We start from the raw sequence: 458,439 nt of genomic DNA on the forward strand, positions 1-458,439 counted from the left end.
TCGCGGTGAGGGCCGCGAACGCCGCGCACATCGCCAGCCCCAACAGCAGTCCCGGCACGGCGAGGTAGGGCGCTTCGGGGGCCGGTATGTCGAGCACGACTGTCGCGCCGGCCACCAGTACCAGGCACTGCACCAGCCCCGTGAGGAGGACGGGCAGCGCCGACCCGGCGAGGATCTCCGCGTCCCGGAGCTCACCGGTGCGCAGCCGCTTCAGGACGAGCTCCTCGCGCCGCGCGGTGTAGATGACCGTCAGGGCCGAGTAGACCCCGAACAGCAGCGAGAAGCCGATCGCGGCGGGCAGCAGCACCAGGCCGGCGCTCAGCCCGGCGTCCTTCGCGTCCATGCCGTCGATCACCGGTGCCAGGCTGACCGGCAGCACCAGCGGCATGACCACGGCTGTGACGAGAGTGCTCCTGCTGCGTCCGAGCAGGGTCAGTTCGGCCCGTGCGAGGGCTGTCATCCGGCTCACGGGAGTCGTGGCCGAACGGCCGGCCGTGCGACCGGTCGAGTCCTTCACCGCCGTCCCGCTCATGCCGCTACCTCCTCGGTCTCGTCACGGTGCGACGACTCCCGGGCTATCCCGAGGAACGCCTCCTCCAGCGAGGCCGACCGCACATCCAGCCTCCGCAGTTCGATCCGGGACCGCTCGGCCCACACCAGCAGCCCGGTCGCCGCCCGTTGCAGCTCCCTGGTGCGCAGCCGTATGACCCGGCCGTCGACCTCGTGACCGCACACGCCCATCTCGCCCAGCGGAGGCAGGTCGCCCACGAAGTACCCCTCAGGCAGTTCGAAAGTGATCCGGGACGGCTGGGCCCCGGTCACCTCGGCCGGTGTCCCGGCAGCCGCGATGCGTCCCTCGTGCAGGATGGCGAGCCGGTCGGCGAGGTTCTCCGCCTCCTCCAGGTAGTGCGTGGTCAGCAGCACCGTCGTACCGGCGTCACGCAGGGCGCGCACCAGGGCCCAGGTGTCCCGCCGGCCCTCGGCGTCCAGGCCGGTCGTCGGCTCGTCCAGGAACAGGACTTCGGGCTCTCCGAGGACCGCGAGTGCGAGGTCGAGGCGCCGCCGCTCACCTCCGGACAGCTGCTTGACCCGGACGCCGGCCCGAGGGGCCAGACCGACCAGGGCCAGCGCCTCCTCGACCGGACGGGCTCCGCTCACGCAGCCGGCCCACATGCGCGCGGTCTCGGCGACGGTGAGATCCGAGGGGAAGCCACCCTCCTGGAGCATCACGCCGGTGCGCGGTCGTACGGCGGCCCGCTCGGTGTGCGGGTCGTGGCCCAGAACCCTGATCCGCCCGCCGTCGGGGCGCGCCAGACCCTCCAGCAACTCGACCGTCGAGGTCTTTCCGGCGCCGTTGGTGCCGAGCAGCGCGAAGATCTCACCGCGGCCGACGTGGAAGGAGATTCCACGGACCGCTTCGAACCCGCCCCCGTACACACGCCGGAGGTCGGTGACCTCAATCACGTGTTCATTCGTGTCCATGCCCCAAGCCTCCCCGTGGGCGGAGGCCGGCAGCAGTGCGAGGTGTCATCACTCCGCATGACAAATGTCAGACGATGGCGCGCGCCGCTTCCACGATCACGCCCGCACGAGGGCGCCCACACGAGGGCGCCCACACGAGGGCGCCCACACGAGGGCGCCCACACGCTCAAGGCGCACGGAAAGACCCCGGTCCATTGGACCGGGGTCTCATTCCCGAGCGGACGACGAGGCTCGAACTCGCGACCTCAACCTTGGCAAGGTTGCGCTCTACCAACTGAGCTACGTCCGCATTGCCTCCGACCAGCTTTCACTGATCGGCGCGGGCACCAGCCTACCTGATCCACAACAGTGGTCAGGCGGTGATGCAGAGCGGGTGACAGGGATCGCACACTGCGCCTTCCCCCTGGAAGGGGGATGTTCTACTACTGAACTACACCCGCATGTACTCCGTGAGCTGGGCTTTTCGGCCTTGCCCCTCGGCGTGCTCCAGACTCTAGCTGACCAGGAGGGGTGCAGCGCAAGTCGGTGCGTTCGAGGGGCGCGTGACCGGCCGTCGGCCCGAGGTTCACGGGGAACCCGTCAGGGGTTGCGCCTCACTGCGCGTCGGTGAACGCCTCGTAGACCCTCTTGGGGATGCGGCCGCGGGCCGGTACCTCCATCTTGTTGGCCTGGGCCCAGGCGCGGACGGCCGCGGGGTCGGGTGCGACCTCCGTCTGCTTGTACGCCTTGCCCGACCTCGACCGCTTCCGGCCGGCGTCCACGTAGGGCGCGAGAGCCTTACGCAGTTTCTTGGCATTGGCTTCATTCAGGTCGATCTCGTACGACTTGCCGTCGAGCCCGAAAGCGATCGTTTCCGCCGCTTCCGAGCCGTCGATGTCGTCAGAGAGAGTGACCACGACCTTCTGCGCCACGAATATCGGTCCCTTCGTGCGACAGCTCTGCGGTGACGTGCCAAGACGTCACGGAGATGTCGACTGTCCGCCTGTTATGGGGCAAAGTATCGGCTATTGGCAATTCATTTGTACAGTGCCCGGCATTGCAATGTGAAGCCCGACTAAATCTGCCCGCGTGTCCCGGGGCAATAGGGAACGCCGGTGCACCCCGGATCTTTCCCTGAAATTTTCGCGAAGGCACTGGTCCGATACCTGATCGTGATGGCGGTCACGTACTTTCCTACAACTCTACCCGCGTAGAAATTTTGTACGGGTAGTCTGAAGACACCTGTTGGAGACCCCCGCAGGAACCTGCTCAGCACCACACCACCGGGAGTGCCAGTGGCACGCGTCGTAGTCGACGTCATGCTCAAGCCGGAGATCCTCGACCCCCAGGGCCAGGCGGTGCAGCGCGCACTGCCGCGACTGGGTTTCGAAGGCATCTCCGACGTACGTCAGGGAAAGCGATTCGAACTGGAAGTTGACGGGCCGGTCGACGAGGCCGCCCTCGCCCGCATCCATGATCTTGCGGAATCCTTCCTCGCCAACACCGTGATCGAGGACTTCACCGTCAAGGTCGAGTCGGAAGAAGCGGTCGCGGGGGCCGCGAAGTGACCGCTCGTATTGGCGTCGTCACTTTCCCGGGCAGCCTCGACGACCGGGACACCCAGCGTGCGATCCGCCTCGCGGGTGCCGAACCCGTCGCTCTCTGGCACAAGGACAAAGACCTTCATCAGGTCGACGCCGTGGTGTTGTGCGGCGGTTTCTCCTACGGCGACTATCTGCGGGCCGGCGCCATCGCGCGCTTCTCGCCGGTGATGGAGACCCTCATCGAGCAGGCGAAGGCCGGCCTTCCGGTCCTCGGTATCTGCAACGGCTTCCAGATCCTCACGGAGGCCCATCTGCTTCCCGGCGGGATGCTCGGCAACGACCACCTCCACTTCATCTGCCGCGACCAGAAGCTGCGGGTGGAGAACGCGGAGACCGCCTGGACCGCCGACTACGAGGCGGGCCAGGAGATCCAGATCCCGCTGAAGAACATGGACGGCCGGTACGTCGCCGACGAGTACACCCTCGACCAGCTCGAGGCCGAGGGCCGTGTGGCCTTCCGCTACCTCGTGCAGGGCGACGGCGCCGACGGCTACGGCAACCCGAACGGCTCGCTGCGCGACATCGCGGGCATCACCAACGAGGCCGGCAACGTCGTGGGCCTCATGCCGCACCCGGAGCACGCCGTCGAGCCGCTCATCGGGTCCGGCCGCACCGACGGCCTCCCCTTCTTCACCTCGATCCTCAAGAAGCTGGTCAACGCATGAGCCGGACGCCTCTGGACACGGTCGAGCACGCGACCGAGACCCCCGACGTCGAGCTGCCCTGGGCCGAACTCGGCCTGAAGAAGGACGAGTACGAGCGCGTCGTGGAGATCCTCGGCCGCCGTCCGACCGGCGCCGAGCTCGCCATGTACTCCGTCATGTGGTCCGAGCACTGCTCGTACAAGTCCTCCAAGGTGCACCTGCGCCAGTTCGGCGAGAAGGCCCCGCAGTCGGACGCGCTGCTCGTCGGCATCGGTGAGAACGCCGGCGTCGTCGACGTCGGCCAGGGCTATGCCGTCACCTTCAAGGTCGAGTCGCACAACCACCCCTCGTACGTCGAGCCCTACCAGGGCGCGGCCACCGGCGTGGGCGGCATCGTCCGCGACATCATCGCGATGGGTGCGCGTCCGGTCGCGGTCGTGGACCCGCTGCGCTTCGGCGCGGCCGACCACCCCGACACCAAGCGCGTCCTCCCGGGCGTCGTCGCCGGCATCGGCGGCTACGGCAACTGCCTGGGCCTGCCGAACATCGGCGGCGAGGTCGTCTTCGACGCCTGCTACCAGGGCAACCCGCTGGTCAACGCGGGTGCCATCGGCGTGATGCGGCACGAGGACATCCACCTCGCGAAGGCGTCCGGCGCCGGCAACAAGGTCATCCTCTACGGGGCCAGGACCGGCGGCGACGGCATCGGCGGCGCCTCCATCCTCGCCTCCGAGACCTTCGACGACGCCAAGCCGTCGAAGCGCCCGGCCGTCCAGGTCGGCGACCCCTTCCAGGAGAAGCTCCTCATCGAGTGCACCCTGGAGGCCTTCCAGGAGAAGCTGGTCGTCGGCATCCAGGACCTCGGCGCGGCGGGCCTGTCCTGTGCCACGTCCGAGCTCGCCTCGAACGGCTCCGGCGGCATGCGCGTCACCCTGGACGACGTGCCGCTGCGCGACTCCACGCTCTCGCCCGAGGAGATCCTCATGAGCGAGTCGCAGGAACGCATGTGCGCGGTCGTCGAGCCGGAGAAGGTCGCCCGCTTCCTGGAGATCTGCGACAAGTGGGACGTCATCGCGACCGTCATCGGTGAGGTGACCGACGGCGACCGGCTGGAGATCTTCTGGCACGGCGGCAAGATCGTCGACGTCGACCCGCGCACCGTCGCCCACGACGGCCCGGTCTACGAGCGCCCCTACGCCCGCCCTGAGTGGCAGGACGCCCTCCAGGCGGACGACGCGAACAAACTGCCGAGGCCGACCACGGGCGAGGAGCTGAAGGACCAGGTCCTGAGGCTCGTGTCCTCCCCGAACCAGGCCTCGAAGAAGTGGATCACGTCCCAGTACGACCACTTCGTGCAGGGCAACACCGTCCTCGCCCAGCCCGAGGACTCGGGCATGATCCGGATCGACGAGGAGACCGGCCTCGGCGTCGCCATCGCGACCGACGGCAACGGCCGGTACGCCAAGCTCGACCCGTATGCGGGAGCGCAGCTGGCCCTCTCCGAGGCCTACCGGAACGTGGCGACGACCGGTGCCAAGCCGCTCGCCGTCTCCGACTGCCTGAACTTCGGCTCGCCCGAGGACCCGGCGGTGATGTGGCAGTTCGCGGAGGCCATCCGCGGCCTGGCCGACGCCTGCCAGCAGCTCGGCACCCCGGTGACCGGCGGCAACGTCTCCCTGTACAACCAGACCGGCGAGGCGGCCATCCACCCCACGCCGGTGGTCGCCGTCCTCGGCGTCATCGACGACGTCGCGCGCCGCACGCCGGTCGCCTTCCAGGAGGAGGGCCAGCTGCTCTACCTCCTCGGCGACACCCGTGAGGAGTTCGGCGGCTCGGCCTGGTCCCAGGTCGTCCACGACCACCTCGGCGGCCTGCCCCCGAAGGTCGACCTGGAACGGGAGCGGCTGCTCGCCGAGATCCTGATCTCCGCTTCCCGCGACGGCATGATCGACGCCGCGCACGACCTGTCGGACGGCGGTCTGATCCAGGCGGTCGTCGAGTCGGCGCTGCTCGGCCGCAAGGGCGCGCGGCTGGTCGTGCCGGACGGGCTCGACGCCTTCACCTTCCTCTTCTCCGAGTCGGCGGGCCGTGCCGTGGTGGCCGTCCCGCGCTCCGAGGAGCTCCGCTTCAACGACATGTGCGGGGCGCGCGGTCTGCCCGTCACCCGTATCGGTGTCGTCGACGGGGACACGGTCGAGGTCCAGGGCGAGTTCGAGCTGCCCCTGGAGGAGCTGCGGGAGGCCCACGAGGCGACCATCCCGGCGCTGCTCGCGTAAGCACCGGCGTCCGCGCGGCACCGGTGACGACGGCGAAGGCCCTGCCCGTTCCGACGGGCGGGGCCTTCGCCGTCGCCTCCACCGCTTCCAGCGCCTTCGCCGTACGGCAGGGCCCGCCCCTCGCGCCGCCGCGGAACCGCCTAGGGCGTGTCTGACAATTCCCGCCGGGCGCGCGGCGTCCGGCACGGCACTCCCCCAGCCTTCGGCCGGGGGTGCCCCCACGCCGCGTTGTCGCATCACCCGAGTACATCCAGTACGCGGGCGATGCTCCGCCTTGCGATGCACCGCACCGGACGCCGCGCGCTGATCCGACGCGAATTGTCAGACACGCCCTGGGGCGCTGCCCCGCAGGTATGACTCCCCGTCGTCCACGCGCGCGGGGTGTGCGCGGGGCGGGGCGGTCCGGCTGTCGGCGGCGGCCACTAGGCTCACGGCCATGCCCCCGGCCAGGAAACGCACCCGCGCGTACGACCCCGCGAAGATCCGTGCCGCGGTCGTCGCGCAGTTCGGCAACGTACGGCGGGCCGTGGGAACCCTCACCCCCGAGCAGCTCGCGCTGCCCACGCGGCTGGCCGGCTGGACCGTCCGGGACCTGGCCGCTCACGTGACCATGGCGGTGGCGACCGTCAGCCGCAACCTCGACCGGGACGAGCCCGCGAAGGCGGACCTCACGCTCCTGGAGTGGCCCTTCGCCACGGCCGCCCGGGCCGCCGGCATCTCCGACGGCACCCGGGACCTCGCCGCCGCGAACCCCGACCTCGAAGCCCTCTTCACCCGCACCGAGGACCAGTTCACCGAGGCCCTCGCCACCGCCGCGGGGGACCGCCTGATGGCCACCCGCACCGGCGCCATGACCCTCGCCGACCTCCTGGTCACCCGGACCGTCGAACTCGTCGTCCACACCGACGACCTGAACGTCGCCGTCCCCGGCCTGGAGATCCCCTACGACCGGCAGGCGCTCGCCGCGGCCACCCGGCTGCTGGCCGACGCCCTCGCCGCCAGGGCGCCCGGCGGCGCGACGGAGGTGCGGGTCCCGCCGTACGCCGTCGTGCAGTGCGTCGAGGGCCCCCGGCACACCCGGGGCACCCCGCCCAACGTCGTGGAGACCGACCCGCTGACCTGGATCAGGCTGGCGACGGGGCGTCTGAGCTGGCCGGACGCCGTCGCGCAGGCGAAGGTCGCCGCCAGCGGCGAGCGGGCCGATCTCACGGCACTGCTGCCCCTGATGTCCTGATTCCGGCCCCCGGTGGGAACCGATCGCCCCACCCGCCCCGTCGAACCAGCATGTACCGGCAGAGGCACAGCCCTACGCACACGTACAAGCGGCGCATGACGCTGACCGCGGCCGTCCTGCTCGTCCCGCTCGCCGCGGCCTGCGGCAGCGAGAAGGCGGACGGGGAGCGGCCCGGCAGCGGGGCGGTCAGCGCCGAGCAGCCCGTCACCGGCGTCCGCTGGAACGTCGACAGCGTCACCGCGGACGGCGCCGTCCACCGCGCCCCCGCCGGCGCGCACCTCGAGATCCGGGACGGCAAGGCGGCGGGCAGCTACGGCTGCAACAACTTCACCGCCAAGGCCGCCGTCGAGGACGGCAGCGTCCGGTTCAGCGACGCCCGGTCGACCAGGATGGCCTGCGTGGGCCGGCCCATGGACTTCGAGCGCATCCTGGCCGCAACCCTCACCGAGGGCGTCCTCAGCACCGAGGTCGAGGGCGCCACGCTGACGCTCGGCACGGCCGACGGCGACCGGATCCGGCTGACCACGAAGTGACGCTGCGGCCGCCGACCGGGAAGTGACCTGCGGCCGCGGACCGGGAGACGACGTCCCGCCGCGGACCGCGAATCGACGTCCGGGCGGCCACCCGGTCCGGTGGACCGCGTGCGCCCGCCCCGATGGTGTGCGACACCTCACTTGCGCACGACGGGGCGGGCTCCCAGGCGCACGTCCCCTGGTGCGCCGAACCGAGTGTTGGATCATCGAATCCACCGGCTGACCTGCGCAAATGAATCGATCACGGCAAGGTCGGCCGACGGGTGATCCAGTTACCGGCGAGTATCCCCAATTCGGACCAGTGGTCGACCTCGCCTACACTCGGAGGCGTGCCACGTGGTGACGGTCGACTCAGTCATGATCTGCTCCCCGGCGAGAAGGGCCCCCAGGACGCTTGCGGCGTCTTCGGGGTCTGGGCTCCCGGTGAAGAGGTCGCCAAGCTCACTTACTTCGGGCTCTACGCCCTCCAGCATCGAGGTCAGGAATCCGCGGGAATCGCGGTCAGCAACGGCTCCCAGATCCTCGTCTTCAAGGACATGGGCCTCGTTTCCCAGGTCTTCGACGAGACCTCGCTCGGTTCGCTCCAGGGTCATATCGCGGTCGGACACGCCCGCTACTCGACCACCGGAGCCTCCGTGTGGGAGAACGCCCAGCCGACGTTCCGTGCCACCGCGCACGGCTCGATCGCGCTCGGCCACAACGGCAACCTCGTCAACACCGCCCAGCTCGCCGAGATGGTCGCCGACCTGCCCAAGCAGGAAGGCCGCACCCCGCGCGTCGCGGCGACCAACGACACCGACCTGCTCACCGCGCTGCTCGCGGCCCAGGTCGACCAGGACGGCAAGCCGCTGACCATCGAGGAGGCGGCCCACCAGATCCTCCCGCAGGTCAAGGGCGCCTTCTCGCTCGTCTTCATGGACGAGCACACCCTCTACGCAGGCCGCGACCCGCAGGGCATCCGCCCGCTGGTCCTCGGCCGCCTGGAGCGCGGCTGGGTGGTCGCCTCCGAGTCCGCCGCCCTCGACATCTGCGGTGCGGCCTACGTCCGTGAGATCGAGCCGGGCGAGTTCATCGCCATCGACGAGAACGGGCTGCGCAGCTCCCGGTTCGCGGAAGCGAAGCCCAAGGGCTGTGTCTTCGAGTACGTGTACCTGGCCCGCCCGGACACCGACATCGCCGGCCGGAACGTGTACCTCTCCCGCGTGGAGATGGGCCGCAAACTCGCCAAGGAAGCGCCGGTCGACGCCGACCTGGTGATAGCGACCCCGGAGTCCGGCACCCCGGCCGCCATCGGTTACGCCGAGGCCTCCGGCATCCCCTTCGGCGCGGGTCTGGTGAAGAACGCGTACGTCGGCCGGACGTTCATCCAGCCCTCGCAGACCATCCGCCAGCTCGGTATCCGCCTGAAGCTGAACCCGCTGAAGGAAGTCATCAAGGGCAAGCGCCTGGTCGTCGTCGACGACTCGATCGTGCGCGGCAACACCCAGCGGGCCCTGGTCCGGATGCTCCGCGAGGCGGGCGCGGCCGAGGTCCACATCCGGATCTCCTCGCCGCCCGTGAAGTGGCCCTGCTTCTTCGGCATCGACTTCGCCACGCGCGCGGAGCTCATCGCCAACGGCATGACCATCGACGAGATCGGCACCTCGCTCGGCGCCGACTCCCTCTCCTACATCTCCATCGACGGCATGATCGAGGCGACCACCATCGCCAAGCCGAACCTCTGCCGCGCCTGCTTCGACGGCGAGTACCCGATGGAGCTCCCGGACCCCGAGCTGCTCGGCAAGCAGCTTCTGGAGACCGAGCTGGCGGCCGGTCCGGCAGCCACGGCCGCGGCCGACGCGATCCGTCGCCCGTAAGTCCCGCACGTTTCACCAACCCGAAAGATCCCAGGCAATGTCTGCTGCATCTGATCAGTCGACTGCGTCGACGGGCGCCTCCGGTGCATCCGGAACCGGTGCTTCCTACGCGGCTGCCGGCGTCGACATCGAAGCGGGCGACCGCGCCGTCGAGCTGATGAAGGAGTGGGTGAAGAAGACGCAGCGCCCCGAGGTCCTCGGCGGCCTCGGCGGTTTCGCCGGCCTCTTCGACGCCTCCGCCCTCAAGCGCTACGAGCGTCCCCTGCTCGCCTCCGCCACGGACGGCGTCGGCACGAAGGTCGACGTCGCGCGTCAGCTCGGTGTGTTCGACACCATCGGCCACGACCTGGTCGCGATGGTCATGGACGACATCGTGGTGTGCGGCGCAGAACCGCTGTTCATGACCGACTACATCTGCGTCGGCAAGGTCCACCCGGAGCGGGTCGCCGCCATCGTCAAGGGCATCGCCGAGGGCTGTGTGCTCGCCGGCTGTGCCCTGGTCGGCGGCGAGACGGCCGAGCACCCGGGCCTTCTGGGCGAGGACGACTTCGACGTCGCCGGCGCCGGTACGGGCGTCGTGGAGGCCGACCGGCTGCTCGGCCCGGATCGCATCCGCACGGGTGACACGGTGATCGCCATGGCGGCCTCCGGCCTCCACTCGAACGGGTACTCCCTGGTCCGGCACGTCCTGCTGAAGCAGGCCGGGCTGTCCCTGGAGGCGCGGATCGACGACCTCGGCCGCACGCTCGGCGAGGAGCTCCTGGAGCCCACCAAGATCTACTCGCTGGACTGCCTGGCGCTCACCCGCACGACGGACGTCCACGCCTTCTCGCACATCACCGGCGGCGGCCTCGCGGCCAACCTGGCCCGGGTGATCCCGGACGGGCTGCACGCCACCGTGGACCGCTCCACCTGGACCCCGGCCCCGATCTTCGACCTGGTCGGCAGGACCGGCTCCGTCGAGCGCCTGGAACTGGAGAAGACGCTGAACATGGGCGTCGGCATGATGGCGATCGTGCCCGAGGAGTCCACGGACGTGGCCCTGGCGACACTGGCCGACCGCGGCGTGCCGGCCTGGGTCGCCGGCGAGATCACCGAGCGCGGCGAACACCCGACCGGCGCGGAGCTGGTCGGGGACTACGCCCGCTGAGGAGCCGGCGGGCCCGTGCCCGGGCAGGGGCCCGGGCCGGCGGGTGACCAGGTGGGCAGCACAAGACCCGGTCGGTGACCGAAGTCACCGACCGGGTGGATGCTCAGTACAAGGTCAAGCGCCGCGACGGTGTTGCGAGGAGTCCTCGCCATCATCCTCGTCGTCGTCCCCGTACAGCTCGGCGTACCGTGCGTACGGGTCGTCGTCTTGCTCATCGTCATCGTCATCGTCCTCGAATGGCTCACCATTCGGCGGAATATTCGATGGCGATGCGCCCAGCTCTTCGGCCAGGCGTGAGAGATCTGTCCCGCCGCTGTTGTACTTCAGCTGGCGGGCGACCTTCGCTTGCTTGGCCTTGGCCCGGCCGCGCCCCATGGCTCGACCCCCTCAACGACGGGGCTCGACGGCCCCAGGTTGACACGCGTTCATGATCCAGGACGGTCCCTCCGTGGAGAGCCCGTCGTAGGGCTCCCACGGTACCTGAGCCCACGCCCGTACGGTACGTCGCCCGTCGTACGCGCGTGTGCGCAGCACTTTTGGGTCGCCCCGTCCTCGCTGGTCAGTGGCGATTTTAACCACTAATCGGCGGCCGACCCGCCCGGAGGAGTGAGAGTTCTCTCCAACTTTCCACCGGGCGGTACCGCCGAAACCCCCGGACGGGGCGCCCAGGCGCCCTGCCGGAGCGTCACCAGCCGCGTGCGCGGGCGGCCTCGTGCATCCGCTGTTCGGCGATCCGGTCGGCCGCCGCGGCCGGCGGAATCCCGTCTTCCTTCGCACGTGCGAAGATGGCCAGGGTGGTGTCGAAGATCTTCGCGGCCTTCGCCCTGCACCGCTCGAAGTCGAAACCGTGCAGTTCGTCGGCGACCTGGATGACCCCGCCGGCGTTCACCACGTAGTCCGGCGCGTAGAGGACCCCGCGGTCGGCGAGGTCCTTCTCCACGCCCGGGTGGGCGAGCTGGTTGTTGGCCGCGCCGCAGACGATCTTCGCCGTCAGCATCTGGACCGAGTCGTCGTTCAGCGCCCCGCCCAGCGCGCAGGGGGCGTAGATGTCGAGCCCGTCGATCCCGATCAGCCGCTCGGTGTCGGCGACCACACCGACAGACGGGTGCTTGTCGGCGATCCGGCGCACGGCTTCCTGGCGGACGTCCGTGATCACGACCCGGGCGCCCTCCTCCAGCAGGTGCTCCACCAGGTGGTGGCCGACCTTGCCCACACCCGCGATGCCGACCGTACGGTCCCGCAGCGAGGGGTCGCCCCACAGGTGCTGTGCGGAGGCCCGCATGCCCTGGTACACGCCGAAGGCCGTCAGCACGGACGAGTCGCCGGCCCCGCCGTTCTCGGGCGAGCGCCCGGTGGTCCAGCGGCACTCGCGCGCCACGACGTCCATGTCGGCGACATAGGTGCCGACGTCGCAGGCGGTCACGTACCGGCCGCCGAGCGAGGCCACGAAACGGCCGTACGCGAGCAGCAGCGCCTCGGTCTTGATCGTGTCGGGATCGCCGATGATCACAGCCTTGCCGCCGCCGTGGTCCAGACCGGCCATGGCGTTCTTGTACGACATCCCGCGCGCGAGGTTCAGCGCGTCGGCGACGGCCTCCGCCTCGGTCGCGTACGGGTAGAAGCGGGTACCGCCCAGGGCGGGGCCCAGAGCGGTGGAGTGGAGGGCGATGACGGCCTTGAGGCCGCTGGCGCGATCCTGGCAGAGCACGACTTGCTCATGACCGCCCTGGTCCGAGTGGAACAGGGTGTGCAGTACATCAGCAGGTGCGCCGGAAACGTCGGTCACTGTGGTGACTCCCGGGTGTCTAGCGGCGGGCGGGACGCAGGCACCGTAAGGGTGGCGGGCCTGTGGTCCGAGAGTAGAGCCTGTGTGGCCCGCCGCTCTCGCAGTGTCGGGGATCACCTTCTCCCGGAGTACCTGCATGGGACGATTCGCAGGGTTTCCCGTTCGGCCCAGGGGGGAGGGAGCAGGCGTGCCCAAGGTGTCCTCGGTGATCGTTCCGTACGCGGTCTATCTGCGCGTGTACGAGCCGCTGGCCGCCTTCTCCGAGCCCGAGCGCACCCACTGGGAGCGCTACGCACGCCGCTCCGACCGCCCCTCGTACCAGGACGAGCTGCGCCGCTCGCTGGCCGACCTGCTGCCCACCCCGCCGGTCGTGGTGCCCGTGCACGAGAGTGGCGACGCGTTCGTGGCCGAGGTGGGCGGGGTGCTCTGCGTCTGCCCCTGGCGCACCCGGCTGCGCGGCTGGCTGGCCCTGAGCGAGCTGGACGACGAGCTGCCCCGGACGGTCCTGGAGGCGGCGCTCCCCGAAGTGGTGCGGCTGGAGGCCGCCAAGGACCACGAGCGGTGGCTGCAACGCAACCCCGACGCCCGCCCGTGGATCCGCACCGCGGTCTGGCAGGTGCCGCTGAACTGGTTCGTGCTCGTCTCCGACGAGGAGCGGGAGTACGAGAAGGGGACGGCGGAGGTCGCCCCCGTGCTGCGGTACCGCACACCGATGGTGCAGGCGCGGCGCCGGGTGGCCCGGTCGCTGCGGACGCTGAAGGACGCCATGGACGGGGGACCGCTCATCGACGGCCTGGTGGACGTGGGCCGCTGGCTCGAGGAGTTCCACCCGCGTTCGCTGGTGGAACTGGACTACGGCGGTCTGGTGCATGTGCTGCCCGCGGGTGAGCTGGAGGACGATCACTCCGCGAAGGACGTCGCCGAGGGGATCGAGGCGCTGCGGACCGGGGACGGCGCGGCGGCCGGCGAGGCGTACGCACGGCTGGTGGAGCGGTGGCGGGCGGTACGCGACCGGCGCTCGGCCAACTGAGACCGCGGAGGCCGGCGCCGGCGCACCGGGCCGCCGTCGGCGCTGCGCCGGTGCTGTGACCTGACGATGTGACAGATGCGACAGCGCTTTCATTAGTGACGCAGGTCACGGCCGTGACGCGGCCGAACAGCGTACGGTCAACCGCACTTCACGGAACTGACGGGACGTAGATCCCCGATCCGGGCTTATGTCCCAAGGGTGACGGAACGCACGTACACGACCCTTGCGCCGCTTGCCCCTCCTCGTGCCAAAATAGGACAAGGAGTCCGGGGAGGGCTCCGTCCGCCTGCTTATGCTCCACTGTGGGGGGAAATCTCAGCATTACAGCGCTTTGGGGGGTCTGATGCCTCCTGATCGCCCTGTGACTGATCGTCACAGTGGCGTGACTGTCCGCTATGGCATGGTCCATCGGCTTCCGTCGCCGATGAACACCTGGGGGGCAATTCCATCGGTTTGGCCGACGCGGCTGGACGGATGGTGTAGTTGTAGTGCCGAGGACAAGCCGTTCGTCCTATAACCGACTCGACCCGCATCCGCCATTTCGGGCAACGCGGGTCAAGGTGCAGAATTTAGAGGAAAGAACCGAGAACGATCGGTTCTCCCGAGGAGGCCGCTCATGACCGCTCGCACCCCTGATGCTGAGCCGCTGCTGACCCCGGCTGAGGTCGCCACCATGTTCCGTGTCGACCCCAAGACGGTCACACGGTGGGCGAAGGCCGGCAAGCTCACGTCGATTCGTACGCTCGGCGGACACCGCCGTTATCGCGAGGCAGAGGTCCGCGCACTGCTTGCGGGTATCCCGCAGCAGCGCAGCGAGGCCTGAACAAGTGAATAACCGGGCAACACGTCAGGTTCCCCCACCTGTGCGGACGCCCGAAACCTAGCTACAAGCGACGTGGGTCCTGCCCCAACAGGCCCCTCGCCCACGGGAACGTCGTCGATCGCGCTGGACTCCGCCGGGTCCAGCGCGATCTTTTTTGTGCGCTTGGGGCCGCTTCGGCTCGCTGGACGGGTCGCATCCGGTGACTCTGTGAGCGGCCTTGTCGGAGTCTGGGGAGGCTCTGGGAGGGTTCCGGGAGGCATCCTCCTGAGTGGTGCAATTGCACATATAAAATTGACCAGTTGTAGGAGCCTGGTAAGAACCCGGGTTTTCAAAACTCATGCGGTGACTCCCGTCACATGCCGAGAGCCTTGTTGCCTCCGATTCATGTGCGCTAAAGGAGGCTCGTTCTCCAGCGCCCCCTGCGGGCAGGGCCGTTGAGGCGGACGTCGGTGCGGCGGGCGGCCCTGAGAGCGCCGATCACGCACGCGACGGGCTCTCGCCCTCCACGGCCGTCTCGGGGGTCTCCGCGCCCCGTGGGGCGCCGTCCATCGCCAGTCGCTGGAGGCGGTGGCAGATCGGGCAGTGGCGGGTCAGGTGCCGGTAGGGCGTCGCGGCCGACAGATGTGCGCGAAGCAGGGCCCGCGTCTCGTGCCTGACCGATTCCCCCATGCCTCACCTCCGTCGGGGCCGCGCGGAAACGGGCCCTGAGTTCTGGGGTACCGGCGGAAGGTGGCAGCGTCAAGAGTGCGGCGACAACGCAGAGAGCCCGGATCCGAAGATCCGGGCTCTCTGCTACTGCGGTCCTGACGGGATTTGAACCCGCGGCCTCCACCTTGACAGGGTGGCGAGCACTCCAAACTGCTCCACAGGACCTGGAGCTCCCACCCGGACCCGGAGGAACTGGGGGATTTTCGCGGCACTTGATGTTGTGCTGTGCTGCGAGAAGGACTGTACAGGAGGGTGAGCCCGTCGGTCGAACTCACCCTGTGTACGGCTGCCGTTACGGCGCCGCCGCGTCGATCGCCTTCACGATCCGCTTGTCGGAGACCGGGTACGCCGTGCCCAGGGCGTGCGCGAAATAGCTGACCCGGAGCTCCTCGATCATCCAGCGGATGTCCAGGACCTGCTGGGGAACCGGCCGCCCCTGGGGAAGCTGTTCCAGCAGCCACGCGTACTCGTCCTGCATCTCGTGGACCTTCTCCATGCGACTGGTGTCCCGCTGCACGGCGGTCGGCATCTGCTGGAGGCGCCGGTCCGCCGCCACCAGGTAGCGCATGAGGTCCGGCAGGCGGCGCAGCCCCGCCCAGGTGACGAAGCCGGGCTTCACGAGGGCGTCCAGCTGCCGCCTCACGTCCGCCAGGTTCGCGAGCAGCACGGGGCTGCGCACGCCCTTCAGACGGCGCTCACAGGCCTGCCAGGCGGCCAGCACCTGCTGGACCTGGGCGACGGTCCGCACCGTCGTGTCGACGATCTCCGCACGCACCTTCTCGTAGAGCTTGCGGTACGACTCCTCGTCCCAGGCCGGCCCGCCGAGGTCGGCGATCAGCCGGTCGGCCGCCGCCATCGCGCAGTCGTCGAACAGCGCCTGGATCGAACCGTGCGGATTCGCGGACAGCGCGAGCTTCTGGGGGTTTGTCAGCTTCTCGGACGCGAACTTCGCCGGGTTGACCGGGATGTTGCGCAGGATCAGCCGGCGCGTGCCCTTCCACATCGCCTCCGCCTGCTCCGCCTCCGTGTCGAAGAGACGTACGGACACGGTGTCCCCGTCGTCGACGAGCGCCGGATACGCCTTCACCGGCTGGCCCGCGCGGCGGGTCTCGAAGACGCGGGTGAGCGAGCCGATCGTCCAGTCCGTCAGGCCCGAGCGCTCCAGCGACTCGCCGCCCTGCCGTTCGGCGGTGGCCGCGGCCGCCTGCGAGATGGCCTGCCGGGCCTTCGGCCGCAGCCGCAGCTTCAACGCCTCGAGGTCCTTGTCCTCGGCCAGGTTGCGGCGCCGCTCGTCGACGATGCGGAAGGTGATCTTCAGGTGGTCGGGGAGCCTCGACCAGTCGAAGTCGTCGGCCTCGAACGGGACGCCGACCATCCGCTTCAGCTCACGGGCCATGGCCGTGGTGAGCGGTTCCGGCGAGGGCGCCGCCTGCTCCAGGAAACGCTTCGCGAAGTTCGGGGCCGGGACGTAGTGGCGGCGGACCGGCTTGGGGAGGGAACGGATCAGCTCCGTGACGACCTCCTCCCGCAGGCCCGGGATCTGCCAGTCGAAGCCCTCATCCGTGACCTGGTTGAGGACGTGGAGCGGGATGTGCACGGTCACGCCGTCCGCGTCCGCGCCCGGCTCGAACTGGTAGGTGACCCGGAACTTCAGCGGGCCCTGACGCCAGGAGTCGGGATAGTCGGCCTTGGTGACCGCCTCCGCCGACTCCCGGATGAGCATCTCCCGCTCGAAGTCGAGGTGGTCGGGCTGCTCGTGCCGCTTGTGCTTCCACCACGAGTCGAAATGCGCGCCGGACACGACGTGTTCGGGCACCCGCTGGTCGTAGAAGTCGAACAGCGTCTCGTCGTCCACCACGATGTCCCGGCGCCGGGCGCGGTGCTCCAGCTCCTCGACCTCGCTCAGGAGCCGGCGGTTGTCGGCGAAGAACTTGTGGTGCGTCCGCCAGTCGCCCTCGACCAGCGCGTTGCGGATGAACAGGTCGCGGGAGGTCTCCGGATCGATCCGGCCGTAGTTGACCTTCCGCTGGGCGATGATCGGGACGCCGTACAGCGTGACCTTCTCGTCCGCCATCACGGCCGCCTGGTCCTTCTCCCAGCGCGGCTCGCTGTACGTCCGCTTCAGCAGGTGTCCGGCGAGCGGCTCGACCCACTCCGGCTCGATCTTCGCGTTGACACGGGCCCAGAGCCGGGAGGTCTCCACCAGCTCCGCCGACATCACGAACCGAGGCTGCTTCTTGAACAGGGACGAGCCCGGGAAGATCGCGAACTTGGCACTGCGCGCGCCCAGGTACTCGTTCTTGTTGCCGTCCTTCACGTCCTTCATGCCGATGTGCGACAGCAGACCGGCGAGAAGGGAGACGTGGACGCTCTGCTCGGGCGCGTCCTCCTCGTTGAGGTGGATGCCCATCTGCTTGGCGACCGTGCGCAGCTGGGTGTAGATGTCCTGCCACTCGCGGATGCGCAGGAAGTTCAGGTACTCCTGCTTGCACATACGCCGGAAGGAGGAGGAGCCGCGCTCCTTCTGCTGCTCGCGGACGTACCGCCACAGGTTGAGATAGGCGAGGAAGTCGCTGGTCTCGTCCTTGAAGCGGGCGTGCTGCTGGTCGGCCTGGGTCTGCTTGTCGGCCGGGCGTTCGCGCGGGTCCTGGATGGACAGCGCGGCCGCTATCACCATGACCTCGCGCACACAGCCGTTCTTGTCGGCTTCCAGGACCATGCGGGCGAGCCGCGGGTCGACGGGCAGCTGGGCCAGCTTGCGGCCGGTCTGCGTGAGCCGCCTGCGGGGGTCCTTCTCGGACGGGTCCAGGGCGTTCAGCTCCTGGAGCAGCTGCACGCCGTCACGGATGTTGCGGTGGTCCGGCGGGTCGATGAAGGGGAACTTCTCGATGTCGCCGAGGCCGGCCGCGGTCATCTGGAGGATGACGCTCGCCAGGTTCGTACGGAGGATCTCCGCGTCCGTGAACTCCGGGCGGGCGACGAAGTCGTCCTCGTCGTACAGCCGGATGCAGATGCCGTCGCTGGTACGGCCGCAGCGGCCCTTGCGCTGGTTGGCGCTGGCCTGCGAGATCGGTTCGATGGGCAGGCGCTGCACCTTGGTGCGGTGGCTGTAGCGGCTGATGCGGGCGAAGCCGGGATCGATGACGTACTTGATGCCCGGGACGGTCAGGGACGTCTCGGCCACGTTCGTCGCCAGAACGATCCTGCGGCCCGTGTGCTGCTGAAAGACCCGGTGCTGCTCGGCGTGCGAGAGCCGGGCGTAGAGCGGGAGGACTTCCGTGAACCGGTACTTCTTCTTCTCCAGCGCGTCCGCCGTGTCGCGGATCTCCCGCTCGCCGGAGAGGAAGACGAGGATGTCGCCCTTGCCCTCGCCCATGAGCTCTTCCACGGCGTCGGTGATCGCGGTGATCTGATCGCGGTCGGAGTCCTCGGAGTCCTCTTCGAGGAGCGGCCGGTAACGCACCTCCACGGGGTACGTCCGCCCGCTGACCTCGACGATCGGGGCCTCGCCGAAGTGCCGTGAGAAGCGCTCGGGGTCGATGGTCGCGGAGGTGATGACGACCTTGAGGTCCGGACGGCGGGGCAGCAGCTGGGCCAGATAGCCCAGCAGGAAGTCGATGTTGAGGGACCGCTCGTGGGCCTCGTCGATGATGATCGTGTCGTACGCGCGCAGCTCACGGTCGGTCTGGATCTCCGCGAGGAGGATGCCGTCCGTCATCAGCTTCACGAAGGTGGCGTCCGGGTTCACCTGGTCGGTGAACCGCACCTTCCAGCCGACGGCCTCGCCGAGAGGTGTGCCCAGTTCCTCGGCGACCCGCTCGGCCACGGTGCGGGCGGCGATACGACGGGGCTGCGTGTGCCCGATCATGCCGCGGACACCGCGCCCCAGTTCGAGACAGATCTTGGGGATCTGGGTGGTCTTGCCGGAGCCGGTCTCACCGGCCACGATGACGACCTGGTGATCACGGATGGCGGCCGCGATCTCGTCCTTCTTCTGGCTGACGGGGAGCTGCTCGGGGTACGAGACGGCGGGCACACGGCCGCGCCGCAGGGCCATCCGCTCCTCGACCTGCGCGACCTCCCCCTCGATCTCGGCGAGGACGGCGGCGCGGGCCTCCGGCTTGCGGATCCTGCGCGCGCCTTCGAGCCTGCGCCCGAGCCGGTGCGCGTCGCGCAGGGACAGCTCGGCCAGGCGGGGGGCGAGGGTGCCGAGGGCGGGGGTGCCCGGAGCGGGGGCGTCGGGGGCGGGGTGCGTAGACATACGCGGTCCAGGATCTCATCCAGGCGGAAGAAGGGGCGAGCGCTTTTGGCCCCGCCCCGTCCGACGCACAGCGACGAAAACCCCCTCCGGTTGCCCGGAGGGGGTTTTCGCTGTTGTGGCTGGGGCCGGGGTCGAACCGGCGACCTATCGCTTTTCAGGCGATCGCTCGTACCAACTGAGCTACCCAGCCACGAGGTTCACGAGAAACCTCAGCGGTCCTGACGGGATTTGAACCCGCGGCCTCCACCTTGACAGGGTGGCGAGCACTCCAAACTGCTCCACAGGACCAAGCTTTGTGTACGACAGTGTCGCACACGGTGTTGCGTGCCCCCAACGGGATTCGAACCCGTGCTACCGCCTTGAAAGGGCGGCGTCCTAGGCCGCTAGACGATGAGGGCGGATTAACTGGTACCGCTGCTTCATCTGCGCGTCTGGAGACGTGCGAAGCATGTGACTCCGCTTCCCTCCGAAGAGTTCCGCTTCTCCTTCGTTCCTCTCGGAACTCTGGACGGTCAAGCCCTGACCGCTGCCCTCGGGCACGACGTGACTGTACTACGGCGTTCGCGCCAGGACCAAACCGAATAGGCGCGGGTGGCCTGGGCCCTACGGCGTGGCTCCGGGCGAGCTCGGGGCGCGGGTCGCGCCCGGCAGGTTCTCCTTCGGAAGGTGGCGGCTGACCTCGGCCGTCGTCAGGCCCAGGCCGCCGAGCTTGATCTCGTCCCAGGCCTGGAGGCGTCGGGTGTCGCGGTCGAAGTAGAGGATCGACGCCTCGATGGGGTCGGGGTATTTGCCCTCGACGGCCCGCAGGCCGCTGCCGCCCGTCGAGCCCTCGACACGCAGGCGCGTGCCCTTCTCCATGACCTCCATCTCCTCGTGGTGGAGGTGCCCGGCCAGGACCATCGGCACCTCGCCGTCCGTGCCCCGGGCGGCGGAGGGCTCGTGGACGACGGCCACGTCCGCCGGGGTGCCGGCGTCCCGTTGGGCCCGCAGCGCGCCGGCCAGACGGGCGCCCGCCGCCTCCTGGGACTCCTCGGCGCCCGGCGCGGCGGACCGGTCGGGGGTGAACTGCGGGTCTCCGGTCCCCGCGAAGCGCAGCCCGGCGACCGTGACCGCGCGGCCGTCGTCGAGGACGTGCACGTTCTTCAGGCCCTCCAGGTACCGCTGGGTGACGCGGGAGTCGTGGTTGCCCCTGACCCAGACGTACGGCGCGCCCAGGGTGGCGATGGGGTCCAGGAAGCCGTTCTCCGCCGCCGAGCCGTGGTCCATCGTGTCGCCGGAGTCGACGATCACATCGACCTTGTACTGCTCCACCAGCGAGGCGATGATCTTCCAGCTCGCGGGGTTGAGGTGGATGTCGGAGACGTGCAGGACACGCACGGTCGTCGGGTCCGGCTGGAAGGCGGGGAGCGTGGAGGTGACGTCGTAGAGCTTGGTGACGTTGGTGACCAGCCGGGCGAGTTCCTGCTGGTAGACGTCGAACTCGGTGACGATGCTCCGCGCGTTGCCGACCAGCGAGGGAGCGGAGGACAGCAGGCCCGAGAACCGCGGTTCCAGGACCGACTTGGGGTTCCAGGTGGCGTACGCGGTCGCGCCCGAGGCGGCCAGCAGGGCGAGGGCGAGGCCGCCGGCCGCGAGGGCGCGGCGCGGGCGGCGGTAGACGGCGAGGCCGAGCGCGGTGGCGCCGGAGACGACGGCGACACAGGAGCGGAGCGCGAGGTCGAGGGTGCCGTGCTCGACGTCACGGGCGACCTCGTCCTGGAGGCCGGAGAGGCGTTCGGGGTGGTCGACGAGGGCCTGTGAGCGCACGGGGTCGAGCTGGTCGACGTTCACGTCGAGGCGGACCGGGGCGATGTGGCTGTCCAGGGTCAGCGCGCCGAGCGGGGAGATATTGATCTTCGTACCGCCGGAGACGGACGGACGCAGCGTCATCGTGGTGTTCATGGGGCCGACGGGCGTGCGGACGTCCCCCACGACCAGGAGGCCGAGCCAGGCGCCGAAGAGGACGACGGCGGTCAGGCCGAGAGCGCGGAACCAGGGGTTGGGCCGGACGGCGAGTTCGGGGATCGTGCTCCTGCGCTTGTCGGGCTTGGCGGGCTTGGGACGCCGCAGGAGTGCGGCGGGGACGCGGGCGCGGACCATTGGTGCCGTATGCCCGGGTCCGGGGGCCGGTATGCGGACGGTCCAGGACCTCCCCCCGGCCGTGTCGTGCCGGACAATGGGCCTGTGCTGGAGATGACGCGCGAGGAGTTCGAGGAACTGGTCGCCGAGGCGCTGGACCGGATTCCGCCGGAGTTGACGCGGCTGATGGACAACGTCGCGGTGTTCGTGGAGGACGAGCCGCCCGCGGACGATCCCGAGCTGCTCGGGTTGTACGAGGGGACTCCGCTGACGGACCGCGGGGAGTGGTACGCCGGGGTGCTGCCCGACCGGATCACGATCTACCGGGGGCCGACCCTGCGGATGTGCGGGACGCGCGAGGAGGTCGTCGCGGAGACGGAGGTGACGGTGGTGCACGAGATCGCCCACCACTTCGGCATCGACGACGCGCGGCTGCACGCCCTGGGCTACGGCTGAGCCGTCCCGCACAGGCGTGGGCGTCGGCGCGTGTCCTCCTGCGGGCGCCGGGAGTTGGACACGTCGACTTCTTACGCCTGCCCCGGAGGTGGCCCCGTGCGCCCCTTGTACGTACCCGTTCGACTGGCCGCGACGGTCCTGGCCGTCGCCGCGGCCGCCGGCTGTATGAGCGTGGGGGACGAGGAGGGCGACCGGGTCAGGCCCTCGCACTCGGCCGGACAGCGGGGCGGCGGCGCCCCGGACGGGGATGCGGCGGGAACGGGCGGCCGCTTCGGAGGGGACGGAGCGGGCGGCGACGGCAAGCACGCGCACGGGAAGGGCGGCCGGGGGGAGGCGAGCGCGTCGGCGGCCGCCTCGGCCTCGCCGTCGGCTGGCCGGAGCGCGCCGGCCTCGGCGGGGCCGGTAAAGCCGGGGACGAGCGGGCAGCCCGGGATGCCGACGCCGCCCGGGCCGCAGCCGACCGCGCCCACGCGAGACCCGGCCCCGGAGCCGCCCGCGCCCACGCCGCCGGAGCCCCCTTCGCCGACGCCGGAGCCGACGGTCGCCGAGCCGTCGTCCTCGGCGCACGAGGGGGACGGCGGGGCCGCGGCGCAGCTCGCGGACCGGGAACCGGCGCCCGAGGCGGCGCCGGAGGTGGACTCACCTCTCTAGGTCGTGTCTGACCATTCCCGCCGGGCGCGCGACGCCTGGCACGGCGCCTCGCCGCGTTGTCGGATCACACCCGAGTACATCCAGTACGCGGGCGATCCTCCGCCTTGCGATGCACCGCACCAGACGCCGCGCGCTGATCCAGCGCGAATGGTCAGACACGCCCTAGGCGGGTGCTCCGTCCGGGGCCGGGAAGCGGCTGAGCTGCGGTGATGGGGCTCGGTTTGCCTTCGGTGGCCCAGGTGCTTATAGTGGTAGATCGTTTGATCCCATTTGCCCGGCGCCACCGCAGAGCGCGCCGTGTGGCGCGTTCTCTCCCTTGCCGTGGCTGACCGCATAGAGGCGGTCGTAGCGCAATGCGAACACGGAGTTGACGGGCGCGTGCCGACTTGAGACTCCGGAAGGTTTCGCATTCGCATGTCCATTTCCAGTACTGATCACTCCGTCGTGTCCGAGAACAACGAGGAGCCGATCAACCTCGAGGCGATCGAGGTCACCGACACCGCCGAGGCCGAGCAGGCCGCCGAGGTCGTCGACGAGACCCCCGAGACCCCCGAACTCACCTTCGCCGACCTCGGGCTCCCCGAGGGCGTGGTGCGCAAGCTCGCGCAGAACGGCGTGACCTCCCCCTTCCCGATCCAGGCCGCGACCATCCCGGACGCCCTGGCCGGAAAGGACATCCTCGGCCGTGGCCGCACCGGCTCCGGCAAGACCCTCTCGTTCGGTCTGCCGCTGCTGGCGTCGCTGTCCGGCGGCCACACCGACAAGAAGAAGCCCCGCGGCATCATCCTCACGCCGACGCGTGAGCTCGCGATGCAGGTCGCGGACGCGCTCCAGCCGTATGGCGACGTGCTCGGCCTGAAGATGAAGGTCGTCTGCGGCGGTACGTCGATGAGCAACCAGATGTACGCCCTGGAGCGCGGCGTCGACGTCCTCGTCGCCACCCCGGGCCGTCTGCGTGACCTCATCAACCGTGGCGCCTGCTCGCTCGAGAACGTCCAGGTCGCCGTCCTCGACGAGGCCGACCAGATGTCCGACCTGGGCTTCCTGCCCGAGGTCACCGAGCTGCTCGACCAGATCCCCGGCGGCGGCCAGCGCATGCTGTTCTCGGCCACGATGGAGAACGAGATCTCCACGCTGGTCAAGCGCTACCTGAGCAACCCGGTCACGCACGAGGTCGACAGCGCCCAGGGCAACGTCACGACCATGTCGCACCACATCCTGATCGTGAAGCCCAAGGACAAGGCGCCGGTCACCGCCGCGATCGCCTCCCGCAAGGGCCGCACGATCATCTTCGTCCGCACCCAGCTCGGCGCCGACCGTATCGCCGAGCAGCTGCGCGACTCCGGCGTGAAGGCCGACGCGCTGCACGGCGGCATGACCCAGGGCGCGCGTACCCGCACGCTGGCCGACTTCAAGGACGGTTACGTCAACGCGCTCGTCGCGACCGACGTCGCCGCCCGCGGCATCCACGTCGACGGCATCGACCTGGTGCTCAACGTGGACCCGGCCGGCGACCACAAGGACTACCTGCACCGCGCGGGCCGCACCGCGCGCGCCGGCCGCACCGGCACGGTCGTCTCCCTCTCGCTGCCGCACCAGCGCCGTCAGATCTTCCGTCTGATGGAGGACGCGGGCGTCGACGCCGGCCGTCACATCATCCAGGGCGGATCCGCCTTCGAGCCGGAGGTCGCCGAGATCACCGGCGCCCGCTCGATGACGGAGGTCCAGGCCGAGTCCGCGGGCAACGCTGCGCAGCAGGCCGAGCGCGAGGTCTCCGAGCTCACCAAGGAGCTGGAGCGTGCGCAGCGACGCGCGACCGAGCTGCGTGAGGAGGCCGACCGTCTGGTGGCCCGCGTGGCGCGCGAGCGTGGCGAGGACCCGGAGGCGGCTGTCGTCGCGGCCGCCGAGGCGGTCGTGGAGCAGAACGCCGCGGTGGAGGCGGCGGCCGTCTCCGAGCAGCCCGCCGAGCGTCCGGCGTACGAGCAGCCGCGTCAGCGCCGTGACGAGCGGGGCAACTACGAGCGCCGTGACGACCGTCGCGACGACCGCGGTGGCCGTTCCTTCGAGCGCCGTGACAACGACCGTGGCGGCTTCAACCGTGACGACCGCGGTGGCTTCAACCGGGACCGCCGTGACGGCGACCGCGGCGGGTTCCGCCGTGACGACCGCGGTGGCGCCGGCCGTGACGACCGTGGTGGCCGTTCCTTCGAGCGTCGTGACGACCGTCAGTCGGGCGGCTTCAACCGCGACCGCCGTGACGACCGTGGTGGCCGTTCCTTCGAGCGTCGTGACGAGCGTCCGTCGGGCGGCTTCAGCCGTGACCGTCGTGACGAGCGTGGCGGCGACCGTCGTGACGAGCGTCCCTCCGGTGGCTTCCGCCGTGACGAGCGTCCCGCGGGCGGCTTCAGCCGTGACCGTCGTGACGAGCGTCCCTCCGGTGGCTTCCGCCGCGACGACCGTCAGTCGGGCGGCTTCAGCCGTGACCGCCGTGACGAGCGTCCCTCCACCCACCGGGGCAGCGACCGTCCGTTCAACCGTGACCGTCGCGACGACCGTCCGGGCTTCCGCTCCGGCGGCCACGACCGTCCCTTCGGCCGCCGTGACGACCACCGTGGCACCGGCTCCGGCTCCGGCACGGCCGGCCGCCGTGACGACAAGCCGCGCTGGAAGCGCAACGGCTGACGCCGAGGCAGGAGCCGGCTCCTGTGAGTGAACGCCGTGGCCCCCACCGAACTCCGGTGGGGGCCACGGCGTTTCCGTATCCCGGCCCCGCGGCTGGGGGACGGCTGTGAGAACACCGGACTTCGTGGGGCGGACGCGTAGGGCCGGGGGCCCGAAGACGCCGGAGAGGCGTCCTGGCCGTTCCGTGTACGACGTGGTCGCCGGGGCCGGGGACCTCACGCCGGGACGGCAGGACACCGCGGGCGGCCTGTACCGGCTGGTCGGCACCGGGACGGGCGCGTTCGGGGTGCGGGTCAAGATCGGCACCGGTCGGCAGGACCACAAGGGCACTTTCTGGCCAAGTTGTGACGTGTGTCACGACCTCGGCAGGGGAATTGCTGGGGGCATGACAGATGACGGCACAGTGAGTGGGCGCTCTCCCGGGAATCTCTCGGACGAAGAGCGGCTGGCCCAGCTCGGCTACACCCAGGTTCTGGCCCGCCGCATGTCGGCGTTCTCCAACTACGCGGTCTCCTTCACGATCATCTCGGTCCTGTCGGGCTGCCTGACGCTGTACCTGTTCGGCATGAACACCGGCGGACCGGCCGTGATCACCTGGGGCTGGGTCGCCGTGGGGCTGATGACCCTGTTCGTCGGCCTGTCCATGGCCGAGATCTGTTCGGCGTACCCGACGTCGGCGGGCCTGTACTTCTGGGCGCACCGGCTGGCACCCCCGCGCTCGGCGGCGGCCTGGGCCTGGTTCACGGGCTGGTTCAACGTACTGGGCCAGGTGGCCGTGACGGCCGGCATCGACTTCGGGGCCGCGTCCTTCCTCGGCGCCTACCTGAACCTCCAGTTCGACTTCGAGGTGACGCCCGGCCGGACGGTCCTGCTCTTCGCCGGGATCCTGGTGCTGCACGGCCTGCTCAACACCTTCGGGGTCCGCATCGTCGCCCTCCTCAACAGCGTGAGCGTGTGGTGGCACGTGCTGGGCGTGGGCGTCATCGTCGGGGCGCTGGCCTTCGTCCCCGACAAGCACCAGTCGACGTCCTTCGTGTTCGGCGAGTTCGTCAACAACACCGGCTGGGGCAGCGGCGTCTACGTCGTCCTGCTCGGCCTGCTGATGGCCCAGTACACCTTCACCGGCTACGACGCCTCCGCCCATATGACGGAGGAGACGCACGACGCGTCGACGGCCGGCCCCAAGGGCATCGTGCAGTCCATCTGGACCTCGTGGATCGCCGGCTTCGTCCTGCTGCTCGGCTTCACGTACGCCATCCAGTCCTACGACGCCGCGCTCGCCTCCCCGACCGGCGCGCCGCCCGCCCAGATCCTGCTCGACGCGCTCGGCGCGACCGCCGGCAAGCTGCTGCTGCTCGTGGTGATCGGCGCGCAGCTGTTCTGCGGGATGGCTTCGGTCACGGCCAACAGCCGCATGATCTACGCGTTCTCGCGCGACGGGGCGCTGCCCTTCTCCCATGTCTGGCACACGGTCAGCCCGCGCACCCGTACACCCGTCGCGGCCGTCTGGCTGGCGGCCGGCGGCGCGCTGGCGCTGGGCCTGCCGTATCTGATCAACGTCACCGCGTACGCGGCCGTCACCTCCATCGCCGTCATCGGCCTCTACATCGCGTACGTCATCCCGACGCTGTTGCGCATCCGCAAGGGTGAGGCGTTCGAGCGGGGGCCGTGGCACCTGGGCCGCTGGTCGAAGGCGATCGGCGTGGTGTCGGTGGGGTGGGTGGTCGTCATCACCGTCCTGTTCATGCTGCCCCAGGTCTCCCCGGTCACCTGGGAGACCTTCAACTACGCCCCGGTCGCGGTCCTCGTCGTCCTGGGCTTCGCGGGGGTGTGGTGGCAGGTCTCCGCCCGCAACTGGTTCCTCGACCCCGGCCACGAACGGACCATCGCCCGGGAGGCCGCGCGGGCGAGGACACCTGCCGGACCATCGGACAAGTGAGCGGCACGGACCGGGTTCCGTGACCGGTCCCGACCGTTTCGCGTACCTCGGCGCGCCCGTGTCTGCGATACCCGATCGGAGACACGGTCACGTCCGGCTATGCTCGGGGAGGCAACATCGCCTGGGCCCTTAGCTCAATTGGCAGAGCAGTGGACTTTTAATCCATTGGTTGTGGGTTCGAGTCCCACAGGGCCTACCGGAACGCCCCCAGCTCAGCAGTGGTTGAGCTGGGGGCTTTTGCGTGCGCGCTCGGCGGTCAGTGGTCCGAGTAGCTGAAGTCGCCGATGGTCCAGGCGCTGACGTCCTCGATCGCCACGCGGTACATCCCGCCCGTCTCCGGGATCCCCACGGTGCCCTGGAGGATCCGGGCGACGTGGAAGTGCAGGTGGGTGGGCGGTCCCTCCCTCTTCGCGGGGGTGTCGAAGACGGCGGAGAAATCGCCCAGCTGGGCGGAGTTCGTCAGCACCTCCGACACCCTCTGCCTCCACATGGCTTCGGGGGCCAGCCGCCCGGTGATGACAGCACCTCCGGTGACCACGGTCAGGGGCATCTGATTGCTCGGCCCGGACTCCACAAGGGCGGCGAGGGCAACGATCAGCTCGTCAGGCTTGTGCATGGGACCGGATTCTATGTACCGGCCCGCCCGGGTGGGCCGGTAGGGGCGGGAGCGGCGGTCGGCGAAGTGCCTGGCGAACATATCGATGTTCACTCGAACATGTAAATGGTAGAACTGTGCTCATGGATGTCGCCGACCGTCTCGATCTGACCCTCCGTCTCGTCCAGGGGCACGGCCGGGATCAGCATGGGCAGGAGCAGGGACCGGCCCAAGGTCATGAGCAGGGACCGGCGCAGGGCCGGGAGCGGCGGCAGGCGCGGGTTTCCGTCGCCGAACTCGCCCAGCGGCTCGGGGTCTCGGAGATGACCGTGCGCAGGGACCTGGACGTGCTCGAGCGGCAGGGGCTGGTGCGCCGGGTGCACGGCGGCGCCGTCGCCGGGCGGCCGCGCGAGGAGGGCGGCGGCTTCGAGGCGCGGCAGGCGTGGCAGGCGGCGACGAAGGACCGGCTCGGCGCGGCCGTCGCCGGGATGGTCGAGCCGGGGTCACGGGTGCTGCTGGACGCCGGGACCACGACCGTGCACGTGGCGGAACACCTCGCCGCGCGGGGTCCGTTGACCGTCGCGGTGCTCAGTCTCCAGGCGGCGCTGCGGCTGGCCGACCGGCCCGGCATCGAACTGCTGGTGGTCGGGGGCCGCTCCCGTCCGGGTGAGCGGTCTCTCGTCGGGCCGCTGGCCCTGCGCACACTCGAGTCCCTGGCCTTCGACGTGTTCGTGATGTCGATCGGCGGGGTGCACGCCGTGCACGGCTGGTCGGAGTTCTCCCTCGAGGACGCGGCCGTCAAGCAGGCGGGACTCGGCCAGGCCGCCCGTACGGTCGCCGTGGCCGACGCGACCAAGCTGGGTGTGCGCGCGTTCAGCCAGGTCGGCCCGCTCGACGCCGTGCACTCCTTCGTCACCGACGCGGCAGCGGCGGATCCCGCCACCCACCCCGGCGGCCCACGGACCCTGGACGCCCTGCGTGAGGCAGGGGTCCGGACCCGGCTGGCCTGAACTCGCTCTGGAGAGCACGTGGAACCCCTGGTGATCCTTGTCGCCGGCCCGTACCGTTCGGGCACCGGCGACGACCCCGAGAAGCTCGCCGCCCATGTGCGGGCCATGAACGAGGTCGCCCTCGGTCTGTTCCGCGCCGGGCACCTGGCCGTCACCGGCGAGGCGCTCGCGCTGCCCCTGCTGGAGGCGGCGGGCGGCGCCGCCCCCGGCGACCCGCTGTTCGACGAGATCTTCCACCCCGTGGCCGAACGCCTGCTGGCCCGCTGCGACGCGGTCCTGCGCATCGGCGGCCCGTCGCAGGGCGCGGACCGGATGGTCCAGCGGGCCCGCGCCCTGGGCAAGAGGATCTACGCCGACCTCGCCGACGTACCCGCCGCCTCCGAGCCCCGCATCTCTGGCGTCCCCGCCTCCCGCGCTCCCGGCGCCCCCGACTCCGGCCCCGGTGTCCCCGGCGTCTGCCGAGCCGGTGTTCCCGCCGCCACCGTGGGCAGGCCGCCGATGACGGGGTACGTCGACAGTCCGGCCGGTCCCGGGTCCGGCACCCGTGGCACCGCGCGACACGCCGTCCCGGGCACCCCCGGCATCGACACCCCGGACCCGCGTGGCCGAACCGGGCTCGACCGCCAGGGACGCGACCTCGACGGCAACGACCGGGTCCGCGTCGTCGACGTCGAGGAGCTGGCCTGCGACTGGTCCGTCCTGCGCCGCACCACCTTCGACTACCGGCACGGCGACGGCCACGTGAGCCGTGAACGGCGCGAGACGTACGACAGGGGCGACGGCGCCACGATCCTCCTCTACGACCCCGACCGCCGCACCGTCCTGCTCACCCGGCAGTTCCGGCTGCCCGCGTACGTCAACGGGCACCCGGACGGCATGCTGCTGGAGGCCGCGGCCGGGCTCCTGGACGGCGACGACCCGCCGGCGGCGATCCGCCGCGAGGCGGCCGAGGAGACCGGACGGGTGGTCCACGAGGTCGAGCACCTCTTCGACGCGTTCATGAGCCCCGGTTCCGTCACCGAACGGCTCAGCTTCTTCGCCGCCCCCTACGACGCCTGCGCCCCCGGTGTCGACACGGCGGGCGTGGCGGCCGAGGGCGAGGACATCGCCGTGGTCGAACTCCCCTTCGCCGAGGCCCTCGACCTCGTCCGCACCGGCGCGATCGCGGACGCCAAGACCGTCATGCTGCTCCAGTGGGCCGCGCTGGACGGCCCGTTCGGGCCGCCGGCCGTCAGCCCACGCTCAAGCCGGTGAGGTCGGCCAGCGGCAGCGTGTGCTGGGTCTGGAGGACCTTGGCGCGCAGGTAGCGGACGTTGTGCGGGGTCGTGAAGACGCCCGTCGGGACCCGGTCCTGGACGTCGATGCCCAGGTCCCGCAACTGTTCGGCCTTGTCGGGGTTGTTGGACAGCAGGTCCAGGGCCGTGATGCCCAGGGCGCGCAGCATCTGGGCGGCGGCCGTGTAGTCCCGGTCGTCCTCGGGCAGACCGAGCGCGGCGTTCGCCTCGTAGGTGTCCAGGCCCTGGTCCTGGAGGGCGTACGCGTCGAGCTTGTTGTAGAGGCCGATGCCGCGGCCCTCCTGGCGCAGGTAGAGCAGGACACCGCCCGTGACGGCTATGCGCTCGACCGCCTCGCGCAGCTGCGGCCCGCAGTCGCAGCGGGCGGAGCCGAAGACGTCACCGGTCAGGCACTCGGAGTGCAGCCGGACCAGGGGGGTGACGCCGGGCGCCGGCTCGCCGAGGACGACGGCGACGTGCTCCTGGCCGTCGGCGAGACCGTGGAAGGTGACGAGTTCGGCGTCGACGGAGTAGCCGTCGGGGAAGCGCAGCGGTACCCGGACGCGGGCGCGGGGGGTGGCGGCGGGGGTGTCGGGCATGCGGTCTCCCGGGTCCGGAGGACGGTGACAAGGCGGCACTGGACCGCCTTGTGCTTCAGATTTGAAGCAGATCCAACGATTCGAGACCCTACCCCATGCTTTAAATTTGAAGCAACTGGATTGTGGCGCGGCTCACGAGGTTCCGGAGCACGGCGACGAACGCCGGCGCCACGGGAGATCCTCGGGCGCCGCCTCGCCGTCGTTCTCCTGGAGCCCGCGCGCGACCTGCGTGAAGATCTCCTCCAGCTGTCCCACCTGCTCCGGGGTGAGCCGGTCGAAGAGGGCGGCGCGGACCGTCCCGACATGGCCGGGCGCCACGCCCTCCAGCACCGTCATGCCCTCGTCGGTCAGGACCGCGACGCTGCCGCGTTTGTCCCAGCGGCACTCCTCGCGCCGCAGCAGCCCGTCCTTCTCCAGCCGGGACACCGCGTAGGTCAGCCGGCTCCGGGTGATCTTCAGCCGCTCCGCCAGGTCGGTCATCCGCAGCCGTCGCTCCGGTGTCTCGGAGAGATTGGCGAGGATGGAGTAGTACAGGTGGGGCATGCCGGCCTCCTGCTGGAGCTGCCGGTCGATCGCGTCCTCGAGGAGGGAGTAGCCGGCAACGTACGCGCGCCAGGCGCGCTGCTCCTCGGGGGTGAGCCAGCGGGTCGTCATGCCACCCAGTGTAGGTTTGTTACAAACTTGAACCAAGAGCACCGTCGTCGGCCCGGCGCCCCGATCGAGTCAGGGCACGTCACTGCACGTCAGAGCGCCGTCAGACCGCCGTCGGACCGAGCCGGGGAGCCGCGTCGATGCCGTACCCGTACGTCCTGCTGTCCGCCGCCGTGTCCCTCGACGGATACCTGGACGACACCACGCCCGAACGTCTGCTCCTCTCCAGCCGCGCCGACTTCGACCGCGTGGACGAGGTACGGGCCTCCGTCGACGCCATCCTCATCGGCGCCGGCACGATCCGCGCCGACAACCCCCGGCTCCTGGTGAACTCCCCGGAGCGGCGCGCCGCCCGGGTGGCCGCCGGACGGCCGCCCTACCCGCTCAAGGTCACCGTCAGCGGCTTCGGCGAACTCGACCCGGCGGCGAACTTCTGGCACACGGGCGGCGAGAAGGTCGTGTACACGACGGAGAAGGGCGCCGAGCGGGTCCGGGCGCTCGGCATCGCGGCGGACGCCGTCGCGCTCGGCCCCGAACTGGACTGGCGCCGTCTCCTCGAACACCTCCACGATGTCCGCGGTGTACGGCGCCTCATGGTCGAGGGCGGCGGAACCGTCCACACCCAGCTGCTCCAAGAGGGCCTCGCCGACGAACTCCAGCTCGTCCTCGCCCCGCTGTTCGTGGGCGACCCGCACGCGCCCCGGCTGTTCGGCCCGGGCGCCTACCAGGGCGGACGGCTCCGCCTGGTGGAGACCCGGCGTATCGAGGACGTCGTCCTGAACCGCTACGAGCCCACCGCACCCGGCGCCGGCCTGCTGCCCGTCGCGGCCGACCGTCACTGGCTGGCCCTCGCCTGCGCCCTCGCCGCCGACTGCCCGCCGTCGCGGACCGCTTTCAGCGTCGGCGCGGTGATCGTGGCCGCCGACGGCACGGAGCTGGCGCGCGGCCACTCCCGCGAGGCCGGCGACCCGGTCGTGCACGCCGAGGAGGCAGCCCTCGCGAAACTCGACCCCGCCGACCCCCGTCTGCCCACGGCCACCGTCTACAGCAGCCTCGAACCGTGTGCCCGCCGCTCCTCCCGCCCCGCCCCCTGCGCCCGGCTCATCCTCGACGCGGGGGTGCGCAGGGTGGTCACGGCCTGGCGCGAGCCGGACACCTTCGTCACGGAGGCGGACGGAACCGGCCTGCTGACGTCCCGGGGCGTCGACGTCCTCGTGCTCCCGGAGTACGAGGAGCGGGCGAAGGGCCCGAACGGCCATCTCCTCTGAGGCCGCCGGAGCCCCACGGGACAACCGATGTGCTTTCTGCCCCGCTGATGGCGTACAGTTGTGTTCATCGCCGCGGGGTGGAGCAGCTCGGTAGCTCGCTGGGCTCATAACCCAGAGGTCGCAGGTTCAAATCCTGTCCCCGCTACTGATAGGCCGAAGGCCGGAATCCGAAAGGGTTCCGGCCTTCGGTGCGTTCACCGACCGCTCCCTCACTCTTGGTGACCGGTCGACCGCCCAGCGCATAACGACTGAGTCACCATCAAAACTCCTGTGACTACCGAGGCGTTTCCAGGGCATGTCGAAGCGCCTTCGGCGCGTGGTCAACTCGCCCGTTTTTCACCACTGGTGGCCTGAAAGGTCCAGGCCAGAAATGTTGTTGATCAAGAAGAACGGCTTGGAATCCCGCCCCCGGGTCTATTAACGTTCGATAACGCAGCGCGGTCGTCCCAGCCGGCACAAGAGTCGGCTCCGTGCGGCACGTGCCGAATCCCGCAAGGGAACCGGGGAACCACCACCTTGGGGTGAATCACGCGGAAGCCGTCGTGAACTCGCAGAGTCCACGACCGGTATACGCGCGTAGGAGACCTTCCCGCTCCGAACCCGTCAGCTAACCCGGTAGGCGACGGAAGGAAAGGAGTGCGCCCGCGTGGCGTCCAACCCGCCTGCCCCCGAGGCCCCGTACGCGCCCAGCCGGTCCACCGAGACCTTCGGCTACGGCGACTACCGCACCGACGAGGGCCCGTGGGAGGAGTGGAACCCCACCGCGGACTCCATTCGCCCGGTACGCGGCAAGCACCGCGTGGCCAAGCAGCGCGGCGGCGGATTCGCCCGCAGCTCCACCGTCCTCGGCGTCGGCGTCATTGCCGCCGTCAGCGCGGGCGGCATGGCCAGCGCCAACACCGGCAAGGCCCCGGTCTCCATCTCGATGCCGGACCTGCCCAACGTGGGCTCGCTCATCTCCGACGACGAACCCGCCCAGGAAGCCGCGCCGGCCCTCGCCGGGTTCGGCTCCGAAGCGGCCGTGGACGCCGACGAGAGCGTCGCCGACGCCGGTGAGGCCCTGCGCAGCCGGATCATGGCGCAGGCCGAGTCTCAGCAGTCACAGGTCGAGGTCAAGGCCCTCGCCGCGGCGGCCAAGGCCGAGGCCGACGCCGTCACCAAGGCCCAGAAGGAGGCGGAGGCCAAGGCCGCCGCCGCGAAGAAGAAGGCCGCCGAGGAAGCCGCCGCGAAGGTCGAGGCCGCGCGCCTGGCCGAGCTGGCCAAGCAGTACACGCTGCCCACCTCCTCGTACACCATCACCTCGACCTTCGGTCAGGCCGGTTCCCTCTGGTCCTCCGGCTACCACACGGGCCTCGACTTCGCCGCGCCCACGGGCACGCTCATCAAGGCCGTCCACAGCGGCACCATCACCGAGGCCGGCTGGGCCGGTTCCTACGGCTACCGCACCATCCTGACCCTGGACGACGGCACCGAGCTGTGGTTCTGCCACCAGTCGTCGATCAGCGTCAGCGTCGGCCAGAAGGTCGCCACCGGTGACGTCATCGGCCGGGTGGGCGCGACCGGGAACGTCACCGGAGCCCATCTCCACCTCGAGGTCCACCCGGGTGGCAGCTCCGACGGCATCGACCCGGCGGCCTGGCTGCGCGGCAAGGGCCTCAACCCCTGAGCCGTCCCCCTCCGACACCCCGGGCGGTCCCTCCTCGGACACGCCGACCCGGCTCTCCCGACCCGCTGACGCAGCCCCGCAGCCCTGACGCCTTCCGCGTCGGACGGCTGCGGGGCTGCGCCATTCACCGGCGCACTTCACCGGCGCCGTTCACATGTTCTTCGCGTCACGCCCGGAATGGGCCGGCCACCGGCGTCCGTTGAAACGGAACATGACTTCTCTTCGCCGACTCGGCTCCTCCGACCTCGAGGTCTTCCCCCTGTCCCTCGGCGGCAACGTCTTCGGCTGGACCGCGGACGAGGCGGCCTCCTTCGCCGTACTCGACGCCTACACCGCCGCCGGCGGCAACTTCGTGGACACCGCCGACTCCTACTCGGCGTGGGTCGAGGGCAACAGCGGCGGCGAGTCCGAGACCCTCATCGGCAAGTGGGTGAAGGCCCGGGGCAACCGCGACGACGTCGTGATCGCCACGAAGGTCAGCCAGCACCCCGCGTTCCCCGGTCTGTCCGCCGACAACATCAAGGCCGCCGCCGACGCCTCGCTCCGCCGTCTGAACACCGACCGCATCGACCTCTACTACACGCACTTCGACAAGCCCGAGGTCCCCGTCGAGGAGATCGTCGGCGCGCTCGACGAACTGGTGACGGCGGGCAAGGTGCGCCACATCGCCGCCTCCAACATCTCGCCCGAGCGTCTCCAGGAGTCCCTGGAGTTCTCCGACCGCGAGGGCCTGGCCCGGTACGTCGCCCTCCAGCCCCACTACAACCTGGTCTCGCGCGACACCTACGAGGGCGGCCTCCAGGACCTCGCCGCCCGCTTCGGCCTCGCCGCCGTCCCGTACTCCGCGCTGGCCTCCGGCTTCCTCACCGGCAAGTACCGGCCCGGTACGACCGTGCAGAGCCCCCGGGCCGCCGGCGCCGCCAAGCACCTGGAGACGGAGCGGGGCCGGAACGTCCTCACCGCCCTGGACGAGATCGCCCAGGCCCACGACACACAGATCCCCACGGTCGCCCTGGCGTGGCTCGCGGCCCGGCCGACGGTGGCAGCCCCGATCGCGTCCGCGCGCACGATCGAGCAGCTGCCGGCACTGCTCGGGGTGGCACAGCTGGAACTGACCCAGGATGAACTCACCCGACTGACCCGAGCCTCGGCCTGACCCGGGCTCCGGTCTGACCCGGGCTTCGGCATCACCTGGGCGTGGGCCTGACCCGAGCTCCGGTGTCGGCTCTACCCGCGTTGGGTCGACCTGCGTCGGTCCGACTTGCCTCTGACCGGCCCGCGTCGGCCTGACCTGCTGCGGCTCGGCCTACTGATGCGGGTGGGGGTTGGGACGGGGCCCCGCCGGAAATCCTTGCCCCGGGCCAGGTCCGGGGCCGGGGCCGGGGCCGGATTCGTACCCGGGGCCGGTCTCGAATCCGGGTCCGGGTCCGGGTCCGTGCGCTGCGGGGTATCCGTATCCCGGTCCCGCCGGGTGCGCGTACCCCGGAGCTGCCGGCTGGGCGTATCCCGGTCCTGCCGGGTGCCCGAATCCGGCGCTGTGGCCCTGGCCGTATCCCGGTCCCTGGCCGTACGCCGGTCCCTGGCCGTACGCCGGTGCGTGGCCGTACGCCGGTGCCTGGCCGTGAACCGTCCCCCGGCCGTACCCGTACACCCCCTGCACCGGCCAGGGCGGCGCGACCACCCGTACCGGCGGGGCCGTCATCCGGGCCGCGTGGTCCAGCGCGGGGCGGGCGATGTCCTGGCGGCGCCACAGTTCGTTGAGCAATTCCCGTTCCCGAAGGACGAAGTCGGCGTCGGCCCGTCCCCGGCGGCCGCGGTGCCTCAGGAACGCGAGGGACGTGGCGTACGCCTCGTACCGCGCGACCTCCCGCGCCGCGGGCCGGCCCAGGTGGCGGCCGGCGTACTCGCGGGCCAGCCGCCGGGCACGCATCGAGCCGAGCGCGTACGGCTCGGCCGGCATGAGCCAGCCCGCGGCCGCGTAGGCGGGCAGCTCCTCGCGCACGGTGCGCAGCTCGCGTTGGCGTGTCCACACCGCCAGCCAGGTGAGCAGCCCGAACGCGGGCACCATGAAGGCCGCGTACACCGCGAAGAACCCGAACTCGCCGAACGACGAGGAGCCGTTCCACAGGGCGTGCATGCCCATCGCGAGGAGCAGCCCGCACAGCGGGAGCAGCACGCGCCGCAGGTGCTGACGGTTCCCGGAGAGCGCGGCGACGCCGAAGCCGATGCCGGTCAGGACGGTGAACAGGGGGTGGGCGAACGGCGACATGATGACGCGTACGAAGAAGGTCGCGGCGGTCACGGACGCGATGCCGGTGTCGCCGGTGAGCTGGTCGGTGCCGAACGCGGTGCCGAGGTAGAGGATGTTCTCGGTGAAGGCGAAGCCGGTGGCGGTGAGCCCGGCTATGACCACGCCGTCGACGATCCCGGTGAAGTCCCGTCTGCGGAAGAGGAACACCAGCAGGACGGCGGCGGCCTTGGCGGACTCCTCGACGACGGGCGCTATGACGGTCGCCCCGAGGGTGTCCGCGCCGGACGGGTCGGCGGTCGCGGTCGCTATCCAGCGGGTCGCGAAGCTGTTGGCGATGATGGCTATCAGGGCCGCCGCGCACGCGCCCCAGGCGAAGGCGAACACCAGGTTCCGCCAGGGGCCCGGCTCGACCCGGTCGAGCCAGCGGAAGGCGGCGACCAGCAACGGCACGGGCAGCACGGCGAGCCCGAGCCCGACCAGGAATCCTTCCGTGCCGGTCTGTTCGCGCACCAGCGCGAGGATGACCAGACCGGACAGCGCGAGCAGGGTGATCAGCGCCCCGTACCGGACCGACCTGCGCTGCCACCAGTGAGCGTGGCGCAGCACACCGTCCTCGGGCGCGCCGCCGGGATGCGGCGGATGGGGCGGGAACGGAGGACTGAAGGCCACGGCATCGACCCTAACGAGGGAGGGGACTGTGGTGGAGGGGGAGGTCGGTCGGTGATCCCTTGGTCGATCCCTTGATCGGGGCCTTGCCCCGGTCAGAGATCCCCGGGCCGGACGCGATGCTGTACGCGGCGGAACAGCAGATCGTTCACGACGTGACCCTTGTCCAGCCCCTGTCCCTCGAAACGGGTCAGCGGCCGGAACTCGGGCCGGGGCGCGAACCCGCCGTCGGCCCGGGTGTTCTCGAAGTCGGGGTGCGCGGTCAGCACCTCGAGCATCTGCTCGGCGTACGGCTCCCAGTCCGTGGCGCAGTGCACGACCGCGCCGGGCTTGAGTCGCGTCGCGGCCAGGTCGAGGAACTCCGGCTGGATGAGGCGCCGCTTGTGGTGGCGCTTCTTCGGCCAGGGGTCGGGGAAGTAGACGCGCAGCCCGTCGAGCGAGTCCGCGGGCAGCATCTCGCGCAGCAGGATGATCGCGTCGCCGTTGGCGACCCGGATGTTGGTCAGCCCGGTGCGGTCCGCGAGGTTGAGCAGGTTCCCCTGGCCGGGCGTGTGCACGTCCACCGCGAGGATGCCGGTGTCCGGGGCGGCGGCGGCCATCTGCGCGGTCGCCTCGCCCATGCCGAAGCCGATCTCCAGCACGACGGGACGGTCCGCGCCGAACAGCTCGGCGAGGTCCACGGGGTGCCCGTCGATGTCGAGCCCCCACTTGGCCCACAGCCGCTGCAACGCGTCGGCCTGCCCGGCCGTCACCCGGCTGCGCCGGGGCTGGAAGCTTCTGATCCGCCGCTCGAAGTGCGACCCTGCGGGATCGGCCCTGGGCCCGTCGGGGAACCGGGGCTCCCCCTTGGCGCGGGTGTGCCGGACGGACTCGCCCGGGTGGTGCTCGCCATCGGGAAAGGGCTGGGGGGCTTCGGGGGTGCTCACGGAATCAGACACAGTGCGGTCGATTTTACGGCGCGGCCGCACCTGCCCGCCGCCCCCCGCCGGAAGGTGAGACGTCCGGCCGCTCATGCGCCCGCCAGCGCTCCCAGGGCCCGTCGCGCCACCTCTCGCCCGATCGGCAGCGAGGCGGTGGCCGCGGGCGAGGGAGCGTTCAGGACGTGGACCGCCCGCGCTCCCTCGCGTATGAGGAAGTCGTCCACCAGTCCTCCGTCCCGGAGCACCGCCTGCGCCCGTACCCCGGCCGTCGCCCGGACCAGGTCGGCCTCCTCCACCGCCGGAAGCAGTCGGCGCACCGCGTCCACGAACGCCCCCTTGGACACCGACCGGCGCAGCTCCCCGGCCCCGTACCGCCAGTGCTGCCGGCCCATCCGCCACACTCCGGGCCAGGTCGCCGTCGCCATTGCCTCCCGGGGCCGTACGACGCCCCACCCGTACCCCTCCCGGGCCAGCGCCGGCACGGCGTTGGGTCCGATGTGCACGCCTCCGTCGATCCCCCTGGTCAGATGGACGCCGAGGAACGGGAACGCCGGATCGGGCACCGGGTACACCAGCCCGCGCACCAGCTCCGGCCGGACCAGCTCGTAGTACTCGCCCCGGAACGGCACGATCCGCACCTCGGGCTCGTCACCCGTGAGCCGGGCCACCTCGTCGCAGTGGAGCCCGGCGCAGTTCACCAGCACCCGCCCCCGTACGACGTCCCCGCGCGCGGTGAGCACGGCCACGCCCCGCTCGGGACGCCGGTCGATGCGCACGACCCGCGAGCCGTACCGGATCTCCGCCCCGGAGGCCTGGCCGAGCTGCCGTGCCACGGCCGTGAAGTCGCAGATCGCGGTCGACCGCACGCGGATGGCGGCCAGGCCACGGACCTCGGGCTCGTACTCCGCGATCTGGGCGGCGCCCAGCTCCCTGACCTGTATTCCGTTCTCCCGGCCGCGCTGCACGAGCGCGTGCAGCCGGGGCAGCTCCGCCCGGTCCGTGGCCACGATCAGTTTCCCGGTGACCTTGTGCGCGATGCCGTACTCCGCGCAGAACTTCGTCATCTCCGCCGCGCCGCGCACCGCGTACCGCGCCTTCAGCGACCCCGGCCGGTAGTAGATCCCGCTGTGGACGACCCCGCTGTTGCGCCCCGTCTGGTGCCGGGCCACCCCCGGCTCCTTCTCCAGCACGGTCACCCGTGTGCCGGGCGCGGCACGCGTGATCGCATACGCGGTGGACAGGCCGACGATGCCCCCGCCGACCACGAGCACATCACAGTCGTAAGCGATCTTCGGCACGTGCGCCACCTCCCGGCTCCGATAGTGCACTGCGCCACTGACAGTGCCTTCAAACCCGGGGCGGGCGTCCTGTGCCGCTCGGCAGCCGACGGCGTGGGACGCGGGGCCGTCGTGCCGTGGTGCGCAGGTGTCCGGCGGCTCCGCCGAGGCCGAGGCCGTCTACGCCGGGGTCATCAGCAGGGGCCGAGCCCGCTCTCGTAATTCCACCACCCTCGGTTCGTCGCCATACGGCTCCAGCCGGTGCAGCAGGTCCTTGACGTACTCCGTGGTGCGGGCGGAGGAGATGCGCCCGGCCACCTCCACGGCCCGCACCCCCTGGGCGCAGGCGGCGTCGAGGTTCCCCGACTCCAGTTCGGCGACCGCCGAGACGACGAGCCGCAGCCCGTGCGACCGCACGAACTCCTCCGTCGGCTGTGACAGCGCCTGCTCGGTGAACCGCCGCACCTGGCGGGGCGCCTTCAGGTCGCGGTAGCACTCGGCGGCGTCGGCGGCGAAGCGGTCGTAGGAGTAGAAGCCGAGCCAGGACGGGTCGTGGTCGCCGTCGCGGGAGCGCTCCAGCCAGCCCTCGGCGGCCTTGAGCGCCGTGCCGGCCGCGTGCGCGTCTCCCGCGCGGGCGTGCGCGCGTGCCTCGACGAGCCGGAAGAAGCTCATGGTGCGGGCCGTGGCCAGCCCTCGGTTGCGCTCCAGGGCCGCCTGCGCGAGATCGACGCCCTCGTCGCCGAAGCCGCGGTACGTGGCCTGGAGGGACATGGAGGCCAGGACGTAGCCTCCGAGGGGTACGTCGGCCGCCGCGCGGGCCAGCCGCAGTGCCTGGATGTAGTAGCGCTGCGCGGCCTCCTGCTGACCGGTGTCGAAGGCCATCCACCCGGCCAGCCGGGTCAGCTCGGCGCTCGCCCCGAACAGGGCCCGGCCGACCTCGTCGGAGTACGAGCCGAGCAGCAGCGGGGCCGCCTCCACCCGCAGGCACTCCGGCACCATGGACGAACGCCAGTCGCCGCCTCCGTACTTGGAGTCCCAGCGTCTGGCGTCCTCGGCGGCCTCCCGCAGTTTCTGCACATCGCTGTGGCCGACTTTGAGCGGTGCGCCGGACTCCTCCACGAGGTGTACGTCCCGCGCCACCGAACTGTCGGCCGGGGTTATCAGCCACCGTGAGGCGGGCGTCGCGTACGCGCTTACTGCGAACGATCCGGCCAGCGACTGCCAGATGCCCCCGGAACCGGCCCGGCGGCCGGCGAGGTCGAGGCGGTAGAGCTCGGTGGCCGAGCGCACCGCCTGGTTGACGTCCCTGGGGAAGGCGAGGCCCACCTCGGGCGCGGGATCCGCGTCGGCCAGTCCGATCTCGTGCAGCGGCACCGGGCGGCCGAGCTTCTGACCGATGGCGGCCGCGATGAGGTGGGGCGCGGCGCCCTGCGGCACCATGCCCTTCGACACCCAGCGCGCCACGGACGTCTTGTCGTAGCGAAGAGTCAACCCGCGTTGAGCGCCAAGATCGTTGACGCGGCGCGCGAGTCCTGCGTTGCTGATTCCCGCGAGGGCGAGAACGGCGCCGAGTTTTTCGTTCGGCCCGCGTTGCTCCCTGGACATTGCGCCACCCCTCGACACAGACGGCTGCCGCGCTGGCATAACCATGCGGCATTCGTAAACCCAGCGTAGTTCGCCGCATCCCAAGCGTTAAGGGGCATTCTTCCGGTTGGCGGGATTGTGGTCCGTACGAATCTCCGGGCGCCGGTACGGACGGTCGCGGCGTGCCCCCGCCGTGTGGCCGTGCGCCCGGCCGTGCGCTCTCCTGCGGCCATGACGGGAGCGGTTCCATGGGTCGTGCGTGGGTCGGCCCGCTGTACTGGATCCAGTGGGCTGGGGGACACCGCCGCCTTCATCCCCGCGGGCGGCGGAGCGGTCCGGGGGGCGTACTCCGCCTCCCGGGCCGGCGCGAGGGCCGAAGGGCACGCGTGTGTGCACGGAGCGTGTGCGAAGCCTGCGCCGGATGCCGTCGACGCGGGCCGTGCGGCGGGGATTTGGCCGAAAATCAACCCTGCACGCCGTGGGGGACAACGCCTCTCACCATGGAAATCGAGGGCGCGCAGGGCGTTTTGGGGGAGCGTACCGGGGGCGCATTCACGTCGCCGACACCGGGGTACGCAGGGACGCCCCAGGGGCGCCGACGTGTTGACGCGGGCACGGTCCCCGGATCACAAGCGGCGCCGCCTCCTTCTACGGCGCGTTCTTCGTGGCAGCATGGTGAACCGTTCGTACGGTGCACTCGGTTGTCCACAGCCTGTGGAGGCGTCCATGCGGTGGTTGGTGGGTTGGAGCAGTACCACCGCGGGTGCGCTGGGCGGACCGGTCGGCTACGACGGCCGTCCCGACGACGGCGGGTCGTACGGGGGCCGGGTCGGCCACGACGGCGAGACGCTGCACCCGGTCGGTTCCCAACTCCTGTGGGGCGACCCGGATCCGCTCTGGGCGGTCGGCGACTGGCGCCCCGACGAGGTGCGGATCGTGAAGGCGGACGCCCAGACCCGGGTCGCGGTCCTCGGCACCTGCGGCGCGACCGACGAACAGCTGCGCGTCGGCCTGTTCGCCGCGCGCGGAGGCGCACTTCGCCACCTGACGGCCTGGCCGGGCAGCTACACGGCGATCGTCCAGGTCGGCCGGCGCATCACCGTGTGCGGCGATCTGGCGGGCGCGCGCCCGGTGTTCCACACCCCCTGGGCCGGTGGCACGGCGTACGCGACGGCCGCGCTGCCCCTGGCCGACCTCATCGAGGCCAACCTCGACTTCGGCCACCTGGCGGCGCTCCTCGCCGCCCCCGACGTACCGGCAGCCCTGCACGACTCCACCCCTTACGACGGCGTGCGTCGCATTCCGCCGGGGCATGCGCTGATCCTCCGCGCCGGGGCGCGTGAGGTCGCCGGGTACGAGCCGGTCGCCTCGCTCGCCGTGGCGGCGCCCCCGGCCGACCCGGACAGCGCGGTCGGCGCCGTACGCGACGCGCTCGTCGAGGCGGTACGCGCGCGTCTGTCCGCGCCCCGGCACGTCCCGGATATCGACCCCGGCCCCGTGCCCGGCATGGGACCGGCGGAACGGCGGGCCGCGCGCGGGATGCCCGTTCCGGGCATCGGCGCCGACCTCTCCGGCGGACCGGCCTCCGGCACCCTCGCCCTCCTCGCGGCCGGCCTGCCCGGCATGCCGGGCACCCTGCTGGGCCACGGCACGGGCGCGGGGGAGCGGCTGCTGGCCGTCACCTTCAACGACCTGGCGGTCGGCGGCCGCGAGGCCGAGCTGGAACGGGCCGGCGCCCTCGCGGCCAACCCGCGCCTGCACCACGTCGTGGTGGCCGGCAGCGAGGAGACACTGCCCTACGCCGACCTGGACGGCCCGCTGACCGACGAACCCGGCCCCAGCCTGGTCACGGCCGCCCGCCACCGGGCGCGTCTCGCGGCGGGCAGCGCGGACCACTTCACGGGCTACGGCGCCCGCCAGGTGCTGGACGCCCACCCGGCCCGGCTCGCGGACCTGCTGATGGACCGCAAACGCCGTCATCTCGTCCGCCCGGTGGCGGCGCTGACCAAGGCCGACGGCTCGGTGCTCGTCCCCGCGCGCGTGTACGGCGCTGCCCGCCGCCTGGCCCGGACGCCGTACCGCGCGGGCGTGGAGGGCCTGGCCGAGCGCCTCCTGCACCGCAGTTTCAGCTTCGACGACCCCGCCGGCGCCGTGGGGGCCTCCCTGGCGGCCCTCACCTGGGGCGGAGCCGGCCCGGCCGCACAGTGGCTGACGGGCGAGGCACTGGCTGAAGTATCGGTTCGCCTCCAGGGAGCCGCACACCGCACCGGCGTGGGTCCCGGCCAGCGTCCGGGCGACTACCGCGCGCGTGCGGCCCTCACCCGGCACGCCATGGACCTGCGCGTCCTGGAACAGGCGGCCGAGATCCGCTCCCAGCGACTGCACGCGCCGTTCCTCGACAACCAGGTCGTCCGCGCGTGCCGCGCGCTGCCCGAGACCCTGCGCGTGCAGCCGGGGGCCCGCGCCGCGATCCTGCGCACCGTCCTCAAGAGCGCCGGTGTCACCGACCTTCCGGCCGGCTGGGGCGCCCCCTCCCAGGCGTCCGCCACCGCGGCGGCCCGCGCGGGTCTGCGGATGGCCATGGACCCCCTCCTCACCCTCTTCGAGGCGCCCCTCCTCGCTGAAGCCGGCCTGGTCGAGGCGAGAGTGGTCCGCAAGGCCCTCCGGGCCGCCGCGGCGGGCGAGCCCCTTCCCCTGGACGGCCTGGCCGACCTGATCTCCCTGGAACTCTGGCTCCGGCGCCTCCTGTCCCGCCGGGGCACCTGCTGGACCGGCACACCCGCACGCGCACGTGCGGTACCGGCGGGCATCGCGCCCCAGAGACGGGCCGTTTCCTCCGGGGGGTGAGAAACCCCACCGCCCGCAAATCCCGAGCCCCACGCCTCACCACCGGGGACAATGAACCGGTGCGGTACAGAATCCTGGGCGTCACCCAGACAGCGGACGACCGGGGCACCGCCGTACCCGTACCCGGTGCTCGTCTGCGGGCCCTCCTGACGGCCCTGGCCCTGCGCCCGGGCCGCCTCACCGCCCCGGAAACCCTCATCGACGAGGTCTGGCCCGAGGCACCGCCCCAGGACGCCCCCGCCGCGCTTCAGGCCCTGATCGGCCGTCTCCGCCGAGCCGTCGGCAAGGAGAGCGTCACCTCCGCCCCGGGCGGCTACCGCCTCGCCGCGACCGAGGACGACGTCGACCTCTTCGTCTTCGAACGCCTCGTACGCCAGGGCACCGAGGCGCTGGAGCGGAGCGACGCCCCCGCCGCCGCCCGCGCCCTCGACGACGCCCTCGTCCTCTGGCGCGGCCCGGCCCTCGCCGACCTCCCCGACCGCACCGCCGCCGCCCGCCCCGAGGCACTCCGGCTGGAGGCCACCCGGGCCCGCGCCGAGGCGGACCTCCTCCTCGGCCGTGCCCGCGACGCCGTACCGCGGCTGACGGAACTGACCGCGGCGCACCCCTACGACGAGCCGCTGCACGCCCTCCTCATCCGCGCCCTGCGCGACTCCGGCCGCGCCGCCGACGCCCTCGCCGCGTACGAGACCGCCCGCCGCACCCTCGCCGACGGCCTCGGTACCGACCCGGGCCCGCACCTGCGCGCCCTGCACACCGAACTCCTGAACGGCACGGAACCGACGCGGGACTTCACACCCACGCGGGACTTCACACCCCCGCGGAACTTCACTTCGGCCCAGAACTCGGCCCCGGCCCAGAACTCGGCCCCGGCGCACGGCCCCGCGTCGGTCTTCGGCTCCGCCTCGCCCCACGGCTCCGCATCGGCTCCAGGCCCCGAACCGGTTGGCCCCCCGGCGCCCCGCCTGCCGTTCCGGCTCCCCGAGCGGACCGGCAACCTCCGTCCGCGGCTTACCTCCTTCGTGGGCCGGGAACCGGAACTCGGCGCCATCCGTTCCGTATTGCACAAGGCTCGTCTGGTCACGCTCACCGGACCGGGCGGCTCCGGGAAGACCCGCCTCGCCGAGGAAGCCGCCGCCGGGCTCCCGCAGGCGTGGCTGGTCGAGCTGGCGCCGCTCGACCGGCCGGAGGCGGTGCCGGGCGCGGTGGTGAGTGCCCTCGGTCTGCGCGAGACCGTCCTGATGACCACCGAGCCGGCCCCCTCGCAGGACGACCCGGTCGCCCTGCTCGTCGAGTACTGCGCCCCGCGCAGCCAGCTCCTGATCCTTGACAACTGCGAACATGTCATCGACGCGGCCGCCGCCCTCGCCGAGACCCTCCTCACCCGCTGCCCCGGGCTCACGATCCTCGCCACCAGCCGCGAACCCCTGGGCGTCCCCGGCGAGTCGGTCCGCCCGGTCGAGCCCCTCCTGCCCGAGCAGGCGCACCGCCTCTTCACCGAGCGTGCGGCCGCCGCCCGCCCCGACGCGGCCGCCTTTCTGTGGGACGAGGAGGCGATCGCCGAGATCTGCCGACGCCTGGACGGGCTGCCGCTCGCCATCGAACTGGCCGCCGCCCGGCTCCGCTTGCTCACCCCGCGCCAGATCGCCGACCGTCTCGACGACCGGTTCCGCCTCCTCACCTCGGGCAGCCGTACGGTCCTGCCCCGCCAGCAGACCCTGCGGGCCGTCGTCGACTGGTCCTGGGACCTGCTCGACGAACCGGAGCGCACGCTGCTTCGGGAGCTCTCGGTGTTCGCGGGCGGCTGGGACCTGGAGGCGGCGGAAGCCGTGTGCACCGGCCCGGTCGCGGACCTCGTCGGCGCGCTCGTCGACAAGTCCCTGGTCGTGGCGGCGCCGTGCGAGCGCAGCGACGGGAGCGACATGCGCTACCGCATGCTGGAGACCATCCACGAGTACGCCGCCGAGCGCGCCGCCGAGTCTCCCCGCTGCCGCGCGGCGGCCCGTGAGCGGCACCGCGCGTGGGTGCGCGCGCTCGTCGAGCGGGCCGACCCACTGCTGCGCTCCGCCGATCAACTCCCCTGGATCTCCCGGCTCGAGACCGAGCTGGACAACATCCGCGTGGGGCTCCAGCGCGCGCTCATGGCGGGCGACGAGGAGGAGGCCGCCGCCCTCTGCCTCGCCGCGGGCTGGTTCTGGTGGCTGCGCAACTACCGCCACGAGGGCGCCGACTGGACCGACCGGACCCTGCGCCTGGGCTCCGTCCTGGACACCCTCCGGGGGCCTGCGCCGGATGCGGATCCGGCAGACCCGACCAGCCCCACCGACCCTGCCGGCCCCCTGGTCCCTGGCGACACCACGGCCACCACTGCCCCCACGGCCACCACCCCTTACCCCGACCCTGCCGGTCTCACCGTTCCGGCTGACCCCGTCGACCCCGGGGCCCGCACCGTCCCCGCCGACCTCGCCGAGCGTATGGCCGCCCTCGACCCCGTCGAAGCCTTCGTCAGGACGCCCGTCGCGAGGGAGGAGGCGCACCCCAGGCACACGCAGCGGATGAACCTGCGGATGCTGCACCTGTTCCTGTTGTCGGAGTCCGATCCGACGGACATCGCGGCGAACCCGCGCTACCAGGAGTACCTCGCCCGGCTGCGCGCCGACTACGAACCGGGCGGCCCGCGGGCGGCGCGGATGCCCGGTCTGCTCTGGCCGCTGACGGCCTTCCAGATGCGGGACATGGTGGACGTCCGGGGGGTCCTGGACTCGGCCGTGGCCAACTGCCGTGTCCACGGCGGCGACTGGGAGCTCGGCTGCGCCCTGATGTTCCGCACCCACATGGTCGTCGACTCACCGGGCGGACTGCACGGCGTGGACGACGACCTGGCGGAACTGCGGGTGCTCAGCCGGCGCGTCGGCGACCGCTGGATGCGGGCCCAGGTGTGCGGCGCGGTGGGCGAGGCCGAGATGGCGCGCAGCCGCTTCGCGCAGGCGGAGCGGGAGTACCGCGAGGCGCTGCGCCTCGCCTACGAGGTCGGGGCGTTCGCCGAGTCGCCGTTCCTCATCGCCCGGCTGGCGGAGATCGCCTACCGCTCGGGTGACGTCGACGGCGCCATGGCCGCGCTGGACGAGGCGGACAGCGCCGCCGACCGCTACGGCGTGCCGGACGTCCGGGCGTTCGTCCTCCTGCTGCGCGGCCACATCGCGCTTCAGGAGGAGGACGTGGCCCACGCGCGCGTGTTCTGCGATCTGACCCGCGCGGCGGCCGGCGCGGGGACCCCGCCGCCCCAGTTCACGGCGGCACTGAACACCCTCGACGCGGGCCTGACCGCCGTCGAGTCCGGCCCGGAGCTCGGCCTGCGGATGTTCGCCGACACGCTGCGCCAGGCGGTGGCCGACCAGTGCGCCGAGGCGGTCACCTCGTCGATCCTGGACGGCGCGGCGGAACTGCTGGTCAGGCTCGGCGACTTCGCACGCGCGGCGCGGCTGCTCGCGGCCTCCGACGGTCTGCGGGGCCCTCACCCGCGTCCCAGTCCGCAGCGTGCCGGGGCCGAGCGGGCCGAGGCCGCGGCCCGCGACGCCCTCGGTGCCGAGGGCTATGCGGCCGAGCGGCTCAGAGGCGCCCCTCTGGCGCTGACCGACGCTCTGCGTGAGCTCACGGAAGGCGTGCGCGACCACCCGGCGGGACCGCCGGTCGCGACCGACCGGACGGTCGCGACCGACCGGACGCCTACGAACAGGTGAACCCGGAATCCGCCCAGTCCGCGAGCACCACCGAGTCGAGGCCGTTGCGCGGCTCGACGACCAGACGCACGGTGGTGCGGCCGGTGAGATCCACGTGTACGGGGACGGCCGCTTCGCCGCCCTCGATCACCCCGGACCACCAGAGCCGGCTTCCGTCGGCGTAGACGGCGAAGGAGACCTTGCCCAGCTTCGTCATCAGGTCGTCGACGCCGACGAGCGCGTCGTAGGAGGTGCACGCCCGGTTGAGCTCCACGGTGACGGAGGAATTGCCGTGCACCGTGACCCCGCGTTCGTAGCGCCGGTCCGCGATGGACAGCCCGTACCGCTGCCACACCCAACTGCTCCCGCGCAGCCTGATCTCCGGTCCGCTCCCGTCGCCGTCGAGGTCGAAGGGCAGCCCGCTGAGCGGAAACACCGTGGGCGCGGGTGGAGGCGGGGGCGTGGGCGTGGGCGTCGGGGTGGGCGTGGGCGTCGCCTTCGGGGCGGGTGCCGGGCTGAGCGTGGAGGCCGGTGTCGGCGTCGGCGTGGGCGTCGGCCCCGGGGTCCGGGCCGGGGCCGGCGTGGGGGCGGCGGCCGCCGGGATGAGCATCGGCGATTCCGGTGATTCCGGCGCGCGCCCCTTCGGCGGGGTCGCGGTGGGCGTCGGCTCCTCGGGCCGCGCGACCGGCGCCGGCGCGGACGCCGGGGGTCCGGCCTCGGGACGCCCGGCGGGGGCGTCGTTGCCGACAAGGGCGAGGGCCACCGCCGCGGCCGCCACAGCGACCACACCGGCCGCGATCCCGGCCTTCACGGGGGCGGCCAGCCCCTCCGAGGCCAACGCGCCGCTCCCGGCGCCCGCCCCTCCCGAGGAACCGCCCGCGACGGCGGCCGCGCCCGCCGCACCGGCTCCTGCGCCACCGGCGATGAGCGCGACCGCCTTGGCGTACCCGGCGGCGCCGAACCAGCCGATGACGGCGACCGGTACGACGGCGGGGATGCTGCTGGCGACCTCCTCGATCTGCACGGCGGCCAGCCGGCATTTGGCGCACTCGTCCAGATGCTTGCGCAGCCCTCGCTCGGCGCGGGTGCGCAGCCTGCGGCGGGCGTAGCCGCCCAGCTGGTCGGCGTAGCGGGCGCACTCCTCGTCATGGGTGAGGGCGGCGCTGACATGGGCCTGGAGATACGCCTGCTTGAGACCCTCACGGGCGCGGCTGGCGAGCACGCGCGTGCCGTTGGCGTCGAGGCCGAAGAGCATGGCGACCTCGCTCGGGGACTCCTCCTCGACCTCGGTGTGCCACAGCACCGCCTGCCAGCGTTCGGGCAGTGAGCGGAAGGCCTGCATGGCCATGGACTGTTCGGCCTCGTGCATGGCGCGCACGTCGGCGCCGGGGCCCGACCCGAAGGAGCCCACGGGCGCGGTGTCGTCGGCGGCCTCGCTGGAGCGGGCGGACTGCGCGGCGAACACCGCGAAGTCGTCGACGAGCTGTTCGCGCTTCGCCGACCGCGTCCAGCCGGCGGCCACCCGCCGGACGCAGGTGAGGAGGTAGGCGCGGACGGCGTGCTCGGGCCCGGAGCCGCCGCGCACCGCCTGGAGCATGCGGGCGAAGACCTCGGCGGTCAGGTCGTCGGCGGTGTGCGCGTCCCGGCAGCAGGTGCGGGCGTAACGGCGCACGGCGTCGGCATGACGCCGGTACAGCTCCTCGTACGCCGTGTCGTCACCCGAACGCATCCGGCCGATCAGGTCGGTGTCCGCCGTCGGGACGTCCCGCGAAGGCGGCAGGGCGCCCTCCCCGCGCCGCTCACGCTGAGCGGGGACACTGCTGTCGGCCGGGTCCGTCCGGTCGACCGGCGGACGCACCGTCGGATCGCCCAGGGGGCTGCCGGGCAGACCACCCGTCAGACCGTGCCCGCGTCCACCCTGGCGCGGCACCTGCGGTGCGGCGGGGCCGTCGGCCTCCGCGTCACCGTCCGGACCGAGTGACCCGTCCCCGCCGTCGACACTCATCGCGGAAAGCTCCCGCCGCCTGCCCCACCAGTCCTGACCACCGGGTCAGAGTGCCATATCGGCCTCCGGCCGGGACCCCGCGCGACGAGCCATCCACTCGTCCAAGGGCGCAGGCCGCAATCCCGGACCAGGAGCCACCCGTACGCGGGAGGCTCAACCGCCGTGACATGGACAGTAGTTGGGCGCCGTCGCCGGGACCCCCGAAGGCCCGGCGACACGGATGGGGGTGGGGGTGCACACGGCGCCCCCACCCCACAGTCACCCGTTCGAGCCACCCGCACCACCGGCGGGGACGGCCCGGCCCTCAGGAAGAGGGCCGCGACCGCAAGCCCTCCAGCAGGATGTCCAGCAGCCGCGCCGAGGCCGCCGCCTGCTGCGCCGGATCCGGCAGCGAGGGCGCGGCCGTCGCGATGACCAGCAGCACGTCCGACACCGACACGTCGGTGCGCAGCTCACCCGCCTCGCGCGCCCGCTCCACGAGCCTGCCCACGACCTCGAGCAGCGCCGCCGCCCCGGCGTCGTCGACCGTGGCCGTCGTCCCGTCGCCCGCGACGAGCCGCAGCTCACCGCCACCGGGCTGGGTCCGCTGCTGCGGCACCCGGACCTCGTCCGCGGGCGCGCCCCCGGCTTCGTCCTCCGAGACCCCGACCCGCAGCACCTGCGGCGGCAGCAGCCGCCCGGCGCCTGACGACACGGACGTCCGCAGGAAGCGCGACAGCGCCGACCACGGCTCGTCCTCCTGGCCGAGCGCAGCCCGTGCCTGATCGGTCAGCCGGGACGTCTCCTCCTCGGCTATCCGCCGTACCAGGACGTCCTTGCTGGGGAAGCGCCGGTACACCGTGCCGACACCGACCCGCGCCCGCCGTGCCACGTCCTCCATCGGTGCGCCGTAACCCAGCTCACCGAACACTTCGCGCGCGGCCCGCAGTACGTGTTCCAGATTGCGCTGTGCGTCCACGCGGAGCGGCGCTGTCCGCGCGCCCTCTCCCCGTCCGTTGCCCACCGCCGCACCGACCGCGCCGCCGGGTGGCAGCGCGGACGTGGACGACCAATGCGAGTTCTGAGTGTGCATGAATGATCCCCCGGTAATGACGTCTCCCCCCGGAGACTCTCCCCGCCATCGAAAGTCGGGGGCGTGGAACACAGGGGACGGCATCCCGGGTCCGCCCGTCGCAGACCCGCAGAGCACTCCCCCTGACACCCCGTCGACACACGAACATAGTTGAGAGGGAGTCAATTCAGAAGGGGCAGGTTCCGCACGGAGCGCCCCCCGATCGGAGTACGGGCCGTATACGTCCCGATTGCGCCCCATCGCACACCCCGGCGCACCACCCCTGACCTGCACTTCTGCCGTATACGCCGGTGTTTCGGCCAACCCTGCGCCCGCCCGACTCGCGGTCACACAAATTGCCGGGGCTGTGGACAAACTCCGGCGCCCGGTGCGTCATGGGATGGTGAAGGAACGTGCGCGCATTCTCGTTGTCGGCGGCGGCTACGTCGGGATGTACACGGCCCTGCGGCTCCAGCGGAAGCTGAAACAGGAACTCGGCCGGGGCGCGGCCGAGATCACGGTCGTCACACCCGACCCGTACATGACCTATCAGCCCTTCCTCCCCGAGGCGGCCGCGGGCTCCATCTCCCCCCGGCACGTCGTCGTGCCGCTGCGCCGCGTCCTGCCGCACTGCCGGGTCGTGGTCGGCGAGGTCACCGCGATCGATCACGCCAAGCGCACCGCCACCCTCACCACCCTCGCCACCGACGAAGAGGGCACCGGCCCCCAGCAGCTGACGTACGACGAACTGGTCCTCGCGCCCGGCTCCGTCTCCCGCACGCTCCCCATCCCGGGCCTGGCCGACCACGCCATCGGCTTCAAAACCGTCGAGGAGGCCATCGGACTGCGCAACCACGTCATCGAACAGATGGACATCGCCTCCTCCACCCGCGACCCCGCGATCCGCGACGCGGCCCTCACCTTCGTCTTCGTCGGCGGCGGCTTCGCGGGCGTGGAAGCGCTCGGCGAGCTGGAGGACATGGCCCGCTACACCACGCGCTACTACCACAACGTGAAGCCCGAGGACATGAAGTGGATCCTGGTCGAGGCCTTCGACCGGATCCTGCCGGAGGTCGGCGCCGACATGGGCCGCTACACCGTCAGTGAGCTGCGCCGCCGCAACATCGACGTACGCCTCGACACCCGCCTGGAGTCCTGCGCCGACCGGATCGCCGTCCTCAGCGACGGCGCCCGCTTCCCCACCCGTACGGTCGTGTGGACCGCCGGTGTGAAACCGCACCCGTTGCTCGCCGCCACCGACCTCCCGCTGAACGGCCGAGGCCGGCTGAAGTGCACCCCCCAGCTGACCATCGACGGCGTCACGCACGCGTGGGCGGCCGGAGACGCCGCCGCCGTGCCCGACGTGACGGCCGGCGAACCCGGCAGGGAGACCGCCCCGAACGCCCAGCACGCCGTCCGCCAGGCCAAGGTCCTCGCCGACAACATCGCGCGCTCCCTGCGCGGCGAACCCCTCCAGACGTACGCGCACAAGTACGTCGGCTCGGTCGCGTCCCTCGGCCTCCACCAGGGCGTCGCCCACGTCTACGGGCGCAAGCTCAAGGGCTACCCCGCCTGGTTCATGCACCGCGCCTACCACCTCAGCCGCGTGCCCACCTTCAACCGCAAGGCGCGCGTGTTCGCCGAATGGACCCTCTCCGGGCTCTTCAAACGGGAGATCGTTTCTCTGGGATCCCTCGAACATCCCCGCGCGGAGTTCGAACTCGCTGCCGGTGGAAAGCCTTCTGACGAGTCTTCCGGCGATCCGAAGGGGTCGTCCTGACCCGATCGAGGAACTCCCCCGGCCGCCCCCACGTCTGACGAATGTCGGCCCGGACGGCGGCCACACTGCCAGACTGCTCCCTGCCCCAGCCCCTCCCGAGCCCTTCCCGGCGGGCCACCACCCGCCCCCGACCCAAGAGGCTGCTCCCCGTGCTCCACATCCCGGGTGCTGTAACAATGTGCGGTCACCGCCGCGCGGCCCCCGGAGCCCAGGCAGGGCCCGGAGCCGGCCGCCGACGACTACACGAGGCAAGGATTCGTGAACTTCACGCGCTGGAGCGCCCGGCTCCCCGGAACGCAGCGCCGCGCCGCCGCGCGAGCCGAGCACCCGGTCACCACCACGGACCGGCGGAGCGAAGGCTCCGTACCCGCGGCCCGCGCCGAACGACTCACCGACGAACCGTCCCCGGTCCCCGCCGTCGACGAACTCCCGGTCCGTGAGGTCCTCGACCGCGTCCCGGCCCTCGTCGCCCTCGTCCACGGCCCCGACCACCGCCTCGCCTACGTCAACGACGCCTACGCGGCGGCCTTCGGCGTACGCGCCTGCGGCGAACCGGCCGCCGAGGCCCTCCCCGAACTCCGCGACCTCGGCCTCATGCCCCTCCTCGACCAGGCGCTGCGCAGCGGCAAGCCCCGCACCCTGAAGTCCCGCAAGGCCCCCGACGGCCGCTCCTACACCTTCACCTGCACCCCGGCCGCCGAGGACAACGGCAAGGGCGCCGTCCTGATCTTCGCCACCGACGTCACCGACCACGCCGAGGCCGCCGAACGCCTCAGAACCAGTGAGCGCCGCCAGCGCGAGACCGCCGTCACCCTCCAGCGCTCCCTCCTCCCCCAGGAGCTGGAGGAGCCCGACGACCTGCGCATCGCCGCCACCTACCAGCCCGGCGGCACCGAGGCGGCCGTCGGCGGCGACTGGTACGACGTCATCACCCTCGGCGGCGGCCGCACCGCCCTCGTCATCGGCGACGTCATGGGGCGGGGCGTCCGCGCGGCGGCCGTCATGGGCCAGCTCCGCACCGCGGTCCGGGCGTACGCCCGCCTCGACCTGCCGCCGCACGAGATCCTCCAGCTCCTCGACGGCCTCGCCGCCGAGATCGACGCCAACCAGATCGCCACGTGCGTGTACGCCATCCACGACCCCAACGAGGGCCGACTGGTGTACGCCTCCGCGGGCCACCTGCCCATCCTGGTCCGCGACGACAGCGGCACGGTCCTGCGCGCCGACGAACCCACCGGCCCGCCCCTGGGCACCGGCGGCTGGATGCACGCCTCCGGCTCGATCCCCCTCGGCCCCGGCTCGACGGCCGTCCTCTACACGGACGGCCTGGTGGAGCGCAGGGACGAAGACCTCGACGAAGGCATCGCGTCCCTGGAGCGCGCCCTGTCCGGCGCCACCGGCACCCCCCAGGTCGTCTGCGACCGCCTGGTCCGTTCGGCCGGTGTCACCGCCGACCACGACGACGACGTCGCCGTCCTCGTCCTCCAGCACCCGGCCCGCACCGGCCCCGACGGCGAACTGTTCCGCAACGCCGCCCTGGAGCTGCTCGGGGGCGTGGAGGCGGCCCCCCGCGCGCGTGCCTTCGCCTCCGGGGTCCTCACCAGCTGGCGCTTCCCGCCCGACCTGCACGACCTGGGCGTCCTCGCCGCCAGCGAACTCGTCGCCAACTCGCTCCAGCACGGCATTCCGCCCATGCGGCTGCGTCTGCGCCGCACCGACCGCCGCCTGATCATCGAGGTCACCGACGGCGACGACCACCTTCCGCGCCGCCGCCGCGCCGAGCCGGGCGACGAGTCCGGGCGGGGCATCGCCATCGTCGCCACGATCGCCTCCCACTGGGGCAGCCGCCGCACCCCGGGGGGCGGCAAGGCCGTGTGGTGCGAGTTCGTCCTGCCGAAGCCCGCGGACTGACGACGAGACCGACGACCGGGCCGACCACCGGAGTGCAGGGAAGGGCACTCCGGCGGAGGCCCAGCCGTCAGCCGACACGAAAGGCGGCCGCCGTCCTCCCGGACGACGACCGCCTCCCGCACCCGCCTCACGCCTCGGCGGCCACCGGCTCCGCCACCGCGCCGCCTCGCGCGACCACCCGCTTGCGCACCAGGTACGGCTGATCCTGGACGGCGGTCAGCTGCCCCCCCCAGCCGCAGCGCCAGATAGGTGATCCCCAGCGAGAACAGCAGGAACGTCACGATGTACGGCGCGTGCAGCGAGGCCCCCATCGGCCCGCCCACCGCCGGCCCGACGGCCAGAGCGAGCTGCTTCACCAGGGCGAACGCCGAGTTGTACTGCCCGGCCAGACCGGTCGGCGCCAGGTCGGCCACCAGCGGCGCGACCGTCGGCGCCAGCATCGCCTCACCCAGCCCGAACAGCGCGTACGTCGACACGAACGCGGCCGTCGCCATCTCCCGACTGCCGTGGCCCAACCCGGCGTACCCGGCGACGACCCACGCGACGGCCCAGATCAGACCCACGCCCGCGATCACCCGGGACCGCTTCTGCCGCTCGACGAACTTCAGCACGGCGAACTGAGCGACCACGATCATCGCGGTGTTGGCGGCGAGCGCGGACCCCAGCGCGGACGTAGAGATGCCGGCAGCCTCCACCCCGTACGCGGCCAGCCCTGACTCGAACTGTCCGTAGCAGGCGAAGAACAGCACGAAGCCCAGCACGCACAGCTGCACCATGGCCCGGTTGCCGAGCAACTGCTTCCAGCTGCCCCTGGCGGACTGCGGGGCGTCCTCGACCTTCGGAGCGTGCGGCAGGCGCACGGTCGCCATCACCGCGGCCAGCAGCAGGAACATCGCCGCCTCGATGGCGAACAGCAGCGTGAACGAGGACACGCGCGTGGTGTCGACGAGATGCCCGCCGATCAGCCCGCCCACCCCGAGCCCGAGGTTCTGAAGGAAGAACTGCGTCGCGAACGCCCGCGACCGGGTCTCGGTGGTCGAACAGTCCACGATCATCGTCGCGAGCGCCGGCTGCATCACGGCCTGCCCGGCTCCGAGCGCGGCCGCAGCGGACAGGACGGCGGTGGAGCTCCCGGCGAGCCCCAGGCCCATCGCACCCACCGCGGCGGTGACCAGGGCGGCGAGCAGGACCGGCAGTGGACCGCGCCGCACGATCGCCCGGCCGGCGAACGGCAGCACGATCAGCGCGGCCACGGCGAAGACGGCGAGGACGAGCCCCGCCGTCATGGCACCCAGTCCTCGCACCTGCGCCACATAGACGTACAGGTAGGGGACGGTGAAGCCGAGCCCGAACGCGCTGAGTGCGTTGCCCACGTGGATCCGGCGCATCGCTGCGCCCCTCGCCCTGGTCACGTTCACCTCTCTCAGGTAGTCGTCGTCGGCGCGGCGTCCGGGACAGCGTCAGTACTTCCGCTGCCTCAGTACTTAGTGCCGAAGACTTCGAAGCTAAAGTTAGAAGCTAAACTGTACACCTCGAAGAACTTCAACGCGAACGAGCTACGTGCGATACTTGGCCCATGGGCGACACCCCCGGCACGGTCGGCACCGGCATCGGCGGCGAGCCGACCCTCGACGAGCAGATCGCGGCCTATCAGCGCGAGTTCCGGGACCTCGATCCCCAGGTCGAGAAGATCGTCTCGGCGCTGTCCCGCCTCAACCGCCGGATGAACGTCGCCTACGGCCGTCAGACCGCGGACCTCGGCATCAGTAACGCCGAGTGGGAGGTCCTCAAAGCCCTCGTCCTCTCCGGCGTCCCCTATCGTCTCGGGCCCAGTGATCTGGCCAAGCGCCTCGGCCTGACGCCGGCCGCGATGACCCACCGCATCGACCGCATGGTCGGCGAGGGACTGGTGACCCGTGAGAGGGACGAGTCCAACCGCGTGCGCGTGATCGTCGAGCTGACGCCCGAGGGTCGCGAGAAGTGGCTGGAGGCGATGCACATGGCGACCGTCTTCGAGGAGGATCTGCTCCAGGACCTCTCCGGGGACGAGCGGACGGTCCTGGGCGAGGTCCTGACCAGGCTCCTGCGCCGGGTGGAGCATGCGCAGCCGGACGCCGGCGGTCGGCTCACCGATCTCGACTGAGCTGACGCAGCCACCCGAACGAAAAGATCTTGACAGGGGTGGTTGACACTGCCCGTCCGGAAGCCGTAGAGTTCTTCGGGTTGCCGGGGAGCCGTAACGGTTCTTCGACAGCACCTCCGCCGCAGTAGCGGCACACAAACCACCAGCATGATCTCCCGACGGGGTCGAATTCGGCGTGCTCGAATTCAATTCGATTGGGGCCGGTAGCTCGATTAGGAACTGCCGGGCGGATCCGCTAAGGTTTGAGACGTCGGAACGGCCCAACAGCCGGGAAGACAAGCCCACTCCGACTGGGAATCAGCGCCGAAAGGATCTGATAGAGTCGGAACCGCCGGAAAGGGAAACGCGAAAGCGAGAACCTGGAAAGCACCGAGGAAATCGGGTCGAGAAAAGATCTGATAGAGTCGGAAACGCAAGACCGAAGGGAAGCGCCCGGAGGAAAGCCCGAGAGTATCGGGTGAGTACAAAGGAAGCGTCCGTTCCTTGAGAACTCAACAGCGTGCCAAAAATCAACGCCAGATATGTTGATACCCCGTCCCCGGCAGTGATAGCCGAGGATGAGGTTCCTTTGAAACAAAACACAGCGAGGACGCTGTGAACGGCCGGGCTTATTCCGCCTGGCTGTTCCGCTCTCGTGGTGTCGTCCCGATTACGGGAAAACATTCACGGAGAGTTTGATCCTGGCTCAGGACGAACGCTGGCGGCGTGCTTAACACATGCAAGTCGAACGATGAACCACTTCGGTGGGGATTAGTGGCGAACGGGTGAGTAACACGTGGGCAATCTGCCCTTCACTCTGGGACAAGCCCTGGAAACGGGGTCTAATACCGGATAATACTTCCACTCGCATGGGTGGAGGTTAAAAGCTCCGGCGGTGAAGGATGAGCCCGCGGCCTATCAGCTTGTTGGTGAGGTAATGGCTCACCAAGGCGACGACGGGTAGCCGGCCTGAGAGGGCGACCGGCCACACTGGGACTGAGACACGGCCCAGACTCCTACGGGAGGCAGCAGTGGGGAATATTGCACAATGGGCGAAAGCCTGATGCAGCGACGCCGCGTGAGGGATGACGGCCTTCGGGTTGTAAACCTCTTTCAGCAGGGAAGAAGCGAAAGTGACGGTACCTGCAGAAGAAGCGCCGGCTAACTACGTGCCAGCAGCCGCGGTAATACGTAGGGCGCAAGCGTTGTCCGGAATTATTGGGCGTAAAGAGCTCGTAGGCGGTCTGTCGCGTCGGATGTGAAAGCCCGGGGCTTAACCCCGGGTCTGCATTCGATACGGGCAGACTAGAGTGTGGTAGGGGAGATCGGAATTCCTGGTGTAGCGGTGAAATGCGCAGATATCAGGAGGAACACCGGTGGCGAAGGCGGATCTCTGGGCCATTACTGACGCTGAGGAGCGAAAGCGTGGGGAGCGAACAGGATTAGATACCCTGGTAGTCCACGCCGTAAACGGTGGGAACTAGGTGTTGGCGACATTCCACGTCGTCGGTGCCGCAGCTAACGCATTAAGTTCCCCGCCTGGGGAGTACGGCCGCAAGGCTAAAACTCAAAGGAATTGACGGGGGCCCGCACAAGCAGCGGAGCATGTGGCTTAATTCGACGCAACGCGAAGAACCTTACCAAGGCTTGACATACACCGGAAACGGCCAGAGATGGTCGCCCCCTTGTGGTCGGTGTACAGGTGGTGCATGGCTGTCGTCAGCTCGTGTCGTGAGATGTTGGGTTAAGTCCCGCAACGAGCGCAACCCTTGTTCTGTGTTGCCAGCATGCCCTTCGGGGTGATGGGGACTCACAGGAGACTGCCGGGGTCAACTCGGAGGAAGGTGGGGACGACGTCAAGTCATCATGCCCCTTATGTCTTGGGCTGCACACGTGCTACAATGGCCGGTACAAAGAGCTGCGAAACCGTGAGGTGGAGCGAATCTCAAAAAGCCGGTCTCAGTTCGGATTGGGGTCTGCAACTCGACCCCATGAAGTCGGAGTTGCTAGTAATCGCAGATCAGCATTGCTGCGGTGAATACGTTCCCGGGCCTTGTACACACCGCCCGTCACGTCACGAAAGTCGGTAACACCCGAAGCCGGTGGCCCAACCCCTTGTGGGAGGGAGCTGTCGAAGGTGGGACTGGCGATTGGGACGAAGTCGTAACAAGGTAGCCGTACCGGAAGGTGCGGCTGGATCACCTCCTTTCTAAGGAGCACTTCTTACCGATCCCCACGGGGTGAGGTCAGAGGCCAGTACATCGGCGTACGTCCGATGCTGGTTGCTCATGGGTGGAACGTTGATTATTCGGCATTCTCAGTCATCTCGGGCTGCAAGTACTGCTCTTCGGAGCGTGGAAAGCTGATCATGAGTGGCGAGGGTGCCGGGCACGCTGTTGGGTATCTGAGGGTGCGAGCGTTGCTCGTCCTTCATGATGCCGGCCCCAGTGCACTCCAGCTCAGGTTGGGGGTGATGGGTGGCTGGTCGTTGTTTGAGAACTGCACAGTGGACGCGAGCATCTGTGGCCAAGTTTTTAAGGGCGCACGGTGGATGCCTTGGCACCAGGAACCGATGAAGGACGTGGGAGGCCACGATAGTCCCCGGGGAGTCGTCAACCAGGCTTTGATCCGGGGGTTTCCGAATGGGGAAACCCGGCAGTCGTCATGGGCTGTCACCCATACCTGAACACATAGGGTATGTGGAGGGAACGCGGGGAAGTGAAACATCTCAGTACCCGCAGGAAGAGAAAACAACCGTGATTCCGGGAGTAGTGGCGAGCGAAACCGGATGAGGCCAAACCGTATACGTGTGAGACCCGGCAGGGGTTGCGTGTGCGGGGTTGTGGGATCTCTCTTTCACAGTCTGCCGGCTGTGAGACGAGTCAGAAACCGTTGATGTAGGCGAAGGACATGCGAAAGGTCCGGCGTAGAGGGTAAGACCCCCGTAGTCGAAACATCAGCGGCTCGTTTGAGAGACACCCAAGTAGCACGGGGCCCGAGAAATCCCGTGTGAATCTGGCGGGACCACCCGCTAAGCCTAAATATTCCCTGGTGACCGATAGCGGATAGTACCGTGAGGGAATGGTGAAAAGTACCGCGGGAGCGGAGTGAAATAGTACCTGAAACCGTGTGCCTACAAGCCGTGGGAGCGTCGCGCATCAAGCTTGCTTGGTGCGTCGTGACTGCGTGCCTTTTGAAGAATGAGCCTGCGAGTTTGCGGTGTGTTGCGAGGTTAACCCGAGTGGGGTAGCCGTAGCGAAAGCGAGTCCGAACAGGGCGTTTCAGTAGCACGCTCAAGACCCGAAGCGGAGTGATCTAGCCATGGGCAGGTTGAAGCGGAGGTAAGACTTCGTGGAGGACCGAACCCACCAGGGTTGAAAACCTGGGGGATGACCTGTGGTTAGGGGTGAAAGGCCAATCAAACTCCGTGATAGCTGGTTCTCCCCGAAATGCATTTAGGTGCAGCGTCGTGTGTTTCTTGCCGGAGGTAGAGCACTGGATAGGCGATGGGCCCTACCGGGTTACTGACCTTAGCCAAACTCCGAATGCCGGTAAGTGAGAGCGCGGCAGTGAGACTGTGGGGGATAAGCTCCATGGTCGAGAGGGAAACAGCCCAGAGCATCGACTAAGGCCCCTAAGCGTACGCTAAGTGGGAAAGGATGTGGAGTCGCACAGACAACCAGGAGGTTGGCTTAGAAGCAGCCACCCTTGAAAGAGTGCGTAATAGCTCACTGGTCTAGTGATTCCGCGCCGACAATGTAGCGGGGCTCAAGCGTACCGCCGAAGTCGTGTCATTGCAGCAATACGCCCAACGGCGGCTGTGATGGGTAGGGGAGCGTCGTGTGCCGGGTGAAGCAGCACCGGAAGGTAGTTGTGGACGGTTCACGAGTGAGAATGCAGGCATGAGTAGCGATACACACGTGAGAAACGTGTGCGCCGATTGACTAAGGGTTCCTGGGTCAAGCTGATCTGCCCAGGGTAAGTCGGGACCTAAGGCGAGGCCGACAGGCGTAGTCGATGGATAACCGGTTGATATTCCGGTACCCGCTGTGAAGCGTCAAACATCGAGCATCGTGATGCTAAGGCCGTGAAGCCGTTCCGGACCCTTCGGGGAAAGGAAAGTGGTGGAGCCGCCGGCCCAAGCGGTTAGTAGGTGAGTGATGGGGTGACGCAGGAAGGTAGTCCATCCCGGGCGGTGGTTGTCCCGGGGTAAGGGTGTAGGACGGTGTGTAGGCAAATCCGCACGCCATATAGTCTGAGACCTGATGCCGAGCCGATTGTGGCGAAGTGGATGATCCTATGCTGTCGAGAAAAGCCTCTAGCGAGTTTCATGGCGGCCCGTACCCTAAACCGACTCAGGTGGTCAGGTAGAGAATACCGAGGCGTTCGGGTGAACTATGGTTAAGGAACTCGGCAAAATGCCCCCGTAACTTCGGGAGAAGGGGGGCCATGTCTGGTGAGAGGACTTGCTCCTCGAGCTGGGTGTGGCCGCAGAGACCAGCGAGAAGCGACTGTTTACTAAAAACACAGGTCCGTGCGAAGCCGTAAGGCGATGTATACGGACTGACGCCTGCCCGGTGCTGGAACGTTAAGGGGACCGGTTAGTCACTCTTCGGGGTGGCGAAGCTGAGAACTTAAGCGCCAGTAAACGGCGGTGGTAACTATAACCATCCTAAGGTAGCGAAATTCCTTGTCGGGTAAGTTCCGACCTGCACGAATGGCGTAACGACTTCTCGACTGTCTCAACCATAGGCCCGGTGAAATTGCACTACGAGTAAAGATGCTCGTTTCGCGCAGCAGGACGGAAAGACCCCGGGACCTTTACTACAGTTTGATATTGGTGTTCGGTTCGGCTTGTGTAGGATAGGTGGGAGACTTTGAAGCGGCCACGCCAGTGGTTGTGGAGTCGTCGTTGAAATACCACTCTGGTCGTGCTGGATGTCTAACCTGGGTCCGTGATCCGGATCAGGGACAGTGTCTGATGGGTAGTTTAACTGGGGCGGTTGCCTCCTAAAGAGTAACGGAGGCGCCCAAAGGTTCCCTCAGCCTGGTTGGCAATCAGGTGTTGAGTGTAAGTGCACAAGGGAGCTTGACTGTGAGACCGACGGGTCGAGCAGGGACGAAAGTCGGGACTAGTGATCCGGCGGTGGCTTGTGGAAGCGCCGTCGCTCAACGGATAAAAGGTACCCCGGGGATAACAGGCTGATCTTCCCCAAGAGTCCATATCGACGGGATGGTTTGGCACCTCGATGTCGGCTCGTCGCATCCTGGGGCTGGAGTCGGTCCCAAGGGTTGGGCTGTTCGCCCATTAAAGCGGTACGCGAGCTGGGTTTAGAACGTCGTGAGACAGTTCGGTCCCTATCCGCTGCGCGCGCAGGAATATTGAGAAGGGCTGTCCCTAGTACGAGAGGACCGGGACGGACGAACCTCTGGTGTGCCAGTTGTTCTGCCAAGGGCATGGCTGGTTGGCTACGTTCGGGAGGGATAACCGCTGAAAGCATCTAAGCGGGAAGCCTGCTTCGAGATGAGTATTCCCACCCCCTTTGAGGGGTTAAGGCTCCCAGTAGACGACTGGGTTGATAGGCCGGATGTGGAAGCCCAGTAATGGGTGAAGCTGACCGGTACTAATAGGCCGAGGGCTTGTCCTCAGTTGCTCGCGTCCACTGTGTTGGTTCTGAAACCACGAACAGCCCCATGCCATGGTCACGGTGTGGTGCGGCTGGACAGTTTCATAGTGTTTCGGTGGTCATAGCGTGAGGGAAACGCCCGGTTACATTCCGAACCCGGAAGCTAAGCCTTACAGCGCCGATGGTACTGCAGGGGGGACCCTGTGGGAGAGTAGGACACCGCCGAACAAATATTACGGGAAACCCCCGCACCTCACGGTGCGGGGGTTTTCTGCGTTTATGACATTTCCGCGGCAGCGCTCAGGCACTACTGTGCTTTGCATGTACACGTATGTGGTTCGGGTTGTTCGGGCCGAGGAGTGGGCCTCGGTCAAGGCGCTGCGGTTGCTCGCGCTCGAGGATCCTGCGGCGCCGCTCGCCTTCCTGGAGACCTATGAGACGGCTGCGGAGCGGCCCGACTCCTTCTGGCAGAAGCGGGCGGCCGACGCGGCTGCCGAGGGGGCCGGCACGGTACGGCAGTTCATCGCCCAGGCGGAGGACGGCCAGTGGGCGGGGACAGCCACCGTGCTCGTGGAGGAGGCGGGGAGCGTGGACTGGGCCGGTTTCCCCGTCGAGCGGCGGCAAGGGCATGTCGTCGGCGTCTTCGTGCGCAAGGAGTGGCGGGGAAGCGGGATGACGCAGGCCCTTCTCGGCGCTGCGCTGGAGTGGGCGTGGGAGCTGGGACTCGAGCGGGTGCGGCTCATCGTCCACGAGAGGAACCTTCGGGCACAGGGGGCCTACCGCAAGGCGGGATTCACGCCGACCGGACGGACCGTCCCGATGGCGGAGGGGTCCGAGGAGAACGAGTACGAGTTCGTCGTCGAGGGCCCCGGACCGTCAGACCGGTAGTTCGTGGTGGGGCCAGCGGGCCTTGGCCTGTTCGCGGGAGCGGAGCAGGGCCAGGGTGGGCAGGCCCCGGTCCGTTCCGGTGGCCAGAAGGTCCGGGAGCTGGGGGATCGGGGCCACGGCCGCCACATCGTCGAGGACCAGGGACATTGGTGGGTCGAGGCGACCGGAGGATGACCGTTCGGCCATGCGCCGGCCGCGCTCGACCACGCTGGAGACGAGGGCCGTCAGGAGCGGCATGGCGCCGGGACTGGTCCTGGGGTCCTCGATGGATTCACCGAGCACATAAAGAGTTCCCCCTTCGTCCACGAAGGAATCCAAGGCGAGGGCGTCAGTTCGGTTGGGAGTGCAGGCCTCGCGGATGTTCACCGTGGAGAGGGCGGAGAGGGCACGGGCGGTCAGTTCCTGGGCGATGTCCCGGCGCTCGGGGTGAGCGGTGAGAGCGGCCTCCAGTTCGCCGGCCGCCCCTGGGGCCGCCTTGGGGCTGGTGCGGAGCGTGCGGACCGCTTCCTGGACACCGGTGCCCTGGGCCCATCGGTGGACGTGGCGGATGGTCCGGCCGTCGATCGCCGCCGCGTGCAGATAGCTGCGCAGGAGCGTCTCGGCGGTGTCGCTGACCGCCTGGTCGAGCCGGGAGGTGGGACGGACGGGGGTGAGGAGCGCCGTCGCGCGCGCGGTCGCGGTCTGTTTGTCCTCGCAGCCCGCGGTGGGGGACCAGTGGAGACGCGCCGGGGTGTCGCAGAGGTGGCCCGGGTCGTACAGGTGGACCGGGCCCAGCTTGGCTCTGGCGTCCTTGGTCTCCTGCCAGAGGGCCGGACTGGAGGTGACGATGAGGGCGGGGCCGTCGGCGTCCCGGACGGCCTGGATCGCGGTCGCGCGGCGCATGTGCGGCGGGGCGTAGTGCGCGGCGCCCTCGAAGCGGGTCGAAGCCTGCCAGCCGGCCGCCTTTCCGGCAGGGACGTCGGCAAACGGATCGGCGGCTGCGGTGGGCTGGGACAAGGAGGAGGGGGAGGCCGAGGGCGGGGGTGGGGGTGGAGGTGAGGAGCGCTGTGCGGTCCGGGCCGGCCGGGAGGGCTCGGTCGGCGTCGGTACGAGCGGCTCCGCCTGCGGGTGCGGCCCCGTCTCGCTCCGCTGGGTCGGCACCTCGTGGTGGGCCGGTGGCCCCGGGGCTTCCCGGAGGGGGCCGGGTGTCGGGCGCTTGCCCGCTCGTACGGCCCGCCAGCGGGCGAGCGTGCCCATCACGAAGACCGTGAGGACCAGCAGGATCATCAGCTGGCCGATCAGCAGGCCCCAGAACAGCCCGTAGCCCGAGAGAGCGGCCGCTGGTGCCTCGGGCCAGGCGCCGGGGACGTCGTGGGGCTGGGCGACCAGGTGGCGCATGGCCAGCGGCGTGCGGGTGAAGGTGACGCCGGTGGGCCAGGAGCCGTGGGCGAAGAGGCCGGCAAGGCCGGTCGCCGTCCAGACCAGGAGGGTCATCCCGAGCAGGAACGCGAGTATGCCGACCAGCAGCCCGTCGGGGATCCCTCCCTGGCTGTGGGCGGGGTTGTCGCGGCGCTGCTCGTCTCCCGGTCTCATGACGGCCCCTTGTCCCGCGCTACGCCACCGTCGACTCGGACGAGCCGTCCAAGTCGGCCAGGTGCTGTTCCATGAAGGCCGCCGCCCGTCGCTCCTGTTCCAGTTCGGCGGCGAGCAGTGCGTCGTCGTCGGACATGGTGCGGTCGGTGGAGGACTCCGTCATCGCCCGGTCGGTGAAGACGAGTGGTCGTTCCGTCTCGGTGACCAGGTGTTTCACCACCTGCACATTGCCGTTGACGTCCCAGACGGCGATGCCCGGGGTGAGGCTGGGGATGATCTCCACCGCCCACCTCGGCAGGCCGAGGACCCGGCCCGTGGCCCTCGCCTCGTCCGCCTTCTGGGCATAGATCGTCCGGGTGGACGCCATCTTCAGGATGGCCGCCGCCTCCTTCGCCGCCGCTCCGTCCACCACGTCGGACAGGTGGTGCACGACCGCCACGAACGACAGGCCGAGGCGCCGGCCGAACTTCAGCAGTCGCTGGAACAGCTGGGCCACGAACGGGCTGTTGATGATGTGCCACGCCTCCTCGACCAGGAAGATGCGCTTCTTCCGGTCGGGGCGGATCCAGGTGTGTTCCAGCCAGACGCCGACGATCGCCATCAGGATCGGCATGGCGATGGAGTTGCGGTCGATGTGGGACAGATCGAACACGATCAGGGGGGCGTCCAGGTCGATGCCCACCGTCGTGGGTCCGTCGAACATGCCCCTGAGGTCACCGTCGACCAGACGGTCCAGGACCAGCGCCACGTCCAGACCCCAGGCCCGTACATCGTCTGTGGCGACGTTCATCGCCTCCGCCGACTCCGGTTCCGGGTGGCGCAGCTGTTCGACGATGTCGGTCAGGACCGGCTGGCGTTCCACGATCGTCTCGTTGACGTAGGCGTGGGCGACCTTGAGCGCGAAGCCGGAGCGCTCGTCCAGGCCGCGGCCCATCGCCACCTCGATGATGGTGCGCAGGAGTGCGAGCTGGCCGGTCGTGGTGATCGACGGGTCCAGGGGGTTGAGGCGGATGCCGTGGTCCAGGGCGGCCGTCGGGTCCAGGCGGATAGGAGTTATTCCCAGCGCCTGCGCGATGAGGTTCCATTCGCCGACGCCGTCCTCGCCCTGGGCGTCCAGGACGACGACCTGGCGGTCGCGGAAGCGCAGCTGGCGCAGGACGTAGGTCTTCTCGAGCGCCGACTTGCCGTTGCCGGACTCACCGAGGACCAGCCAGTGCGGGGCCGGGAGCTGCTGGCCGTACAGCTGGAAGGGATCGTAGATGTAGCCCTTTCCGGAGTAGACCTCGCGGCCGATGATGACGCCCGAGTCGCCGAGGCCGGGAGCGGCCGTGGGCAGGTACACCGCCTGGGCCTGGCCCGTGGAGGTGCGTACCGGCAGCCGGGTCGTCTCGACCTTGCCGAAGAGGAACGAGGTGAAGGCGTCCGTGAGGACGGACAGCGGATCCCGCATCAGCTCATCAGCCCCTACCTTCGGATTCCGGTGGCGAACGGGAGGGTGTTCACGAACGCCCGGTGGTGCTCTCGGTCGCACCACTCGAGCTTGAGGTACGACTTGCCGGCCGAGGCCCTTATCGTGCGCTTGTCGCGGGCCAGGGCCTCCGGATTGCGGGAGGAGACGGTGATGTACCCGACCAGGTTCACGCCGGCCGCGCCGGACGCCAGGTCCTCGCCGCGCTGGTCCAGGCGGGAGTGGGCCGCCACGTCACGAGGGTCCACGGTGCGGTTCATCTTGGCGGCGCGGCTCGCCTCCGCGTCGTCGTTCGTCTTCTCCGTCAGCATGCGTTCGATGGCGACCTCGGTGGGTTCGAGGTCCATGGTCACGGCGACGGTGCGGATGACGTCGGGGGTGTGGACGAGGAGCGGAGCCAGGAAGTTGACGCCCACCGGGGTCATCGGCCACTCCTTCACCCAGGCCGTGGCGTGGCACCAGGGGGCCCGGGTGGACGACTCGCGGGTCTTGGCCTGGAGGTACGTGGGCTCCATGGCGTCCAGTTCGGCGGGCCAGGCGTTGCGCTTGGTCATCGCCTGGATGTGGTCGATGGGGTGGTCCGGGTCGTACATGGAGTGGACGAGGGAGGACAGCCGGCCCTGACCCAGGGGCTGGCGGACGCGGATGTCCGCCTCCTGGAGGCGGGAGCAGATGTCCGTGAGCTCGCGGGCCATGACGACCGCCAGACCCGCGTCGCGGTCCAGTTTGCGGCCGGACTGCGGGCGGGCGGCGCGGGCCATGGCGTGGGCCTCGCCGGCCAGTTCGCGGGTGAAGTGCATACAGGCGACGAGGTAGGCGCGGTGCTGTTCGCTGCTCGTGGACACCATGGACTGGAGCTGGTCGTAGGAGCGGGCCAGCCAGTCGGGGGACTTCTCGTCCCCGCGTACGGCGACGTCCTTGGCGTGGGCGTCGGGGTCGGCGGGGAGGGTGCGGGCGAGTATCTGCAGCCGGGTCACGAAGCCGTCGCCGTTGGCCACGTGCTTGAGGACGGTGCCGAAGCGGTCGACCAGGGCCTCCTGGTCCTCGCTGTCGCGCAGGCCGACGCCCGGTCCCTCGATCTCGATGGCGGCCGTCACCGTACGGCGGTCGGCGTGCAGGAGTACGGCGATCTCGTCGGGGCCGAAGGGGGCGGCCAGCCAGTTGATGCGGCCGATGCCCGGGGGCGGGCCGATCTCGATCTCCTGGCCGTCGATGCGGGTGCCCGCCTCCATGACGGTCGAGCGGTAGGTCGTCCCCCGGCGGAGGGTGCGCTTGTAGCTGCGGTTGATCTCGAACCACTTGTAGAACGTGCGGTGCTTGTAGGGCACGTAGACGGCGGCCAGCGCGATCATCGGGAAGCCGCTCAGCAGCACGATCCGCAGGGCGAGGACGGGGACGAGGAGACCGCACATCATGCCGAGGAACGCGCCGACGACGATGAGCGCGATCTCGCCGGTCTCGCGGTTGCGGCCGACGATCGCGTTCGGCCGGGCGCGGCCGATCAGATAGGTACGGCGGGGCGTGATCGCGTGGGACAGGTGGGACTCGGTCGTCAACGCCCTTCACCTCCCGTGCGGTTGTTGCTGCTGTTGCGGGTGCCGGCATGCGGGGTGTTGACCGGGCTGCTCGCGCGGGGGGCGGGTGCGGAGGAGGGGACAGATCCGCCTCCCCCGTTCGAGGTGCGCGAACTGTGCGCGGCGACTCCGCCCGAGGCGGGGTTGGAGGGGCGGGCGCCGGAGGACCCGGACTGTCCGCCGCCGTTGTTGTCCGCACGGGTGCTGTGAGTCTTGATGCCCTGGGCGACGAGGGTCGCCGGGGAGCTGATGACGGCCGCGGCCTTGCCCTCGGCGCCCTGCATGATGCGGTTGTTGCGGGAGCCCGCGATCTCGTCGCCGAAGCCGGGGACGAAGCGGTAGATCATCGCGCTGGCGAAGATGGCGAGCAGGATGATGGAGAGCCCGGAGACGACGGCGGAGAAGGCGTTCGGGCCGTCGGCGGTGGACAGCGCGCCGGCCAGACCGAGCACTATCACGATGACCGGTTTGACCAGGATGACGGCGATCATGATGCCGGCCCAGCGGCGGACGTGGCTCCACAGGTTCTTGTCGACCAGACCCGCGTAGACGACGGTGCCGAGCAGGGCGCCCACGTAGAGGAGGGCGGCCCGGATGACGAGCTCCAGCCACAGCACTCCGGCCGCGAGGATCGACACCAGGGACACGACGATCAGCATGATCGGGCCGCCGCCGATGTCCTCGCCCTTGGCGAGGGCTGCGGAGAAGGTGCCGAAGAACGTGTCGGTCTGGTTGCCGGTGGTCTTCGCGAGGACGTCGGTGATGCCGTCCGTGGCGGACACGACGGTGTAGAGGATCAGCGGGGTGAAGGCGGAGGCCAGCACGGTCAGCCAGAGGAAGCCGACGGCTTCGCCGATGGCGGTGGTGAGGGGGACTCCGCGTACCGCCCTCTTGGCGACGGCCAGCAGCCACAGCAGGAGCGTCAGGACGGTCGAGGCCGCGAAGACGACGGCGTACTGCTTGAGGAACCGCTCGTTGGTGAAGTCGACGTTGGCCGTGTCCTTCACGGCCTCGCTGAGCTTGTCGATGGTCCAGGCGGCGGCGTCGGCGCAGCCCTTGGCGAGGGAGGAGAGGGGGTCGAGGGTGTCGGAGATGCCGGGGTTGGTGGTGGTGCCCGAGCCTGCGTTGCCCCGCTCGCAGTACTTCTTGGCCTCGCCGGAGATGAGACTGCAGTCCAGGCTGCCGGACGGGGAGGGTGACGACGAGGGCGTCGGGTCGGGTGTCGGGGCCGCGAAGGCGCGGGTGGCCAGCAGGACGGCCGAGGTCTGGACGGCTGTCACGACTCCGGCGAGCGTGAGCAGGCGGCGCGGGTTACCGGGCATACGTGAACCCTCCGAACTCCTCGATGGCCTTGCTGATCTCGTCGGAGGTGGCGGCCTGGTCGTCGCCGGGAACCGGGGCGGGGCCGTCCTTCTGCTGGTCGCTGACGATCTTCCAGTCGCCGTCGGTCCACTGGAGGTCGAAGGTCCAGGTCTTCCACGACGAGGTGACCGGGTCGGTCGAGCTCGTGCCGGACATGCCGATGAGGCCCAGGTACCAGACGGCGACCTTGGCGGTGGCGGTGGAGTAGGCCTGGGGCGTCGTGCCCACGGGGACCACCCGGGAGACGAAGGTGTCGCCCTGGGGGGCGTTGCCGTCGGTGTCCAGGCCCATCTTCGCGAGGAAGTCGGTCGAGTAGGCCTGGTCCATGGCACCTTGCAGCTTGGCTGCGGCCGCCGGGGTGTAGACGGTGTCGACGAGAGCGTGCCGGCTGTCCGTCTGGAACATTCCGGTCGAACCGAGTGCCACGGCGTAGTTGGCGGCGGCCGACTGGGCGCCCTGCTGGGTGTGGGCGAACCCTGAGGGAACGCCACCCGTCGTCGACTGCACCGGCCTCGTTCCCGTCGCCGCCGTGCTCTTGGCTTTCGGTTCGCTGTTGGTGGAGCCGTTGGCCGAGGTGGAGGAGGAGTCTTCTCCTCCGCGGTTCGCGAAGGCGATCGCCGCGATGAGGACGACGACGACGCCGACCACCGTGACCAGGCTCCGTGAGGACGAGCGGCCGCCTCTGCGGGCGCCGCCGTAGGGGTCGTTGTCGGGCAGTCGGAGGCGGGTTCTGCCGTATCCCTGCCCCTCGTCGGAGCGCGCGGATTCGCCGTAGTCGTTTTCGTCGCCGGGAGTCATGCCGCGTAGGCCCCCTCGCTGCTGTACCGGGACGTGTACAAGTACGACGGTAGCCGTGCTGGTTCCCGCGCGGGCGCGGTGTGGTGACTCGACATCAGGGACATCAGGGAAACGCAACCTCAGCCGGTGGGCACGACAGGTGGGTGTGGGGTGTGGGCCGGGCGTGCCCGGACGGGACTGGGGGTGGCGCGGAGGCCGCGGCTACACGGCCATGCCGTACACGATCGTGAACAGGGTCCCGAGGGAGCCGATGATGAAGACTCCCGTCAGCCCGGCGATGATGAGGCCCTTGCCCTGTTCCGCACTGAAGGTGTCCCGCAGGGCGGTCGCGCCGATGCGTTGCTTGGCCGCGCCCCAGATGGCGATGCCGAGGCAGAGAAGGATGGCGACCGCCATCACGACCTCGATCATCACCTTGGCCTCGTTGCCCAGGCTGCCGAAGGGCCCCCAGTCCGGAGCGATCCCGCCGATGATGGTGTTGATATCGCCTTTGTCGGCCGCAAACAGCACGTAAGTCACCGCCCCTGGTGGGTAGTTCCACGGTCGCTCTGCGGGTGTGCAGAGGTCACGCCTCATTGTCGCCGACAAATCAGCCGTCGTATGTCGACTTGGCGTCATTGTCGGGCGGGAGTCGTACGAATAGCTCGTATGGTCACTCTGTGTATCACGGCAGGTCACGCCGGGCAATGAGGCCGCAGCGGAACCTGTGGTGTGGTCCCGTCGTTAGCCCACTTCACGGCCCCGCACCGTTTCTGACGGCTGGTCGGGTGAGCGTACGTTTCGATGTTCTCATGACGTGGCGCACACCGGGCATGGCGAACGGGCCCCGGCTGGATGCCGGGGCCCGTTCGCCCATTCACCACGTGTGGCCCCCACGGCCCACTGTGGCTGTTCTGTTGTGGCCGGCCGTGGCCGGCTCTGCGGGACGGCGGTGGTGTGTGACGGTGGATCAGCCGGTGAAGGCGTCCGTGCCCTGCGGGGTGCCGAGGCCGGTGGGGCCGTCGTAGCCTGACTTGGCGGTGCAGAGGTAGGCGGTGCTGGAGGAGCAGGTGCCGTTGCTGCCGCTGGTGACGTCGTTCAGGGCGGAGGTGTCCGCGTAGGGGTAGGAGGCCGGGTAGTCGCTGCTGCCCGGGGTGCCGGCGAGGGCGTACACGGCGGCGATGATGGGTGCGGAGGCGCTGGTTCCGCCGAAGGTGTACCAGCCGGCGGTGACCCCGTAGGAATCGTAGACCGAGACGCCGGTCGCCGGGTCGGCCACGGCCGAGACGTCGGAGATGGTGCGCTTGGCGCAGCCGGTGTCGGTCTGCCAGGTCGGCTTGGCGTCGTAGGCGGAGCAGCCGGAGCCGGTGCCCTCGGTGGAGCTGGTGTTCCAGACCTTCTCGGTCCAGCCGCGGGTCGTGGAGGAGGTGGACAGGGCGGTGCCGCCGACCGAGGTCACGTACTTGGAGGCGGCCGGGTATTCGGCGCCGTAGCCCTCGTCGCCCGCGCTGACGGTGATGGCGACGCCGGCGTGCTTGAAGTACGAGGTGTCGTACGAGGTGTCCGAGGAGGACTCGGAGCCGCCGTAGCTGTTGGAGACGAACTTCGCGCCCAGCGTCACGGCCTCGTTCACGGCCTTGCCGAGGTTGGCCATGGACGAGGAGGTGGCCTCGACCAGCAGGATCTTGCAGTTGGGGCAGACCGCGCTGGCCATGTCGAGGTCGAGGGACTCCTCCTCGGCCCAGCCGCTGTCGGCGCTGGGCAGGGAGGTGGTGGAGCCGCTCTGGCTCACCTTCTTGAAGCAGCCGTTGGCGACCGTGCAGGCGGGGAGGCCGTAGTAGGTGCGGTACTTGGCGAGGTCGGCGGCGGCGTTCGGGTCGTCGTAGGCGTCGACGATGGCGATGGTCTCGCCGGATCCGCTGCTCGAGGCCGCGTCGGTGAGGCCGTAGGCGTCCTGGAGGTCGGACGGGCCGTAACCGGTGGGGCTGGCGGCGGAGGCCTTCGGGGTGACCTTGGCGGCCTTGCCGGTCTCGGCGGCGCGTTCCTTCTGGAAGGCCGTGGTGCCGCCGGTCACGCGGAAGGAGTTACAGGTCAGGTCGCCCTTGTGCTTGGGGGTGGCACAGGGGGTGGCGGCCCAGGTGACCTTGGCGGAGGTGGTCGTGGTGGTGGTCGCGGGTGCCGCGCTCGCATGGGCCGCGGTGCCGAGTCCGGCGAGCACGAGGGCGGCGGTGCCGAGGGCCGAGGCGGCCGTGCGGCGCCATCTGCCGGATATGGCGGGGGAGGCGGGGGAAGTCGTCGTACGCAACGGACAGCTCCTGAAGACGGGTGACAGGGGCGGTGCGGGTGGGGGGTGATGCGTGCCACCGGTGTGTGGTCCCCGGTGGCGGGCGGCGGCCCGCGGACGACTGTTCCCTTGTTGAGTACGCGACAACAAGATGGGCGGTGGAATCCTGACTTCCGCCATACTCAAGGGGGTTGGGGGATTGCTGATCAATGGCGGGCGGATGGTACGGCGATGGCCGGAACTTGACCCCGCCCCTGCCCCGACCGGATCCCTGCCGCCCCGGCGCGTCGCACCCGACCGGTCCGGGGGGTCGCCGTGGGCGGCGGTGCAGCCCGTGCCGGAACCTGCTGCGGGGCCGGAGGTAAAGTCTGCTCGCCGCGTCCCGTGCCGGACCGGGCAGCGCGGCTCCGTGTCCCCTGTGAGCGCCGGCCGGGTGACGCCATGACCAGTACGCAGCACCGGACCGAGCCGACCGATGCCGGCTCCGGCACCGATACGCCGGCGAGGGTCGAGGAGCGGGCCGTGCGGATACGCCGTCGCCTCGAGCGGCTGATCGGCATCGCGGCGACCGAGGGCAACACGCTCACCGCCCTGCGCAACGGGGACGAGATCTTCCCGGCGATGCTGGCGCGCATCCGGTCCGCCGAGCACACCGTGGACATGATGACGTTCGTGTACTGGAGGGGTGACATCGCCCGGGAGTTCGCGCGGGCCCTGGCCGACCGGGCCCAGGCCGGGGTGCGGGTGCGGTTGCTGCTGGACGGGTTCGGCAGTCGGCTGATCGAGAAGGAACTGCTGGAGGAGATGGAGCGGGCCGGTGTCCAGGTGGCCTGGTTCCGCAGACCCCTGACCCTCTCCCCGTTCAAGCAGAACCACCGCTGCCACCGCAAGGTTCTCGTCGTGGACGAGCAGACGGCGTTCACCGGCGGGGTCGGGATCGCCGAGGAGTGGTGCGGCAACGCGCGCAACGAGCACGAGTGGCGCGACACCCATGTGGAGGTCCGCGGACCCGCCGTGGACGGCATCGCCGCCGCCTTCGCGCAGAACTGGGCCGAGTGTCACGAGGAACTCTTCGACGACCGCGACCGGTTCGTCCCGCACCACCCGCAGGGCGACGCGGTGGTGCAGGTGGTGCGCGGATCGGCCAGCTTCGGCTGGCAGGACATGCAGACGCTGATCCGGGTGATGCTGGAGTCGGCCGAGGAACGCTTCCGGCTGGCCACCGCCTACTTCTCGCCGGACGCCTTCTTCATCGAACTCCTGTGCGCCACCGCCCGGCGGGGCGTGCAGGTGGAGATCCTGCTGCCCGGGCCGCACACCGACAAGCGGGTCTGCCAGCTGGCCGGCCAGCACTACTACGAGGACCTCACCGCCTGCGGCGTGAAGATCTACCAGTACCAGCCGACGATGATGCACGCCAAGGTCATCACCGTGGACGGCATCGCCGCGCTGGTGGGCTCGACCAACTTCAACCGGCGGTCCCTCGACCACGACGAGGAGATCATGCTCGCCGTGCTGGACCAGGAGTTCACGGCCACGCTCGACGGCCACTTCGACGAGGACGTGAAGGCCGCCGCGCTGATCCGGGAGGGACGTTGGAAGCGGCGCTCGGCGGTCCAGCGGGCGCGAGAGGCCGCCGTCCTGCCCATCCGCCGCTTCCTGTGACGCCGGTGTCCCCGGTGTCCTCAGTACTCCCGTCCTCAGTACTCCCGGTGTCCGCGGCGGCTCCGGTGGTTCTGGTGGTTCCGTGTCTCCGGCGTGCCTGACGCGCCGGTGTCCCGAATATGCGGGGGACTCGTGTTCCCTGCTTCGTCGACGACATGCGTCGGAAATTTGAAGGCGTGAAGGGAATTTCGTGGGGCACCTGAGTCAGCGGAGGTTGATAATCATGGTTCCCCTGCTTCTTGTTCTGCTTCTCGCGCTCATCCTTTTCGGTGCCGGATTCGCACTCAAGGCCCTGTGGTGGCTCGCCGTCATCGTCCTGGTGGTATGGCTGGTGGGCTTTGTGGCGCGGCCTGCCGGGCACGGTGGCCGCAAGGGCCGCTGGTACCGCTGGTAGCGGATTCCGGGAATTCCGTGGATTCCGCGAAATCCGGCTGAGGGAAGGGCCCCGTCGACGATTGCCGACGGGGCCCTTCCCTGTGTCGCGACTCATTCGGGCCGGTCGAATTCCGGTAGGCCTTCGACGAAATGGTCGAATTCACCCGCCTGTACGCCCCGTACGAACGCGTCCCACTTTCTGCGGTTCGTCGTGACGACGGTCTCCGGGGCGCTGGTCTCCCGCAGATAGACGGGAGCCTCGCCGTCGTCCCCCTCGCCGAAGGCGATCTCGATCCAGGGGCCGGGGCCGGTCGCGTCCGGCGGGGCGGCACGGGTCCAGGTGAGGCCGGAGGGGATGTCAGCCACGGGGAAAGTCCTCCTCGAGGTCGGTGAACCTGCGGGAACGCGTCCGGGCCGCCGCCCGTGGGCGGCGCCGGGTCTGCGGTCGGTACGGGCATGCGGGGCGGGCCGTGGGGTATCCGGGCCTGGTGGGAAGACTGGAAAGGTGGCGTGGGTGGAGTGCGGGTAGCGTCGGAAGGGAAGGTACGCGTCTGACGTTTCTCTCACCCTCGTGGGACACAGTGAACCCGATGAAGCGAAACGCCCTGCTCGGAGCGGTCGTGATGCTGGCTGTCACCTCCGCCTCCGAAGCGGCGGCCGACGGCGGGCCCGGACCCCTCGGGGTGACGGCCGTCGCTGCGGCGACGGCGCAGACCGCCCGGGTCGGCGCGCTGTTCGCCGCCGCCGACGCCGACGCCGGCAGACTCGCCGGTACGCACGTCTGCACCGCCTCCGTGGTGCACAGCCCGCACCGCGACCTCATAGCCACCGCGGCGCACTGTCTCGGCGGGGCGGGCGAGCTCTCCTTCGTCCCCGGCTACCGGGACGGCGAAGCCCCCTACGGCAGCTGGCGGGTCGAGCGGGTCTTCCTGCCCGACGGATGGGCGCAGGGACAGGACGAGGACAGTGACGTGGCGTTCGCCGTCCTCGACGATCGGGACGGGGAGGGCGTCGAGGACGTGGTCGGCGGCAACCGGTTCGCGACGCGTACCACCACGGGGGCGACCGCCGTGACCGTCACCGGCTACCCCGACGAGCTCGAGGTCCCGATCCGCTGCACGAACCGGCCCGCCGCGCACAACGCCACCCAGCAGCGCATCGACTGCCCCGACTTCACCGGCGGGACCAGCGGAAGCCCCTGGGTGAACGGCGACGGCGACGTGGTCGGCGTCCTCGGCGGGCATGAGCAGGGCGGGGCGACGGCCGACACCTCGTACAGCGTGGTCCTCGGGTCGGAGGCCGCAGAGCTGTACCGCGAGGCGGCCTCCGACTCCTAGGCAGTCCTCCGACGCCCCGTCATGACCGGATGAGGTGCCCTCTTCGGCGTGGAACCCCCTTGCGCGGGCGGCGAGTCGGGGTGGTGCGGCTGCCGGGCGGGACACTGGGGCGCGACGTGCGGTTTCTCCTTGTTCGTGATCACCCCGGAGGGCTGGAGCCGCCTCTACACTGTCGGGGGCGGACTCCTGGGCGGTGAGGGGCGGTTGACGGTGCGTAAGGCATGGATCGTGGCCACCGCTGCCGTCGGTGCCGGCGCCGCCTTCATGATGGCGCTCGTCGTCGGGGTGTACCTCATCGGCGGCAACGTGGCGGGCGGGGTGGGCGGAGCCGGCAAGGCGCTCGCCAAGGGCGCCGTGCCCGCCGCCTACCAGACGCTCGTGCAGAAGTGGGGCAATCTGTGCCCCGCCATCAATCCCGCGCTGCTCGCCGCCCAGCTCTACCAGGAGAGCGGCTTCAACCCCAGGGCGCAGAGCGCCGCAGCCGCGCAGGGGATAGCGCAGTTCATCCCCGGAACCTGGGCCACGCACGGCATCGACGGCGACGGCGACGGCGATCGCGACGTCTGGGACCCGAATGACGCGATTCCGTCGGCCGCCACGTACGACTGCCAGCTCGCCTCGTACGTGAAGGACGTCCCCGGGGACATCACGCGGAACATGCTCGCCTCGTACAACGCGGGGGCCTACGCGGTCATCAAGTACGGGGGCGTACCGCCGTACAAGGAGACCCAGAACTACGTGAAGATCATCACGACTCTGGAGGAATCCTTCGCCGCGCCCGTCAGCCGGGTGGATCCCTCGCAGCAGGCCGCGGGAGCCATCTACTACGCGCAGAAGAAGCTCGGGACGCCCTATCTGTGGGGTGGCAACGGCACGGCTGACCAGGGCGGACGGTTCGACTGCTCCGGGTTGACCAAGGCCTCCTACGAGAGCGTCGGGATCACCCTGCCCCGGGTCGCCAACGACCAGTACAACGCCGGCCCGCATCCCAAGCGGAGCGAGCTGCTGCCGGGAGACCTGGTGTTCTTCTCCACCGATCCGGGCAACTCGCGGGCGATCCACCACGTGGGGATCTACGTGGGGGGCGGATACATGATCGACGCGCCCTACACGGGGGCCGTCATCCGGTTCGACCCCATCGACACCGCCGAGTACTTCGGGGCGACCCGCGTCACCGAAGATGGCGCGAAAGCGCTCCCCACGACCGTCTGACGCCTGCCCGCACCCGGCCCCTGAGCTGCGCGGATCTGTCTCTCTTCGATAACGTCTGAGTGATCATTCAGTGGAGAGTGGAACGTATCAACCGGGGCCGTGCGTTCCTGTTGGAGCGGGCGCATGTGAGGTGTGCCGAGCAGAACCAGACGAAGGGGCCGCAGCACCATGGCTGGACTCGCCGAATCCGGGTCGAACCCCGACGTCGACCTGCTCTATGACATCAACGGGCTGGCCAAGGACGCCCCGCACTGGCTCGACCGGATCGTCGAGTTCGTCGGCGAGTACGGGCTGCTGCTCGCCATGGTGCTGCTCATCGTGTGGTGCTGGTGGGGCGTCCGGCGGCGGCCCGGCGGGGCCGAGGAGGCCGCGTCCTCCGTCGCCGCGCTGATCTGGGCGCCGCTCGCCGCCGCGGTCGCCGTCCTGGTGAACGTGCCCATACGGGGGTTCGTGGAACGGCCCCGGCCCTTCCGTGACCACCAGGGGCTGGAGGTGCTGGTCTCCGGCAAGACCGACTACTCCTTCGTGAGCGACCACGCCACCCTCACCATGGCCATGGCCGTCGGGCTGTTCGTCGCCAACCGAAGGTTCGGGCTCGTCGGGATAGGGATCGCCCTGCTCGAGGGGTTCTGCCGGATCTACATGGGTGTGCACTATCCGACGGACGTCGTCGGCGGGTTCGCGCTCGGGACCGCCGTCGCGCTGCTGCTGTCGCCCATCGCCTCCATGCTGCTCACCCCCGTGCTGAAGGCCGTCGACCGGTCGCCGCGTGCGGGATGGCTCGTGCGCGGCCGGGCCGCCCGGGTCGGGGAACGGGACGCCTTCATGACCGGAGCGCGCGTCGAGGCCACCGCCGAGGAGCGGGACCTCGCGGCCTAGTGCCCTGTCAGGCCGCACGCCTGAGGGAGCGGGACCTCGCGGCCCGGCTCCCTGCCGGGACCGACGGGGCGTCAGAGGGCTTGGGGGTAGCTGAAGAAGCCGTTCGGGTCGTACTGCTTCTTCAGCTGGGTCAGACGGGGGAGCGCCGCTCCGTAGTACGCCTTGCGCCAGTTCGTGAGGGTCGGGTCGGCGTAGTTCTGGTAGGCGGCGCCCGAGGCGTACGGGGCCATCGCCTTGTGGGCCGTGTTCAGCCAGGACTGGGCCGCGGTCCCCGTCGTGCCCGCCCGCCAGGACGCGATGTACTGCGCCAGCATGCGTGAGCGGCGGTGCACGAACGCCGTGGCCGTGGGGGACACCCGGTTCACCGCGCCGCCCAGCGCCGTCAGCGCGATGCTGCCCGAGCCGCCCTGGACCGACTTCATCTGCTTCAGCAGGGTCTGGATGCCCGCGGCCGAGAGCGAGACGTCGAAGAAGTCCGAGCGGGCCGCGTACGTCTCGCGGCCGAGCGCGCCCTGCGGGGAGCGGCCGGGCGTGGTGCCCGGCAGGTGGCACTGGGCGTCGGAGGTGAAGGACGAGCAGCCTGCGTAGATCTCCATCGCCGCCTCGTACGTACGGCGGCGCAGCGAGACGTTCGTCGCGGGGGCGCCGACGCGGTCCGCGAGGCGGTCCACCGCGTTCTGGAGCTGGCCGTACGTGCCGATGCAGAACGCGGCGACCGAGACGGTGGGAGTGCCGCCCGTCGCGTTCGACACGTGCAGGGAGGACCAGATCTCGTCGGGCTGGGACGGGCCCCATTCCTGCCAGGCCTTCACCACCGCCGCCGCCCTCGACCAGGGCCAGGTGAGGTAGCCCGTCACCGCCTGGGGCGCGGGGTGCGTCCTGAACTCCAGCTCCGTGACGACGCCGAAGTTGCCGTTGCCCGCCCCGCGCAGGGCCCAGAACAGGTCCTTGTTCGTTGTCGCGTCGGCGGTGAGCTGCTTGCCGTCGGCGGTGATGAGCGTGGCCCGGGTGAGGCTGTCGCAGGTCAGGCCGTAGGCGCGGGAGACGACGCCGTGGCCGCCGCCCAGCACCAGGCCGGAGACACCGACCGTGGGGCAGGAGCCCGCCGGGATCGTCACGCCCTTCGCGGCGAGCGCCCGGTAGACGTCGATCAGCTTCGAGCCCGCGCCGACCACCGCCGAGGAGCCGCTCGCCCGGACCCGGTTCAGCTTGGAGACGTCGATGATCAGCCGGCCGTCGCCCGAGGACCAGCCGCCGTAGGAGTGGCCGCCGTTGCGGATCGCGGCCTTGATCCGGTGGGCGCGGGCGTACGCCAGTACCGTGCGGATGTCGTCGGCGTGGGCCACGTAGGCCACCGCCGCCGGCTTGAGGTTGTCGAAGCGGGTGTTGTAGAGCTGACGGGCCGCGGCCCAGGAGGCCTCGCCGGGGCGGACCAGGGCGCCGTCCAGGCCGCGGGCGAGCGCGGCCCAGTTGGCGGGGGCGGCGACGCTGGTCGTGGTCAGGGGGACCTTGCTGTCCCCGGTGGCCGAGGCGGAGGCGCCCGCGCTGCCGTTGGTCGCCTTGCATGCGGTCGCTGCCGCCGCGACCGCGGCCGCGCCACCCGCCATGAACGTACGCCGTTCCATGTTCTTGCGCCTTCCCTCGGCCGCCTGCCGGATTCGCACGGCTTCATGCAACGAGACGTGGCCATGGGACCCCGGGTTCCTGCGGTGGGGGGCGGTGACGCAACGGTGACGTCCGCCGGTCAGCCGCCGGTGTGGCGGTCCGCGTCCGTTCTCGCCATGCTTCTCGCCCTGCGGGCCGGGCCGCGCCAGCCGCAGGTGCAGCGGGCCAGGCAGAACCTGCCCTGTTCGACGGTCGTCGTGGTGTGTTCCCCCTCGGTGCGGGGGCGGGCCTCGCCGTCCTGCTGCGTCACACTGACAACGTTACCCAGGTTCGGCGAAAGGACCCGTACAGCGGTCGCAAGCCTTCGGCCCAGCGTGACGGGGGCACTTACCCGTCGTTAACCGGAACGAACAGGGGTCCCGTGACGGACGTACCGGTTGGGGGTGCACAGGCCATGGCGGAACGGCAGCACGGGCTGGTGGGTGCGGGGGTCCTGGCGGGGCTCGTGGCGGGGCTCTGCGCGGGAGCCGCCGGATGTACCGGAGGAGGGGCCGCCGCGGAGGACGGCCGTGCGGCCGACCCGGTCGCCACGCTGCACCGGGCCGCCGACGCCCTCGTGGACGCGGGCACGTCCAAGGCGCGTACGTCGATGGAGATGGCCACCGGCGGGACCCGGGTGACCATCCGCGGCCAGGGCGTGTACGACTACCGCAGACAGCTCGGCGAGCTGAAGGTGCTGCTGCCGCAGGATCCGGCCGGAACCAGCGAGCACCGCCCCATCACCGAACTCCTAGCGCCGGGAGCCCTGTTCATGAAGAACCGGGACGGGGTGCCCGACGACAAGTGGGTGCGGGTGGACACGGCGGCCCTGTCCGACGGGAACCTCGTGACCGGCGGCGCCACCGATCCCTTCGCCGCCGCCGAGGTGCTGCGCGGGACGCGTACGGCGAGGTACGTGGGGAGGACCGAGGTGGCCGGGACGGCGGTGCGGCACTACCGCGGGACCGCCGATCTGGCGGTGGCCGCCCGGAACGCGTCGGTGGGCGGGCGGGACGCGCTGCGGGCGGCGGCGAAGGGGTTCGCCACGGCGCGGGTGCCGTTCGACGTCTACCTCGACGACCAGGGGCGCGTCCGCAAGGTCAGGCACCGGTTCAGTTTCGTGAACGGGCAGCGCAAGGAGGCCGTCGCGGTGGCCTCGACGACCTTGTTGTACGACTTCGGGGCGCCCGTCGAGGTGCGGCTGCCAGCCGCCCGGGACATCTACGCGGGGCGGATCGCGGAGGAGTAGCGAGTGCGCGGCGGACGGGGCGAGTGTTTTCGGCCACAGGGTGGGCACAAGGACTAGCCCGTCCGTGCCATGCGCGCGGTGTATAGCGCTCCCTACTCTAGGAAGCCGGTGACGGCAGAGACGAGGTGATGCGCGTGGCTCCGGGCGGCGGTACGGCAGTTCAGGACCACGTGGCCCTCGCCGAGATCGAGCTGTGCGGGGAGCTGATCATCGCCGCGTCGGCCGCCGGGGAGGAACGGCTCAGCCTCGAGCGCATCGATCTGGTGCTGCGGGTGGGGGAGGATTCCGCGGAGACGTCGGGGCCTGGGGCCGGTTCCGGGGCAGGACCGGATGCGGATCGCGGGTCAGGTACGCAGTAGGCGGCCGATGGCCTTCGTCGCTTCTTCCACCTTCGCGTCGATCTCGTCGCCCCCCCGGAGAGCGGCGTCGGCGACGCAGTGGCGCAGGTGCTCCTCCAGCAGTTGCAGCGCGAACGACTGCAGGGCCTTGGTGGAGGCGGACACCTGGGTGAGTATGTCGATGCAGTAGGTGTCCTCGTCGACCATGCGCTGGAGGCCGCGGATCTGGCCCTCGATCCGGCGCAGGCGCTTGAGGTGCTCGTCCTTCTGCTTGTGGTAGCCGTGGACCGCTCCGGGCGCGTGCTCCGGATCGGCCGCGGTCTCGGCTGCGGGTCCGCCGGTCTCGGTGGTCGTCATCGTGTCCTCCAGCGCTCCGGCTCCGCACCTATACCCCTACTGGGTATATCGTACCGAACTTCGACGGGTATACGGCCCGAGCAGGGACTTCGCCGGTCACCCCGTGTCCGGCCGCCCCCCTCCCGGTCGTCCTGCCCCATGGGCGACACTGGGGGACGGCCCGTTAGCCGTGGCCGGATGATGCGCCTAGCATCAGCCTGACCGAAACCGATGCATCCTGAGGACCCCACGTGCGCTTTCGTCTGACCCCCAGGGAGACGAGCTTCTACGACATGTTCGCCGCATCCGCGGACAACATCGTCACGGGCTCGAAACTCCTGATGGAACTGCTCGGGGCGGACCCCGCCGGCCGGGCCGAGATCGCAGAGCGTATGCGGGCCGCGGAACACGCAGGTGACGACGCCACGCATGCGATCTTCCACCAGCTGAACTCCTCGTTCATCACGCCCTTCGACCGCGAGGACATCTACAACCTCGCGTCCTCCCTCGACGACATCATGGACTTCATGGAGGAGGCCGTCGACCTGGTCGTCCTCTACAACGTGGAGGAACTGCCCAAGGGCGTCGAGCAGCAGATCGAGGTGCTGGCGCGCGCGGCGGAGCTGACGGCCGAGGCCATGCCGAACCTGCGGACCATGGAGAACCTCACCGAGTACTGGATCGAGGTCAACCGGCTCGAGAACCAGGCCGACCAGATCCACCGCAAGCTGCTCGCGCATCTCTTCAACGGCAAGTACGAGGCCATCGAGGTGCTCAAGCTGAAGCAGATCGTGGATGTGCTGGAGGAGGCCGCCGACGCCTTCGAGCACGTGGCCAACACGGTGGAGACCATCGCGGTCAAGGAGTCCTGAACCTTTCATGGACACCTTCGCTCTGATTGTGACCATCGGTGTCGCACTCGGATTCACTTACACGAACGGTTTTCACGACTCCGCGAACGCTATTGCCACGTCCGTTTCGACCCGGGCGCTGACGCCTCGGGCGGCACTGGCCATGGCCGCGGTGATGAACCTCGCCGGCGCGTTCCTCGGGAGCGGGGTCGCGCACACCGTCAGCAAGGGTCTGATCGAGACGCCCGACGGGTCGAAGGGGATGGGCATCCTGTTCGCCGCGCTGGTCGGGGCGATCGTCTGGAACCTCGTCACCTGGTACTTCGGGCTGCCTTCGTCGTCCTCGCACGCGCTGTTCGGCGGCATGGTGGGCGCCGCGCTCGCCGGTGGTACGGAGGTCATCTGGTCCGGCGTGCTCGACAAGGTCGTCATCCCGATGTTCCTCTCGCCGGTGGTGGGACTCATCGTCGGATATCTGGTCATGACGGCCATTCTCTGGATGTTCCGCCGGGCCAATCCGCACAAGGCCAAGCGGGGTTTCCGGATCGCCCAGACCGTGTCGGCCGCGGGTATGGCGCTGGGGCACGGCCTCCAGGACGCCCAGAAGACGATGGGCATCGTGGTGATGGCGCTCGTCATCGGCGATGTGCAGGGAGCCGACGATCCGATCCCGGTGTGGGTGAAGATCGCTTGCGCGGTGATGCTGTCGCTGGGCACGTATGCCGGTGGGTGGCGCATCATGCGGACCCTCGGGCGGAAGATCATCGAGCTTGATCCGCCGCAGGGGTTCGCCGCGGAGACGACCGGGGCGTCGATCATGTTCACCACGGCGTTCCTGTTCAAGGCGCCGATCTCCACGACGCATGTGATCACCTCGGCGATCATGGGTGTCGGGGCGACCAAGCGGATCAATGCCGTGCGGTGGGGGGTGGCCAAGAACATCGTCCTCGGCTGGTTCATCACGATGCCTGCGGCGGGGCTTGTCGCTGCGTGCGCGTTCTGGATCGTGGATCTGGCGTTTCTGTAGGGGGCCTGCCCACCCACCGGCCCGGCGCGGTGGGATGGAAGGCCCCCGCCGCGGGGCTCCGCCCCGGACCCCTGCGGGGGCTCCGCCTCCTGCACCTCGAGTGGTTTTCTCCCTGCACCCCGAGTGGTTTCCCCTCGGCACCCCGAGTGGTTTCCCCTCGGCACCCCGAGTGGTTTCCCCTCGGCACCCCCGTCTTCGCCCTGGCCGACCGGCCGAGGCAACACCTGGGCCCGCCCTCCGAGCCGGAGGGCGGGCCCTTTGTGTCCTCGCGGTGGCACCGCCATGCAGCACCGCGAGGGGTTTGTGGGGAGGCGGCCGGAGCGGGCCCGCCCGGGGGTGGGTCGGTTCAGCCGAAGCGGCCTGAGATGTAGTCCTCCGTGGCCTGGACCGACGGGTTGGAGAAGATGCGTTCCGTGTCGTCGATCTCGATCAGCTTGCCGGGCTGGCCGACGGCGGACAGGTTGAAGAAGGCCGTGCGGTCGGAGACGCGCGCCGCCTGCTGCATGTTGTGCGTCACGATGACGATCGTGAAGCGTTCCTTGAGCTCGCCGATCAGGTCCTCGATCGCCAGGGTGGAGATGGGGTCGAGAGCCGAGCACGGCTCGTCCATCAGCAGGACCTTCGGTTCCACCGCGATGGCGCGGGCGATGCACAGACGCTGCTGCTGGCCGCCCGAGAGGCCCGAGCCGGGCTTGTTGAGTCGGTCCTTGACCTCGTTCCAGAGGTTCGCGCCCTGGAGGGACTTCTCGACGACGTCCGCCAGTTCGCTCTTCTTGTAGGAGCCGTTGAGGCGCAGGCCCGCCGCCACGTTGTCGAAGATCGACATGGTGGGGAACGGGTTCGGGCGCTGGAAGACCATGCCGACCTCGCGGCGGACCGAGACGGGGTCCACGCCGGCGGCGTACAGGTCCTCGTCGTCCAGGAGCACCTTGCCCTCGACCCGGCCGCCCGACGTCACCTCGTGCATACGGTTCAGCGTGCGCAGGAACGTGGACTTGCCGCAGCCCGAGGGGCCGATGAAGGCCGTCACCGAGCGCGGTTCGACCGTCATCGAGATGTCGTCGATCGCCTTGTGGGATCCGTAGTAGGCGGTCAGTCCGCTTACGTCGATTCGCTTCGCCATTTTTTTCTACTTCACTTCCAGTCGGTCGCTGAGGGGGTCCCGTGCGGCTCCAGCCGCGGATCGCTGATTCAGCGACCGGTCTTCGGGGCCTTCCAGCGGGCGATGCCGCGGGCCACCAGGTTCAGGATCATCACGAAGGCGATCAGCGTGAGCGACGCGGCCCAGGCACGGTCGTAGGCCGCCGTCGAGCCCGCGCTCTGCGAGTACTGCTGGTAGATGTACAGCGGGAGCGAGGCCTGCGCACCCTCGAAGGGGTTCGCGTTGATGAACGGGTTGCCGAAGACGAGCAGGAGGACCGGCGCCGTCTCGCCCGCGATACGGGCGATCGCCAGCATCACGCCCGTGATGATGCCTCCGATCGAGGTCGGGACTACCACCTTCAGGATCGTGCGCCACTTCGGGACGCCGAGAGCGAGCGACGCCTCGCGCAGCTCGTTCGGGACCAGCTTCAGCATTTCCTCTGTCGAGCGTACGACGACCGGCATCATCAGGATCGCCAGGGCGAGGGAGCCCGCGAACCCGAAGGGCTGCATGTCGAACATCAGCATCAGGCTGAGGATGAACAGACCCGCGACGATCGACGGGATGCCCGTCATGACGTCCACGAAGAACGTGACGGACTTCGCCAGGGCGCCCCGGCCGTATTCGACCAGGTAGATCGCCGTCAGGATGCCGATCGGGGCGCCGATCGCGGTCGCCAGGCCCACCTGCTCCAGGCTGCCGAGGATCGCGTGGTAGATGCCGCCGCCCGGCTCGCTGTCCGCGACCACGCCCATGGAGTGGGTGAGGAAGTAGACGTCCAGGACCTTCACACCGCGCTGGATCGTCGTCCAGAGGAGGGAGACCAGCGGGACCACGGCCAGGAGGAACGCCACCCAGACCAGGCCGGTCGCCACCCGGTCCTTCGCCTGGCGGCGGCCCTCCACCTTCGCGGCGATGCCGAAGGTGCCGAGGATGAAGAGGAGGCCGGCGATCAGGCCCCACTGGACCTTGCTGTCGAGGCCGCCGGCGAGACCGATGGCGACGGCGAGGACGAGCGAGCCGCCCGCGATGGCCCAGGGGGACCACCTCGGCAGGCTGGCCGCGCGGAGCGTGCTCGGGGCCTTGTCGGCTACTGCTGCTGCGTGGCTCATGCGTTGGCCCCCGAGTACTCACTGCGGCGGGCGATGATCATGCGTGCCGCGCCGTTGACCAGCAGGGTGATGACGAACAGGACCAGACCGGAGGCGATGAGCGCGTCACGGCCGAACTCCGTCGCCTCGTTGAACTTGCTGGCGATGTTCTGGGCGAAGGTGCCGCCGCCGGGGTTGAGGAGGCTGGCGTGGATGTCGAAGTCGGGGGAGAGGACCGTGGCCACGGCCATCGTCTCGCCGAGTGCGCGGCCGAGGCCCAGCATCGAGGCCGAGATCACTCCGGAGCGGCCGAAGGGGAGCACCGACATGCGGATGACCTCCCAGCGGGTGGCGCCGAGCGCCAGGGCCGCCTCCTCGTGCATCTGCGGGACCTGGCGGAAGACCTCGCGGCTGACGTTGGTGATGACCGGGAGGATCATCACGGCCAGCAGGATGCCCACCGTGAGCATCGAGCGCGGGGCGCCGTCGTCCCAGGAGAAGACGCCGGTCCAGCCGAGGTATTCGTCCAGCCAGCCGAACAGGCCGGTCATGTGCGGTACGAGGACCAGGGCGCCCCAGAGGCCGTACACGATGGACGGTACGGCGGCGAGGAGGTCGATCACGTACGCGACGGGCCCGCTCATGCGGCGCGGGGCGTAGTGGGTGATGAACAGGGCGATCGCGACGGCGATCGGGACCGCGATGACCATCGCGATGACCGACGAGACCACCGTGCCGAAGGCCAGGACCGCGATGCCGAACTTCGGCGGGACGAGGCTGGTGTTCCACTCGAACGCGGTCAGGAAGTTGGCGTCGTCCTTGCTGATGGCGAGGCTCGCCCGATAGGTGAGGAAGACCGCGATCGCAGCCATGATCACCAACAGGAAGATGCCCGAGCCGCGGGAGAGACCGAGGAAGATCCGGTCACCGGGTCGGGTGGCGCCGCGTGCCGCGCGCTTCTGCTCGGCCGTCTCCGGCGGCGGGGTCGCGGGGCTCGTGGGGGGAGGGGTGTCGTCCCTGGCTGTGTTCTGTGTCGATATGTCCATGGAGGTCTCCGGTCTGCGGAGCCGCCTGCGGTGTGGGGGCGGCTCGGGTGGGGCCGGGTTGCGGGCGGCCCCTGGCGGCGGTGCACCGGACGGGTGCGGTCCGGACCGGGTCTCCCCGGCGCCGGACCGCACCGCTCAGATCAGCTCAGGCCCTCGATGGTGGTGCGGACCTTGGAGATGATGGCGTCGGGGATCGGCGCGTAGTCGATGCCCGAGAGGATGCCCTGCCCGTCCTCGCTGGCGATGTAGCGCAGGAACGCCTTGGTGGCCGGCAGGGTGGCGGCCTTGTTGCCCTTGTCGCAGGCGATCTCGTAGGTGACCAGGGTGAGCGGGTAGGCGCCCTCGGCCTTGGTGTTGTAGTCGAGCTTCAGCGACAGGTCGCTGCCGGTGCCGACGACCTGCGCGGCGGCGACGGCCTTGGTGGCGCCGTCGGAGGAGGGCTTGACCGGGGCCGCGGCGCCCGTGTTGACGGCGACGGTGCCGAGGCCGTCCTTCGCGTACGACAGCTCCATGTAGCCGATGGCGCCGTTGGTCTGCTTGACGCCCTGGGCGACACCGGAGGAGCCGGCCGCGGCCTGGCCGCCCTTGGCCTGCCAGGCCTTGCCGCCGGAGTACTTCCAGTTGTCCGGGGTGGCGGCGATCAGGTACTTGGTGAAGTTGTCCGTGGTGCCGGACTCGTCCGAGCGGTGGTACGGCTGGATCTTCAGGTCGGGCAGCTTCGCGCCGGGGTTGAGCTTGGCGATCGCGGCGTCGTTCCAGTTGGTGATCTTGCCGTCGAAGATCTTGGCGATCGTCGCGGCGTCGAGGACGAGGCTGTCCACGCCGGAGACGTTGAAGGCGACGGCGATCGGGCCGGCCACCATCGGCAGGTCGATGCCCTGGCCGCCGGTGCAGACCGACTTGGAGGCGGCGACGGCGTCGGGCTTCAGCGCGGAGTCCGAGCCGGCGAAGGCGACCTGGCCCTGGGTGAACGCGGTGACACCGGCGCCGGAGCCGGAACCCTTGTAGTTGACCTGGACGCCCGAGCAGGCCTGCGTGAAGTTCTTGACCCACGCGTCGATCGCGTTCTTCTGCGCGGAGGAGCCGTCGGCGAGGAGCTGGCCCTTGGCGTCGTCACACTTGATGGAGCCGGCGGCCGCGGTGGCGGAGGAGCTGCTGCCGCTGCTGGTGCCGGTGTCGTCGGAGCCGCACGCCGTGAGGGCCAGGGCGCCGGAGACGGCGAGAGCACCGAGGGAGAGAGCCCGCCGGTTCATGCGCTGAAGCTTCACTTGGGGAAGGTCCTTCCAGGAGCCGCCGTCCTGAATTCCGGCGGCGTGCGGAGTATGCAGAAGTCTGCTCGGCACGGACACGACCCCCCGGGTCGCGCATCGCACCGCGTAAGGCCGAAATTAGGCAGAACAGGTGAAGGCGCCTACGGGCGCGGGTGAACGGGGGGTGAACCCCTGGGGACGGTGCGGTTAGGTCACGGAACGCTCACGTCGAGGACACGGTGCGATTCCGGCGACCACCGGTGTGTCCCCCGTTATGCCAGGTGCAGGACGTGCAGCAGGGCGTCCACGAGGGTGCGGTCCCTCGGCTGGGTGAGCCGGTCGCGGGCGGCCGGCGGGGGAAGCCACAGGAGCCGGTCGACCTCGTCGTTCGGGGTGAACGACCCGGACACGGCCTCGGCCGCCCAGTAGCGGACCTCCTTGGGCCGCCCGTTCGCCTCGTAGTCCATGGTCGGCAGCCGGTCGCCGGGCGTTGCCCGGTGACCGGTCTCCTCCTCGACCTCACGCAGGGCGCCCGCGAGCGGGTCCTCGCCACGTTTCAGCTTGCCCTTGGGGTGCGACCAGTCGTCGTACTTGGGACGGTGGACGAGACAGAGCTCCAGCCCGCCGTCCGCCGGGGAGCGGCGCCACAGCACACAGCCGGCCGCCTGGACCGGGGTCTCGTCGGGGGACCCGTGGGTTTCACGGGTTTCTGCGGGGGTGTTGTCGGAGGGGTCGTCGTAGCTGCCGTAGGGGGTTCCTCCGGCCGTGCCCTCGGCGTTGTGCGCGGTGCTCATCCTGGTCCTCACCACCTGTTCGGTCAGGGTGCGGCGACGGTCTGCTTCTGCCACGAGCGCTGGAAGGCGTACCGGGCGGCCTCCACCTCGTGCCGCTGGTCCGCGTGCAGCACGCCCAGCGCGTACGCCGTCGCGGGCGCGATCCTGGGGGTGCGGGCCGCCTGGGCCGCGGCGGAGGACGCCTCCGAGGCGTCACGGTGCCGGTCGAGGGCCTCGCCCGCCGAGAGCAGGCGGATCTCCAGGGGGGTGCCCCGCCCGTGCACGACCTCGCAGGCGTACCGGTGCAGCCGCAGCAGCAGGCGGACCTGGTGCCAGGGTGCGTCCTGCGGGTGCGGGGCCGGGTCCGGGGAGAGGCCGTGGATCAGGGCCTCCGCGTTGTAGGGGCTGCCCGCGGTGACGAGCGGCAGCGCGGCGACCGCGTCGGCGAGGCGGTCCGCGGCCGCCATGGCGAGGGGCCGCAGGTCGGTGGCGGGGGCGGCGGCGGTCAGGGGGACCTCGCTGGCGAGGACGGCGACCTTGTCCGCGACGGCGTGGAAGCGGGAGGAGCCCAGGGCATGCAGAGCGGTGGAGTGGGCCCGGGTGCGGGCGAGGGTGAGCTGCCGGTCCAGGAGGGCGCCCGCCTTCGCCGCGCCCACGGTGAGATTGCCGCGGTCGGGGACCGCCGGGTGGGCGGCGGCGCGGGCGCCCCCGCCCGGGCCTGCCGGGCCGGCAGGCTGGGGCGGCACGGGCGCCGGGCCCGACAGCCGGTTCAGCGCCAGCAGCAGCCGCTCCAGACGGGCCCCGTACGCGTGCTCCAGGGCCAGCGTGCCCGACAGCCACGCCAGTTCGGGGCGGATGTCCTCCGACCACTCGGGCTCGAGCAGCGGACGGAAGGTGTGCAGGCTGCCGCTGATGCGGCGGGCCGAGCGGCGCAGGGCGCGCGCCGCGTCGAGGCGCGCCTGCGCGCTGCTCGCCGCGGCGCCTGCCGCCGAGGACCCTGCCGGGGCGCCCGCCGAGCCGTTCGACGCGGCGCCTCCCGTCTCCCGGTGCAGACGCAGCGCCCGGAGGAACTCCGTGGCCTGGCCCCGGAGGTAGCCCGCGAGGGCGTCCCCCGTGGTCAGGGGCCCGGCCGCGGGGTCCGTCAGGTCATGGTGTCGCTGTGCCACGCCGGCGCCTCCGCGCGTCTATGAGCATCTCCTGGACGTTGCGCAGGGGCGCGCCGTCCGCGTCGTGCGAGTGCCGGATCCACTCGCCGTCCGGGCCGAGGTGCCAGGAGGCCGTGGAGTCGGACATGCCTGTTTCCAGGAACCGGTTCAGGGTCGCCCGGTGGGCCGGGTCGGTGACCCTGACCAGGGCCTCGATACGGCGGTCGAGGTTGCGGTGCATCATGTCGGCGCTGCCGATCCACACCTCGGGCTCTCCGCCGTTGCCGAACCCGAAGACCCGGGAGTGCTCCAGGAAACGGCCGAGGATGGAGCGGACCCGGATGTTGTCGGACAGGCCCGGCACACCCGGGCGCACCGCGCAGATGCCGCGCACCCACACGTCGACCTGCACGCCCGCCTGGGACGCTCGGTAGAGGGAGTCGATCAGGGCCTCGTCGACGATCGAGTTGACCTTGATGCGGACGTGCGCGGGCCGTCCGGCGCGGTGGTGCTGGATCTCCTTGTCGATGCGGGCGATCAGCCCGTCCCGCAGGGACTTGGGGGCGACGAGGAGACGGCGGTAGGTCTCGCGGCGGGAGTAGCCGGAGAGCCGGTTGAAGAGGTCGGAGAGGTCCGCGCCGACCTGCGGGTCGGCGGTGAGCAGGCCCAGGTCCTCGTAGAGCCGGGCCGTCTTCGGGTGGTAGTTGCCGGTGCCGACGTGGCAGTAGCGCCGTAGCGTGTCGCCTTCCTGACGGACCACCAGCGACAGCTTGCAGTGCGTCTTGAGGCCGACGAGGCCGTAGACGACGTGGCAGCCGGCCTCCTCCAGCTTGCGCGCCCACTTGATGTTGGCGTGCTCGTCGAAGCGGGCCTTGATCTCGACGAGGACGAGGACCTGCTTGCCGGACTCGGCGGCCTCGATGAGCGCGTCGACTATCGGGGAGTCGCCCGAGGTCCGGTACAGGGTCTGCTTGATGGCGAGGACGTCCGGGTCCAGCGCCGCCTGCTCCAGGAACGCCTGCACGGACGTCGAGAAGGAGTCGTACGGGTGGTGCAGCAGGACGTCCCGGCTGCGCAGGGCCGCGAAGATGTCCGGCGGGGACGCCGACTCGACCTCGGCGAGATCGCGGTGGGTGCCGGCGATGAACTTCTTGTACTTCAGCTCGGGCCGGTCGAGGCCGCTGATGCGGAAGAGGCCGGTGAGGTCGAGGGGGCCCGGCAGCGGGTAGACCTCGGCCTCGCTGATCTTCAGCTCGCGCACCAGCAGGTCGAGCACCTCGCGGTCGATGGACTCCTCGACCTCCAGCCGCACCGGCGGCCCGAAGCGACGCCGCATGAGCTCCTTCTCCAGGGCCTGGAGCAGGTTCTCGGCGTCGTCCTCCTCGACCTCGAGGTCCTCGTTGCGGGTGAGCCGGAAGGCGTGGTGCTCCAGCACCTCCATGCCCGGGAACAGCTCCTCCAGGTGCGCGCCGATGACGTCCTCGATGGGGACGTAGCGGCCGGGGGAGCTCTCCAGGAAGCGGGACAGCAGCGGGGGCACCTTGACGCGTGCGAAGTGCTTGTGACCGCTGACCGGGTTGCGCACGACGACCGCGAGGTTCAGCGACAGACCCGAGATGTACGGGAAGGGGTGCGCGGGGTCCACGGCGAGGGGGGTGAGCACCGGGAAGATCTGGTGCCGGAAGAGCGTGAAGAGGCGCGCCTGCTCCTTCTCCGTCAGCTCGCTCCAGCGGACCAGGTGGATGCCCTCCTCCGCGAGGGCGGGCGCGATGTCCTCGTGGTAGGTCGCGGCGTGCCGTGCCATGAGTTCCCGCGAGCGGGCCCAGATCATCTCCAGCACCTCGCGCGGCTGGAGACCGGAGGCCGAGCGGGTGGCCACGCCGGTGGCGATACGGCGCTTCAGACCGGCCACCCGGACCATGAAGAACTCGTCCAGGTTGCTGGCGAAGATGGCGAGGAAGTTGGCCCGTTCGAGGAGAGGCGTGTTCGGGTCCTCGGCGAGCTCCAGGACGCGCTCGTTGAAGGCGAGCCAGCTGCGTTCCCGGTCCAGGAAACGGCCGTGCGGCAGCTGCGGGCCGTCGTACGGCGCCTCCTCGTACGTGTCGAGGTCGGCGTCGATGTCGGGCTCGAGATCGGAGACCACTGCGGCGACGGTGTGCGGGCGGTGCGCGGCGATGGAGCCCACGGAGGGCTGCGCGTGCTGGACCTCGGCCTGGGCGTCTGACTGGCTCATGTAGCCATTCTTCCGCGCCAGGAGCGTGACCGGCGCGTCGGAACGTGCGGGCGGGATCGCTGTGGAGTCTCCTCGGGGCCGATTTTCCCCGGGAGGCGGCGAAGGCTCGGGCACGGCGGGCTTCATTCGCCGAGGGTCGCAAGGTCGTCTGAACCGACGGTTACGGCGACATGGCGTGCGGGATATCGGGGGGCGGCTCGCGGGGGTGGCCCTTGGGCGGCTAGCGAGGTGGCGGACGGCCGGGAAACGCAAGAGCGCGTACGTCCCCTCCCCCGGTGGAGGGACGTACGCGCCCTTGGTCTTGCGGGTGTCAGGCGGTGCGGCGGCGCAGCAGCCGGAAGGCGGCGGCGGTCACGGCGGCCGTGACGGCGAGCACGACGCCGGTCTCCACGAGGTGGAGCGGCCAGTAGTGGGACTCGGGGTGGTAGGTGGTGTAGAAACCGGTGACGCCCAGGTCGTCGAAGCAGCCCCGCGTGTGGGCGGTCGAGCCGCCGTAGCACTGGGTGACGGGGAAGGACGGGACCTGGTGGCCGTGGACCAGGGCGCCGTTCTCCACCTCCCACGCGGACGTGGGGAGGGCGAGCTCCCCGTTCTGGCCGGTGGTGACGGTCACCGCGGGCCAGAAGGACGCGCGCACCTGTGCCACGGCGTAGCCGAGCAGCCCGGTCGCGACCACGGAGACCGCGAGGGCGGGCAGTGCGCGGCGTATCAGGAGCGCGGTGACGGCGCCGACGGCGAGGGCGCACAGGGCGTACGCGACGGTGGCCGGGCCGCGGGAGAGGTACGCGTCGTCGGACATCCAGCCGTGGTACTGCGGGTCCTGTTCGGCGCTCCAGGCCCAGCGGTACACGAGGACCAGGGCGGTGGCGCCGACGGTCACGACGAGCGCGGGGACGGCCAGCTTGGCGGCCAGCCAGCGGGTGGGGGAGACGCCCTGGGTCCAGGCGAAGCGCGCGGTGCCGCTCTCCAGCTCACGCCCGATCAGCGCGCCGCCCGCGTATGCGGCCACGGCGAGGAAGAGGTACGAGGTCAGGAGGCCTATCCAGCCGACCGTCACGCTGTGGCCGACCCAGACGATGGACCTGCTGCACAGGTCGGGACCCATACGGTCACAAACCTCCGCGGCAGCGCGCGCGTCCCTGCCGGCGGACTCGGTGGCCCACACCAGCCAGCCGCACAGGACCACCACGAGGCCGGCCCAGACGACGAGGGCGGCGCGGTGCACGCGCAGCACCGTGCGGGCGGTGCCCGGCGCATGGGGGCGCGGGCCGGGGCGGCCGACGGTGGACCTGGGGCTCGCATCGGCGACGGTCATCATGCGGTGGTCTCCTTGCCCGTGTCGCCCGCGCGCGGGACGGTGGCGGTCGAGCGCCTGAGCAGGACGAACGCGGCGGCGGCGAGGGCGGCGGCGACGGCCAGCACAAGTGCGGTCGTGGTCAGCTGGAGGGGCCAGTAGTGGGACTCGGGGTGATAGGTGGTGTAGAAGCCGGTGGCGTGGAGGTCGGCGTACACCGTTTCGCAGGCGGGGAGGAAGGCGGTCGGCCCGCAGCCGGGGTCGGCGATGTGCGCGCCGGTGGAGGTGACCAGGCCGGAGTCGACGCTCAGGCCCGAGCCCCGGTAACCCTCGGCGAGGCCGGTGACGCGGGTGACGGCCGGCCACAGGTGCGGCATGGCCAGGTCGGCCAGGAACCGCACGGCGGCGACGAAGCCGAGGGCGAGCGTGAGGGCGGGCAGCGTTCGGCGCAGCAGCAGGCCCGCGAGGGCGCCTCCGGCCAGGCCGGTCAGGGCGAAGGCGACCGTGGTGGGGCCGTTGGTGTGCAGGGTGAGGTTCTCGGACCAGCTCTTGGCGGTGTCGATCCGGCCGTCGCCCGCCGACCACATCAGGCGGTGCAGCGTGACCAGCAGGCCGGTGCCCGCGCCGACCAGGACCGTGGGCAGGGCCAGCTTGGCGGCGAGCCAGCGGGTCGGGGACAGGCCCTGCGTCCAGGTGAGCTGCGCGGTGCCGTGCTCCAGCTCCCGCCCGAAGAGGGAGGCGCCCGCCCAGGCGGCGACGAGGAACGGGAGCCCGGTCAGCGCGCCGGTCGCGTACATGTACACGCTCTTGTAGCGGACGATCGCGTTCTGGTCGTATGTGCAGGGGTCGCCGTCGGCGCATTCGGACCGGTACTGCCGCCAGGCCGCGGCCGCCGAGTCGGTCAGCGGACCCCACAGCCATATGAGGACGAGGGCGAGCACGGCGACGAGGCCGATCCACGCGTACAGCGCGGGCCGGTGCAGGCGGAACAGCCAGCGGACGCCGGGGCCGGCCGCCGGGGCCTTCGAGGCGGGCGGCGAGGGGGCGAGCGCGGTCATACGGCGGCCTCCTCGGGCTCGGCCGGGACGAGCGGGGCGGCCTGCGGGTTGCGCAGGTAGGCGAGGACGAGTTCCTCCAGGGAGGGCGCCGAGGTGCGCCAGTCCCCGGGGAGCCGGGCCGCGGGGCGCACCAGGGCGGTGAGCTGGCGGCCGGTGACCCGGGACTCGACGACCGTGTGCGGGGCCAGTTCCGGGGACGTGTGCGCACCGCCGCCCGGGGAGCCGTCCGCGGGGGCGGGCCGGGCGGAGTCCGCGAGGGTGCTCACGCGCGTGTGGGCGGCGAGCAGGTCGTCGATCTCACCGGCGAGGCGTACCCGGCCATCGCCGACCAGCAGCAGGTGGTCACAGGAGTCCTCCAGCTCGGCGACCACGTGCGACGACATCACGATCGTGGTGCCGTACTGCGCCGCGCGAGCCATCAGGGTGCCCATCAGCTCGTGCCGGGCCAGCGGATCCAGATCGGCGACCGGCTCGTCGAGCAGCAGCAGGTCGGGCCGTTTGGCGAGGGCCAGTGCGAGGGCGACCCTGGTGCGCTGGCCGCCGGAGAGGGAACGGATCTTCTTCCTGGGGTCGAGATCGCCCGCGGAAACGATCTGCTCGGCGGTCCGGGCGTCCCAGCGCCCGGGGTTGAGATCGGCGCCCACGAGCAGGGTCTCGGCGACGGACAACTGCGGGTACAGCGGCTTGTCCTGGGCGACGTAGGCGACACGCGCGCGTGCGGACGCGGGATCCGTTCCGAGGACGGTGACCCTGCCCTCCGTGGGGGCCAGCAGGCCCGCGGCGAGGGCGAGGAGCGTGGACTTGCCCGCGCCGTTGGGGCCGACCACGGCACAGACTCGCCCGGCGGGCAGGCGGAACGTGCAGTCGCGCAGCGCCCAGCCCCCGCGCCGGCCGAAGCGCTTGCCGAGCGCGGTTGCCGCCATGGCGGTGTCGGTCATGAAGGGTCTCCAGGTTTCATGTCGTGCCGGTCGGGCTGATCGTGTCGGCCGGCCCGGTCGGGCTGGTCGGGTCCGCCGCTTCGGTCGGGCTGGTCGGGTCCGCCGTGCCTGCCGTTCCGGTCCTGCCGGTGGTTTCGGCCGGTGTGGTCCGGTGCGGCGGCGAAGTGCTCGTCGAGTACGGCGGTGAAGAGCGCGGCCACGTCGTCGCGGTCGAGCGCGGCCTCCCGGGCCCGGACCGCCCAGGCGTCCAGTTCGGCGCGCAGGGGCGAGTCGGCCGGCGTGGTGTTCAGCCCGCGCCGCACGAAGGTTCCGATGCCCCGCCGGGCCTCCACCAGCCCGTCGCGCTCCAGCTCGCGGTACGCCTTCAGCACGGTGTTCGGGTTGATGGCCGTCGCCTCGACCACCTCACGGGCGGTGGGCAGCTTGTCGCCGGCCCGCAGCATGCCCAGCCGCAGGGCCTGCTTCGTCTGCTGGACGATCTGGACGTAGGTGGCCACGCCGCTGTGCCGGTCGATGCGGTATTCGACCACTGGACAACCACCCTTTCACTAATTGAGTAGTGAAAGGGTGGTGCAACCGGGGTGCGCAAGTCAAGAAAAAATCGTGCGGCCGATCGTGAACCGATCGCCGGGGCTCGTCCGATGAGGGGGTGTGAGCGAAACGAGAAGCGACGGGGAGCTGCTGCGGGCCATCGCGGCGGAACGGGACCGTCACGCCTTCGAGGAGCTGTACCGGCGGTACGCACCCTGGCTGACCGCGCGCCTGCGCGGCCGTTGCGCGGACGCGGCGATAGTCGACGACGTCGTGCAGGAGACGTTCCTCGCGGTGTGGCGCGGCACGGCCCGCTATCGCGAGGAGGGCTCCTCGGCCGACGCGGCCGGCTGGCTGTGGCGCATCGGCTCGCGCCGCCTGGTCGACGCCCTGCGCGGCGACGGGGCGCGCGGCCGGCTGCGCCAGGCGCTGTCCCGGCTGCGTCACCGGGACGAGGTCTCGGCGGAGGAACGCGTGCTCGCGGGGGTGGAGCACGGGGACCTCGCCGGGGCCCTCACCCGCCTCTCGCCCGAGCTGCGGGCGGTCCTCCAGGCGACCGTCATCGACGGGCTCACCACCCGGGAGGCGGCCGTTCTGCTCGGCATCCCGCCCGGCACCGTGAAGACGCGGGCGCAGCGTGCCCGCAAGCAGCTGCGGGAGGCGCTGGCATGAGGCGGTACGTGTGCGGAACGGGCCCCCGCGAGTGCGTGGGCGACGGACAGTCGAGGGAGGTCGTGGCATGACGTGGCATGTGGCTGAAGAGGACCTGCGGGCGTACGCGCACGGCGAGTTGGCGCCGCCGCTGCTGTGGTCGGCCGACACCCACCTCGCCGGGTGCGCACAGTGCCGGGCCCGGCTCGCGGGAACCGGCGACCCGGTCGCGCTGGACGCCGGCTGGACACGGCTGGACGCCGAACTGGACGCGCCGCGGCCGGGTCCGACCGAGCGGCTGCTGGTGCGGTTCGGCATGACCGACCACACCGCGCGGCTGCTGGCGGCGACGCCGGTACTGCGCCGCTCCTGGCTGCTGTCGGTGCTGTTCCTGCTTTTCATGACCGTGCTGGCGGTGCGGATGGCGGACCGGCCGACGCTGTTCCTCGCCCTCGCCCCGCTGCTCCCGCTGGCCGGGGTCGCCCTCTCGTACGGCCCCACGCTGGATCCGACGTACGAGATGGCCGTCGTCGCCCCGCTGCACGGCTTCCGGCTGCTGATGATCCGCACGGTCGCGGTGCTCACCGCGGGCCTGGCGTTCAACGGTCTGGCGACGCTGGCGCTGCCGGGGTACGGGCTGGCGGCTCTGGCCTGGCTGCTGCCCGCGCTCGCCCTCACCGCGACAGGGCTCGCGCTGACCGCCCGGCTGGGCCCGGTCGTCGCCCCCGCGCTCGTGGGGGGCGGCTGGGTGACCCTGCTGGTCGTGGCGAAGATCCAGGTGCACGCAGATGACACGCTCGCCCCGTTCACGGCGGCCGGGCAGTCGGCCGCGGCGGCCGTGGCGGCTCTCGCCGCCCTCCTGCTCTACCGGGCCCGCGACCGCTTCGACACACGCCCCCTGGGCGGCTTCCCCCACGGCGGCACCCTGTGACGGCGTCCTCCGCCCCCGCGGCCCCGCCCCGGCGTCCCCCGCCCCCGCGCCTCCGTCCCAGGGCCGCCCGCCGACCTGCGTCACGCAGCGCGCCGCTAGGGCGGCCTCCCGGACGATGCCACCCCGCGACGCGGCCACCCGCCCCCGCGGCTCTGTCACCGGCCCGAGAATCGAGCGGCGCCGCGTCGCGCGCCCCTCGGTGGGCTCCCGCACGGCGGTCCGGTGTGACACGGCCACCCGCCCTGCGCAGCCCTCGCGGTCCGGTGTGACACGGCCACCTGCCTCCCAGACCTCGCGGCCCGTGTGACGCGGCACGCGCTTCCGCGGCCTCTCCCCGGTCCCGCCCGCAGACCTGACTTCCAGGAGTCCCACATGACCACCTCCACTCCCGGCCCCGCCACCCTGACGGCCACGGACCTCTCCCTGCGCTTCGGCGGGACCCGTGCCCTCGACGGGATCTCGCTGCGGCTGACGCGTGGCGTCACCGGGCTGCTCGGCCCCAACGGCGCCGGGAAGACCACACTGCTGCGGGTGCTGGCCACGGCCGTGCCGCCGGACAGCGGCGGGTTCACGGCCCTCGGGCACGACCCCGGCACCGCGTCCGGCCGCCTCGCGCTGCGCCGCACGCTCGGCTATCTGCCGCAGACCCCCGGCTTCCATCCGGATTTCACGGCCTTCGAGTTCGTCGACTACGTGGCCATCCTCAAGGAACTGACCGACCGCCGCGCTCGGCTGACCGAGGTACGGCGCGTGCTGGAGGCCGTCGACCTCTCGGAGGTGCGCGGCAAGCGCATCAAGCGCCTGTCCGGTGGCATGCGCCAGCGCGTCGCCCTGGCCGCCGCACTCGTCGGCGACCCCGGCTTCCTGGTGCTGGACGAGCCGACCGTCGGACTCGATCCCGAACAGCGCATGCGGTTCAGGGAGCTGGTCGCCCAGGCCGGCGAGGGCCGTACGGTCCTGCTGTCCACCCACCAGACGGAGGACGTGGCGATGCTCTGTCACCGCGTCGTGGTGCTGGCCCAGGGGCGCATCCGCTTCGAGGGCACCCCGGCCGACCTGACCGCCCGCGCGGCCGGCCGGGTCTGGAGCAGTACCCAACGCGACCCGAACGCCCTGGCCGGCTGGCGCACCGGCACCGGCAGCTTCCGCAACATCGGCGACCCGCCGACCGGCGCCGACCTCCTCGAACCCACCCTGGAGGACGGCTACCTGCTCACCCTCGACGGCGAGAGCGCGGAGGTGACGGCATGAGCGCCACCACCCCGACGATCACGGAACCCGCCGGTACGCTCACCGAGCCACCGCATGAGGGCCGTCGCACCGGAGCCGTTCTCGCCCTCGCCCGCTTCGAGGCCCGCGAGCTGCTCCAGCAGATCCCGGTGCTGTTCTTCTTCGCCCTCTACGTCGTCCTCATCGCCCTGCGACTGATGAGCAACGACGGCATGGACGACTACCCCGTCCTCAACACGGTCGACCGCCGGACCCAGGCGGCACCTCTGCTGTTCGCCCTCGCCCTGTTCATCTGTGCCAACGCGGCCGCCCTGCGCTCGCGCAAGCACGGTACGGCGCAGCAGTTCGCGGTCCTGGCCATGGAACCCTGGCGGCGCACCCTTGCCCATCTGCTGTCCCTGGTCCCGTACGCGGGGCTCACCGCGCTCGCCGTGGCGGCCGAGTTCACCCGGGAGGCGCTGAAGCCCGGCGCGATCGGTCACGGCTCCTTGGGGGAACTGGCCGTCGGCCCCCTGAGCGTCCTGCTGGCCGGCGTCATCGGAGTGCTGCTGGCCCGTCTGCTGCCCTCCTCCTTCGTGCCCATACTCTTCGTCATCGCCGTCTATGTGCTCGGCACCCTGATCTCGGGACTCATCGGCTTCGACCACGAGTGGGTCCGAGGGCTCGACCCGATCCAGTACTTCCTGTCCTCCGGCGGCGATCCCGTCCCCTCCGATCTGCTCGGCCGCCCGGCCGGCTGGCACGCCCTGTACGTGGTGGGGCTGTGCGCCCTGCTGGCCTGCGCGGCCCTGCTGATCGCCGGCGGCCGGACCCGAGCGGTCAAGGCGGCGACCGCTCTCGCACTCGCGGCCACCGCGGCAGGCGTCATCGGCCAGCTCCCGCGCGACACGGCGGCGCTGGAAGCGGCGCGCAGGACGGCGGCCGACTCCCCGGAGAAGCTCCAGTCCTGCTCGACGTACGACGGCTCCACGTACTGCTCGTTCCCCGAGTGGAGTGGTGTGCGGCCCGAGTGGGCCGAGGTCGTCGACCGGGTCCGGTCGGGAGCCGGCGGCACGGCGGCCAAAGCCCGGCTGACGATCCGCCAGCGGGTCTACACCAGCGGCGAGGAGGTGGAGGTCGACGGCGCCCTGGACCCCTCCACCACTCCCGGCGAGGTGACCGTGGGCACCCGCTGGGGCGGCAACCGCGTCCCCGAGTTCGCGGTCGGTGTCGCCTCGGTCCTGGTGGGGGGCTCGGAGGACGTGACCACCGAGCCGATGTGCGACGCCCGCCCGGTGACCGTCATGTGGCTGGTCCTGGGCAGCGACCCCACCCCGACGGCCACTTTCCGCACCGTGCGGCTCGACGACAGCACCAGCGGCGCGGGACAGGTGTTGGCCCCGACGAACGGACTGAGCCTCTCGGACGCGCAGACGACGGTGATCCGGGAACTGCTGGAGCGCCCGCGTGCCGAGATGACCGCCCGGGTCAAGGCGCACTGGACGGAGCTGACATCCGCGAGGACGACGACCGCCCAGGCCGCGAGGCTGCTGGGGGTCGCGGTGCCCAAGAAGGCGGAAGAGTGCGAGGAATGACCGAAGCGCAGACGAGCGGGGTTCCGGTTCCGGCGGAGCTGCTCCGCGTCCTGGTACCGCCGGTGTGGCGCAGCCTCCCCTGGCGGGCGCTGACCACGGCCGGCGGGCTGGGCCTGCTGCTCGCCGGAAGCACCCGGCTGCCCGACCACGCCCCGGACGCCGGGCTGGGGCTGCTGGTGGTGCGCCTCACCGCTCTCACCGGCGCACTGGGCCTGGCCTTCCTGCTCGACGACCCGGCCCGCAACACGACGGCGACGACACCGGTGGGCCGCGCGCGGCGAACCGTGCTGCGCCTGGCCCTCGCGGCCCCTCTGACGGCTCTCTGGTGGGCGGCCGCCCTGCTCCTGACACCCGCTCCGACCCGTCCCGCGCCGGGCCCGGCCACCCTGGAGGCGGCGGGCATGGCCTGCGCCTCCCTCGCCCTCGCCACGATCGCCGTCCGCTTCACCCGGACGGCGGCGGTGGGCAGGAGCGCGGCGATATGGCTGGGCTCGGCGGCGGCGGTGGCGGTACTGGTCCCGGACCGGTGGGGTCTGCTGGGCACGTCCCAGGGCCCCTACGGGGCGGCGACCCAGGCGAGATGGGCGGTGGTGCTGGGGGCGACGGTGGCGCTGAGCGCGCTGTGGACACCGGAGCCGTTGCGGGGACCGTGGAGGCACCGGTCGGGACGGCGCAGACCGTCAGGGCGCCTCCGCACAGGGGGCTTTCCCTCCGGGCGAGCCTGACGGGCGGGCTTCCGCGGGGCTCCCGAGGGGCTCCCGAGGGGACTCACGTCCGCGGGCTCACGTCTCCGTCCGGTACATCAGGTCCGTCTCGTGGGTGATGAACCCCAGCCTCTCGTACACGGACACCGCCGCCTTGTTGTCGGCGTCGACGTACAGCATCGCCGTGGGCAGACCCTGCGCCGCGAGATGCCGCAGGCCGATGGTGGTGAGGGCCTTGCCGAGGCCGCCCCCCTGCGCACCGGGGGCGACTCCGAGGACGTACACCTCACCGAGCTGTTCCTCGGCGTGGACCTTCGTCCAGTGGAAGCCGACGAGGCGCTCGCCGCGGAAGGCGAGGAAGAAGCCGGCGGGGTCGAACCAGGGCTGGGACTTGCGGTCGTCGAGGTCGCGCTGGGTGAGGGAGCCCTGCTCGGGATGGTGGGCGAAGGAGGCGGCGTTGACGGCGAGCCAGGCGGAGTCGTCCCGCCCGGGGACGAAGGCACGGACGGTCACTCCCTCCGGCAGCACCGGCTCGGGGAGGTCGACGTCGGTCAACGGCCTTCGCATCTGCCGAAGTTCGCGGAAGAGGGCGAGTCCGAGGACCTGGGCGAGGTGCCGGGCGGCGGAGTGACCGCCGTGGGCCCACACCCGCAGCCGTTTCCCGGAGGCGGCTAGCAGGGCCGAGCCGAGCGCGCGGCCGTGCCCGTGGCCGCGGTGCCCGGGGTGGACCACCAGCTCGGCGGCGGGCGCCTCGACGGGATCGGTGTCCTCCAGCTGGGCATAGCCGACGAGTTCGTCCCCGAGGGTGAGGACCAGGTGGGAGACGCCTTCACGGGCGCCTCCGCGCAGTTGCAGCCGGCCCTGTTCGGACACCGCCTGCTGGCCGTCCGACCGGGCGGCCTCCGCCAGCAGTTCGAGGACGGCCTCGGTCTGTTCGGGAGAAAGCTCGGAGTGGGTCTCGATCGATCGGGAGCCGGGGATCCGTGCGGTGTCGTCGCTGGTCATGCGTACGAGAGTAAAGGGCGGGCTGCGCAAAGTGGCGGTACGGGGAAAGGCGGAAGGATGAGGTCCGGAAAGGCAAAGCAGAGGGTAAGCACAGGACAAAGGGAAACCAGGATGTAACCAAGAACCCCCTGTCGCGCTACGCGCGTTGACCCTAGGCTGCGCCGGACGGGGCCACTCCTCATACGTCTCCCCGAGCCGGGCCGGCCCGGGGGACGCAGACACCACAGGCAGACACCTCAGGGGGGCGCATGCCAGCCACTTCCCAGCCGCATCCGAGCGGCAGACGCCGTACGTACCGTCTTCTCGCGGCCGCCGCGGGTCTCGCCACCGCGGGCGCCATGGCCGCCGCGCTCCCGGCGGACGCGCATGACGCCAAGCACTCCAAGCCGCTGCCGAGCCGATACCAGGACGTGCAGCTGCTGTCCTTCAACGACCTGCACGGCAACCTCGAGCCCCCGTCCGGTTCCTCGGGCCGGGTCACGGAACTCCAGGCGGACGGCACGTCGAAGACGATCGACGCGGGCGGTGTGGAGTACCTCGCCACGCACCTGCGCCAGGCGCGTGAGGGCAACAAGTACTCCATCACCGCGGCCGGCGGCGACATGGTCGGTGCCTCCCCGCTGATCTCGGGTCTGTTCCACGACGAGCCCACCATCGAGGCGCTGAACAAGCTCGACCTGGATGTCACGTCCGTCGGCAACCACGAGTTCGACGAGGGCGCCAAGGAGCTGGCCCGGCTCCAGAAGGGCGGCTGTCACCCGACGGCCGGCTGCTACACGGACAAGAAGTTCAAGGGGGCCGACTTCCCGTACCTGGCGGCCAACGTCCTGAGCGAGAAGACCGGCAAGCCGATCCTGAAGCCGTACTTCGTCTGGAAGAAGAAGGACGTCAAGATCGGCTTCATCGGCGTGACACTGGAGGACACCCCCGGTGTCGTGTCCGCCGAGGGCGTCAAGGGCCTCAAGTTCAAGGACGAGGTCGAGACGATCAACAAGTACGCCAAGGAGCTTCAGAAGCAGGGCGTGAAGTCGATCGTGGCGCTGATCCACGAGGGCGGCCTGCCGGCCTCGGGGGCGTACAACTACAACTGTGACTCCGCGGGCCCGGGCTCCGGCATCTCCGGCCCGATCGTCGACATCGCGAAGAACGTCACGCCCGCGGTGGACGCGCTGGTGACGGGCCACACGCACGCCGCGTACGCGTGCACGATCCCCGACCCGTCGGGCACGCCGCGCACGGTCACCTCGGCCGCGTCCTTCGGCCGCCTGTACACGGACACCACGCTGACGTACGACCGCTTCACCGGTGACATCGCGCGTACGGCGGTCAGGACGGCGAACCACGTGGTCACCCGGACCGTCGCCAAGGCGCCCGACATGACCGACCTGATCAGCAAGTGGAACACGCTGGCGGCCCCCGTCGGCAACCGGCCGATCGGCTACATCTCCGCGGACGTCCCCAACACGGGCACCGAGTCCCCGATGGGCGACCTGATCGCGGACGCCCAGCTCTGGTACGGCAAGAAGCTCGACGCGGAGACGGACCTCGCGCTGATGAACCCGGGCGGCGTCCGGGCCGGCCTCACCTACGCGGCCAAGGGCAGTGAGGGCGACGGCGTGGTGACCTACGCCGAGGGCTTCACCGTCCAGCCGTTCTCCAACACCGTGAACCTCCAGAACTTCACCGGCGCCCAGCTGATCCAGGTTCTCAAGGAGCAGGTGAGCGGGACCAACGCGAGCGCGCCGAAGATCCTTCAGCCGTCCGCCAACCTGACGTACACGCTGGACCTGACGAAGAGCGGCGCCGACCGCGTCGTCACGGACTCCATCAGGCTGAACGGCGCGGCGATCGACCCGGCCGCCACCTACCGCGTCTCGACCAACAGCTTCCTCGCGGGCGGCGGCGACGGCTTCACCACGCTGGGCCAGGGCACGGGCGACGTCGTCGGCGCCGACGACCTGACCGCCCTCGAGCAGTACCTGCTCGCCAACTCCTCGGCCACGGGCCCGATCGCCCCGCCGACGGCGAAGCGGATCGCGATCGTGCAGTAACCCTTCCGGCAGGACGGTCAGGAGGCGGCCGCGTCACCGACGCGGCCGCCTCTTCGCGTGCGGCCGCCCGGGGTGCCACGGACCACACCGCACCCGGACCACACCCCTGGGGGATGTCAGGAAGCCGTCGGTGTCCAGTCGCCCAGCCAGTCCGCGATCTCCTGGCCGGTGGCCTGGGAGTCGGTCAGCTGCGGGCGGTCGGAGCTCGCGGCGCCCGAGCCCGCCCCGGTGTTCTTGTACTCGGCGAACCGGTCGTCCTTCCAGGAGAAGCCGCTCATGTCGGTCCAGGGCGCGGTCCTGATCGCGGCGCCGAGGGCGGTGTTGCGGACGGTGGTCTGCGGGTCGAGGCTCGCGTCGCCGCCGGCGTGCCAGGGGCGGCCGAGGTAGAAGCTGCGGTCGGACACGTCACCGCTGACCGTGGAGTTGGCGATCAGGATGCCCTTGCGGTTCGCGGCGGTGCTGGGGGCCGTGACATAGCCGGCCGACGTGCCGTTCCAGCGCTTCTTCAGGGTGATGACGGACTTGTCGATCACCGCAGTGGCGCGCCCGAAGATGAAGTCGGTGTTGCCGACGACGTAGGAGTTGGCGATGTAGACGCGGCCCAGCTTGTCCTTGGACGCCGTGTCCACCAGCAGGGTGTCCTGATCGCCGCTGACGATGACACTGTCCAGGAACACCTTGTCGGAGGAGGTGCGCAGGGCGACCGCCTGGTTCGCGATGTCCTGGTGGGCGGCCTCGTCGAAGTCGTTGGAGATCGTCAGGTTGCGGGCCTGGAAGTCGTCCGCGTCGACCGCGACGGTGGCGCTGCCCCCGGTGCCGTAGGTGCCGGAGCCGTCGGGCTTCGGCGTACCGGACGCGTTGTTGTAGACGATCGTCGTGTCCTTGCGGCTGCCACCGGTGCCCTGGATGGTGACGTGCGGCTTGTTGGACGGGACCTTGACCAGCTCGCGGTACGTGCCCGGCTTGACGGCGATCACGACGCGCGAGGGGTTGTTCGCCGGTACGGCGTTCACGGCGGCCTGCACGGTCGTGTACTGCCCGCTGCCGTCCTTGGCGACGGTGAGCGTGGTCGCGGCAGCCGCCTTCGTCGTGGCCGTCGTCGCGGTGGACGCCGTCGTACCGATGGAAGTCCGCGGGCCCGCGCCCGCCTTGAGGAGCGCCGGGACGTCGGCCGCCTTGTCGAGGGTGTACGCGTAGTACGTCTTCGGGTCCCAGGCCGTGCCCGTGCCGCCGCTCTCGTTCTTGCCGGTCGTCCCGGAGAACTGGTTGCCGCGCTGGACGAGGGTGGCGGTGGCGTCCCGGACGACGGGATCGGTCAGGCCCAGGAAGCAGGAGTTCTCCAGCACCATGTTCGTCCGGCCGCGCGAGTAGTTGCCGTAGGAGGACTTGATGTCCGTCCCGGCCACGTCCTCCAGGAAGTTGTTGTACAGGTGCGCGTGGGCGACATTGTCCGTGGAGGGGTTGCGCTGCTCGGTCTCGCGGATCCAGTTGTGGTGGATCGTGATGTCGGCGGTGACGTTGTCGGTCCAGCCGATGCCGAACGCCTTGTTGTCCTGGCTCAGCTTGTTCCAGGAGACCGTCAGATAGGTCGTGTCCTTGCGGCTGTCGATGAGCCCGTCGGCCATGTGCCGGATGTCGTTGTGGTCGATCCAGACGTGGTGGGCGCCGTCCATCTGGATGCCGTCGAAGTCGTGTTCCTTGTCGTTCCAGACGCCCTGGTAGGCGTCCCGGATCGTCAGGTTCCGGATGATGACGTTGTGGACGCCCTGACCGAGGAAGAAGCCGCCGCCGACGATCTGCCCGGACGTCCCCGACCCGACGATCGTCTTGTTCGACTGGACCTTGATCTCTTTCCCGACCGGGTCCATGGTGATCGTCGCGGCGACGACGATCACGTACGGCTCTGCCGCGGTCGCGTACTTCTCCAGGTCGGCGAGGCTCTTGACGGTGACCGTCCTGCCGTTCCGGCCGCCGTAGGTGCCGTTCTGGCCGAGGGCGTCGACAGAGGCGAAACCGTCCGCGGAGGCGGTGGCCCAGGCGGGCGCGGCGGCGGTCGCGGCCGAGGCCCTCGCCTGCCCGGCCGCGCCGAAGAGGCCGAGGTCCGTGCCGTACGCCAGGGTGCCGGCGGCGGTGAGGACGAGGGGTACACCGATCGCGAGAGCGGTTCTGCGCCTGCGGTGCCGGGGCCCGGTCCTCGTCGGCCTGACCGGCCCGGTGGTCTCGGCCGGCGTGGTCGTGGTGGCCGGTGTGGTCGTGCCGGCCGACCGGGTCGACCGGCGGCGGCGGTGCTCGCTCATGCGGCTGCCTTCCGTGCGGGGCGGGGGAGTTGCTGCGCTGCTGGGTCGCCGCCCGGATCGGAAAGGTTGCCGACCTCACGGAGATCGGTGAGGAGGGAGCCGTTCGGGAGCCGCCCGCCGTCGCCCGGCCTATACGGCGGTGGCGGGATCCTCCGGCGGAGGCACCGGCGCCCCCGGCAGCCGGACCGTCGCCACGGTGCCGCCGCCCTGTGCGCGGGCCAGCGCGACCTGCCCGCCGGCCTGTTCCACGGTGCGGGCGACGATCGACAGACCGAGGCCCGAGCCCGGGAGGGCCCGCGCGCCGGGGGAGCGCCAGAAGCGGTCGAAGACGTACGGGAGTTCGTCGGCGGGGATGCCGGGGCCGTGGTCGCGGACGGTCAGCGTCCCCTCCACGAGCCGGACGTCGATCCTGCCGCCTGCGGGGCTGAACTTCACGGCGTTGTCCAGGATGTTGACCACCGCCCGCTCCAGCGCGGCGGGCTCCGCCCGGGTGTACCAGGGCTCCAGCGCTGCCGTGATGGTCAGCTCCGGGCCGCGCAGCCGGGCCCGGCGCAGCGCCGACTCCACGGTGTCCTCCAGTGAGACCACCTGCACACGCTCGCCGCGCTGGGCTTCGGAACGGGACAGTTCCTGGAGGTCGCCGATGAGTGACGCCAGTTCGGTCATCTGCGCCTTGACGGAGGCGAGGAGCGCCTTGCGGTCCGCCTCGGGGATCGGACGGCCCGTCTCCTCGCTGCGGGTGAGGAGCTCGATGTTGGTGCGCAGGGAGGTGAGCGGGGTCCGCAGCTCGTGCCCGGCGTCCGCGATCAGCTGCTGCTGGAGCTCACGGGAGTTGGCGAGGGAGGCGGTCATGGAGTTGAAGGAACGGGAGAGCCGGGCGATCTCGTCGTCCGTCTCGTCCTCGACGGGGATCCGGATGCTCAGGTCCTCCGTCCGGGCCACGTGCTCGACGGCCTCCGTGAGTTTGTCGACGGGCCGCAGCCCCGCACGGGCCACGGCGAGCCCGGCAGCCCCGGCGCCGACGACTCCGATGCCGGAGACGAGGAGGAGCAGGAGCGCGAGGTCATTGAGGGTGGACTGGGTGTTCTTCAGCGGGAGCGCGATCAGAAGGGCGGCGTTGGTGGTGCTCTGGGAGGACGGGTCGGAGACGGTGAACCCCGGCAGCGTGAGGACTCGTACGTCGGCGCCCTCGGTGTTGGTGCCGTTGCGGAAGACGCCGCGAGAGTCGTTTCCCCGCTTGATGAGGTCCTTGTCGGCCTGGGTGACGTCGACCGTGCCGACGGAGTACGGCATGACGCAGGACTTTCCGTCCTCCGTGACCACTTGGTAGTACGTGTTGCGGGGCCCGTTGCCGATGTCCTGCGAGGTCTTCGTGGTGCAGTTGTTGACCGCGGCCGTGGCCTGGTCCTGAAGCCGCGGCATGCTCAACGACTTCTGTAGATCTTCGTCGACCTGGTCGTACAACTTCCCCTGCACGATGAACCAGCACGTCACCGACACCGCCGCCACCGCGAAAGCCACAGCGGCGGCGACCAGCATCGACAGCCGGGCCCGGATGGGCAGGGTCCGCAGCCGCCGTACGACCTTGTTCACTCCGCCCCGCCCTGTCGCAACACGTACCCGACACCCCGCACGGTGTGCACGAGGCGCGGCTCGCCGGCCGCTTCCGTCTTGCGGCGCAGATACATGACGTACACGTCCAGGGAGTTGGACGACGGCTCGAAGTCGAAGCCCCAGACCGCCTTCAGGATCTGCTCACGGGTGAGGACCTGGCGCGGGTGGGCCATGAACATCTCCAGCAGGGTGAACTCCGTGCGGGTCAGTTCCACGGGACGGCCGGCGCGGGTCACCTCCCGGGTCGCGAGGTCCATGCGCAGATCGGCGAACGTGAGGGCCTCGTCCTCCTCGGCGGAGCCCGCCCCGGCCGCCGCCGCGTAGGAGCTGCGCCGCAGCAGGGCCCGGACGCGGGCGAACAGTTCGTCCAGCTCGAAGGGCTTGACCAGGTAGTCGTCCGCCCCGGCGTCCAGTCCCGTGACCCGGTCGCCGACCGTGTCGCGGGCCGTCAGCATCAGGATGGGCGTGGTGTCACCGGCCCCGCGGATGCGGCGCGCGGCGGTGAGGCCGTCCATGCGCGGCATCTGGATGTCCAGTACGACCAGGTCGGGCCGGTAGGCGGTCGCCTTCTCCAGCGCGTCCGCGCCGTCCACGGCGACCTCCGTGTCGTAGCCCTCGAAGGCGAGGCTGCGCTGGAGTGCCTCGCGCACCGCCGGCTCGTCGTCGACGATCAGGATGCGCTGGATGTCACGGTCGCCTTCGGCGGGGCTCATGGGCGTGGATTCCTCGGATGCGGTGGGACGACGGGAGGCCGGACCTGCTGAATGTGCTGAGTGTCCTCAGCCTCGCACGGTTCCCGGTGTGCGCGTGAAGGGCGGGTCGGGGCGGGTCTGGGCGGGATCGGCCGCGTGGAGATCTGCCCCGTGCGGATCAGCCGCGCATCGCCGCGAGCCTGTTCAGCGGGACCTTGCGCTGGTGCGGGCGGGCCGCCGTGGTGCGCAGGCCCATCAGCTGCGGGGCCGCCACCTCGGGCGCCCGGACCGGTGCGACCGGCGGGTGCAGCTCGTACGCCACGTCGAGGGCCAGGCCGAGGTCGGCCGCACCGAGACCGGTGACCGTGTGCGAAACCTGCTTGATCATGACGTACTCCCTGGCTCGGTGGTGGTGGTCAGCTGTCGGAGCCGCCGGCCCGCAGCGTGGCGAGGTCGGCCTTGACGGTGTTGATCGGGATGGCGAAGCCGAGGCCGACGCTGCCGGCGTCGGAGGAGGACGAGTCCGCCGCGGCGGAGTACATCGCGGAGTTGATGCCGATGATGTTGCCGCCGGCGTCGATCAGCGCGCCGCCGGAGTTGCCGGGGTTGAGGGAGGCATCGGTCTGGAGCGCCTTGTAGGTCGTCGTGGACGTACCCGTGTCGCCGTTGAACTGCTGGCCGCCGAACTGGAAGGGCCAGTTGCCGTCGCCGCCCCGGCCGCCCTGGCTCTGGCTCTGGCCCTCGTCGGTCGAGACGGTGACGTCGCGGCTCAGTGCGGAGACGATGCCACTGGTGACGGTGCCGGTCAGGCCCTCGGGGGAGCCGATCGCCACGACCGTGTCGCCGACCTTGACGCCGTCGGAGTTGCCGAGGGCCGCCGGCTTCAGGCCGGACGCGTTCTCCAGCTTGATGAGCGCGAGGTCCTTCTTGCTGTCCGTGCCGACGACCTTGGCGGTGTACGACTTGCCGTCGCTCGTCGTCACCTTGATCGAGTTCGCGCCGGAGATGACGTGGTTGTTGGTGACGATCTCGCCGTCGCTGGTGATGATCACGCCGGAGCCGGTGGACGTGCCGTTGCTGAGTGTGGCGCTGACCTCGACGACGCTCGGGCTGACGGCTGCCGCGATGGTGGCCACGTCGCCCGTCTTGCTGGAGGGCACCACGCTCGTGGTGGTGGACGTGGAGACCACCTCGTCCTTGCCGGTCAGCTCCTGGATGCCGTAGGCCGTACCGCCGCCTATCGCGGCAGCGACGATCGCCACGGCGGCGAGCAGGGCGAACGGGCCACGGGCGCGCTTCCTCCCGGCGGCCGGCGCGGGCTCGGAGGCCACGGAGCCGGGGAGAGCGGTTCCGCCGCCGTGTCCGCCGCCGTGTCCGTTGCCGGCGCCGCCGGCCGCCCCGGTCTGCCACACCGCGGTGGGCTGGACGACCGGCTGCCGGTACGCGGGCTGCTGCGGGACGGGCTGCGCGACCGGCTCGTACGTCGGCGGGGGCGGCCACTCCGGGTTCACCGGGGAGGAGCCCGCAGAGGAGGAGGAAGCGTGCTGCTGGGCGCCCTCGTACGGGGCCTGGTACGGGTTCTCGAAGTTCTCGTACTCGCCGCTGCGGCGGATGCTCTCGGTCATGGAAGAAGCTTCGCGCCCGACCATGAGAGCTCCCTGAGTGCTCCCTGAGAAGCCCGGCAGAACCTCGTATGCCCGATATAAAGAGCGACCCCGCCGTCGGGGGGCGCCTCTCAGACGCGTCTCATGAAGGCTCGTCCAGGATCCGCGGACCGCCCGTGAACGGCTCGCCCCCGCCTGTGATCAGCCGATACGGCTGATACCGCCGATACCGCTGATACGGCCGACGAAGCCCGACGCGGCTGCCGAACGGCTACTCGCAGCCGCAGGACCGCCGTACCACCATCCGCGACGGGAACACCTTCAGCCGCTCGCGCCGTGACCCCGCGACCCGCAGACCGTCGTCCAGGACGAGGTCGACCGCCGCCCGGGCCATCGCCGAGCGATCCGATGCGATCGTTGTCATCGGCGGGTCGGCGAGGGCCGCTTCCTTGATGTCGTCGAAGCCGATGACCGCCAGCTCGCCGGGCACGTCGATGCGCAGCTCGCGCGCCGCCCGCAGCAGACCGATCGCCTGGTCGTCGGTGGAGCAGAACACGGCCGGCGGGCGGTCCGGGCCCGCCAGCAGTTCCAGGGAGACCCGGTAGGCGTCGTAGCGGTTGTACGGCGCCTCGAAGAGGCGGCCCTCCGTGCTGACGCCGGCCTCGTCCATCGCGCGCCGCCAGCCCTCGACGTGGTCGGAGACCGGGTCGCCGACGGAGGGGGTGTCCGCGGTGCCGCCGACGCAGGCCACGTACGCGTGGCCGTGCTCGAGGAGGTGGCGTACGGCGAGCTGGGCGCCACCCAGGTCGTCGGTGACGACGGCGACGTCGTCGATGGCCTCGGGGCGTTCGTGCAGCAGGACCACCCGGGCGTCCCAGGCGTCGATCTCCGCGGCGGCCAGGTCGTTCAGCGCGTGGCTGACGAGGATGAGGCCCGAGACGCGCATCCCGAGGAACGCGCGCAGATAGTGGACCTCGCGCTCGGCGACGTAGTCGGTGTTGCCGACCAGCACCATCTTGCCGCGCTCGGAGGCGGCCTGCTCGACCGCGTGCGCCATCTCGCCGAAGAAGGGCTGGCGGGCGTCCGGGATGATCAGGCCTATGAGGTCGGTGCGTCGGGACGCCATCGCCTGGGCGACCCGGTCGGGCCGGTACCCCAGCTCCTTGATGGCGGCGAGAACACGCTCGCGCGTGGCCGGGGCGACCGGCCGGGGTCCGTTGTTGATGACATAACTGACGACGGCGGTCGAAGTTCCCGCCAGTCGCGCCACATCATCCCGAGTCACCTTGGCCACGCGCGGAGTCTACGCGGATGGACCCGCTCTGGGCAGGGCGTACTGGTGCTTCCCCGGGCGCGGAGCACGCCTCTCCCGAGCGGGTACCGGGCTTACCGGCGGGTACTACGCCTCCGTCGGGACCTCTTCGGCGTCCAGGGGGTGCGCGTTGTCCGTATCCTCCGCGTTTGCTCGCTCCGAACGGTCCGCCTTGGCCTTCGCGTCGTCACTCGCGCGCTCCCCCTTCTCAGGGGTAACGAATCGGTAACCGACGTTGCGGACGGTTCCGATCAGCGACTCGTGCTCGGGGCCGAGCTTGGCGCGCAGACGCCGTACGTGCACGTCGACGGTGCGGGTGCCGCCGAAGTAGTCGTAGCCCCAGACCTCCTGGAGCAGCTGTGCACGGGTGAAGACCCGGCCCGGGTGCTGGGCCAGGTACTTCAGCAGCTCGAACTCCTTGAAGGTGAGGTCCAGGACCCGTCCCTTCAGCTTCGCGCTGTAGGTCGCCTCGTCGACCGAGAGGTCGCCGTTGCGGATCTCCATCGGGGAGTCGTCGTTGACGATCTGCTGGCGGCCCATGGCCAGCCGCAGCCGGGCCTCGACCTCGGCCGGTCCCGCGGTGTCCAGGAGTACGTCGTCGATGCCCCAGTCGGCGGTGACGGCGGCGAGGCCGCCCTCGGTGACGACGAGGACGAGCGGACAGCCGGGGCCGGTGGAGCGCAGCAGCTGGCAGAGACTGCGCACCTGGGGCAGATCGCGGCGGCCGTCGATCAGGATGACGTCGGCGCCCGGGGTGTCGACGAGGGCGGGGCCTTCGGCCGGAGCCACGCGGACGTTGTGCAGCAGCAGGCCGAGGGCCGGAAGGACCTCCGTCGACGGCTGGAGAGCGTTGGTCAGGAGCAGCAGAGAACTCATACGTCTGGTTCCTCCTCGGTCCCTGCGAGGACATTGCGGCACTGCGGCTTTTGCGGCACTGCTCTGCGATCCCGGGGGGCCGTACACCTGAGGTCACCTGGTGTTTCCCACCCGGTTCCCATTTCGTATACAACGCTTCCGAAAGCACAAAAGGACCCGGGGGCTACGCTGCCCGAGTCCTCTGTCCAGCAGAATAGCCCACATGAGCAGCGGTCCGGCAGGTCATGTGGCACGTTCCACCGTTCGTCCGAATTCCGAGACGGGCACGCGCGCACCATTGCGGACGTTTCTGCCCACCGCCGACGGGATTTCCGTCGATTCCGTATACGAACCGGGTGCGGTTGTATACGACGCCTCCGGGTCATCCGCCCTTCACCCCGTGTTCGTCGTCGCACACGGGTTCACCGGCGACGTGGACCGGCCGCACGTGCGGCGGGTGGCGTCCGCCCTCGCCCGGTACGGCGCCGTCGTCACCTTCTCCTTCCGGGGGCACGGCCGCTCCGGCGGGCACTCCACGGTCGGCGACCGCGAGGTGCTCGACCTGGCCGCCGCGGTGGAGTGGGCGCGGTCGCTCGGGCACGCGCGCGTGGTGACCGTCGGCTTCTCCATGGGCGGCTCGGTGGTCCTGCGGCACGCGGCGCTCTACGAGGGGACGGTGGACGCCGTGGTCTCCGTGAGCGCCCCCGCCCGCTGGTACTACCGCGGCACGGCTCCGATGCGCCGGCTGCACTGGATGGTCACCCGTCCCGAGGGCCGCCTGGTCGGCCGCTACGGCTTCCGCACCCGTATCCACCGCCGGGACTGGGACCCGGTTCCGCTGTCCCCGGTCGAGGCTGTCCCGAGGATCGCGCCCGTCCCGTTGCTGATCGTGCACGGCGACCGGGACGGCTACTTCCCCCTGGACCATCCCCGGGCGCTCGCCGAGGCCGCCGCGGGACACGGCGAACTCTGGGTGGAGCACGGCATGGGCCACGCCGAGCACGCGGCCCACGACGGCCTGCTCGCCCGCATCGGGGACTGGGCGGTCGCGCGGGCGGGCTAGCCTGACCGTGTACACAGCCGACCGACGAAGGAACCTGATCCTGATGCCCAAGGTCACGGTGCGCTACTGGGCGGCCGCCAAGGCCGCGGCCGGGGTCGCCGAGGAGCCGCACGACGCGGGCACGCTCGCGGAGGCGCTCGACGCCGCGCGTGCGCGACACCCCGGCGAACTCGTGCGTGTCCTGCAGCGATGCTCGTTCCTCGTCGACGGTGACCCCGTGGGCACCCGCGAACATGAGACGGTACGGCTGGCCGACGGCGGCACGGTCGAGGTGCTCCCGCCGTTCGCAGGAGGGTGAGATGACCGACCAGCCGTACGACCACCAGGGCAACCAGGGCAACCAGGGCGACCAGGGTTTCGAGGGCGACCAGGGTTTCGAGGGCTACGACCCGTACGCCCCGCAGGGATGGCCCGGGCAGCAGCAGGGGCAGCAGGGGCAGCAGGGGTACGAGGACCCGCAGGCCCACCTCCAGCACACGCAGCAGTGGCAGGGTCAGACCTGGGAGACGAGCGTCCAGCCGCCGGTCACCCCGGCGGATCCGGCCCGGAACGGCTACCTGTCCCCGCAGACGGGCGAGACGCCGGCCTACGGCGACCCCCAGCCGGCCTACGGCGACCCGCAGTCGGCGTACGGCCACCAGCAACCGGGGTACGGCGACGCCTCTGCGTACGGCGACACCTCCGCGTACGGCGACGCCCCGGCGTACGACAGCCGGGCGACGGGCGCGGCCCTGCCGCCGGAGAACCACGGCCACGCGGGACGTCACGTCCAGCCCCAGAACCACGCCCACGCGGAGAACCACGCCCACGCGGGGAACTGGCAGCACCCGGCGCAGGGCCATGCCCAGGCCGGGGGCTGGCAGAACCCGGCGCCCCAGCAGGCGCCCCATACGTCCTCCGGGGCCGTGGCGTCCCCTCCGTCCGGCGACGACGCGTCCGCGGCGGCCCCCGTTGCGGCCCCCGACACCGGCACCGGGAGCACCGGCATGACCTACGGCCCCGTGACCCTCGCCGGCAACGCCCGTGTCACCGACGCCCAGCGGGCGCGGCTGGAGGGGCGTTCGCCGATCATCGAGCCGGGGATGCAGCCCGCCGCGCTCACCGCGCTGCTCGGTCTGCTCCTGTCCGGCGCGGCGGCCGTCGGCTCGTACGCCCTGCTCGTCCCGCTCGTCGCGCTCCAGGCCGTCACCGCGGCGGGGTGGTTCCGGCTGAACGGCATGTGGCCGGCCCGCCAGGGCATCGCGCTCGCCTTCCTGGGCGCGCTGGTGTCCGACGCGGCGCTCCTCGCGGCGGGCAGGGAGAACGCGCCCGCCGCGATCTTCGGCACCCTCGGCGTCTGGGTCCTGCTCTGCCTGGTGCTCCAGCTGCGCTCGCACGCCGACCCCGACGAGCGCATGTACGGCCTGATGGCGACCGTCGCGGCCTCGGCCCTGGCCGTGCTCGCCACCGGACACCTCGGTGCCGAGCCGGACGCGGTGACGGTCGGCGCGGCCGCGGTGGCGGTGGCCGTGCTGGCCCGGGCGCTGCCGCTGCCCACGCCGGCCTCCGTCGTGGTGTCCCTGCTCGCCGCGGCGGGCGCGGGCATCGCGGTCGGCGGGATGACCGGCCTGGGCGCCAAGGGCGCGCTGCTCGGCGCCGGCGCGGCGGTCTGCGCGCTCGTCGGCCACCGGGTGGCGAGCTACGACTACCCGTCCCGCTTCGTCCACTTGACGGCGGGCGTGGCCCTGCCGCTGGCCGCGGCGGCCCCGGCGGTCTACGTGCTCGGCCGGGTTCTGGCATAGGGCTGGGACGAGTGCAGGTATGAGGGGAGCAAGAGCGGTGAGGGTCTGTCACAGGTGATCGACAATCCGGCGGCGGCCCTTCCGTGCGGGGTTACCTTGAACCGTCGTCAACGAGAACCGTTCACCGTGAACCGTTCAGGCCATCCGGGTGGGGGAACTACCGCATGCGTGCGCTTCGAATACTGCTGGTCGTCGTCGTGGTCCTGGGCGGCCTGTTCGTGCTCGCGGACCGCCTCGCCGTGAACTTCGCGGAGGGTGAGGTCGCCGACAAGCTGAAGTCCCGCGAGGGTCTGGCCGCCACCCCGGACGTGTCCATCAAGGGCTTCCCGTTCCTCACCCAGGTCGTCGGCGGCTCCCTGGACGACGTCGAGATCGGCATCAAGGACTACGAGGCGGCCACCGGCACCAGCGGCCGGACGATCCGTATCGACGACCTCCAGGCGGACATGAAGGGCGTCGAGTTCTCCGGCGACTACAGCTCCGCCACCGCCTCCAGCGCCACCGGCACCGCGTCCATCACCTACGCCGAGCTGCTGAAGACGGCGAAGTCCGAGCCGACGCAGGTGATGCGGGGCGTCACCGCCAACGTGGTCGGTCTCTCCGACGGCGGCAACGGCAAGGTGAAGGTCGCCGTCGAGGCCACGGTGCTCGGCACCAAGCTGCCGCAGCCCGTGTACGTCCTCAGCACGGTCACCGTCGACGGTGACACCGTCCGGGTGCACGCCGACTCGCTGCCCAGCTTCGGCGGGGTCCGGGCCGCCGAGAGCGAGGTGCGCTCGATCACCGACTTCCAGCAGAAGATCGACGACCTGCCCGGCGGGATCCAGCTCGACAAGGTCCAGGCGGGCAGGAACGGTGTGGACATCACGGTGAAGGGTTCGAACGTCAAGCTGGCCGGGTAAGGCTGACCACTGGACCGGCCGGCCCCGATCGACCTGTATGGACCCTGATCCACCTCCGGTGGACGGTGAGCGTCCGCCAGGTGAGACAGGGTCGTGCGATCCGCAGAGGTGACGACGGACACAAGCGCCCGGAAGCCGTGCCACGGCGGCCCGGGCGCTTCTTGCGTTCCAGTATGCGGACGATCGCGTCTCACCATTCGGCATGCTGGTGACATGCCCGCCTGTCCGTCCCTACGATCGTGGACATGATGCAGCGACAGGCGGATCTCACGAAGCGGCGGGCAGTAGACCTGTGCCGCGTCGCCGCCATGCTCTGTCGCACTTTCTGAGCGGAAGCGCCGCCGGCCTTCCGCGCCTCCCGGCGCCCTCGTCCGAGGGCATCCGTGCGCCGGCCGCCGGCGAGACCCGGCCGCGCACCCCTCTTCTTTGCACACCCCCGCCGCACCTGCCCCGGAGGAGAACGAGCATGAGCCGCAGTGACGTCCTGGTCGACGCCGACTGGGTCGAGGCCAACCTCGACAACGCCGACATCGCCATCGTCGAGGTCGACGAGGACACGTCCGCGTACGAGAAGAACCACATCCGCAACGCGATCCGGATCGACTGGACGAAGGACCTCCAGGACCCGGTCCGCCGTGACTTCGTCGACCAGGAGGGCTTCGAGAAGCTCCTGTCGGCCAAGGGCATCGCCAACGACACGCTGGTGATCCTCTACGGCGGCAACAACAACTGGTTCGCGTCCTACGCCTACTGGTACTTCAAGCTGTACGGCCACGACAACGTCAAGCTTCTCGACGGTGGCCGCAAGAAGTGGGAGCTGGACGCCCGCGAGCTGGTCGAAGAGGTGCCCGAGCGCCCCGAGACCTCCTACCAGGCCAAGCCGCAGAACAAGTCGATCCGCGCCTTCCGCGACGACGTGGTGGCGGCCATCGGTTCGCAGAACCTGGTCGACGTCCGCTCGCCCGACGAGTTCAGCGGCAAGCTGCTCGCTCCCGCGCACCTGCCGCAGGAGCAGTCGCAGCGCCCGGGCCACGTCCCGTCGGCGCGCAACATCCCGTGGTCGAAGAACGCCAACGACGACGGCACCTTCAAGTCGGACGAGGCGCTCAAGGAGCTCTACGCCGACGAGCAGGTCGACCTGGCCAAGGACACCATCGCGTACTGCCGCATCGGTGAGCGCTCGGCCCTGACCTGGTTCGTGCTGCACGAGCTGCTGGGCGTGGAGAACGTCAAGAACTACGACGGCTCCTGGACCGAGTACGGCTCCCTGGTCGGCGTCCCGATCGAGCTCGGCGCCAACAAGTAACCCTTCCAAGACCGACCTGAACGACCTCTGGAGAAGCACATGTGTGGAGCGAAGGCCGGCGGCCCCGACGCCTCGACGATCAAGCCCGGTGAGACCACGATCCAGGGTCAGGTGACCCGGGACGGCGAGCCGGTGACGGGCTACGTCCGTCTGCTGGACTCGACCGGCGAGTTCACCGCGGAGGTCCCGACCTCCGCCACCGGACAGTTCCGCTTCTACGCGGCCGAGGGCACCTGGACCGTTCGCGCCCTCGTCCCCGGCGCCACCGCCGACCGCACGGTCGTCGCCCAGCAGGGCGGCCTCGCGGAGGTCGCGATCGCGGTCTGAGCCCCGGCTCGGGCTCCGACGACGCAAGGGCCGTGCCCGGGTCGAACACCCGCGGCACGGCCCTTCCACACGCTCCGGGCCGCTCCGGGCCGCCCCGATCCGCCGCGCCGGTTCTACTCTGGACCTATGTACGCCCGCCGTCGGCACGCCTACTTCGCGATGATGGGGACCTGCATCGCGCTGTTCGTCCTGGCCTGGGGAGTCGTGCGGATCTGGTCGGTCCCCGTGGCCGTCGGGATGTGTGTGGTGGCCATGGTCATCCCGCCGCTCGCCGCGATGGTCGCCAACCGGCGCGGCCCCGAGGACCGCTGGTGGGACGACCCCTCCGGCGACCCGAAGTCCGACGAGTGGTGGGACGAGCTGGACGGCAAGAAGCGCCGCCCCTAGCGCCCCGGACACACCCCGGACACACCCGGGGCGCTCCTAGTAGACGAGGGCCTGCGTGCCGTCGGCCAGCGCCTCCTGCACGAACACCTGCGCCCCCGCGATCCGCACGCCCTCGATGACGTCCTTCTCCGTGATGTCCCGGCGGGCCGCGCACTGGGTGCACAGGGTGAGGCGGCCGCCGGCCAGGATCGAGTCGAGCAGGCCGGGCAGCGGGGCCGCGTGCGGAAGCTCGAACTCGGCCGCCCGGCCCGGCAGCGCGAACCAGGCGGACTCGCCGGTCAGCCACAGGGAGACCTCGACCCCGCTGGCCACGGCGACAGCCGCGACCGTGAACGCCTGAGAGCACCGCTCGGGGGCATCGGCCCCCGCCGTCACCTTGATCACGAGCTTCTTCGCCATGACTGAAGCGTAGTCAACGCCTCCACGATCGATGGTGTCGATCATGGAGGGTCCCAGTGGAACGCGGGACGGATCGGCGCGCTCCCCGCCGCCGAGGAGCCGAGCCGCCGGGCCGGCCCCGTGAGGGCGTACCTCACAAGGAGGGCGGCTTCCCGGCCGCGTAAGCTGGATCCCGGCCCTGTGTTACGTACCTTGAAGCACGCTCATCCGAGGAGCACCCCGTGGAGATCTTCTTCGAAGCCCTGCTGGTCCTGGTCTGCGTCGGCGTCCTCGCCTTCGCCGGTCTGACCGTGAAGAAGCTGTACCAGGGCCAGCGCTGACCGACCACGTCCAGGAACTGTCACTCATGATCGAGATTCCGTCCGACCTCCACAAGGACCTCGTCCCCCTCGCCTTCCTGCTGGGCACCTGGGCGGGCGCGGGCGTGCACGACTTCCCCGGTTCGCAGAAGTGCAACTTCGGGCAGGAGGTCACCTTCGGCCACGACGGCCGCGACTTCCTGGAGTACCACTCCCACACCTGGGTCCTGGACGGTGAGGGCAACAAGGTCCGGCCCCTGGAGTCGGAGTCCGGCTTCTGGCGCATCGACGCCGACCGCAAGGTCGAGGTGACCATGGTCCGCGACGAGGGCGTGGTCGAGATCTGGTACGGCGAGCTCGCCGACAAGAAGCCGCAGATCGACCTCGTCACCGACGCGGTTGCCCGCACGGCCGCCTCCGGTGCCTACACCGGCGGCAAGCGTCTGTACGGCTACGTCAAGAGCGACCTCATGTGGGTCGGCGAGAAGCAGACCCCCGAGGTCGAGCTGCGCCCCTACATGTCGGCGCACCTGAAGAAGGTCGTCACCCCGGAGGAGGTCGAGCGCTGGGCCAAGGCCCTGCCCGACGACATGCCGGACGACGGGATCGCCTTCTTCAAGTAGTTCTAGACTCTTCGGTGTGGTGAGCACTGAGAGCACCGACTGGAAGAGCGACCTGCGGCAGCGCGGCTACCGGCTGACGCCGCAGCGCCAGCTTGTCCTCGAAGCCGTGGACACACTGGAGCACGCGACCCCCGACGACATCCTCGTGGAAGTGAGGAAAACGGCGTCGGGGGTCAACATCTCCACCGTGTACCGGACCCTGGAGCTCCTGGAGGAGCTCGAGCTGGTCAGCCACGCGCACCTGGGGCACGGGGCGCCGACGTACCACCTGGCGGACCGGCACCACCACATCCACCTCGTCTGCCGGGACTGCGGCAACGTCATCGAGGCGGACGTGAAGGTGGCCGCGGAGTTCAGGGACAAGCTGCGCGAGACCTTCGGCTTCGACACCGACATGAAGCACTTCGCGATCTTCGGCCGCTGTGAGGACTGCACGCTCAAGGGTTCACCTGCCAAGTCGTAGGCTTGGGCCCATGAAGAGTCCCTTGCTGTCCCTGCCCGGCGCCGTCCCCGCCGAGGGCGTGGACGAAGGCGTCGCCGGTCACTACGGCGACCTGTTCCGCGAGCAGCGCGCCCTCGCCGACGGCACCGGATTCGTCGACCTCTCGCACCGCGGAGTCATCGCCGTCTCCGGCGAGGACCGGCTGAGCTGGCTGCACCTTCTCCTCACCCAGCACGTCACCGACCTCCCCGTCGGCGAGGCCGCCGAGGCGCTGATCCTCTCCGCGAACGGCCACGTCGAGCACGCGCTCTACCTGGTCGACGACGGTCTGACGGTCTGGGCGCACGTCGAGCCCGGCACCCAGGAGGCTCTGATGGCCTACCTGGAGTCGATGAAGTTCTTCTACCGGGTCGAGGTCGCCGACCGCACCGCGGACCTCGCCGTCGTGCACCTCCCGGCCGGTTCCATCGCACCCGTGCCGCCGGGTGTGGTCGTCCGGGAGACGGCGTACGGACGCGATCTCTTCCTGCCCCGCGCCGACCTGGAGGCGTACGCGGAGAAGGCGGGCCCGCCGGCGGGGATCCTCGCCCACGAGGCCCTCCGCGTCGAGCACCACCGGCCGCGGCTCGGCTTCGAGACCGATCACCGGACCATTCCGCACGAGCTCGGCTGGATCGGCACCGCCGTGCACCTCCAGAAGGGCTGCTACCGCGGTCAGGAGACGGTGGCCCGCGTGCAGAACCTCGGCAAGCCGCCCCGCCGCCTCGTCTTCCTCCACCTCGACGGCAGCGAGGTCCACCTCCCGGCCGCGGGCACCGAGCTGCGCGTCGCCGACGACGCCCCCGACGGGCGGAAGATCGGATTCATCACCACCTCCGCCCGCCACCACGAACTCGGACCGGTGGCGCTGGCCCTGGTGAAGCGGAACGTCCCGGTGGACGCGCCGCTGCTGGCGGGGACGACGGCGGCCGCCCAGGAAGTGGTCGTGGAACCGTAGAACCCGGGGTTCTCAGATCTCGATCAGGACGGTGAACGGGCCGTCGTTCGTCAGCGACACGCGCATCTGCGCGCCGAACCGGCCCGTGGCCACCGTCGCGCCCAGGGCACGCAGCCGGGCGACGACCTCCTCGACGAGCGGCTCGGCGACATCGCCGGGGGCGGCCGCGTTCCAGGTGGGGCGGCGGCCCTTGCGGGCGTCCCCGTACAGCGTGAACTGACTGATCACCAGTAGCGGGGCGTCGACGTCGCTGCACGACCTCTCGTCGTGCAGCATGCGCACCGACCAGAGCTTGCGGGCCAGTTGGGCCGCCTTCTCCTTCGTGTCCTCGTGGGTGACGCCGACCAGGACGCACAGTCCTTCGCCGCTGATCTCCCCGACCGTCTCGCCGTCCACGACGACGCTCGCGCCGTCCACCCTCTGCACCACCGCTCGCATGCGGACCATGATGCCCGGTGTCCGGCGCGGACCCGCGAGGGACCCAATTCTGCTCCTTCACCCGTTATCTGGGGCCGTTCGGGGGGACTCGGTAACCGAGCGGCCACTCGGAGTGGCACGATGCTTCCCACACGCCGGTCGAGGGGACGGTAGAAGGACATGAGCACACCGAGTACCGGGCGGCCCGCGACACATCGGCCGCCACCACAGCGCAGCGACAGCCCCGTGCTGCCCACGGAACCACCCGAGCACGACCTGACCGGGCTGAGCCTGCCCGAACTGCGCACCCTGCGCCGGGACGCCCAGCGCGACGAGGCCGACCTCAGCTACGTACGACGGCTGCTCCAGGGCCGTATCGACATCCTGCGCGCGGAGCTGGCCCGACGCTCCCCGACGGGTGCGGCCTCCGTGGTGGAGCGGCTGTCGGAGATCCTCACCGACGCGCCGGCCCGGTACCGCTCCTCGGCCCGCCACGTCACCCTGGGCACCCCGCACGGCGAGGAGTCCCGGATCCTGGCCGCCGACATGCTCGCCGACGTCGAACTCTCCGACCTCGGCGCCCGCACCGATCCCGAGCTCCACGAGGCGATGGCCCGCCTGGTCGGCTACGAACAGCAGGTCTCGAGCCGCCGCCAGCACCTCCAGCGGACGGCCGACGAGTCGGGTGCGGAGATCACCAGGCGGTACCGCGAGGGCGAGGCGCAGGTGGAGGACCTCCTGGTGTGACGCCGATGATCCGTCCGATGCCGTGCGGGCGGAGCAGGGGCGGCCGAGGCGGGAAAAAATTCCCCGCACCATCCGCCCGCCCCTGCCTACGGTGAACCCATGACCCGTCTCGCCACCCAGCACCCCGTCGACGTCCGCGCGATCACCGATGCCGAGCTGCCCGACTGGACACGTGCCCTGAACACGGGCTTTCTGCGTCCGCCCACGGTCCCCGACCGGATGCTCGCCGACCGCCGCAAGGCGTTCGCGGGCTCCCGCCTCTCCGGCGCCTTCGACGCGGGCCGGTGCGTGGCGACCTTCCGTTCGTTCGACCAGGAGCTCACGGCGGTCGGTGGCGCCGCCGTCCCCGCCGACGCCATCTCCAACGTTACCGTCGCGCCCACGCACCGCCGCCGCGGACTCCTCACCCGCCTGATGGCCGACGACCTGACGGCGGCGAAGGAACGCGGGGACGTCGTGGCCACCCTCATAGCGGCCGAGTACCGGATCTACGGCCGGTACGGCTTCGGGCCGGCCACCACGATGACCGAGTGGTCGATCGATGTGCCGCGCGCCGGCCTCGACCCGCGCCGGCCGGTCCCACAGGACGGCGGCCGTATCGACTTCGCCGACGGCGAGGAGATCCGCCGGCTCGGTCCCGGGCTGCACGAGCGGCTGCGTCGTGCCCAGCCCGGTGCGATCAGCCGGGACGAGTACTGGTGGGCGGCGCGCACCGGGCTGCTGTGGCTGTACGGCGATGAGTGGACCGAACCCTTCTTCGTGGTCTACCGCTCGGCGGACGGCGTGGTCGAGGGCATGGCCTCCTACCGGGCGGACGAAGAGTGGAGCGACGCCAAGCAGCCGCTGAACACGGCGAAGGTGAACTGGCTGAGCGCGGTGACCCCGGCCGCGGAGCGTGCCCTGTGGCACTACCTGTGTTCCATCGACTGGATCGCCCGGGTGAAGACGGACTGGCGTTCGCCGGACGACCTGCTGCCCCTGTATCTGCCGGATCCGCGTGCGGCGAGCATCACCACGCAGGCGGACTGGCTGTGGGTGCGGATCCTGGACGTCGTACGGGCCCTGGAGGCACGGACGTACGACGTGTCGGGCGCGTTGGTCCTGGAGGTCGTCGACGGGGCGGGCCTGGCCGGAGGCCGCTTCCTGCTGGACGCGACCCCCGACGGCGCCTCCTGTACGCCGACCACCCGCAGCGCCGACCTCACCCTGGACGTGGCCGACCTGGCGACGCTGTGGCTGGGTGACCGGTCCGCGGGGCGGCTGGCGGCGCTGGGCCGGCTCCGGGAAGAACGAGAGGGCGCCGCCCGGGGGGCCGACGCCCTGCTGCGCACGTCCGGGCGGCCTTGGTGCCCGGACATGTTCTGACCTCTCCTCTCTGACGACCTGCGTAGCCGCCGTGTACCTGGTACCTGCCGCTACCTGCGTGGCTTCCTGTGCTCGTACTCGTCTGTCTGTGCGGGTATCCGTAGCTGTTCAGTTGTGGCTGTGCGACCGTTGTGAAGTTGTGGCTGTGCGGCGATGTTCAGTTGTGGCTGTACGTCGGTGCCGACTGCTCGGGCTCCCGGCTCCCCTCCGGAAGGGAGCCCGACCGGCCAACCGTCTGAAAGTTTGACCATGTTGTTGAAGTTGGCTGCCAACTTCACTGTAACTATGTCCGCTTGGAAGCGTCCTATAACCATCTATCTTTGAACTGCCCAAAGATGGCGAGAAGTTGTAGTGTGCGGACGTGGAGCCGGAACATGCCTCCGTCAATGGGCGGAGGAGGGCGGAGCGGCCGCAGCGGTCACACCGCGAGGTGGCCGACGAGCTGCGCACCCGGATCAGGACCGGAGTGCTGCGGCCGGGTCAGCGCATGCCCACGCAGGCCAAGCTGGCCGACGAGTTCGGCGTCGAACGGGGTGCCGTACGGCAGGCGCTGCGCATTCTTCAGTCGGAGCAGCTGCTCACCAACGTCTCCAAGGGAAGCCCGGCGACGGTCGCCGCCCAGCCCGGCGCGGCCGGCTTCGCGACAGGCCCCGCTGTGGCGCCACAGCCCTCGATGGTGGCACTTCCGCCCCGGATCACCGAGGCCTTCGCGGCCGAACACGTCGAGGTCGACGCCCTGTGCCTGACCGCGGTCTCGCTGACGGCCGCGATCGGCGAACCCCTCCAGAAGATCCACGCGGGGCAGCTGAAACCGGCCAAGATCGACGTCCGTGTCCTGTTGCCGTCCCGGAACATCGACCTCGCGTTCCCGACGCCGGTGGACGTGTCGGAGACCGGGCGGTTGCAGAGGCGTTGGCTGGCCCACCGCAACGCCCAGGGCCAGGTGCTGCGGCACAACCTGCTCACCCTGCGCTCCACGCACGGCATCGATGTGCGCGTCACCTTCCGCGCGCTGCCCTTCACCCCGCCCGTCAAGCTGTATCTCCTCAACGGGACGGAAGCGCTGTTCGCCTACTACACGGTCAAGAAGGGTGAGCAGACGATCGACCAGGAGCAACTGGAGATGTACGACGCCGAGGGCACGCGGTCGGTGCTGTTCGCCTTCGAACAGGGCGCCGGACCGCGTGACACGACGTTCGTGGAACAGTCCCGCCTGTGGTTCGACGCACTGTGGGGGACGATCAGTTCGGAGCTGGTGCTCACGAGCTGACGGCGGGCCCGGTGGCGAGGAGGGCGAGGATCACGGCGCCGGCGGAGCTGATGAGCGGGCTCTTCGCCTTGATGCCGACGCTGAGCAGGAGCAGGCCGAGGGCGCCGGCGGTGCCGTACTTCCACTGGATGGTCTGCTCGACGCCGACGACGAAGGCGGCGCAGAGGAGGACGAGGACCGGCATGGTGGTTCCCCCCTTCGGAGACTGGAGTGGGAGGCAAACCTTCCGCCAACTCACTCAAGTTGGTTGCCAACTATGACTATGTTGTCCCCACTTGGTAGCAACTGCTAAACAACTTTCAAACAACTCCCGCCAGATGGATGTAAGTTGTAGCGTTTGGTCGTGACCCAGGAGAACGTGGCAGTGAACGGCAGCAGCAGGTTCTCACCCCGTGACATCGCCGATGTCCTGCGCGAACGCATCCGCGTCGGGGATCTCAGGGCCGGCGACCGGCTTCCGACCCAGGCCGAGCTCGCGGACGAGTTCGGCGTGGAGCGCGGCGCCGTGCGCCAGGCCCTGCGGGCACTCCAGGACGATGGGCTGCTCACCAACGTGAGCAAGGGCAGCCCGCCGCGCATCGCGGAGCCGCCGGCGCCGGGCCGAGGAGAGCCCCAGCCCACCATGGTGGGCCTCGCTCCGCGGCTGACCGCGGCCTTCGCCGCCCCGCATGTACGCATAGACGCCGCCTGTCTCACGGCCGAGAGCCTCATCCCGGCCCTCGGGGAACCCCTGCGGCTGATCCACGCGGGCAGTGTCCGGCCCCGCAGGATCGACGTCCGCATCCTCCTGCCGTCCCGGGACATCAGCCTCGCCTTCCCGGTCCAGGTCGAGGGGCGCGGCGCGGGCGCCGACGACGGCGACCCGGTCCACCAGCGCTGGCTGGCGATGCGCAACGCGCAGGGCCACGTCCTGCGCCACAACCTCCAGACCCTGCGCTCGCACGGCATCGACGTCAGCATCACGTTCCGCGCGCTGCCGTTCACCCCGCCGGTGAAGCTGTACCTCCTCAACGGCCAGGAGGCGCTGATGGCGTACTACATGGTCACGCGCCGGGAGGAGGCCACCGACACCGGAACCCTCGACATGTACGACGTGCTCGGCACCGAGTCCCTCCTCTTCTCCTTCGAGAAGGCCGCCGGTCAGCGCGACGCCGCGTTCGTGGAGGAATCCCAGAAGTGGTTCGACGCCCTCTGGGAAACCATCACCACGGACCTGACACTCTCCTAGTGACCTCTGATGCGACGCAGACTGAACAGGTGACAGCCGACACCGGGAACGAGACGGACGACGGGACCGCGGAACTGAGGGAGTTGATCACCCGTGCGAGGGTCGTCCTGTGGGACTTCGACGGGCCGATCTGCCGGCTCTTCGCCGGTCACTCGGCGGAAGGGGTGGCCGACGGTCTCGTGGAGTGGCTCGAAGGGCGGGGCCTGCACGGCCTGTTGACGGAGTCCGAACAGAGGTCACTGGACCCGCACGTCGTGCTGCGCGCGGTGGACCGCCGCCACCCGGGCAGCGACCTGGTCACGGAGCTGGAGGAACGCCTCACCCAGGAGGAGCTGAAGGCCACGTCCACGGCGATGCCCACGGCATGGGCCGACCCCCTGATCCGCACGCTGGTGGCGCTGAGGATGCGGCTGGCCATCACGACGAACAACTCACCGCAGGTCGCGACGGTGTACCTGGAGGGCCGTGGGCTCTCCTCCTGCTTCGCGCCGCACATCTACGGCCGCACCCAGGAACTGCGCCATCTCAAGCCCGACCCGCACTGTCTGAACCGGGCACTGACCGCCATGGGCTCGGCGCCCGGCACCGCCCTGATGATCGGCGACACCCCCTCCGACTTCCTGGCCGCCCGTGAGGCCGGTGTGCCCTTCCTCGGTTACGCGCGCAACGAGCGCAAGGAGAAGCTGCTCCGGGGGGCGGGCGCCACGACGGTGGTGGACTCGCTGGAGCCGTTGCTGAACGTGGTCAGACAGCTCTGAGCAGCAGCAACACGAGCACGACGGCCGCCCCGACGGCGAGCACGTCGTGCCGGGCCCGCACGCCCACGGCCACCGTGAACAGCAGCATGACACCCACCGCACCCAGCTTGGCCTGCACCGTCAACCCCGCACAGAACGCGAGGAGTTCCCAGAGTGCCGATAACAGGAGCATGACCTTCCCTCCCCTCGCCATTCTCCGTGAAGCATGCAAGTCCCGGACCAATTGGCCTGGTTGACTTGAAATGGATTTCCCCTGGCTTGTTGATCCTTAACCGGCCTGCTCACGACGGGACTTGACCGGGATTGGTTTGGCATTGGATGGATGGCGGTACGGTCGCTGTGTGGAAACGCAGCAGAGCGGTGACAGCGGCGGCCGGGAGTTCCACCGGGTCGCCGACGATCTGCGCACCCGGATGACGAACGGGACGTATCCGCTGCGCTCCTTCCTGCCGTCCCAGCGGGATCTGGCGGAGGAGTTCGGGGTCTCCCGGGACACCGTTTCCCGCGTGATGCGGGAACTGGCCCACGAAGGCTGGATAGAGTCCCGTCAGGGCAGTGGGTCCCGGGTGGTCAAGACGCAGCGCATACAGTCCTCCACTCCGAAAGCCACCCGGCAGCTCCAGGGAGCCACCCTGGGGCCACTGCTCAGCGAGGCCTTCGAACAGCCGGAAGTCACCCTGGACGTCTACACGTTGACGTCCGAGTCGCTGGACGCGCACATCCGGTTGCAGGCCGAGCGGATCCGCGGGGGCTCGATCGCCCCCCAGCGCATCGGCCTGCGGATGATCCTTCCCTCGGAGGACGGCCATCTGCCCTATCCGCGGGTCAAGGACGACAAGGACGACGACCGCCTGCGCAACCGGCTGCACGACATCACCCGCCGGCACACCGACTCACTGCGGGGGGTGCTGAAGGACCTGAGGACCGAGGACTACGTGGACTCCGTCGACGTCCGGATCAGACGCGCCCCGCTGACGCCGGCCTTCAAGCTCTATCTCTTCAACGGCACCGAGGCGCTGCACGGCCCCTACAAGGTGATCCAGCGGCAGATCGAACTGGATTCCGGCGAGGAGATCACCGCTCTAGACGTGCTGGGTCTCGGCACCACCCTGACCCATCACGTGAAGGACGCGCGCCCGGACTCTCCGGGCACCGTCTTCGTCGACAGTTGGCAGGCGTGGTTCGACTCCGTATGGGACTTTCTCGCCGAATAGCCGGGGCCGCGTGCGCTAGCATGCCTCAATCGCGCGAGCAATCGCTCCCGTCCATACGTATGAGTAGGCGAACAAGCCGGTCTCGAACGGTCTGACGTGGGCGAGTGGCAAAACCACCAATGGCTCAGCTGATCCCCACTCCGGTCGTGCGGCGCGTTTACCGTTTGCCCTACCCTGCCCAGCGCGAATACCGGAGCGGCCAGTGGTCGACCACCTTGTTCCCCCTCGTCACCTCGGGGAACGAGCCGCCGAGGACGTGCCCGGAGTGCTGCGGGCCTTCCTCAGGGCCGCCGAATCGACCCAGGAGTCCAGCGGCCATCACAATCGCAACTATGTGCTGCCGCTGACGGAGGCGGTCGCACCGCTGGTGGGCCGCGCCCCGGGGACCTCGGTCATCGTGCGCATCAGACGGTCCGACGCCCTTCCCGTGGTGATCAGGACCTGGCAGGAGGAAGCGGCGATCCTCGACGCCGTGCGCGGGGCGCTGCCGCACGCGCCCGAGTGTCTGACCAAGACGCCTGACTACTCCATCCACAGCCATGTGGAGGGCGTACCGCTCTCCGCCATCTGCGGAAACGGTAAGCCTGTCGACACCCTGCTGATGAAGGCGCTGGCGGAACTGCTGGCCCAGATGACCCAGGTACGCCGGCAGGCACTGCCGCCGCTGCCCGCTTCCTGGCCCGCCAACCACAGCGACAGCCAGGCCTTCCTCAAGACCCTGGCCCGGTGCGCCGACGAACAGATCCGCAAGCCCAACTGGGACGAGTTCGGCGGTCTGTTCAAGGCGCTGGGCATCTCCGACGACGCTCTGCTGCGACTGGCCGAGCGGGTGCCCGTGATGACCCGGCGGCCCTACAGCATGCTCCACGCGGACCTGCACCGGGACAACCTGATCGTGTCCTACGACGGCGACCCGCCGCTCGTCTGCGTCGACTGGGAACTGGCGACCTACGGCGACCCGCTGCACGACCTCGCCACCCACCTGGTGCGCATGCGGTACCCGGACCACCAGTGGGGCGAGGTGATCGAGGCGTGGGAGAAGGCCATGTCGCGGTTCCGGCCCAGCGCGGTCAAGGGCCTGACCAGGGACCTGCGTCACTACCTCGACTTCGAGCGGGCGCAGTCGGTCTATCCGGACGTGATGCGGGCCGCGCGGTCGTTGCAGCAGTCGTCCATGCAGAAGAGCATGGACGAGGCCACCGCCGAGGTGCGCCGGGCCCTGCGGACCGCGGCGGAGCCCCTGCGGCTCAGTGACGTGCCGAAGAACGACGAGATCGCGCGCGCACTCTTCCGCTGGCTGGCCTCGCGCGGGGACGGAGGCGTCAGCGGTCTGCACTGGAAGGCGATCGCCTCGGCCTGGCAGCCGGACCGGCGCCTGCCCGAGAACCCCCGCTTCCCGGAGTCGGCCGTGCGGGAGGCGCTGCTCGCCGAGGGAGCCGCTCCGGCGGGCCGGGTGTTCAAGGGAACCGCCCACCTCAACTCCGTGGTCTGTGTGCAGGGCATGGCCACGCCCGTGGTGGTACGGCGCAGGCTGCCCGGTGTCTCGCGGCTCGAACCGAGTTACCTCAGCGAGCACACCGTCCTGCGGGCCATCCAGGAGTCGGGTGTCCGGGTGGCGGCGCCGAAGGTGCTGGCGCTGGGCGAGAGCTACCCGGAGGACGCCTTCAGCATTCACACGTATGTCGGCACCGGCATCGACCAGCCGCCCCGACACCCGGTGAACGGTCTGCTCCCGCATGAGGCGGACGCGCTGGTCGATCAGCTGTGCGAGCTGACGCGGGTGGACCCGTCGACGGTCGACGCGGTCGCCGGCGTCGGCGACTTCTGTAACTGGCTCAAGGAACAACTGATCGGACTCGTACGGGATCTGCCGAAGGAGTCCCTGCAACTGGCCCGCACGCTCGGGCTGCCCGACGAATGGCGGCTGCGGGAGATCCTGGCCGGGTACCGCGTGAGCCCGCGGGACCCGGCGCTGCTGCACGGCGACCTCAACCCGTGGAACCTGGTGCGCCGTGACGACGAACTGGCGCTGACCATCATCGACTGGGAGATGGCCCTGGTCGGCGACCCGCTCTACGACCTCGTCCGGCACATGCACCTGACGCCGACGCGGCCGGAGATCCGGACCCGTATGTTCCGGCGGTGGGAGGAGAAGCTGCCGAAGAGGTACACGAGGGACCGGCACAAGGACTGGAGCGTCTACCGCCGGATCGAGTCCATCCGCTCCGCGTACGTCGACCTCGTCCGCCTGACGACCAGGGCGGGCCTGGACGCCCCCAACGTCCGCCGTGCCGTGGACTCCTACGCCGAGACGCTGGCCGCGGCCACCGCCTCCCTCGGCCTGCCGGCCTCCCGGACCACCAACCCCTACCTCGAACTGGCCCTGACCCGGGGACGGACCATCAGGACGGGCCTGATCCCCGGGCGGGCCTGAGGAACAGGTGGGCCTGAGCAACGGGTGGGCCTGAGCAACGGGTGGGCCTGAGGAACGGGCGGGCCTGATCCCCGGACCCGGGGCGGGTCACATGCCGAGCACCACCTTCCCGACCAGCTCCCGCCCTTCGATCGCCGCATGCGCGGCGGCGGCCTCCGTGAGCGGGAACTGGGCGCCGATCACCGGCCGCAGCCGCCCCGCGGCCGCCTCCGCCAGGACGTGCGCGGTCAGACGGCGCACCTCCGCCTCGTCGAACTGCACGTCCTCGATCCCGAACAGGGTGACGCCCCGGCGTTCCGCCTCCGCCACGTCCACCGCGGCGAAGCCGCCCGAGGGCGCCCCGTGGGCGGAGAAACGTCCCCCTTCGGCGGTCAGAGGGAACGCCGCGAGACCGAGCTCACCGCCGACGCCGTCCAGTACGACGTCCGCGGCGGCTCCGGCGGCTCCGGCGGCTCCGGCGGCTCCGGCGACACCGGTGGCCGGGATGCTCCCGCCCGGCGCCCCCAGCGCCCTCAACGTATCCCGCGCCCGCTCCACCCAGTCCCGCTCCGACACGTCCACCACCGCGTCCGCCCCCAGCTCCCTCACCAGCGCCGATTTCCGCGCTCCCCGCGCGGCCGCCACCACCCGGGCGCCCCGGGCGCGGGCCAGCTGGACCAGCAGGGTGCCCATGCCGCCCGAGGCGCCGAGGATCAGGACGCGGTCGCCGGGGGCCACGGCGGTGCGCTCCAGCAGACCGGCGGCCGTCACCCCGTCGTGGACGAGGGCCGCGGCCGTCCGCAGGTCGAGGCCGTCCGGGACCGTGCTGGGCGCGGTGACCGGGGCCGTCACGCGCTCGGCATAACTGCCGGTCACGAAGGACGTCACCCTGCGGCCCACCCACCCGGCGTCCACGCCCGGGCCGACCGCGGTGACGGTGCCGGAGACACCGCCGCCGGGGACGTAGGGCGGCTCGACGGGGAAGTGCGCGCGGAACCGGCCCGAGCGGACCTGGGTCTCCACGTAGATCGTGTCGGCGTAGGCGACGTCGATCAGGACCTCGCCAGGGCCCGGGACCGGGTCCGCAAGCTCCACCGTGGCCAGGACCTCCGGTCCGCCGAACGCCTTCACCTGTGCTGCCCGCATGCCGTACCTCCGCTGCCGTGTCGTTCGATGCGCGTGCATGCAGTCTTCGACCTCGACCAGGGTTGAGGTCAAGCGGGAACGGTGACCGGCCCCCGTAGGCTCGGCCCATGAGTGAGACCGGGCTGCGTGAGCGCAAGAGGCAGCGGATGTACCAGGCCGTGTCGGACATCGCCGTGGGCCTGTTCATGGAGCGCGGTTTCGACGCGGTGTCCGTGGCCGAGATCGCCGCGGCGGCCGAGATCTCCAAGCCGACCCTCTTCCGGTACTTCCCGGCCAAGGAGGACCTGGTCCTGCACCGGATCGCGGACCACGAGCAGGAGGCGGCGCGGGTCGTCACGGCGGCGCGGGCCGAGGGGGTCGCGCCGCTCCCCGCCCTGCGCCGGCACTTCCTCGCCGGACTGGCCGCCGCCGACCCCGTCACCGGCCTCAGCGACCACCCTCAGGTGCGCGCCTTCTACGCCCTGCTCTACGGCACGCCCTCCCTGGTCGCACGCCTCTACGGGTACCTGGAGCGCTCCGAGGACACCCTCGCCGGCGCCCTCGCGGACGAGCTGCCCCACGCCCTCGACGCACGACTGGCCGCCGGTCAGATCATCGCCGTCCGCCGGATCCTCGCCGAGGAGAACTGGCGGCGGATCGCGGCGGGGGAGCGGTTGGAGGACGTACGGGGGGACGCGGAGGCGGCGGCGGAGCGGGCTTTCGCGGTGCTGGGGGCGGGGCTGCCGCAGCTCACCTAGCTGATACTCGGTAAAAGATGCAACTCGGTAACGTTATTCGTCTACCCTGGGCGCATGACAGCACCCGAGTCCGCCCCCGAGGGCCTCCCGCAGAGCCCGGCGGACCTCGGCTCCGCCCTGCGCCGCGAGCGCGCCCACCACGACGCCTGCCGTGCCGCCCTCGCCGCGATGGTCGAGGGCGCCGACCTCCAGGTCGTCACCGGCGAGGACGTCTCCGCCTCCGGCGCCGACGCCGAGGTCCTGGGATACCGGCTGCGCAGCCACGCCAAGGCCCTGCACGAACTGCCCGAGGGCCCCCTCTTCTTCGGCCGGCTGGACTTCGCGCACGGCACGGGCGGCGAGCACGAAGGTCTCGCCCACCACATCGGCCGCCTCCGCATCAGCGAGCACCCGGCCGCCCCGCCCCTCGTCGTCGACTGGCGCGCTCCCGTTTCCCGCGCGTTCTACCGGGCGAGCGCCCGCGACCCGCAGGGCGTGGCCGTACGGCGGCGGTTCGGCTGGGCCCCCGGCAGCCGCGGCGACTCCGCCGACCTCACCGGCCTGGAGGACGAGCACCTCGACCGGGGCGAACGCGCCGACGGGGTCGGACCCCCCGGGCACGGTGCGGCGGGGCGTCCGGGCGGCATCGTCGCCCGTGAGATCGAACGCCCCCGCGTCGGCCCGATGCGGGACATCGCCGCGACCATCCAGCCCGAGCAGGACGACCTCGTACGCGGGGAGCTCACCGGATCGGTGTGCGTGCAGGGCGCTCCCGGCACCGGCAAGACCGCCGTGGGCCTGCACCGGGCGGCCTACCTCCTCTACACCCACCCGAGGCGCATCCAGCGCGGCGGACTGCTGATCCTCGGCCCCAACCGCACCTTCCTCTCCTACATCGCCGAGGTGCTCCCGTCCCTCGGCGAGACCGGGGTACGGCAGTCGACCCTCCACGACGAGATCGCCCGCCACCCGGTGACCGGCACGGACCCCGACCGGACGGCAGCCGTCAAGCACGACGCCCGGATGGCCGAGGTGCTGCGGCGCGCCGTGTACGGGCGGGTGGCCGCCGACCGCGCCGAGGACCTCGCCGTCCCCGACGGTTCCCACTGCTGGCGGATCGCCGGCGCCGAGCTGACGAGGATCGTCGCCGGGGTGCTCGCCGAGGAGCCGCCGTACGAGGTCGGGCGCGAGCGGGTGCGCAGCCGGATCGTGCGCCGGATCCAGGCGCAGGCCGAACGCCGGAGCGGACCGCGTCCGGGCTCCTGGACACGCCGCGTCGAACGGTCCCGGCCGGTGAGTGCCTGTGTGGAGTCCCTGTGGCCCAAGCTGCGCCCCGAGGAGGTGCTGACACGGTTCCTGACGGACGCGGCGGAGTCGGAGCGGGCCGCCGACGGCCTCCTTGACCCCGCGGAACTGCGGGCCCTGCTCTGGCCGCGCCCGCCCCGCTCGCCCAGGTCGGCGCGCTGGTCGTCCGCCGACCTCGTCCTCCTCGACGAGATCGCCGGCCTCCTCGGCCATCCCCAGGGCTACGGCCATGTTGTCGTCGACGAGGCCCAGGACCTCTCCCCGATGGAGTGCCGGGCCGTCGCCCGCCGGGTCCCCTTCGGCTCGCTCACGGTCCTCGGCGACCTGGCGCAGGGCACCACGCCCTGGGCGGCGGCCTCCTGGCAGACGCAGATGGCGCATCTGGGCAAGCCGGACGCGACGATCGTCCCGCTGACCACGGGCTTCCGTGTCCCGGCCGCCGTTCTCGCCCTCGCGGGCCGCCTTCTCGACCGCCTCGACATCGACGTGCCCCGCGCCGACTCCCTGCGTGGGGACGGTGAACTGCGCGTCCGGCGTGCGGACGGCGACCTCCTCGGTGCGGTCGTCGCCGCCGTACGCGACGCGCTGCCCCGGGAGGGTTCGATCGGCGTCATCGCCGCGGACTCGCAGGCCGCGGAGGTCCGCGAGACCCTCACCGGCTCCGGTATCCCCGCCTCCGGCCCGGACGATCCGGCCGCCCGGGTGACGGTGGTCCCCGCGACCCTCGTCAAGGGCCTCGAGTACGACCACGTCGTCGCCGTCGAACCGGCGGCCATCGCGGAGTCGGAGCAACGGGGCCTGAACCGCCTGTACGTGGTGCTGACCCGCGCGGTCTCACGACTGGAGGTACTGCACCAGCGGGACCTGCCGTGGTGACCGGCGATCCGGCGGGCGCTACCCCCGAGCCACCTCCCGCGTCACCCGGATGAACCCGTCCGCACCGTGCCCGCGTCCGATGACCCGCAGGACCTGGCCCTCGGCCGCGCGCAGGACGCCCGTGTCGATGCCGTGGGCTTCGGAGGTGCGGACGATGTGGTCGATGGAGGCCGCCGCCGAGGTGATCGGGTTGCCCTCGCCCGGGAAGACGCCGGCGTCGGCGTCGGCCGCGGTCCCGTCGAAGATCGCCGGGAGGATCGCGGCGATGCCCTGCGCGTAGGGGGCGAGCTCGCGTGCGGTGATGCCCTCCGCCCGGGCCAGGGCGACGGCGTGGGCCCACCCGGCCATCGCCGTCCAGAAGACGTCGAGCAGTGCCAGGTCGTGGGCCGCCGCCCGGCCGATCTCCTCGCCGAGGTGGGTGTGAGTACCGCCCAGCGCGTCCAGCACCGGTCGGGACTCCCGGTACAGCTCGGCCGGTCCGCTGTAGAGGACCACCGCGGCCGGCGTGCCGACGGTGGGCGTCGGGGTCATGATCGCGCCGTCCAGGTACCGGACGCCGTGCCGGGCCGCCCATTGCGCGGTGTCCCGGGCGCGGGCCGGCGTGTCGGCGGACAGGTTCACGACGGTACGGCCCCGGAGCGCGGCGGCGACCGGCTGCCGGCGCAGGATCGCGTCGGCGGCGTCGTAGTCCCGCACGCACACCACGATCAGCCCACTCGCGCCGACGGCTTCCTCCGCCGTGCGCGCCGCCGTGGCTCCACGCCGGGCCGGCTCAACCGCCCGGCCCGGGGTCCGGTTCCACACAGTGGTCCGCATGCCCGCGTCCACGAACGCTCCGGCGAGGGCACGGCCCATGGGCCCCAGCCCGAGGACGGTCACGGCGGCGGGGGCGGAGGTCGGGACGGGGGCGGAATTCGATGCGGTCATGACGCAACTCCTTTACTGTGATGATTAGTTGGGCAATTGCCGATAAAAGGGGTGCGAGTGACCAGTAAGCGTGCCAAGGGTCTGTACGCCTGCGGACTGTCCGCCGCGCTCGCCGTCATCGACGGCAAGTGGAAGACGGGTCTGCTCTGCTACCTGGAGCTCGGCCCGCACCGGCCCGCCGAACTGCGCCGCCGGCTACCGGGACTCAGTGAGAAGGTGCTGACCCAGGCGCTGCGCGAGATGGAGACGGACGGGTTGGTGCACCGCGAGGTGCATGACGTCCTCCCGCCGAAGACCGTCTACTCCCTGACCCCCTTCGGCCTCGAACTCGCCGAGGCGCTCGCCCCCCTCACCGACTGGGGCGACCGTCGCCTCGGACGTCTGACCACCTCCTGGCGGTCCGCCGACCCGGCCTGATCACCCCCCGGTCGTCCGTGATCAGCCTCGCCGCAGGGCGGCACCCTGCCAAGTACGCACAAAAAAGTGGGGATCGGGGGGCCGGGGGGCCGGTGTGGGCGGGCACCGACGGCCGCCTCGCGGCGGAAGAGTGGCATGACACACTATTGCAAGCAGGTGCTTGCAATAGTTAGCAACGCTGGTGCACAGTGGAGGCATGGCATCGCTCAACGTCGGCAATCTCGGTGAGTACCTGCGCGAGCAGCGGCGCAACGCGCAGCTGTCGCTCCGGCAGCTCGCCGACGCCGCCGGCGTGTCCAATCCGTACCTGAGCCAGATCGAGCGCGGGCTGCGCAAGCCGAGCGCGGAGGTGCTCCAGCAGGTCGCCAAGGCGCTGCGGATCTCCGCCGAGACGCTGTACGTGCGAGCCGGCATCCTCGACGCGGAACGGGACGGGGAGGAACCCCGGAAGGACGGCGCGACCCGCGCGGTCGTCCTCGCCGACCCCTCGCTGACCGAGCAGCAGAAGCAGGTGCTGCTCCAGATCTACGAGTCCTTCCGCAAGGAGAACGGATTCGTGGACGGCGACGGTACGGCGGGCCGGAAGAACCACGAGAGCGACACCGATCCGCAGCAGACGGCCGGTTGACCGGACCAGGGGACCGGCCGCCCCGCTGCGGACCTGCACGACCCTCAGCCGAAAACGACGTATGTGAATCCGGGAGGATCTTCACCATGGCCATTACCGACGACCTGCGCAAGACCTTCAGCGACCCGACTCCGTTCTACTTCGCCGCGGGCACCGCCGATCTGGCCCTCCAGCAGGCGAAGAAGGTGCCGGGTCTGGTGGAGCAGCTGCGCACCGAGGCCCCGGCCCGTTTCGAGGCCGTCCGCAACACCGACCCCAAGGTCGTGCAGGAGAAGGCCGGCGCCCGCGCCAAGGAGGCGACCGCCAAGGCCAAGGAGGCGCAGGAGACCCTCCAGACCAAGGTCACCGACTTCATCAGCAGCCTCGACGGGGACATCAAGAAGATCGGCAGCACCCTCGACGCCGACCTGAAGAAGTTCGGCGAGTCCGCCCAGGACCTCGCGCTGCGCGGTGTCGGCGTCGCCGCCGAGTACGCGGTCAAGGCCCGTGAGGCGTACGAGAAGGTCGCCGAGCACGGCGAGCAGGCCGTGCGGACCTGGCGCGGCGAGGCCGCCGAGGAGATCGAGGAGCTCGCCATCGCGGTCGAGCCCAGCGCCGAGCCGAAGACCGAGCCCGTGGTCCAGCCGGCCGGGACCAGGGAGGAGCCGAAGCCCGCTCCCGCCGCGGCACAGGCCCAGCCCACCGCGGTGAAGAAGCCCGTCGCCAAGAAGGCTCCGGTCCGCAAGCCCGCCGTCGCCCCGAAGAAGACCACGCCGCCGGCCAAGTGAGACCGAGAGCCGGTACGCACACGGCGCACGAGGACATACGGTCACGGGCCGGGCACTCATGGGGTGCCCGGCCCGTTGTGCGGGTAGCGGGCGGGCGGTTGCGGGTACGGTGACCGCGTAAGGACGAGCGAGTCGAATCGCGTCGAGTCGGGTGGTGGACGTTGTGCTGATCCAAGGCTTCGCCGGGCTGCTGTGGCTGCTCTACCTCGCCATGCTGGTCCTCGCCGTGGTGGCGCTGGTGATGGCCGCTCTGTTCCGCGACGACGCCTACCGGGCCGCCGACAAGCAGAACAAGGGCTTCTGGCTGATCATCCTCGGCATCGCGGTGGCGGTGAACCTCCTGGTGCCGATGCTCTTCCTCCAGCTCGCGGGACTCGTCGCCACGATCGTCTTCTTCGTCGACGTCCGACCCGCGCTGCGCCAGGTCGGCGGTGGCGGCGGCTGGGGCCGCAGGCGCGGCGGCAGCAGCAGCGACGGCCCGTACGGGCCGTACAACGGCGGCCGGTAGAACGCACGGGCCAGCGGCGCCGCGTACCTGCGGCGCCGCGTGCGCTGACGGCGCAGACGCGGTGGCGGCCGTACGGGCCCTACAGCGGTGGCTGCTGGAGTGCATCCGGCCTGCGGGACAGGGCGCTTGAGGCGCAGATGCGGCTCGTGCGACGGAGGCCGGTGGAACGCACTGGCCTACGGTGCGGCGGGCTGGTGGGTGCCGAGGCCGCGGACGTGGCGGCAGCAGCGACGGTGGCCCGTGCGGGCCCTACAGGGGTGGCTGCTGGAGCGCATCTGGCCTGCGGGTTTACAGGGCGCTTGAGGCGCAGGTGCGGCCCGTGCAACGGGGCCGCTGGCACTGGCTGGCCTACGGTGCTGCGGGCTCGTGGGTGCCGAGGCCGCGGACGCGGCAGTAGCCGCAGGGGCGGCCCGTGCGGGTACTGCCGTCGGCGGCCGGTGGAACGCACCGGCCCGCGGCCCGTCGGCCGCAGCGCCGCAGGTGCTGTCGGTGCCCGGCCTCACAGGTCGGCCGGTGTGCCCGGCGCCGGGCTGCGGCTAGGGAACCGGGATCCGGTCCAGCAGCACCACGGCCACGTCGTCCGTCAGCTCGCCCCCGTTGAGCTCACGCACCTCGTTCACCGCCGCCCGCAGCAACGCCTCGCCGCGCAACCCCTCGGAGAGCTGGCGGCGGATCATCTCCACCATGCCGTCCTGGCCCAGCCGCTCCCGGCCTTCACCGATCCGCCCCTCGATCAGGCCGTCGGTGTACAGCATCAGGCTCCACTCGGCGCCCAGCTCGACCTGCATCCGCGGCCAGCGGGCGCCCGGCAGCAGGCCGAGCGCCGGGCCGTTGTTGTCGAACGGCAGCAGGCGCGCGGGCCGGTCCGGGCGGGCGATCAGCGGCGCCGGGTGGCCGGCCAGACACAGGCCTGCCCGGCGTCCGTCGGGCGCGATGTCCACCGTGCACAGCGTCGCGAAGATCTCGTCGTCGTCGCGCTCGTGCTCCAGTACCTGCTGAAGGGTGTTCAGCAGTTCGTCCCCGCACAGGCCCGCCAGGGTCAGTGCCCGCCAGGCGATGCGCAGCTCCACGCCGAGCGCCGCCTCGTCCGGGCCGTGTCCGCAGACGTCGCCGATCATGGCGTGCACGGTGCCGTCGGGCGTGCGGACGGTGTCGTAGAAGTCGCCGCCGAGCAGCGCGCGCGAGCGGCCGGGACGGTAGCGGGCGGCGAAACGCAGCGGGGAGCCCTCCAGGAGGGGCGTGGGCAGCAGGCCGCGCTCCAGGCGGGCGTTCTCCTGCGCGCGCAGCTTGCCCTCGGCGAGTCGTCGCTCGGCCGTGTCGGAACGTTTCCTCTCCACCGCGTAGCGGATCGCGCGGCTCAGCAGCCGCCCGTCCAGCTCGTCCTTGTAGAGGTAGTCCTGGGCGCCGACGCGTACCGCCTCGGCGCCGCGCTCGGCGTCTCCGGACGCGGTGAGCGCGAGCACCGCGTGCCGGGGCGCGAGCCGGAGCACGTGTCGCAGGACGGCGAGCTCGTCGTCGGCCTCGCCCGCCTTGCCGGGCGCCGGCAGCGCGAGGTCCAGCAGGATGCAGTGGACGTCGTGGGTCAGCAGCCGCTCGGCCTCGGTGAGGTTGCGGGCGGTGCGCACGCGGATCGGCCTGCCGTCCGCGTCGAGCAGATCGTGCACGATCGGCGCGGCCGTGGGGTCGTCCTCGATCAGCAGCAGAGTGAGGGTGGTGGGGGCGGTGCCCGCACCGGTGGTGCCCACCGCTGCGGCGCTCGCGCCCGCAGGGCTCACCCCGGTGGCGCTCAGCCCGCCGGAGCTCACGCCGGTGGTGCTCACGCCGGTGGTGCTCACGCCGGTGGTGCTCACGCCGTGATGGACGCCGCCGGCGGGCGTGGCGTTGAGCGCGGTGCGGTGCTCGTTGTCGTCAGGCACGGTGTTGTTCTCGGCCGTCGTCGCCTCGTTGCGAACGGCTTCCTTCTTGGAGGGGCCGCCGACTGCGGGCGCGGCCTGCGCCTGACCACTCTCCACGGCCGGGATCGCTCGCTGCCGCGGTACGGGTACGGGCATCGTCCTGGTTCCTTCCCTCCCCCCGAGGGCATGGCGGGGACGAGGGACCTCGACCCACCGACGGGGACCATAGCGGCAGAAGGCGCCGCAACGGAATGGTGTGCGGCAGGCCGCTTGATCTCTGGCCACTGTCATATGCCGCGTTCTGTACCGCAATTGGGCAGGGTGGGTGTGTCGCGAGGATGACGAACATCACGTCCGCACGGAGTTTGATGACGGGGGCGAGGTGCCGTGTGTCACGCGGTGGCCCTCACCGGCGAGGCCGCCCCGACGGCGGCCGCCGGACGGGCCGCCGACGGATGCCTTCGACCGGCCCGACGAATACGGCTGCGGATGCACCGGCAGGCCGCCCCGCCGATCCGCCGGGCCCGTCGCCGGAACGACGCCCGGCCCGTCGCCGGAACGACGCCCGGCCCGTCGCCGGAACGACGCCCGGCCCGTCGCCGGAACGACGCGTCCGGCCCGTCACCGGACCGGTCGCCGCCCCTCGGACCGCTGCTGGACTCCCGTCGGACCGCTCCCCGCGCATCCGTCGCGTCTCACGCGTCCGGGCGGACCACCCCGAGTATCGGCATCGTGCCCGCCCCCGCGACCGTGACCGTGCGGCCGGGGCGCGGGGCGTGGATGATCGAGCCGTCCCCCACGTACATGGCGACATGACTGGCGTCGGCGAAGTAGATGATCAGGTCGCCGGGGCGCATGTCTTCGACGGCGATGTGCGGCAGCTGCTTCCACTGCTCCTGCGAAGTGCGCGGTATCCCCCGGCCGGCGCTCCTCCACGCCTCGGAGGTGAGGCCGGAGCAGTCGAAGGAGTCCGGGCCCTCCGCGCCCCACACGTACGGCTTGCCGATCTGGGCGGTGGCGAACCGCACGGCCTGCTTGCCCTGGTCGGACGCGGCGCTGTTGATCTCGTCGAGGACGCCGGTGCTCAGCCAGGCGGTCTGCGCCTCCTGCGCGACCTGCGCCTCCAGCTGTTCGAGGCGCTTCTTGTCCTCCTTCTCGAGCTGGGACTCGAGCTTCTCCGCCTCCGCGATCTGCTTCTCGATCTTCTTCTGGGCCGCAGCCTTCGTCTTGCGGCCCGCCTCCAGCTTCTGCCACTGCGTGGAGGCGTCCTTGGAGTACTGCTCCAAGTCCTGCTGGGTCCTGGTGAGTTCGCTGATCATCCCCGTGGTCGCGCGCTCGCCCTGGCGCACCCGGCCGGCGCCGTCGAGGAACTCCGACGGATCGTCGCTCAGCATCAGCTGCGCCTCGTCCGGCAGGCCGCCGGTGCGGTACTGGGCGCGGGCGGCGGCGCCCGCGCGGTCCTTGAGGCCGTCCAGCTTCGCCTGGCCCGCGACGATCTTCCTGGCCAGCTCGACGATCTCCGCGGACTGCTTCTTCGCCGCTTCCTCGGCCGCGTTGTAGGCGTCGGTGGCGACCGCCGCGTCGTGGTAGAGCGCTTCGAGCTTGGCGCGGACGGCCTCGAGGTCCTTGTTGGACGCGGTCGAGGGCAGCGGCGGGGCCTTGGACCCCGCGGCCGGCGACGGCTTCGGGTCCGGGGCGGCGAACGCGGCGCCGGGTGCGCCCAGCACGGTGACCGTGCAGACCACCGCCACAGCCGCCGCGAGCAGGCCGCGCTTGCCCGTTCCCATACCCCGTCCCCCAACCCCTGATTAACCGTCAGTAACTTAGGTGCCCGGGGGATCGTGCCACGTCACGGCCGAAAACGACAGAGCGGCGACGGATCGACAGAGCGGTCGGACGACAGGAACAGTCCTTCCCCTCTTCCCCACCCCGGCATGACGATCTCCCCGTCTGTGTGACGAACGACTCACGGAGATCGTTCCCTGTTGTCCCGAAGGGATCTCGAGACCTTTCGGCGCGACTTCCCGGCGCGACCCCTGCTTCGGACGCGGCGGCACCCCGGGTCAGCTCCGGGGGGCCAACGCCCCCCACCGCACGGTCACTTCCCCCTGCCGCCACCGCACAGGTCCGTCCGTCACCGGCCAGTCGGCCGTCAGGTCCCGTACCGCGCGGATCCAGCGCTGGCGCGCGCCGTACGAGGCGTAAGGCGCGGCAGCCGCCCAGGCGCGGTCGAAGTCGCGGAGGAAGGAGTGCACCGGCTCACCCGGGACGTTGCGGTGGATCAGCGCCTTGGGCAGCCGCTCCGCCAGGTCCGAGGGCCGTTCCAGGGACCCCAGCCGGGTCGCGAAGGTGACCGTGCGCGGCCCTTCCGGTCCCAGCGCGACCCATACGTGCCGGCGCCCGATCTCGTCGCAGGTCCCCTCGACGAGCAGCCCGCCACCGGAGCCGGTCGCCGGATCGGCCGGCGTGAGGCGTGCGCACAGCCGCTCCCAGACCGGGGCGACCTCGTCCTCGTCGTACTGCCGCAGCACGTTGGCGGCGCGTACGAGGTGCGGCCGCCCGGACACGGGGATCTCGAACCCGCCGTGCCGGAAGACCAGTCCCTCGCGCTCGTAGGGCCGCGCGGCCGTCACCCGGGCCGGTTCGATCTCGACGCCCACGACACGCGCGCGTGGCGCGACGCGGCGCAGCCGCCGCAGCAGTTCCACGGCCGTCCAGGGCGCGGCGCCGTATCCGAGGTCGACGGCGAGCGGTTCGACGGCCCGCCGCAGTTCGGCGCCGTGCGTCGCGGCGATCCAGCGGTCCATGCGGCGCAGCCGGTTGGGATTCGTCGTCCCGCGCGTGACCGTGCCCACAGGGCGGGCGGGAGCGCGGGACGTCATGCCTACGAGGGTAATGCGGCTCCGCCTCCCGGCCGGCCGGGTCCGGCGTCTCGGCTCGTCCGGAGTCCCCGGCGTCCGGCGCCCCCGGCGCGTTCGGTGTCCGGGCGAGGTCTGTTCAGCCTCCCGCAACGCACATCGGCATCGAACGGTTGAGCGAGACGGGGTAATGGCTGAGCAAAAACGCTCCCTTTCGGCGACCCACCCGGAATGGGAACGCGTCCCTCCGGTGTTCCACCCCGTTGGAGGGCCCCACACCCTCCTTCCGGCATGCCCGCAGCAAGGAGGAACGCCCCGTGAGCCAGTACGCCAACAGGCTCGGGCGTCGCTCTACGGCGGCACCCTCGCGGCTCAGGCTCCACCGCCGCCCCCGCCGCGTCGCGATGCTCTCCGTGCACACCTCTCCGCTCCACCAGCCGGGCACCGGCGACGCGGGCGGCATGAACGTCTACATCGTCGAGCTGGCGCAGCGCCTCGCCGCGATCAACATCGAGGTCGAGATCTTCACGCGTGCCACCACCGGCGGCCTCCCGCCGACCGTCGAGCTGGCCCCCGGCGTCCTCGTCCGCCATGTCGACGCAGGCCCCTACGAGGGCCTCGCCAAGGAGGACCTCCCGGCCCAGCTCTGTGCCTTCACGCACGGGGTGATGCAGGCCTGGGCAGGCCACCGGCCCGGCTACTACGACCTCGTGCACTCGCACTACTGGCTCTCCGGCCACGTCGGCTGGCTGGCCGCCCAGCGCTGGGGCGCCCCCCTGGTGCACGCCATGCACACGATGGCCAAGGTCAAGAACGCCAACCTGGCCGACGGCGACACCCCCGAGCCCGCCGCCCGCGTCATCGGCGAGACCCAGATCGTCGCCGCCGCCGACCGCCTCATCGCCAACACGGCGGAGGAGGCCGACGAACTCGTACGGCACTACCACGCCGGCCCCGGCAAGGTCGCCGTGGTGCACCCGGGCGTCAACCTCGACCGCTTCACCCCGGCGGACGGCCGGGCCGCCGCCCGCGCCCGCCTCGACCTGCCCCAGGACGCCCTGATCCCGCTCTTCGCGGGCCGCATCCAGCCCTTGAAGGCTCCGGACGTGCTCCTTCGCGCGGTGGCCGTGCTGCTCGACGAGCGCCCCGAGCTCCGCTCCCGCATCGTTGTCCCGATCGTCGGCGGCCCCAGTGGCAGCGGCCTCGCCAAGCCGGAGGGACTACAGAAGCTGGCCGCGCGGCTCGGCATCGCGGATGTCGTACGGTTCCGTCCGCCGGTCGGCCAGGACCAGCTCGCGGACTGGTTCCGAGCGGCGTCGCTGCTGGTCGTGCCCTCCTACAGCGAGTCCTTCGGGCTCGTCGCCATAGAGGCGCAGGCAGCGGGCACCCCGGTACTCGCGGCCAGTGTCGGCGGGCTCCCGGTGGCCGTGCGGGACGGCGAGACGGGCTTCCTGGTGCAGGGCCACGACCCGGCCGCCTACGCGCGCGTGCTCGCGCGGTTCGCCGACGGGCCCGACCTAACCGCCCGGATGGGCGCGGCCGCCGGCGCGCACGCCCAGTCCTTCGGCTGGGACACGGCCGCGGCCGCCACCGCGGACGTCTACGCGGCCGCGGCCCAGTCCCACCGCCGTCGCGTACGCTCCGAGCATGGGTGACGTGGAGAAGACGGCCGCACAGGTCATCGAGGGCTTCCTGAAGGACGCCGAACTGGAGTGGGAGAGCCCGGACCCCGGAAGCTACGTGGTCCTGCTGCCCGGGACCCGCAAACTCAAGACCACCGTCTCCCTCATCGTCGGCCGCCACTCCCTCTCCCTGAACGCCTTCGTCATCCGTCACCCCGACGAGAACGAGTCCGGCGTCCACCGCTGGCTCCTGGAGCGCAACCTCAAGCTGTACGGCGTGAGTTACGCCGTCGACCGGCTCGGCGACGTCTACGTCACCGCCCGCCTCCCCCTTCCGACGGTCACCGCCGACGAGATCGACCGCCTCATGGGCCAGGTCCTGGAAGCCGCCGACGGCGCCTTCAACACCCTGCTGGAGCTGGGCTTCGCGAGCGCCATCCGCAGGGAGTACGAATGGCGGATCTCCCGGGGCGAACCGACGCGCAACCTGGACGCGTTCGCGCACCTCACCCAACGCCCGACCGGTTCGACGGACCCGGCCGCCCCGACGGAATCCAAGGACTCGGCCGACTCGACGGACACCACGCACTCGACCGGTTCGACGGACCCGGCCGGCTGACGCCCTCCGCAACCGCGGCGAGGACTGCTCCCGTGTCAGGCGGCCCGTCTCAGGTGGCCCATGTCAGGTGGCCCATGTCAGGTGATCAGCGGACGGGGGCCCTGCCCGGCCTCCCGTAGCGTCCCGGTGTGACCCCCACCAACTTCCGGAAGTGCCGGGTGAGATGGGCCTGGTCGTAGAAGCCGGCCGCCACCGCGACCTCCCCCGGCGGCCGCCCGTCGAGCAGCAGTCGACGCGCGAGATCGACGCGGCGGGCGGTGAGGTACTGGTGCGGCGCGATGCCGTACGCCGTGCTGAACGCCCGCACCAGGTGGGCCCGGTGGGCCCGTACGAGCACGGTGGCCTCGTCCAGCGTCAGGCCCTCGACGACACGCGCGTCGAGCAGTTCACGCAGGCGGCCCGCGAGGACGGGGTCGCGGCGCTGGGCGGTGACCTCCCGACCGGCGCGCAGATGGTCCCGCAGCCGCTCGCCGATCAGTGTCAGCCGGCTGTCGGCCTCCAGCTCGTCGCCCGGCCGGGCGAGCGCGGAGTGCAACTGCCCGACCCGCCGGCGCAGCACGGGATCCCGCAGGTCGGGCGCGTCCACGGCGGCCCCGATGAGGTTCTCGCCGAGCACGTCGGCGTCGAGGTACAGGACCCGTTTGCGAAAGCCCCCCGCGGTGACCGGTGAGCCGTTGTGCGGTACGTGCGGCGGCAGCAGGGACACGGTGTCGTGCGGGGTGCCGTGCTCGTGCCGGTCGAGGTCGTACCGTACGGCGCCGTCGTCGACGATGAGCAGCGTCCACGCCTCGTGGACGTGCATCGGGTACGCGTACCCGGTGAAGTGGGCGTGGAAGACCTCGACGACGCCGGGAACGGCAGGTCGCCAGGCGGAGACTTCCTGCCGGGGTGCCATGCAAAGAACGTACAAGACGGCGTCGTACGACGATCGGCAGTCTCCTTGCATGACCACGAGTACCAGCACGAGCACCAGCACCGGCACCACCGCCGACGTCCCCACGAGCACGGCCATGACCACGGCCACGAGCACGGCCATGACCACGGCCATGACCACGGCCACGAGCGCCGGACCGGTCCGCTTCGACACGAAGATCGCCGTCCTGCTGCGCGACGGCCTGGAGACCTGGCAGCGCCTGAACGTGACCGCGTTCCTGGTGAGCGGCCTCGGGACGGCGCTCCCCGAGGTGATCGGCGAGCCGTACGAGGACGCGGACGGCGTGCGCTGCCTGTCGATGTTCCGTCAGCCGGTACTGGTCTTCGAAGGCACGAAGGAGACGCTCGCGGCCGCCCACGCGCGTGTGCTCTCGCGGTCCCTCCCGCGCGCGGTGTTCACCAGCGACCTCTTCGCCACCGGCAACGACCGCGACAACCGCGCGGCGGTGCGAGCGGTCCGGACGGCCGATCTGGATCTCGTCGGCCTGGCGGTCTACGGCCCGAGGAACGCGGTGGACAAGGTGCTGAAGGGCGCACGGATGCACCCTTAGCAGGTAGCAGGCAGCAGGCAGCAGGCAGCAGGCAGCAGGCAGCAGGCAGCAGGCAGCAGGCAGCAGGCAGCAGGCAGCAGGCAGCAGGCGGCAGGCGGCGGGGTGGGCATCCGCCGGCGGACGTGAGGCGGCGGCATGGCCCGGGTCGCGGCACGGCCCGGGTCGCGGCACGGGTCAGGCGGTGCTGCTCTCCGGCTCCGGGGCCGTACGGCCGTGGGCGGAGGGCGCTTCGGAGGAGGGCCGGTGGGCGGAGGGCGCTTCGGAGGAGGGCCGGTGGTTGGGAGGCCCGTCGCAGGCGGAGGCCTTCGACGCGGACGACTCCTCGGTCGCCGGCAGCTGCCGCATCAGCACGGCGTACCCGATGCCCGCGGCCGTGCCCACGACCGCGCACATCCCCCACAGCCACTCGGCCCCGAAGCGGTCGATGACGAAGCCGGACATCACCGGGGCGACCAGGGAGGCCACGGCCCAGGAGAGCGTGTACATGCCCTGGTAACGCCCACGGCCGTGGGTGGGGGAGAGGCGGACGACGAGCCCGGTCTGGGTCGGCGCGTTGACGATCTCCGCCAGCGTCCAGACGCAGACGGTGAGCGCGAAGACGCCGACCGACCCGGCGAAGGCGGTGAGCCCGAATCCGTACCCGGCGAGCACCGAGGAGACCACCAGCAGCCGCCGCGGGTCCCGGTGTTCGATGAAGCGCGTGACGGGGATCTGCAAGGCCACGATCAGGACGCCGTTCACGGCGATCGCCATGCCGTAGTCGGCCGGTGTGAACCCGGCGGCGCCCATCGCCACCGGCAGCCCGACGGCCCCCTGCTGGAAGACGAGCGCAACGAGGAAGCACAGCCCGACGACGCTCATGAACCGCCCGTCGCGCAGCACGGTCCCCATCCCCACGGCGTCCTCCGCTACGGCCTTCTCCTCCCGCACGGGCCGGGACTCGGGAAGCCGCAGGAAGACGACGACCGCGCAGACGAGGGTCATTCCGGCCTCCAGGAGGAACCCGGCGCGGTAGCTGACCTCGGCGATGAATCCGGCAGCCATGGAGGAGACGGCGAACCCGAGGTTGATGGCCCAGTAGTTGAGCGAGAACGCGCGGACCCGGTCCTCGGGCCGCACGATGTCGGCCATCATCGCCTGCACGGCCGGCCGGGAGGCGTTGGAGGCCATGCCGACGAGGAAGGCGACGCCGGCGATGGCGACGGGGTGCTCGACGAACCCGAGCAGCGCCACCGAGGCGGCGGTCGAGGTCTGCGCGACGAGCAGGGTGGGCCGCCGGCCGAGCCGGTCCGCCATCACCCCGCCGCCGAGCGACGAGACGACGCCCCCCAGGCCCAGCAGGGAGGCGACGAGTCCGGCGTAGGAGGCGGAGTACCCGCGGTCGAGCGTCAGGTACAGCGCCATGAACGTGGCGACGAAACCGCCGAGCCGGTTGACGAGGGTGCTGGTCCACAGCCACCAGAACTCGCGGGGCAGCCCGGAGAGGGTCTCGCGGGCGGCACGTCTCAGGACGGCGACGGACATGGCGGATCCCCCGGGATGTAAGTGGCTCATGCGGCGCTCAGAACTTACGAGAGACGAAGCGCGGGGGGCCACTCAATTAACAGATCCCGTCAAGTGTCAGAGGGCCTGTCCGCTCTGCGAGCGGGCGCACAACGGACCGGAGCGGTGGATTACGCTCATACGCATGGCCGACGCACCGTACAAGCTGATCCTCCTCCGTCACGGCGAGAGCGAGTGGAACGCGAAGAACCTGTTCACCGGCTGGGTGGACGTCAACCTCAACGAGAAGGGCGAGAAGGAGGCGGTCCGCGGTGGCGAACTCCTGAAGGATGCCGATCTCCTCCCCGACGTGGTCCACACGTCCCTCCAGAAGCGCGCGATCCGCACGGCCCAGCTGGCGCTGGAGTCCGCCGACCGCCACTGGATCCCGGTCCACCGCTCCTGGCGCCTGAACGAGCGCCACTACGGCGCCCTCCAGGGCAAGGACAAGGCGCAGACGCTCGCGGAGTTCGGCGAGGAGCAGTTCATGCTCTGGCGCCGCTCCTACGACACCCCGCCCCCGCCGCTGCCGGACGACTCGGAGTTCTCCCAGGCCGCCGACCCCCGCTACGCCTCCATCCCCCCGGAGCTGCGCCCGCGCACGGAGTGCCTCAAGGATGTCGTCGTCCGCATGCTCCCGTACTGGTACGACGGCATCGTCCCGGACCTCCTGACCGGCCGCACGGTCCTGGTCGCCGCCCACGGCAACTCGCTCCGCGCCCTCGTCAAGCACCTCGACGGCATCTCCGACGCCGACATCGCGGGCCTGAACATCCCGACGGGCATCCCCCTCGCCTACGAACTCGACGCCGACTTCAAGCCGCTGACCCCGGGCGGAACCTACCTCGACCCGGACGCGGCCGCAGCAGCGATCGAAGCAGTGAAAAACCAGGGCAAGAAGAAGTAACGCGACACCGGTAAGCCCCCGACCTGCGAGTTTCTCGCGGGGCGGGGGCTTTTTGGTCGGGCTTGGGCGTCTTCGGGTCGTCGGCCGGTTGATCGGACCGGGCTCAGTGATTCGGTGCGTACGGCTCCGGGTGTTCTCTCGTCTCCGCCCGGGCTCCCGCATCGCGGAGGGCCGAGGCGGCTGCCGCCGCGTTCTCCTCGGAGACGCAGGTGAGGATGACGGCGGGAATCCGCGTCGCCAATACCCTGCTGTGCCACAGGCTCAGCCCCGTCAGCCGACGCACGACTCGGACGACGTCCATCACACGGACACCGGGGTCGGTGAGCACCACGTCATGGGGCACGTCGTCGCAGACCAGCAGGAAGTACCCGTCCGTCATGGCTCCGCCCGCCCTTCTCCGGTTCGGAGCGTACGAGCCCCAAGTCGCCGTGGCGCGTCATTTTGACGGCGTCCAAGACGGTGGCCACGGGCTTGCGGTCCGGCGTCCATGGGCATCCGGCGGCGGGCCGGGGGGAGGGCGAGCCGGGGGCGTGGGCGCAGGTGAACGTCGCCATCCGTCGATGGGCCCGGTTGACGAGGTTCGAGCGGTACGGCCGGTTATCGTCACCGATGGGTCACAGGTCGGTTGTCAGGAGAACCTGAGCGCCTGCCCGTTGTGTCTGGGTTGACGAACGTCGGTGCCGAGGGGTCATGCCCCTGGCGATGCGGATTCGGGGGCCACCATGCAGCACGCGAACCAGAGCGCGAAGCGGTACACGGACCAGAGCGAGAACAGGAACGGGGACATGGACAACAGGGACAGGGACCGCGGGAACCGGAACCGGAGTCAGGGTCGGGTCGGGGTCCGGGGTTCCGTGGTGGCGGTTCTCGTGGCCTCGGCCGCACTGATGGTGACGGGATGCCAGTCCGGGGATTCCTCCAGCGCCTCCGCGAGCCCCGCCTCCGACAGTTCCGCCGGTCTGGACTCGCCGTCCATGGCCACCCCGGCTTCTTCCTCCCCCGCTTCTTCCTCCGCGGCTTCTCCCTCCGACGCCGCTTCCGGCCTCGCCTCCCCCTCCGGGAGCTCCGCCGCCTCGACGCCTGCCACGGACGTCACCGCGGGCGCCGCCGCGCCGACCTGTGCCGCGGGCAGTCTGAAGGTCACCGCCCATCAGGCGGCCGACCGGCCGGCGGGCACCGGGACCGGGGCGGCCGTCGTCGAGTTCACCAACCGCTCGGCCAAGGCCTGCCGCCTCAAGGGCCATCCGTCCGTCGCGGGAGCAGGCAACGGCTCTCCCGATCACAACGCACCGCTCACCGTCACGCCCAAGGGATCCGCGTCGCCGGTGACGCTGGCCCCGCGGGGCAAGGCATGGGTGAAGCTGACCTTCGTGCAGGTGCAGGGGGAAGGCGACGGGTACTGCGCATCCGGCGCGGATCCCGTCGTGTACCCCACTGTCGTCGTCGGCCTGCCGGGGTCGGGGCGCCACCAGGTCGCTCTGGACGACGGTCAGTTCGCCGAGTGCGACAACAAGGTGACCGTCACGGCCGTGTCCGCGGTCAGGCCTTCCTGACCGGCGCGGCGTCGGCACCGCCCGGGGCGAGGTGATCCCGCGGACGGCACGTCATACCGTCAAAGGCACCGGGTGGATCTCGTCCGCCATGTGGCCGGTGCGCTCGTGGACGCGCAGGACGGCGTCCGCCGACGGTGCCTCGGAGAGGCAGTAGACGGTTCCGGACTCGGGGTCCGCCCAGGCTCGTTCGAAGTGCACGCCCTCTTCGCCCTCGATGGCGAGGTCCGCCTGGTGGGCCGCGGCGAGCTGGTCGGCGGTGATGCCCTGCATGTCGTGGTGGATGTCCATGAAGCGGGTCATGACTGCCCGCCCCCTTCCGGTGTCGTGCCGCCCCCTCCACTCCATGCTGCGCTCGCGCCCCCTGCGCGGCGACCGGAGGACGAGGACCTACACCCGGCCTCGGACAGGAACGACGGCCGGCCCGGACAGGGACGAGGTCCTGCCCGGACAGGGACGAGGGGCCCCGGTGCCGGTACCGGCACCGGGGCCCCTCGCCCCGTACGTGCGTCGCGCGGTCTCAGCCGCACTGGCAGGGGTTGCCCGACTGGCACCCGCAGCCGCAGCCGGAACCGCAGCCGCACGCGCCGATCAGCATCAGGTTCCTGATCTCGGCGGGCTGCTCGGTCGGGCGTTCCTGTGCGGGATCGGGCGTGGGAGTGATGGGGGACTCGGCCATGGGTTCCTCCCGGAGACGTAGGGCCTGTGCGTGGCCCTGTGCCCATTGCATGCCCGGTCCGCTGGGCGCATCAACGGCTCAACGGCGCACAGCGGCTTGCGCACGCCCGGGACGTCGTCCGGTACGCCCCTCGGCCTCAGATCCCCTCGGCGCCCGTTCCCGCCGGGGGCGCCGGCTGGATGTCGGGCTGGATCTCCGGCTGGAGCTCGTCCGCGTGCTCGCCCGTCACCAGGAACACCACGCGCTTGGCGACGGCCACCGCGTGGTCGGCGAACCGCTCGTAGTAGCGGCCCAGCAGCGTGACGTCGACGGCCGTCTCGATGCCGTGCTTCCAGCGGTCGTCCAGCAGGTGCTGGAAGAGGGTGCGGTGGAGCAGATCCATCGCGTCGTCGTCCGACTCCAGCTGGAGGGCGAGGTCGACGTCCTTGGTGACGACGACCTCGGCCGCCTTCGCCATCAGGCGCTGCGCGAGCTGGCCCATCTCCAGGATCGTGGCGTGCAGGTCCTGCGGGACCGCACGGTTGGGGAAGCGCAGCCGGGCCAGCTTCGCCACGTGCTGGGCGAGGTCGCCGGAGCGCTCGAGGTCGGCCGACATCCGCAGCGACGTGACCACGATCCGCAGGTCCGTCGCCACCGGCTGCTGCCGCGCCAGCAGCGCTATCGCCCGCGCCTCCAGGTCGTGCTGGAGCTCGTCGACCCTCTTGTCGGCCTCGATGACACTCTCGGCGAGCTTCAGGTCGGCGTCGAGAATGGCGGTCGTGGCGCGTCCGATCGCCGACCCGACCAGCCGGGCCATCTCCACCAGGCTGTCGCCGATCGAGTCCAGTTCCTCGTGGTACGCGTCCCGCATCAGGGTTCCCTCTCGTACGTCGTGCTTGGGGTTCGAGTTCGGTTCCGGGGGCCAGAACCGGCCGCGAACCGGGCCGGGACCGGCTGCTGCACCGGCGCCGACCGGCCGTGGAACCGGTGCTGCGAACCCCACGGTGCCACGGTCCGCCCCGTACGCGTCGATTTCCGTCACCCCAAATGAACCACCACTGGCTCCAAGGTGAACTCTGGGCGACGAGTGTTCGAGGTCGCACCTCGACAGCTGTGGCCAGGACCGATCGCGTGCCTAACCTGGTGGCATGGACGTGAACGCGGCGGTCGCCGCAGCAGCAGCGATCGCCGGGGTCCTCACCGGTGTCATCGCCACGCTGGCGTTCCGCTGGAGCGAGCGGGAGCAGAAGCGCCCCACGCGTACCTCGTTGCACACGGACCCGGTGCTTCCGCCGGGTGTGGACACCGTCCTCTCCGTGCTCCGCTCCTCCGCCGTCGTGCTCGACGAGGCCGACGCCGTCGTCAAGGCCAGCTCCGCCGCCTACGCCCTCGGGCTGGTACGCGGCGGCCGGCTCAGCGTCGAGCCCATGCTCAAGATGGCCCGGGACACCAGACGCGACGGGGAGATACGCCAGGTCGAACTGGATCTTCCCCGGCGCGGAACCGGACGCGGCGAGGCCCTCGCCGTGTCCGCCAGAGTGGCTCCGCTGGGCTCCCGGCTCGTCCTCCTGCTCGTCGAGGACCTCACCGAGGCCCGCCGGATCGAAGCGGTCCGGCGGGACTTCGTCGCGAACGTCAGCCATGAGCTGAAGACACCGGTCGGCGCGCTCTCCCTGCTCTCCGAGGCGGTCATGGACGCGTCGGAAGATCCGGAGGCGGTGGAGCGGTTCGCCGGCCGTATGCAGATCGAGGCCACCCGGCTGACCAGCCTGGTCCAGGAGCTCATCGACCTGTCGAGGGTCCAGAACGACGACCCCCTCGAGGACGCGGAGCCGGTCGGCATCGACGAACTGGTCGCCGAGGCCGTCGACCGCTGCCGTCACCAGGCCGGGACCAAACAGATCACCATGGCCACGAACGTGACGGCGTCCGAAGGACCCGGGCAGGGCGGTGCGCGGCCGGTGGACGGCGCCGCCGTCCTGAGTGTCTGGGGCAACCGCGGCCAGCTGGCCGCCGCCCTCGGCAACCTGGTCGAGAACGCCGTCAACTACTCGCCCGCCCATACCCGTGTCGGCATCGCCGCCCGCCGGGTGAGCGGTCCTGGCGGGGACCTGATCGAGATCGCCGTGACCGACCAGGGCATCGGCATCTCCGACAAGGACAAGGAGCGCATCTTCGAGCGCTTCTACCGCGTCGACCCGGCCCGCTCCCGCCAGACGGGCGGTACCGGTCTCGGGCTGGCGATCGTCAAGCACGTGGCCGCCTCGCACGGCGGGGAGGTCACGGTGTGGAGCGCCGAGAACCAGGGCTCCACGTTCACCCTGCGGCTGCCGGAGGCGGGCGTGGCCCGTGACCGCGCGCACCAGCACCCCGACCCGGACGACACCGACGAGACCGACGACCTCGATGACGTCGGCGAGGCCGACCGGTCCTCCGCGCACCACTCCTCCCCGTACCGCTCCCTCCAGACCCCACCCCGTGCCTCATCCCCCGATTCGTCCGCGACCCGGACGCTTTCCGCCCCGGAGGTCCTTCCGTGACCCGAGTGCTCGTCGTCGAGGACGAGGAGTCCTTCTCCGACGCCCTGTCGTACATGCTCCGCAAGGAGGGCTTCGAGGTCGCCGTCGCGGCCACCGGGCCCGACGGGCTCGACGAGTTCGAGCGCAACGGCGCCGACCTCGTGCTCCTCGATCTGATGCTGCCGGGCCTGCCCGGTACGGAGGTGTGCCGGCAGTTGCGCGGCCGCTCCAACGTGCCCGTGATCATGGTGACGGCCAAGGACAGCGAGATCGACAAGGTCGTCGGCCTGGAGATAGGAGCCGACGACTACGTCACCAAGCCCTTCTCCTCGCGTGAGCTTGTCGCCCGTATCCGGGCCGTGCTGCGTCGCAGGGGCGAGCCGGAGGAGGTGACCCCGGCGGCTCTGGAGGCCGGTCCGGTCCGCATGGACGTCGACCGCCACGTGGTGACGGTCTCCGGCTCCAAGGTCGACCTCCCGCTGAAGGAGTTCGACCTCCTGGAGATGCTGCTGCGCAACGCCGGGCGCGTCCTGACCCGTATGCAGCTGATCGACCGGGTCTGGGGCGCCGACTACGTGGGCGACACCAAGACCCTCGACGTCCACGTCAAGCGCCTGCGCGCCAAGATCGAGCCGGACCCGGGGGCCCCGAGGTATCTGGTGACGGTTCGCGGTCTCGGCTACAAGTTCGAGCCGTAGACCGTACGGCCACAGCCGTGGCGACAGCGGTGACACGGGAAGGGCGGCCCCCCCGCGCGGGGGGCCGCCCTTCCCGTGTACTGGGTCGGTCAGCCAGTGACCGTCGGGTCAGCCCGTGGTCGGGCGGCCCGTGGGCCGGCCCGTGTCCGTGGGCCGGTCCCGTGGGTGTCGGGTCAGTGGCCGGCGGCCGACGCGGACGCGGAGGCCGAGTTCGACGGGGAGGCCGAGCCGGACTCCGTGCCGCCCGGGGAAGCGGACCCGGAGGCCGACGGGGACGCGCTGCCGGACGGGGACTGCGCGGCCGTCGGGATGTCGCTCGGGCCCCACGAGGAGAAGTAGCTCTCGGCGGGGACCACGAAGGCGCGCAGGGACACCTCGCCGGTCTCGCTGAAGGTGAAGGTGACCTTCTGGGCGTCACCGTCCTTGACGGCCTCACGGCTGTTCGTCAGCACGGCGGAGGCGTTGTTCTTGCCACCGATGACGACCGAGCCGTGGGCCGGCACGACCAGCTCGCCCTTGCCCTTGGCGGGCTTGATCTCGGCGGACTTGCCGCCGTCCACAGTGATGGATTCCAGCGTCTGGGGCTCGCTGCCGCTGTTGAAGACGGTCGCCGAGATGACGGCGGGACCGGTCGACTCCAGGTCGGGCTGGGTGATGATGACGACGTTCTGAAGCTTGATGTCGCCGACGTGGACGGCGGCGTTGTCCGGCTTGATCTCCAGGGTCTGGGAGTCGTTGCCGGCCCCGCAGGCGGCGAGCGAGGCGATCGAGAACGCGATGGCGGAAGCGGCGAGGACGCCGCGTCGAAGGCTGCTGCTCACGGCGGCGGCAACTCCTTGTGCACGCGGACGGCTTTCCTTTGGATGAAGCCGTCCTAAGGGTCTGTCAGCAGGCCTCAGGTTACCGAGCCGTTCCTGCGGCACCGCACCCGACCCGCCTCCAGAGCGATCCCGTGCCTCGGCGGACGAGTCCGCCGGCCTCCCGCGGGTCCCGCGGGGACCGTCGTGACAGCCTCCGGTGGCTCACTTGCGACTCCTCAGGCACATTGACACCACCCGTCTTCTTCCTGCTCGCCCGCCATTCACATAACCGGCCGCGACGTCCGCTCGCGGATTTCCGGTGAAGGAATGCGAGGCGCTCCCCGGAATTGATCACGGCCCGCCCCGAAGAGTCGATGATCAATTCCGGAAACGACCTGTATCCGGCCACGTGAACCGAACGGAGTAGCGGAAGTCGCACTCCCGGAAGTGGACATTTGTGGACGTTCGGCCGTTCAGGTGGGGCTTCGGATGCGTGTAACGTGCGCGTTTCTCCCCCCTCGGAGAGCCGCTCCGACCTGCGAATACCTGCCTCCGCGGGCCCTCCGCAGCACGTTCCTGTTGCTGTTGTCAAGCCCCGAGATATGCCCTGACCTGCGAAAACGCCATTCAGAACCCGCAGTTTCCGTGTTACCCTGGATAGCCACGGAAGGGGTACCTGTCACATGACGTTCAAGGTTGGCGACACCGTGGTCTATCCCCATCACGGGGCCGCGCTGATCGAGGCCATCGAAACTCGCCAGATCAAAGGCGTGGACAAGACCTACTTGGTGCTGAAGGTCGCCCAGGGTGACCTGACGGTACGTGTGCCAGCGGACAATGCGGAGTTCGTCGGCGTACGTGATGTGGTCGGTCAGGACGGGCTGGACCGGGTCTTCGAGGTGCTGCGCGCGCCGTACGCCGAGGAGCCCACGAACTGGTCGCGTCGTTACAAGGCAAATCTGGAGAAGCTCGCCTCCGGCGATGTCATCAAGGTCGCGGAAGTAGTGCGTGACCTGTGGCGTCGTGAGCGCGAGCGCGGACTCTCCGCCGGTGAGAAGCGCATGCTCGCCAAGGCCCGCCAGATCCTGGTGAGTGAACTCGCTCTCGCGGAGAACACCAACGAGGACAAGGCCGAAGCTCTGCTCGACGAGGTCCTCGCCTCCTGAGCCTGCCGAGCTCGACAAGGTTCTCGAGTCCCGATACCGGCCCGGAACCGGCCTCGGCACACTGAAGAACACCGAAATGCCGCGGTGCCCGATGACGTATTCCCGTCGCCGGGCGCTGCGGCATGTTCACGCTCGGACGCCGCCGTACGCCCTACCCCACGGGGGCGGTCGGTCGATACTGCCCCCTGGTGCTTCGACCGGTGCTTCGATACTTGATGCGCCGGGCCCGGGCCGCCGCCTCGACCAGAACGTCACGGAAGGGTCCGGTCAGGGCGTCGTGCCCGGCACTTCCCAGGCCATACCCACGCCAGGCCAGCACACAAACCTGACAGGAACCGATGTCTGACGATTCGCGTCCCTCCCCCGCGCCCGCCCGCACGGCCGCGGTGATCCCGGCCGCCGGCCGGGGTGTCCGTCTCGGCCCGGGCGCCCCCAAGGCGCTCCGCACCCTGGGCGGCACACCCATGCTGATCCACGCCGTGCGCGCCCTCGCCGCCTCCCGCGCCGTCTCGCTGGTCGTCGTCGTGGCCCCGCCGGACGGCACCGCCGAGGTCAAGTCGCTGCTCGACGCGCACGCGCTGCCCGACCGCACCGACTTCCTGGTCGTCCCCGGCGGTGACTCCCGTCAGGAGTCCGTGAAGCTCGGCCTGGACGCGCTTCCCCCCGGCCATGACATCGTCCTCGTGCACGACGCCGCCCGGCCCCTCGTTCCCGTCGACACGGTGGACGCGGTGATCGAGGCCGTACGGGACGGCGCCCCGGCCGTGGTCCCGGCCCTTCCGCTCGCGGACACCGTCAAGGAGGTCGAACCGGCCCGCACCGCCGGTGACCCCGAACCGGTCGTCGCCACCCCGGAACGCGGCCGCCTGCGCGCCGTGCAGACCCCGCAGGGCTTCGACCGGGCCACCCTCGTCCGCGCCCACGAGTCGGTCACCGGCGACGTCACCGACGACGCGAGCATGGTCGAGCAGCTGGGCCTGACGGTCGTGGTCGTCCCCGGTCACGAGGAGGCCTTCAAGGTGACCCGCCCTCTGGACCTGGTCCTCGCGGAGGCGGTCCTGGCCCGCAGGAGGCTCAACGATGGCTTCTGAGACGCCCTTCGCGGGGGTGGTCCTGCCCCAGGTCGGCATCGGTACCGACATCCACGCCTTCGAAGAGGGCCGCGAGCTGTGGTGCGCGGGTCTGAAGTGGGAGGGAGCGGGCCCCGGCCTGGCCGGGCACTCCGACGCGGACGTCGTCGCCCACGCCGCCTGCAACGCGCTTTTCTCCGCCGCCGGCCTCGGTGACCTGGGGCAGCACTTCGGCACCGGGCGGCCCGAGTGGTCCGGCGCCTCCGGCGTCACCCTGCTGACCGAGGCGGCCCGGATCGTCCGCGAGGCGGGCTTCGTGATCGGCAACATCGCCGTACAGGTCGTCGGCCCCCGCCCCAAGATCGGCAAGCGCCGCGACGAGGCCCAGAAAATCCTGTCGGAGGCGGCGGGAGCCCCGGTGTCCGTGTCGGGTGCGACGACCGACGGGCTCGGTTTCCCCGGCCGGGACGAAGGCCTGATGGCGATCGCGACGGCGCTGGTGGCACACACCGGCACCCGCACCGGCACGGAGGGCGGAACGGGCGGAGAAACAGGCGGAGAAACGACCACCGGCTGAGGCCGCGGCGCCCGCCCCGGCCGACATATGCCATGGCATGTCACGAATGTGTGGCCCTTGGGCGGAAGGGGCTCGGGGCATCGCTTCGCGCCCACTACCCTGGAGTGGTGACCATTCGCCTGCACGACACCAATACCCGGCAGATCCGTGACTTCACCCCGCTCAAGCCGGGTTGTGTCTCGATCTACCTCTGTGGTGCCACCGTGCAGGCCGCCCCGCACATCGGGCACATCCGCTCGGGCCTGAACTTCGACATCATGCGCCGCTGGTTCACCCACCGCGGTTACGACGTCACGTTCATCCGCAACGTCACCGACATCGACGACAAGATCATCGCCAAGTCGCACGACCAGGGCCGCCCCTGGTGGTCGATCGGGTACGAGAACGAGCGGGCGTTCAACGACGGCTACCAGGCACTCGGTTGCCTGCCGCCGACCTACGAGCCCCGCGCCACCGGGCACGTCCCCGAGATGATCGAGATGATGCGCGGCCTGATCGAGCGCGGTCACGCCTACGAGGCCGACGGCAACGTCTACTTCGACGTGCGCTCGTTCCCGGGCTACCTGGAGCTGTCCAACCAGGACCTGGACGACCTGCGCCAGCCCTCCGGCGACGGCGAGACCGGCAAGCGCGACCAGCGTGACTTCGCCCTGTGGAAGTCCGTCAAGCCGGGGGAGCCGAGCTGGGAGACCCCCTGGGGCCGCGGGCGTCCCGGCTGGCATCTCGAGTGCTCGGCCATGGCGCACAAGTACCTGGGTCCCGTCTTCGACATCCACGGCGGCGGCCTCGACCTGATCTTCCCGCACCACGAGAACGAGATCGCCCAGGCCAAGGCCTACGGGGACGAGTTCGCGCGGTTCTGGGTGCACAACGCCTGGGTCACCATGAGCGGCGAGAAGATGTCGAAGTCGCTGGGCAACAGCGTCCTCGTCTCCGAGATGGTGAAGCAGTGGCGCCCGATCGTGCTGCGCTACTACCTCGGCACCCCGCACTACCGCTCGATGATCGAGTACAGCGAGGAGTCGCTGCGCGAGGCCGAGTCGGCGTTCGCGCGGATCGAGGGCTTCGTGCAGCGGGTCGTCGAGAAGGCCGGGGGAGTCGTCGAGCCGGCGGCCGAGGTGCCACCCGCCTTCGCCGACGCGATGGACGACGACCTGGGTGTTCCGCAGGCGCTGGCCATCGTGCACACGACGGTACGGCAGGGGAACTCGGCCCTCGCCGCCGACGACAAGGAAGCCGCCGTGGCCCGCCTCGCAGAGGTCCGCGCCATGCTCGGCGTCCTCGGTCTGGACCCGCTCGACGCACACTGGGCGGGTGAGGAGAGTCAGGGCGAGGACCTGCACGGCGTGGTCGACAGCCTCGTACGACTCGTCCTCGACCAGCGGGAGTCGGCCCGCGGGCGCAAGGACTGGGCGACCGCGGACGCCATTCGTGACCAGCTCAACCAGTCCGGCCTGGCCATCGAGGACGGCCCGCAGGGACCGCGCTGGAGCCTCGGCCCGCGCTAGACCGCTCCGGGACGGCCGCAGGGCGTGTCCTTGATCGACTGTGCCGCCCGGCCTTCCGGGCGGCACACTGCATAAGACGTACGTACGAAAGCTCACGGAGACGAGAGACTCATGGCAGCCAACAACCGCCGCATGTCCGGCAAGAAGGGCGCGCAGGTCGGCAGTGGCGGCCAGCGGCGCCGGGGCCTGGAAGGCAAGGGGCCGACCCCGCCCGCCGAGATGCGCAAGAAGCACAAGGCGAACCGCATCGCGACCGCCAAGGCGAAGCAGGCCGTGCGCCGGCCCACCGCGCGCGGCCGTGGCGGCAAGGGCACGTCCGAGATGGTCGTCGGCCGCAACTCGGTCGTAGAGGCGCTGCGCGAGGGCGTGCCCGCGACGATGCTCTACGTGCAGCAGTTCATCGACAACGACGAGCGGGTGCGCGAGGCGCTCCAGCTCGCCGGTGAGCGCGGCGGCATCCACCTCATGGAGGCCCCGCGTCCCGAGCTGGACCGCATGACCAACGGCCTCAACCACCAGGGCCTGGTCCTCCAGGTCCCGCCGTACGAGTACGCGCACCCCGAGGACCTGGCGGCCGCCGCCTACGACAACGGCGAGGACCCGCTGATCGTCGCCCTCGACGGCGTGACCGACCCGCGCAACCTGGGCGCCGTCGTCCGCTCCGTCTCCGCCTTCGGCGGGCACGGCGTCGTCGTCCCCGAGCGTCGCGCGGCCGGTATGACGGCCGGCGCCTGGAAGACGTCCGCCGGTGCGGCCGCCCGCACCCCGGTCGCCCGCGCCACCAACCTCACCCGCGCCCTGGAGGCCTACAAGAAGGCCGGCATCGCGGTCGTCGGCCTGGCCGCCGACGGCGAGCACGAGGTCGGCACGCTGAAGGCCCTGGACGGCCCGGTCGTCATCGTCGTCGGCAGCGAGGGCAAGGGGCTCTCCCGTCTGGTCGGCGAGACCTGCGACTTCCGGGTCCGGATCCCGATGCCGGGTGGCGCGGAATCCCTCAACGCGGGTGTCGCGGCCGGGATCGTGCTGTACGAAGCGGCTCGGCGCAGGAGCTGACACATCGTCGGCCGGCGCGTACGGCGCCGGCCGACGATGCTGTGGCGGCCGCAGTCAGGGCGGCCGCGGCCGTGGCGACGCGGGTCGGCGGGGTTCGTGGCCGGACGCCGGACGCCGGATGGCCGACGCCGGGCAGGCAGGTCCGGGATCGGGAATCGCTCGGTCCGCGGGCCTGGACGTGTGGCTGTGAGGCCGCTGTCGGCAGCTCGCGGAGTGGTCGCGAGGTGGTGGGTGAGTTCACTCGGACGGGTTAATCCCGGCGAGTAGCGCAACCTTGACGGAGTCCGGACAGATCCGGCGGGTCAAAGCAGTGTCCTAAACACACGTCACTCGGTTAGATGAGTGTGGACACCAGAACACCCCGCACACCCACGGAGGACCGCTCGTCGGGATTCGACGACGCTCCCGCGCTGAGCATGGTGAAGGTGCCGAGCGATCCGGCGCAGATCATCGTCAGCCACGCGAGCTTCCGCGTGCAGCTGGGCGCGTCGGCGCGGCGTAACCAATCCCCGCGGATCGCCCGGCACGTGAGCGCCATCGATGACACCGCGCGCATGGCCGCCGTCGGGGCGGTGGGCAGAGCGGGCGCCGCTTCCGGTGGCCGTCGGCGAGCCGTCGTCTGGAGCGGCAAGTCCGCCCCCGACGACACCGGCGCCCACCGACTGCTCCAGGCCGTGCGGGCAGGCAGCGTCGGCCACGGCGAGCCGCCCGCCGCCGACGCCGGAGCCACCCAGGTCATCCCCCGCGTCGACATGGGAGGCCGCGGCTACGACGGCGGCCTCGCCGCGCAGACCCTCGAGACCCCGATCGTCGGAGCCCAGCGGGCCCCCGTCGACGGCGAGCAGCGGATCCTGCCGCACATGCGCGGCGTCGGCAGCGCCTACGACGAACCCGCCTACAACGAACCGGCCTACGACGACGGCGGGTTCGAGGACTTCGGGGAAGCCGGTACCGAACCCGAACGGGCTCCGCGCAGCCGGCGCCACGGCAGCGACGACCCCGCCCGGCACGCCTACTTCCCGGGCCGCCGGATGAACCTCGGCGTGGTCCTGCTCCCGCTGCGCATCTTCCTCGGCTTCATCTCGATCTACGCCGGCATGGGCAAGCTGTGCGACCCCGTCTACTTCGACGGCGGCAAGCGCGGCTCCATGGTGAAGTGGCTCAACACCCTGCACCCGTGGGAAGTCGCCGAACCGCTGCGCCAGTTCGCCCTGCACCACCCCGTCGGCTCCGGTCTGGTCATCGCCTTCCTCCAGGTCGTCGTGGGCGTCCTCACGGTCCTCGGCTGCTGGCAGCGGGTCGCCGCGGTGGTCGGCGCCGGACTCTCCGCCGCGCTCATCGTCACCGTCAGCTGGAAGACCGTCCCGGTCTACGACACCCCCGACATCATCTACCTGGCCGCCTGGTCGCCGCTGATCATCGCCGGCGCCCCCGTCTACTCGGTCGACGGCCGCCTCGCCGCAGCCGCCTGGCGCCGGCTCGGTCCGCGCTCCGACCTGTGGGAGCTGCGCCGGTACGTGCTGCGTCGCGGCGCCCTGGTCACCGCGATCGCCGTCGGACTCACGCTGCTGGTCGGCTCGCTGCTCGGCGGCGCCGTCCGCGACGCCGACCGGGTGATCGTCCCCGGTCCGGGCGAGCCTCCGCGCAACGAGCTGCCCGGTTCGCCGCTGCCGCAGAAGTCCGGCTCGCACAAGGCGTCCAAGGAGCCGTCCGCGTCCACCTCGCCCACGCAGGGCGCCACCTCGGCCGCTCCGACGGCGGGCACGGACAGCGAGCCCTCCGAGGCCGAGGACTCGGGCACCACCGGCGGTGGTGACGCCGGCGCGCCCAGCCAGACCCAGGGCACCGGGGGCGAGGCGCCGCCCGAGCGGTCCACGCCGCAGGAGCACGCCCCCGCCACCAGCTCGGGCCCCAGCTCCGGCGGCGCGGCCACCTCCGGCGGCTCCGCGAGCGGCGGCGGCAGCGGCTCGGACGGCGGCTCGTCGTCCTCGGGCCAGCCGGGCCTGGTGGGCGGGCTGCTCGGGTAACGCGGCGGGAAACGAACGGCCGAGGGTGCCGTGCGCTGAGAAGCGCACGGCACCCTCGGCCGTTCAGGCGCGCGGGGGACTGCGCGACCAGCCCCCGCCGGCCCGTGGACGACGACAGGACGCCCCCGGCCCGGCCGTCAGCGGCTGAGCGCCGCCAGTTCCTTCGCCGCCTCGGTGAGATCCTTCGCGGTGTCGATGGCCCGCCAGTACGCTCCCTGCGGGATCGGGAACCCGGCCAGCCGCCGCTCACGGGCGAGGTGCGGGAACGTCGTCCGCTCGTGGTCCCCACGCTCGGGGAGCAGCCCGGCGAAGGCGGGGGAGAAGACGTAGACGCCCGCGTTGATCTCGTACGTCGTGGGCGGCGCCTCGATGAAGTCGGTGATGTGGCCGAAGCCGTCCGTCTGTACCGCGCCCCACGGAATGCGGGGACGCGCCAGCGCGAGGGTCGCCACGGCGTCACGCTCGGTGTGGAAGTCGGCCATCTCGCGCAGCGAGAAACGGGTCCAGATGTCGCCGTTGGTGGCGTACCAGGACCGGTCGGGGTGGGGCAGGTGGGCGGCCGCGTACTTCAGGCCGCCGCCACGGCCCAGAGGCTCCGTCTCCACGACGGTGGTCACCTTGACGGGCAGATCGGCGCTCTTGAGCCAGTCCTGGAGGACCTCGGCGAGATGACCGCAGGAGACGACGACGTCGGTGACGCCCTCCTCGGCGAGCCAGCCGAGCTGGTGGCCGATGATCGGCGTCCCCGTGCCGGGGATCTCGACCATCGGCTTGGGCCGGTCGTCGGTGTACGGACGCAGCCGGGACCCCTGGCCACCGGCCAGGATGACGGCTTGCGTGGGGCGGGACGCGGCGTGCGGATCGGTCATGCCCGCACTGTACGTGCCGCTTGTTCCGGGGCGTGCGGGTGCCCCGACGGGAGGTCTTCCCCCAGGCGCGGTTCCCGCCGGGCGCTCGCCCGGCGGGAACACCCCTGACGGCAGTGGGACCCCACGCCCCGGTCCGGTACGGGCCTCGGGCCCCGGTGGCTCAGCCGCGGGCCGCCAGGACGCCCGAGGCGAAGGCCGTGTCGCACACCGGGCGGGCGTACGACTGGGCGCGCGAGGGGCCGTAGACGCGGACGGCGGCGCGGCCCAGGGCGCGGGCGATGGAGGAGCAGTGCTTCGCCAGCGATGGCTTGCCGTTCACGGCAGCCTGGAGGTGGGTCAGGGCGGTGCCAGGGTCTTTCTCCTGGAGCTCGGTCAGCAACTGGTCGCGCAGCACGTCCTGCGGGGCCTTGGCGGCCTTGCGCGAGGACTGGTGCACGGTGGAGACGTCGGAGGCGGTGAGCACCGAATCCGAGGGGCTCCCCGACCAGTTGACCCGGGTGACCGCGAGGGTCCCTGAGAGCACCATGACGACGGGCAGGACGAGGGCGAGCGAGCGGCCGATACGGCGGGCTGGGCCGCCCTGGCCGCGGCGCGTGCGCTGGGTGGTGGAGTGGTTCACGGAGTGCTTCACGCGTGAGAGGGTAGCGTGCAGTGATGATGCGGCGACATTGAGTCACCCGGACGGGGGATGAAGACGTGCTCCCTTTTGGGTAGGGGGTTGACGAGCGCCCGGCGAAAGGTCCGCCGTGTCGTGATCCGGTGGTCGCCGTCCGGCCGTTCCGCGGGCATGGAAGAGGGCCCCGCAGCCTGCTGCGGGGCCCTCTTCGTCGGTCCTGATCCCGGTCAGTCGGAGAGGCGTGCGCCCGTCGACGTCGAGAACACGTGGGTCTCGCCCGCGCGCGGGACGACGTGCAGCGTGCTGCCCTTCTCCGGGACGTCACGGCCGCCGACGCGGACCACGAGGTCCTTCGACTCGGCGCCGACCTTCGCGGTGCCGTAGACGAAGGCGTCGGAGCCGAGCTCCTCGACGACGTTCACGACGACCGCGACACCCTGGTCGGAGTCGGCTCCGGCCACGTCGAAGTGCTCGGGGCGGACACCGACGGTGACCGTCTTGTCGGTGGCGGCGGAGAGCGCGTCGCGCTGCACCGGCACCACCGAGTTGCCGAACTTCACGCCGCCGTCGGCGATCGGCACCTCGACGAGGTTCATCGCCGGGGAGCCGATGAAGCCGGCCACGAAGAGGTTGGCGGGCCGGTCGTACATGTTGCGCGGGGTGTCGACCTGCTGGAGCAGACCGTCCTTGAGGACCGCAACCCGGTCGCCCATCGTCAGGGCCTCGACCTGGTCGTGGGTGACGTAGACGGTGGTGATGCCGAGACGGCGCTGGAGCGAGGCGATCTGCGTACGCGTCGAGACGCGGAGCTTGGCGTCCAGGTTGGACAGCGGCTCGTCCATGAGGAAGACCTGCGGCTCACGCACGATGGCGCGGCCCATCGCGACACGCTGGCGCTGACCACCCGAGAGGGCCTTCGGCTTGCGGTCCAGGTACTCGGTGAGGTCGAGGATCTTCGCGGCCTCCTCGACCTTCTGCCGGATCTCCGCCTTGTTGACGCCGGCGATCTTGAGCGCGAAGCCCATGTTGTCGGCGACCGACATGTGCGGGTACAGCGCGTAGTTCTGGAACACCATGGCGATGTCCCGGTCCTTCGGCGGCAGGTGGGTGACGTCGCGGTCGCCGATGCGGATCGCACCGCCGTTGACGTCCTCGAGCCCCGCGAGCATCCGGAGCGAGGTGGACTTGCCGCAGCCGGACGGGCCGACCAGGACGAGGAACTCGCCGTCCGCGATATCGATCTCGAGCGCGTCGACGGCGGGCTTCGTGGAGCCCGGGTAGATCCGGGTCGCCTTGTCGAACGTAACAGTGGCCATGGTTCTGAGGCCCCCTTCTACCGGCAGGAACGTGCCGGACGATCCGTTGTAGGAAGGTGGTTGGTGTAGTCCACATGAGCGAACTGGGTCAGGACGGTACCTGGCGTTTCCCGGCCTGTCAGTACCTGGGGGCATGTGAACTTCACGGAAATCCCCGAAGGGGGGCGGCGTCGCTCCCGGTGGGAGCCGCGCGGACGGGAGAAGTCCGTGGCCCGGGGAAACCGCGGCTGTGTACAGTGGAGCCGCCTCGCGCGCGGCATCGCCGCGCGCGGTGCCTCCTTAGCTCAGCTGGCCAGAGCAGCGCACTTGTAATGCGCAGGTCGTCGGTTCGAATCCGACAGGGGGCTCCATGGGAAGCCCGGGTCGGCGCTCTGTCCGACCTGGGCTTTCACATGCTTTGACCTGTTCTGTCGCCGGTGCGGCCGCAATGCCGGTCGCTTCGCGGACGATACTGGGCCGCGTGAAGCGGTTCAGGGGAGTTTCCGGGGCGCCGCGGGCGGTCTGGGCGTATGTCCGCGGCGCGCCCGGCACGTACGTGTGGCTGACGGTCCTGTTCTTCACCTCGGTCGCCCTGCACCACATGTCACCGGAGTTCGAGCAGGAGTTCCTGAGGCAGCGGTCCACCAACATCCATGAGCTGTCCCGGCATCCGGTGCGGGTGCTGGTGGCGAGCGCGATGTGGATCGACGGCGGGTACTGGCTGCCGTACGCGGTGCTGTACTCCGTCTTCCATGCCCAGGCGGAGCGCTGGCTGGGGACCGCGCGATGGCTGGCGGTGTGCGCGGCCGCGCACGTGCTGGCGACGCTGCTCAGCGAAGGGGCGCTGGCGAAGGCGATCCGGGACGGGCTCGCGCCGCAGTCGGCGGTCAACACCCTGGACGTCGGCGTGAGTTACGCGTTGTCGGGGGTGGTGGCGGTACTGGTCTACCGGATCCCCTCGCCCTGGCGGTACGGGTATCTCGCGGCCGTTCTCGTCTTCTACGCCGTCCCGCTGACCGCCGGGCCGACCTTCACCGACTTCGGTCACTTCGTCTCCGTCCTCGTCGGGCTGGGGTGCTATCCGCTGGTCAGAGGGCGCGCAGGAGTGCGGAATCCGAAGGAGACAGCGCCCGCGCCGCCGGGTTAACGTCCGGCCATGAGCAGCTCGGCGAGCGGTGGCGTGAACAGCGGCGGCCATGGCGTCGTCAACGGCGGTGTCTCCTTCTGGTACGCGCACGACGGTCTTCCGGCGGTGCGGGAGCCGCTCGCCGGTGACACCTCCGCCGACGTCGTGATCGTCGGCGGTGGGTACACCGGGCTCTGGACGGCGTACTACCTGAAGAAGACGGCGCCCTCCCTGCGGATCACCGTGCTGGAGCAGAGGTTCTGCGGTTACGGCGCGTCGGGGCGCAACGGCGGCTGGCTGTACAACGGCGTCGCGGGCCGTGACAGGTACGCCGAGCTGCACGGTCACGAGGCCGCCGTACGGCTCCAGCGGGCCATGAACGACACCGTCGACGAGGTCGTCCGGGTGGTGGCGCGGGAGGGGTTCGACGCCGGGGTCCACCGGGGCGGGGTGCTGGAGGTGGCCCGGACCCCGGCGCAGCTGGCGCGGCTGAGGACGTTCCACGCGCACGAGTTGTCGTACGGGGAACGGGACCGCGAGCTGTACGGAGCCCGGGAGACGGCCGAGCGGGTACGCGTGGCGGGCGCCGTGGGGTCGAGCTGGACCCCGCACGGTGCGCGCGTGCACCCGGTGAGACTGGTGAAGGGGCTCGCGGCGGCCGTGGAGGCGCTGGGGGTGGAGGTCCGTGAGTCGACGCCGGTGACGGAGATCCTGCCGGGGCGGGCGGTGACGCCGTACGGGACCGTGCGGGCGCCGTACGTGCTGCGCTGCACGGAGGGGTTCACGGCCGCTTTGAAGGGGGAGCGGCGGACCTGGCTGCCCATGAACTCCTCGATGATCGCCACCGAGCCGCTCACCGAGGAGCAGTGGGCGGCGGTCGGCTGGGCCGGTCGGGAGGCGCTGGGCGACATGGCGCACGCCTACATGTACGCGCAGCGCACGGTCGACGGCCGGATCGCGCTCGGCGGGCGCGGAGTGCCCTACCGCTTCGGTTCGCGGACCGACAACGACGGGCGGACGCAGGCCGAGACCGCGCGGGCGCTGCGGGAGGTCCTGGTCGCGTTCTTCCCGGCGCTGGCCGGGGTACGGGTCGAGCACGCCTGGTCCGGGGTGCTGGGCGTGCCGCGCGACTGGTGCGCGACGGTGACGCTGGACCGGGCCACGGGCGTCGGCTGGGCGGGCGGCTATGTCGGTTCGGGTGTCGCCACCGCGAACCTGGCGGGCCGGACGTTGCGGGATCTGGTGCTTCTCGATTCCGGGGAGGCGGGGACCACCGAACTGACCGGCCTTCCCTGGGTCGGTCACCGGGTGCGCCGGTGGGAGCCCGAGCCGCTGCGCTGGCTGGGGGTGCAGGGCATGTACGCGACGTACCGGGCGGCGGACCGGCGGGAGACGCGGACCCACGCGGCGGGGTCGTCGCGGCTGGCGCGGATCGCGGACCGGGTGGCGGGACGCCACTGACGCACCGCCGGGGACGGCCGCCTTCGGCAGTGCACCCGCCGGTCAGCCCACCGACTCCGGTACGGTCGCCGCGGCCGGCGCGCGCCTCGGGGGGCCGGTGGTGACCATCAGGCCCGCCACCAGGCCGGCCAGCAGCATGATTCCGGCGGCCCACCAGATGGCGACCGTGTAGCCGTGCACGGTGCCTTCCGCGGCGACCTGTGCCCTGCGGGCGGGGCCCGTCACGTGGGCCGCGAGGTAAGCGGCGCTGCTGGTGGTGGCGATCGTGTTGAGCAGCGCGGTGCCGATGGAGCCGCCCACCTGCTGCGAGGTGTTGACGGTGGCGGAGGTGACGCCCGCGTCCTTCGGGGCGACTCCGGCGGTGGCGGTTGAGAAGACCGGCATGAAGGTCAGGCCCATGCCGAGCCCCATCAGCAGCAGCGCGGGCAGGATGTCGCCGGCGTAGGAGGAGTGCACGGTCATCCGGGTGAGGATCACCATGCCGCCCGAGGCGAGGAGCATGCCGGGGACCATCAGCATGCGCGGCGGCACACGGTTCATCAGCCGGGCGGAGATCTGGGTGGAGCCGATGATGATCGCGAGGGTGAGGGGGAGGAAGGCGAGGCCCGTCCGCACGGGGGAGTAGCCGAGGATGACCTGGAGGTAGTAGGTCATGAACAGGAACAGCCCGAACATGCCGATGACGGCGAGGCCCATGGTCAGGAAGCAGCCCGCGCGGTTGCGGTCCTTGATGATGTGCAGGGGCAGCAACGGCACCCGCGCCTTGGTCTGCCACCACACGAAGACCGCGAGCAGGACGAGCCCGCCCCCGAGGAGGGCCAGCACCAGGGGGTCGGTCCAGCCGCGCGGTTCGGCCTCGCTGAAGCCGTAGACGATCGCCACCAGACCGCCGCAGCCCAGCAGCGCGCCGGGAACGTCGAGGCGGACGTCCGCGTGACCGGGGCGGTCGTGGAGCAGCGCGAGGGCGCCCGGCACGGCGATGACGGCGATGGGCACGTTGACGTAGAGGCACCAGCGCCAGTCGAGGTACTCGGTGAGCAGACCGCCGACGATGAAGCCGATCGCGGCGCCGCTGCCGGCGAGGGCGCCGTAGATGCCGAAGGCCTTGCCGCGTTCCCTGGGGTCGGTGAACGTCGTCGTCAGCAGGCTGAGCGCGGAAGGGGCGAGCACGGCCGCGAAGGCGCCCTGGAGGGCGCGGGCGCCGAACAGCATGGCCGAGTTGGTGGCCGCCCCGCCGAGCGCGGAGGCGGCGGCGAATCCGATCAGCCCGATGACGAAGGTGCGCTTGCGGCCCGCCAGGTCGGCGATGCGGCCGCCGAGCAGGAGCAGACCGCCGAAGGCGAGGGTGTAGGCGGTGATCACCCATTGCCGGTTGCCGTCGGAGATGCCGAGGTCCTCCTGGGCCGAAGGCAGCGCGATGTTCACGATCGTGGCGTCCAGCACGACCATGAGCTGGGCGAGAGCGATGATCACCAGGCCCCACCAGCGGCGGGGATCGGGCGCGGTGTCGGCGGAGGATTCACCTGTCCGGGTGACACTCATTCCGACAGAACACCACGAATCGCCCCTTGTCGCATCCCTGAACGGCTCGCGCGCCGCTCTCGAGCGGCTTGCGGGCGGTGCCCGGGGCGGTGCCTGGGGCGGCCCGCGGGGGAGCGGGGCTGCGGGCACGGGATTGTCAGTGGCGGGGTGCAGCATGGGGGCATGGCGAGGACAGGTACCGGCAGGGCCGGCGGGGGCAGTGGGAGCGGCAGGGCCGGTGCGGCGGTGAAGGGGGCCCGGCGTCCCGAGCTGCGGCTGCCGGCGCTGGAGCCGTACCGGGGCGGGGAGCTGGAGCCCGACGGGGACTACGACGGCGTGGAGCTGTGCGAGCTGGACCTCGCCGGGCAGGACGGCGGGGGCGCGCGTTTCATGGACTGCGCCCTGAGGGGCTGCGCACTGGACGGGACGCGGCTGCGCCACACCCGCTTCCTCGACTCGGTCCTCACCGGCGTCCGCGGTGTCGGTACGGAACTGGCGGAGTCGACCCTGCGCGATGTCGAGCTGCTCGACGCCCGCCTGGGCGGCACGCAGATGTACGGCGCCGTGCTGGAACGGGTCGTGATCCGCGGCGGCAAGATCGACTACCTCAACCTGCGTCAGGCGCGGCTGCGGGACGTGGTCTTCGAGGCGTGCGTCCTGGTCGAACCGGACTTCGGCGGCGCCCGCCTGGAACGCGTCGAGTTCGTCGACTGCGCCCTGAAGTCCGCCGACTTCACCTCCGCCACCCTGACGGACGTGGACCTGCGCGGAGCGGCGGAACTCGGCATCGCGGGCGGTGTGGACCGCCTGTCGGGCGCGGTGATCAGCACGGCCCAACTGCTGGACCTGGCCCCGGTCCTGGCCGGGCAACTCGGCATCAGGGTGGAGGACTGAGGAAGGCGCCGGGAGAGCCGGGAGAGCCGGCAGAGCGGGGACATGACACAGCGGGCATCCGAGGGGGACCCGGCGTCGAGAGCGGTGCTAGCCGAGCCGGGGGAAGCGGGACTGAAGGCTCCAGATCGCCGGGTTCTCGGCCAGGTCCTCGTGCAGGTCGGTCAGGTCGGCGAGGAGGTCGTGCAGGAAGTCACGGGCCTCGCGGCGGAGTTCGGCGTGGGAGAAGGTGAGGGGAGGCTCCTCCGCCGGCATCCAGTCCGCCTCGATGTCCACCCAGCCGAAGCGGCGCTCGAAGAGCATGCGGTCGGTGGACTCGGTGAAGTCCAGTTCCGCGTACTGCGGGCGGGAGGCGCGGGAGCCCGCCGGGTCCCGGTCGATCCGCTCCACGATGTCGCACAACGCCCAGGCGAAGTCCAGCACCGGCACCCATCCCCAGGCTGTGGACACCTCGCGGTCGGCCTTGGTGTCGGCGAGGTAGACGTCGCCGCAGAACAGGTCGTGGCGCAGGGTGCGGACGTCCGCGCGCCGGTAGTCCAGCTGCGGCGGGTCCGGGAAGCGGTGGGAGAGGGCGTAGCCGATGTCGAGCACGTAGGCGATGGTGTCACGCCCCCGGGCCCGGGCCGGTCGGCCCCATAGGATCACTGACATGCCCCGATCCGTACGCCTTGTTCCGGTGATGGCCGCCACGACCCTCCTGCTCGCCCTGACCGCGTGCGACGACGGAGGGGGGCCGGACACCTCGGGCGCCCCGGGGCTCGGCGACCCGTACTTCCCGAAGGCGGGCAACGGCGGCTACGACGTCTCCCACTACGGCCTCACCCTCGCCTACACCCCGCAAGGCAACCGGCTCGGCGGCACCGCCGTCGTCACAGCCCGCGCGACGGAGGACCTCGCCGCCTTCGACCTGGACCTGGTGGGCATGGACGTCGACGAGGTCACCGTCGGCGGCGACGCGGCCGAGTTCCGCCGCGACGGCCAGGAGCTGATCGTCCGCCCGTCCGGCACCCTGACCGAGGGCGAGACCTTCGAGGTCCGGGTCCGTTACTCCGGCAGCCCGCGGACGATCACCGACTCGGACGGCTCCAAGGAGGGGTGGCTGCGCACCGCGGACGGAGCGCTCGCCCTGGGCGAACCGAACGGCTCCATGGCCTGGTTCCCCGGCAATCACCACCCCTCCGACAAGGCGTCGTACGACATCGCCGTCACCGTGCCGAAAGGCCTGACGGCCGTCTCCAACGGCGAGTTGAGGAGCGAGAGGACAGCGGGCGACGGCCGCAGGACCTTCGACTGGCACAGCGCCGAGCCGATGGCGAGCTATGTCGCGACCCTCGCGATCGGCCACTACACCGTCACCCGGCCCACCGTCACCCGTACCGCGGACACCGGTGCCGGTGCCGCGAGGAACGGCGTCCTGCCGGTGTACGTCGCCGTCGACCCGTCCCAGGTGGCCGCAGGCCGCGACGTGCTCGCGCGGCTCCCCGACGTCATGGAGTGGGCGGAGACCAACTTCGGCCCCTACCCGTTCTCCTCCGCCGGTGCGATCGTCGACCGCCCCGAGGACGCCGCCTACGCCCTGGAGACCCAGAGCCGTCCCGTCTACCCCGGCGCCCCCGACCTGGAGACCTTCGTCCACGAGACCGCCCACCAGTGGTTCGGCGACTCCGTCACCCCGAAGGCCTGGCAGGACATGTGGCTCAACGAGGGCTTCGCGACCTACGCCGAGTGGCTGTGGAACGAGGACGAGGGTGGCGCCGGCGCGCAGGAGAGGTTCACCCAGCTGTACGACCACGGCGAGGACGAGTACGAGGACCTGTGGGCCTTCCCTCCCGCGAAGCCCCCGACCGCCGCGTACATCTCCGACAGCCCCGTCTACCAGCGTGGCGCCATGGTGATCCACCGCATCCGCACGACCGTCGGCGACGACGCCTTCTACGACATCGTCCAGGGCTGGGCCGCCGCCCACCGGCACGGCAACGCCGGCACCGCGGACTTCACCGCCTATGTGGAGCAGCAGGCGCCGGACGAGGACTTCGACGAGATCTGGGCGGACTGGCTGTACGGGGAGGGCAAGCCGCAACGCCCCTGAGCCGTCACGCGGTTCCAGGACGACGGCCGTCGGTGTCGGCCCGCGTCTCTGTCACATGCGCGGGCCCGCCGGTGTCTTCATGCCGTACACGTCGGCAGGACCGGCACTGCGGCCGGCCGGGCAGACCGAAGGGGTCGGCCGGGCCGGCGAGGCCGAGGCAGCGGGCGGCCCGGCTCCCGCTCGGGTCCGGAGCGAAGACGCGTACGGGACCCCCGGCCGAGTGCGGGGAGCCCCCGGCCGAGTGGCCGGGGGCTCCCCGCAGCGTGCGCGTGGGCGCGTGACGTCAGACGCTCACACCGAAGTCCTGGGCGATGCCCACGAGACCCGACGCGTAGCCCTGGCCCACCGCGCGGAACTTCCACTCGGCGCCGTTGCGGTAGAGCTCGCCGAAGACCATGGCCGTTTCGGTGGCCGCGTCCTCGGAGAGGTCGTAGCGGGCGATCTCGGCGCCACCGGCCTGGTTGACGATGCGGATGTAGGCGTTGCGGACCTGGCCGAAGTTCTGCGAGCGGTTCTCCGCGTCGTAGATCGAGACCGGGAAGACGATCTTTTCGATGTCGGCCGGCAGACCGGCCAGGTTGACGTTGATCGCCTCGTCGTCGCCCGCGCCCTCGCCGGTGCGGTTGTCGCCGGTGTGGACGATGGTCTGGTCCGGCGTCTGCTTGTTGTTGAAGAAGACGAAGTGACCGTCGGAGTAGACCTTGCCCTGGGGGTTGACCGCGATCGCGGAGGCGTCGAGGTCGAAGTCCGTGCCGGTGGTGGTGCGGACGTCCCAGCCGAGGCCCACGGTGACGGCGGTCAGGCCCGGAGCCTCCTTGGTGAGCGAGACGTTGCCACCCTTGGACAGGCTTACAGCCATGGTTGGGAGTCCTTCCCTCGTTGCGTACGGCTTCGTACGGGGCTTCGTACGGGCACGAAGCTACAGCTATCCCTATGAACGCAGCGAAGGGTGCTCAAGGTTCCCCGCCACTCCGCGTTTCTTTACTTTCTTTACCAAGGTGCCCCGATGCGGGTCCGCCGGGCGTCGCGACGGGTTCGCGGGGATATTCGCGTGACGTGGGAGCGCCGCGGGCGGGAACATGGTCGGCATGTCTGGTCCCTATGTCGTCCGCGGCTCCGTCTCGCTTCCCGAGGCCGAGCTCATGTGGCGTTTCTCGCGGTCTTCGGGGCCGGGCGGGCAGCACGTGAACACCAGCGACTCGCAGGTGGAGCTCCGCTTCGACCTCGCGCGCACCGAGGCGCTGCCCGAGGTGTGGAAGGCGCGGGCGCTCGAGCGGCTGGCCGGTCGGCTCGTCGACGGCGTCGTCACCGTGCGCGCCTCCGAGCACCGCTCCCAGTGGCGCAACCGCGAGACCGCGGCCGTACGCCTCGCCACCCTTCTCGCGGAGGCCACCGCCCCGCCGCCCAAGCCGCGCCGGCCGACCCGGATCCCGCGCGGGATCAACGAGCGCCGGTTGCGGGAGAAGAAGCAGCGGGCGCAGACGAAGCGGGGCCGCACCGGCCGGGACTGGTCCTGACCCGGAAGGCCCGGCCCTGACCCGTTCTCCCGGCGCCCGGGGTGGGTGTGCCGCGTCCCGCATGTCACATCTCGCCCGCGCCGTCCGTCAGTTACCCGACAGCCGATCGCGAAGAGGGACGTGACGCATGACGGCAACAGGGGACGACGACTTCCTCGCCGACCGCTTCGAGGCGCACCGCGGCCGCCTGCGTGCCGTCGCGCACCGCATGCTCGGGTCCGCCGCCGAGGCCGAGGACGCCGTTCAGGAGGCGTGGGTACGGCTGAGCCGCAGCGGCGGCGACAGCGCGGGCAGGGAGATCGACAACCTGGCGGGCTGGCTGACGACGGTCGTGGGCCGGGTCTGTCTGGACATGCTGCGCTCGCGCCGTTCGCGTGCCGAGGAGCCGCTGGAGAACTGGACGCCCGCCCCGTCGTCCGAGGCGGCCGATCCGGCGCAGGACGCGCTGCTCGCCGACTCCGTGGGCGTCGCGCTGCTCGTCGTCCTGGACACCCTCACCCCCGGGGAGCGGCTGGCGTTCGTGCTGCACGACCTGTTCGGCGTGGGCTACGAGGAGATCGCCGCCGTCGTCGACCGCACCCCGGAAGCCGCGCGCCAGCTCGCCAGCCGGGCCCGGCGCCGGGTGCGGGGCGCCCGGGAGCCGGAGGCCGATCCCGCCCGGCAGCGGAAGGTGGTCGACGCCTTCCTGGCCGCTGCCAGGGAGGGGAACTTCGAAGGGCTCCTCGCCGTGCTGGACCCGGATGTCGTGGCCCGCTCCGAGGCCGGACCGGTGGCGGGCGCGGCGGCGGTCGCGGCGGGCGCGTCGGGCTTCGCCTCCCTGGCCGCCGTGGCCCGGCCCGCCCTCGTCGACGGCGCGACGGGCCTGGCGGTGCTCGTCGGGGACCGGGTGGAGCGCACGCTCAGCTTCACGTTCGTGCACGGCGGCCGGATCGCCCTGATCGACATCGTGACCGACCCCGAGCGCGTCTCCCGGCAGGAGGTCGTCCTCGTCCGGGTCGACGGCGGGCAGCCGGCCCGGGAGTAGGCAGTCCCGGCGCCGGCCCCGACCTGATCCGGACGACAGGTCCTAGTGCCGCGACAGGCAACGTTCGCCCCGTCGCGACGCCCGGCACGCACTCTCGCCGCACCGGCCGAAAGCCCAGGTACGTCCAGTACGAGGACTTCCGGCCGGCACGCCGAGAGCACGCACCGGACGCCGCTCCTTGACGGGCAAACGTTGCCCGCCGCGGCACTAGCTCAGCGAGAGGACGCCGACCGTCTCGCCCTCGCTGGTCTCCCCCGTCCGGCTGAAGCCCAGTCCGAGATAGAACCCGGCGGGACCGTGCTCGCCCTCGTGCCAGGTCACGTACAGCTCCTCGGTGCCACGGCGGCGCAGCTCCGCGGCGACCTGCTCCACGGCGAACCGGCCGTAACCGCGCCCCTGTTCACCGGCGGCGATGTTCAGCCGCCACAGTCCGGAGCGGACCAGGGAGCGGTCGCCGCGCCCCCGCCAGTCGATGTCGAGGAAAGCCATCAGAAAACCGACGGGCCGGTCGCCGTCCATGATCAGACGCGGCCAGGCGACGCCTTCGGGATGGACGTACGCCTCCGCGAGCGACTGCATGACCGGGGAGACGGCGAACTCCTGTTCCGGGCGGACCCGAATGCCGGTCGCGGCCTCGAAATTGCGCGGGGTGATTTTCTCAAGCCGGGGGCCGGGGGTCGTCATGCGGGCACCTTAGGCGCAGTGATCGTCAGGCGGCCACGGCATTTCCGGCGTCAGCCCAACTGCCGGTAACGGCCCCGGAAATACACCAGCGGACCGCCGTCCGCACCCGGCGCCGACGCGGTCAGCACCCGGCCGATCACCAGCGTGTGGTCGCCCGCCACGACCCGCTGCTCGGTGCGGCACTCCAGGGTCGCCAGGGCGCCGCCGACCAGGGGTGCGCCGCTGGTCTCGCCGCGTACGTACGGGAGGTCCTCGAAGAGCAGCCGGTCGCTGATGCGGCCCTTCATGGCGAAGCGGCCGGCGATGTGGCGCTGGTTGTCGGAGAGCACCGACACCGCCCAGGAGGGCTGCTCGTCGAGGAGGTCGTCCATGCGGGAGCCGGTGCGCAGACCGACCAGGACGAGCGGCGGGTCCAGGGAGACGGACATGAAGGCCGTCGCCGTCATGCCGACGTCCTCGCCGTCCGGCGCCCCGGGATCGTCCGGGTCGAGGGACGGCTCCCGGGCGGTCACCAGCACCACGCCGTCGGCGAGCCGGGACATGGCGGCGCGGAACTCGTCGTTGCTCACTCCCTCAGGATGCCCGGAAGGGGTCTTCGGCACGGTCTGGGGTACGGGCTCGGGCGCGGTCTTGAGTACGTCTGGAGGCACGTCCGAAACGCTAGTGTCCGTCGAGGGCCCACGCATCGGACCTCCGCCCGAGTAGGGTCGTAGGACCGTGGACCGATTCCCCGCTCCGTTTCGGTGCCTGTGCGTGTTCAGGAAACACACAGGAGAAACGCGGAAACTCCACTCAAATGTTCATCTTCACCTGTGACTTGAGTCACAAGAAGCACTAATTGTTGACACTGTGTACCGAGTGGGCAGCGCGCTGTGATTCAGTGGCGGAGGCGTCACAAGGAGACACAGACCGACAACACAGCATCAGAAAAGACGTTACGCCGAAGACAACCCTTGATTCGCTGCGAAGTCTCGGGGGGAGGGCGAAACATATGGAGACCGAGTCGGAGCCTTACGTCCGCCTTGCGTCCCTGCGACAGCTGCACCAGGTCATGGCCGACATGAACACGGCCCGCAGTCTGGCCGACACATTGCAGACCGTCGCCGACGGCGTGGTCACGGCACTCGGGTACGAACTGGCGTGCGTCAATCTCGTACGCCCCGACGGCGATCTCGTCGTCGCCGCCTTCGCCGGCAATCCGGCTGCCGAGGCCCTCATCACCGGCCGGGTCGGCTCGCGCGACTCCTGGGACCGCCGCCTCGGCATGGGCGAGACCTGGGGCGACCTGGTCTTCATACCGCACACCGAGGGCTGGGTCCTCGACGACGACGACGTGCCCCAGTGGTACACCGACGGCCCCGCGCCCCGTTTCGAGGACGAGTGGCACCCCTCGGACCGTCTCTTCGCCCCGATGTACATGCCCGCCGCCCCCGGGAGCGGGGGCGCCTGCGGCGAGCTGATCGGCGTCCTGTCCGTGGACCGCCCGCGCAACGGCCGGCGGCCCGGCGCCTGGGGCCGCGAGGCCCTCCAGATGTACGCCTTCCAGGCCGCCATCGCGATCAGCAACGCACGTCTACGCGCGAATATGCAGCGGGCACTGGTCAGGCTCGAGCGCGAGCAGCAGGCCCTGCGCGCCAGTGAGGAATCCTTCCGGCAGGCCTTCGAGTACGCCCCCTCCGGCATGGCGATAGCCGAGATGGGCGGCGACCAGCACGGGCGCATACTCCGGACCAACGACGCCCTGTGCCGCCTGCTCGGCCGCCCCGCCTCCGCGATGCGCCGCTACTCGTTCTCCGACCTCGTCCACCCCGAGGACATAGGCACCCTGCTCCGCACCTCCGCGGAGGGCGGGCGCGCCGAACTCCGCCTCGGCCGCCGCGACGGGACCTACGTCTGGGTCAGCCTGCGCAACTCCGTCGTCGCCGACGCCGCCGACGGGCCCCGTTTCCTCCTCACCCACGTCGAGGACATAGAGGACCGCAAGCGCCGCGAGCTCCAGCTCGCCCACCGCGCCTCCCACGACTCCCTCACGGGCCTGCCGAACTCGGCCGAACTGCGCTCGCGCCTCGCCGCCCGGCTCTGTCAGCGCCCGCAGTCCACCCACCCCGCCGCAGTCGACGCCATGGACGCGGCCTACGGCCACGCCGCCTTCGACGCCAACGGCCACGGTTTCGACTACCGGCCGGGCGGCGCCGAGACCTTCGACGGCTACGACCACCATGTGCACACCGCGGCCCCCGAAGAGGGCCGCGACGACGGCACCAAGGGGCTCGCGGTCCTCTTCTGCGACCTCGACGGCTTCAAGTCGATCAACGACCGGTTCGGCCACAACGCCGGCGACGCGGTCCTCATCGAGGTCGCCCGCCGGCTCTCCCGCCAGGTCCGCGACGGCGACACCGTCGCCCGGCTCGGCGGCGACGAGTTCGTGATCCTCGCCGACGGCCTCGGCCGTGCCGACGCCGCCGACCTCGCCGTGCGCCTGCGCAACGAGATCATCCAGCCCATCCGCGCCGAGGGCCGTGCCGTGCGGGTCGGCGCCAGCTTCGGCATCGGCTGGGCACATTGCGGGATGACCGCGGACGAAGTGCTGAAGTCCGCCGACGAGCGCATGTACGTAGAGAAACGATCTCGTCCCAAACAGCACCGGCGTGCGGGATGATCACCAGGTCAGCGAGCCGATGCGAGCAGAGTCACCCGTTTGGGGCAGCGGAGGAGGGTAGGCTCGCCAGTCTGACCGCACCACCGCATCCGACCCGCACCTGCTGAGGAGTACCAAGGGATGACGTCCGGCAACAACGGGGCCAGTACGCCCGAGGACGACGACCCGTTCGGCTACCTCTACGCCGACGGCCAGGCCAACGGTGCCCAGCCGCCGTCCGGCGGTGGCTACGGCTACCCCAACTCGGTCAGCAGAGTGCGCGCGGTCGGCGAGCGCCAGTACGGACAGCAGTCGCAGCAGCAGACCGCCCAGTACGGGCAGCCGCCTACGGTTCCCCAGCAGGGCGCGTACGGCCAGCCCAACGCGAACTACGCGGCGCCCGAGAACTTCGGCGCCGGCGGCGGGCCGTCCACCGGCCGTCAGCAGGCGCAGGGCGGCGGCGGTCGCGGCCGTGGCCCCAACACCAAGGGCCTGCTGATCGGCGCGGTCGCGGTGGTCGCCGCGGTCGTGATCGGCATCGTGGTCGTCATCGCGAACGGCGACGACGGCTCCGACGACAACAAGGCGGGCGGCCAGGCCTCCACCCCGGCCTCCGCCTCCGCGAGCGCCTCACCGAGCGAGTCGGCCCCCGACGACGCCGACAAGGCCGAGCTGCCGACGACGGACGCGAAGGCGCTGAACCTGGGCGGAAGCGCCGCGCTGGCCTCGGACGTCGAGGGCGCGCAGGCGGCCGGCGGCACCTACGTCGGCAACCTCAACCAGGTGGGCAACTCCGTCACCTGGACGGTCAACGGCGTCCCGTCGGACGGCACGTACACCCTCTTCGCGCACTACAGCACGCCCGGCGAGGACCAGTCGATGACGCTCACCGTCAACGGCAAGACCTTCGGCTCCAAGTTCCCGCTGAAGAACTACGCGAAGGCCCCCGCCGGCGACTTCGTCAAGGGCTGGACGACGAGTTTCACGTACCCCAGCCTCACCAAGGGCACCAACACCCTGACGCTCTCCTGCCAGGACGGCGACAAGTGCAACGTCCTGCTCGACCAGTTCTGGCTGAAGAAGGGCCAGGTCAGGAACTGAGCCGCCGGTTCAGGCCGCGGTGGCCAGGGCAGTGACCGTGACCCTGCCCAGCAGTTCCTCGTAGGCGGTGCGGTCGAACTCGCCCGCCACCGGGGACGCGACGGTCGCCGCGGACAGGGCGACGGCGCGGGACAGGCGGTCCGGCCAGGGGAGTTGCTCCACCAGGGCGGACAGCAGGCCCGCGACCGCCGAGTCGCCCGCGCCGGTCGGGTTGCCGTGGACACGGCGGGGCGGCGCGGCGCGCCAGCGGCCCTCCGGGGTGACCGCGAGGAAGCCCTCGGCGCCCAGCGAGGCCACCACGGCGTGCGCGCCGCGCCTGCGGGCGTCCTGAGTCGCCCGTGCGGGATCGTGGGAGCCGGTGAGTTCGGCCAGTTCGTCGGCGTTGGGCTTGATGACGTCCGGGCGGGCCGCGACCCCCCGGCGCAACGGCTCACCGCTCGTGTCCAGCAGTACGGGAACTCCCGCGGCCCGCGCCGCCCGCACCAGGACCGCGTACGCGCCCACCGGCACCCCCGGGGGCAGGCTGCCGCACAGGGCCACCGCGTCGGCGTCGCCGAGGAGCCCCTCGTACGCCTCCTGGAAGGCGGACCACTCGGCCGGAGTGATGACCGGGCCCGGTTCGTTGAGCTGGGTCGTGTCGCCGGTGCGCGCGTCGACGACGGCGACCGTACGGCGGGTGGCCCCGGTGACCGGCACGAGCGCGTCCACCACTCCCGCCGTGCCAGTGAGCAGGTCCCGCACGGCCCGGCCGGTGGCGCCGCCCGTGAAACCGGTCACCGTCACCTCGTGGCCGAGGGCCGCCAGCACCCGGGCGACGTTCAGCCCCTTGCCGCCGGGCCGCTCCCGCACCTCGGTCACCCGGTGCGAGGCGTGCGTCCGCAGCGCGGGCACGTGATAGGTGAGATCGAGAGCGGTGTTCAGGGTGACGGTGAGGATCACCTGGGCCGACCTCCCCGACAGCGTGCGTACATGACCCGTGCCGGGGCTTCGCCCGTCCCGGGAAGCCTGATCATGCCAAAGAGACGGCGACCGGCCCAGTACGCGGGTCGGCCACTGTCCCCCGGGGAGGCGGACGTTTCACGCCAGTCGGGGATCCACCACCCAAACCCCCTTGCGCATCACGCCCTTGAGGTCGAAGTTCTCGTCCAGCAGCACCAGGTCGGCGTCCTTGCCGGGCTCCAGCGAGCCCACCCTGTCGTCGATGCCCAGCAGCCGGGCCGGGTTGGCGGACAGGGCGGCCACCACGTCCTCGACCGGCAGCCGGTCGATCGTCACCGCCCGCTGGAAGGCGCGGTCCTGGGTGAGGGTGGAGCCCGCGATCGAGCCGCCCTCCACCAGCCGGGCCACGCCCTCGCTGACCTCGACCTCCAGCGGGCCGAGCAGATAGCGGCCGTCGCCGATGCCGGCCGCGTCCATCGCGTCCGTGATGAAGGCGACCCGGCCCGGACCCGCGTGCCGGAACGCCAGCTCCAGGGCGGCCGGGTGCAGATGGGTGCCGTCGTTGATGAGCTCGACCGTCACCCGCTCGTCCTCCAGGAGCGCGGCGATCGGGCCGGGGGTGCGATGGCCGAGCGGCGGCATCGCGTTGAAGAGGTGCGTGGCGACGGTGGCTCCGGCCTCGATGGCCTGGACCGTCTGCTCGTAGGTCGCGTCCGTGTGCCCGACGGCTGCGATCACACCGTGCTCGGCGAGCAGCCGTACGGAGTCCAGGCCGCCGGGGAGTTCCGTCGCCAGGGTGACCATCCGCGCCTGTCCGCGCGCCCCGTCGATGAGCTTGCGCACCTCCGCCGGGTCCGGGTGACGCAGCAGTTCCTCGGAGTGCGCGCCCTTGCGGCACGGCGAGATGAACGGGCCCTCGAAGTGGATGCCGGCCAGGTCGCCCTGCTCGGCCAGCTCGCTCAGCAGACCGGCCTGGCGGACCAGGAAGTCCATGTCGTCGGTGACGGTCGAGGCGACGAGGGTGGTGGTGCCGTGCAGACGGTGGGTGTGGATGGCCTTCTGCACCTCCTCGGCCGTGCCGGAGAAGGAGGCTCCGCCGCCGCCGTGGTTGTGCAGGTCGACGAAGCCGGGGACCAGCCAGTGGCCCGTCACGTCGATCACCGTCGCGGTGCCCCGGGGGGTCCCGGGCGGGGATTCGGCGGTGATCTTCGTGCCGTCGATGGTGACGCGGCCGCCGGGGACGGTGCCGGTGGGGAGTACCACCCTGGCGCCGGTGAGTACCTGCCTCCGGCCGCCGGTTGCGGGGTGCGGGTGCGTCGTTGCTGGTCGCGCAGTTCCTCGCGCCCCTAGGGGGGTGGCCATCAGGGTGATACCTCCGTACGGTCGGTCGAGTTGAGGAGATCCCAGGCCAGCAGGCCCGCGCCCAGGCAGCCCGCGCTGTCGCCCAGGGCCGCCGGGACTATCTCCGGAAGTTTCTGAAAGGTCACCCGTCGGCGGACCGCGTCCCGCAGGGGTGCGAACAGGGTTTCCCCCGCCTCCGCGAGGCCGCCTCCGATGACGAGCGTGCGGGGGTCCAGCAGGGTGAGCGCGGTGACCAGGCCGTCGGCGAGCGCGTCCACGGCCGTCTGCCAGATCCGGACGGCGTTCGGGTCGCCGGACGCGACGGCCTTCGCGCAGTCGGCCGCGTCCGCCTCCGGGTCGCCGCATGCGGCCGCCCAGGCCTCGCTGACCGCCGCGGCCGACGCGAACCGCTCCAGACAGCCGCGCTGCCCGCACGGACACGGGGTTCCGCCGGGCCGTACGACGATGTGGCCGATCTCGCCCGCGAAGCCGTGGGCGCCCGCCTCCACCCGGCCGTCGACGCCGATCGCGCCCGCGATGCCGGTGCCCAGCGCCACGAACAGGAACCGGTCCGCGCCGCGGCCCGCGCCGATCCGGCCCTCGGCGAGGCCGCCGGTGCGCACGTCGTGCCCGAGGGCGACCGGGGTGCCGAGGCGGGCGGCGAGCAGTTCGCGCAGGGGCACGTCCCGCCAGCCCAGGTTGGCAGCGTAGGCGGCGACGCCGTTCGCCTCGTCGACGATGCCGGGTACGGCGACGCCGGCCGCGGCGGCGGGCCCGCCGAACCGGCGGAGGCCGTGCTCGCGCAGTTCGCCGGCGAAGTCGAGGATGCCGGCGACGACCGCGTCGGGTCCCCGCTCACGGCCGGTGGGCCGGCGGGCCCGGTGCAGCAGTGTGCCGTCCGCGCCGACCAGGGCGGCCTTCATCCCGGTGCCGCCCACGTCCAGGGCGATGACATGTCTCACGCTGACAGTGTGGACCGAGTACCCGCGAGAGGTCTAGTCCACTCGCGTCTCTTGGGGGTACCGTGCCGCCCCATAGGCCCGAAAGAGGTCTAGTCCACAGGGGTGGTGTAGACCTTGTTCCGAATAACGACCCATTGGTATGAGCAATCAGTTGGGAGCAGTGCGGTGCAGCGGCGGGCACGGAAGTCAGGAACGATCGCGGGAACCGTGGCGGGGGTGTCCGTCCTCGGCATGGCCGCAGTCCTCACCGGCTGCGGAGTGTCCGGAGGCTCCGACGACGTCACCCTGAGACTGGTCGCCGCCGACTACGGCGACAGCAGCGCCAACAGCTCCAAGAAGTACTGGGACAAGCTCGTCGAGGCGTACGAGAAGGAGCACCCCGGCGTCACCGTCGACGTGACCGTCTCCTCCTGGAACGACGTGGACGCCAACGTGAAGAAGATGGTCGACGCGGGCAAGGCACCCGACATGGCCCAGATCGGCGCGTACGCCGACTACGCGGCCGCCGACCAGCTGTACAAGGTGAGCGACGTGCTCTCCATCCCCGTCGAGGCCGACTTCGTGCCCCAGCTCGCCAACGCGGGCGAGGTCCGCGGGGTGAGGTACGGCATGCCGTTCGCCTCGTCCACGCGGCTGCTGTTCTACAACAAGACCCTCTTCGCGAAGGCCGGCATCACCCCGCCGACCACCTGGGCCGAGCTCGCCGCGGACGCGAAGGCGCTCAAGCGGGACGGCGTGAAGTACCCGTACGCGCTGCCCCTCGGGCCTGAGGAGGCGCAGGCCGAGACCCTTCAGTGGCTGCTCAGCGGCGGGGGCGGCTACACCCAGACCGTCAGCGCCTACAGCATCGACTCCACCCAGAACATCGACACCTTCGACTGGCTGAAGGACGAGCTGGTCGGCAAGGGCCTCACCGGGCCCGTCGCCCCCGGCAAACTGAACCGGGCCACCGCGTTCGCCGCGTTCACCGCCGGCGACGTGGGCATGCTCAACGGGCACCCCTCACTGATGAAGGCGGCCACCGCCAAGGGCGTGAAGTTCGGCATGGTGCCGCTGCCCGGGGTGGCGGGCCCGAGCAAGGTCTCCATGGGCGTCGCCGACTGGATGACCGCCTTCAAGCAGAACGGGCACGCCGAGGAGGTCGGCAGCTTCCTCGACTTCGTCTACAACGAGAAGAACGTCCTGGACTTCTCCCGCGAGTACGACCTGCTGCCGGTCACCAACTCAGCCTCCCTGGTCATGGGCGCGGCCGAGGAGGACGCCGACCTCAAGCCGTTCCTGGACGAACTCCCGCTCTCCGAGACGTACCCCGTCGGACGGACCTCCTGGGCGAAGGTCAGCGCGGAGATCAAGAAGCGCGTCGGCCAGGCCGTGACCGCGAACGGCGACCCGGCCGCGGTGCTGGGCGCGCTCCAGACCACGGCCACGACGCTGGACAACGGCTCCGGCGGCTGAGCCGGCGGCCACCGGGTCCGCCGGGCCGCCCGCCCGCTGTCGGCACCGGGCGTTACCGTGCGGACATGGAGCCTGCGGACAGGGAGCCCGCCGAGGCGGGACGTGCGGACGTCGAGTCCGCCGAGAGGGAGCGTACGGACGTGGAGCCTGCCGAGGTGGGGCGTGCGGACGTGGAGCCTGCCCTGGCGGGGCGTACGGACGTGGAGCCTGCCGAGGTGGGGCGTGCGGACGTCGAGTCCGCCGAGGGGGAGCGTGCGGACGTGGAGCGGCGGGCCGGGGCGGGGCCGTTGGGGGCGGTGGAGCGGGACGTCCTCGCCCTGGAGCGGCGCGGGTTTCCCGGCGGCCCCGGCGCCAAGGAACGGGCGATACGCGAGGAGCTGGAGCTGTCCCCGGTCCGCTACTACCAACTCCTCAACGCCCTCCTGGACGACCCCCGCGCCCTGGCCCATGACCCGGTCACGGTGAACAGACTGCGCAGGGTGCGCGAGGCCAGGCGGCGGGAACGGCAGTAGCGGGGAACGGCAGTAGCGGGGAGCCGAGGCGGGGGGAGCGCCGGCTACGGGCGGGCGTTGGTTATCGTCGGCGTATGGGCAGCCACGAGACGCACTCCACGCAACCCGCACCCCCCACCCTCCCCCTCCCGGTCACCCCGGCGGGCCGCGCCGCGCTCGACGCGATCGTCGGCCGGCCGTCCACCACCCTGGTCGCACTCGACTTCGACGGCACCCTCGCCCCGATCGTCGAGAACCCCGAGGACGCCCGGGCGCACCCCGACGCCGTCCCCGCGCTCGCCGCCCTCGCGCCGAAGGTCGCCGCCGTGGCCGTCATCACGGGGCGGCCCGCCGAGGTCGCCGTACGGCACGGCGGGTTCGCCGGAGCGGCGGGGCTGGAGCACCTGTCCGTCCTCGGCCACTACGGCGCCGAACGCTGGGACGCCCGCACCGGCACCCTGAGCGCCCCCGCCCCGCATCCGGGAGTGGCCGCCGTCCGCGCCGAACTCCCCCGGGTGCTGGCCGCCGCCGGGGACCGGCCGGGCGTCTCGGTCGAGGAGAAGGGCGGCCGGGCCGTAGCCGTGCACACCCGCCGCGCCGACGATCCCCAGGCCGCCTTCGAAGCCCTGCGGGCCCCGCTCACCGACCTCGCCGCCCGGCACGGCCTGATCGTCGAGCCCGGCCGGATGGTCCTCGAGCTGCGCCCGCCGGGCATGGACAAGGGCGTCGCCCTGCTGGAGCACTTCCGCGAGACCGGCGCGCGCTCGGTCCTGTACGCCGGTGACGACCTCGGTGACCTCCCCGCCTTCGCCGCCGTGGAGAAGCTCCGCTCGGACGGCGTCCCCGGGCTGCTGGTGTGCAGCGGCAGCACGGAGGTCGGCGAACTCGCGGAGCGCGCGGACCTCGTCGTCGACGGGCCCGCCGGAGTGGTCCGGCTGCTGCGGGAGCTGGCCGCTCAGCTCGGCTGAGTCTCCCGCAGGGCGTTCAGCTGCTCCAGGAACCACTGCGCCGGGGGAAGCGCGGTCGCCGCCGCGGCCAGCCGCTTGGTGCGCTCGGCCCGCTCCTCCGGCTTCATGCTCAGCCCCTCGTGCAGGGCGCGGGCGGTCTCCAGGACGTCGTACGGGTTCACCGTGATCGCGTCCTCGCGCAGCTCCCAGTAGGCGCCCGCCTCCCGGGACAGGACCAGCGCGCAGCCCTCCTCGGAGACCACCGGGACCTCCTTGGCGACCAGGTTCATGCCGTCGCGGATGGGGTTCACCAGCGCCACGTCGGCCAGCCGGTAGGCGGCCAGGGAGCGGGCGAAGTCGTCCTTGAGGTTCAGCAGGACCGGGGTCCAGCCCGGTGTGCCGTACCGGTCGTTGATCTCCTCGGACAGCCGCTGCACCTCGGCCATGTAGTCGCGGTACACGGCGAGGTCCTGGCGGGAGGGGTAGGCGAAGGCCACGTGGACGACCCGCTCGCGCCAGTCCGGGCGGTCCTCGAGCAGCTGCCGGTAGGCCAGCAGTCCGCGCACGATGTTCTTCGACAGCTCGGTGCGGTCGACGCGGACGATCGCCTTGCGTCCCTCGCCGATCTCCGCGCGCAGGGCCGCCAGGCGCTCGTCGACGTCGGGCCGGTGCGCGCGCTCGCGCAGGAAGTCGGCGTCCGCGCCGAGGCTGTGCACGCCGATCCGCGTGCTGCCCGGTCCGCCCGCGAACTCCGTACAGCACGCGGTGAACGCGTCCGCCCAGCGCCGGGTCAGGAAGCCCAGGCGGTCCGCGCCCAGCATCCCGCGCAGCAGCTGCTCTCGGATGTCTCCCGGCAGCAGCGCGAAGTAGTCCACCGGCGCCCACGGCGTGTGCGAGAAGTGGCCGATCCGCAGGTCGGGGCGGAGCTCGCGGAGCATCCCGGGGACCAGACAGAGGTGGTAGTCCTGGACGAGGACGGCCGCGCCGTCCGCCGCCTCCTCGGCCAGTGCCTGCGCGAACGCCCGGTTGTAGGTCTCGTAGGAGGCCCACTGGCGGCGGAACCCGGTGTCGAAGGCGGGCTCGACCGGGGTCTGGTAGAGCAGGTGGTGGACGAACCACAGCACGGAGTTGGCGATGCCGTTGTACGCGTCGGCGTGCACGTCGGCCGGGATGTCCAGCATGCGCACGCCTTCTTCGCCGACTCCGCGCCCGACCGCCTCCCGGTCGCCGTCGGAGAGCGCCGAGCACACCCAGAGGGCACCCGCGTCCGGCCCGATGGCCGACAGTCCTGAGACCAGTCCGCCGCCACCGCGTTTCGCGTGCAGCGAGCCGTCGTCGCCGACCTCGTAGGAGACCGGGCCGCGGTTGGAGGCGACCAGGACCTCGGCGGCCCTGGCGGCAGTGTCGTGCGTGGAAGCCATACGCCTCAACCTAGCCCGGTCTGTAAACGCTCAAACGTTCGCCGGAACGGGCGCGGGTCATCTGGGCCATCCCCGGCCACCTGCGCTTCCCCGTTCCCGTCGAGCGCATTGTGGAGATTGTGTGTTGAGAGGAGGATGCACCCTGCACGTGTACCGCGCACCTCGGGGGGTTCCATCGTCATGCCCGGACTTCGTCCGCACGGCGGCCGCGGCCGCACCGTCTCCTGGGCCGTCGCGCTGGCGGCCGCGGCCTCTCTGACCCTGGCCGGCTGCGAGGGCGGCGACGGCGCCGGCGCCGGCTCGAAGGCCGCCCCGGAGACGACCGCGGCCGCCGCCGCGACCCCGGTGTCGAGCAGCGCCGCTCCCGCACCGGAGCCGTCCCCGAGCGACAGTGGCCCGGCGGCGTCGCCCACGCCCACGGTCGTGACCCTCGGCGACCACTCCGGCACCGCCGTCGGGAAGGCCGTGGCCGACGCCCGGGCGGACGGACTCCGTTACGTCGTCTACCTCCAGGGCACGGGCGCCTCGCTCGACGGCGGCGGGCGGAAGGCCTCCTCGTGGAGCGCGGGCGAGAAGATCTGCGAGCAGATAGACGACCCCACCGACGTCAACAGCTCCTTCGACGTGGCCTTCGTCGTCCCACGGGACGGCCGGAACTGCGCGGGCAGCCTGACGGCCACCCCGAAGCCGACGAAGACCGCGACCGACACGACGGGCGGCGGGACGAGCGGCGGCTCCGGTTCAGGCGGCGGCAGCAAGGGGTGCGAGCTCACCAGCCCGGCGGGCAACTGCTACGCCGACGGCCAGTTCTGCGCCCAGCGCCACCACGGACTGAGCACCTACGGCAAGGGCGGCGAGTACCTCACCTGCGAGGAGGACGCCGCCGGCGTCTGGCGCTGGTCGGACGGCCACCCCGGCTGACTCGCCGCCCGAGGATCCGCAAGGCCTTCACTCGTTCAGGAGCACGCTTCAGTGATCGCTGTCACCGGCCTCCGTGGACAGCACAACTAGGCCACCTTCCGGGTCGCGTACTCCGCGATCTCCGCCATCGGCGGCCGTTCCTCGGTGTCCACGGAGTAGGTGCGCGGCTCGAAGCCGTCGGAGCTGCGTTCGAACTGGGTGAGGGACGGGCGGATCAGGTGTCCGCGGGCCAGCCGGAGCTGGGCGGTGCGGTAGATGGCCGCCGCCATCCGGCCCAGCGCCTGGCCGTCCTGGTGGCGGTGCTTGCGCACACCGACGTCGACCTGGGCGAGGGCGTCCAGGCCCACCAGGTGCAGGGCGTCGACCAGCATGCCCAGCTCCACTCCGTAGCCGACGGGGAACGGCAACTGCTCCAGCAGGCTGCGGCGGGCCGCGTACTCGCCGCCGAGCGGCTGCACGAACCCGGCCAGCTGCGGCCAGTGCATGTTGAGCAGCGGGCGGGCCATCAGCTCGGTGACCCTTCCGCCCTGGCCGGCCGCCCCGCCCAGCGGACGGTCGTACATGGCCTTGACCAGGTTCACCCCGGGGTCGGTGAGCAGCGGGCCGACGATCCCCGAGACGAAGTCGGAGGAGAACTCCCGCAGGTCGGCGTCGATGAAACAGACGATGTCCCCGGTGGTGGCCAGCAGCGAGCGCCACAGGACCTCGCCCTTGCCCGGCACGGCCGGTATGCGCGGCAGGATGTCGTCCCGGTGGACGACGCGCGCCCCGGCCGCCGCGGCCACCTGGGACGTACGGTCGGTCGACCCCGAGTCGACGACGACTATCTCGTCGACGAGCGGGACCTGGTGCATGAGGTCGTGCCGGATGATCGCGACGATGTCACCGACCGTCTCCTCCTCGTTCAGCGCGGGCAGGACGACGGACACCGACTGGTTGGTGGCGCGCTTCGCGGCCAGGATCCCGTGCAGCGGACGGTCGGTCAGGGACCAGGAGCGGGTGGCCAGCCAGCGCTCGGTTTCTTGAAGCACAGTCTGCGGCTCCTCACTGTCGTGATCACACCGGGTGCACGGAGGGTGACCGTGTGATCCATCTCGCGGTTCGGACGACTATCTCAACTGTCCTGGCCTTCGGTTACAGTCTTGAACAACGCGGATGACCATCGCATGTCCGAGGTCGCCCCCCGTTCACAACTTCATACCGCTCATCCAGAGGGGCAGAGGGATACGGCCCGATGAAGCCCCGGCAACCCTCCAGCCGGTCTCGTGACGATCACTGATTCACTTCGTGGTCGCTCCGCGGGGCTCCCGGCTCGGGAAGGTGCCAAATCCGTCTCACGGCGAGATGCGTCGTGAGGAAGATGAGGAGAAAGGGCCTCGCCTCACATGGCTGCGCAGACTGTTGCAAGCACGACTGATGCAAGCACCACCGACTCTACGACGACCTCGGCTGCCGACCTCGGTCCGGCCACCGCGTTGAGCTGCCGCGAGTGCGGCCACCGGGTGCCTCTCGGCCCGGTCTTCGCCTGCGAGGAGTGTTTCGGCCCGCTCGAGATCGCGTACGACTTCTCCTCCTACGACACGGAGGAGCTCCGCAAGCGCATCGAGGCGGGACCCGCGAACATCTGGCGCTACGCGCCGCTGCTGCCCGTCCCCGCGGATGTGGCCGACAAGCCCAACATCAACCCCGGCTGGACCAAGCTCGTGCAGGCCGACAACCTCGCCCGCGAGCTGGGCGTCGAGGCCGGCAAGCTGTTCGTCAAGGACGACTCCGGCAACCCGACGCACTCCTTCAAGGACCGCGTCGTCGCCCAGGCCATCGAGGCCGCCCGCGCGTTCGGCTTCACCACGCTGTCCTGCTCCTCCACGGGCAACCTGGCCGGCGCCGTCGGCGCGGCAGCCGCCCGGGCCGGCTTCCGGTCCTGCGTGTTCATCCCGCACGACCTGGAGCAGGGCAAGGTCGTCATGGCCGCGATCTACGGCGGCGAGCTCGTCGGCATCGAGGGCAACTACGACGACGTCAACCGCTTCTGCTCCGAGCTCATCGGCGACTCGGCGGGCGAGGGCTGGGGCTTCGTCAACGTCAACCTGCGGCCGTACTACGCCGAGGGCTCCAAGACGCTGGCGTACGAGATCTGCGAGCAGCTCGGCTGGCGGCTGCCGGACCAGCTGGTCGTGCCGATCGCCTCCGGGTCCCAGCTGACGAAGATCGACAAGGGCCTCCAGGAGCTGATCAAGCTCGGGCTGGTCGAGGACAGGCCGTACAAGATCTTCGGTGCGCAGGCCGAGGGCTGCTCCCCGGTCTCCGTCGCCTACAAGGCCGGGCACGACGTGGTGCGCCCGCAGAAGCCGAACACCATCGCCAAGTCGCTGGCCATCGGCAACCCGGCGGACGGTCCGTACGTCCTCGACATCGCCCGGCGCACCGGCGGCGCGGTGGAGGACGTGAACGACGAGCAGATCGTCGACGCGATCAAGCTGCTGGCGCGGACCGAGGGCATCTTCGCCGAGACCGCCGGCGGGGTGACGGTGGGTGTGACGCGCAAGCTGATCGAGAACGGTCTTCTCGACCCGACACTCATCACCGTCGTGCTGAACACCGGCGACGGTCTGAAGACGCTGGACGCGGTGGCCGACACCGGTCTGACCGCGACCATCCGCCCGACCCTGGAGTCGTTCCGGGACGCGGGTCTCGGCTGAGAGATTCGTTGTCCGTCTGCGGCGCGTGGGGCCGGCCGCCCCCGCGCGGCGGCAGCCGCACGATCCAGACAGCCCCGCGCCCCTCAGGGGGCGCTCCGCCCGACCGGAGGTCGAAAGCCATGAGCGTTACCGTCCGCATCCCCACCATCCTTCGCACCTACACGGGTGGCGCCGCCGAGGTGAAGGCCGAGGGGGCGACCCTGGGCGAGGTCATCTCCGACCTGGAGAAGAACCACACCGGCATCGCCGCCCGGGTCCTGGACGACCAGGGCAAGCTGCGCCGGTTCGTCAACGTGTACGTGAACGACGACGACGTGCGCTTCGAGCAGGGTCTTGAGACGGCCACTCCGGACGGCGCGGGGATCTCCATCATTCCCGCGGTCGCTGGCGGCTGAAGGACGGCCGTTCGGCGCCCGTCGGTACCCGCTGGTAGTACCCACCGGTAGTAACCGTCGGTAACAGTGATTACCGAGTGTTCATCGAATTGCCCTCTCCGCGATAGAAGCGGAGGGGGCAATTCAGTGTGGTTGAGCGCGGTACAGTTGGGGAACCCGGTCCCGATCACCGGTTCCGGCGCCTTTTCTTTCCGCCCTGCGCCCGACAAGAAGCAGCCAAAGTGTGCGCCTCTTTCGTGGCTTTTGCGGCCTTTGTGGGGCCCGACTTGCCCTCAATTCAGGCGAATTCTCGCCACATTCCGGATCCCGTACGTCCGGAATTCTCGTCCGACTGACCTGTTGCAGACGGCAGTTGGACAGATACATTCAGCCGCGGTCGACGCGTTCCGGCGCACGCCCCCAAGCCAACCGGGGGGTGAGGTCTGACCCGGATCCGCGAAGTGTGGGTCCGTGCAAGGGCCAGTAATAGGGGAGTTAGGCATGGCTCAGGGCACCGTCAAATGGTTCAACGCGGAGAAGGGGTACGGCTTCATCGCGGTCGACGGTGGTGCGGATGTTTTCGTCCACTACAGCGCGATTCAGATGGACGGCTACCGCACCCTGGAAGAGGGTCAGCGGGTCGATTTCGAGATCTCGCAGGGTCAGAAGGGGCCGCAGGCGGACATGGTCCGTCTCGCGACCGGCTGAAGCACGCGCCGACTGAAAGCGTCGTTCTTCTGTACATCTGACGAAGGGCTCGCACCCCCACGGGGGGCGAGCCCTTCGGTCTGTCCCGGGGTGGTCCTGGAGGCGACCGCGAGACGCCCCCGGCGAGTGTCCGGAAGGACCCCGTTCCGGCGGAGGCGCTTGCACTCTCATGGGTCGAGTGCTAATCATTGGCGTTAGCACTCTGAAGGTGAGAGTGACAACGAGGACCGGGTCGGTGAGGCCCGCAGGCCAGGTGGGGCAAGGAACCACGAGGCCGGCGAGCCGTCCGTCGCGGGCGCCAGCGCGGTCCGGAGCAATCCACCCCAGTCCGGGAGGACCACTTCACATGGCCAAGATCATCGCGTTCGACGAGGAGGCACGGCGCGGCCTCGAGCGCGGCATGAACCAGCTCGCGGACGCCGTGAAGGTGACGCTCGGCCCCAAGGGCCGCAACGTCGTCCTCGAGAAGAAGTGGGGCGCCCCCACGATCACCAACGATGGTGTCTCCATCGCCAAGGAGATCGAGCTCGAGGACCCGTACGAGAAGATCGGCGCCGAGCTGGTCAAGGAAGTCGCCAAGAAGACGGACGACGTCGCCGGTGACGGTACGACCACCGCGACCGTCCTCGCCCAGGCCCTGGTCAAGGAAGGCCTGCGCAACGTAGCCGCCGGCGCCAACCCGATGGCCCTCAAGCGCGGTATCGAGAAGGCCGTCGAGGCCGTCTCCGGCGCCCTGCTCGAGCAGGCCAAGGATGTCGAGACCAAGGAGCAGATCGCTTCCACGGCCTCCATCTCCGCCGCCGACACCCAGATCGGCGAGCTCATCGCCGAGGCCATGGACAAGGTCGGCAAGGAAGGCGTCATCACCGTCGAGGAGTCCCAGACCTTCGGTCTGGAGCTGGAGCTCACCGAGGGTATGCGCTTCGACAAGGGCTACATCTCGGCGTACTTCGCCACCGACATGGAGCGTATGGAGGCCGTCCTCGACGACCCGTACATCCTGATCGCGAACTCCAAGATCGCCAACGTCAAGGACCTGCTCCCGCTCCTGGAGAAGGTCATGCAGTCGGGCAAGCCGCTGCTGATCATCGCCGAGGACGTCGAGGGCGAGGCCCTGTCCACGCTGGTCGTCAACAAGATCCGCGGGACCTTCAAGTCCGTCGCGGTCAAGGCCCCGGGCTTCGGCGACCGCCGCAAGGCGATGCTGAACGACATCGCCATCCTCACCGGTGGCGAGGTCATCTCCGAGGAGGTCGGTCTCAAGCTCGAGAACACGACCCTCGACCTGCTCGGCAAGGCCCGCAAGGTCGTCATCACCAAGGACGAGACCACCATCGTCGACGGTGCCGGCTCCTCGGACCAGGTCGCCGGCCGGGTCAACCAGATCCGCGCCGAGATCGAGAACAGCGACTCGGACTACGACCGCGAGAAGCTCCAGGAGCGCCTGGCGAAGCTCGCCGGCGGTGTCGCGGTCATCAAGGCCGGCGCCGCCACCGAGGTGGAGCTCAAGGAGCGCAAGCACCGCATCGAGGACGCCGTCCGCAACGCGAAGGCCGCCGTCGAGGAGGGCATCGTCGCCGGTGGTGGCGTGGCGCTCATCCAGGCGTCCGCCGTCTTCGAGAAGCTGGAGCTCGAGGGTGACGAGGCGACCGGCGCCAACGCCGTGCGCATCGCGCTCGAGGCCCCGCTCAAGCAGATCGCCGTCAACGGTGGTCTCGAGGGTGGCGTCGTCGTCGAGAAGGTCCGCAACCTGCCCATCGGCCACGGCCTGAACGCCGCGACCGGCGAGTACGTCGACATGATCGCCGAAGGCATCATCGACCCGGCGAAGGTCACGCGCTCTGCCTTGCAGAACGCGGCCTCCATCGCCGCGCTGTTCCTCACCACCGAGGCCGTCATCGCCGACAAGCCGGAGAAGGCGTCCGCGCCGGCCGGCGGCGGCATGCCGGGCGGTGACATGGACTTCTGATCGACCTGACGGTTGATCGCCTGTCCTTCGACCGAGGGCGGCACTTCCCGGAAACGGGGGGTGCCGCCCTCGGGCGTTTCGGACCGTAGGAGCCGTCATACGGGTGTCCTCTCCTGTCGTTTCAGGGACATGGCGGCCCGGATCTCCTCCACACGGGCATGGATCGCGGGGGCGTGCAGGAGTGCAGGGGGGTGTGGGGGTGTGCGCTCGCCGCGACAGCGGCGGCACACGCCTCCCGGCAGGGCTTCCGGATGTCCCGGGACCCCGGGGCTCGGAGCTGGACGCTTGAGCTTCGGGGCGGGTGCGGATCAGCCGACCTTGAGGTTCTCCACGAACGCGGACCATGCCTCCGCCCGGAACGCGAGCGTCGGGCCGAGGGGGCCTTGGAGCCGCGGACGGGGACGGGGCTGGGCCGGCCCCGACCGGCGCACCGGAGAGAAGCCGTCGAAGCGGTGGGAGAAACAGAAACGAGAGACCGTACTCAAGCCGAGCCGTTGACGCCCCGGTGATGTGACGGACCTTCCGGGCCGAAACGCCCGGAAGGCTGAGCCCTGACCACGGTCTCGGCAACGGAGGTGTAGTAGGAGGCGATGGCGGGCTGGCCCGTGTAGTTGGGGCCGGCGGACGGGTCGGCGCCGAGGTAGTGGAAGGGGAGCCGTACGGGGCGGCCGCCGTGGAGCGTGAGGCGGTGGTGACGAGGGCTGTACTCGTAGCCCGCCGCGCGCAGGGCCGACACCGCGGCCTTCGCGGCCGTCGACCCGTCGGCATGGCGTATCGACTCGGGGTCGAAGTGCGCGGCCAGCAGGCCGTCCTCGGCCAGCCAGGAGGCGGCACGGGTGAGCAGGCCGAGCTGGTCGCCGACGTAGTGCAGGCCGTGTACGCAGGTGATCAGGTCGTAGGTGCGGGCCGGGGTCCAGGAGGAGACGGAGGCGATCACCTCCTCCATGGCGGCGGGGGTGGGTGTCGGGACGAGCGGGCCCACGAGGTCCACGGCCGTGAGGACCGCGTCGGCGGGCAGGGCCGGGGCGGCCTCCCGCAGGGCGCGGCCCTCGCCGCTGCACAGGTCCAGCCAGGAGGGTGCGGGGCGGTGCGCGAGGCGGGCCAGGAGGTCCAGGCCCAGTTCGCGGGCGTAGCTGTTCACCCCGGTGAGGCCGCGCTCGCGGTTCATCGTGTTGTTGGCGGCCACGGAGGACTGCTCGAGGTCGCCGGCCGGGACCAGTGCGCGATTTCTCATGCGGTCATTGTCCGAGCTCCTTCCTCATCAGGTCGGGGACATCGCTGGTGAAGCCGTCCACCTGCTGGTCTCGGAGGCGGCGGGCCTGGGCGGAGGTGTTCACCGTGTACGGCCAGACCTTCAAGGGCTTGCCGTGCGGGCCCTTGAGGGCGTGGGCGCGGTTCACGAGGCCCGCGGTGGCGGTGTGGTGCTCCGGGTTGATCACGTCGACGAACTTCGCGTACGACGCCAGCTCGTCGGATGTCGGTTTCTGCTCGGTGCAGATGCCGAGTCTGATGTCGGGCCGCCGGGCGCGGATCTCCTTGAGGGCGGCGGCCTGGAAACTGATGGCGTAGAGGCGGTTGTTGACGTGGTGGCCGTCGAGCCAGCCCTTGCGGTCGAGGACGCGCAGGATGTCCAGGGTGATGCCGGGGTGGTTGGCCGGCCATTTCACCTCCAGGACGAGGCCCTGATTGTTGCGGTCCAGGCGGTCCAGGAGCTGTCCGAGGGTGGGGACGCGGGCGGCCTCGTACCGGGAGCCCTTCCACTCGCGCGAGGCGCCCGCGCGGAGCCTGCCCAGTTCGGCCATGGTGAAGCCGTCGACCTTCCAGGGGGCGCGCCCGGGGAAGACAGTGCGGGCGTCGGTCGTACGGACCAGGTCCTGGTCGTGCATGAGGACCAGTACGCCGTCCTTGGTGCGCTGCACGTCCACCTCGACCCAGTCGATTCCCGCCCGGTCGGCGCGGTCGACGGCCTCCAGGGTGTTTTCGGGGGCCAGCCCGGCGGCCCCGCGATGACCGATGACGACGGGGGCGGCGGTGTCCGCGTGCGCGACGGGGGCGAGGAGGGAGAGGGAGAGGAGGCAGGGGGACAGGGCGAGGACGGTCGACGTCGTGGTGAACGCGCTTTTGGGCATGGGTGTGGGTGCCTTTCAGGGCTTTCGGGCCGGTGTCACCACGAGTTTTGGCAGGTCGGCGCGGGTGTGCCCAGCGCTGGTGCGCCATGCGAGGAGCTGCGGGAACCGTGCGGAACGGCGGGCGAAGTCTCCATGAAAAGTTAGGAAACGGATGGGGGTGGAGAGGGCGGTCAGGGCCGCGCGGCCGGGTGGCTGCGGGTGTGCGGGATCACAGGAGGTTCGCCGGGCGGCCGGAATGGCGGCGTCACCGAGGGGGTTGTCGTACAGAGCACTCAATGCATGTGCACATACCCAGCGGTCCATCATCCCGAGGAGTCCCCACGTGAGCATCACGCCGCCCGTCGCTTCGCGCGCCGCCGAGATCCTCTCCCGCCCGGTGTCGATCAACGGGCTGACGGTTCCGAACCGCATCGCCATGGCGCCCATGACGCGCATGTTCTCCCCGGGCGGCATTCCCGGCGAGGACGTCGTGTCGTACTACGGCCGTCGGGCCGCCGCCGGTGTCGGTCTCATCGTCACCGAGGGGACGTACGTCGGGCACGACTCCGCGGGGCAGAGCGACCGGGTGCCCCGGTTCCACGGTGCGGAGCAGCTCGCGGGCTGGGCGAAGGTCGCCGAGGCGGTGCACGCGGGCGGCGGGACGATCGTGCCGCAGCTGTGGCACATCGGGATGGTGCGCAGCCAGGGCGAGCCGCCGTACGCGGACGCTCCCGCCGTCGGCCCCTCCGGTGTCCGGCTGGACGGCACCGAGGGCGCCGGCAAGGCGATGACCCAGCGCGATTTGGACGACGTCATCGGCGCGTTCGCCGAGGCCGCGGCCGCCGCCGAGCGCATCGGCTTCGACGGTGTCGAGCTCCACGGCGCCCACGGCTACCTCCTCGACCAGTTCCTGTGGGCCGGCACCAACCGCCGTACCGACGCCTACGGCGGCGACGCCGTGGCCCGTGCGAAGTTCGCCGCCGAGGTCGTGGCCGCCGTACGCGAGACCGTCTCCGCCGAGTTCCCCGTCATCTTCCGCTACTCGCAGTGGAAGCAGGAGGCGTACGACGCCCGGCTCGCCGAGACCCCGGAGGAACTGGAGGCCATCCTCGCGCCGCTCGCCGCGGCCGGCGTCGACGCCTTCCACGCGTCCACCCGCCGCTACTGGCTCCCGGAGTTCGACGGCTCCGACCTCAACCTCGCGGGCTGGACGAAGAAGATCACCGGCAAGCCCGCCATCACGGTCGGCTCGGTCGGCCTCGACGGTGAGTTCCTGAGGGGCTTCGCGGGCGAGGGCGCCCCGGTCAAGGGCATCGACGACCTCCTCGACCGGCTGGAGCGCGACGAGTTCGACATGGTGGCCGTCGGCCGCGCGCTGCTCCAGGACCCGGAGTGGGCGGCCAAGGTGCTCGACGGCCGCCTCGACGAGCTGAAGCCCTTCGACGCCGCCGCGCTGCGCACCCTCAGCTGAGCCACACGCCGTACACCTCGAGCTGAGCGTCAACTCGCGGGTAGGGTCCGGGAGATGAGAATCCTGCATCTCTCGGACACCCACATCGGCCGCGTCGACGGTCCCGAGGGCGCTCGCGTCGACGCTGCCGACTCCCTGCGGTTCCTCCTCGGCGAACTCCGTCACCAGCGGGGCGTGGACGCGGTCGTCGTCACCGGCGACCTCGCCGACGACGGCTCGGTGGAGGCTTACACGACCGTACGGGAGCTCATCGGCGGTTTCGCGCGCTCCCTCGACGCGCCCGTTTTCTACACCACCGGCAACCACGACGAGCGGTCCGCCTTCACGAAGGTGCTGGGCAGCGGGCACCCGGACGCCGTCCTCGGCTTTCCCGGCCCCGAGCGGGCGGCCGTCAGCACGGTCGGTGGCTGGCGGTTCGTCACCCTGGACTCCCTGGTGCCGGGCCAGGTGTACGGCCGGATCGGCGCGGAGCAGCTGGACTGGCTGCGGGAGGTGCTGAGCACCCCGGCCGAGCGGGGCACCGTCGTCGCCTTCCACCATCCCCCGATCAGTCTGGACGTCTCGGTCACCCAGCGGGTGTTCGGGCTGCGCGACCCCGACGGGCTGGCGGAGGTGATCCGGGGGAGCGACGTACGCGTCCTGCTCACCGGGCACTTCCACCTCCAGCTGTTCGGGCTGCTGGCCGCCGTGCCGGTGTGGGTGACGCCCGGGGTCGTCAACCGCATCGACCTGACGACCGCACCCGGCACCGAGCGGGCGGTGCGGGGCGCGTCCGCGTCCGTCGTGGAGCTGGGCGGGGCCGCGGGGCCGATGTTCCACACCCTGCACGCGCGCGACCCGCGCGCCCACGAGACGGTCTACGAGCTGGACGAGGCACGGACCCGGGAGCTCATCGCCCGGCACGGCTGAGGCCGCCGACCGCGGTCACCGCTCGTCCCGGGGCCGACGACATGCCTGGTCAGTGCAGGGGCATGCGATTTAGCTTGCTTAACTCAATCAATCTACATAAGCTTGCTTGAGTCAAGCAGTTCAAATTCCCCCGCGTGTCCCGACGGAGGCCCCGCCATGTCCGACGCCCTTGCCCGCCCCGCCGCGGCGGGAACATCCGCCCCGCCGAGGCCGAACGCCGTGGTGGCGGTACTGGCCCTGGCCGGGATCGTCGTCTCGCTGATGCAGACCCTGGTCATCCCGATCGTCCCGGAACTGCCCAAGCTGCTGCACGCGCCCGCCTCCGACACGGCCTGGGCGGTCACCGCCACGCTGCTCGCCGCCGCCGTCGCCACCCCCGTCGCGGGGCGGCTCGGGGACATGGTCGGCAAACGGCGGATGCTGCTCACCAGCATCGTGCTGCTGGTGGCCGGGTCGGTGGTCTGCGCCCTCGCCGACTCCCTCGTCCCGATGATCATCGGCCGGGCGCTCCAGGGCCTGTCGGCCGCCGTGGTGCCGCTGGGCATCAGCATCCTGCGCGACACGGTTCCCGCCGACAAGCTCGCCGGGGCGACGGCGGTGATGAGCGCCTCCCTCGGTGTCGGTGGCGCGCTCGGTCTGCCCACCGCCGCGTTCATCGCGGACAACTGGGACTGGCACATCCTCTTCTGGACCTCCGCCACCCTCGGCGTCGTCTCCTTCCTGCTCGTGCTGAGCCTCGTCCCGGAATCGCGGAACCGTGTCGGCGGCCGCTTCGACCTCGTGGGCTCGCTCGGCCTGTCGGCCGGTCTGGTCTCGCTGCTGCTCGCCGTGTCCAAGGGCGCCGACTGGGGCTGGACCTCCGCCACGACGGTGGGCCTGGGCGCCGCAGCCGTCCTGATCCTGGCCGCCTGGGGCCGGTGGGAACTGGCGGCGAAGCAGCCACTGGTCGACCTCCGCACCACCGCCAGGCCCCAGGTGCTCTTCACCAACCTCGCCTCGATCGCCCTCGGCTTCTCGATGTTCGCGATGTCCCTGGTCCTGCCGCAGCTGCTCCAGCTGCCCGAGCAGACCGGCTACGGCCTGGGCAGGTCGATGCTGACCGTCGGCCTGGTGCTGGCTCCGCAAGGCCTGGTCATGATGGTCATGTCGGCCGCGTCCGCCAAGGTCACCAAGGCCAAGGGTCCCAAGGTCACCCTGATGATCGGCGCGCTGATCGTCGCCTCCGGCTACGGCCTGAACATCCTGCTCATGTCGGAGGTCTGGCACCTGATCCTGGTCTCCTGCATCATCGGCGCCGGCGTCGGCTTCACCTACGGCGCGCTCCCGGCCCTGATCATGGGCGCGGTGGACCCCTCCCAGACGGGCGCGGCCAACAGCCTCAACACCCTGATGCGGTCCCTCGGCACCAGCTTCGCCAGCGCCATCGCCGGGGTGATTCTCGCCCAGATGACCACCGACTTCGGCGGCTACGCGCTCCCCTCGGAGAACGGCTTCAAGGTCGTCATGGCCATCGGCGCCGGAGCGGCCCTGGCCGCCTTCCTCCTCGCCACCTTCATCCCCCGGCACCGGGCGGCCGTTCCGGCGGAGCTCGCGGAGGGGGCGGACGGGGCCGTGCCGGTCGAGGCATGAGCGGCCGCCGACGAGGACTCGACCGGCGGCCGTCCGGCCGCCGGCCGGACGGCCGTCAGAGGTTGCCGAGGGGCTCGATGTCGACCTTCACCGGGGTGCCCCAGATTCGCAGCACCTCGTAGTCGGTGAACTCGTGCACCAGCCGGTAGGCCATCGCGGGCCGGGAACCGCGTCGCAGGGCGGCGATGTAGAGCTCGGCCTCACGGCGGTCCCTGCGCGGGGTCCCGCAGAGCTGCCACTCCTGCCCGTTCCACAGCTCCGCCAGCCAGCGCTGCTGGGGCTGCGGGCGGTCGGCGCGGGTGCCGTAACGGGAGGGGGCGGGGGCGGTGTACGGCGCCTGCGGGGCGGGGCCGTTGAACTCGGCGCGCCGGGCCGTGCGGCGGCGCGTCTCGCACAGCAGACACAGGTCGGGGGCCGCCTTGTCGACCGGCCCGTGCGGGTGCTCGGCGCAGCGGGTCGTGGGGGTGGCGCCGACGACGCTCTCGTCCAACAGGTCCAGCGCACGCCGCAGATCGGCCTTGACCTCGTGCAGCTTGGCGTCCGGGGTGTCGGCGGAGAGCGCGTCCCCGTGCTCACCGAGGACACGGAGGGCACGGCCGAGCGCGGTGAGCTGGGCGTGGTTCATGCTCCAAGAGTAGGCGGACACGACGCGCCGGGGACGACTCCCGTCCGCCCCGCGGTGACCCTGGGGTGCCCGGGGCACGGGTGACGCCGGGCCGCGGGTCACGGGTGACGCCGGGCCGCGGGTCACGGGTGACGCCGGGCCGCGGGTCACGGGTGACGCCGGGCCGCCGGGCCGCCGGTCACGGGTGACACCCGGTCGCCGGGTCATGAGCGACGCCGGGTCGGCCGCGGGAGTGACATGGGGCCGCTGGGGCACGGCTGCGCCGGGCCGCTGGCCATGGGTGACACCCGGCGGGTGGGTTACGGGTGACGCCGAGCCCGCCCACGGAGGACACCGGGCCGCCGTCTCACGGGCGACACCGGGCCGGCCCCGACTGACATGGGGCCGCCGGGGCACGGGTGACGCCGGGACGCCGGGTCATGAGCGACACCGGGCCGTCGGCCCACAGATGACGCCGGGCCGCCGTCTCACGGGTGACGCCGGGCCGCTGGCCATGGTGACACCCGGTCGCCGGGTCGCGGGTGACACCGGCCAACCCCCGAGTGACATGGGGCCGCCAGCCCGCGGGTGACGCCGGGCCGTCGGCCCACGGGTGACGCCGGGGCCGTCCTCGCCCCTGCGGACCGCCGACGCCGACCGGCGTGGACGGCCGGCCCGGGGCCCCGCCTCACCCCGCCTTCGCGGTCGGTGCCCCGGCTTTCGCGGCTTCCGCCGTCTCCTTCTTCGGGGGGTCGGCCGGTCGTCGTACTCCGCCGAAGGCGTAGGTCGCGGCGAAGCCGACCGTGTAGCTCGTCAGGAGGCCGCCCGCGTAGATCGCCGCCGTCAGGCCCAGGCCCCGGTTGCCCGCCAGCAGGGGGAACAGGGCCCAGCCGGACGGGCCGATCGCGGTCGTTCCCACCTTGTCGCCGAGCATCGCGAAGAAGCCGACGAAGGCGCCGCCGGCCGCGCCGCCCGCGCAGGCGGTGAGGAAGGGACGGCCCAGGGGGAGCGACACCCCGTAGATCAGAGGCTCCCCGACGCCCAGCAGCCCGGCCGGGAGCGCCGCTCTGATCGTCGTCCGGATCGACACGTCGGGCAGCCGGACGTACACCGCCACCGCCGCGCCGACCTGGCCCGCGCCCGCCATCGCCAGGACGGGCAGCAGGACCGTGTACCCCTGCTGTTCGATCAGGGTGGTGTGGACGGGGATGAGGGTTTGGTGGAGGCCCAGCATCACCAGCGGCAGGAAGAGGCCGCCGAGGACCAGCCCCGCGAAGGCGCCCGTCGTCGCCAGCAGCCAGTTCGCGGCCGCGCCGATGGCCGAGGACACCGCGCCCGCCGCGTACATCAGGCCGTACAGCGTTCCGAGCCCGGCCACCAGGACCGTGAGGGCCGGGGTGAGGAGCACGTCCAGCGCCTCCGGGACCCGGCCGCGGCACCACTTCTCGACGCGGGTCGCCAGCAGGGCCGCAGCCAGCGCGCCGAGGACCCCGCCCTGGCCGGGGGTGAGGGTCACCCCGAACGCCGTCACCTTCGCGACCCCCGGGTGGACGACGATCGCCGCGACCGCCCCGCCCAGGACCGGTGTGCCGCCGAACTCCTTCGCCGTGTTGAGCCCGACGAAGACGGCGATCAGCGCCATGAACGCGGACGCCACGGCGGCGAGGGCGGGGGTGAGGCCGGGCAGCAGACCGGTGTTGAGAAGGAGGCCGTTGACGCCTGCGAGGATCCCGCAGCCGATCAGGGCGGGGATGAGCGGGACGAACACGGCGGCCAGCCGACGCAGCCAGGACCTGAAAGGGGTCGCGTTGTTCCTGCGCCGCTCCTCCCGCAACTCGGCGCCGCGCGCGCCCAGTTCGTCGGCGGCGGACGGCCGGGCGACGAGCAGCTCGAACGCGGCCGTCACTCTCGTCACCACGCCGGGGCCGAGGACCACCTGGTACGAGCCGTCGTCCACGACGAGGCCCAGCACCCCGGGCACCGCCCGCAGCGCCTCCTCGTCCGCGCCGGACGGATCGGCGAGACCCAGCCGCAGCCGGGTCATGCAGTGGGCGACGGACGTGACGTTCGCGGGGCCGCCCACCAGGGGCAGGATCGCGGCAGCTGTGGAGGAGGAGTCGATGTGCACCCCCCGAGCGTGCGGCTCAGCCGCTCACCGCGCCGAGCGCGGCGCGCAGGTGTCCGCCGGACTCCTCCAGAAGGCGGGTGGCGGCCGGCCCGTCCACCCCGGCCAGCAGCACGAGGATCGCGTTCTTCACCTCACCACCGGTGGCGGTGAGGGCCGCCTCGACGTCCGCCGCGTCCGCCCCCGTCGCCAGTGCCACGATCCGCCGTGAACGGGCGCGCAGCTTGTCGTTCGAGGCGCGGACGTCGACCATCAGGTTCCCGTACGTCTTGCCCAGCCGGATCATCGTGATCGTCGAGATCATGTTCAGCACCAGTTTCTGCGCGGTGCCCGCCTTCAGCCGGGTGGAACCGGTGAGCAGCTCCGGACCGACCACGACCTCGATCGGGTGCTCGGCGGCGGCGGCCAGCGCACTGCCCGCGTTGCAGGACAGCCCGACGGTCAGGGCGCCGCGCGCCCGCGCGTAGCGGACGGCGCCGACGGCGTACGGGGTGCGGCCGGAGGCGGAGACGCCGACCACGGTGTCGTCGGGGGTGAGCGTGAGGGCGGCCAGGTCCGCTTCGGCGAGTTCTGCCGAGTCCTCGGCGCCCTCGACGGAGGTCACCAGGGCCGTCGGACCGCCCGCGATGAGCCCGACGACCTGGCCGGGCGCGGTGTCGAAGGTCGGCGGGCACTCGGAGGCGTCGAGCACGCCGAGCCGTCCGGCGGTGCCCGCACCGGCGTAGACCAGTCGCCCGCCGCGCGCCATGCGGGCCGCGACGGCGTCGACGACGGCGGCGATCTGCGGCAGCCGCGCGCCGACGGAGGCGGGGACGGCGGCGTCCTCCCCGTTCATGAGACGGGCGATGTCGAGGGTGGGGAGACGGTCGATCTCGGCGAGTTCCGGGCGGAACGCCTCGGTGGTGAGGGATTCGAGCGTGGTGCGCAGCTCAAGGGGATCGGGGCGGGAGGTCATCGGGAACGGCTCCTTCCGGTGGGGTCCGGGCAGTGGTCGGCACCGCGGGGGCCCGCCGATGAGGCTACGTTCCATGGGGCGCGTGCTCGGCCTGCCGGTGCCGCCACGGCCGGCTGGTGTCCCTGTGATCCACCGGCCCGGTGGACCGACGTCTGGTCCGATGCGGCCGACGTCGCCGCGCCTGTCGCCCACGAACAGGGCCTTCGACCACCTCTTTTCGGACTCGGGGTCACGAGTGCGCACAATGGGGGGATGGATCCCATCAGCCCCCTGGAACAGGCGTTGCACGCGGCACGCGCCCTCGTGCTGGCCGATCTTGCCTCGGGCGACGTCGCCGCGGCGGACGTGGTGTCGTTGGTCGAGGACTCCGTCGTGCAGCGGCGCTGGTGGGTGGAGCAGTGGCCGGACGGCGTGACGTACGTGGCGGGACTGATCGCGCAGGACGTGCAGGACGCGCTGCTGGAGCGGTACGGACGCTGGCCCCTCTGCCCGGTCTGCGGATCCGGTGATCCGCACGCGCTGGAGGTGGAGCCCGAACTCGGGCCCGACCCGCACTGGGTGTGCCACCAGGCGGGCGTGAAGGTCGCGTCGGTGGGCTCGCTGGGCTCGGCCATGGGAGGCGCGTCGTCCTCGTGAGGCTCTCGTGACCGTCTACATCGACCCACCGGACTGGCCGGGGCACGGCCGTATGTGGTCCCACCTCGTCAGTGACGTCTCCTACGCCGAACTCCAGTCGTTCGCCGACGGGTTGGGCGTGCCGCGGCGCGCCTTCGAGCGCGATCACTACGACATCCCCTCGCACCGCTACGCCGAGGTGGTGGCGGCCGGCGCGGTCCAGGTGAGCAGCCGCGAGGTGGTCCGCCTGCTGACGGCGGCCGGTCTGCGCAGACGCAAGGGCGGCGGCACGTAGGGGAGGGAGGAACGGGGCGGCCCGACCGGCCGGGCAACGGCGAGGCGTGGCTCCCCCTGGGCCCGGGTCCCTCGGGCGGGCTAGGTCCGGGGGCGGATCGGGTGGGAATCGCCGCGGAGTTCGTACGCGTCCTCCTTGTCGCCCTCGCCGACCCTGACGAAACCGGACCGTTCCAGCACTCCCCGGGAGGGGGCGTTGACGTGCTCGACGACCGCGAAGAGGCGTCGTACGTCGGGCCTCGCCAGCGCCCATCCGGCCAGCGCGCGCAGCGCCTCCGTCGCGTAGCCGTGGCCGCGGGCCGCCTCGACGAGGTCGTAGCCGATCTCCGTACGCCCGTCCTCGTCCGGAGCCGCGTGGAAGCACATGCTGCCGACCGCCCGGCCGTCCTCCCGCCGTACGAGGACGTACATGCCGAACTCCGGCCGGTGCACACCGGACACGTACGCCCGCACCATCATCCCGGCGGCGTCCCGTGTCCCCTCGAACGGTGCGCCGCCGAGCCACTCGAAGCCTCCGCCGCCGCCCGCCCGCAGTCCGGCGGCGGCGCTGGGCGTGACGCCCTCCAGGGTGAGGCGTCCGGCGGGGATGCGCGGGGTGGGGGCGGTCACGACGTGAGCAGTTCCAGTTCGCCCCGCAGGTTGTAGCGGGCCGTGGCCTCCCACCGCTCGCTGCCGTAGGGCGTCCTGAACAGCCGCGGCAGCGCCAGGAGTCGGCGCAGGATGTCCGCGCGGCCGGTGCGGAAGGCGTCGCTCGGGACGAAGTGGTACTCCTCGCGGACGGCGGCGGTGTAGGCGGCGTACGCGGTCGGCGGCGCGGCGAGGACCGCCAGGTCGGCGTCGCACAGGACCTGCCCGTCGAGGTCGTCGTCGGCCGGATCGTGGGTGACGGTGAGCCGCACGAGCCTCGCGACCTCGGCGGTCCGTTCCGGCGTGACCCCGGCCTCGGGCAGGGCGCGCTCGGCGAGGCGGGCGGAGCGTTCCTCGTTCTCGGAGCGGTCGGGCAGGTAGACGGCGTCGTGGAACCAGGCGGCCAGCCGGACGACGTCGGGGTCGGCCGCGTGCCCCGCGAGGACGTCGATGCGGTCCAGGACCTCGGTGAGGTGCGTGAGCGTGTGGTAGCGGCGCTGCGGCTCCTGCCAGCGGGCGAGGAGGTCGTCGGAGTACGGCGCAGGGTCGGGGCCGTCGGCCGGGCCCCGGGTCCTGTCCAGGGTGTGGCTGAAACGGGTGCGCAGGGCGTCGAGATCGGCCATGGCCCCATTGTCGCGCGTACGGGCGGGGTTCTCCGGCGTATTCTTGAATTGGACTAGACCTGTAGCCGCCCGAAGAAGCCGTTCAAGCCGTTGAACGCCGACGAATGGGGTCCCATGAGCAAGCGTGCAGTTCTGGAGGTGATCGCCCTCGACGTCGAGGACGCGGTCGCCGCCCAGGCCGGAGGCGCGGACCGCCTCGAGCTCGTCACCGACATGGCCGCCGACGGACTCACCCCGCCGGTGGCCGTCCTCACCGGGATCCGGGCCGCCGTGGACCTCTCCCTGCGCGTGATGCTGAGACGCTCCGAAGGCTTCGCGGCGGGAACCGCGCGGGACGTCGACTCCCTCGTGCGGCTGGCGGCCGAGCTGCGGGCGGCCGGCGCGGACCAGTTCGTCCTGGGGTTCCTGGACGCCGGGGGCGGGGTGGACCTGGCCGCGGTGGAGCGGGTCGTCACCGAGCTGGACGGCTGCCGCTGGACCTTCCACCGCGCCCTCGACCACGCCGCCGACCGCGACGCCCTGCGCAAGCAGTTGGACGGCCTGCCCGGACTGGACACCTACCTCACGGCCGGTTCCGCCACCGGCGTCGACGACGGCCTGCCCACCCTCCTCGCGGAGGCGGCACGGCACGGGGAACAGGGCTACGAGCAGCGGCTCCTCGTGGGGGGCGGCCTGCGCCTCGACCATGTGCCGGTGCTGAGGGCCGGCGGCATCGACGCCTTCCACATCGGCGGCGCCGCCCGCCCCGACGGCTGGTCCGGCCCCGTGTCGGCGCGGGCCGTGGCGAGGTGGCGGCGGGCGGTGGACGGCGAGCCGGCCGGGTAGCCCGCGCCCGACAATCCGGCCGCCGGCCGTCAGCCGAGCTGGGACGGCAGCGCGGCCGTGTGGGTCACGATCAGGCCGGACACCGCCCGGGTCAGTGCCACGTAGAGCCGGCGCAGCCCCGTCCGCTCGTCCGGCTCGCCGTCGACCACCGCCCGCGGTTCGTCCAGGACGACGTAGTCGTACTCCAGGCCCTTGGCCAGGGAGGCCGGGACCAGGGTGAGGCGGGTCTCGGCCGTCGTCTCCTCGCCCGGCGACAGGTGGCCGATGCCCGCCGTGGTCAGCGCCTCGGCGAGGGCCGGGATCCGCGCATCGGCCGCGATCAGGCCCGTCGAGCCCTCGTTGCGCAGCAACTCCTCGCAGGCCGCGATGACTTCGGCGTCACCGGTGACCGGCCGGAGGTCGAAGAAGCCGGGGTTCTCACGGACCGAGGCGACGGGCGTGAGGCCCGGTGCGATCGACGGGAGCAGCCGGGAGGCGTAGGTGATGACGTCCGTCGGCACCCGGAAACCGGCCGTCAGCTCCTCGATCACCGCGTCGGCCTTGCCGAGATGGGTGAGGGCCTCCTCCCAGCTCCGGGTCGCCCAGGGGGTGGTGCCCTGCGCCAGGTCGCCCAGCACCGTCGCGGAACCCGTGGTGCAGCGGCGCCCGACCGCCCGGTACTGCATGGGGGACAGGTCCTGCGCCTCGTCCAGGACCACATGGCCCAGCGAGTGCGTGCGCTCCACAATGTCGGTCGCCTCGTCGATCAGCACCGCGTCCGCCGCCGACCACCTGGCCGACTTCACCGAGCGCACCGGCTTCGCCCACAGGATCGTCTTCTGCTCGCCCTCGCTCAGTACCCCCGCCGCGTGCTCGGCGAGGAACTCCCCGTCCGTGAGCAGCCGGAGCACCAGTTTCGCCGGATCGACGGCCGGCCAGACCGCCTTCACGACCGCCTTCACCGCGCTGTTGCGGGCGACGGCGTCCTGCACCCGGTCGTCGGGAGCCTCCCCCGAGCGCTCCATCTGCACCAGGATCGCGTGCGCGATGCGCTGCGGCAGCGCGGCACGGGCGGCGCCGTAACGGATGTCCCGGTCCAGCAGCTCCCGCACCATCTCCTCGATCTCGTACGCCGGAAGCCGCCACCGCCGGGAGCCCCGCACGACGACGAGCGGTTCGCCCGGCATGCCGACATGCGCGTAGACGGCCCGGCGCAGCACCTCGGCCATCCTCGCGTCACCCTTGACGACCGCCGCCGCCGCGTCGTCCGTGCCCCGCACCTCCACATGCGCCACCAGGTCGTCGACCGTGCCCTGGCGGACCGTCAGCTCACCCAGCGCGGGCAGCACCTGCTCGATGTAGCTGAGGAAGGACTTGTTCGGTCCGATCACCAGCGTGCCGGTGCGGGCGAGCCGCTCGCGGTGGGCGTAGAGCAGATACGCCACCCGGTGCAGGCCGACGGCCGTCTTCCCGGTCCCCGGCCCTCCCTGGACACAGACCGTCCCGCCCAGCCCGCTGCGGACGATCTCGTCCTGCTCGGGCTGGATCGTCGCGACGATGTCGCGCATCGGCCCGACACGAGGCCGCTCGATCTCCCGCTGGAGCAGCTTGCTGGTCCGCTCCGTCTCCGCCGGATCCGACAGGTGCTCGTCCTCGTACGCGGTGAGGTCGCCGCCGGTGTAACCGAAGCGGCGGCGCAGCCCGACGTCCATCGGGTCCTTCTTCGAGGCCCGGTAGAACGGCTGCGAGACCGGCGCACGCCAGTCGATGACCATCGGATCACCGTCACCGTCGTGCACATGCCGACGTCCGATGTAGAACTGCTCCCCCTCCGCGCCCTCCGCCCGGTCGGCGCCGGGGGCGTGCAGGTAGTCGAGCCGGCCGAAGAACAGAGGGGTGTGGCTGAGGTCGGCGAGCGCCTTGATGCGCTCCCCGATCTGGCGCTCCAGGATCTGCGCGTTGACCCAGTTCGCGGTGACGTCGCTGATGTCGAGGGCCTCGACGTCCTCGCGCATGGCCCGCAGGGCGCCCCGGGAGGAGGCGAGGTGGGCGCGTTCGCGGGCGAGCGGATCGTCGTCGACGCGTGGGGACGACGACGTGGACGGCGTGGACAAGGGGGTGCCTCCGGGCCGGCTGAGGGGCTGCTGCGGTGAGGCCGCCCGGTTTCCGTCCGGGCGGCGGCGCTCCGGCGAGGGAGGCGGGCAAGAGCGAGGATTCTAGGTGAAGGGGGGACGGGCGTGCCAACGCATTTGTCCGGGAGCCCCCGGCGCAAGCCGCCCGGGTGTCCACCTGGACCCCGCCCACCCCTAGCCCGCGACCCCCGTCCCGTAGGGGAGACCCCCTCCCACAGGGGTACCGGAGGAGTACGCCGAAAGGGGACCTGGGACCGATGCCCGCTTTATGCCCCGTCTCCCATCATGGAGACATGAGTGCAGCGACCTTCACCCCGGCCCCCGGTCGCCCGTCAGGAGCGACCCCCCTGTCCGACGGACACCGCCACCGCCTCGGCGACGCCCTGCGCGCCGTGAAGGTCTTCGCGGGCGCCGCCTTCGACGTGATCATCCTCGGCGAGTACGGCGAGGAAGCCGGAGTCCACCGCCGCAGGTGACCGACCGCGGCGGGCGACCCCGGCGGGGCTCAGGCCTCCTCCGCCAGCAGCTCGTCCGCGTCCATGATCCGGTACGCGTAGCCCTGCTCCGCCAGGAAGCGCTGGCGGTGCGCCGCGAAGTCCTGGTCGAGGGTGTCCCGCGCCACCACCGAGTAGAAGTGGGCCTGGTGGCCGTCCGCCTTGGGGCGCAGCACACGACCGAGGCGCTGGGCCTCCTCCTGACGGGAACCGAAGGTGCCCGAGACCTGGACGGCGACCGTCGCCTCCGGCAGGTCGATCGAGAAGTTCGCCACCTTGGACACCACCAGCACGCTGATCTCACCCTCCCGGAAGGCGTCGAACAGCTTCTCCCGCTGGGCGTTGGAGGTCTCGCCCTTGATCACCGGGGCGCCCAGGTGTTCGCCCAGCTCGTCCAGCTGGTCGATGTACTGGCCGATGACGAGGATCTGCTGCCCCGCGAAACGGCGGACGATCGCCTCCGTCACCTTCCGCTTCGTCGCCGTCGTCGCACAGAAGCGGTACTTCTCCTCCGCCTCGGCGGTCGCGTACGCCAGCCGCTCCGAGTCCGTCAGGTTCACCCGGACCTCGACGCAGTCCGCGGGCGCGATGTAGCCCTGCGCCTCGATCTCCTTCCACGGCGCGTCGAACCGCTTCGGCCCGATCAGCGAGAACACGTCCGACTCGCGGCCGTCCTCGCGGACCAGGGTCGCGGTCAGACCGAGGCGCCGACGCGCCTGGAGATCCGCCGTGAACTTGAAGACCGGCGCCGGCAGCAGGTGCACCTCGTCGTAGAGGATCAGCCCCCAGTCCCGGGAGTCGAACAGCTCCAGGTGCGGGTAGACGCCCTTCCGCCGGGTCGTCAGCACCTGGTACGTGGCGATGGTGACGGGCCGGATCTCCTTGCGCGTCCCGCTGTACTCGCCGATCTCCTCCTCGGTCAGCGACGTCCGCTTCACCAGCTCGTGCTTCCACTGCCGCGCCGAGACCGTGTTCGTGACGAGGATCAGCGTGGTCGACTTCGCCTGGGCCATCGCCCCGGCGCCGACAAGGGTCTTGCCCGCACCGCACGGCAGGACCACGACGCCGCTGCCGCCGTGCCAGAAGTTCTCCACCGCCTGCTTCTGGTACGGCCTGAGCGCCCAGCCGTCCTCGGCCAGCTCGATCGGGTGCGCCTCGCCGTCGACGTACCCCGCGAGGTCCTCGGCCGGCCAGCCCAGCTTCAGCAGCGTCTGCTTGATCTGCCCGCGCTCGGAGGGGTGCACGGCGACACTGTCCGGATCGATCCGGACGCCGACCAGCGGAGCGACCCGCTTGGAGCGCAGGATCTCCTCCAGCACCGGCCGGTCGGTGGTGGTGAGCACCAGCCCGTGCGCGGGGTGCTTGCTCAGGGTCAGCCGGCCGTAGCGATCCATCGTCTCGGCGATGTCGACGAGCAGCGCGTGCGGCACCGGGTAACGGCTGTACTGCACCAGCGCGTCCACGACCTGTTCGGCGTCGTGCCCGGCCGCCCGGGCGTTCCACAGGCCCAGCGGCGTCAACCGGTAGGTGTGGATGTGCTCCGGCGCCCGCTCCAGCTCCGCGAACGGTGCGATGGCACGACGGCACTCGTCCGCCTGCTCGTGGTCGACTTCCAGGAGCAGAGTCTTGTCCGACTGGACGATCAGCGGTCCATTCACGTACGCCATCCCTTTCGCACGGGCCAAACCTCCAGTGTGCCGTACGCCGTCCTCATACGGTGGTCCGCTGCCTCCCGGGGCCCCCGCGCAACCCTGTCCGCCCTTTGCGTGTCTGACCCGGGGAGCAGCGCGATGGGCGCGACGCGGTGGGGAGTCACGGTATGTCGGTCCTGTCGTTCCGCAGGGGCGCGGTCGGTGTGGGAGCCGCGGCGGTGCTGGCGGCCACCGGTACCTGGGTCATGTGGCCCGGGGGCATCGACGGTCGGCTGTGGGGCGAGGTACGGCCGGTGATCGAGGCCAGGATCGCGGCAGAGTCGCACGGCAGCGGCTACGGCGGGAGCGTGCCCGCGATCGAGGCGCGCTGGTTCTGCCAGGCGAAGGCGCTCGAACTGGAGCGGCACGGGGACGAGGTGCGGGCCGGCGTCAACGCGCTGTGCGTCCGCTACGGGGTGCGGGACGACATCCTGGTGGAGTGCGGTGCCGGGCAGTACCCGCAGGTGGTGCGCCTGGAGCGGGACGAGGCGGCCGCCGGGGGCTACCGGGTCGTGGCCCGGGAGGAACCGCCGGACGGCGACGGCTACGGGCGCTGGACGGATTCCCACTTCGGGGTCTTCACCAGGTCGTCCCTCCATCATCCGATGTCGTCCCGGGCCCTGGAGGCCACGGCCCGCGCCCACTTCGGCCTGCCGGCGGACGCGGGCGTCGGCGAATGCTGAACAGCCGGCCTCCGGCCGCCCGCCGTCCGTCCCCTGGACCGACGTGCAGGGCGGCCGGCGGTCAGCGTCAGGCGCCCCCCGGGCCCGACGCCCCACCGGCCAGACGATCGTGAGCCCGGCGGCCACGGCTCCGGTCCCCCCGGTCAGGTGGCTGCGGGGCACGGCTGTGAGTCCGGGGCCCGTCGGTCCGGTGGCCGTCAGAGTTCCGGCGGCTATGGGTCCCGTGCCTCCCGGTCAGGTGGCTGCGGGGCACGGCTGTGAGTCCGGCGCGCCCTCGGTCGGCGGCCTTCAGAGTTTCGGCGGCCACGGGCCCGGCGCCCGTCGGTCCGGCGGCCGTCAGAGTTCCGGCGGCTGCGGGTTCCGTGTCCCCCGGTCAGGCCGCTGTGATCCGGCGCCTGACGGTCGGGCGGTCGTCAGAGTTCCGGCGGTCATGGGTCCGGTGCCCACCGGTCAGGCGCCCACCGGTCAGCGGCTGCGGTCAGGCGGCCGTCGGTCCCGTGGGCGGGGCAGCCCGGGAAGGGGTCAGTCATCCACCAGTTCGGAGACGCCTGTGATCCGGTGCAGCGGGTACGTGCGGACCTCGTCGGCCGTGTGGTCGTAGGCCGTCACGAAGCCGCCCTCCACCCGGACCGGGGCGATGACGCGCTGGCTTGCGGTCCCCTCCGCGTTGACGTAGCCGATCCACAGGGCCTCGCCGGTGAGGACGGCGGCCTGCATGGTGGCCAGCGTCTCGGCCGAGCTGGTCCGGGGAAGTTCGCCGGGGGCGAGGCGGGCGGCGTCCTCCGTCGGTTTGCGGGGGGCCGTGGCGGCCAGGTCACCGGCCCGGATCGCGCGGATCGCCGCGCCGAGAAGCGTCGTGTCGGGCACCGGCGGGCCGTCCGGCACCGGCTCCGGAGCCGTGCGCGGCGGCGTGCGATGGGCGTGGGCACGGGTGATCAGGACATCCCCCTCGGCGGACTCGGCAGCCGGCGCGAAGCCCATCGCCCGCAGACCGTCGAGCAGAGCCCCCGGGTCGGCCTGGGCCGCGAGCACCGTCGGGGCCAGCCGGCGCAGGCGCAGGCCGGCGGCGCGCTTGTCGGCGAGGATCTCGTTCAGCAGAGCGTCGTCGTCGCAACGGACGTAGGCCGAGGCCGCGCCCACCCGGAGATGACCGTGCCGACGGGCCACGTCGTCGATCAGATACGCCAGCGGCTGCGGCACCGGCGTACGGGAGTGCTCGGCGAGGAAGGCTTGCAGGTCGGAGGCGCTGCGGCCGGCGTCCAGGGCGCGGCGCACCGAACCGGGCGTGAAGCGGTAGACGGTCGCCCCGCCCTTGGACTCGACGTCCGCGAGGACGCTGAGCACATCGGCCAGCGGGCGCCGCAACGGGCCGGGCGCGACCGCGGTCAGGTCGGCCTGGAGCAGGACGTGGTCCAGCGGCTCGGGGAGGAGCGGGGTGAGCAGACGGGCGGCGGCCGCGGTGGCCACAGCCTGCTCGGGAGCCGAGAGCGGCGCGGCAGGGCCGGCGGAGACGGGACGGTGGTGCGCGGGCAGCTTGTCGCCGGGCCCGGTCGGGCCGTCCCCAGCGCCGGTGGCGGCGGCGGCCGGTTTAGCCGCTGACCGCGCCCCAAGCAGAGCCCGCCCGTGCGACGACAGCGCGCCCCGGCCGGTCACACCCAGCAGTTCGGCCTCCGTCAGGGTCCAGCGGGCCAGCCGGGAGCGCAGGTCGTCGTCGCCCTGGGCGCCCTGGGCTGCGGAACCCTGAGGAAGCTGCTGACCCTGCGGCCCGCGCAGCGGGCGCTCCCAGCGCAGCCGGGCCAGCACCGCTTCCGCGTCCGGTGCGGCGCCCTCGGGCAGGCCGGCCAGCAGGGTCAGCACCCGGTGTCGCACCTCGGGCGCCGCCGACCGGTCCAGGCCCGGCCCCAGCGCCGACAGCGCCCGCTCCTTGAGATCCCGGCCGCCGACCACCCCGGACGTCCGGGTCGCCGTCAGCCACGCCTGCGCGAGCTGCGCCCACCGGTCGGCGGGCGGACGCTCCAGCCACTCGTCGTACTCGGGGGTCGCCGCGTACCGCTCGTCGGCCTCGCCGTCGGAGGCCAGCAGCCCGGCCGCGTACGCCAACTCGACCCAGAACGCGGCCATCGGCTCGGACACGTCGAGGGCGACGGCCGTCCGCTTGAGGTCCCGCACGCTCAGCCCACCGGCCCGCAGGACGGCGGGCCCGCCCTCGTGCCAGTCCTTCAGCAGCTCCTCCACGGTCGTCAGCGCCGTGTACGCCTGACCGGCCGCCGTCGCGTCCACCACCTGGGGACGATGGGCGACCAGCGCCTCGACGGTGGGCGGCACGGGTTCCGGCGTGCGGTGGGCCCGGCCCTCGCGCAGATGCAGGGCGACCTCGCGGGGGAGTACGACGGTGCCGGGCGCCGTCGGCAGCAGCAGCCCGCGATCGAGCAGCCAGCGCAGGCGCGCCGCCGGGTCCGCCGTGACCTGCCCGTACGGCGGCCCCCACATCAGCCGCCTCAGCACGTCGACGGAGTCGGCGGGCGCCTTCGCGAGCAGCGCGGCCATCTTCCTGCGATGGGTGAACAGGGAGGTGAGCGCGCCGACGGCGGACACCGAGTCGTGCGTGGAGGGCAGCCCGGCCGTCGTCACGAGCTCCTGGATCCGGCCCGGTGACATGCCCGCGGTCGCCTCTCGGACGCTCGGCCCGAGCCCTGTCGGGGACGGGTGCTGGGCGGACGGCGCGAGCAGTTCACGGGCGGTCCGCACGAGACGGAGGCTGCCTTCGTCTCCCCAGACCAGGGCCTGTTCCCGCAGGGCCGCGAGGGCGCCGGGCAGCGCGTCGGCGACGGCCGGGTCGCGCGCGTCGCCCGCCATCAGCCCGAGCAGCTCGTCGTACGTCGCCGGGTCGCCGGCCACGGCCAGCGCCTCCGCGGTCTGGAGGGCGAACCGGTCGAGCCGCTCCAGCGCGCGGACGACGGAGGCGCGGGTGCCCGCCCGGGTGGCGAGCTGGGTGAGGTCGGTGGGGACCGGGGTGATGAGGTCGGGGCGGGCGCGCAGCAGCGCGGCCAGGGAAGCGTCGTCCCGGGCGCGGAGCGCTGCCGCCAGGGAGCGGGGGGCGCGCTGGTCCTCGGTGCTCATCTTGCCCACGGTAGCGGTTGGCGCCCTCCGGGGGCTGCGCCCCCGGACCCCCGCGTCGGCCCTGAAAGGGCCTCGTCCTCAATCGCCGGACGGGCTGACAGGTACGGGCCGACGCCGCATCGCGGGCCGGGCAGGGCTGACGGGTGCGGGCCGACGCCGCATGGCGGGCCGGGCAGGGCTGACGGGTACGGGCCGACGCCGCATCGCGGGCCGGGCAGGGCTGACGGGTACGGGCCGACGCCGCATCGCGGGCGCGGCAGGGCTGACGGGTGCGGGCCGGTGCCTGCCACCCGCCCCGGCAGGGCCGGTCGGCCCGGGCGGTTGCCGGACCGCCCGCCCCGGCGCGGCTGATGGGTGCGGGCGCCGCCGAGCCACCGGCGCTCGCGGCGCTTTCGGCACGGGCGGTGCGGGGCGGGTGTTGGGGTGTTGGGGTTTTGGTGGGCCGGTTTGTGGAGGGCTGCGCGGTAGCGTCTTCCCGTGGGGATCGAGAGCGACCAAGTCGTCTACGAGTATCTGAGCCGGGTCGGGGATGTGGCGCAGCAGCGGCAGTTGCCGTCGGCCACGCGGATGCGGCTCGTCTCCGAGCTGCGCAACGAGATCGACCGGCGCCGGGCGAAGGCCGCCGTCGACTCTCCCGCGGCCGTCCGCCGCATCATCGACCGCCTGGGCAGCCCCGACGACATCGTCGCGGCGGCGGCCGACCGGGGCGGTGACGCGCCGCAGCCGCCGGCGCCCTCCGTGCCCGTGCAACGCGACCGGGAGGACGAGCCGGAGCGGCCGAAGGGGATCCGGCGGGCCGTGCCACGGCCGCGGGCCGGCGCGCCGAACCCCGCCGCCCCTTCCGACGCGGCCTCCCCGCCGCACCGCGCGCCCCTGCACGAGCTGGGCGACACCCGCGGGACGCCCGACTGGTGGCTGAACGAGCCGACGCCCCTGGGCATCGGCGAGGACGTGCCGGGCTTCGTCGGCGGCGTGGAGATCGCGGACCTGCTCAAGCCTCCGCAGGCGAGGAAGCCCGCGCCGGAGGGGGACGAGCGGGTCGCGGTGGACGCGGCAGCCGGAAGCGGGGACGGGGGAGAGGACGCGGACGGAGCCGACGGCCGCCCGCGCCGCCGTCGGCTCCGGCTGCGCCGGCCCTCCGGCGAGCGGGCCCGGTGGAGCAACCCCCTGCTGCTGATCGCCGCCTGCTGTCTCGTCGCCGGCGCGGTGCTCGGGAACTGGTTCGCCCTGATCCTCGGGTGGCTCATCGCCTACGCCTCGCGCCGGCTGACCGAGCGGGAGACGAAGTTCGCCGTCATATGGCTGCCGGGGCTCGCGCTCACGGCCGGGCTCGTCTGGCTGTGGGGACGGTCCGAGGGGCGCTGGGGCGACCCCATCGCCGAAGGGCACATGAACGACGCCGTCGCCCAGACCTGGCCCTGGGTGATCCGGGGCGCGGCCGTGGCGTCGGCACTGTTCCTGGTGTGGCGGTCACAGAAGCCGAGGTAGGAGGATCGCACCGGCCCGGCAGAATGGGCCGCATGACGTCACCCGTGCTCACCGTCGGCTTCGACCTCGACATGACCCTCATCGACTCCAGGCCCGGCATCCGCGCCACCTACGTGGCGCTCGCCGAGCGGACGGGGACGTACATCGACGCCGATGCGGTGGTCACCCGGCTCGGGCCGCCGCCCGAGACGGAGCTGGCCCGCTGGTACCCGGCGGAGCGGGTGGCGGCCGTGGCCGACCTCTACCGCTCGCTGTACCCCGAGCACGGCGTCACGGGCGCGACCGCGCTGCCCGGCGCCCGGGAGTCGATCGCGGCGGTGCGGGCGGCCGGCGGGCAGGCGATCATCGTCACCGCCAAGCACCAGCCGAACGCCGAACTCCACGTGGAGCATCTGCGTCTGGCCCCCGACGCGGTCATAGGCGACCTGTGGGCCGAGGAGAAGGCGCGGGCGCTGCGTGAGCACGGCGCGAGCGTCTATGTCGGCGACCACGTGGGCGACATACGCGGCGCGCGTGCCGCCGGGGCGCTGTCGGTCACCGTGCCGACGGGGCCGATCGGTGCGGAGGAACTGCGGACCGCCGGTGCGGATGTCGTGCTCACCGACCTGACCGAATTCCCCGCGTGGCTCTCCGGCCACCTCGAGGCCTACCGGAGCGCACCCCGCGCCTGACGCCGGCCCGCGGCGACCGATCGCAGGACACCGGCGCCCGCGACGAGGAACCCGACGCCCATGAGCATGCTCAATCCGAACATGTATGTGGGAAAAGGCTTCGTGTGGAGGAGAAGGGGGGCGACCGTGACCAGTGTGGCCACGGCGCCGACGAAGAACACGACGGCACCGGCCCGGATCAGTCGGTCTCCGGGAGCGGCGGAATTCGTTTGGGTTTTGTCACGCACCGGACCAGGGTAGTTCCCCGCCCGAAGGAACAACCGGGGGACGTCTTGTCACCGGCCCGAAGACCATTAGCCTTGGTACCGGCGGGTCGTGGTCGACCCGCCCGACTGCTATCAAGAGCCGTTCAGAGTTGTTTCCCGAACTCGGGAAGCAGCTTTCCGACGAGTACGAGGACGAGGACAGACGTGCCTACCGGCCAGGTCAAGTGATTCCGCTGAGCACGGACTGTTCCGCCAGTTTCCCAAGAGCCATCCTGCTCCGACACACCGAGGACGAGGTCACACCCATGCCGACGGGCAAGGTCAAGTGGTTTAACACAGAGAAGGGCTTCGGCTTTCTCTCCCGTGACGACGGCGGTGACGTCTTCGTCCATTCCTCCGTCCTGCCTGCCGGAGTCGAGGCGCTGAAGCCGGGTCAGCGAGTGGAGTTCGGCGTCGTCGCCGGACAGCGCGGCGACCAGGCACTCTCCGTCGTCATTCTCGACCCGACCCCGTCGGTCGCCGCCGCACAGCGCAAGAAGCCCGACGAACTGGCTTCCATCGTCCAGGACCTGACCACGCTTCTCGAGAACATCACCCCGATGCTGGAGAAGGGCCGTTACCCGGAGAGGACCTCCGGCAAGCAGATCGCCGGTCTACTGCGCGCGGTGGCCGACCAGTTGGACGTCTGACCGGAATCCGCCGACGGCGCCGACGGTAAAGCGTCGTCCGTCACGGGAAATCGAGTGCACCGGGGCCGAGGGGCGGCAACAGTCCCTCGGCCGCCGCACGCGTCAGCAATCCCCGCACCGCCGCATAGCCGTCCTCGCCCAGGTCCGCCGTGAACTCGTTGACGTACAGACCGATGTGCTGGTCCGCGACGGCCGGATCCATTTCCTGCGCGTGTTCCATGACGTACGGGCGGGAGACCTCGGGCGCGTCCCAGGCGGCGCGTACGGAGGCGCGGATCGAGTCGGCGAGCCGGGTGAGGACCGGTGCGCCCAGGGAGCGCTTGGCGATGATGGCGCCGAGCGGGATCGGCAGGCCGGTCGTGGACTCCCAGTGCTCGCCCATGTCCGCGAGCTTGCGCAGACCATACTCGCGGTAGGTGAAGCGGGCCTCGTGGATCACCAGCCCCGCGTCGACCTTGCCGTCCCGTACGGCCGGCATGATCTCGTGGAACGGCATGACCACGATCTCGCCGACGCCGCCCGGGACCTGCTCCGCCGCCCAGAGCCGGAACAGCAGGTACGCCGTCGACCGCTCACTCGGCACGGCGACCGTGCGGCCGGTCAGGCCCGCACCGCCGGGAGCGAGGGCGGCGTCCCCGGTCCCTGTCTCCCTCGTGAGCACCAGCGGGCCGCAGCCCCGGCCGAGCGCGCCCCCGCAGGGCAGCAGCGCGTACTCGTCGAGGACGTACGGCAGCACGGCGTACGACACCTTCAGCACGTCGGACTCGCCGCGCTCGGCCATGCCGTTGGTGATGTCGATGTCCGCGAACGTCACGTCGAGCCCGGGCGCGCCGTCGACGCGGCCGTGGGCGAGGGCGTCGAAGACGAAGGTGTCGTTGGGGCAGGGCGAGTACGCGATCTTCAGCAGGTCACCGGTCATAGGGGTTCCAACTCTCCAGGAGGGGCGCGATCTTCCCGAAGGCCGTGGTCAGGGCGGCGAGCGCCGCGCCGATGCGCCAGGCGTCGCGGTCGCGCGGACCGACGGGGTTGGAGACCGCGCGGATCTCCAGCACGGGCACGTGGTGCGCGGCGGCGGCCTCGGCGACCCCGAAGCCCTCCATCGCCTCGGCGAGGGCGCGAGGGTGGAGCTCGCGCAGGGCGGTGGCCCGGGCGGCGGTGCCGGTGACCGTCGAGACGGTCAGGACGACGCCGGTACGGGCCCCGGTCGCGGCCGCGGTCTCCCGTACGAGGGACTCGGGCGGACGGTGGGTGACGGCGCCGAAGCCCAGCTCGGTGACGGGCAGGAAGCCGTCGGCGGTCTCGGCGCCCAGGTCGGCGGCGGTGATCTCGTCGGCGACGACCAGGGAGCCGACGGGGGCGGCGGGCGCGAAGCCGCCGGCGATGCCCGCCGAGACGACGAGGCCGTAGGGCGCGTCGCGCAGCGCGGCCGCCGTCAGGGCGGCGGAGACGGACGCGGCGGCCAGGGCCGGCCCGACCCCGGCGGCGAGCAGGTCGAAGACCCCGTGGCGGCGCAGGGTGGCACCGGGCAGCCGGACCGTGCCGTCCCGCTCGACGTCCTGCGGCCGGGCGTCGCCGCCGGGCCGCGGCAGCGCCTGCGCCACCGCGTCCCGTTCGGCGGGGACCGCGGTGGCCACGAGGACGCGGGTGCGGGACGTGGTCAGTCGTCCTTCTTCAGCTTGAACGACCACAGGCCGGTGACCGCCTGGCTGTCCTTCTTCCCGTCGCCGGCCTTGATGGAGACGAGGGTGGAGTTGCCCTGGGCGCCGTACTGGGCGTTGAAGAAGACGCTGCCCGGGATCGTGCGGTAGGTCTTGTCGCTGTCCTCGGTGAGCGGCTGACCGTTCATCAGGATCGTCCAGCGCTTGTCGGCCACGTCGGGGTCGACGCCGAAGCGGACGGTCTCGTCGGGGTCGACGGTGATCGACTTGATGTCCTTGTCCGCGAGGCACTTGGTCAGCGCGGCGGCCTGGAGGGTCTTGCCCTCCCCGCCGCAGGCGGCCTCGGCGCTGACCGAGTCGCGGCCGACGGTGATCGTGGACAGCGGAGTCGGCTTGTCGCAGGCCGACAGGACGAGCAGGCCGGCACAAACGGCGCCGGCGGCGGCGACGACGCGGCGGCGCCGCACAACGCCAGGTACATCAGCGGCTCCGCCGCGGGGCATCGTGGTCATGGCGGAAGGCTATCGGGCAGGCCCGGCGGTCCCTTTACGTGGGGTGCGGCGTGGCTGTGTCTCACCCTCCGCCGTTACGCCACGCGGGGTTTCGCGCCGCTTCCGTGCCGCACCGAGGACAGCAGACCGCGGACCGTGGTCAGCCAGCCCAGCGCGACCACCGCGGCGGCCACCGACAGGCCCAGCGCGCCGTTCAGCGGCATGACGATGCCGACCGCGCCGCCGAACACCCAGCACACCTGGAGCAGCGTCTCCGAGCGGGCGAACGCGGAGGTGCGCACCAGTTCCGGCACGTCCCGCTGGATCAGCGCGTCCAGCGACAGCTTGGCCAGGGCCTGCGAGAACCCGGCGACCGCCGCCATGCACGCCACCAGGAACGCCCCGAAGAACACCGCGGCGGTGACGGCCGCACCCAGCACGACGGCGACGACCGTGACGATGATCAGCTCCGGGGCCTTGGAGCGCAGCCACGCCCCCACGGCCGTGCCGAGGGCGTTGCCCACGCCGGCGGACACGGCCACCATGCCCAGCGACACGGCCGCGCTCTGCCCGGTCAGCGGGTGCTCGCGCAGCAGGAACGCCAGGAAGAAGGTCAGGAACCCGGACAGCCAGCGCAGGGCGGCGTTGGCGCCGAGGGCGTGGGTGACGGCGATGCCGACGGTCCTGAGGCCCGGGCGTTTCACGGGCTGCCGGTGCGGGCCGTGCAGGTGCTGCTCGTCGGCGGCGAGCAGCGCCACGGCCTCGCCCTTGCCGGAGTCGACCTTGCGGGGCAGCGAGAAGGACAGGAACGTACCGGCCACGAAGATCAGGAAGGCGCCGTAGAGCGGGTAGCGCGGCCCGAGGGCCTGGAGCCCCGCCCCGACGGGCGCGGCGATCCCGGTGGCGAGGAGACCACCGAGAGTAACCCGCGAGTTGGCTTTGACCAGGGAGAACCGTGGTGGCAGCAGCCGGGGCACGACGGCGCTTCTGACCACCCCGTACGCCTTGGAGGAGACGAGCACGCCGAGCGCGGCCGGGTACAGCTCGATGCTGCCGGTGGCGACGGCGCCGGACAGCACCAGCGCGAGGAGTGCCCGGGCCAGCATGGCGCCGGCCATGGCGGCGCGCCGGCCGTGCGGGAGCCGGTCGAGCAGGGGGCCGATGACCGGGGCGAGGACCGTGAAGGGCGCCATGGTGATGGCGAGGTAGAGCGCGACGCGTCCGCGGGCCTCGTCCGTGGGCACGGAGAAGAACACGGTGGAGGCGAGCGCGACGGTGATCATGACGTCGCCGGCCCCGTTCACGGCGTGCAGTTCGATCAGCTTGCCGAGGCCGGACTCGCCGGCGCCGTGCGCGTGGGTGGCCTTTCTGATCCCGCGGGCGGTGCCGGTGAACGGGAAGTGCAGGGCGCGGCCGACCGCGCGGACGGACCCGCTCATCCGGCCCGAACCGCTCACCCTGCTCCTCCCCTTGTTCCCCTTCGTCGCACCGATCCCGGTGGCGCCCTGGGGTGCTCTCGCGGCTGCCACCCCGTCATAGTGCCCCGGAAAAGCCGTACGTAGTGCGGTTACCGCGCGTATGGGCGTGTGATCGTCGGCGCGCCGGGCCGGTCCGGAGAGGGCTTCGGCGGCGGTTCGGGGGCGTTCGGCACGGGTTCGGGGGCTTCTGTGGGCGGGAAACGTCCCGTCGGTGTAGGCCGAGCGTCCGCGAGCAGGTAGCGTGCGTAGCGCGCCGTGGCGATTGTTCTCGGCCGCGCGCCTCCCGGCCATCCCGCAGAATGGATGACAGCAGGTGCGCCCGAGCGCGATCGGGCGCGGACGTCGACGCGGTCCACCGGTCCGCTCCGTCCGCACCCGCCGCCTTCAGGCCGGCGCACCGAGAGACGGCGTAGGAGAGAAGCGATACCTGTGAGCGCAGCGACCACGCGAAGCCGGACCCCCGACCGCCTGTGCGCCGAGGCCGTCGACCTCGCACGCGCCGCAGCCGAGGAGGCAGCCGCCCCCGGCGTGGTCGGCGAGCATGCGGGGATGGTCTCGGAGGGCGACCGGGTGGTCACCCACTTCTTCGAGTGCAAGGAACTGGGCTACCGGGGCTGGCGCTGGGCGGCGACGGTGGCGCGGGCCTCGCGCGCCAAGAACGTCACGCTCGACGAGGTGGTCCTGCTGCCCGGCCCGGACGCCGTCCTGGCCCCGGAGTGGCTTCCGTGGAGCGAGCGTCTGCGCCCCGGCGACATGGGTCCCGGCGATCTCCTCCCCACCGACGCGGAGGACCTGCGGCTGGAGCCCGGCTACACCGGCGAGGACGATCCGCGCCTTCAGCCGGGTTACTTCGACATGGACGAGCCGACGCCCAACTCGCCTCTCTCCGAGGAGATGGCCGAGCTGGCGGAGGCGGAGGACGCGGAGGTCACGGCGACCGCGCCCGCGGCCCTGCCGGCGGCTCCGCGCCGGGGCACCATCGCCGCGGTCGCCGAGGAGCTGGGTCTGCGCCGCGCCCGGGTCCTCTCCCGCTACGGGCTGCACACCGCGGCCGACCGCTGGGAGGACGGCTTCGGTCCGAAGACGCCCATGGCCCAGGCGGCCCCCGCTTCGTGTGTGAGCTGCGGTTTCCTCACCCGCATCGGCGGCTCCCTCGGCCAGGCCTTCGGGGTCTGCGCCAACGAGTTCTCCCCGGCCGACGGCCGGGTGGTCTCCCTGGCGTACGGCTGCGGCGGCCACTCGGAGGCGGCCGTGATGCCGACCCCGCCGCGGCCGGCTCCGCCGGTCGTCGACGAGACCCGGGTCGACCCGTTCCCGCTCCGCCCGGCGGCCGACTCGGGTTCCGTGCCGGAGACGACGGACGAGGACACGGCGGAGCTGGGTCACTCCTAGGTCTGCCGACCCGGGAGGCCTCGGCACCCGCCGGGGTCTCGGGTCCTGGGGTCCGGTTCGGGTCCTGCCCCGGGCCCGTACTCGGCCGGCGGGCACGCGCGTGACCGACGGGTTCGCCGCCACCTGGTCCGGGGCGACCGGTGACAGCCAGGGTCGGCCGGGTATCCCCGGGTGCCGTCCCGGGCCGTTCACCGGCCGTGCCGGTGTCGTTCCGGACTGCCGTCGCCGTCGCCTCCTGGGTGCATCAGGGGCTCGTTCGGCCTCTCGCGCCCCGTGCGCCCGTAGTCGTTGCGCGATTGTGATGCGGGTCCGCTCGGGGCCCGGTCCGGTCCCGAGTCCCGTTCTGCCGTTACTGCGCCGCGCGGTACCTTCGAGCCCACGCCGACGAGGAGAGTGACAGTGAGCAAGTTCGTGCTGCCGGCACCCGAGGGCGCGGACCCCTTCGGCACGGCCCGCCTGCGTCGCGGAGTGCTGGACGCCTGGGCCACCAGTCCCGCCCGCTTCCGGGAGGACGCCAACGCCGAGGAGGACCTCGTCCTCGGCGGGTACCGGGACCGGCTCGTCGTCGAGCTCGCGCAGAACGCCGCGGACGCCGCGGCCAGGGCCGGGGTGCCGGGCCGGCTGCGGCTGACCCTCCGGGACGGTGTCCTGGTCGCCGCCAACACGGGCGCGGCCCTGGACGCCGCCGGTGTGGAGTCCCTCGCCACCCTCCGTGCCTCGGCCAAGCGCGAGGAGCGGCAGTCGGCCACGGCCGTCGGACGGTTCGGGGTCGGCTTCGCCGCCGTCCTGGCCGTCACCGACGAGCCCGCCGTCGTCGGACGGCACGGAGGGGTCCGCTGGGACCTCGCCGAGGCCCGCACGCTCGCCTCCGAGACCGCCCGGCACAGCCCGGGGCTCGGTGACGAGGTCCGGCGGCGGGACGGACATGTGCCGCTGCTCCGGCTGCCCTTCGCCGCCCAGGGCACCGCGCCCGACCCGTACGACACGGCCGTGATCCTGCCGCTGCGCGACGCCGCCGCCGCCGACCTCGCCGAACGCCTCCTCACCGTCGTCGACGACGCCCTCCTCCTCGCCCTGCCGGGTCTGGAGGAGGTCGTGATCGAGATCGACGGCGACGCGCCCCGCGTCCTGAGCCGGGCCGCCGATCCCACCGACGACGCCCTCACCGTCGTGGCCGACACCCGGGACGGGACGACCCGCTGGCGCGTCGCCGCCGTGCACGGCCCCCTCACGCCCGACCTTCTCGCCGACCGCCCCGTGGAGGAGCGGCTGCGCCCTCACTGGTCGGTCACCTGGGCCGTACCGGTCGACGACGACGGTTCGCCCGCCCGGCCCCGCACCACTCCCGTCGTGCACGCCCCCACCCCCAGCGACGAGGCGCTCGGCGTCCCCGCCCTGCTCATCGCCTCCTTCCCGCTCGACACCACCCGCCGGCACGCCGCCCCCGGCCCGCTGACCGACCATCTGGTGCGGTGCGCGGCGGACGTGTACGCGGGTCTGCTGGCCGGCTGGCGGCCGGTGGGCGCCGGGATCATCGACCTCGTGCCCGGCCCGCTGGGCAAGGGAGAGCTCGACGGGGCGTTGCGTCAGGCGATCCTCGAGCGGCTGCCGCGTACCGCCTTCCTGCCGCCCGCCGTCCGGCCCCAGCCCGAGGAGGAGGACCGGGGCGAGGACGCGGTCGGGTTCCCGGAGGCGCTGCGGCCCCGGGACGCCGAGGTAGTCGAGGGCGCCGGCGCCGACACCGTGCGGGTGCTGGCGGAGGTGCTCCCCACCCTGCTGCCCGCCGGACTGGAACGGCGCGTCGAGCTGCGTACCCTGGGCGTGGCCCGGGTCCCGCTGGCCGATGCCGTCGACCGGCTGGCCGGCCTGGAGAAGGACCCGCAGTGGTGGTACCGGCTCTACGACAGCCTCGCCGGCGTCGACCCGGAGCGGCTCTCCGGGCTTCCCGTGCCCCTGGCCGACGGCCGGACCACCATCGGCCCCCGTCAGGTGCTGCTGCCCACTCCGGACGCGACCGGCCCCGACCCGGAGATCCTCGCCCGTCTCGGCCTCAAGGTCGCCCACCGGGACGCGGCGCACCCCCTCCTGGAGAAGCTCGGCGCGCTGCCCGCGACACCCCGCGCCGTCCTGACCACCCCGCAGGTCCGGGCCGCCGTCGCCGCGTCCCTGGACGACGACGCAGGCGCCTGGGACGACCGGGACACCCCGGACGCCGAGGAACTCGCCGACACGGTGCTCGCCCTGGTCCGCGACGCGGGACTGGAACCCGGTGACGAGCCCTGGCTCGGCGCGCTCGCGTTGCCCGACGAGGAGGGGGAACTCGTCCCCGCCGGTGAAATGGTGCTGCCGGGCAGCCCGTTCGCCTCCGTCGTCCGGGAGGGCGAACTCGCCCAGGTGGACGCCGAACTGGCGGAGCGGTGGGGCGAACAGCCCTTGGCCGCCTGTGGTGTCCTGGCCGGTTTCGCGCTGGTGCGCGCCACGGACGTGGTCCTCGACCCGGACGAACTGGAGCCCCGCGACGGGGACTTCGCGGAGCCCGACGACGCGGGTCTGCTGGACGCCGTCGACGTGTGGTGCGAGGACATCCTCGACCGCTTCCCCGACAGCCCGGTGCCTCCCGTCGCCACCGAACTGGTCGCGGTGCGCGACCTCGACCTCGTGGACGAGGACCGCTGGCCCCAGGCCCTCGCGCTGCTGGCCCGGCCGCCGCTGCGGGACGCCCTCATCCAGCCGGTCCGGATCCTCCTGCCCGACGGCACCCACGAGGTCGTACGGCCGTACACCGCATGGTGGTTGCGCGGGAACCCGGTGCTCGACGGCCGCCGCCCGGCCGGTCTGCTGGCCGCCGGCGGGGACCCGCTGCTGCACGGCCTGTACGAGGAGGCAGACGCCACCGGCTTCGACGACGAGCAGGTGCTGCGCGCCCTCGGTGTGCGGACGTCCGTGGCCGCGCTCCTCGACGAGCCCGGCGGCGCCGCCGAACTCCTCGAGCGTCTCGCCGACCCGGAGCGTACGGTCACCGGCGCCCAACTGCACGGGCTGTACGGTGCGCTGGCCGAGCTGGATCCCGAGCAGGTGACCCTTCCGGACGAGCTGCGGGCCGTCGTCGACGGGCGGGTCGAGGTCGTGGACGCGGCCGACGCCGTCGTCGTCGACTCACCCGATCTGCTGCCGTTCACCGAAGGGGTGCCGCTGCTTCCGGTACGGCCCGCCCGGGCCGCCGAACTGGCCGAACTGTTCCAGGTACGGCGACTGAGCGAGTCGGTGACCGGGCAGGTCGACTCCGAGGGCGTCGAGCACGACGTGCCGGAGCCGGTACGGGCGCTGCTGGGGCCGCGCACGCCCGCCACGTACGTCGAGCACGAGGAACTCGTCGTGGACGGCACGGAGATCGACTGGCGGCTGACGGACGACGGCGTCCTGCACGCCGCCACCCTGGAAGGCGTCGCCGCCGGACTCGCCTGGGCGGCGAGGCAGTGGCCGCGCCGCTTCGAGGTCGCGGCCCTCCTGGAGGACCCGTCACGCACCCGCGAACTGGCCCGGGACCGCTGGTTCGACTGACACGGGCGGGCCACGGCGGCGGACACGGGGCGGGCTGAAGGCCTCGCGCGGGGCGGGGCGACGGCCTCGCGCCGGGCGAGGTACCGCCTCCCCCGCTCCGGGCCGCGCCTCCCGCGGTCCGGGCCGGCGGACGGCTGCGGAGCGGGTGACTGCCTTTCCCCGGACGGGTGGTGACGGTGTGAAGATTTCTTCCACGAATTCCTCACGAGACGTACAACCATCCGCCCCCGTCAGTCATCTGATCACGTGAGTCAGAAGACTCCCCGATCACTTTGGCCCCCGGATGCCACGACGAGCCGTGCGAACGGCCACCGTCCGGGAGGGCCCCTCTCCTCAGGGGGAACGCAATGCGCATACGAGCCACCGTGGCCGCCGTCACCGGCGCCCTGGCCCTGTCCGCTCTCGCCGTGCCGGCCGCGCAGGCCGCCGGCGGCGGCTCGCACGACCCCGTCGACACCCTGAAGGCCCTCCGCGCGGCCACCTCCGGCAGGACCACCTTCACCGGCGCCGCCCCCACCGAGACCGGCACCCCGTACGCGCTGGACGCCAAGTTCGGCAACGTCAGGATCAACAAGGGCAAGCCGATCGTCGCCGGCGTCAGCAACAAGGTCACGGTGCCGGTCACCTTCACGGTCACGCACGGCACGGGCGTCGACCTCACCGCGGACGACACCGAGCTGGACCTTCTCGTCTACCGCGGCCGGTACAGCGCCCCGGCCAACATCCTCGTCGGCGACGACTACCCGGCCTGCGTCAACACCTCCGCCACGGTCGCCACCTGCAAGAGCACCCTGGACATCTACCCGGGCGAGGAGCTGGAGAACGCCGACGCCACCTCGTGGAAGGCGCTCGGCTTCATCGTCGACTGGAACGGCCAGGACCCGTTCGACGACGACGCCGACCTCAGCAAGGTCGGCTACACCGAGCAGGACGCCCTGGCCGCCACCAAGCTCCAGCGCTTCTCCAGGCTGACGGTCAACGCGGCACCGGAGCCGGTGAAGAAGGGCAGGACCATCACGGTCACGGGCAAGCTGTCCCGTGCCAACTGGGACACCGGCAAGTACGCCGGCTACTCCACCCAGGCGGTGAAGCTACAGTTCCGCAAGAAGGGCAGCACCACCTACAGCACGGTGAAGACCGTCACCACCAGCACCACCGGCGCCCTGAAGACCACGGTCAAGGCCTCAGTGGACGGCTACTACCGCTACAGCTTCGCGGGCACGTCGACCACCCCGGCGGTCAGCGCCGCGGGCGACTTCGTCGACGTGAAGTAGGCACCGGCCAGGACGCCGCGGCAGGAGCGGCCGGCCCCGCGGGCCGGCCGCTCGCCGCTCTTTCCCACCTCTTACCTCCCGGGGCACAACTGGCCCCTTCCACCGTGGATCTCACCTGATGGGTCAACAGACCCAGAGATCTCTCCTCCATCTGGGGAAACGCAATGCGCATACGCGCCCTCGTGGTCGCCGCCTCCGGCGCCCTCGCTCTCTCCGCCCTCGCCGTCCCGGCCGCCCAGGCCGCTCCGACGGCGGCGCCGAACGTCACCTTCTCCAACGTGAAGGTCAACGCGGGCAAGGCCGTCGTGGTCGGCCCCACGGCCAAGGTCACCGTCACCGCCACGTACACCGTCACGAAGCCCGCCGGCCTCAACGCGAGCTCCTTCGACAGCGGTCCGATGCTCTACCGGGGCACCGCCCTCAACGAGTCGTCCGAGATCATCGCCGGTGACGAGCCGGGCACGTGCAGGGCTGCCTCCACGACGGTCCTCAACTGCACGGCCAAGATCCAGTTCCGGCCGACCCCCTCCAGCGACTACGACGACCTGGCCAACAGCCAGGCCGGCACCTGGCGGGTGGGAGCGCTCGCCGTCCCGCACAACGCCACGGGCGAGAGCGACCTCAAGTGGCAGAGCAACCTGGGCACCGTGAAGGTGCTGCGCCAGGCGAAGCTCACGGCCGACGCCACGCCCGAGCCGGTGAAGAAGGGCAAGACCCTCACCATCACGGGCAAGCTGACCCGCGCCAACTGGGACACCGGCAAGTTCGCCGGTTACGCGGCCCAGCCGGTGAAGCTCGAGTTCAAGAAGAAGGGCGCCACCGCCTACACCACGGTCAAGACCGTCAAGACCAGCTCGACCGGAGTCGTGAAGACCACGGTCAAGGCGTCCGCGGACGGCTACTACCGCTACAGCTTCGCCGGCGCCACGACGACTTCCGCGGCCAGCTCGTCGGGTGACTTCGTCGACGTGAAGTAGTCCGGCCCGTCCGGCTAGTCCGGAAAGCGGCGGTCGACCCACCTCCAGGAGAACTCCAGGGCGACCGCCGCCACCGCCGCCACCGCCACCGCGATCCACGGCATCGACATCCCGACCAGCTTCAGCGCGAAGAAGTCCTGGAGCCACGGGACCACGAGGACGAGCAGGAACGCCCCGCCCATCGAGGCCACCAGCAGTATCCGCCACCAGGTGTACGGCCGGGCGATGATCGCCAGCACCCACATCGAGATCAGGAACAGCGTGAGGGTCGCCGCACTGGTCTCGGCCTCCAACGAGCCCGCACCCGTGTACTCGTGACGGGCGATCAGATAGGTGACGAAGGTCGCGGCCCCGGCCACCACTCCGCCCGGGACCGAGTACCGCATCACCCGCCGTACGAAGTGCGGCCGGGCCCGTTCCCTGTTGGGGGCGAGGGCGAGGAAGAAGGCCGGGATGCCGATGGTGAGAGTGGACAGCAGCGTCAGGTGCCTGGGCAGGAAGGGGTATTCGACCTGCCAGCACACCACCAGCAGGGCCAGCAGCACCGAGTAGACCGTCTTCACCAGGAAGAGGGTCGCCACCCGGGTGATGTTGCCGATGACGCGCCGGCCCTCCGCCACCACCGACGGCAGGGTGGCGAAGCTGTTGTTCAGAAGCACGATCTGCGCGACCGCCCGGGTGGCCTCGGACCCCGACCCCATCGCGACGCCGATGTCGGCGTCCTTCAGCGCGAGGACGTCGTTGACGCCGTCCCCCGTCATCGCGACCGTGTGCCCGCGTGACTGGAGCGCGCCGACCATGTCCCGCTTCTGCTGCGGGGTGACCCGGCCGAACACCGTGCCCTGGTCCAGCGCCCGGCCCAGGCCCTCCGGCTCGGCGGGCAGCCGGCGCGCGTCGACCGTACGGCCGTCCAGTCCGAGTTTCGCGGCCACCGCCCCGACCGACACCGCGTTGTCGCCGGAGACGACCTTGGCGCGGACGTCCTGCTCGGCGAAGTAGCGCAGGGTGTCCGCCGCGTCCGGCCGCAGCCGCTGGTCGAGTACGACGAGGGCGGCGGGCTTCGCGCCGCGGGCGGGTTCGGGGTCGTCGAGTTCGCGGGCGGCGCGGGCCAGCAGCAGCACGCGCAGGCCCCGCTCGTTGAGCCGCTCGGTCTCGGCGAGGGCGGGATCACCGTCCTCCAGCAGCACGTCCGGCGCCCCCAGCAGCCAGGTGCCGATCTCCCCGTCGCCCTCGCTGAAGCTGGCGCCGCTGTACTTGCGGGCGGAGGAAAAGGGCAGCGACTCCGTGCAGCGCCAGTCCTCGGCGTCCGGGTAGGCGTCGATGATCGCCCGGAGCGAGGCGTTCGGCCTGGGGTCGGACTCCCCGAGGGCCCCGAGCACCTGGCGTACGTACGACTCGTCGTAGCCGTCGAGTGTGCTGAGCCCGGTGACGTCCATGCCGCCCTCGGTCAGCGTGCCGGTCTTGTCCAGGCAGACGGTGTCGACGCGGGCGAGGCCCTCGATGGCCGGCAGTTCCTGCACCAGGCACTGTTTGCGGCCGAGCCGGATGACGCCGATCGCGAAGGCGACCGAGGTGAGCAGGACGAGTCCCTCCGGGACCATCGGGACGATGCCCCCGACGGTGCGGGCGATGGACTCCTTGAGGTCGTTGTTCTTGACGAACAGCTGGGTGATCACCAGGCCGATCGCGGCCGGGACCATCATCCACGTCACGTACTTGAGGATCGTGGAGATGCCCGAGCGCAGCTCGGAGTGGACCAGCGTGAAGCGGGAGGCCTCCTCGGCGAGCTGGGCGGCATAGGCCTCCCGGCCGACCTTCCGGGCCTGGAAGGCGCCGCCGCCGGCCACCACGAAGCTGCCCGACATGACCTGGTCGCCGGGCCGTTTGACGACGGCGTCGGCCTCGCCGGTGAGCAGCGACTCGTCGATCTCCAGTCCGTCCGCCTCGACGCACACCCCGTCCACGGCGACCTTGTCGCCGGGGCCGATCTCGATGAGGTCGTCGAGGACGAGTGCGGAGGTGGCGACCCGGACGGCCGTGCCGTCGCGGCGGACGGTGGGCCGGGCCTCGCCGACGACCGCGAGGGAGTCCAGGGTCTGCTTGGCCCGCCACTCCTGGATGATGCCGATGCCGGTGTTGGCGAGGATCACGAAGCCGAACAGGCCGTCCTGGATGGGGGCGACGACGAGCATGATCAGCCACAGGACGCCGATGATCGCGTTGAAGCGGGTGAAGACGTTGGCCCGGACGATTTCGCCGACGGACCGGCTGCTGCGGACGGGAACGTCGTTCACCTGGCCGCGCGCCACCCGGTCCGCGACCTCGGCGGCGGTGAGGCCGGTCGCCGTCGGCGCGGAGGCGGGTGCGTCGGTGTGGGCCATGGGATCGACGGTACGTGCGGATCTGAGGGTTCACCCCCTGAGGACGCCGAAGATCCGACCTCGGGAGGACGGGGGCGACGCCGGGGGTAGTGCCTGGGTAGTACCGTCCCGGCGGGGTCTAACCGGCGACCGGGCCCACGGGTGCGTTCGGCTCGCCCGGCTCCTTCGCCGCGTCCCGTCGGATCGCCGCGTCCCGCTTGCGGACGTACCAGATGCCGATGAGGCCGAGCCCGGCGCCCGCGAGGCACGTCCAGACCCACCACAGATGGCCGTGGTCGTCGAACCAGCCGTAGAAGGGGAGCTGGACGAGGAAGAGGAGGAACCAGAGGATCGTGCCGCCGGTGACGGTGGCGACCACGGGGCCTTCCAGGGGCTCGGGCGCCTCGTGTTCAGGGATCCACTTCTTCATGGTGCTCAGCTTACGAGGCGGACGGGTCTACGCGCGGAGATGGCCGATCCGAACGTTATATGTTCATACTGAAACGGTTTGATCCTGACCACTTCTCTTCGTAGGAAACGCCAAAAGATGCCCACGTCGGCCCCCGCCAAGGTCCCCGCCCCTGAACAGCCGGGAGCCACGCCTCTCTACGGCGCCCTCGATCGCTACTTCAAGATCTCCGAACGGGGCAGCACGCTGCCCCGCGAGATCCGGGGCGGTTTCGCCACCTTCTTCGCGATGGCGTACATCATCGTGCTCAACCCGATCATCCTCGGCAGCGCGAAGGACATGTACGGGCATCAGCTCGACAATGGCCAGCTGGTCACCGCCACCTGTGTGACGGCCGCCTTCACCACTCTCCTCATGGGCGTGATCGGGAACGTGCCCATCGCGCTCGCCGCCGGCCTCGGGGTCAACTCGGTCGTCGCGCTCCAGCTCGCGCCCCGGATGTCCTGGCCGGACGCCATGGGCATGGTCGTACTCGCCGGCTTCGTGGTCATGATCCTGGTCGCCACCGGTCTGCGCGAGCGCGTCATGAACGCGGTGCCCTTCGGCCTGCGCAAGGCGATCAGCATCGGTATCGGCCTGTTCATCATGCTGATCGGGCTCGTGGACTCCGGCTTCGTCAGCCGCATCCCGGACGCCGCCCACACCACCGTCCCGCTCCAGCTCGGCGCCGACGGTCACCTGAACGGCTGGCCGGTCCTCGTCTTCATCCTGGGCGCCCTGCTCACGCTGGCCCTGATCACCCGAAAGGTGCCCGGCGCGATCCTCATCTCGATCGTCGCGATGACCGTCCTCGCGCTGATCATCAACGCCGTCGCGACGATCCCGTCCTGGGGTCTCACCACCCCCGAGTGGCCCGGCAACCCCGTCGCCACCCCCGACTTCGGGCTCATCGGCGAGTTCAGCCTGTTCGGCGGCTTCGGCAAGGTCGGCGTCCTGACCGGAATCCTCTTCGTCTTCACGGTCCTGCTGTCGTGCTTCTTCGACGCGATGGGCACGATCATGGGCGTCAGCGACGAGGCCAAGCTGACCGACGCCAAGGGTGAGATGCCCGGCATCAACAAGGTCCTCTTCGTCGACGGCCTCGCGGTCGCCGCGGGCGGTGCCAGCTCCTCCTCCGCCACCACTGCCTTCGTGGAGTCCACGGCCGGGGTCGGCGAGGGCGCCCGCACCGGCTTCGCGAACCTCGTCACCGGCGGTCTGTTCACCCTCGCGCTGTTCCTCACGCCCGTCGCCACGATGGTCCCGGCCCAGGCCGCCACCCCCGCCCTGCTCGCGGTGGGCTTCCTGATCCTGGCGGGCTCGGTCAAGGAGATCGACTGGGCCGATCACACGATCGCGATCCCGGCCTTCATCACGATGGTGATGATGCCGTTCACCTACTCGATCACCAACGGCATCGGCATGGGCTTCATCACCTTCGTGCTGCTGCGCCTGGCGGCCGGGCGCGGCCGGGAGATCCCGGTACCGATGTACGTGGTCTCCGCCGTCTTCACCTTCTACTACCTGATGCCGGCCCTCGGCCTCACCTGATGCCGGCCCCCCGGCCTCACCTGAGCCCCGCCCGCCCCGCGGCGGCTCAGGTGAGCCCGTAGAACTTCTCCGTCTCCTCGACGGCGGTCTGGAACCGCTCGTCGAAGTCATCGCGAATGAGCGTCTGGACCACATAGTCCTGGACGCTCATTCCCCTTTTCGCCGCATGCTGCCGGAGCCGTTCGAGCAGCTCCCCGTCTATCCGCAGGCTGAGCACAGTGGTCCCCATGAGACGAGGGTCGCGGGCACGTACCGCAATCCGGTCACTTTCCGCTGCCTCATCACTCGTTCGAGTGACGGTGAGGTTTCCGTGGCCGGCGTTACGGGGAATCGCGGGACGTGCCAGCTTGTTTAGCGAGAGTAATGAGTTACGCTAAAGAGATGCCTGACCTCACCCATGGCGACGACGCTGCCGCCGTGAACTCCCTGCGCTCGGCCGTGATGCGGCTGTCCCGTCGCCTCAAGCACCAGCGGGTCGACGAATCGCTCAGCCCGACCGAGATGTCGGTGCTCGGCACCCTCTCCCTGTGCGGCAGTGCCACCCCGGGCGAACTCGCCCGCAAGGAGCATGTGCAGCCGCCGTCGATGACCCGCATCGTGGCACTGCTGGAGGCCAAGGGCCTGGTCCGGCTGGAGCCGCACCCCGAGGACCGGCGCCAGAAGGTCGTCACCAAGACCGAGCAGGCCGAGGCCATGCTCGAGGAGAGCCGCGCCAAGCGCAACGCCTTCCTGGCCACGCTGGTCGACGGCCTCGACGAGGACGAGTGGGCGAAACTGCGCGCCGCCGCCCCCGTACTGGAGAAACTCGCACACCTGTAGACAGCCGCCACCTGTCGACAGCCGTCACCCGCAGGCAGCCAAGAGGAGGCGACCTTTTTGAGTTCGGGACCCGGAGCACACTCCGCCCCCGCACCGACCACCCACGAGACCCTTGCCGGGAAGCCCGCACCGGGCACCGGCAAGTCATCCAAGTCATCCATGTTCAGCTCCCTGAAGGTCAGGAACTACCGCCTGTTCTTCATGGGCCAGGTCGTCTCCAACATCGGCACCTGGATGCAGCGCATCGCCCAGGACTGGCTGGTGCTCAGCCTCACCGGCTCCGCCACCGCCGTCGGCGTCACGACGGCCCTCCAGTTCCTGCCGATGCTCCTCTTCGGCCTCTACGGCGGCGTCCTCGTCGACCGGCTGCCCAAGCGCCGAACACTCCTGTTCACCCAGTCCGCGATGGCCCTCACCGGCATCGCGCTCGCCGTCCTCAGCCTCTCCGGCCACGTCCAGGTCTGGCACGTCTACGTCGCCGCCTTCGCCGTCGGCCTCGCGACCGTCCTGGACAACCCGGCCCGCCAGACCTTCGTCTCCGAGATGGTCGGCCCCGACCAGCTCCAGAACGCGGTCAGCCTCAACTCCGCGAACTTCCAGTCGGCCCGGCTGATCGGCCCCGCCGTGGCCGGCGTGATGATCACCGGCGTCGGCACCGGCTGGGCGTTCCTCTTCAACGGCCTGTCCTTCGTCGCCCCCCTCGCCGGCCTGCTGCTGATGCGCTCGCGCGAACTGCACGTCGTCGAGCGCACCCCGCGCGGCAAGGGCCAGCTGCGGGAGGGCCTCCAGTACGTCGCCGGGCGCCCCGACCTGATCTGGACGATCGTCCTGGTCGGGTTCGTCAGCACCTTCGGCTTCAACTTCCCCGTCTACCTCTCCGCCTTCGCCGACGACGTCTTCCACGCGGGCGCGGGCTCCTACAGCCTCTTCAACACCCTGATGGCGGTGGGCTCGCTGGCGGGCGCCCTGCTCGCGGCCCGGCGCGGCACGGCCCGGATGCGGGTGCTGGTCGCCGGCGCGGTGGCCTTCGGCACGATGGAGATCGTGGCCTCCGCGGCACCCTCCCTGTGGCTGTTCGCCCTGCTCATGGCCCCGATCGGCATGTTCGGCATGACGGTCAACGTCACCGCCAACAGCAGCGTCCAGATGAGCACCGACCCGGCCATGCGGGGCCGGGTGATGGCCCTCTACATGATGGTGTTCATGGGCGGCGCCCCGATCGGCGCGCCGATCGCCGGCTGGATCACCGACGCCTACGGCGTCCGGGCGGGCCTGGCGTCGGGCGGCGCCGTCTCGGCGGCAGCGGCCCTCACCGTCGGCCTGGTCCTGGCCCGCATGGGCAACCTCCGCCTCTCGGTCGGCTGGCACCACGGTCACCCGAGCGTGCGCCTCGTCCCACGGGCGGACCGGGAACTGGCCACGGTGGCCTGACGGCGTGAGTCACCCGGAGGAGGCGGCAGGGGGCCGCACCCTCCGGGCCAGCACCTGGCCCGGCCACGCGTGTTCGCCGACGGTGTAGGCATCGGTCGAGGTGAAGCCGTTGGCCTCGTAGTACGCGACGAGCTTGCGGTCGTCGCCCGCGTAGCAGTCCACCCGCAGCAGCCCGACGCCCGCCCGCCGGGTCTCCTCGGCGGCGTGCGCGAGCAGGGCGCTGCCCACCCCGTGGCCCTTGAAGCGGCGGTCGGAGGCGAGCCAGTGGATGTACCGCTCGGGTTCCCCGGGCGGCGGGAGATGGGCCAGATACGCGCCGGGCGAGTCGGTGAGGGTGAGCGCGGCGGCCGGTACGCCGTCGGCCTCGGCGATGAACGCCCGGCCCTCGTCGATGTACCGGGCGACCGACTCCACCGTCTTCGTGCTCCGGGACAGGGGGTTCGTTCCCCACTGGCCGGGGCGCCCCTGCGCGACCAGCCACTCCACGCTGCTGTCGAGCATGGCGAGTATCACGGGGACGTCGTCGGGTCCGCCTTCTCTGATGGTGATCCGCATGACGCCCATCATGCCGGGCGGGCGGCCCCGCCGACCGGGAAACTCGGGGGCATGAGACTCTTCGCCGCCGTGCTGCCCCCGGACGACATCGCCGACGAACTCGCCGCCGTGACCGCCCGGTTGCGCACACTGTCCGGTACGGACGGGCTGCGCTGGACGGCCCGCCCCGGCTGGCACTTCACCCTCGCCTTCTACGGCGACGTCGACGACGGCCTCGTACCGGAACTCTCGGCACGGCTGGAGCGGGCCGCGCACCGGCACGCACCCTTCCCGCTGGCCGTGCGTGGCGGGGGCCAGTTCGGGCACGGGCGGGTGCTGTGGGCCGGTGCGGCCGGGGACGTGCCCGCGCTGCGGCTGCTGGCCGACCGGGCCGAGGCGGCGGGTCGCAGGGCGGGCGTGGAGATGGGGGAGCACCGCCGCTACCGGGCCCACCTGACGCTGGCCCGCAGCCGTGACGCCGTGGACACCGGGCCGTGCGTCGAGGCGCTGGACGCCTTCGAGGGCCGTACCTGGGCGGTGGAGGAACTGGTGCTGGTACGCAGCACCCTGCCGAGGTCCGGCACTCCCGGGGAGCAGCCCCGTTACGAGCCGGTCGGTCGCTGGGCGCTCGGCGGAGCCGGTTAGGCTCGACACGTGGACCCGAAGACCCGGAACCGGATCATGGCCGGTGCGCTTGTGCTGATGTTCGTCGTGGTGGCCCTGACGGCGGCACTCGGCAGATAGCCCGCTCCGCCGACGAGGCCGCGGCCGCGGCGCAGACCCAGGGGTGAGCGGGGAGCGCCGGGGAACCGCGCGTCCTTCGCCGTGCGCGAGCCGTGCGTCGCCGGTCGCGCGGTTCCCCGCCGCCTCTCGGACGCCCCGTTCCGGCAGGCGCCCCGATCCCATCCGTGCCCGGTCTACCGAGCGCCCGGTCTACCGAGCGCCCGGTCTACCGAGTGGGCGAGCTACCCGGCGTCCGAGCCGCCGAGTACTCGAGCTGTGGTGTGCCGGATCGACCAGGCGCCCGGGCCACCAGGCGCCCGGGCTACCAGGCGAAGGCCTCCGGGGACGGGCCCGGGCCGGGGAAGACCTCGTCCAGGCCCGCCAGCAGTTCCTCGCCCAGCTCCATTTCGACCGCCCGCAGAGCCGAGTCGAGCTGCTCGGCGGTGCGCGGACCGACGATCGGGCCGGTCACCCCGGGCCGGGTGAGCAGCCAGGCCAGGGCGGCCTCGCCGGGTTCGGCCCCGTGCTTCTCGAGAAGGTCCTCGTAAGCCTGGATCTGCGCGCGGGTCTTGGTGTCGGCGAGGGCGTCGGCGGCCCGCCCGGAGGCGCGGCGACCGCCCTCGGCCTGCTTCTTGATGACCCCGCCCAGCAGCCCGCCGTGCAGCGGCGACCAGGGGATGACCCCGAGGCCGTACTCCTGCGAGGCCGGGATCACCTCCATCTCGGCGCGCCGCTCGGCCAGGTTGTACAGGCACTGCTCGCTGACGAGCCCGATGGTGCCGCCACGGCGGGCGGCTGTCTCGTTGGCCTGGGCGATCTTGTAGCCGGGGAAGTTGGACGATCCGGCGTAGAGGATCTTGCCCTGTTGCACGAGCACGTCGACGGCCTGCCAGATCTCCTCGAAGGGAGTGCTGCGGTCGACGTGGTGGAACTGGTAGAGGTCGATGTGGTCGGTGCCGAGCCGCTTGAGGCTGGCGTCGACGGCCCGCCGGATGTTCAGCGCGGAGAGCTTGTCGTGGTTGGGCCAGGCGTCGCCGTCGGCGGCCATGTTGCCGTACACCTTGGTGGCGAGGACGACCTTGTCCCGGCGCCCGCCGCCCTTGGCGAACCAGCTGCCGATGATCTCCTCGGTACGGCCCTTGTTCTCACCCCAGCCGTACACATTCGCGGTGTCCCAAGTTCAATTTTGACGCCATGATCCGAACCACATACCGTCCCCCCTTGTGCACGATGCGTGCTGCGGGGGAGAGGGAGAACGGGCATGGCGAGAGTTCTGGGTGTGGTCCGTCTGTCGAGGGTGTCGGACGAGACCACATCGCCGGAGCGTCAGCGTCGGTCCATCCAGCGATGGGCCGACCAGGAGGGGCACGTTGTCGTGGGATGGGTCGAGGACATCGACGTGTCTGGCGGGGTAGAGCCGTGGAAGCGCCCGGAGTTCGGCAAGTGGCTGCCTTCGACCATCGGAAAGGAGGTCAGCGCGATCGAGCACAGGATCGCGATGGAGGAGTCGCGCGCCGATGAGTACGACATCCTCTGCGCGCTGAAGATCGACCGCCTCTCGCGGCGCGTGCTGCACGTGCACACCCTCCTGGAGTGGTGCGAGAAGAACGGCAAGGAGGTAGCCACCGTCGAGGACGGGATCAACCTGAACACGCAGATGGGGAAGCTCCTCCTGAGCCTGATCGCGTCCTTCGCGGAGGGGGAGCTAGAAGCCCTCAAGGCGCGGGCCAAGTCGTCCTACAACCACCTGGTGAAGGAGGGACGCTGGCGCGGTGGCCGCACTCCGTATGGGTACCGCGAGGAGAAGCAGGAGACCGGCGAGGGGTGGAAGCTGGTGCCGGACGACTACGGAACGGACACGGCCGGGACGCTTCGCGAGATCGTTCGCCGTCTCATCGAAGGTGAGTCGGCGAACAGCATCGCGCAGTGGCTCAACGAGGACACGTCCAAGACCCCGACGTCCCTGGACGCCCAGATGATCCGGAGCGGCAAGACCCCGAAGGGGAGCCGCTGGACCGCCGCGAACACGTCCAAGGTCGTGCGCTCCCGCTGTGTCCTGGGGCAGATGGAAGTGACTGAGGAAGTGATGGTTGACGGGAAGAAGGTGAAGCGGACCCGAGTCGTCCGGGACGCCGATGGCCAGCCTCTTCAGCGCGCGGAGCCCTTGATCACGCAGGAGGAGTGGGAGTTGGCCAACAAGAAGCTGGACGAGAACACCAGTCAGCGCAACGGAAACCGCAAGGGCGGCTCACCCCTGCTCCGGGTTGCGTTCTGCACCTGTGGGGAACCCGCGTATCTCGGCCCCGGCCGTAACTGGCCCTACTACCGCTGCGCCTCGCGGACCACCCACAAGCCGTGCCCGACCGGAAGCAAGGGCATTGCGGCTCACACGCTGGAGGACGCCGTGGAGAAGGCGTTCCTCCTCGCCGCAGGGGACGTCGAGATCGTCCGGAAGGTCTTCCGTCCGGGGGTGGACTACACGCGCGACATCGAGGAAGTGAACCGTGGCTTGGCGGACCTGCGGGAAGACCGCGAGGCGGGCCTCTACTCCAGCGAGCTGGGCAAGCAGGAGTACCGCGAGACGTACAAGCGGCTGGACGCGCGACGCGAGCAACTCATCGCCCAGCCCACACGACCGGACACCTGGGAGGAGATCCCCACGGGAGAGACCTACCGGGAGCGGTGGAGCAAGCTGTCGACCCAGCACGAGAAGGGCAAGGAGCTCCGTGCCGCAGGGGCCAAGGCTGTCATCCACGCAGAGCCGATCCGGGGGATGACGGCCGCGCAGGCCATGTCCGTGGACGGCCATGACGGCATGTGGCAGCACTCCGTCGGACGGGTTGAGGTTCTGATCCCGATGGACTTCAAGCAGCGCGTACGCAACATGGCAGCGATTCGCAGCGAAGAGTGACGAAGCCGAAGGGCGAGAGGAGCCGAGGCGGCCCCGAACGCGGGGTCCTCTCGGCCTTTGTAGGATGCCCGGCAGGTCGTTGCCGTCGCTCCCGACCGCACGAGACCGAGTCCGGGCATCACGCCCTGGGCGCCACCTGTGATGAGAGACCGCGCCGTCCGGCGCCGGTCCCCCCCCGCGAAGAAAGGGAGGCACATGTCCCGCCGTCCGGCGGGGGTTACCGGCGCATTCGTGCGCCTCACAGGAAGGGGCCCGACAAACCGTGGGAGCCATCACCACCAAGGGGCGCAAGCTCCACGAGATCGGGCACGTCCCGTACGAGCAGGCGTTCCTCATTGGCGACCTGTCCACCAGCAACATCACCATGCCCGCCGGCGAGCCCAAGGCCGGGAAGACGAACTTCGCCGCTGGGATGTCCGCCGCCCTCCTGAACGGTATTCGGCGACAAGTACTCGATCACTGTCGAGCACCAGACGGACTCTCCGCGTCGACGCGCCGCCAGCGAGATGTATGTGAACATGGTGCGCCTCTCCGAGACTGTCAAAAAAGCCGGCGCATCGGCGAGGGCGCCTGAGGCAGGCGTACCCGCCGCCCGCCGGACGTCTTGCGTGGAGTGGACTCGAAGGGGTTCGCTTGGCGACCATGGAATACACGCAGCTGGGACGTACCGGACTCAAGGTCAGTCGCATCGTGCTCGGCACGATGAACTTCGGGCCTCAGACGGATGAAGCCACCAGCCACACCATCATGGATGCGGCGCTCGATGCGGGGCTGAATTTCGTTGACACTGCAAATGTGTACGGGTGGGGTGAGAACAAGGGGCGCACCGAGGAGATCGTCGGTACCTGGTTCGCCAAGGACGGCGGGCGTCGTGACAAGACGGTCCTGGCCACCAAGGTCTACGGGAACATGGGCGCCGACGGACCGGCCTGGCCTAACCATGACCGGCTCAGCGCCGTGAACATCCGCCGTGCCGTGGACGCTTCCCTCAAGCGGCTCCAGACCGACTACATCGACGTCTACCAGTTCCATCACATCGACCGTTCGACGCCGTTCGAGGAGATCTGGCAGGCGATCGACGTCCTGGTCCAACAAGGGAAGATCCTTTACGCCGGTTCCTCGAACTTCCCCGGCTACAAGATTGCCCAGGCCAACGAGAACGCGAAGACACACGGCCGGGTCGGGCTCGTCAGCGAGCAGTGCCTCTACAACCTCGCCGAGCGCCGCGCCGAGATGGAGGTCATCCCTGCCGCGCAGGACTACGGCCTCGGGGTCATCCCGTGGTCGCCGCTGCACGGCGGGCTGCTCGGCGGAGTCCTCAAGAAGGAGGCCACGGAAGGGCGCCGGGCGAGCGGACGGGCCGCCGACGCCCTCAAGGACGCCCGCACGCGCGAGCAGATCCAGGCGTACGAGAACCTGCTCGACAAGCACGGCATCGAACCAGGCGAGGCCGCCCTGGCCTGGCTGCTCACCCGTCCCGGCGTGACAGGACCGATCGTCGGCCCACGCACGCAGGAGCAGCTTGACTCAGCGCTGCGCGCCCTCGACCTGGACCTGGGCGCGGAGCTCCTTGCGGCTCTCGACGAGATCTTCCCGGGGCCGGGACCGTCCCCCGAAGCTTTCGCATGGTGAAGTAACAAATCTGCATGTGGACCGCTGCGTCCTGCTCTGCGTGCAGGGCGAGTTGGGGGTGGCGGTCGGCGCTCTCCGTGGTGCCACATGCGCGCTGGTGACACGCAACGATGCAGTTCTGCGTCAAAATTGCTGATTGGCTGTGTCGAAGAAGTTGATGCCCGCACCGAGTGCCGCGTCCATGATCGCGTGGCTGTCGGTCTCGTCGGTCTGCGGGCCGAAGTTCATGGTGCCGAGGACGAGGCGGCTGACCTTGAGTCCGGTACGTCCGAGCTGCGTGTACTTCATGGAGTACAAGCCAACGACTTGGAGTGCGCTCCACGCAAGGGGGATCCACCGGGCAACGGGTCAGTCGCGGGGGAACTCGTCGGTCTTGAGGAGGAGGCCGACCACGGTGCCGGTCAGGTCGATGTCGTCGCCGAAGCCGACCTTCGTCCGAGTGACGTAGTCGCCCTCCTTGGGGTGGGTGTAGAGGTAGCACCGGCCTTTGTAGGGGTCGGCGATGAGATACACCGGAACCTCCGCCATGGCGTAGGCGAGCTTCTTCGGCCCATAGTCGTTCGTTGCTGTGTCTTTGGAGATGACCTCGGCCACGAACTCGACGTCCTGGTAGCGCCAGCGACCCTTGCTGTCCTTCACGGAGCGGTCGGACATGGCAGCCATGTCGCATGCGAAGCCGTTCAGGTGATCGGGGAAGTCGATGCGTACATCGGAGGCGAGCCGCTTGCGCGGGTACTTGTCCCGCAGCTGTTCGAAAATGGCCGAGATGATCTCCCAGTGGTGCTGCCGCGGCGGTGACATGAAGATGTTTCCCCCGACGATCTCGACCTTTGTTCCCTCGGGGACGGGCATCTTCTCGAGCCACTCGAACATGACGTCCAGAGACAGCTCGTCGCTCTCCTCGGCCATGGTGATCCTGTCCTCAGTGACGGTCATCGTGGCGCTCCTCCCCGGCCGCACTCGCCCGAGTGCCGCCGCGCGGTACAACGATACGCACGGTGACGGGGCCACGACGCGGAGCGCATATGCCAGAAGGGGGGAGGGCGCGTCCCTCAGCGCGTGTACTCCCCGCCCAGCTCCCACCCCTGGTACATCGCCTCCGCGAAGGCCGACGCCAGCTGGTGCTCACCGTTGGCGTTGGGGTGGGTGCCGTCGTAGGTGTCGGTGTCGATGTCCCAGGTCGGAGGAACGGAAGCCAGGAGGATCGGCGAGGCCGGCTCGTCGAGGTCGGCGGCCGTCTTCGCCAGGAGTTCGTTGAAGCGGGCGACCTGGGCGGCGAAGGGCTCGTCGTTCGCCGCGCGGATGTTGTGGATGACCGGCAGCCACACCATGGCGACGCGGGGGTTCGCCGCGCGGGCCTCGGCGGCGAAGAAGCGCGCGTTCTCCGCGGTCTGCTCGGCGTTCGTGTAGAAGCCCAGGTCGATCAGGCCGAGCGAGACCAGCAGGACGTCCGCCCGCGACCTGCGGACCGCCTCGCGGATCAGCGGGGCCATGTGCAGCCAGCCCTCGCCCCAGCCGGCCAGATGGCCGCGGGGGAAGTCGGGGTCGGCGTAGGCGTACGAGGAGGGGCTGTCCGCCGCCTTGTCGTAGAGCGTCTCGCGTGGGCCGACCAGGGTGAACGGACCGCCGTACGTGGCGCACAGGTGCTGCCACATGCGGTGGCGCCAGGTGTGGTCGCCCGTGCTGCCGATCGTCATCGAGTCGCCTACGGGCATGAACCTGAGCATCCGCTCATGATGGGGGATCGAGAATGGATCACTCCCGTCGGGGGCCTGTGAGACCGGCCACGAATCCGAACGGGCGGGCGGGATGGCAGGCTTGTGGGCATGCGCCGATCTTTCGCCGTCCGGGCCGGAGCCCTGTTCACCACGGTCCTCCTCTCGGGTGCCTTCACCGTGCTCGCCGCGTCCGCCGCACCCGACGCCTCGGCCGCACCCGCCGCGTCCGCGGCCTCCGCGGCCGACGGCGACAAGGGCTTCACCATCGAGGATCCGCGCATCACCGAGTCCAGCGGTCTCGCCGCCTCGCGGCAGCACCCGGGCGTCTACTGGACCCACAACGACAGCGACGACGGCCCCTACCTCTACGCCGTCGACAGCGCGACCGGGAAGACGGTCGCCCGGCTCACCCTGACCGGCGTCGGCACGCCCCGTGACGTCGAGGCCATCTCCATCGGCCCGGACAACCAGATCTGGGTCGGCGACATCGGCGACAACCTCGGCGGCACCTGGCAGTACGTGTGGATCTACCGACTGCCCGAGCCGAAGAAGCTGGTCGACCAGACCGTCAAGGCCACGCAGTACGTCGTGAAGTACTCCGACGGAGCCCGCGACGCGGAGTCGCTCCTCGTGCACCCCAAGACCGGTCGCGTCTACATCATCGACAAGAAGGAGGACGGCGGACACCTCTACGAGGGACCGGCGAAGCTCTCGGCCTCCGGGGCGAACATCTTCAGGCCCGTCGCCGCCGTCGACCTCTGGGCCACCGACGCGGCCTTCTCACCGGACGGCACCCAGCTCGCCGTCCGGGGCTACTTCGGCGGCATCTCCTACGCGTGGAACGGCGGCAGGATCGAACGCGAGGGGCGGCTCGACGTACCCCTGCAACGGCAGGGCGAGTCCGTCAGCTACTCCGCCGACGGCACCAAGCTCATGTACGGCAGCGAGGGTTCGGGGAGTTCCGTGGTGGCGGAGGACGCCCCCGGGGATGCCGGATCGGGCTCCAAGTCCCCGTCGGGAAGCGGGAGTGCGAGCGCTTCGGGGAAGGGTGAGGGATCCTCGGCGAACGGCAGCGTCAAGATCGGCGCGCTGGCCGTCGCCGCGTTGTGCGCCGCCGTGTTCGGCCTCCGCCGGCTCCGGCGCCGCGGCTGAGGCGCCTCCGCCGACCCGTTCCCCTCCGCGGACAGGTCCTCTCCGCCGCCTCGTCCCCCCGTCGACCCGTCGTACCAGGCGCGGCTCGTGCCGGGAGGCGCGGGTGCGGGCGGCGGCTTTCTCGGCGCCGCCGTGCCGCACTTCTTGACGTGGTCATGGTGTGTCAGTTTCCTGGAGGGTGCGCGGCGTATGGGAGCGCTCCCATGTGTTTCGGGCCCCGCGCCTCCCGAGAGGAAGCAGCGAGATGTTCCGCAGCTTGCGAAGAATGCTGTGCGGTGGTGCCGCCGCGCTTCTCCTACCGCTGGGAGCCGGTGCGCAGACGGCCCTCGCGGCGGACGCGGTCCACGCGACGGACGCCGTCGCGGCCGACGCCGGGGCCGGTTACTGGCACACCAGCGGCCGCCAGATCCTCGACGCCGCCGGACAGCCGGTCCGGATCGCCGGGATCAACTGGTTCGGCTTCGAGACCGGCAACCACGTCGTCCACGGACTCTGGTCCCGTGACTACAAGAGCATGATCGACCAGATGAGGTCGCTGGGCTACAACACGATCCGCATCCCCTACAGCGACGACCTCTTCAAGGCCGCGACCGTCCCCGACAGCATCGACTTCAGCAGCGGCAAGAACGCCGACCTGCAAGGCCTGAACTCGCTCCAGATCCTGGACAGGATCGTCTCGTACGCCGGTCAGGACGGTCTCAAGGTCATCCTGGACCGGCACCGGCCGGACTCGGGCGGGCAGTCGGCGCTCTGGTACACGGCTGCCGTCCCCGAGTCGACGTGGATCACCAACCTCAAGGCCATGGCGACCCGTTACAAGGGCCAGGACACGGTCGTCGGCATCGACCTGCACAACGAGCCCCACGATCCCGCCTGCTGGGGCTGCGGGGACACCGCGACCGACTGGCGGCTGGCCGCGCAACGGGCCGGGAACGCCGTCCTGTCCGTCAACCCCGACCTTCTGGTCCTTGTCGAGGGCGTGCAGAGCTTCAACGGCGTCTCCGGCTGGTGGGGCGGCAACCTGATGGGCGTCGGCCAGTACCCGGTGCAGCTGAACGTGGCGAACCGGGTCGTGTACTCCGCCCACGACTACGCGACGAGCGTCGCCCAGCAGAGCTGGTTCAGCGATCCGGCGTTCCCGGCGAACATGCCGGGGATCTGGGACAAGTACTGGGGCTACATCTTCAAGCAGAACATCGCGCCCGTGTGGGTGGGCGAGTTCGGCACCACCCTCCAGTCGACGGTGGACCAGAAGTGGCTGGCGGCGCTGGTGGGTTACCTCCGGCCGACGGCGACGTACGGCGCCGACTCCTTCCACTGGACCTTCTGGTCGTGGAACCCCAACTCCGGTGACACCGGCGGGATCCTGAAGGACGACTGGCAGACCGTCGACGCCGTGAAGGACGGGTACCTGGCGAGCGTCAAGGCGCCCGGCTTCCCGGGAACCGGCGGTGGAGGGGGCGGTGGCGGTGGAGGGGGCGGTACGGCCGCCTGCACCGCCGTCTACACCGTCAGCAGCGACTGGGGCGGTGGCTTCAACGCCGAGGTGAAGGTCACCAACACGGGTACCACGGCGATCGGTTCGTGGAAGGTGGCCTGGACCTGGAGCGGCGCGCAGCGGGTCACCAGCATGTGGAACGCCTCGTACACCCAGAGCGGTGCCACCGTGACCGCGGTGAACGCCTCGCACAACGGGGCAGTCGCGGCGGGCGCTTCGGCGAGCTTCGGCTTCGGGGGCGCGCCCGGGGGCGGGGGAGCGTCGAGCGTGAGCTGTACGGCGGCGTGATCCGCACGGCCGTACGAGCCGCAGGGGTGGGCCCGCGTGTGTCCTTCCCGACCGGATGAGCGCCGCGGCCGCATGAGGAAGGGCGCCCGGTGTCCGCCGGGCGCCCTTCGTCGTCGTGAGGAGAGCGACTACAGCTTGTCGATCACGTAGTCGATGCTCTTCGTGAGCGCCTCGACGTCGGCCGGGTCGACCGCCGGGAACATCGCGACGCGGAGCTGGTTGCGGCCCAGCTTGCGGTAGGGCTCGGTGTCGACGATGCCGTTGGCGCGCAGCACCTTGGCGATCGCGGCGGCGTCGATCTCGTCCGCGAAGTCGATCGTGCCGATGACCTGCGAGCGCTTGGCCGGGTCGGCGACGAACGGGTTCGCGTACTTGACGTCCTCGGCCCAGCCGTACAGCGTGCGCGCGGAGGTGGCGGTGCGGCGCACCGACCAGTCCAGGCCCCCCTGGCCGTTGATCCACTCCAGCTGCTGGTTCAGCAGGAAGAGGGTGGAGAGGGCCGGGGTGTTGTACGTCTGGTTCTTGCGGGAGTTGTCGATCGCGGTCGGCAGGCTGAAGAACTCCGGGATGTGCCGGCCGGACGCGTGGATCCGCTCGGCGCGCTCGATTGCGGCCGGGGAGAACACGCCGATCCACAGTCCGCCGTCGGAGGCGAAGGACTTCTGCGGGGCGAAGTAGTAGACGTCCGTCTCGGCGATGTCGACCGGGAGGCCGCCCGCGCCCGAGGTGGCGTCCACCAGCACGAGGGATCCCTCGTCGGCGCCCTGGACGCGCTTGACCGGGGCGGCGACACCGGTGGACGTCTCGTTGTGCGTGAACGCGTAGACGTCGACTCCGGCCTCGGCCGCGGGCTCGGGGTGCGTGCCCGGGTCGGAGGAGATCACGGTGGGCTCGGCCAGCCAGGGGGCGAGCTTCGCGGCCTTGGCGAACTTCGAGCTGAACTCACCGAAGGTGAGGTGCTGCGACCTGTTCTCGATCAGGCCGTGGGTCGCGATGTCCCAGAACGCGGTGGAACCGCCGTTGCCGAGGATCACCTCGTAGCCGTCGGGGAGTCCGAACAGCTCGGTGATGCCCTCGCGCACCTGGCCGACCAGGTTCTTGACCGGGGCCTGGCGGTGGGAGGTGCCGAGGAGGGACGTACCGGTGGCGGCCAGGGCGTCCAGCGCCTCCACCCGCACCTTGGAGGGGCCCGCGCCGAATCGACCGTCGGCGGGCTTGATGTCAGCAGGAATCCGGATCTCAGCCACGGAAGGGAGGTTAGCCGCTGGGGGAAACCTGGGTGAAACGCGGTCCGTCCGGTGAGACGGCGTTTCGATGGGCGGAACCGGGGCCGCGCACCCGCCGTGCTGCGTGGGCACGGGCCGCCTGTCCTCGGTCCCCCACCGCCGGCTTCGGGCGAGCGGGTACGCCCGATGGGCTGATTTGCTGGACGCATGCCGGATCTCGAAGGTGAGCTGCGCAAGGCCGTCCGAGGTGACGTCGGCTTCGACGTCACCTCCCGGGCGCTGGTGACCATGGACGCGTCGAACTACCGGCGGGTCCCGCTCGGGGTCGTCGCGCCCCGGGACGCCGACGACGTGGCGGCGGTGCTGGAGGTGTGCCGGTCACACGGGGTCCCGGTCGTCGCACGCGGCGGCGGGACGTCGGTCGCGGGGCAGGCCACGGGCATGGGGGTGGTGCTGGACTTCACCCGGTACATGAACCGGTTGGTCGCCCTGGATCCAGGGGCGCGGACGGCCGTCGTGCAGCCGGGGCTGGTCCTCGACCGGCTCCAGGAGGCCGCCGCCCCGCACGGGCTGCGCTTCGGCCCCGACCCCTCCACCCACAGCCGCTGCACGCTCGGCGGGATGATCGGCAACAACGCGTGCGGCTCGCACTCCGTGGCGTGGGGCACGACGGCGGACGCCGTGCGCGAGCTGGAGGTCCGCACCGCGCGCGGGCGGCCGCTGCGGCTCGGGAAGGGCTGGGCGGGAGCCCCGGACGGGCTGCGCGCACTGGTCGACGGGGAGCTCGCCCGGCTGCGGACCGGCTTCCCCGAGCTGCCCCGCCGTATCTCGGGGTACGCGCTGGACGCGTTGCTGCCCGAGAACGGAGCCGACGTCGCGCGTTCCTTCTGCGGCAGCGAAGGCACCCTGGGTGTGCTCACGGAGGCCGTCGTCCGGCTCGTCGAGGCGCCACGCGCGCGTGCGCTCGCGGTGCTCGGCTACGCCGACGAGAGCGCGGCCGCCGAGACCGCGTCGGGGCTGCTGCCGTTCGGGCCGCTGACGGTGGAGGGCATGGCGGCGGACCTGGTGCCGTCGGGCGCGGCGGCCGGGCTGCCGCGGGGCGGGGCATGGCTGTTCGTGGAGACGGGCGGCGACTCGCAGAGCGAGGCACGCGCGCGTGCGGAGGCGATCGTGCGCGCGGCGGACGTGCTGGACGCGCGGATCGTGCGGGACCCGGCCGGGCAGCGGGCGCTGTGGCGGATCCGCGAGGACGCCGCCGGGACGGCGACCCGTATGCCTGGGGACACCTCGCAGCCCTCCGGGACCGGGCGAGGGACGGAGGCCTGGCCCGGCTGGGAGGACTGCGCGGTGCCGCCGGCCCGGCTCGGCGCGTATCTGCGCGACTTCCGGCGGCTGCTCACGGATCACGGCCTGCGCGGCACGCCGTACGGGCACTTCGGGGACGGCTGCATCCACGTCCGCATCGACTTCGACCTGCTGACGGGCGCCGGGATCGCCCGCTTCCGTCGTTTCTCCGAGGAACTGGCCGCGCTGGTCGTGTCGCACGGCGGCTCCCTCTCCGGAGAGCACGGCGACGGACAGGCCCGGGCCGAGCTGCTGCCCACGATGTACGGGCAGGACATGGTCGCGCTCTTCGAACGGGCCAAGGCGGTCTGGGACCCGGACGACCTTCTCAACCCCGGGATGCTGGTGCGCCCCGCTCCTCTCGACGCCGACCTGCGCTTCACCGTCCTCCCGCGCGAGCCGGTCGACGTGGCCTTCGGCTACCCGTCCGACGGCGGTGACTTCTCGGCGGCGGTGCGGCGCTGCGTGGGCGTCGCGAAGTGCCGTACGGCGACCGCGTCGGGAGCGGGGCCGGGGGCGGCGCCCGGGGCGGGGGTGATGTGCCCGTCCTTCCGCGCCACGGGCCGGGAGGAGCACTCCACGCGTGGGCGCGCCCGTCTGCTGCACGAGATGCTGGCCGGTGAGCTGGTGACCGACGGCTGGCGCTCCACCGAGGTCCGGGACGCGCTGGACCTGTGCCTGTCCTGCAAGGGCTGCCGCTCCGACTGCCCCGTGGAGGTCGACATGGCCACCTACAAGGCGGAGTTCCTGCACCACCACTACGCCGGGCGCCGCCGTCCGGCCGCGCACTACAGCATGGGCCGGCTGCCGGTGTGGCTGCGCTGGGCGAGCCGGTTGCGGGCGGCCGCCCTGCTCAACACGCTCGCCTCGGCGGGCCCCCTGGCGACCGTTGCCAAGCGGCTCGCCGGAATCGCGGCGGAGCGCGACATCCCACCGCTGGCACGGCAGACGTTCAGCGGCTGGTGGCGGGAGAGGGCGGCCACCCCCGGGGCGGCCCCCGGGTCCGGCCGGGGTTCGGCCCCGGATCCCGCCAAGGGGCCCGCTTCCGGGCCCGGCCCGGGCAGGCGGTCAGGGGCCGTCCGGGAGCCGGTCCCCGGGGCTGAGCCCGGCCCCCTCCCCGAGCCCGCCCCCGGGTCCGGCGCCGACGCCGCTCCTGGCCCCGAGCCCGAACCCGTTCCCGGTCCGGTCACCGACTCCGGGTCCGACTCCGGGTCCGGGTCCGGGTCCGACTCCGGGTCCGACTCCGGGTCCGACTCCGGGTCTGGTTCCGGGTCCGGGTCCGACTCCGGGTCTGGTTCCGGGTCCGGTCTGCCCGGCTTCGGGGCCGGGCAAGCCGGTGAGCTGGTGGTGCTGTGGCCCGACACCTTCACGGAGCACCTGTCGCCGTCCGTGGGCCGGGCCGCCGTGCGGGTCCTGGAGGCGGCGGGGCTGCGGGTGGCGCTCCCGCCGACCCTGCGGATGCGGGGCCGCCCGGTGGCCGACGGCCGATCGAGGAGCGCGGCGGCGCTGCTGACCGCCCGTCGTGGCCGGGTCTGCTGCGGGCTGACGTACGTCTCCACCGGCCAGCTCGACCACGCGCGCGTGGTGCTGCGCCGCACGCTCGACCTGATGGAACCGGTGCTGGAGACGGCCGCGCCGGTCGTCGTCCTGGAGCCGAGCTGCGCGGCCGCCCTGCGCACCGACCTGCCCGAGCTGCTGCACGACGACCCGCGCGCGGCCCGCCTCGCCGCCCGCGTCCTGACCTTCGCGGAGGCCCTGGAGCGCCACGCGCCCGACTGGACTCCACCCCGCCTGGACCGTCCGGCGGTCGGCCAGACCCACTGTCACCAGCACGCGGTCCTGGGCGACGCGGCCGAGCGCCGGCTGCGCGAGGCCGCGGGTCTCACCGGCGGCCTCAGCGGCGGGTGCTGCGGCCTCGCCGGCAACTTCGGCTTCGAGAAGGGCCACTTCGATGTGTCGGAGGCCTGCGCCGGAGAACAGCTCCTGCCGGCCGTGCGGGACGCCCCGGAGGGGGCCGTGGTCCTGGCCGACGGCTTCTCCTGCCGGACCCAGCTGGAACAGCTGGCCGGCACCCGGGCGAGGCACCTGGCAGAGGTACTGGCGGAGGGCCTGGCCGAGCGCCGCCCGACGGACGGGCGGCAGGAGGGACCGGCGGACGGGCAGGCATGAGGACCGGCGGACGCGCCGGTGGGCGGGCTTGTCGGCGGGCGTTCCGGCGGATGGGCGTGGTGGGCGGGCGGATGGGCGTGTTCGGCGGGCGAGCCGGCGGATGGGCGTGGTGGGCAGGCGGACGGGCGTACTCGGCAGGCGTTCTGGCGGATGGGCGTGCTCGGTGGGTGAGCCGGTGAGCCGGTGAGCCGGTGAGCCGGTGGGCCTGCGAGCTGGTGGGAGGTGTGGGTGTGGGGGTGGGGTGAGTGCGGGGGCCGGGCGTGGCTGAACCCGGCAGCGGTGCCGTGCACCTCCTACGCTGGCCGCAACAGTCGTCCGGCGGTCGGTCGGTGGCCCGTACCGTCACTCGAAGGAGCCCCGCGTATGAGCCTGCGTGTCCAGTCGATCACCCGTGACGAGCATCTGGCGTTCGTCGCGGCCCGCCCCTCCGCCAGCCATATGCAGATCCCGTCCTGGGGCGACGTGAAGCCGGACTGGCGGGCGGAGAGCCTGGGCTGGATCGACGGGACGGGTGCGCTCGTGGGGGTGGGGCTGGTGCTGTTCCGGCCGCTGCCGAAGCTGAAGAGGTACCTGGCGTATCTGCCCGAGGGACCGGTCGTCGACTGGCACGCGCCGGATCTGGTCGAGCGCTGGCTGGAACCGATGCTCGCGCACCTGAAGGCGCAAGGGGCGTTCACGGTCAAGATGGGCCCGCCCGTCGTCGTACGACGGTGGAGCGCCGACGCGGTCAAGGCGGCCATCGCCGACCCGGGCGCCCACCGGCTGCGGGACGCCGAGGCGACCTCGTACGAGCCGGGCGCCTTCGACGTCGCCGACCGGCTGCGCCGGGCCGGCTGGCAGCAGACCGAACCCGGCGGAGAGGACGGCTTCGCCGCCGGCCAGCCCCGCTACGTCTTCCAGGTCCCGTTCGCCGGACGCACGCTGGAGGAGGTGCACCGGGGCCTCAACCAGCAGTGGCGGCGCAACATCAAGAAGGCGGAGAAGGCGGGCGTGAAGGTCGTCCGGGGCGGTGCGGAGGACCTCCCGGCGTTCTACGGGCTGTACACCGAGACCGCCGAACGGGACCGTTTCATCCCGCGCCCCCTGTCCTACTTCCAGCGCATGTGGGGCGCGCTGAACACCGAACACCCCGACCGGATGCGGCTCTACCTCGCCCATCACGACGGCGAGGTCCTCGCCGCGGCGACCATGCTGACCGTCGGCGAGCACGTCTGGTACTCCTACGGCGCCTCCACCGGCCGCAAGCGCGAGGTCCAGCCCAACAACGCCATGCAGTGGCGCATGATGGCCGACGCCCACGAACTGGGCGCCGCCGTCTACGACCTGCGGGGTATCACCGACACCCTGGAGGAGTCCAACCATCTGCTCGGTCTGCTCCGCTTCAAGGTGGGCACCGGCGGACAGGCCGTGGAGTACCTGGGCGAGTGGGACTTCCCGCTCAACAAGCTGCTGCACAGGGCGCTGGACCTCTACATGGCGCGCAGATAGCGCATACGGAACTCCCGCTATTTCGGCCCGCACCGCATTTCGTCGTTTCTTTCCGCTCTTTCCGCTGATCGGAAACCTGCGCAGATGCCTGCCGCAGGGCGTTGTCGGTGAGTTCGCCGAAGATCAGGATCGCCTCGGTCCCGGCGACGAGCCGGGGCCCGCGGAGGCGCATACCTCCGAGGTCCACGCCCCGCACGCGTATGCCCCGCAGGCGTACGCCGAGGCACGGGCCGTCGAGCGGCCCGCCGCCGTGGGCGGGCCCGCCGCCGTGGGCGGGTACGGAACCGTCCCCGCGACCCTGGCCGACGGTCGCCCGCTGTTTCGCGACGAGGGGTCCCACGCGCCGCACGGCAGCTGACGTCTCACAGCCCGAGACAGAGGCATAACGGGTTCACACACCTGACGAAGTCCACTACTCTGAACTTGACAGTGCAGCGTGATGTACGCACCTCGAGCCGAGCCCCAGGACCGCCCGTGACTGCCCCCGACACCGCCGCCACACCGAAGCTCGCCCCCGCCGCCACGGCGGCCGGGCCCTCCTCCGCCACCGGCCGCCTGGGCGCCCTCGGCCCGGTCGGCCTCGTGCTCGCCGGAGGGATCTCGGTGCAGTTCGGTGGCGCGCTGGCGGTGACGCTGATGCCCAGGGCGGGCGCGCTGGGCGTGGTGGCGCTGCGGCTGCTGGTGGCGGCGGTGGTGCTGCTGGTGGTCTGCCGGCCGCGGCTGCGCGGGCACTCCCGCACGGACTGGGGCACGGTCGTCGTCTTCGGCGTCACGCTGGCCGCGATGAACGGTCTCTTCTACCAGGCGCTGGACCGCATCCCGCTGGGCGCGGCGGTGACGCTGGAGGTCCTCGGACCCCTCGCGCTGTCGGTCGTGGCCTCACGCCGGGCGCTGAACCTGGTCTGGGCGGGCCTGGCGCTCGTGGGCGTCTTCCTGCTGAGCGGGGGCGGGGGCGGTGCGGGGTTCGGCGGGGACCTGGATCCGGCGGGCGTCGCGTTCGCGCTGGGGGCCGGAGTGATGTGGGCGGCGTACATCGTCTTCAGCGCCCGGACGGGCCGCCGTTTCCCGAAGGCGGACGGCCTGGCCCTGGCGATGGCGGTGGGCGCGCTCCTCTTCCTGCCCCTCGGCCTCGCCGAGTCGGGCGCCAAGCTGGCCGACCCGGTGACTCTGGGCCTGGGCGCGGCGGTGGCGATGCTCTCCTCGGTCCTCCCCTACACCCTCGAACTCCTCGCCCTGCGCCGCCTGCCGGCCTCCACCTTCGCGATCCTGATGAGCCTGGAACCGGCCGTCGCGGCGACAGCGGGCTTCCTCATCCTCGACCAGGCCCTGACCAGCGTCCAGGCGGCCGCGATCGCCCTGGTCGTCGCGGCGAGCATGGGCGCGGTCCGGACGCAGGTGAAGCCGACGAAGAGGGTTGCGCCGGAGGCGTGACCGGCCCCGCACGGCCGCCGCGCGAGCGGGATCCGGTGCCGCCGGGTGAGCGGGGGCGAGGCTGCCCGCGAGGGGGCGCAGGCGCCTCGGGTGGACGAGCACGCGAGCGGGACACGCGAGCGCCGGGCGGGCGGGTGACGGGCGCGCGGCCGCGGCTTGTCGGAGGCTCGGCGGCGGTGCCGGTCGGCCTGGCGGCGGCCTCGTGGCGGCTCCGCCAAGCCCGGTGGGGCCGTCGGTCCGGCGTGACGGCACGCGCCCACCCCGCCTGGTCGCGGCGGGTGATCCACCCGCCGCGACCCCGCACGGGCATCGTAGAAATTAATGCAAGCACGCTTGATTGTTTCTTGGCCCGCTGCCATGCTCCACCCCATGGCCGACCCGACCCCCGTGCTCGACGACCTCCGTGCCGAAAGCGACGAACTCGACCGGCTGGTGGCCGGGTTGAGCCCGCAGCGGTGGACGCTCCCGACGCCCGCCCCCGGCTGGACCGTCGCCCACCAGATCGCGCACCTCGCCTGGACCGACCACTCCTCCGCACTGGCCGTGACCGATCAGAACGCCTTCGCCCGCGAGGTCGAGAAGGCGCTGGCCGCGCCCGGGGACTTCGTGGACAACGGTGCGCGGGAAGGGGCGAAGAAGCCCCCCGAGCGGTTGCTCGCGGACTGGCGGGCCGGACGTGAGGCCCTGTCGGAGGCGCTGCGGAAGGCCCCCGCGGGAGCGCGTTTCCCCTGGTACGGCCCGCCCATGTCGGCCGCCTCCATGGCCACCGCCCGGCTCATGGAGACCTGGGCGCACGGCCAGGACGTGGCGGACGCGCTGGGCGAGGTGCTCGCGCCCACCGACCGGCTCCGGCACATCGCCCGCCTGGGCGTCCGCACCCGGGACTTCGCCTTCGGCGTGCACGGACTGCCCACGCCGTTCGAGGAGTTCCGCGTCGAACTCCGCGGCCCGTCCGGCGAGCTGTGGGCCTACGGCCCCGAGGACGCCACGGACCGCGTCACCGGCCCCGCCCTCGACTTCTGTCTCCTCGTCACCCAGCGGGCCCACCGCGCCGACCTCGCCCTGCGCGCCGAGGGCCCCGACGCGGACCGCTGGCTGGACATCGCCCAGGCCTTCGCGGGCCCGCCAGGAAGCGGCCGTCCGCCGAAGGAAGGCGCCCGGTGACGGTCCTGCGGATCGGCAACGCCTCCGGGTTCTACGGCGACCGCTTCGACGCCCTGCGCGAGATGCTCACCGGCGGCGAACTCGACGTCCTCACCGGCGACTACCTCGCCGAGCTGACCATGCTGATCCTCGGCCGCGACCGGCTCAAGGACCCCGCCGCCGGATACGCCCGCACCTTCCTGCGGCAACTCGAGGAGTGCCTCGGTCTCGCCCACGACCGTGGCGTGCGCGTCGTCACCAACGCCGGCGGTCTCAACCCGGCCGGACTCGCCGACGCCGTGCGCCAGTTGGCGGACCGGCTCGGCATCCCGGCCCGGGTCGCCCACGTCGAGGGCGACGACCTCGGCGCCGTCCCGCACTCCCGGCTCCGCGCGAGCGCAGGGGCCCCCGTACCGGGCAGCCTCACCGCCCACGCCTACCTCGGGGGCCATGGCATCGCCGCGTGTCTGCGGGAGGGCGCGGACATCGTCGTCACCGGCCGGGTGACCGACGCGGCGCTCGTCACCGGCCCCGCTGCCGCCCACTTCGGCTGGGGACCGAAGGAGTACGACCGGCTCGCGGGCGCGGTCGTCGTCGGACACGTCCTGGAGTGCGGCACCCAGGCCACCGGCGGCAACTACGCCTTCTTCGCCGAGGGCGGCCACGACCTGCGGCGGCCCGGCTTCCCGCTCGCCGAGATCCACGAGGACGGCAGCTGCGTCATCACCAAGCACCCCGGCACCGGCGGCTTCGTCGACGTCGGCACGGTGACCGCCCAGCTGCTCTACGAGACGACGGGCGCCCGGTACGCGGGACCCGACGTCACCACCCGCCTGGACACCGTACGGCTCACTCAGGACGGCCCCGACCGGGTACGGATCCACGGCGTACGCGGGGAGGCCCCGCCCCCGGCCCTCAAGGTCGGCCGCACCCGCCTCGGAGGCTTCCGCAACGAGGTCGTCTTCGTGCTCACCGGCCTGGACATCGAGGCCAAGGCCGCGCTCGTGCGCGAACAGATGGCGCAGGCGTTCCTCAAGTCGCGTCCTGCCGAGGTCCGTTGGGAACTGGTCCGCACGGACCGGACCGACGCCGGCACCGAGGAGACCGCGAGCGCGCTGCTCCGGCTCGTCGTGCGCGACCCGCAACAGGAGGCCGTGGGACGCACGTTGAGCGGGGCCGCCGTGGAACTGGCGCTGGCGAGCTACCCCGGCTTCCACGTCCTCGCCCCGCCCGGGAAGGGCGCCCCCTACGGGGTGTTCGAGGTCGCGTACGTGCCGCAGGACGAGGTCGAGCACGTCGCCGTCCTGGACGACGGCCGTCGCCTGTCCGTGCCCGCGCCCCCGGTCGCCGACACCCTCGTACTGGAGGAGGTGGCGGAACCGGCCCTGCCGGAGCCCCCACCCTCCGGCCCCGTGCGGCGCGTACCCCTCGGGCTGGTCGCCGGCGCCCGCAGCGGCGACAAGGGCGGCAACGCCAACGTGGGCGTGTGGGCCCGCACCGACGAGGCCTGGCGCTGGCTCGCCCACGAGCTGACGACCGACAGGTTCCGGCAGCTCGTACCCGAGAGCCGGGAACTGGCCGTCACCCGCCACACCCTGCCCCGGCTGCGTGCCCTGAACTTCGTCGTCGAGGGCATCCTCGGCGACGGCGTCGCAGCCCAGCACCGGTTCGACCCGCAGGCCAAGGCACTCGGCGAATGGCTGCGCTCCCGACACCTGGACATCCCGGAGGCCCTCCTGTGACGGCGCTCACCTCCGCCCTGGACACCCAGGGCGCCGACTACCGCGCGCACCGCGAGGCCATGCTCGCCAAGCTCGCCGACCTCGACACCGAGCACGCGAAGGCGCTGGCCGGGGGAGGGGAGAAGTACGTCGCCAGGCACCGTGCGCGCGGCAAGCTCCTCGCCCGCGAGCGCATCGAGCTGCTCATCGACCCCGACACGCCGTTCCTGGAGCTGTCGCCGCTGGCCGCCTGGGGCAGCGACCACGCCGTGGGCGCCTCCCTCGTCACCGGCATCGGGGTCGTCGAGGGCGTGGAGTGTCTGATCACCGCCAACGACCCGACCGTGCGCGGCGGCGCCAGCAACCCGTGGTCCCTGAAGAAGGCCCTGCGCGCCAACGACATCGCCCTCGTCAACCGGCTGCCCTGCATCAGCCTGGTGGAGTCGGGCGGGGCCGACCTGCCGTCGCAGAAGGAGATCTTCATCCCGGGCGGGGCCGTCTTCCGCGACCTGACCCGGCTCTCCGCCGCCGGCATCCCGACCGTCGCCGTCGTCTTCGGGAACTCGACGGCCGGCGGCGCGTACGTCCCGGGCATGTCCGACCACGTGATCATGGTCAAGGAGCGGGCGAAGGTGTTCCTCGGCGGGCCACCGCTGGTGAAGATGGCCACCGGCGAGGAGAGCGACGACGAGTCCCTGGGCGGCGCGGAGATGCACGCGCGTGTGTCCGGTCTCGCCGACCACTTCGCCGTCGACGAGCGGGACGCGCTGCGGCAGGCCCGGCGCGTGGTGGCCCGCCTCAACCACCGCAAGGCGCACCGTGACCCGGGACCGGCCGTCCCTCCCAAGTACGACGAGGACGAACTCCTGGGCATCGTCCCCGGGGACCTGCGCACCCCCTTCGACCCGCGCGAGGTGATCGCCCGGCTCGTCGACGCCTCCGACTTCGACGAGTTCAAGCCCCTCTACGGGACGAGCCTGGTCACCGGCTGGGCGTCCCTGCACGGCTACCCCGTCGGAATCCTGGCCAACGCCCAGGGCGTTCTCTTCAGCCCGGAGTCCCAGAAGGCCGCCCAGTTCATCCAGCTCGCCAACCAGCGCGACATCCCGCTCCTCTTCCTGCACAACACCACCGGCTACATGGTCGGCAAGGAGTACGAGCAGGGCGGCATCATCAAGCACGGCGCGATGATGATCAACGCGGTCTCCAACTCGCGGGTCCCGCACCTGTCCGTCCTCATGGGCGCCTCGTACGGAGCCGGCCACTACGGTATGTGCGGGCGCGCCTACGACCCCCGTTTCCTCTTCGCCTGGCCGAGCGCCAAGTCGGCGGTGATGGGCCCGCAGCAGCTCGCCGGGGTCCTGTCCATCGTCGCCCGGCAGTCGGCGACCGCGAAGGGACAGCCCTACGACGAGGACGCCGACGCCGCCCTGCGCGCCATGGTGGAGCAGCAGATCGAGTCCGAGTCGCTGCCGATGTTCCTGTCCGGGCGGCTGTACGACGACGGCGTCATCGACCCGCGCGACACCCGCACCGTCCTCGGCCTGTGCCTGTCGGCCGTCCACACCGCGCCCTACGAGGGTGCGCGGGGCGGCTTCGGCGTCTTCCGGATGTGAGACTCATGATTACTTCCGTACTGGTGGCCAACCGCGGCGAGATCGCCTGCCGCGTCTTCCGCACCTGCCGCGAGGCGGGCATCCGCACTGTCGCCGTGCACTCGGACGCCGACGCCGACGCGCTCCACGCGCGTGTGGCCGACACGGCGGTACGACTGCCGGGAGCGGCGCCCGCCGAGACGTATCTGCGCGGCGACCTGATCGTGAAGGCCGCCGTCGCGGCCGGCGCGGACGCCGTGCACCCCGGCTACGGCTTCCTCTCCGAGAGCGCCGACTTCGCACGCGCCGTCCTGGACGCGGGCCTCGTCTGGATCGGCCCGCCGCCCGGGGCGATCGAGGCGATGGCGTCCAAGACCCGCGCCAAGCGCCTCATGGGACTCGAGCCGCTCGCCTCGGACGAGGTCCGGGAGTCCGACCTGCCGGTGCTGGTGAAGGCGGCCGCGGGCGGCGGCGGGCGGGGGATGCGCGTCGTGCGCCGTCGGGAGGACCTGCCCGCCGCGCTGGAAGGCGCCCGGGCCGAGGCCGCGAGCGCCTTCGGCGACGGCGAGGTGTTCGTCGAGCCCTACGTCGAGAACGGCCGCCATGTCGAGGTGCAGATCCTCGCGGACACCCACGGCACCGTGTGGGCGCTGGGCACCCGGGACTGCTCGCTCCAGCGCCGGCACCAGAAGGTCGTCGAGGAGGCGCCCGCCCCCGGACTGCCGGAGGACCTGACCGAGGAACTGCGCGCCCTGGCCGTACGCGCCGCCCGGGCCGTGGACTACGTCGGCGCGGGCACCGTCGAGTTCCTGGTCGCCGACGGCCGGGCGCACTTCCTGGAGATGAACACCCGCCTCCAGGTCGAACACCCCGTCACGGAGGCGGTCTTCGGCCTGGACCTGGTGGCGGAGCAGATCCGTGTCGCGGAAGGCGCCGCACTGGCCCCCGAGCCCCCACGCGCGCGTGGCCACGCCGTCGAGGCCCGCCTCTACGCCGAGGACCCGGCGAACGACTGGACCCCGCAGACCGGCACCCTGCACCGCCTGGCCGTCCCGGCGGGCGTCCGCCTGGACACCGGGTTCGAGGACGGCGATCCGGTCGGCGTCCACTACGACCCGATGCTCGCCAAGGTCGTCGCGTACGCCCCCACGCGCGCGGAGGCGATCCGCAGGCTGGCGGGCGCCCTGGAGCGGTCGGCGATCCACGGCCCCACCACCAACCGCGACCTCCTCGTCCGCTCCCTGCGCCACGAGGAGTTCACCTCGGCCCGCATGGACACCGGCTTCTACGACCGCCACCTGAGCCTGCTCACCGAACCCGCCCACGACCCGTACGCCCCGCTCGCGGCGGCCCTCGCAGAGGCGTCCGGACCCGGCCGCTCCCGCTTCGGCGGCTGGCGCAACCTGCCCTCGCAACCACAGGTCAGGCGCTACGCGCTGGGCGGTGAGGAACACGAGGTCCACTACCACCACACGCGGACCGGTCTCACCGCCGAGGGCGTCCAGGTCGTACACGCGGACCCGGCGCTGGTCGTCCTGGAGGCCGACGGCGTACGGCGCCGCTTCGAGGTCGCCCGCTACGGCGACCGGGTCCACGTCAACGGCGACGTCCTCACCGCGCTGCCGCGCTTCCCCGACCCGGAGGCCCAGCACGCCCCCGGCTCCCTGCTCGCGCCGATGCCCGGCACGGTCGTCAAGCTCGCGGACGGGCTGATCACCGGATCGAGTGTCCGGACCGGTGAACCGCTGCTGTGGCTCGAAGCGATGAAGATGCAACACGTCATCTCGGCCCCGGCGGACGGGACCGTGACGTCGTTGCCGGTGACGCCAGGACAGCAGGTAGAGGTCGGCACGCTGCTCGCGGTGGTGGAGAGCAGCCGGCCTTGACCGGCGCGGGACCGCATCGACATGCGGCTCCGCGGCGTGAGCGCGACCGGCAAGGACCAACCCGCAGACGGAGGAGTCACATTGAGCACGCTGATCGAATCCGATGAGCACAAGGCGCTCCGCGCGGCGGTGTCGTCCTTCGCCAGGACGCAGACCGACGCACAGGGCCTGTGGCAGGCCGCCGCCAAGCTCGGCTACATCGGCGTCAACCTGCCGGAGGAGTACGGCGGCGGTGGCGGCGGCATCACAGAGCTCTCCCTCGTCCTCGAAGAGCTGGGCGCCGCGGGCAACCCCCTCCTCATGATGATCGTGTCCCCCGCGATCTGCGGCACGGTGATCGCCCGCTTCGGCACCGAGGAACAGAAGCGCGACTGGCTCCCCGCCCTCGCCGACGGCTCCCGCCTCATGGCCTTCGGCATCACCGAGCCCGACGCCGGATCCAACAGCCACCGCATCACCACCACGGCCCGCCGCGACCCCGCCTCCGGCGACTGGCTCCTGACCGGCCGCAAGGTCTTCGTCTCCGGCGTGGACATCGCCGACGCCACCCTGATCGTCGGCCGCACCGAGGACGCCCGGACGGGCAGCCTCAAGCCCTGCCTGTTCATCGTCCCCCGTGACGCACCCGGCTTCACCCGCCGCGCCATCGACATGGAACTGCACAGCGTGGAGAAGCAGTTCGAACTCGTCCTGGACGACGTGCGGCTCCCGCCGCAGGCCCTCGTGGGCGACGAGGACGCGGGCCTGCTGCAACTCTTCGCCGGTCTCAACCCCGAACGCATCATGACGGCCGCCTTCGCGATCGGCATGGGCCGCCACGCGCTCTCCCGCGCGATCGAGTACGCCCGTGAGCGCACCGTGTGGAAGGCCCCGATCGGCGCCCACCAGGCCATCGCGCATCCCCTCGCACAGGCCCACATCGACCTCGAACTGGCCCGCCTGATGATGCAGAAGGCGGCCCACCTGTACGACGCGGGGGACGACGCCGGAGCGGGCGAGGCCGCCAACATGGCCAAGTACGCGGCCGGGGAGGCCTGTGTGAAGGCGGTCGACCAGTCCGTGCACACCCTCGGCGGCAACGGCCTCACACGCGAGTTCGGTCTCGCCAGGCTGATCACCGCCTCCCGGGTGGCTCGCATCGCCCCGGTGAGCCGGGAGATGATTCTCAACTACGTCTCCCACCAGACCCTGGGCCTGCCCAAGTCGTACTGAACCGCCTGAACGGCCGAACGGCCCGAAACGCCCGACCGGTACGCGGTCGTGCCCGGCGCGCGAGGAGGAACCATGTTCCGCAGCGGGTTCCCGGACGTCCCGCCCGTAGAACTCCCCATCCACGAAGCCGTGCTGGGCCGTGCCGCCGAGTTCGGCGAACTACCGGCCCTCGTCGACGGCACGGACGGCACCACCCTCACGTACGACCAGGTGGACCGGTTCCACCGCCGGGTCGCCGCCGCGCTCGCCGAGGCCGGGGTCCGCAAGGGCGACGTGCTGGCCCTGCACAGCCCCAACACCGTCGCGTTCCCCCTCGCCTTCTACGCGGCGACACGCGCGGGCGCCACCGTCACCACCGTGCACCCGCTGGCCACCGCCGAGGAGTTCGCCAAGCAGCTCGGCGACTGCGCCGCCCGGTGGATCGTCACCGTCTCACCGCTGCTCCAGACGGCCCGGCGGGCCGCCGAACTCGCGGGCGGCGTGAAGGAGATCTTCGTCTGCGACACCGCGACCGGGCACCGCTCACTCATCGACATGCTCGCCTCGGCCGCACCCGAGCCACAGGTGGACATCGACCCCGTGGAGGACGTGGCGGCCCTGCCGTACTCGTCCGGCACCACCGGCGTCCCCAAGGGCGTGATGCTCACGCACCGGCAGATCGCCACCAACCTCGCCCAGCTCCGGTCCGTGATGTCCGCGGGCCCCGGCGACCGCATCCTCGCCGTGCTGCCGTTCTTCCACATCTACGGCCTGACCGCCCTGATGAACGCGCCCCTGCGACAGGGCGCCACCGTCGTCGTGCTGCCCCGCTTCGACCTGGAGACGTTCCTCGCGGCCATCCAGAACCACCGCATCACCGGCCTGTACGTCGCCCCGCCCATCGTCCTCGCCCTCGCCAAGCACCCGGCGGTCGCCCAGTACGACCTGTCCTCCCTGCGGTACGTCGTCAGCGCGGCCGCGCCCCTGGACGCCGGCCTCGCCACTGCCTGCGCCGACCGCCTGAACCTGCCCCCGGTCGGTCAGGCGTACGGCATGACGGAACTCTCCCCGGGCACGCATGTCGTCCCGCTCGACTCCATGCGCGAGGCCCCCGCCGGCACCGTCGGCAAACTCATCGCCGGCACCGAGATGCGGATCGTCTCCCTGGACGACCCCGACAAGGACCTCGGCGTCGGCGAGGCCGGCGAGATCCTCATCCGGGGGCCACAGATCATGAAGGGCTATCTGGGCCGCCCCGACGCCACCGCCGACATGATCGACGCCGACGGCTGGCTGCACACCGGTGACGTCGGACGGGTCGACGCCGACGGCTGGCTGTTCGTCGTCGACCGGGTCAAGGAACTGATCAAGTACAAGGGCTTCCAGGTGGCCCCCGCCGAACTGGAGGCCCTCCTGCTCACCCACCCCGGTATAGCGGACGCGGCCGTCATCGGCTTCTACGACGACGACGGCAACGAGGTGCCGCACGCGCACGTGGTCCGTCAGCCCACGACACCCGACCTCTCCGAGGGCGAGGTCGCCATGTACGTCGCCGAACGGGTCGCCCCCTACAAGCGCGTCCGCCGGGTCACCTTCGTCGACGCCGTACCGCGCGCCGCGTCCGGAAAGATCCTGCGCCGCGAGCTGAGGGAGCGCGCATGACGGCCACCCTGGTCGGACGGACCCGCGTCCGGGGGATCGAGACCCTCAGCCTCGACTCGCCCGCCACCCGGAACGCCCTCTCGCGTGCCCTGGTGAGCGAGCTGACCGACGCCCTCGGGGAGTGCGACAAGGACGACGACGTACGCGCCGTCGTCCTCACCCACACCGGCAACACCTTCAGCGCCGGCGCGGACCTCAAGGACCCCCCGCCGCCCCGGGCGGTGCCGGGACTGCTCCAGCGGATCCTCGAACTGCGCAAGCCCGTGGTGGCCCGTGTCGCCGGGCACGTGCGGGCGGGCGGTCTGGGCGTGCTGGGCGCCTGTGACATCGCGTTCGCGTCCGGGACGGCGACCTTCGCCTTCACGGAGGTGCGCATCGGGGTCGCGCCCGCCGTCATCTCGCTGCCGCTGCTGCCCCGCGTCGACCCACGCGCCCTCGCCCGCTACTGCCTCACCGGCGAGACCTTCGGCGCGGCCGAGGCGGCCCGTATCGGCCTCGTCACCCAGTCCGCGGGCGACGCCGACCTGGACGAGGCCCTCGCGCCCGTGCTCGACGGCCTGCGCCGGGCCGCGCCCACGGCCCTGACCAGGACGAAGGAGTTGCTCACGGCTAAGGTGCTGGAGACCCTCGTCGAGGGCGCGGGCGAGCTGACCAGGCTCTCGGCCTCGTTGTTCGCCGCCCCCGACGCCCGCGAGGGACTGACGGCCTTCCTCGAGCGACGGGATCCTCCATGGGTGCTGTGACCACGGACGACCGCGTCCCCGGCGGGCGCGGTCCGGGTGGCCGCGGATCGGGTGACGGTGGCCCGGGGGAGCGCGGACCTGGTGACCGTGCTCCCAAGCAGGACCGCAGCCGGGCCACCCGGCAGCGGCTGCTGGCGGCCGCAGTGGCCTGTCTCGCCGAGCGCGGCTGGGCGGGTTCCACGGTCTCCGTCGTCGCCGAGCGCGCGGGCGTCTCCAGGGGCGCGGCCCAGCACCACTTCCCCACCCGGGAGGACCTGTTCACCGCGGCCGTCGAGTACGTCGCCGAAGAACGCTCGGACGCGCTGCGCGCACTGTTCCCGCAAGGCGCGGCGGGCGACCGGCGAGCGGTCGTCTCCGCCCTCGTGGGCCTCTACACCGGCCCTCTCTTCCGTGCCGCCCTGCACCTGTGGGTGGCCGCCTCCGACGAGGAGCAACTGCGCCCCCGGGTGACCGAGCTGGAAGCCCGCGTGGGCCGCGAGAGCCACCGCATAGCCGTGGAGCTCCTGGGCGCCGACGAGTCCGCGCCCGGCGTCCGGGAAACCGTCCAGGGCCTGCTGGACATGGCCCGCGGCCTCGGCCTCGCCAACCTCCTCACCGACGACGGAGCGCGCCGCGAACGCGTGGTGGCCCAGTGGGCGGGCCTCCTGGACGACGCGCTGGGCTGAACCCGGGGCCGTGGCCGAAGGCACCCGGAATCGACGTCCGGCGAGGACGCCGCCTCAGGGGCTGAGCCGCTCCACCCGCCAGCTTCCGTCCGCCTGCGCCACGTACCGCAGCCGGTCGTGCAAGCGGTTCAGACGGCCCTGCCAGAACTCCACCGACTGCGGTGCCACCCGGAAACCACCCCAGTGCGGCGGCACCGGCACCTGCTCGCCCTCCGGGTAGCGGGCCGCCAGCTCGGCGTAGGAGGCGTCGAGACCGGCGCGCGAGTCGATCACCGAGGACTGGACGCTGGCCCAGGCGCCGAGCTGGGAGCCGTGCGGCCGGGTCCTGAAGTACGCGGCGGTCTCGTCGCGCCCGGTACGCCGGGCCACGCCCCGCACGATGACCTGCCGGGCCATCGGATGCCAGGGGAACAGCAGCGAGACGTGCGGGTTCTCGGCGAGGTCGCGGGCCTTGCGGGAGTCGTAGTTGGTGTAGAAGACGAAGCCCTGTTCGTCGAAGTGCTTCAGCAGCACCGTGCGGGAGCCGGGCCGGCCCTCCGCGTCCGCGGTGGAGACGACCATGGCGTTCGGCTCGAAGAGATGGGCCTCGACGGCCGCGTCCTTGAACCAGAGCGCGAACTGCTCCACCGGCGTCGCGGCCAGTTGGCTCTCGGAGAGCCCCTCGGCCCGGTACTGCTTGCGCATGGCGGCGGGATCGGGGGCGGGGCCGGGGGAGACGGCGTCTTCGTCGGTCACGTCGTCATCTTGCCGTATGGCCACCCGACGAAGACTGGCCCACCATGGGTGGCACTGAGTGCCGCAACCACTCCCCAAAGGTGGCACTCGGGGATATGGTGCAGAGGCACCCGTCGCCGTCCCGTCCGGCGGGGTGCCGGCCGGGTGACCGACGGCCGCACGGGGCATCACCGGGGTGACCGCCCAGGACCGCGAATCCCCGCACGCGAGGTGCACAGGCCGCGGATCCGCCGGCGCCATCCGCCGCACACACGCCGTCGCACACGACCCACAGCCAACCGCCCACAGCGAACCGCCAAGAGCCACAGCCACAGTCACCGCCGCAGTCCACAACCAGCCACTCTCACCCGACCGCCACGGTCACCGCCCAGGGCGCACAGCCCACGGTTCCGGTCCACCGTTCACGTCGCACCGCCCGATCCCACCGCCCGATCCCGTCGACACATCCCGTCGCACACATCACGAGGAGCCGCCTGATGTCCGACTTCGTACCCGGACTCGAAGGAGTCGTCGCGTTCGAGACGGAGATCGCCGAACCCGACAAGGAAGGCGGCGCCCTGCGGTACCGGGGCGTCGACATCGAGGACCTCGTCGGCCACGTCTCCTTCGGCAACGTCTGGGGCCTGCTCGTCGACGGCGCCTTCAACCCCGGTCTGCCGCCCGCCGAACCGTTCCCGATCCCCGTCCACTCCGGCGACATCCGTGTCGACGTGCAGTCCGCGCTCGCCATGCTGGCGCCCGTCTGGGGCCTCAAGCCGCTCCTCGACATCGATGCCGAGCAGGCCCGCGCGGACCTCGCGCGCGCCGCGGTCATGGCCCTCTCGTACGTCGCCCAGTCCGCGCGCGGCCAGGGTCGTCCGATGGTCCCGCAGCGGGAGATCGACAAGGCGCAGTCCGTCGTGGAGCGGTTCATGATCCGCTGGCGCGGCGAGCCGGACCCCAAGCACGTGGCCGCGGTCGACGCCTACTGGACGTCGGCGGCCGAACACGGCATGAACGCGTCCACGTTCACCGCCCGCGTGATCGCGTCCACGGGCGCCGACGTCGCCGCCGCCCTGTCCGGAGCGGTGGGAGCCATGTCGGGCCCGCTGCACGGCGGCGCCCCCTCCCGCGTCCTCGGCATGATCGAGGAGATCGAACGGACCGGGGACGCGGAGGCGTACGTCAAACAGGCCCTCGACAAGGGTGAGCGGCTGATGGGCTTCGGTCACCGCGTCTACCGCGCCGAGGACCCACGCGCGCGTGTGCTGCGCCGTACGGCCCGCGAGCTGGGCGCGCCCCGCTTCGAGATCGCCGAAGCCCTGGAGAAGGCGGCCCTCGCGGAACTGCACGCCCGCCGCCCCGACCGGGTCCTGGCGACGAACGTCGAGTTCTGGGCGGCGATCGTCCTGGACTTCGCCGAGGTCCCGGCGCACATGTTCACCTCGATGTTCACCTGTGCCCGCACGGCGGGCTGGTCGGCGCACATCCTGGAGCAGAAGCGCACCGGCCGCCTGGTCCGCCCCTCGGCCCGCTACATCGGCCCGGGCTCCCGCAACCCCCAGGAGATCGAGGGCTACGGGACCATCAGCGGTTAGGCGGCACGCGGCGGCACGGTGTCGGCGTCACGCGGGGCTGAGCAGCTCCGCGTGATGCCGCTCGGCCACCAGCGGGTGGGCCCGCAGCTTGCCCTTCAGTTCGTTGAAGCCGTACTCGGCGAAGAGCGGGTTGGCCGGGTCGTCGGTCACGCCGGGTGCGGCGGAGGCGTGCGGGAAGGGCAGCGGCTCGACGCGGGCGTCCAGCCGCGGGTTGTAGAAGAACGGCACGGAGAACCGTTCGACGGCACTCGGCGGCGACACGACCCGGTGGTTGGTGGCCACGAGGTAGCCGTCGGTCGCCACCTCGAGGAGCTCGCCCAGGTTGACGACGAAGGCGCCCGGCAGCGGCGGGACGTCATGGAACAGGCCGTCCGCGCGCTGCACCTGGAGCCCGCCGACCTGGTCCTGGAGCAGCAGCGTCAGAAAGCCGTAGTCCTTGTGTGCCCCGACCCCCTGGCCGGCTCCGTCGCCCGCGCTCCCGGGGTACCGCACGAGCTTCAGATGCGGATGCGCGCGTTCTCCGAAGACCGGGTCGTAGAAGCCGACGGGCGCCCCGATGGAGGCGAGCAGCTCGTGCAGCAGCTTCTCGGCGACGGCGCTCAGCCGCTCGATCCAGGCGAGCGCGGCGGCCCGCAGCGCGGGAAGCCCGGCCGGCCACTGGTTGGGCCCTTCCAGCCACCAGTAGGCGGGCTCACCCGGACCCGGTGTCCGCGCGGGGCGCTCGGCCCCGATGTCGAGCTGGTCCCGCCAGTCCTGCCGGCCGCCGGTCCGCTCGTCACCGGTGCGGGTGTACCCGCGGAAGTGCGGCGAGTTCACGTTGTCGATCGCGAGCCGTTCGGCCTCCGGCAGGGCGAAGAAGGCCCGCATGGCGGACAGCAGATCCTCGGTCTCCCGGTCGCCGACCCCATGCCCGACCAGCTGGAAGAACCCCACGTCGTGCGCGGCGCTGTGCAGCTGTGCGTGCAGCAGCGCCCGCGCCTGGGGACCGCGGTCGGCCGCGGAGAGATCGATGATCGGCAGTTGCTGGTACGACGGGTTCGTCATGGTACGTCCGCAGGTGTACGGGGGCCCGGCCGCCGCGGTGGGTGGGGCGGCGCACGGGTGCCAAGTGGGCGGGAAGGGAGCAACGCAGGCGGTGGGAAACCGCGAAGGGGCCGGAGGCTCAGCGGGAGCGTCGACAGCCCATGCTCGTGACGCGGACGTAGTCCACGTGGCGGCGTCGAACGAGCGAAAGCATGCGCCCAGGGTACTGCCTGGCGAAAGATTCGTGCGTGGTGCGGGTCACGCCCCGTGAATCCTGCGGGTGGGCCCGGAAAAGCAGGCGACCCGCGAGTCTGGTCCTCGTCAGGAGGGCCGGCCGGACGTACCGGCGACTCGCGGGTCGGGTGACTGCGTTGAATTGGCCGGTTGCGTGCAACTCACACACGCCGGTCCGGCACCGCACTCAGTGGGCGACGGGCCTAGCCCGCAGCCACCTCCGACGTCCGGTGTGCATACATGCTGCGGACCACCTCCTTTCCTTCGGTACGCAACACCCTAGGAAACCGTCCCCGGTCGCTCAAGTGTTTTTCTCGGATGTTGACCCGGCGGATCGGGAAGCGGTTTTCTGCTCGTGTGACTGATCTTCGTCTGCGTACCGGGCCCGTCGTCGGTGAGGGCATGCTCGAGCAGTGGCGGCAGGTGCACAACACGATCGTGCCGCCGGCCGCCCTGTCCCTCGACGAGGTGCGTGAGCGGGCGGGCCGCTACCGGCTGGAGAACGCCTACGTCGGTGACGTCCTCGTCGGCTGCTCGACCGTGCGGCCGCCCGAGGGCGAGGAGGCGGTGGCGACCGTCATCGCGCGCGTGCTGCCCGAGTACCGGAGGCGCGGGCACGGCGCCGCCCTGTACGCCACGGCGCTCGCCCACGCGCGCGTGCTCGGCGCCCGGGTGGTGGAGACGTGCGTGCTGGCCGTCAACGAGGACGGCCTGCGGTTCGCGCGGGCGCACGGCTTCGTCGAGGTCGAGCGGTACGTGCTCGACGGCGGGACGGCGCAGTGGGTCGACCTGCGGCTCGCGGCTCCGCGGTGACCGGGCCCATGACTGATGCGGCGGCGCCACAACGATTCCTCTGCAATCTTGCGGGAATCATATGTGGGCTGCGTCACGTTCGAGTTGAATGAGGGCAAGTGAGCGAACCTGCAGGGGGTCCAGGTGAGTGCTTCCCGGCGTAGTGGGACCACCGACGAGTTGGGCCCCGACGAGCCCGAGCGGCCCGGGCGGTCGGGCGACGACGGCCCCACGCCCCCGGACGACGCGCGGACACCGGTCGGCCCGGACGGCGCCGACCTGCTCGCCGCGCTGCTCGACGGCATGGACGCGGCCCTGTGCGCGTTCGACGTCGACGGCGTCGTCACGCACTGGAACCGCGAGGCCGAGCGCATCCTCGGCTGGAGCGCCGCCGAGGCCGTCGGGCGGCACGGATTCGCCGGCTGGGCCGTGCGCGAGGCCGACGCCGAGGACATCCAGGTGCGGCTGATGTCCGCCATGCACGCACCGGGCCGCCAGGTCCACGAGTTCGCGCTGCTCACCAAGGACGGCGGCCGGGTCCTGGTGCGCACCCAGTCCGCCGCCGTGCGCGGGCCGGACGGCAAACCCGCGGGGCTGTACTGCGCTTTCAGCGAGGTGCACGCCCAGATCGACCTGGAGCGCTCCATCGCGCTCAGCGAGGCCCTCTTCGACGACGCCTCCTGGGGTGTCGTCCTGGTCGACGCCGACCTGCGCCCCGCCGTCGTCAACGCGCATGCCGCCCGCGCGCTCGGGACGGGCCGTACGGCCGCCCTGGGACGCCCCCTGGGCGATCTGCTCACCCGGGGCGTCGAGGAGCTGGAGAACGCGCTGACCCATGTCCTCGCCGAGGGCGCCCCGCCGGCCCCGGCCGAGCTGTGGGTCGGGGTGCGCACCCCGGAGGGCGAGAAGCGGCGCTGCTGGCGCAGCGGCTTCCTGCGGCTCGCCTCGCCGCTCGCCGAGGAGCCGGTGCCCCTCGGGGTCGGCTGGATCTTCCAGGACGTCACCGAGGCCAAGCAGGGCGAGCAGGAGGCCTCGCTGCTGCGCTTCCGCGCCAACCAGCTGCACCGGGCCGCCCGCGCCGCCGCCGAGTGCGAGGACCCCGCCGAGGCCGCCACCGTCCACCTCGACTTCGCGCTCGCCGGGTTCGCCGACCACGCCCTGGTGGACCGCGTGATGGGCGGCGCACGGGCCGATGCGGAGGGGGCCGGGCCGCTGCGGCTGATGCGGGTCGCGGCCACCCCGTCCGGCGGGCCGGGTCCCAGCTCGCTCACCGGACACACGGGCCTGCCCGTCCGCTACGGCGAGGCGCATCCGGCGCTCCAGTGCGTGGCGCGGGCCGGGTCGGTGCGGGCCGGCGCGGGCGCCGTGTCGGCCGACGAGGCGCGGGAGTGGGCCCGGGCGCGCCAGTGGCCCGACGACACGGTGTACGGCCTGTGCGCGGTTCTGCGCAGCCGGGGTCGCACCATGGGGGTCGTGACGTTCCTGCGCGGCGGTGGCCGCACACCCTTCGAACGTTCCGACGCGGTCTACGCCGAGGACGTGGCCGTCCGCATAGCGACGGCCCTGGACCTCGCCGACCTGACCGGCGCCGCCGACGCGGCGGGCCGGGGCGACGGCGCCTGACCCCGCGGGACCGGGCCGCCCGGCCACGACCGTGCCGGCCCGTCTCAGTGGAGGTAGAAGATGCGGTCCCGGTACTCCTCCATGATCCGCCCGTTCCAGTCGTGGCCGCCGTCGACGTTGCCGGAGCGCAGCAGCGGGGGCTCGACGCCGCGCTCGGCGAGGACACCGGCCGCGGTGGCCATGACGGCCTGGAGGAGGGCGGAGGTGACGACCGTGGAGGCGGGGGCGAAGGGCGCGGGGACGGTGTCGAGGGTGAGCTCGGCGTCCCCGACGGCGATCTTCGAGTCGAGGACGACGTCGCAGTGGTCCTTCAGGAACGTTCCGGAGACGTGCCGGGACGTCGTCTCGGAGGCGTAGGCCACGGACGTCACGCCGATGACCCGGACTCCCAGGGCGCGGGCCTTCTGGGCCATCTCCACGGGCAGGGCGTTGCGGCCGGACAGCGAGATGATGACGAGGGCGTCGCCCGCGCGCAGGGGCGAGGTGTCCAGGACGGCGCTCGCGAGGCCGTCGACGCGCTCCAGGGCCGAGCCGAGGGTGGCGGGCCTCACGTCGACGCCCACGACGCCCGGGACCGCGAGCAGGTTCATCAGGGCGAGGCCGCCCGCCCGGTAGACGACGTCCTGCGCGGCGAGGGAGGAGTGGCCGGCGCCGAAGGCGAAGAGGCGGCCGCCCGCGGTCACCGTGTCGGCGAGGAGCGTGCCGGCGGCCTCGAAGGCGTCGGCCTCCTCGTCGCGGGCCCGCTGGAGCAGGGCGATCGCGGCGTCGAAGAACTGGGCGGCGAGCTTGCGGTCGGTCATCCGAAGGGCCCCTTTGCCGTAGCGGGTGTCCGTGTCGCGGATCACCGTGCGGTCTGGACCAGTGCGCTGTCAATACGCCCGGTGACGATGGGGACACCGAGGCGTCGGCCGGGCTCCCGCCGTGGGCACGCGCCCGGATGTAACCGCCTCGTTCCCACGGCGCGGCACGCTTGTCAGTGGTATCCGGCAGAATTGACTCCAGGGCCGGCGCACGCGCCGGAGAGCCGTCGAGCCTTCCGCAGAGCTAATCGAGGGGCACACATGTCCGGACTGATCGACACCACGGAGATGTATCTCCGCACCATCCTCGAGCTGGAAGAGGAAGGTGTGGTGCCCATGCGTGCCCGGATCGCCGAGCGCCTCGACCAGAGCGGGCCCACGGTCAGCCAGACGGTGGCGCGCATGGAGCGCGACGGCCTGGTGTCCGTGGCCACCGACCGCCACCTGGAGCTCACCGACGAGGGCCGCCGGCTGGCCACGCGCGTGATGCGCAAGCACCGCCTCGCCGAGTGTCTCCTCGTCGACGTGATCGGCCTGGAGTGGGAGCAGGTGCACGCCGAGGCCTGTCGCTGGGAGCACGTGATGAGCGAAGCCGTCGAGCGGCGTGTGCTGGAGCTGCTGCGGCACCCGACCGAGTCGCCCTACGGCAACCCGATCCCGGGCCTGGAGGAGCTGGGCGAGAAGGACGGCGCCGACCCGTTCCTGGACGAGGGCATGGTCTCGCTGGCCGATCTCGCCCCGGGCCAGGAGGGCAAGACGGTCGTCGTCCGCCGTATCGGCGAGCCGATCCAGACGGACGCCCAGCTGATGTACACGCTGCGCCGCGCGGGCGTGCAGCCGGGCTCGGTGGTCAGTGTGACGGAGTCCGCGGGCGGTGTGCTGGTGGGCAGCGGCGGCGAGGCGGCCGAGCTCCAGTCGGAGGTCGCGTCCCACGTGTTCGTCGCGAAGCGCTGACCTCGCGGAGGGCGGCCGCGGGTGGTGACGGGGGGGGGCGCGCCCGCCGCTCGTCACCGAAACGCTGAGCTTTGTTCAACTCCTGGGACGTGTGGGGCACTTGAGGTGTTCCGGGGATCTCGTCGAATCGCAGATTCCCTGTGTCGAATCGCAGCGCTCCCGGGCTTCACGTGCCAGGCTGTCGCGTGGGGCATATGACCGGAGGGGGCGGGATGGTGTGCCGCGGAGCAGCGGAGGGCCCCGGTGCCGTACGGCACCGGGGCCTGTCCTCCCCTGTACTGACCCGGAGCCCCGAGCTCCCAGGGTCATTCCCTTCGGACCGGTTTCCCCGAGCGGTCCGCCCTCCCGCTGCAAATCTCCCCTCGACAGCGTGGATCATTCCTTGAGTGTGGTCACTCGAACGAGGGGTGTTGTGCGCGGAGAGTGCATTTCTCGAAAGGCCATTCGATAGCCTGCGGGTGATCGAAGGCGGTACGAAGGAATCGGCAGCGCAGCGGCAGAACGGCTAGGGGGTGCCAGGACCTATGGCGCGACGCATCGAAGTGACCGGGGCGGGGGGCGTACGCCTGGCGGCCTGGGAGTTCGGTGACCCGCCCAAGGGCGACCCGGCGAAAGCGGTGACGGAGCCCGTGATTCCGTCCCAGAGCGTGGCGGAGCGGGGCAGGGGCCGGCCGGCCGAGAACGACGACGGAAGCAGGCCGGGTGTCCTGTTACTCCATGGTCTGATGGGCCGGGCCTCGCACTGGGCGTCCACCGCCCGGTGGCTCTCCGAGCGGCACCGCGCGGTCGCCCTCGACCAGCGCGGCCACGGCCAGAGCGAGAAGCCGCCCGAGGCCGCGTTCACCCGCGAGGCCTATGTGGAGGACGCGGAGGCCGCGCTCGAGCAGCTCGGCCTCGCCCCGGCCCTTCTCATCGGCCACGCCATGGGCGCGCTCACCGCGTGGCAGCTCGCCGCCAAGCGCCCCGACCTGGTGCGCGGCCTGATCGTCTGCGACATGCGCGCCTCCGCGCTGGGAGCGGCCTCGCAGCGCGAGTGGGGCGACTGGTTCAAGTCCTGGCCGGTCCCCTTCGCCACGCTCGCCGACGTCCGCAAGTGGTTCGGCGAGGACGACCCCTGGGTGGAGCGCCCGAACCCGTCCCGGGGCGAGTTCTACGCCGAGGTGATGCAGGAGTCGCCGGACGGCTGGCGTCCGGTCTTCGAGCCCGAGCAGATGCTCAAGTCCCGCGAGACCTGGGTCTACGACGCGCACTGGGAGGAGCTCACCCAGGTGCAGTGTCCGGCGCTGGTGGTGCGCGGCCTGGACGGCGAGCTCGGTCGCGCCGAGGCGCAGGAGATGGTGCGCGTCCTGCCCCGCGGCGAGTACGCGGAGGTCTCCGACGCCGGGCACCTCGTGCACTACGACCAGCCGGAGGGGTGGCGCACGGCGATCGAACCGTTCCTCGACGCCGTACTCGCTCCCGAAGCCCCCTGAGTCCCCGACCCCCGCGAGCCTCCCGGCCCCGCGATGCTCCCGGCCCCGCGAGCCTCCCGGCCCCGCGATGCTCCCGGCCCCGCGATGCTCCCGGCCCCGCGAGCCTCTTGGGGCCCGCGGCCCAGCTCTCGGCCCCGCCCCTGACGCCCGCCCTCAGCTCTCGGCCCCGAGCCCCGGCCCTCTGAAGCCGTCCGAAGGCCCCGGGGCCGGCCGGGCCGGGCGGGTCAGCCCTTGCTCACCGCGGTCAGGATTTCCGGGAGGCGTGCAGCGGTCCGGGGGGCGGCCAGGCGCAGCCCCAGCAAGGTGAGCGCCGTCCCGTACGCCGCGCCCCCCGGCAGCAGCAGCCAGGTCCAGGCCTCCCCGCCCTCGGAGACGTTCAGCCAGATCGTCACCGCGATGACGGGCGCGCACAGCAGGGCCGCCGACACCATCCCGCCGAAGATCGCGATCCAGGCGAGGCCGGCCTGACCGGGGGCCACGTTCTTGTAGCCCTCCTGGGGAATCGAGTAGGGGAAGCGGGCCGAGGTCCAGGCACCGGTCGTCAGCATCGCCCCGAGCAGCGCGAGGGACAGCCCCAGCGCCTCGGGCAGCTTCCGCCAGTCACCGAGCATCGCCGTCGTCAGCACGGTCACCAGCGTCGCGTAGGGCAGGGTGATCAGCAGCAGTGCCAGCGCCCGCGCGCGCAGCTCGACATAGGCGTCACGGCGCGAGGAGATCGTCATCGCGACCATCCAGAACGCGGACGTGTCCTGCCCGAACTGGTTGTACATCTGGATGCCGAGCATCCCGGCGGCGAAACAGGCGAAGTAGATCGAACCGGTGCCTTGCAGCGCGTTGAAGACGGGCACGATCAGCCCGATGGCCAGCGACGTCACCCAGGCCGCCTTCGTCTTCGGGTCGCGCCAGACGTAGCGCAGGCTGCGTTCCATCACGGTGCCGGTGCGCCCGCCCGGCAGCAGCCGGCCCAGCCCCGCCGAGCTCCGCCGTTCCCGCGCGGCCGGCTCGGCGGCCTGGAGGGTGGAGCCGTCCGGAGACGTCATCAACAGGGTCAGACTCCGCGTCCACACCCGTACCAGCAGCACCAGCGCACCCGCGCTGACGGCGATCTGCGCCGCGGCGACCCCGTAGGCCCCCTCGCTCACCGAGTCGACCGCGCCGACCGCCGAGGCCGGCGGCAGCCACCGCAGCACCTCCGCCACCGGATCGAGCTGCCCGAGGCCGGACGTCCCGAGCCGCTGCGCCCCGAAGTTGACGAGCTGCGCGCCGATCGCGACGACCAGCCCGCTCAGCACCGCCAGATCGCGTCCCCTGCGGCTGGTCAGCAGCCGGATGTTGGCGGCGGCCACGGCCCGGGCGAGCGCCACGCACACCAGCAGTCCGAGGACGACGGCGAGCACGCCCACCGCCCACGCTGCGGCCCCGTGCGCCACCGACACCACCGACCCGACCAGCATCAGCAGGGTGAACAGCGGACCGATGCCCACCAGTGAGGCCGCCAGCAGCGCCCGTACCAGCGGCCGGGGCCGCAGCGGGAGCATCACCAGCCGGGTCGGGTCCAGGGTCTCGTCGCCACTGGGGAAGAACAGGGGCATCACCGCCCAGCCCAGCCCCAGCACCGCCACGAGGAGCACCACGAGGGACACCGCGTGGTCGTGGCCGCGCAACGCGATCAGCCCGAGCAGCTGAAGCGCGGCGAACAGCAGGGTGACGACCGCGGAGACGACGTACGCGGCCCGTCGGCCGCCGGACTGCCGCAGCCCGTTGCGCAGCAGCGACAGCTTCAGCCGGACGACCGTGGCGACGAGGTCCGGCGAAGAGGCGACCGGGGAGGAAGCCGGCGCGGTGGCCGGCGCGGACGTCGGCAAGGGGGCCGGTGCGGGAGTCGGCTCGCTCACCGGGCCGCCCCGCCGCCCAGCCAGTCGAGGTCGGAGCCGGTGTCCCGCCCCTGTGCCCCGACGAGTTCGAGGAACGCCCGCTGAAGGGAGGGGGCCGAGCCCCGCACCTCCTCCAGCGTCCCGTGCGCCCGGATCCGTCCCGCCGCGAGCACCGCCACCCAGTCGCACAGCGACTCGACGAGCTCCATGACATGGGAGGAGAACACGACCGTCGCCCCGGATGCCGTGTACCGCTCCAGCACTCCCCGGATGATCTGTGCGGACACCGGGTCGACGCCTTCGAACGGCTCGTCGAGGAACAGCACTTCGGGGTTGTGCAGCAGCGCGGACGCGAGCCCGATCTTCTTCCGCATGCCGGTCGAGTAGTCCACGACCAGCTTGTGCTGGGCCCCGGCCAGATCGAGGACATCGAGCAGCTGTGTGGCCCGCTTGTCGACCTCGGCGCCCGGCAGCCCCCGCAACCGCCCGTTGTAGACGAGCAGTTCACGCCCCGACAGCCGCTCGAACAGCCGCAGCCCCTCCGGCAGCACCCCGATCCGCGCCTTCACCTCGACGGGGTCCCGCCACACGTCATGGCCGACGACCTCCACGGACCCCTGATCGGGCCGCAGCAGACCGGTCACCATCGACAGGGTCGTGGTCTTCCCGGCGCCGTTCGGCCCGACCAGCCCGATGAACTTCCCCGACGGCAGATCGAGATCGATCCCGGCGACGGCGACCTGCTGACCGAACCGCTTCCAGAGGTTGCGCACGCGTACGGACGTCATACGCGAACCCTACGGTGGAACAGACCGCGCAGGGGCGCGAGGCCGTGCCCGGGACGCGCCTCCGCCACGAGGGCACGAGCAGCCACGACGAGGCCGCACCCGCCGCACGACCCGGACCCCGTGGGGCGGAGGGCGCCGCTAGCGGTCCCGCCCGCAGGCGTAGGCGAGCGGGGAGATCAACTCCTCCGCGTCCGGCAGCCATCGGTTCGCGGCGGTCGGCCGGCAGGCCCACTGCACAGCGCCCCGTGAGCCGAACCGGGTGGGCGGCGCGGCCACGTACGTGCCCTCGCCGAGGGTCACCAGGTCGAGCGCCCCCAGCGACCAGCCCAGCCTGCGCACCAGGTCCGGCACCTTCGCCGATGCCCCCGGCAGGACGAAGAACTGCATCCGCCGGTCCGGCGTCAACGTGACAGGACCGAGCGTCAACTCCATCCGCTCCATCCGCGCCAGGGCCAGGAACCCGGCCGTCTCCGGCACGGAGATCGCGTCGAACGTGCGCCCGGTCGGCAGCAGGATCGACGCGGTCGGCTGCTTCTGCCACATCCGGCGCGCCACCGTGGCGCTGCCGGTGGCCTGCGCGGCCCAGTCGGGGCGCGCGGGGTGCGCGCCAGGCGCCGCACACGCGCCGTCGCCGCAGGAGCAGCGCTGCATTCCGTCGACGGGTTCCAGCCAGGTGCCGGGGAACACGTCCCAATGACGTTCCTCGGCGTAACGAACGGCTGTCTCGAGCAGCGATTCCCCGCGCTGCTTCGGGATTTGAGTGGCTTCGGCGCCCGCGATGGTCTCTTCCACGATGAACACAACTCTAGCCGTCACCAGGGGTTACGCCCGCCACTTTGCGCGGGGGAGGAGCATCGATTCCGCGTCCGGGGCGCATGGGTGCATGTTCGGGGGCGCGCGGGAGGAACGGGCGCGGGAGCGGGTATCCAGGAAGAGGGGCGGACTTCCGTCGGTAACCCGGCAATTATCTGTATTTATCGGCAATCCTCGGCAATCCTCACATGCCTCGCATTTTCGGTAGGGACGTGGGGCATTGATCTTCTCGGCCGGAACTTTTCGGTGGAAGACACGTCAACTCGGTGTGTGGGCGGGCAGCCGCCGCCCCGGTCACCGCAGCCACAGGGGGTAGTGCCCATGGCCGCAAGGCCGCTAGTCGCGCGGCAGCCGAACGAACGGCTGCAAGCGCTCATCCAGGAGGCGGGGTGCTCGAACGCCGGGCTCGCCCGTCGCGTCAACATGTGTGGCGCCGAGCACGGTCTCGACCTGCGCTACGACAAGACGTCCGTGGCCCGTTGGCTCCGGGGACAGCAGCCGCGCGGACGCGCCCCGGCGATCATCGCGGAGGCGCTGGGCCGCAAGCTCGGCCGTACGGTCACGATCGACGAGATCGGCATGGCCAACGGCAAGAACCTCGCCTCGGGCGTGGGTCTCCAGTTCTCGCCGACGGTACTGGGGGCCATCGAGCAGGTCTGTGAGCTGTGGCGCAGCGACGTGGGCCGACGTGACTTCCTCTCCGGTTCGTCCGTGGCCGCCTCGGCGCTGGTCGAGCCCAGCCGCGACTGGCTGATCTCCTCACCCGACGCACAGGTGGCGCGGTCGGCCGGTCCCCGGGTGGGCCTGTCCGACGTCGCGGCCGTCCAGGCGATGACCCAGGCGCTGGTCGACCTGGACCACCAGTACGGCAGCGGGCATGTGCGCCCGGTCGTGGTGCACTACCTCAACAGCGTCGTCTCCGGGCTGCTGGCCGGGTCCTACCGGGAGGCGGTGGGCCGCGAACTGTTCGCGTCCGTGGCGCGGTTGACGGAACTCGCCGGGTACATGGCCGTCGACACCGGCCAACCGGGCCTCGCCCAGCGCTACTACATCCAGGCCCTGCGACTCGCCCAGGCGGCGGGCGACCGGGGGTACGGCGGATACGTCCTCGCCGCCTCCATGAGCCATCTCGCCGCGCAGCTCGGAAACCCGCGGGAGATCGCCCAGTTGGCGCGCGCGGCGCAGGAGGGGGCGCGGGGGCGGGTGACACCGCGCGCGCAGGCGATGTTCCTCGCGGCGGAGGCGCGCGGCCACGCGTTGATGGGTGACGCGCGCGGGGCGCACATGGCCTCAGGGCGGGCGGTGTCGGCGCTGGAGGCGGCCGATCCGTCCGCCGGGGACGATCCGGCGTGGATCGCGCACTTCGACGAGGCCTATCTCGCCGACGAGTTGGCGCACTGTCACCGCGACCTGGGCCAGGCCGAGGCGGCGGCGCGCTGCGCCGAAGAGTCCCTGGCCGGGCATCCGGAGAGCCGTGCGCGCCGGCGCGCGATCGGCTACGTCCTGCTGGCGACCGCGCAGGTGCAGCAGCGCGACATCGAACAGGCCTGCAACACCGGCCTGAAGGCGGTCGAGTTGCTGGAGACGCTGCGCTCCAACCGTGGCGCGGAGTACCTGGAGGACCTTCAGTTGCGGCTGGACCCCTTCCGGGACGAGTCGGTGGTGAGGGAGTTCGGGGCGCGGCTGGAGCTTCAGACCGCCGCGTGAACGGGCGGGGGCCGCCGTGTGAATGGCCGGAGAACGACGGGGTACCCGCACGCCGAGCGGTGGACACAGCGCACGGCGCTCCGGATCTGTTACCGATGTCACCGTCGGCTCCGCCGGGAGGGAGATCACGACTGAGCTGCGTGGCACGGGGTTCCGGGGACCCGGTAGCGTGAACCGACGATTCCGAAGGTCCCCCATTCGTAGGAGTCCCGGTGACGCAGAGTGGACAGGGCGAGGAGCCCTCGGCGCAGCCCGCGCGCGAAGGCATCGTGCTGCCCTCCGACGGTGGGGAACCCCTGCTGCCGGGAATGACGACGAGCGCGCCACGGCCGGCGACCCGCCAGGGACCGCCGACCGCACCACCGTCGGAGCCGCCGGGCCAGTACTCCGGCCAGTACGGCGCTCAGCCGCAGTACGGCGCTCAGCAGTACGGCCAGGACCAGTACGGGCAACCGGGATACGGGCGGCAGGGGCAGCAGGCGCCCGGCGAGCCCCAGGGGCAGCCCGAGTACGGGCAGCAGGCGCCGGCCGGCGGGCAGACCTGGGGTGAGCCCTGGGGCCCCGACGGGCAGGCGCCGGCCCCGCAGCAGCCCGCGCAGGGCTGGCCGCTTCCCGCGGACCAGACGGACCGGTCCGGACAGGCACACCAGCAGCACCAGTCGCCGCCGCAACCGCAGGCGCAGTGGAACGGCGGACAGCCGGACGCGTGGAACGGCGGCACCCGGGCGGGCGCCGGCCCGCTCCCGCCGGAGGGCGCACCGGCGCAGGGCGCGCACCTGCCGCCGCCCGCCGCTCCCGCTTCCTTCGACGACGGCGCGACGCAGTACATATCGCCGGTCCCGGCCGACGCCGGCCGAGATCGGTACCAGCCGCCGTTCGCCGCACCCGCCCCGGCCGACGAGGGGGCGACGCAGTACATACCGCCCGTCGCCGCCCACCCCGCCGACGAGGGCGCCACCCAGTACCTGCCGCCCGTCCCCGCGGCCCCCGCCGACGAGGGCGCGACGCAGTACCTGCCGCCCGTCGCACCGGGCGCGCTGCCGCCCGAGGTTCCGGCCGAGTCGACCCAGTACCTGGGCCGTACTCCGCAGAACCCGGGCACGGGATCCTTCCCCGGCGGCGGACCCGTACCCGGACCGCAGCACGGCGCGTACTCCGACTCCGAGCCCACGCAGTACATCCCGCCCGTCCCCGCGCAGGCCGGCGGGGACCGGCAGCCGCCCGCCGAGTTCGAGAACCTCTTCCGCAGCGGGCCGGGCGGCGACAGCCCGGCCGGCTCCACGCAGCAGCTCCCGCTCTACTCCGAGCCGGACGCCCCCGTACACGGCGGCCCTGGCGGACACGGGGGCAGGCAGGGGTATGGCGTCGGGCCCGCCGCCGCCCGTTCCCCGCAGCCCGTCCACACCCAGGCCGGGGACCCGGCGGGCGGACGGCGCGCGGCGCGTGACGGCGGCCAGGAGGGCCGTACCCGCTCGAAGGTGCCGTTGTTCGCGGCGATCGGCGTGGCGCTCGCGGTCGTCGGCATCGGCGCGGGCGCGATGCTCGGGGGCGGGGGCGGGGACAAGGACGACAACAAGACCGTCGCCGCGTCGGCCGCCGCGACCGGGGGCTCCGCGTCGGCGTCCACCGGCGCGGCCGAGCAGCAGGCCGTCGCACTCGACAAACTGCTGGCGGACAGCGGCAGCAGCCGGGCCAGCGTGATCAGCGCCGTGGCCGACGTGAAGGCCTGCGACAACCTGGACCAGGCCGCCACGGATCTGCGGGACGCGGCGCAGCAGCGCACCGAACTGGTCACCAGACTGTCCGCGCTGAAGGTCGACCAGCTGCCTGACCACGCCGCGCTGACCACCGCCCTCACCAAGGCGTGGCAGGCGTCCGCCTCCGCCGACAACCACTACGCGGCCTGGGCCGACCAGGTCGCCGGCAGCAAGAACAAGAGCTGCAAGAAGGGCTCGGCCCGCGCCACGCCCGAGGCCCAGGCCGGCAACCGCGCGAGCGGCACGGCCAGTACCCAGAAGGCCCGGGCCGCGAAGCTGTGGAACGGGATCGCGAAGACGTACGGCCTGACGCAGCGCCAGCCGACACAGCTGTAGGGGGAGCGGTGGAGGAGGCCGGCCCGGCGCAGTCGGGGCCGGCCGGTCGCCCCCGGCCCGGGCTGCGCCCCCGGCCCGGGCTGCGCCCCCGGCCCGGGCTGCGCCCCCGGCCCGGGCTGCGCCCCCGGCCCGGGTTCCGGCCCCCGGGTTCCGGCCCTCGCCCGGGTTCCGGCCCTCGCCCGGGTTCCGGGGGCCGCTGCCGGTCGATGAGCTCCGGAGGTCGGCGGTCGGCGGTGGGTCAGTCCACGTCGGCCTTCTCCAGGGTCTTGGTCACATCCACGAAGCCTTTCTTGGCGGCCACCAGCCGCCCCTTCCGCACGGTCTGCAAGGTGACGTCGGCGTTGACCAGGCGGGGGAAGCCGATGGAGGCGAGCCGGTCGGTGAAGTGCCAGCGCAGCGTGGGCGTGAGTCCGCCCGTGGTGACGTTCAGGCCGTCGTCCAGGGCGCCCCGCACGGTGTTCGCCGTGACCTCGCCCCCCTCCAGTGACTCCACGGCCTGCCGGAACACGGTGTAGGCGATCCAGGTGGTCTGCACGCCGGTGTCGGTGGGGTCGATCCGGGTGTCGGAGAACGCCTGCTCGCTGATCACCTTTTTCATGGGCGCCCAGGCGGGGTCGCTCGTCACCGGGTACCAGCCTGTGACGTAGGCCCCCTCGAAGGGTCCGGAGGCGGCGCCCGCGGCGTTGATGACCGTCTGGTCGACGCTGCCGAGGACGGTGCCGGTGCGGACGCCGGGGTAGTCCTCACGGCTGCGTCGGAAGGAGTCCATGAAGGTGCTGGTGCGGTCCCCGAGGGCGGTCACCACGCACCCCTTGCTGTCCTCGGTCCTGTCGCCGCCCGCCTTCTTCAGGGCGGCGTCGGCCTGCGTCGCGTACTCGGTGGCGTCCTCGGGCGCGCGCTGGTCCTCGGCCCGGTCGTGACCGCCCGCGGTCAGTCCGGCGTCGAGCATCGGGGGCAGCGCGTCGCCGGCGATGGTGTCGGGGCGCACGAGCGAGACGGGACCGCAGGTCGCGCCGAGCTCCTTGCCGAGACCGGCCAGCAGCGAGGGCTGGCCGCCGTTGACGGGGTAGGACAGCGGGCTGGTGAACTCGGAGTTCGTGACGCCGTAGCCGCCGATGTAGGGGATGCCGGCGCCCTCCAGGTGCGGGAAGAAGGCGTCGGAGTGCTGGCTGTAGGAGCCGACGACCGCGACCGCGTTCTCCTTGACCGCACGCCGGGCGCACGCCGCGGCGGACACGTTGTTGTTGTGGTCGTTGCAGGTCAGGACCTTGAGCTTGCGGCCGTTGAGGCCGCCGTTGGCGTTGATCCAGCGGGCGTAGGCGTGGGCGAAGGCGGGCATGCCCGGCTTGTTGGTGGCGGACGTCCCCTCGGGCGCCCAGGTCATCACGACGATCGGGTCGTCCCCGGCGCCCCCCGAGACACCGGGGACGACCCCACAGCCGACGGCCAGCGACGTACAGGCGGCCAGGGCGCCCGCCGCGAGGACGGTCGCTCTGACGGGCCTGGTGAAGCGGAAGGGCCTGGGGAGGAAGGTGCTTCGCGTTTGAGTGCGCCGCTTGCCGGTCATGGGCGCACACGATTCCGTCACATCACCAACCCGGGAGTGACCCACGGTCAACGAGTGGTGACGGCAAGGTGAATTGCAGGGGCGGCTGTGCCGCGTGGGACGGGGAAACGTACGATCGACGACCGTGCAAGGTTCGGAGAACTCTTCCCGTCGCGGCCGTCGCTCCTCCACCATGGGCGGCATGCCACTCAACGACATGCCGTGGTGGCGCTGGCGCAGCAATGTGCGCTCCGCGCTGCACATGCTCTCCGACCCGGTGTTCCAGCAGAACGTCTGGCTGGCCGGCGTCGAGGGGTACGGGGACGTCACCGACGCCGTGTACCGCCTCGTCGAGGACACCTGGCTCGACAACTGGTCCGCCGAGAAGTACGTCGGCACGATCTTCCGCGACTCGCAGGAGGCTGCCCTCGTCGACACCGCCGTGCTCCGCGTGCTGCGGATCATGCACCAGGTCGGGCCGGACGCCCCGGTCTCCGCGTACGTCGACCACGAGGCCTGGCCGGAGGCGGTGCGGGCGGCACGGGACGCGCATGTGCGGATGGCGGCGAGCGACGGCGACGACGCCGACGAGCCGCCGCGCACCCTCGAGGTGCTGCGCATCATGACGCGGGCCGCTTAGGCCTGTCGTTCGGATCAGGTCGCGGGTCGCGGGGTGTGGCACGCACATCTGCCATCTGCGGCGTTGTCGTCGGTCGCCGGCTCCCCCACTCTCGGCTTCGCTCGACCGGGGGGACCCTCATCGCGTCGACTCCCTCCGCCGCCTTGCAGCTGCACGCACCGCCCCCCGCTCGGGCCGGCCTGCACGGCACACCGTGAGTCAGGCCGACCTGATCGAAACGACAGGCCCCAGCCGTGAGCCGGGGCGCGGAACGGGAGCGGGGCGCGGGCCCTGTTCCGTCCTGCGGGACGATTGCCCACGGCCGTGGCCGGTGTGCGACCCTGTCGGGCATGAACGCGCAGCCCACCCGAGCCGCGGCGACCGCCGCCGACCAGTACGTCCTCACCCTTTCCTGCCCCGACAAGCAGGGCATCGTGCACGCCGTGTCGAGCTACCTCTTCATGACCGGCTGCAACATCGAGGACAGTCAGCAGTTCGGCGACCACGACACGGGTCTGTTCTTCCTGCGCGTGCACTTCTCGGCGGAGCCCCCGGTGACCGTGGAGAAGCTGCGGGCGAGCTTCGCGGCGATCGGCGACTCCTTCCACATGGACTGGCAGATCAACCGGGCCGACGACAAGATGCGCATCGTCCTCATGGTCAGCAGGTTCGGGCACTGTCTGAACGACCTGCTGTTCCGTGCCAGCATCGGCGCGCTGCCGGTGGAGATCGCGGCCGTGGTGTCCAACCACACCGACTTCGCCGAGCTGGTGGGCTCGTACAACATCCCCTTCCACCACATCCCGGTGACGAAGGAGAACAAGGCGCAGGCCGAGGCGCAGCTGCTGGAGCTGGTGCGGGAGCGGGACGTCGAGCTGGTCGTCCTCGCCCGCTACATGCAGGTCCTCTCCGACGACCTGTGCAAGCAGCTCAGCGGTCGGATCATCAACATCCACCACTCCTTCCTGCCGAGCTTCAAGGGCGCCAAGCCGTACCACCAGGCGCACGCGCGGGGCGTGAAGCTGATCGGGGCGACGGCGCACTATGTGACGGCCGATCTCGACGAGGGGCCGATCATCGAGCAGGAGGTCGAGCGCGTGGGCCACGGCGTCACGCCGGACCAGCTCGTCGCCGTCGGGCGGGACGTGGAGTGCCAGGCGCTGGCGCGGGCCGTGAAGTGGCACGCGGAGCGGCGGATCCTGCTCAACGGACGCCGCACGGTCGTCTTCGCGTAGCCCGGCCGACACGCCCGCCTGCCGGGCCCCGCGCTCCCGGGGCCTGTGCCTGCGGGGGCCTGTGCCTGCGGGCCCTACATCCGGCTCAGCGCCGCCGCCGCGAACAGTACGTCCCTGATCGCCTCGCGGTCGCCCAGCTGGCCCGCCGCCGCCTCCTCCGGGGAGACGTGGCCGGCGGCCAGCCGGCAGAACTCCACGTCGTCCAGAGCGACGTGGGCCACCTCGTGGTCGGCGGAGCCCACCGCGCCCGGTGAGTCGAGCGGGATCAGCCACTCGCCGCCGCCCGATCCCTCGATCTCCAGGCGCAGACTCCGGCCGGGGCGGCCGGCGGACACCAGGTGGCGGGTGTGCGAGGGGGCGGCGAGCCCCGCGCGGCGGCGGGCCGCGAGTGTCTCGGGCAGCATGCGCGCGGCGAGGTCGATCATGCCGTGCAGGTGGCGGGGTGCGGGCGGCGCGTAAGGGTAGTCGACCGCTTCCGCGATGTCCTCGGCGTGCACCCAGCACTCGAAGGCCCGGTCCAGCATCGCGTCCCGCAACGGCAGGGCGAAGCCGCCGTACGACACCGGCATGGTGGCGGGACCCCCGCCGGTGAAGGACACCGTCCGCACGAGGGCGTGGGTCTGTTCGCGCCAGGGGCCGCGCACGGAGCGGGTGGGCGGGAAGTGCGAGCCCGCCCAGAACGCCTCGGTACGCCGCGCCGGCGTGTCCACGGGACCGGCAGGCCCGGCAGTCCCGGCGACCCCGGTCGGTCCGCCGGACCCGTACGACCCGTCCGGCCCGTGCTGTCCGTCCGCCTTGTCCGCCTTGTTCGCCGCATCCGCCTCATCGGGTTTTCCCGGGGCTTCGCCTGCGGTCAGCGGGTCGTCCAGTCCCAGCGCGAGGGCCACCAGGCCGTCCACGGCGAGCAGGTGGGCGATGACTCCGGCGACGGTGGTCCGGCGGCTCGTGGCACCCTCGCCGCGGAACCAGCGAAGCCGCACGGGCGCGTGCCACTCGGCGTCACCGAAGTCCTGGAGCAGGGCGTCGAGCCGCGCGGTCTCGGCGTCGTAGGACGCCGCCCAGACGGGTACCGGGATGCGGGGCGGCCGGCGGCCCAGGCAGCCCTCGATGACGCGGGTGCGCAGGCCCGGGTCGAGGTCGAGGCTCTCCGGGCGCTGGAGCAGGCCGACCGCCTCGCGCAGCCGGCGGGCCTCGTCCGCGCAGGCTCCGCAGTCGCCGAGGTGCTCCTCGACCGCGGCCGTCTCCTCGGCCGAGCAGGCCGCCAGCGCCCATGCCCCCAGCAGTGACTTGAGCACCGGGTGCTCGAGCCCGAGCGGTTGCGGGGCGACCGGCTCCACCGGCGGGAGCGGCAGCCCGCCGTCCTCCACGGAGGCGCGGGGGAGCGGGATGCGCGGCGGCCGGCCGGGTTCGCGGGGCGGGGGCGTGCCGGAGCCGGCTTCGTCGTCGCCGGGGCTCATGCCGCACCTCCGTAGCCGGGCGGTGCTCCGGGGGCCGTGGCGTCGTGGGCCGTGGACAGGAGCTGGAGGCCGAGGCGGAGCCTGCGGCGCGCCTCGTCCTCGGTGACGCCGAGGTCGGCCGCGGTCTGGCGGTAGTCGCGCCGCTGGAAGTAGGCCAGTTCCAGGGCGGCGCGCAGCGGGGCGGGCATGGCCTGCACGATGTAGTCGGCGCGGGCGGCGACGGAGGCCTGCCGCACTCTGCTCTCCAGTTCCTCGGTCGCCTCGGCGGAGCCGTGGCCGGCCTCGGCCAGCGCGGCGGTCTCGGTGGCGCGCAGTCGCTGCACGGCGAGACGGTGGGTCAGCCCCGCCACCCAGGTGCGCAGCGGGCCCTGCTTCGGGTCGTAGGCGTCGGGATGCTCCCAGACGTGGGCGAAGACCTCGCGGGTGACGCCGTCGGCCGCCCGTTCGTCTCCGAGCACGCGGTGGGCGAGTCCGTGCACGAGCGAAGCGAACCGGTCGTAGAACTCACCGAGGGCGGCCGCCTCACCGCGCGCGAGTCGTTGCTGCATCCTGCGGTCCCAGCGGGGCGGTGCGTCCCTCTTCGTCATGCGGCCCCCTCACCCGTGTCCGTGCCCGTGGTCGTGCGTGTCTCCAGCGTGCGTCCGCCGTCACGTCGAATGTAGTCGGCACGTCCGACAACGCACGCCCCTTTGTTTCAATGTGCGCCCCCTGTCCGGGAGAGGGTGGTATGGGCCGCGCCTACCCGACAGATAACGATCGAACCGGACCGGATGTGACTGGAACAAGCCTCTTCATCGCTGTTTCTGTTTCCCCTTTGGCGTTTCGGGGCACGGCCGCTGGGCAGCGGCGCTGCAAGGAAGCGAAGGAGCAGCTTCCGCTTACCGGCGAGCAACAGTGAGCGAAGGGCGTGGTGGTGGCCTTCAAAGTGACCGGCGGGGAGCAGGGCGGCTGGGCCGTGCTCCATGTGTCGGGCGAGCTGGACCTGGTGACGTCGCCGTTGCTGCGGCAGAAGGTGCACGACGAGGTGGCCGAGGGCCGCCACAGTCTCGTCCTGGACCTCTCCGAGGTGTACTTCTGCGACTCCAGCGGCGTCGGCGTCCTGATCGCCTCCCGCCGTCTCATCCGCTCCTGCCGGGGGCGGCTGCGCCTGATACTCCCCGCGCGGGGCGCGGCGGAGGGTTCCCACGTCAACCGGGTGCTGGGCGCGCTGGGCGTCCGCCGCCTCTTCGACGTCTACGGGGATCTGGCGGCCGCCGTGGACGACGGGACGGAACCGCTCTCCGCCTAGGCCGGGAGGTCGCCCCGGTCCCGGCCGGGAGGCGGCGCTGTCCCGCTCCGCCACATCCTCGTCCCGAAATTCACCCGGTCCTGGTACAGACGTCGCCTTCCCGCCGCCCGGGCGTCGCCGACGTCGTACGCTCCCTGCCGGAAGCACTCCCAGCACCATCTCCACGTGATGACGTAAGGCGGTCCGACAAGACATGGTCAACAGCGAGTACGAACGCAGGATCGCCGCCCGGTTCGCCACCTTCGACCAGGACGGCAACGGCTACATCGACCGGACGGACTTCGGCGCGGCGGCCAAGGCGCTCCTCGCCGAGTTCGGCACTGCGGCCCGGTCCGACAAGGGGCAGGCGCTCTACGCGGGCGCCGAGGCATTCTGGCAGGGCATGGCCGGAATCGCCGACCGGGACGGCGACCAGCGCATCACCCGGGAGGAATTCGTGAACGGCGCGGTCAAGCGCCTGCGTGACAACCCGGAGCGGTTCGCCGAGATCGCCCGCCCCTTCCTGCACGCGGCCCTGGACATCGCCGACGGCGACGGTGACGGGCGGGCCACGGTCGAGGACACCGTACGGGTGCTCACGGCCCTCGGAGCGCCCGACGAGGTCGCCAGGGGAGCCGCCGCCGTCCTGGACGCCGACGCGGACGGCAAGGTCGGCGAGGCGGAGATCGTCCCTGCCTTCGCCCGCTACTTCACGGTCGCCGAGTAGTACCCGTCCGAGTAACACCCGGCCGGGGGGCGCGGCCGGGCGGCACTCACCGGGAGAACCGCTCGCGCAGCCTGTACTTCAGCACCTTGCGCAGCGTCTCGTTGCGCGGCAGCGCGTCCACCACCTCCAGCCGCTCGGGCAGCTTGTGGACCGAGAGACCGCCCGCGCGCAGGTAGGAGGTCATCGCATCCAGCGTCAGCGGCTGCCCGCTCCCCGGCGGCCGTTCCACCACCGCGCACACCAGTTCCCCGCGCTCCGGATCCGGCAGGCCGATGACCGCCACGTCCCCGACGTCGGGGTGGGCGGCGAGCAGGTCCTCGATCTCCTTCGCCGACACGTTCTCCCCCTTGCGGATGATGACGTCCTTCAGCCGCCCGGTGAGCACCAGATGCCCGCTGCCGGTCAGATGCCCCAGGTCGCCGGTGCGCAGGAAGCCCTCCGCGTCGAAGGCCTCGGCCGTCTGGGCGGGGTCCAGATAGCCCTGGCACACGGCCTCCCCGCGCAGCCGCACCTCCCCCTCCACCACGCGTATCCGCATGCCGTCCGGCGGCCGCCCTTCCGTCGTCGCGAGGTTCTCCGCGGTGTCGTCCGGCGCCCCCATGGTGATCATCGGTACCTCGGTCATCCCGTACCCGTGCGTGAGCTGCACCCCCATCTCGCGCACGACGGCGTGGTAGACCTCGGGCGGCTTGGGCGCCCCGCCGCCCGCGAGCAGCCGTAGTGAGGGGATCAGCGGCGAGCCCGGCCGCTTGCGCTGCTCGGCCAGGAACATCGAGTAGAACGCCGTCGACCCGCCGGCGACCGTGACCCCGTGCCGCCGGTAGTCCTCCAGCGCGTCCGGCAGCGCGAAGTGCTCGAACATCACCGCGGGGAAGCCGTAGAGCAGGAGCATGACGGTGTAGTCGGGACCGGCGATGTGGGCGTACGGGAACGCCATCGAGCCGACGTCGGCCGCCGTGAGGCGCAGGGCGTGGGCGAGGCAGGAGCCGCCCGCGATCAGCGATCGGTCGGTGTGCAGTACGCCTTTGGGGTCGGAGGTGGTTCCCGAGGTCCAGTAGATCCAGCGCACCGAGGTGCCCTCGGCGGGCGGCGGCGGAAGCACGGCCGGGTCCCCCTCCGGCAGGTCGTCGTACGCCTCGAAGACGCCCTTCGCGCCGAGCCGCCGCGCCATCGCGGTGTGGTCGAAGCCCCGCCACACACCCGGCACCGCGAAGAACTCCGCCTTCGACTCGCGCAGCGCGAAGCCGACCTCGCGGTCCCGGTAGAAGGGGATGACGGGAGACTGCACGGCCCCCAGCCGGGCCAGCGCGAAGGACAGGACGGCCGTCTCGAGGCGGGTGGGCAGCTGCCAGGCGACGACCGTGCCGGGGCGTACGCCCATGTCGTACAGCCCGGCCGCGACGCGCTCGGCGTTCTCGCGCAGCTCGCCGAAGGTCAGGGCCCGGTCGTCCTGGAGGAGGACCCGGCGGCCGGGCGTGAGATCGGCCCGGCGGGCGAGCAGGTCCCACAGAGTGCGGGACAGGCTCAGCTCGTGGGCGGTGGCGGTGTCGTTCACGTCGGCCCCCTGGCGTAACGGACGGCATAACTGACGGGCTGTCAGATTTTGGGCAGAGCGTAGGGCTGGTCGGCTTGTCGGTCCAGGGGTCGGGGGCTAGCCTGCTGGGAAGAGCGAACCTGACGGTCCATCAGATATTGCCGGGGAGGACCGGCTCCCGGACCGGGAAGCCGGCCACCCGGACGGCCCGTCGGACAAGCGCACCGGACACGTCCATCGGACAACTGGCGTTCCGCCAGGCGGAGGGGAAGCCATGAGCACCGAACTGCCGCGCATCGTCAGCGTCGACGACCACGTGATCGAACCCGCGCACCTCTTCGCGACCTGGCTGCCGCGGAAGTACCGGGACCGGGGGCCGCAGCCCCTCACCGCGGGGATCGGCGAGCTCGCCTACGTCGCCGGGAAGTACCGGATCACCATGGACCCGGACGGCCAGCGCACCGACTGGTGGATCTACGAGGACCTGAAGTTCCCGTACAAGCGCAACATCGCGGCGGTCGGCTTCGACCGCGACGAGATGACGCTGGAGGGCATCACCCGGGAGGAGATGCGGCGCGGCTGCTGGGATCCGAAGGCGCGGCTGGCGGACATGGACCTCAACCATGTCGAGGCCTCCCTCTGCTTCCCCTCGTTCCCCCGCTTCTGCGGCCAGACCTTCGCCGAGGCGCACGACAAGGAGGTCGCGCTGGCCTGTGTGCGCGCCTACAACGACTGGATGGTCGAGGAGTGGTGCGGGGACAGCGGCGGGCGGCTGATCCCGCTCTGCCTGATCCCCCTGTGGGACGTCGGGCTCGCGGTCGCCGAGATCCGGCGCAACGCGGCCCGCGGGGTGCGCGCGGTGACCTTCTCCGAGATCCCCAGCCACCTCGGGCTGCCGTCGATCCACTCGGGCTACTGGGACCCGTTCTTCGCGGTGTGCGAGGAGACGGGGACGGTCGTCAACATGCACATCGGTTCGTCCTCGCAGATGCCCGCGGCCTCCCCCGACGCCCCGCCGGCCGTCCAGGCGTCCCTTTCGTTCAACAATGCGATGGCCTCGATGATGGACTTCCTCTTCAGCGGGGTGCTGGTGAAGTACCCGCGTCTGAAACTCGCCTACTCCGAGGGTCAGATGGGCTGGATCCCGTACGCCCTGGAGCGCGCCGACGACGTCTGGGAGGAGCACCGGGCCTGGGGCGGGGTCAGGGACATCGTCCCCGAGCCGCCGTCCACGTACTACTACCGGCAGATCTTCTGCTGCTTCTTCCGCGACAAGCACGGGGTCGCGTCCCTGGACGTGGTGGGGCGGGACAACGCGACCTTCGAGACCGACTACCCGCACGTCGACTCGACCTTCCCGCACACCAAGGAGGTCGCCCTCGACCACGTGAAGGGCCTCGACGACGAGACGGTCTACAAGCTGATGCGGGGCAACGCCATCCGCATGCTGGACCTGGACCTCGACAAGTAGCGGACGGGGACCGCGACCATGGACCTCTCGGACAGCCCCGAGGACGCGGAGTTCCGGGGCCGGCTGCGCGAGTGGCTCGGCAAGACGCTGCCGACGCTCCCGCCGAAGCCGTCCCCGGGCGACTGGCCCGGCCGCCGCGCCTACGACCTCGGCTGGCAGCGGACGCTGTACGACGCCGGCTACGCCGACGTGCACTGGCAGGCCTCGCCGAGCGTCCGCCTGATCTTCCTGGAGGAGACGGAGAGGGCGGGCGCCCCCTATGTGGGCGCGGGTTTCGTCGGGCTGCTGCACGCCGGGCCGACGATCGCCGCCGAGGGCACGGCCGAGCAGCGGGCGCGCTGGCTGCCGCCCGTCCTGCGCGGCGAGGAGGTGTGGTGCCAGGGCTTCAGCGAGCCAGGGGCGGGCTCCGACCTCGCGGCGCTGCGCACGCGCGCGTGGCGGGACGGCGACGACTACGTGGTGAGCGGATCCAAGATCTGGACCTCCCACGCGGAGGTCGCCGACTGGTGCGAGCTGCTGGTCCGCACGGATCCCGGGGCGCCCAGGCACAAGGGCATCACCTGGCTGGCCATGCCCATGGACGCCCCCGGCGTCACCGTGCGGCCGCTGCGCACCCTCGCCGGATCCGCCGAGTTCGCCGAGGTGTTCCTCGACGAGGTGCGGGTGCCGGTCGCCAACCGGGTGGGGGAGGAGAACGACGGCTGGCGGGTGACGATGGTGACGCTGTCGTTCGAGCGCGGCACCGCCTTCGTCGGTGAGGTCGTCGCCTGCCGGCGGGTGCTGGGCGAACTCGCCGTGGAGGCACGCAGGAACGGACGCTGGGAGGACCCCGCCCTCCGGCGGCGCCTGGGCGCCCTCAACGCCGGGTTCCGGGCGCTCTGGCGGCTGACGCAGTGGAACGTCAGCGAGGCGGAGACCGGGGGAGGGGTGCCGGGCGTCGGGGGTTCGGTCTTCAAACTGAGGTATTCGCAGGCGCGCCAGGAGCTCTACGAGGCGGCCGCCGACGTTCTGGGCGACGAGTCCCTCGACGTCGACCACCCGTGGGTCGCCGACCGGCTCTCCTCCCTCTCGTACACCATCGCGGCCGGTACCTCGCAGATCCAGCGCGACATCGTGGCCGAACGGATCCTGGGGCTGCCGAAAGGACGGTGAGGTGTCCGCCATGCGTTTTCGACTGACGGACGATCAACGGGCGCTGCGCGAGGGGGTGCGGGCGCTCCTGGCGCGCCGCTTCGACCGCGCGGCGCTGCGGGCCGCCGTGGACCGGCCGGGACGGCTGGACCGGGCGCTGTGGCGTGACCTCGGCGCGGCCGGGTTCTTCGCGCTACGGCTGCCCGAGGCGGACGGCGGGGTCGGACTCGGCCTGCCCGAGACCGTGTTGGTGTTCGAGGAGGCGGGCCGGGTCCTGCTGCCGGGCCCGCTGGTGGCCACCCACCTCGCGGCGGGACACGTGCCCGGCGCGGCCGACGGGGAGACGGTCGTGGCGGCCGTGGACGGCGGCGGTCTCGTCGAGTGGCTGGCGGAGGCCGACGTCGTGCGCGGCGCGGCCGACGGGGCCGTGCCTCTGCGGTCGGTGGATCCGCTGACCCCGCTGCACCGCGTTCCGGGGCCCCGTGTGCCGGCCGATCCCGTCGCCGTACTCCTCACCGCCGCCGAGCAGCTCGGGACCGCCACGCGCGCGTGCGAGCTGGCCGTGCAACACGCCCGGGCGCGCGAGCAGTTCGGGCGGCCGATCGGCGCCTTCCAGGCGGTCAAGCATCTGTGCGCGGACCTGCTGGTGCGGGTCGAGGTGGCCCGCGCGGCGGTCTACGCGGCCGCCGTCACCGCCGATCCGGCCGACATCGCGGCCGCCCGGCTCCTAGCCGACGAGGCCGCGGTACGCGGGGCGCGCGACTGCCTCCAGGTGCACGGCGGCATGGGCTTCACCTGGGAGGCGGACGTGCATCTGCTGCTGAAACGGGCCTGGGTGCGCACCCGTCGTGCGGGCGGCGGCACGCAGGGTGAGGAGTCGCTCGCCGCCGATCTGCTCTCCGGAGCCGGCCGCTGACGGCGGCTGCCTGCGCCGACGGCGGGGCCTGCGAGCGGGCCGCCGTACGCATGTCGCGGATCGTGGCATACCGGAATCACGGAGCGTTGATATCGGGTTGTGTCCGATGCGTGACCCGTCACGGCCCGGAGTCGGCGGGCCTCTCCGGTACCTTCTGTGGGATGCGAGTGGTTCCGAGCATGAGCCATGCCGGCGGTGCCCCTGGGGTGGTGCCGGATCCGGCGGTGCGCGCCGCCGCTCGCAGGGCGGACGGCCTTCTGGTACCCGCCTGTTCGACTCCCCGCAACGAGCGTCGCACAGTATGCCGCACGGGTACTCCTTCGCGCTGGAATATGCCCGAAGCGCTTGTTGGGGTGACTGTATGTCAACCAAGCTGTCTCCTAAGGGATTCACGTTCCGTCACCCTGCCTCTGGCTGTTGTTCTGGCCATGCAGAAAATGGCTACGATCGTGGCCCCCGTCGTCATGGTGCACACGCGGCTCGCGTGGCTCGCGTGGCGCACGGCCATGTGTCCGCCGGTTCGGATGGTGTGAGCGGTGCAGGTGCTTCAAGTGCAGCTGGAGATCCGGCCCGACCCCGCTGAGGTGGGGCGCGCCCGCAGGTGGGCCCGTTCGCGCCTCGCCGGGTCCGGGATAGGGGACGAGGAGCCGCTCGCCGAGACGCTGATCCTGCTCGTCTCCGAACTGGTCACCAACGCCGTGGTGCACACCGGCTGTCCGGCCGTGCTGCGGCTCTCCCTGCCGGGCGGGACGGCCGAGCCGTCCACCGTCCGTCTGGAGGTGGCCGACACCAGCGACCGGGCCCCCGTGCCCCGGTGCGCCGGCGACGAGGCGACGGGCGGCCGCGGACTGGCCCTCGTCGACGGCCTCGCGGACCGCTGGGGCTGGAGCGTCGAGGGTGCGGGCAAGCGCATCTGGTGCGAACTGGACCGCTGCGCCGCGCCGGTCGAGGCCGAGGCGGACCACGGCGTTGCGCAGGAGCTCCGGGTCGCCGTCACGGTGGAGCCCCAGCCGGCCGAGCCGGCTTATGGAGGGCTCGCGTACGAGGTCGTGTGAGGGCGGCCGGACGCGCGAGGGGCCGTAGAGCTGACGCGGACGCCCGGTGAGGGCGCACAGATGCGGGTGGCCCGGCGGATCACGGTGCACGGGCGCAGGAATCGCTGCCGGCCTCGCCCGGAAGCGGCGTCGGTGCGCCCGCCTGTGCTTCCGTGCGCGCCCACCACAAAGGGGACATAGGTAACAAATCTGCGGCGAGGTGTTGACGGGTCGTGTCCGTTTGATCACGCTTGTGGTCAGCGATTCGCCGCGAGGGGACGACGATGGCTTCGGTGACGGAGGCCCTCGTCGAGCGTGGGTCGTGATTCGGCGCCCGTTCCCTCAGGGCCGAGGGGAGTCGGCGGGGGCCCTCCCGCTCGGGCGGGACGGGAGCGGGGGAGGGTGCGCCGGAGTCGGATGGCGGTGCGCGGTGCCGTGCTCGGGGCGGGCAGCCGCGCGCCGTCAGCCGACGTGAGGCGGGGGTGTCGGCCGCAGGCCCTCACGCGTCGAGGCGAGGGTGCGCCCGCTCCTACAGCACCGCCACCGGGGCCACCGGGGTTCCCGTTCCGCCGACGAACGGCTCCGGCATCGCCGACAGCAGGAACGCGTAGCGGACTTCTTGTCCACAGGCTGTGGACAACTCTTCGAGATTCCAGTTCTGGCCCTGGAGCATCCCCATCTCCACGAGGTGGAGCGCGTGCACGGGGAGCCACAGGTCATCGATCTCGGGCGGGAAGATCTCGAACGTCAGGGTGTCGTTGGCGACCGCCGCCACATCGCGCGCGTGGAACCACTCCGGGGTGCGGACCGAGAGCCCCGGCGAGGGATAGCCGTACCCCTGCTTGTCGCCGGCCAGATAGACCTGCACCTGCCCGGTCCGCACGAGGACGATGTCGCCGGCGCGCACCCGGGTGCCGGCCAGTTCCTCGGCGGCCTCCAGGTCCTCCGGGGTGACCGCGTGTCCGCCGTCCAGGCGGTCGACGCCACGCGCGCGTGCCACGTCCAGGAGCACCCCGCGCGAGACGATGTGCCGCGCCTTGTCGATGCCGCTGAACTCGGCGCCCCCGTGCGGGGTGACGGTGGTGGCAGGCCGGCCGTTGTAGAGCTTCCCCGAGTGCGAGACATGCGTCAGCGCGTCCCAGTGGGTGCCGGCCTGGAGGCCCATCGTCACGGCGTCGTCGCTGCACGCCACCGTTCCGGGGCCGAAGATCTCCTGGTTGATCTGCACCATGGCGTGCAGCGGGTTGACCCGCCCCGGGATCAGCCCGGTCTGCACGCCGTCCTCCCGCAGGGGCAGGGCGAGCGGGACCCGGCGGCCGGTGCGGACCTCGGCCGCGGCCGCGCGGACGACGTCGTCGGTGACGAGGTTCAGCGTGCCGATCTCGTCGTCGGCCCCCCAGCGCCCCCAGTTGTTGACGCGCTTCGCTATGTCGTGGAACTCGACCGGCAGTGTCATTCCGTGCCTCCCCGGGGCTTGTCCCCGACCGGCGGACGGGTCAATGTAGACCTCGAATCTCAAATCTAACGGTCCGTCAGAAACTGCGGGAGGGGTCCGGGCGTGGGGAACTTCCTGACCGGCAAGGTCGTCGCCGTCACGGGTGCGGGACGAGGCATCGGACGGGCCGTGGCGCTCGCGGCGGCGGCCGAGGGCGCACGGATCGTCGTCAACGACTACGGGGTCTCGGTGGACGGCGCCTCACCGACCAGCGAGGTCGCCGAGGCCGTGGTGAAGGAGATCGAGGCGGCGGGCGGCGAGGCGGTCGCCGTCGCCGACGACATCTCGACGATGGCCGGCGGGCAGCGGGTCGTCGACACCGCGCTGGCCTCGTACGGGCGGCTCGACGGGGTCGTGTGCGTGGCCGGGATCCTGCGTGAGCGGATGCTGTTCAACATGTCCGAGGCGGAGTGGGACCCGGTTCTCGCCACCCACCTCAAGGGCACGTTCACGGTCTTCCGGGCGGCGTCCGCGGTGATGCGCGGGCAGCGCTCCGGCACACTGATCGGCTTCACCAGCGGCAACCACCAGGGCTCCGTCTCCCAGGCCAACTACAGCGCGGCCAAGGGCGGGATCATCTCGCTCGTACGGAGCGCCGCGCTGGGACTGCACAAGTACGGGGTGACGGCCAACGCGGTCGCTCCGGTCGCGCGGACGCGGATGTCCGCGGGCGTGCCGATGGAACTCACCGAGATCGGGGAGCCGGAGGACGTGGCCGCGTTCGTGGTCTACCTGCTGTCGGAGCGGGCGCGGGAGGCGGGAATCACCGGGCAGGTGTACACCGTGGCGGGACCGAAGATCGCGGTCTGGGCGCAGCCCGCTGAACTGCGCTCGGCCTACGCGGAGGGGGGGTCCTGGACGCCCGAGCGGATCGCCGAGGTGCTGCCGGGGACCGTGGGGGTGGATCCGATGCCGATGCTGGCCCGGTTGGAGGAGATGGCGCGGGCCGCGCGGGACGGGGCGCGACCCAACGGGTGAGCCGGTGTGCCGTCGGCGGGCGCGGGCTGCTCGCGGCGGGTCGCGCGGCTCCCCGCGCCCACGAGGCGCAGCAGCCGCCCCTTCTCGAGGAGTTGGACGTGGAATTCGGGTTCACAGCGCAGGATGACGCGTTCCGCGCCGAGGCGCGCGCCTGGCTCGAAGCGCACGCACCGTCGGCCGGCGACCGGCGCTCGTGGGAGCGCACCCTCGGTGCGGCCGGGTGGATCGGGCTCGGGTGGGGGGAGGACGGGTACGGGAACCGGAGCGGGAGTCTCACCCAGCAGGTCGCCTGGGCCGAGGAGTACGCGCGCTCGCGGGCTCCGGCCCGCTCCGGGCACATCGGGGAGAAGCTGCTCGCGCCCACCCTGCTCGCACACGGCACGGCGGAGCAGAAGGCGCGCTTCCTGCCGCCGGTCGCCGCCGGGACCGAGTTGTGGTGCCAGGGATACAGCGAGCCCGGCGCGGGCTCCGACCTCGCCGGGGTCCGCACCAGGGCCGAACCCGCCCCCGGCGGACGGTCGTACCTGATCACCGGGCAGAAGATCTGGACCTCGCTCGCCCATGAGGCCGACTGGTGCTTCGTGCTCGCCCGCACCGACCCGGAGTCGAGGCGTCACCACGGGCTGACCTTCTTCCTCGTCCCCATGGACCAGCCGGGACGGATCGAGATCCGGCCCATCCGGCAGCTGACCGGCACCAGCGACTTCAACGAGGTCTTCTTCGACGGGGCGCACGCACGCGTGGAGCACGTCGTCGGCGCCGAGGGCGACGGCTGGCGGGTCGCGATGAGCCTCCTCGGCTTCGAACGCGGGGTGTCGACCCTCGCCCAGCAGATCGGCTTCGCCCAGGAGTTGGGGCAGGTCGTGCGTACGGCCGTACGGACGGGGGCGGCAGACGATCCCGTCGTCCGCGAGCGGCTGGTACGGCTGTGGGCCGAGCTGCGCACCATGCGGTGGAACGCGTTGCGGACGCTGGGAGGCTCGGGCGGGCCGGGCGCGCCCAGTGTGGCCAAGCTGCTGTGGGCGGGCTGGCACCAGCGGCTCGGGGAGGTGGCGGTGCAGGTGCGGGGGGCCGGGGGGAGCGTCGGACCCGCCGACTGGTCGCCCTCCTCGCCCTACGAACTCGACGAGGCGCAGCACCTGTTCCTGTTCTCCCGGGCCGACACGATCTACGGCGGCTCGGACCAGATCCAGCGCACGATCATCGCCGAGCGGGTGCTCGGCCTGCCCAGACAGCCCAAGGGATAGCGGACGGTTCGGAGGGGACGCGATGCGAGGCGTGGTGTTCGACGGGAAGCGGGCCGAGGTCGTCGACGATCTGGCCGTCCGTGATCCGGGGCCGGGCGAGGTGCTCGTCGCGATCTCGGCGGCCGGGCTGTGCCACAGCGACCTCTCGGTCGTCGACGGGACGATTCCCTTTCCGGCACCCGTTGTCCTCGGCCATGAGGGCGCGGGGGTCGTCGCGGCGGTCGGCGCGGGGGTCACCCATGTGGTGCCGGGGGACCACGTGGCGCTGTCCACGCTCGCCAACTGCGGCGCCTGCGCGGAGTGCGACCGCGGCCGGCCGACGATGTGCCGGCAGGCCATCGGGCGCCCGCGCAAACCCTTCACGCGCGCGGGGAGCCCGGTGTACCAGTTCGCGGCCAACTCCGCCTTCGCCGAGCGCACGGTGGTGAAGGCCGTACAGGCCGTCCGCATCCCGAAGGACATCCCGCTGACGTCCGCCGCGCTGATCGGGTGCGGGGTCCTGACCGGCGTCGGGGCCGTGCTCAACCGCGCGCGCGTGGGGCACGGGGAGAGCGTCGTCGTCATCGGGACGGGCGGGATAGGGCTGAACGTGCTCCAGGGCGCGCGGATCGCGGGCGCGCTGCGGATCGTCGCGGTGGACGCGAACCCGGCGAAGGAGGAGGTGGCCCGGCGCTTCGGCGCGACGGACTTCCTCACCTCCACGGACGGGGTACGGGAGATCCTGCCGACGGGCGCGGACCACGTCTTCGAGTGCGTGGGCCGGGTCGAGCTGATCCGGACGGCCGTCGACCTGCTCGACCGGCACGGGCAGGCGGTGCTTCTCGGGGTGCCGCCCGCCACCGCCGAGGCGTCCTTCCTCGTCTCCTCCCTGTTCCTGGACAAGTCGATCCTGGGCTGCCGGTACGGCGCCTCGCGCCCCCAGCGGGACATCGCCCTGTACGCCGACCTGTACCGCGAGGGCCGGCTGCTGCTCGACGAACTCGTCACGCAGACCTACCCGGTGGAGGACTTCGAGAAGGCGTCCGGTGACGCGGAGGCGGGGCGGGTCGCACGGGCGGTGCTCACGTTCTGACGGGAAAACCTGTGGGGCGGTGCCGGTGCCGCCCCCTACGGTCCTGTCATGCCCTACCGCGACGTCGCCTCCCGACAGGTCCTGATCTGGGCCTGCACCGCCGTCGGCGCGCGCATGCCGGTCGCCATGGCGCCACTGGCGCTGGTGTTCCTGGTGCGCGAACGACCGGGCGGCTACACGCTGGGCGCGATCCTCGCGGCGGTCTATGTCCTCGGTGAGATCGTCGGCGCCCCCGTCCTCGGGATGCGGCTGCGGCCCGCGCACGCCCGCCTTCACCTGAGTGTCGGGCTGGCGGCCGGAGCCGCCGGATTCGCGGGGCCGGGCGCCTTTCCGGGTGCCCACCCGGCCGTCCTCGGCGGGTTCGCGTTCGTGGCCGGCGCCGCCCCTGCCGCCGCCACCGGTGGCCTGCGCACTCTGCTCACCGCACTGGTCCCGGAGCGCGCCGCGGCGCAGGCGCTGTCCGTCGAGTCGATGCTGACGGCGGGCGTGTGGGCCGTCTCCCCCGCGGCGGTCGCCGGGCTCGCCCTCGGCGTCGCGCCGCGCGTCCCGCTGCTTCTCGCGGCCGCCCTGATGGCGTCGTCGGTCGCGGGGCTGCGCCTGCTTCCGGCCGCCTGGGGCCCGGACGGCACGGACCGCGCGGACGGCACGGACGACGCGGGAGCCCCGGCCGACCGGCGGGGTGCCGGCGGCAGGGGTGACCCGGGAGGCGCGGGAGGCGCGGACAGCGCGGGTGACCCGGGAGCCGCGGGAGGCGCGGGTGACCCCGGTGACCGGGCCGGAGCGCGGGGTGCCGGCCGTACGGGCGGGGTGCCGCTGCGGCTGCTGACCGGCGCCTGGCCGGTGTACGTCACGGGCGCGGCCAGCCTCACCCTGCTCGGGCTGAGCGAACTCGTCCTGCCCGCCCTGCTCGAACAGCGGGGCATCGGCGTCGGCTGGTCCGGCCCGCTGCTGACCGGGATGGCGGTGGGCGGCGGACTCGGCGCGTTCGCCTACGGTCTTTGGGCCTGGCCGGGACGGCTGCGCACCCGCAGCGTCGTGCTGATGGCGGGCACGTCGGTCTGTGTGACGCTCGCCGCGCTCACCCCGGACGCGGCGGGCATCGCGGTGGCGCTGGTCGTGGGAGGCACCCTTCAGTCCGCCGCGATGCTCACCCGCAACCTTTCCCTGCGCGAGGCGCTTCCCCCGCATGTCCTCGCCGCCGGGTACTCCGTGATGTACGCGGCCGCGGGCGCCGGTTACGCGGCGACGGGATCCCTCGCCGGCGCCCTGCTGAAGGTGGCCGCGCCGTCGACGGCGATCCTGGCGGGGGTGGGGCTGACCGTCGTCCTCACGGCGGTCGGCTGGTGGGGAGAGGCGCGCGCCGCCCGGAGGTCACCGCAGGGCGGCGACCACGTCGTGTCCCCCGCTCCCGCCGGCTCCCGACCCCGTGCCGGGTCCCCTGCTCCCGCCGTTCCCGGTGCGGAAGGTACGGCGGTACGCGGTCGGAGTGACCCCGAGGGCCGCCTGTAGGTGCTGGCGCATCGACTGGGCGGTGCCGAAGCCGGCGTCCCCGGCGATCTGGTCGACGGACCGGTCGCTGGACTCCAGCAGGTGCCGGGCCCGCTCGATCCGCTGCTGGGTGAGCCACTGGCCCGGGCTGACACCGGTCTCCTCGCGGAAGCGGCGCGTGAACGTCCGCACCGACATGGCCTCCTGGTCGGCCATGTCCCGCAGCTGGATCGGCTCGTGCAGGCGGCCCAGCGCCCATGCGCGGGCGGCGGTCGTGGTCGCCTGCTGCGGGTCGGGCACGGGGCGCTCGATGTACTGCGCCTGGCCGCCGTCGCGGTGCGGCGGCACGACCGTACGGCGGGCGACGTCGTTGGCGACGACCGTGCCGTGGTCGCGGCGCACCATGTGCAGGCACAGGTCGATCCCGGCGGCGACCCCCGCCGAGGTGAGCACGTCGCCGTCGTCGATGAAGAGGACCTCGGGGTCGACGTCGATCTGCGGGAAGAGTCGCTGGAGGCGGTCGGAGTCGGCCCAGTGCGTGGTCGCGGGACGGCCGTCGAGGAAGCCCGCGGCGGCCAGGACGTACACGCCGGTGCAGATCGAGGCGAGCCGGGTGCCGGGCCGGATGTGGGCGAGCGCGGCGGCGAGGTCGTCGGTCAGGACACCCTCCTCGAAGACCGGGCCGAGTTCGTAGGAGGCCGGGACGATCACCGTGTCGGCGGTGGCCAGGGTCTCGGGGCCGTGGGCGACGGCGATGGCGAAGTCGGCGTCCGTCTCGACCGGGCCGGGCGGCCGGATCGAGCAGGTGACGACCTCGTACAGGTGGCGGCCCTCCGTGTCCTTGGGGCGGCCGAAGATGCGGTGCGGGATGCCCAGCTCGAAGGGGAGCAGACCGTCGAGGGCGAGCACGACGACACGGTGGGGACGGAAACCGCGCTCACCGCTCACGGCCTGCCCGGCTTCCGCAGCTCGCCCGGTGCTCACGGCCTGTCCGGCGCTCACGGCCTGTCCGCCGTCCGCGGCCCGCTCGGTCCCGAAGGTCTGCCCGGGGTTCATGGCCCGTCCGGTGTGCAGGCCCTGCTCGGCGTTCGTGGTTCGTCCGGTGCTCGTGGCCCGTTCGATGGTCATGGCCCGATCCTAGCGAATGCTGTCCCTCGGGCCACTCGTCCGGAGGGTTCCCGTGCCGGAAGCTCGATGACGTGACCCAGACAACCGAAACTCCGGCAGCCGCCGGGGAACAGCAGCCTGCTTCCGGCCGGGGCTCCGTGCGCCGCCGCCGCGGTCGTGTCCATCGCGCGTGGTTCGTCGCCGCCGTCACCTTCGTCACGATCATCGGCGCGGCGGCCTTCCGGTCGCTCCCCGGTCTGCTCATCGACCCGCTGCACGAGGAGTTCGGCTGGTCACGCGGCACGATCGGGGCGGCGGTCTCGGTCAACCTGGCGCTGTACGGTCTCACCGCCCCGTTCGCGGCGGCGCTGATGGACCGTTTCGGCATCCGCCGGGTGGTCGCCGTGGCCCTCACGGTGATCTCGGTCGGCTCGCTGCTCACGGTGTGGATGACGGCGGCCTGGCAGCTGCTGCTGTACTGGGGCCTGCTGGTGGGCCTGGGCTCCGGCTCGATGGCACTCGCCTTCGCCGCGACGGTCACCAACCGCTGGTTCACCGAGCGCCGGGGGCTGGTGAGCGGCATCCTGACCGCGGCTTCCGCCTCCGGCCAGCTGATCTTCCTGCCGCTGCTGTCGTGGATGGTCACGCGGTACGACTGGCGCCCGGCGGCGGTGACGGTCGCGCTGGCCGCGCTCGCCGTCGTCCCCTTCGTCTGGCTGCTGCTGCGGGACCACCCGGCCGACGTGGGCCAGAAGCCGTACGGCGCGACGGAGTACGTCGCGAAGCCGCCGCCGGTGCAGGGCGCCGCCCGCCGCACCCTGCGGGTCCTCTTCTCGGCGGTCCGCACGGGCCCGTTCTGGCTGCTGGCCGGAACCTTCGCGATCTGCGGCGCCTCGACGAACGGCCTGGTCCAGACCCACTTCGTGCCGGCCGCCCACGACCACGGCATGCCCGTCACGGCGGCGGCCTCGCTGCTCGCGGTCATCGGCGTCTTCGATGTCGTCGGCACGATCGCCTCCGGCTGGTTCACCGACCGGTTCGAACCGCGGCGGCTGCTCGCGGTGTACTACGCGCTGAGGGGGATGTCGCTGCTGTTCCTCCCGATGCTGCTGGCGCCGTCCGTCCACCCTCCGATGATCTTCTTCATCGTCTTCTACGGCCTCGACTGGGTCGCGACCGTCCCGCCCACCCTGGCCCTGTGCCGCGAGCAGTACGGCGAGGACAGTGCCATCGTCTTCGGCTGGGTGCTGGCGTCCCACCAGGTCGGCGCCGCGGTGGTGGCCTTCGCGGGCGGCCTGGCGCGGGACGCGTTCGGCTCGTACGACATGGTCTGGTACGCGTCCGGGGCGCTGTGCGCCGCCGCTGCCCTGATGGCGCTGGTGATCCGGCGCAGCCCGGCGGTTCCCGTGCCGGCGACGGTGTGAGACCCGGCCCTGCGGTCCGCGCACCGGCGACGGTGTGAAGGCGGTGCGCGGTCGCGCAACCCGCCGGTGACTACTCCACGTATCAAGTGACTACCTTCCGTAATGTGAGGTCCTCTGGTCATCGCCCTGCCCGTCTGCTGCCTGTGGAGGCGCTTCATGACAGCTCTGTCCCGCCGTGGCGTACTGAAAAGCCTGCCGATCGCTGCCGGGGCAGTCGTGGCAGCAGGGGCGACGAGCTCGCACGCGGTGGCGGGGCGGACCGACGACGACTCGTTTCCGCAGCCGGAGACACGCGGTACGCCGCCCGGCACGGGGCGGCTGGCCACCGAACTGACCGTCCGCTTCAGCGAGCTGGAGATCCCCGGGGCCGGCAGTGTGCTCACGCGCACCTACGAAGGAACGGTCCCGGGGCCGACCCTGCGGGTGCGCCCGGGGGACTCCCTGGAGATCACGCAGATCAACGCGCTGCCGGCGAACGGCGGGACGACGCATGCGGACACACGTCAGGACATGCGTCAGGACATGCGTCGCCACATGGATCCGGACACGGGTCCGCACATGAACGTCCCGCATCACTTCAACACCTTCAATCTGCACACCCACGGCCTGCACGTCGACCCCTCGGGCGAGTCGGACAACGTCTTCCGCGCCTTCGAGCCCTCCGACACGCCCGGAACCGTCACGACCTACCGCAGTACCGTCGACGTCCCCGCGGATCACCAGGCCGGGACGTTCTGGTACCACCCCCACCATCACGGATCCACCGCGACCCAGTTGCTGGGCGGTATGGGGGGCGTGCTCGTCGTCGAGGGGGACGTCGACGAGGTGCCCGAGATCGCCGCCGCCAAGGACGTGGTCGTCTGCATCAGCGAACTCAAGCTGTCCGGCGGACGGGTGCCGGATCTGACCTCGCACGGCGTCTACGACGAGATCGCCTCGACGTTCCTGGTCAACGGTGTGAAAGACCCCGTTCTGACCATCGCGCCGGGGGAGGTCCAGCGCTGGCGGATCGTCAACGCCGGAGCGCTCAGCGCCCACTTCCTCAGCCTGGGCGGGCAGGAGATGCACCAGATCGCCTGTGACGGCATCACCTTCACGAAGCCCGTCGCCACCACGGGACTCACGCTGCCCATGGGCGGACGGGTGGACCTGCTGGTCCGCGGCGGAATGCCCGGCACCTACCGGCTGACCGGTGGGGGCCCCTCCCGGCAGCTGCTCACGGTCGTCGTCACCGGCGCCGCCCGTTCCATGGCGCTGCCGGCCGAGCTGCCCGGCAGGCCCGTCGTCCTGCCCGAGCCCACCCGCTCGAGGACGCTGATCTTCCGAAGCTACGAGAACGTCTTCTCAGGCGCCTTCCCGAACGCCTACCGCATCCTGGGCGACGGCGAGACGCCGCCCGCCGACCTCCGGGCGGGCCGTGGCGATCTCGCCTGGGGCCGTCTCTCGTCCGACTACACCAACCAGCGGATCCGGCTGGGCGAGGTCGAGGAGTGGACGGTCGTGAACGACTCCCGCTCCCACAGTCACCACCCCTTCCACCTGCACACCAACCACTTCCTCCTCACCGCGGTCGACAACCGTCCGCTGGCCACGCCGGTCTGGCACGACACGGTCGCCGTCCCGCCGAACGGCTCGATCACCTTCCGGCTGCGCGCCGAGGACTTCACCGGCCGCTCGATGCTGCACTGCCACCAGCTCCAGCACGGGGACGAGGGCATGATGCAGATCGTCGACTACGTGAACTGAGCGGGCGGCAGGCGCCCGCCCGGCGATCAGAGGAACCGGCCCCTGTGGAAGAGCAGGGGCGGTACGTCCGCACCCGCGCCCGGTCCCAGGGCATTCACCCGGCCGACCACGATGAGGTGGTCGCCGCCCGTGTGGACCGCGTGGATCACGCAGTCGATCCAGGCGAGGGCGCCGGCGAGGCGGGGCGCGCCCGAGACCGGGCACGCGTCGTGGTCGACGCCCGCGAACTTGTCCGTGCCGCTCGCCGCGAACGCGCGGCACAACGGGCCCTGGTCCGCGCTCAGGACGTTCACGCAGAAGGCGCCCGCGCGGGCGATGCGCGGCCAGCTCGTGGAGGTGCGGCCGACCATGAAGGCGACCAGGGGCGGATCGAGGGAGAGGGAGGAGAAGGACTGGCAGGCGAAGCCGGCGGGACCGTCCTCGCCTTCGGCGGCGGCGGCCGTCACGACCGTCACGCCCGAGGCGAAGTTCCCCAGCACGCGCCGGAACTCGCCCTGGTCGACCGGCGCCCGTTCGTCCTCCCGGACGCAGCGCAGCTCGGGGCGCGGCAGTGCCTCGACCGGGCGGTCCGCCCGGAGGTAGCGGACGGCCGCGGCCGCCATTCCCGCATGTCCCATCATGCGGTCCATTGAAACTGACGTGCCATCAGATAGGAAGGGCCGGGACTCCGTCACCGGCCCCTGAACCTCGGCTCGCGGCGCTCCACGAAACTCGCCACGCCCTCCCTCGCGTCCGCCGTCGTCATGTTGATCTCCTGGGCGGCGGCCTCGGCGGCGAAGGCGGTGGCGCGGTCGGTGTCGAGGGAGGCGTTGACCAGCTGCTTGGTGAGGGACAGGGCGCGGGTGGGGCCGGCGGCCAGACGCGCCGCCCACTCGCGGGCCGTCTTGTCCAGCTCCCCGTCCGCGACCACCCGGTTGACCAGGCCGAGGCGTTCGGCGTCCGCCGCGGTGAGCGCGTCGCCGAAGAACATCAGCTCCTTGGCCCGCTGCGGGCCGATCAGCCGGGGCAGGAGGTGGGCGCCACCGCCGTCCGGGACCAGGCCGCGGCGGACGAACACCTCGATGAACCGGGCCGACTCGGCGGCCAGCACCAGGTCGCAGGCGAGGGCCAGGTGCGCGCCCAGGCCGGCCGCCGTGCCGTTGACCGCGGCGATCACCGGTTTCTCGCAGTCCAGGACGGCCGAGACGAGCCGCTGGGCGCCCAGCCGCAGGGTGCGGGCCACGTCCCCGGCGACCCGCTCGCCGGCCGCGGAGCCGCCGCGCAGATCCGCTCCCGCGCAGAAGCCGCGGCCGGTTCCGGTGAGGACCACCGCCCGTACGTCCGGGTCGGCGGAGGCGTCGGCGAGAAGGGCGATCAGCTGGTCGCGCTGGTCCGGGGTGAGGGCGTTGAGCGCCTCGGGGCGGTCGAGGGTGAGGTGGGTGACCTGGTGTTCGGTCCGGTGACGTATCGAGGCCTCGGGCACGTCAAGCTCCGTTCCGCGAAGGGGTGTTCACCGGCACACCGCCAGCGCGTCCAGCGCCACCGCGCCCTGCCCCTGCTCCAGGACGACCAGTGGGTTGATGTCCAGCTCGGCGAGGTCGTCCCCCAGCTCCAGGGCCATCCGCTGCACGCGCAGGATCACCTCGACGAGCGCCTCCACATCGGCGGGCGGGCGGCCACGGACGCCGCCCAGCAGCGCGTGGCCGCGCAGTTCGGCCAGCATGTCCCGGGCCTGGTCCTCACCGAAGGGCGGCACGCGCACGGCGGCGTCGTGCAGGACCTCCACCAGGACCCCGCCCAGGCCCACCGTCACCGTCGGGCCGAACAGGTCGTCGTGGGTCACGCCGACCACCATCTCCACGCCCCGCTCGACCATCTGGCAGACCAGGACACCGTCCAGCGAGACGCCCTCGTAGCGGGCGATGTCGGTCAGCTCGCGGTAGGCGTCGCGCACCTGACTGGCCGAGGTCAGGCCGATCTTCACCAGGCCCAGTTCGGTCTTGTGGGCGATCTGCGCACCGGACGCCTTCATCACCACCGGGTAGCCGACCAGTCCCGCCGCCCGCACCGCCGCCGCGGCGCTGGTCACCAGCTGTTCGCGCGGCACCCGGATGCCGTAGGCCCGCAGCAGCTGTTTCCCCGCGTGCTCGCTCAGCTGCTGTCCCGGCCGCATCAGCAGCTGCGCCTTGCGGTAGGAGGGCGACCGGGTGCGTGGGGCCTCGTCGAAGGGGGAGCGGTAGTCGCGTACGAAACGGTGGTGCGCGAGATGGGCGCGGACGGCCGAGACACAGTTGGCGAGGGTGCGGAAGGTCGCCACCCGGGAGGAGCCGAGGAGGACCTCGCGGTACGCCGGTTCGGTGCCGACGGGCGAACCCCAGATGACGCACACCAGCTTGTCCGTGCGTTCCGCCGCGTCCACGAGATCCTGGACGAGACGGTCGCTCAGCGGGGGGAACGGGCCCGTGATCGGGCAGATCAGCACGCCGACCGCCGGGTCGTCGAGGATCGCGTCGATGATCTTCCGGCCACGCCAGTCGCCCACCGGGTGGCCGCCGTTGTCGACCGGGTTGGCCACGTTCAGGTACTCGGGGATCCACTGGTGCAGCTCGGCCTGCTTGGCGGCCGACAGGGCCGGCAGACAAAGGCCCGCCGCCGTCGCCAGGTCGGCCGCGTGGGCGCCGGTGCCGCCCGAGATCGAGTAGACGACGACCCCGTCGGCCTGCGGCGGACGGGCGCGGGCCAGCAGGGCGGCGGTGTCCTGGAGTTCGTCGAGTCCGTCCACGCGGATCACGCCGTACTGGCGCATCGCCGCGTCGACGACCTCGTCCGCGCCGGTCAGCTTGCCGGTGTGGGAGGCGGCGGTCCTGGCGCCGGTCTCGGTGCGGCCCACCTTGACCACGACGACCGGCACCCCGCGCCGGGCGGCCCGGTCGGCGGCGAGGAGGAAGGACCGGCCGTCCTTCAGCCCCTCCACGTAGGCGGCGATCGCGCCGACCTCGGGACGCTCGGCGAAGTAGGAGAGGAAGTCGGAGGTCTCCAGGTCCGCCTCGTTACCGGTCGGCGCCCAGTGGGAGAGCCGGATGCCGAGCTCCTGGGAGGCGAAGACCGGGCGGCCCTGATGGCCGGACTGGGTGATCAGCGCGATCGAGGGGCCGGTGAGATCGTCGCGGAACCGCTCGAAGGCGTTGAGGTTGGTGTTGGGGCCGAGGAGGCGGATGCCCGAGCGGGCCACCGCCGTCGCCAGCCGGGCCTGTGCCGCCGCGCCCTCCTCGCCCGTCTCCGCGAAACCGGACGCGAAGACGACGGCGAACTTCACCTTCGTCCCGGCCAGTTGCTCGATGACGGGCAGGGGGTTGGCGACCAGCAGGACGGCCAGGTCGACCTGTTCGGGCAGGTCGGCCACGGACGGCGAGCAGGGCAGGCCGAAAACGGTCTCGCGGGTGGGGTGCACGGGGTGCAGCCGTGCCCCCACCCGGTCGGCCCAGTCCACCAGTTGCCGGGTGACACCGGTGTTCGGGCGTCCTTCGGTGTCCGAGGCGCCGACGACCGCGACCGACCCGGGCCGGAAGAACCGGTCCAGGTCGGGGACGTCCGCGTACAGCGGACGGCCGCTGACGTCGAGATCGTCCGCGTCGGCGGGCCGGCCGTGGACGGCGGGCCCCGGGTGCTCGCCGCACGCGATGACCCGGGCCCGGCGGGAGTCGGTGGTGAGGGTGCCGTGGGTTGATCCAAGCATCGGTCCGCCCGCTCCTGTGTGACTGCCGTGGGTGACTGTCGAGTAACTGACGCTCTGTCAGGTTACATACCTGACGGAGCGTCAGGAATGGTCGTGCACACAGAAAGGACGGACGCGGACCGGGCGGGGACCCGACGGGACCGGAGCCATGGCCGGACGCGGCCCGTGGGAGGACCTGGCGGGGGCCCGGCCGCGCGGGCCGTCGTGGACGGTGACTACAGCACCGCCAGCACCTCCTTCGCCACCCGCTCGCCCGACCGTACGGCACCGTCCATGAAGCCCATCCAGTACACGGAGGTCTCCGTCCCGGCCCAGTGGATCCCGCCGACCGGCTCGCGCAGGGCCGGGCCGTACTGGGTCAGGACGCCCGGCGCGGCGATCGAGACGGGGCCACCGCGGGTGTAGGCCTCGTTGTTCCAGCGTTGCAGGACGAACGAGGTGGGGGAGGCGGCTTTCTCGCCGAAGTACGTCACGTAGTTCTTCAGGACCGCCGCCTTGACCTCGGCCTCGCTCGCCGCGTCCAGCTTGCGTGCCTCGTCGGCCTCGATGAAGCCCATCAGCGCGCCGTAGGAGGCGTCCGGCGGGGAGTTGTCGAAGGTGGAGCTGATCACCCCGGTGTCGCTGACGACCTGGCCGTTGAGGCCGTCGGCCCGCCAGAAGGGCGTGTCGTAGACCGCGATCGCCTTGCCGACCGAGGCCATCGGCAGACGCTGGGTGAGCTGGTCGCGGGCGGCGGGCAGCAGGGGGTCGTAGGTGATGCGGGCGGCGAGCGGCGGGGGCACGGCGACGACGACCCGTTTCGCGGTCACGGTGATGCCGTCGGCCGTCACGGTGTACTTGCCGCCGGACCGGGCGATCGAGCGGACCGGGGCGTTGAGGACCACCCGGTCGCCGAGGGTCGCGGCGAGTTTGAGCGGCACCAGTTGGGAGCCGCCGACGAAGCGCAGTTCCTGGGCGCCGTTCGCGGTCTCGGTGAGGCGTTCCAGCGTGCCGGGGGTCGAGGCGTTGCCGGCGGCGGCGATGTAGAAGAGGACGAAGAGGAGCGAGAGTTCGCGGGGCTCCGCCGAGAAGATCGAGGTGCAGGCCACGTCGAGGAGGAACTTCGCGGACGGGACCACCGCGTTGGCGTTCAGCCAGCTCTCGAAGGTCTGCTTGTCCCACTCGGCGGCCTTGGCCGCGGTCCACGGCGCGTCGACCGGCACCTGTTTGGCCATGTCGTCCAGCGAGGCCTGGACGATCGCGGCGTTGGCGAGTCCCGCCACGTCGACGGGCGGGACCGAGCCGAGGAGGCCGTCGGTGGCGTAAGGGGTCTTCTTGCCGTCCTTGTAGAGCAGGTTCTTGCCGGTGTTGTAGGTGGCGAAGGTGGCCACGCCGAGGGAGTCGGCGAGCGCCTTGATGCGGTCCTGGGTGGGGCCGATGAACTCGCCGCCGCCCTCGGTGACCCCGCCGCCCGCCAGGGGCAGGTTGACGACCCGGCCGCCGACGCGGCCGCGGGCCTCCAGGACGGCGACGGTCCGGCCGGCGGCCACCAGGTCGCGGGCCGCGGTGAGGCCGGCCAGTCCACCGCCGACGATCGCGACGTCCACGTCCCGGGTGGTGGCCGCGGTGGCCGTACCGGTGGCGGTCGCGGTCAGCGCGGTGGCGCCGGCTGCCGCGGCGGCGGTGCGGCCGAGCAGGGCACGGCGGGACATGCCGCCTTCACCGGAACGGCGGGAGTGCTGTCTTTCACTTGCCACGTGCGTCCTCCGTCGAGCTTCGGGAGCGAGTGGAGCCAAAAGATGAACAGGGCTCACATTCTGGCTCCGCGAGAGGGCGGGGGACAACGCTCTCGTTACATCTGACACAGGTGTAACGAGCAGCTTGGTCAGGGGAGTTGAGGGTCGAGCTCGACGTCGGCCGCCGGTGTCGGCCGTCCGCGGCCACCCCCGAGCCGTCCGCGGCGGCAGCCGGGGGCCTGCTCGCGGGGATCACCGAAGCCTTCTCGCGCCGGCCATCGCGTGCCCGGCACCTGGGGGCATGGTCCGTCACAGCCCACCCGCGCGGGCGCGGGCCGGGCGGTGCAGGTGCTGCCTGCCCGGCTGTGGGGCCGGGCCTCGCGGGCACCGGGGTCTGCCCGTGAGCGGGGCCGTGCGGTCCTTGTGGCGTCTCCGTCGGTTGTCCAGGGTGTGCATGAAGACTGCCTCGGTTCAGGGCGTCCGGCATGAGATCAAGGAGATCCTTTGACGCGCGACCACTTGGCGAGGGACACGTCCGCAGAGCGGGAGCCGAAGGCCAAGCCGGTGTCCCGGCCGGCCGGCGCGAAGGGCTGGACGCCCGGCGCGCCGCTGACCCGGGCCGGTGTGACGGCGCTTCAGCTCGCCGCGGGCAATGCCGTGGTCGCCCGGCTGGTCGACGAGCAGCGGCACGCTCACGGGCCCGGCTGTGGGCATACGGACAGGACCGTGCAGCGGTCGGCCGTCCATGACGTGCTGCGCGGAGCGGGCCGGCCGATGGGCGGTGAGCTTCAGCAGGAGATGGAGTCCCGGTTCGGCGGCGCGGACTTCTCCGACGTACGTCTGCACACGGGGGCCCAGGCGCGCCGCTCGGCCGAGGAGGTCGGAGCGCGTGCCTACACGTCCGGCAGCAGCATCGTCATCGGTGACGGCGGCGCCGACAAACACACTCTCGCTCACGAACTCGGGCATGTCCTTCAGCAGCGGCAGGGGCCGGTGGGCGGTGAGGCCGACCCGCGGGGCCTTCTCATCTCCAAGCCCACCGATCCCCTGGAGGTTGCTGCCGAGCGCCAGGCCCACGAGGTGATGCGGGGCCAGGTGCCGGTGCTGCGGAAGGCAGGCGGCGACATGCCGGTTCCGCCGGAAGCCGCGGCCTCCTCGGGGAGCGAGCCGGCCGTCCAACGTGCCCCGCTGCATGTCACGCACGAAGGGGACGAGACCACGGGCCCGCAGGCCGTGGACTCCGACAACGAGCAGGACGTCCGCCGGTTCGTCTTCGATTCGATCCTCAAGGGCAGGCACGAGGCGGTCTCGCTCGTCATGAACCGTCTCGAAGCCCTCGATCCGCAGCCGGCCTATCTCGCGAACCTCCGCGAGGTGGTGTCCCAGGCCCCTGCCGAGGAACGTCCTCGCATCCCGCCCCTGGTCCATTTCATCTGGATCGGCGGCGGCATCAGCAAGGACGCGCTCGACAACGTCCTGGCGTGGGCGGACAGGGCCCAGAACTCCGACTGGCGCATCAACCTCTGGACGGACAGGCGCAGTACCTGGTCGTGGGCCGACTCGCTCCGGGTGAGGGTGGCCAAGGCGATCGAGTTCAAGTACATCGAGGACGCCCTCGACGAGCGGGTCGCGGCCACGTACGAGAAGGCGACCAAGGGTCCGGTGAAGGCGTACCCCCTGGCCTCCGACATCGCCCGGTACAGCATCCTCAAGAAGCTCGGCGGCGTGTACGCCGACGTGGACCTGGGGTCCGGGACGATCGACCTCAGGCAGACCCGGCCGACGCTCCGCGAGAACGACGTCCCGGTCCTCGGGCCCCTCATCCGGGACACGGGCAGCCTCAACGCCTCCCTCTCGGCTGCGGGGTCCCCGCCCGTCACGGGGGTCGCGACCGCGGAGCAGGTCAGGACCGCGGCACGCTACCTCCTCGGCACGGGCGGCTACGGCAACCACTTCATCGGCGCACAGCGGAACTCCGCCGTCATGGAGAAGATGATCGACAAGATCGCCCGTTCCATCGGGGGCATGGACGCCGAGGAACTCCACATGGCCGGCCCCGTGGCGACCGGACCGTTCGCCCTCATCCAGGTGGTCGACCAGCACCTCAGCTCGGAGTTCGGCGTCCAGAGCCTCCAGGCCGGAGAGCACCAGCTGTTCCAGCAGGCGGGGCAGCAGTTCCACGACCACATGCAGTGGCTGACCACGGAGAGCGAGAACCAGAACTACTGACACCGTGCCGCTGGACGGCTCGCTGATCCGCACGCCGATCCGGCGGTGATCACCGGCTGCCTGCGGTGGGGCCGGCTACCGGGCCGGTTGCTGCCGGAGGAGGCGGCGGACGGCCTTCGCGATCTTCTCCGCGTCGATCGCCAGCTCGCGGAGCGTGCCGCTGATGGGGGTGGTGAAGCCGGTGAAGTACAGGCCGGGGGCGTCCTTCGGGGCGCGGGCGCCGTGCGCCACGGGTCTGCCGCGGTCGTCGAGCACTCCGAGGTGACCGACGAGGTCCTCCAGGGCGCGCACATACCCGGTGGCGGCGACGACGGCGTCCGGGGAGATCCGTGCGCCGTCGGCGAGGACCACCTTCCCGTCGTCCTCGAAGCCCTCCACGGCGGCCACGATCTCCACCCTGCCCTTGCGCACGGCGTCGATCAGGCCCACGTCCTGCACCGGGATCGCGCCGTCCTTGACGCGGGAGTAGAGGCCGCTGTCGGGGCGGGGCAGGCCGTGTGCCGACAGGTCCGGCACGCTGAGTTTCGCCATCGGGCGCGCGAGCCGGTCCACGAGGCGGACCGGCAGCCGCCGTACGAGCACGGCCGTGTACTGCGCCGCCCAGCCGGCCGTGGAGCGGCGCACGATGTGCGGGGCGGTGCGCACGGACAGCCGCACCCGGGCCGCGCCGCTCTCCACCAGGTCGACGGCGATCTCGGCGCCGGTGTTGCCGACGCCGACGACGAGCACGTCCCGGCCGGCGTACTCCTTGCCGCTGCGGTAGCCGGAGGCGTGCGCCAGGTCGCCGGCGAACGTCTCCCGGCCGGGCCACCGGGGCAGGTGCGGGGTGTGGTTGTAGCCGGTGGCGACGACCACCGCGGCGCCGACGAGCTCACGTCCGCCGGTGGCGTGCAGCAGCCAGCCGGTGCCGTCCGGGGTGCGCTCGACGCGCGACACCTCGACGCCGGTGACGATCTCCAGCTCATGCACCTCGGCGTACTTCTCGAGGTAACGCACCATGTCGTCGCGTGCCACCCACCGTCCGAAACGGCGCGGTACGGCCAGCCCGGGCAGGGCCGAGAGGCGGCGGGTGGTGTGCAGATGCAGCCGGTCGTAGTGGCGCCGCCAGGACGCGCCGACCCCGTCGGCCTTCTCCACCACGACGGCCCGTACGCCCTGGGCACGCAGCGCGTACGCGGTGGCGAGTCCGCCGGGGCCGCCGCCGATGACGTAGACGGGGCGGTCGGCCGGGTTCGCGGTGGTGATCGCCTGGGGGGCCGGGCGCGGTGCGGAGTCTTCCATGAGCGCGAGCGTAATCACGCCGACCGTTGATGGGTCTCGGTCAAGACCGGAATTGGTTGCGGATCGATCACGCGTGGGGGAAGCGCGGGTGCGACCGGTGACGTAGGCCACTTGGTCGGGCGCGGAGGGCCGAAGCGTGGCGCTCAGGATGGAGGGTGCGGCGCGAAGCGCGGAGGGCGGAGGGCGCCAGGAGCCGGCGAGGGGTCGCGGGGAGCGGAAGGGGTGCGACGCCCGGCCCGGATGGGCCGGGCCGGGCGTCGTGTGCCGACGGCGTCGGTGGGACGGGAAACAGACGTCACGGGTGACCCGCGGGTTCACGGCGGGAGCGCAGGTTCTTCTCTTGGAGACGCGTGGGGTTTCCCGGGGGCGACTGTCTGACGTACCGTCAGATCCATGGAGATGGGCAACCGTTTCGACATCCCCGAGGCCGACGCCTTCACGCGCGCGTACTGGGACGCGGCCGCCGCGGGCCGACTGCTGATCCGGCGCTGCGGGGCCTGCGCGCGGGCCCACCACTACCCCCGTGAGTTCTGCCCGTACTGCTGGAGCGAGGACGTGACCTGGGAGGACGCGAGCGGTCTGGCCACCCTCTACACATGGTCCGTCGTCCACCGCAACGACCTGCCGCCCTTCGGTGAGCGGACGCCGTACGTCGCGGCGGTGGTCGACCTGGCGGAGGGGCCGCGGATGTCGACGGAGGTGGTGGGGGGCGTCCCCGCCGAGCCGTGGCCGCAGCCGTGGCAGGGGCTGCGAGCGGGGCTGGACCTGGTGGTCGCGTTCCGGGAAGGGGTGCCGGTGTTCCGCCCCGCGCCGTGAAAGACCCGGGATGCCGTGAAAGAACCGGGGTGTTCAATGGCCGGATGACCGACATACGCGAGCCGCACGCGGCCCCCCACGCCACCGGTCCGCACGGCCACGGGCTGGCCCTGCGGCCCTGGCACCCGGAGTCCGACACCGACGTGGACGCCTGGCTGCGCGGGCACACCGACCCCGGCTTCCGGCGCTGGAACACCCCAGTGCGCACGATCACCGACACTGCCGGCGCCCGGCAGTCGATCGAGGCCAGGAACGCGGACGGGGCGGCCGGGAGCGCCATGACGTTCTGCGTGACCGACGCCGCCGACGGCACGGTCCTCGGGCAGATCTCGGTGAACATGATCGACCGCGTGCTGAGCTTCGCCAGGGTCGGCTACTGGGTCCTTCCGGAGGCACGCGGCCGGCACGTCGCGACCCGCTCCCTGCTGCTCGCCTCGACCTGGGCGTTCACCGAGGTCGGCCTGCACCGGCTGGAACTGGGCCACGCGCTCGGTCACGACGCCTCCTGCCGGGTCGCCGAGCGCTGCGGGTTCCGGTACGAGGGGACCCTGCGCGGAGCGATGTGGGAGGCGGACCGCCGGGACGCCTTCCGGGACGTCCACCTGCACGGACGGCTGGCGACGGACCCGGAGCCGGAGTGGCGTCGAGGGTCCGGGCGGAACGAGGAGCCGGCGGACGGGGACCACGCGCCGCGCTGACTCCTTCGAGTGGCTGGGAGAACCTGGCACGACAACAGCCACGCGAGAGAACACCTGCCGCGCCCGGACGGTCATACGCACGGCGTCGCGGGGACAGGGTGCCCCCACGGACGGGGGGCCCTGTCCGCCGTTCTCAGGGCCAGAGTTGCTCTCTCGTCCAGGACCCGCCCGCCCGGCGGTACCTCAGCCGGGCGTGACGGCGGGCGCCGTCCCCCTGGAAGAACTCCACCTCGTCCGGACGCAGTCGGTACAGCGTCCAGGTCGGGGACGTGGCCGTCGGGTTTTGGTGGGCGTGCTCCCAGGCGGCCTCCGACGCTCTCGTCAATTCCTCCGCCGAGGTGAGGACCTCGCTCTGCCTTCCGGTCAGCGCGGCGGCCAGGGCGCCTGTCGAGCGGGCGTGCAGATCGGCCTGGGCCTCCTCGGAGGGGGCGGACGTGACCGGGCCGCGTACCCGGACCTGGCGGCCCAGTACCGGCCAGTAGAAGGTGAGGGCCGCGTACGGCCGGGCGGCGAGCTGACGTCCCTTGCGGCTGGTGGCGTGCGTCGCGAAGACCCAGCCGCCCGCGTCGGCACCGTGCAGCATCACGATGCGGGCGTCGGGCAGACCCTCCTCGTCCGAGGTCGACAGCGTCATCGTGTGCGGTTCCCGCTCACCCGCCGCCACCACCTCGGCGAACCACTCCGTGAAGAGGGACAGCGGCTCGGCGGGCGCCGCCCCCGGCGCGAAGGGCGGTAGTCCGGTCACCGCCGGATCCCACACCCGCAGTGACCTGAGCAGCTCATGAAGATCCTTGGCCATGCAGCGAGTATGCGGTCAGTGCCGGGCGAACTGGACCTTCGTCGACTGCACCGCGTTCGCCCGGACCGTGATTCCCTCGACCGTCAGCTGTTCGCCGTAGAGTCGGTGAGCCGGAGCGGGCCGCCGCAGCCGGCGCCCTGCGCCGGCACCCGTCCGTGGCCGCCCCTCGCCATCCCGGACGACGACGCCGGATCGCCCTGACGGCGATCCGGCCACCCCTGCCCCACTCCGCGGGAGCGAGCACTCACCCCGGCGGGACCGGGCACCCTGCCCGAAAGGCAGGTGGACTGGCGGCTGGACATGCCGTTCGCCCCCCGGCCCGGCGGCTGCGAACACGGTGGCGCCTCGTTCACCGCCATCGGCGCGGACTTCCGCAGCCTGCACCGGCGCCATCGGATCGTCGCGGCCGACGTGCTGGACGCCTGGTTCCCGCCCGCCCCGGGGGCGCGGGCCGCGCTCACGGAGGATCCGGCCTGGGCCGCCCGGACCTCGCCGCCGACCGGTGCCGAGGCACTGCTGGCGGAGATCGCCACGGCCCGCACGCTGCCGGTGGAGACCCTCGCGGTCGGCGCCGGTTCGTCCGACCTGATCTTCAGGGCGTTCGGCCGCCTGCTGACCCCGGACAGCAGGATGCTGCTACCGGATCGACTCCCCGTTCGTCGCACTGGCGGTGCTGCTGGTCCTGGGCTGACCCTCGGCGGCCGGCCGGGCGTGATCCGCCGGGAGGGGCGGCGCGGCGGGTCTCAGTCCCGTCCCAGGACCACCGTCCCCGACGAGCAGAACCACCCGCCGGTCCCGGAGGCGACGCCCAGCCGGGGCAGACCCCCGTCCGTCGCCCGCACCTGGCGGTCCCCTCCCTCGCCCCGTAGCTGCCGTACCGCCTCCACCAGCAGGAACAGTCCGCGCATCCCCGGATGCTGGGCCGAGAGCCCGCCCCCGTCGGTGTTCACCGGCAGGGCGCCGGACAGGGTCAGCCGGCCCTTCTCCACGAACGCGCCGCCCTCGCCCTTCGCGCAGAAGCCGAGGTCCTCCAGGGTCACGAGCGTCATGTACGTGAACGCGTCGTAGATCTCGGCGAAGTCCATCTCCTCGGCGCCCACGCCCGCCCGGTCGAACGCCAGCCGGCCGCTCACCGCCGCCGGCGTGACCGTGAAGTCGTCCCACTCGGACATCGAGGCGTGCGAGACGTGCTCCCCCGTCCCGAGGATCCACACCGGGGCGGTGCGGCAGTCGCGTACGTACTCCTCGGCCGCCAGGAGGACCGCCGCGCCGCCGTCGGAGCGCAGACAGCAGTGCAGTTTCGTGAACGGGTCGGCGATCATCGGCCCGGACAGGACGTCGTCCACCGTCACCGGGTCGCGGAACATCGCGTCGGGGTTCAGGGCCGCGTTCGCACGCGCCTGGACCGCCACCTCCGCCAACTGCTCGATCGTCGTGCCGTACTGGAGCATGTGACGGCGGGCGGCCATCGCGTACTTGGCGATCAGGGTGTGGCCGTAGGGAACCTCGAACTGGAGCGGGCCGCGGCCGCCGAAGGCGAAGGTGCCGGTGCGGCGGCCGGCACGGATGTCCGCGCGGGGCGTCGAGGCGTACGCGAGGAGGACCGCGTTCGCGTGTCCTGCGGCTATCGCGTCGGCGGCGTGCGCCGCCATGACCTCCCAGGTCGAACCGCCCACCGAGGTGGAGTCGACCCAGGTCGGGCGCAGGCCCAGGTAGTCCGCGACCTCGACGGGGGCCAGCGTGCCGAGTCCGGCGGACGCGAATCCGTCCACCCGCGACCGGTCGAGACCCGCGTCCGCCAGTGCCCGCCGGGCGGCCTGGGCGTGCAGGGCGTACGGGGTCGCGTCGTCCACCCGGCCGCAGTCGGAGAGGGCGACGCCGACCACGGCCACCTTCCGGTTACCGCCTGCCGATTCGGATGCGGGTGCCATAGATCTGACGGTACATCAGATCAGGTCCGCGCCGACAGGTGCCGCCTCTCTGTGCATTCCCCTCGCACCGCCCTAATATGACGGACCGTCAGATACGGATGAGAGGGGTGGCCATGGACCCCGGCTTCACCGCCGAGCAGGACGGGATCCGCCGCACGTTGCGCGAACTGCTCCACAAACGCTGCGGCCCCGAGGAACTCCGCGCCGCACTCGACACCCCCGCCGGCCACGACCGCGCCCTGTGGACGGCCCTGGCCGAGCAGCTCGGACTGCCCGGCCTCGCGCTCCCCGAGGCGTACGGCGGAGTCGGCTGCCCTCTCGCCGACCTCGTCCTGGCCGCCGAGGAGACCGGCCGGGCACTCGCGCCCTCCCCGCTCCTCGCGACCTCCGTCCTCGCCGCGCCGCTGATCCTCGCCCTGGGCACCCCCGCCCAGCGCGCCGGCCTGCTGCCCCGGATCTGCGACGGCACCCTGACCGCCGCCCTGGCCGTCCCCGCGCCCGCCCTCGCCACCGCCCTCGCCCTCACCGGCCCCCCGGACGGCGACTGGTCCGGCGGAGGGCGCGCGGGCGGGGTCCAGGCCCGGCTCGTCCAGGGCGCCTGGCGGCTGTACGGGGAGGCCCCGCAGGTGCTCGACGGGCACAGCGCCGGGACACTGGTGGTCGCCGCGCACACCGGCGGGTACGCACGGTCGCGCAGCCTGCTGTTCCTCGTGGCGGGGGACGCCGCCGGGCTCGTCCGCACCCGGCAGACCGCCCTGGACGCGACGCGTCCGCAGGCACGGGTGCAACTGCGGGACGTTCGAGCCGACCTGCTCGGCGGTGAGGGTGCGGGGAGCGAGGAGAGCGGCGTCCTGGCAGCGCTCGCCCGCGTCGGTGACGTCGCCGCCGCCTTCCTCGCCTGCGAGGCCGTCGGGGCGGCCGGTCGTGCGCTGGAGCGGACGGTCGGGTACCTCGGACAGCGGGAGCAGTTCGGGCGGGTGATCGGATCCTTCCAGGCGGTCCAGCACCGGCTGGCCGATGTGTATGTGCAGGTCCAGGCGGCCCGGTCCGCCGCGTACTACGCCGCCTGGGCCACGGGTGGCCCGGGCGGTCCCGACGGCCGCGCGGACTCCGGGGACTCCGGGGACTCCGGGGACCCCGGAAACGGTGAGCGGGTCGGCGGGCTCGCTCTCGCCCAGGCGCTGGAGGCGCTGCGGTGCGCCGCCGCCGAGGGCGTCCAGTTGCACGGCGGCATCGGTTTCACCTGGGAGCACGAGGCGCACCTGTCCTTCAAGCGGGCCGCGGGCGACGACCTGCTGTTCGGGCCCGTGCACCGGCTGCGGGCCCGTGCGGCCGAGATGTCCCGCCTCTTCGAGCGGACGGAGGTGCCGGTGTGATCGGCGTCCGGATGGTGCAGAAGGTGTCCTCGACCCGGGCTTTCGCGAAGGTCGCTCCGCATGTCATCCCCGCCCTCGACCGGGCGGTCCACCGGCTCACCCGGGGAAAGGTACTGCTCAGCGCCCAGATGCTGCCCGGGGTGATCCTGACGTCCACCGGGGCGAGGAGTGGACTGCCGCGTCGTGCGCCGCTGGCCTGTATGCCCGAGGAGGGCGGCGCGAGCTGGGTCCTGATCGGCTCGAACTTCGGCCGCACCGGGCACCCCGCCTGGACCGGCAACCTCCTCGCCCGCCCGGAGGCCGAGATCAGCTGGAAGGGCCGGGACATTCCGGTGACGGCGGAGCTGCTGACGGGGGAGGAGCGGGCGGCCGTCTGGAAGTCGCTGCTGGCCTTCTGGCCGCCGTACGCGACGTACCAGGCGAGGGTCGAGCGCGAGATCCGGCTGTTCCGGCTCACGCCCCGGAGATAGGGCAGGCCGGGCGGGCCCGGTCGGCGCGCGGTGTTTACAGCGCGTGCTGGAGCAGCAGGAACGTGCCGATCCCCAGCATCGCCGCTCCCGAGGTGCGGGTCACCGCCCGGGCCGCCGCAGGGCGGGCGCCCAGCAGCCTGCGGGCCAGGACGCCCACCGTCAGGTACACCGCGGCGCAGCACGCCATGTGCAGCAGCCCCAGGGCGGTCGTCTGCACGGCGACCGGCAGGCGCCCGTCCCCCGGGGTGAGGAACTGCGGCAGGACCGAGAGGTAGAGCAGCAGGCCCTTGGGGTTCAGCCCGCTGATCGTGGCCCCGCGCAGGAACACCCGCGGGCCACCCTCGGCGATCTCCTCGCCCGCGCCCGGTGTCCCCGGCCGGCGCAGAACGGCCCACCCCAGCCACACCAGGTACGCGGCGCCCGCCACCGTCAGCCCGGTCAGCAGTGCCGGTGAGCCCGCGACCAGCACCGCGAGCCCCGCCGCGGCCAGCGCCGTGTGCAGGGCGTACCCGCTCACCAGGCCGCTCACCGCCGCGCCCACGGAACGGCCGCGCAGCCCGGCGGAGATCACGTACGCCCAGTCGGCGCCCGGCACGCACACCAGCAGCAGGTCCACGGCGAGGAAAGAAATCAGCGTTCCCGAGTCCATGCCGGTGACATTAGGCGCGATGCGGCCGAAAGTGTTCCCGAAGTTTTCCCAGACAGCGGCCTGGCGGGGCAATATCTCCCCCATGGACGACGTGGACCGGAAGATTCTTGCCGAACTCCAGCAGGACGGGCGGCTGACCGTGACCGAGCTGGCCGCGCGGGTGCGGCTGAGCGTCTCGCCGTGCCACCGGCGGCTGCGGGAACTGGAGCGGTCCGGGGCGATCAGCGGCTACCGGGCGGTGGTCGAGCCGGCCGCCGTCGGGCTCAGCTTCGAGGCGCTGGTCTTCGTCTCGATGCGGCAGGAGGACCGGGACACGGTCGCCGAGTTCGAGCGGGCGGTGGGGGAGGTGGAGCACGTCCTGGACGCGCAGCGGCTGTTCGGGGAGCCCGACTACCTGCTGCGGGTGGCCACCGCGGACCTCGCGGCCTTCCAGCGGCTGTACGACGAGCGCCTCGCCACCCTGCCGGGGGTGCAGCGGCTGACCTCGACGCTGGTGATGAAGCACGTGGTGAAGGACCGGGCGCTGCCCGCGTGAGCCAGGGCGGTGGTACGGGTCGGAGCGCTCGCACGGGTCGGGGCAGCCGCGTGAGCCGAAGCGCCCGCTCGAGCCGGAACGCCCGCACGGCGCCGACAGCGCGGCAGGCGGCAGCTCACCGGGTGAGCTGCCGCCTGGCAGACAGGACTTGACCGTAAAAGGAGCGGGGGCCGGGCTACTTCGTCGGCTTCCTGCCGGTGACGCCCAGGTGCACCAACAGTGCCAGATTCGGCTTGAGTTCAGCCTGCTTGACGCCCCAGGTCTGGAAGCCCTTCTGGTGCGAGGCGACCGCCGCGAGCATCGCGACGAGCGCACCGGCGACCGCGGCCGGGTTCACGTCCTTGTCGACCCTGCCCTTGGACTGCAACTCGGCGACCGCGTCCGACAGGGAGTTGTTCACCGAGTTGAGGATCTTCATGCGGAGTTTGTAGAAGCGCTTGTCCCCCTCCGCCGCCCCGAGGTCGACCACCCGGAGGATCGCGTCGTTCTTCCGCCAGAACTCCAGGAAGCCGTCAACGAGTTCCTGAGCCGTCTGCCAGCCCGCCTTGCCGACCCATGACCGCCCCGCGACCAGTTCGGTCAACTCGGCGCCCTCGGCGGCCATTTGCTCGGCGATCTCCAGGACGGCGCCCTCGACGTCCGGGAAGTACTGGTAGAACGTCGCGGGTGAAGTGCCCGCCTTCCGCGCGACATCGATGACCTTGACGTCCCGGTAGGGAGAGGAGCTGAGCATCTCGCTGAGGCAGTCGAGCAGCTTCTGCCGCGTCGCCTGCCCGCGCCGACCGGCCACGCGGCCGTCGACGGTACGCACTTGTCCTGTCATGCCGTCAGCTTACCGAGGGGTGATCGGAGCGCTATTCGGCCGACTGCAAATGGGGTGCGCGGGGGCACGGAGGCGGGTGTGCCTGGTCTGCGGCTTGCGTGAACCGCCGTTAGTTTGGCTGCATGGCCGAAAACAGGGCATCGGTGTACGCAGAGGGCGTCCCCTGCTGGGTGGACGCACAGCTCCCCGACGTGGACGCGGGCAAGCGGTTCTACGGCGATCTCTTCGGGTGGGACTTCGAGGAGGCGTACGGCTCCTCCGTGTGGGCCCGGCTGGAGGGGGCGCCGGTGGCGGCGCTCGCCCACAAGACGGACGGCCGGATGCCCACCGTGTGGACGGTGTACTTCGCGACGCCGGACGCGCAGAAGACCGTCCGCCGCATCCGTAGCGCCGGCGGGCAGGTCGTCATGGGGCCGCTGCCGGTCGGCGGGGCGGGCACCGGCGTGCTCGCCGCCGACCCCGAGGGCGCGGTCTTCGGCCTGTGGCAGCCGGCCGGCCACCCCGGCTTCGGCGTACGGCACAAGCCCGGCTCCTTCGCCTGGGCGCAGCTCTACGCCCGTGACACCGAGGCCGCCAACACCTTCTACGGCCATCTCTTCCACGAGGCGCTGTTCGGCGAGGGCGCCGAGCCCGACTTCGGGCGGGCGCCGGTCGGTGACGTCTTCCCGGAGGTCATGCCGCCGCACTTCCTCGTCCACTTCGGGGTGGCGGACTGCGAGAGCGCCCTCGGTGCGGTGAGCCGGCTCGGCGGGCGGGTGCAGGCGGGTCCGTTCACCGCCTCCTACGGAATTGTGGCCGTCGTCACGGACAATCAAGGGGCGTCGTTCGCACTTCTCCAGCGCTGACCATGCTGTATACGCATATATGAAATGAGACACCCCGATTGCCCCCGGGTTCGCAACCGGCCGCCCGGCCAGGAAGAATCAGGGTGCGTGCCGCCAGGGCGGTGCGGTGGGTGAGACGCTGCACGGGGCCGTGTGCACAAGTGGGTGACGCGGTTCGTACGGGGAGGTGGCAGGCAAGTGGTGGATCAGCTGACGCAGCACGATCCGCGGCGGATCGGGCCGTTCGAGGTGCTGGGACGGCTGGGCGCCGGCGGCATGGGGCTGGTCTATCTGGCCCGCTCGGCCTCGGGCCGGCGCGTGGCGATCAAGACGGTCCGGACCGAGCTCGCCGAGGACCAGCTCTTCCGGGTGCGGTTCACGCGCGAGGTGGAGGCGGCCCGGGCGGTCTCCGGCTTCTACACGGCCGCCGTCGTCGACGCCGATCCCCGCGCCGCCGTGCCCTGGCTGGCCACCGCGTACGTTCCCGCGCCCTCCCTCGAGGAAATAGTGAACGACTGCGGGCCGATGCCGGCCCAGGCGGTGCGCTGGCTGGCGGCGGGCGTCGCCGAGGCGCTCCAGTCGATCCACGGGGCGGGGCTGGTCCACCGTGACCTCAAGCCGTCCAACGTGCTCGTCGTCGAGGACGGGCCCCGGGTGATCGACTTCGGTATCGCGTCCGGCGTCTCGAACACGCGTTTGACGATGACGAACGTCGCGGTCGGCACCCCCGCCTACATGTCCCCCGAGCAGGCGAAGGACTCGCGCAGCGTGACCGGCGCGAGCGATGTCTTCTCGCTCGGCTCGATGCTCGTCTTCGCCGCCACCGGACATCCGCCCTTCCACGGCGCCAACCCGGTCGAGACGGTCTTCATGCTGCTGCGCGAGGGACCGGACCTGGAGGGTCTGCCCGACGAGCTGCGCCCGCTCATCGAGTCCTGCATGCAGATGGAGGCGACGGCCCGCCCCAACCCGGCCGACCTCCAGGCCCAGCTCGCCCCCCATCTCTTCGGCTCCGGCTCCGACGACAGCGGTACGGCGTCGGCCTGGCTGCCCGAGAAGGCCGTCACCCTCATCGAGACGCGCCGTGGCGGGCGCCCGGTGAAGCCGGCGCCCCCGAGCCCCCGCAGCGCGGGCGGCGGCGTCGGCATGGGCCGCCCCGCCGGGCCGGTCGTACCGCCCCCGCCGTCGCACGCCCCCGTGGTCCTCACCCGCCCGGCGCCGGTGGCCGTCGGCGCCCCCGACGCCGGTCCGGTCCGGCTGGCGGGCGCGGCCGTGCCGATCGGGCCCGGTCCGCGGGTCGCCGACGTACGCGCCACGGCCGCCGTGAAGGCGCCGGTGGCCGAGCCGGGCCTGGTCGCCGACTGGGCCCGCCCGCGCCCCGGCGTGAACGGCGCGGACACCGCGATGCCGGCCACCCAGGGTGCGCCCCCGGAGACCCCGGCGGGCTGGCGGCCCTGGCGTTTTCGCATGTCGAACGATGTGTGGGGCACGCCCTCCGTCGCCGGGGACCTCGTCTACGTCACCTCCTTCGAGGTGCACGCCCTGGACGTGGCCACGGGGCGCCGTCGCTTCAAGACACGGGACGTGGCCTGGTCGATGGCGGTCGCGGACGGCCGGGTGCACGCCTCCGACGGCCCCACCCTGTTCGCCCTGGACGCCCGCGAGGGCGGTGACCTGTGGCGGCTGTCGACGGATGCCTGGGTGTACTCCCTCAAGGCCGACCGGGGCACGGTCGTCACCGGCACGCGCGGCGGCGGGGTCCAGGCGTGGGAGGCCTCGGCCGGACAGAAACTCTGGGAGATCAGCGGCTGCCAGACCGACTTCGAGTCCCCGGAGGCCGGGCCCGCCCTGCACGAGGGCACGGTATTCGTCTGGCAGGACGCCCGGCTCAGAGCCCTGGACGCCCGCACGGGTGAGGAACGCTGGGCGTACCCGATCGGCGACACGGCCTCCTGCGGGGGCGTCCCGGTGCGGGTCACCCCCGCCTCGGACGGCTATGTCTACCTCGCCGCCGGCACCCGAGTCCTCGCCGTCGACATCGCGAGCGGCATGGTGCGCTGGCATTTCGAGGCGCCGGCGGTGTTCCTGTCGCCGCCGACCTTCGTCCCCGGCCCGGCGGTGACCGGCGGCGGCGTCTACCTCGCCGACTACCTCGGCACCGTGTACGCCCTCGACGCCACCGACGGCCGCGACCGCTGGCGCATCGCCACCGAGGCCCGGTCGTCCGTCGACCCGGTGCTGGTGGCCGCCGGCCATGTCCACGTCGGCAGCGGCAAGGGGCTCTACACCCTGGACGCGGTCACCGGCACTCCCAAGTGGCGCTTCCAGGCGGGCGGCGACATCGTGGGCGCCCCGGCGGTCGCGGAAGGCCGTATCCACTTCGGCTCGACGGACCACCTGCTCTACACCCTGAAGGCCGACGACGGCCGGCTGCGCTGGAAGCTGGCGACCGGCGGCGAGATCACCGGCTCACCCGTGGTCCGCGACGGCGTCGTGTACGCGTCCAGCAAGGACCGCTGCGTGTACGCCCTGGACGCGGAGAAGGGCACGGGCACGGCGAGAACGGCCTGAGCGGGTGCCCCCGGCGACTGCGGTGACCCCCGCGCCCCACGCGACCCGTCACCTCCTGCGGCTCGCGGCTGCTGAGGCTTCCGCGGCCCCGGCGGCCGGTTGCGGGGACGGCCGTCGTGCCGGGTACGCGCGGAAGGGGATCCGGACGGCGGCCGTCGCTGCGGGGGAGCGGCCCGTTCGCCGCCCTCACCGCAGACGCTACGCCGGGGACGGGCCGGTCGCCCCTCGGTGACATGGTCGTGACAGGGTTTGCTTACGCTGCCCTTATGGATCGACGGGGACAGAAACTCAGGTTCACAGCGGTGGCGGTGCTGGTCGTACTGGCGCTGACCGGGTTCTCGACGGGCCGGGGCCACGGTCACGGCAGCCATCACAGCGGTGGCGGGGGCGGGTGCAGCAGCTCCGGGCAGGATCACGACAGCTCGTCGTCGACATCGGGTTCGACGTCGAGCGGCTCGTCCGGCGGTACCTACCGCGACTACGACGACGATGACGACTACGACTCCGACGACTACACGGACGGCACTTCCGGCGGCGGCTCCTCGAGCACGTCCGCGACGCTCCAGGACGCCTCGGTCGAGCTGATCGGCTGCGCCACGCCGAGCGAGGCGTACGCGACGGTCGAGGTCACCAACCCGAACGCGTCCGGCGGCTACTTCACCGTCACGGTCGACTTCCTCGACGCCGGCTCCGGCACGGTGGAGGAGCGGAGCACGGACGCATACGTCGGCGGGAACGACACGGCGACCGTACAGGTGGACCTGTCCGGCCCGGCCGCCGCGGCGAAGGTCGACCACTGCGACCCGGAGCCGTCCGCGCCGGCGCGCTGACCGGACCCTCTCAACGGGCGGACGGTTCCGCACGGTCCGGCGCTGTGCTGCGCATCGGTCTCCGGGGCCGCCTTCCTGGGCGAGCAGAAGACCGTGCGTCACCGTCTCCGGGGCGGCCGGGCCCTGGTCACCGTCCGTCTTCCGGGCTCACCGGACCTGGTCCGCGAGGGTCCGGCGGGCCGCTGCCCTCCCCGGCCCGCCTCCGGGGTCCCGCCCACGACCGCCGCCGGGCAGGTTTGGTGCGCCCCGCTCATACAGATGGAGCGGGCCCGCTGCGTACGCGCGGTGAGGGGTGACCGCATCGAGCTCGTCCGGCCGTGGCGCAGTGGCTGCGCACCGGCGGCCGTTCAGGCCGGCCCCGGCCCGTGCGGACCGGTGGATGCTCTGCCCCGGCCGGTGCGGACCGTGGGTGCTCCGCTCGGCGGCGTTGGGGTGTTCGAAGAGGGCGGGTCAGCGGATGCGGGGGGTGGCGGAGGAGCGGCCGGTGAACAGTTCCGCCTGGCGTTCGGTGGGGAGGTTGCCCAGCGAGATGAGGTGCGGTGCTTGGGCGAAGCCCATCGTGCGGGCCGCCTCCTTCGCCGCCCACAGCGCCCGCACGGTGCCCTGGACGCCGGCGGCGGGATACCCGGCGACGACGGTGGCGCAGGCGACGGCGGCGGCCGACGCCTGCCCGCTGTCGGTGAGTTCGGACACCAGCCCGACTTCGTGGGCGCGCCGGGCGGAGATCCGTTCGGCCGTCCCCATCAGCATCATCCGCGCGACCTCCCCGTACGGCATCCGCTGCGCCAGGAGCACCGACTCGTACGCGCTGACCATCCCGTACGTGGTGTGCGGGTCGAAGAACACGGCGTCGGCGCCGGCCACGATGAACTCGCACTCCCCGAGCAGGTAGAAGGCGCCCCCGCAGGCCATGCCCTCCACGGCGGCGACGACCGGCTTCCACAGGTCGTTCGCCTTGGGTCCGACGGTGAGCAGCGGGTCGTCCTGCATGTAGGGGGAGCCGGGCTGCGGCACGACGGCGTCCCGGTCGAGGCCGGTGCAGAACGCCCGCCGTCCGGCCCCGGTGAGCACGACCGCCCGTACCGAGTCGTCGAACCGCAACTCCCGCCACACGTCCTTCAGTTCGCGGACGGTCTCGAGGTCGAGGGCGTTGAGCCGGGCCGGCCGGTCGAGGGTGACGACGGCGACGCCGGTGTCCTTGTCGGTGCCGAGGCGTACCGTCACGGCCGCTCCAGAACCCACTGCGGGAGCCCGTCGCCGTCGAAGACGACCTGCACGCGGGCGCCGATCCGGACGCGGTCGGGGGAGAGGGAGTTCAGTGGGGCGCCGGGGCCGCTCACCAGGTTTCCCACCACCCGGATGCGGGGCGCCTCGGCCAGCTCGACCAGGATCACGTTGTAGGGGGCGTGTGCGGCGTAGTCGGGCAGCAGGGGCGGATGCGGGACGACGTAGGACCAGATCCGCCCGCGTCCCGACATCAGCCGCCACTCGCTCGCGAAGGACCGGCAGTGCGGGCAGCAGGGGCGGGGCGGGAAGCGGGGTTCGCCGCAGTCGCCGCAGGTCTGGACACGGAGTTCGCCCTGGGCGGCGTACCGCCAGAAGGGGGCGCCGTCGGCGTCGGTGACGGGGCTGAGCATCGCTGGATCAACTCCTCGGTGCGTTCAGTTCCGGAGCAGCAGGGCGGAGGTCGGGACGCCCTCACCGGCGGTGACGAGGCAGGTCGCGGCGTTCGGCACCTGGGCGGTGCTGGTCCCGCGCAGCTGCTTCACGCCCTCGTTGATGAGGTTGAAGCCGTGTACGTAGGCCTCGCTGAGCCCGCCGCCGCCGGTGTTGAGGGGCAGCCGTCCGCCGGTCTCCAGGGCGCCTCCCTCGGTGAACGCCCCACCCTCTCCCCGGCCGCAGAACCCGTACCCCTCCAGGGAGAGCGGCACGAGGGGGGTGAAGGCGTCGTAGATCTGCGCGACGTCGACGTCGGACGGGGTGAAGTCGGCGTGCTTCCACAGGTGCCGGGCGGCGGCCCAGGCGGGGCCGGTGAGCGGGTCGTCGTTCCAGTAGTTGACCATGCCGTGGTGCTGGGCGGGCAGGCCCTGGGCGGCGGAGTGGACGTAGACGGGCGTCCGGCGGCAGTCGCGGGCCCGTTCGCCGCTCACCACCACGCAGGCCAACGCCCCGTCCGTCTCGAGGCAGTTGTCGTACAGGCACAGGGGTTCGCTGATCCACCGGGACGACATGTACATCTCGCGGGTGAGGGGCCGTTCGTACATCACGGCGGCCGGGTTCTGGTTGGCGCGGTTGCGGCAGGCGAGGGCCACGTTGAAGAGGTGGTCGCGGGTGGCGCCGTACTCGTGCAGATAGCGGCGGGCGAGCATGGCTATCTCGTCGGCGGGCCGCAGCAGACCGAAGGGCCGGGTCCACTGGGCCGGGGTGGGGAGCTGGACGGCCGTGTTGGTCCAGGGCCGGGGTCCTGAGCCCCTCTTGCGCGACCGCCAGGCCACTCCCACCGTCGCCTGTCCGGAGGCGATGGCCGAGGCGAGGTGGGCGACGGTGGCGCAGGAACCGCCGCCGCCGAAACCGATCTTGCTGAAGAAGGTCAGGTCCCCGAACCCGACGGCCTTCGCGAGCTCGACCTCGTCCGTCTCCTCCATGGTGTAGGAGGCGAGGGCGTCGACCTCCCCCGGATCGATCCCGGCGTCGTCGAGGGCGGCGAGCACGGCCCGGCAGGCGAGGGTCCGCTCGTCCTCGGGGAGGTGTTTCGCGAAGGGCGTCTGCCCGATGCCGACGATGGCGGTGGCGTCCTTGAGTCCGGTCCCTGCGGGCATGCTGCACGCACCTCCACACGGCGACTGCGCTGCTGACAGTGCGTCAGGTTACCGCTAATCTGACGGGTAGTCAGCTAGTGGGGAGGCTGGTCATGCGCGGTGACATGGAGTGGGGAACGATCCCCGGCCTGGTCCGCTGGGCGGCCGAGCGGTACGCGGAGACCGAGGCGGTGGTGGAGGGCCGCACCCGGATCACGTACGCCGAGCTCGGCGCCCGGGTCGAACGCGCGACGGCGGCCTGCCTGGCGCTCGGCGTGCGGACGGGCGACCGGGTGGGAATCTGGGCCCCCAACTCCCTGGACTGGATGGTGGCCGCGCTGGGCGCGGTGGGGGCCGGAGCCGTGCTCGTCCCCCTGAACACGCGCTTCAAGGGCGCCGAGGCGGCCGATGTGCTGCGCCGCAGCGGAGCCCGTCTGCTGTTCGTCACCGGCACGTTCCTCGGGACGTCGTACGTGGCGTCGCTGCGCCGGGCCGCGGCGGAGGGCGACGGGGACGGCCCGCTGCCGGGGCTCCCCGCGCTGGAGCGGGTGGTGGTGCTCTCCGACGACGCCCCGGCGGACTTCGGCACCTGGAAGGACTTCCTGGCGGGCGGCGAGGGCACCGGTACGGCGGAGGTCCGCGCGCGGGCGGACGAGGTGACCGGGGAACGGCCCTCGGACATCGTCTTCACCTCGGGCACCACGGGCCGCCCCAAGGGGGCGGTGATCACGCACGCGCAGACGCTGCGGGCGTACGAGGTGTGGTCCGACCTCGCGGGGCTGCGGCACGGCGACCGCTACCTGATCGTGAACCCCTTCTTCCACACCTTCGGCTACAAGGCGGGCGTGATCGCCTGTCTGATGCGGGGTGCGACGATGATCCCCCAGCCGGTGTTCGACGTGGACACGGTCCTGGCGAACGTGGCGTCGGAACGGGTGTCGGTCCTTCCCGGGCCGCCGACGCTCCATCAGTCGCTCCTGGACCACGCGGCACGGGACACGTACGACCTGTCGGCGCTGCGGCTGGTGGTGACGGGCGCGGCGGTCGTGCCGCTGCGGCTCGTCGAACGCCTGCGGGGCGAACTCGGCGTGGAGACCGTCCTGACGGCGTACGGCCTCTCGGAGGCGAGCGGCATCGTCACCATGTGCCGGCGCGGGGACGACCCCGCGGTCATCGCCTCGACGTCGGGCCGTGCGATCCCCGGCACCGAGGTGCGGGTGGACGCGGCGCCGGGCGAACCGGGGGAGGTCCTGGTCCGGGGCTTCAACGTCATGCGGGGCTACTACGAGGACGAGGCGGCGACGGCGCAGGCGCTGACCCCGGACGGCTGGCTGCGCACCGGCGACGTGGGCGTCCTGGACGCCGCCGGCAACCTCCGGATCACCGACCGCCTCAAGGACATGTTCATCGTCGGCGGCTTCAACGCCTACCCGGCGGAGATAGAGCAACGCCTCGGCCTGCACCCGGATGTGGCCGACGTGGCGGTGATCGGCGTCCCGGACCCCCGGCTGGGCGAGGTGGGCAGGGCGTACGTGGTCCGGCGGCCGGGCGCGGTGTCCACGGCCGACGACCTGATCGCCTGGGCCCGCCGCGAGATGGCCAACTACAAGGTCCCGAGGACGGTCGAGTTCGTGACGACGCTGCCGCGCAACGCGAGCGGCAAGGTGATGAAGGGGGCGTTGCGGGCCCGGTGACAGGCTGACCCGCAACGCCCGGACACGCCTCGGCCGCGGTGGCTCCCCCTCCGAGCCACCGCGGCCGATTCCCGTGAGACGGTGCTTACTTGCCGCCGCCCAGGCCCAGGGCGGGCGGCACCGGCGCGTGGTTCTCCAGAGTGACGATCTTGTCGTCGGCCGCCGGCGCGGCCGCCTCGGTCTCCGGCGACGTGGGCTGGGGCCGCTCCGGCAGGATCGGAGCGTGGTTCTCCATCGTGGTGATGTCCGCGGTGACGTCCGTCGGCTGCTTCTCGGTGCTGCTCATGTTCGGCTCCCCCTGGGAGTTCTCAAGTGAGTGAGGCGCCTCTGTCCGGCGATTCCCCCGAGTATCGCCGGACAGAGACATGTGCCGGAGCCCACCCCCCAGCGGGCTCGTACGGCCCGTCTGCCCCCCGATGCGACGGTCCGTGAAGCAGAGCCTGGCAGGCGGTCATAAACGTTCGATGAACGCCGTCACCGGGCCGTCTCCGAGGAGGTCTCCAGGGGCGTCAGCAGACGGCGCACCTCGGCGGTGTCGGGTGCCCCCGACCGCTCCAGCAGCGACAGAGCCTCGTGCCAGCAGGCCCGTGCCCGGTCCGACTGGCCGAGGGCGTGCAGGCTCCTGCCCAGCGTGGTCAGCACGCTGCCCCGGATGAGGTCACCACCGATGAACCCGATCGCCAACGCCTGCTCGGCGTGCTGGGCCGCCTGCGCCGGACGCCGGTCGGCCAGGTGCAGCTGGGCGATGCGGAAGTGCGTCGTCCCCTCCCACAGCCGCTGCCGGTTGCTGCCGAACATCTCCAGCGCGTCGGACAGCTGTGCCAGTCCCTCGGCGAGCCGCCCGGCGCTGATCAGCGCGACACCGAGGGCGTAGCGGCCGTTGGCGAGGCGCAGGGTGAGACCGAGCTGCTGGTAGATGTCGACGCCCTGGCGGGCCAGGGTGACGGCGTCGGACGGGCGGTTCATCCGCTCGTAGAGCCGCGAGAGATTGCACAGCGCGTTGGCCTCCCCCGGCTGGTTCCCGTCCGCCCGGTAGCCGTCCCGGGCGGTGGTGAGGAACTCCTCGGCCTGCTCGTAGCGTCCCTGGCCGAGTGCGATGATCCCCCGGTCCGTGGCCGCCCAGCTGACCGGCGTCGCGTCGTCCGCGGCCGTGGCCAGCTCGATCGCGCGCCGGGCCTCCTCGTCGGCCTCGGAGTACCGTCCGGCGGCGAGGTGGACGTTGGAGAGCGCCGTGCGGGCGCGGCTCTCGGCGCGGACGTCGGCGGCTTCCTGCGCGGCGTCCCGCAGGGCCGTGGCCGCCCACTCGTACTGCTTGGCGTTGGCCCCCGACTCCGCGAGGTCCTTGGCGGCCCACAGGAGATCGACGGCACGGCGCAGCCCGCTGCCGGTCTGCTGCTGGCGTGCGCACGCGAGGAGGCACTGCGCCTCCGCGAAGAGCCAGTCCAGGGCCTGGCTCCGCTCACCGAAGGAGAGGCCCCGGTACGCGGTGCGCTCCAGGTGGACGACGGTGCGGTCCCCCGGCCGTTCGATCGCGTAGACCCCGGCCGCCGTCGCCAGATAGAAGTCCAGCAGGCGCGACAGCGCGGCCCCGCGCCCGCTGGGTGGCCATTCGTCGCGTTCCGCGCATGCACGCGCGTAGAGCCGGACCAGGTCGTGGAAGCGGTAGCGGCCGGGCGCCGCGGATTCCAGCAGGGAGGTGTCCACCAGGGACTCCAGCAGGTCCTCGGTGTCCTCCACCGGCAGGTCCAGCACCGCCGCGGCCGCCGCAAGGGAGATGTCCGGGCCGTCCGCCAGACCAAGCAGCCGGAACGCGCGGGCCTGGGCGGGTTCCAGGGCGCCGTAACCGAGCTCGAACGTGGCCTTCACCGCGAGGTCGCCCGCCTGGAGCTCGTCCAGCCGGCGCCGTTCGTCCGCCAGCTTCGCGGCGAGGACGGAGACCGTCCAGGTCCGCCGCGCCGCCAGCCGGGAGGCGGCGATGCGGATGGCCAGCGGCAGGAATCCGCAGGCGGCCACCACGTCCAGCGCGGCCTTGCGCTCCGACGCCACCCGCTCCTCGCCGACGATCCGGGTGAACAGGGAGAGCGCCTCGTCGGGGGACATCACGTCCAGATCGACGAGATGCGCTCCCGCCAGGTCCACCATCCGCACCCGTGAGGTGACCAGCGCCGCGCAGCCCTCCGTGCCCGGCAGCAGCGGGCGTATCTGGGCCGCGTCCTTCGCGTTGTCCAGCAGCACCAGCACCCGGCGGCCGTCCAGCACCGAGCGGTACAGCGCCGCCCGTTCCTCCAGCGAGTCGGGGATCGCCGAGTCCGCCGTGCCCAGGGCGCGCAGGAACGACCCGAGGACCGTCTCGGTCTCCGCCGACCGTGGCCCCGCGCCCTGGAGGTCGACGTACAACTGGCCGTCGGGGAAGGCCGGCCGGGCCTGGTGGGCCACGTGCACCGCGAGGGTCGTCTTGCCCACGCCGCCGATGCCCGCGAGCGCGGACACCGCCATCACCCGGCCGCCCGCGCCGGTGCCGTCGCCGGCGCCCGCCAGCACCTCGCCCAGTTCCCGCACGAAGGCGGAGCGGCCGGTGAAGTCGGGGACAGTAGCCGGGAGTTGCGCCGGCCGTACCCGCACCATCGCTGGTTCCGCCACCGGCGCGGAAGGCTCGGCCAGCTCCGGATCGGCCTGCAAGATGCGGCTCTGCAACTGCCGCAGCCCGGCCCGCGGATCCACCCCCAGCTCCTCCGCCAGCAGCCGCCGGGTGTCCGCGTACACGGCGAGCGCCTCCGCCTGCCGGCCGCTGCGGTAGAGCGCCAGCATCAGCAGCTCGCGCAGCCTCTCGCGCAGCGGGTACGCGGCGGTGAGCGCGGTGAGTTCGGAGACCGCCTCGGCGTGGCAGCCCTGCTCCAGGTCCATGTCCAGGCGGGATTCCAGCAGCCCGAGCCGCCATTCCTCCAGCCGGACGCGCTGTGCCTCCGCGTACGGCCCGGGGACGCCGGCCAGGGCCTCCCCGTCCCACAGTCCCAGCGTCCGGTTCAGCACCTCGCGGGCGTGGGAGAGGTCACCGGCGGTGCGCGCCTTCTCCGCCTCCGCCGCCCACTCCTGCGCCACCACCAGGTCCAGCGCGCCCTCCGCCGGCACGCGCACCGCGTAGCCGCCCGACTCGCTCACCAGGACGCCCGGGTCCAGGACCTTGCGCAGTCGGGAGGCATACGTCCGTACCGCCGCCAGGGCCTGGGAGGGAGGTTCCTCGCCCCACAGCGCGTCGATCAGTTCGGCGGCCGTCGCGGTGCGGCCCTCGCGCAGCAACAGGGCGGCCAGCAGGGCGCGTTGCTGAGGCGAACCGGTGGCGAGCCGCTCGTCGCCGCGGCATGCGCGCACCGGCCCGAGCACGTCGAAGCGCAGCGCCGCCGGCTCCTCGGGCGAGCCGGGACGTCTCTGCTCCGGCACCCGCGGGTCGCGGTGTCCTACCCGGTCGTCCATCAGGGCTCCCCTTAGGCATCCGAATTACCTGTTCAGTTTGCCCTGTCCATGTCGGAACCGTCAGCCTGCCCGGGAGGTGCGCGGGAGTCCACACGTCCCACACGTCCGATGCGCACACATCCCCACAGAGTCGATCGGTCCGGGCGCGGCCCACTAGCTGACGATCCGTCAGATCGGCGCTACCGTGCCCCCATGGAGAACGCACTGGAGAACGCATCGCAGACCGCGAAGACCGCACAGGACCTCCCGCTGATCATCTCCGTCGACGACCACACCGTGGAGCCGAGCACGGTCTGGCAGGACCGCCTCCCGAAGAAGTACCTCGACACCGGCCCCCGGGTCGTCCGCGCCCCGCTGAAGGAGATGACCTTCCTCGGCGGCCGCTTCAAGCCCGTGATGGGCGAGCCCGGCGACGACGGCCCCATCGGCGACTGGTGGGTCTACGAGGACCTGCGCCGCCCCCTCACCCGCCTGGACACCGCCGTCGGCTTCAGCCGGGACGAGATCAAGCTGGAGGTCATCACCTACGAGCAGATGCGCCCCGGCTCCTACGACGTCCCGTCCCGCCTCGCCGACATGGACGTCAACCACGTCCAGTCCGCCGTCTGCTTCCCCACCTTCCCGCGCTTCTGCGGCCAGACCTTCACCGAGGCGGCCGACCACGAACTGGGCCTGCTGTGCGTGCGCGCCTACAACGACTGGACGGTGGAGGAGTGGTGCGGCCCGCAGGCGCGGGGCCGGCTGATCCCGCTCACCCTCATCCCGCTCTGGGACGCCGAGCTGGCGGCGGCCGAGGTCCGGCGCAACGCGGCGCGCGGGGTCCGGGCGGTCGCCTTCTCCGAGATACCCCCGCACCTCGGTCTGCCCTCCGTGCACACCGACTACTGGGACCCCTTCCTCGCGGCCTGCGACGAGACCGGCACGGTCGTGGCCATGCACATCGGCTCCTCGAGCCGCATGCCCTCCACCTCCGCCGACGCCCCGCCCGCCGTCGGCTCCACCATCACCTTCGCCAACTGCTGCTTCTCGATGGTCGACTGGCTGATGAGCGGCAAGTTCGAGCGCTTCCCGAACCTGAAGGTGATGTACGCGGAGGGCCAGATCGGCTGGATCCCGTACATCCTGGAGCGCGCCGACGTGGTGTGGGAGGAGAACCGGGGCTGGGGCGGGGTCGCGGACAAGGTCCACCGCCCGCCGTCCGAGCTGTTCGCCGACCACGTCTACGGCTGCTTCTTCGACGACGCGTTCGGCCTGCGCAACCTCGACTCCGTCGGCGTCGGGAACGTCCTCTACGAGACCGACTACCCGCACTCCGACTCCACCTGGCCGAAGTCGCGCGAGGTCGGCGAGGCGCAGATGGGCCACCTCGCGCCGGACGTGGTGGAGCGGATCGTCCGGGGCAACGCGATCGAGCTGCTGGGGCTCACCCCGGACGGCCTGTGGAGCCCGCGGTGAGCCTCGACTACGGCATCCAGCTCCCGGTCCAGTCCCAGTCCACGATCTACGCCGAACCCTGGGAGGCGGACGCGGGGCCCGCCGACCTCGTCGCCGTCGCCCGGGCCGCGGACCGCGCCGGATTCGCCTACGTGGCCGCCTGTGACCACGTGGCGATCCCGCACCGGCTCGCGGACGCCATGAGCACGGTCTGGTACGACCCGGTGGCCACCCTCGCCCATCTCGCCGCCGTGACCGGACGCGTCCGACTCCTCGCGCACGTCGCCGTCGTGGGCCTGCGCCACCCCCTCCTGACGGCCAAGCAGTACGCCACCCTCGACCACCTCAGCGGCGGCCGGCTGATCCTCGGGGTCGGCGCCGGGCACGTACGGGAGGAGTTCGAGGCGCTGGGGGTGGACTTCGAGCGGCGCGGGGCGGTCCTCGACGAGACGCTCGACGCGCTGCGGGCGGCGCTCGGGCCGGACGAGTTCCCCTCCCACCACGGCAAGGCGTTCGACTTCGAGGGGCTCGGGCAGCGGCCCAGGCCGGCGCAGGAGCGGGTGCCGCTCTGGGTCGGCGGATCCTCCCCGGCGGCCGTCCGCCGGGCCGCCCTCAAGGGGGACGGCTGGCTGCCCCAGGGCGACCCGAGGGACCGGCTGCCCGCGCAGATCGGGACGCTGCGGCGGCTGCGGGGGGACGGGGCGCCGCCGCTCACCGTCGGCGCCATCACCGAGCCGCTGTACGTCGGCGCTCCCGGCTGGGACGTGGGCCGCCGCACCCTGACCGGGCCGCCGGAGGTCCTCGCCGAGTCGCTGCGCGCCTACGGGGCGATGGGAGTCGACCAGATCCAGGTGCGCTTCCGCTGCCGGAGCCGTAGCGAACTCACCGACCAGATCGCCCTGTTCGGAGCCGAGGTGGGGCCCCTGCTCGACATTTCTTGAACGTTTGAACATGTCCACGCCGAGTCGCGTATGTACGGACGTACGGACGTGACGGCTCCGGCGGAAGGACCCCGTAAGTGCGATCCTCCCAGCGACTCTCCGTCGCTCTCGCCTGCGCCGAGGGCGACTGGCCGCACGACGGCTGGCCCGCCCCCGGAGATCCGTACGTGGGGCGGACGGTGCGTGTCGCCCCGCCCTACGACGGCCTGCGCGAGGACGCGCCGGACGTCGTCGTCCTGCGCTGCGCGGAGCCGGCGAGCGCCCTCCCGGGGCTGCTGAGGGCGCTGGGCGGACACCGTGTCCCGGTGATCGTCGTCAGCGCCCGCGCGGACACCGAGACGGTCGTCGAGGTCTTCCGCGGCGGGGCCGGCTATCTCGTCGAGGGCGACTACTGCACCCACATGCTGTCCTCGGCGGTGGTGGCGGCCACCGTCGGCCACACGTATCTCTCCCCGGCGGCGTGCGCCGCCCTGCGCGAAGGGGCCCGGCGCATACCGGCCGGACCCCGGGAACACGACGCGATCGAGCGGCTGCGCGCACTGCTCTCGCCGCGTGAGCGGCAGGTCATGGAACTGCTGTCGACCGGCCTGGGCGCGCAGGAGATCGGGCTGCGATTACGGCTGAGCGAGAAGACCGTCCGCAACAACCTCAGCAACATCTACTCCAAGCTCGACGCCCGGGGCGGCACGGACGCGGTCCTGCGCTGGCTCGGAGCCACGCCGGCGTCCGCGCCCGTGCTTCGCACATGAGAAGGTGTGCGTTCCCGACAGTTTCCGGCTACGGCGCGGGAATTTCCGAAACCGGGATTTCCAGGTCGGTGACGTTGTCGCCGCCCTCACCGAATCCGGGCTCCGCGCGAAGGTCCTCGGCGCCGTCTCCCACGCCCTGTGGACTCGCACCGCCGGAGGAGTTCAGCAGTGCGCTGGCCTCGGGAGTGCCGCACTTCACATTGCGCAGCCAGAGCCGTCCGTCCGGGGTTCCGTTCTTCAGGATCTGCGGATAGAACACGTGAATGGCGGTGGAGCCCTCGCTCGGCGAGAAGAACACTGTCCTGCCGTCCTGCGCCTCCTTGTACGTGGCTTTGAGGAATCCGCTCACGTCGGTGCGCTTGTGAGACCACATGAAGAAGCCGATGTGGTCCGGCTGCACGGTGTCGCTCCGCTCGAAGGCCAGCGTGGTCTTCTTGTCGTCGCGCGTGATGTTCACTTCCTTCGTCTGGAACTTCGCGCCGATCTCGAAGAGTGAATTGCCCAGTTTGATGCCGCTGTCGCTGATGAACCCTTCTTCCAGCTGAGTGGTCCGGGTGACCGAGGCGCTCACGTTGAAGGACTTGGTGGTGCCCGTCGTGTTGCCGCAGTTGTTGGAGATGCCGGAGACCCGTTCATTGGGCCCCAGGCTGTTCTGTTTGAACTGGACGTCGACGAACTCGCAGTTCTCCAGTTTGTCGGAGTCGGACTTGCAGTCGGCCGAGACCTCCGAGGGCGTGGCGGCGCCGGCCGAGTTCATCAGCGCGACACCGGCCGCGACGGCGGCCACCGGGGCGAGGACCATCAGGGCGAGGCGCTTCTTGCGGCTGCGGTGGCCATGACTTCTGGTACGGCTGGTGCGGGACATGAGGGTTTCTCCTGGTGGGGGGTGGTAAAGATTCCGGATTCGGGTCAGCAGTCTTCGAGGACGGTCTTGGCGACGCCGTCCACCACTCCGGGGGCGCCAGCCGCGCCCGGCAGCATGCTGGGGCCTTCGACGACGTCCTCGAGGACGAAGTTCTGCTCGGGGGTGGCGTTCAGGACGGTGGTCGCCTCACGGGCGTCGATCCGCACCCTCCATTCACCGGTCATGCGCTGCATCTTCGGCGTGAACTCGATGTGGGCGACCTTTCCCACCGGTACCTCGACGGAGTCCTTGCTGCCGGCCTTGGCGGTGTTGGTCGTCATGTTGAGGGAGCTCTTGTGCACCTGCCAGGAACCGCTCAGCACACCGAACAGACCGCCCGATCCGCCCTGCACGATGGAGATCTGCTTGCCCTTTCCCTGGGCCACCTCGGACTCCCAGGAAATGGACACCTTGCTCGGTTCGGTGGCGTTCGGCTCGCAGTTCGGGAAGTCGATCGAGGCCTTTTCGGCGGGCCCGTTGAAGGTCTCGAACCTCGTCTCGACGAAATCACAGTTGTCGGCCGCGAAACCATCAGCGAACCCGCCGTCGAAATCGCGCACCGACTGTTGCTTGCCGTTGAGCACCGCAGACCTCTTGCACATCGACATGATCTGCTCAGGCGTCTTCGCGTCGGCCGCGTTCGCCGACGGCAGCAGTGCGACGACGGCGCCGCCGGTCGCCAGTGCCGCGCCGATCGCGACGAACCGGATCTTCCTGTTCTTGAACTTCCTGCCTCTTTTGGCCATACCATTTTCCGCTCTTGGGGGTGTCTTTGCAGTGCCGCTGTGGATTATTGGGGTTCTGCACAGCCTGTGGACAGAGTCAAATGTCCCTACCGGCAGGTCACTTGGTGTGTGCTTGTGCAATGGTCCGATCCCTGCGCCGTCGCACATCTGACGAAGCGTCAGTTACGGCGATACGATGCCGGTCCCATGGATCGCAAGGGAGGCCGGTATGGGCAAGCTCGACGGACGGGTCGTCCTCGTCACCGGGGCCGCACGGGGCCAGGGCGAGCAGGAGGCGCGGCTGTTCCGGGAGGAGGGTGCGGAGGTCGTCGTGGCCGATGTGCTCGACGAACAGGGGCGGGCCGTCGCGGAGGAGATCGGAGCACTGTACGTCCACCTCGACGTGGGGGTGGAGGCGGAGTGGGCCGCGGCCGTAGGCGCCGCCAAGGAGGCGTACGGCCATCTCGACGGCCTCGTCAACAACGCCGGCATCCTGCGCTTCAACGCCCTCGTCGACACCCCGCTCGACGAGTTCATGCAGGTCGTGCAGGTCAACCAGGTCGGCTGCTTCCTGGGGATCCGGACCGCCGCGCCGCAGCTGTCCGACGGCGGCACCATCGTGAACACCGCCTCCTACACCGGGCTCACCGGGATGGCGGCCGTCGGCGCCTACGCGGCCACCAAGCACGCCGTACTCGGCCTCACCCGGGTCGCCGCCCTGGAGCTGGCGCCCCGCCGTATCCGGGTCAACGCGGTGTGTCCCGGGGCGATCGACACCGCGATGTCCAACCCCTCCCGGCTGGACCCGGACAGCGACCCCGAGGAGACGACCCGCGCCCTGGACTCCCTCTACCGCAAGCTCGTCCCGCTGGGCCGGGTCGGCCGTGCGGACGAGGTGGCCCGGCTGGCCCTCTTCCTCACCTCGCAGGACTCGTCGTACATCACCGGGCAGCCGTTCGTGATCGACGGCGGATGGTTGGCGGGCGTCTCGGTCATCTGACTGACCATCAGCTATTGACCATCCAGGGACCCGGTGCCACAGTCGGCGGCATCCGCTGAATCTGACGAACCGTCAGTTAACCGCGATCCAGGAACCGGGACGGTGAACCTCCGTGGAATTCGGGCTCTTTGTACAGGGATACGTGGGCAAGCGCGCCGAGACCGACCCGCTCGCCGAGCACAAGGCGCTGATGGAGGAGACCGAGTACGTCATCCAGGCGGACAAGTCCGGCTTCAAGTACGCCTGGGCGTCCGAGCACCACTTCCTGGAGGAGTACTCCCACCTCTCCGCCAACGACGTCTTTCTCGGCTACCTCGCCCACGCGACCGACCGCATCCACCTCGGCTCGGGCATCTTCAACCCGCTCGCCCAGGTCAACCACCCGGTGAAGGTCGCCGAGAAGGTCGCCATGCTCGACCACCTCACCCGCAACCGCTTCGAGTTCGGCAGCGGACGCGGCGCGGGCTCGCACGAGATCCTGGGCTTCCTCCCCGGCATCACCGACATGAACTTCACGAAGGAGATCTGGGAGGAGACCATCGCCGAGTTCCCGAAGATGTGGCTCCAGGACGAGTATGTCGGCTTCCAGGGCAAGCACTGGCAGCTGCCGCCGCGCAAGATCCTGCCGAAGCCGTACGGGAAGTCGCACCCGGCGATGTGGTACGCGGCCGGGTCGCCGCCCTCGTACGCGATGGCCGCCCGCAAGGGCCTCGGGGTGCTGGGCTTCAGCATCCAGAAGGTGTCCGACATGGAATGGGTGCTGGAGCAGTACAAGACGGCGGTGGTGAACGCCGAGCCGATCGGGGACTTCGTCAACGACAACGTGATGGTGACGACGACGGCGATCTGCGCGCCGACGCACGACGAGGCGATCAGGATCGCCGTCGAAGGCGAACTGCACTATCTGCCGTCCCTGGTGTTCCGCTACCACGACACGTTCCCGCGGCCCGAGGGCTTCCCGGTCTGGCCGGAGACCCTGCCCGAGTACAACGCCGAGTTCGTCGAACTCCTCATCGAGGAGGAGCTGCTGATCTGCGGGGATCCGGACGAGGTGACGCGGCAGTGCAAGCGGTGGGAGCAGGCGGGGGCGGACCAGCTGTCCTTCGGACTGCCGGTGGGGGTGCCGAAGGAGGAGACGCTCCAGACGATCCGGCTGATCGGTGAGCACGTCATCCCGAAGATAGACACGGACCCCGTCCATCGGACGACGCGGTTCCGTCAGGGCGCGTAGCGCTGTCGCCGACCTGCGGGCGCGTCATCGCCCTGGGGCTGCGGGTCGTTCGGCGGCCGCCACTGCGCCGTGGCCGCTCGCACCCACGCGGCGGAGCCGTACAGCGATACAGCCCCGCGTCCCTTCACGGCGCCCACCGCATCGGAGTCGATAAGGAGCCCTCATGCTTGATCACGTCATCAAGGGCGCGACCGTCGTCGACGGGACCGGTGCGCCCGCCCACGTCGCCGACGTCGGGATCCGGGACGGGCGGATCGCCGTCGTCGGGTCGGTCACCGAGGAGTCCCGTACCGCCGAGGACGCTTCCGGGCTCGTGCTCGCGCCCGGGTTCGTCGATCCGCACACGCACTACGACGCCCAGTTGTTCTGGGACCCGTACGCCACCCCGTCCCTGAACCACGGGGTGACGACGGTCGCGGCCGGGAACTGCGGGTTCACGCTCGCACCGCTGCATCCCGACCGCCCCGGGGACGCCGACTACACCCGCAGGATGATGTCCAAGGTGGAGGGCATGTCCCTGGTCGCGCTGGAGGAGGGGGCGCCCTGGAACTGGCACGGCTTCGGGGAGTACCTGGACGCGCTGGAGGGGCGGATCGCCGTCAACGCCGGATTCATGGTGGGGCACTGCGCGCTGCGCCGGTACGTGATGGGACCGGACGCGGTGGGCGGGCAGCCGAGCGGGGAGCAGCTGGCGGAGATCGTCCGGCTGCTGCACGACGCCATGGACGCCGGCGCCTGGGGATTCTCCACCACACAGTCCTCCACCCACTCCGACGGGGACGGCCGGCCCGTCGCCTCCCGGCACGCCCGGCCGGAGGAACTGCTCGCGCTGTCCCGGGCGGTCGGCGAGCACGAGGGCACCCAGATCGAGGCGATCGTGGCGGGCTGCCTCGACCAGTTCAGCGACGCCGAGATCGACCTGTTCGCGGAGATGAGCGCGGCCGCCGGACGCCCCCTGAACTGGAACGTCCTCACCATCGACGCGGCCGTCCCGGAGCGCGTGCCCCGCCAGCTCATGGCGAGCGAACGGGCACGCAAGGCCGGCGGCAGGGTCGTCGCGCTGACCATGCCGATCCTCACACCGATGAACATGTCCCTGGGCACGTTCTGCGCGCTGAACCTCATCCCGGGCTGGGGACCGGTCCTCGCCCTGCCGGTCCCGGAGCGGATCGAGCGGCTGCGGGACGCGCAGGTGCGGGCGGAACTGCTGACACGGGCCAACTCGAAGGAGGCGGGCGTCTTCCGGAGGCTGACCGACTTCGGGCGGTACGTCATCGGCGACACCTACAGCGCGGCGAACGAGGGCCTCACCGGGCGCGTCGTCCGGGACATCGCCGCCGAACGCGGCCTGGACCCCTTCGCCTGTCTGGTCGAGATCTGCGCGGCGGACGACCTGCGTACGGTCCTGTGGCCGATGCCGACGGACAACGACCCGCAGTCCTGGGCCCTGCGGGCGGAGACCTGGACGCACGAGGACGTTCTGCTCGGCGGCTCCGACGCCGGCGCGCACCTGGATCGGATGTGCGGGGCGCCGTACACCACGCGCTTCCTCGGCGACTGTCTGCGCGGCCGGAGACTCGCCGGCCTGGAACAGGCGGTGAAGATGCTGACGGACGACCCGGCGCGGCTGTTCGGTCTCAGGGAGCGGGGCCGGATCAGTGAGGGCTGGCATGCGGACCTGGTCCTGTTCGACCCGGAGCGGATCGACGCGGGCAAGGCCACCCTGGTGCACGACCTGCCGGGTGACAGTCCGCGGCTGGACTCGAAGGCGATCGGGGTGCGCGCGGTCTGGGTCAACGGCGTGGCCGCCATCAGGGACGACACGGTGACGGGCGCCGTCCCGGGCCGGGTACTGCGCTCGGGCCGCGACACCAGGACGGTGAGCACCAGGTGACGGACGGGGCGGGCAGGGACGGGGCGGGCAGGGACGACGGGCAGATGCTGTTCGTCGGGGGCGCCTGGGTGGAGCCGGACGAGGGGCACTACGAGGTCGTCGACCCGGCGACCGAGGGGACCGTCGGCCGGGCGCCCGAGGCCTCCCGGGATCAGGTGCGAGCGGCCTGCGCGGCGGCCCGGGAAGCCTTCGGTCCCTGGTCGCGCACCCCACCGGAGGAACGGGCGGCGATTCTCGGCCGGGCGGCCGACATCATGCGCGCCCGGTTGCTGCCGTACGCCGAACTCGCCCAGGCGGAGACCGGCGCCACGACCGGGACCGCGCGCGGGATGCAGGTCGGGGTGGGCGTGGCACGCTTCCGGCGCTACGCGCGCGTGGAGCCCGCCGAGTGGCCGATCGCACCGCAGGTCAACGAGGCCGCTGGAGGCGCCTCCCACGCCCTCCGGGCCATGGGGGCGGGCGGGGCGGGGGTGATGGGCGCGGTCGCCGTACGGCAGCCGGTCGGGGTCGTCACCTGCGTCACCTCCTACAACAACCCGTGGGCGAACCCGGCCGGAAAGGTCGCCCCCGCCCTCGCCATGGGCAACACCGTGGTCGTCAAACCCGCCCCGCAGGACCCCCTGTCCGTCTACCGGATGGCCGAGGCGCTGGAGGCGGCCGGCGTGCCGCGCGGGGTGGTGAACGTCGTCTCCGGCCGCGCGGTCGGGATCGGCGAGACGGCGGTGTCGTCGCCGGACGTCGACATGGTGAGCTTCACCGGCTCGACGGCCGTCGGACAGCGCATCGCCGAGGTGTGCGGCCGGGACATGCGGCGCCAGCTGATGGAGCTGGGCGGCAAGGGAGCGGCTGTCGTCCTCGACGACGCGGATCTCGCCTCGGCGGTGGCCGGGATCGGCACCACCTTCTCCTTCTACAGCGGTCAGATCTGCACGGCCCCCACGCGGGTGCTGGCGCAGCGCGGGGTGTACGACCGGCTGGTCGAGCAACTGGCCGCCTATGCCCGCCGGTTGAAGGTGGGCGACCCACGGGAGCCGGACACGGTGGTGGGCCCGGTGATCTCGTCCGCCCACCGGGACCGGGTGGAGTCGTACGTCGAACTCGGCCGCAAGGAAGGCGCGGTGATCGTCACCGGCGGTGAACGCCCGCCTCTGGAGCGCGGTTTCTACGTCGCTCCCACGCTCCTCGCCGACTGCACGAACGACATGCGGGTGGCACGGGAGGAGATCTTCGGCCCGGTGGTGACGGTCGTCCCCTTCGACGAGGAGGAAGAGGGGATCGCCCTCGCCAACGACAGCGACTACGGCCTGATCGACTACGTGTGGTCCCGGGACGTGGCGAAGGCGTTCCGGGTGGCGCGGCGGCTGCGGGCGGGCGGTGTCGGGATCAACACCGTCGGCCGCAACATGGAGGCGCCGTTCGGCGGGTTCAAGAAGAGCGGCGTGGGCCGGGACGTGGGCTCGTACGCGCTGCACGCCTACAGCGAGGTGCAGGCGATCGTCTGGCCGGGGTGAAGTGCCCTCGGGCACCACGGGCACTGTCCCCGGCGTGCAGACAGTGCGGTGCCCGCGGCCCAAAACCGGCCGCGCGACCTTCGATCGGCCCGGACTGCCCGTAGCGTCCCGGCGCGGGGAGACAGGGACACCGGTTCCGTCGACCCGCGAAAGACATCCGGAAACGTATCGGAGACCCACTTGAAGCTCGCCAAGCGTCTCGTCCTCACCACTACGGCCCTCGCCACCGCGACCGTCGGCACCCTCCTGAGCACGACTGCCGGCCATGCCGCGCCCGCCCCGTCGGCCACCACCCGCGTCGACGCGCCCCCCGCCCTCAAGGTGCCCGAGGGCAACCGCCTCACCGGCGTCTTCGACGCCCGGGGCGTCCAGACCTACGCCTGCACCGACGGCGCCTGGAAGCTCCTGGAGCCCGCCGCCACCCTGTCGTACGGCAGAGACCGGGCCCACCGCCCCGTCGCCCTGCACTCCCGCGGCCCGGTCTGGGTCTCCACGGTGGACGGCAGCGCGGTCAACGCCGCCGCGCTCGTCACCTCTCCCCGGACCGGCACCATCCCCGAGCTGCTCCTGAAGACCACCGCCACGCGCGGCGCCGGAGTCTTCGCGGACGTCTCCTACATCCAGCGCCTGAACACCTCGGGCGGCGTCGCGCCCACCACCGCCTGCACCGGCACCGACCAGGTGAGCGTCCCGTACTCGGCGACCTACGTGTTCTACAAGCCCGCCAAGTGAGCGGAGCCGGGCGGTAGGCGCCACGGCGGCCCCCGGGCGATCCCCGAGGGGCCGCCGCGGTCGGGTGTGGCGGGCGGGGCGTCAGCCGGTCAGATCCACCCGCACCGTGAGCAGTCCCGTCCCCAGTGCCCGTACGGCCGCGCTGTTGCCCCGGGGCAGGGTACGCAGCCGGGCGACCGGGTCGTCGTCGGGCATCAGATGGGCCGTACCGGTGTGCCACCGCCCGCCGAGCCGCACCCGCACCCTCGGATCGGCCTGGATGTTGCGGACGTACTGGGACCGCAGCCCGAACTCCGAGACCAGCCAGAACGTGTCGCCGACCCGGCGGCCGCCCAGCGGGGTGCGCCGGGGCAGGCCGGAGACACGGCCGGTGGTCTCCAGGAGCGTGTGGAAGGGCAGACGGCGCATGAGCGGGTTGGCGACATACCGCTGCAAGGCGGTCGTCGCGCGGAATCGGACGTCGGCGGGGCGGGACTCGGCGGGGCGGGACATCGTCCGCAACACTCCTTCACACCAGGCGCTGTTGCTTCAATGGTCCCCGACGTCCCGGGCGGGACGAGAGCGGGTGGCTGCACGTGCGAGTGGTGACCTGGAACCTGTGGTGGCGGTTCGGCCCCTGGCGGCAACGCCAGAAGGCCGTCCTGGCCGTGCTGCGCGAGCTGGAGCCCGACGTGGTCGGTCTCCAGGAGGTGTGGGCGGCCGACGGCGAGAACCTCGCCGAGTGGCTCGCCGGCGAACTGGGGCTGCACTGCGCATGGGCCCCCTCCGCGGCCCCCGAACGCTGGCGCAAACGCATCGCGGACCCCGACGCCGGCTCGGTCGACATAGGCAACGCGGTACTGAGCCGCTGGCCGGTGGTGGAGCGGGAGGCGCTGACGCTGCCCGCGCCGCCCGAGCTGGCCGACGGCCGCGCGGCCCTCTACGCCCGAGTGGCCGCGCCCGCCTTCGACATCCCCTTCTTCACCGCGCACCTCACCTCGGCCCCGCATGCCTCGGCCGTGCGTCGCGCCCAGGTCACCGCCCTCGCGGAACTGGTCGCCCGGCACAGCGGGGGCACGCCCTTCCCGCCCGTCGTCACCGGTGACTTCAACGCCCGCCCGGACTCCGACGAGATCCGCCTCCTCGGCGGGACGAGGACCGCGCCGGCCGTTCCCGGCCTGGTCCTCCACGACGCCTGGGACTACGCCGACCCGACCGCCCCCGCGGCCACCTGGACGCCGGAGAACCCGTACGCGGCCCGCGTGCTGGAGCCCGCCGCCCGTATCGACCACATCCACGTGGGCCCACCCGGCCCGATCGGCGAGGGCCACGTCCGGCAGATCCGCCGGGCGGGCCACGGCCCGGTGGACGGAGTGTGGCCCTCGGACCACGCGGCGGTGGTCGCGGACCTGGCGGAGGAGGAGACGGCGATCATCTAACCCGTCCGGTCCGCACCGCTGCCTGTCTCCGCGTCCGCATCCGCATCGAACGCCCGGGCGACGGCGAGGCTGTCCTCGTACACGTGGTGCCGGGTGACGAGGCCGCCCTCGATCGTGAGGTGCAGCGCGAACCGGGCACGATAGGCCCGCCCGGTGGAGCGGGCGGTCTGGCGGATCTCGCCGAGCACGACCGCGTCGTCGCCGTCGACGAGGATCCGCTCGATCTCGGTGGCCGCCTGCCCGGGCACGTGGTGCTCGGCGAGCTCGCGGTAGTGGGCGGCGGCGTCGGCACGGGTGACCCGGTGACGGATCCACGGCGTGGCACTCCCCGCCCGCCCGTGCTCGGCGTCCGGCCAGTCCAGCTTCCAGTCGCTCCGCTCGGCGTACAGCTCCGCGATGCGCACGGGGTCCCCTTTGCCGATCCGGCGCAGCAGTTCCCGGACCACGGCGCGGGGAGTCGCGGGCGTGGCTGAGGACATGGCGGATCCCTCCGTTCGGGAGGCCGCGTCCCGCTGACGCGACGAGGCCGCCATTGTCAGCGGCGGCGGCACCACCGCGCGATTACCTCCCGGGTAACCACCTTTCACACAAGGGGAGTTGGATGTTCCGCCCGCTGACGGCCGACGGTGCCGGATCATGGCAATGGCAGGCGGCGAGGACTGCCGGGTTAAAGCAGTGGCATCGGTGGTGCGGAGCGGTGAGGATCTTCGTACCGACCGCCGGACCACGAAGGAGCCCACCCATGAGATCCATGAGACAGCACCGCGCCGCCCTGCTCGTCGCGGTCACCGCCCTTACCCCGGCGCTTCTCTTCACCACCCCGGCTTTCGCCGCCGGCGCGACGGCGGCAACGGTCGCGGGGACGACCGCGACGGCGTCGGCGGCGACCGATACGCCGGTGGACGACATGTCCGAGGAGGACCTCCGTGTCGCGATCGCCCGCATCCTGGCGGACGTGGACTCCGGCAAGCGTGTCGTCCGTGAGGCCAACGCGGCCCTCGACGGCACGGTGGACGACATGCGCACCTTCCTGAAGACCGGCTACCGCCTGGCCCAGGCCGAGGACGACCGGGTCGCCATCGTCCGCATCCTGGCGGACAAGAACTCCGGCAAGGGTGTGGTCCGCGAGGCCAACAAGGCCCTGGACATCGGCACTCCGGAGGCCCTGCGCGCCTTCCTGGAGACCGGGTTCCGCCTCGCCCGCGCCGAGGACGACCGGGTCGCCATCTTCCGCATCCTGGCGGACAAGAACTCCGGCAAGGGTGTGGTCCGCGAGGCCAACAAGGCCCTCGACATCGGCACTCCGGAGGCCCTGCGCGCCTTCCTGGAGACCGGGTTCCGCCTCGCCCGCGCCGAGGACGACCGGGTCGCCATCGCCCGCATCCTGGCCAACCCGAAGATCAGCGCCGCCCTCCGCGCGGCCGCCGAGAAGGCCATCGACGGGACACCGGAGGAACTGCGGTACTTCCTGGAGGTCGGCCAGTACGAGGTCGGCCGCTAGACCGCCGACGGAAGCCGGTCACCCCGGGCGGGCACCGAGCGTCACCGGGTGAACGGGGCCCGGTCGCGCGCGGACCCGCCACCGTCACCCTCGACGGCGGTTCGCCCCAGGGCGTTCACCCAGGCGGCCCGTACCCTCTGCCACTCGCGTGCGCAGCCACGCGCGCGGCGGGCGGTGAGGGTCTGTGGGTGGATCAGGTGCTCGTGGGTCGCCGGGGCTGATCCGTAGACGTAGCAGTAGTGGTTGACGGCGCGTCGGCGGTCCGTGGAGTGCTCGTCCTCGCGGCCGTCGTCGACGGGGTCGAACATGATCGAGGCCAGCCGCCACGTCCGTGCGGCGGCGAGCAGTCTGCTTTCCCCCTGCGCTCCCTGCCGGAGCAGCATGAGGGCGGCGAACTGGTCGGCGAAGTCCTCTTCCCTGCCGCCCACCCGGAGATCGAGGGCGTCGATCACGGCGTGCGCGCTCTCGTGGAACAGCGTCTCCAGCATGACGGCGGACAGGGTGTCGTCGAGGAGACGCTCCCCGGAGTCCCGGTACAGCTCGCGCGTCTCGGTGATTTCGTCGTAACAGATCTCCACCCGGCGGGTGTCGGGGTCGTAGGCGGACCCTTCCCCGGCGCAGGACCGGACGGACATCACGACCGGCGGGTCCAGCTTCACCAGAGCGGTGACACTCCGCACGGCTTCCTCCGGCAGCTTGTGCGCGCGGACGAACGCGGCGTCGTCCTTGTCCCGGGCGGACGGACGCTCGTAGTGGACGGTGAAGCTCGCCTCGGACGTTCGCGGCCCGCCGGGCGCGGCTGTCTGACACGCGGCGGTGAGGGCGGCTGCGACCAGCGTCAGCGCCGCGGCCCGCAGGGCGGTGCGGCCCCGGGCCCTTCTGCCGATGTTCCCGGCCCCAGCGGTGCGCGTCGGTATCGGCAGCGTCCTCCCCCTCCACGAAGCGGCGCCGACTCGGCTGCGCCGCAACCTGATTGCCGTCCGGCCGAGTATGCCGCGCCGGATCGGCGGCCCGCCGGAATGTCACGGGTCGGCACGAACGGACCTGCCCCGCACATGGATGCGTCGGGGCACGGGAAGTTCCGACAGGTGACCTGCGCCGCCGAGGTCCCGCCGTCGTGCTCCCGGCCGAGAGGAAGCCCGTCGTGAGTCAGATCGTCCTGCTCGTGGCCGTGTCGGCGGTCGTCCTCGGGGCGTACGCCGTGCTCGGCGTGCTGTGGTGGGCCCGTGACCGGGCGGACCGGGAGGCCGTCGCGCTGGTGGACGGGGAGAGCGTCGACCTGTACCACGCGGTCGCCACGGCCGACGGCGACCGGGGCGCGGACCGGGCCGCCGCCGCCGAACTGCTGCTGGCCGGCCTGATCCGGATCGAGGAGGACGGTCAGGTGTCGGTCACCGCCGTGGGCGCGGACCCCGCCCGGACGCCGGAGCATCCGGTACCGGCCGCCGTGCTGGTCACGCTGCGAGGGCACGCCCGTCCGCATCCGCTGAACTGGCTCGACGTGGACGCCGAGCACTGCCGGCGGCGCGACCCCTTCCTGCGGGCCGAGGACGCCGGACGGCCGCGTTGGCCCGAGCGCGACGGGGACGGCGTCCAGATCGCCGCGATCCTGGTCGCCGCGTCGTACGCGGGGTGGCTCGCCGCCCAACTGATGTACGTGAGCGGGGCGTTCTCCGGGAACGCGGTCGAGATCGTGGTGGGCGCATGCGCGGGCCTGCTGACCTGGATGGTGTTCGCCCTGGTCCTGCACATCGTGGTGATGGCCGTGTGGCCGGAACGCCGGTACCGGTTCGCGGAGTACTGCCGGGGACTGGCACCGCACCCGGCCGAGGCCGCCCTCGACGCGGCGCAGCGCGAGCGGCTCGACCAGGCCATGGCCTACAGCCCGCCGCGAGAGCCGGACAGGTGGCCGCTGGACACGCCGGGCGCGTTCTGAGGACGATGCCGACCGGTCGGTATGGACACTTCTCCCTTCTCCCGGTACAGATGAGGCAGCCACAGTTGAGAACGTCACCCAGGACGCCGTCGTCAGAGCCGCACGTACGCAGCGAAAGGCCCGCCCATGCGCATCGCCGTCACGATCTTCCTCACCGACGAGACGATCACTCCCACGCGCCTCGCCCGTGAGCTGGAGGAGCGTGGGTTCGCCGGCCTCTATCTGCCCGAGCACACGCACATCCCGGTCGAGCGGACCAGCCCCTACCCCGCCGGCGGCGACCTGCCCCGTGAGTACGGCCGCACCCTCGACCCCTTCGTCGCCCTCGGTCAGGCGGCCGCGGTGACGCGGACGCTGGGCCTCGGCACCGGCATCACGCTCGTCGCCCAGCACGACCCGGTCGACCTCGCCAAGCAGATCGCCACCGTCGATCACCTGTCGGGCGGGCGCCTCACCCTCGGCCTCGGCTACGGCTGGAACGTGGAGGAGGCCGCCGACCACGGTGTCGAGTGGCGTACCCGCCGCGAGCTGGTCCGGGACCGGATGCGGCTGATGCAGGCCCTCTGGGCGGAGGAGCCGACCGCGTACGAGGGCGAGTACGGCAGCGTCCGCGCCAGCACGGCGTACCCCAAGCCCGTACAGAAGGCGCGTGGGCCGGTCGTCGGCCCCCGCACGCTCATCGGCGGCGCCGCCGGGCCGAAACTGTTCTCGCACATCTGCGAGTACGCCGACGGCTGGCTGCCGATCGGCGGCCGCGGCCTCTCCGAGGCGCTCCCCGTGCTGCGCTCCGCGTGGGCGGACGCGGGCCGCGAGCCGGACGCCCTCCAGATCGTGCCGTACGCCGTCCAGCCGTCCCCCGGCAAGCTCGCGTACTACGCCGAGCTGGGCATCGAGGAGGCCGTGGTGCAGCTGCCGCCGGTGGGGGAGGCGGAGGCGCTGCGCGCCCTGGACGAGTTCACGCCGTATCTCTAGGTCCCGTCTTTCGCCGACGGGTCCGAAGCCGGGCGGCCGCAGCTGGTCCTCGGTGGGCTCGTCGTCGCCCTGCGCTGCGGACGGGGACGGGTGACGCGTACGCGGAGTCCCAAGCTTGAAAAACGTGATCGTATGCTCGAAGGATGACGACTTCCGCGACCTCCGGAACCGGCCCCGGCCCGATCCCCGGCCCCACCGAGAACTCCATGCGTCGCGCTCTCAAACGGGCCCGTGACGGCGTGGCGCTGGACGCCGGCGAGGCGGCCGTGCTGCTCCAGGCGCGCGGCGAGGCGCTCGAGGACCTCACCGCCTCCGCCGCCCGGGTAAGGGACGCCGGCCTGGAGGCGGCCGGCCGGCCCGGCGTCATCACGTACTCCAAGAGCGTCTTCATCCCCCTCACCCGGCTCTGCCGTGACAAGTGCCACTACTGCACCTTCGTCACGGTCCCCGGCAAACTGCGCCGGGCGGGCCACGGGATGTTCATGTCGCCCGACGAGGTGCTCGACATCGCCCGGCGCGGCGCCGCCCTAGGCTGCAAGGAAGCCCTCATCACCCTCGGCGACAAGCCGGAGGAGCGGTGGCCCGAGGCCAGGGAATGGCTCGACGCGCACGGCTACGACGACACCATCGCCTACGTCCGCGCCATCTCCGTCCGCATCCTCGAGGAGACCGGGCTGCTGCCGCACCTCAACCCCGGGGTGATGAGCTGGACCGACTTCCAGCGGCTGAAGCCCGTCGCGCCCAGCATGGGCATGATGCTGGAGACCACCGCCACCCGGCTGTGGTCCGAGCCCGGCGGCCCGCACCACGGCTCCCCGGACAAGGAACCCGCCGTCCGGCTGCGCGTCCTGGAGGACGCCGGCCGTTCCTCCGTCCCCTTCACCTCCGGGCTCCTGATCGGCATCGGCGAGACGTACGAGGAGCGGGCCGAGTCCCTCTTCGCGCTCCGCAAGGTCTCCCGCGCCTACCACGGCATCCAGGAACTGATCATCCAGAACTTCCGCGCCAAGCCGGACACCGCGATGCGTGGCATGCCGGACGCGGAACTCGACGAACTGGTCGCCACCGTGGCCGTCGCGCGCCACATCATGGGCCCGTCCGCCTGCCTCCAGGCGCCGCCCAACCTCGTCGACAGCGAGTACGAGCGGCTGATCGGGGCCGGCATCGACGACTGGGGCGGGGTGTCCCCGCTCACCATCGACCACGTCAATCCCGAGCGCCCCTGGCCGCAGATCGACGAACTCGCCGAGAAGTCCGCCGCGGCCGGGTTCGAGCTGCGGGAACGTCTCTGCGTGTATCCGGAGTTCGTGCGGCGCGGCGAGCCCTGGCTCGATCCCCGGCTGCTCCCGCACGTCCGCGCGCTGGCCGATCCGGAGACGGGACTGGCCGTGCCGGACGCCGTCGTCGAGGGACACCCTTGGCAGGAGCCGGAGGAGGTGTTCGTGCCGTCCGGCCGCACCGATCTGCACCGCACCATCGACACCGCCGGCCGCACCTCCGACCGCCGCGACGACTTCGACGAGGTGTACGGCGACTGGGGAGCCCTGCGTGAGGCGGCCGCCCCCGGCATGGCGCCGGAGCGCATCGACACGGACGTACGGCAGGCCCTCGCGACGGCCGCCGACGACCCGACGAAGCTCACCGACGACGAGGCACTCGCCCTGCTCCACGCCGACGGCCCGGCCCTGGACGCACTGACCCGCATCGCGGACGACGTCCGCCGCTCGGCCGTCGGCGACGACGTCACCTACATCGTCACGCGGAACATCAACTTCACCAACGTCTGCTACACCGGCTGCCGCTTCTGCGCCTTCGCGCAGCGCCGCACCGACGCGGACGCCTACACGCTCTCCCTCGACCAGGTCGCCGACCGCGCCCAGCAGGCCTGGGAGCTGGGCGCGGTGGAGGTCTGCATGCAGGGCGGCATCCACCCGGACCTGCCCGGCACGGCGTACTTCGACATCGCGAAGGCGGTGAAGGAGCGGGTCCCGGGCATGCACGTGCACGCCTTCTCGCCGATGGAGGTCGTGAACGGCGCGACCCGCACCGGCCTGTCGATCCGCGAGTGGCTGACGGCGGCGAAGGAGGCCGGGCTCGACTCCATCCCCGGCACGGCGGCCGAGATCCTCGACGACGAGGTCCGCTGGGTCCTGACCAAGGGCAAACTGCCGACGGCGACCTGGATCGAGGTCGTCACGACGGCGCACGAGGTCGGGATCCGGTCGTCCTCGACGATGATGTACGGCCATGTCGACCAGCCGAGGCACTGGCTGGGTCACCTGCGGACGCTGGCCGGGATCCAGCAGCGGACCGGCGGCTTCACGGAGTTCGTCACCCTCCCCTTCATCCACACCAACGCGCCGGTGTACCTGGCGGGGATCTCCCGCCCCGGCCCGACCATGCGGGACAACCGGGCGGTGACGGCGATGGCCCGGCTGCTCCTGCACCCGCACATCCCCAACATCCAGACCAGCTGGGTCAAGCTGGGCTCGGAGGGGGCCGCGGAGATGCTCCGCTCGGGGGCGAACGACCTGGGCGGCACGCTGATGGAGGAGACGATCTCGCGGATGGCGGGCTCGTCGTACGGCTCCTACAAGTCCGTGAAGGACCTGATCGCGGTCGCGGACGCGGCGGGCCGGCCGGCGAGGCCTCGGACGACGCTGTACGGCGAGGTGCCCGAGGAGCGGCGGCGGGCGGCCTCAGCGTCGGACGGGCACCTGCCGGAACTGCTTCCGGTGCTGGACTGAGGGACCACGGTGGGACCGGGCAGCGGGCCCCTCGCAGTACGATGATCGGGCCCCGATCTCAGGGGTCCCACAACCGAGGAGATGCGTGCCCGTGCCTGCCCGACGGCTTCCCTCCTGGGTCTGGGTCACAAGCCTGACAGCCGGCGCGATCGCCGCGGTCGTCGTCCTGACGGCACAGGCCGAGAAGGGCCCGCACCCGACGGCGTCGGCGGCGAACCGCCCGAGCGCCTCGGCGTCGGCGGGCACGCGCCCCTCGGCGTCGCCGAAACCGTCGGCGACGCCCAAGGCGGCCGAGGTGCCCGACGGTTCGGGCACCGGCCGCCGGATCGTCTACTCGCTGGGTCAGCACCGGGTCTGGCTGGTCGACGCCGACGACACCGCCCGCCGGACCTTCACGGTCTGGCCGGGCACGGTGAACCCGGCCGTCGGCAGCTTCACCGTGTCGCTCCGCAAGGACGCCACCACGGGCTCCGACGGCGTGGCGATCGAGCACATCGTCTACTTCTCCGCCACGTCGGGCGTCAACATCGCCTTCTCCAACGCCGTCGACGGCGCCTCCCCGCCCCCGGCCGCCGCCGGCACGCAGACCGGCGGCATCCGGATGGCCAAGGCGGACGGAACGGCCCTGTGGGCGTTCGGCGAGACGGGGACGAAGGTCCGGGTCGTCGAGTAGCTTCCCGGTGGCCCGGTGGCCCGGTGGCCCGGTGGCCCGGTGGCCCGGTGGCCCGGTGGCCCGGTGGCCCGGTGGCCCGGTGGCCCGGTGGCCCGGTGGCCCGGGCGGCCGGCCCCACGTGCGTCACGGAAGCGTGGGACTCATGTCCGGGAGTCGTCCTGTGGGCGGCCGGGCGGCAGGTGGTTCACGATCAGCACGACCCCGCCGAAGAGGAACGCCCGGGTCGCCGCGTCCAGCCCGTTCCAGTTCTCCGACTGCCACATGGCGAACCACTCTCCGCCGATCGCGACGAACCCGGCGCCGAAGAGCAGCATGAGCATGAGCAGCCCGTACGTGGACAGCGCGCGGCCGCGTATGTGGTCCCGTCGCGCCCAGAACCACGTCCCGGCGGCCAGCACCAGCCCCGTGACCGTCTCCCACGCGATGATCGCGACATAGGCGGCGTCCTGGAGCCCCTTGCCGGTCACCGCCCGCCACATCAGGTCGTCGTCCTTGAAGGTCGTGTCCATCGCCAGCACATGCCGCACGAACTGCTGGTTCGTGCCGAAGTCGGTGATGTTCCCGAAGGCGACGAGGAGCATGTAGAGCGCGACCGTCCCGGTGAGGAGGGCGGCGGTGAGCGGAAGCACGCGTGAGGCGTGGGGGAAGTGTGAGTCGGGGGTGGTCATGCCGGTGTCCTTACCCCGCCAAGTGCGGTGCCTCTCCTAAGGATTGAGCCAGAAACGGAGGCCGGTCGCCGCGGCCTCCGGCCGGGGTCTCCACCGCCTCTCCACCACCCCTCCACCCTGCGACCGGGGCACAGAGCGGGCGCAGCCCGGGCATATGCCCCGATCGTTCCGGCACTCCCGGGGTGCGTCCCCTGTTCCCTTGCGCCTGTTCGATTACAGTGACGAACGTCGTGCGTACGGACGGTACGGGAGGACTTGGTGGGTGCGACTGCCGGGCCCGTCTGGGGCCGTGCCGAACAGCAGGACTTCCGCAGCCGGGTGCGTGGCACGCTGCTGGGCGCGGCCGTCGGGGACGCGCTCGGAGCCCCCGTCGACGGCCTCGGCATCGAGGACATCCGGCAGGGCCACGGGCCCGAGGGGGTAGTGGACCTGGCTCCCGCCCACGGGCGGCGCGGCGCGGTCACGCATCTCACCCAGCTGACCCTGTTCACCGTGGACGGGCTGATCCGCGCCCAGGTGCGGCGGGACACCGGCGCCTGGCATCCGCCGACCGATCTGCACCGGGCGTATCTGCGGTGGGCCGCCACCCAGCGCGACTGGGGCCCCGACCTGCGCCGCAAGGACGACGGCTGGCTGGCCCGCGAGGAGTGGCTGTACGCCCGGCGCGATCCCACCCGCACGCTGCTCCTCGGGCTCGGCGACGAGGTGATGGGCACCCTGGACTCGCCCAAGAGCCCCGGCGCGGCCGGGCCCGAGGCGGTGCCCCGTTCGGTGCCGGTCGGACTGCTGGTCGGCTGGGAGCCGCAGCTCGTCGTGCAGCTCGCCGTCGAGGGCGCCGTCCAGACCCACGGTCATCCGACCGCGTATCTCTCGGCGGGCGCGTACGCGGTCATCGTGCACGCGCTGGCCTGCGGCGAGAGCCTGGACGGCGCGGTGCAGCGGGCGCTCGCCCTGCTGGCCGCGCGACCGGGGCACGAGGCGGTGTCGGAGGCGTTGCAGCGCGCGCTGGGCGCCGTCCGGCAGGGCCTGCCGGGTCCGGCCAGGGTGGAGGAGCTGGCGGGGGCGGGGACCGCGGAGGCAGTGCTGTCCGGCGCGCTCTACTGTGCCCTCGTCGCGGAGGAAGTCCGGCACGGGCTGCGGCTCGCGGTCAACCACGGAGCACCTTCGGCGTCGACCGCCGCCCTCACCGGCGGTCTGCTCGGTGCCCTGCACGGCGAGACGGCCCTCCCGCCGGCCTGGCTGGCCGAGCTGGAGGGGCGCCCCACGATCCTGGAACTGGCCGACGACTTCGCCATGGAGATGACCCAGGGGCCGGCCCTGCACAACCCCGCGGGGGCGTCGCCCGGATGGCTGGCCCGGTATCCCAGGGGGTTGCCGAGCTGACGCGGGGGTGAGCCGAGCGGGGTGAGCCGAGGCGGGGGTGCGGGGGGCTCAGCCCCCGCACCCCCGCGTCCCTCGGCGGGCCTCGTCCTCACACGCCGGACGGGCTGATGGGCGTCCCCTCGGCCGTGTCCCGCGGCTCCGGGACCGCCGCTCCCACCGAGTCGCCGTCCCCGTCCGTGTTGATCCGCTCGATGATCGCGAGCCGTTCCGGGGTGTCCTCGGGCTTGATGAAGCCGACGAGGATGTAGAGGACCAGCGACACGGCCAGCGGGATCGACACCTGGTACTGGAGCGGCACTCCGCCGTCGACGTTCCAGTTGATCGGGTAGTTGACCAGCCAGAAGGCCAGCAGACCCATCGACCAGCTGGTCAGCGCGGCCGTCGGACCGGAGCGGCGGAACGGGCGCAGCAGGCCCAGCATCATCGGGATCGCCATCGGGCCCATCAGTCCGGCCACCCACTTGATGACGACCGTGATGATGTCCTTGAAGGCGGGGGAGTTGACCTGCGTGGCCGCCGCCATCGACAGGCCGAGGAAGACGACGGTCGCCACGCGCGCCGCGATCAGCCCCGACCGCTGGTTCCACTCCCGGGCCCTGGCCCAGATGACGGGCGCGCAGTCCCGGGTGAAGACGGCGGCGATGGCGTTGGCGTCGGACGAGCACATGGCCATCGTGTGGGAGAAGAAGCCGACGATGACGAGTCCCAGCAGGCCGTGCGGCAGCAGCTGTTCGGTCATCAGGGCGTAGGAGTCGGAGCCGTCCGGCTTGTTCGACGTCACCAGCAGCGGCGACATCCACATCGGGAAGAACAGCACCAGCGGCCAGACCAGCCACAGCACCGCCGAAAGCCGCGCCGACCGCTCGGCCTCCTTCGGGCTGCCCGTGGCCATGTACCGCTGGGCCTGGTTGAGCATGCCGCCGTTGTACTCGAACAGCTTGATGAAGAGGAACGCGAGCAGGAACACCGTGCCGTACTGCGCGACCAGGGGCTTGTCGTGGCCCTGGAGCGCCGGCTGGTCCCAGGCGTCCAGGAACCCGATGCCCTTGTCGTTCAGCTTCAGCACGACGGCGATGAACATGGCGACGCCGGCCAGCAACTGGATGACGAACTGGCCGAGTTCGGTCAGTGCGTCCGCCCAGAGGCCGCCGATGGTGCAGTAGACGGCGGTGATCGCGCCGGTGATGAGGATGCCCTGGTTGAGGGAGATCCCGGTGAAGACGGACAACAGGGTCGCGATGGCGGCCCACTTGGCGCCGACGTCCACGATCTTCAGCAGCATCCCGGACCAGGCGAGCGCCTGCTGGGTCTTCAGGTCGTAGCGGTTCTTCAGGTACTCCAGCGGCGAGGCCACGTGGAGCCGCGACCGCAACCGGTTGATGCGCGGCGCGAACAGCTTCGAGCCGATGGCGATACCGAGCGCGATGGGGAAGGACCAGGTGACGAAGGAGGTCACGCCGTAGGTGTAGGCGATGCCCGCGTACCCGGTGAACATCACCGCGCTGTAGCCCGACATGTGGTGCGAGATGCCGGACAGCCACCAGGGCATCTTGCCGCCGGCGGTGAAGAAGTCGCTCACGTTGTCGACGCGTTTGTGCGACCAGAAGCCGATGGCGACCATCACGCCGAAATAGCTGATGAGCACGGTCCAGTCGAGACCGTTCATGTGAGCCCTCCCATGGTTCGGCCGGCGTTCAGCCCGGCGCTCATCGTGGGCGCTGCCGCGTGAACACGACAAGTAACCGTAGGGTCAAGGGAAGGCAAAGGAATTCGGTATGGTGGCCTGTGTTCATGCATATGAACTCAGCGCATCAGCTCCCCCGCGTTGACCAGCAACGACTGTCCCGTGATCGCCCGCGCCCGGTCCGACGCCAGGAACACCGCGGCGTCGGCCACATCCCCGTCCGTCGCCAGCTCGGGCAACGCCATCCGTTCGGTGAGCCGCCCCAGCACCTCCTCCTCGGCCACCCCCTCCGTGTGCGCGGTGAACTGCACGTACGCCTGCACCGGCGGCCCCCACATCCACCCCGGCAGTACGGTGTTGACCCGGATCCGGTGCGGCCCGAGCTCCCGCGCGAGGGAGTACATGGCGCTGGTCAGCGCCCCCTTGGAAGCCGCGTACGCCGCCTGCCGCACCTGCGAGGGCGCCGCCACGGCCGACTGCGTCCCGATGAACACCACCGACCCGCCCCGTGCCTTCATCCCGGCCAGACACGCCCGCGTCATCCGCAGCGTCCCCAGCAGGTTCACGTCGATCACCGACTGCCAGGTCGCGAAGTCGGCGTCCTCGACCCCGCCGAAACTGGAGTCCCAGGCGGCCACGTTCACCACCGCGTCGATCCCGCCGAACCGTTCCCGCGCCAGCCCCGCCAGCGCCTCGCAGCTGCGCTCGTCGGTGATGTCGGTGACCCCGTACGCCGTACGCGTCCCCCCGGGATCGATCTCCGCGGCGCTCTTCGCGAGATTCGCCTCAGTCCGCGCCCCCAGCACGGCGTTCCCGCCGTCCCGTACGACCGCGGCGGCGACCTGGTGACCGAGCCCGGCGCCGACTCCCGAGACGACGACGGTCCTGCCTTCGAGCAGTGACATCGGGGCCTCCCTGCCTCTGGCGATTTATCTGACGGAGCGTCAGAGTATGGGCCAGTCGCCGAGGATGGGGAAGAGCATGAGCGAGGAGAAGCACAGCGGCACACACAGCGAGACATACGCCGAACTGGCAGCCGTCGGCCCCTACGAGGTGCGCCCCGGCCATGCCCTGATCACCATGGTGGAACCGCACCCGGGCCACGAGTACGCCTACAACCGCTGGTACGAGGACGACCACTACTACGCCGGGGCGATGGCGATGCCCTGGATGTACGCGGGCCGCAGATGGGTGGCGACCCGCGACCTCCAGCTCCTGCGCCGGCCGGAGAAGTCGGCGATCGCCCAGCCGGTCACCGCCGGCTGCTACCTCTCCACCTACTGGATCACCGCCGGCCGCCACGACGACCACATGAAGTGGACGGTCGCCATCAACAGACGCCTCAACCGGGACGCCCGCGTCTACCAGGACCGCACCCACGTCTTCACGGCGTTCCAGGACCACGAGGCCACCGTCTACCGGGACGGCGCCGCGGGACCCCGTGACTTCCACGCCCTGGACCACCCGTACGCGGGCCTGGTGACCGAGGTCATCGACACCGACTCGGCGCAGCAGCGCGCCGAACTCCTGGAGTGGCTGCGCGCCCGCCACCTTCCCCGGCGGGTGGCCGGCTCCCCGACGGCCATGGTCACCGTCTTCCGCCCCACGCCCCTGCCCGGCGACCGCATGACCTATGTCAAGCAGGTCGAGGGCGTCGACACCCGCCTGACCCTGCTCTGGTTCCTGGAGAGCGACCCCAGGGACTGCTGGGACCAGCACTTCACGGGCCTGGAGGAAGCGGTGGCGGAGTCGGGACTGGGGCGGGTGGAACTGGTCGCGCCGTTCATCCCGACGGTGCCGGGCACGGACCGCTACGTGGACCGCCTGCGCTGATCACAGCCGCCCGGCGACGGCTCTACGGCTGCCCTGCGACGGCTCTACGGCTGCTTCTTCAGCTCGTCGGGGCACGGCGTGCCCCGGGGCAGCTGGTAGGGAGCGGCCAGCCGGTAGGTCCCCGCCTTCGGTGCGAGCAGCACCGTCCACTTGTCGCCCTCGGCGTCCTCCTCCGTCTCGAACAGGCACCCGTTGACGTTCTCGTACGTCTTCGGCTCCCCCTCGGAGCGGTCCTTGGACTCCTCCGTCTCCTGCGGCGGCTTCAGGCTCTTGCCCTGCGCGTCGACGACGCTCAGCCACGGCGAGTACGGGATCCGGATCAGGATCCGGCCCGCCTTGCGCACGTCGATCGTCATCTCACCCTGCTCGGCCCGCTGCACCACCGCGTTCGGCTCGGCCAGCGAGGCCGGGTCGGTGACCTTGAACAGCTGCCAGTTGGCATCGCCCCAGATCTGCTCCAGATACGGCAGCCCGCGCTGCACCAGCTGGCGTTCCCGCTCGCCCCCGTCCCCGTCCAGGGCCTCCTTGGGGACGACGACGAAGTGCACGGCCCACCGCTGGAGCCACTCGTGGTAGTTCGCCGAGTTGAGGGTGTCGTCGTAGAAGAGCGGGTTGCGCTCCATGTCGGCCTGGCGGTTCCAGCCCCGGGCGAGGTTGACGTACGGCGCGAGCGCGGACGCCTCGCGGTGCGAGCGGGCCGGTACGACCTCCACCCGCCCCTTCTCCGCGCCGACCCCCTGGAGCTCGTTGACGAGCGGGGCCAGCTCGCGCGCCCAGGAGGCCGCCGGGGTCGTCCGGACGACGTCGTCGACCGACTTGAAGCCGATCCAGCCCACGAACACGAGAAACGACAGGACGATCACGTACCACTTGCGGCTGCGCGGCACGGCGAACGGCAGGGCGGCCATCAGCACCACGCCCGTGAACAGCATCGCGAGCCGCGTGATGTTGGACCCGATCTGCGAGCTGATCAGCCACACCAGCAGCACGCCGAGCCCGTACACCGCCGAGGTGATCCGTACGGTCTTCCAGTCGCGCGGGACGACCGCGAAGACGGCCACCGAGCACAGCAGCGGCAGGGACGCCGAGCCGAAGGACATCGGCTGGGTGCCGGAGAAGGGGAACAGCCAGGCGGACAGGGCCACCACGGCCGTCGGGGCGAGTCCCAGCGCCCACGCGCCCGGCCGCCGCTTCTGGAGGAACAGCGCGGCGGCCACGAGCCCCACGAAGAGCCCCGCCACCGGTGAACCCATCGTGGCGAGCGCGGCGAGCGGGGCGGCGCACAGCGCCTTCGCCCAGCGTTTGTAGCGCCAGCGGTGCGGCCAGCAGAACACGACGGCGACCGCGCCCAGGGCGAACATGTTGCCGAGCCCGAACGTCACGCGCCCGGACGCCGCGTTGCACAGCAGCGCGAAGACCCCGGCCAGCGCCGGCCACAAGGGGTCCTTCACGGGCCGGCAGCGCAGCAGGATCAGGGCGAGCAGCCCCGCCGAGAGTGTCCCGGCGATCATCATCGTCGTCCGGACGCCGAGCAGGGACATCAGATACGGCGACACCATGCTGTACGACACCGGGTGCATGCCGCCGTACCAGGCGAGGTTGTACGCGGAGTCGGGGTGCCGGCCCACGAACTCGGCCCAGGCGTCCTGCGCCGCGAGATCGCCGCCACTGTTCGCGAACGTGAAGAACCATACGAGGTGCAGAACACCGGACAGCACCGTCATCGACAGCACCAGGTGCCGGTTCAGCCGGGCGTGCAGCCGGTCGAGGGCGGATCGCGTGCGGGACGCCTCGCGCGGGGGATCCGTCCGGTCGCCGTTCTCGCGGTCCGGGGCGGGGCCCTGTTCGACGTCTACCACGGGGTCCGCCGCGGGTCCGCCGGCCGGTGCGTCCGCGGCGGCTGTCGCCCGGTCACGGTCGTGATCGCCCGACTGGGGCGCGGGCACCTTCGTCCGCGGGCCGGCGCCCGGGCCCGGACCGGTGTCGTCGGCGCGTGTCGGCTCCGCAGTGGCCACCTGAAGGCACTCCCCGTGTCCCGTCTTCTGCTCTCGGCCGCGTGCCGTTCGCGTCCGCTTCACGGCTGCGTCCCTGCGCCCGGCGACCTGTCCCGTTTCGTGACGCTAGCACGCACCCCGCCGGGCGGCTGCCCGACGGGGTGACGGAGGCGTACGAGCGGGGGTGCGGGTCAGCCGATGCGTGTCAGCTTGTCCGAGAAGCCCGGCTCGGCCAGATCGGACTGGAGGGCGACCGGCACCTTCACGGCACTGATGGAGCCGTCCCCGACGGTGAGCGTGCCCACCTGGGTGCCGGCCTTCGCCGTGTGCGGTACCTCGCCGGCGGTGAACGACAGCTTCACCGTCATGCCCGCCCAGCCGACCGCCGAGACGTCCTCGGTGATGACGACAGGCGTGTGGCCGCCGAGCTTGTCGTCCACGTACCCGACGACGTCGCCCTTCTTCATGATCTTCGCCGAGGCCAGCGCTTCCTGGGCGGCGAGCAGCGCGGTCTGGCTGACCGCGTTGACCGTCTCGAGGATCCTCGGCTTGTGCTGGCCGAGGATCGCGCCGACGAGGGTCACCGTCTGCCCGCCGACCTTCTTGCGCGAGGCGAACAGCAGGTTGCCGCCGGCCGCGGTGGTGCTGCCGGTCTTGATGCCGATCGCGCCCATGTTGAACGGCAGCGTGTTGTAGTTGGGCCAGTTCTTGCCGGACGGGTCGTCCCAGCTGGCCGCGCTGGAGATGGCGACCAGGGCGGGGACCTTCACGAACGCCCGGCCGAGCTTCACCTGGTCCTCGGCCGTGGAGACGGTGGTCTCCTTCAGGCCGGAGGGGTCGGTGTACGTCGTGTTCGTCATCCCCAGTTCCTTGGCGGTGGCGTTCATCTTCTTCACGAACGCCGCCTCCGAGCCCGCGTCCCAGCGCGCGAGCAGGCGCGCGATGTTGTTGGCGGAGGGGATCAGGACGGCCGACAGGGCCTGGTGCTCGGTGAGCTGGTCGCCGGCCTTGACGGTGTTGAGCGTCGACTCGTCGCCGGTGACGTCATAGCCGCCCTCCTTCTCGGCCGTCGCGTCGACAGCGATCTTCGGACCTTCCTCCCCGGCCTTCATCGGGTGGTCCTTGAGGATGATGTACGCCGTCATGGTCTTGGCGACCGAGCCGATGGCCACGGGCGTCTGCTTGCCGAAGTCGCCCATGGTGCCGACACCGTCGGCGTCGATCCAGCCCTGCCCCTCACCCGGCCAGGGCAGCTGCGTCCGGCCGCCCTCGAAGGTGTAGCTGTCCTTGGCGGTGAGGGTCAGCGCGGTCGCCGGCAGCGGACGTACGGACTGCGCGATCGCAAACACGGTCAGCAGCAGGAGGACCAGCGGCGTCCAGATCTTGAGCCGCCGTCCCAGCGTGCGCAGTGGGGTCGGCGGGGGCGGCGGGGTGTTGGTCAGCTCCGCCAGCAGGTCCAGCGGCGGCTTCGGCGGCAGCGGCTGCTGGGTGGTGCGCTCGGGACCGACCTGCGGGACGAGCGCGGTGACGTCGGCGGCCGGCTTGTGCGGGCGCGGCTCGTCGAGCGGCTTCAGCGCGACGAACTTGCTGGTCCGCTCGGCGGAGTCCGCCTCGGCCGCAGTCCCGGCCCCGGCCTTCTCGTCGGTCTTCGCCTCGGCCTTCTCGGGCTTGGTGGCGCCGCCCAGCTTCAGCATGGTGGTCGGCTGGTCGACGGCGGGCTTGGGCCGGGGCGTCTTGAAGACTGCGGTGGGCTGGTCGACGGGCGAGCGGTCCGGCTTGTCGCCGTCGGCGGCCTCGGCGGCCTTGCCGGTCCCGCCGTCCGGTGCCTCGTCGTCGGCCTCGGGCTCGTCCGTGTTCGACGCCCACTTCGGCGCGGGCTTGGCGGCGGGCCCGGCAGCGGGCGCGGAGGCGGGCGCGTCCTCGGGCCCGTCGTCCTCGGTTCCGTCGTCCTCGGTTCCGGCGGCCTCGCACGCGGAACGTTCCTCCGCCTCGCCCTCGGTGTCCTCGTCCGAGGGTTCGGCGTCCTCGGGTGCCCTGTCCGAAGGCTCGGCATCCGCGGGGGCGCCGCCCGAGGGCTTGGCGTCCTCGGGTGCCCTGTCCGAAGGCCCGGCATCCGTGGGCGCGCCGCCCGAGGGCTTGGCGTCCTCGGGTTCAACGTCCGCGGACTTCGCGTCGGCGAGTGCCTCGGCGGCGGGTCCCCCGTCCGAGGGTTCGGCGTCCGCAGGCTCCTCGTCCGAGGGGCTCCCGTCCGCCGTCGAGTCCGCCGCGGGCGCCTTGGCGGAGCTCTTGTCGTCCGCCGAGGCCACCCACTGGGCCACAGCCTCCCGCAGACGCTCGTCACCGCCCCCGGAGGCGCCCTCGGCGGTTCCGGAGGCGCTCTCGGCGGTTCCGGAGGCGCTCTCGGCCGTCTCGGTGCCCTCGGGGCCGTCCTGGGCGGTCTCGGCGGCGCTCTCGTCGTCCGCCACGCTCCCGGCGTCCTCGGCCGTGTCCTCGGCGGTCCCGGACCCTGCTCCGGCGGTTCCTGATCCAGCGGCCCCGGACCCGGCGGCTTCGCCTCCGGCGGCTCCGGCTCCGGTCTCGTCCTCGGCGGGCTCCGCGGCCTCGCCGGTCGCGGTGCCCTCCTCGGCGGCGCCGGTCTCCGTCGGCGCACCGGCCGCTGCGGTCCCCGTGGACTCCGCGGCGCTTCCCGCCTCCGCGGGCTCCGCCTGCTTGCCGGCGCCCACCGGCTTACCGCCCTCCGCGGGCTCGTCGGACTCCGTGGGGTTCCCGGACCCCGTGGTCTTCAGGTCCCGTACCGAGAACACCCGTGTCGCCGTGTCCACGCCGCCCCGTGCGGCGGACGGTTCGGCGTCGCGGGCCACCGCGACCCGCGGATCGCGGACATCACGGGACTCACGTGCTTCGGGAACCGTGCCCGCGCTCCCCGACGTCGGTTCTGCCGACGACTCGCGCTGCTTCGACCTGTCGGGGGACTCGCCCGCCACCGATGCCTCCTCCTGTGCCGCACGCCCACCGCGCGCTTGTGCCGAACCGTGAACCGCCCGCCCGGGACCCGCTTCACAGCGTGTCCGAACCATGTACCAGTGTCCTGTGTAGAGCGCTTGGCTCCTGCGGTAGACGAGAACGACATACCTACTGGTTCCACTACAAACAGGTCACGCACCCTCGACAGATGAATGTGAGAGGGGTCACCCTGTCATTCATCCACGCGGGGAGGCATGGATGGGCAGGAGCCGCAGAACAATTCCGGAAGAGCTTTTGTTGCTGGCGCTGGACCCGACCACGGGTACCACCGCACAGCCGCAGTCGCTCGACCTCGGTCTGGCCGGAGCACAGCTAGTGGAGCTGGCGCTGGCCGGACGGATAGCCCCTGACGGGGATCGTATCGCCGTGGTGTCCCCACGGCCGACTGGAGACCCAACGCTGGACTGCGCGTTGGAGTTGCTGCGAAGGCGTGGCGCTCCTGTACGGGCCGTCCACTGGATCGGCGGGCCGCGTCTCGGGCTGCGCCAGACCTACCTCTCGCATCTGGAGCGGTGCGGCATGGTTCATGCCGTGGCGGGCCAGATGTGCGGAGTGCTGCCGACGACTCGCTACCAGGCGACGGACACCGACATCAGCCGGGAGATCAAGGCCCGGCTGGACTCCGCGATCCGCACCGGCGTACCGCCGGACCCGCGGACCGCGGCGCTCGCCGCACTGGCGCACGCGGTCGGCCTCGGCAAGCACCTGTATCCGGGCAACGAGGGACGCTCGTCCCGCTCCCGGCTGCGGGATCTGATCAGGCACGACCCCATGGGCGGCCTCGTGGCGCACGCCGTGATGGACGTCCAGAACGGCGCGGTGGCACAGCCGCGCCGCAACCAGGCACCACCCGGCCGCCAGGCCGGACCCGGTGCCAGGCCCGCTCCGGAGCCCGCCCGTGGCGTTCCGGCGCAGCCGCACCGCGGCCCCATGGCACGTGTCGTGGCCCACTGAGCCGCAGGCCCACGACACCGCGCCGGCAAGGCCGGTGAAGCGCAAGGCGCAGGACCCGTTGGACCCGTTGGACCCGTAGGACCCCGTAAGACGCAGGACCGTTGGACCCGTTGGACGCAGGACCCGTTCGGGAGCCGCCGCGGACGCGCGGGGTGGTGGGACGCAGTGACCCGCCGCCCCGCGCGCACGCATGCCGGGGGCCGACCCGAACTGGCGCGCAGCCGCCGCATATCCACCGTTTTCCAGCGGTAGAAAGCGCCTTGGTGGCAGTCTGCTCAACAGCAGATACGCAAAGTGTCAGTTACAGGCACGCAGCCGGAGGTGCACGTCCAGTGGCGTCCAATGTCAATCCCACCGTCAGGCGACGCCGGCTGGGTCAGGAGCTGCGTCGGCTCCGAGAGCTCAAGGGCATGACGGCCGAAGAGGTCGCCGAGCGCCTGCTGGTGTCCCAGTCGAAGATCAGCCGACTGGAGAACGGCCGGCGCAGCATCAGCCAGCGCGACGTCCGCGACCTGTGCGGCGTGTACGAGGTCGAGGACCAGCGGATGGTCGACTCGCTGATGGAAATGGCCAAGGACTCCCGCCAGCAGGGCTGGTGGCACGCCTTCGGCGACGTCCCGTACAGCGTCTACATCGGCCTGGAGACGGACGCGGCGAGCCTGCGCGTGTACGACCCGCAGGTCGTGCCCGGGCTGCTCCAGACCCGTCAGTACGCGGAGGCGCTGATCTCGGGAGCGCTGCCGGAGGCGCCGCCGGCGGACATCGAGAAGCGGATCCAGGTGCGTCTGCGCCGACAGGAACGTATTTCCACCGCCGACAACCCGTTGCGCCTGTGGGCAGTCCTTGACGAGGCGGCGCTGCGCCGCCAGGTCGGCAACCGGCAGGTGATGATCGAGCAGCTGGAATACCTGCTGGAGATGTCCCAGCTGCCGCATGTCACCGTGCAGTTGATCCCGTTCACGATGGGCGCGCATCCGGGGGTGAGCGGGCAGTACGCGATCCTCGAGTTCCCGGACGCCGCCGACTCCAGCGTGGTCTACATCGAGGGCGTCACCAGCGACCTGTACCTGGAGAAGCCGCAGGACGTGCAGAAGTACAGCGTGATGTACGAGCACCTGCGGGCTCAGGCCCTGAACGCCGACCAGACAAGGGAGTTCATCGCGAAGGTGGCCAAGGACTATGCCAGGGAGAGCGCTTCATGAAGTGAAGCGCCGAAAGGTACACCTTGAACCGGGTCGGGGGAAGTCCCCACGGAATATGCCACCCGGTCGGGTGAACGGTCGCTCCGCTTCGCGATGTTGGCGAGTAGCGTCGATCACGCCATCAAGCAACAACGATGGCGCAAACCGTGCCGTGCAGACGGAGACCTGCGCACGGCCGGTGACAGCAACTCGGCAACTGACTACCGGAGCGAACATGGCAATGCAGCAGGGCGCCGCGAACGAGTGGGTCAAGTCCTCCTACTCCCAGGGCAACGGCGCGTGCGTCGAGATCAAGTCCCCCGTCCGTGCGGCCATGGCCGTCCGTGACTCCAAGGTCATCGAAGGCCCGACCCTGGCCTTCCCCGCCGACGCGTGGAACACCTTCGTGGCATCGGTCAAGGCGTAAGGGGGGCGACCCCCTGGGACAGCACGACCGGTACCACGAGTACGACCAGCACCACGAGCACGACCAGCACCACGAGTACGACCAGCGTCATGAGTTCGACCAGCACCACCGCTCGACCCGGAAGCCCCCTCGACCAGATCGCCGTCCTAGCCGAGGGGGCTCGGCACATCCTCAGCACTTCCCCGGCGCGGGCCGTCCGCCCCGCCGGCCGTCGGCCCCGCCGGGCGCCCGTGCCGCTAGCCCCGCTTCACCGGGAACGCCACGTCGCACACCGGGTCCTCGGCCCCCGCCGCGTCCCAGTCGGCGAAGTAGACCTCCCGGCAGGGACCGTCGTAGTCCCAGCCCTCCCGCTTCATCCACGCCTCCACCGCCTCGTACGGGGCGAGGATCTGAGGGTGCGCCACCTGGGCCTTGGTGATCCTCGTGTACGCGAGCCGCCGGGCGGGCTCGACCCGGGCCCGGAACTGCCGTCCCCGGCTCGGTGCGGCGGCCGCCCAGGCCCTGGCCGCGGCCTCGTCCGCGACCGGCACGCACGACTCGACCGGCCCGTCGCTCTCCATGGACACCGCGGAGTAGTACACGACGTACGGCGCCCCGGCCACGCCCCCGCACCCCCCGGCCGCCTCCTCCAGCGTCCCCAGCGAGGCGGGGATCCACGTCGGCAGCTCGTCCGCGAGCGTGTGCCGCGTCTCGGTGATGATCACCTGCTCGGGCACGTCCACCAATTGGACCTCGAACTTCTCGTACATCTCGGAGCTCCTCCCCGACAGCCGTGCACGGAGGTAGGCGGCGAGGGTGCGCTGAGCGGCGAACCGGGTCTCGGTCTCGTCCCAGTAGGCCGCGAGCAGCTCCCCGGGCCCTGGCCCGTCGGTGCTCTCCAGCACCTCGGCGATCCGCGCCAGCGGCATGTCGAGCTGGCGCAGCATCGCCACCAGCCGGGCGCGTTCCACCTGGCCGGCCCGGTAGTAGCGGTACCCGCTGGCCTCGTCGACGTGCGCCGGCGCGAGCAGCCCGAGCCGGTCGTACAGCCGCAGCGCCTTGGCCGAGAGCCGGGCCCGTGCGGCGAACGCGCCGATGGTGAGCAGCTCGCCGTCATCCCTCACGTCCCTCACGCGACCCCGTCGTCCTCCGTCGTCGGGCAGCCTCTCCGCCCGACGACGAGGAGGCTCGGCCCTGCCCCAGGGACAAGGTCAAGCCGGAGGATCCGTCCGCCGTCCAGGACCTAGCCCAGCTGGCTCTCGATGGCCGCGACGACCTCGGCGGACTCGGGCTCGGTCTGCGGGGAGAAGCGGGCGACGACCGTCCCGTCCCGTCCGATCAGGAACTTCTCGAAGTTCCAGCGGATGTCGCCGTCGTGGCCCTCGGCGTCCGCGACCCCGACGAGCCGCTCGTACAGCGGGTGCCGCCCCGCACCGTTGACCTCGACCTTCTCGGTCAGCGGGAAGGAGACGCCGTACGTGGCCGAGCAGAACTCGGCGATCTCCTCGGCGGTGCCGGGCTCCTGCCCGAGGAACTGGTTGCAGGGCACGCCGAGCACGGTGAAGCCCTGGGCGGCGTACCGCTCCTGGAGCTTCTCCAGGCCCGTGTACTGCGGGGTCAGGCCGCACTTGGAGGCCACGTTCACCACCAGCACCGCGTTGCCCGCGTACTGCGAGAGCTCCGCGGAACCGCCCTTGAGGGCATCGATCTGGACGTCGAGGGGAGAGGCACCGGCATCAGTAGTCATGCTGCGGATGCTAGCCCCGGGAGGTGAACCCACCCTTTCCGGGGCCACCCCCCGCTTCCGTTCCGGCCCGCCTGGCCTCCGGCCCGCACCGCCTGCGGCCCGCCTCCCCTCCCGCCGCCTCGCCTCCGGGCCGTCCGCTCCGCCCGTCTGCTTCCGTCCCGCTCGCGGCCCGCCGTTGTCCGGTCCGGTCCTGCCCGGTGGCTACCCGTCGGCGGCCCTGGTCAGGACCTCTCCCGCCGCGGACCGTGAGTACAGCACCGAGCGGCCCGAGCGGCCCCGCTCCACCAGCCCCGCGTCCAGCAGCACCCGCAGATGGCGGCCGACCGAGCCGAGACCCTGGCCGGTCAGGGCGACCAGCTGGGTGGTGCTGAGCGGGCTCGAGAGAAGGATCAGCACCGTGGCCCGTGCGGGTCCCAGCAGCGCGCCCAGCGCGGCCGGTACGTCACGGGCACGGTCCCGGTGGTCTCCGGCGAGCACCCCGGAGCAGGAGTAGACGACGGCGTACCGTTCCCGGCCCTCCCACGACACCCACCCGGACTTCGGAGTGACCGGCACGAACACCAGCTCGGCTCCGGAGATCTCGCGGGGCGGATACTCGTGCAGGTTGACCTGGAACCGGCTCTCGCCGAGCCATCGCGTCCCCGGCCGCAGCGAGTCCAGCGCGGCCGCCCAGCCGCCCCGGCTGACCTGCGCGGTCCGCGCGACGACATCCGCCTCCAGGACGCGCCGCCGCCGCTCCCAGTGCGGTCGTACGCCCGTCTCCCACACGTACTCGAGGAGCCCTGCCGCCCGCTCCGGCAGGTCGTCCCGGTCCAGGGCGGCGGGGAGCGGGCCGGCCAGGGACAACCTCAGATGGGCGCGGGCCTGTGCCGGGCAGGCGGCCCGTACCCGCTCCACGCCCTCCTCGAAGCTCTCGGCGTCCCTCGGCGTGGGCGTGAGGAAGTCGGCGATCCAGCTCTGTCCGAGCCCGGCCCGCACCAGCAGGGCGGTCACGGGCTCGGCCGCCAGGAGAGCGCGGTAGCCGGGGAGACGCTCGCGCAGCCAGTCGTGCTCGCCGGGATGTGCGCCCACGCCCGCGTGCAGCAGTTTCAGGCTTGCGAAGGTCTCGGCGAGCGGCGAGATCACGAACCGGCTGCGCGCGAGAGTGTCCGCGTTCACCTGCCACCAGCCCATACTCCTGCGCCCCCTCCCGTACGCCGTACCGCGCTCATGCATCGCCCATGACACACCACGCGCACGTGCCGCCCGTGACGGACCACGCGCACGTGCGGCCCATGGCACACCACGCGCACGTGCCGCCCGTGACGGACCACACCGAGCGCGGCGCCCACGCACCAGACCCACGTCCCGCATCACCCACGCGCGCGTGAGCGCGTGGGTAACGCACGCTTGAGTACGTCACGCATCACCCACGCGCGCGTGGCGCACGCACGCGTGATGGACGCAGGCGTGACGCGTGACGTATGCACGCGCGCATGCCGGGTGGCGCGGCACTCACCGATGTTTCGCGGCTGCGCGAAACAATATCGACGCCGCTGCGGGCCGTCACAGACTCCGCTCATGACCGGCCACACATACCGCCAGCTTTTCCGTGTCCCCGAGTTCACGCCCCTCTTCCTCGCCGCCGCCGCTCAAACCGCCGCCGGGACGGTGAGCGGGCTCGCCCTCGGCACGCTCGTCTACCGGGCCACCGACTCCCCCCTCCTGTCGGCGGTGAGCATGTTCGGCCCGTCTCTCGCGCAGGTGCTGGGCGCCACCTTCTTCCTCTCGGGCGCAGACCGGCTGCCCCCGAGGTCGGCGCTGACCGGCCTCTCCCTCGCCTTCGCCGTCGCGACGGCCGTCCTGGCGCTGCCGGGGCTGCCCGTGTGGGGGGTCTTCGCGGTCGTGCTCCTCCAAGGGCTGGTCGCCTCGCTCGGCGGGGGAGTGCGATGGGGGCTGCTGAACGAGATCCTCAGCAAGGACGGCTACCTGCCGGGGCGTTCGCTCTTCAACATGCTGAACGGGCTCATGCAGATCATCGGATTCGCCACCGGCGGCGTGCTCGTGAGCACGCTCTCCCCGCGCCCCGTGCTGCTGCTCGCCACCCTGCTGTACGCGGTCGCCGCGCTCGTCACCCGGCTCGGCCTGACCGCCCGCCCGCCACGGGCCTCCGGGCGGCCCTCGGTCGCGGAGACCCGGCGTACCAACGCCCTCCTGTGGTCCTCCCGTCCCCGCCGCCTCACCTATCTGGGCCTGTGGCTCCCCAACGGCCTGGTCGTCGGCTGCGAAGCCCTCTACGTGTCCTACGACGCCGACGCGGCGGGCACGTTGTTCGCGTGCGGCGCGCTCGGCATGCTGGCGGGGGACGCGACCGTGGGCCGCCTGGTCCCGGCCGCCCTGCGCCGCCGCCTTGTGACCCCCCTCCTGCTGCTCCTCGCCACTCCCTACCTCCTCTTCGTCCTGCACCCCGCGCTGCCGATCGCCGCGGCCTGCGCCGCCCTCGCCTCCGTCGGCTTCGGCGCGAGCCTGGTCCAGCAGGAGCGGCTGATGGCTCTCACCCCGCCCGAACTCAGCGGCCACGCCCTGGGGTTGCACTCGGCCGGAATGCTGACGATGCAGGGGGTGAGCGCCGCCCTGGCCGGAGGGGTGGCCCAACTCACCTCGCCCGCGGCCGCGATGGCGGTGATGGCGCTGACGTCGATCGCGGTGACGTCGGCCCTGAAGTTCGCCGCCCGAACCGAAGCGGTACCCGAAGCGCAGGCGGCTTCGGCCGGCTGAAGCCGGCGGAAGCCGGCGGAAGCCGGCGGACCGGCCGGCAGGCCCCGGACGGAGCCGGGGGACGGGCCACGGGCGAGGCGCGTCAGGCGTGCGCGGAGTGGGCGGAGTGGGCGACGGCGTGGCCCTTGCCGCGGCCGATCATCCACTTGTTCACGGGCGTGGTGATCAGGAAGGCGATCACGAAGCCGCCCAGCAGGGCCGTCCAGAAGAGGCCGTCCGACAACTGGGCGTCCATCGCGCCCGGGACGAGGGCGACGATGGAGTTGTCGACCAGTTCCATCACGGCGATCGACACGGTGTCGGCGGCCAGCGCCACTTTGACGGCCGCGCGGAGGTCGAGTCCGGCACGGCGTACCGCGAACAGGGTGAAGGAGTAGCCGAACAGGAACGCGAGAACGATCGCGGCGACCATGGTCGGCACGTTGCCCCAGCCGAGGGCGGTGCCGATGACCATGCCGAGGATCTCTCCGATGGCGCAGCCGGTCAGGCAGTGCAGCGTCGCCTGCGCCGCCATGGCCCAGGAGGCGCCGGCACGGCCCTCCGGGGCCCCGTGCCCGTGCGGCCCGCCGTGCTGCTCACCGCCGTGCCGGCGGTGCTGCTCGTCGTGGTGCTGGCTGTGCTGCTCGTCGTGGTCCATGCCTCCTGTATACCCCCCAGGGGTATCGGGAAGCAACGGGGAGCCGGGATTTCGGCCAGGCCGCGGCCGAAGCCGTGAGCGAGGCCGAAGCCGAAACCCCGGACCCGGAAGGCTGACGTCGGGTGACATCCCCGCTCGGCCCGCACCCGGTCCGTACGGACCCGGCCCGGCCGTCCGGTCGTCCCGCCCCGGTGCCGGACGGCGGCCGCCATGGCCCGGATGCCGTAACCGGGGCTCGCACACGGCGGGGTCGGAGTGGCGTTCAGGAGGGGTGGCGGGAGCGGGCGTGAGGCGGCCCCCGGCCCGGTCCCGCGGTCACTCGGTGCGCAGGGCGGTCGCGGTGGTCGTCCTGGCGGCCCAGCCGGCCGGGAGCAGGGCGCCCGCGACCGCGATGACCAACCCGCCCAGAGCGAGGAGCGCCAGGTCGGGAACGTCGTAGACGGCGATGTCCGAGGCGGGCAGGGTCATGCCGACGGCGTCGCCCATGAGTGGCGTGACGAACCGGTGCAGGGCCACGCCGGCCGGGACCGCCACCGCGCCGGCCACCAGGCCGATACCGGCGACCGAGGTGACGACCATGGTCACGGTCTGGCGGGGAGCCATGCCGAGCGCCTTGAGGACGCCGAGGTCGTGGACGCGGTCACGGGTGTCGAGGACGACCGTGTTGAGCACGCCCAGGCCGGCGACCACGACGAGCATCAGGGTGAGCGTCCCGATGAGGGCGTTCATGGCGGCGATCACACTGGAGGTGCCGGCGGTGTTCGCCAGGGCGCCGGCGCCGAGCGGGTCGAGCGCGTCGTCGAGCGAGGCCAGGTAGGCCGTCAGGTCCGTGCCCGGATCCGTCTCCACGTGGTAGCGGCCCGGTGTCGCGTCGAGGCCCAGCGCACCGAGCGTCGAGGTCCCGGTCAGGAGCTCCATGCCCTCGCCCTCGGTGAAGAACGCCTCACCGACGATCCGTACCGGGACGCGCCGTCCCCGCTCCGTCAGGGTCACCGTGTCCCCGAGGCGGATCCCGGCGGCCTCCAGGAACCGGGTGGTGACCACGGCCTGGCCCGGCCCGTCGAGCCAGCCGCCGGAGACCAGCCGCGGGGCGCCCCACGACGCGTCGCCGTCGTACGCCACGACGGTGGTGGCGCCGGTGATGCCGGATGCGCTCACCTCCGCCTGCGTCGTGCCGTAGAAGCGGCTCGTCCCCGGCAGGGCGCGGAGCGCGGCGGCGATCTCGGCCGGGTCCGCCTTCGGCTCCTCGGGTCCGCCGCCCGCGTGGACCGCCTGCGCGCCGGGCGGCGCCTGCCCGCCGCCCGCCTGCACGACGACCGATCCGGCCGAGTCGAGCATGCGGCCCGACTGGACGGCTCCGAGCGTGAGGGCGAGCCCGACCCCGAACGTGACGGCGGCGGCGCCGAAGACGACCGCGGCGGCCATCGACGCCGAACGCGCCGGGCGGGCGAACGGGTGGGCCAGCCCCAGACCGACCGCGCGCGGCACCGGCAGCCGCCCCGCCAGCCGTCGCGCCAGGCGCCCCCGGCCGGTGCCGGGGGTACGCCCGGCCGTGAGCGCCGCCACCGTGCGCAGCCGTCCGGCCCGCAGCGCCGGCACCAGAGCGGCGCACACGACCAGGGTGAGGGTGGCGGCGGGCACGGCGAGGTCGATCCACAGGGGAATCGACGCCGACGGACCGCCGAAGGCCTCACCGACCTCGGCCAGCACGGGGAGGGCCAGCAGATTGCCCACCACCAGGCCCAGCGCGCAGCCCACCGCCGCCGGGATCAGCGCCTGCCCCGCGTAGGCCCGTACGACCTGCGCCGGGGTGAAGCCGAGGGACTTGAGGATGCCGATGCGCCGGGTCGCGGCGCCCACCGCGCCGCTGACGACGATGCCGATGACCAGGACCGACAGCAGCAGTCCGAGGACCCCGAACGCGGCGAGGAACGGCACGAACGCCAGCGCGTTGGCGGTCGCCTGCTGCTTGACGGTCAGATAGGACCGCGCTCCGCTCAGCGCGCCCTTCGGCGCCGCCGCGGTGACCGCGGTGCGGCCGGCGGCCACCTGGGCGTCCGTACCCGCGTCCCGGAAGCGGTAGAGCATCTCGTACGTGGGTGTGCTGTCCGTCGTGGCCAGCGTCGCGGCCCGCGCGGGAGTCACCCAGGCGTCGGCGGTGCCGGTCACCGACCGGGCGACGCCGACCACGGTCAGCGTGGGACTGCCCGGTGCGGCGGGGAACGTCAGCCGTACGCCCGGTTCGACGGGTACCTCGTCCGCGGCCACCACGACCTGACCGGGGCCGGTGAGCCAGGTGCCGGCGACGAGGTCGATCCGGTCGACGCCGCCCGCGTCGGCCCGGCCGGCGACGGTCATCGGGGGCAGATCGATGCCGGCCGGGAGGATCTTCGAGTCCGAGGCGGTACGCGCGCGTGCCGAAACGGTACGGAAGGGCCCGGCGGCGGCGGTCACGCCCGACGCGCGGGCGGTCGCCGCGAGCTCCGCGACCGTCGCCCTCGTGCCGTCGAACGACGCGGTCAGATGGGCGCCGTGCTGCTGGGCGAAGGCGTGGTCGAAGGGGGCCCGGGACGCCACGAGCAGGCCGGCGGCCAGCACCGACGCGGTGACGGCCATCAGGGTCGTCAGGGTCATCACCGCGGTCTGCACCCGCCGTCGGCCCACCCCGGCGCGCACCACCCGGCCGAGAGCGCTCACCGGGTCACCGTCGCAGCGCCCGCGGGGCCCGTCGCGCCGGAGGCGTTCCCGGTGTCCCGGACGACGCGGCCGTCGACCAGTTCGACGGTCCGGGTCGCGCAGGAGGTGGCGAGGCCCAGGTCGTGGGTGACCAGGACGATCGTCTGGCCCGACGCGTTGAGCTCGGTGAGCAGTTCCCGGACGTCCGCACCCGAGGCGGTGTCCAGCGCCCCGGTGGGCTCGTCCGCCAGCAGCAGGGCCGGACGGTTCATCAGGGCCCGGGCGACGGCGACCCGTTGCCGTTCCCCGCCGGACAGTCTGCCGGGGTAGGCGTCCGCGTGCCGGTCGATGCGGAGGCCGGCGAGGAGGCCGGCGGCCCGGGCGCGGGCCTCGGCCCGGGGCAGGCCGGCCAGCTGGGCGGGCAGCAGCACGTTGTCGGTGACGGTCAGGTCGTCCAGAAGGTTGAAGAACTGGAAGACCATGCCGACCTTCGTCCGCCGGTACCGCGCGGACCCGGCCTCGCTCAGCTCGTCCACCCGCAGGCCGTCCACCGTGACGGTGCCCGTGCTCGGCCGGTCGAGTCCGGCGATCAGGTTGAGCAGCGTGGACTTGCCGCTGCCCGACGGCCCGAGAACGGCGAGTGCCTCTCCCGCGCGCACGCTCAGCGTCACGTCGGCGAGGGCCGGCGGGCCTTCCCCGTACGTCCTGCTCACAGCGTGGATGTCGATGACGGGCGCGGTCTCTGCCACGGTGCCTCCAGGGTCGGCGGTCGGCGGTTCGCTCCGAAGCTAGGGGCAGGCCCTGGGCCCGGGCGTCGCCCCTGACGGCGAGACCGGCCGCCGTCCCGGGATGACCCGGTGCACGTCTCATCCCTGCGATGTATGCGGGCGATGTAGCCCATCGCTCCGCCGTCCCCGGCGGGACGGATGTGGGCGGGCACACGGCTTGCCACACTGTGCCCATGGGCGGCGGGGCGGACGGAACAGGCGGTACGGGTGGTACGGGCGGAAGAAGCGAAACGGGCGGCACGGGTGGTCCGGTCGGAACTGCTCCTGCGGAACGGGCTGTTCGGGCGCGGATCGCACAGTGGTCGCGGGCCGTGAAGCGGATGCGGATCGTGGGGCGGTGGCGAACGGATGCTGCCGCGCTGCCGCGCCGGAGCCCGCTGCCGCGCCCGTCCCGGTGGATGTGGACGGCCGACGCGATCCTCGCCTTCGTCCTCGCCGTCTGCACGGTGGGCGCCACCTACCGCCAGGGCGACAGCGCCGTACCGGTGCCGCCGGTCCTGATGCCGCAACCCCCGACGGTGCCGACGCCGGACATCCCGCCGACCGGCCCGTTCCCGCATTGGGGCCCGGGCGGGGATCTCGCGCCGTACGCCGAGGCCGTCCACCCCTGGCAGCTGGTCCTCGCGGCGCTGACCGCGTTGCCCCTGGTGGTGCGCCGCCGGTTCCCGTTGTCCGCGTTCTGGGCGGTGACCCTCGCGAGCCTGGCGTTCAACCAGCACGTGTCCGGCGGCAACCCGACCCTGTACACGTTCCTGTCCTGCGTGGTCGCCGCCTACAGCGCGGCCGTGTACAGCCCGTACCGGGCGGGGGCGCTCACCAGTCTGGTGGCCGGCGCCGCCCTGCTCGGCGTACTGCACGACGAGAACTTCCCGTCGTTCGCTCCCGGTCTGGTGCCCTTCCTCGCCCTGCTCGGGGTCGGACTGGGGGCCAACGCGATGCACACCTGGAAGCAGCGGCTGCGCGCCCTACAGGCGGAGCACGAGGCCGCCACGCGGCTGGCGGTCGACCGGGAACGCGCCCGGATCGCGCGCGAACTGCACGATGTCGTCACCCACAATGTGAGCGTGATGGTGATCCAGGCGGGCGCGGCCCGCAAGGTCATGGACACCGCGCCCGACCGGGCCCGTCAGGCGCTGCTGGCCGTGGAGGCGGGCGGACGCACGGCCATGGCCGAACTCCGCCACGTCATGGGCCTGCTCACCATGACCGGCGACGAGTACGCGCGCGTGGACGGGTACGGGCCCGTGGACGGGTACGGGCGGAGCGGCGGTCCGGACCCGGACACCGGGGCCGATCTGGCGCCGCAGCCGGGCCTCGCCCAGGTGCCCGCCCTCGCCGACCGCATCCGGGAGACGGGCGTTCCCGTCGAACTGACCGTCACGGGTACCCCGGCCCCCCTGGCCGTCGGCGCAGACCTGGCCGCGTACCGCGTGGTGCAGGAGGCGCTGACGAACACGGTCAGGCACGCCGTCGGCAGCCACGTGCGGGTCGCCGTCGACCACGTCCCCGGCGCGGTGCACATCGAGGTCTCCGACACCGGCGGCACGCCCGCGGCACCGGACGGTCCCGGCGGCGGCCGCGGGCTGGCCGGCCTCCGGGAACGGCTCGCCGTCTACGGAGCCACCCTGCACGCGGGCGAACGCCCCACCGGAGGCTTCGAGGTCCGCGCCGTCATACCGGTCGGGGAGCACGGATGACCGAGCCCGCGCCGCGCGTGGTGATCGCCGACGACCAGGCGCTGGTCCGCACCGGCTTCGGCATGATCCTGGCGGCCGACGGCATCGACGTCGTCGCCGAGGCCGCCGACGGCGACCAGGCCGTCGAAGCGGTCTGCCGCACCCGCCCCGACCTGGTCCTCATGGACATCCGGATGCCCGGGACCGACGGCCTGGAAGCCACCCGGCTCATCCTCTCCGGCGCGCTGCTGCCCGACCCGCCCCGCGTCATCATGCTGACCACGTTCGACCTGGACCGTTACGTCTACGCGGCGCTCACCGCAGGCGCGAGCGGCTTCCTCCTCAAGGACGTCACCCCCGAGCACCTGGTCGCCGCCGTCCGCCTCGCCCGCACCGGGGACGCGCTGCTCGCCCCGGCCATCACCCGGCGCCTCGTCGAACGCTTCGTGGCCCGCGAGGCGCCGGCCTCCGCAGCCCTGCACCGGGACCTGGCGGTGCTCACCCCCCGCGAGCTCGAAGTGCTCCGCTCCCTCGGCTGCGGCCTGAGCAACGCCGAACTCGCCGCGCGCTTCCGGCTGAGCGAGGCCACCGTGAAGACCCATGTGGCGCACATCCTCGCCAAGCTCCGCCTGCGGGACCGCGCCCAGGCCGTCGTCGTCGCCTACGAGACCGGTCTGATCACCCCGGGCGGGCAGCCCGGCGGCCGGCCCGGACCAGCCTGAGTGACCTGCCTCACAGGGAGGCCGTCGCTGTCACACGGATCGGAGACGCGGTGTCGTAAGGCCGTACCCCTGGACAAGGAGGAGACGGCATGGCCGAGAACACCGAGGTTGTCGTCATCGGCGGCGGATACGCCGGCGTCATGGCGGCCAATCGTCTGACCCGGCGCGACGACGTGAACGTGACGCTGATCAACCCGCGCCGGACCTTCGTCGAGCGGATCCGCCTGCACCAACTGGTGGGCGGATCGGACGACGCCGTCGTCGACTACGCGACGATCCTGGCCGGCGGCGTCCGGCTGGTGGTGGACACCGTCACCCGCATCGACGCCGCCGGGCGCCGGCTGGCGCTGGCGTCGGACACCACGGTCCGCTACGACTACCTGATCTACGCCGTGGGCAGCGGCAGCGCCGACCAGCAGGTACCGGGGGCGGCGGAGCACGCCTACCCGGTCGCTTCTCTGGAGGAGGCGGAGCGGCTGCGCCAGGCCGTCGCCACCGCGCCCGCGACGGCCGCGGTGACCGTGGTCGGAGCCGGTCCGGCCGGCATCGAGACCGCCGCCGAACTGGCGGAGGCGGGCCGTACGGTGACCCTGGTCTGCGGCGGCGTGCTCGGCCCCTACCTGCACCCCCGGGGCCGGCGCACGGTCGCCCGGCGGCTGGCCAAGCTCGGCGTGACCGTGCTCGACGGCCCCGACACGAAGGTGACCGAGGTGACCCGCGACGCCGTGCGGCTCGCCGACGGCCGCGCACTGCCCGGCGAACTGACCGTCTGGACCGCCGGGTTCGGTGTGCCCGACCTGGCCGCGCGCAGCGGGCTGAGCACCGACGCCCTGGGCCGTCTGCTCACGGACGAGACGCTGACCAGCGTGGACGACGTACACATCGTCGCGGCCGGGGATTCGGCGGCGCCGTCGGACCTGCCGTACCGGTTGGGCTGCCAGTCCGCCGTCCAGCTGGGCCCGCAGGCCACCGAGACGGTGCTCAGCCGGATCGCGGGCGAGCGGCCCGCGCCCGTGGAGGTCGGGTTCGCCGGGCAGTGCCTGAGCCTGGGGCGCCGCGCCGGCGTCTTCCAGTTCTCGCGGCGCAACGACGTGGCGATCCCGCTGTACCTCGGCGGCCGCCCGGGCGCGAAGCTGAAGGAGCTGGTGTGCAGGAGCACCGTCCGGCAGCTGGCGTACGAAGCCCGCAAGCCCGGGGCACGCTCCGTGTGGGTGAAGGACGACAAGCGCGGACAACTGCTCCGGGCGAAGCAGGAGGAGACGCGGCAGGAGGAGGCGCGGCGGGACGAGGCACAGGACACCGCCGCCCCGGCCGCCCGCCGAGGCATGAGTGAGCGGTCGCCGAGGTAGTGACGGAGGAGCACACGTCACTGTGGATGCCGGCGACCGGCGCCGACCGCCGGTCGCCGTCGGCCGGGCCGGCCGACGGGGAGGAAGTCGCAGCTGTGAACGACCACGCCACTGATCCGGCGACGGACACGTTCGTCGCCCACCGCAACCTGCTCTTCACGGTCGCGTACGAGATGCTCGGATCGGCGGCGGACGCCGAGGACGTCCTCCAGGAGACCTGGCTGCGCTGGGCCGAGGTCGACCTGGGGCAGGTGCGCGACCGGCGGGCCTACCTGATCAGGATCACGACCCGTCAGGCGCTCAACCGGCTGCGCACCATGACGCGCCGCAAGGAGGCGTACGTCGGCCCGTGGCTGCCCGAGCCTTTGCTCACCACCTCGGACGTGGCCCAGGACGCCGAGCTCGCCGAGAGCGTGTCGATGGCGCTGATGCTGGTCCTGGAGACGCTGTCGCCGACGGAACGCGCCGTCTTCGTCCTGCGCGAGGTCTTCGACGTCGGCTACGACGAGATCGCGGCCGCCGTCGACAAGAGTCCCGCGGCCGTCCGCCAGATCGCGCACCGCGCCCGCAAGCACGTCGATGCCCGCCGTCCTCGCGAGGTGGTCTCCGCGGGCGAGACGCGGGCGGTCCTGGAGTCGTTCCGGCGCGCGCTCGACACCGGTGACCTCCAGGGCCTCCTCCGGGTGCTGGCTCCCGACGTCGTCCTGCTGAGCGACGGCGGCGGCGTCGTACAGGCCGCGCGGCGGCCGATCGTCGGCGCCGACAAGGTGGCCCGTTTCATCGTCGGCACCGCCGGCAGGCACGAAGCGGCCGTCACGGTGCACCCCGCCCTCGTCAACGGCAACCCGGCGCTTCTCCTGCGTCTGTCCGGCGACAACGACGGCATCCTGGCGGTCCGCGTCGAGGGCGCCCGCATCACCGACCTCTACTACGTCCGCAACCCCGAGAAACTGACCCGCGTCGCCGCCGAGACCCCCCTCACCCTGCGCTGAACACCGGGCCGGCGAGCCCCGGCAGGGCGCCGTGGACCGACCGCGGTACCTCGCCGTACGGAAGTGACGCGACCGGCGCCTTCGGCCACGGCGGGCACCTTCCGCCCGCCCCACCCCGCGCCGGTTCCGTCCCACGCCGGTCCGCGCTTCTCACCCGGCCGGGGCTTCTCCTAGGTCTGGCTGATCAGGACGCCCGCGGCGCAGAGCGCGAAGCCCAGAGCGAGGAGGATCCTCTTCCCGCCCCGGCCGGAGGCCCGTTGCGCGAGTTCGCGGACGCCCAGCCACGCACCGCAGAGCAGGAGCGCGCCCGCGCACACATGTCTGGCCACTTCCATGAACCCCCGCCCGCTGATGCGTCGACTTCCGATGCGGCTCACCTGCGAGCCGTTGCCCGTCGACGGTGAGCCGGGCTCAGATCCAGGTGTCGAGCCACATTCTGGCGTGCCAGTCGGCATAGGGGATCGTCTGCCCGGTATAGATCGGGAAAAAGTAGACGAAGTTCCAGACGATGAGCAGCACCAGCCCGCCCGCGGCCACCGCGCCCAGGGTGCGCCGTCTGTCGTCCGCCCCGGGCGGGCCCAGCACGGCCCCCAGCATCATCGCCACGGCCAGGCACAGGTACGGCACGAAGGCGACCGCGTAGAACGAGAAGATCGTGCGGTCCTGGTACAGGAACCAGGGCAGATAACCGGCCGCCACCGCGCACAGGACGGCGCCGGCGCGCCAGTCGCGGCGCAGCGCCCACCGGTAGAGCAGATAGACGAGCGCGCAGCACGCCGTCCACCACAGGAGCGGTGTGCCCAGCGCGAGGACCGCCTGTGAGCAGGCGCCCGCGGTGTGACACCCGTCCCGTCCGGGTTGCGGCGACTCGTAGTGGAACAGCACGGGACGGCCGAGAACCAGCCAACTCCACGGGTTCGACTCGTACTTGTGGGGGATGTGCAGCCCGATGTTGAACCGGTACACCCCGTACTCGTAGTGCCACAGGCTGCGGAGTGCGGCCGGAACCCACGACCAGGTGCCGCCGCGGCCGTCCGCCCAGTGCCGTCCGTATCCGTCGTCGGACAGGAACCACCCCGTCCAGGTCGCCAGATAGGTCGCCACCGCGACCGGCACGACGGACAGCGCCGACCACCCGAAGTCCTTGCGCAGCACCGCCCGGTACGGGCGGCGGGCGCCCGCCACGCGACGTGAGCCGACGTCCCACAGCAGGGTGAGGACCATGAAACAGGCCAGGAAGTACAGGCCGTTCCACTTGGTCGCGGCCGCGAGCCCCAGGAACAGACCGGCCGCCGACCGCCATGGACGCCATCCCGTCCCGGCACGACCGCCGGTGTCCTGGTCCGGGCGCGCACGGCCGTCCGCATCCACCGGAAGGGCTGCCGCGAGCCGTGCCCGGGCGTGATCCCGGTCGAGCAGCAGGCAGGAGAACGCCGCCAGTACGAAAAAGCTGACGACGAGGTCCAGCAGGGCCGTACGGCTCATCACCACGTGCAGACCGTCCACCGCCAGCAGCAGACCGGCCAGGCAGCCCAGCGCCGTCGACCGGAACAGACGGCGACCCGTACGGCACAGCATCAGCACCGACAGCGTGCCGAGGAGCGCCGTCATGAAGCGCCAGCCGAACGGCGTGAGGCCGAACATCCACTCACCGGCGGCGATCACCCACTTGCCCGTCGGCGGGTGCGCGACGAAGGCCCCGGTGTCGGAGAGCGGGATCACCTGAGGATGCGCCAGGATCTGCGGGTCGGCGACCTTGCGGTCCGGCCAGGTGCCCTCGTAGCCCAGCCGCAGCAGCGCCCAGGCGTCCTTGGCGTAATAGGTCTCGTCGAAGACGACCGCCCGGGGCTGTCCGAGACGCCAGAAGCGGATCGCTCCGGCCAGGACGGCGACGAGCACCGGTCCCAGCCAGTCCATCGCCTTCGCCACGCGGTACGCCCGCGCACGGTCGAGGCCGACGATCTCCCAGAGGCGGGTCGACGGCTCGGGGAACGGCGGTACCAGGCGCTCGCGGACGTCTGTCCGGGGGCGCCCGGCATATCCGAACAGGCGCAGACGCTCCTGCCGTTCGAACAGGCGCGGTCGGCTCTGCCGTTCACCGGCCTCCGCGTCGGGACGGGCGCTGTCGAGGACATGGGAGCGCGGCGCGCTGCTACTCGTCACCGGACGACCCTAGACGGCATGCCCCCCGTGTCGCCGCCGCCTCGGCTGTTTCACGCCGTTGACCAGCAGAAATGAAGAAACGCCGACGGATTTCCCGACGCCGTGGTTATGGTTCCGCCAAGGACAGAAAGCGATCTCCGTCACCTTCTGGAGCCGTTTCTGTTCGCACCGTTGACACCCCGCACCCCCCCTTTTATTGTCACGCCACCATTCCGACCGCGTGTCGATATTTCGAACGGTTGAAAGGCAAGTGCCCTGCGCGCCACCGAAAGCAGTACATACGTGGGAGGAGCGCCCAGGCGCGGCCTGACGTGTGTACAGGCGCGCGCCGGCGACGCGGCCCCGGGAGCCGAAGAGGACCGGACGGGGGGCCGGACGGCGGTGCCGGGCGCCGCACAGGCCGTGACGCCGGCCACCGCGCAAGCCCTGACAGCGGCCGACGCACGGGTCATGACACCGGCCGGCGCACGGGTCGTTGCACCGACCGCCGGACCGGCTGTCACATCGGCCGCCGTACCGCGCGGTGTCGAGGAGCGCGGGCATCGGTCCGAGCGACCCGCCCCCCGTACTGACTACCGGTCAGTTCCGCGTGAGCCACCAGCTGTTCACCGTCCCGGAACGTGAGCGCCGGCCCCGCGACGGTCTTACCGACCCGCGCGAACACAAGTCGCCATGTGCGGGCCCACGGGACCGTGCGGGCCTACGGGACCGTCCGGGTCCGGCTACAGGGGCACGTACGGATTCACGGTGCCTGCGTGCGGGTCGACGGAGCCGGCTGCGGATCCACCAGGGCTCGCCTCGCGCGCGAACCCACTGGGCCGTCCGTGAATCCTCCGGGTCGCCGCGCGGATGAGCTGCGGCGCCCGCCGCACCGCCGTAAGCCCGCCCAACCCGTCCAGGGCGTCCGCGAACCACCCCCTCCGGACGCCCCGGAAGCCTGCCCCCCACCCCCAGGAACCCGGGAACCAGTCCTCACCCCCGGGACCCGGGAACCACCCCCCCCCGGACCCCTGGCCCCGGACACAACCCCTCGGCGACCACGGCGCGTCCGGCACCCCACACCCCCCACGCACCACACCCCCCACGCACCACACCCCCGATGCACCACACCCTTCGCGGACCCAGACCACCAGCCCAGGACGCCGCGCGGGAGCGGACACGAACGGCCCGTCGACTCGACCCACCGGCCGGCCGCTCGCTCGCCGGACAGCTTCGCCCGTCACACCGCTTCACCACCGGCATCCGATACGCCGCCATCCTCTCAACGACGAGAAGAACGAGGAACGATCCCCATGCGCAACCGAAGAGCTGCCCTCGCCGCCATCGCCGGAGCCGCTTCTCTCGCCCTCACCCTGTCCGCCTGCGGCGAGAACATCGGAGGCAGCTCCGAAAGCAGCGCCAAGGGCGACACCATCGGCATCGCCATGCCGACCCAGGCCTCCGAGCGCTGGCTCACGGACGGGAAGAGCGTCGTCACCGACCTGAAGGCCGACGGCTACCAGACCAAGCTGGTCTACGGACAGGACAGCCCGAAGACCCAGGTCGCGCAGATCGAGGAACTGATCAAGCAGGGCGTGGACGCGCTGATCATCGCGGCCATCGACAACAAGTCGCTGAACGGCGTGCTCCAGAAGGCCGCCGACGCGGACATCCCCGTGATCTCCTACGACCGGCTCATCCTCGGCACCGAGAACGTCGACTACTACGTCTCCTTCGACAACGAGCAGGTCGGCCGGTTCCAGGCCCGCTACATCATCGACAAGCTCGGTCTGGAGGACGGCGCGGGCCCGTTCAACATCGAGCTGTTCGCGGGCTCCCCCGACGACAACAACACCAAGTACTTCTTCGACGGCGCGATGCACCTCCTACAGCCGTACATCGACAACAAGCAGTTGGTGGTCCGCTCCGGCCAGACCGACCTCAAGGAGGTCACCACCCTGCGCTGGGACGGGCCCACCGCGAAGAAGCGCATGGACGGCATCCTCGGCCAGTCGTACGGCAGCAAGAAGGTCGACGCGGTCCTGTCGCCGTACGACGGCATCTCCATCGGCGTCCTGAACTCGCTGAAGGGGTACGGCTACGGCTCCGGCGGCAAGCGCCTGCCGATCATCACCGGCCAGGACGCCGAACTGGCCTCGGTGAAGTCGATCATCGCGGGCGAGCAGTCCCAGACCGTCTACAAGGACCTCCGCCAACTCGCCAGCGTCGCAGCGGAGATGGCCGACGACCTGCTCAACGGCAAGACACCGAAGGTGAACAACAGAAGGGCCTACAGCAACGGCGTCAAGGCAGTCCCCGCCTACCTGTTGCAGCCGACGACCGTCGACAAGACCAACTACGAGTACGTCCTGGTCGCAGGCGGCTACTACACCGACGCGGAACTCAAGTAACGCCCGCCCGCTCCGGATCCGCTCGCCGCGACCCCGGCGGCGAGCCGGCCGACGCGACCGGGCGGCAGCACCGCCCGTCAGTGTGTGCCGGGGGCCGGCTCACGCCCGAATCACCCCGGCGCACAGCAGATGGCATCCGCCCCCAGTCGCACACTCTCGAAGCCGCCCGGACGTGCCACCGCGGACCACTGCGTACCCAACCGGTGGAGGTCGTTGCGGCCGGCGAACCCGCCGTGCTCGCATGCCGTCCTGAACCGGGCGGTACCAGGACTTCCCGAGTTGTGTCGGTGCATCTCGGGGGAGACCGGCACCTTGCGGATGGCGAGGAACGCGAGAGACGATCAGAAGCGGTACACGGCGAAGGACGGTCGTTCGGGACACAAGGGGTGAGGGTGATCGAGCGCAATCTCACGCGGGAAGAGGTGGACGCTCTCCCCTTCGCACACAATCTGTCGGACGGTCACGCGTTCCGCTCCTGGACCACCGCCGAATCTGCGATCATCGCCGACTCGGCGCGCTTCTTCGCCGAGTCGGACCGCAGGGGCGGGCGGCGGGCCGAGGCCGAGTACATACGTCGCTACCTCGCGCTCGGAGCGCAGTCGTACATCCCGGAACACTTCACCGGGCTGATGTCCTACTCCGCCTCGATGGCCGTCGAGATCGTGGCCAACCTGCTGCGCCTCAGGGGGCTTTCCGTAGCCCTGATCGAACCCTGCTTCGACAACATCGCCGACATCCTGCTGCGCCACGGCATACCCCTCGAGCCGTTCCCGGAGACCGCGCTGACGGACGGAACGGCCGCGCTGGAAGGGCTCCTCGAGACGCTCACCGCAGACGTGATCTTCCTGGTGAGCCCGAACAACCCCACCGGCACGGTGGCCGGCGAGGAGGCGTTCACCCGCATCGTCGAATACTGCCGGGCCGAGGGGAAGCTCCTCGTTCTCGACGGCTGCTTCCGGGTCTATCTGTCCGACGACCAGGTCTACGACCACTACGGGATCCTCGCCGGTTCGGAAATCGACTGCGTGGTGATCGAGGACACGGGAAAGGTCTGGCCCGCGGCCGAGTTGAAGGCGCCCTTCCTCAGCGTCTCCCCGAGACTCGTCGACGCCGTCCTGGGAATACACTCGGACTTCCTCCTCCACCTCTCTCCTTTCACCGTCCGGCTGATCACGGAGTTCGTGCGTCTCGCGGAGGCCGATGGCGGCCGCTATCTGCGCGAACTGGTCGCGAAGAACCGGACGCTCTTCCAGACAACGATCCCTGGCGCGTTCCTGAGAACGGACGACACCCGGAAGCTGGGCCTCGCCTGGCTGGAAGTGGCTCCCGGTGGACCGGACGGAGAGCACGTCCGCAGACTGCTCGCCGAGCGGGGCGTCCACGTTCTCTCCGGCGAGAGGTTCTACTGGTCGTCACCGCACCTGGGGCGAAGGCATCTCCGCATGGCCCTCCTGCGCGACCCCGAGATCATCGTCCAGGCCTCCACGGTGATCGCCGGTCTCGCAGCCGAGCTCGATGACGGTTGATCAGGCGGACATGGGCACGTCCGCGAGCGCCCGGGCCGAGCGCCGGGCGTCCGGATGGTTCTCGCCCAGCACGTGGCATCGCCGCTCCCAGGTGTCACGGTGCAGTTCGCGGGCGCGCGTGTAGTCCTCGAGGGCGCACAGGTCGTCGGCGAGACTGTAGGCCGAGCGCAGAGTGTCGGGATGGTCGTCACCGTGCAGCCGCCGACGCCGGTCCCAGACGTCCTCGTTCAGCGTCCGCGCCTGGGCGTATTCGGCCATCCGGTGAAGAGTGATGGCCAGGTAGTGCGCCGAGCGCAGCGTGTCCGGGTGGTTCTCGCCCAGGAGCCGCCGGCGCTGCCCCAGCACCGACCACTGCAGCTCCCGGGCTCGCTCCACCTCGCCCAGGTCGCACAGATCGGAGGCGAGATGATGCGCGGAGTGCAGGGTGTCGGGATGATCCTCGCCGAGGACCCGCCGACGCCGCTTCCAGACGTCCTCGTTGATGTCGCGGGCCCGCTCGCGCTCGCCCAGCTCATACAGGTCGGAGCCCAGGTAGTGGGCTGACTGAAGCGTGTCGGGGTGGTTCTCGCCGAGCAGGCGGCGGCGATGCCGCCACCCCTCTTCGTCCAGCGCGCGCGCCCCGGCGAAGTCCCCGAGGTCGCAGAGGTCGGCCGCCAGCTGGTGCGCCGAGCGGATGGTGTCCTGATGGTCCATGCCGAGGACCCGGCACCTCCGGTCCCAGACGTCCTGGTCGACCTCCCGTGCTTGCGCGTACTCGCCGAGCTCGAAGAGGTTGGACGCCAGGTTGTATCCGGTGTGGAGCGTGTCGGGGTGGTCGGGGCCGAGCCGCGCCGTCCACGAATCCCGGGTCATCCGGCAGATGTCGACCGCGGACCGGGACTGGCCGGAAAAGTACAGATACCGTTGCACGTTCAGGACCAGCGTACGGAACGCCTCCGCGTTCAGCCGGATCCCGGGCAAGGCCGCGTCGGACGACAGGAGCTCCCGGACATGCGGGACGATCATCCCGTACTCGGGCCAGGAATCGGGGGTGTCCGGGTCTCCCGGGGTGATCGTGGCGAGCAGTTCCTCGGCGGCGTGGTGAATCACCCCGTGCTCGCCGACCGGCAGCCTCGCCCGGAGCAGCGTATGCACGAGTCGGTGCATCTGAAGGGCGTTGTCGGCGTGCCGGGCCAGCCCAAGGGCGACGATCTTGCGGACGGCCAGAGCGGCCGTCGCTGTGTCACCCAGCCGGACGCCGAACCGGGGCGGCCCGACGGCGGGGTCCGAGCCCAGCGGGATCGGCTCCGGAGCGAGAAAGGCGAGCCGGTCCAGGAGAGCGGCGGCGGCCGGACCGGCCGTGGTCACCAGCCGGTCACGGCTGGTGCCGACCACCGACACCAGGCCGGGATGCGCCGAGACAGTGCGGTCGTCCAGGCCGCTCGCCGCCGGCTGAGACCTGAGGAGCGTGAGGTAGTCGGCGGTCTCCAGGCCGGTCTCGTCCAGGAAGCAACCGACCTGCTCCACCGACAGGGGCAGATCGCCCATCGCGGCAGCTACCCGGTCGGCGTCGTCGGGTGACAGGGAGGGACAGCGGCGCGACAGCAGCGTGATCGACTCGTCCCGCTCGAACTCGGTGACGTCGATGCGTGCACCGATCCGTCCGATGCGGGGATCGCGGCCGGTGATCAGCAGCCTTCCTCCGTCAGGAGGGAGAAGGTCGTTCATGGCACCGAGATCGTCAAGGTTGTCGTACACCAGCAACCAGTCCCGCCTGGCCGCCAGTTCCACCCAGAGGGCCCGAATCAACAGGGACGGCTGGACGGCGGCGAGTCCCAGCTGGGAGGCCAGGGCGGTGAGGCTCGCCATGACCGCGGCGGGCTGGTCGGCGCCCACCCACCACACCAGCTGGTAGTCGCCGGCGTGGCGATGGGCGTATTCGACCGCCAGCTGCGTCTTGCCGATGCCGCCCATCCCGATGAGCGACACCACGCCGCGTCCCGCGGAACCGCCTTCGCCTGTGTGCCGCATGCCGGCGTCGACACGTTCCAGGAGGGCGGTCCGCCCGGTGAAGGCTTGGTTGCGCGACGGAATCGCGTGAATCGGCCTCGGGCGGGGGGCCGGCCCGCTCGACGCCAGGGATGTCAGGTGCACATGGTCGATGCGCGCGGCAACGACTCCGCCGGCGATCGCCGCCGTGCCCGCCGCGATCGTCGGCTGGGCGGACGTCTCTCCGGAACCGCTCAGCCCTCGTGCGGTCCCGGCGTCGAAGGGTGGTGCCCGGTCGTCACTCCTCCCGAGACATTCCCTCCGACAACGACGCCACCGGTTTCGACCCGTAGGTCACGCTGCGCGCCGACGCCGCTCTGCTGAACCAGCCCCGCCTCGTGGCGTTGCAGGCGGTCGACGGACGCGGCCAGCCCGGTGGCGAATGCGGGATCCTCCTCCGCCGCGTCGGCGATCGCGTCCGTCGCCCGTCGCGTCGCCCGCTCACTCACCTCGCCCTCGCCGGCCTGCTCCAGCAGACGTGTGACGGCAGGATCGTCGCCGACGACCCCGCTCACCAGCTCGTGCAGGGCGTCCATGCCCTCGTCGAGGACCCTGTCGACCTCGGCATCGGCGCGGGAGCCCACTTTCCGAACCTTCCTCACGAGGTAGCCGACCGTCGCTCCGGCCACTAGTTCCAGTCCGGGTATGGGCACTGTACGGTTCCCTCCCACGTTGTCGTTTGAGTCAAGTAAACACCTGAACAGTGCAGTTGATACCGAATAGTTCTCGACAACGTTCCGGCCGAAGCGCACGCCGGAGATCAGGCCGGTGATCCACAGGAGCCGGTCCCGTACGTGCCGAAGGTCGGTGGCCCCTGGTCCCGCAGCGGTCCAGCCATGAGCGCGACGACCTCCACCAGGAAACGCGGCGCGTCGTCTGTGGGACGGCAGCCTCTTCGACAAGGCGCCGAAATCCGCCGCTGGGGTACAGCGCCCGCGACCGGGCCATCGCCGATCGGCTCGGAGCCATGATTCGCGAGGGCGGGGGAGAGACAGCCTCCGACTCGGGCCGCCCAGGTCTGTGAGGCGACGGCTTGGACGGGTTGGCGGGCCGGGTCTGTGACCTGCGGGCATGTAGCCGACCAACGCTGCGACCTGCGACCGGGCTGTCGACCGTTGTCAGCGTTAGGCGTTGTCGAGCGCCCTCGTACGGCCCTCGTGCAACCCAGGGAGGGCTCAGCGACGGCCCGAGCGGGGGTGCCGCCGTGTGCGCCCCTCAACACGAACGACGGGCAAGACAGCCGTCGAGATCGCCGGGGTCGCCGACGCTGGTCACGGGGCCGCCGACCCCGGCCGGACGCTTGCCGTCAACAAGGCTGCTGTACCGCGGGGGATTGGGAGCGGGACTGCTGTCAGGACAGCCAACGAGCGCTCTCTGAGGCAAGAGTGACGCGCTGTCACATGCCTGTGACATGGGGCCGACGATTCCGGAACGCGTGACCCAATAGCGTTGTTCTCGCTGGTCAGAGAGGCCGGCGCGGCAGAAACCGAATCGCCAGGAGCCGTCATGCGCACCGCACTCCGTACCGCCCTCGCCATCGTCGCCCTCGCGGGTACGGCCACCGCTTCTGTCGTGACAGCCACTTCCGCCAGCGCCGCCACCGCGGCCGCGTCCTCCACGAGCAGCGCCTGCCTTGCCACCAAGACCATCCCCTCCGTCTTCGGCGGCTGGAAGGTCAAGCTGGTCAACAGCGCCGACAGCGGCGCGTCCGCCAAGCTCCTTGACGAGAAGGGCCACGTCGTCTCGACCGTGGACCAGAGCAGGACCGTCGACGCGGCCAATGGCCTGCGGATCACGGGAGTGCTCAGCGCCAAGCCCGTCTTCGGGCAGCGCAGCGAGGGCGGGTCCACCCCCTGGAAGTCCACCGCCTTCCCGGTGCTGTCCGCCGACTGCACGCAGAGCGGCAAGCTCGTGCGCACCCTGCGTCTCGACTCCCGTACGGCCGCTCAGATCTTCAAGGTCTCGGCCAGCCACTACCAGGCCCGCGTCTACCAGAGCGGCAAGCTGGTGCGGTTCATCGACGCGCACGGTCGCGCGGGCGCCGCCGTGTTCGGCAGCCGAACCCTCGTGCTGAACCCCGACGGCACGACCGTCACCTGGACCGGGGCCAAGACCGCCGCCAACCCGCGTCTCGGCCGCTACAAGCTTGCCAACGGCGCCATGGTGAAGCTCGTCAAGCGCGCGGGTGTCTACGGGGCGCAGCTGACCACCGGCCACGGCACGTTCCCCGTCGAATACGCCAAGGGCCGCCCGGCCGTCCAGCAGGACGACGTCACCCTGGTCGTCCTGGGCGCCGACGGCACCCTCAGCGCCTACGTCTACGGCAAGGCCCAGAAGCCCCCGGTCTACCAGGGCGCCTGAGGCACGAGCGGCGGCCCCTGACTTGTCTTTCTGGGCAGGCCAGGGGCCGCTTCCGTAGGCGAGTGCTTTTGGATGTCAGAATTGGATGTCAGAAGCGGATGGCAAAGGCCACCTGGGAAAGTTCCCAGGTGGCCTTTCCCTTGCGCCCCCGCCAGGATTCGAACCTGCGACACCCGGATCAGATGGCGTCGATCTGCCAGGCGATCACGCCGGTCGATGCCTTGGCACTGTCGACATCAATGCGTACCGGCTTGTGTCCGGTGATCCGCTGCTGGACCACTGACTGATCGCACGGCACCTCGGTTTCTGTGCCGGCGCTCGTCGGGGTGAATGTCAGCTGCGCACTGCCCTTGCCCACGCATACCAGGTTGAGCTTGTAGGCCTTGCCCTCACTCAGGCTCGGCTCAGTGTGGATGCCATCGGTCACCCGCTCCGCGCCGGCCTCGACCAACTTGAAAGCGGGTGTCGCAGGTTCGAATCCTGCCGGGGCACCAGTTCAAAGGCGCGCCACCTACGGAAATCCGTAGGTGGCGGGCCTTTGACGGTAGTGGTTGACGGCAGTCGCCTCTCAGGCGGCCAGCGGCCGGCGGACGGCGCTTGAGCAACCGCGCCATGTGGCTGATCGCCTCCCGCTGGATGTCGTGCACGACGTGCGTGTACACGTCCATCGTGATGCTGATCTGGCTGCGCCCGAGGATCTCCATGATGACCCGTGGCGCGATGCCGGCCGCCGTCAGCGGCGTGGCGCAGCCATGCAGCGCGTCGTGCAGCCGAACCACTCGTAACCCTGCGTCAGCCGCCACCCGCGTGAAGGTCGCGGCGGAGGTCTCAACACGGATGGTGCTCACAGGTACGTGCCCATCCACTCGTCAGTACAAGATGCGCCAGGAGGGGTAGCGGCGGACAGTCAGCCGCTGAACGGGGCGTGAGACACCTGGGCGGGGCCGAGCCCCGGCCATCCCGTGGCGCGGTGGCCGGGGGCGGGGCGGACATCGGGCAGGGACACGCCGTACCGCGCCGAACCGGAACCTGACGCACTGGTCACCCGCGCCGACTGACTTGTGCAGAACGTCAAAGTGCGACCCACGGGTTTGTACACATACGGCTCGTGACGAGGCTCCGGGAGAATTGCCTACTCTGACCTCATACGTCAGACACTCCTGAACTCACAGGCAAATGAGAACAGTTGGGGATCCCCCGGACCGTGAAAACGGCGTGCCAGGCTGCCTGCACGGCGGCTGTCCGGCCCCTTACGTCCCACGATCCGACGCCACGACGCAGCACATCGGTCGCGCCTGCTTGCCCGGAATCCTCACCGGACGCCGGCGGGCAGACCCTGATCCTCGAAAGGCCCGGCAATGACACTGCACATGGACGGCACAGCAGTCCTGATCCTGCTGGTCGCGACGGCGGCGGCGGTGGCCGTGTACCGCCTCAGGGACCAGGCCGCGACGGGCGGCGGCCCGCATGCACGCGATCTCGTGGGCGCGATCTGCGTCTGGGGGACGGTGGTCGCCGCGTTGGTGGCCCTGTTCGCGTTCTCACCCCCGGCGCCGACGGACGGCGGCTCACGCGCGCCGACGCGGAGCACGTCCTCCGCCCCGTGAGTTCCGCGGGCCCGCTCGCCGGGGAACCACTGGCTCGTACGCGGCGGTGGCACCTGGAGCGGCCGCTCGTCAGCATGTCCACCCTTCCCCAGGGCGTGTGCGCGTGCGGGCGACCTCGCGGGCATCAGGCGTCGGCGGACCGAGCCGGTCGCCAGTCACGGAGGAGCGGATATGGCTGCATACGGCCGGTAACGATCACTAGATCCCCAAGTCGGCCCGTCACCCATCTAGTGATCACCAATGGGTTTGTCATACGAGGTGCCGTGACGGCTGCCGGCGGCGGGCGCGCCTCAGGGGTCAGGACTCCGTGCCGGACTCCTGGGAGAAGAAGGTGATCAGCGTGGCGGTGCCGTCCTTGTCGACTGTCCGGGCCGCCGGCTCGGGAATGTCCTGCGTGGCGACGTCGATCTCCCTGGGGTGCCACACCAGGTGCCGCAGGACGACGGGGTAGCGCGGCGACCGTCCGCCGACGGAGACGGCCACTACGTCGTCCTTCGGGTCGTACACGATGGTGGCGAAGGGCAGCCGGTTGGCTTCGTACTGGTGCCCGACCTCGGGGTCCAGTACCTCGATGGTGACGAACTCCCCCTGGTGTTCCTCGGTCACCTGATTGAGGGCGGTCTCCCAGGTGCTGCGGTCGAGCGTTTCGGTGCCGGCCATCGTCGTTCCTCCTCCGGTGGCAATCTGCTCTCCGCACGACGGTAGCCGCAGCCCTGAGCGACTGCCTCGGCCTGACGGGTCAAGCCGTCCGGCCCTGGTGGACCTGCCTGGACGAGTCCGGGCCGAAGCCCCACGGGGCGGGCTCCGGTACGGGCGGGAGGACAACATCCTCACAGTCAGAAGTGGATGTCAAAGGCCCCGGACCATGATCGGTCCGGGGCCTTTTGCCTGGTGCCCCCGGCAGGATTCGAACCTGCGACACCCGCTTTAGGAGAGAGGAGGGGGAGCCGTGCCGCTGACCTGCGGCTTCGGTACCTGATGAGACGGTCGATAACTCGATCGCAGGACACCCTCGTTGACCGTGGCTGACCTCCACATCTGGCACGGCAGTGGCACGAACCTCAGCCGACGACGGCCGCCCACCACGGTGGGTGCGCCGCCCGATCAGGCGCGCGTATGCCTCGCTGCACCCCCACCGGCCTCAGCCACGCTATCGGCTTGTGACGTCGACCAGCGCCAGAGGCGACGGCTGGCCGCGATGAGCCACCTGGCGCGCTGCACCTCCGAAGCCCTCAGCTTGGGAAGCTGCGGTTCTTTGCAGCGCGTTCGAGTACTGACCTGTGCGAACGGTGGGGCGTGGCCTTGTTTTTACTCGGCTGCTTTCACCGTGATTCCCCGCTCGTTCTGGAATGCGCTTGGTGGTGCGGGCCTTCGAGGTGCGGGCTTCGGGAGACGCTATCGGCTTCGAACGGCTGCTGGATCTGAAGCCGGAAAAGATCGAACGGAGCTGCTGACCGATGGCGATGAGGCGTCGTTGACTGCCTTTACATCGGCTGCCGCTTTACGCTCTCTGAGCGGTAACTTCTCGGTAAGGAACTTCGGTCTCGGCAGCCATCTGCTCTAGGCGTCGCCGATCCTCATCTGAGTGCTCCCGAATGTCAGCAAGAACATTCTGCCGCAGTCCAGATGCCTTATAGACAAACCCCTGCACAGCTATTTCGTGCTCCGAGTCCTTGCGCTCCTCAAAGAACTCGATACCGACATCTATCGCATAATCAATCCCCACCATTGCAAAGTTTGCCAATATGTGACCAGCGACCCCAGGGGTAATTATCTGACCGGCCCATGTGATCAAAGGGCGCACCAGCAATTTAAGAGCGGTAGCTCCGACTCTCAAGTGTTTAAGTGAACCGGCTTCTTGAGATATCTCTCTACTGAGTCGATTTTGGAAGCCCTCGAGAGCTCCAAACAATGCAGCAAGGCTCGCATCGAACCTATCGGGGCTCGACACATTAGAGACAGCCCGCTGCGCTTCCCTAAAGTTTATCCATTCCGGCCAAGACTGCATTTCGCAGACATCTGCAATAGTGAGATCTGCCCATTCGGGGAGAAGGAACGCTTCCTGTGATCTGTAGTACCAGGCAGGATCAACCAATGTGCGGTCACAAACGTCGATAGCCGCGTCCCCATCTACGTGAGCTTCTTCCGGCGTGTGAGAGAACAGGTCAGGTGGAAGACAGAGAGGGCTAGGCATTTGCATAGCCATAAAAGACTGCCGATGCAGAGTGGTTGGAAGATTGTGGTTGTATGCCAAATCCCCCAGCAGCTTCATCTGATAGCTGAATCGCTTACATCGATCGATATCGGGTTTCTCTACGTCAGCGCCATCTGGTAGCACGAACTTCGCGTAGTATGCACCCCTCTTGATGGTATTTCCCTGAGTCCTCAGCCATGGCTCGCCCTCCGATTCCAGAAAAGCCTCAAAGTCAGAGAGCATACTATCGTGGGTGCCTTCAGGGCTGACAGCCGAAAAAAGCTCATCCATTTGGCCGTCGAGAAATTCTCGGCGAATTAGCCGTCGAATGAAGGTATCAAAGCGTCCAGGCAGCGCCATGCTGTCCCGATCGGACAACCTCAATACCCTAATCTGATCTTCCCCGAAGACGCTCAAGTATTTCTGCCACGCCTTCTCGCCACCCCTGCTGATCTTGAATGGGGGGTGTTTGATTACCTCTGAGAGGCTTGGCTCATCCCTGAACATCAAGATGGAAATATTCCGCTCGGCCAGTTTGGCCATGCTCTCCGGGTCTTTCGATACATCCTGGAATACCGCTGGCTCGTTGAGCGCGAAAGCCCTGTTGATTACAACTTCCGGCGAGTACAGAAGCGACCTTACGTATTCGCGCCGAACAGCCTTTTCTCGCGACTTGGCGACTTGAGCGCCGCCGATTTTTCTCCGATGGAGGGCGCTTAGGACGTTGAATGGAAGGAAGTGGTTATCGAGACAGTGCGGTACTGTAGCGAAACCGTCCAACTGGTTGGCTCTTACGGTGGGCATGAGAATTCCCGAAATCGTGTTGCACTCTTGGGATTTGCCGCAATTTTGATGCTTGAAATAACGCACCGCTAGGAATAAGACAGGTTGACGGCCGTGTCCGCCGCCGCACCAACGAGCCTCACTTCCTAGGGTAGTGTCTTCTACTGCGAGTGCAACCGCAGGCCCAAATCGGCTGATGCGCCTCCGCGACTGCGCAGTAGGCATAGCGCCGCGAGAGTAAAGGAGTCTGTGATCTCTTCGCTTTCGATCATTACCTCCGCTTCACTCAACGTGACCACTCGGACATCGTCGATACCCTCCGACCCCTCGGGGATTGGGGGGCGATCGACGATGGCTGCATATAGTGGGACGCTATAAGTCAGTAGCCCTGTGTCGGGGTGGATTAGGCCTAGCCTTTCCATCCTCGTAATCCCTACGTCAAGTTCTTCCTTCATTTCGCGAGCTGCTGTTTCTTCGGGTTTCTCGCCCGGTTCTGCAAACCCGCGAGGGATTTCCCAATGCCAGTTGCGAGTAGAGTGACGAAAATGCGAAATGAGGACGATACGCCCCTCGTGTAGAGGAAGTACGGCCACCCCGACACTCAAGGCTGCGGGGAGGATTCGAATGTAGGACCCACACTCTCCGGAGCGAAACCTTACGGCGTCACGCACAAGTTTCACATATTGATCCTCGTAGATAACTCCGACGTCTGCATAAGCTGTCGGAATCTTCAACTTGCGCATCTCTCTGCGAACCTCGCGGGCTACCCGTCTTTGTTTCGCCTTTCGAAATAGGATCTCTGTCGCCGCAAGCCGTGAATTTTTGAAGAGTTCGGGCCTGGCCCTGCGCAAGACGCTATATTCTTTTCGTCGATGCCTGCGCAAATTTAGCACCATTCATCTCCTCTCGGTTGTGCTCGATGCTCCACAGACTCAATGACATCACACGGGCGGTGTCCAGGAACGTAAACGTACGGTGCGCGACCACCGGTCACCCCTATTGGGGCAACGTTAGGGTCTCTTCGTCCCTACCTGGAACTTGACTGAAAGCTCCCTTGGAGGACTTCGACGTGCGCCGCGACGTCTGTTGCCTACTACTTCCCGTGGAAGCTCTACGACAACTGGCTGTTTCCCGCGAATCCCCGCAGGATCTGACACGCCCCGACGCGCCTTGGGTGGAGACTGGCCTCTTTGGACCTACCCGCCCCAGTCACTGCGACCCCCTGCGGCAAGCGGCTGATCGATGAGAGAGCGGCGCGGGCGCCGGTCGGGCTGGAGCGGGACGAAGGCAGGAGCGCAGGCCCGGCCGGGGGCCGGGCCGCGCGCGGGGAGCGGAGCGAGCCGCCTTGAACCAGTAGAGAAAGTTGTAACTCAGTCGGCTCTGTGGGGCTTGAAGGCGTTCGTGCAGGCTGGGAGTTCGACGCCCTGACGGTGTGCCAGGGGCAGGAAGAGCGCTGGTCGGACTGTCCATGTGATGCGCGTGCTGGTGTGCGTGATGGACACCGTCCAGGGCTCCCGGCGCAACAGGGCTCGCCTTGTGTCGATGCGGTCGTCGTGGAGTCGCGTCCACGCCTCCTGGGAAGCGGCTGTGTCGAGTGCTGGTGAGATGGTGCGCAGGATCGTCGCCACCCAATTGTTTGCCTCGACCGCCGAGTACGCGTCGAAGGATCCGAAGAGGGCCGGCGGGCGTCGTCCGTCGAGCCGTTGGGTCCAGCACTCGCACCAGAAGCCCGGCCTGGTCGTCGTCCTCAGCACGGGTGCCCTCCGCGGTGTACGTCGGTGAAGAGCTCCGCCGTGATGGTGTGGCCGGCCTCGCTGCCGTGGACGACGACCCGGTGAGCGATCGCGCTGACCATGCCGAGTCCGCGGCCGTGCTCGGCGTCCTGGTCCTGGTGCTCGATCTTCGGGGCCGTGCCCATGCCTCCGGCGTCCGTCACCGATACGGCGACCACCTGCGCCGAGACGGCGACGGCCAGGTGGAAGCTGCCGGACTCATGGCCGCTCGCCGTGTGGAGGATTGCGTTCGCGCTGAGCTCGCTCACGATCAGCTCGACGTCCTCGGCAAAAGGGGAGCCGCGCAGGACGTCGCGCGTCCATCGGCGGGCCCGGCTGACCTCTTCCGGGAAACCTGGGCAAGACAGTCCCCAGACCCGGGCAGTACTCGTATACTCGTGCATACAAGTTCCTTCATGCTGGTAGGCCGCCATGTGCAGCGGGTTCGGACTAGACGAGTTTCACGCCGTCGTGGGCGCGGATGGCCGGCGGGGACGCCGCGTCCAGTGCATCTATGACGCGGATCGCGTACGCCTCGTCGGCAAGTTCGGAGACTTCTTCGCGGGTCACCCAGCGCAGTGCGCGGGTCTCGTCGCCGGTGGTCGGAGTGCCGTCGGCCGCCTCACAGCGGAAGACCAGCGAGACGATCAGGCCCGTCATGTTCTTGTAGACGCCGGTGAGGGTCGCGGGAAGCGCGATCTTGATGCCGGTCTCTTCGAGGACTTCGCGCTGAAGGGCTTCGGGGATGGTCTCCTCGCGTTCGAGGATGCCGCCCGGCGGTTCCCAGTGGCCGTTGTCCCGGCGCTGGATCAGGAGGGCCCGACCCTGGGCGTCAACGACGACCCCGGCCACGCTCACGGAGTGCGGGCGTTCTGTGCTCACGTTCCTTGGCCCTCTCGGATGGCTAGGCTCTCCACCGTAGCAACAAGCACTCGCCCACTCGTCTAGATACCTAAAGGAGTACACACGTGAGCCCTCTTTCTTCGGGCCTGCTCGGTGATCTCGACCCCACGAGTGATCGTGCGGTCTTCCGGCAGATCGCCGACCAGCTGCGTGAAGCCATCGACCGTGGGCGATTCCGGGAGGGCGAGAAGCTGCCCTCGGAAGCTGAGCTCGTCGACCACTACGGGGTCTCCCGGATGACGGTCCGCAACTCCTTCTCCATCCTCCAGGGGGAAGGCCTCGTCCACGCCGAGCACGGCAAGGGCGTCTTTGTCCGGCCCCGTCCTCCCGTGCGGCGTCTCGCCTCGGACCGGTTCGCCCGTCGTCATCGCGAGCAGGGGAAGTCCGCGTTCATCGTCGAAGCCGACGCGGCCGGTAGTCACCCCCAGGTCGACAGCCTTGAGGTGAAGGAAGAGAAGGCTAGCCAGGACATCTCCACGCGGCTCGGGTCCGTGCGGCGGGTCCTCGCACGTCGGCGCCGCTACCTCCTCGACGGGCGTCCGGTCGAGTTCGCCACGTCTTACCTGCCGCTCGACATCGCCCGCGGCACGCAGATCGCCGAACCCAACCCCGGCCCCGGCGGCATCTATGCCCGCCTCGAAGAGCTGGGCCACCGCCTCGACCACTTCGAGGAAGAGATCCGCGCTCGGATGCCCTCGCCGGACGAGGTGCGCACGCTACGACTGGCGGCCGGCGTGCCCGTGATCCACCTGATCCGGACCGCCTTCGACACCGAAAAGCGACCCGTCGAGGTCTGCGACACGGTCATGGCGGCGGACGCCTACGTCCTGGCGTACCAGCTCCCGGCGACGTGATCGCATGACCGGTGTCGGTGGGGTGCTAGGCCAGTGCTAGGCCTCCGGCGTGAACATGTCGCCGATGTTGTTCCACATGAAGCCCTCGCGCCAATCCGGCTTGCCGGTCGCCCAGCCGATGAGTGCCGTATGCACCTTCTCCTGCGAGACGGTCTGCGTCTGGTAGTGCTCGGCAGGGACGCCGTCCCGGTACTCCAGCTGGTAGGTGTTGTTGTCGCGGAACAGGACCTGGATGTACCAGTCCCCTTCGCGGTCCTCCTCCTGGCGCTCAAGCACCATGTGCTCGTTGCCGCGTCGCAGGTTGGCGAGCATCGTCCCGATGGCCGGCTTCGAGGGACGCTTCACCACATGGCCGTTGGCGCTTGTCGCTATCAGCATGGCCGGATTCTGACGGATGGGTCTGACAGTGGTCGGCACGCTCCTCGAACTCGTACACCCCAACACGCTTACTCGTATAGACGAGTGGGCAAGTTATGTGGCAAGGTGATCGTCGTGAGCCCGTGAATCGGGGTCGCAGATCGCATCTTGTATAGACGAGTAGATAGGAACGTGCCTGTGCGCACCATCCGTGTGGAGACCTCCGCCGCGACGATCCTCCTCACCGAGGCTCCCGAGCCGAAGGTCCGTGACCGGCAGACCGGTGAGATCGCCAAGGACGCCGTCAGCGGTGAGGCGCTGATGACCATCGGCGTCGTCTACATCGAGGACGGGGAGTCCTCGCTGATCAAGGTCACCGTCCCCGAGGGCGGTGTCTCAGAGGGGTTGAACCTCGGTGCGCCGGTCTCGCTGCCGGGGCTCGTTGCCCGGCCGTGGGAGTCCGTGTTCAACGGCCAGCAGCGTCACGGCATCGCCTTCCGGGCCGCTGCCGTCACCCCGGCCGCCTTCCCGGCCGTCATGGGGACCTCGGCCTGATGTCCGAACTCGCGACACTGCTGGAGGTGGGTGGTCCCGTCGCCGCGCTCGGCGGTGGGGCCGCCTACGCCCGGGCCAACCACCCGGCCTTGTACTGGTCGGCGGTCGGCGGGCCGATATCCACAGTCCGGCTGCTCAGCTCGTACGCCTCGGTCATGGAAGCCTGCGGCCTGACCGTCGCGCCGTCCCGGCTGCGCGTCCTCGCCGTCAAGGCCACCACTCGGCGGGAGGTGCGGCCCGTCCCGCCTCGTCGGGGCATCATCCGCCCTACGTCGACGGGCTTACGGCTGCGGCTGCGGCTCGCTCCCGGACAGGAACCCGCCGACGTCGCCGCCTCGGCCGAACGGCTGCGGCACGCCTGGGGCGTCCACGCCGTGTACGTCTCCACCGTCAAGCCTGGTGTCGTCGAACTGCGGCTGGTCGGCTTCGACGTCCTGCGCAAGGTGCGGATGCCCCGCAAGGTCGAGGGCGGCTTCCTCAAGGTGCCGGTAGCGCTGCGGGAGGACGCCATGCCCTTCGTGCGCGACTACCGGGCCGTTCCCCATCAACTCACGCTCGGCGCGACGCTGTCGGGTAAGTCCATGTACCTGCGCCATCTCGTCTCGGGCCTCGCACCGCAGGACGTCGCCCTCGTCGGCGTCGACTGCAAGCGCGGGGTCGAGCTGGCCCCGTTCGCCTCGCGCCTCTCCGCGCTCGCCACCGACCCAGACGAAGCCGCCGAACTGCTGCCCGTCCTGATCAAGGAAATGGAGGACCGATACGACCTGATCAAGGCCCGTCAAGGCATCGCCCCCGATCTCCCCGACGAAGAGATCACCTCCGACATCTGGGGCCTGCCTGAGAGTGAACGGCCCGTGCCGGTCGTCCTGTTCGTCGACGAGGTGGCCGAACTCTTTCTGACCGCCACCCGCAAGGACGAGGAACGGCGCGACGAGATGGTCACCCAGCTCATCCGCCTCGCCCAGCTCGGCCGCGCGGCCGGCATCTACCTCGAAGTGTGCGGACAGCGCTTCGGCGCCGAACTCGGCAAGGGCGCGACCATGCTCCGGGCCCAGCTCACCGGCCGGGTCTGCCACCGCGTGAACGATGAGGCCTCCGCGAAGATGGCCCTCGGTGACATCGCGCCGGAAGCGGTCCTCGCCGCCTGCGCCATCCCCGCCGAACGTCCCGGCCTCGCCGTCGCGGGCGACACCTCCGGCGGCTGGTCCCGCATCCGCACCCCGTATCTCTCCCTCGGTGACGCCGCCGACATCTGCCGGGACACGGCCCACCTCGTCCCGGGCCTCCCCGCGCTGGATCCGTTTCGGCCCTACGTGCCCGTTCCTCTGCCCTCCGTCGAGCGGCCAGGGCCCGCGGTCCAACCGCGCCCCCTCACGGACTGAGCCTCACCGCACCCCGGTCGGCGTGACCGTCTCGCGCCAGGTCCCTACCCCTCCCATGCCTGATCCAGAATGGAGACGCCCTCATGCGCGCCCAACTGGCCCGTATCGACGCGGTGCTCGTCCAGGCGCTCATCGCCGCCGCGCTGTCTTTCGCGCACATTCACGACGTCGCCGTGGCGGCCGGACAGGACGGCTGGAAGGCCTGGGCCTATCCCGTCTCCGTCGACCTGCTGCTCGTCGCCGCCTGGCGTCGACTGCGCTCCGGCTCGGCCAAGGGTGCGGCCTGGTGCTGGTTCGTCATCGCGCTCGCCGCATCCCTCGGCGCGAACGTCGCCACGGCCGGCCTGCTCGACCTCGGCGACGTCCCGGCCTGGCTGCGCATCCTCGTCGCGGGCTGGCCCGCCGTCGCCTTCCTCGGCGGAACCCTCCTCGCCCACTCCGCGCCCACGGCGGTTGACGACGCCGAGGTCATCGAGGACCAGGAGGACGAGCCCGAAACCGAACCCGAGCCGCCCACCCCGGCACCACCCGCCATCGAGGCCCCGCCGGAGCGCCCCGCCGTCCCGGTCCCAGCAGCCCTCATCGACCACGCCCGCAAGGTCGCCGCCGAACACCACACCCGAACCGGCACCCCCATGGACGTCACGACCCTGCGCGCCCGCCTCGGCGTCCCGGCGCCCATGGCCGAAGCCATCGCCGCCCACCTCTAAAGGGAGCTCTGATGACCGCCAACCGCCGCTTCCGCAACGTCACCCGCATCGGCCCCGTGCAGGTCGGAACCGCCTACGACCACCGCGGCCGCGAGAAGCACACCGCCGCCTGCACCGCCCCGCGCTGCAACTTCTCCGCCGACTACGACAGCCGCGCCGCCGCCGAGCTCGCCGCCCGCACCCACCGCTGCCCCGTCCGCTGAAAGGACTGCGTACCCCGTGACCGTCAGCCTTCCGCTCGTCGTCATCCTCGGCTTCTTCGCCTGGGGGGCGGTCAAGTTCCTCGGCGTCCGAATCTGGATCGTCGTCCTGATCACCCTCTTCGGCTTCTGGCTCTCGCGCACCTTCCTCGCCCCAGCCATCGAGTCCGGCACGCGCTCCGGCGTGGACGTCGTAAACGGCTCACATGACTAGACGAGTAGATAAGGACTTCGCCGTGTTCCTGCCCAAGTACCCGGACAACCCCACCCCGCCGCCCGCGCACACCCACACCCCAACCGACCCGGCCCCCGTCCCGGTCCGGCGCTCTCTCCCGTCGGTCTCCATCGATCAGAAGACCGTCGCGGCCGTCCTCGTCGGCGGAGTCGTCCTCACCGCGCTTCTGGCCGCGGTCGCCGTCACGGCCATCTCGGTCGCTGTCGCCGCCGTGGTCCTGCGCTCCCTGCTCCGCGACCACCACCGCCGCTGACTTGCGGCCAGACCTCCGGGGCGGCGTGACACAGCCACGTACCCGCCGCCCCGGCGGCCCACTCCTCCCGAAGTGCCCGTCAGAAGGAGAACCGTCATCTTCGCCCGCGCCATCCCGCCCCCTCTCCCGGAACTCAGCAACCTCGCCGCAGGCGGCACCCTGCCCGGTATCCTCCGCCAGCTCTCCGGCCTCGGCGGCTGCACCCACCCCATTCGCCTCGACGGCCACCGCACCGAATACGACGTGGACACCGCCACCGGCGAGATCGGCCGTATCCTCCACCACCTCGACTCGGGCGACCTCCCGGCCGGCCAACTCCTCGTCCGCTGCAACAACCGCCGCACGACCCGCTGCCCGGCCTGCTCCGAGGTCTACCGCCGCGACACCTTCCAACTGATCACCGCAGGCCTGCGCGGCGGCAAGGGCACCCCGGAACACGTCGCCACGCACCCCCGCGTCTTCGCCACCTTCACCGCCCCCGGCTTCGGCCCGGTCCACAACCGCCGCACCGACGGACGCCCCTGCCGCTGCGGCACCCAGCACGACCAGGAGGACGAGCAACTCGGCACCCCGCTCAACCCGGACACCTACGACTACGAAGCCGCCGTCCTCTGGAACGCGCACGCCGGTCCCCTCTGGCGCCGCTTCTCGATCTACCTGCGCCGAGAGGTCGCCAAGCGTGCGGGCCTGTCACAGCGGGAGCTACGCGACTACGCCCGCGTTTCCTTCGCCAAGGTCGCCGAATACCAGAAGCGCGGCGCGGTCCACTTCCACGCGGTCATACGCATCGACGGCCCGACCGGCGGGGACACCCCACCCCCGGCCTGGGCAACCGCCGAGTTGCTGACCGACGCCATCGGCGCTGCCGCGTCCAAGGTCCGTGTCGACGGCCCGACCATCGACGGCCGCACCCACGAGTTCGTCTTCGGCCGCCAACTCGACGTCCGCACCATCCGATCCGCCGACTTCAACGACGGCCAGGAGCTCACCGAACGCGCTGTCGCCGCCTACATCGCCAAGTACGCAACCAAGGGCGCGGAGACGGCAACGGGAGCTCTCGACCGGCCGCTGAAGTTCGTCGCCGAACTCGCCCAGCTCGACATCAGCGAGCACGCGCGCCGCCTCATCCGAACAGCCTGGGCTCTGGGGGCCCGTAAGGACCTTGAACACCTTCGCCTGCGGGCCTGGGCTCACATGCTCGGCTTCCGCGGCCACTTCTCCACCAAGTCCCGCCGCTACTCCACCACCCTCGGCGCACTCCGCGACGCTCGCGCCGAATGGCGACGAGCCCAAGCCGCCACCCCCGACACCGGGCCCGAGACGACGTACGTCCTCGCGCACTGGGTCTTCGCTGGCACCGGCCTCTCCGACGCCGAAGCCTGGCTCGCCGCATCTCTCGAACCCGCCCCCGGAACGGAAGGAGAACCCACTCGTGGCTGACCGCTACCTCACCGTGGCGCAGGTGGCCGAACTTCTCGGCACCTCGGAGCGCTTCCCGCGCCGTCTGATCGCCGAACGACGCATCGCATTCGTCAAGGTTGGCCGCCACGTACGTATCCCCGAACGGGAGCTGAGCGCATTCATCGACGCCAACACAGTGCAGCCGATCGGCCACCGGCGAGGCTCGCTGCGGAGGGTTGCCTGATGGCCAACAAGAAGGGTCAGCGCAGAAGCTTCGGCTCGGTCCGACAGCTCAAGTCCGGTCGCTGGCAGGTTCGCTACCGCGACCCCGAGACGGGGCAACTTCGTCCGGCCGAGACGACGTATGCGACCAAGAGCGACGCCCAAGTCGCGCTCACCCACATCGAGGCCGACATCACGCGCGGCCAGTGGTCGGACCCGGACGCCGGGGCGGTGAACTTCGCGGAGTTCGCCACGGCATGGCTGCGGGACCGGAAGCTTGCCGACCGCACCCGTGAGCGGTCTGAGTCCGTCATGCGGCTGCACATCCTGCCCACCTTCGGAGCCGGGACCGTGGCTGACGTGACGACGGCTCGTGTGCGTAGCTGGAGGGGGAAGCTCCTCGCGGCCGGCGTTGGTGAGCCGACGGTGGTCAAGGCGTACCAACTGCTGCGGGCCCTGATGAACACGGCCGTGGACGACGAACTGATCCGGCGCAACCCGTGCCGTATCAAGGGCGCCGATCGCTACGACGTGCCCGAGCGGCCGATCCTGTCGGCTGCCGAGGTCTTCGCCGTCGCCGACTCCATCGCGCCGCGCTACCGGCTGCTCGTCCTCCTGGCCGCGTTCACCACTCTGCGGTTCGGCGAACTGGCCGCCCTCCGCCGTCGGGACGTCGACTTGGAGAGGCTGACCGTCAGCGTCCGTCGGTCTCAAGCCGAGTTGCAGGACGGCCGGCTCTTCGACAAAGCGCCGAAGTCCGCCGCCGGCGTTCGTGCCGTCTCGTTCCCCGCCGAGCTGCTCGACGACGTGACACGCCACCTGGATCACTTCGCCGCGTCTGGCCGCGACGGGCATGTCTTCGTCGGTCCGCAGGGCGGCCAGCTCCGGCGGAGCAACTTCCGCGACGACTGGGTGTCGGCCAGGAAGGCCGCGGGGGTCACGTCGGAACTCCACTTTCACGATCTCCGCCACACCGGCAACACGCTGGCCTCGACTGCCGGTGCCAGCACCCGTGAGTTGATGACCCGCATGGGCCACAGCAGCTCACGCGCCGCGCTGATCTACCAGCACATGACCAGCGACCGTGACCGGGCCATCGCTGATCGGCTCGGAGCGATGATCCGTGAGGGTGGGGGAGAGGCCGTCTCGGACTAGAGGATCCGGCCTCCACACAGCCGTAGTGGCACGCGTGTGGCACGACCCCGAACACGACGAAGGGCCAGCCTGGGAGGAAACCCTCCTGAGCTGGCCCTTTCTCTGTGCCCCCGGCAGGATTCGAACCTGCGACACCCGCTTTAGGAGAGCGGTGCTCTATCCCCTGAGCTACGAAGGCGGGGTCGTGGCCCTGTGGGTCACAGGCGTCAGCGTACCGGATTCGGGTTGGGGGGTGTGGGGGTCAGGTCAGGGGGACATGGGTGAAGCGGGCTGCTGTGTGGAGGTCTGTCTCGATGTGGGTGGCGGTGGAGAGCAGGGCGGGGAGGATGTCGTGGACGCATTCCTCGGCCGTGCGGCGGGCGACATGGGTCGCCGCGTTCAGGGCGGCGATCACCCGGCCCTCCCGGTCGCGGATCGGGACGGCGATCGCGCGCACGCCCTGTTCCAGTTCCTCGTCGACGAGCATGTGGGCCGGTGTCGGCGCGGCCAGTAGGAGCTTGCCCATGGAGGTGGAGTGGGCCGGGAGCCGCGTGCCCACGCCGATGTCCACGCTCATGACGTGGTTCGCGGTCGCTCGGGCCGTGTACTGGACCTCGTCGCGCCGTTCGGTCAGGACCGCCAGGGACGTCGTTTCGCGGATCTCGCTCGCCAGGGTCGTCATGTGGGGGGCCGCGATCCGGGGGAGGGACGTGCGGGAGAGGGGTGGGAAGCCGAGGGAGAGGACCTGGGGGGTGAGGGCGAAGCCGCGGTCGGAGGCGGGCGCCACCAGGCCCAGGTGCTCGTAGGTGATCAGGGCGCGGCGGGCCGTCGCCCTGGCCAGGCCGGTCGCCTTCGCGACCTCCGTGAGGGTCAGTTCCGCCCTGCCCTCGTCGAACGCCGCCAGGACGGTCAGCCCCCGGGCCAGGGATTCGATGAACTCGCGGCCCAGTTCCTGCTTGGACGCGCCCGTCCAGGTCGCGAGGCCCGCGGGAGGCGGCCCCGGCGCGGGGCGCGGCGCGCGGCGCAGGTCCTCCTCCATCGCCGTCACGGCCGTGCGAAGGCGGGGGAGGAGCGTGTCGCGCAGGTCCGCCGACGTGTGCCGGCTCGTATGGCTGACGACGTTCGCCACGCACGCGATCCGGCCCGTACGGGGATCCCTCACGGGGACGGAGATCGCCACCAGCCCTGGTTCGATCAGCTGGTCGTCCAGGGCGCAGTTGTCCGCCGCGGCCCGTGCCGCCCTGTCGGCGAAGTCCTCGTCATCGCTGCGCGTGTTCCGCGTGCTCCGCGTGCTCCGCGTGTTCTGGCGGGACGGCAGCGGCGGGACGGTCGGGAAGTCGCTGTTCCTCGGGTCGCGCGCTCTGCGTGCGCGCCAGGACTGCCACACGTCGTCCGTCCATTCCGTCGCGAACAACGGGCCGGGCGCGGTGCGTTCGGCCGGGAGCAGGTCACCGATGCGGAAGCTCAGGGACATCGCGCGGCGCCGGGTCGCCTGGTGGATGAAGCGGATGCCGTCGCCGTCGGCCACCGCCAGGGAGACGGACTCGTCCAGTTCGTCGGCCAGCCTGTCCGCTCGGGCCGACAGCAGCGCGGGCAGGCGCAACGCCCCCAGGTAGGCGTTGCCCAGTGCCATGACGCGGGGGGTGAGGACCGCGTCGCGGCCGTCGAGACGGACGTATCCCATGCGGGCGAGGGTCGCGGTGATGCGGTCGACCGTGGAGCGGGCGAGGCCGGTGGCCCGCTCCAGTCCGCTCAGGCTCATCGTGCCGCCCGCCCCGGTCAGTTGCCGCAACACGGCGACCCCGCGGATCAACGGCGTGACCGCCTCCGCCGGAACCGGCCCCGGCCCTGTTTCCGGAACCGGCCCGTTCGCCGGGACCGGGTTCGGCGCCGAATCAGGTGCCGAGTCCGGAATCCCTGCGGAACCCGGGTTCGAACCCCGGACCGGGGCGGATGCGGTCGTCTTCGCGGACATGGGGTGCTCGTGTCTCCGATGCAGGTGTTCTGCGTACGCCTCGGCTGTAGGGGCGGCGGTTGTACGGGTGTGGCTGAACGGGTGTGGTGGCTGTACGGGTGTGGCCGTGGGGTGTGATGGCACGCCCTGGCGGCAGGGCTACGTTAGTCCCGTCGTGCTGCGGGCCGTCCGGTCCCGTCCTGCGCTTGCCCCGTATACGCCTCGCCCCGCACCGGTGCATGGCCCTTTCCCGGTGGCACGGCCCGTCCCCTTGTTCCGTTCCTTGTTCCGTTCCCACCGCCCGTCCGGGCGGTCCGGTCGAGACCCACGGTGCGCCCCTACCCAGCCCCTACCCGTACCCGCACCCGCATCCTCTGGTCCGTCCCCGCACTACCCGTGGCTCACCCTGACCCGGTACTTCCCGTGCAGGTCCGCTGCCACCACCGAGATACGGATGCCCCTCTTGGGATCCTTGAACGTCTCGCCCGGGGCGAAGGGGGCGTCGGAGAGTTCCGCGTGGACGTTGGGGCTGCGGGTGCAGCCGCCGCTGTCGGTGTGGGAGTCGTAGACCGTGATGGGGCCCATGCCGGTGTCGACGTCGGCGTCGACCTTGTAGATGAGGACGCCCGGGCGGCACACCGACTCGTCGTTGCCGCCTCGGGCGCGCAGTTCGACGGCGTAACCGGTGCGGTCGCTGAGCGGGACGAAGACCAGCTTCGGGCCACCCGGGCGGGAGAGGGGGGTCAGGGGGTACTCCGTGGTGCCGGACGCAGCCGCACAGGCGATCTGGGAGGCGTCCAGCCAGCCCAGTTTCCACTTGTGCCAGCCCAGCAGATCGTTGTTGGCGCCCCAGTCCTCGCTCATGATGTCCCAGTGGCCGACCGCGCCGCCGCCCTCCTGCGTGTAGAGGTCGGGCAGGCCGAAGACATGGCCGTTCTCGTGGGGGAGCACACGGTATCCGGTGCGGTCGTAGGAGCCCGAGCCGTCGTCCTGGCGGGAGTAGACGAAGGACGCGTTGGCCACGGTCACCCCGTCGGCGACCGGCGCCTCCGTGTTGCCGGCGAACGTCACCGACAGCACCGTGTCCAGGGCCGAGGGGCCCGCGTTGGGGGTGACCAGCACGTTCAGCAGGTCGTACGCGCGGAAGTCCACGGTCGGGTCGGCGGCGGCCACGATGTCCTGGACCAGTTCGCGGTAACCGGGATCGAAGGGCGCGCCGCGCTGTATGCCGTATTCGCGGAACGGTTTGGGCATGCGCAGCCAGTGCCGGACGGGGGTCTCGGCGCGGTAGTCGAGACGGCCGTACGACGCCGTACGGAACCATGCCTCGGTCTGCGGGAGGAACTCGCGGTAGCGGTTCAGCGCGCTGCCCCGGCCGGGTGCGTCCGAGAAGTCGACCATCAGGGTGAGCGCGCGGACGCGGCCGGTGGAGCGGGAGTAGCCGCCCGGTGTGGGCAGACCCTCGGACATCTGGATCGTGGCGCGGCCGCTGATCATGCAGGGTGCCAGAGTCGAGGAACGGGCCAGGGAGACGGGGCCCGCTCCGGCCGTCGTCGCGCCGGGGACCGGAGTGAGGTGTCCGGTGCCTGCCGACGTGCTGACGGCCAGCGTCACGGCGGTGACGGAGACGAAGGCGGCGACACGGCGTGGGCGTATCCGGCGGCGGAGTGGCTCGCCTGCGCGGGCCGGGGCGGTGCGCAGGGGCAGCGGCTGCATGCAGGGGCCTTTCGCTCCAGGCAGCCACGGGTCACCGGCTGCACCCTCCCGATCACCCTCCGACGGGGTGCACGCAGGCGCGCGCTGGAGGAGACCGATCGTGGATTACCGGCGGGTACGGCTTCGTCGGTGCTTGCGCCGGCGCTTGCGGCCGGTGCTGCGGCGGTGCCTGGGGCCCTCCTTCGGTGGCACCCGGGGCTGTCCCGCGGCGGCGCTCGGGCCCTGGTCCCCCACGCGGCCCGGGTCGTACTCCGCGTCGGTGCCTGGGCCGTTCCCTGGCGCTGCCCGGGCCGTACTCCGTCGGTGCTCGGGTCGTTCCGCGGCGCTGCCCGGGTCGCAGGCCGACGGCGCCAGGGCTGTGGGTCGGAGGCGCATTGAGGGCGCCCGGAGCAGCACTCTCACGTCGCTGACCTGGGCGCGGACGGTCTGCGCTCACCCTCCCGGGTAGATGTGACCCAGGTCACATCAGAAAACTTCGGGTGCGGGAAATAACCGGGGACGCCTTCCCCGTTTAGCCATGTGTCCGAGCGAAACGGGGAGTGGATCCCCGGATCGTAAAAGTCCCGAAACCTAACGAAGCGTCTCGGAACGTCAGAAGGAGTGCGCCGTGCAGACCGCGACCGCAGACCCCGCCGTGCGCAAGGTGTCCCGGCCTCGCGCCGACGCCCTGCGCAACCGGGAGCGGATCGTCGTCGCCGCCCGCGAGATGTTCGTCGAATTCGGCGCCGATGTGCCGCTCGACGAGATCGCCCGCCGGGCCGGCGTCGGCAACGCCACGCTGTACCGCAACTTCCCCGACCGTGACGCGCTGGTTCACGAGGTCGTCTTCTCCGTGCTGGATCGTTCGGTCCAGCACGGGCAGGTCGCCCTCGCGGAGACCGGCGACGCGTTCGGGGCGCTGGAGAGGTTCGTGCACGCTGCCGCCGACGAGCGGATCAGCGCGCTCTGCCCGATGATCTCCAGCTCCTTCGACGAGCACCACCCCGACCTCGAAGCCGCGCGTGAGCGGGTCGAGGGGATCATCGCGGAGATCATGGACCGCGCGAAGGCGTCCGGGCAGCTCAGGCCCGACGTCGGCGTGGGCGACGTGATGATCGCGGTGGCCCAGCTCAGCCGGCCCCCGGCCGGTACGGCCTGCCCGAACGCGGACCGCTTCGTCCACCGCCACCTTCAGCTGTTCCTGGACGGAATGCGGGCCCCGGCCCGCTCTGTCCTGCCGGGCTCGGCTGTGACCATGGAGGATCTGCGCCAGGCCTGAGCGAGCAGTCGATCCGCAGAAGTCCCACCAGCCGTACGACGACTCAGCAGCACACCGCAGTGCGGCGCTGAACGCGGCAGTGCGAGGCAGTGACACGCCCCGACGCGTATGCGCAGCCGCACCTCACGACCACATCGCAACGCACGACGAGTGAACGGCCCGTCAGGGGGGACGAGCCGCCCTTTACCTCATCTTTTTCCGTCACGAAGTACCGAAGCGGGTATCTCCATGTCTGAAACAGCCCAGAAGGCTCCCGGCAGTACGGGCGCCCCGGACGCCAACCGCTGGAAAGCGCTGGCCTTCATCGCCCTCGCCCAGCTGATGGTCGTCCTCGACGCCACCATCGTGAACATCGCCATGCCCTCCGCCCAGCAGGACCTGGGTATCTCCGACGGCAACCGGCAGTGGATCGTCACCGCCTATGCACTCGCCTTCGGCGGTCTGCTTCTGTTCGGCGGCCGTATAGCCGACCTGTGGGGCCGCAAGCGCGCCTTCGTCGTCGGCCTCGGCGGCTTCGCCGCGGCCTCGGCGCTCGGCGGCGCGGCCGCCAACGAGGCCATGATGTTCGGCGCCCGTGCCCTCCAGGGCGCGTTCGGCGCCCTGCTCGCGCCCGCCGCGCTCTCCCTGCTCGCCGTGATGTTCACGGACGCCAAGGAGCGCGCCAAGGCCTTCGGCATCTACGGTGCGATCGCCGGCGGCGGTGGCGCCGTCGGCCTCATCCTCGGCGGTTTCCTCACCGAGTACCTGGACTGGCGCTGGACGTTCTTCGTGAACATCCCGTTCGCGATCATCGCCGCGGCCGGCGCCTACTTTGTCATCCGTGAGCCCGAGGGCGGCCGTAACCGCTCGCCCCTCGACATCCCGGGCGTCATCCTCTCCACCCTGGGTCTGGTCGCCCTGGTCTACGGCTTCACCCGCGCCGAGTCCGAGGGCTGGAGCGACTCCATGACCGTCGGCATGTTCGTCGCGGCCGCCGTCCTGCTGGCCGCCTTCGTGATCGTCGAGTCGAAGGTCAAGGCGCCGCTGCTGCCGCTGCGCGTGATCACCGAGCGCAACCGCGGCGGTGTCTACCTCTCCCTCGGCCTCGCGATCATCGCGATGTTCGGTCTGTTCCTCTTCCTGACCTACTACCTTCAGATCGTGAAGGGTTACACGCCGGTCAAGACCGGTTTCGCCTTCCTCCCGATGATCGCGGGCATGATCACCGGCTCGACCCAGATCGGTACGCGCCTGATGACCCGGGTGCCCCCGCGCCTGCTCATGGGCCCCGGCTTCCTGGTCGCCGCGCTCGGCATGCTGTTGCTGACCCAGCTGGAGATCGACACCTCGTACGCGGCCGTGTTGCTGCCGGGGATGCTGCTGCTCGGCCTCGGTATGGGTACGGCGTTCATGCCGGCCATGTCCATGGCCACGATGGGCGTCGAGCCGCGTGACGCCGGTGTCGCCTCCGCGATGGTCAACACCTCGCAGCAGGTGGGCGGCGCGATCGGCACCGCCCTGCTGAACACCATCGCCGCCTCCGCGACGACGTCGTACATCAAGGACCACGTCGCCGGCGCCGCCTCCAAGCCGCAGCAGCAGCTGGTGCAGCTCGAGGGCATGGTGCACGGCTACACCAGCGCCATCTGGTTCGCCGTGGGCATCCTGGTCGCCGCCGCCGCGATCGCCATGACCCTCATCAACGCCGGCAAGCCGGACATGGGCGCGGTCGCGGGCTCGGGGTCGAAGGACGCCGAGGACGCGGTGCCGGTGATGGTCCACTGACCCGGCCGGCCCACTGACCCGCCCCGGACCGCGACCGATCCGGCCACGGGCCCACCCGGCCCGGATACGGGTCTAGCGGAGCCAGGGCAGGTCCGCACCCGCTTCGTTGGGCTGAAGTCCCTCGGCGACGATCTGCATGATCTCGCCGAGGGACTTCTGCTGTTCGGGGCTGAGCCGGTCGAACACCGCGTGGCGTACGACGGCGACATGGCCCGGCGCGGCGCGCTTCAGCACCTCCAGGCCCTGGTCCGTCAGTACGGCGAACTGGCCGCGCTTGTCGGAGTCGCACTCCTCGCGGCGCACCCAGCCGTTCTTCTCCAGCCGGGCGATGGCATGGGACAGACGTGAACGGGTGATCTTGGCGTACTTGGCGAGTTCGGTCATGCGCAGGCGCCGGTTGCTGGAGTCGGCGAGTTTGACGAGGAGACCGTAGTAGACGTGCGGCATGCCCGCTTCACGCTGGAGCTGGCGGTCCATGTGATCCTCGAGAAGGGTCGTTGCGTGCACGTAGGAGCGCCAGATGCACTGCTCCTCGGCGGTGAGCCACTGGGGCTCGTCAGCGGATGCGGTTGCCTTCGTCATGTACTCCACTGTAAACGCTCTATTCTTGAAATTTAAACCACTTGGGAATATGCTGTGGGACGTTGACGTTTTAGATTTCAAGCAACCACTCGTGGTAACCGTGCCACCGTCGAACCGTGCCACCGTCACGACGCCACCCGTCACGACGCCCAGCCGTCGCGGCCTTGCGGAGCCGAAATCTCCCGGAGTCGAAGCTCCCGGAGCCGAAGTCTCCGGAGATGGAGCGTCAGGGGCTGGGTGTCGGACGTCAGGGGCCGAGGTCCCGGAAGGAGAAACCGTCATGTCAGCCGTATCCCAGGAGCGTGTCCTGTCCCGGGAGCGCATGCCCGCGCTCTATCTCAGCCACGGCGCCCCGCCCCTCGCGGACGACCCGATCTGGCCCGGCGAACTCGCCGCCTGGTCCGCCGACCTGCCCCGCCCCAAGGCGATCCTGATCGTCTCCGCCCACTGGGAGGAGGCCCCGCTCGCGCTCGGAGCCGTCGACCCGGTGCCCCTCGTCTACGACTTCTGGGGCTTCCCCGAGCACTACTACCGGGTGAAGTACGACGCCCCCGGCGCACCGGAGCTCGCCGAGAGCGTGCGCAAGCTGCTGCGCGCCCCCGGCATCCCCGTGCAGGACATCCCGGACCGCGGCCTCGACCACGGCGCCTACGTGCCGCTCGTCGAGATGTTCCCCACGGCCGACATCCCGGTCCTCCAGATCTCCATGCCGACCCTCGACCCGGTGAAGCTGATGGAGATCGGCCGCAAGCTCGCGCCGCTGCGCGACGAAGGTGTCCTGATCGTCGGCTCCGGCTTCTTCACCCACAACCTGGCCGCGCTGCGCCACACCGGCGGGGGAGTGCCGACCTGGTCCTCCGAGTTCGACGACTGGGGCAGGCGCGCGCTGGAGGCCCGCGACTGGGACGGCCTGCTGGACTTCCTCCACAAGGCCCCGGCCGGACGGTACGCCCACCCCCGCACCGAGCACTTCGCCCCGCTGTTCGTGACCATGGGCGCGGCGGAGATGTCGGGCGAGCTGGACGCACAGAAGTCCGTGATCGACGGGTTCTGGATGGGCATGGCCAAGCGGTCCGTGCAGTTCGGCTGAGGGAGAAGGCGGGCCGGAGCTCCCCCGGGCGGTCAGAGCTCTTTCTCGTACCAGGCCACGTCCCAGTAGCGGCCGAACTTGCGGCCCACCTCGCGGTAGGTGCCCACGTGCCGGAAACCGAAGCGTTCGTGCAGTCGCGCGGACGCTTCGTTCGGTTGCGCGATACCCGCGTACGCGCGGTGCAGGTCCTCGGCGGCCAGCGCCTCGAAGAGTGCCTCGTAGAGCAGCGTGCCGATGCCCCGCCGGCCCGCGTGCGGGGCGACGTACACCGTCACCTCCACCGAGGTGGAGTAGGCCGCCTTCGGCCGGTAAGGGCTGGATGTGGCGTAACCCAGGATTTCCTGTGAGGTCCCTGGGATGTCCTGTGAGTCCGCTTCCGTGGCAACCATCAGGCGGTACGGCCCGTCTTCAGGGTGGGAGAGCAACCACGGACGTCGCTCTTCCGGAGTGAAGACCACCGTGTCGAATGTGATGGCCGTCTCACGTATGTAGTGGTTGTAGAGGCTCGTGAGGGCTTCGAGGTCACCCTCGACCCCCGGTCTGACCTGCACCTCTGTACGTCCGGACAACCTCATGCCCCCTCACGTGGTCGGACAGGGTACTGCAACATCATAAAAATCGGGGTGCGGGTTGGGAATTCTGTCCTGATTCCAGTCGTTGTTTCCATCGGATGCAGGGCACCCGAGGAGAGTGCCGAAAGTGCCGAGCGTCCGTAGGGCAACCCGCTGAACCTCCATCGCAAGGGAGCACGCATGGCAACCCGTGCCGTCGCCCGTCGCAAGTCCGCCTCTGGCGAGACGACCGACGCGGCCCGCAGTGTTCGCGCCCATGGCGGCGAGATCGCCGACCGCGACCTGGTCGGCATGTACCTCGACGAGATCGCGCGCACGCCTCTGCTCGACGCCGCCAAGGAAGTCGAGTTGTCACAGATCATCGAGGCGGGTGTGTTCGCGCAGCAGGTCCTCGACGGCGACGAGGAGTCCAGGGCGGACGCCTCTCGTGACGAACTCGAGGCCCTGGTCGCCGAGAGTGAGCGGGCCAAGGACGTCTTCATCCGTTCCAACCTCCGCCTGGTCGTGGCGGTGGCCCGCCGCTACCCCCGCAGCGGTCTGCCCCTTCTCGACCTGATCCAGGAGGGCAACGCCGGCCTGGTGCGCGCGGTCGAGAAGTTCGACTACCGCAAGGGCTTCAAGTTCTCCACGTACGCGACCTGGTGGATCCGTCAGGCCATCACCCGCTCCATCGCGGACCAGTCGCGCACGATCCGCCTGCCCGTCCACCTGGTGGAGGAGCTCGGCCGGATCCGCCGCGTGCAGCGTGAGTTCAACCGGGAGAACGGCCGCGACCCCGAGCCCGCCGAGATCGCGACCGAGCTCGGGTCGACGCCGGCGCGTGTCACGGACGTCCTGGACTGGGCCCGCGACCCGGTCTCGCTGAACATGGCCGTCGACGACCAGGGCGAGACCCAGTTCGGCGACCTGCTGGAGGACACCTCCGCGGTCTCGCCGGAGCAGTCCGTCCTGACCCTGCTGCGCAGCGAGGAACTGGACGGCCTCATCGACCGCCTCGACCCGCGCACCGCCTCCATCATCAAGATGCGGTACGGCATCGACGACGGCCGCGAGCGCACTCTGACCGAGGTCGGCAAGGAGCACGGCCTGACGCGGGAGCGCATCCGCCAGATCGAGAAGCACGCCCTGCTGGAACTGAAGAAGCTGGCCCGCGACACGGGCTTCGAAGCGGCGGCGTAGGACGGTAGGGGCCGGCGAAACGGCCAGGACGGCGCGACGGCGCATGGCTCGGTCCATGCGCCGGCCGGGCGGGGCGCTTCCGTCGGGCGGCGCCTGTCGCGGCCGCCGGCAGTGACGTGACGCTCGGCGGTGTCGCCTCGGCCGCCCGTCGTCGGGGCGCCTTCAGCGGTGTCGGGCCGGCTTTTCGGGGCACATCGAGTGGGGCCCGGGCTGCGGCGAGTGGGCCTCAGGCGCCCTGTGGTGCCGGGCTTGCGCCCGCGCGCGCGGGTGGTGAAGCGCCGCGCGAACATGGCGCAGGAACGTCGCTTCAATGGGGAGGAGCGCGGGAACAAGTCCTCTGGGCACGGGAGTCCGGGCCGACCGGACCTCGCAGCCTCCATGAACGTTCTTCGCCCCACATGAGCCAAGTCCCGACGCACCCATCCCCCCGGCGCCGGGACTCTCCACGAGTCGGGCTTCGGTGCCTCTCCCCCCAGGCGCCGGGGCCCGGCTCCCTTTGTGCGCAACCGAGCCCGCGACCGACACCCGGGGTGGCTGAAACGGCGGACCGGGCGGGACGACAGCCCGGGCGAGCGGCGGTCCGGGCGAGCGGTGGCCGGCCCGGGGCGCATCCGGGTGGAGGCGGCGGGCCGGGTGAGTACCCCCTCGGCGGTCCGCGTGCTTGGCCCGAGCTGGTCATTGCGGACGCACATGACCGCCCGGCATATGACACGGCGGACGGGCGCGCGGAGCGGGCGGGGCACCCCGTACCTGAACCACGGGGTGGCCCGCCCGAATGGCAGATTGTGCCACATGGGCATAGCCTGCCGAGGTGATCGGTTCCACCTCCAACCCCGGCTCCCCTTCGCTGACCGAGCGGCGCAAAGCAGCGACCCGCATGGAGATCGCCCGTGCGGCGGCCGGCCTCTTCGTCAGCCGGGGCCTGAAGGCCACCCGGGCCGAGGACATCGCCCAGGCCGCAGGCATCGCCCCGCGCACCTTCTACCGGTACTTCGCGACCAAGGAAGAGGCCGTCGCCCCGCTCTACGCGGCGGGCGCCGAGCGGTGGGCGCAGGCGGTCCGCGAGGCCCCGGCCGAACTGACCGTGCCGGAGGCCCTGGAACACGCGGTACAACACACCCTCGTCCCCGGCCGTGGAGTGTCGGCGGCCTCCTGGGAATGGGCCCGCACCCTGATCAGGCTGGCCGGGGCCAGCCCCGCCCTCGGCAAGGTCTGGGCGGAGGTCTGTCACGCCTCGGAGACCGCACTCGTGGACGTCCTGTCGGAGCGGACGGCACCGACCGGGACGAGGGACGCCCCGAAGCCACCCCTTGCGTCACCCCCTGCCCTCGCCCCCCGCGCCACTTCCACTTCCACGGACGCGCCCTCCGCCGTGCCCGCCTCCGCCGTGCCCGCCTCCGCCTCCGCCGCGTCCGCCTCCACCTCTGCCGCTCCGTCCGGGCGCGACAACGTTGCCTCTCCGTATCAGCGCTTCACCGCGACGGTGGCCAGTGCCGCGGTCCGGGTGGCGGTCGAGAGCTGGGCCGCGACCAACGCCCCTCCCACCGGCCGGCAGGGCCCGGCAGAGCTGGCGTTGCACAACCTGCGGGCTCTGCGAGGGTTCGCGTGGGAGGAAAGGCCGGCGGAGGAGATCTGACGCGCCTTCGCGCGTGCTCCCCGCCGAGCTCGCTCCCTCATCGCGCGCCCACTCCACCCTCTCCGCCCCCCGGGTGTCCTGCCGCACGCTCTAGTCGTCCGCCCAACTCCCTTACACAGGCGACCAGTTCCACTGGGCCGGCGACCGAGAACTCGCACCCCAGCATCGCCAGCCTCATGGCCACCCACTCCACCGGATCACTTGTCGTCCCCCGGATCCGGCACCTGCCTTCGCTGTGCGCCGACGCCGACGCCGACGCCGACGCCGACGTTCGTGTCTGCGCCCGCGGCTCTGCGACCGGTGTGCCGAGCCACGCAGGCAGTCGCGCGGCCACGAACTCCGTCGGCGCCTCGAAGGTGACGTCGAGTTCGTACTCGTAGGCATCCGGCCGCCGTTGGATGGACCGCCGGAGGTATTCCGCCGCGCTCCCCGTCGGCAGCTCGCGCGGAGTGAAACGGGCTCCGGTCGCGAAGGGGTCGCCGACCCGGTCCACCCGGAAGGTCCGCCAGTCCTCGCGGTCGAGGTCGTACGCGACGAGGTACCACCGTCGGCCCGTGGACACGAGCCGGTAGGGCTCGGTGAGACGGCGGGACTCCGTGCCGTCCTTCGCGCGGTAGGCGAACCGCAGCCGTTCGCGTCCGGCCACCGTGGAGGCCATGACGGTCAGCGTCTCGGGCGCGATGCTCGCCCCGTCCCCACTGGTCAGCGGTGTGGTCGCGGCCTGGAGGGTGGACACGCGGTGGCGCAGTCGGGCGGGCAGGACCTGCTCCAGCTTGGCCAGGGCCCGGACGGAGGCTTCGTCGACGCCTTCCAGCGCGTGTCCTGCCCCCGCCCGCAGCCCGACCGCGATCGCCACCGCCTCCTCGTCGTCGAGCACGAGCGGCGGCATCGCCTTGCCCGCGACCAGCCGGTATCCGCCGTCCGAGCCCAGGGTCGCCTGCACGGGATAGCCGAGGTCACGCAGCCGGTCGATGTCCCGTCGGACCGTGCGTCGGGAGACCCCGAGCCGGTCGGCGAGCTCGCCGCCGGGCCATTCGCGGGGCGTCTGGAGGAGGGAGAGGAGTTGCAGCAGCCGAGCCGGAGTGTCCGTCGTCATGCTTCCGAGGATGCCGCAGAACTAGGACACGATCTGACCTAGTGCGGTCCTACTGTCACACCATGACCTCCACGGAGACCTTCCCCGAGACCCCGCCAGAGCCCTCGCCCGAGTCGTCGTCCGTCCCTCGGACGGGCCAGGCGGCCGCGGGTGACCGTCGTCGCTGGTTCGCGCTCGCCATCGTGATGACCGCGGCCTTCATGGACCTCGTCGACGTCACGATCGTCAACATCGCCATCCCCTCCATCCAGCAGGACGCGGGCGCCTCCTGGAGCCAGATCCAGTGGATCACCGCCGGTTACGCGCTCGCCTTTGCCGCCGGGCTCGTCACCGGAGGCCGGCTCGGTGACATCCACGGGCGCAAGCGGCTGTTCCTCCTCGGCATCGGCGGCTTCACCCTCGCCTCCGCGCTGTGCGGCTTCGCCGCGAACCCGGAGATGCTGGTCGCCTCCCGCATCCTCCAGGGCGCGATGGCCGCGATGATGGTGCCGCAGGTGCTGTCGATCGTGCACGCCACCTTCCCGGCGCACGAGCGGGGCAAGGTCTTCGGGCTGTTCGGCGCGATCGTGGGGCTGGGAGCCGTCTCCGGGCCGCTGCTCGGCGCGCTGCTGACGGAGTGGAACCTGTTCGGCCTCGAGTGGCGGCCGATCTTCCTCATCAACCTGCCGGTCGGCATCGCGGGACTGATCCTCGGCAGCCGCTTCATCACGGAGTCCAAGGCGCCGAAGGCGCTGAAGCTGGACCTCGTCGGCGTCGTGCTGGTCACCCTCGGCCTGCTCATGCTGCTCTACCCGCTCACCCGTGGCCGTGAGCTGGGCTGGCCGGTGTGGGGGTATGTGTCGATGGCGGGCTCGCTCGTCGTCTTCGGGGCGCTGGTCGCGTACGAGCGGCGCAAGGGCGCGCGGGACGGCTCGCCCCTGATCGAGCTCTCCCTCTTCCGGGTGCGCAGCTTCGCGGCGGGCATCGCCGTACAGACCGTCTTCGGCATCGCACTCGGCGTGTTCTTCCTGGTCTGGACGCTGTACATGCAGACAGGGCTGGGCTGGAGCCCGCTGCGGGCCGGCCTGACCGGGGTTCCGTTCTCGCTCGCCGTCTCGACGGCCGCCGGGCTGTCCGTCCAGAAACTGGTCCCGCGCTTCGGGCGCAAGGTGCTCCAGACCGGTGCCCTGGCCATGGCCGTGGGGGTGCTCCTCTACATCTGGGAGTCCCAGCGGTACGGCCTCGGCATCACCTCGTGGCAGATGGCGCTCCCACTGGTCGTGATGGGCGCCGGTATGGGGCTGATCTTCGCCCCGCTGACGGACGCCGTGCTCTCGGACGTGCCGCGCGAGCACGCCGGTTCGGCCTCCGGGCTGATCAACACCGTCCAGCAGATGGGCAACGCGCTCGGGCTCGGTCTCGTCGCGGTCGTGTTCTTCGGCCGGATCGGCGACCGGCTGACCCGAGCCGAGGTGGGGCCCGCCTTCGCGAACGCCTTCGAATACGCCCTGGGCTGGGTGGCTCTGGTCATGTTCGCCATCTTCCTGCTGATGTTCGCCCTGCCGAAGCGTCCGGCCCAGCACGTGGAGGGCGACGCCGACCCCTCGCAGGCAGCCCCCTCCGAGGAGCGGGAGCGCGAACTCGTCGCCTGAGCCTCCCGCGCGAGGGCCCGTCACCGCTGCGGTGACGGGCCCTCGCGCGCGTGCCTCTGTCCGGACACCGATGGGGGTGGCCCGGACGCGGCCGGCGAACCGGCCGGGTCGGCGGTGCCGGAGGTCCCGCGGGCGAGGTCCTGACCGGGGGAAGCCGTGTCGACGTCGGGTCGGCCGGGAGTCCGCGGCGAGGTCCTGATACGGAGGAGTGCGCGCCGAGGGCCGGATCAGCATCCGCGTCCAGGTGCGTGGCCTACGAGGGTCGTTGTCGGCTCGATACGGGGCGAGGGACGTGGGGTTGGATTGTTCCGGGCGGGTTGGGGGAGACCGCGGAACCGCTTTCCCCACCCTTGAGGGTGCGGCCACAGGGCGGCGGGGCCCAGGACACTCCTGATGAGCCGCTGTGCGCGGCCATCATCCACGAACGCCATCCCCGCAACTACCGGCCTTCCAGGCCTCGCTGCAACTTTCCGCTGCTACGAACGGCTCGTCAGCCTCGCCACGCGGACACGTCTCAGGAACCCTTGCTGCCACCTCCACCTGCTGGAAGAAGCCCCCTCAGATCATCGTTCGAGACGCGGTCCTGTTGGCTCATCGTGGTGACGAGGGTGGAGGAGATGTGCGCCAGGGCGGGGTCGGAAGCGATGAAGAACGTTTCGACTCCGGCCAGTTCGTGGTTCATGCGGGCCATCGGCATTTCGTGGTCCAGGTCGCGAACGCCGCGGACTCCGCGGACGACGACGTCGATTCCGGCTCGGCGGCAGTAGTCGACCAGCAGGCCGCCGGTGTGGGAGTCGACCGTGACGTTGCCCAAGTCGGTCGCTGCCGCGCGGAGCCGGTCCAGCCGTTCCGCGATGGGGAGGCGGCCGACCTTGTTCGAATTGAACATCACGCACACGACGACCTCGTCGAACAGGAGGGCAGCGCGCCGGAGTACGTCCTGGTGCCCCTGAGTGACCGGGTCGAAGGATCCTGGGAAGAGGGCTCGCATGATCGGAAAGGCTAACAGGCGTGCATCGAGGCGGGATGGAAGTCCGTTCATGCCCGGATCACGCCCGAATCTGTTTACTTTCCGGAAATCCGGGCGTAGTCTCCGGGGCGAAACCATAAATTCGGGCATGGAGCGGGCAGCAGTCGGAGGGAAACGGACATGTACGCACCGGAGCGGCAGCAGGAAATCCTGCGGCTCGCCCGTGACGGAGGCCGGGTGGACGTCCTTTCGCTGGCTGAGGAGTTCCAGGTCACGGCGGAGACGATCCGCCGCGATCTGAAGGCCCTCGACCGCGCCGGCCTGGTGCGCCGCGTGCACGGCGGTGCCATCCCGGCCGGACGCCTCGACTTCGAACCGGACTTCGCCGAACGCGAGGGCACCTCCACCGACGAGAAGGACCGCATCGCCAAAGCGGCCCTCGCCGAACTCCCGGCCGAGGGCACCGTGATCCTCGACGCCGGCACGACCGTAGCCCGCCTGGCCGCGGCCCTCCCACTGGAGGCCGAGCTCACCGTCGTCACGCACAGCCTGCCCATCGCGGCCCGCCTCGCGGACCACCCGGGTATGCAGCTCCACCTCGTCGGGGGCCGTGTACGGCCCCGTACGCGCGCCGCCGTGGACGCGTGGGCGCTGCGCGCGTACGGCGAGATCCGCGCCGACGTCCTGTTCATCGCCGCCAACGGCTTCTCCGCCGAGCACGGGCTTACCACCCCCGACCTCGCCGAGGCCGCGGTGAAGCGGGCGGCCGTCGGCGCCGCCCGCCGCGTGGTGCTGCTCGCCGACTCCGCCAAGCACGGCCAGGAGCACTTCGCCCGCTTCGGCGACCTGAGCGACGTGGACCTGCTCATCACCGACAGCGGGCTCAGCCCCGAAGACGCGGCCGCCATCGAGCGCGGCGGCACGGAAGTGGTACGCGCATGAACGCCCCCAGCGAAGCAAGCACGAGCGACGCAAGTGTGAGCGGTACGGGTTCGACGAACGGTACGGGTTCGAGCGGTGCGCATTCGAACGGTACGCGTTCGAGCGGTACGAGCATGATCCTCACCGTCACCCCCAATCCGTCCCTGGACCGTACCTACGAGGTCCCGTCCCTCGATCGCGGTGAGGTCATCCGCGCCACCGGCGAGCGGATGGATCCGGGCGGCAAGGGCGTCAACGTCGCGCGCGCCGTCGCGGCCGCCGGAGGGCGCACGGTAGCGGTGCTGCCCCTGGGTGGTGCGCCGGGCGCACTCGTCGCCGACCTGCTCGACGCGCAGGGCATCGAGGTCGCCCCGGTGCCGGTCGCCGGAGCCACCCGCTCGAACATCGCGCTCGCGGAGTCGGACGGCGTCCTCACCAAGATCAACGCTCCGGGCCCCGAGCTGTCGCCAGAAGAACAGGAACTGCTCCTGGAGACGGTGCGCGAGCAGTCGCGCGACGCCGACTGGATCGCCTGCTGCGGAAGTCTGCCCCGGGGACTCGCGCCCTCCTGGTACGCCGAAGTGGTCGCACGGGCGCACGCCGGGGGCGCGCGTATCGCTCTGGACACCTCGGGGCGTGCGCTTCTGGAGGCGCTGCGCGAGCGGCCCGACGTGGTGAAGCCGAACGCCGAGGAGCTCGCCGAGGCCGTCGGGCGGCCGCTGGCGACCGTGGGTGACGCGGTGAAGGCGGCCGAGGAACTGCGCGAGATGGGCGCCCGTGCCGTGCTCGCGAGCCTGGGCGCCGACGGGCAACTGCTCGTGGAGGACTCGGGCACCTGGTTCGGGAGCGCGCGTGTCGACGTCGTACGCAGCAACGTCGGAGCGGGCGACTCCTCCCTCGCCGGCTTCCTCGTCGCCGGCGGCAGCGGCCCCGCGGCGCTGGTCTCCGCCGTCGCGCACGGCGCGGCTGCCGTCCAGCTGCCCGGCAGTGTGATGCCGACCCCGGACGACCTGGACCCGGCGGCGGTGACCGTCACGACGCAGGTCCCGGTGGACCGCGAACTGAAGGAGCCGGTGTCATGACGACGACTCCCGCGTCCCCGTCGACTCCTGGGGACCCCTTGATGCGCGAGATCCAGTCGTTCCCCACGACGCGCCCCTCCGTCTCCCCCCCGCTGCACGGCCGTGGCAACCCCCGTCACCGTCCCCGTCCCCACCCTCGCCCAGCACCCCGTGCTTCGGGCGATACGCGTGCGAAGGAGCCCGCGATGAGCGACATGATCACCGCGGACCTGGTCGATCTCGACCTGTCCGTCGAAACCAAGGAAGCGGTGGCCCGCTCCCTCGCCGAGCGCATGGTGGCCCTGGGCCGGGTGACCGACCTGGAGGGCTTCCTCGCCGACGTGGCCGCGCGAGAGGCCCAGATGCCCACCGGTCTCGACGGTGGCATCGGCATCCCGCACTGCCGCAGCGCCCACGTCACCGAGCCGACGCTCGCCTTCGGACGCAGCGCCGCCGGCATCGACTTCGGCGCCGCCGACGGCCCAGCCGACCTGATCTTCCTGATCGCCGCCCCCGCCGGCGCGGACGACGCCCATCTGACGATCCTTTCGTCGCTGGCCCGGCAGCTGATGAACGCCGACTTCACCGACGCGCTGCGCTCGGCCGCCGACGCGGCGGCCGCGGCGGCGCTGATCCGCGGGGACGAAACCCCGGCCCCCGAGGTCCCCGTCGCCGAGGCTCCGGCCGACGCCTCGGGGGCCCACGCCGAGGGCACCTCCCGAGACGCCGTGTCGGCGTCGGCGGCGGCCTCCGCCGACGCCGACACGGCCACCACAACAGACGCGCATGCCATGGACGCGCCTGCCACAGACGCGCACGTCGCAGACCCGTCTGCCGAGGACGCGGCCTCCGAGGACGTGTCCTCCGAGGACACGGCCGCCGCAGACCCGGACGCCGAGGCGGCGCGCCCCTTCCGGATCGTCGCCGTCACCTCCTGCCCGACCGGCATCGCCCACACCTACATGGCCGCCGAGTCCCTGGAGAACGCGGGCCGAGAAGCAGGTGTCGAACTGGTCGTCGAGACGCAGGGCTCGGCCGGATTCACCCGGCTCGACCCGGCCGTCATCGCCGCGGCGGACGGCGTGATCTTCGCCCACGACGTCCCCGTACGCGAAAAGGACCGCTTCGCCGGCAAGGCCACCGTGGACGTCGGCGTGAAGGCGGGCATCAACCGGCCCGCCGCTCTCATCACCGAGGTGCGCGGAAAAGCGGCGCGCGGCGAGGTGAGCGCCGCGGCGGCCGGCGGCGGGACACCGGTCGAGCGCACCGGCGAGTCCGGCGACAGCTACGGCACCAAGCTGCGCAAGTGGCTGATGACGGGCGTCAGTTACATGGTCCCGTTCGTCGCGGCGGGCGGTCTGCTGATCGCTCTCGGGTTCGCGATCGGCGGTTGGGAGATCAACAAGGCGCCCTCGGTCATGGAGCACTTCTCCTGGACCCAGGTCGACAGCTGGGGCGCCCTGCTGTTCCAGATCGGCGGGGTCGCCTTCGGCTTCCTCATCCCGGTCCTGGCCGGCTACATCGCGTACGGGATGGCGGACCGGCCCGGCCTCGTGCCCGGCTTCGTCGGCGGCATGATCGCCTCCAACATCGCGGCCGGCTTCCTCGGGGGCCTGGTCGCCGGCCTGCTCGCGGGCGGCATCGTCCTCGCCATCCAGCGGATCACGATCCCACCGGTGCTGCGCGGCATCATGCCGGTGGTGGTGATCCCCCTGATCTCCTCGCTGATCGTCGGCTTCCTGATGTTCGTCGTCATCGGCAAGCCCATCGCCGAGGCGCAGAAGGGCATGACGGACTGGCTGGCCGGCCTCTCCGGCACCAACGCCGTCCTGCTGGGCGTGCTGCTCGGCCTGATGATGTGCTTCGACCTCGGCGGCCCCGTCAACAAGGTCGCGTACGCCTTCGCCACCGCAGGTATCGCCGTCCAGGACCCCAGCGACTCCGCGATGAAGGTCATGGCCGCAGTGATGGCCGCGGGCATGGTGCCGCCCCTGGGCATGGCGCTCGCGACCACCGTCCGCAAGAAACTCTTCACCCCGACCGAGCGCGAGAACGGCAAGGCCGCCTGGGTCCTGGGCGCCTCCTTCATCTCCGAGGGCGCGATCCCGTTCGCCGCGGCCGACCCGCTGCGGGTGATCCCGGCGTCGATGGCGGGCGGCGCGGTCACAGGCGCTCTGTCGATGGCCTTCGGCGCCACGCTCCGCGCCCCGCACGGAGGCATCTTCGTGGTCCCCCTGATCGGTAGCCCGTTCCTGTACCTGATCGCCATCGCGGCGGGCGTCTGCGTGACGACGGCCCTGGTCGTCATCCTCAAGGGCCTGCGCAAGCCGGTCCCCGGCGCCACGGAGCCCGGGACCACGGGCGACGCCGCGGCCGCCACCACGGCGGAGACGAAGCAGCCGGTGGCCGTGTAACCCGTGCCGACGTCTGCGGCGGCCCGCGACCGTCATCGCCTTCCCCACAGCTGTACGCGGTGGTCGGTGACGTCAGTCGCAGCCGCAGGCTCGGTCCCGCGTGACCGGCTGTCGCTGTGGCTGCGGCTACGGTCGGAGGTACGGGGGGTCATCTGCGGCGATTCGCCAATCTCGGCACCGAAACGGGCCTATCGCGTGATCTGCGTGATAGGCCCGACCTGCGAGATGCGTCACGGTTCGGGACCCGGTGCCCGGACTCTGGTGTCTACTGGGTGTCATGCCCGTGCATCTAACGCCCCCTCAGCTGACGGCCCTGACCGTCCTCGCCGTGGCGTCCGTCGCCTGGCTGATGTTCATGACCCGCATGCTGCGGCGCAGCCGCTCGGGCGACGGGGTCCACCCGGCACCCCTCGCCCCGCCTGTTCTGCCCGGCCTTCCGTGCCAGCAGCAGTCAGGTCCCCGCCTGGAGGCCGTCGAACTGACTCCAGCGGAGAAGGACGCCTTCGCCGGCCTCGTACGGCAGCTCGGCGGCGGTCGCTGAACGGCCTCGGCGGCGGTCGCCGGAGTGCAACTCGGTGGTGGTCACTGAACGGCTCGGGAGACCTGCTCCGCCCTGCGTTCCATCGCGTCCCGGGCCGCGTTCTCGCAGATGTACACCTCGCACATGTGCCGCCCGTCGGGCGTCGCCGTGTGCTCGACCTCCCACAGGGAGATCTCCCGGCCGTCACGCAGCAGGAACGCGTGCTCGTAGAGCGAGTAGGCGAGGCCGATCCGGCCCGCCCGGCAGGGCCGCCCGAAAGCCTGGGTGATCTGGTGCGCGAAAGCCGACTTCAGCAGCGCTGACGTGTCCGCGTCGGGCCGGTCGGAATTCTCCGCGCGGCGCAGCAGTCTGCGCGCGTGGTCCGCCGAGTCGTCCGGCACGTACACATGCCGGGGGCCGGGGGCCGGCGACAAGTGCACCAGCACCGGCAGTTCGAAGTCCGGTGTGTCGGACGGCAGCGGCAGCCGGGCCGTGGCGGCGCGCAGCTCCTCCTCGTCGACGTACACCTCGTGCTGCGGCTCACTGCCCGGCGCGGTGTTGTGCACGAGCTCCCACAGGGTGAGCGCGCAGCCGTCGGCCAGCAGCCAGGTGTGCCGGTACGTCTCCCGGTGCATACCCGCGCTGTGGTGCGCGGAGTGCAGGGAGCTGTCATGGGCGAGTGCACAGTCGAGTCGCCGCAGGGCTTCGTCAGGCAGTTCGAACGAGTTCAGGGCGCGACCGAGCAGTCGCGCGAGGTGCTCCTCCGGAGACTCGGGCGACTCGGCTGGTTCGTACGCTGTCGTCTCGTACGGAACGCTCAAGGTTTCTCCCGGCGTTGCTGCATGTCACCTTGTGGGTGCATACCGTAGCCCCTCGGTCGGACATCATGTCCGGGAACCGAGAAAACGTACGCCGTGAAAACGAGGGGGCCGCGCGAAAAATTCCCGCGCGGCCCGACAGCCTGTCAGAAATCCCCGGTCAGAGGGCCTCCGTGGCGATCAAGCCGTGGCCCCTGCGGTCCATTCCGCCCAGGACATGTTCCACCCGTTGAGTCCGTTGTCCGGAGCAACCGTCTTGTCGGGGGAGTTCTTGACGATCACCACGTCGCCGATCAGCGAGTTGTCGTAGAACCACTTGGCAGGCGTGTCTCCCTGGGCGCCCTGGGCGTCCGCGAGCCCCACGCAGCCGTGACTGGTGCCGGTGCGGCCGAAGGGAGGGTTGCCCCTGTTGTACCAGTAGTTGCCGTGGATGAAGGTTCCGGACGTCGTCAGACGCATGGCGTGCGGAACATCCGGAATGTCGTACTCGGCACCCAGGTTGACCGTCCGGCTGTTCATCCGCGTCTGCGTGAACCTCTCGGAGATCACCATCTGGCCGTTGTACGTGGTGTGCTCAGGGTCGCCCGTCGAGATCGGGACGTTCTTCAGGGTCTGCCCGTCCCGCACCACCGTCATGGTCTGCGTGTTCGCGTCGACGGTGGAGACCTGCGAGCGGCCGATCGTGAAGGTGACTGTCTTCTTCTGCACCCCGTAGACGCCGTTCGCTCCCTCGACCCCGTCCAGGTCGATCTTCATCGTGACCTTCGAGCCGGCCTTCCAGTACTCCTCGGGCCGGAAGTCGAGCCGCTGCGCCCCGAACCAGTGCCCGACCACCTGCTGGCCGCTGCTCGATGTGACCGCGATGTGCGACTGCACGGCCTTCGTGTCGCCGATGGCCTTGTCGAAGGTGAACGACACCGGCATCCCGACGCCCACCGTGGTGCCGTTGTCCGGGGTGTAGGTCCCGATGAAACTGTTGGCCGAAGTGACCGTGGTGAAGATGGAGTTCGCGGCGGCGGTCTTACCGTTCGAGTCCTTCGCGGTCGCCGATATCTGGTACTTCGTCCCGCGCTCCAACTGCTCCTTCGGCTTCCAGGTGCTGCCGTCGGCCGACAGCGAGCCTTCGACGGCCTGGCCCGACCCGGCCACCGTCATCCTCACCTCGGTGAGCCGGCCGGCGCTCACCTTCACGCCGGTCGCGTTGATCGACGCGCCCGTCGAACCGTCCTTCGCCGAGATGACGATCTTCGCGGTGGACGTCTTGACGCTGCTCCCGCCGCCCTTGGGGTCGTCGTTCTCGTCCTTGGCGGTCGCGCTGCCCCCGCAGGCGGTCAGGGTCAGGGCACCGACCACCAGGACGGCACAGGCTCCCACTGCGCGCCGCACTGCTTTGTCCGCCGTTGTCACGGGCTGCTCCAGCTTCATGTGAGGTGAGTGATCCGCTCCGAATACGTGAAGAAGGAGGGACCCGGCGGCCGGTGAGGTTCCCACCGGCCGCCGTTGGCACGAGCACGTGACACAACCAGGACAATCGTCTTCGCGGAGTGCAGCCGGGCGCCCGACACGGTGCCGTTCCCGAGCCGGCCCCGACGCCCTTTCAAGGCCCGTCCCGAGCCGGTCCAGGGCCCGTCCCACGCACCGTCGGGCCGGCGGTGCCGGCCGCTGTGGCGGTCACCTGCCCCCGTACAGCTCCTCGTACGACGGCCACGCGCCTCCCGGCCCCTCCACCGACTCGGCAGCGCGTACGGCCCGTACGATCGCGCGCGTCACCATGTCGGCGCCCGCCGCGAGGAGGTCGTTCAGGGCGAGCGGGCTCTCTGCGTCGAGCGGACGGGCGCCCGTCGCCAGCGCGAAGACCGTGTCCCCGTCGTTGAGCAGGTGTACCGGACGCACGGCACGCGCGATGCCGTCGTGTGCCGTGCCCGCCAGCTTCTGCGCCTGCGCCTTCGACAGGTCCGCGTCGGTGGCGACCACCGCGAGCGTGGTGTTCAGCGGGGGAGGCGCGTTGAGCGCCGCGATCTCGGCGAGACGCCGACGGGCGGCCTCATGCATCTGCGCCTCGGGAAACTCCACCCGTCCCTGGAACAACTCCCCGTACAGCACACCCGTCTGCGGATCCGTCACCGATCCTGCCGCGTTGGCCACCACCAGCGCGGCCACCGTGATCCCCGAGTCGAGCAGCACACTCGCGCTGCCCACCCCGCCTTTCATGGGCCCGACAGCCGAGCCCGTGCCCGCGCCCACACATCCGTCCCGAACGGGGGCCCCGGGAGGGCTCGCCGCGGCCGCCTCCACGGCCGCCCGCCCGGTGGCAGCGTCCGGGCGGGCCCGGAAGTCGCCGCCCCTTCCCAGGTCGAATACGCAGGCGGCGGGTACCACCGGTACGACGTGCGCCGGGTCCGGGCCGACACGGACCCCGCGCCCCCGCTCCTCCAGCCAGGCCATCACGCCGGAGGCGGCGTCGAGTCCGTAGGCGCTGCCGCCGGTCAGCACGATCGCCTCGACCCGCTGCACCAGATTGCGGGGATCGAGGGCGTCGGTCTCCTTGGTGCCGGGACCGCCACCGCGCACGTCCACGGCCGCCACGGCGCCGCCCTCCGGGGCGAGGACGACCGTCGTACCGGTGAGCCAACCGTCGCCGGTCCGTGTGGCGTGTCCCACGCGCACGCCTGCGACGTCCGTCAGAGCGTCAACTGTCATGGGAGCCAGTTTCGCCCGGCTCGTGCTCCGTGTGCTGGTGTCACGCCACGTCATACCACCGCGCTCGAAGCCCGTGCGGGGCTCTCCCGTGCCTCCCGGGCGACCATGCGCGCGGTCAGGGTCGTCCCGGTCGCGACCGCCAGCGCCGACACCAGGCCGGCCGCGAGGACGGCCCACTCGCCGGCGAAGGTGCAGCAGATCACCACCAGAGCGGTGACGGGAAGCACCAGCTGCTGGGCCAGACCCACCTTGAAGTGACGTGAGTGCAGCGCCCAGACCGTCAGCAGGTACAGCGCCGTCGGCAGGGTGACCGCGGCCGACGCGGCGAGCGTGGAGAGATGGGCTTCGCCGACCGCCTGCTCGACCGCGACCTCCAGACCCGCACCTATCGCCGCCGCCGAGGCGAAGACCAGGTAGTGCCCGTAACCCCATAGGAACGACTGCCTGTTGGAGCGCAGATGCCCATGGATGGGCACCACGAAGTAGATCCACCAGGCGGCGAAGACGATCAGCAGCCCGCCCACCGCGATCGGCAGCGGTTCGCCCAGTGCGTCGTTCTTCTCGATGCCCGACTTCACGGCGACCGTGGCCGCCGCGATCGTCTCGCCCAGCACGATGATCGTGAACAGGCCGTAGCGCTCCGCGATGTGGTGAGGATGCCAGGACGTCGGATGGTCCTTCTCCGCGTAGATCGGCACGCACATCTCCAGCGGCGCCATCACCAGGAACAGCCACGCTCTGCCGCCCTCCGGCAGGATCAGCAGTCCCAGCCAGCCGATCTGGCAGAGCAGTATGCCCCCGGCGTACCGCAGTGCCATCGTCCGCTCCGGCCCCTCGGCGGACCACGCGACGCGCAGCCACTGCGAGCTCAGCGCGCACCTCATGATCACGTAGCCCAGCCAGACGGCCATGAACTCGTGGTCCTCGAACGCCCGCGAGACGCCCGCCGCGAGCACCAGGACTCCGGCGATCTGCACCAGCGTGACGATCCGGTACAGGACGTCGTCGTTGTCGTACGCCGACGCGAACCACGTGAAGTTCATCCAGGCCCACCAGATGGCGAAGAAGACCATCGCGTAGTTGAGGATTCCCTCCCCCGCATGGGACTCGGCCACCGCGTGTACCAGTTGGATGCCCGCTTGGGCGATGGCCACGACGAAGCACAGGTCGAAGAACAACTCGAGTGGTGTGGCGACCCTGTGCGTCTCGTCCCGTCCGCGCGCGGTCAGTCTGCGCAGGGGTTTCATGCGGCGGACGGGAGCCGGTGAGTCGGGGGTCCCGGAAGGGGAGGGACGAGTCGGCGGGGGCGTACTGGGCGTCATGGGTACCAGCACAGCAGACAACCGGCGGAAAATCTCGTGCGGGATCCGCAGGCCCGCACGGTGCAGAGGAGGCGGGCCGGCCCGGACCCGAGCGGGTGCCGGGGCCGTACCCTGGACGGATGAGCACTTCTTCCGCCTCCGAGTCGCGCGACCCGAAGGCCGCGCTGATCTTCGACGACCCGCTGGACCGGCAGTCCTCCGACGACACCGACCGTGGCTGGGGCGAACACCCGGCCCCCGCGTCCGACGGCGCCGCCGACCTGAAGCGCTTCCTCGACGAGAAGCCGCCCCACCACGTCTGAAGCAGACGTACGGGGCCAGTGCTCCGACAGGCCCGGCGGCACCGGCGGAGCACCGACCGCACGGCGCCCAGGAGCGCCCCTACCGCTGGTTGTGGCCTGTGCCCCGCTGGGCGATCAGAGCGTCGCGGATCTCCTTGAGCACCTCCAGTTCGGTCACCTCGATGACCTCCTTCGTGCCCTCCTTGGCCTTCCTGCGGGCTTCCACCGTCGCCAGGTACTTCGCCATGGGCAGGACCATCAGGAAGTAGACGACCGCCGCGGTGATCACGAAGGTCAGGGTCGCGCCGAGGACGGATCCCCACAGGATCTGGACGCCCGTCGCGCTGTCCCCCGTGCCCGTGCAGGGGCCCTTGAGGCAGGAACTGTAGCTGTCCAGGTTCTTGGTGCCGACCGTCCCGATGACCGGGTTGATGATCCCCTTCACCACCGAGTTCACGATGTTCGTGAAGGCCGCGCCGATCACCACCGCGACCGCCAGATCGACGACGTTGCCACGCATCAGGAAGGCCTTGAAGCCCTGCCAGACGCTTGCCTTCTTTGCGCTCACCTCGGGGACACTCCTCGCATCTACGGGTTGTGGAACAAACAGCTCCGCAACCTACGTCAACGCCAGGAGGGCCTGTCCAGTGAGGGTCTTCGAACGAGGGGCCTGACGTCACCACAGGGTCACCGCCAGCCGCGCGGTCGCGCTCGCTCCCGCCAGACGAGCGGCGGTCGGGCGGGGCACCGAGAGGACGATCAGCGCCCCGTCTTCAGCTGTGCCGCCGGTGGTGTCCAGGGGCTCCGGCACCTTCGTCACCAGGGCTTTGTGCGCGACCACATGGGCGTCGCCGCCGGCGCCGCCCAGGGCGCCCATCGCCGTCTGCTCGGCGGCGATGACGTCGACCCGGTCACCGGGGCGCAGCAGCCGGACCGTGGCCGCGTCGGCGATGCGTACCGGTACCGTCACCTTCTCCCCGGCGCGAAGACCATGCCCTGAGGCGCGTGCCGGCCGCTGCACGCGGGCGTGCGAGCGCCCGCGTGCGTCCACATCGGACACGCCCCCACCGGGGTGGCCGCGTCCCGGGTCGCCGCCCCGTGGGCCGGCCGCCACGAGTGCGGCGGCGGTGACGGCGAGGCCGAGAGCGAGGGCTCGTCGCCGGCTCCGCACGAGCCGCCCCCACGCGTACCGTCCACCGCGAACCCGCACGGGAGCGAAGGACGGCACCTCACAGGTGGCCGGAGCGTCCGCGCCGGGTGGGCGCGCCACGAACGGGAGAGGGGAGGGAAGAGGAGGGAACGGCGGGGGAGACGAGGAGGGAACGCGGAAGTCGGACATGAGGTCACCACCTGCGAGGAAGGACGGACTGTCGAAGCCACGTTGAGGCTTCGCGCCGCCGCTCGCCGGAGCCCGTGGACGACAGCCGGGTTGTGGACAACTCCCTCACCCGAAGGGGAACTTCCCCTTGAGGATCGGCCTTTCCCGTCCCGCCCGGGGTCCCGTCACGGCAGCTCGAAGCCCGGATCCAGTCCGCCCAGCGCCTTCATGCACAGGCAGTCCCGCTGCCCGTCGGAGGGCAGCGCGGCCACCGCGTCGAACAGCACGTCCCGCAGCCGGTCCACGTTCGCCGCGAACACCCGCAGCACCTCCTCGTGCGACACACCCTCGCCGCTCTCCGCGCCCGCGTCCAGATCGGTGACCAGGGTCAGCGATGTGTAACAGAGTTCGAGTTCCCGGGCGAGCGCGGCCTCCGGGTGGCCCGTCATACCGACCACCGACCATCCCTGCGCCCGGTGCCACAACGATTCGGCACGGGTCGAGAACCGGGGCCCCTCGATCACGACCAGCGTCCCGCCGTCCACCGGTTCCCACCCCCGGCCGCGTGCCGCCTTCAGGGCCGCCGAGCGTCCCACCGGGCAGTAGGGGTCGGCCAGGGACACGTGCACCACGTTGGGCACCGTGCCGTCGGGCAGAGGCAGCCCGTCGAAGTACGTTCCGGTCCGCGACTTCGTACGGTCGACCAGCTGATCGGGCACGAGCAGCGTGCCAGGCCCGTACTCGGGGCGCAGACCGCCCACCGCGCACGGACCGAGTATCTGGCGCGCACCGACCGAGCGCAGCGCCCAGAGGTTGGCCCGGTAGTTGATCCGGTGGGGCGGCAGATGGTGTCCGCGGCCGTGCCGGGGCAGAAAGGCGACCCGCCGGCCCGCGATCTCGCCGAGGAAGAGGGAATCGCTGGGCCGCCCGTGGGGCGTGTCGATCTCGAGCTCCGTCACGTCCTCGAGGAACGAGTAGAAGCCGGAGCCGCCGATCACGCCTATCTCTGCGTTCGCCTGGTTCGCCATGCGTCGCACCCTAACGGCCCCGGGAACGCCGAAGACCCTGTCGTCGTACGACGACAGGGTCCAGTGAGCGAGCCTTACGCGGCTGAACTGCTGCCGGTCGAGGTGCCGGTGCTCGACGACTTCGAGTCCGAGGACGATGACGACGAGGTCGACGGCTTCGCGTCGGAACCGGACGTCGCCGACTTCGAGGACGACGCCGGCGAGCTGCTCGACGAGGAGCCGCGGCTGTCGTTGCGGTAGAAGCCGGAGCCCTTGAAGACGATGCCGACGGCGGAGAACACCTTCTTGAGGCGGCCACCGCAGTTGGGGCACTCGGTCAGGGCATCGTCGGTAAACTTCTGCACCGCCTCGAGGCCCTCGCCGCACTCGGTGCACTGGTACTGGTAGGTCGGCACTGTCTTCCTCCTGGCACTCTCACTCAGTGAGTGCTAACGACGGTCTATCTTGACGTATTCCCCGGGATCAGTCCACTGTCACCGGCGCGCGGTGACCGACGCCACGTGCGACGGTCCGCGCGCGGGGGCGCGTCGCGAGCCGTGAACGCAGCGCGAGCAGGGTCACCAGGGCCAGCACCGTGCCGCCCATCGGCACCAGGAAACCGGCGCCGCCCCAGAAGTGGTCCTCCAGCTGTCCGGCGACCGTGACGGCGGCCGCCTGCCCGAGCGCGACCGCGCCGGTCAGCCAGGTGAACGCCTCGGTGCGGGCGCCGGCCGGGACCAGGTCCTCGACCAGCGTGTAGCCGGTGATCAGCGCGGGCGCGATGCACATGCCGACCAGGAGCCCCAGACCTGCCAGCACGAGCACCGAGTGCGCGGCCCACAGTCCGGAGGCAACGAGTGCCAGCGCTGCGTAGGCGACGACCAGGCGCTGGCGAGGGGCGACCTTCCAGGCGATGGCGCCGCAGACCAGGCCGGAGAGCATGTTGCCCGCGGCGAAGGTGCCGTAGAGGACACCGTTCAGGCCGGGCTCGCCGATGGACTCGGTGAACGCCGCCAGCGAGACCTGCATGCCGCCGAAGACGGTGCCGATGCCCAGGAAGGCCACGATCAGCACGCGCACGCCGGGGACGCGCAGAGCCGAGGCGTGCTCCACGCGTGTGTGCCCGGTGACGGCGACCTGGGGCTGGGTGCTCTTGCGCGCGGCGAACAGCAGACCGCCGAACAGGGTCAGCGAGGCCTCGGTGATCAGGCCGGCGGCCGGGTTGACACCGGTGCACAGGGCGGTCGCCAGCAGCGGGCCGAAGACGAAGGTGAGCTCGTCGGTGACGGACTCGAAGGCCGCCGCAGTGGTCATCAGGGGCGAGCCCTTCAGCCGCACGGCCCAGCGGGCCCGCACCATGGGGCCGATCTGCGGCACCGAGGCGCCGGTGGGCACGGCCGCCGCGAACACCGTCCACAGGGGCGCATGGCTCAGGGCGAGCACCGTGAGGGTGAGGCCCGACACCGTGTGCAGCAGCACGCCGGGGATCAGCACCGCGCGCTGCCCGTACCGGTCGGCGAGACGCCCGCTGTACGGCGCGCACAGCGCCATGGAGACACCGGTGACGGCGGCGGCGGCACCGGCCGCGCCGTACGAGCCGGTGGTGTGCTGTACGAGCAGCACGATGGAGATGGTGAGCATCGCGAACGGCTGCCGGGCGGCGAAGCCCGGCAGCAGGAACGTCCAGGCGCCACGGGTGCGCAGCAGCTGCCCGTATCCCGGGCGGGAGGCGGCCGACGAGTCCTTCGACGGCTCGGTGGTGACCGTGGATGCCACGGCCCGTGCCTTTCTGCCGCCTGGTAGCGCGACCCCGTTCTGTGCGCGGGGGCGCCGAGAGCTGTCCTCTTGCGCGTGCTGCGGTAGATGCCGGTGCTCGCTGCACGAGGTGTGCCGGCCGCCATACGGTCGCGCCAGCTCTGCGTCAGGCAGAGTTGGTTCGATCAAGGTGTGCCTTCATCTTACAGGGACCAAGAACGAGATTCCTGTGAAAATGAGCACCATGAAACGAGCCGCCTCCGAATGAAGGGGGTGTGAACAGTGCGAAACGTGCGCTTAACGCGCGCTGCCGCCCGTGCCCAGCCATCCGGCGAGTTTGCCGCCGTGCCCGACGGCGCGCAGCCGCTGTTCGGCTGCGTCGCGGACCGGGTCGGTGGCGACGACCAGGAGTTCGTCGCCGTGCCGCAGCACGGTCGTCGGCAGCGGCACGAACGAGGTCCCCTCACGCACGACGAGGGTGACGGCCGCCCCGGCCGGCAGTCGCAGCTCGTTGACCTCGACACCGTGCATCTTCGACCCCTCGGGGATCGCGACCGACAGCAGATGCCCGCGCAGCCGCTCCAGGGGCGCCGACTCGACCCCGAGGTCGGCGGCCTCGGGGTCCCCGCCCAGGCGGAGTTTGCGCGCCAGCCAGGGCAGCGTCGGCCCCTGGATCAGGGTGTAGACGACGACCAGCACGAAGACGATGTTGAAGATGCGGCGGCTGGCGTCGACGCCGTTCACCATGGGGATCGTCGCCAGGATGATGGGGACGGCACCGCGCAGTCCGGCCCATGACATCAGCGTCTGCTCCTGCCAGGGCACCCGGAACGGCGTCAGGCACAGCACGACGCTGAGCGGTCGGGCCACCATGGTCAGCACCAGGCCGATGACGAGCGCGGGCAGCACGTCGTCGCCCAGCTCGTGCGGGGTCACCAGGAGACCGAGCAGCACGAACATGCCGATCTGCGCAATCCAGCCGAGGCCGTCGGCGAATCCGCGGGTGGCGGGCCAGTGCGGCAGTTTCGCGTTGCCCATGACCATGGAGGCGAGATAGACGCCCAGGAAACCGCTGCCGTGCGCCAGTGAGCCCGCGGCGTAGGCGGTGACGGCGATCGCCATGACGGCAATCGGGTAGAGGCCGGAGGCGGGCAGCGCGACGTGCCGGAGGCCCCAGGAGCCCAGCCAGCCGACCGCCAGGCCGATGGCGGCGCCGATGGCCAGTTCCAGCGCTATCTCGCCCAGCAGCACGTACCAGTGCTCGACGGGGCCCGCGGTGGAGAAGGCGACCACCAGGATGACCACCGGGGCGTCGTTGAACCCGGACTCGGCCTCCAGCGTGCCCGTCACACGCGTGGGGAGGGGGATCTTGCGCAGGACGGAGAAGACCGCCGCCGCGTCGGTCGAGGACACCACCGCGCCGATGATCAGCGCCTGTCGCCACTCCAGCCCGGTCACGAAGTGCGCGGCGGTGGCGGTGACGCCGACGCTGACCGCGACCCCGGCCAGTGCCAGCGCCGTGGCGGACGGCAGGGCGGGTTCGATCTCCTTCCACTTCGTGCCGAGGCCGCCCTCGGCGAGGATCACGACCAGGGCGGCGTAGCCGATGACCTGGGTCATCTCGGCATTGTCGAAGTGGATGTTGCCGATGCCGTCCTGGCCCATGAGGACGCCGATGCCCAGGTACACGAGCAGGCTGGGGAGCCCGCTGCGCGAGGAGATACGGACCGCCGCGACGGCGACGAGCAGAACGAGCGAGCAGACGAGCAGGAGCTGGTTGAGGTGGTGGACAGTCAGCGGCAGTTCCCTTCACCGGCGCGCGCGGCTTGCGCGCGGGCGCACATGTGCATCGGATACATCGGACACGAAGCTGCGCGCCCCGGGTCCAACTACTTCGTTACCTTACCTAACTCTTGACGATTTCTTGACACTCGCTGAGGGAAGATCGAACATCCCTCCGGGCCGGTACCCGACTCCGCGTCAAGTGCCTCGAGGCCCTGCGCCTATGGTTGCTCCAGCGCTCAGTAGAAAGCACAGCCCGCCCTGCCGCTCGCGTTAGGACAGCAAGGACAGCGATGCCCTCCAACACCACCGCCACATCGGGTGACAAGCCCGGCAAGTCCGGCAGGAAGAAGGGGCGCAAAGCCCGTTTGATCGTGCTTGTGCTGGTGCTGGCCATCATCGGAGGCATCGCCTACGGCGCCTACTGGTCCATCAGTACCGTCCGCGCGTCCTTCCCGCAGACCAAGGGTTCGATCACACTCGAGGGCCTGACCGGGCCCGTCGACGTGAAACGGGACGGCTACGGCATCCCGCAGATCTACGCGGACTCCGACGAGGACCTGTTCATGGCCCAGGGTTACGTCCAGGCCCAGGACCGGTTCTACGAGATGGACGTGCGCCGTCACATGACGTCCGGACGTCTGTCGGAGATGTTCGGCAAGAGCCAGGTCGACAACGACGAGTTCCTGCGCACCCTGGGCTGGGACCGCGTCGCCAAGGAGGAGTACGACAAGACGCTGTCGGCCTCCACCAAGAAGTATCTCCAGGCCTACGCCAAGGGGGTCAACGCCTACCTCAAGGGCAAGGACGGCGCCGACATCTCCCTGGAGTACGCGGCGCTGGGCTTCACCAACGACTACAAGCCGGCCGAGTGGACCCCGGTCGACTCGGTCTCGTGGCTGAAGGCGATGGCCTGGGACCTGCGCGGCAACATGCAGGACGAGATCGACCGGGCCCTGATGACCAGCCGGCTCGGCCCCGCGCAGATCGCCGACCTGTATCCGCAGTACCCGTACAACAGCAACCAGACGATCGTTCAGGAGGGTCAGTACGACGAACTGACCAAGACGTTCGAGCAGAGCGACGGCCGGGGCGGCTCCGCAGGCAGCTCCACGAACGGCGGCTCCGGTGACGGTACGGGCTCGTCGGGCTCGTCCTCGAGTACGGACGGCTCGGCCCTGCAGAGCCAGCTCTCCGGCCTCTACAACGTGCTGGACGACCTGCCCACGGCCGTCGGGGTGAACGGCAACGGCATCGGCTCCAACTCCTGGGTCGTCGCCGGCGAGCACACGATCACCCACAAGCCGCTGCTGGCCAACGACCCGCACCTGTCGGCCTCGCTGCCATCCGTCTGGTACCAGATGGGGTTGCACTGCCGGGCCGTCTCCAGCAAGTGCCAGTACGACGTCTCCGGATACACCTTCGCGGGCATGCCCGGTGTGATCATCGGACACAACTCGACCATCTCCTGGGGCATGACGAACTCCGGCGTCGACGTCACCGATCTCTATCTGGAGAAGCTCTCCGGCGACGGCTATCAGTACGACAAGAAGATCAAGCCCTTCACCACGCGCGAGGAGACCATCAAGGTCGCCGGCGGTGCGTCGAAGACGATCGTCGTGCGGCAGACCGAGGACGGCATGCCCCTGCTGTCCGACCGCGACGACGAACTCGTCAAGGTCGGCAAGAAGGCCGCCGTGGACACCTTGGACACCGCGGCGCCCGACCGCGGCGACGGCTACGGCGTCGCTCTGAAATGGACCGCCCTGCAACCGGGCACCTCCATGGACGCCGTCTTCGCCATGGACAAGGCGAAGGACTGGGACGAGTTCCGCGGCGCGGCCAAGCTCTTCGACGTGCCCTCGCAGAACCTCGTCTACGCCGACACCTCGAACAACATCGGCTACCAGCTGCCCGGAAAGATCCCCACGCGCGCCAAGGGCGTCGACGGCTCGATCCCCGCACCCGGCTGGAACTCGAAGTACAAGTGGACGGGCACGATCGACTTCGACGAGCTGCCTTACGAGTACAACCCCACCCGCGGCTACATCGTCACCGCCAACCAGGCCGTGATCGACAAGGACAAGTACCCCTACACGCTCACCACGGACTGGGGCTACGGCGCACGCAGTCAGCGGATCACCGACCTGATCAAGAGCAAGATCAAGGGCGGCGGCAAGATCTCCACCGACGACATGCGCCAGATGCAGCTGGACGACGACAGCGAGATCGCGAAGCGGCTCGTGCCGGTGCTGAAGAAGATCAACCTCGACGACCCGGACGTCCGCGAGGCGCAGAAACTGCTGGAGAACTGGGGCTTCACCCAGGACGCCGATTCGGCTGCGGCCGCCTACTTCAACGCGGTCTGGCGCAACATCCTCAAGCTGGCCTTCGGCAACAAGCTGCCCAAGGAACTGCGCGTCGAGGGGCAGTGCCTGTGGGTCGACCCCGTCAACACCACCGGCCCGGTCGACGACACCAAGAAGGTCCGCGAGTGCGGCCAGCGCGACGCCGACCAGGCACAGCCGGACGGCGGCGACCGCTGGTTCCAGGTCGTGGAGAACCTGATGGCGAAGCCGGACAGCGACTGGTGGACGACGCCCGAGTCGGGCACCCGTCCCGGAGCCGTCCACGACCGCGACAAGCTGTTCGCGCGCGCCATGATCGACGCCCGCTGGGAGCTGACCGCCAAGCTCGGCAAGGACATCGACACCTGGAGCTGGGGCCGGCTGCACCGCCTGTTCCTGAAGAACCAGACCCTGGGCACCAGCGGCCCCGGCGTCCTCCAGTACATCCTCAACCGCGGGCCGTGGAAGCTCGGCGGCGGCGAGGCGACGGTCAACGCGACCGGCTGGAACGCGGCCGGCGGTTACGGCGTCGTATGGGTGCCCTCGATGCGGATGGTGGTCAACCTCGCCGACCTCGACAAGTCGAAGTGGATCAACCTCACCGGCGCCTCGGGACACGCCTTCAGCGCGCACTACACCGATCAGACGAGCAAATGGGCCAACGGTGAACTGCTCGAGTGGTCCTTCTCGAAGAAGGCCGTCGACGACAGCACCAGCGACACCCTGGTGCTCGAACCCTGAGCGTTTGACCCGCCGACCCGAAGGGGCCCTCCACGCGTGCGTGGAGGGCCCCTTCCGCATGAGGGCACGAGGAGTCAGGTGAAGCGGCGCGTCCCCGAAGGCGTCACCACGGCGTGCACCGGCCGGTCGTGCGCCTCCTCGGGGACGCGCTCGACGACCTCGGCGTCGTACAGGAGCACCACCAGCGAGGGACGTGCGCCGGACTCCGCCAATCGGGCCAGCACGCGGTCGTACGACCCTCCGCCGCGCCCCAGACGCATACCGCGCTCGTCGACCGCCAGTCCCGGCAGCAGCACCACGTCGGCGGCCGTCACGGCATCCGGGCCGAGGCGCTCGCCGGCCGGCTCCAGGAGCGTCATCCGGCCGCCGTGCCGGACCGGCGCGAGCGAGCCCTCGCCGGTGTAGGCGCCCCAGTCCAGGTCGTTGTCGGGCAACAGCGCGGGGAGCAGCACGCGCACGCCACGCGCGTGCAGCGCGTCCAGCAGCGCCGGGGTGCCGGGCTCGGTACCCACGGAGACGTAGGCAGCCACCGTGCGCGCGTGGGTCAACTCGGGCAGCTCCAGCGCGCGCTCGGCCAGCGCGAGGGCCGCGGCGCGTACGTCATCGGTCGTCAACCTGTTCCTCACGGCCAGGAACCCTCGCCGCAACATGCGTTTGTCAGACTCTGGTCCGCCTTCGAGGTGGCTCATATGGCGCTTCCCCCACTTCTCCCTCACACCGCTCCAATGCGTTCATATGATCATTAATTGACCGGAGCCACAGATCCCTCTCAAAGTCACCGGATAAGGTTGCCGCCATGACTCAGTCGCACCCCAGGATCAGCAAGGCTGTCATCCCCGCAGCCGGCCTCGGCACCCGGTTCCTGCCGGCGACCAAGGCCACTCCCAAGGAGATGCTGCCGGTCGTGGACAAGCCTGCTATCCAGTACGTGGTCGAGGAGGCCGTCTCCGCGGGCCTCGACGACGTCCTCATGGTCACAGGCCGGAACAAGCGTCCCCTCGAGGACCACTTCGACCGCAACTACGAACTCGAGTCGGCCCTCCAGAAGAAGGGCGACGCCGCTCGGCTCGCCAAGGTCCAGCAGTCGAGCGACCTCGCGACCATGCACTACGTCCGCCAGGGCGACCCCAAGGGCCTCGGACACGCCGTCCTGTGCGCGGCCCCCCACGTCGGACAGGAGCCCTTCGCCGTCCTGCTGGGCGACGACCTGATCGACCCCCGCGACCCGCTGCTCCAGCGGATGATCGAGGTGCAGGAGCAGCACGGCGGCAGCGTCGTCGCGCTCATGGAGGTCGCCCCCGAGCAGATCCACCTCTACGGCTGCGCGGCCGTGGAGGCCACCGTGGACAGTGACGTGGTCCAGGTGACCGGGCTGGTCGAGAAGCCGGAGCCCACGGACGCCCCGTCGAACTACGCGATCATCGGACGCTACGTCCTCGATCCGAGCGTGTTCGGCATTCTGCGCCGGACCGAGCCCGGCCGCGGCGGCGAGATCCAGCTCACCGACGCGCTCCAGCAGCTCGCGCAGGACGAGAAGATCGGCGGCCCCGTCCACGGCGTCGTCTTCAAGGGCCGCCGCTATGACACCGGCGACCGCGGCGACTACCTGCGTGCCATTGTCAGACTCGCGTGCGAACGTGAAGATCTGGGTCCGGACTTCCGTACCTGGCTTCGCAGTTACGTCACCGAGGAGATGTAGCCACTTTGAGCACCGCCGCGCCCCGCCCCGCCGGTCAGGACCGCCTCTGGTCGGTGGACGAACACCTGGGGGACATCCTCGCCACCGTCCGCCCCCTGGAGCCCATCGAGCTGCAACTGCCCGACGCCCAGGGCTGCGTCCTGGTCGACGACGTCACGGTGCCGGTCTCGCTGCCGCCCTTCGACAACAGCTCCATGGACGGGTACGCGGTGCGGGTCGCGGATGTCGCGGGCGCGAGCGAGGAGTTCCCGGCGGCTCTGGACGTCGTCGGGGACGTCGCGGCGGGACAGTCGGGCGATCAGCTGTACGTGGGGCCCGGTCAGGCCGCCCGGATCATGACCGGCGCCCCGCTCCCGGCCGGCGCGGAGGCCGTCGTCCCCGTCGAGTGGACCGACGGCGGGCTCGGCGGGGGCCCGGTCGGCGGGATGCGCGCCCGCAGCATCGCCCCCGAACAGGCTTCCGGGCAGGTGCGCGTGTACCGGCCGGCCGAGGCACGCGCGCACGTGCGCGCGAAGGGCAGCGATGTGAAGGCGGGGGACCGCGCCCTCGAAGCCGGGACCGTCCTCGGACCGCCCCAGATCGCCCTGCTCGCCGCGATCGGCCGAGGCGCCGTACGCGTGCGCCCGCGCCCGCGCGTGGTCGTGATGTCGACCGGAAGCGAACTCGTCCAGCCAGGAGAGGAACTGGGCAGCGGTCAGATCTACGACTCCAACAGCTTCGCTCTCACCGCCGCCGCCCGGGACGCCGGAGCCATCGCCTACCGGGTCGGCGCGGTCGCCGACGACGCCGACACCCTTCGCTCCACCATCGAGGACCAGCTCGTCCGCGCCGACCTCGTCGTCACCACCGGCGGAGTGAGCGTGGGGGCGTACGACGTGGTCAAGGAGGCGCTGGAGCACGTCGGCGACGAGGACGAGGCGGGGGGCGGCGTCGAGTTCCGCAGGCTCGCCATGCAGCCCGGCAAGCCCCAGGGATTCGGCTCCGTCGGCCCCGACCACATCCCCCTGCTGGCCCTGCCCGGCAATCCCGTCTCGTCGTACGTCTCCTTCGAGCTGTTCGTCCGCCCCGCCATCCGCACCCTCATGGGTCTCGAGGACGTCCACCGGCCCACCACGCGCGCGAAGCTCACCGCCGACAAGCCGCTGACCTCGCCGAAAGGCCGCAGACAGTTCCTGCGCGCCGCCTATGCCGACGGCAGCGTCCGCCCGGTCGGCGGCGCCGGTTCCCACCTGGTCGCGGCCCTCGCGCACGCGGACTCGCTGATCGTCGTCCCCGAGGACGTGGAGTCGGTCGAGCCCGGTGCCGATGTCGAGGTGGTCCTCCTCGGCTGAGTGGTCCTGGTTGGGGGTACCGTGTCGCGCACAACAGGCCCGACCGGGAGTGCCACACCACCATGAGCACGCAGGACCGACTCACGCACATCGACGACGCGGGCGCCGCCCGCATGGTCGACGTATCCGGCAAGGACGTCACCGCGCGCACCGCGCGTGCCAGCGGGCGTGTCCTCGTCTCGCCCCGCGTGGTCGAGCTGCTGCGCGGTGAAGGGGTACCCAAGGGGGACGCGCTGGCCACCGCGCGGATCGCGGGCATCATGGGCGCCAAGCGCACCCCGGATCTCATCCCGCTGTGCCACCCCTTGGCCGTGTCCGGTGTGAAACTGGATCTGACGGTCGCGGACGACGCCGTGGAGATCACCGCCACGGTGCGGACGACGGACCGTACGGGCGTCGAGATGGAGGCCCTCACCGCGGTCTCCGTCGCCGCGCTCACCGTGATCGACATGATCAAGGCGGTCGACAAGAAGGCGGTGATCACGGACGTGCGTGTGGAGGAGAAGACGGGCGGCAAGTCGGGCGACTGGAGCCGGGCATGACACATGACGCGGCGATCGGCGGCGCCCTGCTCGCTCCGTACAGCGCACTGGTCGTGACCGCCTCGAACCGGGCCGCCGCCGGCGTCTACGCGGACAGGGGCGGCCCGCTGATCGCCGAGGGCCTGCGCGGCTTCGGCTTCGCCGTCGACGGGCCGCAGGTCGTCCCCGACGGTGACCCGGTGGAAGCCGCGCTGCGGGCCGCCGTCGAGGCGGGGTACGACGCCGTCGTCACCACCGGCGGCACCGGCATCTCGCCCACCGACCGCACCCCCGAGGCGACCCGCGCGGTGCTCGACCACGAGGTACCGGGCATCGCCGAGGCCATCCGGGCGCACGGCCGGGAGAAGGTGCCCACCGCGGCGCTCTCCCGGGGCGTGGCGGGGGTGGCGGGCGGCACGCTGATCGTCAACCTGCCCGGCTCCACCGGGGGTGTGAAGGACGGCCTGGCCGTCCTGGAGCCCCTGCTGATCCACGCCGTCGACCAGATCCGCGGTGGCGACCACCCCGGAGTCAGCCACGGGGGTGCCAGCTGAACGGCTCGTCCTGGCCCGTGGAACTGGTGGAGGGCGACATCGTCCTGCGGCCCATAAAGCTGCGCGACCAGCGGGCCTGGCGCGAGGTCAACCGGCGCAACCGCGACTGGCTGCGCCCCTGGGAGGCGACCATCCCGCCGCCCGCTCCCACCGGGCCGATCGCGCACCGGCCGACCTACCGCCAGATGGTCCGGCACCTGCGGTCCGAGGCGAACGCGGGGCGGATGCTGCCGTTCGTCATCGAGTACCAGGGGCGGCTCGTCGGGCAGTTGACGGTCGCCGGGATCACCTGGGGATCGATGTGCTCCGGGCATGTCGGCTACTGGGTGGACGAGTCGGTGGCCGGCCGCGGTGTGATGCCGACGGCCGTGGCGCTCATCGTGGACCACTGTTTCCGCAGCGTCGGACTGCACCGCATCGAGGTCTGCATTCGCCCCGAGAACGGCCCGAGCCGCCGGGTCGTGGAGAAACTCGGATTCCGTGAGGAAGGGCTGCGGCCGCGCTATCTCCACATCGACGGTGCCTGGCGCGACCACCTGGTCTTCGCGCTCACGGCGGAGGAGGTCCCCGAGGGCCTGCTGAACCGGTGGCGGCGCACACGCTCGCAGAAGGCGTCCAATTGAATTACCCGACCAGCCGAATAGATGTTCGAAAATGATCGGTTGATCGCACCGGTCGCAAAAAAAGTTCGAAATATCAGCCAGATCGTGCGACACACCGGCCCAATTGGCGGATGGCCTCACGCAAACCCCTCTACCGTGTGAGACGTGAGCAGCAGCGGCCTCATCTACGCAGTCATTGTCGGGGCCTGGGCCGCCTACTTGGTGCCTATGTGGCTCCGTAGGCAGGACGAGCTGAACGAAGCCCGTCCGACGGAACGCTTCAGCACCGCCATCCGGCTGCTTTCCGGACGGGCGGGCATGGAGCGCCGGTACGCCAAGGACCTGCAGGCGCGCTCCACCGAGGAGGGGGAGTCGGGCGCCGACGCTCCGGACGTCGCCACCGCGTCGGTGGACGTCCGGTCCTTCGCCATGCCACCGACCCGCCCCCAGGTGAAGGCGCCGGTCCAGGAGCGTGGCCAGGAACGGGGTCAGGAGCGCGGGCACGAACGCGTGCACGAGCGTGGACCGGGACGCCCGGAGCCGGCGCGTGAACCCGTGCGCGAGCCGGTGGCCAAGCACGCTCAGGAACAGCGCGAACGCGAACCGGGCGCCAAGCACGCGCGCGAGGGAGGCGCCGCGCCGGCGGGCCGACGGGTGCCCGTCGCCCGGCGCACGCCCTCCGAGCAGGCATCCGCCGCGCGCGCCCAGCGTTCGAAGGCGCTCGCGCGCCGCCGACGCACCACCATGATGCTCTTTCTCGCCTTCACGTTCGGCGCGATCGTCGCTGCGGTCGGCGGGCTCGCGTTCCTCTGGGCGCCCGGCGTCCCCGCCGTCCTGCTCAGCGGATACATCGGGTACCTGCGTTCCCAGGAGCGCCGCCGTTTCGCCTACCAGATGGACCGCAGGCGCGCCGAGGTCGCCGCGCAGCGGCTGCGGGAACGGCAGCCGCGCCGGCGTGCGCCCGCCTCGGCGACCGCCTCGTCCCTCGACCCCGGCACCGACGCCGGGGCAGAGGAGCCGCATGCGGCCCCCGAACCGGAGACCGACCCGGGCCTGCTCGCCCTCGCCGCGGACCGCAGGGCGCTCGTCGAGCAGACCGACCACGCGGAGTGGGTCGACCAGCAGCGTGAGCGGCAGCACAGGCCCGGACACGGTGACAGCTGGGACCCGGTACCGGTACCGCTGCCGACCTACGTGACCGCGCCGGTCGCACCCCGGGCGACCTCCGACGTGGACCTCGGGGCGCCGGACGCATGGAGTTCGGCCCGCTCGAGTTCGGTGACGCCGGAGCACGAGGCGGCGGACGCGGGCGACGCACCGGCCGGGGAGGCCGACGGGGCGGACGCCGCGGACGCCGCGGACGACAGGGAGGCGGACGGCGACGAGCGCAGCGACGCCCGGCGCGCGGCCTCGGCCCGGCGCTCACGCGAGCGCGGCCGCACCCCGCTGTTCGACCAGTACGAGGACGGCGAGCGCCCCCGGGCCGCCAACGAATGAGGGGCTCCCACCCCACGCCCGGCCTCGGGGAACGGATTTCCAAGCAGGCCGACCGGGATGCTAGAGTTTCACTCGTTGCAAGGGCCTGTGGCGCAGTCTGGTAGCGCACCTCGTTCGCATCGAGGGGGTCTGGGGTTCAAATCCCCACAGGTCCACGCAGCTCAAAGCCCCGGTCGGGTTTTCCTGACCGGGGCTTTGGCATGCCGTACAGCAGCTACGTAGAGCAACTACTGCGGATCTCGCGACCCCGGGCACTCGGCCAACTCTCTTTCCTGCTGCCCGCCCTGGAGAGCCGCGACACGGATTTCCGGAAGCACGACAGCGACGACCCCTGGTACCGCAACGAGGGTGACGGCCACGCGTACGCCGTGCCCGACGACGGCGTGGTGATTCATCCGATCGCCGCCGTCAACAAGGTCGGCCGCGCGGTTCTGCGTCAGGCGGCCGAAGCGGCCCGCCGCCCGGACGACGGCGAACCGGGCGCGCTTGCGCCGGCCGCCGACGGCGCGGACACCTGAGGGGACGACACGAAGTCGACGGCCGGCCCCTTTCACTTCGACGGCCGGCCTCTTCTCGCTTCGACGGCCGGCGGAGCCGAAGGCCATGGTTCAGGCCCGGTTGGTCGTGGTCCCGGGTTCGTGCGGCCTGGCGGGTCGTGTGCCAGGGGTGCGTAGTGCCGGTGCGGTCGAGGTCAGTGCGGTGGCGGTCGCGACGAGTGCACAGGCCGCTGCCGTCCAGCCGATCGCCGGCCAGGGCAGGACGATCGTCGGCGGGGCCGAGAGCAGTCGTAGGGCGCCGGTCAGGCCGGCCAGGTTGACGGCCGTCACCAGCAGGCCCAGCAGTGAACCCAACCCCACCGCGGTCAGCGCCTCCGCGGCCGCCAGCCGCAGTATCTGTCCTCCCGTGGCTCCGGCCAGCCGCAGGGCCGTCAGGTCGGACCTGCGTTCGGCGGCCGCCATGACCAGGGTGTTGGCGAGCGAGATGCCGGTGTACAGGAGCGCGATGCCCAGGACGAGCAGCATGCCGAGCCGGGTCGTGCGGTTGGTCTCCGGGCGAGCGGCTCGTATCCACTGCGCCCTGTCCATGACCCGCGTTCCGTCGACGGCGCGCAGACCCGCCGCCACCGCCGCCGCGTCGGCCCCGGCCCGTACCCGCACGTCCACGCGGTCCACTGCGTCCTCACCCCCACCGCTCCCGCCGCCCGCGTTGGCCGGGGTGACGTAGGCGCCGTTGCCGCCCGTGCCGACGGTCAGCACGGCGGCGATACGGAGGGTCTTCGGTGTGCCGTCCCCGAGCCACACCCGTACCCGCTGCCCCACCCGGTGCCGCGCCCACTCCTCGTTCACGACGATCGACCCGTCGTCGAGGTCGGCGAGCCGCCCGGCGGTCACCGGCAACCGTACGGTGGCGGCGAGGAGCGCCGGGTCGGCCGCCCGGGCCTCGGACTTCACCAGCGCCACGCCGTCCTCCAGCGTGTAGACGGCGGTGGCGGAACTCGCGGACACGACCGTGCCGGGGACCTGGCGAAGCCGCTCGAGCGCCCCCGGCCGCAGAACTGTTCCGTCCCGCGGGGTGACCACGAAGTCGGCGGCCGTCCGTTGTCGTGCCTCCGCCGCCTCCGCCTCGCCGATCGTGGCCGTCGCGCCCAGCAGGGAACCCGCGAGTGCCACGGTGACCAGGACGGGCGCGGCGACGGCGGCGGTACGACGGACCGCGGCGACGGCGCCGGCCCGCGTCAACAGGCCGACCACTCCCGGCAGTCGGGGGAGCAGCGGGCGCACCGTGAGGGGCGAGAGCAGCGCCACCGCCGTGATGAGCAGCATGGGGCGGCTGATGTACGACTTGCGGTGCAGCAGCTCGCCGGGGTCGGTCACCAGCGAGTACGCGAGGGTCGCGACGGCGGTGAGCAGCAGCGCCGCACCGCACACGAGGCGTCCCCGGGTCAGTGCGCGTCCGTCCACCGAGGCCTCGCGCAGCGCCTGGGCCGGGGCGGTCCGGCCGGCCCGCCAGGACGCCGCGAGCGCGCCGCACAGGGCGACCGACAGGCCCGTCCAGAAGGCCAGATGGTACGGCCACACCCCGGCCGAGGGGCCGCCGATCGCGTACCACCGGGGCGCCAGGGCGCCGTCGACCACCCACTCGCCCAGCAGCGGCGCGCCGTACGCGCCCAGTGCGCAGCCCGTCGCCGAGGCGAGCGTGCCGACCAGGAGTGCCTCCGCCAGGACCGTGCGCCGGACCTGGCCCGGTGTCGCCCCGGCGGTGCGCAGCAGTCCGAACTCGCGGCGCCGCCGGTCGACCGCGAAGGCGAAGGTGGAGGCGACGACGAAGACCGACACGAAGGCGGTCACGCCGCCCGCCGTGCCGAACAGGGCGTTCAGCGCCGTGAGCGCCTCGGCGTCCCGGCCCGGGTCGGCGTCGGCCAGCCGCCTGGCGTCCCCGGTGAGGATCCGTACCTGCCCGTCCGGGTCCTCGTCCGCGAGGACTGCCCTTACGTCCGCCGCGGTCGCCTCGACGACCAACTGGGACGACTCCGGGGAGAGTCGGGCGGCCCGGGCGTCCGGGTAGAACACGGCGTGCTCGAATCCGAGTCCGCGCACGGTCCCGACCACGCGCGCCGGGCCGTCCGCGGTGCGCAGCCGGATGCCCACGGCCGCCCAGCCGTCGCTGGTCACCACCTCGTCGGCCGCCTCGGGCGCCCGGCCCGCCGTCAGCGCGTAGGGGGCGAAACGTGCCGTCGACCAGGGGTGCCCGACCAGGTTGTCCGGTGCGCCGGGGATGCCGGCCACCCGGACCGGGAAGGAGCGGTCCTCGGTGACCCGGCCCTTCGCGCGGAGCGCGGCGACGGTCGCGGCGGGCACCGGTCGCGGCCGGGCCAGCGCCTTCGTCCGCTCGCCTGCCGGGGTCGCCACCCTCAGCGTGTCCTGACCCTTGACCACCACCGGTGCGACGGCGAACCGTTCCGGGGCACGTGCGGGCGCCGCCAGCGACGCGGCCAGCGCCTGGCCCATCACGGTGAGCAGCGCGACGCCGAGCGCGAGGGCGACGAAACTGCCGGCGAAGGCGGCCCACCGGGCGCGCAGGGTGCGCAGCGCGACGCTCAGCACGAGGCACCTGCCGAGGAGCCTGTAGGAGTGTCTGCGGGCGCCCATGCCGGGCTCTCTGCGGGGGAGAGCCCCGGCCCGCCGGCCTCTGTCCCTCCTTGAGCCGAGGTCTCCGTCCCGGTCTCCAGTGCCGCCATCCGTGCCGCGATCACCTTCACGCAGGCGTCGGCGTCGCGGAGTTCACCGTGCACCCGGCCGTCGACCAGGAAGATCACCCGGTCCGCGTAGGAGGCGGCGAGCGGGTCGTGGGTGACCATGACGACGGTCTGGCCGGATGCGTCGGCCATGGAGCGCAGCAGGGTCAGCACCTCGCGGCCGGTACGGGAGTCCAGCGCGCCGGTCGGTTCGTCGGCGAACAGGACGTCCGGGCGGGTGATCACGGCGCGGGCCAGGGCGATGCGCTGCTGCTGGCCGCCGGAGAGTTCGGCCGGGCGGTGACCGGCGCGGTCGGCGAGCCCGACCTGCCGCAGGGCATCACGGACCCGTGCCCTGGGAGGGCGGCGGCCGGCGAGCCGCAGCGGGAGGGCGACATTCTGCTCGGCGGTGAGGGCGGGCAGCAGGTTGAACGCCTGGAAGACGAAGCCGATCCGCTCCCGGCGCAGCAGCGTCAGCCGCCTCTCGCTCATCCCGGTCAGTTCGGTCCCGCCGATCCGCACCGACCCCGAGGTCGGCCGGTCCAGCCCCGCGGCGCACTGGAGCAGGGTCGACTTGCCTGAGCCGGACGGTCCCATGACGGCAGTGAAGGAGCCCCGGGGGAGGCCGATGGTGACGTCGCGGAGGGCGGTCACGCCGGTGCCCGCGGCACCGTATCGCCTGTTCACGGCGGTCAGTTGGACAGCGAGTGTGGTCATGGCTCCACGAAACCGTGTGCGCCCCTGTCCGGTCTGTCGGGCAGGACCGAGACCTGGGGTAGGGCCAGGCATACCCCAGGGCCTGTGCCCGCACCGATGGCGCCGGCGCGGTCCCCTTCCAGGGCGCTCCGGACCGCGAGGTTCCCGGAAGCCGGGTTCTTCAGGAACCGAGCGGCTTGGCGTAGCAGCGGCTGTTCTCGTACTCGCGGTAGTAGCCGAACTTGGTGCACGGCTCGTACCCGCTGGAGGTGTACAGCGCGATGGCCTCCGGCTGTTCGGTGCCGGTCTCCAGGACCATCCGGGTGCGGCCGGCCGTCCGGGCGTCCTCTTCGAGCGCGGTGAGCATCCGCCGGGCCAGCCCTCTGCCGCGCATCTCGCGGATCACGAACATCCGCTTCAGCTCGGCGTCGCCGTCCTGGTGTCCTTTGCCGTCGTCGTCCTGGCTGCGCCAGCCGCCGGTGGCCACGGGCCGGTCCAGCTCGTCGTACGCGATGAGGTAGACGCCGCGCGGGCGCTGGAAGTCGGACGGCTCCAGGACCGTTGCGTCGCCTCCGTCGCCGTAGCGCTCGTGGTACTCGGCCTGGACCTCGTCGTTGAGCTTGACGGCGTCGGGGTGGTCGAAGGGAACCGGACGTATATTCATGCTGTTCACAGTAGTTGTATGCACATTCCTGGAAAAGTGAGTTCTGGACCCGGTCCAGTGTGCCGGTGTCCCGGCGGAACCGGGCCTGTATCGTGCCCGGGTGCTGACCGTGACCTCCGTGAACGTGAATGGACTGCGTGCCGCCGCGAAGAAGGGCTTCGTGGAGTGGCTCGCGGACACCTCCGCCGACGTGCTGTGCCTCCAGGAGGTGCGGGCCGAGCCGGAGCAGCTGCCGGAGACGGTCCGGGCGCCCGAGGGCTGGTTCGTCACCCACGCCCCGGCCGCCGCCAAGGGGCGCGCCGGCGTCTCCCTCTACAGCCGCCGCGAACCGGACGCCGTCCGTGTCGGCTTCGGCTCGGCCGAGTTCGACGGCAGCGGCCGTTACGTCGAGGCGGACCTGCCCGGTGTGACGATCGCCTCCCTGTACCTGCCCTCGGGCGAGGTCGGCACCGACCGGCAGGACGAGAAGGTCCGCTTCATGGACGAGTTCCTGACCCATCTCAAGGCGTTGCGCGCCCGCGCCGCCGCCGATGGCCGTGAGGTCCTCGTCTGCGGCGACTGGAACATCGCCCATCAGCAGGCCGACCTGAAGAACTGGCGTTCCAACACCAGGAACTCCGGCTTCCTCCCGGAGGAGCGCGACTGGCTGACCCAGGTGTTCACCGCCGGCGACGGCGGCTACGTGGACGTCGTACGGGCGCTGCACCCGGAGGTCGCGGGGCCGTACACGTGGTGGTCGTACCGGGGGCGGGCGTTCGACAACGACTCGGGATGGCGCATCGACCTCCAGGTCGCGACGCCCTCCCTCGCGGACAAGGCCGTCAAGGGCTTCGTGGAGCGGGCGGCCACACACGGCGAGCGCTGGTCGGACCATGCTCCCGTCACCGTGGTCTACGACCTCTAGCCGCGCGGTGGCGCCGGGATCCTAGGTCGCCTTGTGCAGCCGTCGGTCCAGTGCCAGGGAGAGTTCCGCCTCCACGACGCTGCGGGCCAGGGGGCGCAGGCGGGGCAGGTCGGCCTCGGTCGCGTGGCGCAGGATCAGGTCGGTGAAGAGGGTGGCGAGGGCGTCGGCGTGTTCGCGGACGCGGACGCCCGCCGCGAGTACCTCGGCGAGCGGGATGCCCTCGCGGACCAGGGCGGAGGAGACGTCCAGCAGACGGCGGCTGATGTGGACGATCTCGTCGCCGTCGGTGCCCAGATAGCCGAGGTCCAGGGCGGCGGCGAGGTTCTCGGTGGTGACCTGCCCCTCGAAGCGCGCGGCGAGTTCCTCGGGGGTGAGGCGGACCGGTTCCTCCTCGGTGGGGCCGCCTACTCCGATGAGGTCGGCGACGTCGCGGCCGTGGTCCAGGGCGTCCGCCAGTTCCGCGATGCCGGTGAGGGTGTGGCCGCGTTCCAGCAGTGCGGCGATGGTGCGCAGGCGGGCCAGGTGATGGTCGTCGTACCAGGCGATACGGCCCTCGCGGCGGGGTGGCGCGAGCAGTTTGCGCTCGCGGTAGAAGCGCAGGGTGCGCACCGTGATGCCGGCCTCCCCGGCCAGCTCCTCCGTTCGGTACTCCCGCTTCTCCGCCACGGGCGAAGCCTATGTTGTACCACCGGTAACTTTCCTTCTCCTGGCCCTACCCATCAGTACGGAGCTGCTCTACGCTCCCATTGCGCCAGTGTTCACTGGCAGAGTCTGCGGGGTTCGCCATATCCGCAGTGTCCGCAGTGTCGGCAGTGTCCGTAGAGTCGCACGCACGGCTAGGAGGTGTCGGGATGACCGAACACGTACGGGTGGCGGTGATCGGGTCCGGCTTCGGTGGGCTGGGGGCCGCCGTGCGGCTGCGCCGCGAGGGGATCACCGACTTCGTCGTCCTGGAGCGGGCGGGCAGCGTCGGCGGCACCTGGCGGGACAACAGCTATCCGGGGTGCGCCTGTGACGTGCCCTCCCACCTGTACTCCTTCTCCTTCGCGCCTCATCCCCAATGGCCACGCACCTTCTCCGGGCAGGAGCACATCCGCACCTACCTGGAGCACGTGGCGGACGTCTTCGGGCTGCGTCCGCATCTGCGGTTCGACTCCGAGGTGCTGCGGATGACGTGGGACGCGCAGGAGCTGCGCTGGGACATCGAGACCGGCGCCGGACGGTACTTCGCCGACGTGGTCGTGTCGGCCACCGGACCGCTGTCCGATCCGAAGATCCCGGACATCCCCGGCCTCGACTCCTTCCCCGGCAAGGTCTTCCACTCGGCCCGCTGGGACCACGACCACGACCTCACCGGGCAGCGCGTGGCCATGGTCGGCACCGGCGCCTCCGCCATCCAGATCGTGCCCGCCGTCCAGCCCGACGTCTCCAGGCTGACGCTCTTCCAGCGCACCCCGCCCTGGGTGATGCCGCGCGTGGACCGGGCGATCAGCGGCGCGGAACGCGCCCTGCACCAGGCCCTGCCGGTCACCGCCAAGCTGCGCCGCGGGCTGCTGTGGGGCATCAGGGAACTCCAGGTCCAGGCGTTCACGAAACGCCCCAACCAGCTCGGTTTCGTCGAGCAGCTCGCGAAGCAGAACATGGCCCGCGCCATCAAGGACCCGGCCCTGCGCGCCAAGCTCACCCCCGACTACCGCATCGGCTGCAAGCGGATCCTGCTGTCCAGCACCTACTACCCGGCGCTCGCGCAGCCCAACGTGGACGTCGTCGCGAGTGGGCTGAGCGAGATCCGCGGGTCCACGCTGGTCGCCGCCGACGGCAGTGAGACCGAGGCCGACGTGATCGTCTTCGGCACCGGCTTCCACGTCACCGACATGCCGATCGCCGACCGGGTGGTGGGCGCCGACGGCCGGACGCTCGCGGAGAGCTGGAAGGACGGCATGGAGGCCCTGCGCGGCGCCTCCGCCGCCGGATTCCCCAACTGGATGACGATCATCGGCCCCAACACGGGCCTCGGGAACTCCTCCATGATCCTGATGATCGAGTCCCAGCTGAACTACATGGCCGACTACCTGCGCCAGCTCGACGTCCTGGGGGGCCGCCCGGGTCCGCAGGGCACCGGGGGAGGGCGCGCGGCTCTGGACGCCCGTCCGAGCGCGGTGCACGCCTGGAACCGCCGGGTGCAGGACCGGATGACGCGCACGGTGTGGAACACGGGCGGCTGCACCAGCTGGTACCTGGACGCGAACGGCCGTAATACGACCGTCTGGCCGGGGACGACGGCCGAGTTCCGGCGGGCCACCCGACGCGTGGACCTCGCGGAGTACGAGGTGTTGCGCGGGCCCGCCGTGAGGGCGACGACCGGGGAACCTGTCGAGAAGGCCCTGTCGGAGCCGGTCGGGCAGCCCGTCGGGCAGCCGGTCCGCAATCCCGATGGAAAGCCCGAGGGAATGCCCGAGGGAATGCCCGAGGGAATGCCCGTGGGGGAGCCTGTCGACGAGAAGGAGGTGACGGCGTGACCTCCCTGACAGACCCCTCCGGCACGTCCGCCCCGGAGCCCGTCGGCAAGGCCGGCCCCGGGCCCGTCCCCGCGACAACCGCCGCGTCCACCACGGGAGCCGCCACCGCGCCCACCACCGGAGCCGCCACCGGATCCGACGCGACCGTCCCCGCGCCCACCCGCGAGCTCACCGCCGTCTCCGCCGACGGAACCCGGCTGCACGTCGAGGTGCACGGCCCCGAGACCGCGCCCGCCGTCGTCCTCGCCCACGGCTGGACCTGCTCGACCGCGTTCTGGGCCGGCCAGATCCGCGACCTCGCCGTCGACCACCGGGTCATCGCCTACGACCAGCGCGGCCACGGACGCACCCGGCCGAGCCCGGTGTGCAGCACCGACGCCCTCGCCGACGACCTGGTGGCCGTCCTCGACGCGACGCTCGCGCCCGGCGAGAAGGCCGTGATCGCCGGGCACTCCATGGGTGGCATGACGGTGCTGGCCGCGGCCGGCCGGGACGCCTTCCAGGAGCACGCCGCGGCCGTTCTGCTGTGCAGCACCGGCGCCTCGCAACTGGTCGCCGAGTCCACCGTCCTGCCCCTGCCGCCCGGGCGGCTGCGGACCTGGCTGACCCGGCACGTCCTCGGTTCCAGGGCGCCCCTCGGACCGGTCACGCCGATCGCCAGGCGCATCCTCAAGTACGCCACCATGGGCGCCGGTTCGGCCCCCCACATGGTGGACGCCTGCGCCCGCATCGTGCACGCCTGTCCGCGCAAGGTGCGGCACACCTGGTCGCACGTACTGAACCTGCTCGACCTCGAACACGGCGTCCAGGCCTTGCGCGTGCCGACCGCGGTGATCGTCGGGACCCGCGACCGGCTCACCCCGCCGGTGCACGCCCGCCGGATCGCCGCCGCGCTCCCGCACTGCGTCGGCCTCACCGAACTGCCCGGCCTCGGCCACATGACGCCGGTCGAGGCGCCCGGCCTGGTCACCGGCCGGATCCGGGAACTCGTCATCACGTACGCACAGTTGAAGGAGGGCGCATGAGCAGGGTCAGCCTCGAAGGACAGGTCGCCGTCGTGACCGGGGCCGCACGGGGCGTGGGGGAGCTGCTCGCGCGCAAGCTCTCCGCCCGTGGTGCGAAGGTCGCGCTGGTCGGCCTGGAGCCGGACGTGCTCAAGCAGGTCTCCGAGCGGCTGCACAGCGACAGCGACCACTGGTACGCCGACGTCACCGACCACGAGGCGATGACCCGCGTCGCGGCTGAGGTGAAGGAGCGCTTCGGCAAGGTGGACATCGTGGTCGCCAACGCCGGCGTCGCCAACGGCGGACCGTTCGCCGACTCCGACCCGCAGTCCTGGCGGCGGGTCATCGAGGTCAACCTGATCGGCTCGGCGGTCACGGCCCGCGCCTTCCTGCCGCTGCTGCGCGAGAGCCGCGGCTACCTGCTCCAGATCGCCTCGCTCGCCGCGATCACCCCGGCGCCCATGATGACCGCGTACTGCGCGTCCAAGTCGGGTGTGGAGGCGTACGCGCACAGCCTGCGCGCCGAGGTCGGCCACCTGGGTGTCCGGGTCGGCGTCGGCTACCTGTCCTGGACCGACACGGACATGGTGCGGGGAGCCGATCAGGACGAGGTGATGCGGGAGTTGAGGCAGCGGCTGCCGTGGCCGTCGAACAAGACGTACCCGCTGGGGCCGGCCGTCGACCGGATCGTGGCCGGGATCGAGCGGCGCTCGTCGCACGTGTACGGGCAGTGGTGGCTGCGGGGGATGCAGGGCGTGCGGGGCGGCCTGCCCGGGCTGATCGGGACGGTCGGCCAGCGGGAGATGAAGCGGTTCGCGCCCCGGTTGCAGGGGATGCGGACGGGGCTGGTGGGCGCGGGCGGGTCCGCCGACGAACAGGCGAGGGCTACGCAGCGTAGTTGATCGACATGCGCAGGGTGAGTACCCGTGTGAATCTGGTCAAGGCCCCACCACGGGGCCCCAACCCCCCTCATCTCCTACAGGAGTGAACCCACATGGGTATGAAGGACAAGTTCCAGGACCAGGCCAAGCAGAAGGCCGAGCAGGCCAAGGAGCAGGCTCAGTCGCGTGGCAAGCAGCGCCCGGGCGAGCGCCCCGGTGAGCGTCCGGGCGAGCGGGCCGGGGAGCGTCCCGGTGAGCGTTCCGGCGGCCGTCCCGGTGAGCGTCCGGGTGAGCGTCCCGGTCAGGACACCGAGCGCATGCGGCGCGAGGACGACGACCGTATCGGCCAGGACTTCTAGCCGAGCTCGGCCTGTGCGATGACGTGGGGCGCCCTCCCTTCCGGGAGGGCGCCCTGCCTCGTTGCGACGGCCGTCGTGGGCGCCTTCGTGAAGGCCATGGTGACGACCGTCGTGAAGGCCCTCGTGAAGCCCTCGTGGAGGCGGTCGTGAAAGCCGTGGCGGCGACGACCGTTCGCGAAGGCATCTAGTGCCGCGACAGGCAACGTTCGCCCCGTCGCGACGCCCGGCACGCACTCTCGCCGTACCGGCCGAAAGCCCAGGTACGTCCAGTACGAGGACTTCCGGCCGGCACGCCGAGAGCACGCACCGGACGCCGCTCCTTGACGGGCAAACGTTGCCCGCCGCGGCACTAGGGCCGGTGGCGCGGCGGCAGTTCGGGCCGGGAGCGGTCGGGGACGTCGTCGTAGGTCGGCGGGGTCGCCGGCGGGCGGGTGGCGAGGAGGTCCAGGGCCAGCCGTACGGCGTCGTCGAGTTGGGCGTGCCGGCCCTCGGCCCAGTCGAGCGGCGTGCGCAGCACCTCCAGGTCCGGGGTGACGCCCCTGTTCTCCAACGACCAGCCGTAGGCGTCGAACCAGGCCGCGTTCATCGGGACGGTGATGACCGTTCCGTCGCCGAGCTGATGGCGGCCGGTCATGCCGACCACGCCGCCCCAGGTGCGCTGGCCGACCACCGGGCCCAGCTTCAGCAGTTTGAAGGCGGCCGTGATCATGTCGCCGTCCGAGGAGGTCGCCTCGTCGGCGAGGGCCACCACCGGGCCCCTCGGCGCGTTCGAGGCGTACGACACCGGCTGGGCGTTGCGGGTCAGGTCCCAGCCCAGGATGGTGCGCGTCAGTTTCTCCACCACCAGCTCGCTGATGTACCCGCCCGCGTTGCCGCGTACGTCCACGAGCAGCGCGGGCCTGGACACCTCCATCCGCAGGTCGCGGTTGAACTGGGCCCAGCCCGAGCCGCCCATGTCGGGGATGTGCAGATAGCCGCACCGGCCGCCGCTCAACTCGTGGACGACGGCCCGTCGTTTGGCCACCCAGTCCTGGTAGCGCAGGGGGCGTTCGTCGACGAGCGGGACCACGGCGACCCGGCGCGGGCGGCCCGACTCGCCCTCGGCCGGGGTGAAGGTGAGTTCGACCGTGGTGCCGCCCGCGCCGGCGAGGAGCGGGTACGGTCCGGTCACCGGGTCGACCGCCCGGCCGTCCACGTGGGTGAGGACCGCGCCCTCCCGGATCCCGGTCCCGGCCAGCGGTGAACGGGCCTTGGAGTCGGAGGAGTCGCCGGGCAGGATCCGCCGGACCGTCCAACCGCCTTCGCGGTGCACGAGGTTGGCGCCCAGCAGGCCCTGGAGGCGCTGGTAGTGCGGCGGGCCCTCGTTACGGCGGGCGGCGGTGACGTACGCGTGGGACGTGCCCAGCTCGCCCAGTACCTCGCGCAGCAGATCGGCGAACTCGTCCGGCGAAGCGACCCGTTCGACGAGCGGCCGGTACTGGTCCAGCACCGCGTCCCAGTCGATGCCGCACATGCCCGGGTCCCAGAAGTAGGCGCGGGTCAGCCGTCCGGCCTCCTCGTACGACTGGCGCCACTCGGCGCCCGGGTCCACCTCGTGCAGGATGCGCCGCAGGTCGATCCAGACGGTGGAGTCCGGGTCGCCGGACTCGGCCGACGGCACCGCCCGCAGGTCGCCCTCGTCGACCACGACCAGCCGGGAACCGTCGCCGCTGAGGGCGAACCAGTCGAGGTGGTCGACGAGTTCGGACTTCCTCGCCTTGCTGATGCTGAAGTGCTCAAGCGTCGGCCGCCCGCTGGTGTCGTCCGGGTTGGCGAACGTCTCGCCCAGCGCGCCGGAGATCGGCCAGCGCAGCCACACCAGTCCGCCGCCCGCCACCGGGTACAGCGCCGAGTACTTGGACGCCGGTACCGGGAACGGCGTGACCCGGTTCTCCAGGCCCTCGATCTCGACTGTCACGGCCCCGTCGCCGCCCTCGTCGTCCTGCACCGGGTCGAGGCCTCCGGCGGCCGGCCGGCCCTCCGGGGTCAGGGCGAAGGGGGAGGGGGTCGCCGAGGACAGCGGTACCAGGTAGGGGCGGCAGCCCAGCGGGAAGGACAGGTCCCCGGTGTGCACGTCGTACACCGGGTCGAAGCCGCGCCAGGAGAGGAAGGCCAGGTAGCGGCCGTCCCGGGTGAAGACCGGGTTCTCGTCCTCGAACCGGCCGTTGGTGACGTCCACGATGAGCCGGTCCTTCATGCGGGCCATCTTGATCTGCCGGAGCGACCGCCCGATCCCGGGGTGCGACCAGGTCAGCCAGTTCCCGTCGGGGGAGAAGGCCAGGTCCCGCACGGGGCCGTTGACCGACGAGATCAACTCGGTGACCTCACCGTCGGCGCCACCATCCGGGTCCGTGCCGCCCGGGTCCGCGGTCCCGGTGGCCTCGCCGTGGGCCGCGTCGCCGGACGTGGTGTCGTCGGACGCACCCGTGTCGTCGGACGAAACGTCGGACGCACCCGTCTCGTCGGACGCACCCGTCTCGCCGGGCACGCCGATGTCATCGGACACGGTGATGAGGAGCAGCCGTCCGTCGTGGGAGGCGACGGCGAGGCGCCCGCCCTGCGGGTCGGACACCATCTCCAGCACCCGCCCGAGCCGCCCGGACGCCAGCCGCCGGGGCTCGCGGGCGCCGGTGGCCCTGGGCAGGTGGGCGATCTCGACGGCGTCCTCGCCCTCCGCGTCCGTCACATAGGCGACCTGGCCGCCCTGGCCGAGCATCTCCGGCAGCCGCACCCGTACCCCGGGGGTGTCGGTGATCGTCCGGGCGGGGCCGTCGCGGTGCGTCAGCCAGTACAGGCTGCCGCGTACGACGACGGCGCTGGCCCGTCCGGTCTCGTCCACGGAGACGCCGTCCACGTGCTGGGCGGCGGGGATCTGGTACGGCCGCCGTCCCGCGCGCGGGCCGCCGAGCCGGACGTCGATCCGGCGCGGCCCGGAGTCGGCGGCGAGGTCGTCGACGATCCACAGGTCCCCGGCGCACTGGTACACCACCCGGGTGCCGTCGCTGGAGGCGTGCCGGGCGTAGAAGGCGTCGTGGTCGGTGTGGCGGCGCAGGTCCGAGCCGTCGTGGGCGCAGGAGTAGAGGTTGCCGACGCCCTCGTGGTCGGAGAGGAAGGCGATCCGGCCGCCGACGAGGAGCGGGGAGTGCAGATGGCCGTCGAGGCCCTCCAGGAGCCGCTGTCCGTGCAGCCACAGGCGGCCTGTCGCTCCGCCGCGGTAGCGCTTCCAGGCGGCGGGTTCGTGCGGCGGGGTGCCGGTCAGGAGCAGGGTCCTGCGTTCGCCGTCGATGTCGGCGCTCTGGAGGTCGGACACCGGGCCCCAGGGGAGCTTGCGGCCCGGGGCGCCGTCGGCGGGGACCTTGTAGGCCCAGGTGAAGTAGGAGAACGGCTCGCCGTGGGAGGCGACGGCGAGGATCTCGCTGTTCCCCTCCCGGTCGGGGGGTGTCCAGCCGCAGACCCGGGTGTCGGAGCTGCCCCAGTGGGTCAGCCGCCGGGCCGGTCCGCCGCCCACGGGCACCAGATGGATCTCCGGGACGAGGCTGCGCCAGCTCGTGTAGGCGATCCGCCTTCCGTCGGGGGCGAAGCGCGGGTGGC

General features: G+C 71.4%; 390 protein-coding genes, 12 tRNA genes, 3 rRNA genes, 8 pseudogenes and 2 riboswitches (2 of these 415 cut by a window edge). Of the genes and pseudogenes, 226 read left to right on the top strand and 187 right to left on the bottom strand.

The genetic code is table 11. The features are described from left to right. The 5 genes from OHS71_RS21850 to OHS71_RS21870 all read right to left on the bottom strand — a co-directional run. Window positions 1-532, bottom strand: the 5' portion of a protein-coding gene (locus tag OHS71_RS21850) for an ABC transporter permease (protein ID WP_328481059.1). It extends 284 nt beyond the left edge of the window; only the first 532 of its 816 coding nucleotides appear in the window; its start codon is at window positions 530-532; the stop codon falls past the left edge of the window. Beyond that, the gene (locus OHS71_RS21855; protein WP_328481060.1) at window positions 529-1,482 is read right to left on the bottom strand and encodes an ABC transporter ATP-binding protein; all 954 of its coding nucleotides are present in this window, start codon (window positions 1,480-1,482) and stop codon (window positions 529-531) included. The genes OHS71_RS21850 and OHS71_RS21855 overlap by 4 nt, the downstream gene beginning before the upstream one ends. Before the next feature lie 216 nt (window positions 1,483-1,698). Continuing rightward, window positions 1,699-1,771: transfer RNA gene (locus OHS71_RS21860), tRNA-Gly, on the bottom strand. 79 nt (window positions 1,772-1,850) lie between these two features. After that, window positions 1,851-1,922: transfer RNA gene (locus OHS71_RS21865), tRNA-Gly, on the bottom strand. Between the two features lie 153 nt (window positions 1,923-2,075). Further along, window positions 2,076-2,393, bottom strand: a complete 318-nt coding sequence (locus tag OHS71_RS21870) for a histone-like nucleoid-structuring protein Lsr2 (RefSeq protein WP_328481061.1) — start codon at window positions 2,391-2,393, stop codon at window positions 2,076-2,078. Window positions 2,394-2,756: 363 nt separating this feature from the next. Here OHS71_RS21870 and purS point away from each other — a divergent pair, with 363 nt between their 5' ends. From purS to purM, 7 genes are all read left to right on the top strand, one after another. Continuing rightward, on the top strand, window positions 2,757-3,029 hold the full coding sequence (purS, locus tag OHS71_RS21875; RefSeq protein WP_020131278.1) for a phosphoribosylformylglycinamidine synthase subunit PurS: 273 nt from the start codon (window positions 2,757-2,759) through the stop codon (window positions 3,027-3,029). Continuing rightward, window positions 3,026-3,730, top strand: coding sequence for a phosphoribosylformylglycinamidine synthase subunit PurQ (purQ, locus tag OHS71_RS21880; protein ID WP_328481062.1), 705 nt, complete (start codon window positions 3,026-3,028; stop codon window positions 3,728-3,730). Before purS ends, purQ begins: the two co-directional genes overlap by 4 nt. Next, window positions 3,727-5,985 carry a phosphoribosylformylglycinamidine synthase subunit PurL gene (purL, locus tag OHS71_RS21885; RefSeq protein WP_328481063.1) on the top strand — a complete coding sequence of 753 codons (2,259 nt, stop codon included), beginning with the start codon at window positions 3,727-3,729 and terminating at the stop codon, window positions 5,983-5,985. The genes purQ and purL overlap by 4 nt, the downstream gene beginning before the upstream one ends. A 436-nt stretch (window positions 5,986-6,421) precedes the next feature. Further along, complete coding sequence (locus OHS71_RS21890) at window positions 6,422-7,219, top strand: maleylpyruvate isomerase family mycothiol-dependent enzyme (RefSeq protein ID WP_328481064.1); 798 nt, start codon at window positions 6,422-6,424, stop codon at window positions 7,217-7,219. 95 nt (window positions 7,220-7,314) lie between these two features. Beyond that, a complete protein-coding gene (locus OHS71_RS21895; protein WP_328481065.1) occupies window positions 7,315-7,752 on the top strand; it encodes an META domain-containing protein in 438 nt (145 codons plus the stop codon). Between the two features lie 329 nt (window positions 7,753-8,081). Next, window positions 8,082-9,608 (top strand): amidophosphoribosyltransferase, encoded by a 1,527-nt coding sequence (gene purF, locus OHS71_RS21900; RefSeq protein ID WP_328481066.1) that lies wholly within the window; start codon window positions 8,082-8,084, stop codon window positions 9,606-9,608. Between the two features lie 37 nt (window positions 9,609-9,645). Beyond that, the gene (gene purM, locus OHS71_RS21905) at window positions 9,646-10,758 is read left to right on the top strand and encodes a phosphoribosylformylglycinamidine cyclo-ligase (RefSeq protein ID WP_328481067.1); all 1,113 of its coding nucleotides are present in this window, start codon (window positions 9,646-9,648) and stop codon (window positions 10,756-10,758) included. A gap of 114 nt (window positions 10,759-10,872) precedes the next feature. Here purM and OHS71_RS21910 read toward each other — a convergent pair whose 3' ends face one another. Continuing rightward, the gene (locus tag OHS71_RS21910) at window positions 10,873-11,133 is read right to left on the bottom strand and encodes a DUF3073 domain-containing protein (RefSeq protein WP_020131270.1); all 261 of its coding nucleotides are present in this window, start codon (window positions 11,131-11,133) and stop codon (window positions 10,873-10,875) included. Between the two features lie 310 nt (window positions 11,134-11,443). Then, entirely contained in the window at window positions 11,444-12,544 is a 1,101-nt protein-coding gene (locus OHS71_RS21915; protein ID WP_328481068.1) for a Leu/Phe/Val dehydrogenase, read from the bottom strand. A gap of 187 nt (window positions 12,545-12,731) precedes the next feature. Here OHS71_RS21915 and OHS71_RS21920 point away from each other — a divergent pair, with 187 nt between their 5' ends. Both OHS71_RS21920 and bldC read left to right on the top strand, forming a co-directional pair. Beyond that, window positions 12,732-13,574, top strand: coding sequence for a hypothetical protein (locus OHS71_RS21920; RefSeq protein ID WP_328481069.1), 843 nt, complete (start codon window positions 12,732-12,734; stop codon window positions 13,572-13,574). 616 nt (window positions 13,575-14,190) lie between these two features. Then, window positions 14,191-14,397 (top strand): developmental transcriptional regulator BldC, encoded by a 207-nt coding sequence (gene bldC, locus OHS71_RS21925; RefSeq protein WP_003949541.1) that lies wholly within the window; start codon window positions 14,191-14,193, stop codon window positions 14,395-14,397. A 477-nt stretch (window positions 14,398-14,874) separates the two neighbouring features. Here the strand turns inward: bldC and OHS71_RS21930 are convergent, their stop codons facing one another. The 7 genes from OHS71_RS21930 to OHS71_RS21960 form a co-directional block, all read right to left on the bottom strand. Beyond that, on the bottom strand, window positions 14,875-15,066 hold the full coding sequence (locus tag OHS71_RS21930) for a DUF6274 family protein (protein ID WP_328481070.1): 192 nt from the start codon (window positions 15,064-15,066) through the stop codon (window positions 14,875-14,877). Window positions 15,067-15,195: 129 nt separating this feature from the next. Continuing rightward, a tRNA-Asp gene (locus OHS71_RS21935) sits at window positions 15,196-15,270 on the bottom strand. 127 nt (window positions 15,271-15,397) lie between these two features. Then, window positions 15,398-19,366 carry an ATP-dependent RNA helicase HrpA gene (gene hrpA, locus OHS71_RS21940; RefSeq protein WP_328481071.1) on the bottom strand — a complete coding sequence of 1,323 codons (3,969 nt, stop codon included), beginning with the start codon at window positions 19,364-19,366 and terminating at the stop codon, window positions 15,398-15,400. A gap of 116 nt (window positions 19,367-19,482) precedes the next feature. Next, window positions 19,483-19,556, bottom strand: a tRNA-Phe gene (locus OHS71_RS21945). 23 nt (window positions 19,557-19,579) lie between these two features. Continuing rightward, window positions 19,580-19,654 (bottom strand) — tRNA-Asp (locus tag OHS71_RS21950). Window positions 19,655-19,691: 37 nt separating this feature from the next. Then, window positions 19,692-19,764: transfer RNA gene (locus tag OHS71_RS21955), tRNA-Glu, on the bottom strand. A 205-nt stretch (window positions 19,765-19,969) separates the two neighbouring features. After that, window positions 19,970-21,505 carry a metallophosphoesterase family protein gene (locus OHS71_RS21960; protein ID WP_328481072.1) on the bottom strand — a complete coding sequence of 512 codons (1,536 nt, stop codon included), beginning with the start codon at window positions 21,503-21,505 and terminating at the stop codon, window positions 19,970-19,972. An 84-nt stretch (window positions 21,506-21,589) separates the two neighbouring features. Between OHS71_RS21960 and OHS71_RS21965 the strand changes: the two genes are divergently transcribed. The 5 genes from OHS71_RS21965 (at window position 21,590) to OHS71_RS21985 (ending at window position 27,408) form a co-directional block, all read left to right on the top strand. Further along, window positions 21,590-21,940 carry a metallopeptidase family protein gene (locus tag OHS71_RS21965; RefSeq protein ID WP_189776386.1) on the top strand — a complete coding sequence of 117 codons (351 nt, stop codon included), beginning with the start codon at window positions 21,590-21,592 and terminating at the stop codon, window positions 21,938-21,940. A gap of 96 nt (window positions 21,941-22,036) precedes the next feature. After that, window positions 22,037-22,591: a hypothetical protein gene (locus OHS71_RS21970; RefSeq protein WP_328481073.1), complete on the top strand. Its 555-nt coding sequence runs from the start codon at window positions 22,037-22,039 to the stop codon at window positions 22,589-22,591. A gap of 414 nt (window positions 22,592-23,005) precedes the next feature. Further along, complete coding sequence (locus tag OHS71_RS21975; protein ID WP_328481074.1) at window positions 23,006-25,273, top strand: DEAD/DEAH box helicase; 2,268 nt, start codon at window positions 23,006-23,008, stop codon at window positions 25,271-25,273. A 385-nt stretch (window positions 25,274-25,658) separates the two neighbouring features. After that, window positions 25,659-27,212, top strand: a complete 1,554-nt coding sequence (locus tag OHS71_RS21980; RefSeq protein WP_328484588.1) for an amino acid permease — start codon at window positions 25,659-25,661, stop codon at window positions 27,210-27,212. 123 nt (window positions 27,213-27,335) lie between these two features. Beyond that, a tRNA-Lys gene (locus OHS71_RS21985) sits at window positions 27,336-27,408 on the top strand. A 60-nt stretch (window positions 27,409-27,468) separates the two neighbouring features. Here the strand turns inward: OHS71_RS21985 and OHS71_RS21990 are convergent. Then, complete coding sequence (locus OHS71_RS21990) at window positions 27,469-27,828, bottom strand: hypothetical protein (protein ID WP_328481075.1); 360 nt, start codon at window positions 27,826-27,828, stop codon at window positions 27,469-27,471. Between the two features lie 122 nt (window positions 27,829-27,950). On the opposite strand from OHS71_RS21990, the gene OHS71_RS21995 reads away from it, so the two are divergent. Together OHS71_RS21995 and OHS71_RS22000 are read left to right on the top strand one after the other, a co-directional pair. Continuing rightward, on the top strand, window positions 27,951-28,817 hold the full coding sequence (locus OHS71_RS21995) for a DeoR/GlpR family DNA-binding transcription regulator (protein WP_328481076.1): 867 nt from the start codon (window positions 27,951-27,953) through the stop codon (window positions 28,815-28,817). A 582-nt stretch (window positions 28,818-29,399) separates the two neighbouring features. Continuing rightward, window positions 29,400-30,071 carry an NUDIX domain-containing protein gene (locus OHS71_RS22000; protein WP_328484589.1) on the top strand — a complete coding sequence of 224 codons (672 nt, stop codon included), beginning with the start codon at window positions 29,400-29,402 and terminating at the stop codon, window positions 30,069-30,071. Here OHS71_RS22000 and OHS71_RS22005 read toward each other — a convergent pair. Together OHS71_RS22005 and OHS71_RS22010 are read right to left on the bottom strand one after the other, a co-directional pair. Further along, entirely contained in the window at window positions 30,049-30,690 is a 642-nt protein-coding gene (locus OHS71_RS22005; RefSeq protein WP_328481077.1) for a GTP cyclohydrolase II, read from the bottom strand. The two genes, OHS71_RS22000 and OHS71_RS22005, sit on opposite strands and share 23 nt — an antisense overlap. Before the next feature lie 132 nt (window positions 30,691-30,822). Next, the gene (locus OHS71_RS22010; protein WP_328481078.1) at window positions 30,823-31,344 is read right to left on the bottom strand and encodes a MarR family winged helix-turn-helix transcriptional regulator; all 522 of its coding nucleotides are present in this window, start codon (window positions 31,342-31,344) and stop codon (window positions 30,823-30,825) included. 137 nt (window positions 31,345-31,481) lie between these two features. Here OHS71_RS22010 and OHS71_RS22015 point away from each other — a divergent pair, with 137 nt between their 5' ends. The 4 genes from OHS71_RS22015 to OHS71_RS22030 all read left to right on the top strand — a co-directional run bounded on the left by OHS71_RS22015 (window position 31,482) and on the right by OHS71_RS22030 (window position 35,431). Then, the gene (locus OHS71_RS22015; RefSeq protein WP_328481079.1) at window positions 31,482-32,609 is read left to right on the top strand and encodes a dihydrofolate reductase family protein; all 1,128 of its coding nucleotides are present in this window, start codon (window positions 31,482-31,484) and stop codon (window positions 32,607-32,609) included. 71 nt (window positions 32,610-32,680) lie between these two features. Continuing rightward, window positions 32,681-32,754 (top strand) — tRNA-Met (locus OHS71_RS22020). 325 nt (window positions 32,755-33,079) lie between these two features. Then, a riboswitch (cyclic di-AMP (ydaO/yuaA leader) is annotated at window positions 33,080-33,246 on the top strand. Between the two features lie 9 nt (window positions 33,247-33,255). Then, window positions 33,256-34,275, top strand: a complete 1,020-nt coding sequence (locus OHS71_RS22025; RefSeq protein WP_328481080.1) for a M23 family metallopeptidase — start codon at window positions 33,256-33,258, stop codon at window positions 34,273-34,275. A gap of 211 nt (window positions 34,276-34,486) precedes the next feature. Beyond that, window positions 34,487-35,431: an aldo/keto reductase gene (locus OHS71_RS22030; RefSeq protein WP_328481081.1), complete on the top strand. Its 945-nt coding sequence runs from the start codon at window positions 34,487-34,489 to the stop codon at window positions 35,429-35,431. A gap of 150 nt (window positions 35,432-35,581) precedes the next feature. On the opposite strand, the gene OHS71_RS22035 is transcribed toward OHS71_RS22030, so the two are convergent. From OHS71_RS22035 to OHS71_RS22050, 4 genes are all read right to left on the bottom strand, one after another. Next, on the bottom strand, window positions 35,582-37,195 hold the full coding sequence (locus tag OHS71_RS22035) for a PrsW family intramembrane metalloprotease (RefSeq protein ID WP_443047003.1): 1,614 nt from the start codon (window positions 37,193-37,195) through the stop codon (window positions 35,582-35,584). 92 nt (window positions 37,196-37,287) lie between these two features. After that, window positions 37,288-38,130 carry a tRNA (guanosine(46)-N7)-methyltransferase TrmB gene (gene trmB / locus OHS71_RS22040; protein ID WP_328481082.1) on the bottom strand — a complete coding sequence of 281 codons (843 nt, stop codon included), beginning with the start codon at window positions 38,128-38,130 and terminating at the stop codon, window positions 37,288-37,290. 71 nt (window positions 38,131-38,201) lie between these two features. After that, complete coding sequence (gene lhgO, locus OHS71_RS22045) at window positions 38,202-39,419, bottom strand: L-2-hydroxyglutarate oxidase (protein WP_328481083.1); 1,218 nt, start codon at window positions 39,417-39,419, stop codon at window positions 38,202-38,204. 150 nt (window positions 39,420-39,569) lie between these two features. Then, complete coding sequence (locus tag OHS71_RS22050; RefSeq protein WP_328481084.1) at window positions 39,570-40,994, bottom strand: MFS transporter; 1,425 nt, start codon at window positions 40,992-40,994, stop codon at window positions 39,570-39,572. Window positions 40,995-41,699: 705 nt separating this feature from the next. Here OHS71_RS22050 and OHS71_RS22055 point away from each other — a divergent pair. Together OHS71_RS22055 and OHS71_RS22060 are read left to right on the top strand one after the other, a co-directional pair. Further along, window positions 41,700-43,820, top strand: a complete 2,121-nt coding sequence (locus OHS71_RS22055) for an asparagine synthase-related protein (RefSeq protein WP_328481085.1) — start codon at window positions 41,700-41,702, stop codon at window positions 43,818-43,820. Window positions 43,821-43,879: 59 nt separating this feature from the next. After that, window positions 43,880-47,560 carry an AfsR/SARP family transcriptional regulator gene (locus tag OHS71_RS22060; protein WP_328481086.1) on the top strand — a complete coding sequence of 1,227 codons (3,681 nt, stop codon included), beginning with the start codon at window positions 43,880-43,882 and terminating at the stop codon, window positions 47,558-47,560. Here OHS71_RS22060 and OHS71_RS22065 read toward each other — a convergent pair. Continuing rightward, window positions 47,547-49,544 carry a sigma-70 family RNA polymerase sigma factor gene (locus OHS71_RS22065; RefSeq protein ID WP_328481087.1) on the bottom strand — a complete coding sequence of 666 codons (1,998 nt, stop codon included), beginning with the start codon at window positions 49,542-49,544 and terminating at the stop codon, window positions 47,547-47,549. The genes OHS71_RS22060 and OHS71_RS22065 overlap by 14 nt on opposite strands. Before the next feature lie 304 nt (window positions 49,545-49,848). Then, a complete protein-coding gene (locus OHS71_RS22070) occupies window positions 49,849-50,616 on the bottom strand; it encodes a TetR/AcrR family transcriptional regulator (protein WP_328481088.1) in 768 nt (255 codons plus the stop codon). Window positions 50,617-50,995: 379 nt separating this feature from the next. Between OHS71_RS22070 and OHS71_RS22075 the strand changes: the two genes are divergently transcribed. Both OHS71_RS22075 and OHS71_RS22080 read left to right on the top strand, forming a co-directional pair. Then, entirely contained in the window at window positions 50,996-52,375 is a 1,380-nt protein-coding gene (locus OHS71_RS22075) for an NAD(P)/FAD-dependent oxidoreductase (RefSeq protein WP_328481089.1), read from the top strand. 258 nt (window positions 52,376-52,633) lie between these two features. Then, on the top strand, window positions 52,634-54,286 hold the full coding sequence (locus OHS71_RS22080; protein ID WP_328481090.1) for an ATP-binding SpoIIE family protein phosphatase: 1,653 nt from the start codon (window positions 52,634-52,636) through the stop codon (window positions 54,284-54,286). Between the two features lie 127 nt (window positions 54,287-54,413). Here the strand turns inward: OHS71_RS22080 and OHS71_RS22085 are convergent. Then, window positions 54,414-55,674: pseudogene (locus OHS71_RS22085) on the bottom strand (MFS transporter). 188 nt (window positions 55,675-55,862) lie between these two features. Here OHS71_RS22085 and OHS71_RS22090 point away from each other — a divergent pair. The 5 genes from OHS71_RS22090 (at window position 55,863) to OHS71_RS22110 (ending at window position 62,923) form a co-directional block, all read left to right on the top strand. Beyond that, entirely contained in the window at window positions 55,863-56,429 is a 567-nt protein-coding gene (locus OHS71_RS22090; RefSeq protein ID WP_328481091.1) for a MarR family winged helix-turn-helix transcriptional regulator, read from the top strand. A gap of 662 nt (window positions 56,430-57,091) precedes the next feature. Further along, window positions 57,092-58,617 (top strand): 16S ribosomal RNA (locus OHS71_RS22095). 315 nt (window positions 58,618-58,932) lie between these two features. After that, a 23S ribosomal RNA gene (locus OHS71_RS22100) occupies window positions 58,933-62,056 on the top strand. A gap of 90 nt (window positions 62,057-62,146) precedes the next feature. Further along, window positions 62,147-62,263 (top strand): 5S ribosomal RNA (rrf, locus tag OHS71_RS22105). The 16S, 23S and 5S rRNA genes sit together here, the layout of an rRNA operon. Before the next feature lie 93 nt (window positions 62,264-62,356). Continuing rightward, window positions 62,357-62,923, top strand: a complete 567-nt coding sequence (locus tag OHS71_RS22110) for a GNAT family N-acetyltransferase (protein WP_328481092.1) — start codon at window positions 62,357-62,359, stop codon at window positions 62,921-62,923. Here OHS71_RS22110 and OHS71_RS22115 read toward each other — a convergent pair. The 7 genes from OHS71_RS22115 to OHS71_RS22145 all read right to left on the bottom strand — a co-directional run bounded on the left by OHS71_RS22115 (window position 62,912) and on the right by OHS71_RS22145 (window position 71,981). Further along, window positions 62,912-64,495, bottom strand: a complete 1,584-nt coding sequence (locus OHS71_RS22115) for a type VI secretion protein (RefSeq protein ID WP_328481093.1) — start codon at window positions 64,493-64,495, stop codon at window positions 62,912-62,914. The genes OHS71_RS22110 and OHS71_RS22115 overlap by 12 nt on opposite strands. Before the next feature lie 19 nt (window positions 64,496-64,514). Beyond that, on the bottom strand, window positions 64,515-65,945 hold the full coding sequence (locus tag OHS71_RS22120) for an ATP-binding protein (RefSeq protein WP_328481094.1): 1,431 nt from the start codon (window positions 65,943-65,945) through the stop codon (window positions 64,515-64,517). A gap of 14 nt (window positions 65,946-65,959) precedes the next feature. Then, window positions 65,960-67,519 (bottom strand): SCO6880 family protein, encoded by a 1,560-nt coding sequence (locus tag OHS71_RS22125; protein WP_328481095.1) that lies wholly within the window; start codon window positions 67,517-67,519, stop codon window positions 65,960-65,962. Next, the gene (locus tag OHS71_RS22130; RefSeq protein ID WP_328481096.1) at window positions 67,516-68,859 is read right to left on the bottom strand and encodes a hypothetical protein; all 1,344 of its coding nucleotides are present in this window, start codon (window positions 68,857-68,859) and stop codon (window positions 67,516-67,518) included. Before OHS71_RS22130 ends, OHS71_RS22125 begins: the two co-directional genes overlap by 4 nt. Then, window positions 68,849-69,697 carry a hypothetical protein gene (locus OHS71_RS22135; protein ID WP_328481097.1) on the bottom strand — a complete coding sequence of 283 codons (849 nt, stop codon included), beginning with the start codon at window positions 69,695-69,697 and terminating at the stop codon, window positions 68,849-68,851. The genes OHS71_RS22130 and OHS71_RS22135 overlap by 11 nt, the downstream gene beginning before the upstream one ends. Window positions 69,698-69,898: 201 nt before the next feature. Continuing rightward, a complete protein-coding gene (locus OHS71_RS22140) occupies window positions 69,899-70,207 on the bottom strand; it encodes a hypothetical protein (protein ID WP_003991275.1) in 309 nt (102 codons plus the stop codon). Window positions 70,208-70,646: 439 nt separating this feature from the next. Then, a complete protein-coding gene (locus OHS71_RS22145) occupies window positions 70,647-71,981 on the bottom strand; it encodes a S53 family peptidase (protein WP_328481098.1) in 1,335 nt (444 codons plus the stop codon). A gap of 420 nt (window positions 71,982-72,401) precedes the next feature. Between OHS71_RS22145 and OHS71_RS22150 the strand changes: the two genes are divergently transcribed. Together OHS71_RS22150 and OHS71_RS22155 are read left to right on the top strand one after the other, a co-directional pair. Beyond that, a complete protein-coding gene (locus tag OHS71_RS22150; protein WP_328481099.1) occupies window positions 72,402-73,625 on the top strand; it encodes a phospholipase D-like domain-containing protein in 1,224 nt (407 codons plus the stop codon). A gap of 223 nt (window positions 73,626-73,848) precedes the next feature. Next, window positions 73,849-74,019 carry a hydrophobic protein gene (locus OHS71_RS22155; RefSeq protein ID WP_328481100.1) on the top strand — a complete coding sequence of 57 codons (171 nt, stop codon included), beginning with the start codon at window positions 73,849-73,851 and terminating at the stop codon, window positions 74,017-74,019. A gap of 92 nt (window positions 74,020-74,111) precedes the next feature. Here OHS71_RS22155 and OHS71_RS22160 read toward each other — a convergent pair whose 3' ends face one another. Next, window positions 74,112-74,366 carry a DUF397 domain-containing protein gene (locus OHS71_RS22160; RefSeq protein WP_328481101.1) on the bottom strand — a complete coding sequence of 85 codons (255 nt, stop codon included), beginning with the start codon at window positions 74,364-74,366 and terminating at the stop codon, window positions 74,112-74,114. Between the two features lie 224 nt (window positions 74,367-74,590). On the opposite strand from OHS71_RS22160, the gene OHS71_RS22165 reads away from it, so the two are divergent. The 3 genes from OHS71_RS22165 to OHS71_RS22175 all read left to right on the top strand — a co-directional run bounded on the left by OHS71_RS22165 (window position 74,591) and on the right by OHS71_RS22175 (window position 77,428). After that, window positions 74,591-75,337: a trypsin-like serine peptidase gene (locus OHS71_RS22165; RefSeq protein WP_328481102.1), complete on the top strand. Its 747-nt coding sequence runs from the start codon at window positions 74,591-74,593 to the stop codon at window positions 75,335-75,337. Between the two features lie 204 nt (window positions 75,338-75,541). Then, the gene (locus OHS71_RS22170) at window positions 75,542-76,549 is read left to right on the top strand and encodes a C40 family peptidase (RefSeq protein ID WP_328484591.1); all 1,008 of its coding nucleotides are present in this window, start codon (window positions 75,542-75,544) and stop codon (window positions 76,547-76,549) included. A gap of 168 nt (window positions 76,550-76,717) precedes the next feature. Then, window positions 76,718-77,428 (top strand): phosphatase PAP2 family protein, encoded by a 711-nt coding sequence (locus OHS71_RS22175; protein WP_328481103.1) that lies wholly within the window; start codon window positions 76,718-76,720, stop codon window positions 77,426-77,428. Window positions 77,429-77,499: 71 nt separating this feature from the next. On the opposite strand, the gene OHS71_RS22180 is transcribed toward OHS71_RS22175, so the two are convergent. Further along, on the bottom strand, window positions 77,500-79,053 hold the full coding sequence (locus tag OHS71_RS22180) for an FAD-binding oxidoreductase (protein ID WP_328481104.1): 1,554 nt from the start codon (window positions 79,051-79,053) through the stop codon (window positions 77,500-77,502). Window positions 79,054-79,172: 119 nt separating this feature from the next. Beyond that, a complete protein-coding gene (locus OHS71_RS22185) occupies window positions 79,173-79,343 on the bottom strand; it encodes a hypothetical protein (protein WP_328481105.1) in 171 nt (56 codons plus the stop codon). A 144-nt stretch (window positions 79,344-79,487) separates the two neighbouring features. On the opposite strand from OHS71_RS22185, the gene OHS71_RS22190 reads away from it, so the two are divergent. Together OHS71_RS22190 and OHS71_RS22195 are read left to right on the top strand one after the other, a co-directional pair. Continuing rightward, on the top strand, window positions 79,488-80,321 hold the full coding sequence (locus tag OHS71_RS22190) for a hypothetical protein (protein ID WP_328481106.1): 834 nt from the start codon (window positions 79,488-79,490) through the stop codon (window positions 80,319-80,321). A 128-nt stretch (window positions 80,322-80,449) separates the two neighbouring features. Continuing rightward, a complete protein-coding gene (locus OHS71_RS22195) occupies window positions 80,450-80,680 on the top strand; it encodes a hypothetical protein (RefSeq protein WP_328481107.1) in 231 nt (76 codons plus the stop codon). Here OHS71_RS22195 and OHS71_RS22200 read toward each other — a convergent pair. Beyond that, a complete protein-coding gene (locus tag OHS71_RS22200; protein ID WP_328481108.1) occupies window positions 80,666-81,016 on the bottom strand; it encodes a metal-sensitive transcriptional regulator in 351 nt (116 codons plus the stop codon). The two genes, OHS71_RS22195 and OHS71_RS22200, sit on opposite strands and share 15 nt — an antisense overlap. 230 nt (window positions 81,017-81,246) lie before the next feature. Here OHS71_RS22200 and OHS71_RS22205 point away from each other — a divergent pair, with 230 nt between their 5' ends. Next, window positions 81,247-81,867, top strand: coding sequence for a DUF47 domain-containing protein (locus OHS71_RS22205; protein ID WP_057579445.1), 621 nt, complete (start codon window positions 81,247-81,249; stop codon window positions 81,865-81,867). Window positions 81,868-81,874: 7 nt separating this feature from the next. Further along, entirely contained in the window at window positions 81,875-82,873 is a 999-nt protein-coding gene (locus tag OHS71_RS22210; RefSeq protein WP_328481109.1) for an inorganic phosphate transporter, read from the top strand. 346 nt (window positions 82,874-83,219) lie between these two features. Here the strand turns inward: OHS71_RS22210 and pstB are convergent, their stop codons facing one another. From pstB to OHS71_RS22265, 11 genes and pseudogenes are all read right to left on the bottom strand, one after another. Next, entirely contained in the window at window positions 83,220-83,996 is a 777-nt protein-coding gene (pstB, locus tag OHS71_RS22215) for a phosphate ABC transporter ATP-binding protein PstB (protein ID WP_189921350.1), read from the bottom strand. 68 nt (window positions 83,997-84,064) lie between these two features. Further along, a complete protein-coding gene (gene pstA / locus OHS71_RS22220; protein WP_328481110.1) occupies window positions 84,065-85,129 on the bottom strand; it encodes a phosphate ABC transporter permease PstA in 1,065 nt (354 codons plus the stop codon). Then, window positions 85,126-86,154, bottom strand: coding sequence for a phosphate ABC transporter permease subunit PstC (gene pstC, locus OHS71_RS22225; RefSeq protein ID WP_328481111.1), 1,029 nt, complete (start codon window positions 86,152-86,154; stop codon window positions 85,126-85,128). The genes pstA and pstC overlap by 4 nt, the downstream gene beginning before the upstream one ends. Window positions 86,155-86,294: 140 nt before the next feature. After that, window positions 86,295-87,422 carry a phosphate ABC transporter substrate-binding protein PstS gene (gene pstS, locus OHS71_RS22230; RefSeq protein WP_328481112.1) on the bottom strand — a complete coding sequence of 376 codons (1,128 nt, stop codon included), beginning with the start codon at window positions 87,420-87,422 and terminating at the stop codon, window positions 86,295-86,297. Between the two features lie 254 nt (window positions 87,423-87,676). Continuing rightward, complete coding sequence (locus OHS71_RS22235; protein ID WP_443047004.1) at window positions 87,677-88,198, bottom strand: NUDIX hydrolase; 522 nt, start codon at window positions 88,196-88,198, stop codon at window positions 87,677-87,679. Between the two features lie 23 nt (window positions 88,199-88,221). Further along, window positions 88,222-89,343, bottom strand: coding sequence for a CHAD domain-containing protein (locus OHS71_RS22240; RefSeq protein WP_328481113.1), 1,122 nt, complete (start codon window positions 89,341-89,343; stop codon window positions 88,222-88,224). After that, window positions 89,324-91,681: an RNA degradosome polyphosphate kinase gene (locus OHS71_RS22245; RefSeq protein ID WP_443047005.1), complete on the bottom strand. Its 2,358-nt coding sequence runs from the start codon at window positions 91,679-91,681 to the stop codon at window positions 89,324-89,326. Before OHS71_RS22245 ends, OHS71_RS22240 begins: the two co-directional genes overlap by 20 nt. A 184-nt stretch (window positions 91,682-91,865) precedes the next feature. After that, window positions 91,866-92,873, bottom strand: a complete 1,008-nt coding sequence (locus OHS71_RS22250; protein ID WP_328481115.1) for a hypothetical protein — start codon at window positions 92,871-92,873, stop codon at window positions 91,866-91,868. Then, window positions 92,870-93,907 (bottom strand): ABC transporter permease, encoded by a 1,038-nt coding sequence (locus OHS71_RS22255; RefSeq protein WP_328481116.1) that lies wholly within the window; start codon window positions 93,905-93,907, stop codon window positions 92,870-92,872. Before OHS71_RS22255 ends, OHS71_RS22250 begins: the two co-directional genes overlap by 4 nt. Further along, window positions 93,904-94,845, bottom strand: coding sequence for an ABC transporter ATP-binding protein (locus tag OHS71_RS22260; protein ID WP_328481117.1), 942 nt, complete (start codon window positions 94,843-94,845; stop codon window positions 93,904-93,906). Before OHS71_RS22260 ends, OHS71_RS22255 begins: the two co-directional genes overlap by 4 nt. 161 nt (window positions 94,846-95,006) lie before the next feature. Further along, window positions 95,007-95,375, bottom strand: a pseudogene (locus tag OHS71_RS22265) (GntR family transcriptional regulator); the annotation flags it as partial. Window positions 95,376-95,496: 121 nt separating this feature from the next. On the opposite strand from OHS71_RS22265, the gene OHS71_RS22270 reads away from it, so the two are divergent. From OHS71_RS22270 to OHS71_RS22290, 5 genes are all read left to right on the top strand, one after another. Further along, entirely contained in the window at window positions 95,497-96,048 is a 552-nt protein-coding gene (locus OHS71_RS22270; protein WP_328481118.1) for an RNA polymerase sigma factor, read from the top strand. A gap of 67 nt (window positions 96,049-96,115) precedes the next feature. Further along, complete coding sequence (locus OHS71_RS22275) at window positions 96,116-96,958, top strand: zf-HC2 domain-containing protein (RefSeq protein WP_328481119.1); 843 nt, start codon at window positions 96,116-96,118, stop codon at window positions 96,956-96,958. Between the two features lie 372 nt (window positions 96,959-97,330). After that, window positions 97,331-98,209 carry an ABC transporter ATP-binding protein gene (locus tag OHS71_RS22280; RefSeq protein WP_328481120.1) on the top strand — a complete coding sequence of 293 codons (879 nt, stop codon included), beginning with the start codon at window positions 97,331-97,333 and terminating at the stop codon, window positions 98,207-98,209. Beyond that, complete coding sequence (locus tag OHS71_RS22285) at window positions 98,206-99,762, top strand: ABC transporter permease (protein WP_328481121.1); 1,557 nt, start codon at window positions 98,206-98,208, stop codon at window positions 99,760-99,762. The genes OHS71_RS22280 and OHS71_RS22285 overlap by 4 nt, the downstream gene beginning before the upstream one ends. Beyond that, window positions 99,759-100,487: an ABC transporter gene (locus OHS71_RS22290; protein ID WP_328481122.1), complete on the top strand. Its 729-nt coding sequence runs from the start codon at window positions 99,759-99,761 to the stop codon at window positions 100,485-100,487. The genes OHS71_RS22285 and OHS71_RS22290 overlap by 4 nt, the downstream gene beginning before the upstream one ends. Window positions 100,488-100,544: 57 nt before the next feature. Here OHS71_RS22290 and mshD read toward each other — a convergent pair whose 3' ends face one another. Next, window positions 100,545-101,471, bottom strand: coding sequence for a mycothiol synthase (gene mshD, locus OHS71_RS22295; protein WP_328481123.1), 927 nt, complete (start codon window positions 101,469-101,471; stop codon window positions 100,545-100,547). A 248-nt stretch (window positions 101,472-101,719) separates the two neighbouring features. Between mshD and OHS71_RS22300 the strand changes: the two genes are divergently transcribed. After that, window positions 101,720-103,522, top strand: coding sequence for a bifunctional metallophosphatase/5'-nucleotidase (locus tag OHS71_RS22300; protein WP_328481124.1), 1,803 nt, complete (start codon window positions 101,720-101,722; stop codon window positions 103,520-103,522). A 116-nt stretch (window positions 103,523-103,638) separates the two neighbouring features. On the opposite strand, the gene OHS71_RS22305 is transcribed toward OHS71_RS22300, so the two are convergent. The 7 genes from OHS71_RS22305 to OHS71_RS22335 all read right to left on the bottom strand — a co-directional run bounded on the left by OHS71_RS22305 (window position 103,639) and on the right by OHS71_RS22335 (window position 111,917). Beyond that, on the bottom strand, window positions 103,639-105,819 hold the full coding sequence (locus tag OHS71_RS22305; protein ID WP_328481125.1) for a pectinesterase family protein: 2,181 nt from the start codon (window positions 105,817-105,819) through the stop codon (window positions 103,639-103,641). Between the two features lie 129 nt (window positions 105,820-105,948). After that, window positions 105,949-107,412, bottom strand: a complete 1,464-nt coding sequence (locus OHS71_RS22310) for a HAMP domain-containing sensor histidine kinase (RefSeq protein ID WP_328481126.1) — start codon at window positions 107,410-107,412, stop codon at window positions 105,949-105,951. Continuing rightward, entirely contained in the window at window positions 107,409-108,146 is a 738-nt protein-coding gene (locus tag OHS71_RS22315) for a response regulator transcription factor (RefSeq protein WP_328481127.1), read from the bottom strand. Before OHS71_RS22315 ends, OHS71_RS22310 begins: the two co-directional genes overlap by 4 nt. Window positions 108,147-108,303: 157 nt before the next feature. Then, the gene (locus tag OHS71_RS22320) at window positions 108,304-108,513 is read right to left on the bottom strand and encodes a hypothetical protein (RefSeq protein ID WP_328481128.1); all 210 of its coding nucleotides are present in this window, start codon (window positions 108,511-108,513) and stop codon (window positions 108,304-108,306) included. A 28-nt stretch (window positions 108,514-108,541) separates the two neighbouring features. Then, entirely contained in the window at window positions 108,542-109,750 is a 1,209-nt protein-coding gene (locus tag OHS71_RS22325) for a S1C family serine protease (protein WP_328481129.1), read from the bottom strand. A 250-nt stretch (window positions 109,751-110,000) separates the two neighbouring features. Next, window positions 110,001-111,023, bottom strand: coding sequence for a LacI family DNA-binding transcriptional regulator (locus OHS71_RS22330; protein WP_328481130.1), 1,023 nt, complete (start codon window positions 111,021-111,023; stop codon window positions 110,001-110,003). A gap of 105 nt (window positions 111,024-111,128) precedes the next feature. Next, entirely contained in the window at window positions 111,129-111,917 is a 789-nt protein-coding gene (locus OHS71_RS22335) for a winged helix-turn-helix transcriptional regulator (RefSeq protein WP_328481131.1), read from the bottom strand. A 202-nt stretch (window positions 111,918-112,119) separates the two neighbouring features. On the opposite strand from OHS71_RS22335, the gene OHS71_RS22340 reads away from it, so the two are divergent. The 8 genes from OHS71_RS22340 (at window position 112,120) to OHS71_RS22370 (ending at window position 117,662) form a co-directional block, all read left to right on the top strand. Next, a complete protein-coding gene (locus OHS71_RS22340) occupies window positions 112,120-112,959 on the top strand; it encodes an alpha/beta hydrolase (RefSeq protein WP_328481132.1) in 840 nt (279 codons plus the stop codon). A gap of 43 nt (window positions 112,960-113,002) precedes the next feature. Next, the gene (locus OHS71_RS22345; protein ID WP_328481133.1) at window positions 113,003-113,257 is read left to right on the top strand and encodes a MoaD/ThiS family protein; all 255 of its coding nucleotides are present in this window, start codon (window positions 113,003-113,005) and stop codon (window positions 113,255-113,257) included. A gap of 1 nt (window position 113,258) precedes the next feature. Continuing rightward, window positions 113,259-114,740 carry a hypothetical protein gene (locus OHS71_RS22350; protein WP_328481134.1) on the top strand — a complete coding sequence of 494 codons (1,482 nt, stop codon included), beginning with the start codon at window positions 113,259-113,261 and terminating at the stop codon, window positions 114,738-114,740. A 164-nt stretch (window positions 114,741-114,904) separates the two neighbouring features. Further along, a complete protein-coding gene (locus tag OHS71_RS22355) occupies window positions 114,905-115,642 on the top strand; it encodes an LmeA family phospholipid-binding protein (RefSeq protein ID WP_328481135.1) in 738 nt (245 codons plus the stop codon). A 248-nt stretch (window positions 115,643-115,890) separates the two neighbouring features. Continuing rightward, complete coding sequence (locus tag OHS71_RS41370; RefSeq protein WP_351007875.1) at window positions 115,891-115,971, top strand: putative leader peptide; 81 nt, start codon at window positions 115,891-115,893, stop codon at window positions 115,969-115,971. A 137-nt stretch (window positions 115,972-116,108) separates the two neighbouring features. Continuing rightward, entirely contained in the window at window positions 116,109-116,948 is an 840-nt protein-coding gene (locus tag OHS71_RS22360; RefSeq protein ID WP_328481136.1) for a sulfurtransferase, read from the top strand. A gap of 39 nt (window positions 116,949-116,987) precedes the next feature. After that, window positions 116,988-117,275, top strand: a complete 288-nt coding sequence (locus OHS71_RS22365) for a DUF1416 domain-containing protein (protein WP_010351646.1) — start codon at window positions 116,988-116,990, stop codon at window positions 117,273-117,275. Between the two features lie 126 nt (window positions 117,276-117,401). Then, window positions 117,402-117,662: a DUF3099 domain-containing protein gene (locus OHS71_RS22370; protein WP_328481137.1), complete on the top strand. Its 261-nt coding sequence runs from the start codon at window positions 117,402-117,404 to the stop codon at window positions 117,660-117,662. 36 nt (window positions 117,663-117,698) lie between these two features. On the opposite strand, the gene OHS71_RS22375 is transcribed toward OHS71_RS22370, so the two are convergent. Beyond that, window positions 117,699-118,061 (bottom strand): DsrE family protein, encoded by a 363-nt coding sequence (locus OHS71_RS22375; protein WP_328481138.1) that lies wholly within the window; start codon window positions 118,059-118,061, stop codon window positions 117,699-117,701. Between the two features lie 346 nt (window positions 118,062-118,407). Between OHS71_RS22375 and OHS71_RS22380 the strand changes: the two genes are divergently transcribed. Genes OHS71_RS22380 through ygfZ form a run of 3 tightly spaced genes read left to right on the top strand, consistent with a single transcriptional unit; the run spans window position 118,408 to window position 120,422 of the window. After that, entirely contained in the window at window positions 118,408-118,983 is a 576-nt protein-coding gene (locus tag OHS71_RS22380) for an FABP family protein (protein WP_328481139.1), read from the top strand. 16 nt (window positions 118,984-118,999) lie between these two features. Beyond that, the gene (locus tag OHS71_RS22385; protein ID WP_328481140.1) at window positions 119,000-119,446 is read left to right on the top strand and encodes a Fur family transcriptional regulator; all 447 of its coding nucleotides are present in this window, start codon (window positions 119,000-119,002) and stop codon (window positions 119,444-119,446) included. Between the two features lie 10 nt (window positions 119,447-119,456). Next, the gene (ygfZ, locus tag OHS71_RS22390) at window positions 119,457-120,422 is read left to right on the top strand and encodes a CAF17-like 4Fe-4S cluster assembly/insertion protein YgfZ (RefSeq protein ID WP_328481141.1); all 966 of its coding nucleotides are present in this window, start codon (window positions 119,457-119,459) and stop codon (window positions 120,420-120,422) included. A gap of 12 nt (window positions 120,423-120,434) precedes the next feature. Here ygfZ and dtd read toward each other — a convergent pair whose 3' ends face one another. Further along, complete coding sequence (gene dtd, locus OHS71_RS22395) at window positions 120,435-120,860, bottom strand: D-aminoacyl-tRNA deacylase (RefSeq protein ID WP_328481142.1); 426 nt, start codon at window positions 120,858-120,860, stop codon at window positions 120,435-120,437. A 159-nt stretch (window positions 120,861-121,019) separates the two neighbouring features. On the opposite strand from dtd, the gene OHS71_RS22400 reads away from it, so the two are divergent. From OHS71_RS22400 to OHS71_RS22410, 3 genes are all read left to right on the top strand, one after another. Then, a complete protein-coding gene (locus OHS71_RS22400) occupies window positions 121,020-121,586 on the top strand; it encodes an RsiG family protein (protein ID WP_328481143.1) in 567 nt (188 codons plus the stop codon). 99 nt (window positions 121,587-121,685) lie between these two features. Beyond that, on the top strand, window positions 121,686-122,951 hold the full coding sequence (locus OHS71_RS22405) for a GNAT family N-acetyltransferase (RefSeq protein WP_328481144.1): 1,266 nt from the start codon (window positions 121,686-121,688) through the stop codon (window positions 122,949-122,951). 361 nt (window positions 122,952-123,312) lie between these two features. Then, window positions 123,313-124,221 (top strand): winged helix-turn-helix domain-containing protein, encoded by a 909-nt coding sequence (locus OHS71_RS22410; RefSeq protein ID WP_328481145.1) that lies wholly within the window; start codon window positions 123,313-123,315, stop codon window positions 124,219-124,221. On the opposite strand, the gene OHS71_RS22415 is transcribed toward OHS71_RS22410, so the two are convergent. After that, on the bottom strand, window positions 124,211-124,405 hold the full coding sequence (locus OHS71_RS22415) for a hypothetical protein (protein WP_328481146.1): 195 nt from the start codon (window positions 124,403-124,405) through the stop codon (window positions 124,211-124,213). The two genes, OHS71_RS22410 and OHS71_RS22415, sit on opposite strands and share 11 nt — an antisense overlap. A 153-nt stretch (window positions 124,406-124,558) precedes the next feature. On the opposite strand from OHS71_RS22415, the gene OHS71_RS22420 reads away from it, so the two are divergent. Further along, entirely contained in the window at window positions 124,559-125,449 is an 891-nt protein-coding gene (locus OHS71_RS22420; RefSeq protein WP_328481147.1) for a winged helix-turn-helix domain-containing protein, read from the top strand. 29 nt (window positions 125,450-125,478) lie between these two features. Further along, entirely contained in the window at window positions 125,479-126,207 is a 729-nt protein-coding gene (locus tag OHS71_RS22425) for an HAD family hydrolase (protein WP_328481148.1), read from the top strand. On the opposite strand, the gene OHS71_RS22430 is transcribed toward OHS71_RS22425, so the two are convergent. Further along, window positions 126,194-126,379 carry a hypothetical protein gene (locus OHS71_RS22430; RefSeq protein ID WP_328481149.1) on the bottom strand — a complete coding sequence of 62 codons (186 nt, stop codon included), beginning with the start codon at window positions 126,377-126,379 and terminating at the stop codon, window positions 126,194-126,196. The two genes, OHS71_RS22425 and OHS71_RS22430, sit on opposite strands and share 14 nt — an antisense overlap. 169 nt (window positions 126,380-126,548) lie before the next feature. Here OHS71_RS22430 and OHS71_RS22435 point away from each other — a divergent pair, with 169 nt between their 5' ends. Together OHS71_RS22435 and OHS71_RS22440 are read left to right on the top strand one after the other, a co-directional pair. Beyond that, complete coding sequence (locus OHS71_RS22435) at window positions 126,549-127,421, top strand: winged helix-turn-helix domain-containing protein (RefSeq protein WP_328481150.1); 873 nt, start codon at window positions 126,549-126,551, stop codon at window positions 127,419-127,421. A gap of 202 nt (window positions 127,422-127,623) precedes the next feature. Beyond that, entirely contained in the window at window positions 127,624-129,855 is a 2,232-nt protein-coding gene (locus OHS71_RS22440; protein WP_443047010.1) for a phosphotransferase, read from the top strand. An 87-nt stretch (window positions 129,856-129,942) separates the two neighbouring features. On the opposite strand, the gene OHS71_RS22445 is transcribed toward OHS71_RS22440, so the two are convergent. Continuing rightward, window positions 129,943-130,980, bottom strand: coding sequence for a zinc-binding dehydrogenase (locus OHS71_RS22445; RefSeq protein ID WP_328481151.1), 1,038 nt, complete (start codon window positions 130,978-130,980; stop codon window positions 129,943-129,945). Between the two features lie 107 nt (window positions 130,981-131,087). On the opposite strand from OHS71_RS22445, the gene OHS71_RS22450 reads away from it, so the two are divergent. Both OHS71_RS22450 and OHS71_RS22455 read left to right on the top strand, forming a co-directional pair. Beyond that, a complete protein-coding gene (locus tag OHS71_RS22450; protein ID WP_328481152.1) occupies window positions 131,088-131,717 on the top strand; it encodes a TetR/AcrR family transcriptional regulator in 630 nt (209 codons plus the stop codon). Between the two features lie 54 nt (window positions 131,718-131,771). Further along, a complete protein-coding gene (locus OHS71_RS22455; protein ID WP_328481153.1) occupies window positions 131,772-133,877 on the top strand; it encodes a HelD family protein in 2,106 nt (701 codons plus the stop codon). 18 nt (window positions 133,878-133,895) lie between these two features. Here the strand turns inward: OHS71_RS22455 and OHS71_RS22460 are convergent, their stop codons facing one another. Continuing rightward, window positions 133,896-134,804 carry an NAD(P)-dependent oxidoreductase gene (locus OHS71_RS22460; protein ID WP_328481154.1) on the bottom strand — a complete coding sequence of 303 codons (909 nt, stop codon included), beginning with the start codon at window positions 134,802-134,804 and terminating at the stop codon, window positions 133,896-133,898. 57 nt (window positions 134,805-134,861) lie between these two features. Between OHS71_RS22460 and OHS71_RS22465 the strand changes: the two genes are divergently transcribed. The 4 genes from OHS71_RS22465 (at window position 134,862) to OHS71_RS22480 (ending at window position 137,124) form a co-directional block, all read left to right on the top strand. Beyond that, window positions 134,862-135,221, top strand: a complete 360-nt coding sequence (locus OHS71_RS22465; RefSeq protein ID WP_328481155.1) for a winged helix-turn-helix transcriptional regulator — start codon at window positions 134,862-134,864, stop codon at window positions 135,219-135,221. Between the two features lie 196 nt (window positions 135,222-135,417). After that, entirely contained in the window at window positions 135,418-135,849 is a 432-nt protein-coding gene (locus tag OHS71_RS22470; RefSeq protein ID WP_328481156.1) for a helix-turn-helix domain-containing protein, read from the top strand. A gap of 86 nt (window positions 135,850-135,935) precedes the next feature. Beyond that, entirely contained in the window at window positions 135,936-136,616 is a 681-nt protein-coding gene (locus OHS71_RS22475) for a hypothetical protein (RefSeq protein ID WP_328481157.1), read from the top strand. 163 nt (window positions 136,617-136,779) lie between these two features. After that, on the top strand, window positions 136,780-137,124 hold the full coding sequence (locus OHS71_RS22480; RefSeq protein WP_328484594.1) for a DUF2516 family protein: 345 nt from the start codon (window positions 136,780-136,782) through the stop codon (window positions 137,122-137,124). 536 nt (window positions 137,125-137,660) lie between these two features. Here OHS71_RS22480 and OHS71_RS22485 read toward each other — a convergent pair. From OHS71_RS22485 to OHS71_RS22495, 3 genes are all read right to left on the bottom strand, one after another. Continuing rightward, window positions 137,661-139,175 (bottom strand): PP2C family protein-serine/threonine phosphatase, encoded by a 1,515-nt coding sequence (locus OHS71_RS22485; RefSeq protein WP_328481158.1) that lies wholly within the window; start codon window positions 139,173-139,175, stop codon window positions 137,661-137,663. A gap of 539 nt (window positions 139,176-139,714) precedes the next feature. After that, window positions 139,715-140,806: a C40 family peptidase gene (locus tag OHS71_RS22490; RefSeq protein ID WP_328481159.1), complete on the bottom strand. Its 1,092-nt coding sequence runs from the start codon at window positions 140,804-140,806 to the stop codon at window positions 139,715-139,717. A 276-nt stretch (window positions 140,807-141,082) separates the two neighbouring features. Next, the gene (locus OHS71_RS22495) at window positions 141,083-141,901 is read right to left on the bottom strand and encodes a class I SAM-dependent methyltransferase (RefSeq protein WP_328481160.1); all 819 of its coding nucleotides are present in this window, start codon (window positions 141,899-141,901) and stop codon (window positions 141,083-141,085) included. A 293-nt stretch (window positions 141,902-142,194) separates the two neighbouring features. On the opposite strand from OHS71_RS22495, the gene mshA reads away from it, so the two are divergent. Both mshA and OHS71_RS22505 read left to right on the top strand, forming a co-directional pair. Next, window positions 142,195-143,532: a D-inositol-3-phosphate glycosyltransferase gene (gene mshA / locus OHS71_RS22500; RefSeq protein WP_328481161.1), complete on the top strand. Its 1,338-nt coding sequence runs from the start codon at window positions 142,195-142,197 to the stop codon at window positions 143,530-143,532. Beyond that, window positions 143,525-144,019, top strand: a pseudogene (locus tag OHS71_RS22505) (YbjN domain-containing protein); the annotation flags it as partial. The gene mshA and the pseudogene OHS71_RS22505, both read left to right, overlap by 8 nt. A 184-nt stretch (window positions 144,020-144,203) precedes the next feature. Here OHS71_RS22505 and OHS71_RS22510 read toward each other — a convergent pair. Then, window positions 144,204-145,013 carry an AraC family transcriptional regulator gene (locus OHS71_RS22510; RefSeq protein WP_328481162.1) on the bottom strand — a complete coding sequence of 270 codons (810 nt, stop codon included), beginning with the start codon at window positions 145,011-145,013 and terminating at the stop codon, window positions 144,204-144,206. Between the two features lie 139 nt (window positions 145,014-145,152). Here OHS71_RS22510 and OHS71_RS22515 point away from each other — a divergent pair, with 139 nt between their 5' ends. After that, window positions 145,153-145,602 carry a DUF2000 family protein gene (locus tag OHS71_RS22515; protein ID WP_443047171.1) on the top strand — a complete coding sequence of 150 codons (450 nt, stop codon included), beginning with the start codon at window positions 145,153-145,155 and terminating at the stop codon, window positions 145,600-145,602. A gap of 174 nt (window positions 145,603-145,776) precedes the next feature. Here OHS71_RS22515 and OHS71_RS22520 read toward each other — a convergent pair whose 3' ends face one another. After that, on the bottom strand, window positions 145,777-147,126 hold the full coding sequence (locus OHS71_RS22520) for an MDR family MFS transporter (protein WP_328481163.1): 1,350 nt from the start codon (window positions 147,124-147,126) through the stop codon (window positions 145,777-145,779). Between the two features lie 163 nt (window positions 147,127-147,289). Here OHS71_RS22520 and OHS71_RS22525 point away from each other — a divergent pair, with 163 nt between their 5' ends. Next, the gene (locus OHS71_RS22525; RefSeq protein ID WP_328481164.1) at window positions 147,290-148,051 is read left to right on the top strand and encodes a phosphoglyceromutase; all 762 of its coding nucleotides are present in this window, start codon (window positions 147,290-147,292) and stop codon (window positions 148,049-148,051) included. A 103-nt stretch (window positions 148,052-148,154) separates the two neighbouring features. On the opposite strand, the gene OHS71_RS22530 is transcribed toward OHS71_RS22525, so the two are convergent. Next, window positions 148,155-148,430, bottom strand: coding sequence for a ribosomal protein L7/L12 (locus tag OHS71_RS22530; protein ID WP_328481165.1), 276 nt, complete (start codon window positions 148,428-148,430; stop codon window positions 148,155-148,157). 478 nt (window positions 148,431-148,908) lie between these two features. Here OHS71_RS22530 and OHS71_RS22535 point away from each other — a divergent pair, with 478 nt between their 5' ends. Next, window positions 148,909-149,604 carry a DUF4232 domain-containing protein gene (locus OHS71_RS22535; RefSeq protein ID WP_328481166.1) on the top strand — a complete coding sequence of 232 codons (696 nt, stop codon included), beginning with the start codon at window positions 148,909-148,911 and terminating at the stop codon, window positions 149,602-149,604. Window positions 149,605-149,655: 51 nt separating this feature from the next. Here the strand turns inward: OHS71_RS22535 and OHS71_RS22540 are convergent, their stop codons facing one another. From OHS71_RS22540 to phoU, 3 genes are all read right to left on the bottom strand, one after another. Then, a complete protein-coding gene (locus OHS71_RS22540; protein ID WP_328481167.1) occupies window positions 149,656-149,904 on the bottom strand; it encodes an SCO4226 family nickel-binding protein in 249 nt (82 codons plus the stop codon). Between the two features lie 217 nt (window positions 149,905-150,121). Continuing rightward, window positions 150,122-150,280 (bottom strand): hypothetical protein, encoded by a 159-nt coding sequence (locus OHS71_RS22545; RefSeq protein WP_171398028.1) that lies wholly within the window; start codon window positions 150,278-150,280, stop codon window positions 150,122-150,124. Between the two features lie 136 nt (window positions 150,281-150,416). After that, window positions 150,417-151,130, bottom strand: coding sequence for a phosphate signaling complex protein PhoU (phoU, locus tag OHS71_RS22550; RefSeq protein WP_328481168.1), 714 nt, complete (start codon window positions 151,128-151,130; stop codon window positions 150,417-150,419). A gap of 277 nt (window positions 151,131-151,407) precedes the next feature. Here phoU and OHS71_RS22555 point away from each other — a divergent pair, with 277 nt between their 5' ends. Together OHS71_RS22555 and OHS71_RS22560 are read left to right on the top strand one after the other, a co-directional pair. After that, window positions 151,408-152,799: a sensor histidine kinase gene (locus OHS71_RS22555; protein WP_328481169.1), complete on the top strand. Its 1,392-nt coding sequence runs from the start codon at window positions 151,408-151,410 to the stop codon at window positions 152,797-152,799. Continuing rightward, complete coding sequence (locus tag OHS71_RS22560) at window positions 152,796-153,476, top strand: response regulator transcription factor (protein ID WP_010358452.1); 681 nt, start codon at window positions 152,796-152,798, stop codon at window positions 153,474-153,476. Before OHS71_RS22555 ends, OHS71_RS22560 begins: the two co-directional genes overlap by 4 nt. 173 nt (window positions 153,477-153,649) lie before the next feature. Here OHS71_RS22560 and OHS71_RS22565 read toward each other — a convergent pair whose 3' ends face one another. Next, window positions 153,650-154,297, bottom strand: coding sequence for a DUF461 domain-containing protein (locus tag OHS71_RS22565; RefSeq protein WP_328481170.1), 648 nt, complete (start codon window positions 154,295-154,297; stop codon window positions 153,650-153,652). A 662-nt stretch (window positions 154,298-154,959) separates the two neighbouring features. Here OHS71_RS22565 and OHS71_RS22570 point away from each other — a divergent pair. The 6 genes from OHS71_RS22570 to OHS71_RS22595 all read left to right on the top strand — a co-directional run bounded on the left by OHS71_RS22570 (window position 154,960) and on the right by OHS71_RS22595 (window position 161,677). Then, complete coding sequence (locus OHS71_RS22570; RefSeq protein WP_003953493.1) at window positions 154,960-155,442, top strand: CarD family transcriptional regulator; 483 nt, start codon at window positions 154,960-154,962, stop codon at window positions 155,440-155,442. A gap of 338 nt (window positions 155,443-155,780) precedes the next feature. Then, a complete protein-coding gene (ispD, locus tag OHS71_RS22575; RefSeq protein WP_328481171.1) occupies window positions 155,781-156,533 on the top strand; it encodes a 2-C-methyl-D-erythritol 4-phosphate cytidylyltransferase in 753 nt (250 codons plus the stop codon). Continuing rightward, complete coding sequence (ispF, locus tag OHS71_RS22580; RefSeq protein WP_328481172.1) at window positions 156,523-157,089, top strand: 2-C-methyl-D-erythritol 2,4-cyclodiphosphate synthase; 567 nt, start codon at window positions 156,523-156,525, stop codon at window positions 157,087-157,089. Before ispD ends, ispF begins: the two co-directional genes overlap by 11 nt. Window positions 157,090-157,196: 107 nt before the next feature. Further along, on the top strand, window positions 157,197-158,597 hold the full coding sequence (gene cysS, locus OHS71_RS22585; protein WP_328481173.1) for a cysteine--tRNA ligase: 1,401 nt from the start codon (window positions 157,197-157,199) through the stop codon (window positions 158,595-158,597). Between the two features lie 111 nt (window positions 158,598-158,708). Next, window positions 158,709-159,650 (top strand): 23S rRNA (guanosine(2251)-2'-O)-methyltransferase RlmB, encoded by a 942-nt coding sequence (gene rlmB / locus OHS71_RS22590; protein ID WP_328481174.1) that lies wholly within the window; start codon window positions 158,709-158,711, stop codon window positions 159,648-159,650. A 338-nt stretch (window positions 159,651-159,988) separates the two neighbouring features. Beyond that, a complete protein-coding gene (locus tag OHS71_RS22595; protein ID WP_328481175.1) occupies window positions 159,989-161,677 on the top strand; it encodes a DoxX family membrane protein in 1,689 nt (562 codons plus the stop codon). A gap of 137 nt (window positions 161,678-161,814) precedes the next feature. Here the strand turns inward: OHS71_RS22595 and OHS71_RS22600 are convergent, their stop codons facing one another. The 3 genes from OHS71_RS22600 to OHS71_RS22610 all read right to left on the bottom strand — a co-directional run bounded on the left by OHS71_RS22600 (window position 161,815) and on the right by OHS71_RS22610 (window position 164,478). Beyond that, entirely contained in the window at window positions 161,815-162,546 is a 732-nt protein-coding gene (locus OHS71_RS22600; protein WP_328481176.1) for a nucleotidyltransferase family protein, read from the bottom strand. 160 nt (window positions 162,547-162,706) lie between these two features. After that, window positions 162,707-163,165, bottom strand: a complete 459-nt coding sequence (locus tag OHS71_RS22605; RefSeq protein WP_328484596.1) for a hypothetical protein — start codon at window positions 163,163-163,165, stop codon at window positions 162,707-162,709. A 224-nt stretch (window positions 163,166-163,389) separates the two neighbouring features. After that, window positions 163,390-164,478: an ABC transporter ATP-binding protein gene (locus OHS71_RS22610; RefSeq protein WP_328481177.1), complete on the bottom strand. Its 1,089-nt coding sequence runs from the start codon at window positions 164,476-164,478 to the stop codon at window positions 163,390-163,392. Window positions 164,479-164,751: 273 nt separating this feature from the next. On the opposite strand from OHS71_RS22610, the gene OHS71_RS22615 reads away from it, so the two are divergent. The 3 genes from OHS71_RS22615 (at window position 164,752) to OHS71_RS22625 (ending at window position 167,044) form a co-directional block, all read left to right on the top strand. Next, window positions 164,752-164,828 (top strand) — tRNA-Thr (locus tag OHS71_RS22615). A 77-nt stretch (window positions 164,829-164,905) separates the two neighbouring features. After that, window positions 164,906-165,604, top strand: a complete 699-nt coding sequence (locus OHS71_RS22620; protein WP_443047012.1) for a rhomboid-like protein — start codon at window positions 164,906-164,908, stop codon at window positions 165,602-165,604. Between the two features lie 9 nt (window positions 165,605-165,613). Then, entirely contained in the window at window positions 165,614-167,044 is a 1,431-nt protein-coding gene (locus tag OHS71_RS22625; protein WP_328481179.1) for an NAD(P)/FAD-dependent oxidoreductase, read from the top strand. 42 nt (window positions 167,045-167,086) lie between these two features. Here OHS71_RS22625 and OHS71_RS22630 read toward each other — a convergent pair whose 3' ends face one another. After that, window positions 167,087-168,586 (bottom strand): MFS transporter, encoded by a 1,500-nt coding sequence (locus OHS71_RS22630; protein ID WP_328481180.1) that lies wholly within the window; start codon window positions 168,584-168,586, stop codon window positions 167,087-167,089. A gap of 162 nt (window positions 168,587-168,748) precedes the next feature. On the opposite strand from OHS71_RS22630, the gene OHS71_RS22635 reads away from it, so the two are divergent. Further along, window positions 168,749-169,459 carry a pentapeptide repeat-containing protein gene (locus OHS71_RS22635; protein ID WP_328481181.1) on the top strand — a complete coding sequence of 237 codons (711 nt, stop codon included), beginning with the start codon at window positions 168,749-168,751 and terminating at the stop codon, window positions 169,457-169,459. Between the two features lie 87 nt (window positions 169,460-169,546). On the opposite strand, the gene OHS71_RS22640 is transcribed toward OHS71_RS22635, so the two are convergent. Further along, window positions 169,547-170,047: a hypothetical protein gene (locus OHS71_RS22640; protein WP_328484597.1), complete on the bottom strand. Its 501-nt coding sequence runs from the start codon at window positions 170,045-170,047 to the stop codon at window positions 169,547-169,549. A gap of 58 nt (window positions 170,048-170,105) precedes the next feature. Between OHS71_RS22640 and OHS71_RS22645 the strand changes: the two genes are divergently transcribed. Continuing rightward, the gene (locus tag OHS71_RS22645) at window positions 170,106-171,545 is read left to right on the top strand and encodes a M1 family metallopeptidase (RefSeq protein WP_328481182.1); all 1,440 of its coding nucleotides are present in this window, start codon (window positions 170,106-170,108) and stop codon (window positions 171,543-171,545) included. A gap of 283 nt (window positions 171,546-171,828) precedes the next feature. Here the strand turns inward: OHS71_RS22645 and OHS71_RS22650 are convergent, their stop codons facing one another. Next, window positions 171,829-172,404, bottom strand: a complete 576-nt coding sequence (locus OHS71_RS22650; RefSeq protein WP_328481183.1) for a TerD family protein — start codon at window positions 172,402-172,404, stop codon at window positions 171,829-171,831. Window positions 172,405-172,624: 220 nt separating this feature from the next. On the opposite strand from OHS71_RS22650, the gene arfB reads away from it, so the two are divergent. Together arfB and OHS71_RS22660 are read left to right on the top strand one after the other, a co-directional pair. Continuing rightward, window positions 172,625-173,062: an alternative ribosome rescue aminoacyl-tRNA hydrolase ArfB gene (gene arfB, locus OHS71_RS22655; protein ID WP_328481184.1), complete on the top strand. Its 438-nt coding sequence runs from the start codon at window positions 172,625-172,627 to the stop codon at window positions 173,060-173,062. Window positions 173,063-173,189: 127 nt separating this feature from the next. Beyond that, a complete protein-coding gene (locus tag OHS71_RS22660) occupies window positions 173,190-174,086 on the top strand; it encodes a sigma-70 family RNA polymerase sigma factor (RefSeq protein ID WP_328481185.1) in 897 nt (298 codons plus the stop codon). 207 nt (window positions 174,087-174,293) lie between these two features. On the opposite strand, the gene OHS71_RS22665 is transcribed toward OHS71_RS22660, so the two are convergent. Next, the gene (locus OHS71_RS22665) at window positions 174,294-174,770 is read right to left on the bottom strand and encodes a GNAT family N-acetyltransferase (protein ID WP_328481186.1); all 477 of its coding nucleotides are present in this window, start codon (window positions 174,768-174,770) and stop codon (window positions 174,294-174,296) included. A 50-nt stretch (window positions 174,771-174,820) separates the two neighbouring features. Then, entirely contained in the window at window positions 174,821-175,420 is a 600-nt protein-coding gene (locus tag OHS71_RS22670) for a flavin reductase family protein (RefSeq protein WP_328481187.1), read from the bottom strand. 341 nt (window positions 175,421-175,761) lie between these two features. Here OHS71_RS22670 and cdgB point away from each other — a divergent pair, with 341 nt between their 5' ends. After that, a complete protein-coding gene (gene cdgB / locus OHS71_RS22675; RefSeq protein WP_328481188.1) occupies window positions 175,762-177,429 on the top strand; it encodes a diguanylate cyclase CdgB in 1,668 nt (555 codons plus the stop codon). 120 nt (window positions 177,430-177,549) lie between these two features. Continuing rightward, on the top strand, window positions 177,550-178,509 hold the full coding sequence (locus OHS71_RS22680; protein WP_328481189.1) for a CBM35 domain-containing protein: 960 nt from the start codon (window positions 177,550-177,552) through the stop codon (window positions 178,507-178,509). Between the two features lie 9 nt (window positions 178,510-178,518). Here OHS71_RS22680 and OHS71_RS22685 read toward each other — a convergent pair whose 3' ends face one another. The 3 genes from OHS71_RS22685 to OHS71_RS22695 form a co-directional block, all read right to left on the bottom strand. Further along, the gene (locus OHS71_RS22685) at window positions 178,519-179,448 is read right to left on the bottom strand and encodes a 1-phosphofructokinase family hexose kinase (RefSeq protein WP_328481190.1); all 930 of its coding nucleotides are present in this window, start codon (window positions 179,446-179,448) and stop codon (window positions 178,519-178,521) included. 138 nt (window positions 179,449-179,586) lie between these two features. Continuing rightward, complete coding sequence (nagA, locus tag OHS71_RS22690) at window positions 179,587-180,810, bottom strand: N-acetylglucosamine-6-phosphate deacetylase (protein ID WP_328481191.1); 1,224 nt, start codon at window positions 180,808-180,810, stop codon at window positions 179,587-179,589. Then, window positions 180,810-181,751 carry an ROK family protein gene (locus tag OHS71_RS22695; protein WP_328481192.1) on the bottom strand — a complete coding sequence of 314 codons (942 nt, stop codon included), beginning with the start codon at window positions 181,749-181,751 and terminating at the stop codon, window positions 180,810-180,812. Before OHS71_RS22695 ends, nagA begins: the two co-directional genes overlap by 1 nt. Window positions 181,752-181,916: 165 nt before the next feature. On the opposite strand from OHS71_RS22695, the gene OHS71_RS22700 reads away from it, so the two are divergent. The 3 genes from OHS71_RS22700 (at window position 181,917) to otsB (ending at window position 184,665) form a co-directional block, all read left to right on the top strand. Beyond that, window positions 181,917-183,206 (top strand): ABC transporter substrate-binding protein, encoded by a 1,290-nt coding sequence (locus OHS71_RS22700; protein WP_443047013.1) that lies wholly within the window; start codon window positions 181,917-181,919, stop codon window positions 183,204-183,206. A 260-nt stretch (window positions 183,207-183,466) separates the two neighbouring features. Beyond that, entirely contained in the window at window positions 183,467-183,718 is a 252-nt protein-coding gene (locus OHS71_RS22705) for a DUF3263 domain-containing protein (protein ID WP_328484599.1), read from the top strand. Between the two features lie 74 nt (window positions 183,719-183,792). Continuing rightward, window positions 183,793-184,665: a trehalose-phosphatase gene (otsB, locus tag OHS71_RS22710; RefSeq protein ID WP_328481193.1), complete on the top strand. Its 873-nt coding sequence runs from the start codon at window positions 183,793-183,795 to the stop codon at window positions 184,663-184,665. On the opposite strand, the gene OHS71_RS22715 is transcribed toward otsB, so the two are convergent. Then, window positions 184,653-186,065, bottom strand: a complete 1,413-nt coding sequence (locus OHS71_RS22715) for an alpha,alpha-trehalose-phosphate synthase (UDP-forming) (protein WP_328481194.1) — start codon at window positions 186,063-186,065, stop codon at window positions 184,653-184,655. The two genes, otsB and OHS71_RS22715, sit on opposite strands and share 13 nt — an antisense overlap. Before the next feature lie 180 nt (window positions 186,066-186,245). Here OHS71_RS22715 and OHS71_RS22720 point away from each other — a divergent pair, with 180 nt between their 5' ends. Further along, window positions 186,246-186,986 (top strand): hypothetical protein, encoded by a 741-nt coding sequence (locus OHS71_RS22720; RefSeq protein ID WP_328481195.1) that lies wholly within the window; start codon window positions 186,246-186,248, stop codon window positions 186,984-186,986. 86 nt (window positions 186,987-187,072) lie between these two features. Here OHS71_RS22720 and OHS71_RS22725 read toward each other — a convergent pair whose 3' ends face one another. Continuing rightward, a complete protein-coding gene (locus tag OHS71_RS22725) occupies window positions 187,073-188,017 on the bottom strand; it encodes a glucosyl-3-phosphoglycerate synthase (protein ID WP_328481196.1) in 945 nt (314 codons plus the stop codon). A 170-nt stretch (window positions 188,018-188,187) separates the two neighbouring features. Next, window positions 188,188-188,353, top strand: a riboswitch (SAM riboswitch). An 18-nt stretch (window positions 188,354-188,371) separates the two neighbouring features. On the opposite strand from OHS71_RS22725, the gene thrC reads away from it, so the two are divergent. From thrC to groL, 4 genes are all read left to right on the top strand, one after another. Continuing rightward, the gene (thrC, locus tag OHS71_RS22730; RefSeq protein WP_328481197.1) at window positions 188,372-189,685 is read left to right on the top strand and encodes a threonine synthase; all 1,314 of its coding nucleotides are present in this window, start codon (window positions 188,372-188,374) and stop codon (window positions 189,683-189,685) included. Window positions 189,686-189,804: 119 nt separating this feature from the next. Next, window positions 189,805-190,080 carry a MoaD/ThiS family protein gene (locus OHS71_RS22735; protein ID WP_328481198.1) on the top strand — a complete coding sequence of 92 codons (276 nt, stop codon included), beginning with the start codon at window positions 189,805-189,807 and terminating at the stop codon, window positions 190,078-190,080. A 480-nt stretch (window positions 190,081-190,560) separates the two neighbouring features. Next, window positions 190,561-190,767: a cold-shock protein gene (locus OHS71_RS22740; RefSeq protein ID WP_007493268.1), complete on the top strand. Its 207-nt coding sequence runs from the start codon at window positions 190,561-190,563 to the stop codon at window positions 190,765-190,767. A 346-nt stretch (window positions 190,768-191,113) separates the two neighbouring features. After that, on the top strand, window positions 191,114-192,736 hold the full coding sequence (groL, locus tag OHS71_RS22745) for a chaperonin GroEL (RefSeq protein ID WP_328481199.1): 1,623 nt from the start codon (window positions 191,114-191,116) through the stop codon (window positions 192,734-192,736). 481 nt (window positions 192,737-193,217) lie between these two features. Here groL and OHS71_RS22750 read toward each other — a convergent pair whose 3' ends face one another. Both OHS71_RS22750 and OHS71_RS22755 read right to left on the bottom strand, forming a co-directional pair. Beyond that, window positions 193,218-193,970 carry a class I SAM-dependent methyltransferase gene (locus OHS71_RS22750; protein WP_328481200.1) on the bottom strand — a complete coding sequence of 251 codons (753 nt, stop codon included), beginning with the start codon at window positions 193,968-193,970 and terminating at the stop codon, window positions 193,218-193,220. 4 nt (window positions 193,971-193,974) lie between these two features. Continuing rightward, on the bottom strand, window positions 193,975-194,865 hold the full coding sequence (locus tag OHS71_RS22755) for a glycerophosphodiester phosphodiesterase (protein ID WP_328481201.1): 891 nt from the start codon (window positions 194,863-194,865) through the stop codon (window positions 193,975-193,977). A gap of 322 nt (window positions 194,866-195,187) precedes the next feature. Between OHS71_RS22755 and OHS71_RS22760 the strand changes: the two genes are divergently transcribed. The 3 genes from OHS71_RS22760 (at window position 195,188) to OHS71_RS22770 (ending at window position 198,853) form a co-directional block, all read left to right on the top strand. Further along, a complete protein-coding gene (locus OHS71_RS22760) occupies window positions 195,188-196,315 on the top strand; it encodes an NADH:flavin oxidoreductase (RefSeq protein WP_328481202.1) in 1,128 nt (375 codons plus the stop codon). A 54-nt stretch (window positions 196,316-196,369) separates the two neighbouring features. Continuing rightward, the gene (locus tag OHS71_RS22765) at window positions 196,370-197,224 is read left to right on the top strand and encodes a metallophosphoesterase family protein (RefSeq protein ID WP_328481203.1); all 855 of its coding nucleotides are present in this window, start codon (window positions 196,370-196,372) and stop codon (window positions 197,222-197,224) included. A gap of 156 nt (window positions 197,225-197,380) precedes the next feature. Next, the gene (locus tag OHS71_RS22770) at window positions 197,381-198,853 is read left to right on the top strand and encodes an MFS transporter (RefSeq protein ID WP_328481204.1); all 1,473 of its coding nucleotides are present in this window, start codon (window positions 197,381-197,383) and stop codon (window positions 198,851-198,853) included. 55 nt (window positions 198,854-198,908) lie between these two features. Here OHS71_RS22770 and OHS71_RS22775 read toward each other — a convergent pair whose 3' ends face one another. The 3 genes from OHS71_RS22775 to murQ form a co-directional block, all read right to left on the bottom strand. Further along, a complete protein-coding gene (locus tag OHS71_RS22775; protein ID WP_328481205.1) occupies window positions 198,909-199,478 on the bottom strand; it encodes a hypothetical protein in 570 nt (189 codons plus the stop codon). 667 nt (window positions 199,479-200,145) lie between these two features. Next, window positions 200,146-201,585, bottom strand: coding sequence for a PTS transporter subunit EIIC (locus OHS71_RS22780; protein WP_443047014.1), 1,440 nt, complete (start codon window positions 201,583-201,585; stop codon window positions 200,146-200,148). A gap of 16 nt (window positions 201,586-201,601) precedes the next feature. Continuing rightward, window positions 201,602-202,537: an N-acetylmuramic acid 6-phosphate etherase gene (murQ, locus tag OHS71_RS22785; protein ID WP_328481206.1), complete on the bottom strand. Its 936-nt coding sequence runs from the start codon at window positions 202,535-202,537 to the stop codon at window positions 201,602-201,604. Between the two features lie 252 nt (window positions 202,538-202,789). Here murQ and OHS71_RS22790 point away from each other — a divergent pair, with 252 nt between their 5' ends. Then, window positions 202,790-203,173, top strand: coding sequence for a hypothetical protein (locus OHS71_RS22790; protein WP_328481207.1), 384 nt, complete (start codon window positions 202,790-202,792; stop codon window positions 203,171-203,173). Between the two features lie 7 nt (window positions 203,174-203,180). Beyond that, complete coding sequence (locus OHS71_RS22795; RefSeq protein WP_328481208.1) at window positions 203,181-203,447, top strand: DUF4031 domain-containing protein; 267 nt, start codon at window positions 203,181-203,183, stop codon at window positions 203,445-203,447. 80 nt (window positions 203,448-203,527) lie between these two features. Here OHS71_RS22795 and OHS71_RS22800 read toward each other — a convergent pair. Together OHS71_RS22800 and OHS71_RS22805 are read right to left on the bottom strand one after the other, a co-directional pair. Beyond that, window positions 203,528-204,034 (bottom strand): annotated as a pseudogene (locus tag OHS71_RS22800) (GNAT family N-acetyltransferase); the annotation flags it as partial. A gap of 17 nt (window positions 204,035-204,051) precedes the next feature. Continuing rightward, the gene (locus tag OHS71_RS22805; protein WP_328481209.1) at window positions 204,052-204,696 is read right to left on the bottom strand and encodes an HD domain-containing protein; all 645 of its coding nucleotides are present in this window, start codon (window positions 204,694-204,696) and stop codon (window positions 204,052-204,054) included. A gap of 114 nt (window positions 204,697-204,810) precedes the next feature. Here OHS71_RS22805 and OHS71_RS22810 point away from each other — a divergent pair, with 114 nt between their 5' ends. After that, window positions 204,811-205,521: a copper homeostasis protein CutC gene (locus tag OHS71_RS22810; RefSeq protein WP_328481210.1), complete on the top strand. Its 711-nt coding sequence runs from the start codon at window positions 204,811-204,813 to the stop codon at window positions 205,519-205,521. A gap of 29 nt (window positions 205,522-205,550) precedes the next feature. On the opposite strand, the gene OHS71_RS22815 is transcribed toward OHS71_RS22810, so the two are convergent. Next, window positions 205,551-207,614 carry a HelD family protein gene (locus tag OHS71_RS22815; protein ID WP_328481211.1) on the bottom strand — a complete coding sequence of 688 codons (2,064 nt, stop codon included), beginning with the start codon at window positions 207,612-207,614 and terminating at the stop codon, window positions 205,551-205,553. A 311-nt stretch (window positions 207,615-207,925) separates the two neighbouring features. Here OHS71_RS22815 and OHS71_RS22820 point away from each other — a divergent pair, with 311 nt between their 5' ends. Then, entirely contained in the window at window positions 207,926-208,108 is a 183-nt protein-coding gene (locus OHS71_RS22820) for a hypothetical protein (protein ID WP_328481212.1), read from the top strand. Between the two features lie 29 nt (window positions 208,109-208,137). Here the strand turns inward: OHS71_RS22820 and OHS71_RS22825 are convergent, their stop codons facing one another. Then, entirely contained in the window at window positions 208,138-209,784 is a 1,647-nt protein-coding gene (locus OHS71_RS22825; protein ID WP_328481213.1) for a DNA repair helicase XPB, read from the bottom strand. 161 nt (window positions 209,785-209,945) lie between these two features. On the opposite strand from OHS71_RS22825, the gene OHS71_RS22830 reads away from it, so the two are divergent. Then, window positions 209,946-210,500 carry a hypothetical protein gene (locus OHS71_RS22830; RefSeq protein WP_328481214.1) on the top strand — a complete coding sequence of 185 codons (555 nt, stop codon included), beginning with the start codon at window positions 209,946-209,948 and terminating at the stop codon, window positions 210,498-210,500. Between the two features lie 522 nt (window positions 210,501-211,022). Here the strand turns inward: OHS71_RS22830 and OHS71_RS22835 are convergent. Beyond that, a complete protein-coding gene (locus tag OHS71_RS22835) occupies window positions 211,023-213,620 on the bottom strand; it encodes a helicase C-terminal domain-containing protein (RefSeq protein WP_328481215.1) in 2,598 nt (865 codons plus the stop codon). 477 nt (window positions 213,621-214,097) lie between these two features. On the opposite strand from OHS71_RS22835, the gene OHS71_RS22840 reads away from it, so the two are divergent. Next, window positions 214,098-215,108, top strand: a complete 1,011-nt coding sequence (locus tag OHS71_RS22840) for a hypothetical protein (RefSeq protein WP_328481216.1) — start codon at window positions 214,098-214,100, stop codon at window positions 215,106-215,108. A 23-nt stretch (window positions 215,109-215,131) separates the two neighbouring features. After that, window positions 215,132-215,779 (top strand): HAD family hydrolase, encoded by a 648-nt coding sequence (locus OHS71_RS22845; protein ID WP_328484601.1) that lies wholly within the window; start codon window positions 215,132-215,134, stop codon window positions 215,777-215,779. Here the strand turns inward: OHS71_RS22845 and OHS71_RS22850 are convergent. Further along, window positions 215,755-216,006 carry a hypothetical protein gene (locus OHS71_RS22850; RefSeq protein WP_328481217.1) on the bottom strand — a complete coding sequence of 84 codons (252 nt, stop codon included), beginning with the start codon at window positions 216,004-216,006 and terminating at the stop codon, window positions 215,755-215,757. The two genes, OHS71_RS22845 and OHS71_RS22850, sit on opposite strands and share 25 nt — an antisense overlap. A gap of 284 nt (window positions 216,007-216,290) precedes the next feature. On the opposite strand from OHS71_RS22850, the gene OHS71_RS22855 reads away from it, so the two are divergent. Further along, window positions 216,291-216,674, top strand: coding sequence for a cold-shock protein (locus OHS71_RS22855; RefSeq protein WP_328481218.1), 384 nt, complete (start codon window positions 216,291-216,293; stop codon window positions 216,672-216,674). Window positions 216,675-216,714: 40 nt separating this feature from the next. Here OHS71_RS22855 and OHS71_RS22860 read toward each other — a convergent pair whose 3' ends face one another. From OHS71_RS22860 to OHS71_RS22875, 4 genes are all read right to left on the bottom strand, one after another. Continuing rightward, window positions 216,715-217,593: a 1,4-dihydroxy-6-naphthoate synthase gene (locus tag OHS71_RS22860; RefSeq protein WP_328481219.1), complete on the bottom strand. Its 879-nt coding sequence runs from the start codon at window positions 217,591-217,593 to the stop codon at window positions 216,715-216,717. Further along, window positions 217,583-218,362, bottom strand: a complete 780-nt coding sequence (locus OHS71_RS22865; protein WP_328481220.1) for a futalosine hydrolase — start codon at window positions 218,360-218,362, stop codon at window positions 217,583-217,585. The genes OHS71_RS22860 and OHS71_RS22865 overlap by 11 nt, the downstream gene beginning before the upstream one ends. Then, window positions 218,332-218,844 (bottom strand): DUF2771 domain-containing protein, encoded by a 513-nt coding sequence (locus OHS71_RS22870; protein ID WP_328481221.1) that lies wholly within the window; start codon window positions 218,842-218,844, stop codon window positions 218,332-218,334. The genes OHS71_RS22865 and OHS71_RS22870 overlap by 31 nt, the downstream gene beginning before the upstream one ends. A 74-nt stretch (window positions 218,845-218,918) precedes the next feature. Beyond that, window positions 218,919-220,352: an MFS transporter gene (locus tag OHS71_RS22875; RefSeq protein WP_328481222.1), complete on the bottom strand. Its 1,434-nt coding sequence runs from the start codon at window positions 220,350-220,352 to the stop codon at window positions 218,919-218,921. Between the two features lie 378 nt (window positions 220,353-220,730). On the opposite strand from OHS71_RS22875, the gene OHS71_RS22880 reads away from it, so the two are divergent. The 4 genes from OHS71_RS22880 to OHS71_RS22895 all read left to right on the top strand — a co-directional run bounded on the left by OHS71_RS22880 (window position 220,731) and on the right by OHS71_RS22895 (window position 227,505). Further along, window positions 220,731-221,693: a DUF3027 domain-containing protein gene (locus OHS71_RS22880; RefSeq protein ID WP_328481223.1), complete on the top strand. Its 963-nt coding sequence runs from the start codon at window positions 220,731-220,733 to the stop codon at window positions 221,691-221,693. 399 nt (window positions 221,694-222,092) lie between these two features. Continuing rightward, window positions 222,093-225,254, top strand: coding sequence for a sacsin N-terminal ATP-binding-like domain-containing protein (locus OHS71_RS22885; protein WP_328481224.1), 3,162 nt, complete (start codon window positions 222,093-222,095; stop codon window positions 225,252-225,254). 347 nt (window positions 225,255-225,601) lie between these two features. Then, on the top strand, window positions 225,602-226,528 hold the full coding sequence (locus OHS71_RS22890; protein ID WP_328481225.1) for a hypothetical protein: 927 nt from the start codon (window positions 225,602-225,604) through the stop codon (window positions 226,526-226,528). Between the two features lie 164 nt (window positions 226,529-226,692). Beyond that, entirely contained in the window at window positions 226,693-227,505 is an 813-nt protein-coding gene (locus OHS71_RS22895; protein ID WP_328481226.1) for a hypothetical protein, read from the top strand. Between the two features lie 14 nt (window positions 227,506-227,519). Here OHS71_RS22895 and OHS71_RS22900 read toward each other — a convergent pair whose 3' ends face one another. Both OHS71_RS22900 and OHS71_RS22905 read right to left on the bottom strand, forming a co-directional pair. Then, on the bottom strand, window positions 227,520-229,886 hold the full coding sequence (locus OHS71_RS22900; protein ID WP_328481227.1) for an HAD-IC family P-type ATPase: 2,367 nt from the start codon (window positions 229,884-229,886) through the stop codon (window positions 227,520-227,522). 118 nt (window positions 229,887-230,004) lie between these two features. Further along, window positions 230,005-230,295 carry a DUF2530 domain-containing protein gene (locus OHS71_RS22905; RefSeq protein ID WP_328481228.1) on the bottom strand — a complete coding sequence of 97 codons (291 nt, stop codon included), beginning with the start codon at window positions 230,293-230,295 and terminating at the stop codon, window positions 230,005-230,007. A gap of 117 nt (window positions 230,296-230,412) precedes the next feature. Here OHS71_RS22905 and OHS71_RS22910 point away from each other — a divergent pair, with 117 nt between their 5' ends. Further along, on the top strand, window positions 230,413-231,864 hold the full coding sequence (locus OHS71_RS22910) for an NCS2 family permease (protein ID WP_328481229.1): 1,452 nt from the start codon (window positions 230,413-230,415) through the stop codon (window positions 231,862-231,864). A gap of 46 nt (window positions 231,865-231,910) precedes the next feature. Here the strand turns inward: OHS71_RS22910 and OHS71_RS22915 are convergent, their stop codons facing one another. Next, the gene (locus OHS71_RS22915) at window positions 231,911-232,093 is read right to left on the bottom strand and encodes a ribbon-helix-helix protein, CopG family (RefSeq protein WP_079661526.1); all 183 of its coding nucleotides are present in this window, start codon (window positions 232,091-232,093) and stop codon (window positions 231,911-231,913) included. 152 nt (window positions 232,094-232,245) lie between these two features. Here OHS71_RS22915 and OHS71_RS22920 point away from each other — a divergent pair, with 152 nt between their 5' ends. Both OHS71_RS22920 and OHS71_RS22925 read left to right on the top strand, forming a co-directional pair. After that, window positions 232,246-232,683: a MarR family winged helix-turn-helix transcriptional regulator gene (locus tag OHS71_RS22920; RefSeq protein WP_328481230.1), complete on the top strand. Its 438-nt coding sequence runs from the start codon at window positions 232,246-232,248 to the stop codon at window positions 232,681-232,683. A gap of 57 nt (window positions 232,684-232,740) precedes the next feature. Further along, a complete protein-coding gene (locus OHS71_RS22925) occupies window positions 232,741-234,114 on the top strand; it encodes an MFS transporter (RefSeq protein ID WP_398149332.1) in 1,374 nt (457 codons plus the stop codon). A 9-nt stretch (window positions 234,115-234,123) separates the two neighbouring features. Here OHS71_RS22925 and OHS71_RS22930 read toward each other — a convergent pair whose 3' ends face one another. Then, window positions 234,124-234,669 (bottom strand): GNAT family N-acetyltransferase, encoded by a 546-nt coding sequence (locus OHS71_RS22930; RefSeq protein ID WP_328481232.1) that lies wholly within the window; start codon window positions 234,667-234,669, stop codon window positions 234,124-234,126. A 51-nt stretch (window positions 234,670-234,720) separates the two neighbouring features. On the opposite strand from OHS71_RS22930, the gene thpR reads away from it, so the two are divergent. Beyond that, window positions 234,721-235,293: an RNA 2',3'-cyclic phosphodiesterase gene (thpR, locus tag OHS71_RS22935; RefSeq protein ID WP_328481233.1), complete on the top strand. Its 573-nt coding sequence runs from the start codon at window positions 234,721-234,723 to the stop codon at window positions 235,291-235,293. Window positions 235,294-235,693: 400 nt separating this feature from the next. Here the strand turns inward: thpR and OHS71_RS22940 are convergent. After that, a pseudogene (locus OHS71_RS22940) lies at window positions 235,694-236,548 on the bottom strand (aldo/keto reductase); the annotation flags it as partial. An 84-nt stretch (window positions 236,549-236,632) separates the two neighbouring features. Between OHS71_RS22940 and OHS71_RS22945 the strand changes: the two are divergent. Further along, window positions 236,633-238,282 (top strand): recombinase family protein, encoded by a 1,650-nt coding sequence (locus OHS71_RS22945; RefSeq protein ID WP_328481234.1) that lies wholly within the window; start codon window positions 236,633-236,635, stop codon window positions 238,280-238,282. 238 nt (window positions 238,283-238,520) lie between these two features. Here OHS71_RS22945 and OHS71_RS22950 read toward each other — a convergent pair whose 3' ends face one another. Next, complete coding sequence (locus tag OHS71_RS22950) at window positions 238,521-238,802, bottom strand: hypothetical protein (protein ID WP_328481235.1); 282 nt, start codon at window positions 238,800-238,802, stop codon at window positions 238,521-238,523. A 122-nt stretch (window positions 238,803-238,924) separates the two neighbouring features. Between OHS71_RS22950 and OHS71_RS22955 the strand changes: the two genes are divergently transcribed. Next, a complete protein-coding gene (locus OHS71_RS22955) occupies window positions 238,925-239,914 on the top strand; it encodes an aldo/keto reductase (protein WP_328484602.1) in 990 nt (329 codons plus the stop codon). A gap of 135 nt (window positions 239,915-240,049) precedes the next feature. Here the strand turns inward: OHS71_RS22955 and OHS71_RS22960 are convergent. The 3 genes and pseudogenes from OHS71_RS22960 to OHS71_RS22970 form a co-directional block, all read right to left on the bottom strand. Continuing rightward, a pseudogene (locus tag OHS71_RS22960) lies at window positions 240,050-240,202 on the bottom strand (aldo/keto reductase); the annotation flags it as partial. A gap of 60 nt (window positions 240,203-240,262) precedes the next feature. Further along, the gene (locus OHS71_RS22965; RefSeq protein ID WP_328481236.1) at window positions 240,263-240,850 is read right to left on the bottom strand and encodes a Uma2 family endonuclease; all 588 of its coding nucleotides are present in this window, start codon (window positions 240,848-240,850) and stop codon (window positions 240,263-240,265) included. Window positions 240,851-240,966: 116 nt separating this feature from the next. Next, window positions 240,967-241,641: a GDSL-type esterase/lipase family protein gene (locus tag OHS71_RS22970; protein ID WP_328481237.1), complete on the bottom strand. Its 675-nt coding sequence runs from the start codon at window positions 241,639-241,641 to the stop codon at window positions 240,967-240,969. A 99-nt stretch (window positions 241,642-241,740) separates the two neighbouring features. Here OHS71_RS22970 and OHS71_RS22975 point away from each other — a divergent pair, with 99 nt between their 5' ends. Both OHS71_RS22975 and OHS71_RS22980 read left to right on the top strand, forming a co-directional pair. Next, window positions 241,741-242,784: a WD40 repeat domain-containing protein gene (locus OHS71_RS22975; protein WP_328481238.1), complete on the top strand. Its 1,044-nt coding sequence runs from the start codon at window positions 241,741-241,743 to the stop codon at window positions 242,782-242,784. Between the two features lie 244 nt (window positions 242,785-243,028). After that, window positions 243,029-244,570 carry a cellulase family glycosylhydrolase gene (locus tag OHS71_RS22980; protein WP_328481239.1) on the top strand — a complete coding sequence of 514 codons (1,542 nt, stop codon included), beginning with the start codon at window positions 243,029-243,031 and terminating at the stop codon, window positions 244,568-244,570. Window positions 244,571-244,698: 128 nt separating this feature from the next. Here the strand turns inward: OHS71_RS22980 and serC are convergent, their stop codons facing one another. Further along, the gene (gene serC / locus OHS71_RS22985; RefSeq protein WP_328481240.1) at window positions 244,699-245,817 is read right to left on the bottom strand and encodes a phosphoserine transaminase; all 1,119 of its coding nucleotides are present in this window, start codon (window positions 245,815-245,817) and stop codon (window positions 244,699-244,701) included. Window positions 245,818-246,003: 186 nt separating this feature from the next. Between serC and OHS71_RS22990 the strand changes: the two genes are divergently transcribed. From OHS71_RS22990 to OHS71_RS23040, 11 genes are all read left to right on the top strand, one after another. Next, window positions 246,004-249,309, top strand: a complete 3,306-nt coding sequence (locus tag OHS71_RS22990; RefSeq protein WP_328481241.1) for an FAD-binding and (Fe-S)-binding domain-containing protein — start codon at window positions 246,004-246,006, stop codon at window positions 249,307-249,309. A gap of 363 nt (window positions 249,310-249,672) precedes the next feature. Next, window positions 249,673-250,797: a lipid II:glycine glycyltransferase FemX gene (locus OHS71_RS22995; protein ID WP_328481242.1), complete on the top strand. Its 1,125-nt coding sequence runs from the start codon at window positions 249,673-249,675 to the stop codon at window positions 250,795-250,797. Window positions 250,798-251,271: 474 nt separating this feature from the next. Continuing rightward, complete coding sequence (locus tag OHS71_RS23000; RefSeq protein ID WP_328481243.1) at window positions 251,272-252,228, top strand: EamA family transporter; 957 nt, start codon at window positions 251,272-251,274, stop codon at window positions 252,226-252,228. Between the two features lie 369 nt (window positions 252,229-252,597). Then, window positions 252,598-253,392, top strand: a complete 795-nt coding sequence (locus OHS71_RS23005) for a TIGR03084 family metal-binding protein (RefSeq protein WP_328481244.1) — start codon at window positions 252,598-252,600, stop codon at window positions 253,390-253,392. Then, window positions 253,389-255,113: an acyclic terpene utilization AtuA family protein gene (locus tag OHS71_RS23010; RefSeq protein WP_328481245.1), complete on the top strand. Its 1,725-nt coding sequence runs from the start codon at window positions 253,389-253,391 to the stop codon at window positions 255,111-255,113. Before OHS71_RS23005 ends, OHS71_RS23010 begins: the two co-directional genes overlap by 4 nt. After that, complete coding sequence (locus OHS71_RS23015; protein ID WP_443047016.1) at window positions 255,068-256,708, top strand: acyl-CoA carboxylase subunit beta; 1,641 nt, start codon at window positions 255,068-255,070, stop codon at window positions 256,706-256,708. Before OHS71_RS23010 ends, OHS71_RS23015 begins: the two co-directional genes overlap by 46 nt. 5 nt (window positions 256,709-256,713) lie before the next feature. Further along, window positions 256,714-258,573 carry an acetyl/propionyl/methylcrotonyl-CoA carboxylase subunit alpha gene (locus tag OHS71_RS23020; protein ID WP_328481247.1) on the top strand — a complete coding sequence of 620 codons (1,860 nt, stop codon included), beginning with the start codon at window positions 256,714-256,716 and terminating at the stop codon, window positions 258,571-258,573. An 81-nt stretch (window positions 258,574-258,654) separates the two neighbouring features. Further along, entirely contained in the window at window positions 258,655-259,785 is a 1,131-nt protein-coding gene (locus OHS71_RS23025; protein ID WP_328481248.1) for an acyl-CoA dehydrogenase family protein, read from the top strand. Between the two features lie 72 nt (window positions 259,786-259,857). After that, on the top strand, window positions 259,858-261,426 hold the full coding sequence (locus OHS71_RS23030; protein ID WP_328481249.1) for a 4-coumarate--CoA ligase family protein: 1,569 nt from the start codon (window positions 259,858-259,860) through the stop codon (window positions 261,424-261,426). Continuing rightward, window positions 261,423-262,169: an enoyl-CoA hydratase family protein gene (locus OHS71_RS23035; protein ID WP_328481250.1), complete on the top strand. Its 747-nt coding sequence runs from the start codon at window positions 261,423-261,425 to the stop codon at window positions 262,167-262,169. Before OHS71_RS23030 ends, OHS71_RS23035 begins: the two co-directional genes overlap by 4 nt. Continuing rightward, window positions 262,157-262,834, top strand: a complete 678-nt coding sequence (locus tag OHS71_RS23040; protein ID WP_328481251.1) for a TetR/AcrR family transcriptional regulator — start codon at window positions 262,157-262,159, stop codon at window positions 262,832-262,834. The genes OHS71_RS23035 and OHS71_RS23040 overlap by 13 nt, the downstream gene beginning before the upstream one ends. Window positions 262,835-262,888: 54 nt before the next feature. Here the strand turns inward: OHS71_RS23040 and pdxH are convergent, their stop codons facing one another. Next, a complete protein-coding gene (pdxH, locus tag OHS71_RS23045; protein WP_443047017.1) occupies window positions 262,889-263,569 on the bottom strand; it encodes a pyridoxamine 5'-phosphate oxidase in 681 nt (226 codons plus the stop codon). Between the two features lie 476 nt (window positions 263,570-264,045). Between pdxH and OHS71_RS23050 the strand changes: the two genes are divergently transcribed. Further along, window positions 264,046-265,146 (top strand): citrate synthase 2, encoded by a 1,101-nt coding sequence (locus tag OHS71_RS23050; protein ID WP_328481252.1) that lies wholly within the window; start codon window positions 264,046-264,048, stop codon window positions 265,144-265,146. Between the two features lie 27 nt (window positions 265,147-265,173). Here OHS71_RS23050 and OHS71_RS23055 read toward each other — a convergent pair whose 3' ends face one another. Beyond that, window positions 265,174-266,190, bottom strand: coding sequence for an isopenicillin N synthase family dioxygenase (locus OHS71_RS23055; RefSeq protein ID WP_328481253.1), 1,017 nt, complete (start codon window positions 266,188-266,190; stop codon window positions 265,174-265,176). Window positions 266,191-266,760: 570 nt separating this feature from the next. On the opposite strand from OHS71_RS23055, the gene OHS71_RS23060 reads away from it, so the two are divergent. Both OHS71_RS23060 and OHS71_RS23065 read left to right on the top strand, forming a co-directional pair. Next, window positions 266,761-267,216 (top strand): GNAT family N-acetyltransferase, encoded by a 456-nt coding sequence (locus OHS71_RS23060; RefSeq protein ID WP_328481254.1) that lies wholly within the window; start codon window positions 266,761-266,763, stop codon window positions 267,214-267,216. Between the two features lie 123 nt (window positions 267,217-267,339). After that, entirely contained in the window at window positions 267,340-268,818 is a 1,479-nt protein-coding gene (locus OHS71_RS23065; RefSeq protein ID WP_328481255.1) for a PAS domain-containing protein, read from the top strand. Window positions 268,819-268,862: 44 nt separating this feature from the next. Here OHS71_RS23065 and OHS71_RS23070 read toward each other — a convergent pair whose 3' ends face one another. After that, entirely contained in the window at window positions 268,863-269,618 is a 756-nt protein-coding gene (locus tag OHS71_RS23070; RefSeq protein ID WP_328481256.1) for an SIS domain-containing protein, read from the bottom strand. A gap of 261 nt (window positions 269,619-269,879) precedes the next feature. Here OHS71_RS23070 and OHS71_RS23075 point away from each other — a divergent pair, with 261 nt between their 5' ends. After that, window positions 269,880-270,572 carry a metal-dependent transcriptional regulator gene (locus tag OHS71_RS23075; RefSeq protein WP_328481257.1) on the top strand — a complete coding sequence of 231 codons (693 nt, stop codon included), beginning with the start codon at window positions 269,880-269,882 and terminating at the stop codon, window positions 270,570-270,572. A 524-nt stretch (window positions 270,573-271,096) separates the two neighbouring features. After that, window positions 271,097-272,044: an alpha/beta fold hydrolase gene (locus tag OHS71_RS23080; RefSeq protein ID WP_328481258.1), complete on the top strand. Its 948-nt coding sequence runs from the start codon at window positions 271,097-271,099 to the stop codon at window positions 272,042-272,044. A 224-nt stretch (window positions 272,045-272,268) separates the two neighbouring features. Here the strand turns inward: OHS71_RS23080 and OHS71_RS23085 are convergent, their stop codons facing one another. The 3 genes from OHS71_RS23085 to OHS71_RS23095 form a co-directional block, all read right to left on the bottom strand. Continuing rightward, window positions 272,269-273,939 (bottom strand): transporter, encoded by a 1,671-nt coding sequence (locus OHS71_RS23085; protein ID WP_328481259.1) that lies wholly within the window; start codon window positions 273,937-273,939, stop codon window positions 272,269-272,271. Beyond that, complete coding sequence (locus OHS71_RS23090; RefSeq protein ID WP_328481260.1) at window positions 273,936-274,706, bottom strand: ABC transporter ATP-binding protein; 771 nt, start codon at window positions 274,704-274,706, stop codon at window positions 273,936-273,938. Before OHS71_RS23090 ends, OHS71_RS23085 begins: the two co-directional genes overlap by 4 nt. A gap of 138 nt (window positions 274,707-274,844) precedes the next feature. Next, a complete protein-coding gene (locus OHS71_RS23095; RefSeq protein ID WP_328481261.1) occupies window positions 274,845-275,507 on the bottom strand; it encodes a bifunctional DNA primase/polymerase in 663 nt (220 codons plus the stop codon). Window positions 275,508-275,840: 333 nt separating this feature from the next. Between OHS71_RS23095 and OHS71_RS23100 the strand changes: the two genes are divergently transcribed. Both OHS71_RS23100 and OHS71_RS23105 read left to right on the top strand, forming a co-directional pair. Then, window positions 275,841-277,226, top strand: coding sequence for a transcriptional regulator (locus tag OHS71_RS23100; protein WP_328481262.1), 1,386 nt, complete (start codon window positions 275,841-275,843; stop codon window positions 277,224-277,226). A gap of 212 nt (window positions 277,227-277,438) precedes the next feature. Then, on the top strand, window positions 277,439-279,319 hold the full coding sequence (locus OHS71_RS23105; protein WP_328481263.1) for a hypothetical protein: 1,881 nt from the start codon (window positions 277,439-277,441) through the stop codon (window positions 279,317-279,319). Window positions 279,320-279,557: 238 nt separating this feature from the next. Here the strand turns inward: OHS71_RS23105 and OHS71_RS23110 are convergent, their stop codons facing one another. Continuing rightward, window positions 279,558-280,886 carry an ABC transporter substrate-binding protein gene (locus OHS71_RS23110; RefSeq protein WP_328481264.1) on the bottom strand — a complete coding sequence of 443 codons (1,329 nt, stop codon included), beginning with the start codon at window positions 280,884-280,886 and terminating at the stop codon, window positions 279,558-279,560. Window positions 280,887-281,058: 172 nt separating this feature from the next. On the opposite strand from OHS71_RS23110, the gene OHS71_RS23115 reads away from it, so the two are divergent. After that, window positions 281,059-281,505: an SCO4402 family protein gene (locus tag OHS71_RS23115; protein ID WP_328481265.1), complete on the top strand. Its 447-nt coding sequence runs from the start codon at window positions 281,059-281,061 to the stop codon at window positions 281,503-281,505. A 329-nt stretch (window positions 281,506-281,834) separates the two neighbouring features. Next, window positions 281,835-282,719, top strand: a complete 885-nt coding sequence (purU, locus tag OHS71_RS23120) for a formyltetrahydrofolate deformylase (RefSeq protein ID WP_328481266.1) — start codon at window positions 281,835-281,837, stop codon at window positions 282,717-282,719. A 74-nt stretch (window positions 282,720-282,793) separates the two neighbouring features. Here the strand turns inward: purU and OHS71_RS23125 are convergent, their stop codons facing one another. Both OHS71_RS23125 and OHS71_RS23130 read right to left on the bottom strand, forming a co-directional pair. Then, entirely contained in the window at window positions 282,794-284,176 is a 1,383-nt protein-coding gene (locus OHS71_RS23125) for an anti-sigma factor family protein (protein WP_328481267.1), read from the bottom strand. Further along, window positions 284,173-284,763, bottom strand: coding sequence for a sigma-70 family RNA polymerase sigma factor (locus tag OHS71_RS23130; RefSeq protein ID WP_328481268.1), 591 nt, complete (start codon window positions 284,761-284,763; stop codon window positions 284,173-284,175). The genes OHS71_RS23125 and OHS71_RS23130 overlap by 4 nt, the downstream gene beginning before the upstream one ends. 320 nt (window positions 284,764-285,083) lie before the next feature. On the opposite strand from OHS71_RS23130, the gene OHS71_RS23135 reads away from it, so the two are divergent. Next, complete coding sequence (locus tag OHS71_RS23135) at window positions 285,084-285,464, top strand: STAS domain-containing protein (RefSeq protein WP_328481269.1); 381 nt, start codon at window positions 285,084-285,086, stop codon at window positions 285,462-285,464. 193 nt (window positions 285,465-285,657) lie between these two features. Beyond that, window positions 285,658-286,170: an EF-hand domain-containing protein gene (locus OHS71_RS23140; protein ID WP_328481270.1), complete on the top strand. Its 513-nt coding sequence runs from the start codon at window positions 285,658-285,660 to the stop codon at window positions 286,168-286,170. Between the two features lie 46 nt (window positions 286,171-286,216). On the opposite strand, the gene OHS71_RS23145 is transcribed toward OHS71_RS23140, so the two are convergent. Next, window positions 286,217-287,725: a class I adenylate-forming enzyme family protein gene (locus tag OHS71_RS23145; protein ID WP_328481271.1), complete on the bottom strand. Its 1,509-nt coding sequence runs from the start codon at window positions 287,723-287,725 to the stop codon at window positions 286,217-286,219. A gap of 253 nt (window positions 287,726-287,978) precedes the next feature. On the opposite strand from OHS71_RS23145, the gene OHS71_RS23150 reads away from it, so the two are divergent. From OHS71_RS23150 to OHS71_RS23165, 4 genes are all read left to right on the top strand, one after another. Further along, the gene (locus OHS71_RS23150; protein WP_328481272.1) at window positions 287,979-289,175 is read left to right on the top strand and encodes an amidohydrolase family protein; all 1,197 of its coding nucleotides are present in this window, start codon (window positions 287,979-287,981) and stop codon (window positions 289,173-289,175) included. 18 nt (window positions 289,176-289,193) lie between these two features. Continuing rightward, entirely contained in the window at window positions 289,194-290,327 is a 1,134-nt protein-coding gene (locus OHS71_RS23155) for an acyl-CoA dehydrogenase family protein (RefSeq protein ID WP_328481273.1), read from the top strand. 10 nt (window positions 290,328-290,337) lie between these two features. Further along, the gene (locus OHS71_RS23160) at window positions 290,338-291,222 is read left to right on the top strand and encodes an acyl-CoA dehydrogenase family protein (RefSeq protein WP_328481274.1); all 885 of its coding nucleotides are present in this window, start codon (window positions 290,338-290,340) and stop codon (window positions 291,220-291,222) included. A gap of 551 nt (window positions 291,223-291,773) precedes the next feature. After that, window positions 291,774-292,277 carry an ATP-binding protein gene (locus OHS71_RS23165; RefSeq protein ID WP_328484604.1) on the top strand — a complete coding sequence of 168 codons (504 nt, stop codon included), beginning with the start codon at window positions 291,774-291,776 and terminating at the stop codon, window positions 292,275-292,277. A gap of 508 nt (window positions 292,278-292,785) precedes the next feature. Here the strand turns inward: OHS71_RS23165 and OHS71_RS23170 are convergent. After that, a complete protein-coding gene (locus tag OHS71_RS23170; RefSeq protein ID WP_328481275.1) occupies window positions 292,786-293,712 on the bottom strand; it encodes a cyclase family protein in 927 nt (308 codons plus the stop codon). 102 nt (window positions 293,713-293,814) lie between these two features. Between OHS71_RS23170 and OHS71_RS23175 the strand changes: the two genes are divergently transcribed. The 3 genes from OHS71_RS23175 to OHS71_RS23185 all read left to right on the top strand — a co-directional run bounded on the left by OHS71_RS23175 (window position 293,815) and on the right by OHS71_RS23185 (window position 297,048). Beyond that, window positions 293,815-294,729: an SDR family NAD(P)-dependent oxidoreductase gene (locus OHS71_RS23175; RefSeq protein WP_328481276.1), complete on the top strand. Its 915-nt coding sequence runs from the start codon at window positions 293,815-293,817 to the stop codon at window positions 294,727-294,729. A gap of 98 nt (window positions 294,730-294,827) precedes the next feature. Further along, window positions 294,828-295,976, top strand: a complete 1,149-nt coding sequence (locus OHS71_RS23180; protein WP_328481277.1) for an acyl-CoA dehydrogenase family protein — start codon at window positions 294,828-294,830, stop codon at window positions 295,974-295,976. Between the two features lie 22 nt (window positions 295,977-295,998). Further along, window positions 295,999-297,048 carry a Zn-dependent alcohol dehydrogenase gene (locus OHS71_RS23185; protein ID WP_328481278.1) on the top strand — a complete coding sequence of 350 codons (1,050 nt, stop codon included), beginning with the start codon at window positions 295,999-296,001 and terminating at the stop codon, window positions 297,046-297,048. Window positions 297,049-298,419: 1,371 nt separating this feature from the next. On the opposite strand, the gene OHS71_RS23195 is transcribed toward OHS71_RS23185, so the two are convergent. Beyond that, entirely contained in the window at window positions 298,420-299,664 is a 1,245-nt protein-coding gene (locus OHS71_RS23195) for a GlxA family transcriptional regulator (protein WP_328481279.1), read from the bottom strand. Window positions 299,665-299,735: 71 nt separating this feature from the next. Here OHS71_RS23195 and OHS71_RS23200 point away from each other — a divergent pair, with 71 nt between their 5' ends. Both OHS71_RS23200 and OHS71_RS23205 read left to right on the top strand, forming a co-directional pair. Beyond that, window positions 299,736-301,067: an MFS transporter gene (locus OHS71_RS23200; protein ID WP_328481280.1), complete on the top strand. Its 1,332-nt coding sequence runs from the start codon at window positions 299,736-299,738 to the stop codon at window positions 301,065-301,067. 156 nt (window positions 301,068-301,223) lie between these two features. Continuing rightward, entirely contained in the window at window positions 301,224-302,813 is a 1,590-nt protein-coding gene (locus OHS71_RS23205) for a multicopper oxidase family protein (RefSeq protein ID WP_328481281.1), read from the top strand. Window positions 302,814-302,839: 26 nt separating this feature from the next. Here the strand turns inward: OHS71_RS23205 and OHS71_RS23210 are convergent, their stop codons facing one another. The 4 genes from OHS71_RS23210 to OHS71_RS23225 form a co-directional block, all read right to left on the bottom strand. After that, a complete protein-coding gene (locus tag OHS71_RS23210) occupies window positions 302,840-303,430 on the bottom strand; it encodes a flavin reductase family protein (protein WP_328484605.1) in 591 nt (196 codons plus the stop codon). 53 nt (window positions 303,431-303,483) lie between these two features. Then, window positions 303,484-304,275, bottom strand: a complete 792-nt coding sequence (locus OHS71_RS23215; RefSeq protein WP_328481282.1) for an enoyl-CoA hydratase/isomerase family protein — start codon at window positions 304,273-304,275, stop codon at window positions 303,484-303,486. A gap of 27 nt (window positions 304,276-304,302) precedes the next feature. Then, entirely contained in the window at window positions 304,303-306,528 is a 2,226-nt protein-coding gene (locus OHS71_RS23220) for an acetate--CoA ligase family protein (protein ID WP_328481283.1), read from the bottom strand. 215 nt (window positions 306,529-306,743) lie between these two features. Continuing rightward, window positions 306,744-308,219 (bottom strand): flavin monoamine oxidase family protein, encoded by a 1,476-nt coding sequence (locus tag OHS71_RS23225; protein WP_328484606.1) that lies wholly within the window; start codon window positions 308,217-308,219, stop codon window positions 306,744-306,746. Window positions 308,220-308,747: 528 nt separating this feature from the next. Between OHS71_RS23225 and OHS71_RS23230 the strand changes: the two genes are divergently transcribed. Continuing rightward, window positions 308,748-310,472, top strand: a complete 1,725-nt coding sequence (locus tag OHS71_RS23230; RefSeq protein ID WP_328481284.1) for an eCIS core domain-containing protein — start codon at window positions 308,748-308,750, stop codon at window positions 310,470-310,472. A 75-nt stretch (window positions 310,473-310,547) separates the two neighbouring features. Here OHS71_RS23230 and OHS71_RS23235 read toward each other — a convergent pair whose 3' ends face one another. Beyond that, window positions 310,548-311,753, bottom strand: coding sequence for a flavin-containing monooxygenase (locus OHS71_RS23235; RefSeq protein WP_328481285.1), 1,206 nt, complete (start codon window positions 311,751-311,753; stop codon window positions 310,548-310,550). A 399-nt stretch (window positions 311,754-312,152) separates the two neighbouring features. On the opposite strand from OHS71_RS23235, the gene OHS71_RS23240 reads away from it, so the two are divergent. Together OHS71_RS23240 and OHS71_RS23245 are read left to right on the top strand one after the other, a co-directional pair. After that, on the top strand, window positions 312,153-312,569 hold the full coding sequence (locus OHS71_RS23240; protein WP_328484607.1) for a Zn-ribbon domain-containing OB-fold protein: 417 nt from the start codon (window positions 312,153-312,155) through the stop codon (window positions 312,567-312,569). Between the two features lie 44 nt (window positions 312,570-312,613). Further along, a complete protein-coding gene (locus OHS71_RS23245; RefSeq protein WP_328481286.1) occupies window positions 312,614-313,267 on the top strand; it encodes a GNAT family N-acetyltransferase in 654 nt (217 codons plus the stop codon). Window positions 313,268-313,400: 133 nt separating this feature from the next. Here OHS71_RS23245 and OHS71_RS23250 read toward each other — a convergent pair whose 3' ends face one another. Next, on the bottom strand, window positions 313,401-314,066 hold the full coding sequence (locus tag OHS71_RS23250) for a pyridoxine/pyridoxamine 5'-phosphate oxidase (protein WP_328481287.1): 666 nt from the start codon (window positions 314,064-314,066) through the stop codon (window positions 313,401-313,403). Between the two features lie 282 nt (window positions 314,067-314,348). Between OHS71_RS23250 and OHS71_RS23255 the strand changes: the two are divergent. Continuing rightward, a pseudogene (locus tag OHS71_RS23255) lies at window positions 314,349-314,711 on the top strand (histidinol-phosphate aminotransferase family protein); the annotation flags it as partial. A 98-nt stretch (window positions 314,712-314,809) separates the two neighbouring features. On the opposite strand, the gene OHS71_RS23260 reads toward OHS71_RS23255, so the two are convergent. Continuing rightward, on the bottom strand, window positions 314,810-315,997 hold the full coding sequence (locus tag OHS71_RS23260; protein ID WP_328481288.1) for a thiolase C-terminal domain-containing protein: 1,188 nt from the start codon (window positions 315,995-315,997) through the stop codon (window positions 314,810-314,812). A 113-nt stretch (window positions 315,998-316,110) separates the two neighbouring features. On the opposite strand from OHS71_RS23260, the gene OHS71_RS23265 reads away from it, so the two are divergent. Continuing rightward, a complete protein-coding gene (locus tag OHS71_RS23265) occupies window positions 316,111-317,373 on the top strand; it encodes an acyl-CoA dehydrogenase family protein (protein ID WP_328484608.1) in 1,263 nt (420 codons plus the stop codon). After that, window positions 317,370-317,843, top strand: coding sequence for a nitroreductase family deazaflavin-dependent oxidoreductase (locus OHS71_RS23270; protein WP_328481289.1), 474 nt, complete (start codon window positions 317,370-317,372; stop codon window positions 317,841-317,843). Before OHS71_RS23265 ends, OHS71_RS23270 begins: the two co-directional genes overlap by 4 nt. 34 nt (window positions 317,844-317,877) lie before the next feature. On the opposite strand, the gene OHS71_RS23275 is transcribed toward OHS71_RS23270, so the two are convergent. Beyond that, window positions 317,878-318,492: a LysE family translocator gene (locus OHS71_RS23275; RefSeq protein WP_328481290.1), complete on the bottom strand. Its 615-nt coding sequence runs from the start codon at window positions 318,490-318,492 to the stop codon at window positions 317,878-317,880. An 82-nt stretch (window positions 318,493-318,574) separates the two neighbouring features. Here OHS71_RS23275 and OHS71_RS23280 point away from each other — a divergent pair, with 82 nt between their 5' ends. Continuing rightward, a complete protein-coding gene (locus OHS71_RS23280) occupies window positions 318,575-319,027 on the top strand; it encodes an Lrp/AsnC family transcriptional regulator (protein ID WP_328481291.1) in 453 nt (150 codons plus the stop codon). Between the two features lie 175 nt (window positions 319,028-319,202). Here OHS71_RS23280 and OHS71_RS23285 read toward each other — a convergent pair whose 3' ends face one another. Then, a complete protein-coding gene (locus OHS71_RS23285) occupies window positions 319,203-319,838 on the bottom strand; it encodes a TetR family transcriptional regulator (protein WP_328484609.1) in 636 nt (211 codons plus the stop codon). A 134-nt stretch (window positions 319,839-319,972) separates the two neighbouring features. Here OHS71_RS23285 and OHS71_RS23290 point away from each other — a divergent pair, with 134 nt between their 5' ends. From OHS71_RS23290 to OHS71_RS23300, 3 genes are all read left to right on the top strand, one after another. Continuing rightward, window positions 319,973-320,695 carry a VOC family protein gene (locus OHS71_RS23290; protein ID WP_328481292.1) on the top strand — a complete coding sequence of 241 codons (723 nt, stop codon included), beginning with the start codon at window positions 319,973-319,975 and terminating at the stop codon, window positions 320,693-320,695. A 177-nt stretch (window positions 320,696-320,872) separates the two neighbouring features. Beyond that, window positions 320,873-323,245 carry a serine/threonine-protein kinase gene (locus OHS71_RS23295; RefSeq protein WP_328481293.1) on the top strand — a complete coding sequence of 791 codons (2,373 nt, stop codon included), beginning with the start codon at window positions 320,873-320,875 and terminating at the stop codon, window positions 323,243-323,245. 266 nt (window positions 323,246-323,511) lie between these two features. After that, a complete protein-coding gene (locus OHS71_RS23300) occupies window positions 323,512-324,075 on the top strand; it encodes a hypothetical protein (RefSeq protein ID WP_328481294.1) in 564 nt (187 codons plus the stop codon). Window positions 324,076-324,525: 450 nt separating this feature from the next. Here OHS71_RS23300 and OHS71_RS23305 read toward each other — a convergent pair whose 3' ends face one another. Genes OHS71_RS23305 through OHS71_RS23315 form a run of 3 tightly spaced genes read right to left on the bottom strand, consistent with a single transcriptional unit; the run spans window position 324,526 to window position 326,894 of the window. Beyond that, window positions 324,526-325,299, bottom strand: a complete 774-nt coding sequence (locus OHS71_RS23305) for an enoyl-CoA hydratase/isomerase family protein (RefSeq protein ID WP_328481295.1) — start codon at window positions 325,297-325,299, stop codon at window positions 324,526-324,528. Beyond that, window positions 325,296-325,712 carry a Zn-ribbon domain-containing OB-fold protein gene (locus OHS71_RS23310; RefSeq protein WP_328481296.1) on the bottom strand — a complete coding sequence of 139 codons (417 nt, stop codon included), beginning with the start codon at window positions 325,710-325,712 and terminating at the stop codon, window positions 325,296-325,298. The genes OHS71_RS23305 and OHS71_RS23310 overlap by 4 nt, the downstream gene beginning before the upstream one ends. A 24-nt stretch (window positions 325,713-325,736) precedes the next feature. Beyond that, window positions 325,737-326,894 carry a lipid-transfer protein gene (locus OHS71_RS23315; RefSeq protein WP_328481297.1) on the bottom strand — a complete coding sequence of 386 codons (1,158 nt, stop codon included), beginning with the start codon at window positions 326,892-326,894 and terminating at the stop codon, window positions 325,737-325,739. Between the two features lie 92 nt (window positions 326,895-326,986). Between OHS71_RS23315 and OHS71_RS23320 the strand changes: the two genes are divergently transcribed. Continuing rightward, window positions 326,987-328,567 carry a FadD3 family acyl-CoA ligase gene (locus OHS71_RS23320; RefSeq protein ID WP_328481298.1) on the top strand — a complete coding sequence of 527 codons (1,581 nt, stop codon included), beginning with the start codon at window positions 326,987-326,989 and terminating at the stop codon, window positions 328,565-328,567. A gap of 85 nt (window positions 328,568-328,652) precedes the next feature. On the opposite strand, the gene OHS71_RS23325 is transcribed toward OHS71_RS23320, so the two are convergent. Together OHS71_RS23325 and OHS71_RS23330 are read right to left on the bottom strand one after the other, a co-directional pair. After that, entirely contained in the window at window positions 328,653-328,853 is a 201-nt protein-coding gene (locus tag OHS71_RS23325) for a hypothetical protein (RefSeq protein ID WP_328481299.1), read from the bottom strand. A 188-nt stretch (window positions 328,854-329,041) separates the two neighbouring features. Then, window positions 329,042-332,038: an AfsR/SARP family transcriptional regulator gene (locus tag OHS71_RS23330; protein ID WP_328481300.1), complete on the bottom strand. Its 2,997-nt coding sequence runs from the start codon at window positions 332,036-332,038 to the stop codon at window positions 329,042-329,044. Window positions 332,039-332,230: 192 nt separating this feature from the next. On the opposite strand from OHS71_RS23330, the gene OHS71_RS23335 reads away from it, so the two are divergent. From OHS71_RS23335 to OHS71_RS23345, 3 genes are all read left to right on the top strand, one after another. Further along, window positions 332,231-333,493 carry an amidohydrolase family protein gene (locus tag OHS71_RS23335; protein ID WP_328481301.1) on the top strand — a complete coding sequence of 421 codons (1,263 nt, stop codon included), beginning with the start codon at window positions 332,231-332,233 and terminating at the stop codon, window positions 333,491-333,493. Continuing rightward, window positions 333,490-334,413, top strand: a complete 924-nt coding sequence (locus tag OHS71_RS23340; protein ID WP_328481302.1) for a TIGR03619 family F420-dependent LLM class oxidoreductase — start codon at window positions 333,490-333,492, stop codon at window positions 334,411-334,413. The genes OHS71_RS23335 and OHS71_RS23340 overlap by 4 nt, the downstream gene beginning before the upstream one ends. Window positions 334,414-334,490: 77 nt before the next feature. After that, entirely contained in the window at window positions 334,491-335,162 is a 672-nt protein-coding gene (locus OHS71_RS23345; RefSeq protein ID WP_328481303.1) for a response regulator transcription factor, read from the top strand. A 28-nt stretch (window positions 335,163-335,190) separates the two neighbouring features. Here the strand turns inward: OHS71_RS23345 and OHS71_RS23350 are convergent, their stop codons facing one another. Next, entirely contained in the window at window positions 335,191-336,027 is an 837-nt protein-coding gene (locus tag OHS71_RS23350) for a hypothetical protein (RefSeq protein ID WP_328481304.1), read from the bottom strand. A 44-nt stretch (window positions 336,028-336,071) separates the two neighbouring features. Next, the gene (locus tag OHS71_RS23355) at window positions 336,072-336,812 is read right to left on the bottom strand and encodes a hypothetical protein (protein WP_328481305.1); all 741 of its coding nucleotides are present in this window, start codon (window positions 336,810-336,812) and stop codon (window positions 336,072-336,074) included. A gap of 208 nt (window positions 336,813-337,020) precedes the next feature. Between OHS71_RS23355 and OHS71_RS23360 the strand changes: the two genes are divergently transcribed. The 5 genes from OHS71_RS23360 (at window position 337,021) to OHS71_RS23380 (ending at window position 343,159) form a co-directional block, all read left to right on the top strand. Then, on the top strand, window positions 337,021-337,791 hold the full coding sequence (locus tag OHS71_RS23360; protein ID WP_328481306.1) for an SDR family NAD(P)-dependent oxidoreductase: 771 nt from the start codon (window positions 337,021-337,023) through the stop codon (window positions 337,789-337,791). A 112-nt stretch (window positions 337,792-337,903) separates the two neighbouring features. After that, window positions 337,904-339,022 (top strand): LLM class flavin-dependent oxidoreductase, encoded by a 1,119-nt coding sequence (locus tag OHS71_RS23365; protein ID WP_328481307.1) that lies wholly within the window; start codon window positions 337,904-337,906, stop codon window positions 339,020-339,022. A gap of 163 nt (window positions 339,023-339,185) precedes the next feature. Further along, window positions 339,186-340,916 (top strand): N-acyl-D-amino-acid deacylase family protein, encoded by a 1,731-nt coding sequence (locus tag OHS71_RS23370; protein ID WP_328481308.1) that lies wholly within the window; start codon window positions 339,186-339,188, stop codon window positions 340,914-340,916. 44 nt (window positions 340,917-340,960) lie between these two features. Next, window positions 340,961-342,427 carry an aldehyde dehydrogenase family protein gene (locus OHS71_RS23375; protein ID WP_328484610.1) on the top strand — a complete coding sequence of 489 codons (1,467 nt, stop codon included), beginning with the start codon at window positions 340,961-340,963 and terminating at the stop codon, window positions 342,425-342,427. Window positions 342,428-342,607: 180 nt separating this feature from the next. Beyond that, on the top strand, window positions 342,608-343,159 hold the full coding sequence (locus tag OHS71_RS23380; protein WP_328481309.1) for a DUF3455 domain-containing protein: 552 nt from the start codon (window positions 342,608-342,610) through the stop codon (window positions 343,157-343,159). An 81-nt stretch (window positions 343,160-343,240) separates the two neighbouring features. Here the strand turns inward: OHS71_RS23380 and OHS71_RS23385 are convergent, their stop codons facing one another. Continuing rightward, window positions 343,241-343,651, bottom strand: a complete 411-nt coding sequence (locus OHS71_RS23385) for a nitroreductase/quinone reductase family protein (protein ID WP_328481310.1) — start codon at window positions 343,649-343,651, stop codon at window positions 343,241-343,243. A gap of 83 nt (window positions 343,652-343,734) precedes the next feature. On the opposite strand from OHS71_RS23385, the gene OHS71_RS23390 reads away from it, so the two are divergent. Further along, window positions 343,735-344,577 carry an endonuclease/exonuclease/phosphatase family protein gene (locus OHS71_RS23390; RefSeq protein WP_328481311.1) on the top strand — a complete coding sequence of 281 codons (843 nt, stop codon included), beginning with the start codon at window positions 343,735-343,737 and terminating at the stop codon, window positions 344,575-344,577. Here the strand turns inward: OHS71_RS23390 and OHS71_RS23395 are convergent. Further along, window positions 344,574-345,056 carry a nuclear transport factor 2 family protein gene (locus tag OHS71_RS23395; protein WP_328481312.1) on the bottom strand — a complete coding sequence of 161 codons (483 nt, stop codon included), beginning with the start codon at window positions 345,054-345,056 and terminating at the stop codon, window positions 344,574-344,576. The two genes, OHS71_RS23390 and OHS71_RS23395, sit on opposite strands and share 4 nt — an antisense overlap. 272 nt (window positions 345,057-345,328) lie before the next feature. Between OHS71_RS23395 and OHS71_RS23400 the strand changes: the two genes are divergently transcribed. Next, window positions 345,329-346,078, top strand: coding sequence for an ALF repeat-containing protein (locus OHS71_RS23400; RefSeq protein ID WP_443061146.1), 750 nt, complete (start codon window positions 345,329-345,331; stop codon window positions 346,076-346,078). 41 nt (window positions 346,079-346,119) lie between these two features. Here the strand turns inward: OHS71_RS23400 and OHS71_RS23410 are convergent, their stop codons facing one another. Then, the gene (locus tag OHS71_RS23410; protein WP_328481313.1) at window positions 346,120-347,046 is read right to left on the bottom strand and encodes a DUF4344 domain-containing metallopeptidase; all 927 of its coding nucleotides are present in this window, start codon (window positions 347,044-347,046) and stop codon (window positions 346,120-346,122) included. Window positions 347,047-347,222: 176 nt separating this feature from the next. Here OHS71_RS23410 and OHS71_RS23415 point away from each other — a divergent pair, with 176 nt between their 5' ends. The 4 genes from OHS71_RS23415 to OHS71_RS23430 all read left to right on the top strand — a co-directional run bounded on the left by OHS71_RS23415 (window position 347,223) and on the right by OHS71_RS23430 (window position 352,406). Beyond that, window positions 347,223-348,014 carry a hypothetical protein gene (locus tag OHS71_RS23415; RefSeq protein ID WP_328481314.1) on the top strand — a complete coding sequence of 264 codons (792 nt, stop codon included), beginning with the start codon at window positions 347,223-347,225 and terminating at the stop codon, window positions 348,012-348,014. 126 nt (window positions 348,015-348,140) lie between these two features. After that, the gene (locus OHS71_RS23420) at window positions 348,141-348,986 is read left to right on the top strand and encodes an LLM class F420-dependent oxidoreductase (protein WP_328481315.1); all 846 of its coding nucleotides are present in this window, start codon (window positions 348,141-348,143) and stop codon (window positions 348,984-348,986) included. A 143-nt stretch (window positions 348,987-349,129) separates the two neighbouring features. After that, window positions 349,130-351,733 (top strand): bifunctional FO biosynthesis protein CofGH, encoded by a 2,604-nt coding sequence (locus OHS71_RS23425; RefSeq protein ID WP_328481316.1) that lies wholly within the window; start codon window positions 349,130-349,132, stop codon window positions 351,731-351,733. A gap of 85 nt (window positions 351,734-351,818) precedes the next feature. After that, window positions 351,819-352,406: a hypothetical protein gene (locus OHS71_RS23430; RefSeq protein WP_328481317.1), complete on the top strand. Its 588-nt coding sequence runs from the start codon at window positions 351,819-351,821 to the stop codon at window positions 352,404-352,406. A gap of 140 nt (window positions 352,407-352,546) precedes the next feature. Here OHS71_RS23430 and OHS71_RS23435 read toward each other — a convergent pair whose 3' ends face one another. Beyond that, window positions 352,547-353,074: a DUF2165 domain-containing protein gene (locus OHS71_RS23435; RefSeq protein WP_328481318.1), complete on the bottom strand. Its 528-nt coding sequence runs from the start codon at window positions 353,072-353,074 to the stop codon at window positions 352,547-352,549. A 258-nt stretch (window positions 353,075-353,332) separates the two neighbouring features. On the opposite strand from OHS71_RS23435, the gene OHS71_RS23440 reads away from it, so the two are divergent. Further along, complete coding sequence (locus OHS71_RS23440) at window positions 353,333-354,457, top strand: ADP-ribosylglycohydrolase family protein (RefSeq protein WP_328481319.1); 1,125 nt, start codon at window positions 353,333-353,335, stop codon at window positions 354,455-354,457. 88 nt (window positions 354,458-354,545) lie between these two features. Here the strand turns inward: OHS71_RS23440 and OHS71_RS23445 are convergent, their stop codons facing one another. Then, window positions 354,546-356,123: a sodium:solute symporter family protein gene (locus tag OHS71_RS23445; RefSeq protein ID WP_328481320.1), complete on the bottom strand. Its 1,578-nt coding sequence runs from the start codon at window positions 356,121-356,123 to the stop codon at window positions 354,546-354,548. 137 nt (window positions 356,124-356,260) lie between these two features. Further along, window positions 356,261-357,046: an SDR family oxidoreductase gene (locus OHS71_RS23450; RefSeq protein WP_328481321.1), complete on the bottom strand. Its 786-nt coding sequence runs from the start codon at window positions 357,044-357,046 to the stop codon at window positions 356,261-356,263. A gap of 76 nt (window positions 357,047-357,122) precedes the next feature. Between OHS71_RS23450 and OHS71_RS23455 the strand changes: the two genes are divergently transcribed. Continuing rightward, complete coding sequence (locus OHS71_RS23455; RefSeq protein WP_328481322.1) at window positions 357,123-357,974, top strand: hypothetical protein; 852 nt, start codon at window positions 357,123-357,125, stop codon at window positions 357,972-357,974. Between the two features lie 44 nt (window positions 357,975-358,018). Here the strand turns inward: OHS71_RS23455 and OHS71_RS23460 are convergent, their stop codons facing one another. Together OHS71_RS23460 and OHS71_RS23465 are read right to left on the bottom strand one after the other, a co-directional pair. Further along, window positions 358,019-359,989: an MFS transporter gene (locus OHS71_RS23460; RefSeq protein ID WP_328481323.1), complete on the bottom strand. Its 1,971-nt coding sequence runs from the start codon at window positions 359,987-359,989 to the stop codon at window positions 358,019-358,021. Window positions 359,990-360,159: 170 nt separating this feature from the next. Beyond that, on the bottom strand, window positions 360,160-362,952 hold the full coding sequence (locus OHS71_RS23465) for a D-alanyl-D-alanine carboxypeptidase (RefSeq protein WP_328481324.1): 2,793 nt from the start codon (window positions 362,950-362,952) through the stop codon (window positions 360,160-360,162). Window positions 362,953-363,190: 238 nt separating this feature from the next. Here OHS71_RS23465 and OHS71_RS23470 point away from each other — a divergent pair, with 238 nt between their 5' ends. The 3 genes from OHS71_RS23470 to OHS71_RS23480 all read left to right on the top strand — a co-directional run bounded on the left by OHS71_RS23470 (window position 363,191) and on the right by OHS71_RS23480 (window position 365,554). Next, window positions 363,191-363,946 carry a GOLPH3/VPS74 family protein gene (locus OHS71_RS23470; RefSeq protein WP_028807190.1) on the top strand — a complete coding sequence of 252 codons (756 nt, stop codon included), beginning with the start codon at window positions 363,191-363,193 and terminating at the stop codon, window positions 363,944-363,946. A gap of 332 nt (window positions 363,947-364,278) precedes the next feature. Next, a complete protein-coding gene (locus tag OHS71_RS23475; protein ID WP_328481325.1) occupies window positions 364,279-365,148 on the top strand; it encodes a helix-turn-helix domain-containing protein in 870 nt (289 codons plus the stop codon). 214 nt (window positions 365,149-365,362) lie between these two features. Then, window positions 365,363-365,554 (top strand): DUF397 domain-containing protein, encoded by a 192-nt coding sequence (locus OHS71_RS23480; RefSeq protein WP_328481326.1) that lies wholly within the window; start codon window positions 365,363-365,365, stop codon window positions 365,552-365,554. Between the two features lie 236 nt (window positions 365,555-365,790). Here the strand turns inward: OHS71_RS23480 and OHS71_RS23485 are convergent, their stop codons facing one another. The 3 genes from OHS71_RS23485 to OHS71_RS23495 form a co-directional block, all read right to left on the bottom strand. Continuing rightward, complete coding sequence (locus OHS71_RS23485; RefSeq protein ID WP_328481327.1) at window positions 365,791-366,666, bottom strand: MerR family transcriptional regulator; 876 nt, start codon at window positions 366,664-366,666, stop codon at window positions 365,791-365,793. Window positions 366,667-366,776: 110 nt separating this feature from the next. After that, window positions 366,777-367,280 carry a glutathione peroxidase gene (locus OHS71_RS23490; protein ID WP_328481328.1) on the bottom strand — a complete coding sequence of 168 codons (504 nt, stop codon included), beginning with the start codon at window positions 367,278-367,280 and terminating at the stop codon, window positions 366,777-366,779. Window positions 367,281-367,481: 201 nt separating this feature from the next. Further along, a complete protein-coding gene (locus OHS71_RS23495; protein ID WP_328481329.1) occupies window positions 367,482-368,453 on the bottom strand; it encodes an ArsR/SmtB family transcription factor in 972 nt (323 codons plus the stop codon). Between the two features lie 387 nt (window positions 368,454-368,840). Here OHS71_RS23495 and OHS71_RS23500 point away from each other — a divergent pair, with 387 nt between their 5' ends. After that, window positions 368,841-370,037: an MFS transporter gene (locus OHS71_RS23500; RefSeq protein WP_328481330.1), complete on the top strand. Its 1,197-nt coding sequence runs from the start codon at window positions 368,841-368,843 to the stop codon at window positions 370,035-370,037. 82 nt (window positions 370,038-370,119) lie between these two features. Here the strand turns inward: OHS71_RS23500 and OHS71_RS23505 are convergent, their stop codons facing one another. The 3 genes from OHS71_RS23505 to OHS71_RS23515 form a co-directional block, all read right to left on the bottom strand. After that, window positions 370,120-370,674, bottom strand: coding sequence for a DUF4396 domain-containing protein (locus tag OHS71_RS23505; RefSeq protein WP_328481331.1), 555 nt, complete (start codon window positions 370,672-370,674; stop codon window positions 370,120-370,122). A gap of 315 nt (window positions 370,675-370,989) precedes the next feature. Beyond that, window positions 370,990-373,371 (bottom strand): ABC transporter permease, encoded by a 2,382-nt coding sequence (locus tag OHS71_RS23510; RefSeq protein WP_328481332.1) that lies wholly within the window; start codon window positions 373,369-373,371, stop codon window positions 370,990-370,992. Continuing rightward, complete coding sequence (locus tag OHS71_RS23515) at window positions 373,368-374,099, bottom strand: ABC transporter ATP-binding protein (RefSeq protein WP_328481333.1); 732 nt, start codon at window positions 374,097-374,099, stop codon at window positions 373,368-373,370. Before OHS71_RS23515 ends, OHS71_RS23510 begins: the two co-directional genes overlap by 4 nt. Before the next feature lie 359 nt (window positions 374,100-374,458). On the opposite strand from OHS71_RS23515, the gene OHS71_RS23520 reads away from it, so the two are divergent. The 4 genes from OHS71_RS23520 to OHS71_RS23535 all read left to right on the top strand — a co-directional run bounded on the left by OHS71_RS23520 (window position 374,459) and on the right by OHS71_RS23535 (window position 378,877). After that, a complete protein-coding gene (locus tag OHS71_RS23520; protein ID WP_328484612.1) occupies window positions 374,459-375,835 on the top strand; it encodes a sensor histidine kinase in 1,377 nt (458 codons plus the stop codon). Beyond that, on the top strand, window positions 375,832-376,536 hold the full coding sequence (locus tag OHS71_RS23525; RefSeq protein ID WP_328481334.1) for a response regulator transcription factor: 705 nt from the start codon (window positions 375,832-375,834) through the stop codon (window positions 376,534-376,536). Before OHS71_RS23520 ends, OHS71_RS23525 begins: the two co-directional genes overlap by 4 nt. Before the next feature lie 89 nt (window positions 376,537-376,625). Continuing rightward, window positions 376,626-377,885, top strand: coding sequence for an NAD(P)/FAD-dependent oxidoreductase (locus tag OHS71_RS23530; protein WP_328481335.1), 1,260 nt, complete (start codon window positions 376,626-376,628; stop codon window positions 377,883-377,885). Window positions 377,886-377,980: 95 nt separating this feature from the next. Continuing rightward, window positions 377,981-378,877, top strand: coding sequence for an RNA polymerase sigma-70 factor (locus OHS71_RS23535; protein WP_328481336.1), 897 nt, complete (start codon window positions 377,981-377,983; stop codon window positions 378,875-378,877). 170 nt (window positions 378,878-379,047) lie between these two features. Here OHS71_RS23535 and OHS71_RS23540 read toward each other — a convergent pair whose 3' ends face one another. Both OHS71_RS23540 and OHS71_RS23545 read right to left on the bottom strand, forming a co-directional pair. Continuing rightward, on the bottom strand, window positions 379,048-379,212 hold the full coding sequence (locus OHS71_RS23540; RefSeq protein WP_328481337.1) for a hypothetical protein: 165 nt from the start codon (window positions 379,210-379,212) through the stop codon (window positions 379,048-379,050). A gap of 76 nt (window positions 379,213-379,288) precedes the next feature. Beyond that, window positions 379,289-381,040, bottom strand: a complete 1,752-nt coding sequence (locus tag OHS71_RS23545; protein ID WP_443047023.1) for a dolichyl-phosphate-mannose--protein mannosyltransferase — start codon at window positions 381,038-381,040, stop codon at window positions 379,289-379,291. 1,292 nt (window positions 381,041-382,332) lie between these two features. Here OHS71_RS23545 and chvE point away from each other — a divergent pair. Beyond that, window positions 382,333-383,430 carry a multiple monosaccharide ABC transporter substrate-binding protein gene (chvE, locus tag OHS71_RS23550; protein ID WP_328481338.1) on the top strand — a complete coding sequence of 366 codons (1,098 nt, stop codon included), beginning with the start codon at window positions 382,333-382,335 and terminating at the stop codon, window positions 383,428-383,430. Window positions 383,431-383,822: 392 nt separating this feature from the next. Beyond that, window positions 383,823-384,956, top strand: coding sequence for a pyridoxal phosphate-dependent aminotransferase (locus tag OHS71_RS23555; RefSeq protein WP_328481339.1), 1,134 nt, complete (start codon window positions 383,823-383,825; stop codon window positions 384,954-384,956). Here the strand turns inward: OHS71_RS23555 and fxsT are convergent, their stop codons facing one another. Next, complete coding sequence (fxsT, locus tag OHS71_RS23560; RefSeq protein WP_328481340.1) at window positions 384,957-387,089, bottom strand: FxSxx-COOH system tetratricopeptide repeat protein; 2,133 nt, start codon at window positions 387,087-387,089, stop codon at window positions 384,957-384,959. 89 nt (window positions 387,090-387,178) lie between these two features. Next, a complete protein-coding gene (locus tag OHS71_RS23565) occupies window positions 387,179-387,637 on the bottom strand; it encodes a hypothetical protein (RefSeq protein ID WP_328481341.1) in 459 nt (152 codons plus the stop codon). Between the two features lie 853 nt (window positions 387,638-388,490). Here OHS71_RS23565 and OHS71_RS23570 point away from each other — a divergent pair. After that, on the top strand, window positions 388,491-389,345 hold the full coding sequence (locus OHS71_RS23570; protein WP_328481342.1) for a hypothetical protein: 855 nt from the start codon (window positions 388,491-388,493) through the stop codon (window positions 389,343-389,345). Between the two features lie 178 nt (window positions 389,346-389,523). Here the strand turns inward: OHS71_RS23570 and OHS71_RS23575 are convergent, their stop codons facing one another. Both OHS71_RS23575 and OHS71_RS23580 read right to left on the bottom strand, forming a co-directional pair. Further along, the gene (locus OHS71_RS23575; RefSeq protein WP_328481343.1) at window positions 389,524-389,796 is read right to left on the bottom strand and encodes a hypothetical protein; all 273 of its coding nucleotides are present in this window, start codon (window positions 389,794-389,796) and stop codon (window positions 389,524-389,526) included. A 127-nt stretch (window positions 389,797-389,923) separates the two neighbouring features. After that, a pseudogene (locus tag OHS71_RS23580) lies at window positions 389,924-390,211 on the bottom strand (tyrosine-type recombinase/integrase); the annotation flags it as partial. 504 nt (window positions 390,212-390,715) lie between these two features. Here OHS71_RS23580 and OHS71_RS23585 point away from each other — a divergent pair. Next, window positions 390,716-390,952, top strand: coding sequence for a hypothetical protein (locus OHS71_RS23585; RefSeq protein ID WP_328481344.1), 237 nt, complete (start codon window positions 390,716-390,718; stop codon window positions 390,950-390,952). A gap of 297 nt (window positions 390,953-391,249) precedes the next feature. Here OHS71_RS23585 and OHS71_RS23590 read toward each other — a convergent pair whose 3' ends face one another. From OHS71_RS23590 to OHS71_RS23615, 7 genes are all read right to left on the bottom strand, one after another. Further along, on the bottom strand, window positions 391,250-391,612 hold the full coding sequence (locus OHS71_RS23590) for a DUF5335 family protein (RefSeq protein WP_328481345.1): 363 nt from the start codon (window positions 391,610-391,612) through the stop codon (window positions 391,250-391,252). Window positions 391,613-391,841: 229 nt separating this feature from the next. Next, window positions 391,842-391,919, bottom strand: a tRNA-Arg gene (locus OHS71_RS23595). 534 nt (window positions 391,920-392,453) lie between these two features. Further along, window positions 392,454-393,950 (bottom strand): hypothetical protein, encoded by a 1,497-nt coding sequence (locus OHS71_RS23600; RefSeq protein ID WP_328481346.1) that lies wholly within the window; start codon window positions 393,948-393,950, stop codon window positions 392,454-392,456. Window positions 393,951-394,090: 140 nt separating this feature from the next. Further along, a complete protein-coding gene (locus OHS71_RS41375) occupies window positions 394,091-394,825 on the bottom strand; it encodes an NUDIX hydrolase (protein WP_443047024.1) in 735 nt (244 codons plus the stop codon). A gap of 474 nt (window positions 394,826-395,299) precedes the next feature. Further along, window positions 395,300-395,683: a hypothetical protein gene (locus tag OHS71_RS23605; protein WP_057600685.1), complete on the bottom strand. Its 384-nt coding sequence runs from the start codon at window positions 395,681-395,683 to the stop codon at window positions 395,300-395,302. Further along, window positions 395,677-396,105 (bottom strand): ATP-binding protein, encoded by a 429-nt coding sequence (locus OHS71_RS23610; protein ID WP_057600684.1) that lies wholly within the window; start codon window positions 396,103-396,105, stop codon window positions 395,677-395,679. The genes OHS71_RS23605 and OHS71_RS23610 overlap by 7 nt, the downstream gene beginning before the upstream one ends. A 46-nt stretch (window positions 396,106-396,151) precedes the next feature. Then, window positions 396,152-396,559, bottom strand: coding sequence for an NUDIX hydrolase (locus OHS71_RS23615; protein WP_057600683.1), 408 nt, complete (start codon window positions 396,557-396,559; stop codon window positions 396,152-396,154). A 110-nt stretch (window positions 396,560-396,669) separates the two neighbouring features. Here OHS71_RS23615 and OHS71_RS23620 point away from each other — a divergent pair, with 110 nt between their 5' ends. After that, window positions 396,670-397,458 carry a GntR family transcriptional regulator gene (locus OHS71_RS23620; protein WP_057600682.1) on the top strand — a complete coding sequence of 263 codons (789 nt, stop codon included), beginning with the start codon at window positions 396,670-396,672 and terminating at the stop codon, window positions 397,456-397,458. A gap of 36 nt (window positions 397,459-397,494) precedes the next feature. Here OHS71_RS23620 and OHS71_RS23625 read toward each other — a convergent pair whose 3' ends face one another. Continuing rightward, complete coding sequence (locus OHS71_RS23625; protein WP_242432527.1) at window positions 397,495-397,836, bottom strand: hypothetical protein; 342 nt, start codon at window positions 397,834-397,836, stop codon at window positions 397,495-397,497. A gap of 177 nt (window positions 397,837-398,013) precedes the next feature. Between OHS71_RS23625 and OHS71_RS23630 the strand changes: the two genes are divergently transcribed. The 9 genes from OHS71_RS23630 (at window position 398,014) to OHS71_RS23670 (ending at window position 403,928) form a co-directional block, all read left to right on the top strand. Beyond that, window positions 398,014-398,370 carry an SCO3933 family regulatory protein gene (locus OHS71_RS23630; protein WP_057600681.1) on the top strand — a complete coding sequence of 119 codons (357 nt, stop codon included), beginning with the start codon at window positions 398,014-398,016 and terminating at the stop codon, window positions 398,368-398,370. Continuing rightward, entirely contained in the window at window positions 398,370-399,752 is a 1,383-nt protein-coding gene (locus OHS71_RS23635) for an FtsK/SpoIIIE domain-containing protein (RefSeq protein WP_057600680.1), read from the top strand. The genes OHS71_RS23630 and OHS71_RS23635 overlap by 1 nt, the downstream gene beginning before the upstream one ends. Window positions 399,753-399,835: 83 nt before the next feature. Continuing rightward, a complete protein-coding gene (locus OHS71_RS23640; RefSeq protein ID WP_057600679.1) occupies window positions 399,836-400,462 on the top strand; it encodes a DUF2637 domain-containing protein in 627 nt (208 codons plus the stop codon). Between the two features lie 11 nt (window positions 400,463-400,473). Continuing rightward, window positions 400,474-400,665, top strand: a complete 192-nt coding sequence (locus tag OHS71_RS23645) for a mobile element transfer protein (RefSeq protein WP_010985414.1) — start codon at window positions 400,474-400,476, stop codon at window positions 400,663-400,665. A 16-nt stretch (window positions 400,666-400,681) separates the two neighbouring features. Next, window positions 400,682-400,876 carry a hypothetical protein gene (locus OHS71_RS23650; RefSeq protein ID WP_057600678.1) on the top strand — a complete coding sequence of 65 codons (195 nt, stop codon included), beginning with the start codon at window positions 400,682-400,684 and terminating at the stop codon, window positions 400,874-400,876. A gap of 22 nt (window positions 400,877-400,898) precedes the next feature. Then, window positions 400,899-401,150 (top strand): SpdD protein, encoded by a 252-nt coding sequence (locus OHS71_RS23655; RefSeq protein WP_328484614.1) that lies wholly within the window; start codon window positions 400,899-400,901, stop codon window positions 401,148-401,150. Window positions 401,151-401,261: 111 nt separating this feature from the next. Further along, window positions 401,262-402,590, top strand: coding sequence for a replication initiator (locus OHS71_RS23660; RefSeq protein WP_328484615.1), 1,329 nt, complete (start codon window positions 401,262-401,264; stop codon window positions 402,588-402,590). Beyond that, complete coding sequence (locus OHS71_RS23665) at window positions 402,583-402,795, top strand: excisionase family DNA-binding protein (protein WP_057600676.1); 213 nt, start codon at window positions 402,583-402,585, stop codon at window positions 402,793-402,795. Before OHS71_RS23660 ends, OHS71_RS23665 begins: the two co-directional genes overlap by 8 nt. Continuing rightward, the gene (locus OHS71_RS23670) at window positions 402,795-403,928 is read left to right on the top strand and encodes a tyrosine-type recombinase/integrase (protein WP_057600675.1); all 1,134 of its coding nucleotides are present in this window, start codon (window positions 402,795-402,797) and stop codon (window positions 403,926-403,928) included. Before OHS71_RS23665 ends, OHS71_RS23670 begins: the two co-directional genes overlap by 1 nt. A gap of 105 nt (window positions 403,929-404,033) precedes the next feature. Here OHS71_RS23670 and OHS71_RS23675 read toward each other — a convergent pair. The 3 genes from OHS71_RS23675 to OHS71_RS23685 form a co-directional block, all read right to left on the bottom strand. After that, a tRNA-Arg gene (locus OHS71_RS23675) sits at window positions 404,034-404,106 on the bottom strand. Window positions 404,107-404,169: 63 nt separating this feature from the next. After that, window positions 404,170-405,882 (bottom strand): IclR family transcriptional regulator domain-containing protein, encoded by a 1,713-nt coding sequence (locus tag OHS71_RS23680; protein WP_328481347.1) that lies wholly within the window; start codon window positions 405,880-405,882, stop codon window positions 404,170-404,172. Window positions 405,883-406,251: 369 nt separating this feature from the next. Then, on the bottom strand, window positions 406,252-407,577 hold the full coding sequence (locus OHS71_RS23685) for a M6 family metalloprotease domain-containing protein (RefSeq protein ID WP_328481348.1): 1,326 nt from the start codon (window positions 407,575-407,577) through the stop codon (window positions 406,252-406,254). Window positions 407,578-408,184: 607 nt separating this feature from the next. Here OHS71_RS23685 and OHS71_RS23690 point away from each other — a divergent pair. Both OHS71_RS23690 and OHS71_RS23695 read left to right on the top strand, forming a co-directional pair. Beyond that, window positions 408,185-408,835, top strand: a complete 651-nt coding sequence (locus tag OHS71_RS23690; RefSeq protein WP_328481349.1) for a TetR/AcrR family transcriptional regulator — start codon at window positions 408,185-408,187, stop codon at window positions 408,833-408,835. A 228-nt stretch (window positions 408,836-409,063) separates the two neighbouring features. Continuing rightward, complete coding sequence (locus OHS71_RS23695; protein ID WP_328481350.1) at window positions 409,064-410,599, top strand: MFS transporter; 1,536 nt, start codon at window positions 409,064-409,066, stop codon at window positions 410,597-410,599. Window positions 410,600-410,671: 72 nt separating this feature from the next. On the opposite strand, the gene OHS71_RS23700 is transcribed toward OHS71_RS23695, so the two are convergent. After that, window positions 410,672-411,181: a MarR family winged helix-turn-helix transcriptional regulator gene (locus OHS71_RS23700; RefSeq protein ID WP_328481351.1), complete on the bottom strand. Its 510-nt coding sequence runs from the start codon at window positions 411,179-411,181 to the stop codon at window positions 410,672-410,674. Between the two features lie 280 nt (window positions 411,182-411,461). Here OHS71_RS23700 and OHS71_RS23705 point away from each other — a divergent pair, with 280 nt between their 5' ends. Then, window positions 411,462-412,271 carry a dioxygenase family protein gene (locus tag OHS71_RS23705; RefSeq protein WP_328481352.1) on the top strand — a complete coding sequence of 270 codons (810 nt, stop codon included), beginning with the start codon at window positions 411,462-411,464 and terminating at the stop codon, window positions 412,269-412,271. Window positions 412,272-412,303: 32 nt separating this feature from the next. On the opposite strand, the gene OHS71_RS23710 is transcribed toward OHS71_RS23705, so the two are convergent. After that, the gene (locus tag OHS71_RS23710) at window positions 412,304-412,840 is read right to left on the bottom strand and encodes a GNAT family N-acetyltransferase (protein ID WP_443047026.1); all 537 of its coding nucleotides are present in this window, start codon (window positions 412,838-412,840) and stop codon (window positions 412,304-412,306) included. A 183-nt stretch (window positions 412,841-413,023) separates the two neighbouring features. Between OHS71_RS23710 and OHS71_RS23715 the strand changes: the two genes are divergently transcribed. Both OHS71_RS23715 and OHS71_RS23720 read left to right on the top strand, forming a co-directional pair. Further along, the gene (locus OHS71_RS23715) at window positions 413,024-414,022 is read left to right on the top strand and encodes a sigma-70 family RNA polymerase sigma factor (protein WP_328481354.1); all 999 of its coding nucleotides are present in this window, start codon (window positions 413,024-413,026) and stop codon (window positions 414,020-414,022) included. 877 nt (window positions 414,023-414,899) lie between these two features. After that, window positions 414,900-415,658, top strand: coding sequence for a TetR/AcrR family transcriptional regulator (locus OHS71_RS23720; protein WP_328484616.1), 759 nt, complete (start codon window positions 414,900-414,902; stop codon window positions 415,656-415,658). 37 nt (window positions 415,659-415,695) lie between these two features. Here OHS71_RS23720 and OHS71_RS23725 read toward each other — a convergent pair whose 3' ends face one another. Next, on the bottom strand, window positions 415,696-416,754 hold the full coding sequence (locus tag OHS71_RS23725; protein WP_328481355.1) for a helix-turn-helix transcriptional regulator: 1,059 nt from the start codon (window positions 416,752-416,754) through the stop codon (window positions 415,696-415,698). Between the two features lie 62 nt (window positions 416,755-416,816). Between OHS71_RS23725 and OHS71_RS23730 the strand changes: the two genes are divergently transcribed. After that, a complete protein-coding gene (locus OHS71_RS23730) occupies window positions 416,817-418,385 on the top strand; it encodes an MFS transporter (protein ID WP_328481356.1) in 1,569 nt (522 codons plus the stop codon). A 514-nt stretch (window positions 418,386-418,899) separates the two neighbouring features. Here OHS71_RS23730 and coaD read toward each other — a convergent pair. After that, window positions 418,900-419,427 (bottom strand): pantetheine-phosphate adenylyltransferase, encoded by a 528-nt coding sequence (gene coaD, locus OHS71_RS23735; protein WP_328481357.1) that lies wholly within the window; start codon window positions 419,425-419,427, stop codon window positions 418,900-418,902. Window positions 419,428-419,535: 108 nt separating this feature from the next. On the opposite strand from coaD, the gene OHS71_RS23740 reads away from it, so the two are divergent. From OHS71_RS23740 to OHS71_RS23755, 4 genes are all read left to right on the top strand, one after another. Next, window positions 419,536-420,297, top strand: a complete 762-nt coding sequence (locus OHS71_RS23740; RefSeq protein WP_328481358.1) for a DeoR/GlpR family DNA-binding transcription regulator — start codon at window positions 419,536-419,538, stop codon at window positions 420,295-420,297. 113 nt (window positions 420,298-420,410) lie between these two features. Beyond that, entirely contained in the window at window positions 420,411-421,358 is a 948-nt protein-coding gene (gene pfkB, locus OHS71_RS23745; RefSeq protein WP_328481359.1) for a 1-phosphofructokinase, read from the top strand. 185 nt (window positions 421,359-421,543) lie between these two features. After that, the gene (locus tag OHS71_RS23750) at window positions 421,544-423,751 is read left to right on the top strand and encodes a PTS fructose transporter subunit IIABC (protein ID WP_328481360.1); all 2,208 of its coding nucleotides are present in this window, start codon (window positions 421,544-421,546) and stop codon (window positions 423,749-423,751) included. Window positions 423,752-424,028: 277 nt separating this feature from the next. Next, window positions 424,029-424,292, top strand: coding sequence for a hypothetical protein (locus tag OHS71_RS23755; RefSeq protein ID WP_328481361.1), 264 nt, complete (start codon window positions 424,029-424,031; stop codon window positions 424,290-424,292). A gap of 41 nt (window positions 424,293-424,333) precedes the next feature. Here the strand turns inward: OHS71_RS23755 and OHS71_RS23760 are convergent, their stop codons facing one another. From OHS71_RS23760 to OHS71_RS23775, 4 genes are all read right to left on the bottom strand, one after another. Then, window positions 424,334-425,092, bottom strand: coding sequence for a DUF6227 family protein (locus tag OHS71_RS23760; protein ID WP_328481362.1), 759 nt, complete (start codon window positions 425,090-425,092; stop codon window positions 424,334-424,336). 177 nt (window positions 425,093-425,269) lie between these two features. Then, a complete protein-coding gene (locus tag OHS71_RS23765) occupies window positions 425,270-426,514 on the bottom strand; it encodes a L,D-transpeptidase (RefSeq protein WP_443047027.1) in 1,245 nt (414 codons plus the stop codon). Between the two features lie 246 nt (window positions 426,515-426,760). Next, complete coding sequence (locus OHS71_RS23770) at window positions 426,761-427,789, bottom strand: P1 family peptidase (protein ID WP_328481363.1); 1,029 nt, start codon at window positions 427,787-427,789, stop codon at window positions 426,761-426,763. Window positions 427,790-427,839: 50 nt separating this feature from the next. Further along, a complete protein-coding gene (locus OHS71_RS23775) occupies window positions 427,840-429,111 on the bottom strand; it encodes a low temperature requirement protein A (RefSeq protein ID WP_443047028.1) in 1,272 nt (423 codons plus the stop codon). Window positions 429,112-429,230: 119 nt separating this feature from the next. On the opposite strand from OHS71_RS23775, the gene OHS71_RS23780 reads away from it, so the two are divergent. After that, complete coding sequence (locus OHS71_RS23780) at window positions 429,231-429,413, top strand: hypothetical protein (protein WP_328481365.1); 183 nt, start codon at window positions 429,231-429,233, stop codon at window positions 429,411-429,413. A 79-nt stretch (window positions 429,414-429,492) separates the two neighbouring features. Here OHS71_RS23780 and OHS71_RS23785 read toward each other — a convergent pair whose 3' ends face one another. From OHS71_RS23785 to OHS71_RS23810, 6 genes are all read right to left on the bottom strand, one after another. Then, window positions 429,493-429,912 carry a large conductance mechanosensitive channel protein MscL gene (locus OHS71_RS23785; RefSeq protein WP_443047172.1) on the bottom strand — a complete coding sequence of 140 codons (420 nt, stop codon included), beginning with the start codon at window positions 429,910-429,912 and terminating at the stop codon, window positions 429,493-429,495. 156 nt (window positions 429,913-430,068) lie between these two features. Then, complete coding sequence (locus OHS71_RS23790; protein WP_328481367.1) at window positions 430,069-430,731, bottom strand: hypothetical protein; 663 nt, start codon at window positions 430,729-430,731, stop codon at window positions 430,069-430,071. Between the two features lie 164 nt (window positions 430,732-430,895). Next, on the bottom strand, window positions 430,896-431,738 hold the full coding sequence (locus OHS71_RS23795) for an S-methyl-5'-thioadenosine phosphorylase (protein WP_328481368.1): 843 nt from the start codon (window positions 431,736-431,738) through the stop codon (window positions 430,896-430,898). A 74-nt stretch (window positions 431,739-431,812) separates the two neighbouring features. Beyond that, window positions 431,813-432,133, bottom strand: coding sequence for an FmdB family zinc ribbon protein (locus OHS71_RS23800; RefSeq protein ID WP_328481369.1), 321 nt, complete (start codon window positions 432,131-432,133; stop codon window positions 431,813-431,815). Window positions 432,134-432,200: 67 nt separating this feature from the next. Then, complete coding sequence (locus OHS71_RS23805) at window positions 432,201-433,493, bottom strand: MFS transporter (RefSeq protein ID WP_328481370.1); 1,293 nt, start codon at window positions 433,491-433,493, stop codon at window positions 432,201-432,203. Between the two features lie 276 nt (window positions 433,494-433,769). Next, entirely contained in the window at window positions 433,770-435,275 is a 1,506-nt protein-coding gene (locus tag OHS71_RS23810) for a potassium/proton antiporter (protein ID WP_328484618.1), read from the bottom strand. 272 nt (window positions 435,276-435,547) lie between these two features. Here OHS71_RS23810 and OHS71_RS23815 point away from each other — a divergent pair, with 272 nt between their 5' ends. Next, window positions 435,548-438,343: a penicillin acylase family protein gene (locus tag OHS71_RS23815; protein ID WP_328481371.1), complete on the top strand. Its 2,796-nt coding sequence runs from the start codon at window positions 435,548-435,550 to the stop codon at window positions 438,341-438,343. Window positions 438,344-438,417: 74 nt separating this feature from the next. On the opposite strand, the gene OHS71_RS23820 is transcribed toward OHS71_RS23815, so the two are convergent. Continuing rightward, window positions 438,418-439,032, bottom strand: a complete 615-nt coding sequence (locus OHS71_RS23820) for a 5-formyltetrahydrofolate cyclo-ligase (RefSeq protein WP_328481372.1) — start codon at window positions 439,030-439,032, stop codon at window positions 438,418-438,420. Window positions 439,033-439,139: 107 nt separating this feature from the next. Between OHS71_RS23820 and galU the strand changes: the two genes are divergently transcribed. From galU to OHS71_RS23860, 8 genes are all read left to right on the top strand, one after another. After that, window positions 439,140-440,042 (top strand): UTP--glucose-1-phosphate uridylyltransferase GalU, encoded by a 903-nt coding sequence (galU, locus tag OHS71_RS23825; RefSeq protein ID WP_328481373.1) that lies wholly within the window; start codon window positions 439,140-439,142, stop codon window positions 440,040-440,042. 5 nt (window positions 440,043-440,047) lie between these two features. Further along, on the top strand, window positions 440,048-441,373 hold the full coding sequence (gene glp, locus OHS71_RS23830; protein ID WP_328481374.1) for a molybdotransferase-like divisome protein Glp: 1,326 nt from the start codon (window positions 440,048-440,050) through the stop codon (window positions 441,371-441,373). Window positions 441,374-441,435: 62 nt separating this feature from the next. Continuing rightward, entirely contained in the window at window positions 441,436-441,915 is a 480-nt protein-coding gene (moaC, locus tag OHS71_RS23835) for a cyclic pyranopterin monophosphate synthase MoaC (protein ID WP_328481375.1), read from the top strand. Then, on the top strand, window positions 441,912-442,448 hold the full coding sequence (locus tag OHS71_RS23840; protein ID WP_328481376.1) for a MogA/MoaB family molybdenum cofactor biosynthesis protein: 537 nt from the start codon (window positions 441,912-441,914) through the stop codon (window positions 442,446-442,448). The genes moaC and OHS71_RS23840 overlap by 4 nt, the downstream gene beginning before the upstream one ends. 17 nt (window positions 442,449-442,465) lie before the next feature. Beyond that, on the top strand, window positions 442,466-443,071 hold the full coding sequence (locus OHS71_RS23845) for a GNAT family N-acetyltransferase (RefSeq protein WP_328481377.1): 606 nt from the start codon (window positions 442,466-442,468) through the stop codon (window positions 443,069-443,071). Between the two features lie 144 nt (window positions 443,072-443,215). Further along, window positions 443,216-444,547, top strand: a complete 1,332-nt coding sequence (gene sepX / locus OHS71_RS23850; RefSeq protein ID WP_328481378.1) for a divisome protein SepX/GlpR — start codon at window positions 443,216-443,218, stop codon at window positions 444,545-444,547. Window positions 444,548-444,628: 81 nt separating this feature from the next. Beyond that, window positions 444,629-444,702: transfer RNA gene (locus OHS71_RS23855), tRNA-Ala, on the top strand. A 45-nt stretch (window positions 444,703-444,747) separates the two neighbouring features. Further along, window positions 444,748-445,065: a hypothetical protein gene (locus tag OHS71_RS23860; protein ID WP_328481379.1), complete on the top strand. Its 318-nt coding sequence runs from the start codon at window positions 444,748-444,750 to the stop codon at window positions 445,063-445,065. 90 nt (window positions 445,066-445,155) lie between these two features. On the opposite strand, the gene OHS71_RS23865 is transcribed toward OHS71_RS23860, so the two are convergent. The 3 genes from OHS71_RS23865 to OHS71_RS23875 all read right to left on the bottom strand — a co-directional run bounded on the left by OHS71_RS23865 (window position 445,156) and on the right by OHS71_RS23875 (window position 449,142). After that, window positions 445,156-447,651, bottom strand: coding sequence for an ABC transporter permease (locus tag OHS71_RS23865; RefSeq protein WP_328484619.1), 2,496 nt, complete (start codon window positions 447,649-447,651; stop codon window positions 445,156-445,158). Beyond that, entirely contained in the window at window positions 447,645-448,499 is an 855-nt protein-coding gene (locus tag OHS71_RS23870) for an ABC transporter ATP-binding protein (protein ID WP_328481380.1), read from the bottom strand. Before OHS71_RS23870 ends, OHS71_RS23865 begins: the two co-directional genes overlap by 7 nt. 160 nt (window positions 448,500-448,659) lie before the next feature. Then, window positions 448,660-449,142 (bottom strand): GNAT family N-acetyltransferase, encoded by a 483-nt coding sequence (locus tag OHS71_RS23875; RefSeq protein ID WP_328481381.1) that lies wholly within the window; start codon window positions 449,140-449,142, stop codon window positions 448,660-448,662. 100 nt (window positions 449,143-449,242) lie between these two features. Here OHS71_RS23875 and OHS71_RS23880 point away from each other — a divergent pair, with 100 nt between their 5' ends. Then, window positions 449,243-450,046, top strand: coding sequence for an exodeoxyribonuclease III (locus tag OHS71_RS23880; protein WP_328481382.1), 804 nt, complete (start codon window positions 449,243-449,245; stop codon window positions 450,044-450,046). 21 nt (window positions 450,047-450,067) lie between these two features. On the opposite strand, the gene OHS71_RS23885 is transcribed toward OHS71_RS23880, so the two are convergent. Continuing rightward, window positions 450,068-450,712, bottom strand: coding sequence for a MerR family transcriptional regulator (locus OHS71_RS23885; protein ID WP_328481383.1), 645 nt, complete (start codon window positions 450,710-450,712; stop codon window positions 450,068-450,070). Between the two features lie 185 nt (window positions 450,713-450,897). Between OHS71_RS23885 and OHS71_RS23890 the strand changes: the two genes are divergently transcribed. The 4 genes from OHS71_RS23890 (at window position 450,898) to OHS71_RS23905 (ending at window position 454,809) form a co-directional block, all read left to right on the top strand. Continuing rightward, window positions 450,898-452,565, top strand: coding sequence for a flavin-containing monooxygenase (locus OHS71_RS23890; protein WP_328481384.1), 1,668 nt, complete (start codon window positions 450,898-450,900; stop codon window positions 452,563-452,565). Next, entirely contained in the window at window positions 452,562-453,590 is a 1,029-nt protein-coding gene (locus tag OHS71_RS23895; protein WP_328481385.1) for an alpha/beta fold hydrolase, read from the top strand. Before OHS71_RS23890 ends, OHS71_RS23895 begins: the two co-directional genes overlap by 4 nt. Beyond that, window positions 453,587-454,471, top strand: a complete 885-nt coding sequence (locus tag OHS71_RS23900) for an SDR family oxidoreductase (protein WP_328481386.1) — start codon at window positions 453,587-453,589, stop codon at window positions 454,469-454,471. Before OHS71_RS23895 ends, OHS71_RS23900 begins: the two co-directional genes overlap by 4 nt. A gap of 92 nt (window positions 454,472-454,563) precedes the next feature. After that, entirely contained in the window at window positions 454,564-454,809 is a 246-nt protein-coding gene (locus OHS71_RS23905) for a hypothetical protein (RefSeq protein WP_328481387.1), read from the top strand. 349 nt (window positions 454,810-455,158) lie between these two features. Here OHS71_RS23905 and OHS71_RS23910 read toward each other — a convergent pair whose 3' ends face one another. Continuing rightward, window positions 455,159-458,439 carry the 3' portion of a S41 family peptidase gene (locus OHS71_RS23910; protein ID WP_328481388.1) on the bottom strand. Its footprint extends 130 nt past the window's final position, so the window shows 3,281 of its 3,411 coding nt (coding positions 131-3,411); the start codon falls outside the window, past its right edge; the stop codon is at window positions 455,159-455,161.

It is taken from the genome of Streptomyces sp. NBC_00377 (assembly GCF_036075115.1).
In the GTDB taxonomy this organism is placed as follows: domain Bacteria; phylum Actinomycetota; class Actinomycetes; order Streptomycetales; family Streptomycetaceae; genus Streptomyces.

Excerpts from the sequence above, each read along its gene's own strand:
- OHS71_RS23150 (WP_328481272.1), top strand. The coding sequence starts at position 287,979 with ATGAGCACCGAACTGCCGCGCATCGTCAGCGTCGACGACCACGTGATC.
- OHS71_RS22555 (WP_328481169.1), top strand. The coding sequence starts at position 151,408 with ATGGACGTGAACGCGGCGGTCGCCGCAGCAGCAGCGATCGCCGGGGTC.
- OHS71_RS23400 (WP_443061146.1), top strand. The coding sequence starts at position 345,329 with ATGAGACAGCACCGCGCCGCCCTGCTCGTCGCGGTCACCGCCCTTACC.
- OHS71_RS22450 (WP_328481152.1), top strand. The coding sequence starts at position 131,088 with ATGAGTGAGACCGGGCTGCGTGAGCGCAAGAGGCAGCGGATGTACCAG.
- OHS71_RS23505 (WP_328481331.1), bottom strand. The coding sequence starts at position 370,674 with ATGGACCACGACGAGCAGCACAGCCAGCACCACGACGAGCAGCACCGC.
- OHS71_RS23155 (WP_328481273.1), top strand. The coding sequence starts at position 289,194 with ATGGACCTCTCGGACAGCCCCGAGGACGCGGAGTTCCGGGGCCGGCTG.
- OHS71_RS22375 (WP_328481138.1), bottom strand. The coding sequence starts at position 118,061 with ATGGCGAAGAAGCTCGTGATCAAGGTGACGGCGGGGGCCGATGCCCCC.
- OHS71_RS22520 (WP_328481163.1), bottom strand. The coding sequence starts at position 147,126 with ATGTCCGTCGCCGTCCTGAGACGTGCCGCCCGCGAGACCCTCTCCGGG.
- OHS71_RS23005 (WP_328481244.1), top strand. The coding sequence starts at position 252,598 with ATGGCCGACCCGACCCCCGTGCTCGACGACCTCCGTGCCGAAAGCGAC.
- OHS71_RS22775 (WP_328481205.1), bottom strand. The coding sequence starts at position 199,478 with ATGAACCACGCCCAGCTCACCGCGCTCGGCCGTGCCCTCCGTGTCCTC.
- OHS71_RS23100 (WP_328481262.1), top strand. The coding sequence starts at position 275,841 with ATGGCCGCAAGGCCGCTAGTCGCGCGGCAGCCGAACGAACGGCTGCAA.
- pfkB (WP_328481359.1), top strand. The coding sequence starts at position 420,411 with ATGATCCTCACCGTCACCCCCAATCCGTCCCTGGACCGTACCTACGAG.
- OHS71_RS22305 (WP_328481125.1), bottom strand. The coding sequence starts at position 105,819 with ATGAGCGAGCACCGCCGCCGCCGGTCGACCCGGTCGGCCGGCACGACC.
- OHS71_RS23160 (WP_328481274.1), top strand. The coding sequence starts at position 290,338 with ATGCGTTTTCGACTGACGGACGATCAACGGGCGCTGCGCGAGGGGGTG.
- OHS71_RS22635 (WP_328481181.1), top strand. The coding sequence starts at position 168,749 with ATGGCGAGGACAGGTACCGGCAGGGCCGGCGGGGGCAGTGGGAGCGGC.
- OHS71_RS22365 (WP_010351646.1), top strand. The coding sequence starts at position 116,988 with ATGTGTGGAGCGAAGGCCGGCGGCCCCGACGCCTCGACGATCAAGCCC.
- OHS71_RS22345 (WP_328481133.1), top strand. The coding sequence starts at position 113,003 with ATGCCCAAGGTCACGGTGCGCTACTGGGCGGCCGCCAAGGCCGCGGCC.
- OHS71_RS21975 (WP_328481074.1), top strand. The coding sequence starts at position 23,006 with ATGTCCATTTCCAGTACTGATCACTCCGTCGTGTCCGAGAACAACGAG.
- OHS71_RS22030 (WP_328481081.1), top strand. The coding sequence starts at position 34,487 with ATGACTTCTCTTCGCCGACTCGGCTCCTCCGACCTCGAGGTCTTCCCC.
- OHS71_RS23570 (WP_328481342.1), top strand. The coding sequence starts at position 388,491 with ATGCGCACCGCACTCCGTACCGCCCTCGCCATCGTCGCCCTCGCGGGT.
- OHS71_RS22380 (WP_328481139.1), top strand. The coding sequence starts at position 118,408 with ATGATCGAGATTCCGTCCGACCTCCACAAGGACCTCGTCCCCCTCGCC.
- OHS71_RS22180 (WP_328481104.1), bottom strand. The coding sequence starts at position 79,053 with ATGGAACGGCGTACGTTCATGGCGGGTGGCGCGGCCGCGGTCGCGGCG.
- dtd (WP_328481142.1), bottom strand. The coding sequence starts at position 120,860 with ATGCGAGCGGTGGTGCAGAGGGTGGACGGCGCGAGCGTCGTCGTGGAC.
- OHS71_RS23210 (WP_328484605.1), bottom strand. The coding sequence starts at position 303,430 with ATGGGACATGCGGGAATGGCGGCCGCGGCCGTCCGCTACCTCCGGGCG.
- OHS71_RS23500 (WP_328481330.1), top strand. The coding sequence starts at position 368,841 with ATGACCGGCCACACATACCGCCAGCTTTTCCGTGTCCCCGAGTTCACG.
- OHS71_RS23195 (WP_328481279.1), bottom strand. The coding sequence starts at position 299,664 with ATGACCATCGAACGGGCCACGAGCACCGGACGAACCACGAACGCCGAG.
- OHS71_RS23770 (WP_328481363.1), bottom strand. The coding sequence starts at position 427,789 with ATGACAGTTGACGCTCTGACGGACGTCGCAGGCGTGCGCGTGGGACAC.
- OHS71_RS21960 (WP_328481072.1), bottom strand. The coding sequence starts at position 21,505 with ATGGTCCGCGCCCGCGTCCCCGCCGCACTCCTGCGGCGTCCCAAGCCC.
- OHS71_RS23020 (WP_328481247.1), top strand. The coding sequence starts at position 256,714 with ATGATTACTTCCGTACTGGTGGCCAACCGCGGCGAGATCGCCTGCCGC.
- OHS71_RS23495 (WP_328481329.1), bottom strand. The coding sequence starts at position 368,453 with ATGGGCTGGTGGCAGGTGAACGCGGACACTCTCGCGCGCAGCCGGTTC.
- rlmB (WP_328481174.1), top strand. The coding sequence starts at position 158,709 with ATGGCAGCCAACAACCGCCGCATGTCCGGCAAGAAGGGCGCGCAGGTC.
- OHS71_RS22190 (WP_328481106.1), top strand. The coding sequence starts at position 79,488 with ATGGCGGAACGGCAGCACGGGCTGGTGGGTGCGGGGGTCCTGGCGGGG.
- pstB (WP_189921350.1), bottom strand. The coding sequence starts at position 83,996 with ATGGCGAAGCGAATCGACGTAAGCGGACTGACCGCCTACTACGGATCC.
- OHS71_RS22250 (WP_328481115.1), bottom strand. The coding sequence starts at position 92,873 with ATGATGACCGTCGCCGATGCGAGCCCCAGGTCCACCGTCGGCCGCCCC.
- OHS71_RS22970 (WP_328481237.1), bottom strand. The coding sequence starts at position 241,641 with ATGCTCAGGTTCATGCCCGTAGGCGACTCGATGACGATCGGCAGCACG.
- OHS71_RS23250 (WP_328481287.1), bottom strand. The coding sequence starts at position 314,066 with ATGGCCAAGGATCTTCATGAGCTGCTCAGGTCACTGCGGGTGTGGGAT.
- OHS71_RS22530 (WP_328481165.1), bottom strand. The coding sequence starts at position 148,430 with ATGACGGACGGGTACTTCCTGCTGGTCTGCGACGACGTGCCCCATGAC.
- OHS71_RS23625 (WP_242432527.1), bottom strand. The coding sequence starts at position 397,836 with ATGCTGATAGCGACAAGCGCCAACGGCCATGTGGTGAAGCGTCCCTCG.
- OHS71_RS23115 (WP_328481265.1), top strand. The coding sequence starts at position 281,059 with ATGGGCGGCATGCCACTCAACGACATGCCGTGGTGGCGCTGGCGCAGC.
- OHS71_RS22255 (WP_328481116.1), bottom strand. The coding sequence starts at position 93,907 with ATGACCGCGCTCGCCCCCTCGCCGCCCGCCTCGAAGGCCCCGGCGGCC.
- OHS71_RS23725 (WP_328481355.1), bottom strand. The coding sequence starts at position 416,754 with ATGACGACGGACACTCCGGCTCGGCTGCTGCAACTCCTCTCCCTCCTC.
- OHS71_RS23590 (WP_328481345.1), bottom strand. The coding sequence starts at position 391,612 with ATGGCCGGCACCGAAACGCTCGACCGCAGCACCTGGGAGACCGCCCTC.
- ygfZ (WP_328481141.1), top strand. The coding sequence starts at position 119,457 with ATGAAGAGTCCCTTGCTGTCCCTGCCCGGCGCCGTCCCCGCCGAGGGC.
- OHS71_RS22820 (WP_328481212.1), top strand. The coding sequence starts at position 207,926 with ATGAGTGCAGCGACCTTCACCCCGGCCCCCGGTCGCCCGTCAGGAGCG.
- OHS71_RS22950 (WP_328481235.1), bottom strand. The coding sequence starts at position 238,802 with ATGTTCACATACATCTCGCTGGCGGCGCGTCGACGCGGAGAGTCCGTC.
- OHS71_RS23715 (WP_328481354.1), top strand. The coding sequence starts at position 413,024 with ATGGCAACCCGTGCCGTCGCCCGTCGCAAGTCCGCCTCTGGCGAGACG.
- OHS71_RS23280 (WP_328481291.1), top strand. The coding sequence starts at position 318,575 with ATGGACGACGTGGACCGGAAGATTCTTGCCGAACTCCAGCAGGACGGG.
- OHS71_RS23900 (WP_328481386.1), top strand. The coding sequence starts at position 453,587 with ATGAGCAGGGTCAGCCTCGAAGGACAGGTCGCCGTCGTGACCGGGGCC.
- OHS71_RS23785 (WP_443047172.1), bottom strand. The coding sequence starts at position 429,912 with ATGCGTGGCAACGTCGTCGATCTGGCGGTCGCGGTGGTGATCGGCGCG.
- OHS71_RS23035 (WP_328481250.1), top strand. The coding sequence starts at position 261,423 with ATGACGGCCACCCTGGTCGGACGGACCCGCGTCCGGGGGATCGAGACC.
- OHS71_RS22770 (WP_328481204.1), top strand. The coding sequence starts at position 197,381 with ATGTCCGACGCCCTTGCCCGCCCCGCCGCGGCGGGAACATCCGCCCCG.
- OHS71_RS23795 (WP_328481368.1), bottom strand. The coding sequence starts at position 431,738 with ATGGCGAACCAGGCGAACGCAGAGATAGGCGTGATCGGCGGCTCCGGC.
- OHS71_RS22660 (WP_328481185.1), top strand. The coding sequence starts at position 173,190 with ATGACGGCAACAGGGGACGACGACTTCCTCGCCGACCGCTTCGAGGCG.
- OHS71_RS22915 (WP_079661526.1), bottom strand. The coding sequence starts at position 232,093 with ATGGGGACCACTGTGCTCAGCCTGCGGATAGACGGGGAGCTGCTCGAA.
- OHS71_RS22280 (WP_328481120.1), top strand. The coding sequence starts at position 97,331 with ATGACCACCTCCACTCCCGGCCCCGCCACCCTGACGGCCACGGACCTC.
- OHS71_RS22805 (WP_328481209.1), bottom strand. The coding sequence starts at position 204,696 with ATGGCCGATCTCGACGCCCTGCGCACCCGTTTCAGCCACACCCTGGAC.
- OHS71_RS22830 (WP_328481214.1), top strand. The coding sequence starts at position 209,946 with ATGTCGGTCCTGTCGTTCCGCAGGGGCGCGGTCGGTGTGGGAGCCGCG.
- OHS71_RS23090 (WP_328481260.1), bottom strand. The coding sequence starts at position 274,706 with ATGACGTCCGTACGCGTGCGCAACCTCTGGAAGCGGTTCGGTCAGCAG.
- OHS71_RS22910 (WP_328481229.1), top strand. The coding sequence starts at position 230,413 with ATGCCCACGTCGGCCCCCGCCAAGGTCCCCGCCCCTGAACAGCCGGGA.
- OHS71_RS22075 (WP_328481089.1), top strand. The coding sequence starts at position 50,996 with ATGGTGAAGGAACGTGCGCGCATTCTCGTTGTCGGCGGCGGCTACGTC.
- OHS71_RS22540 (WP_328481167.1), bottom strand. The coding sequence starts at position 149,904 with ATGACCCGCTTCATGGACATCCACCACGACATGCAGGGCATCACCGCC.
- OHS71_RS23905 (WP_328481387.1), top strand. The coding sequence starts at position 454,564 with ATGGGTATGAAGGACAAGTTCCAGGACCAGGCCAAGCAGAAGGCCGAG.
- OHS71_RS23450 (WP_328481321.1), bottom strand. The coding sequence starts at position 357,046 with ATGTCACTGCTCGAAGGCAGGACCGTCGTCGTCTCGGGAGTCGGCGCC.
- OHS71_RS22845 (WP_328484601.1), top strand. The coding sequence starts at position 215,132 with ATGGGCCGCATGACGTCACCCGTGCTCACCGTCGGCTTCGACCTCGAC.
- OHS71_RS22050 (WP_328481084.1), bottom strand. The coding sequence starts at position 40,994 with ATGTCCAGGGAGCAACGCGGGCCGAACGAAAAACTCGGCGCCGTTCTC.
- OHS71_RS23225 (WP_328484606.1), bottom strand. The coding sequence starts at position 308,219 with ATGTCCCGCCGTGCCCTGCTCGGCCGCACCGCCGCCGCGGCAGCCGGC.
- OHS71_RS23205 (WP_328481281.1), top strand. The coding sequence starts at position 301,224 with ATGACAGCTCTGTCCCGCCGTGGCGTACTGAAAAGCCTGCCGATCGCT.
- OHS71_RS22475 (WP_328481157.1), top strand. The coding sequence starts at position 135,936 with ATGGCCATTACCGACGACCTGCGCAAGACCTTCAGCGACCCGACTCCG.
- OHS71_RS22860 (WP_328481219.1), bottom strand. The coding sequence starts at position 217,593 with ATGACCGGTGACCTGCTGAAGATCGCGTACTCGCCCTGCCCCAACGAC.
- OHS71_RS22855 (WP_328481218.1), top strand. The coding sequence starts at position 216,291 with ATGCCGACGGGCAAGGTCAAGTGGTTTAACACAGAGAAGGGCTTCGGC.
- OHS71_RS22120 (WP_328481094.1), bottom strand. The coding sequence starts at position 65,945 with ATGCGGGATCCGCTGTCCGTCCTCACGGACGCCTTCACCTCGTTCCTC.
- OHS71_RS23310 (WP_328481296.1), bottom strand. The coding sequence starts at position 325,712 with ATGCTCAGCCCCGTCACCGACGCCGACGGCGCCCCCTTCTGGCGGTAC.
- OHS71_RS21930 (WP_328481070.1), bottom strand. The coding sequence starts at position 15,066 with ATGGGGGAATCGGTCAGGCACGAGACGCGGGCCCTGCTTCGCGCACAT.
- OHS71_RS22630 (WP_328481180.1), bottom strand. The coding sequence starts at position 168,586 with ATGAGTGTCACCCGGACAGGTGAATCCTCCGCCGACACCGCGCCCGAT.
- OHS71_RS23730 (WP_328481356.1), top strand. The coding sequence starts at position 416,817 with ATGACCTCCACGGAGACCTTCCCCGAGACCCCGCCAGAGCCCTCGCCC.
- OHS71_RS23315 (WP_328481297.1), bottom strand. The coding sequence starts at position 326,894 with ATGCCCGCAGGGACCGGACTCAAGGACGCCACCGCCATCGTCGGCATC.
- OHS71_RS21980 (WP_328484588.1), top strand. The coding sequence starts at position 25,659 with ATGACAGATGACGGCACAGTGAGTGGGCGCTCTCCCGGGAATCTCTCG.
- OHS71_RS23220 (WP_328481283.1), bottom strand. The coding sequence starts at position 306,528 with ATGCTTGGATCAACCCACGGCACCCTCACCACCGACTCCCGCCGGGCC.
- OHS71_RS23455 (WP_328481322.1), top strand. The coding sequence starts at position 357,123 with ATGAGCGAGGAGAAGCACAGCGGCACACACAGCGAGACATACGCCGAA.
- OHS71_RS22070 (WP_328481088.1), bottom strand. The coding sequence starts at position 50,616 with ATGCACACTCAGAACTCGCATTGGTCGTCCACGTCCGCGCTGCCACCC.
- OHS71_RS22515 (WP_443047171.1), top strand. The coding sequence starts at position 145,153 with ATGACCACGGCCATGACCACGGCCACGAGCGCCGGACCGGTCCGCTTC.
- OHS71_RS23290 (WP_328481292.1), top strand. The coding sequence starts at position 319,973 with ATGGCCGAAAACAGGGCATCGGTGTACGCAGAGGGCGTCCCCTGCTGG.
- OHS71_RS22010 (WP_328481078.1), bottom strand. The coding sequence starts at position 31,344 with ATGACGACCCGCTGGCTCACCCCCGAGGAGCAGCGCGCCTGGCGCGCG.
- groL (WP_328481199.1), top strand. The coding sequence starts at position 191,114 with ATGGCCAAGATCATCGCGTTCGACGAGGAGGCACGGCGCGGCCTCGAG.
- OHS71_RS22285 (WP_328481121.1), top strand. The coding sequence starts at position 98,206 with ATGAGCGCCACCACCCCGACGATCACGGAACCCGCCGGTACGCTCACC.
- OHS71_RS22750 (WP_328481200.1), bottom strand. The coding sequence starts at position 193,970 with ATGAGAAATCGCGCACTGGTCCCGGCCGGCGACCTCGAGCAGTCCTCC.
- OHS71_RS23260 (WP_328481288.1), bottom strand. The coding sequence starts at position 315,997 with ATGGCACCCGCATCCGAATCGGCAGGCGGTAACCGGAAGGTGGCCGTG.
- OHS71_RS23860 (WP_328481379.1), top strand. The coding sequence starts at position 444,748 with ATGCCGTACAGCAGCTACGTAGAGCAACTACTGCGGATCTCGCGACCC.
- OHS71_RS22930 (WP_328481232.1), bottom strand. The coding sequence starts at position 234,669 with ATGCGGATCACCATCAGAGAAGGCGGACCCGACGACGTCCCCGTGATA.
- OHS71_RS23040 (WP_328481251.1), top strand. The coding sequence starts at position 262,157 with ATGGGTGCTGTGACCACGGACGACCGCGTCCCCGGCGGGCGCGGTCCG.
- OHS71_RS23110 (WP_328481264.1), bottom strand. The coding sequence starts at position 280,886 with ATGACCGGCAAGCGGCGCACTCAAACGCGAAGCACCTTCCTCCCCAGG.
- OHS71_RS23240 (WP_328484607.1), top strand. The coding sequence starts at position 312,153 with ATGGGCAACCGTTTCGACATCCCCGAGGCCGACGCCTTCACGCGCGCG.
- OHS71_RS22430 (WP_328481149.1), bottom strand. The coding sequence starts at position 126,379 with ATGCTCCTGTTATCGGCACTCTGGGAACTCCTCGCGTTCTGTGCGGGG.
- OHS71_RS21910 (WP_020131270.1), bottom strand. The coding sequence starts at position 11,133 with ATGGGGCGCGGCCGGGCCAAGGCCAAGCAAGCGAAGGTCGCCCGCCAG.
- OHS71_RS22620 (WP_443047012.1), top strand. The coding sequence starts at position 164,906 with ATGCCGGTCGCTTCGCGGACGATACTGGGCCGCGTGAAGCGGTTCAGG.
- OHS71_RS23840 (WP_328481376.1), top strand. The coding sequence starts at position 441,912 with ATGACACATGACGCGGCGATCGGCGGCGCCCTGCTCGCTCCGTACAGC.
- OHS71_RS23870 (WP_328481380.1), bottom strand. The coding sequence starts at position 448,499 with ATGACCACACTCGCTGTCCAACTGACCGCCGTGAACAGGCGATACGGT.
- OHS71_RS22680 (WP_328481189.1), top strand. The coding sequence starts at position 177,550 with ATGACGTCCGGCAACAACGGGGCCAGTACGCCCGAGGACGACGACCCG.
- cdgB (WP_328481188.1), top strand. The coding sequence starts at position 175,762 with ATGGAGACCGAGTCGGAGCCTTACGTCCGCCTTGCGTCCCTGCGACAG.
- bldC (WP_003949541.1), top strand. The coding sequence starts at position 14,191 with ATGACCGCTCGCACCCCTGATGCTGAGCCGCTGCTGACCCCGGCTGAG.
- murQ (WP_328481206.1), bottom strand. The coding sequence starts at position 202,537 with ATGACCTCCCGCCCCGATCCCCTTGAGCTGCGCACCACGCTCGAATCC.
- OHS71_RS22525 (WP_328481164.1), top strand. The coding sequence starts at position 147,290 with ATGGCCGACGCACCGTACAAGCTGATCCTCCTCCGTCACGGCGAGAGC.
- OHS71_RS22275 (WP_328481119.1), top strand. The coding sequence starts at position 96,116 with ATGACGTGGCATGTGGCTGAAGAGGACCTGCGGGCGTACGCGCACGGC.
- OHS71_RS23185 (WP_328481278.1), top strand. The coding sequence starts at position 295,999 with ATGCGAGGCGTGGTGTTCGACGGGAAGCGGGCCGAGGTCGTCGACGAT.
- OHS71_RS22570 (WP_003953493.1), top strand. The coding sequence starts at position 154,960 with ATGACGTTCAAGGTTGGCGACACCGTGGTCTATCCCCATCACGGGGCC.
- OHS71_RS23385 (WP_328481310.1), bottom strand. The coding sequence starts at position 343,651 with ATGTCCCGCCCCGCCGAGTCCCGCCCCGCCGACGTCCGATTCCGCGCG.
- OHS71_RS22155 (WP_328481100.1), top strand. The coding sequence starts at position 73,849 with ATGGTTCCCCTGCTTCTTGTTCTGCTTCTCGCGCTCATCCTTTTCGGT.
- OHS71_RS22415 (WP_328481146.1), bottom strand. The coding sequence starts at position 124,405 with ATGCCGGTCCTCGTCCTCCTCTGCGCCGCCTTCGTCGTCGGCGTCGAG.
- OHS71_RS22665 (WP_328481186.1), bottom strand. The coding sequence starts at position 174,770 with ATGACGACCCCCGGCCCCCGGCTTGAGAAAATCACCCCGCGCAATTTC.
- OHS71_RS23320 (WP_328481298.1), top strand. The coding sequence starts at position 326,987 with ATGCGCGGTGACATGGAGTGGGGAACGATCCCCGGCCTGGTCCGCTGG.
- OHS71_RS23815 (WP_328481371.1), top strand. The coding sequence starts at position 435,548 with ATGCCCTCCAACACCACCGCCACATCGGGTGACAAGCCCGGCAAGTCC.
- OHS71_RS23265 (WP_328484608.1), top strand. The coding sequence starts at position 316,111 with ATGGACCCCGGCTTCACCGCCGAGCAGGACGGGATCCGCCGCACGTTG.
- OHS71_RS41375 (WP_443047024.1), bottom strand. The coding sequence starts at position 394,825 with ATGGTGCTAAATTTGCGCAGGCATCGACGAAAAGAATATAGCGTCTTG.
- OHS71_RS22755 (WP_328481201.1), bottom strand. The coding sequence starts at position 194,865 with ATGCCCAAAAGCGCGTTCACCACGACGTCGACCGTCCTCGCCCTGTCC.
- OHS71_RS23245 (WP_328481286.1), top strand. The coding sequence starts at position 312,614 with ATGACCGACATACGCGAGCCGCACGCGGCCCCCCACGCCACCGGTCCG.
- OHS71_RS23530 (WP_328481335.1), top strand. The coding sequence starts at position 376,626 with ATGGCCGAGAACACCGAGGTTGTCGTCATCGGCGGCGGATACGCCGGC.
- OHS71_RS22195 (WP_328481107.1), top strand. The coding sequence starts at position 80,450 with ATGCGCGTGGCTCCGGGCGGCGGTACGGCAGTTCAGGACCACGTGGCC.
- OHS71_RS23375 (WP_328484610.1), top strand. The coding sequence starts at position 340,961 with ATGCTGTTCGTCGGGGGCGCCTGGGTGGAGCCGGACGAGGGGCACTAC.
- OHS71_RS22595 (WP_328481175.1), top strand. The coding sequence starts at position 159,989 with ATGAGTGTGGACACCAGAACACCCCGCACACCCACGGAGGACCGCTCG.
- OHS71_RS22955 (WP_328484602.1), top strand. The coding sequence starts at position 238,925 with ATGGAATACACGCAGCTGGGACGTACCGGACTCAAGGTCAGTCGCATC.
- OHS71_RS21995 (WP_328481076.1), top strand. The coding sequence starts at position 27,951 with ATGGATGTCGCCGACCGTCTCGATCTGACCCTCCGTCTCGTCCAGGGG.
- OHS71_RS23435 (WP_328481318.1), bottom strand. The coding sequence starts at position 353,074 with ATGACCACCCCCGACTCACACTTCCCCCACGCCTCACGCGTGCTTCCG.
- OHS71_RS22975 (WP_328481238.1), top strand. The coding sequence starts at position 241,741 with ATGCGCCGATCTTTCGCCGTCCGGGCCGGAGCCCTGTTCACCACGGTC.
- OHS71_RS22300 (WP_328481124.1), top strand. The coding sequence starts at position 101,720 with ATGCCAGCCACTTCCCAGCCGCATCCGAGCGGCAGACGCCGTACGTAC.
- nagA (WP_328481191.1), bottom strand. The coding sequence starts at position 180,810 with ATGGCCACCCCCCTAGGGGCGCGAGGAACTGCGCGACCAGCAACGACG.
- OHS71_RS21990 (WP_328481075.1), bottom strand. The coding sequence starts at position 27,828 with ATGCACAAGCCTGACGAGCTGATCGTTGCCCTCGCCGCCCTTGTGGAG.
- OHS71_RS22625 (WP_328481179.1), top strand. The coding sequence starts at position 165,614 with ATGAGCAGCTCGGCGAGCGGTGGCGTGAACAGCGGCGGCCATGGCGTC.
- OHS71_RS21890 (WP_328481064.1), top strand. The coding sequence starts at position 6,422 with ATGCCCCCGGCCAGGAAACGCACCCGCGCGTACGACCCCGCGAAGATC.
- OHS71_RS22715 (WP_328481194.1), bottom strand. The coding sequence starts at position 186,065 with ATGGCTTCCACGCACGACACTGCCGCCAGGGCCGCCGAGGTCCTGGTC.
- OHS71_RS22945 (WP_328481234.1), top strand. The coding sequence starts at position 236,633 with ATGGCGAGAGTTCTGGGTGTGGTCCGTCTGTCGAGGGTGTCGGACGAG.
- OHS71_RS23395 (WP_328481312.1), bottom strand. The coding sequence starts at position 345,056 with ATGTCCTCAGCCACGCCCGCGACTCCCCGCGCCGTGGTCCGGGAACTG.
- OHS71_RS22510 (WP_328481162.1), bottom strand. The coding sequence starts at position 145,013 with ATGGCACCCCGGCAGGAAGTCTCCGCCTGGCGACCTGCCGTTCCCGGC.
- OHS71_RS22150 (WP_328481099.1), top strand. The coding sequence starts at position 72,402 with ATGACCAGTACGCAGCACCGGACCGAGCCGACCGATGCCGGCTCCGGC.
- OHS71_RS22325 (WP_328481129.1), bottom strand. The coding sequence starts at position 109,750 with ATGACCGAGAGCATCCGCCGCAGCGGCGAGTACGAGAACTTCGAGAAC.
- OHS71_RS23635 (WP_057600680.1), top strand. The coding sequence starts at position 398,370 with ATGTCCGAACTCGCGACACTGCTGGAGGTGGGTGGTCCCGTCGCCGCG.
- OHS71_RS22245 (WP_443047005.1), bottom strand. The coding sequence starts at position 91,681 with ATGAAGCCCGCCGTGCCCGAGCCTTCGCCGCCTCCCGGGGAAAATCGG.
- OHS71_RS22990 (WP_328481241.1), top strand. The coding sequence starts at position 246,004 with ATGCCGGATCTCGAAGGTGAGCTGCGCAAGGCCGTCCGAGGTGACGTC.
- OHS71_RS23645 (WP_010985414.1), top strand. The coding sequence starts at position 400,474 with ATGACCGCCAACCGCCGCTTCCGCAACGTCACCCGCATCGGCCCCGTG.
- OHS71_RS23420 (WP_328481315.1), top strand. The coding sequence starts at position 348,141 with ATGCGCATCGCCGTCACGATCTTCCTCACCGACGAGACGATCACTCCC.
- otsB (WP_328481193.1), top strand. The coding sequence starts at position 183,793 with ATGGGCAGCCACGAGACGCACTCCACGCAACCCGCACCCCCCACCCTC.
- OHS71_RS22490 (WP_328481159.1), bottom strand. The coding sequence starts at position 140,806 with ATGGGAACGGGCAAGCGCGGCCTGCTCGCGGCGGCTGTGGCGGTGGTC.
- OHS71_RS23700 (WP_328481351.1), bottom strand. The coding sequence starts at position 411,181 with ATGACGAAGGCAACCGCATCCGCTGACGAGCCCCAGTGGCTCACCGCC.
- OHS71_RS22610 (WP_328481177.1), bottom strand. The coding sequence starts at position 164,478 with ATGGCCACTGTTACGTTCGACAAGGCGACCCGGATCTACCCGGGCTCC.
- OHS71_RS22995 (WP_328481242.1), top strand. The coding sequence starts at position 249,673 with ATGAGCCTGCGTGTCCAGTCGATCACCCGTGACGAGCATCTGGCGTTC.
- OHS71_RS22320 (WP_328481128.1), bottom strand. The coding sequence starts at position 108,513 with ATGATCAAGCAGGTTTCGCACACGGTCACCGGTCTCGGTGCGGCCGAC.
- OHS71_RS23875 (WP_328481381.1), bottom strand. The coding sequence starts at position 449,142 with ATGAATATACGTCCGGTTCCCTTCGACCACCCCGACGCCGTCAAGCTC.
- OHS71_RS22965 (WP_328481236.1), bottom strand. The coding sequence starts at position 240,850 with ATGACCGTCACTGAGGACAGGATCACCATGGCCGAGGAGAGCGACGAG.
- OHS71_RS22980 (WP_328481239.1), top strand. The coding sequence starts at position 243,029 with ATGTTCCGCAGCTTGCGAAGAATGCTGTGCGGTGGTGCCGCCGCGCTT.
- OHS71_RS22900 (WP_328481227.1), bottom strand. The coding sequence starts at position 229,886 with ATGGCCCACACCGACGCACCCGCCTCCGCGCCGACGGCGACCGGCCTC.
- OHS71_RS23470 (WP_028807190.1), top strand. The coding sequence starts at position 363,191 with ATGGGCAGGAGCCGCAGAACAATTCCGGAAGAGCTTTTGTTGCTGGCG.
- OHS71_RS22115 (WP_328481093.1), bottom strand. The coding sequence starts at position 64,495 with ATGAGACCGGGAGACGAGCAGCGCCGCGACAACCCCGCCCACAGCCAG.
- OHS71_RS22600 (WP_328481176.1), bottom strand. The coding sequence starts at position 162,546 with ATGACCGATCCGCACGCCGCGTCCCGCCCCACGCAAGCCGTCATCCTG.
- OHS71_RS23685 (WP_328481348.1), bottom strand. The coding sequence starts at position 407,577 with ATGCAGCCGCTGCCCCTGCGCACCGCCCCGGCCCGCGCAGGCGAGCCA.
- OHS71_RS23445 (WP_328481320.1), bottom strand. The coding sequence starts at position 356,123 with ATGAACGGTCTCGACTGGACCGTGCTCATCAGCTATTTCGGCGTGATG.
- OHS71_RS23720 (WP_328484616.1), top strand. The coding sequence starts at position 414,900 with ATGGAGATCGCCCGTGCGGCGGCCGGCCTCTTCGTCAGCCGGGGCCTG.
- OHS71_RS23360 (WP_328481306.1), top strand. The coding sequence starts at position 337,021 with ATGGGCAAGCTCGACGGACGGGTCGTCCTCGTCACCGGGGCCGCACGG.
- OHS71_RS22065 (WP_328481087.1), bottom strand. The coding sequence starts at position 49,544 with ATGAGTGTCGACGGCGGGGACGGGTCACTCGGTCCGGACGGTGACGCG.
- OHS71_RS23075 (WP_328481257.1), top strand. The coding sequence starts at position 269,880 with ATGTCCGGACTGATCGACACCACGGAGATGTATCTCCGCACCATCCTC.
- OHS71_RS23370 (WP_328481308.1), top strand. The coding sequence starts at position 339,186 with ATGCTTGATCACGTCATCAAGGGCGCGACCGTCGTCGACGGGACCGGT.
- OHS71_RS22210 (WP_328481109.1), top strand. The coding sequence starts at position 81,875 with ATGGACACCTTCGCTCTGATTGTGACCATCGGTGTCGCACTCGGATTC.
- OHS71_RS23740 (WP_328481358.1), top strand. The coding sequence starts at position 419,536 with ATGTACGCACCGGAGCGGCAGCAGGAAATCCTGCGGCTCGCCCGTGAC.
- OHS71_RS23775 (WP_443047028.1), bottom strand. The coding sequence starts at position 429,111 with ATGACGCCCAGTACGCCCCCGCCGACTCGTCCCTCCCCTTCCGGGACC.
- OHS71_RS23640 (WP_057600679.1), top strand. The coding sequence starts at position 399,836 with ATGCGCGCCCAACTGGCCCGTATCGACGCGGTGCTCGTCCAGGCGCTC.
- OHS71_RS22920 (WP_328481230.1), top strand. The coding sequence starts at position 232,246 with ATGCCTGACCTCACCCATGGCGACGACGCTGCCGCCGTGAACTCCCTG.
- OHS71_RS22890 (WP_328481225.1), top strand. The coding sequence starts at position 225,602 with ATGCGCATACGAGCCACCGTGGCCGCCGTCACCGGCGCCCTGGCCCTG.
- OHS71_RS23055 (WP_328481253.1), bottom strand. The coding sequence starts at position 266,190 with ATGACGAACCCGTCGTACCAGCAACTGCCGATCATCGATCTCTCCGCG.
- OHS71_RS23350 (WP_328481304.1), bottom strand. The coding sequence starts at position 336,027 with ATGTCCCGCACCAGCCGTACCAGAAGTCATGGCCACCGCAGCCGCAAG.
- OHS71_RS23890 (WP_328481384.1), top strand. The coding sequence starts at position 450,898 with ATGACCGAACACGTACGGGTGGCGGTGATCGGGTCCGGCTTCGGTGGG.
- thpR (WP_328481233.1), top strand. The coding sequence starts at position 234,721 with ATGAGACTCTTCGCCGCCGTGCTGCCCCCGGACGACATCGCCGACGAA.
- pstA (WP_328481110.1), bottom strand. The coding sequence starts at position 85,129 with ATGAGCCACGCAGCAGCAGTAGCCGACAAGGCCCCGAGCACGCTCCGC.
- OHS71_RS22400 (WP_328481143.1), top strand. The coding sequence starts at position 121,020 with ATGAGCACACCGAGTACCGGGCGGCCCGCGACACATCGGCCGCCACCA.
- OHS71_RS23755 (WP_328481361.1), top strand. The coding sequence starts at position 424,029 with ATGCCCGTGCATCTAACGCCCCCTCAGCTGACGGCCCTGACCGTCCTC.
- OHS71_RS23525 (WP_328481334.1), top strand. The coding sequence starts at position 375,832 with ATGACCGAGCCCGCGCCGCGCGTGGTGATCGCCGACGACCAGGCGCTG.
- OHS71_RS23130 (WP_328481268.1), bottom strand. The coding sequence starts at position 284,763 with ATGACGAAGAGGGACGCACCGCCCCGCTGGGACCGCAGGATGCAGCAA.
- OHS71_RS23080 (WP_328481258.1), top strand. The coding sequence starts at position 271,097 with ATGGCGCGACGCATCGAAGTGACCGGGGCGGGGGGCGTACGCCTGGCG.
- OHS71_RS22055 (WP_328481085.1), top strand. The coding sequence starts at position 41,700 with ATGCGGTGGTTGGTGGGTTGGAGCAGTACCACCGCGGGTGCGCTGGGC.
- OHS71_RS22445 (WP_328481151.1), bottom strand. The coding sequence starts at position 130,980 with ATGCGGGCAGCACAGGTGAAGGCGTTCGGCGGACCGGAGGTCCTGGCC.
- moaC (WP_328481375.1), top strand. The coding sequence starts at position 441,436 with ATGAGCACGCAGGACCGACTCACGCACATCGACGACGCGGGCGCCGCC.
- OHS71_RS23330 (WP_328481300.1), bottom strand. The coding sequence starts at position 332,038 with ATGGACGACCGGGTAGGACACCGCGACCCGCGGGTGCCGGAGCAGAGA.
- OHS71_RS23335 (WP_328481301.1), top strand. The coding sequence starts at position 332,231 with ATGGAGAACGCACTGGAGAACGCATCGCAGACCGCGAAGACCGCACAG.
- OHS71_RS23070 (WP_328481256.1), bottom strand. The coding sequence starts at position 269,618 with ATGACCGACCGCAAGCTCGCCGCCCAGTTCTTCGACGCCGCGATCGCC.
- OHS71_RS22355 (WP_328481135.1), top strand. The coding sequence starts at position 114,905 with ATGCGTGCGCTTCGAATACTGCTGGTCGTCGTCGTGGTCCTGGGCGGC.
- OHS71_RS23490 (WP_328481328.1), bottom strand. The coding sequence starts at position 367,280 with ATGACTACTGATGCCGGTGCCTCTCCCCTCGACGTCCAGATCGATGCC.
- OHS71_RS23705 (WP_328481352.1), top strand. The coding sequence starts at position 411,462 with ATGTCAGCCGTATCCCAGGAGCGTGTCCTGTCCCGGGAGCGCATGCCC.
- OHS71_RS23300 (WP_328481294.1), top strand. The coding sequence starts at position 323,512 with ATGGATCGACGGGGACAGAAACTCAGGTTCACAGCGGTGGCGGTGCTG.
- OHS71_RS23695 (WP_328481350.1), top strand. The coding sequence starts at position 409,064 with ATGTCTGAAACAGCCCAGAAGGCTCCCGGCAGTACGGGCGCCCCGGAC.
- thrC (WP_328481197.1), top strand. The coding sequence starts at position 188,372 with ATGGCTGCGCAGACTGTTGCAAGCACGACTGATGCAAGCACCACCGAC.
- OHS71_RS23750 (WP_328481360.1), top strand. The coding sequence starts at position 421,544 with ATGAGCGACATGATCACCGCGGACCTGGTCGATCTCGACCTGTCCGTC.
- purM (WP_328481067.1), top strand. The coding sequence starts at position 9,646 with ATGTCTGCTGCATCTGATCAGTCGACTGCGTCGACGGGCGCCTCCGGT.
- OHS71_RS22455 (WP_328481153.1), top strand. The coding sequence starts at position 131,772 with ATGACAGCACCCGAGTCCGCCCCCGAGGGCCTCCCGCAGAGCCCGGCG.
- OHS71_RS22090 (WP_328481091.1), top strand. The coding sequence starts at position 55,863 with ATGGGCGACACCCCCGGCACGGTCGGCACCGGCATCGGCGGCGAGCCG.
- OHS71_RS22235 (WP_443047004.1), bottom strand. The coding sequence starts at position 88,198 with ATGAGCACCGCGCACAACGCCGAGGGCACGGCCGGAGGAACCCCCTAC.
- ispF (WP_328481172.1), top strand. The coding sequence starts at position 156,523 with ATGGCTTCTGAGACGCCCTTCGCGGGGGTGGTCCTGCCCCAGGTCGGC.
- OHS71_RS22790 (WP_328481207.1), top strand. The coding sequence starts at position 202,790 with ATGGATCCCATCAGCCCCCTGGAACAGGCGTTGCACGCGGCACGCGCC.
- OHS71_RS23325 (WP_328481299.1), bottom strand. The coding sequence starts at position 328,853 with ATGAGCAGCACCGAGAAGCAGCCGACGGACGTCACCGCGGACATCACC.
- galU (WP_328481373.1), top strand. The coding sequence starts at position 439,140 with ATGACTCAGTCGCACCCCAGGATCAGCAAGGCTGTCATCCCCGCAGCC.
- OHS71_RS22370 (WP_328481137.1), top strand. The coding sequence starts at position 117,402 with ATGTACGCCCGCCGTCGGCACGCCTACTTCGCGATGATGGGGACCTGC.
- OHS71_RS23585 (WP_328481344.1), top strand. The coding sequence starts at position 390,716 with ATGGACGGCACAGCAGTCCTGATCCTGCTGGTCGCGACGGCGGCGGCG.
- OHS71_RS23520 (WP_328484612.1), top strand. The coding sequence starts at position 374,459 with ATGCGGATCGTGGGGCGGTGGCGAACGGATGCTGCCGCGCTGCCGCGC.
- OHS71_RS22765 (WP_328481203.1), top strand. The coding sequence starts at position 196,370 with ATGAGAATCCTGCATCTCTCGGACACCCACATCGGCCGCGTCGACGGT.
- OHS71_RS23610 (WP_057600684.1), bottom strand. The coding sequence starts at position 396,105 with ATGCACGAGTATACGAGTACTGCCCGGGTCTGGGGACTGTCTTGCCCA.
- OHS71_RS22335 (WP_328481131.1), bottom strand. The coding sequence starts at position 111,917 with ATGAGTTCTCTGCTGCTCCTGACCAACGCTCTCCAGCCGTCGACGGAG.
- hrpA (WP_328481071.1), bottom strand. The coding sequence starts at position 19,366 with ATGTCTACGCACCCCGCCCCCGACGCCCCCGCTCCGGGCACCCCCGCC.
- OHS71_RS23790 (WP_328481367.1), bottom strand. The coding sequence starts at position 430,731 with ATGTCCGACTTCCGCGTTCCCTCCTCGTCTCCCCCGCCGTTCCCTCCT.
- OHS71_RS22735 (WP_328481198.1), top strand. The coding sequence starts at position 189,805 with ATGAGCGTTACCGTCCGCATCCCCACCATCCTTCGCACCTACACGGGT.
- pstC (WP_328481111.1), bottom strand. The coding sequence starts at position 86,154 with ATGGACATATCGACACAGAACACAGCCAGGGACGACACCCCTCCCCCC.
- OHS71_RS22895 (WP_328481226.1), top strand. The coding sequence starts at position 226,693 with ATGCGCATACGCGCCCTCGTGGTCGCCGCCTCCGGCGCCCTCGCTCTC.
- OHS71_RS23670 (WP_057600675.1), top strand. The coding sequence starts at position 402,795 with ATGGCCAACAAGAAGGGTCAGCGCAGAAGCTTCGGCTCGGTCCGACAG.
- OHS71_RS22175 (WP_328481103.1), top strand. The coding sequence starts at position 76,718 with ATGGCTGGACTCGCCGAATCCGGGTCGAACCCCGACGTCGACCTGCTC.
- OHS71_RS23600 (WP_328481346.1), bottom strand. The coding sequence starts at position 393,950 with ATGCCCACCGTAAGAGCCAACCAGTTGGACGGTTTCGCTACAGTACCG.
- OHS71_RS23820 (WP_328481372.1), bottom strand. The coding sequence starts at position 439,032 with ATGAGCCACCTCGAAGGCGGACCAGAGTCTGACAAACGCATGTTGCGG.
- mshD (WP_328481123.1), bottom strand. The coding sequence starts at position 101,471 with ATGACCAGCGACGACACCGCACGGATCCCCGGCTCCCGATCGATCGAG.
- OHS71_RS22360 (WP_328481136.1), top strand. The coding sequence starts at position 116,109 with ATGAGCCGCAGTGACGTCCTGGTCGACGCCGACTGGGTCGAGGCCAAC.
- OHS71_RS23015 (WP_443047016.1), top strand. The coding sequence starts at position 255,068 with ATGGCTGCGCTCCCGACACCTGGACATCCCGGAGGCCCTCCTGTGACG.
- OHS71_RS22835 (WP_328481215.1), bottom strand. The coding sequence starts at position 213,620 with ATGAGCACCGAGGACCAGCGCGCCCCCCGCTCCCTGGCGGCAGCGCTC.
- OHS71_RS23235 (WP_328481285.1), bottom strand. The coding sequence starts at position 311,753 with ATGGAAGACTCCGCACCGCGCCCGGCCCCCCAGGCGATCACCACCGCG.
- OHS71_RS23780 (WP_328481365.1), top strand. The coding sequence starts at position 429,231 with ATGAGCACTTCTTCCGCCTCCGAGTCGCGCGACCCGAAGGCCGCGCTG.
- OHS71_RS41370 (WP_351007875.1), top strand. The coding sequence starts at position 115,891 with ATGCAGCGACAGGCGGATCTCACGAAGCGGCGGGCAGTAGACCTGTGC.
- OHS71_RS22005 (WP_328481077.1), bottom strand. The coding sequence starts at position 30,690 with ATGCCCGACACCCCCGCCGCCACCCCCCGCGCCCGCGTCCGGGTACCG.
- OHS71_RS23765 (WP_443047027.1), bottom strand. The coding sequence starts at position 426,514 with ATGAAGCTGGAGCAGCCCGTGACAACGGCGGACAAAGCAGTGCGGCGC.
- ispD (WP_328481171.1), top strand. The coding sequence starts at position 155,781 with ATGTCTGACGATTCGCGTCCCTCCCCCGCGCCCGCCCGCACGGCCGCG.
- OHS71_RS22720 (WP_328481195.1), top strand. The coding sequence starts at position 186,246 with ATGCCCGGACTTCGTCCGCACGGCGGCCGCGGCCGCACCGTCTCCTGG.
- OHS71_RS23170 (WP_328481275.1), bottom strand. The coding sequence starts at position 293,712 with ATGACACTGCCGGTCGAGTTCCACGACATAGCGAAGCGCGTCAACAAC.
- OHS71_RS23050 (WP_328481252.1), top strand. The coding sequence starts at position 264,046 with ATGTCCGACTTCGTACCCGGACTCGAAGGAGTCGTCGCGTTCGAGACG.
- OHS71_RS22165 (WP_328481102.1), top strand. The coding sequence starts at position 74,591 with ATGAAGCGAAACGCCCTGCTCGGAGCGGTCGTGATGCTGGCTGTCACC.
- OHS71_RS22200 (WP_328481108.1), bottom strand. The coding sequence starts at position 81,016 with ATGACGACCACCGAGACCGGCGGACCCGCAGCCGAGACCGCGGCCGAT.
- OHS71_RS22470 (WP_328481156.1), top strand. The coding sequence starts at position 135,418 with ATGGCATCGCTCAACGTCGGCAATCTCGGTGAGTACCTGCGCGAGCAG.
- OHS71_RS23425 (WP_328481316.1), top strand. The coding sequence starts at position 349,130 with ATGACGACTTCCGCGACCTCCGGAACCGGCCCCGGCCCGATCCCCGGC.
- purU (WP_328481266.1), top strand. The coding sequence starts at position 281,835 with ATGAACGCGCAGCCCACCCGAGCCGCGGCGACCGCCGCCGACCAGTAC.
- OHS71_RS21855 (WP_328481060.1), bottom strand. The coding sequence starts at position 1,482 with ATGGACACGAATGAACACGTGATTGAGGTCACCGACCTCCGGCGTGTG.
- OHS71_RS22645 (WP_328481182.1), top strand. The coding sequence starts at position 170,106 with ATGCCCCGATCCGTACGCCTTGTTCCGGTGATGGCCGCCACGACCCTC.
- OHS71_RS22110 (WP_328481092.1), top strand. The coding sequence starts at position 62,357 with ATGTACACGTATGTGGTTCGGGTTGTTCGGGCCGAGGAGTGGGCCTCG.
- OHS71_RS22290 (WP_328481122.1), top strand. The coding sequence starts at position 99,759 with ATGACCGAAGCGCAGACGAGCGGGGTTCCGGTTCCGGCGGAGCTGCTC.
- OHS71_RS23140 (WP_328481270.1), top strand. The coding sequence starts at position 285,658 with ATGGTCAACAGCGAGTACGAACGCAGGATCGCCGCCCGGTTCGCCACC.
- OHS71_RS22810 (WP_328481210.1), top strand. The coding sequence starts at position 204,811 with ATGAGCAAGCGTGCAGTTCTGGAGGTGATCGCCCTCGACGTCGAGGAC.
- OHS71_RS23275 (WP_328481290.1), bottom strand. The coding sequence starts at position 318,492 with ATGGACTCGGGAACGCTGATTTCTTTCCTCGCCGTGGACCTGCTGCTG.
- OHS71_RS22315 (WP_328481127.1), bottom strand. The coding sequence starts at position 108,146 with ATGAGCCCCGCCGAAGGCGACCGTGACATCCAGCGCATCCTGATCGTC.
- OHS71_RS22135 (WP_328481097.1), bottom strand. The coding sequence starts at position 69,697 with ATGACTCCCGGCGACGAAAACGACTACGGCGAATCCGCGCGCTCCGAC.
- OHS71_RS22460 (WP_328481154.1), bottom strand. The coding sequence starts at position 134,804 with ATGACCGCATCGAATTCCGCCCCCGTCCCGACCTCCGCCCCCGCCGCC.
- OHS71_RS23480 (WP_328481326.1), top strand. The coding sequence starts at position 365,363 with ATGGCAATGCAGCAGGGCGCCGCGAACGAGTGGGTCAAGTCCTCCTAC.
- OHS71_RS23125 (WP_328481267.1), bottom strand. The coding sequence starts at position 284,176 with ATGAGCCCCGGCGACGACGAAGCCGGCTCCGGCACGCCCCCGCCCCGC.
- OHS71_RS22340 (WP_328481132.1), top strand. The coding sequence starts at position 112,120 with ATGAGCAGCGGTCCGGCAGGTCATGTGGCACGTTCCACCGTTCGTCCG.
- coaD (WP_328481357.1), bottom strand. The coding sequence starts at position 419,427 with ATGAACGGACTTCCATCCCGCCTCGATGCACGCCTGTTAGCCTTTCCG.
- OHS71_RS22740 (WP_007493268.1), top strand. The coding sequence starts at position 190,561 with ATGGCTCAGGGCACCGTCAAATGGTTCAACGCGGAGAAGGGGTACGGC.
- OHS71_RS22545 (WP_171398028.1), bottom strand. The coding sequence starts at position 150,280 with ATGGCCGAGTCCCCCATCACTCCCACGCCCGATCCCGCACAGGAACGC.
- OHS71_RS22015 (WP_328481079.1), top strand. The coding sequence starts at position 31,482 with ATGCCGTACCCGTACGTCCTGCTGTCCGCCGCCGTGTCCCTCGACGGA.
- OHS71_RS23680 (WP_328481347.1), bottom strand. The coding sequence starts at position 405,882 with ATGTCCGCGAAGACGACCGCATCCGCCCCGGTCCGGGGTTCGAACCCG.
- OHS71_RS23030 (WP_328481249.1), top strand. The coding sequence starts at position 259,858 with ATGTTCCGCAGCGGGTTCCCGGACGTCCCGCCCGTAGAACTCCCCATC.
- arfB (WP_328481184.1), top strand. The coding sequence starts at position 172,625 with ATGGTCGGCATGTCTGGTCCCTATGTCGTCCGCGGCTCCGTCTCGCTT.
- OHS71_RS22870 (WP_328481221.1), bottom strand. The coding sequence starts at position 218,844 with ATGACCACGATGCCCCGCGGCGGAGCCGCTGATGTACCTGGCGTTGTG.
- OHS71_RS22350 (WP_328481134.1), top strand. The coding sequence starts at position 113,259 with ATGACCGACCAGCCGTACGACCACCAGGGCAACCAGGGCAACCAGGGC.
- OHS71_RS22495 (WP_328481160.1), bottom strand. The coding sequence starts at position 141,901 with ATGACGTCCCGCGCTCCCGCCCGCCCTGTGGGCACGGTCACGCGCGGG.
- OHS71_RS21895 (WP_328481065.1), top strand. The coding sequence starts at position 7,315 with ATGACGCTGACCGCGGCCGTCCTGCTCGTCCCGCTCGCCGCGGCCTGC.
- OHS71_RS22485 (WP_328481158.1), bottom strand. The coding sequence starts at position 139,175 with ATGCCCGTACCCGTACCGCGGCAGCGAGCGATCCCGGCCGTGGAGAGT.
- chvE (WP_328481338.1), top strand. The coding sequence starts at position 382,333 with ATGCGCAACCGAAGAGCTGCCCTCGCCGCCATCGCCGGAGCCGCTTCT.
- OHS71_RS22405 (WP_328481144.1), top strand. The coding sequence starts at position 121,686 with ATGACCCGTCTCGCCACCCAGCACCCCGTCGACGTCCGCGCGATCACC.
- OHS71_RS22260 (WP_328481117.1), bottom strand. The coding sequence starts at position 94,845 with ATGACCGACACCGCCATGGCGGCAACCGCGCTCGGCAAGCGCTTCGGC.
- OHS71_RS22650 (WP_328481183.1), bottom strand. The coding sequence starts at position 172,404 with ATGGCTGTAAGCCTGTCCAAGGGTGGCAACGTCTCGCTCACCAAGGAG.
- OHS71_RS22130 (WP_328481096.1), bottom strand. The coding sequence starts at position 68,859 with ATGCCCGGTAACCCGCGCCGCCTGCTCACGCTCGCCGGAGTCGTGACA.
- OHS71_RS23355 (WP_328481305.1), bottom strand. The coding sequence starts at position 336,812 with ATGGCCAAAAGAGGCAGGAAGTTCAAGAACAGGAAGATCCGGTTCGTC.
- phoU (WP_328481168.1), bottom strand. The coding sequence starts at position 151,130 with ATGCGGGACGCGTACCACGAGGAACTGGACTCGATCGGCGACAGCCTG.
- purL (WP_328481063.1), top strand. The coding sequence starts at position 3,727 with ATGAGCCGGACGCCTCTGGACACGGTCGAGCACGCGACCGAGACCCCC.
- OHS71_RS23540 (WP_328481337.1), bottom strand. The coding sequence starts at position 379,212 with ATGGAAGTGGCCAGACATGTGTGCGCGGGCGCGCTCCTGCTCTGCGGT.
- OHS71_RS22905 (WP_328481228.1), bottom strand. The coding sequence starts at position 230,295 with ATGAAGAAGTGGATCCCTGAACACGAGGCGCCCGAGCCCCTGGAAGGC.